The organism is Streptomyces sp. NPDC054047, from assembly GCF_055585065.1.
The window spans coordinates 113,531-520,535 of sequence record NZ_JBVJKV010000005.1 but is presented as its reverse complement, the minus strand read 5'-3'; the positions used below and the strand labels follow the sequence as shown (position 1 = coordinate 520,535).

The window sequence follows — 407,005 nt, the reverse complement described above, 5'->3', positions numbered from 1 at the left end:
GGCGTTGACTTTTGGCACGCTGTTGAGTTCTCAAGGAACGGACGCTTCCTTTGTACTCACCCTCTCGGGCTTTCCTCCGGGCGCTTCCCTTCGGTGTTTCTTTGTTTCTGTTCTTGCGTTTCCGACTCTATCAGACTCTTTCGTGTCCGATTTTCCTCGGTGCCTTTCAGGTTTCCGCTCCGACCTTTCGGCTTTCGCGTTTCCCTTTCCGGCGGTTCCGACTCTACCAGATCCTTTCGGGCCTGATTCCCAGTCAGCGGGGTTTGCCTTCCCGGCTGTTGGGCCGTTCCGACGAGTGAGACTTTAGCGGAATCCTGGCTCCCGACCTAATCGGGGGCGCCCTTTCGAACGCGGATTCCTCATTTCGCAAAAGCGCATGAAAACGAGCAGACGACGGGGCATCGAAGATGACACGGCATCGATCGTTTGAATGGTTCTGTTCTTGCGGAATGGCTGCCCGGGGACCGACCAAGGGTCGACGCTCACGTCGGGCAACTCGGAGAACACTACGTACGCGGTCTTGGCGTGTCAACCCCGGTACACGGCGGCCCCCGAGGGCTACTGTTGGAGGCGTGACTACGCATGCGCACACCCAGCTGTGGTGGGCCGCCTGACGGCGGCCGTACATACGCATGTACTCAACGGCTGCCGACTCGGCGGCCGTTCTTGTTTCTCCCCCTGGAGGACCCGGAGCCCGGTCGTCGGGCCGGCGGTCCTGACCAGGAGGCGGAGAGATGACAAGGATCTTCAGCGGGATCAAGCCGACGGGGCATCTGACCCTGGGGAACTACCTGGGCGCCGTACGTCAGTGGGCAGAGGTTGATCAGCACCGCGCCGAGTCACTGTTCAGCATCGTCGATCTGCACGCCCTGACCGTGGACCACGATCCGGGCCGGTTGCTCAGGCTCAGTCGCCAGGCGGCGACGCTGTTGCTCGCGTCGGGGATCGATCCCGAGCGGGCCACCGTGTTCGTACAGAGTCATGTGGACGAGCACGCCCGGCTCTCGTATCTGCTCGAGTGCGTCGCGACGGACGGCGAGATGCGGCGGATGATCCAGTACAAGGAGAAATCCGCGCTGGAGCGGGCTCGCGGCGGGAGTGTGCGGCTTTCGCTGCTCACCTATCCCGTGCTGATGGCGGCGGACATTCTGGCGTACGGGGCGGACCAGGTGCCGGTCGGCGACGACCAGGTGCAGCACGTCGAGCTCACCCGGGATCTGGCGGTGCGCTTCAACCAGCGGTACGGACACACGTTCGTGGTGCCGCGGGCCACGCATCCCAAGGTGGCGGCCAGAGTCATGGATCTGCAGGACCCGACGTCGAAGATGGGGAAGTCCGGCGATGCCGGGGCCGGGATCGTCTATCTGCTGGACGAGCCGGACGTCGTGCGGAAGAAGATCATGCGCGCTGTCACGGACAGCGGGAGCGAGGTCGAGTACGACCGGGAGACCAAGCCGGGGATCTCGAATCTGCTGGAGATCCTGGCGTCCTGTGAGGGTGGGAACCCCGAGGGCTTGAGCGGTGTATATGAGTCGTACGGGGCTTTGAAGAAGGACACCGCCGACGCCGTGGTGGAGATGTTGAGGCCCCTGCAGGAGAAGCACAAGGAGCTGGTCGCTGATCCCGCGTATGTAGAGGAGGTGTTGCGGCGGGGGGCCGAGCGGGCCAGGGGGATGGCACGGCCGACGGTGGACACCGCCTATCGCGCGATCGGTCTGCTGCCGCCGGTGGAGGAGACGCGGTAGGCGCGGGGCTGCTGCGGTAGGTGCGGGGCTGACTGTTGGTGAGGCGCGATGCGAAGCGCTGCGCATCGCGTCCTCACGGCAGGGGCCCGCGGGGCGCGCCCGTGCGGGCCCCGGGCCTAGGGAATCAGCTGTTGTTGCCGGAGGCCAGTTCGCGGCTGCGGTCGCGGGCGGCTTCGAGGGCGGCGATGAGGGCTGCTCGTACGCCGTGGTTCTCGAGTTCGCGGATGGCGTTGATGGTGGTGCCGGCAGGGGAGGTGACGTTCTCGCGGAGCTTGACCGGGTGTTCGCCGCTGTCGCGGAGCATCACGGCGGCGCCGATCGCGGCCTGGACGATGAGGTCGTGGGCCTTGTCGCGGGGCAGGCCGAGGAGGATGCCCGCGTCGGTCATGGCCTCGACCAGGTAGTAGAAGTACGCCGGGCCGGAGCCGGAGAGGGCCGTGCAGGCGTCCTGCTGGGTCTCGGGGACGCGCAGGGTCTTGCCGACGGCGCCGAAGATCTCCTCGGTGTGGGCGAGGTGCGCGGCGGTGGCGTGGCTGCCGGCGGAGATGACGGACATGCCCTCGTCCACGAGGACCGGGGTGTTGGGCATGACACGGACGACGGGGGTGCTGCCGGCGAGGCGCTCCTCGATGAAGGAGGTGGTGATGCCGGCCGCGGCGCTGATGACCAGGCGGTCGGGGGCGACGTGCGGGGCGAGCTCGTCCAGGAGGCGGCCCATGTCCTGCGGCTTGACGGCGAGGATGAGGGTGTCGGCCTGCTTGGCGGCGTCGGCGTTGCTGACGGGGTCGACGCCGTAGCGGGTGCGGAGTTCCGCGGCGCGCTCGGAGCGGCGGGTGGTGACCAGGAGGTCGGCGGGGGCCCAGCCGGCCCGGATCATTCCGCTGAGGAGGGCTTCGCCGATCTTGCCGGTGCCGAGGACTGCGACGGGCTGGGGCATGTGTGGGTCACCCTCCAGGTGCGGTTCAGCGCTTCGGCTCGGAGCGGGTCGGCGCTTCAGCTTGGTGGGGTCATCCTCGCATTGCCGGGTCAGGCCGTGCGGCGGCGGAGTGTGGCGGCGCCCAGGGCGAGGACGAGCAGGGCGCAGCCCGCGACGACGACGGCGTCACGCACGAAGTCGCCGGTGACGGAGGGGTGGCGGAGGACTTCGTTCATGCCGTCCACGGCATACGACATGGGGAGGACGTTCGAGATCGCTTCCAGGGCCGGATGCATGTTGTCGCGCGGGGTGAACAGGCCGCAGAGGAGGAGCTGGGGGAAGATCACGGCCGGCATGAACTGGACGGCCTGGAACTCGGAGGCCGCGAAGGCGGAGACGAAGAGGCCCAGGGCCGTGCCGAGCAGGGCGTCGAGGAGTGCGACCAGGAGCAGCAGCCAGGCGGAGCCCGTGACGTCGAGGCCCAGGGACCACAGGGCGAGGCCGGTGGCGAGGAGGGACTGGATGACGGCGAGGAAGCCGAAGGCGAGGGCGTAGCCCGCGATGAGGTCGCCCTTGGCGAGGGGCATCGCGAGGAGGCGTTCGAGGGTGCCGGAGGTGCGTTCGCGGAGGGTGGCGATGGAGGTCACCAGGAACATCGTGATGAGGGGGAAGATGCCGAGGAGCGAGGCTCCGATGGAGTCGAAGGTGTTCGGGCTGCCGTCGAAGACGTAGCGCAGGAGCAGCAGCATCACGCTGGGGACGAACAGCATCAGCGCGATGGAGCGTGGATCGTGGCGGAGCTGGCGCAGGACGCGGGCCGCGGTGGCGAGGGTGCGGTGGGCGTTCATCGGGGGCTCCTGGTGGAGGCGCTGCCGCCGGTGGGGGTGGTGTCGTCGCGCTGGGCGGCGACGGCCTCGTCGACCAGGTGGAGGAAGGCGGCCTCGACGGTCTCGGAGGCTGTGCGGGTGCGGAGGGCTTCTGGGCTGTCGTCGGCGAGGAGTTCGCCTTCGCGCATGAGGAGGAGGCGGTGGCAGCGTTCGGCCTCGTCCATGACGTGCGAGGAGACGAGGATCGTGGTGCCTCGGTCGGCGGCGATGGAGTGGAAGAGGTTCCACAGGTCGCGGCGGAGTACGGGGTCGAGGCCGACGGTGGGTTCGTCGAGCACCAGGAGTTCGGGGGCGCCGATGAGGGCCACCGCCAGGGAGACGCGGCTGCGCTGGCCTCCGGAGAGGTTGCCCGCGAGGGAGTCGGCGTGGGTCGTCAGGTCGACGTCCTCGATGGCCCGGGTGACGTGGTCGTGGCGGCGGGCCGTCGCGGTGCCGCGGCCGGGGTCCAGGACGGCGGCGAAGTAGTCCAGGTTCTGGCGGACGGTGAGGTCGTCGTAGACGGAGGGGTCCTGGGTGACGTAGCCGATGCGGGAGCGGAGGGCGGGGGCGCCGGCCGGCTGGTCGAGGACCTTCAGGGTGCCGGTGACTTTGGCCTGGGTGCCTACCGCCGCGCGCATGAGCGTGGACTTTCCGCAGCCTGAGGGGCCGAGGAGGCCGGTGATCTGTCCCTTCGGGACGGTGAAGTTCAGGGCGCGGAGGACTGTGCGGGGGCCTCGGACGACGGTCAGGTCCCTCGCCTCGATGGCGGGCCGCTCCTTGGCGTAGGGCTCGGTTGCGTACGGCTCGGTGGCCGGCGGCTTCTTTATATTCATCATGTGATGATTATTGCGCCTCTGCCGCTGGGGGCGTCAAGGCCTTGGGGCGGGGCTCAAGCGGCGGGGCGGGTGGCCACCAGGAGGTCGACGACGTAGTTCTCCTCGATCACCCCGTCCGGGAAGACCTTCAGGAGCTCCGTGCGCTCGTCGGCCAGGAAGGCCGCCGTTCGCTCCTGGCCCAGGACCAGGAAGGCCGAGTGGCTGCCGACGTTGGCGAGGTGGGAGTCGAGGGGGATGCGGCGGCTCCAGCGGACCCGGCCCTTGCGGAAGTCCAGGGCCTTCGTCAGCTCGCTCGCCCGGTCCGCGGTGTGCCGGGCCTCGTCGTCGTGTCCCAGGCAGCGGGCGATCCGGGTGCCCTGCACGGCGAGCCAGGGAATCGTGAGGTCGGTGATGTTCCACCACAGGGCGAGCGCGCCGCCGGGGCGCAGTACGCGCAGGGCCTCCGGGGCGGAGCGTTCCTGGTCCGTCCAGTGCCAGGCCTGGGCGTACGTGATGAAGTCCGCCGAGCCGTCCGCGAACGGCAGGTGGTCGCCGTCGCCCCGTACGAGGGGAACGTCCGGCAGCGCGCGGCGGAACTCGCGCCCCATCCCGTCGCCCGGCTCCACCGCGACGACGTGGGCGCCGCGCTCGGTGAGGAGGGCGGTCGCGATGCCCGTGCCCGCGCCGACGTCGAGCACGCGGGCCCCGGCCAGGGGCCGGCCCGCCAGGTTCTCGACGGCGTCGAAGAGGGCGGGGGGATAGGAGGGGCGGTGGGCCGCGTACTGGGCGGCTGCCGCGTTGAAGGAGTGCGCGCGGCGCGAAGGGGCTGAAGTCATGCGGTTCATCCTCGCCCCGGGGTCCCGGGCTCCGTCAGCCCTTCACGCCCGCCTTCACTCCCACCTTCACGTCACTGTCTCGCTCGGGTCTCTCGCTCAGGCCTTGCGCTTCTTGCGGGACGGGTTGCCCGTGCGCCGTGACGTGCGCTTCGCGTACTGCTCGCGGGCCGCCTCGTACTCGTCGCGGTGCAGCTTCTCGCCGGGGGCCTCGGTGAGGCAGCGGAAGAAGTGGGCGAGGAGGACGCCGACGAAGCCGATCGTCAGGAGGCCGCGCATCGACGACTGGGACGCCGGGTCGTGGCGCCGCGTGAACCCCTCCCACGTACGGCGGAAGGCGATCGCACTACAGATGGAGAACATGATGAGGACCAGGAAGTTCACGAACGTCCCCACGTCCGCGACCGCCATGCCCTCGTACGCGAACCGCAGCACGAAGCAGCCCGCGGCGGCCGCCAGCAGCGAGCCTGCCGCGACGCCGACGCGGCGCGCGCCGTAGCCGTTGTCGTGGTCGACCCAGGTCGTGCCGAAGAAGCGGATGGGCTCGGGCTGCGGGCCGGGAGCCGTCACGCCTGCCGCGGCAGGCGTATCCGTGCGGTCGGGGGTGCTGGAATCTGCGCTCACCCGTCGAGTATCGCCCGCGGTGGACATGGGGCGGGCGCGGGCACGGGCAGGCGCGCCCTATTCGTCCCCCGCCTTGCCCTCCCCTACCACTCGGCGGCTAGTTTGTGAGGCAGGACAGGTAAATGGGCCCATGCGAAAACTGGTGCACGCGGGACGGGGAGGTCGGGGAGAGTGTCGCTCCGCGGAGGTGACCCAGCTGAGATCGGCGGCTATCCGCTGGAGGCGCGGCTCGGCTCCGGGGGCATGGGCACGGTCTTTCTGGCGCGTACGGCCTCGGGGCGCCCCGTGGCGATCAAGCTGATCCACCAGCAGTACGCGGGGGACGAGGAGTTCCGCATCCGCTTCCGGCAGGAGGTGGCGGCGGCGCGGCGGGTGAGCGGCGCGTTCACCGCCGCCGTGGTCGACGCCGACTCGGAGGCCGAGTACCCGTGGATGGCGACGGCCTATATAGAGGGGCACACGCTCGCCCAGCACATCGCCAAGATGGGCCCGCTGACCGGCGCGGATCTGCGCATGCTCGCCATCGGTCTGACGGAGGCGCTGCGTGACATCCACCGCGTGGGCGTCGTGCACCGCGACCTGAAGCCCTCGAACGTCGTGCTCTCGCCCGAAGGGCCGCGCGTCATCGACTTCGGCATCTCGCGCGCCGCGGACCAGCAGACGCTGACGATGACGGGACGCGTCATCGGTACGCCGCCGTTCATGTCGCCGGAGCAGTTGCAGGCGCCGCGTGGGGTCGGACCGCGGTCCGACGTCTTCTCGCTGGGTACGTTGCTGGTGTACGCGGCGACGGGGCAGGGGCCGTTCGACGCGGACAGCCCGTACATGACGGCGTATCAAGTAGTGCACGAGGCGCCGGAGTTGGCCGCGGTACCGGCCGCTCTGCGCGCGGTGGTCGAGCCGTGTCTGGCCAAGGAGCCGGACTCGCGGCCCTCTGCTGACGAGCTTCTCGAGCGGCTGCGGGATCTGCCGGTCGAGATGGGGGACGCTGCGGGGTCGCCGGGCAGTCGTACGCGGGACATCGACACGCAGCATCACCGGTCCGCGGCCTCGGGGGCGACATCGGCCACCGCCTTGGCCTCGGACGACGGGAGCGGTGACGGTGGTGACGGTGCCACCCAGGCCTCCGCCGCGCCCGAAGGCACCCTCATCGGCCGTCACCTGCGCCGCCGTTGGCGTCCCGTGCTCGCCGCTGCCGTCGCCGTCGCCGCGCTCGGTGGCGGCATCGCGGCGCTCCAGCTCGGCTCGTCCGACGCCTCTCCCGGCGACGGTGGTGGCGGCGACGGCAAGGACCGCACGGTCGCGGCGGCCGAGGCGCCCCTGCCCGCGGGCTTCCGGCCGTGGCGCACGACCGTGCCCAACGACAAGGGCATCCCGGACGAGGTGCGCTGCGTGCCGCGCGGGGACGCGTTGTTCTGCGGGGGCGGCGGAGTCGTCGCGACCAAGCTGCGGATCTCCGACGGCAAGGAGGTCTGGAAGGTGAAGAGCCCCGGCGTGCCCATGCAGGGCATGCACATCGTGGGCGCCACGAACGACACCGTCGTCGGCTACCGCCTCCCGGCCGAGTCCTCCGACGAGCCCATCAAACTGGTGGCCCTGGACGCCGGGACCAGCAAGGAGCTGTGGTCCCGGCCGATCAGCGGCCAGTCGACGGTCTTCACGGGGCGGGCGCAGGACGCGGTCCTGTCCGGCTCGTCGGTGCTTTCGGTCGACCCCGGCCGTACGCGGGTCGAGGCCAGGGACGTCCACAGCGGACGCACGCTGTGGTCGACGCCGTTCCCCGCGGGCTCGGAGTGCACGCCGGTCGCGGCGGGGCAGCGGATGTACGCGATGTGCGCGCCGGCCGCCGAAGTCGCGAACGTCGAGGTGCGCCACCCCGTCGTCCACACCCTCGACCTCAAGTCGGGGACGTTCGGCAAGGGCATCGCGGTGGCGGGGCCGGTGCACCCGGTGGGCGGCGACGAGGGCAGGCTCGTACTCCTTCACCAGCGGATGAACGGGGCCGAGTTCCTCGGGTACGACAAGGTGCTGCGGGTCGAGCCGAGCAGTGGCCGCGTCTCGGCCCGGCCGCTGAAGAAGACGTACGGCGCGACGCCCGGCGTCGCGAACGGCACCGTCTACTTCGCCGAGCCGACCGGGCGGATCAGTGCGGTGGACCCCGAGACGGGCCGGGAGAAGTGGTCCCGGCAGACAGGTGTGGAAGGGGCCTCCGGGCCCGCGGAGGGCGGCGGCACGCTGTACTTCAGCTCGCCCAGCGGGCGTGTGGTCGCTCTTTCGCCGCGGGGCAGGACCCTGTGGAGCACCGATCCGCGCGCGGAGGGGCTCGGCGGTGAGATGAACGCGAGTCCGCGGGTCACCGTTTCCGGGCGGGTGGTGGTCGTGGCCGCGTCCAAGAACACGGTCTTCTCGTTCGACGCGACGAAGCCGCCCAAGTCCCGGTGACCCTGGGCGGCTTCCCCTGACGCTCGCGTACGGATGACGCTCGTGTGCGGAACTCAGCAGCGGGGTGCCACGTAGCCGTCGCTGCCCGTGCGGACGTACGTGTCGGAGACATAGCGGCCGCTGCCGATGCGGTCCCAGAGCCTCGACGTGCCGGTCGGGCCCGTGACCTTCTCGCCCGGCTTCTGGCAGTGGATCGTCACTCGCGTTCCTGCCGAGAGGCGGCCCACCTTGTCGAACGACGTGCCCGGTCCCGAGCGGACGTTGACGTCCGCGGCCAGCACGTACGTCTTCGCCGCCGCGGCCGCGATGTCCTCCGCGGACTCTGGTGCCATGACGTTCTCGCTCATGCTTCTCTCCCCCGTGAAAGCGGCGGCTCCCGGCCTCGTGGACTCGTGGCCGCCCTTGGCATGTTCGTCACTGGGTGGACGCGCGAGGGGGGTGGGGTGGTTGCGGTGGCCGCCCCGAAAACGCGTCGGGCCCGGGCCGGAGAATCTCCGGCCCGGGCGCGACGGCACACCTCAGGCGGCTAGCCCAGCTTCGACACGTCGCGGACCGCGCCGCGGTCCGCGCTGGTGGCCATGGCCGCGTAGGCACGCAGCGCTGCCGAGACCTTGCGCTCCCTCGCCTTGGGGGCGTAGACGCCGCCCAGGGCCTCGCGGCGGGCGGTCAGCTCCGCTTCCGGGACCAGGAGTTCGATGCCTCGGTTCGGGATGTCGATGCGGATGCGGTCGCCGTCCTCGACCAGGGCGATCGTGCCGCCGGACGCCGCCTCGGGCGACGCGTGGCCGATCGACAGGCCCGACGTGCCGCCGGAGAAGCGGCCGTCCGTGACCAGGGCGCAGGCCTTGCCGAGGCCGCGGCCCTTCAGGAAGGACGTGGGGTAGAGCATCTCCTGCATGCCGGGGCCGCCCTTGGGGCCCTCGTAGCGGATGACGACCACGTCACCCGGCTTCACCTGCTTCTTGAGGATCTTGTCGACGGCCTCTTCCTGCGACTCGCAGACGACCGCGGGGCCCTCGAACGTCCAGATCGACTCGTCGACGCCCGCCGTCTTCACGACGCAGCCGTCCACCGCCAGGTTGCCCTTGAGGACCGCCAGGCCGCCGTCCTCGGAGTACGCGTGGGCCGCGTCGCGGATGCAGCCGCCCGCGGCGTCCGTGTCCAGGCTGTCCCAGCGCTTCGACTGGGAGAAGGCCGTCGCCGAGCGCTCGCAGCCGGGGGCCGCGTGCCACAGTTCGACCGCCTCCGCGGACGGCGAACCGCCGCGCACGTCCCACGTGTCCAGCCAGTCCTTGATGGACTGGGAGTGGACCGTGTGCACGTCCTCGTTCAGGAGGCCCGCGCGGTACAGCTCGCCGAGGATCGCGGGGATGCCGCCTGCGCGGTGCACGTCCTCCATGTAGTACGTGCCGCCGGGCGCCACGTTCGGGGCGACCTTCGCCAGGCAGGGCACGCGGCGCGAGACCGCGTCCATGTCGGCGAGGGTGTAGTCGAGCTCGGCCTCCTGCGCGGCGGCCAGCAGGTGCAGGATCGTGTTCGTGGAGCCGCCCATGGAGATGTCCAGGGCCATGGCGTTGTCGAAGGCGGCGCGCGTGGCGATGCTGCGCGGCAGGACCGACTCGTCGTCGCCGTCGTAGTACCGCTTGGCGATCTCGACGACCGTCTCACCCGCCCTCTCGTACAGCGCCTTGCGGGCGGTGTGCGTGGCGAGCACCGAGCCGTTGCCCGGCAGGGAGAGGCCGATGGCCTCGGTCAGGCAGTTCATGGAGTTGGCCGTGAACATGCCGGAACAGCTGCCACAGGTCGGGCAGGCGTTCTCCTCGATGCGCAGGATGTCCTCGTCCGAGACGCTCTCGTCGACCGCGTCGCTGATCGCGTTGACCAGGTCCAGTTTGCGGACCGTGCCGTCGACCAGCGTGGCCTTGCCGGCCTCCATCGGGCCGCCGGAGACGAAGACCGTCGGGATGTTGAGCCGCAGGGCCGCGTTCAGCATGCCGGGGGTGATCTTGTCGCAGTTGGAGATGCAGATCAGGGCGTCGGCGCAGTGCGCCTCCACCATGTACTCCACCGAGTCCGCGATCAGGTCGCGGGAGGGGAGGGAGTACAGCATGCCGCCGTGGCCCATCGCGATGCCGTCGTCCACGGCGATCGTGTTGAACTCGCGCGGGATGGCGCCCGCCGCGGTGATCGCCTCGGAGACGATCCGGCCGACCGGCTGGAGGTGGGTGTGGCCCGGGACGAACTCGGTGAAGGAGTTGGCGACGGCGATGATCGGCTTCCGCCCGATGTCCGCGCCGGGTACACCGGAGGCACGCATAAGGGCGCGTGCGCCCGCCATGTTGCGGCCGTGGGTGACTGTGCGGGACCTGAGCTCGGGCATCGTCGCTCGCTCCTTCAGGGACTCAGAGGCATAGGAATCGACTGTCATCGAGCGTACGCCGACGCTCCACGATCTGGACAGCCTGTCCGGATGGCGGGACGGCCGTCTCGGTGAGCGGAGCACGGGAGTCCGTACGCGGCCGGCTCACGGCCCGGTCAGATGCCCCTGCACCACCGGCGCGATCCGCGCGATGATCGCCTCCGGGTCCGCGGAGGCCAGCGGCTCCACCTGGATCACGTACCGCAGCATCGCCGTGCCCACCAGCTGCGCGGCCGCGAGTTCCGCCCGCAGCTCCGCGTCCGGCCGGTCGATGCGGCTCGCCATCCTGCCGAGCAGCTGCGCGGCGATGAGGCGGCGGAAGACGGCCGCGGCCGTGTCGTTGTTCACCGCCGAGCGCACGATCGCGAGCAGCGGTACGCGGGTCGCGGGGTTCTCCCAGACGCCGAAGACGAAGCGGGTCAGGCGCTCGCCGACGCCTTCGAGCGGGCCCTCCTCGATCGCCGCGGGCGCGTCGAGCGCGGGCGCGAAGGCCACTTCGATCGACGCCTCGAAGACCTGCTCCTTGGTGCCGAAGTAGTGGTGCACGAGCGCCGAGTCCACCCCGGCCGCCTTGGCGATCCCGCGCACGGACGTCTTCTCGTACCCACGGGCGGAGAACTCGGTGCGGGCCGCCTCCAGGATGCGGTCCCGCATCGCCGGGCCCTCGGCCGACTGCGTACGGGAAGGGCGTCCTCTGCGGCGCGGAGCCGCACCGCCCTTCGCCGCCGCCGTCACGACCGGGGCACCTTCACCGCGGACGCCAGGTGCAGCCGCGTGTAGGCGAGGGCCTCGGCGAGGTCGGCCTCGCGCTCGGCGCTGGACATCGCGCGGCGCGTATTGACCTCGATGACGACGTGCCCGTCGAAGCCGCTCGTCGCGAGGCGCTCCAGGAGCTCGGCGCACGGCTGTGTGCCGCGGCCGGGCACCAGGTGCTCGTCCTTGGCGGAGCCCTTGCCGTCGGCGAGGTGGACGTGGCCCAGGCGGTCGCCCATGCGGTCGATCATCTGCATCGCGTCCGTGCGGGCGGTCGCGGTGTGGCTGAGGTCGACCGTGAAGTGGCGGTAGTCGTCCTTGGTGACGTCCCAGTCGGGGGCGTAGGCGAGCATCTCGCGGTCGCGGTAGCGCCACGGGTACATGTTCTCGACGGCGAAGCGCACGTCCGTCTCGTCGGCCATGCGCCAGATGCCCTCGACGAAGGCGTTCGCGTACCCGCGCTGCCAGCGGAAGGGCGGGTGCACGACGACGGTCGACGCGCCCAGCTTCTCGGCGGCGGTCTGTGCGCGCTGGAGCTTCACCCAGGGGTCCGTGGACCACACGCGCTGCGTGATCAGGAGACACGGGGCGTGCACGGCGAGGATCGGGATCTGGTGGTAGTCGCTGAGTCTGCGCAGGGCCTCGATGTCCTGGCTGACGGGGTCGGTCCACACCATGACCTCGACTCCGTCGTAGCCCAGGCGTGCCGCGATCTCGAAGGCCGTCGCCGTCGACTCCGGATAGACCGAGGCCGTCGACAGGGCGACCTTCGCATCCGGGATGCGCACCACTGGTTCTGCCACGAGGGACAGCGTACGGGCCGCGCCTGGGCACCGGGGAGGTGGTCTCCCACACACCCGAGTCCTCTGTGACGTACGTCTACCGCCGCCGAGACGGCCGCCTACGCACCGTTGTCCGCGTCGGCGCCCTACGTGGTCGGAAGATGGTCGAGCCTGCGCAGGATCACGCCCTCGCGCAGCGCCCAAGGACAGATCTCCAGCGTCTCGACCCCGAAGAGATCCATCGCACCCTCGGCGACGAGCGCCCCCGCGAGCAGCTGTCCGGCCCGCCCCTCGGAGACCCCGGGCAGCTCGGCACGCTCCGCCGCGGTCATCGCGGCCAGCTGCGGAACCCAGTCCTCCAGGGACTTCCGCTTCAGCTCGCGCTGTACGTAGAGACCCTCGGCGGAGCGCGCGGCTCCCGCGAGCCTGGCGAGCTGCTTGAACGTCTTCGACGTCGCCACGACGTGGTCCGGCGCGCCGAAGCGGCTGAACTCGCCGACCGTGCGCGCGATCTGGGCGCGCGCGTGGCGCCGCAGCGCCTTCACGTCGGCGGGGTCCGGCGGGTCCTGGGCCAGCCAGGCCGAGGTGAGCCGGCCGGCGCCGAGCGGCAGGCTGACCGCGGCGTCCGGTTCCTCGTCGATGCCGTACGCGATTTCGAGCGAGCCGCCGCCGATGTCGATGACCAGGAGCTTTCCCGCCGACCAGCCGAACCAGCGGCGGGCCGCGAGGAAGGTGAGGCGGGCCTCCTCGGCGCCGGTGAGGACCTGGAGGTCGACGCCGGTCTCCTCCCTGACGCGCGCGAGGACCTGATCGGCGTTGCTGGCCTCGCGTACGGCGGAGGTCGCGAACGGCAGCAGGTCCTCCACGCCCTTGTCCTCGGCGGCCTCCATCGCGTCACGGACCGTGCCGACCAGACGTTCGACGCCTTCCGGGCCGATCGCCCCGGCATCGTCGAGGAGTTGGGCGAGGCGCAGGTCCGCCTTGTGCGAGTACGCGGGCAGGGGGCGCGCGCCGGGGTGTGCGTCCACCACCAGCAGATGCACCGTGTTCGAACCTACGTCGAGGACACCGAGTCTCATATACGGAACGCTACTGCGCGTACGACGCTCGCTGGTCCTCGGACCGGGCACCGCGCGCATACCCTGGAGACGTGCCAAAGACGAAAAAGGCGAAGACCGACAAAACGAAGTCACAGAAGAAGTCGGGGAAGCCGGAGAAGGTGCGCCCGGGGAAGGTGCAGCCGGACGAGAAGGGCCTCGACTTCGCCCGTGCCTGGGTGGAGTTCCCGGATCCCGCGGACGACGAGCAGGTCTTCCGCTGCGATCTGACATGGCTGACCTCTCGGTGGAGCTGCATCTTCGGCAGTGGCTGCCAGGGCATCGCGGCGGGCCGGGCGGACGACGGCTGCTGCACGCTGGGCGCGCACTTCTCGGACGAGGACGACGAGAAGCGGGTCGCCGAGTCCGTGGCGCGGCTCACGCCGGACATCTGGCAGCACCACGAGATCGGCACGGAGACCGGCTGGGTGTCGACGGACGACGACGGCGAGCGCCAGACCCGTCCGTACAACGGCTCCTGCATCTTCCAGAACCGCCCCGGTTTCGCCGGGGGCGCGGGGTGCTCGCTGCACATCCTGGCGCTGAAGGAGGGGCGTGAGCCGCTGGAGACGAAGCCGGACGTCTGCTGGCAGTTGCCGGTGCGGCGGACGTACGAGTGGATCGACAGGCCCGACGACACGCGCATCCTGCAGGTGTCCATCGGGGAGTACGACCGGCGGGGCTGGGGTCCCGGGGGCCACGATCTGCACTGGTGGTGCACTTCGGCGACGTCGGCGCACGGTGCGGGTGACCCCGTGTACGTCTCCTACCGCCCCGAGCTGACGGAGCTGATGGGCAAGGAGGGGTACGACCGGCTCGCGAAGCTGTGCGAGGAACGCCTCGCGTCTCAGCTGCCGCTGCTTGCGCCGCATCCGGCGGATCCCTCTCGGTAGAAACCGGCGGAGCCGTGGCCTTGGTTGCCGCAATCACCGGCTCCGCCGAGTTCGTCCTCAAGCGCCGGACGGGCTGGAAATCCAGCCCGTCCGGCGCTCGATGAGCGTCGGCAAAAACTAGCCCTCGCTCGGGCTCGGGTCCCCGCTGTCGCTTGGTGGGGGTGATGAGTCGCCCGGGTCCGATGGCGTGGGCGTCGGGTCCGGTGAGGTTGGGGTGGGGTCCGGTTCCGAAGGGGTCGGGGTCGGGTCCGGAGTCGGAGGGGTCGGCTTCGGTGGGGTCGGTTTTGGGGTGGGGCGGGGGCCCGGGTGCGTCGGGCGGCCCGAGCCGTTGCCGTATCCGTCGATCGAGATGATCGCCCCTGAGGGGGCGATGGAGACCCGTGCGCTCCAGTGGCCCGCGGGCTCCCTCGCATGGTCCACGTACACCCGGATCGTGAACGTCTCCCCCGGCCGGAGCGTCCCGGACGACCGGCTCAGGTAGAGCCAGGACGCCCCGGTGCTCGCCGACCAGTGGACCGGCTCGCCCCCCGACGCGGAGAGCGTGATCAGCGTCGTGCCGCCGCTCGGCTGCGCCGAGACGGTGAGGCGGCCGGCGCCGGTCCCCGAGCGGGACGGCGGCGATCCGGCGCTGATGACCTCCACCGAGACGTCCGGCGAGCGGCTGCCCGCGGTGAAGCGGGGGTCGGGCGGCGTGTGCGCGTTGCCCGCGTTCTCGTAGTCCTCGCGTCTGCGGTCGCCGTTCGCCCCGTCGGACTCGGCCTCGCTCGCGCTGACCGAGCGGCCGTCCTGCCCCTCACCGGTCAGCGGCGCCCCGCGATACGCCGCCCAGAGCGCGAGCACCGGCGCGGCCACCACCGTGGCGACGACCGTCGTCGTGACGGCACGCGCGCGCATCCGGTCGCGGCGCGCCGCGTGGTCCTTGGGGTCCATCGGGAATCCGCGCCCGTCGAAGCGCGGACCGCCTCCCCGCGCCCGCGGGACGTGCGCCATCGCCACGTGCACGGCGGCCCGCGGGGCCTCGATGACGGGCAGCGCGGCCGGGGACGCCGCCGTGCCGGGCCAGGCACCGGATCCGGCGCGCTCGGCGGTGCGGCGGCAGCGCGGGCAGTCGTCCACGTGCCGGACGAGCTCGCGGCGCAGGGCCGTGCCCAGGAGGAGCTGGTTGTCGCCGGTGAGGCGGGCGACGATCGGGCAGGTGCCGGTCTCCACGACGGCGAGCGCGGCCCGGGTGCGCTCCACCTCGCAGGCGGCGGACGCGAGCAGGTCACGGGTCTTGGCGACGGGCATGCCGATGACCGACGCGACCTCCTGCGGGGAGAGCTGGTGGCGGACGGCGAGCTCCAGGGCCTCGCGCTGCTCGGGCGTCGTCCCCGCGGCCTCCGGCCAGGCCAGCTGGGCGAGTTCGCGGCGCCGCTGACGCTGCGTCTCGTCCGGCGGCTCGGCGGGCTCGGCGGCCTTGGGGACGCGGGAGGCCGATCCGGAGGCGTGCGTGCCCTGGCGCTTGCGCTTGGCCTCGGCGAGGGCGCGCAGACAGACCCAGCGGGCGAGTGCGTACAGCCAGGACTTCAGTTCGGTCTCGGCGGCCGGACCACGGGAGCCCCGGCGCTCGGCGATGGCGAGCACGTCGCCCAGGGCGGCGGTCGCGGCGTCGTGATCGCAGAGCACGGACAGGCAGTACGTGAACAGGCCGTCCAGACAGGGCTCATAGCGTGCGGGCGGCGCCTGCGGCACCGAGCGCGGCACAACGCGCTGGCGCGCGTCACGATGCGCCCGGTGTGCGCCGGTTGCTTGCATGGGGGATTCCGGCCTGCTGCTCATCACCCGTGCGAAGTTAGGCGGATGATGCCGCGCCCTTCCTCCACCTTGAGCACATTTAATCCTTACGGGTGAACAGATCCCTCAAAAGGGGACAGGAACCCATGATTCCGTGACTCGGGCCCCGAGTCGTTCGGATCGCGTGCGCCCCTGTCGGTGTTGTCAGTGCTGCCCGCTACGGTTCCGTTCATGGCCACTCGTACGAAGTCCGGCAAAGACCGGCCGTCCTACCGCTGCACCGAATGCGGCTGGCAGACGGCCAAGTGGCTCGGCCGCTGCCCCGAGTGCCAGGCCTGGGGGACGGTCGAGGAGTACGGCGCGCCCGCCGTCCGCACCACCGCCCCCGGCCGCGTCACCTCCTCCGCCCTGCCCATCGGCGAGGTCGACGGCCGCCAGGCCACCGCACGCTCCACCGGCGTGCCCGAGTTCGACCGCGTCCTGGGCGGCGGCCTGGTCCCCGGAGCCGTCGCGCTGCTCGCGGGCGAGCCCGGCGTCGGCAAGTCGACGCTGCTCCTGGACGTCGCGGCGAAGTCGGCGAGCGAGGAGCACCGCACGCTCTATGTCACCGGCGAGGAGTCGGCGAGCCAGGTCCGGCTGCGCGCCGACCGCATCAAGGCGATCCACGACCACCTCTATCTGGCGGCGGAGACCGATCTGGCCGCCGTCCTCGGCCACTTGGACGCGGTGAAGCCGTCCCTCCTGATCCTCGACTCGGTCCAGACGATCGCCTCCCCGGAGATCGACGGGGCGCCGGGCGGCATGGCCCAGGTCCGCGAGGTGGCGGGCGCGCTGATCCGCGCCTCCAAGGAGCGCGGCATGTCCACGCTCCTGGTCGGCCACGTCACCAAGGACGGCGCGATCGCGGGCCCCCGCCTCCTTGAGCACCTCGTGGACGTCGTCCTGTCCTTCGAGGGCGACCGCCACGCCCGCCTGCGTCTCGTACGGGGCGTCAAGAACCGTTACGGGACGACGGACGAGGTCGGCTGCTTCGAGCTGCACGACGAGGGCATCACCGGCCTCACCGACCCCAGCGGCCTCTTCCTCACCCGCCGCACGGAGGCCGTCCCCGGCACCTGTCTGACGGTCACGCTCGAAGGCCGCCGCCCCCTGGTGGCCGAGGTCCAGGCGCTCACCGTCGACTCCCAGATCCCCTCCCCCCGGCGCACCACGTCCGGCCTGGAGACCTCCCGCGTCTCGATGATGCTGGCCGTCCTGGAGCAGCGGGGCCGCATCGCCGCGCTCGGCAAGCGCGACATCTACAGCGCGACGGTCGGCGGCGTGAAGCTCTCCGAGCCGGCCGCGGACCTCGCGATCGCCCTCGCCCTGGCCAGCGCGGCGAGCGACACCCCGCTGCCGAAAAATCTCGTCGCGATCGGCGAAGTGGGCCTCGCGGGCGAGGTCAGACGGGTCACGGGAGTCCAGCGCAGGCTGGCCGAAGCCCACCGTCTGGGCTTCACACACGCCCTCGTCCCCGCCGACCCGGGCAAGGTCCCACCCGGTATGAAGGTCACCGAAGTCGCCGACATGGGGGACGCCCTGCGTGTCCTTCCGAGGTCGCGTCGCAGAGAGGCCCCACGGGAGGACGAAGAGCGCCGGTAGACTTTGCCCTGGTCTCGCCCATCCGTACGAAGCAGACGTACGGACCGGGGCTTGGACAACCCGCGACCCGAGGAGTGCAGTGGCAGCCAACGACCGGGCGTCAGCTCCCGGCAAGCCCGGTGGAAGCTCCGGTGCCGACGGGCTGATGCGCGCCTCCCTGAGCGCGGTCGCGCCCGGCACGGGCCTGCGCGACGGACTCGAGCGCATCCTCCGCGGCAACACCGGAGGGCTCATCGTCCTCGGCTGGGACAAGACCGTCGAGTCCATGTGTACGGGCGGCTTCATCCTGGACGTCGAGTTCACGGCGACGCGCCTGCGCGAGCTGTGCAAGCTCGACGGCGGCATCGTCGTCGACAAGGACATCACCAAGATCCTGCGGGCGGGCGTGCAGCTCGTCCCCGACCCGACGATCCCCACCGAGGAGACGGGCACCCGGCACCGCACCGCGGACCGCGTGTCCAAGCAGGTGGCCTTCCCCATCGTCTCCGTCTCCCAGTCCATGCGCCTCATCGCGCTCTACGTGGACGGGCAGCGCAAGGTCCTGGAGGACTCGGCGGCGATCCTGTCCCGCGCGAACCAGGCCCTGGCGACCCTGGAGCGCTACAAGCTGCGCCTCGACGAGGTGGCGGGCACCCTGTCCGCCCTGGAGATCGAGGACTTGGTGACGGTTCGCGACGTCACCGCGGTCGCCCAGCGCCTGGAGATGGTGCGCCGCATCGCCACGGAGATCGCCGAATACGTGGTGGAGCTGGGCACGGACGGCCGCCTTCTCGCCCTCCAGCTGGACGAGTTGATCGCGGGCGTCGAGCCCGAGCGCGAGCTGGTCGTCCGGGACTACGTGCCCGAGCCGACCGCCAAGCGCTCCCGCACGGTCGAGGAGGCGCTCTTCGAGCTGGACGCGCTCTCGCACGCGGAGCTGCTCGAACTGCCCACCGTGGCACGGGCGTTGGGATACACCGGCTCTCCGGAGGCGCTGGACTCCGCGGTCTCCCCGCGGGGCTTCCGGCTCCTGGCCAAGGTGCCGCGTCTCCCCGGCGCGATCATCGACCGGCTGGTCGAGCACTTCGGCGGTCTGCAGAAGCTGCTCGCCGCGAGCGTCGATGACCTTCAGACGGTGGACGGGGTCGGTGAAGCGCGGGCCCGCAGTGTCCGGGAAGGCCTGTCCCGCCTCGCCGAGTCGTCGATCTTGGAGCGGTACGTCTAGAGGGCGCCGGCGGGTGGGTGGTCCCGGGTGAGTGATCCCGGGTGGGTGGTCCCGGGTGGGTGGTCCCGGGTGGGTGGTAGGTTTCCCGCCCACCCATCCGATCGTCCGTCCGAGCGCCCATCCGATCGCCCGAAGGCGCCCGGGCGTTCAGGCGCCGGTCAGGCCTCTTCGAGCACGAACGACGTCTTCACCGAGCCCAGGCCCGGGGACTTCGCCTCGACAAGGTAGGTCCCCGCGCCCGCGAGGCCCGCCGAAGGCGTCGCGCACTTGGGCTCGCTGCCCCGGCCGTCCCACTCGACGGTGCGTGTGACGCGCCCGTCGCCCGGCACCCGCAGCAACAGGCTCCCGTCACCGGCGGGGCAGTCCGCCGAGGACCAGATCTCCTTGTCGCCGTCGGCCTGAGTGATCGTCAGCACCGTCTTCTTGCCGCCGAGATCCACCTTGCAGGCCTTGCCCGCGCTGTTCTGGGCGATGAGCTCGAACTTGGGCTTCTCGCCGATCTCGTACGTGTTGTGGACGCTCCGCAGCTTCAACTTCACGTCGCCGCTCACGCAGTTGGGCAGGCTCGACCCGGCGGGCAGCTGTCCGCCCGCACCGCCGCCGCCCTTGGCGCCGTCGTCCGAGCCGCTGCCGTCCCCGCCGCCGGAGTCGCCCGATCCGCCGGACCCCCCGGAGTCACCGGAGCCACCGCCCGAGCCACCGGAGCCGGAGCCGGAGTCGTCCCCGTCGCCCGACTCGTCGCGCCCGCCCGGGTTTTGACTGATGGCGGGCCCCGAACTGGAGGGGCCGGGAGTGATGGACCTGGCGGGTCCGGAGCCCGAAGGACCGTCGGCGCCGTTCTTCTGGCCCCCACTCCCCATGGTGAGCACCCACACGACTAGAAGCGCCATCAGCCCGATCAAGGACAGCAGAACGGCCCTCCGACGCCAGTAGATGGTGGAGGGAAGCGGCCCGACCGGATTGCGCAGAGATCCCACGGCCCAAACCTTACGAGAGATCCGCGCCTTGTCCTGCCCCACCCGCCGCCCTGAGCGACAAAGTTTCCGGATCATCATCACGGAACAGGTAATTCCGCTTCCCGGACCCCTGTCTGTCGTCAGGGGTAGTAACCGGTCGATCGCCGGGTGTGACGATTCGGACCCACTCCGTACCGTCCGTAATCATGGACACCATGGACGACGATCTCTATCGCGATGTCACCGACTTCGCCCACGACACCCCTACCTGGTTCCAGCACCTCGCCGAGGTGTGGACGGAGCTCGGCCTGCTGCTCTTCGGCGTGCTCTTCATCGTCGCGTGGTGGCGGGCACGGCGCGGCGACCCCCGCGCCCTCGCGATAGCCGTTCTCGCGCCGCTGGTCACCGCGGTGGCCTATGTGTGCAGCGAGTTGCTCAAGTCCGCGGTGGACGAGGAGCGCCCGTGCCGGGCCGTCGCCGGGGCGGTCACCTCCATCGTCGAGTGCCCGGCGTACGGCGACTGGTCCTTCCCCAGCAACCACTCGACGATCGCGGGCGCCGCCGCCGTCGGCCTCGCGCTCGCCTGGCCGCGGATCGCCGCGCTGACGCTGCCGATGGCCGTGCTCATGGCGTTCTCGCGGGTCTTCGTGGGCGTGCACTATCCGCACGACGTGGCGGTTGGCCTGATCCTCGGAGCCGCGCTCGCCTTCATCCTCGTACGGCTGGCGACGCGGCCCGTGGGGCGGATCGTCGAGGCGATGCGCGGTTCTTCGACGGGCGTCGTCAAGTGGTTCGCGGGTCCGGGCGATCCGACGGCGCCGCAGGTGACGTCGCACCGGCGGCCCGCGTCGCACCGCCGCTGAGACACTGCCTCTGAGGTGATGGGTCAGAGCCGCACAAGTCCCGCCTCGTAGGCGACGATCGCCGCCTGGACGCGGTTCTTGACCCCGAGCCGGTCGAGGACCGCGCTCACGTACGCCTTGACCGTGCCTTCGACCAGATGGAGCCGGGCGGCGATCTCCGGGTTGGAGAGGCCCTCCCCCACGAGTCCGAGCACTTCGCGCTCGCGCGGGGTGAGGACCGCGGTCCTGGCGCGGGCGTCGGCGCCGCGGCCCATGCGCTGTGCGCCGTAGCCGTCGATGACGTGGCGGGCCACCTTGGGCGAGAGGAAGGCGGCGCCGCCGGCCACCGCGCGTACGCCCGCGATGAGTTCGTGCGGATCGCCGGACTTCAGCAGAAAGCCGGTGGCTCCGCCGCTCAGCGCCCGCGCGACGTAGGCGTCCTCGGAGAAGGTCGTCAGCATCGCGACCGCGGTGCCGGGCATCGTCCGTACGATCTCCTCGCCCGCGGCGAGGCCGTCGAGCCCCGGCATGCGGATGTCGAGCAGCGCGACGTCGGGCCGGTGGGCCTGGGCGAGCGCGACCGCCTCGCGCCCGTCCCCCGCCTCCGCGACGACCTCGATGTCCTCGCCCGCGCAGAGGATCGCGCGGACGCCCGCGCGGATCATGGCCTCGTCGTCGGCCAGCAGTACGCGGATCACCGCACGCCCTCCTTCAACTTTGTCTCGGGCTCTCGCCCTTTGCTACTGGTTCCGGACTTGGTTCCGGCCTCGGTTCCGGCCTTGGGGATCACGCTCTTCTCCGCGAGGGCTCCGCCCCTGAAACAGACCCTGAAGTGCTCGACGGTGACGAAGAGTTCACCGCTTGCGCGGTAGTAGCGGCAGTCGGCGCCTTCGGGGGGCGGGGTGGGGGCGCGCTCCTCGGGCGGATCGGACGCGGACAGGTCGGGCAGCAGGCGTTCGGCGTCGGCCTGTGCCTGGCCGACCGTGAGCCGGGCGAAGTCGGCCGGTTCGAGGACGGCGTGCGACCGCGAGTACGCGTACCAGGCGAAGGCGCCGCCCACGAGCAGGACTCCGGTGGCCAGAGCGGCTCCGAAGGCCAGCACGGTCCTGCGGCGGGCGTACGCGAGGCCGGGCGCTGGGGGCTTCGGGCGTGCCTGCGGGGCCGTGCCCTGCCCGGGGAGCCGCGCGAGGACCCGGAAGCCGTCGCCGTGCGGCCCGGCGTCGAGGGTGCCGCCGAGGTCCTCGACCCTGGCCCGCAGGCCTACGAGGCCGGAGCCGGCGCCGGGGCCCGAACCCGGCTCAGTGGCGGCCCCGTTGGTGACGGTGACGGCCGTCCTGGTCACTTCGACCGTGACGGGGGCGCCGGGGGCGTGCTTGGCGGCGTTGGTCAGGGCTTCCTGGACGATCCGGTAGACGGTCCGCTCGGACTCGGCCCCGGTTGTGGGGTTGGTATCTGTCCAGGTTCCTGTCCCGGTTCCTGTCCCGGTTCCTGTCTCGGTCAATTCCGTACGCTGCTCCTCACCCCCCGCGACGTACCGGACCGGCAGTCCCGAATCGGCGGCCCGCTCGACGAGTGCGCGCACGCTTTCACCCGCCGGGGCGAGGGGGGCGACCTCGTCGCCCTCCTCCCTCAACAGCCCGATGATCTCGTGCAGTCGATCGGTGGCGTCCGACGCGGCCACGCGGAGGTCGGCGACGGCGCCGCGGTGCCGTTCGGGCAGATCGGCGGCCACCTGGAGGGCGCCTGCCCGCACCGCGATGAGGCTCAGCTCGTGCCCGAGGGAGTCGTGCATGTCCTGGGCGATGCGGGCCCGTTCCCGTAGCCGGGCCCGGTCGGCGACGATGCGCTGCTCGCGCTCCAATTGGGCGGCACGGGTCCAGCCTGCGGCGGCGAGTTCGCGGCCCTGGCGGAGGTAGCGCCCTGCTAGCCACGGGAAGACCGCTCCGAAGAGCAGCGTCGCCATGAGGACGAGCCACTCCACTACGGGGTCGACTCCGCGTACGAGGATCTTGGCTGTGCCCGCCAGGGCGGTGGCCCCGAAGAGGATCAGCGCGGGTCGGGCCCGCTCGGCTCGCCGCCCCATGAGCGTCGCGAAGACCGCGAGGGCGGGCCCGTAGGAGAGCGTGAACAGGGAGGGTGCTGTCGCGAGCCCCAGCCCTGCGGCCACCGCGAAGGCGGCGGGTGGCCGGCGCCGCCAGGTGGCCGCGGCGAGCCCCAGCGCCAGGGCTCCGGCCGCCTGCGTCCACGCCGAGCGGGGCTCGCCCAGCCCGACCCGCTCCACGGCCGGCGCGGCCAGGGCCAGCGCCGCCCACAGCAGAACATCCCCCCGGCATCCACTTCGCACCCCACGACGCTACTTCCTGGCCCCTGGCCTCCACCCCTGCCGATCGTCAGGTCCTCGCCCCTCCGCCGACCGAACAGCCCTCCCCACCCACCCACCCGATCACCCCGCATCCACCCCTGAACGAACAAGCTCTCCCACCCACCCACCCGATTGCCCCGCAGTGCCGGGGTCGGAGCTACCCGGACAGACCGGCCCGGGGGCAATTGGGAGACGGCAGGATGCGACGCGACGTGCCCCAGCCCTGGCGCATCGGCCCCATGCACCCGCAGTCGGCAGCGAGACGCGAGGGGGCGCGCCGGTATGTCCGCCCGGAGCACGGTGCCCGCCACTCCGGCGCCGAAGCACCAAGGCGGCCACCGGACGACAGCGAGGACGGACATACCGGCCCGGAACCGCACCCACCGACGGACCAGACCCGCAGTGCGCCGCGAGACGCGAACGGCCCGCGCCCGCCACCGAACGGGCCCCGCGCCCCACCGGCAACGCCGCCGAGCGGAAACGCGCGTCCTCAGGAGCCCCGCCTGGCCCGCCCTCCGGCGACCCCATGGCAGGATCGTCATGCCATGACTGCGCCCACGAAGCCCATGCCGCCCATGCCCATGTCAGCCACTTCCGACAGCCCCGAGCCCGCCGGCGAGGCCCTGCACGGTCCCGTCATCGCCTGGTTCGACGCGAACGCGCGCGATCTGCCGTGGCGTCGGCCCGACGCCGGGCCCTGGGGTGTGATGGTCAGCGAGTTCATGCTGCAGCAGACGCCGGTCAGCCGCGTCCTGCCCGTGTACGAGCAGTGGATCGCCCGCTGGCCCCGCCCCGCCGACCTCGCCAAGGAAGCCCCGGGCGAAGCCGTCCGTGCCTGGGGACGCCTCGGTTACCCCCGCCGCGCCCTGCGGCTGCACGGCGCCGCCATCGCCATAACGGAACGGCACGGCGGCGACGTACCCACCAAGCACGCGCAGCTGCTCGCGCTGCCGGGCATCGGCGAGTACACGGCCGCGGCCGTGGCGTCGTTCGCGTACGGGCAGCGGCACGCCGTGCTCGACACGAACGTGCGGCGGGTGTTCGCGCGCGCCGTCACCGGCGTCCAGTACCCCCCGAACGCCACCACCGCCGCCGAGCGCAAGCTCGCCCGCGCCCTCCTGCCCGACGACGAGCGCACGGCGTCCCGCTGGGCCGCCGCCTCCATGGAGCTCGGCGCCCTCGTCTGCACCGCCAAGAACGAGAACTGCGCCCGCTGCCCCATCTCGCAGCAGTGCGCCTGGCAGGCGGCCGGCAAACCGGCGCACCAGGGTCCGGCCCGCAAGGGCCAGACGTACGCGGGGACGGACCGCCAGGTCCGCGGCAAGCTGCTCGCGGTGCTCCGCGAGGCCGTGGCCCCCGTACCGCAGGCGGCCCTCGACCGGGTGTGGGACGAACCCGTGCAGCGCGCCCGTGCCCTGGACGGACTGGTCGCCGACGGCCTCGTCGAACCGCTCCCCGACGCCCTCTACCGCCTGCCTCTCACCTGAGACAGCCCCCCAGGGACAGCCCACCTGAGACAGCGGCCAAATCGGAACGAAACGCCCCCGCTTTACGTCCCGCCTACTTCTGTTACACAACCGACGGAAGGCCGTGCGCCCCCCGCTGGCTCCTCCGCACAGCCTCGTGACAACGCCTCCGTAGCTTCATAGCCGTACCGCACAAGCAGCGGTGGTCGGTGAACGGAGGCGGTTAGGTATGGCGCACGGCGAGGTGCTCGAGTTCGAAGAGTACGTCCGCACTCGGCAGGACGCCCTGCTGCGCAGTGCCCGGCGCCTGGTCCCCGACCCCGTCGACGCCCAGGACCTGCTGCAGACCGCGCTCGTGCGGACGTACGGCCGCTGGGACGGCATAGCCGACAAGCGGCTCGCGGACGCCTATCTGCGCCGCGTCATGATCAACACGCGTACGGAGTGGTGGCGGGCCCGCAAGCTCGAAGAGGTCCCCACCGAGCAGCTGCCCGACGCGAGCGTGGAAGACTCCACCGAACAGCATGCGGACCGCGCCCTCCTGATGGACATCATGAAGGTGCTGGCACCCAAGCAGCGCAGCGTCGTCGTGCTGCGACACTGGGAGCAGATGTCCACAGAGGAGACGGCCGCGGCACTCGGCATGTCCGCGGGAACGGTCAAGAGCACCCTGCACCGGGCGCTCGCCCGGCTCCGCCAGGAGCTGGAGAGCCGGGACCGCGAGGAGCCCGCCACCGGCGCGCTCGAACGTGAGGAGCGGGAGCGTTGCGCGGCCTAAGCACCCGGGCTGGCAGGACGACGAAGGCGGGGAGCGCGGCAACGGCCGCGGTCGCCGCCGTCGGCCTTTTGCTCTCCGCCACCGCCTGCTCGACGGGCGGCTCCGGCGCCCGTGACGAGGGCCCCGGCAACCGGGGCGAGACGGTGATGTCACCGACGCCCTCCCCGTCCCCCACCGCGACGTCCTCGACCTCGCCGCCCACCGCCCTGGAGGCGGTGAAGATCGTCAAGAACGACCCGAAGGTCAGCCGGACGGTCAAGCGCGACCTGAAGCCCTGCGTCGCCGACGAGTACCCCGTCGACGTGAGTTACGGCAACCTGACCGGAGGAGCCGCCGCCGACGTCGTCGTCAACATCATGACCTGCGGTGACGCGGTCGGTACCAGCACGTACGTGTATCGCACCGAGGGCAAGAAGTACCAGAATGTCTTCCAGGACGAGGAGCCACCCGTCTACGCGGAGATCGACCGGGGCGACCTGGTGGTCACCAAGCAGCTGTACGAGAAGGGTGATCCGGTGTCGTACCCGTCCGGCGAGGACGTCATCACGTACGAGTGGGCCGCGAACCACTTCCGGGAGACGGACCGCATCCGCAACCACTACAGCAGCGCGGCGGGCGGCGACGCACCCGCTCCGACGGAGGACTGAGAGCACCCGATGGCAGAGCACACCCATGTCCTGTTCGTCGAGGACGACGACGTCATCCGCGAGGCGACGCAGCTCGCCCTCGAACGGGACGGCTTCGTCGTCACCGCGATGCCCGACGGCCTGCTCGGCCTGGAGGCGTTCCGTGCCGACCGCCCGGACATCGCGCTCCTGGACGTGATGGTGCCGGGCCTGGACGGCGTCTCTCTGTGCCGCCGCATCCGCGACGAGTCCACGGTCCCGGTGATCATGCTCTCGGCGCGCGCCGACTCCATCGACGTCGTGCTCGGCCTGGAGGCGGGGGCCGACGACTACGTGACGAAGCCGTTCGACGGCGCCGTCCTGGTCGCCAGGATTCGCGCCGTGCTGCGCCGCTTCGGCCACGCGAGCGGCCCCGACTCGGGGGCGCCCGCCGCGGGCGAGGGCGGTTCGCCGGACGGCGGCGTCCTGCACTTCGGCGACCTGGAGATCGACACGGAGGGCATGGAGGTCCGCAAGGACGGCGCTCCGGTGGCCCTGACGCCGACCGAGATGCGCCTGCTGCTCGAATTCTCGTCCGCGCCCGGCACGGTCCTCTCCCGCGACAAGCTCCTGGAGCGCGTGTGGGACTACGGCTGGGGCGGTGACACCCGCGTCGTCGACGTCCATGTGCAGCGGCTGCGCACGAAGGTGGGCCAGGACCGGATCGAGACGGTCCGCGGCTTCGGCTACAAGCTCAAGGCGTGAACCGTCGGCATGCCTGAACGGGACGACACGGCACGGCCGCACGACAGCACGGCACGGCCGCACGGCGACACGGCACGGCCGCACGGCGCGGCGCATCTCGGGGGACCTATATGAGCAGGGAGAGCGGGGGGCGCGTGGCCGTGCTGCGCGCCCGCGTCGGCATGGCGTTCGGCTCCCGCCTGCGCACCGGCGTGCGCTGGAAGATCAGTGCGGCGATCGCGCTGGTCGGCGCGCTCGTCGCGGTGGCACTGAGCCTGGTCGTGCACAACGCCGCGCGCGTCTCGATGCTCGACAACGCGCGCGACGTGCAGGACGAGCGCATCCAGTACGCCCAGCGGATCTACGAGACGTCCGGCCGGACGGGCCAGTTCGGCATGAAGGTCGACGACCCGGAGATGCCCAGGGAGCTCCTCGCGAAGGTGCTCGCCGGGCGCAGGGCCACGTACGTGGAGGACCACGCGAGCGGCGTCCCCGACATCTGGGCCGCGGTCCCGCTGAGCGACGGCCACATCCTCTCCCTGCACACCCGCTTCACCGACCGCAGCGCCACCGTCATGAAGGACCTCGACCAGGCCCTGGTCATCGGCTCCATCTCGGTCGTCTTCGGCGGCTGCGCGCTCGGCGTGCTCATCGGCGGCCAGCTCTCGCGACGCCTGCGCAAGGCGGCGACCGCGGCGCAGGAGGTCGCCCAGGGGCAGACGGACGTGAGCGTACGAGATGCCATCGGCGGCGTCGTACGCGATGAGACCGACGACCTGGCGCGCTCGGTGGACGCGATGGCGGACGCGCTCAAGCAGCGCCTCGAAGCCGAGCGGCGCGTGACGGCCGACATCGCGCACGAGCTGCGTACGCCGGTGACCGGTCTGCTCACGGCGGCCGAGCTGCTGCCGCCGGGCCGCCCGACCGAGCTGGTCAGGGACCGGGCGCAGGCGATGCGCACGCTCGTCGAGGACGTCCTGGAAGTGGCCCGTCTGGACAGCGCGGCCGAGCGGGCCGAGCTTCAGGACCTGATGCTCGGCGAGTTCGTGACGCGGCGGATCGCGGTGCTCAACTCGGACGTGCGCGTGACGGTGGTGCACGAGTCGGAGGTCACCACCGACCCGCGCCGCCTGGAGCGCATCCTGGGCAACCTGCTCGCCAACGCGGCCAAGCACGGGAAGCCGCCGGTCGAGGTCAGTGTCGAGGGCCGCGTGGTGCGGGTCCGCGACCACGGTCCGGGGTTCCCGGCCGGCCTCCTGGAGGAGGGCCCGAGCCGCTTCCGCACCGGCAGCACCGACCGCGCGGGCGTGGGCCACGGCCTGGGCCTGACGATCGCGGCGGGCCAGGCGAGGGTGCTCGGCGCGAGGCTCACGTTCCGCAACGTGACCCCGGCCGGCGCGGCCCCCGACGACCCGGCGGAGGGCGCGGTGGCGGTCCTGTGGCTCCCGGAACACGCCCCGACGAACACGGGCAGCTACCCGATCCTGCAACTGCCGGACAAGTACAAGTAGAGTCCCGGTCCTTGTGGGCGCAACGCCCCAACCGCAGGGCAGCACGCACAACTCCCAGAGCAGCAACGGGCCCCCGGCACCAAGAGGTGCCGGGGGCCCGTTTCAGCCGAGGGGGTGGGACCGCAGGTCAGACGACCTCTGCAACCGCGTCCCGCGGACCACGCGCGGAGTCCCCATCCGCACCCTCGACCGGCTCATCGACCGGCTCATCGACCGGCTTCTCGGCCGCCCCGGAGTCGGAGCCCGAGGGCTCGGAGTCCTTCGGCCCGGCCCCCCGCAGGGGAACCTCCTTGACGAAGAACGCCGCGACCAGAGCGGCGACGCCGATGACGGCCCCCAGCAGGAACGCCGAGTGCGTACCGGCCGACACCGCGTGCTGATACGCCTCCCGCACCGGCGCGGCCAGCTTCGACAGACTGTCCGCGTCCAGCTGCGCGGACTGCTCGGTGACCTTGCCCCCCAGCTCCCCGGCCCGCTCGGACATCGTGCTCTCGACCCGGCTGTTGAAGAGCGCCCCCATGATCGCGACGCCGAACGAGGAGCCGAGCGTACGGAAGAGCGTGGCCGAGGACGACGCGACGCCCATGTCCTTCATCTCGACGCTGTTCTGCGCCACCAGCATGGTGATCTGCATCAGGCAGCCCATGCCCGCGCCGAGCACCGCCATGTAGAGGCCCGAGGTGAACCGCGACGTGTCCGTGTCCATCCGCGCCAGCAGGAACAGACCGAGCACCATCAGTACGGTGCCCGCGATCGGGAAGATCTTGTACTTGCCGGTGGAGGTGGTGAACCGCCCCGAGAAGAACGAGACGACCATCATCGAGAGCAGCATCGGAAGCAGCAGCAGCCCGGAGTTGGTGGCCGACGCGCCCTGCACCGCCTGCTGGTAGAGCGGCAGGAACAGCATCGCACCGAACATCACGAAGCCGGTGAGGAAGCCGATCACCGCCATCAGCGTGAAGTTGAGGTTGCGGAAGATGTGCAGCGGCAGGATCGGCTCGGCGGCCTTCTTCTGCACGATGACGAAGCTGATGAGCGAGACGACGCCGATCGCGATGAGCTCCATGATCACGGTCGAGGTCCAGTCGTACTCCGTACCGCCCCAGGTCGTGACGAGCACGAGCGAGCTGATGCCGATGGTCAGCAGAGCCGCACCGAGGTAGTCGATCCGCCCCTGCGCCTTCTTCTTCGGCAGGTGCAGCACCGCGGTCACCATGGCGAGCGCGACGGCACCGAGCGGCAGGTTGATGTAGAAGGCCCAGCGCCAGCCGAGGTGGTCGGTGATCGTGCCGCCGACGAGCGGGCCGCCGATCATGGCGACCGCCATGACGCCGGTCATCATGCCCATGTACTTGCCGCGCTCCCGCGGCGGGACCAGCTCACCGATGATCGCCATGACGCCGACCATCAGACCGCCCGCGCCGAGCCCCTGGACCGCGCGGAAGCCGATCAGCTGGCCCATGTCCTGCGCCATGCCGCTGAGCACCGAACCGGCCAGGAAGATGACTATGGAGGTGAGGAAGACGCCCTTGCGCCCGTACATGTCGCCGAGCTTGCCCCAGATGGGGGTCGAGGCGGCGGTCGCGAGCATGTACGCGGTGACGACCCACGACAGGTGCTCCATGCCGCCGAGGTCACCGACGATCGTCGGCATCGCGGGGCTCACGATCATGTTGTCGAGCATCGCGAGCAGAATCGTGACCATCAGCGCCATCATCACGACGCGCACGCTGCGCGACTGTGGCGCTTCCTTCGCCGGTGCCCCCGGCTTCGCCTGCTCCCCTGGCTTCTTCTCGGTCTCCGCCATGTTCCCCACTCCCCGGTTTCCCCGACTGCGTACTGCTGCGTGCTGCTGCGTACCGCTGTCTACGACTGCCACTTACTTGCCGACCGGCAAGCTGACTACACTGAGGGAAACTAGACCCCTAACTAGCCGGGCGTCAAGTAAGTAAAATCGGGTCCACGGATTCGAGTCGAGGGAGCCGAGGAGCACCAAGATGGTCACGGGCACAGGCGCGGGCGCCGGCACGGGCGCAGGCACGGGCAAGCAGCAGCGCCGCGGGGACACCCGTCAGCGCATCCAGGACGTGGCCCTCGAACTCTTCGCCGAGCAGGGCTACGAGAAGACGTCACTGCGCGAGATCGCGGAGCGTCTGGAGGTCACGAAGGCGGCGCTGTACTACCACTTCAAGACCAAGGAAGACATCCTCACCAGCATCTTCGAGGACCTGACCAAGCCCATCGACGAACTGGTGGAGTGGGGCAAGGACCAGCCGCACACGCTGGAGGTCAAGCGGACGATCCTGACCCGCTACAGCGAGATCCTCACGGGGGCGTCCCCGCTCTTCCGCTTCATGCAGGAGAACCAGGCGACGATGCGGGACCTGAAGACGGGCGAGACCTTCAAGGACCGCATGTTCAGCCTGCTCGACATCCTCCGGGAGCCGGGCGCCCCCATGACGGCTCAGGTCCGCTGCTTCTCGGCGCTCTTCACGATGCACGGCGGGATGTTCGTGCTCAAGGACGCCGAAGGCGACCCCGAGGAGAAGCGCAAGGCCATCCTGGAGGTCGCCATCGATCTGGTGACACGGGCGCACGAAGGCGCCTGAGCTGTCGCCGCCGGTCAGACGGTGACGCCCTCGGCACGCAGGAACGCGACCGGGTCGACCGCCGAGCCGTAGTTCGGGGTCGTACGGATCTCGAAGTGCAGGTGCGGGCCGCTGGAGTTTCCGGTGTTGCCGGAGGCGGCGATGTGCTGGCCGGTGCCGACGGTCTGGCCGACGCGCACGTCGATCTTCGACAGGTGCGCGTACTGCGAGTACGTGCCGTTGTCGTGCTTGATCACGATGGCGTTGCCGTACGCGGGACCGTCACCGGCGCCGTTGGGGCCGGCCTTGACGACGGTGCCGTTGTGCACGGCCTCGACGGACGTGCCGATGGACACGGCGAAGTCCTGGCCGGAGTGCTTGCTGGACCACATGTTGCCGCCGAGCCCGAAGGACGCGGAGAGCGTGTACTTGTCGACCGGGTCCTGCCAAGCGACGGCCTTCTTCGCGGCGGCCTGCTGAGCCTTGCTCGCGGCCTTGGCCTGCGCGTCGGCCTGCGCCGATATCGAGTTCGCGGAGACGCCGGGCAGCGCACCGCCCTTGGTGTCGGCGGCGGCCGCGATCCCGGAACCGAGAACGGCCGACGCTCCGAGCCCGAGGCCCGCGACGGTGACGACGGCCGTCCGCGTACGGAGCAGGGACAGGCCGGAAAGGTGGGACGTGGCGCGCTTCGACATGGCGGATGACCTCCGGGATGGGGAGCGTGTGGCATGGCATGGCATGCGGCGCGTCAGCGGTACATGCCGGGCATAAAGGGACCCGGCATACGCAGCTCTGCGTCCCGCCGGGTTGGCCATCCCTTGGTAACCCGCACCCCGCCACCCACTCAAACCCCCCATCTACTACCGAAAGCCGTAGCCACCCGCCCGACTTTCTCCTCCTTGACACCCCCAAATCCTGACAATTCCCCCTTCAACCACTTGCCTCTTTTGATCATCAGGGTGAGGTTTAACCCCACTTCGGAGAGGCCACCGGGGCCAGTACTGGCCCCGACCGACCCTCCGACCCCCCGACGAGCCGAAGGTCCCGGAGGTTGCGGACCGAAGGTCCTCTCCGCCACTCCGAACGCCACCACTATTCCGCCTAGTACCGGACATAACGCCTGTGCGTCATGTCACCGGCCCTCGAGATCCACAACCTCCGGAATGTGACCGGCACTACGCTGCGGCGCATGGATCCCGCGGTCATAGGCGCCCGGCTCGCCTCGGGCGTCGCAGCCCCTCTGATCAAGAAGCTGTTCGTACGAGAGGGGCCGGGCGCGGGCCTGGTGGACCGGCCGGTGCGGCTGTCGGCCCTGGTGTCCTTCAAGGGCGAGAAGCGAACCCTGACGGAGAAGGACCTGGCCAGGCTGGCCGGGGACCTGGTCCACCAGGCGCTGCGCACGGGCGAGCGGGCGATCGCCGACGACGAGCGCCGGGCGGTGACGGACGCGCTGGCCCGCACGCTGCACGCGCTGGGCGACCTGACCCTGAGCGACGTGGAGGCGGTGGAGCTGGGCCCGCAGCGGCTGGCGGCCCGGCTGCGGGGAGCGGCCGGCGCCCCGGAGCGGACCCTGTCGGCGGACGCCACGTACTTCTACGAGCGCCTGCTCGACACGACGTGCCTGCACATCCTCCAGTTCTTCACGCAACGCTCCTCTTTCGTGGCCCGCACCCTGGTCGAGCAGAGCCGCAGGCAGGCGGAACTGATCACGAAGGTGGACGGACTGATCGCGCGGAACCCGCTGCCGGGGGCGGAGGACGTGGCCTTCGAGCAGCGGTATCTCGCGTACGTGGCGAAGAAGCACGGGAAGCTGACGATCTTCGGGATCGATCTGTCCAACTCGCCGGGGCGGTGGCCTTTGGATGCGGCCTACATGTCGCTGGAGGCGACGGACCAGTACGACCCGCGCCATCCGACGGCCCAGGAGCTCGCCGACGCCCTGGCCATGGCGAGCCCCACGATCAGGCAGTGGGCGGACCAGGGCAGCGACGCGACCCCCACGCTCCGTCCCGCCGATCAGGCCCTCGCCACCCACGACCGCGTCCTCCTGCGCGGCGAGGCCGGCTCCGGCAAGACCACGCTCGTCCAGTGGCTCGCGGTGAGCGCCGCGCGCTGCGCCCCGGACGACGACCGCATGACGTACCTCCACGACCGCATCCCCTACGTACTCCCCCTGCGCACCCTCACCCGCAACGGCGAGCGCCTCCCCGCCCCGGCGGACTTCCTCGCGGCGGTCGGCTCCCCCCTGGCGGGCACGCAGCCCAAGGGCTGGGAGTCCCGCGTACTCACGGCGGGCCGGGCGCTGGTCCTGGTGGACGGAATCGACGAGATCCCTGACACGGAGCGCTCGCGCACGCGGGAGTGGCTGAGCGACCTGATCGACGCGTACCCCGGCAACCGGTGGCTGGTGACCTCGCGCCCGTCGGCGGTACGGGAGGACTGGCTGGCGGAGCAGGACTTCACGGAGCTGACGCTCTCCCCGATGAACCGGGCGGACGCGGCGACCTTCATCAGCCGCTGGCACGTGGCAGCACGCACGGGTGCGGCGGACGAGGACGCCGCGCTCGCCTCGTACGAGAGCCAGCTCCTCGACGCGGTGCACGCCAAGCCCGACCTCGGCCTCCTGGCCACCAACCCCCTGATGTGCGGCCTGATCTGCGCGCTGCACCGCGACCGCAGAGGCTTCCTCCCCCTGGGCCGCAAGGACCTCTACACGGCGGCCCTGTCCATGCTCCTGATCCGCCGCGACCGCGAGCGGCACATGGACGTACCCGACCTGCGGGAGGAGCCGCAGCTGCAACTCCTCCAGCGCCTGGCCTACTGGCTGATCCGCAACGGCCGTACGACGATGGACCGTTCGCGAGCGGAGACGATCATCGCGGACGCGCTCCCCTCGGTCCCGGAGGTGGCAGCGCTGGGCGACGCGAAGGCGGTCTTCGAACACTTCCTTCACCGAAGCGGCCTCCTGCGCGAACCGGCTCCAGAGACGGTCGACTTCATCCACCGCACGTTCCAGGACTTCCTGGGCGCGCGGGCGGCAGTCGACGAGGGCGACTTCGGCGTCCTCGCACGCCACGCGGCGGACGACCAGTGGGAGGACGTCATCCGCATGGCGGTGGCGCATGCGCGGCCCCGCGAACGGTCCGCGTTCTTCGGTGAGTTGCTGGCCTTCGGGGACACCCACGCCGATGAACGGGCGCGGGTGCGAGTACATCTGCTCGCGGCGGCCTGCCTGGAGCATGCGGCCGAGCTTGATCCGGCGGTGCGGGAGGAGGTGGAGCGCCGCCTGGCCGCGGTGATCCCGCCCCGCAGCGCGGAGGCCGCCCGCGAGCTCGCGGCGGTCGGCCCCATGGTCCTGGACCTGCTGCCGGGCCCGGACGGCCTCAACGAGGAGGAGGCCGGGCACGTGGCCATCACCGCGACGAGCATCCCTTCCGATGCCGCGATCCCCTTCCTCGCCCGCTTCGCGCGCCATCCCGCGCTGGCCGTGCGGAGACAGCTCATGTGGGCGTGGAGTCGCTACGACTCCCGCAGGTACGGCGAGCAGGTGATCCCTCGACTCGACGCCACGAGCACGTACTTCACCATCCGCAGATCGGGGCAGATCCTGGAGCTCGAACGGCTGGGGATACGCCCGAGGCTCCTGGACATCCGGGAGACCGTCTCTCCCACAGCCGCCTCCCGCCTGATCGCATCCTGCGTCCCCACCTACCTCTCGCTCAGGATGCCCCCTTCGCGCCTCACTCCCGAGGCGCTTCGTGCGCTGGGCGAACTGGATCAACTGCGGCTCATCGACATCAACGAGCCCTGGAGCCTGAGCGTGTTGCCCGTCGAGGCCCCGCTGCGCACGCTGGCATTCCTCGACTCCACTCGCACCGTGGACGACTTGCGGAGCCTGGACCGATGGCCTGAGCTGGAGTGGGTCCTCTTCGGCGAGACGGACGGCCCCGCCTCCGCCGCCGCCTGGGAAGCCCTCGCGCCCCTCCGCCACCTCATCCGGCTGGACATGGCATCCGGCAACCTCGCCCACGCACCGGCAGGGCTGACGCTCCCCAGCGTCACAGAGCTGTCCCTCCTGCACGAGGGCGCCGACTGGACCTCGACGACAGCCCAGGCCGTACGGCTCTTCCCTGGCCTCACCCACCTGTCCGTGTACGGGCTCACGGGCCAGGAGAAGCTCTCCGTCGCCCCCTTCGTGCGCCTCTCCGCCCTGCGGCACCTGACGATCTCCACCGCCCAGGTGTCCGACCTCGACGCGCTCCCCACGCACATCGAGATACGCGACACCAACGAGGTCAGCACCGATTGAGCTGGAACCAGGTCAGCACCTGACCTATTAGGCACCTAGCGTCAGACGCGCCCCGTTCGACGAAGGACGCAAGGAGCCGACGATGAGCCACGTCACCACCGCCCAGCCCGACGGCACCCCCACGTGGATCGACCTCCGCGTGACCGAGTTCGACCGTTCGCTGGAGTTCTACGGCGCGCTCCTCGGCTGGGAGTACTCCGAAGAACCGCCCACGGCCGGCGAGCGCAGCGCCACCTGCCGCCTCCACGGGAAGCCCGTCGCAGCGATCACGCAGGCGGCGGCCACCCCAGGCTTCGGCTGGACCATGTACTTCGCCACCCCGGACTGCGACGGCACCGCGAAACGCATCACCGAGGCAGGCGGCACCCTGCTCCAGGGGCCGGAGGACGTCACGGCCCAAGGCGCCCGCACGGCCATCGCCGAGGATTCCGTGGGCGCCCGCTTCGGCCTCTGGCAGGCCCGCACCCGCATCGGCTGCGAGATCGTGAACGAGCCCGGCTCACTCGTCCGCAACGACCTGCTCACCCCCACCCCGGAACCGGCCCGAGCGTTCTACAGCGCGGTGTTCGACTACACCCTCGACCTCAACAAGGACCTGCCGGGCATGGACTTCACCTTCCTGCGCCGCCCCGACGGCCACGAGATCGGCGGCATCTTCGGCACCCCGGCCGCCTCCACCCCTGCGTCCAACTGGGCCACCACCTTCGAGGTGGTCGACACGGACGAGGTCGTGCGCCGAGCCACCGCCTCCGGCGGCACGTCGACCACCCCCGAGGACATCCCGTACGGCCGGATCGCCACCATCACCGACCCCTCCGGCAACGAGTTCTCCGTCATCACGAGGCTCTGAACTGCACCGCAGCAGGCTCGGGCGCCGGGACGGCCACACATTCGAGTGATGTGACACCAACTCCGCGTCTGTAAAGGCCACTCACGCGGCTCCCGGCGTTATGAGCAAGAACACCGAGGCGAATCCGGCGGACCGTGAGCTGGTCCCCACGGAGGAGGACCTGTCGCGGGAGGAGGACCTGTCGCGCGTGGTCCAGAACGCCATCGAAGGCATCGCCCCCTGAGCAGGCCCCCGAAGAAGAGGTCCCCGAACCACCCATACGGCCCACGACAGGCCGGAATACCCCGCCCCTAGCGGCAAGTTGGACCGGTCATGACGACCACAGACACACCCTTCGACCCGCACGCCCTGCTCGCGCAGAGCAACCTCGGCGTACTGGCGACGATCAAGTCCGACGGCCGCCCCCAGCTCTCGCCGGTCATGCCGTCGTACGACCGCTCCGACGGCGTGATCCGCGTATCGACGACCGCGAAGACGGCGAAGATCGCGAACCTGCGTCGGGACGCCCGCGCCACGCTGGAGGTGACCAGCCCCGACGGCCGCGCCTGGGCCACCGCCGAGGGCACGGCCACCCTCACCGGCCCGGGAACGGACCCGCAGGGCCCCGAGGTCCAGGCCCTGGTGGACTACTACCGCGCGGCTGCCGGCGAGCACCCGAACTGGGACGAGTACCGCGAGGTCATGGTGGCCGACCGCCGGGTGCTGATCACCATGACGGTGGACAACGTGTACGGCACCAGGCTCGGCTGAGGAGTCTGAGGAGGCTGAGGAGGCCTGCCAACCCTCCCCCCTCAGCTGCCCTCCGCCCGGCCGAACGGTTCACAAGGAGGGCACCCGGCCTCGCGACTCAGCACGCAAGGGCCCGGTGGTCAGCCGCGCGACGAGACCGCACCACGTCCCGTGCAGGCGCCCTGCGACGTACCGTCCGCACCCGGCCGCGAGCCCCCGGAGCCTGGCGGGAGTGGTCGAGAGTCCCGCCCTTCGGGCCGTCCGGTCGTCCTCCCTCGCGCGGTGGAGGGACGAGTGTCAAGGGTGGCCCGAAGGGTCATCGGCGCAGCCGACGCGACGGCAGGAGCGCCCTTGACTCCCGCCCCGGAACCGCCAACCTCGCGACAACCGGGCGGCTCCGGCACCGAGCAGAGCCGCCGGCCCGGCGAAGCAAGGGTCCGGTGCGGCCACACCCCAGGGCCACCAACCTGCCGCTACCCAGCCCCAACTACCCAGGCCACAGCCAGAACCGGCTGTCCCACTGGGTGGATGGAGCCCCGGTCGACCAGATCACGGCCCCGGGGCCAGGCACCCGGTCAGGAGGGGCGGAGAGGTGGGAACCAAGCGGCGTCGCAGGCCGGGGGCGTGAGCCGTGGCCGGAGCCGGTGACCCCGGCCAGGTGCCCGGCGGGGTGGGGGCAAGTGGACGGGACGAGGCGGTGTCGCAGGCTGCCGGGGCGCGGCTGCCGCAGGCCGGGGACGCGAACCGGGGGCGGAGTCAGTGCCCCGGGGCGGGTGCCCAACTGGGCGTGGGCGGGCGGGTAGGGACAAGGCAGCGCCGCAGGCTGCCGGGACACCGATGCCATGGGTCAGCACCCCGGGTCCGGGCCCGGCACGCCGGACGCCTGACAGCAGGGTGCACCAGTGCCACGTCCGGCCCCACGGCCGGGGGGACACCCAGCTAGGAGGGGCGGGCGGGTAGGGACCAAGCAGCACCGCAGGCCGCCGGGACACCGATGCCGCAGCCACGGGGGCAGCCCCCCGAGCCCCGGTCGACCACACCACACCCCCAGGGGGCCCAGGCGCCCGACCAGGAGAGGGCGAGCGGGTGGGGACCAAGCAGCACCGCAGGCCGCCGGGACACCGATGCCGCAGCCACGGGGGCGGCACCCCGAGCCCCGGTCGACCACACCACACCCCCAGGGGGGGCAGGCACCCGGCCAGGAGAGGGCGGGCGGGTGGGGGCCAAGCGGCGCCGCAGGCCGCCGGGGCACCCCTGCCGCAGGGGGCGTGAGCCGTGGCCGGAGCCCGCGCCCCGGGGCTAGTGCCCAGCAACGCGGGGCGCACGCAGTGCCCGGCGGCGCCAGCCAACGCTCCTTACCGCCCCCAAAGCCCGCAGCACCCAACAAGAGAGCTCCCTGCCGCCCCCAAAGCCAGGCCCACCGGAACAGCACCGAAGCCTCCCCGCGGGGGACCCGCACGGCGTGCCCCAGCGATACCCCCCGCCGGGGTACTAGTTACCGCCCAACCACCGCCGACCCCGCGGCCCTTCACCTACTCTCGACACATGGTCGAAGCCACCACGCTAGGCGCCCGCATCGCGTCCAGCGTCGTCGTGCCGCTCATCAAGAAGCTCTTCGTGGCGGACCAGCCGGGCGCGGCCCTGGTGGAGAAGCCGGTGAAGATCTCCTCGCTCGTCTCGTTCAGCGGCGAGAAGCGCAGCGTGACGCCCAAGGACGCCGAGAAGGTCGCCGACGAACTGGTCCGCCGGGCACTCAAGGCCGCGGGCCCGTACGAGCAGCCCATCGAACCGGCGGAAGCCCTCGCCGTGCGAGGCGCCCTCGCCCACTCCCTCGCCGCCCTCGGCACCATCACCATCGAGGACTACGAAGCCGTCGCCCTGGGCCCGGAAGGTTTCGCGAGCCTCCTGCGCTCGAACGCGGGCGTCGTCGTCATCTCCTTCGGCCTCAGCGCGAGCGGCGAACTCTTCTACGACCAGCTCCTGCACACCGCCGCCCTCCACATCCTCAACTTCTTCTCGCAGCGTTCCACCTTCATCGCCCGCCAACAGCTCGCCCAGACACAGCAGTTGGCCCGCCTCGTGCAGACCATCGACATCCTCCTGGACCGGCTGCCCTCCCAGTCCACCGAGGACGCCGCCTTCGAAGCCCTCTACGCCGCCCACATCGGGCAGCGCCACGGCACCCTCACCATCTACGGCCTCGACGCGGGCACCAGCGAGTGGCCCCTCGACACCGCCTACCTCAGCCTGGAGGCGACCCGCGAGCGCACCGGCTACGGCGGCAGCGGGCTGCACGTCCCCGCCGAGCAGGTCCTCGCCCAGCACGACCAGGTCCTGCTGCGCGGCGTCGCCGGATCGGGCAAGACCACCCTGGTCCAGTGGCTCGCCGTGACGGCCGCGAGCCGGACGTACGAGCACGGACTCACGCACCTCATCGGGCGTGTGCCCTTCGTCCTGCCGATGAGGAGAATCCTGCGCCCGGGGGCCGAGCTGCCCATCCCGGGGGACTTCCTCAAGGCCGTCGCCTGCCCGGTGGCGGGCGAGCAGCCCGCCGGCTGGGTCGACCGCGTCCTGCGGGCCCGACGCGGCGTGCTGCTGGTCGACGGGATAGACGAGATCGCCGGTGAGCGCAGGGAGAGCGCCCGCCGGTGGCTGCGCGAGCTGGCCCGGACCTTCCCGGGGAACCTGTGGCTGGTCACCTCACGCCCCTCCGCCGTACCCGAGCAGTGGCTGACCGCCGCCGGTTTCAACGAGCTCACGCTCTCCCCGATGGCCCGCCACGACGTCGCCACGTTCGTACGCCGCTGGCACCGCGCCGCCGGGGCCGACGAGTCCACCGGCGACTCCCTGCTTCAGGCCGTACGGACCACGACCGAGCTGAACCGCCTGGCCACCAACCCCCTGATGTGCGGCATGCTCTGCGCCCTGCACCGCGACCGGAACGGCTTCCTGCCCGAGGACAGGAAATCCCTCTACGAGGCAGCGCTCTCCATGCTGCTCGAACGGCGCGACAGGGAACGGGGGTTGGACGACCCGGGCGTGGTGCGCATTCCGTACGCCACCCAGATCCAGCTGCTCCAGCGGCTCGCGTGGTGGCTCATCCGCAACGGCCGTTCGGAGATGTACCGTTCGGACGCGCTGCACATCATCACGCAGGCGCTGCCCTCCCTGAACCTGACCAGCGACGCGGAGGAGGTCTACACCTCGCTCCTGCTGCGCTCCGGGCTGCTGCGCGAACCCGCCGACGGACACGTCGACTTCCTGCACCGCACCTTCCAGGACTACCTCGGCTCGCGGCTCGCCGTACAGGAACTGGACTTCGACCTGCTCCTGGACAACGCGCACAAGGACCAGTGGGAGGACGTCGTCCTCCTGGCCGTCGCTCACGCGCGGCCGAAGGAGGCCGAGCAGATGCTGCGGCGCCTCGTGGAGCAGGGCACCCCGCGCGGCAAGCTCCTTGCCGCCGCAGGGCTGCCGTACGCGGCGGAGGTGGCGCCCGCGATCCGTTCCTTCGTGGAGGTGGGGGTGCAGTTGCTCGTGCCGCCCGGATCGAGCGCCGAGGCCGAGGAGCTGGCGCGGGCGGGCGGCGAGCTGGTGCTCTCGCTGCTGCCGTCCGCGGAAGGGCTCGACGACCACGCGGCACGTCATGTGGTGCGTACGGCGAGCGAGTTGGGCAGTGAGTCCGCGCTGCACTTCCTCACCCAGTTCCGCGAGCATCCGAGCGTGGACGTCCAGCGGACGCTCGCCGCGTCCTGGCCGCACTTCGACCGCGAGCTCTACGCCCGCGAGATACTCGCGCACCTGCCCCGCCAGGCCAGGGTCACCGTGCGCGACCCCGAGGACCTCCGTGCCCTGCGCGACATCGGCGGCTGGGCGGACATCCAGGTCGTCGGCGCCTACCGCGTCGAGGACCTGACCGAACTCATCGTGCGCGACCGGCTCACCCGGCTCGGCCTGGAAGCGTCCCACCCCGTCGAAGGACTGGCCTGGCTCTCGGTCTTCCCGAACCTCAGGAGGGTCCATGTGACCTCTGAGGTGGGTGAGGCGGTGGCCCAGCAGGCACCGCACTGGATCGAACTCATCACCCCGCCGCCGTGGAGGAGTTGACCTACCCTTGACCCTCCACGACACACGAAATCCCACCCGCAGGGACCCCCTATGTCCATGGAGCCCGTTGTCCGCATCCCCTCGACCCTCGCCGCACCCCTGGTACAACGGCTCATCCGGACGCCTCCCCCGCAGCCGCCCGACGCGCCCGACCTGATCGCCGCCCTCACCACCTGGCGCGGCGCCGACGCCCCGGCGACCCCGGACGACGTGCACCGCGCGGCCGCCGACTTCGTGCACCTGGCCGCCGAGGCGCACTCCGCCCCGACGACCGAACTCGCCTCCGTCGTCGACGTGTTGACGCGCACGCTGCTCGCCATCGGGGAACTGGACCTCACGGACGTGGACGCCGTGCGCCTGGGTCCGCAGGACTACGCGCGCCGCCTCAGGGGCGCCGTGCAGGGCGCGGACCGCGCCCTGTCCCCCACCGCCGCGTGGTTCCACGACGAGCTGCTGGTGGCCGCGTGTCTGCACGTCCTGTACCACTTCGTCCGGCGCTCCCCGCACATCCAGCGGCACATGGCCGAGCGGGCCAGCCGCATCCGCCAGCTCATCGACCTGAACGACGCCGAGGCCGCGGCCCGCCAGCCCGAACGGTCCCAGGAGGACCGGGACTTCGAGTCCGCCTACGCCGAAGAGGTCGTACGCCAGCACGGCTGGCTCACCATCGTCGGCGTGGACCTGGCCAACGCGCCGGACCGCTGGCCCCTGGAGGACACCTACCTCAGCCTGGAGGCCGAGGAGAGCAGCGGCAGCGGCGTACCGGGCGAGCCGCGCACGGTGCTGCTCGCCGACCGGGCCCTGGAGGGCCCCGAGCGGGTGCTGCTGCGCGGCGTCGCGGGCTCGGGCAAGACGACCCTGGTCCAGTGGCTCGCCGTGGCCGCGGCGCGCGAGGGCGCCCGCGTGCCCTTCGTCCTGCCCGTACGCCGCTTCGCCCGCGAGGGCTTCCCCGCCCCGGACGACTTCCTGCACGCCATCCGCCACCCGCTGGCCGACCAGGCCCCGGAGGGCTGGGTCGTGCGCACCCTTCTCGCGGGCCGCGCCATGCTCCTGGTCGACGGGATCGACGAGGCCCCCGAGTCCACCCGCGGCGAGCTGCGCAACCAGCTGCGCCGCCTGCTGCGCATCTTCTCCGGCAACGGCTGCCTGGTCACCTCCCGCCCCTCCGCCGTCGAGGACGGCTGGCTCGCCCAGGAGCGCCTCGCCGAGGAGGGCTTCAAAGAGCTCTCTCTCGCGCCGATGTCGCGCGACCAGGTCACGCGCTTCATCCACGACTGGCACGCGGCGGCGATGAGCGACGAGCAGTGCAAGGAGCAGGCGGAACGCGACAAGCTCAAGGAGTACGAACAGCGCCTCCTGCACTCCGTGCGCATCTTCCGCGAGCTACGCCAGCTCGCCACCAACCCCCTGATGTGCGGCCTCATCTGCGCCCTCAACCGCGACCGCTCCGGCTCGCTGCCCAAAGGGCGCAAGGAGCTGTACGACGCGGCCCTGGAGATGCTCCTGCAGCGCCGCGACCCCGAACGCGACGTCCTGTACGCCGATGACGTGCGGCTCATGCAGGGTCCCCGGGAGCTGCTCCTGCGCAAGCTGGCCCACGCGATGGTGGAGGAGGGCGTCTCGGAGCTGCCGCGACAGCGCGTCGTCGCCATCCTGGACACCGCTCTGCCCGCCATCCCCTCCGCACGTGCCGAGGGAGACGGCGAGAAGATCTTCCGCCACCTGCTGCACCGCACGGGGCTGCTTCGCGAACAGGCGGGTCTCTCGGTGGACTTCATCCACCGCACCTTCCAGGACTATCTGGCCGCCAAGGAAATAGTGGCGCGCGGCCAGCTCCGCACCCTCGTCGAGCACGCGCACCGCGCCGAGTGGGAGGAGGTCATCCGCATGGCCGCCGCCCACGCACGGCCCGAGGAGTGCGCCGACTTCCTGGAGCGGCTCCTGGCCGCGGCCCCGAACCTGCGCCGCCCGCACGTGAACCACCGGCGCCTGATGGCCGCGGCCTGCCTGGAGCACGTCACCGAGCTGGACCCGGCGGTGCAGCAGCTCGTCCACGACCGCACCAAGAACCTCGTACGCCCCACGACCGAACTGGCCGCCCGCAGCCTGGGCTGGGTCGGCCCCATCGTCCTGGAGCAGCTGCCGGACCCCGAGCAGGTGCCCAGCGACCAGCAGGCGCTGCTCCTCGCGATCACGGCGACCCGCGTCCAGGACGACGCCGCCATCGACTACCTCGCACGCCTGCGCCACCGCTCGGCGCTGTCCATCCGGATGGAACTGGCCCGTCCGTGGCGGCACTTCGACACGGAGCGGTACGCGCGCGAGATCATCGCCCATCTCGATCCGGTCGGCCTGTACTTCCCCGTCGCCGACACCGCCGAGCTCGCGGCGCTGCGGCACCTCGGCGGGCGGCCGTGGATCCAGGTCGTCGGCGTCATACGCACCGAGGAGCTCCTCGACGGCCTGGAGCACGAGCAGCTCACCCACCTGTGGATCACCGCCGAGCTGGCCGACACGGACATGTCCTGGCTCACGGGCTTCCCGAACCTGAGCGTGCTCCGCGTGAACCCCCGCCTGCCACGCGTACGAAACGTGCCGGAGGGCATCACGATCACGTCATAGCCGCGGGGCGGGGGCAGCGCTCCGAAGGGGCGCGGGGAACTGCGCGACCAGCCACGCAGCACCCGCAGTCCGAACACAACCAAAAGGGGCTGCCCCGGACCGTTTCTCACGGTCCGGGGCAGCCCCTTTGAGCCTGTACTGCGGCTGCGGGCCGGAGGCCTAGGCCTCCTTGCTCAGGTTAGGCCCGGCGCCGCCGCCTGCCGCCTGCTCGATCGGCGGGACGTCCGGAAGCGCCGCCTTCTCCTCGCCACGGAAGGTGAACTTGGCTTCGTCACCCTCGCCCTCCGTGCCGACGACCACGATGTGGCCGGGGCGGAGCTCGCCGAAGAGGATCTTCTCCGAGAGGATGTCCTCGACCTCGCGCTGGATGGTCCGGCGCAGCGGCCGGGCGCCCATCACGGGGTCGTAGCCCTTCTTGGCGAGCAGCTTCTTCGCGTCACCGCTGAGCTCGATGCCCATGTCGCGGTCCTTGAGACGCTCGTCCACCTTGGCGATCATGAGGTCGACGATCTGGATGATGTCTTCCTCGGTGAGCTGGTGGAAGACCACCGTGTCGTCGACACGGTTCAGGAACTCCGGGCGGAAGTGCTGCTTCAGCTCGTCGTTGACCTTGGTCTTCATGCGCTCGTAGTTCGTCTTGACGTCACCCGCGGCGGCGAATCCAAGGTTGAAGCCCTTGGAGATGTCACGCGTGCCGAGGTTGGTCGTCATGATGATGACCGTGTTCTTGAAGTCCACGACCCGGCCCTGGGAGTCGGTCAGGCGACCGTCTTCCAGGATCTGGAGGAGCGAGTTGAAGATATCCGGGTGGGCCTTCTCGACCTCGTCGAAGAGGACGACCGAGAACGGCTTGCGGCGGACCTTCTCCGTCAGCTGCCCGCCCTCTTCGTAGCCGACATATCCGGGCGGCGAACCGAAGAGTCGCGAGACCGTGTGCTTCTCGCTGAACTCCGACATGTCGAGGGAGATCAGGGCGTCCTCGTCACCGAAGAGGAATTCGGCGAGCGTCTTGGAAAGCTCCGTCTTACCGACACCGGACGGGCCGGCGAAGATGAACGAGCCACCGGGACGCTTCGGGTCCTTCAGACCCGCACGCGTACGACGAATCGCCTGCGAAAGCGCCTTGATGGCGTCCTTCTGGCCGATGACCCGCTTGTGGAGCTCGTCCTCCATGCGCAGCAGACGCGAGGACTCCTCCTCGGTCAGCTTGAAGACCGGAATGCCGGTCGCCGTGGCGAGGACCTCGGCGATGAGCTCGCCGTCGACCTCGGCGACGACGTCCATGTCGCCGGCCTTCCATTCCTTCTCGCGCTTGGCCTTCGCCGCGAGCAGCTGCTTCTCCTTGTCGCGGAGAGACGCCGCCTTCTCGAAGTCCTGGGAGTCGATGGCCGACTCCTTGTCGCGACGCACGCCCGCGATCTTCTCGTCGAACTCGCGGAGGTCCGGCGGCGCGGTCATCCGGCGGATGCGCATCCGGGAACCGGCCTCGTCGATCAGGTCGATCGCCTTGTCCGGCAGGAAGCGGTCCGAGATGTACCGGTCGGCCAGGGTGGCGGCCTGCACCAGCGCCTCGTCCGTGATGGAGACCCTGTGGTGGGCCTCGTAACGGTCGCGCAGACCCTTGAGGATCTCGATGGTGTGCGGCAGCGACGGCTCCGCGACCTGGATGGGCTGGAAGCGGCGCTCGAGGGCCGCGTCCTTCTCCAGGTGCTTGCGGTACTCGTCCAGCGTCGTGGCACCGATGGTCTGCAGCTCGCCTCGCGCCAGCATCGGCTTGAGGATGCTCGCGGCGTCGATCGCGCCCTCGGCGGCACCCGCACCCACCAGGGTGTGGAGCTCGTCGATGAACAGGATGATGTCGCCGCGGGTGCGGATCTCCTTGAGGACCTTCTTCAGGCGCTCCTCGAAGTCACCGCGGTAGCGGGAGCCGGCGACCAGCGCGCCGAGGTCAAGCGTGTAGAGGTGCTTGTCCTTCAGCGTCTCGGGCACCTCGCCCTTGACGATGGCCTGGGCCAGGCCCTCGACGACGGCGGTCTTGCCGACGCCGGGCTCGCCGATGAGCACGGGGTTGTTCTTCGTACGGCGGGACAGCACCTGCATGACCCGCTCGATCTCCTTCTCGCGCCCGATGACCGGGTCGAGCTTGGACTCACGAGCGGCCTGGGTGAGGTTCCGGCCGAACTGGTCGAGCACCAGGGACGTGGAAGGCGTGCCCTCCGCAGGACCGCCTGCGGTGGCGGTCTCCTTGCCCTGGTATCCGGAGAGCAGCTGGATGACCTGCTGCCGCACCCGGTTGAGATCGGCGCCCAGCTTCACCAGGACCTGGGCTGCGACGCCCTCGCCCTCGCGGATCAGGCCGAGCAGGATGTGCTCCGTGCCGATGTAGTTGTGGCCCAGCTGAAGGGCCTCGCGGAGCGAAAGCTCCAGGACCTTCTTGGCACGGGGGGTGAAGGGGATGTGGCCGGACGGGGCCTGCTGGCCCTGGCCGATGATCTCCTCCACCTGCTGGCGGACCGCCTCGAGCGAAATCCCGAGGCTCTCCAGGGCCTTAGCGGCGACACCCTCGCCCTCGTGGATCAAGCCCAGGAGGATGTGCTCGGTGCCGATGTAGTTGTGGTTGAGCATCCGGGCTTCTTCCTGAGCCAGGACGACAACCCGCCGCGCGCGGTCGGTGAACCTCTCGAACATCGTTAATCGCTCCTCAGAGCGGTCAGGCAGTAAGGGGGCTGTCCCCTCCCTGTCCTTCCGCAGCTTAGTCCCGCAAGCGGGGACCGCTCATTCCAACTGCCGACACCCGGCCGAGAACAAGAGGTGCCTCCTGACCCCGAACGCCGACAACTGCTCCAACCCGATGGTGCGAGACGATGTTCCCGCAGGCCAAGCACTTACCCTCACCTCAGCTACGCCGATGGCGAACGTGAGACGGCCTGGCGCGTGTGTCGCCCCTCCCCACTAGGGATGTCTTACCCGTAAGGACTGACACTCCATGCGGCGCGCGCCGGTTCCCTCCGCTACGGGCGAACACCCTTGCGCCGCCGAACACGTCCTTACGCCCTCTTTCCGGACACTCTGCGCGATCGCAGCGCCACGGTGCGTAACCCGGGACCCCTCCGGCCGGTTGCTCCTGGCATGGCCATCACCGTTCCCCAGCCCCGTGTACCGGTCGAGCAGAGCGACCCGGTGCGGCAGTGGTACGAGAACGAACTCGGCTGGGCGACGGCCGAGCGCCGTCCCGGGCTGCCGGTACAGCTCCTGACGGGGCTCCGCTTCGACGTACTGCAGCTGCCCGCCGAGGCCGGTTTCGCCGCCCTGCGGCATCTCGGGCCGAAGGCTCCGGTGGCTCTGCGAGGGGAATCGATGCGGCTCTTCGTGGCCGCGGGGAGCGCCGACGAACTGCCGGGGCTCCTGGAGTGGCTGGAGTGGGGCGGCATCCCCCTGGACCTCACGGCCGTCGGGGCGGGCGGACGGATCGACGCGCCCACGCCTCCGGGGTGGTCCGGCTCGCAGGGGGCCGCCGTATGGCTGCGACCCCCAGAGCCCGGGTGTGAGGTGGAGCCGACGCTGCCGGCACTGCCGTCCCTGTACTGCGTGGGGGGTGGCACCGTGCCCCACAGCGACCCCGCCGTGGGCTCCGGTCTCGTACGACTTGTGGACACGGCGGCAACGCAGTGCCACCGGGTCCGGTTGCGACGAACCCGTCGTCAGCCGTTGGCCTTCTCGTAGGCCTCGCGAATGGACGCCGGGACGCGGCCGCGGTCGTTGACCTCGAAACCGTTGTCCTTCGCCCAGGCGCGGATGGCCGCGGTGTCCTGACCGCCGCTCGTGGCAGAGGCGCGGGCTTTGGCGCGCCCGGCCGACCCACGGCCACCGGTGCGACGACCACCCTTGAGGTACGGCTCAAGAAGACCGCGGAGCTTGTCCGCGTTCGACGTGGTGAGGTCGATCTCGTACGACTTGCCGTCCAGCGCAAACGTCACGGTCTCGTCTGCCTCGCCACCGTCGAGGTCATCGACAAGAAGGACCTGAACCTTCTGTGCCACCGGATTTCCTTTCATCGATAACTTAGGTCGGGATCGCACGGCGCGCGCCGCAGAATCGCCGCCCCCTGTTATATGCAGTACTGCAGTACGTCGGAAAGCAAACCGCTTTTGCTGGAAAAACACAAACCCCCGGGAGAGACCGAGCACCCCGAGAACCCAGGAAACGTGCGCGTTTCGGACATAGGGAACCGGGGCAGCAGGCAGCTCGGAATACCGGCGACGATCACAGATGCAGAAGCATCCGGCTGTTGCCCAAGGTGTTCGGTTTCACTCGTTCGAGGCCGAGGAACTCGGCGACACCCTCGTCTTTGGAACGCAGCAGCTCGCTGTAGACATCTCCGTCGACCGGTGTCTCACCGATCTCCACGAAGCCGTGCTTCGCGAAGAAGTCGACTTCGAAGGTGAGACAGAAAACCCGCCGGACACCGAGCCAGCGAGCGGTCTGCAGCAACTTGCCCAACACCTGATGACCCACTCCGGCGCCCTTGACATGTGGGTTCACCGCCAGAGTGCGCACTTCCGCGAGGTCTTCCCACATCACGTGCAGGGCGCCGCAGCCGACCACCTCGGCGTTGTCGTCGCGTTCCGCCACCCAGAACTCCTGGATGGACTCGTAAAGCGCGACCGTCGCTTTGTCGAGCAGGATCCCCTGACGTGCGTAGGAGTCGAGGAGGTTGCGTACGACCGGTACATCGGCTGTGCGCGCCCGGCGTACGGAGACTGCTTTAGCGCTGAGTTCAGGGGGTTCTGCTGGCATGAACCGGACGCTATCGCTCTGCTTCGGGCTCCGCCGCGCCGGGGCCTTCGGAGATCGGCGGTCGAGAGATGGGCGCTTCGGAGATGGGCGCTTGCGCGGCCGGGCCCACGATGCGCATCGCGTCACTGAGCGCTTCGCGCTGTTCCGCCGACATCATCCCGAAGAACGCGACGAGAGCGGCGGCGGGGTTGTCGCTCTGCGACCATGCTTCGTTCATGAGTGCGGCGGCGTAGGCGGCCCGAGTGGAGACCGCCTCATATCGATAGGCGCGGCCTTCCGCTTCACGGCGCACCCAGCCCTTCTGATGAAGATTGTCCAAAACGGTCATGACGGTGGTGTACGCGATGGACCGTTCCTGCTGAAGGTCTTCCAGGACTTCTCGAACGGTCACGGGGCGGTTCCACTTCCACACCCGTGTCATGACTGAGTCTTCGAGTTCTCCCAAGGGGCGAGGCACACCAGAACAATAGTGGGAGATGTCACTAATGACGTGACGGACGTGGCGGAGGCGCCATTTCCCCAACAAAAAGGGCGTACGACTCGGAATGTGAGCGAGTCGTACGCCAAGAGTGTGGCCAGGAGTGTGCGGGAGTGCACGGGCGGTGACCTCGGGTCACCGCCCGCAGGAGACCCTGGTCAGGCCTTGGGTGTCTGCCGGGCGCCTTCGGCGCGGGAGATCACGGCGTCCACGGCCGCGTCCTCCTTGGCCTTGTTGGCGCCGCCCTGGGTCTTCACGATCGTCACGATGAGACCGCCGAAGAACACGGCCATCACTACGGGGGGCAGGAGCGCGGAGACGTATTCCATGCCCCCAGAGTAGCTAGCCCGCGGCGAGCTGATGCGGCGGGTCCGCCGGGCGGCGCTTGGGGGGAAAGACCTCGGCCGGGGTCGGCACGGGGCGCGACGGCTCGGGCGCGGCCGGCTTCCCGGGCGGGGCGCTGGGACTCTTGGGCTTGGGCTCCGCCCGTTCGCCTGCCTCGCTCCGGCCGCCGGGGAGGGCGAGCAGGCGCGTGCGCGAGGCGGGGACGAGGGGGCGGGGCGCCGGGACGGCCGTATGGGACCGGCCCGAGAGGCGGGCGCGTACGGCCTGTTCGGCGATGGTCCGGCAGCGGTCGAGGAGGGCGGCGGCGGCCGGGTTGCCGCGCAGGGCGCGCAGCGCGGCGAGGTCGTCGGCGCCCGGCTGGTAGCCGGAGCAGACGACGTCCTCCAGGAGCGCGAGGTAGCCGGCTGCGGTCCCGGGCAGGGCCGCCCGGTAGCGGGCGAGGTCGGCCAGCAGGAAGGCGCGGAGCCTGGCGCCCTCGCTGACCGCCTCGTCGACGGCGTCGGCGAGACGGAGACAGTCCTGGACGTCCTCGTCGGAGACGGGGCTTGGATGCAGGGCGAGGGCCAGAGCGCGGCGGAGCACACGCAGCTCCTCCGCACCGAAGGCCATGCCGCCGCGAGATCCGTATGGCGTGGGCATGGACCGACAATACGTGTGAAACGGACAAAATCCGCTTAACGCCAATGCGTGGCGTGGCTTCCGCTGGGCGTGGCTGCGCCCGCGCTCACTCCGAGCGGCGGCGGATCATCGCGAAGACGACCGCGCCGACCCCCAGGGCGCCGGCCGCGCCTGCGGTGATCCAGGGGAGCACGCCCGCGCCGGTGTCGGCGATGGTGCCGGGGTCCTCGTCGGTACCGGACGTGCCGGACGTGTCTGATGGGCCGGACGTGTCTGATGGGCTTGATGTGCCTGACGTGTCTGACTTGTCTGACGTGTCTGACGGTGAGGCCGTTGCCGTCTGGCCGCCGGCGGACGTGCCGACGGAGGCAGCGGGGTCCTCGGCGGCGGCGCCGACCGCGCGGAAGTCCACGGCGTACGAAGTCGAGTGCGCCGCTCGGTCGCCGTCGAACCCGGTGGCCGCGCTCGCCGCCGTGGCCGGTCCGGCGAGACCGGCCAGCACACCGGCCGCCACTGTCGCGGCCAGTCTTCCTCTACGCCCCATGTTCTCCACGCCCGCTCGGCCCCGCTCATGTCCCGTCCCCGCGCAGACTCTTGTATGGGGCGCGGGGTTGTGCGCGCAAGCCCCGCTTATGAGCCGCCGGTTATGAGCCGACAGTGTTCAACTCCGGGACACGTTCCGCTCATAGACCAGGCGCAGGCCGATGAGGGTCAGCCACGGCTCGTGCTCGTCGATGACCGAGGCCTCGCCGAGCACCATGGGCGCGAGGCCGCCGGTCGCGATGACCGTCACGTCGTCGGGATCGCCGCCGGGGCCAGCCAGTTCGCGGGCCATGCGCTGCACGACGCCGTCCACCTGGCCCGCGAAGCCGTACAGGATGCCCGACTGCATGGCCTCCACGGTGTTCTTGCCGATGACGCTGCGCGGCCGGGCCAGCTCGATCTTGCGCAGCTGGGCGCCCCGCACGCCGAGGGCCTCGACGGAGATCTCGATGCCGGGGGCGATGACGCCACCGGTGTACTCCCCGCGCGCGGAGACCGCGTCGAACGTGGTCGCCGTGCCGAAGTCGACGACGACGGCGGGGCCTCCGTAGAGCTCGACCGCCGCGACCGCGTTGATGATGCGGTCGGCGCCGACCTCCTTGGGGTTGTCCATGAGGATCGGTACGCCGGTCTTGATGCCGGGCTCCACGAGGACGGCGGGCACGTCTCCGTAGTAGCGGCGGGTGACCTCGCGCAGTTCGTGCAGGACGGAGGGGACCGTCGAGCAGATGGCGATGCCGTCGATCCCGTCGCCCAGCTCCTCGCCGAGCAGCGGGTGCATGCCCATCAACCCGTTGAGCAGCACGGCCAGTTCGTCGGCCGTGCGGCGGGCCTCGGTGGAGATCCGCCAGTGCTCGACGATCTCTTCGCCGTCGAAGAGGCCGAGGACGGTGTGGGTGTTTCCGACGTCGATGGTCAGCAGCATGTCGTCGTCACTCCGCCGCGCGCAGGTCGAGGCCGATGTCCAGGATCGGGGAGGAGTGGGTCAGGGCGCCCACCGCGAGGAAGTCGACGCCCGTCTCGGCGTACGCCCTGGCGTTCTCCAGGGTGAGGCGGCCGGAGGACTCCAGGATCGCGCGGCCGTCCACGAGGGCGACGGCCTCCTCGGTCTCGCCCGGCGTGAAGTTGTCCAGGAGGATCAGGTCGGCGCCCGCGTCCACGACCTCGCGCAGCTGGTGGAGGGTGTCGACCTCGACCTCCACGGCCAGGTCGGGGAAGGCCTCGCGCACGGCCTTGAAGGCCTGCTCCACGCCTCCGGCGGCCACCACGTGGTTGTCCTTCACCAGGGCCGCGTCGGAGAGCGACATGCGGTGGTTCACGCCGCCGCCCATGCGCACCGCGTACTTCTCCAGGGCGCGAAGCCCTGCCGTGGTCTTGCGGGTGTCGCGCACCTCGGCGCCCGTGCCCTCCAGCGCGTCGGCCCACGCGCGCGTGGCCGTCGCCACGCCGGAGAGGCGGCACAGGAGGTTGAGCGCGCTGCGCTCGGCGGTGAGCAGGTCGCGGGTGCGGGTGGTGACGCTGAGCAGCTTCGCGCCCGCCTCCACCCGCTCGCCGTCCTCGACGTGCCGCTCGACCTCGAAGGTGTCCGTGCAGACGAGGGAGATGACCGCCTCGGCGATGCGCAGACCGGCGACCGTGCCGGCCTCGCGCGCGGTGAAGTCGCCGGTGGCGACGGCCTCTTCGGGGATGGTGGCGACGGACGTGACGTCCACGCCGCCGGCCAGGTCCTCCTCGATCGCCATGTGCGCGATGTCCTCGACCTGTACGGGGTCGAGCCCCGCGTCGGTCAGGAGCTGCGCGAGAGCGGGGTCGAGGCCGCACTCCAGGGGGTCGTACGCGTCGTCTCCGCCGCAGCCGCAGGCATCGCCGCAGCCGCCGCCCGTGGGGGCGAGAGGGAGGTCGTCGGGGGTGCTCACGGTCACTTCTCCTGAAGGCTGGTCGTCGGGGGGAAGTCTGCGGTCTCGGTCGTGTGCGCGGCCAGGGTCCGGTCCGCGTTCAGGCGTACGACGATGTGGCGCCGCCAGGCCTCGTCGTCGCGGTCGGGGCGGTCCTCGCGCCAGTGGCAGCCGCGGGTCTCCTCGCGGCGCTGTGCGGCGGCGACCAGGACGCGGGCGACACACAGGAGGTTGGTGGTCTCCCAGGTGTCGACGCCGGGCTCGGCGGTCTTGCCGTCCTCGGCGAGCGCGCCCGCGGCCTCGGCGTGGATGCGGGCCAGGCGGGCCGCGGCCTCGGAGAGGGAGTCGGCGGACCTGAGCACTCCGGCGCCCTCGGTCATCACGCGCTGGATGGCGAAGCGGGCCTCGGGGGGCAGCAGGGGGTGCGCGGGGGTGTCGGGGTGGGCGACCGGTGCGGGCGCGGGCACCGGGACGGGCACGGCCGCGTACAGCGCGGGCAGGGCCAGCTCCGCGTGGCGCGCCGCGATGTCGGCGGCGATGCGCTCGGCGTAGACCAGGCCCTCCAGAAGGGAGTTGGAGGCGAGGCGGTTGGCGCCGTGCACGCCGGTGCAGGCGACCTCGCCGCAGGCGTACAGGCCCGGGACCGTGGTGCGGCCGTGCGGGTCGGTGCGGACGCCGCCGGAGGCGTAGTGCGCGGCCGGGGCGACGGGGATGGGCTCGGTCACCGGGTCGATGCCGTGGGCGCGGCAGGCGGCGAGGATCGTCGGGAAGCGGTGCTCCCACATCTCGGCGCCGAAGTGCCGTGCGTCCAAGTACATGTGCTCGGCGCCCTGTTCCAGCATGCGCCGCGTGATGCCCTTGGCGACGATGTCCCGGGGCGCGAGCTCCGCGAGCTCGTGCTGGCCGACCATGAAGCGCACGCCGTCCGCGTCCACGAGGTGGGCGCCCTCGCCGCGCACCGCCTCGGAGACCAGCGGCTGCTGGCCCTCCGCGTCGGCGCCCAGGAAGAGCACGGTGGGGTGGAACTGCACGAACTCCAGGTCGCTCACCTCGGCGCCCGCGCGCAGGGCGAGCGCGACGCCGTCGCCCGTGGACACGGACGGGTTCGTCGTCGCCGAGAAGACCTGGCCCATGCCGCCGGTGGCGAGGACGACCGCGGGGGCGTGCACCGCGCCCACGCCGTCGTGCTGGCCCTCTCCCATGACGTGCAGGGAGACACCGGCGGTGCGGCCGTCCGCGTCGGTCAGCAGGTCGAGTACGAGGGCGTTCTCCACGGTCGGTATGGACCGCGCGCGGACCGCTTCGACCAAGGCGCGGGAGATCTCCGCGCCGGTCGCGTCGCCGCCCGCGTGCGCGATGCGGCGGCGGTGGTGGCCGCCCTCGCGGGTCAGCTCGATGGCGCCTTCGGGGCCCGTGTCGAAGTGCGCGCCGGTCTCGATGAGGCGGCGCACGGCGTCGGGGCCCTCGGTGACCAGGGCGCGCACGGCCTCCTCGTCGCACAGGCCCGCGCCCGCCACGAGGGTGTCGTCCAGGTGCTGTTCGGGGGTGTCGCCCTCGCCGAGTGCCGCGGCGATGCCGCCCTGGGCCCAGCGCGTGGAGCCGTCGTCCAGGCGGGCCTTGGTGACCACGACGGTCCTCAGTCCGGCCGCCGAGCAGCGCAGGGCCGTGGTCAGTCCGGCCACTCCGGAGCCGACGACGACGACGTCGGCCTCCAGGGACCAGCCGGGCGCGGGGGCGTGCAGCCGTATTCCGGTGGCACTCATGCGGTGGCTCCGAACGTGAGCGGGATGTTGTCGATCAGCCGGGTCGCGCCGACCTTGGCCGCCACGGCGAGGACGGCCTCACCGATGTGGCCCGGCTGTACGTCCGTGAAGTCGGCCGGGTCGACCAGCGCCAGGTAGTCCAGCTCCAGCGGGGGCGTGCGGCGGACGGCCTCGTCCAGGACCTGCCGGGCGGCGGCGCGGACGGCCGCGGGGCCGCCGGGCACGGACGGCGTGACGGACTGGGCGAGCGCGTGGGTGTCGGCGGCCGCGCGCGACTCCCCCAGGGCGTTCAGGGCGTCGGCGCGCGCGTGCGTGACGGGGGCCAGCGCCGCGCGCGCGTGCAGGGCCTCCTGCGCCGCGTGCCGGTCGCGGCCCGCGAAGAGGGCCTGGGAGAGCGCGAGCGCGGTGCGCCGCTCGGCCGGGGAGAGATAGCGGTTGCGGCTGGAGAGGGCCAGGCCGTCGTCCTCGCGCACGGTCGGTACGCCGACGATCTCGACGCCGAAGTTCAGGTCCCGGACCATGCGGCGGATGAGGGCGAGCTGCTGGGCGTCCTTCTGGCCGTACAGCGCCACGTCCGGCCGGGTGAGGTGCAGGAGCTTGGCGACGACCGTGAGCATGCCGTCGAAGTGTCCGGGGCGCGTGGCTCCTTCGAGCAGTGCGCCCATGGGGCCCGCGCTGATCCGGACCTGCGGTTCGCCGCCCGGGTAGACCTCGTCGACGGACGGGGCGAACACGAAGTCCGCGCCCTGCTGTTCGGCGATCTTGATGTCCGCGTCCAGCGTGCGGGGATAGCGGTCGAGGTCCTCGCCCGCGCCGAACTGGAGGGGGTTCACGAAGACCGTGACCACGACCTCGCCCTCGGCGCCCGCGATGCGGCGTGCGGTGCGGATCAGGGTGGCGTGGCCCTCGTGCAAGGCGCCCATGGTCATGACGACGACGCGGCGGCCGGCACGCGTGCGCGTGCGCAGGGCTTCGGCGGTGTGCAGGAGGGTGGTCATCGGGTTCCTCCCCCGGCGTCGCCGTCCACTCCGCCGCCGTTGGCCAGGACTCCCAGGAGGTCCTCGGCGAGCTCGGGCTTGAGCAGTCCGTGGGCGAGCGCGCGGTCGGCGGTCGCGCGGGCCATCGCCAGATATCCGGCGACGGTCTGCGGCGCGTGCTTGCGCAGTTCGGCCACGTGCGCGGCGACCGTGCCCGCGTCCCCGCGCGCGACGGGTCCGGTGAGGGCGGCGTCGCCGGACCGCAGGGCGTTGTCCAGGGCGGCGCCGAGCAGCGGGCCGAGCATCCGGTCCGGGGCCTCCACGCCCGCGTCACGGAGCAGCTCCATGGACTCGGCGACCAGCGTGACCAGGTGGTTCGCGCCGAGTGCGAGCGCCGCGTGATAGAGCGGCCTGGCCTCCTCGGCGATCCACTCGGGCTCGCCGCCCATCTCGATGACCAGCGCCTCCGCGGCGAGGCGCAGCTCCTCGGGAGCGGTCACGCCGAAGGAGCAGCCCGCGAGACGCTGCACGTCTACGGGGGTGCCGGTGAACGTCATGGCGGGGTGCAGCGCGAGCGGCAGGGCTCCGGCGCGCAGCGCGGGCTCCAGGACCTTGGTGCCGTACCGCCCCGACGTGTGCACGAGGAGCTGGCCCGGGCGGATCGCCTCGGTCTCGACGAGGCCCTCGACGAGGCCCGGCAGGGCGTCGTCCGGCACGGTCAGGAGGACCAGGTCGGCGCGCTCGAGGACCTGGGCGGGCGTGACGAGGGGGACGTCGGGCAGCAGGACCGCCGCGCGTCGTACGGACGCGTCGGAGACCCCCGACGCGGCGACCGGGCGGTGCCCGGCGAGCTGGAGTGCCGCGGCGAGCGCGGGGCCGACACGGCCCGCTCCCACGACGCCCACCGTGAGCCTCGCGGGGCGGTCCCGCGGGTCTGGCTGATGAGGTGCGTTCACGCGATGACGCCTTCCCGTTCCAGTCCGCTCCGGGTACCGGACGATTTCTCGTCATGCTAACGCGATTGGTGCGCGCCGCGTCCTCGGCTGTCCACAGGCTGTGGGTATTGGTATGACCGGCCGCCCACCGGCACGGCATGCTCGGGGGATGACTTCACATGACGGAGCCGGAGCCCCCACCGAGGTGAGCGAGCAGGACCTGCGGGCCGCCCGCCGCCGGGCCGCCGCCCTCGGCGTCACCCGGACCCTGCACCGCTGGTCCGGGAACCTCCCGCTCAGCACGCGGCTCTCGGCCCTCGCGGACGCGGCGTCCGAGGTGGTGGACCCGGACGAGCCCATCGACATCTACGGCAACGCGGTCGTCGCCCGCCTGGAGGACGAGGTCGCGCGGCTGCTCGGCAAGGAGGACGCCGCCTTCTTCCCGAGCGGCACGATGGCCCAGCAGGTCGCCCTGCGCTGCTGGGCGGGCCGCACGGGCAACGCGACCGTGGCCCTGCACCCGAAGGCCCACCCGGAGGTCCACGAAGGGGGCGCCCTCGGTGCGGTGAGCGGACTGCGCACGGTGCATCCGACGCGGGAGCCTCGGCTGCCGACGGCCGATGAAGTGCGGGACTTCGAGGAGCCCTTCGGGACGCTGATGCTCGAACTGCCGCTCCGGGACGCCGGTTTCGTCCTGCCGTCCTGGGAGGAGCTCGAAGAGGTGGTGGAGGCGGCCCGCGAACGCGACGCCGTCGTGCACTTCGACGGCGCCCGCCTGTGGGAGTGCACCCCGCACTTCGGCCGCCCCCTCGCGGAGATCGCCGGGCTCGCGGACAGCGTGTACGTGTCGTTCTACAAGTCCCTGGACGGCCTGAGCGGCGCGGTGCTCGCGGGCCCGCGCACCCTGGTCGACGAGGCAAGGACCTGGCGGCACCGCTACGGCGGCCAGATCTTCCAGCAGTTCCCGGCCGCCGTCGCCGCCCTGCTGGGCCTGAAGAACACGCTCCCCCGGCTGCCGGACTACGTGGCCCACGCGCGCGTGGTCGCCGACGCGCTCAAGGAGGGGTTCGCGGCCGCCGGAGTGCCCTGGTCGCGGGTGCACCCCGAGCGGCCGCACACCCACCAGTTCCAGGTCTGGCTGCCGTACGACTCCGAGGACCTCACCGAGGCGGCGCTCGGGCAGGCCGAGGAGACCAAGACCCAGCTGTTCGGCCGCTGGTTCCCCGACGGGCCGCCCGGCCTCTCGGTCACGGAGGTCACCGTGACCGAGGCGGGCCTGGAGTGGACGTCCGACGACGTCAATGATGCGGTCGCGGAGTTCGTGCGGCGGATCCCCGGCTGAGGTGCCCGGCGCCGGCGATCCTGGCGAGCGCGGCACGGATGCGTCCGTGGGCGGGGCGCTCCTCGACGACGGCACGGAAGCGGCCGTAGTCGCGCACCTCGCGCATGACCTGCCAGTCCTGCTGCCCGGGAGCCGGCGGGGTGCGCTCGTCGTGCTGGGCGGCGCGGAAGCTGTCGAGAAGGTACTGCTGGGTGATGCTCATGACGGGTTCGCCTCTCAGGACATAAGGGTACTTATCGGGCGCCCTTGGGTCGACGGAAAGCACGGAAGGCAGGGTCGGCGACAGGGGCGGGACGGTCCGGCCGCGGCACGGTGGTGCGGCCCGGCGGTCCGGGCCGTGCGGCCCGGTCACCACAGACTGCGCCCGCCGTCACTCCGTCGTCGCGTCGATTGACGCCGGGCGTCAATCGACGGCGGGGATGTCGGTGGCGCGGTGCACGATGGGTCCATGAGCGTGCACATCGAGATCGCGGGCCTGCCGCAGGAGCGGATCTTCTTCGACCCTTCGCCCCTGGCGGAGCTGGGCGTCGCCCTGCACGCGCTGGCCGAGCCCGGACACCATCCGGGACTGCACGGCTGGGCCACGGCGACCACCGCCTGCCTCAAGCCGGACCTCGCCGACCGGCTGTGCGAGGCCGACTTCCTGTGGCGGAACACGTTCTCGGACGTGTTCATGCCGTTCGCCGGGCTCGTCGACGGCGACGGCAGGCCGGGGGCGACGCTCACCGAGGAGCTGGACCTGCTCGACCGCCTGGACGACGAGCGGTTCGTCATGGCGGCCCTGGAGTTCACCTGCGGCACGACGTACAACGAAGGCGGTCCTTCGCCGCTCACCGACCCGGCCCGGGGCGCCCGCTCCCTGGAGCTCGCCGCCACGCGCGGCACCAGGCAACTGGACTTCGCCAGACGGCTGCTGGCCGACCCGCGGAGCGTGCGCGCCTGGCTGCGCCGCCTCCTGGAGGACTGCGACGAGGCGTTCTTCGCGGACACCTGGCGGCGGGTGCGCGTCCAACTGGCCGCCGACGCCCGGCACAAGACGGAGATACTGCGCCACAAGGGCCTGGCCGAGGTGCTCTCGTCGGTGTCGGCGGCGCTCTCGGTGGACCCGGACGGCCGCCGCATCACCGCGGACAAGCTGGTGCCGGGCGCCACGACGGCCCTGGACCACACCCTGGGCGCGGGGCTCACGTTCGTGCCCTCGCACTTCGCCTGGCCGCACCTGATGGTCCTGCACGCCCCGGGCTGGCGCCCGGTGATCCACTACCCCGTGTCCGCCCCGGACCTGGCCAGGCCCACCTCCGTGGAGACGCTGGAGCGGCGCCTCACGGCCCTGGCGCACCCGGTGCGCCTGCGGCTGTGCCGCGACATGGCCCGCGCGCCCTTCACCACCGGCGAGCTGGCCCACGCGACCGGACTGACGGCGCCGGAGGTCTCCCGGCACCTCACGCTCCTGAAGAAGGCGGGCCTGGTCACCACGGCCCGGCGCGGCCGGTACGTGATGCACCAGCTGGACGTCACCGTGGTGGCCCGCCTGGGCAGCGACTTCCTGGAGGGCATCCTGCGCTGACGCCGTGGGGCCGATCGCCCCCGGGCATAACGCCGCCGGGCCGACCACTCCCGGACCGAGCGCCCCCAGGCCGAGCCGTCAGGCCGAACCGCCCCCGGCCCGCACCAGACCCGTCTCGTACGCGAGGACCACCACCTGCACCCGGTCCCGCAGGCCGAGCTTGGTCAGGATGCGGCCCACATGGGTCTTCACCGTGGCCTCCGACAGGACGAGCCGCGCCGCGATCTCCCCGTTCGAGAGCCCCTGGGCGACCAGGATCATGACCTCGCGCTCGCGCTCCGTGAGCCGCTCCAGCTCCTTGTGCTTGGGCTGCCCGCCCGCGTTCGGCAGCATCGGCGCGAAGCGGTCGAGCAGCCGCCGCGTCGTGGACGGCGCGACCACGGCGTCACCGCTGTGCACGGAGCGGATCGCGGCGAGCAGCTCCCCCGGGGGCACGTCCTTCAGCATGAAGCCGGAGGCGCCCGCCTTCAGCCCCGAGAAGGCGTACTCGTCGAGGTCGAAGGTCGTCAGGATCAGCACCTTCGGCGGGTTCTCGTCCTGGCAGATGCGCCGGGTCGTCTCCACGCCGTCCAGTTTCGGCATGCGTACGTCCATGAGCACCACGTCGACCTCGGTCGTCCGCAGCACCTGAAGGGCCTCGACCCCGTCGCCCGCCTCGGCGACGACGTCCATGTCCGGCTGTGCGGCGAGCACCATCCGGAACCCCGTGCGCAGCAGCGCCTGGTCGTCGACGAGCATGACGCGGATCGACATCAAAGGCCCCTTCGTGGATGTGCTCGCAAGCGATCAGCGCTGTACGGGCGAACGGATGTGGTCATGAGCGTAGGGCGTGGGCGGTTCGACGATTCGGTGACAGGTGTCAATTTGCGGGCTTCAGCGGGAGAAGCGCGCTGATGCGGAACCCGCCGCCCGGCCGCGGCCCCGCGTCCAGCGTGCCGCCGACCATGCCGACGCGCTCCCGCATGCCGATCAGGCCGTGCCCGCTGCCGTCGGCGCCGCCGTCCTCGTACAGCTCGTGCGGCGCGCCCTTGCCGTCGTCCTCGACGAGCAGCCCGAGGCCGTCGTCGAAGTAGACGAGGCGCACGCTCGCGCCGGTGTTCTCGCCGCCGTGCTTGCGGGTGTTGGTGAGCGCCTCCTGCACGATGCGGTACGCCGTGAGCTCGACGCCGCTGGGCAGTGGACGCGGGGTGCCCTCGACCTTGAAGTCGACCGGCAGGCCCGCCGTGCGCACCTGCTCGATGAGCTCGTCGAGCTGCTCCACATCGGGCTGCGGGACGTACTCACCGCTCTCCTGGTGCTCGCCGGTGCGCAGCACACCGAGCAGCCTGCGCATCTCGGCGAGCGCCTGGCGCCCGGTGCCCGAGATGGTCTCCAGGGCCTGCTTGGCCTGCTCGGGGGCCGTGTCGAGGACGTACGCGGCGCCGTCGGCCTGGACGACCATCACCGAGACGTTGTGCGCGACGACGTCGTGCAGCTCGCGGGCGATGCGCGCCCGCTCGGCCGCCACCGCGACCTTGGACTGCGCCGCCCGCTCCTTCTCCAGGCGGTCGGCGCGCTCCTCCAGCTGCGCGAAGTAGGCGCGGCGGGTGCGGATGGAGTCGCCGAGCACCCAGGCGAGGGCGAAGGGCACCATCTGGAAGATCGTGAAGAAGACGCTGCCGAAGACGCCTATGTTCTCCTCGGGCCAGCGCAGCGACGACAGCGGTGCCGCGCACAGGCCGCCGATGAGGGCGAACCGCGACGCCCATTTCGAGCCGTCGGCCGACGCGGTGTAGATGATCACCAGCATCGCGAAGTCGGCCGGCATCGTCTCGACGTCGAAGATCAGCTGGGCGACACCGAGCACCGCGGTGAGGACCAGCATCTTCTCGGTGTACTTGCGGCGCAGCGCCACCACGACGGACATGCCGAGGACGACGACGGCGGCCGCGACCTTCGGGTCCCGGCCTTCCACGTCGGCCATGGAGACCAGACCGATGCCGGAGATCCCGAGCAGGGCGAGGGCCCAGAAGCCATCGACCCCGGTCGGGTGTCTGCGAAGGAATTCATAGACGCGCTGCACGTAACCCAGCGTAGGCAGCGCCATGGCCCTCCGGGGTCAACCGGAGGTCCGATCCGTACCCCTCGCGTGTACTCCCCAAGGTGGAGGCCCGCTTAGCCTTCTCGCGTGACGAACGAGGTCCGAGGTGAGCGGCAGGACGTGCGGCGCGGCTGGCGGGAGGCCATGGAGGCCGCCCTGTACGGGCCCGAGGGCTTCTATCTGCGCCCCGAGGGACCCGCGGGGCACTTCCGTACGTCGGTGCACGCATCGCCGCTCTTCGCGGGCGCGGTGGCCCGGCTGCTGTGCCGCGTGGACGAGACACTCGACCACCCGGACGAGTTGGCCTTCGTCGATCTTGGAGCAGGGCGCGGGGAGTTGACCGCGGGCGTCCTCGCCGCGCTGCCCGCCGACGTGGCGCCACGCACGCGTGCCTATGCGGTCGAGCGGGCCGGGCGCCCGGCGGGACTCGACCCGCGCGTCGAGTGGCGCGACCGGCCGCCCGCCGGTGTCACCGGCCTGCTCTTCGCCAACGAGTGGCTGGACAACGTCCCCCTGGACGTCGTCGAGGTGGACCCCGACGGTCTGGTCCGGCACGTGCTCGTACGCGACGACGGCACCGAATCCCTCGGCGACCCGGTGGCGGGCGCGGACGCCTCCTGGCTCGCGCGCTGGTGGCCGCTCGCCCCGGAGCCGGGCCTGCGCGCGGAGATCGGCCGCCCCAGGGACGAGGCGTGGGCGACGGCCGCGGGAACGCTGACCCGCGGCCTCGCGGTCGCGGTCGACTACGCGCACGACCGCGCCGGACGGCCGCCCTTCGGCACCCTGACCGGCTTCCGCGCGGGCCGCGAGACGGCGCCCGTGCCGGACGGCACGTGCGACATCACGGCCCATGTGGCGCTCGACGCGTGCGCGCCGCCCGGCGCCTGCCTGCTCACCCAGCGCGCGGCCCTGCACGCCCTGGGGGTGCGCGGTGGCCGCCCGCCGCTGTCCCTGGCCTCCACGGACCCGACGGCGTACGTACGGGCCCTCACGCGGGCGGGAGAGGCGGCGGAGCTCACCGCGGCCGGCGGGCTCGGCGACTTCGGGTGGCTCGCCCAGCCGGTCGGCATCAGCGGCCCGCTACTTGTCGATGTCGCCGACCACGAAGAACAGTGACCCCAGGATCGCCACCATGTCGGCGACCAGCTGTCCCGGCAGCAGTACGGCCAGCGCCTGGATGTTGTTGTACGACGCCGAGCGGAGCTTCAGGCGGTAGGGGGTCTTCTCGCCCTTGGAGACCAGGTAGTAGCCGTTGATGCCCAGGGGGTTCTCGGTCCACGCGTACGTGTGGCCCTCGGGAGCCTTGAGCACCTTCGGGAGGCGCTGGTTGATCGGGCCCTGCGGCAGCCCGGCGAGCCGCTCCAGGCAGGCGTCGGCGAGGTCGAGGGCGTTGTGGGTCTGCTCCAGGAGCACCTCGAAGCGGGCCAGGCAGTCGCCCTCCTGGCGCGTGACGACCTTCAGGGTGTCCTGGAGCTCCCCGTACGCGAGGTAGGGCTCGTCGCGGCGCAGGTCGAAGTCGACTCCGGAGGCGCGGGCGATGGGACCGCTCACTCCGTAGGCGTGCACCGCCTCCGGGGAGAGCACGCCGACGCCGCGCGTACGCCCCCGGAAGATCTCGTTGCCGAGCACGAGCTTGTCGTACACGTCCATGCGCGAGCGGACCGAGGCGACAGCCGCACGCGCGCGCGTGGCCCATCCGGCGGGCAGGTCCTCCTTGAGGCCGCCGACGCGGTTGAACATGTAGTGCATGCGGCCGCCGGAAATCTCCTCCATCACGTTCTGGAGCTCCTCGCGCTCACGGAACGCGTGGAACACCGGGGTGATTCCGCCCAGTTCGAGCGGATACGAGCCGAGGAACATCAGGTGGTTGAGCACGCGGTTCAGCTCGGCGAGCAGCGTGCGCATCCAGACGGCGCGCTCGGGCACCTCCATGCCGAGCATCCGCTCCACGGCGAGGACGACCCCGAGTTCGTTCGAGAACGCGGACAGCCAGTCGTGCCGGTTGGCGAGCACCACGATCTGCCGGTAGTCACGCGCCTCGAAGAGTTTCTCCGCGCCGCGGTGCATATAGCCGATGACCGGCTCGGCCTGCTGGATGCGCTCGCCGTCGAGGACGAGGCGCAGCCGCAGCACGCCGTGCGTGGACGGGTGCTGGGGGCCGATGTTGAGCACCATGTCGGTGCTCTCCGCGGCGCCGCCGATGCCGAGCGTGGTCTCCGTCGTGGGGCTCATGCGCGCATTCTCTCGTACGCGCGCTCCTACGCGACTGTCACGTCGGCTACGTAGGCTTGAGGCATGGAAACGGGGACGGCACAGCCGGCGGGGCCCGCACGGCCGGGGCAGGCAGAGGGCGAGCCGGTGTGGACCGGGCTGCCACGGGGGCTGCTGCGCATGCGGCGGCTGCTCCTCGTGGTGTGGCTCGTGCCGCTCGCGGCGGCCGTCGGGGTGCTCTTGTGGCTCTTCGCGGCGCCCGTGTGGGCGGCCTTCGGGGCCGTCCCGCTGGCCTTCGTGGCGTGGGGCTGGCCGATGCTGGGGCGCAACTGGCGCTCCTGGCGGTACGCGGAGCGGGCCGACGACCTCCTGATCAGCCGGGGCGTTCTCTGGCGCGAGGAAACGATCGTCCCGTACGGCCGGATGCAGCTCGTCGAGGTGACGTCGGGGCCCGTGGAGCGGCACTTCGGCCTGGCCAGCGTGCAGCTGCACACGGCCGCCGCCGCCACCGACGCCCGCATCCCCGGCCTCATCCCCGAGGAGGCCGAGCGGCTGCGCGACCGGCTCACCGAACTGGGCGAGGCCCGCTCGGCGGGGCTGTGAGCGGCGTACGCGAGGCGACGGGGCAGGGAACACGCCCCGGGCGCCGACGACGTACGAGAGCGGCGCCTGCACCCCATCACGCCCCTGCGCCGCGCCTGGGCGCCGGTCGCGGTCCTGGTGGGCTTCGCGGTGCACGACCCGAGCGGCACGCAGCGGCGGGCCGCCGAGCTCCCGGTGACCCAACTCCTCGCCGGGATCGCCGTCGTCCTCCTGGGCGGCGCCCTCTACGGCTTCATGAGCTGGTGGTTCACGCACTTCGCCGTCACCGACACCGAACTGCGCATCCGCACCGGCCTGGTCTTCCGGCGCACCGCTCACATCCGGCTCGACCGGCTCCAGGCCGTGGATGTGACGCAGCCGCTCGCCGCCCGCATCGTGGGCGTCGCCAAGCTCAAGCTGGATGTCGTCGGCACGGAGAAGAAGGACGAACTGGCCTATCTGGGCCAGGAGGAGGCTTCCGTCCTGCGGGCCGAACTCCTCGCGCGGGCGGCCGGTTTCGCCCCCGAGACGGCCCATGAGGTGGGTGAGGCACCGGTCAACAACCTGGTGCACGTACAGCCGCGGATGCTCGCGATCTCCCTGGTGCTGACCGGCACGACGTGGGGGATGCTCGTCGCCACGCTCATCGTGCCGCCCCTGCTGTGGTTCGCCACCCACAACCTGTGGACGGTCCTCGCGACCGGACTGCCCATGCTGGGCGGCGCGTTCGCGAGCAGTGTGGGGCGGTTCATCGGGGAGTACGACTGGAAGGTGGGCGAGTCGCCCGACGGCCTGCGCATCGACCACGGGCTGCTCGACAAGGCGCACGAGACGGTGCCTCCGGGGCGGGTGCAGACCGTGCGGGTCGTGGAGCCGTGGCTGTGGCGGCGGCGCGGCTGGGTGCGCGTGGAGCTGGACGTGGCGGGCTCGTCCAACTCCGTCCTGGTGCCGGTCGCGCCGCGGGAGGTCGCGGAGTCCGTGATCGCACGCATCCTGCCGGGCGTGCGGGTGCCGGCCGCGGCCGAGCTGATCCGCCCTCCCGCACGCGCCGCGTGGTGCCTTCCGGTGTGGTGGAAGGGGTACGGCCTGACGGTGACGGACACGGTGTTCGCGGCGCGGCACGGGCTGTTGCGCCGCCGCCTGTCCCTCGTCCCGCACGCGAAGGTGCAGAGCGTGCGGCTGACGCAGGGGCCCTGGGAGCGGTTCAAGGGGGTGGCGGACGTGCAGGTCGACACGGGGGCGAACAAGACGGTGACGGCGCGGCTCCGTCCCGCCGACGAGGCGGCCGCGCTGCTGTCCGCGCAAGCGGAGAGGTCCCGTACGGGGCGCAGGACGGCGCGTCCGGACCGCTGGATGGCCTGACGGACCGGAAGTCCAGCCCGCCCGGCAGGTGAGGACGCGCTCGGCGGAGCCGGTGATGCCGAGCCTGTGATGCTGCCGAGCCCATGATGACGAGCTGCTGATGCTGCCGAGCCGCTGATGACGAGCCGGTGATACTGCCGAGCCTGTGACGACGAGCCGGTGATGACGGCAGCCAAGGCCCAGGGGCCCGCTTACGCCCGCAGCGCCGTCCGCAGCTCCGCCACGTCGATCTGCTCGGTCTCGTCGTGCGCCGTCAGGTCGATGACCTGGCCGACGGCACGGTCCGCGCCCTCGGGGGCCTGCTTGAACTCCGCCTCGGCCTCCGCCTTGTGCACGGCGAGTGCCTCCTCGCCCACCACGTCGGCGAGGTCCACGTTCTGCACGGACTCCAGCGCCCCTGCGGTCGCCTCGCTCTTCGTGCCGAAGAAGTCGAAGCCTCCCTGGGCGGACGGGCGGCGCCTCTGGGCGGGCGGCGCGACGGCGACCGCGCGCTCATGCCCGCCGTACCCCTCGGCCGCCCCGGGCTTCCCCCGCGCTTCGTCCTCGTCGGCGCGCTGCCGGGCAGCCCCACGGTCGGGCGTGGGCTTCGGTGCCAGCCGGTCGAGCGCCGCGTTCGCCCGGTCGTACAGCGAGGGAGGCGTGACGGCCCCCGGGTGCACGACGGGAGCGGGAGCCGGGGCCTCGGCGCGGGCGGGCGCCGGGGGCAGCGCCCGCGTCGGAGCGGACGCCTCTATGGCGAGCAGCCGCCGTCCCTCCAGCGCGCTGGCCCGCTCGGTCTCGGCCGTGGCGTAGCGGCGCAGCAGCGCCGCGTGTTCGTTCCGCAGGGCGGCCAGCTCGGCCCGCTTGGACCGCAGCTTCGTCTCCAGACGGCCGCGCAGCTCGCGGGACTCGTCGAGATCGGACTCGCACTCGGCTATTCGTTCCTCGTAGCGCCACTCGTCGCTCTTGCGGGCACGGCCCAGCTCGGCGACGCGTTTGCCGGCCGCCAGGTCCCACTGGCGCATGACGACCGAGCCCACGACGGCTGCCGCGGCAGCGGCGGCGGCGAGGCCGCGGAGCACGATGGGTTCCGCGAACAGCCAGGCGCCGCCGGCGCAGACAAGAGAGAGGCCTGCGACCGTCGAGGGAGGAAGCAGCCTGTGCAAGGGTGGGGAATGGCGGTGACGTCCACGTGGCATGGCCAGAAACTTACCGCGCGTAGGCGAACTATGGTGCCCCGCCCGCCAAAATGACAGCGCCATAGTGCTGACTCCCCACCCTTCCCGCTCCTCTTCGGCCACTCAACTCCAGTTTCGGCCGCGCTACTTCTTGATCAATCCCTTCGACTCCAGATACTCACGGGCGACATCGGCTTCCTTCTGCCGCTCCACATCGACCTTCCGGTCGAGTTCCGCGAGATCTTCCGTCGTCAGCGCCTTGGTGAGCTTCCCGAGCGCGTCGGCTATCTCCTTGTCGCCCGCATCCTTCGCGTTCACAACCGGAAGGATGTTGTCCGCGTTCTGGAGCTTCTTGTCGTCCTCGAGGGCCACCAGACCGAAGCCGTCGAGCGTCGCGTCGGTGGTCGTGGTCAGCACCACCTGGTCCGTGCCGTTCTTGACGGCCTGCTTGGACTGCGTGGTGCCGACGCCCTTGGGGTCGATTCCCGCGACGTCGATGCCGTACGTCTTCTCCAGTCCCGGAGCGCAGAACGGCCGCGACTCGCATTCGTCACTCGCGGCGATCTTGACCTTCTCGCCGGACTTCCCGAGATCCGAAAGCGTCTTGAGCTTGTGCTTCTTCGCGTATTCCTTGGTCACCGCGAACGCGTTCTGGTCGACCGCCTCACCGGCCGGAAGCACCTTCAGGCCGCGCGGTTCGGCGAGCTTCTTCAGCGCGGTCACCGTGGCGTCCACGTCATTCGAGGCGACCGGCTTCGCCTTCGGGCCGTTCTTGCCGAGGTTGAGGAACTCCGCGAGCGTCGCCGCGTATTCGGGGGCGACATCGATCGCGCCCTTCTTCAGCTCGGGTTCGTAGACCTCGCGGTTCTGGACGGTCTTGACCTCGGCGTCGTATCCGGCGTCCTCCAGGACGCCCACATAGAGCTCGGCGAGCACCTTCTGCTCGGTGAACCGGGCCGACCCGACCACGAGCTTGCCCTTGCCGCCCGCCTTGTCCCCGTCGCCCTTGCCGTCCTTCTCCAGGCTGTCCCCGCCGCACGCGGTGAGCCCCGCGGTCAGCGCCACGACGGCCACGGCCGCCCCTGCCATCCGTCGCGCGCGACGCGTTGTGCTGTTCATCGGTGAACCACCATTTCGAAAATTCTGGGAGCCGAAGACCCTGGGAGCCAAAAACTCCGGGAACCACTGGAAACTGCCGTCGGAGGTCACTGCGCGACCCCCGAGCGCCCACGCATGGGATTGAAGACCTTCCCCACCACGACGAGCACCACCTCCACGAAGAGCGCGAGCAGCGCCACGAGGAGCGCCCCCGCCACCACCTGGGGCGTGTTCTGCAGGTTGAACCCGGCCGTGATGATCCGGCCGAGGCCCCCCTCGCCCGCCATCGCGGCCAGCGTCGCCGTGGCGACGACCTGCACGCCGGCGGACCGGACACCGGTCATGACCAGGGGGTACGCGAGAGGCAGCTCGACCCGCGCGAACAGCTGGCCGCCGCTCATGCCCATCCCGCGCGCGGCCTCCACCACCGACCGGTCGACCTCGCGCATCCCGATGTACGCGTTGGTCAGCAGCGGCGGCACCGCGAACAGGACGAGCGCGATCAGGGTCGGTATGTCCCCGTGTTCGCCGAGCGGGGTGAGCGTGAGCAGCACGAGCACCGCGAGGGTCGGCACCGCGCGGCCGACGTTCGAGATGTTCACCGCGAGGGCGCCGCCCTTGCCGATGTGCCCGAGGTACAGGGCGATCGGCAGCGCGATCAGGCACGCGGCGGCGAGGCACACACCGCTGAAGTACAGGTGCTCGGCGAGACGGTGCCACACCCCCTTCTCGCCCTGCCAGTTGGCACCCGTGGTCAGCCAGTCGTACGCGCCGGTTATCGCGTTCATGCAGGTTCAGCCACCTTGGCCGTGCGCTCCGCGGGGGCGGAACGCTTCGTACGTATGCGATGGACGCGTGTCCACGGCGTGAGCCACCGCTGGAGCGCGAGGAGGAGCAGGTCGGCGACGAGGGCGAGCAGCACGCAGAGCGCGGAGGCGGTGAGCACCTGTGCCTTGAAGGTCGTGTCGAGGCCGTCGAGGATCAGCGATCCGAGGCCTCCGTAGTCGACGATCGCCCCTACGGTCGTCAGCGCCACCGTCGAGACCGTCGTGATGCGGACACCGGCGAGCAGGGCGGGCAGCGCGAGCGGCAGTTCGACTTCCCACAGCAGCCTCAGCGGGCCGTACCCCATGCCCCTGGCGGCGTCCCGCGCCTCCTCCGGCACGGCCTGGAGCCCCGCCAGGATGTTCCGCACGAGGATCGTCAGGGAGTACAGCACGAGGCCCGTGACGACCAGCGAGGCCGAGAGCCCGAAGAAGGGCAGCAGGAGCGAGAACATCGCGAGCGAGGGCACGGTGTAGAGCACGGTCGTCACGCCGAGGATCGGGCCCGCGAGGAAGCGCCAGCGCCGCGCGAGCAGCGCGAGCGGCAGCGAGACGGCGACGCCGATGGCGACCGAGGCCGCGGTGATGCCCACGTGCTGCACGGTGGCGTCGATCAACTCCTGGCTGCGGGAGCTCACGTACTCCCCGCAGATCCAGTCGTTCGTCACCAGACAGTTCTGCTCGCTCATCCCGCCCCACTCCCCCCGCGTCCCGTTTCCTGAGGCCGTCTGGCGACCCTAACGCGGAGCACCGACAATCGCCGAGACTCGTCGTACTGGCGCAACATGGGCTTTACACAACGCCCGCAACAATGGGGAATCATGATCCGGTTCGAGCACGTCACCAAGCGGTACGAGGACGGCACCACGGCCGTCGACGACCTGTCCTTCGAGGTCGCCGAGGGCGAACTGGTCACGCTCGTCGGCCCGTCGGGCTGTGGAAAGACGACGACGATGAAGATGGTGAACCGTCTCATCGAGCCGACCGAGGGCCGGATATACGTCGAAGGTGACGACATATCCACCATCGATCCGGTCCAACTCCGGCGCCGGATCGGCTATGTCATCCAGCAGGTCGGCCTGTTCCCGCACAAAACGGTCCTGGAGAACACCGCGACCGTCCCGCACCTGCTCGGCGTGAAGCGCGGCAAGGCCCGCGAGCGCGCCGCCGAACTCCTCGACCTGGTCGGCCTCGACCCCGCCACGTACGGCGACCGCTACCCCGAGCAGCTCTCTGGGGGCCAGCGCCAGCGGGTGGGCGTGGCCCGCGCGCTGGCGGCCGATCCGCCCGTGCTCCTGATGGACGAGCCGTTCGGCGCCGTCGACCCCGTGGTGCGCGAGCACCTGCAGAACGAGTTCCTCCGCCTCCAGCAGGCCGTCCGCAAGACCGTCCTCTTCGTCACGCACGACATCGAGGAGGCCGTCCGCCTGGGCGATCGCATGGCCGTCTACGGAGAGGGCCGCATCGAGCAGTTCGACACCCCCTCGACGATCCTGGGCGCACCGGCCAACGACTACGTGGCGGACTTCGTCGGCGCGGACCGCGGCCTCAAGCGCCTCTCCGTGACGCCCATCGAGGAGGGCGACCTGGAGCAGCCGCCCGTCCTGCACCTGGACGACCCGCTGCCCGCGCGGCTGGACGCCCGCTGGGCAGTCGTCCTGGACGGCGAGAACAACCTGCACGGCTGGATCTCCGCCGAGCACGCGCACGGCGGCAAGGGGACGGTCCGGGACCACGCGCGCCGCATGGAGGCGTGGCTCCCGGTGGGCGCCACCCTGAAGCAGGCGTTCGCCACGATGCTCCAGCACGACGCGGGCTGGATCGCGGTCATCGACAAGGACAGCGAGGGCCGCTTCCTGGGCGTCCTCACCCCGGCCCGGCTGCACGAGGCGCTGCGCAGGTCGACGGCGGCGGACGCCCGCGACATCGCGCGCGGGGAGGTCGAGTTGGAGACGATCACGGCCATCGGCGGGAGCTGAGGACCCGCTTGGGGAACCGGAGCCCTACTTGCCGTCGAGGCGGCCGCTCATCCACTCCAGGGTGGCGGGGATCTCCCTGCGCCAGGTGTTGAAGTTGTGCCCGCCGCTGCCGAGCGTGATCGACGAGACCCTGGTGGGCGACTTCACCTTGCCGATGAACTCCTCGGTGTCCTTGCGGTTGTCCTCCCCCTGCTTGCTGGTGGTGACAAGGAGGGACGTCCTGGGCGCCGGCATGTGGTCGAGGTACCACATGAGGTCGGCGCGCTGCTCCAACTCCTTTTCGCCGTGGAAGAGATCGCCCGTCGTGACGTCGATGGGCGCCTTGTAGTACGCGGAGAGGCCCGCACCCGCGGCGTACACGTCGGGGTGGTGCATGGCCAGCTTCAGGGCGCAGTAGCCGCCCGTGGAGTCGCCGATGACGCCCCAGCTGCCCGCGGTCCCGCCCGTCCTGTAGTGCTCGGAGATGGCGCCGGGCAGGTCCTTGGCGAAGAACGTCTCGGTCTGCGGGCCACCGGGGATGTCCACGCACTCGGTGTCCCGCGGCGGCGCCACCGTGGGCCGCATCATGACCAGGATCATCGGCTTCATCTTGCCCCGCCTGGCCTGCTCGTGGGCGGTCTGCGGGTAGTGCAGGCCCTTGATCAGCGCCTCGGCGGTGCCGGGGTAGCCGGTGAGCACCACGGACACGGGGAACGTGCGCTTCTTGTACTGCGGCTGGAAGTACTCGGGCGGCAGGTAGACGTAGGCGGGGCTCGCTATGTCCGCCTCCTTCCCGCTGACGACGACCTTCTGGATCTGGCCGCCGGTCGAGGGCCTGTCACCGCCGGGCACGTTCACCGACCGGGTGCCGCGCACGTCGACGGGGGTCTCGCCCTTGGCGGGATCGTGGTCGACGACGACACCGGGGCTCGTCTCCTGGCCAAAAAGGTCCGCCCACGTGGCGTAGAAGCCGAACGCCTGGTTGGCGGCGAGGCCGACCGAGGCGAAGATCGCCAGCTGGGTGGCGACGAGGAGCCCGACACGGCCGGTGACGGCCCGCCAGGACTGCCGCGCCAGGCGCGGCCAGAACCAGATGGTGCCGATGAACAGCGCGACGGCGAGGAGCACCGCCAGCGCGAGAACCTTGTTGCTCGTCAGACCCATGGGGTGTTCTGCCTGCGCTTTCTGCCTGTTCCGTGGTTCTTTTCCGGCGGTTTTCCGGTCGGGAGTGAACCCGAGCCCCAGAAGGACCGTCCTAGAGGGCGCAATGTCGCCGGATGCCGTTTTGGTGCCGGAATCAAGCTCTCTCGCAGAACCACGGGATGCGATGTCTGTCAGGATAGATGCGGAAATGTCGGGTGCGGTTCCGGACAGTGAGGGCAGCCGCCCCGAGGGTCGGCGCCGTACCGGAGGGCTCCGTGTCGGCAGCCACAGCAGACTCGGCCGACTGCTCAGCGGCCCCCGCCCCGAGGCCGTGCCCACCATCGTCGCCCGTGCCTGCGCCCTCGTGGGCCTGCTGAATGTCGCGGCCGGCGTCTTCCCCCGCTTCCGGCACAGCCGGATGCACGCCATCGCCGAGGTCCTGCCCGGCGCGCTCGGCCCCTTCGCCGCCGCGCTCGCGCTCAGCTCGGGCGTCCTCCTGCTGCTGCTCGCGCACGGCCTGCGCCGCCACAAGCGGCGGGCCTGGCGGGCCGCCGTGGTGCTGCTCCCGGCCGGTGCCGTGGCCCAGTTCGCCTACCGGCACTCGGTCATCGGCGTACTGATCTCGCTCGCCCTCCTGACGCTGCTGCTGCGCCACCGCAGTGAGTTCGCCGCGCTGCCCGACCCGCGCAGCCGCTGGCGGGCGCTGGCCAACTTCGTGCTCCTGGGAGCCGGTTCCATCCTCCTCGGCCTGGTGATCGTCAGCGCCCACCCGGGCAAGGTCATCGGGGACCCCGGCATCACGGACCGCCTCACCCACGTCCTGTACGGCCTGTTCGGCTTCGAGGGCCCGGTCGACTACTACGGGACGACGTCCTGGACGGTCGCCTACTCGCTCGGCGCGCTCGGCATGCTCACCGCCCTCACCACCATCTACCTGGCCTTCCGCCCCGAACACCCGGCCGCACGGCTCACCGAGGACGACGAGACGAAGCTGCGCGCCCTGCTCGACAAGCACGGCGCCCGCGACTCGCTCGGCCACTTCGCGCTCCGCCGCGACAAGGGCGCCGTCTTCTCCCCCAGCGGCAAGGCGGCCGTCACCTACCGCGTCGTCTCCGGGGTGATGCTCGCCAGCGGCGACCCCATCGGCGACGTGGAGGCCTGGCCGGGCGCGATCGAGCGCTTCATGGACGAGGCGAAGGCCCACTCCTGGACGCCCGCCGTCATGGGCTGCTCCGAGACCGGCGGTGAGGTCTGGACCCGCGAGACCGGCCTGGACGCCCTCGAACTGGGCGACGAGGCGGTGGTGGATGTCGCGGATTTCTCCCTGTCCGGGCGTGCGATGCGCAACGTACGCCAGATGGTCAAGCGGATCGAGCGCAATGGCTACGAGACCCGCGTACGGCGCGTGCGTGACCTCGGGGAGCGCGAGCTGGAGCGGATACAGCGCGCCGCCGACGACTGGCGCGGCACCGACACCGAACGCGGCTTCTCCATGGCGCTCGGCCGCATCGGCGACCCGGACGACGGCGACTGTCTGATCGCGACCGCGCACAAGGCCGACGAGGAACCGGGGCCCTACGGAGACCTCAAGGCCGTCCTGCACTTCGTCCCCTGGGGCAAGGACGGCGTCTCCCTCGACCTCATGCGCCGCGACCGCGCCGCCGACCCCGGCATGAACGAGCTGCTCATCGTGGCCGCTCTGCAGGCCGCCCCGAAGCTCGGCATCGCCCGCGTCTCGCTCAACTTCGCGATGTTCCGCGCGGCCCTCGCCCGCGGCGAGAAGATCGGCGCGGGCCCGGTGCTCCGCGCCTGGCGCGGACTGCTCGTCTTCCTGTCGCGCTGGTTCCAGATCGAGTCCCTGTACAAGTTCAACGCGAAGTTCCGCCCCCGCTGGGAGCCCCGCTTCGTCGTCTACCGCTCCTCCAAAGACCTCCCCCGCATCGGCTTCGCGGCCATGCAGGCCGAGGGCTTCGTGACCCTCGCCCTGCCCCGTTTCCTGCGCGGGGGCAGCGCGCAGCGCCGTCCCTGCCCGCACCGCACGGCGGAGCACGAGGTCCGGGCGGCATAGAGCCCGGCCGCACGGGCCTAGGCTGGAGGCATGAGTACGTTGCGCGGGCGGGGATCGATCGAGGGGCTGCCGGAGTGGGGCCGCTGTGCGGTCATGGGGGTCGTGAACGTGACCCCCGACTCCTTCTCCGACGGAGGCCGCTGGTTCGACACCACGGCCGCCGTCAAGCACGGCATCGACCTGGTCGCCCAGGGCGCCGACCTGGTCGACGTGGGCGGCGAGTCGACCCGTCCCGGCGCCCCGCGCGTGGACGAGGACGAGGAGCTGCGGCGCGTGATCCCCGTCGTGCGGGGCCTGGCGGCCGAGGGCGTGCCGCTCTCCGTGGACACCATGCGCGCCACCGTCGCCGAGCAGGCGCTCGCCGCGGGCGCCGTCCTGGTGAACGACGTCAGCGGCGGCCTCGCCGACGCGCGCATGGTTCCGGCCGTCGCCGCCGCGGGTGCGCCCTTCGTGGTGATGCACTGGCGCGGCTTCCTCACCGACATCCACGCCAAGCCCGTCTACGAGGACGTGGTCTCCGAAGTGTTCGACGAGCTGCACGCGCGCGTGCAGGCCGCCATCGAGGGCGGCATCGCCCCCGAGCGCATCGTCGTCGACCCGGGCCTCGGCTTCTCCAAGGACGCCGAGCACGACCTGGCGCTCCTGGCCCGCCTCGACCGCCTGCGTGAGCTCGGCCACCCGATCCTGGTCGCCGCCTCCCGCAAGCGTTTCCTCGGCCGCGTCCTCGCAGGCCCCGAGGGCGCTCCGCCGCCCGCCCGCGAGCGCGACGCGGCCACCGCCGCCGTCTCCGCCATCGCCGCCCACCAGGGCGCCTGGGCGGTCCGCGTGCACGAGGTGCGGGCCACCGCCGACGCCGTCCGTGTCGCACACGCCGTGACCAGCGCGGCAGGCGGTCCACAGTGACCGGGGCCAGGACCGACGTGGAGCAGGTCGAGCAGGCCAACACGGCGTTCTACGAAGCACTGGAGCGCGGCGACTTCGACGAGCTCTCCGACCTCTGGCTGGACGCGGACGCGGCCCCGCCGGACGACCCGGAGGGCCGGGACGACGAGGACGTCGCGGACGACGGCGACGAGGCCCCGATCTCCTGCGTCCACCCCGGCTGGCCGGTCCTCACCGGCCGCGGCGAGGTCCTCAGGTCGTACGCGCTGATCATGGCGAACACCGAGTACATCCAGTTCTTCCTGACCGACGTACACGTCGGCGTAGCCGGTGACACCGCCCTGGTGACCTGCACGGAGAACATCCTCAGCGGCGGCCCGCCGCCCGAGGCCGGCGGTGAACTCGGCCCGCTCGTCGGCCAGCTCGTCGTCGCCACCAATGTGTTCCGCCGCACAGTGGACGGATGGAAGCTCTGGTCGCACCACGCCTCACCCGTACTCGCCGAAACCGACGACGAAGAGGGCGAGGACTCACCCTCCTGAGTGGGTAGGGGCGGTTCCAGAAGCCCCCGCGGGCGAGGACTGTCAGTGCTCGCAGGTAGATTCGATCGAGGCTGGTGTGCCGACCGCACTCGGTACAGGCCTGCCGATACCGACGATTGCAGGAGTGATTCGCGTGGATCGTGTCGCGCTGCGCGGCCTCAAGGCCCGTGGGCACCACGGTGTCTTTCCGCGGGAACGCGAAGAGGGCCAGACCTTCATCGTGGACCTGGTTATTGGCCTGGACACCCGTGCGGCCGCCGCCGACGACGACCTGGCGAAGACCGTGCACTACGGCGTCGTGGCGGAGGAGGTCGTGGCCGCCGTCGAGGGCGACCCGGTGGACCTCATCGAGACGCTCGCCGAGCGCATCGCCCAGACGTGTCTGAAGCACGACGGAGTCCTGGAGGTCGAGGTGTGCGTCCACAAACCGGACGCCCCGATCACCGTCCCCTTCGACGATGTGACCGTCACCATCACCCGGAGCCGAGTATGACCGCGTTTTCCACGCAAGGGCAGAGCGACCCGACCGTCCAGCCGGTGCCGACCGCCGTGGTGGAACAGGTCGACGCCGCCGACACGACCCTCTCCAACCCCAAGCGCGCCGTGATCTCCCTCGGCAGCAATCTCGGCAACCGCCTGGAGACGCTGCAGGGCGCCATCGACGCCCTGGAGGACACCCCGGGCCTGCGCGTCAAAGCCGTCTCCCCGGTCTACGAGACGGAGCCCTGGGGCGTCGAGCCCGGCACCCAGCCGTCGTACTTCAACGCGGTCGTCGTGGTGAAGACGACCCTGCCGCCCTCCTCGCTCCTGGAGCGGGCGCACGCGGTCGAGGAGGCCTTCCACCGCGTGCGGGACGAGCGCTGGGCCGCCCGCACGATCGACGTCGACATCGTGGCGTACGCCGAGGTCGTCTCGGACGACCCGGTCCTCACGCTCCCCCACCCGCGCGCGCACGAACGTGCCTTCGTCCTGGCCCCCTGGCACGACGTGGAGCCCGAGGCGCAGCTGGCGGGACACGGCCCGGTCGCCGAGCTGCTCGCCAAGGTCACCCGCGATGGCGTCACGCCCCGTGTCGACCTGGAACTCCGCCTGCCCGAGTAATCGTTAGGGTCTATCGGACCCGCACGAGTCGAGAGGCGGGTCCGTACGACGATGAAGGGTCATCCGTGAAGCAGCTGCGCATCAGGACACTGGCCGGCCTCTTCGTGGTGGCCGGTGTGCTGTCCTGGGCGGGCGCCCGCCTGTGGGACTCCGTCGGCACCCTGCCGCGGGTCCCGCTGGCCGCCCCCATCGTGCTCGCGGTGATCGCCGCGGTGCTGCTGGCCACGGCGCTCTCGCTGCGGGCCCGGCTGCGCGCCCAGCGCGAGCGGCGCCCCGGCGCGAAGGGCGTCGAGCCGCTGATGGCCGCACGCGCGGTCGTCTTCGGCCAGGCGAGCGCCCTGGTGGCCGCCCTGGTCGCCGGGATGTACGGCGGCACGGGCGCCTTCCTCCTGGAGTACCTGGACGTCCCGTCCCGCCGCGACCAGGCGATCTACGCAGGCCTCTCCCTGGTGGCGAGCATCGCCGTCATAGCGGCCGCCTTCTTCCTGGAGCGGGTCTGCAAGCTCCCGGAGGACGACGACGTGAACGGCGGGGCGGCCCCGGCCGCATAGGGCCGGGGGCGCTTGGAGCCGAGCGCGCTGTCGTCGGCGCTAGCGCGCCATGATCAGGCTCATCGCCTCGTTGCGCGTCGCGGGGTCACGCATCTGCCCGCGCACCGCCGACGTGATCGTCTTGGCGCCCGGCTTCCGCACTCCGCGCATGGTCATGCACATGTGCTCGCACTCGACGACCACGATGACGCCGCGCGGCTCCAGGATCTCCATCAGGGAGTCCGCGACCTGCGTGGTCAGCCGCTCCTGGACCTGCGGACGGCGCGCGTAGACGTCCACGAGACGGGCGAGCTTGGACAGGCCGGTGATCTTCCCGTCGGACGACGGGATGTAGCCGACGTGCGCGACGCCGTGGAAGGGCACCAGGTGGTGCTCACAGGAGCTCTGCACCTCGATGTCCTTCACCAGGACCATCTCGTCGTGGCCGAGGTCGAACGTCGTCGTCAGGACGTCCTCCGCCTTGAGCCACAGACCGCCGAATATCTCCTTGTACGCGCGTGCCACGCGTCCGGGAGTCTCCCGCAGGCCCTCGCGGTCCGGGTCCTCCCCGACCGCGATCAGCAGCTCGCGCACGGCGTTCTCGGCCCGCTTCTCGTCGAACACGCCGATCGTGCCCTCGCCGTCCAGCGTCACGGGGTCGGTCATCTGTGCCTCGTTCCTTGCGTTCCACGCACCAGCGCGTCAGTACGTACGAAAAACTGCGCCCCCCAGGCTAGAACCAGGGGGGCGCAGCTTCCATTCCGGGCCTGCTGAGGCGCCGGGGATCAGCTCTCGGGGCGATCCTCCTTGGTCACCTCGATGGGCGTCTCCGTCGGGCCTGCGGTCACCGCGGGCGTGGCGCCGTTCGCACCGTTCGTCAGCGACAGCTCCCGGGGGGAGAGCACCGGCGGGCGGGTCGAGGGCGTGCGCCGCGTGGAACCGGTCCACGCCGGGCGTGCCGGGCGCTTCACGATGCCTGCGAAGACCTCGGCGATCTGCTCCTTGTTCAGGGTCTCCTTCTCAAGGAGCTGGAGGACCAGGTTGTCGAGAACGTCGCGGTTCTCGACGAGGATCTCCCAGGCCTCGTTGTGCGCGGTCTCGATGAGCTTCTTGACCTCTTCGTCGACCAGCGCCGCGACCTCTTCCGAGTAGTCGCGCGGGTGACCCATCTCGCGGCCCAGGAACGGCTCGGTGTTGTCGCCACCGAACTTGATCGCGCCGAGCCGCTCGGTCATGCCGTACTGCGTGACCATGGCCCGTGCGGTCGCGGTGGCCTTCTCGATGTCGTTCGCCGCGCCCGTCGTCGGGTCGTGGAAGACGAGCTCCTCGGCCGCGCGCCCGCCCAGCATGTATGCCAGCTGGTCGAGCATTTCGTTGCGCGTGGTCGAGTACTTGTCCTCGTCCGGCAGGACCATCGTGTAACCGAGGGCCCGGCCGCGCGACAGGATCGTGATCTTGTGGACCGGGTCCGAGTTCGGAGACGCCGCCGCGACCAGGGCGTGTCCGCCCTCGTGGTACGCGGTGATCTTCTTCTCCTTGTCGGACATGATCCGGGTCCGCTTCTGCGGACCGGCCACGACGCGGTCGATCGCCTCGTCCAGCGAGTGGTTGTCGACGAGCTTCTTGTCGCCGCGCGCCGTCAGGAGCGCCGCTTCGTTCAGCACGTTCGCCAGGTCGGCGCCGGTGAAGCCCGGCGTACGCCGCGCCACCGCGCCCAGGTCCACGTCCGGGGCGACCGGCTTGCCCTTCTGGTGAACCTTGAGGATCTCCAGACGGCCCAGCATGTCCGGACGGTCGACCGCGATCTGGCGGTCGAAACGGCCGGGGCGAAGGAGCGCCGGGTCGAGGATGTCGGGGCGGTTCGTGGCGGCGATCAGGATGACGCCGCCCTTCACGTCGAAGCCGTCCATCTCGACGAGCAGCTGGTTCAGCGTCTGCTCGCGCTCGTCGTGACCGCCGCCCATACCGGCACCGCGGTGCCGGCCGACGGCGTCGATCTCGTCGACGAAGACGATCGCCGGGGCGTTCGCCTTGGCCTGCTCGAAGAGGTCACGCACACGCGAGGCACCCACACCGACGAACATCTCGACGAAGTCGGAACCGGAGATCGAGTAGAACGGAACGCCGGCCTCACCCGCGACAGCACGCGCGAGGAGCGTCTTGCCCGTACCGGGCGGCCCGTACAGGAGCACGCCCTTGGGGATCTTGGCCCCGACGGCCTGGAACTTCGCCGGCTCCTGGAGGAATTCCTTGATCTCGTGGAGTTCCTCGACCGCCTCGTCAGATCCGGCCACATCGGAGAACGTCGTCTTCGGGGTGTCCTTGGTGATCAGCTTGGCCTTGGACTTCCCGAACTGCATGACCCGGGAGCCGCCGCCCTGCATCTGATTCATCAGGAACAGGAAGACAACGACGATGAGTACGAAGGGGAGCAGGGAGAGCAGGATGCCGACGAACGGGTTCTGCTTCGACGGCGAGACGGTGTAACCGTCCGGGATCTGCTTGTCCTGGTACTTGTCCTGCAAGGTCTTGGCGATGGCGACACCCTGGTCGCCGATGTAGCTCGCCTGGATCTTGCTGCTGTCCTTGACCTTCTGGCCATCCTTGAGCTCGACCTTGATGGTCTGCTCGTCACCGGTGGTGATCTTGGCGGACTCGACCTTGTTGTCGTTGATCGCCTGAACGACCTGGCCGGTGTCCACCGTTTTGTAGCCGCCGGACGAACCGACGACCTGCATCAACACGACCACGGCAAGGACGGCCAACACGATCCACATGACTGGCCCACGGAAGTATCGCTTCACGTCCATCCATACGGAGCGATGACGCCCCGTCCCTCCTGCCATAGTGAGTTTGATAAAGACTGTTCTTCGGACGGTACCCCAGCATTGTCACCCGATACCGCACGGGACGGCTGACAAACCCGTCTTCGCATGCTCCAACGCCGGGAAACGGGTGAGGGTTCCCGGCCGCCTCCGTGGAGTTGGCCGGGAGGACCCGGGACGACCGGGGATCAGCCGCCGTAGACGTGTGGAGCGAGGGTGCCGACGAACGGCAGATTGCGGTACTTCTCCGCGTAGTCCAGGCCGTACCCGATGACGAACTCGTTCGGGATGTCGAAGCCGACCCACTCCACGTCGATCGCGACCTTGGCCGCCTCGGGCTTGCGCAGCAGCGTGCAGACCTTCAGCGACGCGGGCTCACGCGAGCCGAGGTTGGAGAGCAGCCAGGACAGCGTCAGCCCGGAGTCGATGATGTCCTCGACGATCAGGACGTGCTTGCCCTTGATGTCGGTGTCCAGGTCCTTGAGGATCCGCACCACACCGGAGGACTGGGTGCCCGCGCCGTAAGACGACACGGCCATCCAGTCCATGGTGAGCGGGGTGGACAGCGCACGCGCCAGGTCCGCCATGACCATCACTGCGCCCTTGAGCACTCCGACGATCAGCAGGTCCTTGCCCGCGTACTCCGCGTCGATCTTCGCCGCCAGCTCAGCCAGCTTCGCGTCGATCTCTTCCTTGGTGATGAGCACCGACTGAAGGTCGGTGCCCATGTCTTTCGCGTCCACCCGCATCACTTTCGGTCGTCCGTCCCACCGGCTGCGCGGGGACCAGGGGCCCCTCGGTCAACAGCCTTGCCGGATCACCAGTCTGCCACCCTGGCGCTGAGCGACGACTTTGCCCGGGAGATTGATGGCCCCCTGGCCGCGCCAGCCCGTGATCAGCCGGTCGACCTCTTCGAGGTGCCGGGCGAACAGCGCACCCGCCGGCGCACCCGCCTCGATGGCGGCGCGGCGCACGATGCGGCGGCGCACGGCGGGCGGCAGGGCGTAGAGCTTGGCGCACTCCAGGAGCCCGGCGGCGTCGCGCACGGAAGCTTCCGCCTGTGCGGCCCAGTGGTCCAAGGCGTCGGCGTCGTCCCGGGACAACTGGGCCGTACGGGCGAGTGCTTCCACGACGCCCTTGCCGAGCGCCTTCTCCAGGGCGGGCAGACCTTCGTGCCGCAGCCGCGAGCGGGTGTAGGCGGGGTCGGTGTTGTGCGGGTCGTCCCAGACGGGCAGCGACTGGACCATGCAGGCCTTGCGGGCGGTCTGCCGGTCGATGTGCAGGAAGGGGCGGCGGTAGCGGCGGTCGGCCCCCGGTCCGCCGGACACGGCCGCCATCCCGGACAGGGAGCGGATGCCGGAGCCGCGGGCGAGCCCGAGCAGCACGGTCTCTGCCTGGTCGTCGCGGGTGTGGCCGAGCAGGATCGCGGCGGCGCCGTGGCGCTCGGCGACGGCGTCCAGCGCGCCGTATCTCGCGTCGCGGGCCGCGGCCTCGGGGCCGCCGTCCCGGCCGACGTCGACGGCGACGGACTCGATCGGTTCGAGGCCGAGGGCGGTGAGCCGCGAGACGACCTCGGCGGCGCGCAGATCGGAGCCGTCCTGCAGCCCGTGGTCGACGGTGACGCCGCCGGCGCGGATGCCGAGCTTGGGGGCCTCGAAGGCGAGGGCGGAGGCGAGTGCCATGGAATCGGCGCCGCCGGAGCACGCGACAAGGACGAGTGGCGTCGTGGCCTGCTCGCGTGGAGGGTGGGGGTGAGAGGGGCGTGCGGGGACGCGCTCGGGGCTGCGCTGTGCTTCGGGGCGCCGTAGGTCGGCGCGCTGGGCGTCGGTGCGCTGTACGTCGGTCAGTACGTCGTGGAGTACGCGGCGGACCGCCAGGCGTATCGCCGCGACCGCAGGATGGGGACCCATGTCCGGTTCCCTTCATGAAGTTCGGGGGTGAGCCTCGGACCTGTCACTCAGGACCACACTCGGGAGATCGGGCCTCAGGCAGATCCCACGAGGTTAGTCACTCAGAGTGTGTCGATGGTGACAGAGCCGAGCCGTTCCCCGAGCATTGCACGCCTACCCATGGCTCACGGTCCCTCGGACGGGTGATTGCGGGGGCGTTCTCCTGCCATCGGCCGCAACTCGCTCCCCTCCTGCCCTCACTCTCCCTTACGGTGCACCCGCGCGACCCAGTCCGCCGGTTTGGCGATCTCCGACTTGGTGGGCAGCGTGTTCGGCGAGGTCCACACCCGGTTGAAGCCGTCCATTCCGACCTCGCCGACGACCGCGCGCACGAAACGCTCGCCGTCGCGGTATTGGCGCAATTTCGCGTCCAGGCCGAGCAGCTTGCGCAGGGCCTGGTCGAGGCGGCTCGCCCCGCGCGCCCTGCGCTGCTGGAACTTCTCCCGGATCTCGCCGACGGAGGGCACCACGTCGGGCCCGACCCCGTCCATCACGAAGTCCGCGTGGCCCTCCAGGAGCGACATGACCGCCGTGAGCCGGGCGAGGATCTCGCGCTGGGCGGGGGTCTGCACCAGCTCCACGATGGAGCGGCCCCCGTCGTCCTCCTCGCCCTCGGGGCGGCCGCCGGCGAGCGACTGGGCCGCTTCCCGGATGCGCTCGAGGACCGTCATCGGGTCGACCTCGGTCTCCGAGAGGAATGACTGGATCTCACCTTCGAGGTGGTCCCGCAGCCACGGCACGGCCGAGAACTGGGTGCGGTGGGTCTCTTCGTGCAGGCACACCCAGAGCCTGAAGTCATGGGGGTCCACGTCGAGTTCGCGCTCGACATGCACGATGTTCGGTGCCACGAGGAGGAGCCTGCCGCCGCCGTTCTCCCCCGCGGGGAGGTCTCGGCTGGCCGGGGCGAAGGTCTCGTACTGCCCGAGGACGCGGGAGGCGAGGAAGGAGAGCAGCATTCCGAGCTCGACGCCCGTCACCTTGCCGCCGACCGCGCCGAGCATGGCGCCCCCGGGGCCGCTGCGCCGGTCCTGCATCTTGTCCAGGAGGGGCTTGAGGATCTCCCGGAACCCGGCGACGTTCGCCCGGATCCACCCGGCCCTGTCGACCACGAGCACCGGGGTGTCGTGGGTGTCCTCCGTGCCCATCCGGGTGAAGGAACGGACGTGTTCCTCCGAGGACTTCGCATGCTTCCGGAGCTCGGCGACGATGGCCCGCGCCTCGTCCCGGCTCACTTCTGGACCCGGCCGGACGAGCCGGGTCGCGGTCGCCACCGCGAGATTCCAGTCGACCATCTCCGCACCACCGATGCTCGTCATGCGTCAACGGTACGTGGTCGGCTCCGCCTACGGAGGGGGTTGAGCCCCGACATTGCCCTACTCCGGGCCCGTAGGGGTCAACGGGAAGCAATTGCCCCCTGATACGGACACACCCCGCCCCACGGCCGGGGGTACGGGCGTCGCCCCCGAAAAAACACCGCCAGCCGACCATCTCCGCACCACCGACGCCGGCCAGACCGACTGCCGTCCGCGACGCCGTCGTGGCTGGTCGCGTCGCGCAGTTCCTCGCGCCCCACCGCCCAAGGCCCAGGGGCCCGCTACCTGCACCCGCACTTGGCCACCGCCGACGCCATCTGGTCCAGGGCCCCCTGTGCCGCCTTCGGGTCCGTCGTGCCCGTTGTCATGAAGGCGAAGACCAGGAGGCGGCCGTCCGTGTCGACGACCGTGCCCGCGAGGGTGTTCACGCCCGTCAGGGTGCCGGTCTTGGCGCGTACGACGCCGGTGCCCGGGGAGTCCTTCGGGTAGCGGTCGACCAGCGTGCCCGTGAAGCCGGCCACCGGCAGGCCCGTCACCACGGAGCGCAGCTCGGGGTGGGCGGGGTCGGCGGCGCGGGCCAGCAGCGCGGCGAGCAGTTCGGCGGAGCTGCGGTCGGCACGGTCCAGGCCGCTGCCGTCCGCGAACTTCGTGCCGGCCAGTGGCATGCGGGCCTTCTTGAGCTGGGCGTCGATCGCCTTGCCCGCGCCTTCGAAGCTCACCGGCTCCTTCGCGGCGAGGGCCGTCTGGCGGGCCAGCGCCTCGGCGATGTCGTTGTCGCTGTGCGTCAGCATCCGCTCGACGAGCGCGGACAGCGGCGGGGACTCGACCTTGGCCAGGGACTGGGCCCGGTCGGTCGCCTTGGAGGGCTCCGGGTCCTTCTTGTCCTTTGTGCCCGTCTCGATGCCTTGTTCGTCCAAGAGCTCCGCGAACTTCTTCGCCGCGTCGCCCGCCGGGTCGCCCGAGCGCGGGGCGGGGCCGCTGGAGGAGTCGTCGAGGCGGCCCTCGTCGGCCATCAGGGCGCTGACCAGCGTGAGGTTCTCGTTCGGGCCGATGGGGTGCTGCTGCTCGCCCGTGTAGAGCGAGGTGTCGTACGACAGGGTCACCTTGTCCGCGCCGCGGTCCTTCAGGGCGCGCGCGGTGTCCTCGGCCAGCTCGCGCAGGCTCGCGGCGCTGTCCGCGTAGGGGCCGTCCTTGCGGGCGGTGAGCGTGGGGTCGCCGCCTCCCACCAGGACGACGTCCTTCGAGTCCGGCTCGATGACCGTCTTCGTGGTGATGCGGTGGTCGGCCCCCGCCGAGGTCAGCGCCGCGACCGCGGTGGCGATCTTGGTGGTGGACGCGGGCGTCAGCGTGTCGCCGCCGCCCTTGCCGTAGACCCGCCGCCCGGTGCCCGCGTCGATGACGACCGCCGAGCGCTCGGGGCCCAGGGCCTTGTCCTTGAGGAGCGGATCGAGGACGCCCGCGAGCGCCTTGCCGTCCGGAGCGGGCACGGAGCCGCCGTGCGTGGAACCCACGGGTGCGCCGAGCCCCCGGAGCACGGAGGGGGCGCTCGGGGCGGCCGCGGGCGCCCGTCCGGACGTACGACCTGCGTGATCTGTGCCACCCCCGGCCTCCTGAGAGGCCGCCCAGTCCCGCTCCGCCGTACGCTGACCGGAGGAGTCCCAGGGGCCGGCCGCGGCCACCGCACCGGCCGCGATCGCGATTCCGACGGTGGCGGCACCCGCCGTGAGCTGCCAGGTCTTGAGCTTCGCAGGAGTCTTGAGAGCGGCAGGGATCTTGGGAGCCGGAGGCTTGGGAAGCTGCCGCAGCAGCTTCCCGACGTGCTGCCGGGTCTGCTGCCAAGGCTTGAGCTCAGGCACGACGACCAGCCCCTTTCGCGATCACACATCTGCGTGAGGGACACTTAATCACCCGAAGTATGTGCTGATCATGGAGGAGCCACCCGTGGAGTTCGACGTCACCATCGAGATTCCGAAGGGTTCGCGGAACAAGTACGAGGTGGACCACGAGACCGGCCGGATCCGCTTGGACCGTCGCCTCTTCACGTCGACCAGCTACCCCGCGGACTACGGCTTCGTCGAGAACACCCTCGGCGAGGACGGTGACCCGCTGGACGCCCTCGTCATCCTGGACGAGCCGACCTTCCCGGGCTGCCTCATCAAGTGCCGCGCGATCGGCATGTTCCGGATGACCGACGAGGCGGGCGGCGACGACAAGCTGCTCTGCGTCCCGGCATCGGACCCCCGCGTGGAGCACCTGCGCGACATCCACCACGTCTCCGAGTTCGACCGCCTGGAGATCCAGCACTTCTTCGAGGTCTACAAGGACCTGGAGCCCGGCAAGTCCGTCGAGGGCGCCGACTGGGTCGGCCGCACGGACGCCGAGGCCGAGATCGAGAAGTCGTACAAGCGTGCGGAGGCGCAGGGTCACTGAGTGATCCTTCTCCGACGCTGACGGGCCGCGCGATCTTCACGAAGACCGCGCGGCCCGTTCGCGTATCTGTGCGCATACTGTTCGTACTGGAGGTGCGCACGGTTCGTATGTTGGGAGCGAGGCAGTAAAAGTGGCTGATCAGGAGGCCGAAGACCGAAAGCCACAGTCGGACGAGGCACGGAGTGCGTTCACTCAGCCCGCCGGCGTGATGCCGCAGCCACCGGCGCCCGAGGACGAGTCCCAGACGACGTCCGAGTTCGCGATCCCGACGGGTCTGCCGAACCTCGCGTCGGCCTCGACCACCCAGGAGACCGAGAAGTCGGCGTTCACCACGCCGCACACCTACAGCTCGCGCAACGCGCCGCCCGCGTTCACTCCCCCGCACGGCATACCCCTGGTGAAACTCACCAAGGAGACGCCCTGGCAGGACCAGATGCGCACGATGCTGCGCATGCCGGTGGCCGAGCGGCCCACCCCGGAGGCCTCCCAGAAGCACGAGGACGAGACCGGGCCCGCAGTGCCCCGCGTGCTCGACCTGACGCTGCGTATCGGCGAGCTGCTGCTCGCGGGCGGCGAGGGCGCCGAGGACGTGGAAGCGGCGATGTTCGCCGTCTGCCGCAGCTACGGCCTCGACCGCTGCGAGCCGACCGTGACGTTCACGCTGCTCTCGATCTCGCACCAGCCGTCCCTGGTGGACGACCCGGTCACGGCCTCCAGGACCGTGCGCCGCCGGGGCACCGACTACACCCGGCTCGCGGCCGTCTTCCAGCTGGTGGACGACATCAGCGACACGGACATCGACGTCTCCCTGGAGGAGGCGTACCGCCGTCTGGCGGCAATCCGCCGTAATCGCCACCCCTACCCCGGCTGGGCGCTCACGGCGGCCGGCGGGCTGCTCGCCGGCTCGGCCTCCGTGCTCGTCGGCGGTGGCGCCCTGGTCTTCGTGATCGCGGCGGTCGGCGCGATGCTCGGCGACCGGCTCGCCTGGCTCTGCGCGGGCCGCGGGCTGCCGGAGTTCTACCAGTTCGTGGGCGCCGCGATGCCGCCCGCCGCCATGGGCGTCACGCTCAGCCTCGTGCACTCCCAGGAGGTCAACGCGTCCGCGGTGATCACCGGTGGTCTCTTCGCGCTGATCCCCGGACGGGCCCTGGTGGCCGGCGTCCAGGACGGCCTGACCGGCTACTACATCACGGCGGCCGCCCGCCTCCTGGAGGTCTGCTACCTCGTCGTGGGCATCGTCTGCGGCGTGCTGCTCGTGCTGTCGCTCGGCGTGATGCTGGACGCGACGAGCCTGCAGCCGGAGACCACGTTCGTGGCGGTCGACTCGCGCCCGGTGATCCAGATCCTGGCGTCGATGGCGCTGAGCCTCGCCTTCGCGATACTGCTCCAGCAGGAACGTCACACCGTGCTCATCGTGACCCTCAACGGCGGTATCGCCTGGGTCATGTTCGGCGCGCTCGCGCAGACGTCGCTCAAGCTCTCGCCGGTCGCGGCGACGGCCATCGCGGCCGGGCTCGTGGGCCTGTTCGGGCAGCTCTTCTCGCGCTACCGCTTCGCGTCCTCACTGCCGTACGTCACCGCGGCCATCGGCCCGCTGCTGCCCGGTAGCGCGACGTACTTCGGTCTGCTGGCCCTCGCCCAGAACGACATGAACACGGGCATCAACTCGCTCACCAAGGCGGCGGCGACGGCGCTGGCCATCGCGATCGGCGTGAACCTCGGCAGCGAGGTCTCGCGCCTGATCCTCAAGATCCCGGGCGCCACCACGGCGGCGAACCGCCGCGCGGCCAAGCGCACGCGCGGCTTCTGACCTGACCGCAGGCCCCGGTGGGGGCCGGACGCCGGACTACCGCTTGGCGTGCCGGCCGCGCGACGCCGGGGCCGCCCCGGGGGCACCGCCCTCGGTTGCGGCCGCCTTCTTGTTCTTGCCGCGCGCCCGCAGGAACTCGATCACGATCGGCACCACCGAGATCAGGACGATCAGGATGAGGATCGCCTCGATGTTCTTGTGCACGAACTCGATCTTGCCGAGCCACGCGCCGAGCATCGTCACACCGGCGCCCCAGAGGATGCCGCCGATGATGTTGAACGTGATGAACGAGCGGTACCGCATGCCGCTGACGCCCGCGATGATCGGCGTGAACGTCCGCACGATGGGCACGAAGCGGGCCAGGACCAGGGACTTCGGGCCGTACTTCTCGAAGAACTCGTGCGCCTTGACCACGTTCTCCTGCTTGAACAGCTTGGAGTCCGGGCGGTTGAAGAGCGCGGGGCCGACCTTCTTGCCGAAGAGGTAGCCCGCCTGGTCGCCGAGGATCGCGGCGATGCAGATGAGGATGACACAGAGCCAGAGCGGGAAGTCCAGCTGGTTCGTCGTGATCAGCAGGCCCGTCGTGAACAGCAGCGAGTCACCGGGCAGGAAGAAGCCGATGAGCAGGCCCGACTCGGCGAACACGATCGCCAGCAGACCCCAGACCCCGAACGTGTTCAGGAGGTAATCCGGATCCAGCCAGCTTGGTCCGAGCGCAAGCGTCGTCACGGTTCCGGGCTCCTGAGGGTGAGAGGGGGATGCGGCGGGTATGCGGCGCGGATGGCCGCCCAAAGCTATCAACGCGAGGTGAAGCGCCCAGGTTCCACTGCTTCCCCCAGGGTGCACTGTGCGTGATCCGGGACAAAGCTGTGTGCCATGGGTATCGAAGATTTCGGCGGCGGCACCGATCCGCACTCCGACGTACTGGTCGTGACGACGAACGACGTACCGGGATACCGCGTACAACAGGTTATCGGTGAGGTCTTCGGCCTCACCGTGCGCTCCCGGCACTTGGGCAGCCAGATCGGCGCGGGCCTCAAGTCCATGATCGGCGGCGAGTTGAAGGGACTCACGAAGACGCTGGTGGAGACGCGTAACCAGGCCATGGAGCGCCTCATCGAGCAGGCACGCGCGCGAGGCGCCAACGCGGTCCTGATGATGCGCTTCGACGTCACCGAGGCCGCGGACGTGGGCACCGAGGTGTGCGCCTACGGCACGGCGGTCGTGATCGCACAGGAGCAGTGACACAGCGGTAAGGGGCGGCCCCCCGTGGTGGCCGCCCCTTACCGGTACTTACCAGTACTTACCGCTACTTACCGGTGCTCCGGTTGCTCCGCTCAGCCGTTACGCGCCGCGTTCGCCAGGATCGCGTCCCGCATGTAGACCGCGAGCCCCGGCAGGATCGCCTCGTAGGTGGCCGCGAACCGCTCGTCCGCCACGTACATCTCGCCGAGACAGGTGTGGATCTCGTGCGTGCAGTCGTAGTGGAAGCGGCAGATGGAGCCGCGGTGCTCCTCCGCGACGTCCATCGCCTCCGGGGAGTCCGCGGGCAGGCCCCGGTCGAGCAGGCCGGCCATGCGCGCGTGCACCGCGTCGAACTCGTCGTTGATCCGCTGCCAGTCCTCCTTGGTGTACGAGGCGGCCCTGCGCTGCGACTCCTTGTAGCCGTCGGTGTCGCCCCAGCGCCGCTCGACCTCCTCCGCGTACTGGTCGGGGTCGTGGTCCCCGAAGACCTCGAACTTCTCCTCGGGCGTGAGGTTGATGCCCATCTTCTTCGCCTCCATGGCGGTCTCGACGGCGGCGGCCATCTCCTGGAGCTTGGTGATCCGGGCGGTCAGCAGGTCGTGCTGGCGGCGCAGGTGCGCGCGCGGGTCCGTGTCCGGGTCGTCCAGGAGGGACGCCACCTCGTCGAGGGGAAAGCCGAGCTCCCGGTAGAACAGGATCTGCTGCAGCCGGTCCAGGTCGTCGTCGCCGTAGCGCCGGTGGCCCGCGTGGCTGCGCCCGCTGGGCACGAGCAGGCCGATCTCGTCGTAGTGGTGCAGCGTGCGCACCGTCACTCCGGCGAAACCGGCTACCTGTCCCACGGAGTAGCTCATGGCCTGTGCCCTCTCTCTCGGTACGCGCCTCAGCCTGGGTCCTCACGTCACGTGAGGTGCAAGTGCAGACCCCGGCAGCCGCCCATATCCTCGCCAGCAGGGACGCGAAAGCCCCGGACAGGGACAGAAAACCTCAGCCACGAGGAGACCGCCCATGCCGCTCCACCACAGCGAGGACCCGAACGGCGACTCGAAGGGGCGCACTCTCGCGGTGAACCCCTTCTACGGAGAGGCCAACCCGGTCGGCGGCATGACCGAGGCGCCGCCCAAGCACCGCCTCCCCGACGGGCCGCTGCCGCCCACGACGGCGTACCAGCTGGTGCACGACGAGCTGATGCTGGACGGCAACTCGCGCCTCAACCTCGCGACCTTCGTCACGACGTGGATGGAGCCGCAGGCCGGCGTCCTCATGGGCGAGTGCCGGGACAAGAACATGATCGACAAGGACGAGTACCCGCACACCGCCGAGCTGGAGCGGCGCTGCGTGGCCATGCTCGCCGACCTGTGGCACGCGCCGGACCCCTCGGGCACCGTCGGCTGCTCGACGACCGGGTCGAGCGAGGCCTGCATGCTCGCCGGGATGGCCCTCAAGCGCCGCTGGGCCAAGGCGGCACGGAACGTCGACCGCTATCCCTCCCCCACCGCGCGCCCGAACCTCGTCATGGGCGTGAACGTCCAGGTCTGCTGGGAGAAGTTCTGCAACTTCTGGGAGGTCGAGGCGCGCCAGGTGCCCATGGAGGGCGACCGCTTCCACCTCGACCCGGTGGCGGCGGCCGAGCTCTGCGACGAGAACACGATCGGCGTCGTGGCCGTGCTCGGCTCCACCTTCGACGGGTCGTACGAGCCGGTGGCCGAGCTCTGCGCGGCCCTTGACGATCTCCAGGAGCGCACCGGCCTCGACATTCCGGTGCACGTGGACGGCGCGTCCGGCGCGATGGTGGCGCCCTTCCTCGACGAGGACCTGGAGTGGGACTTCCGGCTGCCGAGGGTGGCGTCGATCAACACCTCGGGCCACAAGTACGGCCTGGTCTATCCGGGCGTCGGCTGGGCGCTGTGGCGGGACGCGGACGCGCTGCCGGAGGAGCTGGTGTTCCGGGTGAACTACCTCGGCGGTGACATGCCGACGTTCGCACTGAACTTCTCCCGGCCCGGCGCGCAGGTCGTCGCGCAGTACTACACGTTCCTGCGCCTGGGCCGCGAGGGCTACCGCGCCGTCCAGCAGGCGGCCAGGGACGTCGCCGAGGGCCTGGCGGAACGCGTCGAGGCCCTCGGCGACTTCCGGCTGATCACCCGGGGCGACCAGCTGCCGGTGTTCGCCTTCACGACGCGGGACGACGTGCAGGCGTACGACGTCTTCGACGTGTCCCGGCGGCTTCGTGAGCGCGGCTGGCTGGTGCCCGCGTACACCTTCCCGGCCCACCGCGAGGATCTGGCGGTCCTCCGCGTGGTCTGCCGCAACGGCTTCACGGCCGACCTCGCGGAGCTCTTCCTGGCGGATCTCAGCGACCTGGTGCCCGAACTGCGGCGGCAGCCGCACCCCTTCACCCGGGACAGGGACGCGGCCACGGGGTTCCACCACTAAGGGGCCCGAAGGACCTCAGGGAGCGCGGCTACTTGCTGAGCCCCCCGAACCTCCGCACCGCCAGCGGCATGAACACCCCCACGAGCACCACGGGCCAGACCACGGCAAGCAGCCCCGCGTGCTCCGCGGCCCACGAAGTGCCCACCACCCCGGGGTCGTTGCCGAACAGGTCGCGCACCGCCGTGGCCGTCGCCGACATCGGGTTCCACTCGACCATCGCGCCGAGCCAGCCCGGCATGTTCTGCGGGACCGTGAAGGCGTTGGAGAGGAAGCCGACCGGCCAGACCAGGATCTGCACGGCCATGACCAGCTCCGGCTTGCCCGCGACCATCGCCAGGTGGATGCCGATCCACAGCATCGCGAACCGCAGCAGGAGCAGCAGACCCACCGCGCCGAGCATCGCGGCGAACGAGCCGTGCCAGCGCCAGCCGATCGCGAGGCCGACGCCGATCATGACGATCAGCGAGGCGAGCGACTGCAGCATGTCCGCGACCGAACGGCCCACCAGAACAGCCCCGTTGGTCATCGGCATGGACCGGAAGCGGTCGATCACACCCTTGTTGAGGTCCTGCGTGACGGCGACCATCGTCGCGTCCAGGCCGAAGGCCATGGTCAGCGCGAACATGCCGGGCACCAGGAACTCGGCGTAGTCGCCCGCGATGCCCTTTCCGCCGCCGATCAGGTAGTTGAACATCAGCAGCAGCATCACCGGGAAGACCAGACCGACGAGCACCTGCACGGGCTGCCGCACCCAGTGCGCGAGTTCGCGCCGGGTCATGGTCCAGGAGTCGATCACGGCCCACGAGAGGGGCGCGCCCTTGGCGACCGGCGTGCGGCCCACCGGCGTACGGCTCGTCATCGTCGTACTCACACGGCCTCCTTCGTACGTTCCTGGTCCTCCGCCTGGCCTGACGGGCCCTCCGTGCGGCCCGTCAGGCGCAGGAACACCTCGTCCAGGGTCGGCCTGCGGACCGCGATGTCCTCCGCCTCTACGCCGGCGTCCCGCAGCGCCTGGACGACGCCGGTGAGGGCCTCCATGCGGTCCACCACCGGCGCGCTGGCCAGGCGCCGGTCCGTGTCCAGGGTGGCGTCGCCGGGCAGCAGGCGCGCGACGAGCTCCAGTTGCGCCGCGTCCCGCACCACCACGTCGATCCGGTCGCCGCCCGTCTTCGACTTCAGCTCGTCCGCCGTGCCGTCCGCGATGACCCGGCCCCGGTCGATCACCGAGATGCGGTGGGCGAGCTGGTCCGCCTCTTCGAGGTACTGCGTGGTGAGCAGCACCGTCGTGCCGCCGTCGACCAGCGAGCGCACCGCGTCCCAGACCTCCGTGCGGCCCCGGGGATCGAGGCCGGTCGTCGGCTCGTCCAGGAACAGCACGTCGGGCTCCGTGATGAGCGAGGCCGCGAGGTCCAGGCGGCGCCGCATGCCCCCGCTGTACTGCTTGACCGCCTTGCGGCCCGTGTCCCCGAGCCCGAAGCGCTCCAGGAGCTCATCGGCCCGCACGCGGGCGCGCCGGGCACCCAGGTGGTAGAGCCGCCCGAACATGTCCAGGTTCTGCCGGCCGCTCAACTCCTCGTCCAGCGCCGCGTGCTGGCCCAGCAGACCGATGCGCCGCCGCACCTCGTCGGGCTGCCTGCGCACGTCGTACCCGGCGACCTCCACCCGGCCCTCGTCCGCCCGCAGCAGCGTGGCGAGCACCCGCACCGCGGTGGTCTTGCCCGCGCCGTTCGGTCCGAGCACGCCGTGCACCGTGCCGCGCCCGACCGCCAGGTCCAGACCGTCGAGCGCCCACTTCTCCCCGTACCGCTTCCGTGCGCCCTCGACGACGATCGCGTCTGTCATCCGTCTCCCCTCGATCCCCTGCCACCCTCGTAGTCAAACTTGACTACAAGCTCAACGCGAAGGAAGGTATCCCCGAATCCAGGATTAGTCAAACTTGATCAGCGATCGTCCCCCGCGTGCGGCTCCCCGGTCGCGTACGGGTTCACCTCACCCTCGCCCAGGACGGCGACGAACGGCTCGCCCTCGCCCGCGAACGTGTACGCGCCGCCCTCGATGCGCTTGATCAGGCCGCGCGTCCACTCCACGCCCCCGTCGGCCGTGTGGACCCAGAGGTTCATGATCTCGCCGATGTGCCCGAGCTGCTCCGGACCCTCCTCGGGCGTGTAGTACTCCGTGACGGACCTGCGCCACTCCTCGATGCCCCGCACCCGCTGCCTCAGCAGCTCGACCGCCTCCTCGCGGGGCAGGTCGACGATGAAGCCGAGGGCCGCCGAGAGCATGTCGGGCCGCTGGTCGTACGAGACCAGGTTGGACCGGAGCAGGTTCAGGAACTCCTCGGTGCCCGCCTGGGTGATCTCGTACTCCGTGCGCGGCGGGCCGCCCGCCGTCGACGGCGCGATCTCGTGCGCGACCAGCAGGCCTTGCTTGGCCATCTGCTTCAGCGCGTGGTAGATCGAGCCGGGCTTGGCGTTGGACCACTCGTGGGCGCCCCAGTACTCCAGGTCGTTGCGCACCTGATAGCCGTGGGCCCGCCCGTGCTGACGGACGGCACCAAGGACAAGGAGTCGGATCGCCGACATCAAAGTCACCTCCTTCTAATCAATTTTGATTAGAGTAGCGGTATGGCCGAGACAATGATCCCCTTGTTCCCCTGTCACGAGCTCGACGAGACCCTCGACTTCTACAAAGCCATCGGCTTCGAGGTGACGTACTACCAGCGGTCGCCCAATCCGTACGCCGTGGTCCGGCGCGGCGACATGGAGCTGCAGTTCTTCCGGATCAAGGGCTACGACCCCGCCACCTCGTACAGCACCTGCTACGTGACGACCGACGACGTGGACACCCTCCACGAGTCCTTTCGGACCGGGCTCAAGGAGACCCTGGGGCGGATACCGACGCGCGGCCTGCCCCGCCTCGGGGCCGTGAAGGACATGACGTACGGGGTGCGGCAGTTCCTGATGACGGACCCGGCGGGCAACTGCGTCCGCGTCGGGCAGCCCATCGCCGAGTCCTTCGAGCACGCCCCGGTGCCCCGCGAGAGGTACGCGCGCGCCCTGCACCAGGCCACCCTCATCGGCGAGTCCAAGCAGGACCACGCGACCGCCCTGCGCATCATCGACCGCGCGCTGGCGGCGGACGGCACCCCCACCCCCGAACAGCTCCGGGAGCTGCACGCCCTGCGGGCGGAGATGGCCGCGCACGTCGACGCCGCGCGCCCCGACGCAACACACCCCGACGCCACACACCCCGAAGAGGAGGGCTAGAGGAGGGTCAGCCCCAGCTCTCGCCGCGCTCCAGGGCCACCAGCTCGAACGCCGTCCTGCCGTCGAGGGTCTCGCGGATGATGTCGGCGTGGCCCGAGTGCCGGGACATCTCGGTGATCAGGCGGAGCAGCACCCACCGCATCGACACGTCCTCCTTCGGGAACCACGGCTGATCGGGCAGCGCGAAGGTCTCGTCGAGGGTGGGCAAGGCGCGGATGAACTCCTCGGTGCGGTCGGCGACTTGGCCCCAGTACGCGAGCGCCGACGCGACCGTCTCGCCCTCGATCAGACGGAAGCACTCGTCCCAGTTCGCCTCGGTGCGCTCGACCGCGGGGGCGACGCCCTTCGCCCGCGAGATCCAGCTCTCCTCGACCTCGGCGACGTGCTTGAGCAGCCCGGAGAGCGAGAGCTCGCTGGCGCTGGGCTTCGTCGCCGCCTGCTCGTCGGTCAGGCCGATCAGGGCCCGCCGGATGCCGCCTCGCTCGGCGTCGAGAAAGGCGAGCAGCGCGCCGCGCTCGTCGCCGGGGGCCTCTGCGTTGACGTGGGTGACCATGGGGTCCGCCTCTCCGAGCCGTGGAGCCTGCCGGGCTTTCCGACACCACAGACGTTACGGACCCTTGCGGTCAGCTTCTGTCCGCAAGGGTCCGGGAAATCACGACGTACGCAGCGTTCGAAGCGAGCGCAGCACAGTGCGCGAGGTCCTCAGAAGGGGAACTGGGAGCGGCCGTGCTGCACCGAGATCCACTTCTGCGTGGTGAACGCGTCCACCGTCGACTCGCCGTTGAGGCGCCCGATGCCCGAGTGCTTCTCACCGCCGAAGGGCACGATCGGCTCGTCGTGCACGGTGCCGTCGTTCACGTGGAACATGCCGCTGTTGATCCGCCGCGCGAACCGCACGCCGCGCTCGACGTCGGCCGTGTGGACGGCGCCGCTGAGCCCGTACGGGGTGTCGTTGGCGATCCGTACGGCCTCTTCCTCGCCGTCGAAGGGCACGAGCAGCGCCACCGGGCCGAAGATCTCCTGGTGCAGGACCGGGGAATCGGCCGCCAGGTCGGTCAGGACCGTGGGCGCCACCAGGTTGCCCTCGGTGCTCCCGTGCAGGAGCGCCTTGGCGCCCGCCGCCACCGCCTGGTCGACCGTCTTCGTCACCGCGTCCGCCTGCGAGGAGCTGATCAGCGGGCCGATGTGGGTCCCCGGGTCCGCCGGGTCGCCGACCTTCAGGGCAGCGACCTTGGCGACGAACTTCTCGGTGAACTCCTCCTGGAGCGACCGGTCCACGAGGATGCGGTTGGCCGCCATGCAGACCTGGCCCTGGTGCACGAAGCGGCTGAAGACCGCCGCGGCCACGGCGTAGTCGACGTCCGCGTCGTCCAGGACGACGAGGGCGCTGTTGCCGCCGAGCTCCAGGATCGACCGCTTGAAGTTCGCGGCGCAGACCGTGCCGACGTGACGGCCCACGCGGTCGGAACCGGTGAAGGAGATGACGCTCGGCACCGGGTGCTCGATGAACGCGTCACCGATCTCGGCGATGTCGGTGATGACCACGTTCAGGACGCCGGCCGGGAGGCCCGCCTCCTCGAACAGCTTCGCAAGGAAGCTGCCGCCCATCACGGGCGTGTTCTGGTGCGGCTTGAGCACCACGGCGTTGCCCAGGGCGAGCGCGGGGGCGACCGTCTTCAGGGAGAGCAGGAGGGGGAAGTTGAAGGGGCTGATGACCCCGACCACGCCGACCGGCTCGCGGTAGAGGCGGTTCTCCTTGCCCTCGCCGGGCGAGGGGAGGATGCGCCCCTCGGGCTGGAGCGAGACGTGCACGGCCTCGCGCAGGAACTCCTTGGTGAGGTGGATCTCGAAGGCGGCCTTGAGCCGGGTGCCGCCCAGCTCGGCGACGATGGCCTCGGATATCTCTTCCTCACGGTCCTCGACGATCCGCAGGGCGCGCTCGAAGACTCCGCGCCGGGCGTAGGGGCTGGTCCGGCCCCACTCCCTCTGCGCGCGCTCGGCCGCTCGGTAGGCCTGGTCCACCTCGTCGGCCGTCGCCACGGTGATCGACGCGAGCTTCTCCCCGTTGTACGGATTGAAGTCGATGATGTCCCAGGAGCCGGAACCGGCCTTCCACTCACCGTCGATGAACTGGTGAGCCAGGTCAGTGAAGAAGGACATGAGACCCCTTGCCGCAGTCTGCAGACATCTGATTTCACGTCATCGTACTGACGTCTCAGGTGAGTTGGAGCAGACCACGGAGGAGATCGCGACTATCGGCCGGATTGGGGCTGTCGCTCTGGAGCTGACCGACCACCCGCTCGTACTGGCCGACTTCCTCGGGCTTGTCGAGGTACAGGGCTCCCGTCAGCTGCTCCACGTACACGACGTCCGATAGGTCCGACTCCGGGAAGCGCAGCATGGTGAACGCTCCGCTCTCGCCCGAGTGCCCACCGAAACTGAACGGCATGACCTGGAGGGTGACATTCGGCCGTTCGGAGATCTCGATCAGGTGCTGGATCTGACCCCGCATCACTTCCCGGTCCCCGTAAGGGCGTCGGAGCGCCGCCTCGTCGAGCACGCAGTGGAAACGGGGGGCGCGCTCGGCGACGAGCAGCTTCTGGCGTTCGAGGCGCAGCGCGACGCGGCGCTCGATGTCCGCCTCGCTCGCGCCCTTCATGCCGCGCGCGACGACCGCGTGGGCGTACGCCTCGGTCTGCAACAGGCCGTTGACGAACTGGACTTCGTAGACGCGGATGAGCGAAGCGGCGCCTTCGAGACCAACGTATGTTTGGAACCAGCCCGGCAGGACATCCGAATAACTGTGCCACCAGCCGGCGAGGTTGGCCTCTTTGGCGAGCGAGAGCAGTGCGACCCGCTCGGCCTCATCGTTGACGCCGTAGAGCGTCAACAGGTCCTCTACGTCCCTGGACTTGAAGCTCACCCGTCCCAACTCCATGCGGCTGATCTTCGATTCGGAGGCGCGGATCGAGTAGCCGGCCGCTTCACGGGTGATGCCGCGCGATTCCCTCAGGCGCCTGAGTTGCGAGCCAAGGAGCATGCGCCGTACGACCGAGCCGCTCGACTCCCCTGCGGTCACTTCGCTCAATCCTCCCCATCACTTGGAAGCCAGCAGTCTGCCATTAAACGCTTCAGGCCGTACTCGTTCGGTTACAGAAACGGAAAGCCTTCGGAAGTCCTCCACAAGAAGTCGTAGGAAGAAATGGGCAAGAAGTGGCACGGGAACGACTAAGTCCGGCGCGTGCACGTGCATCTGCCCTTGCATCTGCTGTACGCATTCGGAACCATGGTCCGCGCGCCACCGCTGTATCACCATCGGGCCGAGCTGTACCGATGTGCCGCAGCGTCGCTGTACCGACCGCACCACCGCTCCATCGCTATGTACCGCGAAACCGGGGAGTGCCTCGCATGGGGACGAATGGATCGACCATGCTCGAGCCGTTACGGCAGGGGCTTCCCCCACTCGACCCCTCAGCGGTCTCCAGCGCTGCGTCCTGCTCCCTGCCCGCCCGCTACGAAGCGGTGGGCAGCGCGCGGCAGTTCACCCGCAAGACCCTGTGCCAGTGGGAACTGGAAGATCGCTTCGACGACATCGCCCTGGTCGTCTCCGAGTTGGTCACCAACGCCCTGAGACACGCGCTGCCGTCCGACACTCCACGCGAGCAGGGGCCGCCGGTGCGGCTGCACCTGATGCGCTGGACCTCGCGTCTGGTGTGCGCGGTGCGCGACCCCAGTGACGACAGTCCGGTCGCGCGCGAGACGGACGACGACTTCTCGGCCGAGTCGGGCCGCGGCCTGTTCCTGGTGGACTCGTTCAGCGACAGCTGGGGCTGGCACCCGCTCGCGGGCGCGCTGCGGGGCAAGGTCGTGTGGGCGTTGTTCCAGCTGGCTTAGCGGGCACGACGGCTAACCACCTATCAGGTGGTCGAACTCCCCGTCCTTCATCCCGAGCAGCATCGCCTCGATCTCGGCGCGCGTGTAGACGAGCGCCGGACCGTCGGGAAAGCGCGAGTTGCGTACGGCGACGTCGCCGCCCGGCAGTTTCGCGAACTCCACGCAGGCGCCCTGCGAGTTGCTGTGCCTGCTCTTCTGCCAGGCCACCCCGTGCAGCTCCGTGGCAGCCATGCCGTTAAACACGTGGTGCACAGTCGCTCCCCGGTGGTGCAGTGCCTGATGCGGCTCTAGATGCAATGGTCAACTGTCCGGGATCATAGCTGTGTTCACATGCCGATGCATGGGCAGATGCACGTGCACGCGGGGTGGTCCCTTGGTTACAGCTCCGTCAGCACCTGCCCGGGTACCCGCATGACATGCGAACGCCGCCCCCGCCTCTAGGAAGAGACGCGTACCGGGCCCTTCCTGTTCCAACGTCCGCGTAACGGCGTGCGCGGAGGCCTCGACGGCGGCCTTCACGAAGGCCTTCGCACGAAGGCCTTCGCACCGAACGAGAAGCAGGGCGCCCCCGCGGTGACCGCGGGGAACGCCCTGCCCGGAACGACGCGCCGCACAGCGGCGGCGCAGGTCAGCGGCTCGTGCCGTACGGCAACAGCGCCATCTCCCGCGCGTTCTTGATCGCGCGGGTCAGCAGGCGCTGCTGCTGGGCCGACACGCGGGTGACCCGCCGGGAGCGGATCTTGCCCCGGTCCGAGATGAACTTGCGGAGCAGGTCCGTGTCCTTGTAGTCGATGTACGTGATCTTCGCCTGGTCCAGGGGGTTGGGGCGGGGCTTCTGCACGCGGTCGGACGGCTTGCGGGGGGACATTCAGACCTCCAGGAGGGTGTCGAAGGCAGGGGGCAGGTGTTTCCAGGCTTCGCGCCCCGCGGCGTACTCCTCGTCCGTCAACAGGCATGACTCCAGGACCTCTTCGAGCCCCTCGCGGTCCAGGCCCGGCGAGATGAACACCAGGTGCTGGCAGCAGTCGCCGTGCTCCGGATGCCAGTCGAGCGCGGCCGCGGCACGGCGCACCGGCGGCACCATCTCCCAGGCGGCGTCCGGCAGCGAGGCCAGCCAGGGCCCCGCGCTCTCCACGCAGAGCGCGCCGCCCGCGGCGTCCCAGCCGAGCAGCGTGTCCGGATGGTCGGCCAGCCAGAACCTGCCGCGGCTGCGGGCCGCCGCGCAGGTCAGGTCCTCCAGGGCCTGGTAGAGCCGCTCCGGGTGGAAGGGCCGGTCCCGGTGCCACACGAGGGTGGCCACCCCCGCCTCGTCGGCGTCGATCGGCAGCAGCGCGCAGGACGGATGCTGGGCGGCGGCTGCCGCCTCGACGTCGAATCCGGCGAGCGCGGCACCCGCCAGGTCCCCATGACCGCTGATCGGGACCTGACGGGCGGTCGGGTGGAGCTGGGCGAGGAGCGCGCGGTCCTCGTCGTCGGCGTCCGGGGAATTAGCGACGGCGAGCACGGGCGCGTACTCCAGCTGGCGGGCCCACGTGTCGGCCACCGTGCGCTGATCCGTGGAGGCCGCGGCGAGCCCGGCCTCCATGAGGTCGTCACCGTTGCCGAGGTAGGGCAGGAGGAGTGCGGGGTCGACGGCCGTGATCACGCCGCTCAGCCGCAGCCCCTCGGGCGCGTGCGCCGTGATGACCTCCGCCATCGCCTTGGGCTCGACGGAGTCCCACAGCTCGACGATCGCGAGCCGCGTGAGACCGGAGTCCGCGAGCCGTTCGAGCTCGGGCACCAGGTCCTCGCGCAGGGCGCAGCACGCACAGTCGTTGACCAGCGGCGCCTCGCCCGTGGAGAGCACTCCGGTGGCATCGCGCACCGTCCGCACGACGGTGCCGCGCACGGCCGTCGCCAGGTCGTGGTGGAGCGCCACGCTCCCCGGGACGGTGGTGAGGAGCCGCTCGACGGCGTCCTTACGGGCGTCGGAGTGCAGGCCGCCGACGATCGCGACGTCCATCGAGCGGCCCGGGGCCGGCGGGTTCGGCGGGGTCGGTGAGGCGGGAGGGTTCGGCGGGTTCGGAGGAGTCGGCGGGGTCATCGCGCGCCGTAACGGCGCTCGAAGCGCTCCACGCGGCCCGCCGTGTCCAGGACCTTGGCCGTGCCCGTGTAGAAGGGGTGGCTCGCGGAGGAGACCTCGACGTCGATGACGGGGTAGGTGCGCCCGTCCTCCCACTCGACCGTCTTCTCGCTGGTCGCGGTGGAGCGGGTGAGGAAGGCGTAGCCGGCGGACTTGTCGCGGAAGACGACGGGGCCGTACGGCGGGTGGATGTCCTTGCGCATGAGGGTCAGCGCTCCTCTCGGAAATCGACGTGGCGCCCGACGACCGGGTCGTACTTGCGCAGCGTCATGCGGTCGGGGTCGTTACGGCGGTTCTTGCGGGTCACGTACGTGTAGCCGGTGCCGGCCGTGGACCGGAGCTTGATGATCGGGCGGAGTTCGTTGCGGGCCATGGAGTTAGTGTATGAAAATGAATCCCGTTTTCAAAACGGTTCCGCAGGGGTTCTCCGCCCCACGACCGAGAGGTGCGTCACCATGTCCGCCCACTGCCAGCTGACCGGCGCCACGCCGGGCTTCGGCAACCAGATCTCCCACTCGCACCGGCGCACGTCACGCCGGTTCGACATCAACGTCCAGCGCAAGCGCTACTGGCTGCCGAGCGAGGGCCGCTACGTACGGCTGCGGCTCAGCGCCAAGGGCATCAAGACCGTCGACGCGATCGGCGTCGAGGCCGCCGTCGCCAGGATCCGTGCGCGCGGAGTGAGGGTCTGATGGCCAAGAAGAGCAAGATCGCGAAGAACGAGAAGCGGCGCGAGATCGTCGCGCGGTACGCCGCGCGGCGGGCCGAGCTGAAGGAGATCGTCCGCGGGCCCGGCACGGGCGAGGCCGAACGGCTGGCCGCTCAGGCGGAGTTGGCGCGGCAGCCGCGGGACGCGAGTGCGACGCGCGTACGCAACAGGGACAGCGTCGACGGGCGCCCGCGCGGATACGTGGGGAAGTTCGGCCTCTCCCGGGTGAAGCTGCGTGACCAAGCGCACGCCGGATTCCTCCCCGGGGTGCGCAAGTCGTCCTGGTAGCTTGGCGCGCGATTCACTGGCCTGGTTTGAGCGACGAGCGTCACACAGCTTCGTGTAGGGGGATTTCGGTGCGCATGCACGTCCGGAACGTACGTATCGGTGCCGCGGCGGCGGGTCTTGTCGCCGCCCTCGTCCTGACCGGTTGCAGCAGTGACGGCGGCGACGGTGAGGACGCGGGCAAGGACAAGGACAAGGGCTCGGCGGGCAGCTCCGCCGGGGCCGACGGGTCCGACGGTTCCGATACGCCGGACGAGGGCGGGGCCGACTCCGGTGCGAAGGACGGTGGCTCCGAGGGCAGTTGGGTCGCCACCGCGGGCGGCAACCCGCTCGCGCTGGTCATCGCCGGGGAGAAGGCCACGCTGCTCGGGGAGAACGTCCTGTGCAGCGGGACCGCCGCCGGTGAGACGATCAAGCTCAAGTGCGCCAAGGGCGACTCGGACCGGACCGAGGGCACGGTCGAGTCGGTCAACGGCACGTCGATGACGGTCGCTTGGCAGGGCGCGGGCAAGGATCAGTTCACGAGGACCAAGGGCGGGAAGCTGCCTGAAGGGCTGCCTACTGCGGGGCTGCCCACTGCGGGGATTCCGCAGTCCTGAGCTCTTTGCTGCTTGCCTGAGCTCTCTGCTGCTTGATCGGGTGCGCTGTCAGCGGGCCGTGGGACCTTGTTCGGGGTCCTGCGGTCCGCTGTCCTTTTGTGCGCCTGTCTCCGATCCGTCCACCAGCATCGGCGGCGGTGACGTGTCCAGGGCGTCCGACAGCTCCTGGAGGGTGGCGAGCAGGAGGCCCGCTCCTCTGCGTACGACCCGGTCGGGGACGCCCTCGCCGTCCCACTCGTCCAGGGCCTTGCGCACGGCTTCCCACTTCGGGACGCGGCGTTCGCGTACGGCCTTCGCGCCTTCCTCCGTCGACTTGCGCAGGGCCTCCGCGAGGCGGGCGGCGGCGGGGACGGGGGTCGCGTCGCGGTCCGGGAGGTGGGCCTCCATCAGCATCGCCACGCGGCCGAGTTGGGCGAGGGCCTCCTCGGCGTCGGTGGCCGCGGCGCGGGAGAGGCCCCGGTGGCGCACCGGTTCGTGCTTGGCGCGGGCGGCGGCTTCCTGCCAGGCGATGCGGGCGTCGCGGGCGGCGAGGAGCGCCTCGCGCACGTCCGGGCAGGAGCTGCCCGCGGGGTCGGCGTAGCGGCTGACGACGGCTGCGGCGTAGCGGCCGTCCGCGGTCAGCCAGTCGGCGAGGCGGTTGCGCAGGCGCGGGGTCTCCCAGGCCGGGTACACGGCGTACGCGATCATCGCGAGGACGCCGCCGAGGAGGGTGAGCACGACGCGCTCCGGCACGGTCTGCGTCCACTGCTCGCCGCCCATGCCGAGCAGGAACACGACGTACGCGGCGACGCAGGCCTGGGCGGCGACCTGGCCCGTGCGCATCAGCAGGTACATCATTCCGGCGCAGAGGACGGCGAGTGCCGCGGAGAGCTCGGTGCCGGGGTCCGCGAGCTGCACCAGGCCGGTGGCCAGGGCGACGCCCACGAGGGTCCCGCCGAAGCGGGCCACCGCGCGGGAGTACGTCTGCGAGAAGTCCGGGCGCATCACCATCACGGAGGCCATGGGGGCCCAGTAGCCGTGGCCGAGGGGGAGCCAGGTGCCCAGGAGATAGCCGGCGGCGGCCACGGCGGTGACGCGGATGGCGTGGCGGGTGATGGGGGATTCGTGGCGGCGGCGGAGTTCGGTCCTTATGGCGCGGAGGGCGGCGGGGAGGAGGGCGGGGAAGGTGGGGCGTAGGAGGGGGGTGGGAGTGGTGGGGGTGGTTGCTGTGGGGGTGGTGGGAGTGGTTGCTGTGGTGGTGGGAGTGGTTGCTGTGGGGGAGCCGGGGAGAGGTGGGGGCGCTTTGTCGGGGGGTCTGCCTGCTGTTTCGATGACGTCACGGAGCAGTGCCGCCAGGCGTTTCGCCGCTCGTTGCGCCGGGCCCGTGAGGATCGCTCCGGTGTCCGGGGTCCGGAGGGTGGATACGGCCGCGGGTGGGATCTTCACCGGTTCGCCCTGCCGGATCGCTCTGGCCGCCGCGTCCAGGATGGCGCCGGACGCGGCCAGGATCTCGCGTACGCGGTCGCGTTCGGGGCCTTCTTCCGGTACGCCGACCGCCGGGTCGGCCAGGGAGGCGAGTACGGGGCGGATGCGTTCCGCCACGCCGCGGGCGCCGTGGAGTTCGGCGGGCCGGGTGCGGGCCTGGCGCGGGGTGATGGTCGCCGCGTCGCGGGCCGCCATCAGGGGTTCGGGGTCGAAGTCTGCGTGGGGGTCGTGGCGGAGGCGGCGGGCGTAGTCGGCCTCGGCCGCGAGCGCGTCGGCGAGGGCGTCTCGGTGGGCGCCCCATCTGCGTACGGGGAACAGGACGACGAGGGCGGCCTGGACGGCGCCGCCCACCACCATCATCGCGGCGTGGCCCGCCGCGGCGGCGATGGAACCGGGGAGGGTGACCGTGACCAGCATGATCGCGACGTTGGAGGAGGCGATGATGCCGATGGTCGGGCCCGCGGCCCAGCTCAGGCCGGAGAGGAAGGTCCAGAGGGAGAGGAGGGCGAGGAAGAGGAGGGTGTGGGAGCCGGTGAGGTAGCCGAGGAAGGTGGAGACGGCGAGGCTCGTGCCGGAGGCGAGGGCCAGTTCCGGGCGGGGGCGCCAGCTGCGTTGGAAGGTGGCGATGGCTGCCTGGAAGGCGCCGAAGGCCGAGCTGGCGGCTACGGCGGGGCCGAAGAGGGTGAGGCTGACGCCGATGACGATGGCGAGGCCGGCTGCGCCGCGCAGAGCGATGAGGGGCTCGAGCCGCTTCCGCTCGACGCTCAGCCCCGAGCGGCTGGTCTCCTTCAGCGCTCGAAGCCAGGTCACTCTGTGATGATACGGGGCATTTCGGCTGAACCTGGGCGGGGGCCCGGGGGGAGGGGGGCGGGGCTGGTCCGTCTGTGGGGACGGTGCCGCGCCGGTATGTCCGTCCTCGCCATCGTCCGGTGGCCGTGGGGCTGCTTCGGCACCGGAGCGCCGCGAGCCGTGCTCCGGGCGGACACACCGGCACGTCCCCTCGCGTCTCACTGCCGACTGCGGGTGTGCGGGAGCCGGGCTCGCGTGGCTGGTGCACGTCGTACGCGTACCGCCGTTTCCCCCACTCCCGGAATCGCGGATCGCCCACCCATCCCGCGATCCGCCCCCCTCCCTCGTGCCGATCCCCGCCCACCCTCACCGCGCAGATTGCATTCCGCCCCCCAGGCACTACCACCCATGCCGTTGCTACACCCGCTCCCCACTCCCCCGTGCCACGCGGGGCAATCGGGCGGGTGGGACGGAGAGGCTCGTTCGTCGCGGGCGAGGCTGCGGGGCAATCGGGCGGGTGGGCGGGAGGGGCTTGTTCGTTGCGGGTGCGGCTGCGGGGGTGGAGTGGGGTTCTTACGGGAGGGGGCGGCGGGGCGGGGGCATTTGGGCCTCGTTGGCCGCCGCCGTGCCGTGGGTCCAGCCCTCGATGTCCGTCGCGCCCCGGACACGGGTGGTGCTCGTTTCAGGGAACATCCGCTCCGCCTGGGCCGTGACGGCCACGTCCCTCGCGGCCAGGACCGGCAGCAACTCCCCCGCCTCCGGGGACTCCGCGGTGACGTCCTCCGCCGCCGCGGCCAGCCGCGCGCCGAGCCGGTTCGCGTACGCCAGAAGGAACGCCTGACGGAACGTCTTCGTACGCTTCCGGCCGCCCGCCCGCTGCCCCGCCTCCGCCCTCGTCATCGCCGCCGTCCCCTGCACGAGGAGCGAGGTGTGGAGGAGTTCGACCACCTCCAGGTCGGGCTCGAAGCCGACGACGGTCGAGAAGCCGTACGCCTCGTTCCACACCGCACGGCAACGGTTCGCCGACGCCACCGCGTCCAGCAGGATCGCCTTCGCCGTCTCGTACGGGGCGTCCACGCCGATGCGGCAGGCCCCGGGAGTGTCCTTGGCGTGCGTACGGGACGCCAGCAGGGCCTCGTCGATGGTGTGCCTGGCCATCAGCTCCTGCGCCTTGGCGGTCAGCGCCTCCGCCTCCTCGGGGAATCCGGTCGCCTCGGCCTTGGCCAGGAGCGCGCGGATGCGGGTGAGGATGCGGGGCTCTTCGTGGCCGGGAGGAGGAGGCGCGTGGAGGGGGGTGCCGGGGGCGGGGCCCACCGGCTCGATCGCGGGGAGGCGCAGGAGGAGGCGGTAGAGGGCCAGGGCGGTCGTCGCCCGGGAGAAGCGGTCGGCTCGCGCGCCGCCCCCGGAAGCGAGCTCGGCCAGCTGCGCCCTCCAGCGGGGCGGCAGCGTGTCCCCGTACCGCCTGGTCTCTGTGGTGATCAGCTCGGCGGCCAGCTGTGTCTGCTGGGCACGGTCGGTCCCGTGCGCGGCGTCGTCCTGGGCACGGCCGACCATCCGTATGACGTCCGCCGGCTGCCAGCCCCGCCCCCACGCGCGGCGCACCAGCTCCTCGCCCCTGCGCCACAGCTCCGCGTCGGCCTCGGGAGCGGCCGCCAGGAGGGACGCGCCGGTGTCGAGGCCCTCGTCGCCGTCCGCGTACAGCGCTGCCGCGAACGCCTTGTCGATCACCTCGTTCACCGGATCATCCATACGTCAAGGGTATGGCTGGCCATACCCTCAGGACGCCCCCCAGTGGTCGTGCCCGGCGAGGCCGTGGCCGGTTGGGTTGGGGCATGACCTCAACTGCCGTACGGCTCACCGCCGTCCGCCGTCTCTACCGCGACGTGACCGCCCTCGACGGCGTCGACCTCGCGATACGTGCCGGCACCTTCACCGCGATCATGGGGCCCTCCGGCTCCGGCAAGTCGACGCTGCTGCAGTGCGCCGCCGGGCTCGACCGGCCGACGTCCGGTTCGGTGGAAGTGGGCGGTACGGAGCTGACGGGGTTGAGCGAGCGGCGGCTGACCCTGCTGCGGCGGGACCGCATCGGCTTCGTCTTCCAGTCCTTCAACCTCCTCCCGTCGCTGACCGCGGCCCAGAACGTCGCCCTGCCGCTGCGGCTTGCGGGCCGCCGCCCATCGCGTACGGAGGTGGGGGACGCGATGGGCCGGGTGGGCCTGGGCGACCGTGCCCGGCATCGGCCGGGGGAGCTTTCGGGCGGGCAACAGCAGCGGGTGGCTCTGGCGCGGGCGCTCGTCACGCGGCCCGCGGTGCTGTTCGGCGACGAGCCGACCGGCGCGCTGGATACGACCACCAGCCGTGAAGTGCTGCTCCTGTTGCGGGAGTTGGTCGACCGGGAAGGGCAGACGACCGTGATGGTCACGCATGATCCCGTGGCGGCGGCGCATGCGGACCGGGTGGTCTTCCTGGTGGACGGGCGGGTGGCCGACGAGGTACTCGCGCCGGATGCGGGGGAGGTAGCCCGGCGGATGGCGGGGCTTGAGGCGGGTTCCTCCCCTCAGTCGGGTCGCGGGGAAGCGGCTCGCGGGGAAGCGGCTCGCGGGGAAGCGGCTCGCGGGCAGGTGGCTCGCGGGGAAGCGGCTCGCGGCGAGGTGGCTCGCGGGGAGGTGGCTCGCGGGGAATTGGGTCGCGGGGAGGTGGCTGCTCGATGATGTTCCTCGCTTCCCTTCGTACCCGCTGGGCCGGCCTGCTCGGCGCCTTCGTCGCCGTCGCGCTGGGTGTGGCGCTCATCGCCGCGATGGGGCTCGGGCTCGCCTCGACGTTCAGTGCGCCGGAGCGGGAACCCGTGCGGTTCGCCGCGTCACCCGTGGTCGTTATGGGACAGAACACCCTGACTGTCCCGGTACGGCGTGGGCCGGACACCGGGCATGTGACAAAACCGCTCGCTCATCCACAGCCTGTGGATATCGAACTTCTGCGCGAGCTTCGACACCTCGGGCCGGTTCAGCTGGACGGGGCGAAAAGAGATGCGGTGGGGGTGAATGCCCCGGTTGAGGACGTGCGGGAGGCCGTGCGGGAGGCCGTCGGGGCGGCGCGGGCTGGGGTCCGGGTCCGGGTCCAGGTCCTGACCGGGGATGATCGGCGGCTCGCAGATCCGGAGCCGGGCCGGGACGCGGAGGCGTTGGTCGCGGTGAACTCGTTCCTGGGGACGGCGGGCGGGGTGTCGGCCTTCGTCTCGGTCTTCGTCACGGCGTCCACCTTCGCCTTCGTCGTGGCGCTGCGGCGGCGCGAGTTCGGGCTGCTGCGGATGGCCGGAGCGACGCCGGGCCAGGTGCGCAGGATGCTGCTCGCGGAGGCGCTCGCGGTGGGGGTCGCGGCCTCCGGGGTGGGGTGTGTGCTGGGCGCGTGGGGTGCGCCGGTACTGGCGCGAGCGCTGGTGGACGCGGAGATCGCTCCGGAGTGGTTCGGGGTCGGCGGGGCGGTCTGGCCCTTCCATCTCGCCTTCTGGGTCGGGGTGTCGGTGGCCTTCACGGGTGCGTGGATCGCGTCGCGGCGGGCGGGGCGGATCGGCCCCGTCGAGGCGTTGCGGGACGCGTCCGTCGACACCGGCGTCATGCCGTGGAGCCGGCGGATCGTGGGCGGCGTTCTGCTGGCGGTGGGGGTCGGGATGCTGGGCTGGACGGTGTGGACGGACCCGTCGGCGCTGCTGAAGCGGAAGACGTACACGACCCAGCCGATGATCCTGATCACCGCTCTGGCCGCGCTCACTCCTCTTCTCGTACGTCCCGCCCTGCGCGCCGTCCGCCTTCCCGGCGCGGTCGGGCTCCTGGTCCGCGAGAACTCCGCCGCGTCGGTGCGCCGGACCGCGGCGGTCGCCGCGCCGGTCCTGGTGACGGTGGCGCTTGCGGGTTCGCTGCTGGGCTCGGCGGAGACGGTGGGCGAGGCGAGGGCGGCGGAGGCGAGGGGGCGCATGGGGGCGGAACTGGTGGTGACGGGCGATGACTTGGGGCCGCTGGGCCCGTTGGAGCCATTGGGCCCATTGGGGCCATTGAGGCCATTGAGGCCATTGGGAAAGGCGGGCCCGCTGGAGAAGACCGGTCTGCTGGAGAAGGTGGGCGGAGTGGGTGGGGTGGCGGTGGCCGCGTCGTCCGGGTCCACGGCCGTGTTCGTGCGGGAGGAAGGCACGGCGCTGATCCGCTCGGATGCGCGGGCCGTGAGCGATGCGTCGGCGTTCGCCTCGGTGTCGCGGCTGCCGGTGGTGGCGGGGGACGTGCGTGACCTGGACGACCGGTCGATCGTCGTCAACGAGGAGTGGGAGCGGCGGCGGGTGGGCGAGCGGGTCGACGTCTGGCTCGGGGACGGGAGGCCGGCGCGACTGCGGATCGTTGCGGTGCTTGCGCGGGGGACGGGGGACAGCGGTGCGTACGTGACGGCGGCCAATGCGGGGGCGGGGGCTCGGGTGGACCGGATTGATGTGGGGCTGCGGGAGGGGGCGGCGGCGGGTGCGGAGCGGGAGGAGGCCGCGGGGGCGCTGCGGGCGCGGGTCGGGGGTGGTGATGGCGGCTGGGGTGATGGCAGCGACGGTGGTGGCGGCGACGATGGTGGCGGCGATGGTGGTGATGTGCGGGTGTGGTCGGCGGAGGAATGGCTGGCGGATACGCATCCCGCTACGAAGCCGCAGACGCGGCTGGGGTTGATGGTGCTGCTGGGTATCGCTCTGGTCTACACGGTCATCTCACTGGCGGGAACGCTGCTGATGGCTACGTCGGTACGGGGCCCTGAGCTGCGCTCGCTGCGGATGGCCGGGGCCACGTGGGGGCAAGTGCGGCTGGTGATCGCCGGGGAGGCCCTGCTCGCGGTGGCGGTAGGCACGGCACTGGGCCTGGCGGTCACGCTCCTCAACCTGGGCACGCTGAGCGCGGGCCTGGCGCGACTGTCGGCACCGGCGGGGGTGGCGGTGCCGTGGGGGATGGTGGGGGTGGCTGCGGGGGTCTGCGCGGTGGTCGGTGCGGGGGTGGGGGTGGCGGGGGTGATGGGGTTGCGGCGGCGCTGAGGGCGGGGGGGGGTGCTGCTGACCCTGGGGGCGGGGGTGCTGCTGGCCCTGGGAGGGGCGAGGCGGTGACGCTGACCTTGGGGGCGGGGCCGCGCCGGTATGTCCGTCCTCGCTATCGCCCGGTGGCCGCGAGGGTACTTCGGCACCGGAGCGCCGCGAGCCGTGCTCCGGGCGGACATACCGGCACGTCCCCTCACGTCTCGCCGCCGACTGCGGACGCGCGGGACCGGCCCGTTCGTCACCGGCAAGGCTGCGGGGCAATCGGGCGGGTGGGAGAGGCCTGTTCGTCACGGGCAAGGCTGCGGGGCAATCGGGCGGGCGGGTGGGAGAGGCCCGTTCGTCACGGGCAAGGCTGCGGGGAATCGGGCGGGTGGGCGGGAAAGGCCCGTTCGGCGCGGGCAGAGCTGCGGGGCAATCGGGCGGGTGGGCGGGAAAGGCCCGTTCGGCGCGGGCAGAGCTTCGGGGTGATCGGGCGGGCGGGTGGGAGAGGCCTGTTCGGCGCGGGCAGAGCTGCCGGGTGATCGGGCGGGTGGGTGGGAGGGCCCCGTTCAGGAGGGGCCCCCAGCCGCCCGCGGCAACAGAAGAGACCGCCCAGCCCGCCGCAGGCAACCCCTCAGCTGTCGCCGCCCTCGTCGATAAGCCGCCGTACCTCCCGGTCGATCAGGCCCAGCCGCGCCTCCGCCACCAACGGCACCGCCCGCCGATGCCGCCGCGCCTCGTGGACGTCGATGTCGACCGTCACCAGGCCCGGCTCCCACTTCGGCGCCTGCGCCACCACCGTCCCGCGCGGGTCCACCACCCGTGAACCGCCCCAGAACGACGCCCCGTTCTCGTTCCCGACCCGGTTCACGAAGACCACCCAGCACTGGAGCATGCGGGCCGTGTAGGACAGCAGCGTGTCCCAGTACAGGCCCGTGTCCATCGACTCGGGGTCCAGGCTCGCCGCGCTGTTCGTGGGGATGACGATGACCTCCGCCCCGTCCTGCACCGCAAGCCACGGCAGCACCGGCTGCCACGCGTCGTTGCAGACGAGGGTCGCCGCGCGTCCGCGCCCGCCCGGCAGGTACGCACGCAGGTGCTGGCCCGGGCTGACGTGCTTGCGCTCCTCCCAGGCCAGGTAGTTGGGGAGGTACAACTTCCGGTGGGCGTGGAGGAGTTGGCCCTCCGCGTAGTACGCGGACGTGTTGTACGCGCGCAGACTCGTGTGCTCGTGCAGGCCCACGATCACATCGGGGCCGAGCGAGGAGAGCTCCAGGAGGCGGATGTCCTTCGCGTCCAGCGACGTGTCCCGTTTCAGGCCGCCCAAGTGGTAGCCGTGCAGGCTCAGCTCGGGGAAGACGACGAGGTCGGCACCCTGCGCCGCCGCCTGACCGACCTGGTCCCGGGCCTCCGCGAGGTTCTCGTCCACCTCGCCGAGGACACAGTCGGTCTGCGCAAGGGCCACTCTCATGGCTCAGAGCCTCGCAGCGCCGGCCACCCCCCGCATGTCGGGGACCCCCGGACGTGGTCCCGCACCACCGGGGGGAGTGACCGGGCGGGCCTGCCCAAAGCCTTCTCCGCGGGATTGTCAGTGGCGGCTGAGACACTCGACCGCATGACCGAAAGGTGGGCCCTCGCCGCCACCGAGGCCGGAGGCGCCACCCTCGCCCCCCTCGGGGAAGACGGCCTGCCCTCCGGGCCGGTCCTGCACGAGCCGGATCTCGCCAGGGCCGTGCGGGACAGACCGGGCGTGAGTCGCTGGGTCTGGCGGTCCACCGCCGAGATCTATCCCGCCCTGCTCGGCGCCGGCGTCCGGGTGAGCCGGTGCTATGACATCGAGGACGCCGAGCTGCTCCTGCTCGGCCACGAGGGCCGCCTCGGCGAACCCCGCTCGGCGGCCGCCGCCTGGGCCCGCCTGCACAACGCGCCCGTGCCGAACGATCCGCCCCCCAGAGCCGCCGCCCCCGGCGCCCAGGACTCCCTCTTCGAGCCCTCCCCCGTGACCTCCCTCCCCTTCGATGCCCTCCTGGAGGTGTATGCCGCGCAGCAGCGAAGACACGAGGCCGCCGAGCACCCCGGCAGGATGCGCCTGCTCACGGCGGCCGAGTCGGCGGGGATGCTGGTGGCCGCCGAGATGAACGTGGCGGGCCTGCCCTGGCGCGCCGACGTCCACCACGCCCTGCTCACCGAGCTCCTCGGCGAGCGGTACGCGGGCGGCGGCAGGAACGCGGGGGCGGCCGAGCCCCGCCGCCTCGCCGAGCTCGCCGACGAGATCTCCGCCGCCTTCGGCCGCCGCGTCCGCCCCGACCTGCCGAACGACGTGATCAAGGCCTTCGCGCAGGCCGGGATCAGGATCACGTCCACCCGCCGCTGGGCGCTGGAGGAGATCGACCACCCGGCCGTGCGGCCCCTCATCGAGTACAAGAAGCTGTATCGGATCTGGACGGCGCACGGCTGGAGCTGGCTCCAGGACTGGGTGCGCGACGGCCGCTTCCGCCCCGAGTACACGCCGGGCGGCACGGTCAGCGGCCGCTGGACCACGAACGGCGGCGGCGCGCTGCAGATCCCCAAGATCATCCGGCGTGCGGTCGTCGCCGACCCCGGCTGGCGCCTCGTGGTCGCCGACGCCGACCAGATGGAGCCGCGGGTCCTCGCCGCGATCTCCCGCGACCGGGGCCTGATGGAGGTGGCGGGCAGCCACGAGGATCTCTACACGCGCCTCTCGGACCGCGCGTTCTCCGGTGACCGCGACCACGCCAAGATCGCGCTGCTCGGCGCTGTGTACGGGCAGACCTCGGGCGACGGCCTGAAGAACCTGGCGGCACTGCGCCGCAGATTCCCCGCAGCGGTCGCGTACGTGGACGACGCGGCGAAAGCGGGCGAGGAGGGCCGGCTCGTACGGACCTGGCTGGGACGGACGAGCCCGCCGGCGGCCGGCGCGGACGACTTCGACGAGGCGGGCATCCCACAGGAGGAACCTGCCGAACTTCCCGCTCAGGATGGGGAGTTCACCCCTGGATACGCCTCCTCCAACACCCGCGCCCGCGGCCGTTTCACCCGTAACTTCGTCGTCCAGGGCAGCGCCGCCGACTGGGCCCTGCTGATGCTGGCCGCGCTGCGGCAGTCCATCGCCGCGGCCGGTCTCCGCGCCGAGCTGGTCTTCTTCCAGCACGACGAGGTCATCGTGCACTGCCCGCAGGAGGAGGCAGCGGCGGTCACGGAGGCGATCCGCGCGGCCGGTGACCTGGCGGGGCGCATCACGTTCGGCGAGACGCCGGTGCGCTTCCCGTTCTCCGTCGCCGTGGTGGAGTGCTACGCGGACGCGAAGTAGGGAAGCGGGGAAGTAGAGAAGCCGGGAAGTAGGCGCGAAGTAGCCTGCGGTCAGCGGAAGTTCAGCCCGCCGCCGAACCCGCGAGCAAGTCCTTCAGCCCGCCGCCGAACCCGCGAGCAAGTCCTTCAGCTCGCCGCCGAACCCGCGAGCAAGTCCTTCAGTTCGCCGACGACCTCGCTGCTGTCCGTGCCGTCGAGCGCCGCGAGCGCCGACCTCCACAAGGCGTACGCCTCTTCGGCGCGCCCCTCCGCGTACAGCAGAAGCCCGCGCTGATGGCGGGCGAGCCCCGCCATGTGCGCGTCGGCCCGCTGCTCCGCACGCTCCAGGAGGTCGGCGCACTCGCGCGCCGCGTCCCGCGCCCGGGACACCTCGCGCAGGGCGCGGACCACGCCGAGGCGCACCTTGGACTCGTTGTGCCAGTCCTCGGCCTCGCCGTGGATGCGCAGGCTCTCCTCGAAGTGCGTGAGCGCGACGTCCGGTTCGTCGAGGAGGAGGTAGGCGTAGCCGATGTCGCAGTGCGCCTCCTGGCGGACACCGGCGTGCGCGAGGGCCTCGCCGATCGCCAGGCTCCGCTGGTGATGGTCGATCGCGGTGCGCACGTCGGTGTGCTCGTAGATGTTGCCGAGGTGGCTGAGGGCGAACGCCTCGCTCAGCGGATCGTCCATGGTCTTGGCGAGCTCCAGGCTCTGCCGCAGCGCCTCGGCCGCCTCCTCGTACCGGCCGAGGGCTTCGAGCAGGAGGCTGCGGTTGAGGACGGCGCGGTGGACGAACGACACCCGGTCGAGCCGGCGCCACAGGTCGAGCGCCTCGTCGATCAGCGCGAGCGCCGCACCGCTGCGCCCCGACACGTAGTTGAGGCCCGCGAGGTCGGTGAGGGCCTGCGCCTCGCCCGCGGTGTCGCGCCGGCGCCGGGCGGCGGTCACCGCGAGGCGGTTGAGGAGGTCCGCCTCGGTGAGCCGGCCACGGCGCTTGAGGTACGAGAAGAAGCAGCGGACCAGCAGGGGCAGCAGGGCCGATGAGCGGCCGTGGCGTTCGGCGAGGGCGATGACGTTGGCGAGCTCCGTGTCGCCCCAGGCGTAGGCGTCGTCGGTGGACATCGGCGGCACGGCGGGGATCGGGGCGCCGTCGGCGGTGCGCCGAGGCGGCAGCCACTCCTCGACCCCCCGCACCCGGTCGTCGCGGTCCAGGCCCTCCGGCATGATCGCCAGCACGGTCTCGCGCGCCGACTCCGCGTACCACTGGAGCGCCGATTCCACGACGTCCGCAGCCGCTGTCCCGTCCTGGTGGGCCGCCTCCCGCGCGAAGTCGCGTACGAGATCGTGCGGGGCGTAGCGGCCGTAGGCCGTCTCGTCGAGGAGCGCGACGTCGACGAGCCGGTCGAGGGCGGCACCCGCGCGCCACTCCTCCACCCCCAACAGCCGGGCGACGAGCGGGATTCCGTACGCGGGCAGGTCCAGCGCACCGATCGCGGCGAGGGCGGCGGCCGCGTCCCGGTCGGACTCGCGCTCCGACATACGCAGCGCGTCCAGGGCCACGGCGAGCGAGCGCCGCACGCTCAAGTCGTCGTGCTCCAGGTGGTGCAGCCGCCCGCCGCTGACGGTGAGCAGCTCGGCGAGTGCGTCCGGGGTGAGCGCGCGGCGGGCGGCGAGGCGGGCCGCGATGATGCGCAGGGCCAGCGGGAGGCGGCCCGCGAGCTCGACCAGCCGGTGCCCCGCGTCGAGCCCCGCGCGCCCGGAGACGGCACGCAGCAGGGCGGCGCTGTCCCCGTCGGAGAGCGGAGCCAGCGGGAAGCGCCCCGCGCCGTCGAGCGCGGTGAGCGGCGAACGGCTGGTGACGATGACCGCGCAGCCGGGGCCCGCGGGCAGCAGCGGCCGCACCTGCGCGGCGGTCGCCGCGTCGTCCAGGACCAGCAGGGTACGGGTGGGCGCGAGCAGCGAGCGGAGCAACGCGGCTGCGGCGTCCGGGTGTTCGGGGCTGTGGCTGGACTCGACGCCGAGGTCGCGGAGCAGGGCGGCGAGGGCCTGCTCGGGCGTGAGGGGCGTCATGCCCGGGGTGGCCCCGCGCAGATTGACGTAGAGCTGCCCGTCGGGAAAGTGCTCGCGCAGCCGGTGCGCCACGTGCAGGGCCAGTGCGCTCTTCCCCACGCCCGCCATGCCGGACAGCACGGCGACCGGGGGCACGGCCCCGGTCGCCCGGCCGGGCGCTTCGTCACTGCCGCCCTGCCCCGTGAGGAGCTGCGCCAGGGAGCGGACTGTTTCCTCGCGGCCGGTGAAGTGGGGCGGGGACGGCGGGAGTTGGGCTGGGCGGGTGAGGGCAGGGGTGGATACGGGCGTGGGCGCGGGCGCGGGCACGGCTGCTGGCACGGCTGTGGGGGCCACCGTGCCGGAGCCCTGAGGGGCGGGCGCCTGGGCTTCCGGACCTGCGGATGCTTGGGGTACTGGGGCGGGGTGTGCGGGGGATGCCGCGTCGCCCCCAGGGGCGAGACGCGCGGCGGACGCCGCATCACCCCCCGGGGCCACGTCCGCCGGGACCACGCCCGCCGGAGCCACGTCCGCCGGGACCGAGGCCGAGCCCCCCGAGGCCGAGCCCGCCGAGGTCAAGCGTCCCGAGGCCAAGCCCCCCGAGGCGCCCCTCTCGCGTCCCCCCAACCCCGCCCCCGCAGGCTCCCGCAGCACCTCGCGGTGCGCCTCCCGCACCAAGGCGCCCGGCTCCACGCCCAGTTCGTCCACCAGCCTGCGCCGCAGCTCGCGGTGGACGGCGAGCGCCTCCGCCTGGCGGCCCGTGCGGTGCAGCACCAGCATCAGCTGCCGGTGGAAGGTCTCCCGCAAGGGGTACTCGGCGACCAGTTCCGCCAGCTCCGGCACGAGCCCTCCGCCATCGGCCCCGCTCGCCAGTTCGGCGTCGTAGCGCAGTTCGAGGGCGAGCAGCCGCGCCTCCTCCAGGCGCGGTACGAGCGCGTGCCCCGCCGAGTCCGCGGGCAGCCCGCCCAGCGGAGTACCGCGCCACAGGGAGAGCGCGCCGGACGCGGCGTCCGCGCAGCCCTCCCAGTCACGTTCCGCGTGCGCGGCCCGAGCCCGCGCGACCAGCTGCTCGAAGACCCGTACGTCGAGCTCGCCCTCGGCCACCCGCAGCCGGTACCCCGGAGGCACCGCCCGCAGCCGTTCCGGATCGTCCAGGAGCCGGCGAAGGCGCGTCACGTGGTTCTGCAGCGAGGCGTGCGCGGACGCGGGCGGGGCGCCGCCCCACAGGGCGTCCTTGAGGGCGTCGACGGAGACCACCCGGCCCGGTTCGAGCAGCAGCGCGGCCAGCAGCGCACGGCCCTTGGCGCTCTGCACGGGCTGGGGCTCGCCGTCGGCGTCGTACACGGCGGGCGCACCCAGGAGTCCGAACCGCAACCCGTCGCACCGCACGTCCACGCCATCTCCCGCCAACCGTTGGCCACATGTTAGCGATCGGTTGGCGGCCCCTGATGGGATGAAGACATCGGGCCCGGCCCCGCCGGTACTCGCGCCAAGCGCGTAACTCGGGGGAGTGTCACCGTTGCGGCCGGGCCCGATCAGTTCCTGCGAGGCATCCTCAACTTCCTTACGGGGAGGAGAAGTTGAGGTGCTCGCGGAATCGGGTCAGTCGCGAGCGAGTCGCCGTGCCCACGCGAGAGGCACCGGTCCGCGGACCCCGGCCGCTGCCGGTCACCGGCGCCGTAGTCCGGATTCCGACACCAGGTGCTCACCGATCGCCCACCATTCGCTCACGTGGACGAGCCCCGCCCTGACGCCCCGACGTGGTATCCACCGGTAACACCCACAGCGTCCGTCATTCCGACGGCACCCGCACCGTGAACACCGCCCCCTCCCCCGGCGTGCTCCGGGCCGTCACGGTCCCGCCGTGCCCCTCCACCAGCTGCCGCACGATCGCGAGGCCGAGCCCGCTGCCACCCGTCGCCCGCGTACGCGACTTGTCCGCGCGCCAGAAGCGGTCGAAGACGTGCGGCAGGTCGTCGGGGGCGATGCCGGTACCGGTGTCGGCGACCTCCACCACCACCGCGTCGAGCGTGGCGCGGCAGCTGATCGTGACACTGCCGCCCTCCGGGGTGTGCCGGATCGCGTTGGACACCAGGTTCCCGATGGCCTGCCGCAGCCGGAGCGGATCGGCCGTGAAGCAGGGGTCGCCGAGCGTCGTCGCGCTCAGCCGTACGCCCGCCGCTTCGGCGCCCTGCTGGTGCGCCGCCGCGACCTGGTCCACGACGTCGGACGCGTGCACGGGCTCGCGGTGCAGCCGGAGCGTACCGGCGTCGGCGGCGGCAAGATCCTGCAGGTCGTTGACGATGTGCTGGAGCAGCAGCGCCTCTTCCAGGAGCGAGGAGACGAGCTCCGGATCGGTGGCGACCACGCCGTCCTCGGCCGCCTCCAGCCAGCCGCGGATGTTCGACAGCGGCGTACGCAGCTCGTGCGCGACGTCGCTCACCATGGCCTGGCGCTGGTCCTCAAGGGCCTTGCGGTGGGCGGCCATGTCGTTGAAGGCGTCGGCGAGCTGGCGGATCTCCCCCGCCGATCCCGCCGAGCGCGCGGTGACGGGTTCGGCCGCCTCGCCCGTCTTCATCCGCTGGGTCGCGGCGGTCAGCGCCCGCAGCGGCCGGGTCAGCCGGGTCGCTGCGAAGGCGGTCACGGCGACCGTCACCGCGAGGATGGCCGCCGAGAGGCCCGCGAGCCGGGTGGTGTTGGCCCCGGAGAGGCTGAACCCCGAGTTCTCGCCCGCGCGGGCCGCCGCGCTGCGCGAACCGTCGGAGCTGGTGACGAAGAGGAGCGCGGGCGCGGAGACGTACGAACCGAGCTGCTCGCGCCGGGCGCTGCCCACGCAGGCCGCGGTCTTGGTGTCGAACTTGCTGTCGACGCGGCTGACACCGCCCGACGGCTCGGGGGCCGGCGATTCCGCGGGGGTACTGGTGGGCGTACGCCCACCCTCGGGAGGAGCACCCGGCTCGGCGGGGCCCGTCCCGGCATCCGGCTCCGTGGGCGTGGGCGTCTCCGCCTCGGTGGGCGCCTCGGTCTCGGTGGGGATGTAGCGCCCGGATCGCCGGTCGAACTCGCCCACCGACTGCCACCACGTCAGATCGAGCCCGACCTTGACGGGCGGGGCGTCACCGCGCCGCAGGCACGCGTTGGTCAGCTCGTTGAGACGGTCGAGCGCCTTGCTCTCCGTACGGGTGGGCATGTCGAGACGGTAGTCACGGCAGGTGGAGTCGAGGTACTGGGACGGGTCGTTGGGCGCCTCGACCCGCGGCCGCCCGCTGGGCCCCTGGACGGCCCGCGCGGAAACCCCGAGGTCGTGCATGCAGCCCACGACACTCGCCGCCACCTTCGCCAGCTCCTTCCGCTCCGCCCCCGGCAGCCGGAAGGGCCCGACAGCGCGCGGATCGATGCGGTCCTGGCCGCCGCCCGCCGCGTCCGCGTTCCCCGCACCGGCGGTCAGCGCCCCGTCGACGGCGAGCGGATCGACGACGGCGGAGGCCTTGGACGGCAGCTCGACACCGGCCGCGCCCTTGCCGCCCTTGCCGCCCTTGCTCCGCGAGTCGGCGATGACGACACGGTTCTGGGTGGTCAGGGCGATGCGCCGCCCGGTCTGCCGGGACAGCTCCCGCACGGTCTTCTCGGCACCCCGCCACCCGGGCGCACCGGCCCCGAGACCGAGCAGTTCGTCGTAGACACGCGCGTCATCGGCGAGCACCTGCCCCTGCTCCTGCCGGATCGCGCCGGAGGTGGTCTGCGCGGCGAGCCAGGCGGTGGCGGCGATCGAGACGACGGAGACGAGCACGGAGACCGCAAGCAGCCGGGGCAGCAGGCTCTTGCGGAACGGTATGTCACGCGCCACGACGCGCCGCCGCCCCTAGAGCCGCGCCGAAGGCCGCACCCGTGAGCTTGTACCCGACGCCGAAGACGGTCACCAGATGGCAGGGTCTGCGCGGATCGACCTCGATCTTCTTGCGCAGATTCAGTACGTGTACGTCGACGGTGCGCACCGATATGTATCCGGACGACCCGTGGATACGGTCCAGCAGCTGAGGCCGCGTGAACACCCGCTCGGGCTCCGCGGCCAGCGCCGCGAGCAGTTCGAACTCCCCCGGCGTGCACTCGACGAGCCGCCCGTCGACGGTCACCTCGTGCCGCACGGGATCAACGGAGAGCCCACCGACCCGCAGCACACGCGAGACGGCGTCGGCCCCCTCGACGACCGGATGATGAGTGCCCTGGGAACGCCGCAGCAGCGTGCGGACACGGGCCATCAATTCGCGCGGACTGTAGGGCTTCGTCAAATAGTCGTCGGCCCCCAGATCGAGCCCGAGCAACAGATCGTCCTCGGTGGTACGGGCGGTCAACATCAAGATCGGAATCCCGACCTCCGGCCCCCTCCCGCCCCGCAGGACACGCGTGACACCGAGCCCGTCGACCCGCGGCATCATCACGTCGAGCACGAGCAGATCCGGCGGCCTGCGCCGCACCTCGTCGATCGCGGCGCGCCCGTCGTGGACGACGGCGACCGTGTGGCCCTCGCGCTCCAGATAGCGGCGGACCAGCTCGGCCTGTTTCTCGTCGTCCTCCGCGACCAGGACAAAAGCGCACATGGTGTGGAGCATAGGCGGGGCGTCACGGGCCTGACGGAATCCGGACAGCGGCCTGACAGGATCCTCATAACTCCCCGCCGGACTCCGGCGGCGTGCGCCTACGCCTCGTACGGCATGACCACGACCTGGAACTCGTCCTCGTAGACGATCCGCCCGGGATCCGAGGACCGCACGACCCGGCACTCGATGCCGTGCGCGTCCAGAATCTCCAGATACCCGGGTACGCGCTCGATGAGATGCGTGGCGGTGACCTTGAACCAGGCCATGGCGCCGGGCATGGCATCGCGGTCGTAGACGCTGGGGTCGACCTTCGAGGGGATCGGATACGCGGCGTCGTACCAGTCGTTGTTGACCCGCCGGAACCTCTCCTGCTCCGGCGTCAACTTCCCTTCCTTGGCGAGCCCGTTGACCAGCACGAAGACCCCGGGGAAGTGCCCCCGCGGATGACGCACGGGCGACTCGTAACGAACGTAGGCGGCAACACCGTCAGCACTCATCGCGGCATCTTCGCACTGCGTCGAGCGGGACCGGGAGCCCCCCGGAGTACCCACAGCGACGACCGACGGGCCGCAGCCGGCAGCGAGACGCGAGGGGACGCGCCGGTCTGTCCGCCCGGAGCACGGTTCCCGGCGCTCCGGCGCCGAAGCACCAAGGCGGCCACCGAACGACAGCGAGGACGGACATACCGGCGCGGCACCGCACCCACAGACGGCCAGCACCGACGACCCGCACCCACCGACGCCCCACACCTACCGACGACCCGCCCCGCGAACCCGCACCCATACGGCCGCCCCACCTCGCGCACACGCCCCACCACCCCGAAGGTGGTCCGCATGAACCGCACCCGCACCCGCATCCGCATCCGCACCCGTGCCCGCCTGGCCACCGCCGCAGCCGTCACCGCGCTCCTGGCCCTCACCACCACCGCCTGCTCGGAGAGCGACGTGGACAAGGCCAAGGACAGGGCCGCCTCCGCCACCGCCAAGGCGGGCGAAGCCGTCTCGTCCGCCACGGAAGCGGCCGCCTCCAAGATGGCTGAAGTGAAGGACGGCGTGGACGCGAAGGCGGACGTGAAGGTAGACGGCCCCACCAAATCCGAGGACAGCCGGACCACAGCCAAGATCACGGCCACCAACGCCACGGACAAGAAGGCGGACTACACCGTCTCCGTCAACTTCCGCGACAAGGACGGCAACCTCCTCGACACGGCCGTCCTCAACATCACCGACGTGGAAGCCGCCCAGTCGAAGTCCGGCACGGCCCGCAGCAACCGCTCCCTCGACGGCACACCCAAGGCAGAGATCGGCAAGGCACTACGCCACTGAAATTCGCAGGCCGCCCACTCAAGGAACGAGCGACCGCCAGATCCGCTCGGGCAGCACCCGCGCGGCCTGATCGAGATCGACGTCGTCGAAGCCGGCGAGCCAGCGCCGCGCGGTGGCGACGACGGGCCCCAGAACAAGCCCCTCGATCAAGGACATGGGCAAGTCAGCGACCTCACCCGAGTCAACATGCCGCTGCATCCACTCGGTCATGGGAGACAGCCGCGCCTCCTGAGCGTCACGAAGCTGCCTGGCCTGCGCCATCCCCAGCCGATCGGCGTACGAGGAGTGCAGGAGCCGGGCGGCGTCCGGGTTCTCCTTGATGAACTTCAGATAGGCCCGCACAAGGGCACGGACACCGGTCCGAGCCGTACGAGACCGCTCCACGGAAGCGCCGAGCTCGGCAAGAAGACGCCCCAGCCAGCGCAACAGCAGGGCGTTCATGAGCCCGTCGACGCTGCCGAAGTGGTGGTAGAGGCTGCCGAGACTGACACCGCTGGCCTTCGTGAGCGCACCGACGGTGACGCCCTGCTCTCCGGATTCGGCGTACACCCGGAGCGCGGCATCCAGGAGTCGGTCGGCGGTCTCTTCACCGCGTTGCTGCTTGGGGCTCATGGTGTCACCCAGCCTAGAGCACATCACTTCTAGAGCGATTTTCTAGAAAACCACTCCACGAAAACAACCCCCTGAACCATACTGACCGCGTGCCCGAACCCATACCGCCCACGCCACGCCCCGGCCCCGCACCCGGCTCCACCGCCCGCGGCTGCCTGGCATCACTCGGCGCCATCGGCGCCGTGCTCGTGGTCATCCTGCTGCTGAACCAGGGCGACGACGACAACGACAGCGCCGCGCCAGCCCCCACGACAAGCCAGGAGTCGTACACCCCCTCGACAAGCACGCCGTACACAGCCGCCCCACCCACGGCCGACCAGGCCACAGACGACCCCTACGCCACAGCGACAGCCCCGATCGCCACGCCCACGAGCGAGCCCCCCACCCCCTTCGAGTCGGGCACCTGCCTCAACGGCACACTCCCGGACTCCACCACGGCGCAAGAGGTCAACGACGTAGAAGAGGTGTCCTGCTCGGCAACCGACGCCCACTACAAGGTGATCCAGACGATCCCCATGACCTCAGAAATGAGCCGCTGCAACGACAACCCGAAGACGCAGTACGCCTTCTCCTACCGCTACACCCTCAACGGCTCCACGATCAACGAGTACGTCTACTGCCTGGTGGGCCTGGGCTCCTACGCCCGCTGACTCCTGCGCATCACGCGTTTGTCCGATCTTGTTCCTGTGCCATCCGGGACCATCCACCGAGCCCACGAAAGCCCAGGTCAGTTAGGTCACTGGACGCCCTCGGACGGATCTGCACCACTGCGGATGGCGGGCCAACCGAGACCACAACTGAGCCCGCGCAGACCACCCCGCGACACGGAGTCTCCGGCTTGCACGGTCACCACAGGTTCGACGGCGCCCACTTCGTGCCCCGACGCGGCTTTGCGCCAGTTTTTCAGCAGAAAAGCGTCTAAGCCATCCACGTCGTCATCGGCAGCCCGATGATGGGAGGCGCACGTTGATCACAGGCGCACCTCCGATCCTCCGGTGTCCGGCGCCGCTCCCCGAGCGGTGCCGATCGCCGGACAGACAAGGAGAACAGATGCCCAACTTCCAGACCGGCGAGATCCCGCACGGCTTCGCGTTCAACGAAGACGGTGGACTCATCCACTACAAGCACACCGTCACCCTGGCTGTCCCGGCCGCCAACCAGGCGAATACCTGGGGGGACGCCTGGTTGAGCTTCGGCTCCGACTGGGCGGATGTGCGGCTTCGGGTGGCTGTCCATGACGGCAAGATCTGGGCCCTCGTCAAGAACTGGGACATCAAGGCGGCCAGTGGACGCCTCGCCGAGAAGCTCCCCGCGGGCGCCCAGAAGATCAGCATTGGGCGTGTGAAGACCAGCGGCACGGACTCGGTGGACGACGCTCCGGTCAGCTGGCTGCTTGAGTACCTGTAAGTCCGACGGCTGTGCACTCTCGGCGCCCTGGTCCAGCACTCGGCCGGACCAGGGCGCCGGGCTGCTCGTAAGGGTGCAGTGCGCCTGACGTGGCGCTTGGCACTGGCGGTGGCGGCGCCTGGGACGACGCCGCCAGGTTCGCCGACGCCGCCCGGTCTCAACTCAGGAGGCGGACGGCTCGATCTCCCCCGCGAAGACGATGACCTGGTCGATGAGGCTCCGCCGCAGATGGACGACGTCCGTACCCGCCAGGCGGGGGCCGCCATCCGGCGTCGTGAAGACCCACTGGTACCGGGCCCACTCGTCCGGCATGTCCACCGCCGAACAGCGCACCATCGTGCCGGTCCCCGCGGGGTGGCGCCGGATGTCCAGCACGAACCGCTCGACCGCCTCGATCCCCTCACTACGGCCCAACGGTCCCCAGAAGACCACGTCAGAGGTTAGGGCCTGGGAGAGCAGCCCAGTCACATAGCTGTCGTCCGAGGCGTTGAACGCGGAGATGAACGTGTCGATCGCGGATCGCGCGGTCTCTTCCTGCATGCACCAGTAATACCAGTCGCCCTCCGAACCGCGCTCGCCCCGTGAGGCCGTCTTCTCACGGCCGGACGGACGCCCCCTCGACCCTCGCGCCGACTACGAAGAGTTCAAGGAGCTGCTCGAGGAAACCGGGATCGACGACCGGCGGCACTCGCGCGGCTCGTGCCCAGCGCCGTCGCCGCATCCGTCAAAAGCAAAAGCCCCAGGTCACGGCGAGTGAGTCCTGAGGCTTCCACAGAGCCGCCTTCGGGATTCGAACCCGAGACCTACGCATTACGAGACCGAGAGCGGTCGTGTTGCCCAGGCCCGTGTCATGTTAATGAATGCCATTACGCCCGGTCAGGGCAGGTACAGCCTGTTATTTTATGCCGCCTCGTAGGACAGAGTCCGGAGGCGTCCGGTCACCGAGCGGCCACCGCTGAGGCTACGGCCACGAGCGGTGCCGCCTTCATGCCCCCGTCGCGCCGACTGTGACAACCTTACAAAGCGAGGGTTGGGCCTCGCTCAGCGTCCTGCCTGCAAAACTTGCGGGGCCCAACACCGACAACGGCAACAGCAGTCCCGTCTCACTTCCCCACCTGTGGAGGTGCTCGACTGGACCCGTGGGGGCGTCGCGGGCACTAGCTCCTCCGTCGGGGCATCGAGGGCCAGGAGACGCTGCAGGGCGGCGGTCACTACCCGGTAGGCGTTACCCAGCTTCAGTACCTTGCACGGATACTCGCCACGCTTCGCCAGACCGTAGCCGGTGCTTCTCCCCAGCGAAAGAACTCCGTTGGCCGTCTGCAAGCTCACCGTGGGTGGTAATGCCATCAAGTACCTGCGAGTAAGGGCCGCACCACCAACTATTCCGGGTTCCTCAGCCACCGCGCTCTCCTAACGTCGCCGGGGTGACATCAAGGCGCCTTCCGTCCCCGGGCTGGTGTCCAGCGTTACAGACGTGCACGAAGAGAACCTCCCTGGACTGGGCCGACCGATTCACTCGTACGAGTGACCTTGATCGCCAGTGTCCTGACCCCCTCAAGCAAGATCGGTGACGGCACCAGCCCCATGTGACGATCCTCGGCGAAGCCCCCGCCAGAATCTCACCCATGTAGCCCCGCCGCCGGATGCCGGGCAGCGTTCCCGATCGGTCAGCCGAGGCCGTTGCGAAGGCGGCGGAGATAGGTGTCGATCTTCGTGCGGCCTTCTCACGCCCTGTGGGGCGTGATGGTCGTCGCACAACCGCATGCGATCACGTCATCCGATGGCGGTCCTGGTCGCACCCCCGTGCCTGGTGACTCGTGGGCGGCACTGGAGCTTCACGGCGCCTCGAACAAATGCCTCGTCCGTGGCCTTGCCCGACCACACAAAGGCCTCACCGGGGTTCAGCGACGCCATCTTCTCCGCGGTCAGAGCCGACAGAGCTGCGTTCGCCTTCTGCAAGTGCTTCAGCCACGCAGGTGAGGTGAACTTGTGCAGCACCATGTGGTTGGAGAGCTCGATCAGTGAAATCGGCACCGACGGCGGATCCTGGCTTGCCACGAGAATGGACATGCCCTTGTGCCGCATTTCACGGACGCTGGACACCAGTCCGTCGACAAGGTCGGGGCTCCGGATGTACTTGTGGGCCTCGTCGAACACGACAAGTTTATTGAACGGCTGTCCCTCGTGCCGAGCGTCGGCAAACAACTGCATGAGGACAACGAACAGACCCAGCGCCTCATCCTCCCCGATGTAGTCATCCCGCAGATCCACGATGATCAGGCGTCCGGGCCGTACCAGATCCTGGAGCCGCGCATCGTCGTCGATGTACTCGGCGGCCAGATCCAGTCGGTCATAGGCCAGTTGCTTGAGCGCGTCGGACAGGGAGGACTGCTCGACGCCGAGCCGGATCGTGTCCAGCGTCAGATCGTCACGGTTGGCCTTCATGATTCTTCCGAGCTGGCGGATGTAGAGGGCCTGGTTGCCGACGGCACCCATCAGGAACCGCCAGTGCGCGGCCTTCAGCTCGGACGAGGAGAACGTCAGCGCCTGTACGTCGAGGTCCGGATAGTCACGCCTGCGCTCGTCCACCCGGTCGGCGGGAGCCAGCAGCAGGACGTCGGACAGCGCCGCAGGCTCGGCTCCGTAGCGTTCCCGGAGGGAGGCCAGCTGGTCCTGGTCGCTGTTGGGCCTGGTCATGCTGGTGAACTCGGGCGCGTAGTCCTGTGTGTCGCTGTAGTGGAAGACGATGCTGGCCAACGGGTGCGAAAGATGGTTGACGCCGGCGGCGGGCAAGCTCGCCATCTCCAGAATCGATCCGAGGGTGTAGCTCTTCCCTCCGCCCTGCACACCGAACAGGCTGATGGTGTGGGTCTCGTTGAGGTCGAGGGCGACCTTCCGGCCCGCGCTCATACCGAGCAGACCGTATTGCGCGGTCGGTTTCGACACTCCGAGGAAGACGTCCGGGACCGGGGGGCTGGTCCGCGGGTCCGCCAGGGACACAACGGCCGGCGGGCGTGCAGGGGTCTCCGGTTCGCGGTCCGGCGCAGGGCCCTCCGCCTCCGCCGCATTACCGGCGCTCTCGCCGTCCACCCCCGCAGCTGCGGCATCCGCCGGTCCCGGCGCCCGCTCCGTATCGACGGAGTCTTCGGAGGCCTGCTGCGAGGCAGAGGCAGGGCTCACTGGTTCTCCCCCTATCTCTCCCACAGCTCCCGCGGCCTCTTCGGCGGCCTTCCCCGCCGTGCCTTCGCTGTCGGCCGCCGCCGGTACGACCTCCTCGTCCAGCACAGCGCTGAGCGGAGCCGGTTCCTCCGGCAGCTCGCGGCTTCGGTCGCGTGGACGCAGACTCCGTGTGGACTCTCCGCGGTCGATTCCCGGGACTTCCGCCTCCGCCAGCAGGTGGGGCGCGCTGCGGACAGGCCCACCGAGGTACTCCGTCTCCACGGCGTCCAGTAGTTCGGTCACCTGATGGCGGCCGATCCGGTGGAAGGTGATGCCCCCCTCTCCCTCGATGTCCGTGCCGTCCCCGCCCAGGTCGAAGAGGAGACCGGTCTTGGAGAACTCCAGCGCGTAACCATGGTCGAGATGGTCGAGGAGCCACCGCGCCTCGTCGTACCCCTTTTCGTCGAAGAGGCCGTAACGGTTCGCACGCGCGAGATAGTGGCCGAGCAGCGAGCGGAGCGTGAGATTCTGCAGGGGACGGTCGGGGCGCTCGACCAGGGGGTCGAACTGTGCGGCCAGGATCTTTTGACTGTTGTCGATCTGCTGGCTGATCTGTTTCTTCTTGGCGTCATACGCGCCGAGACCGCCCACTCCGGTGAAGCACTTGACCTCGATCAATCGGCACACCACGACCCTGCGCTCGGCGTCCAGGTCGAACAGCGCCAGGTCGGTCCGGTGCAGCCGCACAGCACCGTCGCCGCCCGCGATGCGGCGCTGTGCCTCGCCGTAGAGGTCGGTGTGCGCGTCGAGCGGGATGAGGATCTGGTTGTGAAGCACGCCCTGGTACCCCAGGTACAGCCGGGCGAGCGCCAGTCCGAGGACCTCAGTACGGCTGCTGCTGCCGAGCGCGGCGAGCTTGAAGGCGAAGCTGCCGGAGAGCTCCCTGAGCTGGTCGAAGAACGTCGCCACATGGCGCGGTTCGATGCTGAGCTGTTTGTCGCCGAGTACGGGCCCGACCAGCGCACGCAACTCGTCGACGGATCGCGACGAGACCACGATGTGATGGCCCATACCCGGATGGGCGGTCGCCGAGTAGTCGATGACGTATTCGGGCCGGTCCGCCCGCCCGTGGTCGAAGTACTCCACTCCGAGGGTCCGGTCCACGGTGACGACCCAGTCGCTGGTCTGGTGCACGTCGTGCAGGAGAGCCTTGTCCTGGGCCGACAGACGCAGCGTTATCTGCGGCAGGTGTCCCGGACGCGGCTCTCCCGACGTCACTGCGACCACGGCGGCCGACAGGGTTTGGGGCAGCGCCGCCATCAGGTCCCCGGTCTCCTCGGCGCCGGGCACAGGGTCCGTGGCGCCGTGGCGGGGCTGACGGCTCCACGCCACCGATTCCTCGTCCTCGGCATAGTGGCTGGTCAGCTCCTGTACGAGACCGTGTGCCGCTGCCCGGCCCGAGGTACGGGCGCCGAGCGCGATGTCGTACTGCTCACCGCCGAAGGGGTCGAACAGGATACTCAGGTGGGCGGGGAAATCGGCCGCGCGGGTGCGGAGGTCCGCGGCATCACGCACGACGACGGCGAGCTTGGGACGCAAGGGATCGCCCGGTGTGCCGAACGGCTCCGCGACGGCGGCCCGCGGACCCGACCCCGGCGAGAACAGATCGGTGAGCGCCTCGCCCACCCACGGCTCCTGGGGATGGTCCGTGAAGAGGCGGACGGTGTAGCGAAGCCGGGCCAAGTTCGTGCGGCTCTGCAGCTCTGTCAGCATGGATCCCAGCACCTCCCCCCGGCCGACACCGAGGGCGTTGATGACGAGGCTGTCCGCGTACGGGTGAAGGCGCACATACCGCTCGACACGGTCCGCGAGGTCGGCCCCGGTGATCATGCCGGAGGCTGTCGAGCCGTCGCTCACGCCCAGGGCGGAGCCCAGTCGCGAGACCGTTCCGCGGGGATCGGCCGTCTCACTGGGCAGGCAGACCTGCCAGTAGTCGGTGAACTGTCCTGCCGCGAACGTCAGTTCGCCCGTGGTGAGCGGCACCACGAGCGGGAACCCTAGGGGCGCGAGCCGTTCGACGAGGCTGTGCAGGGTTTCCAGTACTCGGTCCTTGTCATGACCCTTGGTCCGGTCGAGCCAGTGGTCGGCCAGCGCGGCCTGCCCGCACCACCACAGCACCCGCAGCGGATGGGTGGGGGCGACGAGCACCGCCTGACGTAGTCCGTCCTGCGCGTCGGCCAGATCCACCGCGACGGTGTCGGTGCGCAGCAACAGCGCCAGTTCGTCCCGGTCCCGATCTGCAGTGCCGCCGCGGGGGTTCTCCAACGCGCGGACGCATCGAGTGACCGCTCTGAGATACGCCTCCGCGCAGCTCTCCGCTTCCTTGCGGACCGTGCGGGGGTCGGTGCCTTCAACAACAAGCGGTACTGAGCCGTCCGCGTCGGCCCGTACCGCCGCGAACAGTGTGGCGCGCGCTTGGAGGTAGCTGTCGAGGTCGCTGCCTTCGGCAGGGGTGACAACCAGGCTCTCGTCGTCGCTCAGGTTCCACCGTCCCGAGGCATCGACGCTCAGCCGGGGTCCTTCCGGGGCGTACGGCCTGGTCAGCATGCGTTCCTCGGCCTCGGCAAGGGGAGTAGGCAGGTCGACGGTGACCGGGCCGGCGGGTCCGAACCGGGCTCGCAGCGGCCGGGTCTTGGCCGTGCGGGCCCCCCAACTCACCTCCCGGCACGACACCCGCCACGGATCGCGGCCCTCCGCACGGGCGGTGAAACGCAGCCGGTTGATCGCCTGGGCGAGCCCGGGAGCATGCTGGGAGCGCTGGACGGGTGGGTCGTCGAACTCGCCCTCAGGGACGACGTAGAAGCGGTCGCTCTCGTGCGGCCGGTGCGTGCTGTCGGCGCCGGACACCCGCAGGGGATCGCCGTTGGTGTCGAGGGGGGTGACCCTGACGAAGTGCCATCCTTCCTCCCAGTCGGCCTTGCGGCCCTTTTTCAGCTTGATGCTCGTCTTATAAACCGTCTTGGCGGTCTTGGCCACCGGGAGCATGGCGGTGAAGCCGGTCGGGCTCACCGTGCTGGCGCCGCGGCCCTCGTCGGTCTCGTTCTCGCTGAGGATCTGGAGGGAGAAGCGCGCAAGGCCCGTGATGTGGCGGGGATCGGGGTCGACGGTGAAGGAGACGGGGAGCGAGGAGAGCCCGCCGGGCAGCAGATACTGCCCGCCGAAGAGCCTCTCCAGCGCGGGATGGTTACGTAGGTCGTCCTCGTTCTGGCCGGCCTTGGGCAGGACCGTCAGCTCATGGACCTCGATGCCGACCTGTTCGCCGCCGGGGGCGTTCTCCTGCGGCCAGTGGTGGAAGGCGAGCGGCCAGCTGTCCGGATCCACGGCAATCGCCCGGCACCAGTGGGACGGGGTGTCGAGGCCGGTGCGGGCGGCGAACCGCACCAGTCGGCGGACGAATTCCTCTCCCGCCGGCGAGTTCTGCGGCAGCCCGAGGCTCAGGATCCGCTGGCGGTCTGTGGATGTCGCCTCGGTGAGCTTGGCGACGGTCCTGCGGTTGCGGTCCGCCTTGCGGCCCACCAGCGTCATGTCCTGGAATAGGCCGAAGTCGGGAATCAGTCCGAGCAGATGGACGGCTGCCCCGGCAGCCTCCGGGTCGTGGTCGTTCTCCCGCAGCGTCAGCAGGTACCGTACGGCGGCCCGGTCGTCCGCCGCCGCGCCGCCGTCCGTGATCCGGTCCTGGCGGTCCAGTAGTTCGGTTACGGGTTGCCGCAGCGCTTCTGGCAACTCGCGCAGCAGTGACGCCTTGAGCTTCGCGTGGACGTCGTCCAGGGACAGTTGCTCGAAGGTGGCGATACCGAAGGAGTCCTCGGCGCTGGCGCGGGTGCCGGGCGGGACGAACACCAGCAACGGGGGCCGGAGTCCGCCGTCCTCGTCGGGGTTGCGCAGTTCGACGAGTTTAGTGCTGGTCACCGCGACGTCGGCGGGAGTACGGCCGTCGCCGCCCCCCAGGACGAACACCTGCGCGTCGGGCACGAGGACACGCAGCCCGCGCACCAGCCGTGCGGCGAGATCGGTGTCAAGGTCTCCCAGCCGCATGCAGTGCCCAGCCTCCCTGCCGCGCAGCACGGCCGCCAGCCGTGGCAGCAGGGCGTGCTCCAGGGCGTCCCGCCACTGTGCCTCGGTGATCTCGGTCAGTCCGCGTGCCATGCCGTCACCTCCCGCCCGTCGTGACCGCGCCGTCCAGGGAGATCGCGAATCTGGGCGTGATCACCTGGGTGAGGTAGGCGTCCGACAGGTCGCTGTAGAAGCCGATCTCCCGCATCCGGGTGGTGAACGCCTCGGCGTTCGACCGCAGAGCCGCCTGCTCCTCGAACCCGTGGGTGGGAAAGCCGTCGTCGGCCGGCAGTCGGTCGACGTGGAGCCCGTATCGGGTGCGCAGCGTGTCCATGAACTCGTCCAGCCTCAACTGCTCGGTGTGGTACGGGAAGCGCGAGCGTGTGCCGCGCGGATTGGGCCGAAGCAGCGCGATCTGGACGAGGACCTCCAGGAGCGCGCTGTCCATGACGAAGCGGCGGCGGCCCCGGTGGGGCTGGGTGATGACCGCGCCGGGACGGTTCTTGAGCAGCAGCGAGTCGATGGTCTCGACGATGTAGTCGTAGTGGTACTTGCCCCGGTACGCCATGATCAGCTCGATGTACTTCTCGAACGCGCCGAGCCCCATCCCCGCACTGAGCAACGGACGTACCCCTTCGGGCTGTTCGTCGATCGGGGTCTCGTCGAGGAGAGTGTCCATGCGCGACGCGAAGAACTGCTCGCGCCGCTCCCGGTACGCCTCTCCCGCGTACTGCAGCAGCTCGGCGACGGTGAAGAACCCTCGGGACGGCCTGGTGATCTCCTTGGCGTCGGCCAGGTGATCGGCGAACTCGCTCAGCTTGCGTACCACGTAGCCCGCGCGCACGAAGCCGGGGACGCGCCGCAGCCAGACGTCCGCGCTGTGCTCCGCGAGGGCAGCGACCGGGGTGCCGGGCACGCCTGCCGCGTCGACCAGCAGCCCCACCCGGAAAGGGCAGCTCGCGAATCCGCCTGCCGAATCGGCCGTACCCGAGGGGCAGTTCTCCGGTCCGCAAGTGGGTTCGGGCGCAGAACGCTCGACGGCGGACGGCAGCAGTTTCATCGCCTTGAGCTGGCTGAGGGCCAGGTGGAACGCGAAGAGGATCTTCAGATACTCGACCATGACGATACGGGGCAGCAGGTCCTGCAGGGACAGCAGTCGCAGTACGTCGTCGGCGAGCAGGTCGGACTGCCCCGCGCACAGCGGAGGCGCCGAGTACCAGCCCTTGACGGTCGCCGGGGAGTCCTGCTTCACCTGGCTGTTGAGGTGGAGCACGGCCTGCGTCTCGACGTCGACGCCGGTGCCGGCCAGCTGGGTGCCAAGAGCGGGGTCGAGTCCGGTGAAGAAGAAGGCGCGGATCTTCTCCAGCGCCATCGTTCCGCGCCCGCCCCGCGCGTGCCGCAGCATCTCGTAGAGCTGGGCGTCGGCTCCGTAGGCGCGGGAGTGGTGATGGTTGCGGAACTTGTACGTCAGCCCGTGCAGGGGACGCAGCCCCGCAACCGCCTGGTTGGGCCTGCCCCGGTTGACCATGTCCAGGAGCTGGGTCTCGATCCAGCTCCGCGCGATGTCGGGAGAGTCCCGGAAACCCTGGAACTTCTCTGCGTGCTCCTGGGCGCGGAACTCATCGACGAACTCGTTCGCCAGTGTCTTGCCCCGCACCATCTTGCTCGTCTGGCCGTTGTGGTTGACCCGCATCAGGAACCCCGTCAGGACGCGGTCCATCTCCACGCGCTTGAACTCCAGATAGGACACACCCAGATGACGGAATTCGCTGTCCCGCTTGCGCAGCACCATCAGTTCCCCCTCGTCGCGGCGTCGTTCGCCGCACCCACCGGCCCGAGCCGGAGCGCTCCGTCCGGCAGCCGCGTGATCCGGTGCGGCACGCTGCCCGGTGCGGTGAGCAGCACCTCCTGGTAGGAGGTGGCCGACAGCGCGTTCTTGAACACCGCCAGCGCGAGGTTCTGCCCCTGGCGGTCCTCGACCCCCGGCTGATACCCGGAGTGCAGCCGGTCGAGGAGTTCGTACAGGTCGAGGCGGACCACCAGTTCCGCGCGGTGCTCGGCGGATCCGTCCGGTGTCCGTCCCCGGTACCGGACGACGATTTCACGCGAGCTGGTCTCCACGTAGTCGGAGGCCGGAGGCCTGCCGACCTCGATGGTGAACCGGTGGGCGGGGAACAGCCGATGGCTGCGAATGGTCCCCCCGGGCACGGACCTGACCTGGAGCGCCAGGGCCCGTTCACCGTCGTACAGGGCCCCGGGCAGTCCTTCACCCCGGTTGACGGCCTCGATGATCCGGTCCAGTTCCGCCTGGCCGGGTTCGCCCGCGGTGAGGAGGTCCAGGAACCGTCCCCCAACACGGTAGCTGAGCAGGGTTTTCCAGCGTTCGCCGTCCAGGCTCTCGAAGAAGAAGCGGCGCCGGGCCGCGGCGAGGTAGGCGCGGTGCGCGGCGGCTTCCACCGGGTCGGCCGACGGGGTGCGGGGCAGCGCCGCGAACCGGTCGCCGAGCAGTTCCGCGTCATGGCTGCCGCGCTGGTCGACGGAGATCAGGCTGTGACCGCCGTCCGGGCCCACGTAGTCGAGCTTGCGGTCGAGCTGGGGGTCGGGCACGGTCGCGACGTCGAGTTCCCGCAGCTGGGCGAGGAGCCGATCCTGTTCCTGCTCGCCCTCGGTGTGCAGGCCCGCCCAGCCGGTGAAGTAGAAGCTGTCCAGCCGCTCCTGGACGCTGTCGGGACGCTGGTAGAGGGCGTGGATCTGGGCGCAGTCCCGGCCGGAGGTGAGCATGTAGGCCAGGGCGGAACGCAGATCGCGCAGGGTGATGTGGAGTCGTCCGCGCAGATGGGTCATCCGGTACAGGACGGCGAGCCGCTCGGTGATCACAGGCCCGGCGGTCGGGTGCGCGAAGGTCTGCGCATTATGCCGGGCGTAGCAGCGCGGTGCCAGGTCGCAGGAGGCGCAGCCGCTCCAGTGCCGGGGGTCGGTCATCGCCTGGACCATCCGGTGCAGGATGGAGTCCCCGGTGCCCTCGGGGTCGGCGACGACGTCCCGCGCGTTGAGGTTGACGACGGCGATGCCGTGCTCGGCTCTGCCGCTCACCAGTCCCTGGCGGACGGTGTCCGCCAGCAGCGGATAGCAGTCGGCGTGTGCGGTGACGAAGTCGGTCAGGCGCCCTTCGTTGACGGCGATCAGCCGCGTCTGGTCCTGCGGCCAGGCTGCGGCGTCCGCTCCCTGGAACGGCGAGAGGAAGGCGTCGAGGACGGTGTCGTTGTCCTGGTGTCCCTCGTCCTGGCTGCCGTCGTGGTTAGTGTGGAAGGCGCGCCCCCGGAAGACGAAGTCGTCGCCGTTGACACGTTTCTCGCCCATGTCGGCGTTCCGCTTGGCCGCCTCGACGGCCAGCTGTTCGAGAAAGGCCGTCTTCCCGTCACCGGCGTTGCCTGTGATGACGACCAGCAGGTGTCTGCCGGCGAGGACGTCGTCGCGCAGCGCGGTGTCCAGGGCGGTGGCCACGTACAGCGGGAACTGCGCGGGATCGAGCCCGCGGGTGCCCGCGTTCGTCCGCGAGCTCTGGCTGTAGAGGGTCTGGAGATGACCGACGAACGCGTTGGTGCCGTCCCTCCCCGCTCCCGTGGTGCAGGCCGGCTCGGGCTCCATCCGGACCTGCTCGTCCTGCTCCCCGCCGCCACGCGTGCGCCGGACCTCCCCTATGGCCCGTACGGCCGCCAGGAACGCCTCGGCGTCGGGGAACCGGTCGGCACGGCGTGGCTTGACAGATCGCAGCAGTACGTCGGCGAAGGCGCGGCTCAGGTCGCCCAGGCCGCTGATCCTGCGCGGGTCCAGCGCCTCCTCGTCCCTGGGCGGCTGCGCGCGTCCCGGCCAGGGATACGTTCCGGTGAGCGCGATGTAGGCGGAGACACCGAGGGCGTACAGGTCGAGGTCGGCGAGTTCCGCCCGGGTCGGGCGCTGCCGGGCGACGGTGTCCGGGGCCTGGTAGCGCGGCGAGCCGAGAGTGGGCGTCAGGGTGGAGTCGACGGACACCGCCGCGTTGAAGTCCAGCAGCTTCGTGCCGTCGGCAGTCCACAGCAGGTTGCTGGGCTTGATGTCGCAGTGGTAGACGCCGTTGCGGTGCAGATGGTCGAGTCCGGCCAGACAGTCCTCCAGCAGCCGCACCACGTCGGCGGCGCCCAGTCTGCGCTCGCGGGTGGCCGAGGCCTGGAGGTCCTGCCCCTCCACGAACTCCAGCCGCAGATAGGGGAATCCGCCCTTGGGCAGCCAGTCGGCGTCGATGACGCGCACCAGGTTCGGATGCGCCGGCAACCGGCGTAGAATCCCGTACTCGCCCTTCAGCCGGACGCCAACCGACTCCGGATCACTGGTGATGATCTTCAGGACCTCGTCGGTGTCGTCGAGGGTGTTGAACACCTGGTAGACGACACCGAACTTGCCCTGCCCGAGCTTCTTGCGGACGTGGAACTTCTCGGTGAGCCGGAAGCCGGACGGCAGGTCCCGGTAGTTGTAGGGGTTCTCCCAGCCGAAGGGCTCGTCGGGCGTCCCGGGAGCCGACGATCCCGATCCCCCGCCACCTCCGTCGCCGCGCCCCGCTCCGCCTCGCACCAACCGCTCCAGTTCGGCGATCGCCTCCCGTGCGGTCGGCCGCAGTGCCGGATCCGCGGCCAACAGCCGTCGGACCAGCTCCCGTACCTTCGGTGTGACGTCCGCCCCGTCGAGGCTGTCGACCAGGCGGTTTCCGCCGGTCACGAAGGGCAGCTCCCCCGTGTGCAGTTCGTGAAAGAGCACGCCCGCGGCGAAGATGTCGGAGGCCGCGGAGAAGCCCTCGGGACCGCTCAGGCACTCCGGCGCGAGATAGGCCAGGTCGGCGCGCTCGTACGCGTCCATGGCCACGGTCCCGGCCCGCTTCTGACCCGTGTGCGCGTAGTCGAAGCCGGTGATCATCGCCGTGCCGTTGCGCGCCACCAGAACCGTGTCGGGTGTGAGGTGGCGGTGCACGACCCGGTACGCGTGCGCCAGCGCGAGCCCGGTGAGCACACCGGACATGATCCGCCGTCTCGCGTCCGCGCCCAGGGTGCCAGGGCCGCCGGCCATCCGTACCCGCAGCGCTTCGGCGTGCACGTCCTTGAGGACGACCGCGTATCCGGTCTCGTCCTCCAGCGGCAGCACATGCACGCAGGGCACGATGTGCGGGTTGGGCGGCAGCTTGTTGAGGGCCTGGATCGGATTGCCGATCCGTTCCCGCTCCCGGGTGTGCTCCTCCTCCGGCAGCAGCGGATCGACCGCGTGCACCTGGACGAGATAGGTCCCCGAGTTCGGCTGGTCCGGCTGCACCGCCCGGTACACCGACACCCGGTCCTCGGCATCCGCCTCCGCCCCGGCCTCCGGCGCCGGATCCGCTTCGACGAGCGTCTCGACGGCCTGGTAGTGACCGAACCTGGGCAGTCCGGGCTGGGCTCGCGACACGGCGCCCAGGGCACGGGCGATGTCCTCGTGCAGCCCGGCGATCGGGAAGGCGGGCCCGGTCTTGGACGGGCTGTGCGCGCGGAGAAAGGGAACGAGGTCCTTGAGCAGGACGGTGTTCTTCTCGTCCCGGTTGTCGTGGTCGACCAGCTCAGCGTCGTCGAACGGGAGGATCACCAGCTCCTCGCACCACACCGAGCCGAGGGCCGCCGAGATGTGCGACTGCCGCAGCAGGTTCGCCACGGTCTTGGCGTGCTCGCGCAGCTTGCGCACCGGGCTGGGGAAGGGCGCCCGCCCCTGGGGGAACCACCGCTTGCCCCGTACCTCTATACGCCCGTGCGTACCCTTGGTGTCCGCGATGTAGCAGGCACGGTCGGTCAGGATCGCGAGGTCGACCTCGAAGCACTGACGGCCGCGGTAAATCTCGAAGTTGGAGATGACGGTCCACTCGGCGGGGCCCTCGTCCCGGAGATGGCGCAGCACCATGCGCTCGGCGTCGTTGACGGGCTCGCCGACCTTGATGATGCGTGCCATGAGTCCCCCGGGGCCCGTCCGTACCGTTCGCGTGCGTGCGGACGCGGTGCGCGCCGCCCTGCCATGTGCCGGAGTCACTTTAGTACCGGGGGCCGAACCGATAGTCCGGATAGAGTGTTTGCCGGTCAGATCGGTGACGGGGGAGGACACATGTCGCAGTCGTTCTACATCCGAAATCTGAGCAGACGACTGATCGAACGTTTTGAGCCATTCATCGACATGACGGACGAGCCCGGGATCTCGGACAAGAAGCGGAATGAGAAGCTCCTCAGCCGGGCGGTGGCCGCCCTCGCGGTCAAGCGCGAAACGGGGTACGCGGACCGGGAAGCGGCCCTGTCGGTCATCGACGGCCGCGACGACTGGGGGATCGACGCCGTAGCGGTCGAACTGTCCGCGTCCGGTCAGGGCGGGCGGCCGCACATCACGCTGGTCCAGGCGAAGTGGAGCGAGAACGCCACCGCCGGCTTCGGGCAGAGTGAGGTCGACCGTCTCTTCCGCGGCCTCGACTACCTGATGAACCTGGAATTCAGCCGGTTCAACAAGCGCATCGAGCAGCACACGGAAGCCCTTGAAAAGGCTCTGGACAGCGGCTCCCCCAAGATCACTCTGCTGCTGGCCCTGGTGACCGACACCGAACTACACCCGGACACCCGGACGTTGCTCGACTCCGAGGTCAAGAAGCGCAACTGGGCTGAGGAGATGATCGAATGGCGGGTTATCGACCTCCGCGGCCTGTACCAGGAGATCCTCGGCGAGCACGCCGACCGGAAGATCGACCTGGAAGCCTGGGTCGAGGGCGTCGGCCGGGAGGAGATTCCTTTCACCGCCTACTACGGGACGCTTTCCGCGGCCGAGGTCGCCGAGTGGTACGAGACCCACGACCGGCATCTCTTCGCCCGTAACATCCGCGACTCGCTCGACACCGACGTCAACGACAAGATTCGCGCCACTCTCCTCCACGAGCCCCAGAACTTCTGGTATTTCAGCAACGGCATCACCCTGCTGTGCGACCGGATCCGAAAAAAGGGCAAGGGAGCGTTCTCTCCGGGCGCGGGAGCGGGATTCGTCCTGGAAGGGGCCAGCGTCGTCAACGGCGCGCAGACAGTCAGCGCCATGTACCGCGCCATGCAGCGGAATTCGGCCACGGCGCAACTCGGCCGCGTCATGGTCAAAATCATCTCCCTGGAGAACTGCCCCGAGGGCTTCGGCGACCAGGTCACCCTCAACACCAATACCCAGAATCCGATCGAGGAACGGGACTGGAAGTCCCGCGACCCGATCCAGACCGGCCTTCGGGACGACTTCGCACTGTCCCTCGGCCGCACCTACGTGGTGAAGCGCGGAGAGTCGGAGCCCGCCCCCGACAGCGGCTGCACCATGACGGACGCCGCGGAGGCCCTCGCCGCGACCCACCGCAATCCCGAACTGGCCGCGAAGGCCAAGCGGGACATCTCCCTCCTCTGGGAGAAGGCGAACTACCAGGAGGTCTTCGGCCGGACACTCAACACGGCGCCGAGCGCGCAGCAGGTGTGGCGCCGCGTACAGCTGGTACGCGCGGTGAAGGCCGCCCTGGCCGAGCAGAGCGACGACCTCTTCGGCCGGGCCGCGAGCGCCGCCAGCAACGGTGACCTGCTGATCAGCCACGTCGTCTTCCAAAACCTGGACACGGACGGCCTCGACGACGAGCACGCCGACTGGGACGCCCAGCTGGCGAGGGTGCCGGAACTGGTCGAGCGGACTCTGGGCTGGCTCGTCACCACGATCGACAGGGCGTACGGCCCGACGAGCCAGATACTGACCAGCATGCGCACGGCGGAGCGTGTACGTCTGGTCTCGCGCCGCGTCCTGGAGTCGATGCGCTCGGGAGAGGCCACGCCGGACAACGCCGACTACCGCGTCGAGGAGCGGCCCCAGGGCAAGCCGGCCCGCTCGACCAACGCGACCAGTCTCATCGTCAAGGCCGAGCGGATTCGCCCCGGTACGGGTCTGGAGTTCCGGCCGGTCACCCGCCCCGACCGACTGGGCCTGGGCGCCTGGCTGGCCGAGAACCCCGACCGCGCCCGCGCGACCTGGCAGCAGAACACGGCCAGGCCGCTGCGCTGGGCCGCCGACGGCCAGTCGTACGCGCCCAGCACGCTGGTCCGCAAGATCCGCAAGGAGGCCATGGACAACAACCAGCAGGTCCAGGGAACCCTGTACTGGCACATTCCCGGCGAGGGTTCCCTGGTCGACCTCGCCGCGGAGCTGCGGGCCGAGGACGAGTTGACCGCGGGGGACTCCTGACCGCCTAGCCCGTCTGTCGGCCTGGGGATCCGGCCGCCGGGCTCAGGGACTTCTCCAGAGTGATCCCGGCCGGAACCACCTGATCCGGCTCGGTGGTCCACTCCAGGCCACCACCGACCGGCCGGAGGAAGACGAGGCAGCGTGCCGGGCGGGCGTCGGGGCCCGCCGGTTCGTCAGCGGGCTGATAGAGGAGTACGTGCCTCAGCGTGCCCTCGCGCCCGGTCGCGTTGTCCCGGACCAGGCTGCCGACGGGCACGCTGGGGAGCCCGGCGAGCGGGGCGTAGGCGTTCGGACTCTCCCGCTCAGGGGACCGCTTCACAGGATCTGGCCCCGGCTGCGGGCATTGGCCTCGGCGACCTGCGGGCTCAACGCCTCACCTACACGGGCGATTTCGTTGCGCTCGGGCCGTGCGGCCCATTCCCGGCCCCCGCCCCTGGGCCGCAGGTACACCATCTACCAGGAAGGCCCCGGCGGCGGAGAGGCCTTCGATGACCGAGAGACTGTCATGCGGCGGATGCGCCAGTACGATCGCATGAAAGCCTGCGCCCTGCCTCCTGGGGAGTTCGCAGAGTTGATCGAAGAGGCGGTGGAGAAGTTCAAGCTATGCGAGCTACGCCAGACTTGAACGCCGTCCAGTGGCGCAAGGCCAGTTACGGCGGCCAGGAGCAGGGCGATGCCTGCGTCGAGGTCGGCAACGGCATTCCTGGTTTCGTCCCCGTGCGTGACAGCGAGGCTCCGCTGGCTACCGCGCTGTTCCTCACGTCGAACACATGGGGGGCATTCGTCGGCGGGCTCAACCCACCCTTTGACGCCTTCGCCCACGTCCCCGGCCAGCAGCGGGTCGGGACACGCGGCCCATCCGGCCTGTTCCCTCAGCACACCGGGAACAACACCCCCGTGCCCGAGAAGGGCCCGGACCGGGCCTCAGTCAGCTGCGCTGTGCTCCACCACGGCCCGCTCCAGCAGCTCCAGAGCCCTGTCTTCCTTCCGGTCGGCCTCATCACGCTTCCGGTAGGCGGTGCGGATCGTTTCCGCGATGCGTTCGCGGTCGGGCGCGGTGAGGACAGGGACGGGGATCTGAGCCCGGAGCCCCTCGTGAATGTCCTGCTGCTTCCCGCCAGTGGACATGGAACGCAGGACGCGGAACATAGCCTCGGAGCGGAGGAAGGCAAAGAGGTAGGCGCCGGGGATGTCCGGGGTGCCCGTGACCACCCGGAGAAAGTGCTGGGTGTACACGTGCTCAAGCCATGATCCGGTGACGAACATCGCACGGCAGAAGACCTCGTTCTCGCCATGCGTGCCTTGCGAGGGAATCATGACTGTCTCATCCCTGGCGAAGATCCCCGGCGGAGCTTGGCTCGGGCTGATCCAACGCCCCTCGGGCCGGATCCAGAACCCTTGTCTCTGCCCGATCAAGCGGACTGCCCCGTGGCCCGGCTCGGCATCAATGCGCTTGAAACGCACGCCGGAGCCGAGCTGCCCACCCTTGCAGATCTCGCCAAGCGTCACATGATCGACGTCGCGCAGCTGCTTCAGGATCCGCTCTGCCCTGGGCTGAAAGTTGAGGGCGCGCAACGTCGTAGACGTCAACCCTCGCTGCACAAAGCCGAGATCCTGAACCCGGTCGTCATGCCACCGCAGGTCGAGCAGTTCCTCAAGCCCCGCCGTCTTGAACAGATCCTCGGTCGCCCCGACCGACCACGCCTGGAACTCAGCCCTCAGCGCAGCCGCTTCCTCCACCAGCTCGTGGATCTCCTGTTCCAGCGCCGGGTCGAACCGTGGCACAGGCAGCCAGGAAATATGGTGGGGCTCGATGTGCTGGATGATCGCCCCGTACGCCTGGCTGGTGACGATGGGGACACCAAAGCGGCTGCGCAGGAATGTGTTCAGGTAACCGGGAGGAATTCGTTCCGGATCCGGCTGGACCTTCATGACGTGCTGGGAGGACCAGATACCCGCCATGTCCTCGCGGACGTAGGACATCCGGCCGATCGTCCCGGAACAGGAGATCAGCGTCATCCCGGGCTGGATCTCCAGGTACGGAATCTTGTCCGCCACCCTGGCCCGGCTCAGGAGCGGCAGGTGGGTCAGGTCCGCTTCCATCATGTCCGTGCTGCCGAGGAACGGCACCGCTTGCGCTGGATCGGTGACGTAGACGCGGCTGAACTTGGGCCCGTTGAAAATTCCTCCGCCGTGCCCAGCAGTCAGCTCGTCCAGCTTGTCCTTGCGAACCGGCAACCGCTCCAACAACTTCCGCGCTTCGAACGCCCCCGAAAGATAGGGCGCCGCGTCCATCCGCAGCCCCTGCTCCCGCAGCCAACTCTGCCGTACCGGATTGTCCTTGGACGCGATCTTCACTGCGCGTACTCCGTCGTCGTGTGTGCCGTCGTGGTCTCGGCCGGGAACCAGTCCGCGAGCGTCGCCCTTAGGTGCTGGAACGACGCGTCCGTGCAGCCGCGTACGGAGGGGACCGTCTCCGCGTAGCGCCGGAAGATGCCGTTGTTCTTGGGGCCGGTGTACTTCTTCTCATGCAGGTACTCGACCGCGCGCTTCGGGTCATCGGGTTTGTCCTTGCCGGGGCCCCACAGACCGGCGTCCTCCAGCACCTGACGCGGGGTGCGCTCGTCCCCCTTACCGGGGGGCCGCCAGACGAGGGCCTTCTTGATGGCCGGGGTGTGGTCCGACCAGAACCAGTTCTCCAGCTCCGGTTCGATGACGACCACCGCGAACTGCGGCCAGTGGTCCTCCAGTTGCGCTGTGATGCGCTTGCGGATCTCGTCCGGGGGCAGCGGGTTGTCGTAGGCGTGATCCTGCACCACGATCGCGCGACGGTACTCGCCGCGCCAGGGCTGGAGCAGCGCACCGGCCCTGAGCGGCAGCTCGGAGTCCTTGTGCGGCGCGAGCTTGATGTCCCGCCCGCCGTCGAAGGCGAACGGACCGCAGCCGAGCTTGTGGTGGATGTCCCTCCGGTCCAGGAAGGCGCCGATCATGGCCTTAATGCCCTGGTCGGCCACGTAGAAGACGACGTCCCGCTTCCCGGACTCGTCCGGCGGCCCGGTCTGCTGTCGCGGAACCGGCGCGGTAGATCCGTTCCCGTTTCCGTTCCCGCGCGGTGCCCGCCGCGCAGCCCCCTTGCTCACTCGAAAACCCCCGTCGCGAACAGCGTCCCCAGATCGAGATCCCCACGCCAGTCGGCCAGTCGCGGGTGCAGGTCGCCCCGTACGACGGTGACCGCGCCGGTATCGTGGTCGACGCGGGTGGCGAGTACGTGGGGCAGCTCCACGTTGGCCAGGACCAGCGGTGACTGCGTGGCGACGAGTACCTGACAGTCCCGTACGGCCTGGAGTGCCTGCATGACGATCTCGATGGCCTGCGGGTAGATGCCGTTCTCCGGTTCCTCGGTGACCAGGAGGGCCGGCGGGTTGGCCATGAAGGCCGGCAGGGTCAGGGCAAACACGCGCAGGGTGCCGTCGGACAGGCCGGAGGAGGTGACCTGGTGGCCGCCCGCGTAGGTCACGCGGAAGTACGCGTGGCGATCGTCCTCGCGCTCGACGACGTCGATCTCCCGCACCTGCGGCAGGGCGATCCTGACCAGGTCCACCCAGGCGTCGTACAGCTCCTTGTCCTCGTGCTTGAGACACAGGGCCAGCCACGGGGTGTTACGGCCGACGGGGTCGAGTTGAGGCGTGCGGCCCGCGGGCGGAGCGGCCTGGCGCAGGGCCGCCCAGTCGGGGGCGTAGGACAGCGTGCCCTCGCGCAGCAGGCCGCGGAACCACAGGGCCGCGGGGAAGTGACCCTCGTCGAACGGAACCGTGTCCAGCGCGAGCCTGCTGTGCGGGCTCTGCCAGGTCAGCGGGGGCTGCCCGCCGGCCTCGGAGGTGAAGCGTGAGACCCGGCCCCCGGTACGGGCGATCACCGGCCGCCAACTCTCGTCCCAGGCCCACCGGACGCGATAGCTGCCGCCCCGGCCGGTGGCGATCTTCTCGTCCGGGTCCTCGAAGGCCCGCTCGCCTGGTACCGGACGCACCGGATGCCCCTCGGGGAAGAGCACGAGGTACTCCGCCGCGATCTCGATGCCCCGGCCGTCATCGACCGGGGCGAGGTGCAGCTCGTACCGCAGATGTGTGGGCAGCGGGAGACGCGGGTTGCGGGTGGCCTCCGCGAGCACCTCGGTGACCTCGTCCGGGAGCCGCGCCTCCACCGCGAAGCCGAAATCGCTGTCCCTCCCCCGGTGGACCGGCTCGGTCAGGGACTGCGCACGCGGCGGACGGCCGGTACGGGCGGACGGCCGCAGGAAGGCGTCCTCGATCCGCTCGGCGCCGAGCAGCTCGGCGAGCAGGATCGGGATGTCGAGCAGGGTGCTCTTGCCCGAGCCGTTGGCGCCGGCCAGCACGTGGAAGCCGGACAGGTCTACGGCGAGGTTCTCGAAACAGCGGTAGCCGTACGCCTCGATACGGGTGATCATGCGCCGGCGTTCCAGGGGAACTCGTGGGCGTACCGCGCGGCGAACTCGTGGTAGGCCTTGGCGATATTCGGCAGGTCGTTGTCGATCTTCTGCACGCTGCGCCGGATCTCCCGCGGCACCTCCACGCCGCCGATCCGCAAGATCTCGCGCTCCACCTCTTCCTCGGCCACCACCTCCCCGTCGGGGGTACGCACGTAGACCTTGTTCCCTCGCCGGTCCACGCCGACCTTCTCCGCGACCGCCATGAACACGGGGTAGTCGGCGGCCCCGAACTCCATCTCCTCCTGCCGCTCCTGGTCGGTCTTGCGGCGCAGGAAGAGGAGGGTGGTGAGAATGTTGACGTTGGCTTCGGCGATGAAGGTCTCGACGGGGAGTTCCACGCTGCCCAGTACCCAGCACTGGTCGAGGATGAAGCGCCGCACCGCCTCGTCGGCGGGGCCGGGATTGGACAGGATTCCGTTCGGCAGGACGATGCCGATGCGCCCGCCCGGCTTGACCCACTCCACGGCACGCTGCACGAACAGCCGCTCGGGGGAGACGGCGGTCGCCCCGTCGCCCCTTGTCAGCTCGCCCTCGCTGTTCTTCGCCCAGGTGTAGGCCACACCGTACTGGCCGCCGCTCTGGCGGAAGGAGTTGAGGATCATGTCCTCGGAGACGGGGATGTCCGAGCCGAACGGCGGGTTCGTCATCAGGACGTCCACCGCGCCCAGCCTTATCTGCGGGAAGCCGAACGCCTCGTCGTTGCCCGGCAGATGGCCGTCCGGGAACGCGAGCGAGTCCATCTGGAAGGCGTGCCCCGCCGTGTCCGTGAGGGTCATCAGGCTCATCACGGTGGCCCGGCGCAGGAAGGGGTCGAAGTCGGCCCCGAAAAGGTGCTCGTCCGCGTAGGCGGCCAGGCGCCGACGGTAGTCGGCCATCTGCCGGGCGAGTTCCTGGGCGTTGGTGAAGGTGCCGTTCTCGGCCTTCTGCCACTTGCGCAACAGGTGGTTCAGGGTCTCCCGCAGGAAGCCGCCGGTACCGCAGCAGGGGTCGAAGACGGTCTCGTCCTCCTGCGGATCGAGGATGTCGACGACCAGCTTCACCGCTTCGTTGGGCGTGAAGTACTGGCCGCGGTCGCCGCGCAGGTTGTCCCCGACGAGTTCCTGGTACGCGACGCCCTTGGCGTCGATGTCGGTCGTGCCCAGGTCGTACGGCGCCAGTTCACCGACGATGAAGGTGAGCGCGGGGACGGACAGCGTCAGCTCGTCACGGTTGTCGAAGAGCCCCTGCTTCTTGTAGAAGTCCTTGACCTCTTCGAAGAGCTTCTTGACCCGGGCCGCCACCTCAGGGCTGCCCGCCCTGCGCTGGGCGCCGCTGGCAGTGGTCTCTGTCCTGACCAAGTCCTCGATGTCGATGCGGAACCGCGGTTCGCGCCCATGCTCGCGGACCATGCGCTCGTCGTAGATCTTCGCGAACAGGACGTAGAGGAACTGCCAGAACGCCGCGTCCTTGGGCAGCCCCTCGTTGCCGTGGATGTAGTTGTGGCAGCGCCGGAAGGCGAAGCGCAGCATGTACTTGTCCGCGCGCCGGATCTCCGCCAGGGAGGACGCGTCACGGGCGGCATCGAAGGCCGTGTCGTCGCCGCGCGGCCAGTTCGGCAGGGGGCGGAAGCGGTCCTCGAACCGGAGCTCCCGGCCCTCGTCGTCCTTCTTGAGTCGCTCCACGAAGTACAGGTCGATGTCATCGGTCCACAGGCCCAGATGGCACTGCGGCCCCACCACGCTCATCAGCGACTGGAGGTCGTCGATGTCTTTCGTCGCCTGCTCGTGCGTGCGGATCTTGGTGACGGTGCGGCCCGTCCGGGGACGCGGCTTGGTGATGACGATGCGCCGCAGATACTCCAGGCGATGCGGCTTGTTGGCCTCGAAGACAGCGATGCTGACCTTCTTCCGGCTCTTGCGGGTGCCCTCACCGGCCGGAATCTCGATCGTGTAGTCCCGCGCCATGTCGTCGGGATTGATCCCGTACTGGTGCACGAGGACCCGGGCGATGTGCTGCCGGACCTTTTCGGCCTCGGTCAGCTTAAGGACGTCCTGACCGGTGATGTAGTCGATCGTCTCGTCGTCCCCGAGCGCGCGCGGCGGCGAGACCTCCCCGGACCGCTTCTTGGGCTCCTCCGGCACGGAAAATCCAAGGCCCAGCTGCTCGTCCGCCATATCCGCCGTCTGCTCCGTCCCGACTTCCACCACGCCCGACCTGTGCTCTGCGACGGGCCCATCCACTGTGCGGACCCACCTTACGGCGTGGTGCGTGACAGGAATCGCGGAGTGAGCCGAACACCGCGCGGTGAGCCGTGCGGACGCCTCGAAACGGCGACGCGCCTCCCGGATCCGCCGACGGCACTTCACCCTGCATACTTGGCCGCCGACGGGTCGGACGGGTCGTCGCGCGGCAGGAGCAGGGTGGTCTCCGTGCCGTCGAAAACGTGCAGCGTGGTGGTCGCGCGGTTCCACCTCCGGATCATCGAACCGGGCGGAGCCGTCACCCGGACCGCACCGTCCTGGAGGGCGAGACGGACCCCGGTGGCGCGTTCCGCGAGCAGCACGCGGTAGCGGTCCGAGGGCAGGGGGCAATCACCGGGCGGCGTCTTACCACCCCAGTCGAGGGCGTCGACGCCGCGGGCGCGGGCCGCCTGCCACAGGCGCGGGACGAGACGGCGCGTACGGCACAGCGGCCCGCACCCGGCGCTTGCTGCCGCAGAAGACCAGCACACTGCCGCCGTCCGCGGACGGCGGCGCCTCCACGCAGCAGATCACCGCGCCGACCGGCGACGCAATGCAGCTCAGCTCGCCCTACTGGGGCGGCCGACAGTGAAGCAGCGCGTCGTCGCTCGCGCTTAAGGAAAACCCCGCCGACCGCGCGATTGTCCGGATGGCACGACTCCCATGCGAAATCCGCGAGTCTGACCGAGGAACCCTCTGCACGCCCTCTGCACGCCTGGCCACCAAGTGGCCACCCGCTCGACCTGGACAGGGCCGGGGAGATCGGCAGCCATGAACAAATGCTGGGGTCACAGCCCCGCAATCCGCAACCGCCACTGGCCGTCAACTCCGCACCTACGCATTGCGATGCACGGACTGCACGTGCCCGATTGGCCCGAATTTCAAGATCAACAAAAACAAGAAACCCCAGGTCAGATGTCTAACCTGGGGTTCACCATAGAGCCGCCTTCGGGATTCGAACCCGAGACCTACGCATTACGAGTTGTCCGATCTTGGTCCGGAGCCGTCCGGGACCATCCGCCAGATCCGAAAAGGCTGAGGTCAACCGGCTTGCTGGATACCTTCGGACGGAGCTGGATCACTGCGGATACCGGGCCAAGTGAGACCCCATCTGAGCCCACGTGGGTCGCTTTGCGAATCGGGGTTGAGCCTCAGACGAGCCGGTACACCCGGGCACCGCCGCTAGCGCGAGCGATGACCCCAAGGGCTTCGAGGCGCTTCAACTGATAATGCACAGCAGACTTACTCGTAAGCCCCACCTCGGCCCCGATCTCTTCGAGCGTGGGGGGCACTCCCCCGTCTCGGCTATCGCGCCCCTGATGCAGCGAAGGATCTGCGCCTGGCGCTCAGTGAGACTCACTGCCGGTCCCATGCGCGCAAGCATGCTGCCGTAGCTCGATCCGCCCGGCAGGGCTCAGCGGGTGCCGTGCCAGAACCATGGAGAGCGCCAGCAACCGGCGGCGCAGTGCAGTACGGCCCGACTGCTGGGCAAGCTGAGCGTAGGTCGCACTCCACTCCCGCTGCATGCGTACTAGATCATCGGGAATCGAAGGTTCCACACATTCGACTAAATCACATGCTCGATTCTTTGGCCAAGGCGGAGCGCTACGGCGGCGACCCTGGAAATGTTCCTGTGGCAGCGAATCGCGCGGGGCCCTCGCACGTGCCAGCAGGGTTTGCATCCATAACCACTTCGCCCCGAAGCAGTCTGGGCGCTCGACCTAGACTGGCGTGCGGGGCTGCAAATCGCTATCCCGACAGAAAGATTTTCCCCGCCAGAAGCGCATGTAGAGACTTCCCCGTAACCTGGATTGCCTGACCTCCACTCCTAATCGGGACGGCGAACACACTCCCTTTTCCAAGCTCGACGATACCCGACCCCTCCACGATAAACGGCTTCGCGGGATCCGATTGCGCCGGAACATAGACGTAAAGGAGATGCCCCCCGTCTATGCTAACGGAGTCCAGACGAAGGTTAGCTATCGCTGGATGAACCTGATTTCGCAGTGTCGCTTCGATTGACTTTTCCAGTCGTCCGTCCAGGGAGATAGGGGAAATCCTGCAAATCTCATCCCCGCTCCCCTTATTCTTGGTAAACATTCCATACACCAAAATGCCACCAAGTCGCGAATTTGCAAACTGGGCAACATCTTTGGCTAGCGTGAACTTTCCAGCCGATTTACTGAGGTCTGGCAACTGAGACTTTGCCTCAAACCACTCGTTCTCGTGTAGACCGATGAACCGCCATACCTCACCGTTCTTCAGTGCCTCACAAGCGTCTTCGGCAGTCTCTAGCTGGACTTCGAGCGATCTCATCGTGCTCTGCTGCAAGGCAAGCGCCGCATCAAACAGGGACCGCACGGTTATTGAGCTGCCCCCGATTCCGCGGCAGGTCAAACTCCAATAGGACCCGTCGCCATCCGCATATCGAAAGCACTCCAATACAGCGATACCATACCTTCGAAGGAAGTGAGAAACGTATGCTTTCACTTCTCTATCCTGGGAAGCCTCGTGCAGGTGCACAACCAGGAATGTTTCTGTATCCCTCTCGGGATTGCTGTACACGTGTATCCCTGGCTGCCTACCTTTAGGGTCAGACCAGTAAATGTTTACGTCATACCCGACAACCTGCGCAACTTCCTCCACCAGTTCGGTGGACGGCACATCTCCCTCGATTTCTGGATTCCACTCAATTGTGAAATCGATCTGGTTCGTCTCATACGTTAAGGCCACTCCGTTAGTTAGAAGCAACTTTCCATAGCTGCGCGATTCGGAACTTCGCTCCCGCTGGATTCTCTCTACGTAGGACATCCTGAAATGATTACACGAAGCACGGTCGCGAGGAACGCCTTTTTCGACAAGCGCACCGCTGGGGCCGGGCCGGCCGGGGGCAGACAGGCATCAAGGCCGCGCTTCAAAGGCGGCGCGGCCTTGATGACGTAGGGAAAGCTCTACCGACCTCGCACAGCAACAGCTTTCAAGAGCGTTCAGCTTCACGAACCCGAGGTGCTTCTGACCAGCGCGTTCTTTGGATCAGCGTGGCTCTGAGCGGCTTCCCTGGCCACAGGTTGGCCAAGAGCGTGGCCCGCGCAAGGCCCAGAACAGGGCCAAACCAGCGGATGCTACTTCCGGTCGCGGTTCACTTCTCGCCGGGCAACGGAAGGGAAAGCGCGCTTCCGATCATGCTGCGGCCACCGCCAACTACCTCCCTCGCTGTGCTCGCCCCGAGCGTGAAGATTGCTACAAGAGCCACCGCATCGGTGGAGGCACTCACAGCTTCAGCTACAGGCGGCCAAACGATCATCAGTACGAGGATGATCACGATTGCCCACGGATATCGCAGACGGTTTGACAGATGCCTCGGGGTTGGGGCCAGACTCACTGTTGAACCTCCGGGTTCGTAGCCCATCACGCAGCCCTTGCTTCCAGGTCGGAGCCGCGTGGTGGGCTTCTGACTGTTACGAACAGGGTGCCGTGCCGGGGAATCCGGCAGGGCGAGTTCAGGCGCGGTTGCAGTCAGTCCGTGAGGCCCGAGAGGCCAACCAACTTAGTGGGTACCCACTAGAAATTCGGCCACCACATACTCCCTGCTCAGGGCGCTGAAACCGTACGCCGTGCCGACTTCAGCTACACGTAGTCCCAGGTAGAACAGTTGGCCTTAGTTAGCCCTAGTTAGACATAGCTAGCGGAAACTCGTAGAAACGCGCTCAGAATTGTGGCCGAAAATAGCGTCTCGACTGGGGAGTGAAACGCTTCACCCATCACCTCACCCAGCTCCCATCCCGTCTGCCGTCAACCCACAGCGTGGAGCGGGTGTAGTTCGTGGCGTTCAGGTGAAGCGTGCCATCGTACGAATGACCTTGACGCCATGGGCCACCATGGCTCGACGGCCTTACGACTGGAGGCAGTGTGAGCGTCCCCGGCTACGCTGGTACGCACCACTTCAGAACGGAGAGTGCTCCACGGATGGGACCGAAGACAGCGAAGGTCTACGAGGCAATTCGTGCGCGGCTCGCGTCTGGTGAGCTTGCCCCCGGAGACAAGCTGCCATCAGAGCGAACGCTCGTGGAGGAGCTCGGCATCGGCCGGACAGCACTTCGGCAAGTCCTGGCGCGCCTGGTGACAGAAGGCGCCCTAGAGGTTCGAGGCCGGAGTTCGTACCGGGTCCCCGGCGCGGTGAGCGTTGAGACACCGGACAACCTGGAACCGTGGCGCATCCACGGTAAGCGGAGCGTTTACGACAACCGCTGGGTGGAGCTCGAACTCTGGGACGTGGAACCTCCCGGAGTGCAGCGCTTCGAGCACCACGTGGTGAAGCTCCACCACGTGGCCATCACTGCGGTTCTGGACGATCAAGACCGCGTGTTGATGATGTGGCGGTACCGCTTCGTTCCACAGCAATGGGGATGGGAGCTCCCCGGCGGCATCGTGGACGAGGGCGAGGAGCCCGCGAACACGGCGCTCCGCGAGGTCGAGGAAGAGACCGGTTGGCGGCCAAAGTCCGTGGAACACGTCGTCACCTATCAACCCATGGTCGGCATGGTCGACTCACCGCACGAGATCTTCGTGGGCCACGGGGCCAAGCAAGTCGGTTCACCCACGGATCTCGAAGAGGCGGGCCACATCGAGTGGGTCCCGCTGACTGACATTCCGGGGCTGATGGCACGCGGTGAGCTGATGGGTTCCGGCACCCTCGTGGCCCTGCTCCACATCCTGGCGAGCCGCGGCAAACAGGGTGCTACAGCCGCGCGCTAAGGAGGTCGACGCGGCGACGCTGCCTGACTGAACCGGTGCGACTCGCCAAGAGTCGCGCTTGCCTCAGGTGCGTGTTCGCCTCGTCGTACTCAGCCCGTACCAAGTGAGCCTGTACGAGGTCCGCGTGAAGCCCCGCCTTCGCGCGGACAAAGGTCGGGTCCACCACTTCAAGAGCGCTATACAGGCTGGTCACGGCGTCACTGTCGCCCAGTAGGGCAAGGACGTTGCCTCGCCACCGGGCGAGGTGGGCGCCGTTCAGGAAGATGCTCAGCATGTCCGGGTCTCGGTCTTCGGAGCCGGGCGGGATGCTCGCCCCGGCTGCATCGAGCGCCCGCAGGCAGTCGTCCGGCATTCCTGCGTGGGCGCACAGCTCCGCTTCAGCGGCGTACAGCCACGCTCGCAGGCGGGGAGACCCAGCCTGTCCAAGTGTGCGTTGCGCATCGCGGACCAGCTCAAGGCCGAGAGGCGCTCGGCCAGCCTCGCAGAGTACGTACGCCTGCTCGGCCATGGCGTGAGCGAGGTACATGGGGGCTTCAGCGTCGCGCGCTGCCCGCTTCGCAAGTTCATAGTGCCGCCAAGCCCGTTCGACCGCTCCAGAGTCGATGGCCTGCCATGCGGCGAGGGTCGACGCACCCGCAAGTGCGAGTGCCACGGGGCGCCGCGTGCTGGGGAGGACTGCGAAGTTCAACGCGTCTTCGAGCGCGCCGAGATGCCCCGTCATCTGGTCCACAAGGCCGGACGCGCCCATCTGGCGGTCCATGGTGCGCAGCAACTCGGTCTGGTCGTTGAACGTCTTCACCATGGATTCGCCGACGCTGCTCGCTGAATCGATCCGGCTCAGCAGGTCGTCGTACCCATCGGCCATGGACGGAGCAGCCGCGAGCGGATCGCCCCTCAACTCGCCGTCCGTAAGCCCGAGAAGCGCCCGCAGAATCACGGCGTAGCGGTCCGAGATGGCGCGCTTCCCGTTCTCCCACTCGGACACGTACACGCGCAGGCTGGCGGTCGATGCGACGTCGGTGAGGTGCTGCCGGGCATATTGCTCGATCTCACGGATCAGTCGCTCCTGAGACCAGCCTCGCGCTGTTCGTGCACTCCGAAGTCCTGTGCTCACAGGCCACCGTCCGGCTATAGGTCCACTCACTGACCTTTCCAGCATGCCTTACATCGCCGCAGGTCAACAGGGGTTAACAGGACGGGAGTTAAGTCCTGTTGGCTACCGAGACCCCTCTGTCAGGCGGTCTTCTAGAGATGCACCGCAGGGGGCAAGCGCCACTCGAACCGGCGAAGCCTCTTGACTCTGGTGCACACCAGTTGCATGCTTCTGGTGCGCACCAGATGGCGGACTCATTTCCGTCGCTGGAACGGTTCGGGATTGCTCGTATGGCCGCCTCGAAGAGGTGGCCCGGAAGGCGGCTTCGGCCGCACGCCGCGAGCCCCGCACTAGCCGCTCCTTGAGATCTGCCAATACGTGGGCTTCTGAGCCGTCTCCCCGCAATGACGGCCGCGCGGATGCAAGACCGCGCTTCTGAACATCGACGTAGCCCTGTGCTGCCCAGACATCCCCGAGCCGGTCCCGTCGGGGGTGGTGGGGAGTTCTGGGAGATCCCCAATCTCCAACGGCGCGCGGCTCCGGTGCTGTCACACCGGAGCCGCTTTCGGGCCGCCCCATCTGCGAGAGGACACGACCCATGAAGCACATCGGCACAGTTCAGGCCCTTGTTACCGACCGCGAGCCGACGGCCGCGGAGCTGGACGCCATCGAGGGCGAGATGCCGCTCATCACGGCGGAAGTCGAGTTGCTGGACGTACAGATCGCCACCTTGGACCGCCCGGCCACCGAGCTGGGCGCCCGCCGTCTGCGCCGTGCTCGCCGCAAGGTCCTCGCCGCGCGACGCGAGCTGGCCAACCTGGCCGTCACGGAGACGGGCGACGCGGCATGACCGCAGCACTGGCAGGGCAGATCGCCGCTCTACAGCGGCTTCAGTCTGGTCTGACCAAGGTGCTGGTCACGGTTGCGGTGGTGGCGATGACGTTCACCGCGACGAACGTGACGCTGTTCGCCATCGAGCACCACATTCCCGCAGTCATCGCCTGGCTGCTCGACCCGATCGTGGCCGTCGCCCTGGGCGCCGTCCTCATCGTCGACGGGCGTCTCTCCGAGCACGGCGTGCACCCCTCAGGGTGGGCCTCCGGGCTGCGCTGGTTCGCCGGTCTGAGCACGTGGCTCATGAACTGCTGGAGCTCACTGTGGCCGGACGGTGCCCCGTTCGGGGTGCCGCGACAGGTGGACCCGGCAGGGCTGGTCCTGCACTCCATTCCACCGGTCCTGCTGATCGTTCTCGCTGAGGCCATCACCTGCTACCGGCGCGCCATCCTGCACCGCATCGCCGCCCTGCGCGAGCAGGTGGAAACCACGGGCCCGACGGTGGAACACCACCCGGCGCCGCCCGCTTCCACCCGTGCTCGCCCAGAGCCGGACGCGCCCCGCGCGGTGCGGTCGGCGAAGGCGTCGCCGCTAGTCATATGCGGTGGCGGCAGGGTGTTCACCGTGCCGGTTCCACCGGCTTCCACCACTTCCCCCCAGGAAGGGGAACAGGTGGTGGTGCTGTCGACCGAGGAGGCCGCGCAGGTCATCCGGGCGTGCTGGGTGGAAGGGGTCACGATCCCTGCCGCTGCAGTGCGTTCCACCCGTTCCACCTCTTACGTCGGCAAGGTCTACAAACAGCTCAAGGAGACCGGGGTACAGCGGCGTCCGCAGGCGGCGCCGACCTTGGATGAGGTGTTGTCCTGATGGACCGGATCCTGGGTCCGTACTGCGACTACGGCATCCCTACTGCCGCGCTCGGCTGCGCTCCAGAGGGGATGGCGACCTGGACTCAACTGCGCGCCAAAGGCCTGCAATCCCCGTAGGAGCCCCCCGCAGACCCCACGGCACCCTACGCTCCAGGCATGGCCCTGCAACCTTGGGAAGCCACGCTCATCGCTGCGTCGGTCGGCGCTGTGGCTTCAACCTCCGCCGTGCTGCTCACGCACCTGCTGACGCGTGGCCGCGACCGTCGACACAAGGTGTGGGACCGCAAGATGGACACGTACAAACTTCTGTTGAGGTCACGTCGAGATTTCGCGTTCGCGCGGAAGCAGTTCCTCAAGACTGGCAATGACCCCGCTAAGTTGGTCAACGTCGATCGCGAGCTCCAAGAGATGGGCCTTGTCGCAGCAGAGCTTGAGATGTTCGGTTCAACGGCCGTTAACGCCATCAACCTGCTGACGAATACCGCGTACGGCGAGTGGGCAACGGCCACCGTCGAGTGGCGCAGGTTGAACAGCCGTCCCTCTGCAGACGCAGAAGCGCACCGCAAGGCTGACGAGACCTGGAAAGACATCGAGCAGTTGACCAAGGACGCCGACTTGATCGATGAAAGGCTGGCCGAAGCAATCAAAGCTGAAGCCAACTTCAAGGTGCCCTTCAAGCTGGAGCGCTGGCGCAACCCTCTCAAGGGGCGATTCGTCAAGCGCTGAGACGCTGCAGCCTGGCTGGCAGGAGGTCGCCGCACAGTTGATGTGGCGCTACCCGCGCGGCATCGCGGTGGGCTACCTCTACCGCCTGGACCTGGCCAAACCGGTCCCCCCGATGACGCCCGCCCGCTGGCGGGCCCATGAGGCGATGATGCGCCCGCGCCGCACCTGCCCCGCCTGCGGGCTGGATGCCGGATACGTGATCCGCACCTCGATGGGCGCCTGTGAGCGCTTTATCCGCCGCGCCGAACAGCACGCCGCCTGACCAGCACAGCACCCCCTATCCGCTTCCCTCAACGCGAGGAGATCCGCTGTGTCCAGCCGTACCCGCTCCCGCACCCGCACCGCGAAGGTGTCCGCCGGGGCCACCACCGTCCGCATCCCCCGCCAGCGCGGGCGCCGCACCGCTCAGCCGTTCATCGTGGTCGTGCCCGAACGCCCCACCCTGACCGGCCGGTTGGCGGGCTTCCTCGGCGAACTGCTGTGGGACCACCGCCGCTCGCTCGCCCCACTCGGCATCGCCCTGGCCGCCTTCCCGCTCACCACGCTCCTGCACGTGCTGGCCGGGTGGTCCGGGCTGCTGCTCGCCCCGCTCGCCGCGGGCCCCCTGGCGTGGCTGCTCATCACCCAGCGCCGCCGCCCCGCCGCCGACCGCGGCGTACTGGGCTGGCGCATCGGTCTGACCCTGCTCGCCACCGCCGCTACCGCCTGGCTGGCGCTCGCCGCGGCGTTCGGGCCGCTCGCGGGCCCGCTGGAACTGCTGTGGCTGCTCACGCTGATCGCCGCGCAGAGCGCCTGGCTCGTCGTCCGCCGCACGCACTGACCTGAGGAGAGAGCCAGATGGCATCCACCGGAAGCAACCGGGTCCACAACTTCCGCACCCGGCAGGCCCAGCAGCCCCACCGGCCGCCGCAGGGCGGCACCAACAGCGGGCCCGGCGACAAGAGCAACAAGTTCGCCAACGCGGGTGCTGCGGCCGGAGGGTTCGTCGGGGCGATGGGCGGCAGCTTCGTCCCGCCGATCAACGTCACGGTGAACAACAACAAGGGCGCGGCCCGCGCCAACGGCGGCGGCCGCACCGACTCCCTGCTGCCCTCGCCGGAGTTCACGTCCCCGGCGCAGGTGCGCAACTACTGCAACACGCTGCGGGCTGCGGGCGTGACGCTGGCCATCGAGGTGGCCATGGGCGCCGAAATCCTCAAGGGGGTGCTGGCCGCGGTTCCCGATCCGGAGGGCAGGGCGTTCGGCTCCCGCATCCGCGCGGCGAAGGTGGCCCGCAAGCTCAACAAGGCCTCCGACGACCTGAAGTCCGCGGCCAAGAACGCCGCCGCCGCGTACTCCACCTTCCAGCAGCAGTACGAGGAAGAGATCAACCGGGTCCGCCACCGCGCCCGCAAGCCGCAGCAGCCGGTCATGAACTGGGCCCAGCAGTAAGGGAGGCAGCACCCATGATGAAGCGCACAGACAACGACCAAGCCCAGATCCTGCAGCTCATGGAGGCCCAGCGGGGCAACGCCGATGGTGGCGGCGTGGGCGCCTACCTGCTGCACCGCGCCAAGCCGCACCTCCCGCCCTGGCTCGGGGTAGGCGGCATCGGCCTGGCCGGACTGCTGGGCCACCTGCGGTGGGAGGAGAGCACCCCGGCCGCGGTCGGCCTCACCCTCACCTCAGTCGCCCTGTCCGGAGGCGCCTGGCTGATCGGCAAAACCACCAGCAAGCAGCGCCGCTTCCACACCGCGCTCACCACGGGGCTCGGCTCGGCGTGGCTGACCGCCGCGTGCCTGGCCGGACCCACCGCCGGGCCGCTCGATGACCTCTACCTGATGGGCGGCCCGGCCGTCGCCCTCTCCTGGAACGTGCGCATGCTCATGCGCCACAACCCCGACGGCGGAGGCGAGGGAGCAGACGCGGGCCTGCTGGAGAAGGTCGGCCTGGCCGGGACCAAGCTGGGCGCGGCCAAGGTGGAGCCCAACCGGGTCACCGCCCCTTACGCCCTGCCCCAGGGGGAGGCGACCAACGAGGACATGGCCAAGGCGCTGCCCAAACTGGCCGGCGCCCTGGACGTGCCGCCCAACGCGGTCCGCTACCGGCCCGACCCCGAATCGGCCCGCCGCGGCGAACTGGTCATCGTGCCCCAGGACATGCTCAAGCAGGTCACCTGGTACCCCGGCCCTTCCAAGCCGGGCGGGTCGATCGCCGACCCGCTGGTCATCGGCGTCTACGACGACGGCTCGCTCCTCCTGCTCACGCTGCCGCAGGCCATCCACCTGCTCATCATGGGCCAGACCGGCGCGGGCAAGACCGAGGGCGCCCTGGACATCCTCACCGAGGTCATGACCCGCCGCGATGTCGTGGTCTGGCTGTCCGACCACGTCAAGAAGGGCCAGGACCTCGGTGAGATCTTCCCGGCCTGTGACTGGGTGGCCCTCACCCCGCAGGACACCGAAATCATGATCGAGGCCGTCAAGGCCGCCATCCCCGCCCGCACTGCGTGGCTGGGTGCGCACGGCTACCGCGCCTGGTGCCCGGAAGCTGCCGAGACGCAGAACGACGCGGCGCACTCCTGCCGCAAGGACGGGAAGGCTTGCGGCTGTGCGGGCATGGCCTACCTGATCTCGTGGTTCGAGGAGGCCGCCAACACCCTCGCGCGCCTGGACGACGACGTGTTCACCACCATCGCCCAGGAAGCCCGCTCGGCCGGTATCTCGCTGATCATCTCCATGCAGCGGGCCAGCGGCTACCAAATCAGCACCGACACCCGCGCCTCCCTCCCCGCCTCCCTGTGCTTCGGCGTCGACGAACGCGACGCCTCCTTCGCGCTCCCGGAGGACGTACTCGATGCGGGCGCCAACCCCGGCGCGTGGAAGAACCGCAAGCCCGGCTACTGCTACCTCGTCGCCGCAGGCATCGAGGAAGAGCTGTACGCAAATCCGGCCCGCACCTTCCGCAACGACCCCGTGACCCTCGAATGGGCCGACCGCGAGTTCGCCGACATCCGCATGCCCATCGACGACGTCACCGCCCACGCGGCGGCCAGCGTCGCCGGACGCGCCTACACCGACCGCACCCGCCCGGAAGACCCCGCAGCCCCCTCGGAGGAAGACGAGATGGACGACGAGCAGCGCCCCGGCGTCGACCCCGAGGACGAGCACATCGACCCCGAAGAGGAACTCCCCGAGAACCAGCCGGGCGACGAGACCCCGGTGTTCGGTCAGGAGCAGGGCCACAAGCCCGCCCCGGAGGAAGCCCGGCGCCTGCTTGATGCGGCGCTGGCCGACTTCGAGGAGGCGGGCCGCATGGTCGTGGGTCCCAAGGACTTCACCGACTGGTGCGACCAGCACGGCCTGTCCCGCTCCTGGGTGTCCAAGCGGCTCAAGGACGCCGCCTTGGACGGCCGTTTGGAGCCGACCAACCAGAGCGGCCGGTGGCGGATCGTGCCCGCCCTCACAGCGGCCTGACACCCGTCACACCGTGACGGCCGCGTCACACCCAAACCCCTAGGTAGACCCGTGTGTGACGCCCCATCACAGCGGCCCGTCACACCGCATCACACCTCTCCGTCACACCCGCAGCGGTCCCGCGTCACACCCTGACGCGGGCCCCGCCGCCCTATCCGCCGGAGCGTCCCGTGACATACCCCGAGCGGCCTACGGCCGTGGAAGTCCACCACCCCATACCGATCACGCCTGCCGTCCCGGCTCCGCTCGTGCCCGTGCAGCCGGGCAGCGTGCCCGCGGTGCAGAGCATCGTCCTGCCGGACGGCCGTACGGTCACCGGCTACGCCCTCGCCCCTGCGCCCACCGCTCCGGCACCGGCCGCGTCCGAGCCCCGTGCGGCCGTCTCGCGCACCGCGGTGAACATCGCACTCGGAGGCATCGGGTTCGCCGCGGTCTGCGGCGGCCTGGTCCTGCTGACGACGTTCATCGCCGCACTCGCCGCGCTCGTGCAGCAGCTCATCATCCTGGCCGCGGTCATCTTCGGCGGCTACATCGCCGTACAGATCCTCGGCACCAACCGGGGCAACGGCGGGACCACGGTCAACATCCGCAAGGCCGTCATCAAGCGCAACCACTTCCACGGCTAAGGAGGCCGCCTTGCGGTTCTATCTGACCACCCACAAACGCCACTGGGTCCGCCTGACCGGCATACCACTGTTCCTGAAGTCCGCACACTTCGTGGATCCGGTGAAGCTGCCCCAGGCACTCGGCCCATACGCGGTCGACTCCGGCGGCTTCTCGGAGCTCCAGCAGCACGGCCGCTGGACCCGCACTCCGCGCCAGTACATCGACGACCTCTACCGCATCCGGGAAGGCGTCGGGCCCTTCGACTGGGCCGCGCCGCAGGACTGGATGTGCGAACCGCTCATCATCCACGGCGGACAGGCAGGCCCCCTCACCTTCGCCGGAACCCGCCTCAGCGTGGCAGAGCACCAGCACCGCACGGTGACCAACTTCCTGCACCTGCGCTCCCTGGCCCCGGACCTTCCCATCATCCCGGTTCTTCAGGGCTGGGAGATGGCCGACTACGAGCACTGCGTATCCCTCTACGAGCGCGCCGGTATCGACCTCACCCGCGAGCCGGTGGTGGGACTGGGATCGGTCTGCCGCCGCCAGTCCACCCACGAGGGCGCGGCCATCGTCACCGCACTGGCCGCGCACGGGCTGAAGCTGCACGGCTTCGGCTTCAAAACCCTGGGCCTGGCCCGCGTCGGCCACCTGATGGCCTCCGCCGACTCCCTCGCCTGGAGCTCCCACGCACGCCGCCGCCCCGCCATGGCTGGCCACACCCACAAGAACTGCGCCAACTGCCTGCCCTACGCCCTGAACTGGCGCACCCGCGTCCTGGACGCCCTGCCCACCTGGCAACAGCCCCTTCTCGACGCGGCCTAGCTACGCCAAGGGCGGCCCCCGCATCTCGCCAAAGAACCGGGGCCGCCCTTGTGATCCAGCACGGCGTTAACGAACTGGAGGACTCCAGCATGACGCAACCTGCCGACATCCGGCGAGAACACCTCAGCCGATACGGCATGAACGAGCATCAGCGCACCGCCCTGCACCTCGCCGCATCCGGGTTCCCGGCGCTGCCGCTGCGGGCCGGGAAGGTACCGTTCGGCAACTGCCCCCGCTGCACCGGCAACGTGTGCGGCGGTCGGCCGAACATGAAGGTCCCCGGCCCGTGCACCTGCCCCGGCCCCTGTCACGCATGGGCCGCCGCGACCACCGACCCGGATGTCATCGCCTCCGGACCGTGGCGGCGGGCATGGGTACAGGCGGCGGGGGTCGCCTACCACCCCGGCGGGGCCGGGCTCACCGTCGTCGACCTCGACGACGCCGACGCCGTGACGTGGGCGCGCGAGACCCTGCCCGCCACCTACACCGTGCCCACGACGCGCGGCGAGCACTGGCTCTACCTGGGGCGCATGCAGTCGGCCAACGCGGTACGGCCCGGCGTGGACATCAAGTCCACGATGTCCTACGCCCGCTGGCTCGGCACCGGCACCGGCACCGGCACCGGCACCGGCGACATGACGCCTCTGCCCGATGCCGTGCGCGCGCTGGTCGTGAAGACCTGCGCAACCACCCGGCCCTCGCCACCGGCCGTCACCGCGCCCGCCGCCTCGGGCGGGCAGTGCCGGCACCGCACGCCCGCGTTCCTGGAGCGCGGTATCGCCATGGCCGAGCAGCGCATCACCGACGCCACCAGCGGCGTGCACGCCACCGTCTACCGCACGTTCCTGGCCGTGCTGTCCACGCACGGCAGGTGCGGCTGCCTCACCGAGGACCACATCGGCCGCCTGTTCGCCGCCGCTCAGGCCAAGGGCGAGAGGGCACGGCACTGCACGGAGGCGTGGACCAACGCCCGTACCAAGTTGGGACTGTGACCATGTCCGACGACGACAAGACCCCGGCCCGCGAGATCATCGCCGACTACGCACAGGACCACTTCCGCTACTTCCGTACCGCCGACGGCACCGTCTACGCGCAGAAGAAGGGCCATCCCGTGGCTCGCCCGATCCGCTCGCAGGGCACTACGGGCAGCCACCGCCAGGAACTCATGGTCGGCCTGTTCAAAGACGGATGCGGCGTCTTCAACGGCACGGCACTGAAGGAGGCGTTGGACCTGATCGAAGCCCTCGCACTGACCGAGGCAACGCAGGCCGTACACATCCGCGTCGCCCCCGGATTCGACGGCGCCACGTGGCTAGACCTGGGCCGCGACGACGGGCAGTCGGTCCGTATCCACGCCACCGGCTGGGACATCACCGTTCCCGACCCGCGCGAAGTTTGCTGGCGGCGCACCCAGCTCACCGGCGAACTCCCCCTGCCCGTCAAGGACACCGACGGCAAGGGCATCGATCTGCTGCTGCGGCTGTGCAACTTCGCCGGTTCGGACACCGAATGCCTGGCCCTGGCCTGGCTGATCGGCTGCCTCGGACCGTCTGTCCCCGTACCCGCGCCGTTCCTGACCGGGCCGCAGGGCTCGGGCAAGTCCACCGGCGGGCGCATGCTCGTGCGGATCATCGAGGGCATGAGCGGCGACCTGCGCCGCGCCCCCAAGGACGAGGCCAACCTGATCGCGGCCGTGGCCGCCGGGTGGGTCACCGCCCTGGACAACCTCTCCCACCTGACCCCGGACCTGGCGGACGCGATGTGCTGCATCGTCACCGGCGCCGAGGACGTCAAGCGCGCCCTGTTCACCGACGGGGACGTCTTCCGCACCGGCTACCGCCGCCCCCTGCTCATGACCGGCATCGACGTCGGCGTCATCCGCCCCGACCTCGCCGAACGGCTCCTGCCGCTGCGCCTGGAGCGGCCCAAGGTGCGCAGGACCGAGGCGGAGCTGTGGGCGGAGTACGAGGAGATCCTGCCCGTCGTGCTCGGCTCGCTCCTCGACCTCACCGTCAAGGTCCGCGCGGCCGACGCGGAGATCCCCACCGACCTGCGCATGGCGGACTTCGCGCACCTGTGCGCGCAGCTCGACGCGGCCACCGGCTTCGGAACGCTCCGGGCGTACCGGGCCAGCCTCGACGACCTCAACGACGACGTGATCGAGGGCGACCTGCTCGCGCAGACCGTCCTGCAGCACGCCGCCGACATCGAGCCGGGCACCGAGCAACGCATGACGTCCGCCGAGTGGCTGCACTGCCTCACCCGCCTCTACGTCGGGGAGGACTGCCGTCCCCTCCCCAAGGGGTGGCCCACCACCGGCAAGGTGCTCTCCGACCGTCTCAAGCGGCTTCAGCCCACCCTCGCCGCCCGCGGCCTGTTCGTGGACTGGGGCCGCACCAAGACCGCCCGCTACATCGAGCTGAGCCGCCCGCCGGCATCGCTCATGCAAGAGCAAGGGCAGGTGTTCTGACTGCGGCGTCAGGGGCCGACCTTCATGAGCAAGAAGAGCACGCCACGCCGGTAGTGCTCCTCTTGCAGTTCGGCGGCTCGCCGCCGCCCGAAGGTCGTGCCGCGAAGCGGCTCCTTCTTCGCCCTTCGCATTCCGCCCTGCGCTCGCGAGAGCCGCGCACTACCAACAGACACCCCCTCTCTCTTTTCCTAAGTAGAGAGACGCTGCGTCACCCGCGTCACCACGGGATGGAAAACGGCCCCTGACCTGCCATAACAGCGGTGACGCAGACCGCCGAATCCTGCGTCACCGTTCGTCACCCACGTCACCGGCGACAGAAGCTCCTGCGTCACCGGTGACAGGCTCCCGAACGTCTGCGTCACCACAAAACCGCAGGTCATAGCCCCTAAGTGACACAGGTGACGCGGTGACGCAGAAATCCCCACCTCGGACACACGCACAACCCAACCCGAGACATCCCGCCGAGGAGGCACCCCGGATGAGCACCGCCATTGCTGCGCCCGTCGACCGACTCCTCTACAAGCCCGAAGAGGCCGCCGAAGCCCTCGCTATCGGACGCTCCACCGTCTACGAGCTGATGGCCGAAGGCGCCCTGAAGTACATCAAGTTGGGCCGCACTCGCCGGATTCGGCGCACTGACCTCGAAGCGTACGTAGCGAGCCTCGCCCCGCTTCCCAACTGACCAGCCCCCCAGAGGCGCCCCGAGCACCCCGCTCGGGGCGCCTCCCGCATGAAGGAGGCGCATGAGCCCCCGCAAGGCCAACAACGAATCGTCCATCTACCTCGGTAATGACGGCTGGTGGCACGGCCGCGTCACAATGGGCGTCAAGAATGACGGAAGTCCTGACCGCCGCCATCGCCGCGCCAAGACCGAGCCCGAAATCAAGCGCAAGGTCCGGGAACTGGAGCTCCTGCGCGACCAGGGACGCGCTCCCATCGCGGGCCGTAAGCCGACCGTCGCGAAGTGGATGGAGACCTACCTCACCGACATCGCCAGCCTCAAGCTCAAGCCGCGGTCCCTGGACGACTACTGGTCGAAGACGCGCAACGACATCATCCCGGGAGTCGGCCAGCACCGCATCGACAAGCTCCGCCCGGAGCACCTGGAGCGGATGTATCGGGCGTTGCTCGACGCGGGGCGCGCTCCCTCTCACGTCGTGAAGGTGCACCGCATCCTGTCCCGCGCCCTGAAAATCGCCCACCGCCGCCGCCTCATCGGCGAGAACGTCGCCACGCTCGTGGACCCCCCGAGCGTCGACGAGACCGAGGCCAACCCCTTCACGCAGAAGGAAGCCAAGGCATTCCTCGAAGCGGCCTCAAAGCGGCCCACTCTCATGCGCTGGATCGTCGGCGTCGGCATGGGCTTCCGGCAGGGCGAGACGCTCGGCCTGCGGTGGGCCTACGTCGACTTGGAAGCGGAGCTGTTCCACCCCAAGTGGCAGCTACAGCGCCTCACATGGCGGCACGGCTGCACCGACCCGCACGCCTGCGGAGCGCGCCTCCACCGCTTCGAGCCGTGCCCTCCGGACTGCACCCCGCACAAGGACTACAAGCGCGGGTGCCCCAAGCCGTGCCCCAAGGGATGCACGAAGCACGCGAGCGCCTGCCCCGAGCGCAAGGAGGGCGGTCTCGTCTTCACTCGCCCCAAGACCAAGAAGAGCCAGAACGCCGTACCGATCCCTCCCGTGTTCATCCCGTTCCTGCTCGACCACAAGGCTCAGCAGGACGAGATGCGGGCCGCGGCCGGTGAGCTGTGGCAGGAGACCGACGTCGTGTTCTCACGGCCGGACGGGCGCCCCCTCGACCCTCGCGCCGACTACGAAGAGTTCAAGGAGCTGCTCAAGGAAACCGGGATCGATGACCGTCGCCTGTACGACGGGAGCCGCCACACTGCGGGCACCATCCTGAACGAGCTGGGCGTCGACATGCCCACCATCATGGAGATCCTGCGGCACACCCAGATCAGCCAGACGAGGCGCTACGTGAAGGGCAGATCGCACCTGTCGAAGGACGCGATGCGGCGCATGGGAGAGTTCTTCGCTCCCCCGTCTGCGGGCCCCACTGAGACCAGAACTGAGACCGCCGACACCCGCGCGGCTCGTGCCCAACGCCGTCGCCGCATCCGTTAAAAGCAAAAGCCCCAGGTCACGGCGAGTGAGTCCTGAGGCTTCTACAGAGCCGCCTTCGGGATTCGAACCCGAGACCTACGCATTACGAGTGCGTTGCTCTGGCCATCTGAGCTAAGGCGGCACGCGTCCCGCACCTATGGTGCGATCAGCAGCGGGGCCAAGTCTACACAGTTTCCGGGGGTGCTCCGCACACCCTCGGCGGGCGCGGGCCCGGGGCCCGCGTCACCCCTGCGAGCAGCGCTTTCCGTCCTCCGGGGCCTTGCCCTTCAGCAGGTACTCGTTGATCGCCGAGTCCACGCACTCGCTGCCCCGCCCGTACGCCGTGTGCCCGTCTCCCTCGTACGTGAGCAGCTTGCCGGAGGAGAGCTGGTCGGCCAGGGACTCGGCCCAGCGGTAGGGGGTCGCCGGGTCGCGGGTGGTGCCGACCACGACGATCGGGGCCGCGCCGTCCGCCTCGATGCGGTGCGGCTCGCCCGTCGCCTTCACCGGCCAGTACGCGCAGTTCAGCGAGGACCAGGCCAGGCCCTCGCCGAAGACCGGCGACGCCTTCTCGAAGTCCGGGACCGACTTCTTCACCTCGGCCGCCGTGGCGAAGGCCGGGGGCAGGTCCAGGCAGTTCACGGCCGCGTTGGCGAACATGAGGTTCGCGTACGTTCCGTCGGCGTCGCGCTCGTAGTAGCTGTCGGAGAGGGAGAGGAGGCCCGCGCCGACCTTGTCCTTGATCGCGGCCGTCAGCGCCGTGCGCAGCTGGGGCCAGGCCGCCTCGTCGTACATCGCGGCGATCACGCCCGTCGTGGCGAGCGCCTCGCCGAGCTTGCGGCCGTCGGAGTCGCCGGCGGGGATCGGCGTGCGGTCCAGGTCGTCGAAGAGGGACTTGAGGCGCTTGCCCGCGTCCGACTCGCTCTTGGTGCCCAGCGGGCAGTCCGCCCGGCCCACGCAGTCCTTCGCGAACGACCCGAACGCCGTCTCGAAGCCCGCCGTCTGGTCACGGTTCATACGGCGGGCCGGCAGCGACGGGTCCATCGCGCCGTCCAGGACGAGGCGCCCGACGCGGTCGGGATAGAGCCCGGCGTACGTCGCCCCCAGGAACGTGCCGTACGAAGCGCCCACGTAGCTCAGCTTCTCGTCGCCGAGCACCGCGCGCAGGATGTCCATGTCACGGGCCGCCTCGACCGTGGAGACATGCGGCAGCACCTCACCGGAGCGCTTCTCGCAGCCCGCGGCGAACTTCTTGAAGGAGTCCGACAGTTCGGCGGTCTCGCGCTCGTCGTCCGGGGTGACGTCCGTCTGCGTGTACGCGTCCATCTGCTTGCCGTCGAGGCAGGTGACGGGCTCGCTGCGGGCCACGCCGCGCGGGTCGACTGCGGCCATGTCGTACTGGGCGCGGACCTCTTCGGGGTAGCCGAGCGCCGCGTACGACTGGAGGTAGCCGATCGCCGAGCCGCCGGGTCCGCCCGGGTTGACCAGGAGCGATCCCAGGCGCTTGCCGGGGCCCGTGGCCTTCTTCCGGGAGACGGCGAGCTCGACGGCCTCGCCGTCCGGCTTCGCGTAGTCCAGCGGCGCCTTCATCGAGGAGCACTCGAAGCCGGGGACGCCGCACTCGCGCCAGTTCAGCTTCTGTCCGTAGTACGGGGACAGCTCCTGCGGGGTGGCGCGGGGCAGCGCGGCCATGGACGCGTCCGCCGTCGAGCTCCCGGCCGAGCAGCCGGAAATGAGCAGTCCGGCGGCCAAGAACACGGTCGCGGGGGTGCGGAGTCCTCTGATGCGCATCACGCGAGACTAACTCTATGCGTTGGCGCGGTGACGCGAAGTGCTCGTATGGGTGACTTCGTCAACCCTCAGATCCGCAGCCCAGGAGCTGCTAGCCCGCCCGCAGCGACACCGCCATCGCCTCCACCGCGAGCAGCGGCGCCACATTGCGGTCCAGCGCGACGCGGCAGGCGCCGATCGCCTCGATGCGGCGCAGCGTGGACTCGGGCGATGTGCCGCGCGCCAGGCGCTCCAGCATGTCGAGCACCTCCGTGTTGGCCAGCGCCACGCGGGAGCCGAGCTGAAGGGTCAGCACGTCGCGGTAGACACCGGTCAGCTCGATGAGTGCGAGGTCGAGGCTGTCGCGCTGGGTGCGGGTCCTGCGGCGCTTCTGGCGGTCCTCCAGGTCCTTCATGATGCCCGCCGTGCCGCGCGGCATCCGGCCGCCCTTCTCCGCGCCGAGCGCCGCCTTGAGGTCGTCGGTCTCCTTGACGTCCACGTCCTCGGCGACCTGCTTAGCGTCGTCGCCCGCCGTGTCGATCAGCTCCTGCGCGGCCTTGAGGCAGCCGCCGATGTCCTGCACCCGCATGGGCAGCTTGAGCACGGCGGCACGGCGCTCGCGCGCCCTCGGGTCGGTCGCCAGGCGGCGGGCGCGGCCGATGTGCCCCTGCGTGGCGCGCGCGGCGGCCGCGGCGACGTCCGGCTCGATGCCGTCGCGCCGGACGAGTACGTCCGCGACGGCGTCCACCGGAGGCGTACGCAGCGTCAGATGGCGGCAGCGGGAGCGGATCGTGGGCAGCACGTCCTCCAGCGAGGGCGCGCAGAGCAGCCATACGGTGCGCGGGGCGGGCTCTTCCACGGCCTTCAGCAGGACGTTGCCCGCGCCCTCGGTGAGGCGGTCGGCGTCCTCCAGGACGATGACCTGCCAGCGGCCGCCCGCGGGCGACAACTGGGCCCGCCTGACCAGCTCGCGGGTCTCCTTGACGCCGATGGACAGCAGGTCCGTACGCACCACTTCGACGTCGGCGTGCGTGCCGACCAGGCTCGTGTGGCACCCGTCGCAGAAGCCGCAGCCGGGGACGCCGCCGAGCGCGCGGTCCGGGCTCGTGCACTGGAGCGCGGCGCCGAAGGCGCGGGCGGCGGTGGACCGCCCGGAGCCGGGGGGGCCGGTGAACAGCCAGGCGTGCGTCATCTTCGACGACTCGGGCCGCGGAGCGCCCGTGGCCACGGCGGTGACCAGCGTGTCGGCGTCCCGAGCCGCGGCACCGAGCTGCTCACTCACCCGCTCCTGGCCCACCAGGTCGTCCCATACGGTCATAGGTCACCGCCTCCGCCCCGCAACACGCTGCACATCCTGCATCTGCACCTGCGTCGCACCTCGCACCTTGCACGTCGCCCTGTCGAATTCATTGTGGAGCACACCACTGACAACGCGGACCGGCTCCCGCTGCCAACGCGGACCGGCTCCCGCCGCGGGCAGTGTGATCACCCGCGGCGGGAGCCGGTTCAGCGAGGCGCAGAGAGCTCTCAGACAGGCTCAGCGCCCCCTGCGTCCGTTGCGGCCGTTCCGCCCCCGGTCGTCCTCGTCCTCATCCCGGTCGCCCAGCAACTCGTCCGCCAGAGAGGGCAGATCGTCCAGCGGAGTCTCCTCCGCCCAGTCCGAGCGGGGCCGCTGTCGAGGCGTCCCGTGCTCGTCGACCTGGGGCAGCTCACGGGTCTGGTCGTTCCCGCCGCCGGACGAGGACGCGGACCCCTGCTCGGGCGATGACGCGGGCCGCTCGTCGCGGAAGTAGCCCGGCGGCACCTTGTCCTCCTGCACGGAAGGCAGCACGGCCGTCTCGTCGGCAGCCCCCGGCACCGGCGGCTGCGGCAGCACCGCCGTCTCGTCCGCGGCGGAGGCATCGCGCACCGCGGGCAGCACCGCCGTCTCGTCCGCGGCGGAAGCCGGAGCCGCGCCGGAAGCCGGAGCCGCGCCGGGCTTCACGATGGGCGTAGGCACGGTCGTCTCGTTGTCCGGGGCGTCCCCGCCGGCAGAAGCAGGCGCCGGCTTCGAGACCGGCTTGGAAGCCGGCTTGGAGACCGAACCGCCGGTCGGCCTGGAGGCGGAAGCCGAAGCGGAAGCAGACGTCGCCGTCGAAGCCGCCGCGGCCGCGGCCGCCGAAGCCGCCGCCAACCGCCGCGCCTCCTCGGCCCGCAGCAACGCCTCCTCGGCCTTGCGCTGCTTCTCGACCCGCCGCGCCTCGGCCTCGGCCCGAAGCCGCGCCTCCTCTTCCGCCTCCCGGCGGCGCCGCGCCTCCTCGGCCGCCCGCACCTTCTCCTCGGCGAGCAGTCGCGCCTGCTCCTCCTCGGCCTTGCGCTTGGCTTCCTCGGCGCGCTGCCTGGCCTCCTCGGCCTGCCGCTCGGCCTCGCGGCGCTGCGCCTCCTCCAGCTCGCGGCGCTTGCGCTCCTCCTCCTCGGCGAGGAGCTTGGCGAGCTGCTCCTGGCGCTCGCGCTCGACGCGCTCCTCCTCGGCCTTGCGCGCGGCCTCTTCCTCGGCCTTGCGGCGCGCCTCTTCCTCGGCCGCCTTGCGGGCCTCCTCCTGCGCCTTCACCTCGGCCTCGGAGAGCGGCAGCATCAGGTCGAGCCGGTGCCGGGCGACGGTCGTGACCGCCTCCGGCTCCTGGGCTGCGTCGATCACCAGATAGCGCCCCGGATCGGCCGCGGCGAGCGTCAGGAAACCGGACCGCACGCGCGTGTGGAACTCGGCGGGCTCCGACTCGAGACGGTCGGGCGCCTCGGTGAACCGCTCGCGGGCGGCCTCCGGGGAGACGTCGAGCAGCACCGTCAGGTGCGGAACGAGCCCCGCGGTCGCCCAGCGCGAGATGCGGGCGATCTCGGTCGGGGACAGATCGCGCCCCGCGCCCTGGTAGGCCACGGACGAGTCGATGTACCGGTCGGAGATGACGACCGCGCCTCGCTCAAGAGCGGGACGTACGACCGTGTCGACGTGCTCGGCGCGGTCGGCTGCGTACAGAAGTGCCTCGGCCCGGTGCGAGAGTCCGGCGGACGACACGTCGAGCAGGATCGACCGCAGCCGCTTGCCGACCGGCGTGGCACCCGGCTCGCGCGTCACGACGACCTCGTGGCCCTTGGCCCTGATCCACTCGGCGAGCGCCTCGGCCTGCGTGGACTTGCCCGCGCCGTCGCCGCCCTCCAGGGCGATGAAGAAGCCCGTGGCCGCGATCCCCTGCACGGGGTCGTCGCCGCCGCGCAGCGCGTCCCGCAGGTCGTGCCGCAGCGGCACTCCCTGCCGGTCGTCGATCTTGGCGAGCACCAGCGCGGCCACCGGCAGGAGCAGCGCGCCCACCAGCATCAGCGTGAAGGCGGCGCCTCCGTGGTCGAAGACGAACTTGCCGTTGACGAAGCGGTGCGGCCCGATCGCCGCCGCGACCACGGGGGCCACGAGCGCGCCGAGCGCGACGGAGAGGCGTACGACCGCCTGGAGGTGCTCCGTGGTACGCGCCCTGCGGTAGTCCTCGACCTCCTGGTCGAGCAGCGCGTGCCCGGTGTGCGCGGCGACGCCCGCGGCCACTCCGGTGAGCACCAGGAGCAGCAGCACGGTCGTCACGTCGGGCACGAGGCCCGCGGCGAGCAGCGCGACGCCGGTGAGGGCGATCGCGAGCGCGAGCAGCCGGCGGCGCGGGAGCGTGGGCAGCAGGGACGGTGCGGTGCGGATGCCGATGGCGGTGCCGCCGGTCAGCGCGAGGACGATCAGGCCGTACGTGACGGGCCCGCCGTCCAGGTCCTTGGCGTGCAGCACGGCGACCGCCACGGAGGCCGCGACGGCCCCGGCGACCGCGGCGCAGGCGGCGACCAGGAGCGGGATCGCGCCGGTGCGGCCCTTGTCTGCGCCGCTTCCGGTGCGCGGCCTGCGCAGCCCTTCGAGCGGGCTACGCGCGCGTGGCGTCTGCGTGGCGGGAAGTTCGAGGAAGTAGACGATCGACAGCGAGGCCGCGAAGAGTCCCGCGGCGACGAACGAGCCGAGCCCTGCCTGGTGAACCTCGAACCAGTCGAGTCCGGCGCCGAGCAGGTTCCCGATCAGCGTGACGGCGACGAGCGCGGCGGCCGCGATGGGCAGCGCCATGAATCCCGTACGCAGCGACAGGCGCCGCAGTGCGTCCATGTGGTCCGGCAGCGGCCGCACCGTCGCGCCCTCCAGGGGCGGCGCGGGCAGCAGCGCGGGCGCCGCGCTCTCCCGGCAGACCGTCCAGAAGCGCTCGGCGACGCCGATCACGAAGGCGGTGACGAGCAGGACCGCCAGCGCGTTGTCCGGCGTCCAGTCGATCCACAGCGGCGCGACGATCAGCAGCGCGACCCGCAGGCCGTCCGAGACGACCATCGTCCAGCGCCGGTCGAGCGGACCGTCCGGCGAGGTGATCGAACTCAGTGGTCCCAGAAGTACCGCCCCGAAGAGCAGCGTCGCGAGAACGCGTGCTCCGAAGACGGCGGTGACGGCGAACGCCACCCCCCGATAGCCGCCCCCGAACGCCCCCTCGGCGATGGCCGCTTGCAGCGCGAGCACCACCAGGACAAGGAGGGCGAGGGCATCGCCGACACCGCCGACGAGCTGAGCGCTCCAGAGGCGCTTCAGCTGCGGCACGCGCAGCAAGGCGCGGACAGCACGCTCTCGGGAATCTGCGACCAGGGCGTCGTCGGGGGCCGGGTTTCCGGCCTGTGGCTGCTCGGCACGCGTCATCCGTCCAGCCTATCCGCACGGTGTGACACTCCGAAGGGGCGCCCGAACAAACGGGCGCCCCTTCGGTTCACACCTTCACAGCGCCGTCACCAGGTGACGTACGCAGCCGCGCGACTGCCTGTACGGCCGACTGCCTACTCGGCGTCGGACGCCTGCGCGGCCGAAGCCGCGGTCTTCTTGGCGGCGGCCGTCTTCGTAGTGGTCTTCTTCGCGGCCGTCGTCTTCTTGGCGGCCGTCTTCTTCGCTGCCGTCTTCTTGGCGGCGGTCTTCTTGGCGGGAGCCTTCTTGGCGGTCTTCTTGGCCGGACCCTTCGCCCGCTTCTCGGCGAGCAGTTCGTAGCCCCGCTCGGCGGTGATGTCCTCGACGCTGTCGGCCGCCCGCAGCGTCGCGTTCGTCTCGCCGTCCGTGACGTACGCCCCGAAGCGGCCGTCCTTGACGACGACCGGCTTTCCGCTGACCGGGTCCTCGCCGAGCTCCTTCAGCGGCGGCTTGGCGGCGGCCCGCCCGCGCTGCTTGGGCTGGGCGTAGATCGCGAGGGCCTCGTCCAACGTGATGTTGAAGAGCTGCTCCTCGGTCTCGATGGACCGCGAGTCCGTGCCCTTCTTCAGATACGGGCCGTAGCGGCCGTTCTGCGCGGTGATCTCCACGCCCTCGGCGTCCGTCCCGACCACGCGCGGCAGGGACATCAGCTTCAGGGCGTCCTCGAGCGTCACCGTGTCGAGTGACATGGACTTGAAGAGCGAGGCCGTCCGCGGCTTGACCGCGTTCTTGCCGGTCTTCGGGGTGCCCTCGGGGAGCACCTCGGTGACGTACGGGCCGTAGCGGCCGTCCCTGGCGATGATCTCGTGGCCCGACGCGGGGTCGGTGCCGAGCGCGAAGTCGCCGCTCGGCTTGGCGAGCAGCTCCTCGGCGTACTCGACGGTCAGCTCGTCCGGCGGCATGTCGTCGGGCACGTCGGCGCGCTGGTGGCCCTCCGCGTCCTTCTCGCCGCGCTCGATGTACGGGCCGTAGCGGCCGACCCGCAGCACGATGCCGTCACCGACGGGGAAGGAGGAGATCTCCCGGGCGTCGATCGCGCCCAGGTCGGTCACCAGTTCCTTGAGCCCGCCGAGGTGGTCGCCGTCGCCGTTGCCCGCGTTGGAGGCGGCACCCGCGTCGTCGCCCTCGCCGAAGTAGAAGCGCCGCAGCCACGGCACGGCCTGGGCCTCGCCCCGCGCGATGCGGTCGAGGTCGTCCTCCATGCGTGCGGTGAAGTCGTAGTCGACGAGCCGCCCGAAGTGCGTCTCCAGGAGGTTGACCACGGCGAAGGACAAGAAGGAGGGCACCAGGGCCGTGCCCTTCTTGAAGACGTAGCCGCGGTCGAGGATCGTGCCGAGGATCGACGCGTACGTCGACGGGCGGCCGATCTCGCGCTCTTCGAGCTCCTTGACCAGCGAGGCCTCGGTGTAGCGGGCCGGCGGCTTGGTCGCGTGGCCGTCGACCGAGATCTCGTCGGCGGACAGCGCGTCGCCCTCGCTGACCTGCGGGAGCCTGCGCTCACGGTCGTCGAGCTCGGCGTTCGGGTCGTCCGCGCCCTCTACGTAGGCCTTCATGAAGCCGTGGAAGGTGATGGTCTTGCCGGACGCGTTGAACTCGGCGTCGCGGCCGTCGGCGGCCGTGCCACCGATCTTGACCGTGACGGAGTTGCCGACCGCGTCCTTCATCTGGGAGGCGACGGTCCGCTTCCAGATCAGCTCGTAGAGCCGGAACTGGTCGCCGGTCAGGCCGGTCTCGGCGGGCGTGCGGAAACGATCACCCGAAGGACGGATCGCCTCGTGCGCCTCCTGCGCGTTCTTGACCTTCCCGGCGTACGTGCGGGGCTTGTCCGGCAGGTAGTCGCTGCCGTAGAGCTGCGTGACCTGGGCGCGGGCGGCGGTGATCGCCGTGTCGGACAGCGTCGTGGAGTCCGTACGCATGTAGGTGATGAAGCCGTTCTCGTACAGCTTCTGGGCCACCTGCATCGTGGCCTTCGCGCCGAAGCCCAGCTTGCGGCTGGCCTCCTGCTGCAGCGTCGTCGTACGGAACGGCGCGTACGGCGAGCGGCGGTAGGGCTTGGACTCGACGGAGCGGACCGCGAACCGGGTGTTCTCCAGGGCCGCGGCGAGCGAACGGGCGTTCGCCTCGTCCAGGTGCAGCGTGTCGGACTTGAGCTGTCCGACCGAGTTGAAGTCACGGCCCTGCGCGATGCGCTTGCCGTCGACCGTGGTGAGGCGGGCGACCAGCTGCGAGGGGTCGGACGCGTCACCGGTGCGGCCGGTGCCGAAGGTGCCCGTCAGGTCCCAGTACTCGGCGGAGCGGAAGGCGATGCGCTCGCGCTCACGCTCGACGACGAGGCGGGTCGCCACGGACTGGACACGGCCCGCCGACAGGCGCGGCATGACCTTCTTCCACAGGACCGGCGAGACCTCGTAGCCGTAGAGACGGTCGAGGATGCGGCGGGTCTCCTGGGCGTCGACCATGCGCTTGTTGAGCTCGCGCGGGTTGGCGACGGCGCCCTGGATCGCGGCCTTGGTGATCTCGTGGAAGACCATCCGCTTGACCGGGACCTTGGGCTTCAGGACCTCGAGGAGGTGCCACGCGATGGCTTCGCCCTCGCGGTCCTCATCGGTGGCGAGGAAGAGTTCGTCGGAGTCCTTCAGCAGGTCCTTGAGCTTCTTGACCTGCGCCTTCTTGTCGGAGTTGACGACATAGATGGGCTCGAAGTCGTTCTCGACGTCCACGCCGAGACGGCGCACCTCGCCGGTGTACTTGTCGGGTACCTCCGCGGCGCCGTTGGGGAGGTCGCGGATGTGCCCGACGCTCGCCTCGACTACGTAGCCGGGGCCGAGGTAACCCTTGATCGTCTTCGCCTTGGCAGGCGACTCGACGATGACGAGTCGGCGGCCGCCCTTTGCGGTCTCGCTGGTCGGGGACAACTTCGCTCTTCTCTCCGGTCGGTACTCGGTGGCCGTGCTGCGTGGCCTCGCTCGGTGCGCTTGCGTTGCGCTGACGCTGCGGAGTGTGACGGTACATCCCGCCCCCGTGTCAAACGGGAAAAGCCCGCAACGGCCACTCGAACGGTAACCCGACTACCGCCATTCCTGCCGCCCGGAGTGGCGACCTGCCCTTTCACCACCGGCTTCACGGTCGGCTCCGTACCGGCCCGGCACCTGCGCCGGGCCTACGGCCCGTACGTGTCCCGAGGCCACCGACCACTTCCGGTCACAGCCGAGTGAAACACCACACTCCGAGCATCAGCGCGCCCGACCCGGCAAGCGCCGCGAGTGTCGCCGATGCGACAGGGTTCACACCCTGGGCGACCGGCGAGCGGTGCGCCACGCGTGCCCCGGTCCACAGCAGCAGCCCCGCTCCGAACAGCGCGAATACCGTGCCCGCGAAGATCGCTGGTCCGCTCTCCATGGCATTGCCTCCCCGTACTGAGTTCCCGGATTGGGAAACTGGCACGCCCGGGAAGCCGGGGCGCGAACCCCGGGTGAACGGAGGGCGCCCGGCCTGAATCACCGGCCGGCGCCGGGTCCGACCCGACCGGAACCGGTCACCTCTCGGCGGTTCGCACAGTCCACCTTCTCGATGTACGTCCAGCGGTCGCCGACGCCCATCCATCCCACCCAGAACGGGGGAGCGATGTCCCCGAAACGTACGAGACACGCCGTACGCGTACCGCCAACGGACCGGCGGCCCGCCTCACGGCCCGCACGGCGCCGCTACGACCCGGCAGGCTCCAGGAAGCCCTGCTCGACGAGGAGCCTGATCTGCGCGGGCGTGCGGTCCCGCAGCAATACGGGGTCCTCCCCCACCAGTTGGGCGATCGCGTCGAGGATCCGCCCCGCGCTCAGCGTCCCGTCGCACACACCGGCGAAGCCCGCGCCCACCGTGTCCACCTTGGTGGCCCGCCGCATCCCGCGGTGCTGGCGCAGCACGACGTGCTCGGGGTCCTCGGCGCCGGGGAGCCCGACCTGCTCCTGCACGACCTCGTCCGCGAGCTTGAAGTGCCCCGCGAGCAGCGCGGCGTCGTCGTGTGCCCGCAGGAAGTCCTGGCGCGCGAAGTGCTCCCGCACCGTCTCGCCCAGCGGCTGCTCGACGGGGTGCGGCCACTCCTCCACGGTCACGGACGGCTCTGCGGCACCTGCGCCCGTTCCGGCACCGGTCTTGCGCAGCGTGATCCACCCGAACCCGACCGCGCGCGTCTTGCGGGCCTCGAACTCGTCCAGCCACGCGTCGTACCGCGCCGCGTACTCCTCTGGGTCCGTGCGGTGGTCCCCGGCGTCCCGCAGCCACAGCTCGGCGTACTGCGTGATGTCCTGCACCTCGCGCTGCACGATCCACGCGTCGCACCCGCGCGGCACCCAGGAACGGAGCCGCTCGGTCCACTCCTCGCCGTCCACGTGCTGCCAGTTGGCGAGGAAGTGCGCGTACCCCCCTTCGTTCAACCGCTCCCCCGCCTGCTGAACGAGCGACCGGCACAGATCGTCCCCGCCCATCCCGCCGTCGCGGTAGGTGAGCCGCGCCCCGGGAGAGATCACGAAGGGCGGATTGGACACGATCAGGTCGTACGTCTCCTCGCCCACGGGTTCGAAGAGGGAGCCCTCGCGCAGGTCCGCCTCGGGCGCCCCGGAGAGCGCGAGGGTGAGCCGTGTGATGTGCAGGGCCCGGGGGTTGAGGTCGGTCGCGGTCACCCGGGTGGCGTGTTGCGCGGCGTGCAACGCCTGGATCCCGGAGCCGGTGCCGAGGTCGAGAGCGCTGGCCACCGGTGCACGCACCGTGAGTCCGGCGAGCGTCGTCGAGGCCCCGCCGACACCGAGGACGACCCCTTCGTCATGGCTGCCGATGCCACCGGCACCGCCGACGGCGCACCCCAGGTCCGAGACGATGAACCAGTCCTCGCCGCTGGGCCCGCCGTAGGGCCGCACGTCCACCGTCGCCTTCAGCGCGCCCTCACCGTCCGCCGCGGACAGCCAACCGCCCTCCAGTAGAGGGCCGACGGGCAGAACGGCCGCCACGCGCGCGTGCGGCACGGAACGCTGGAGCAGGAAGAGCCGTACGAGCGTCTCCAGCGGCCCTTCGCCGCGGGTGGCCCGCAGCGCGGGCACCGTCTCGCTGCGGGCGAGCGCCGTGTAGGCAGGCGCCCCGAGAAGCTCGAGCAGCCCATCAGCGGTGAAGTCGGCCGCCAGCAGGGCTTCGCGCAACTGGGCGGAGACGTCGGCACGATCGGACGAGGGCAGGGGGGCGCTAGCGATACTCACCCCTTCATTGTGACCCGATACGCCGTTCCTAGCCGCCCCCGCTGCGGGCAGGCGTCCGCAGGGCGGGTCCCACCCTGGCGCAGCTCGACGCAACGCTGCCCCGGAGCCGACGGGTAGTCCCCCAGGCTCCGGGGCAGCACGTCAAAGAGGGGACAACCCCTAGGCGGCGGAAGGCGTGGCGCTGGCGGACTTGCAGCTGTCCTGCTTGCTCATCGCCTTGCCCACCTCGCCCTCCTGCAACTTCTCAAGGGCCTCGTTGCCGCTCTTGCTCAGCTTGTCCAGCTCTCCCGCGACGCTCTTGAGACCGTCCGCGAAGTCCGCCTGGTTCTTGGTGTCCAGGCCGTCGACCTTCTTCTTCAGGTCGCCGTACGACTTGGAGATGGCGTTCAGTTCCTTGACCGCGTCGTCGGTCTTCTTCTGACCGCCGTCGACCGGCGGGGCACCCGCGTCCTTCACGGCGGTGCCCATCGCCTTGTAGGCGTCGGACATGTCCTGGAACGCCTTGGAGTCGGTCTTCTGGACGTCCTCCGGCGAGCTGTTGTCCGAGGTCTCCTTCTGGATCGCGGCGTTGGCCGCGGCGATCTTCTTCGACTGCGGCTGGACCGAGTCACAGACGTCCTTGGCCCAGGAGTCCAGCTTCTCGTTGCCGTCGTCGCTGCAGCCCGACAGCGCCAGTACCAGTACCGCACCGCCGGACAGTGCGGCTGCAAGCTTCTTGTTCACCGGATTGGTCCCTTCCATGGCTCTCGGCCCCGGAACTTACACGCCAACTGGGCTACAACCGCATGCCGGGGGTCCGGTACCACCCCTATTGAAGCCATTTGCACCAAGCAGAGAGCGCGAGAGAAGGCTCACGAGAGTTTCACCGGGCGCACGGCCAGGCACACGAAGGGCGGACGCCGCGTCAAAACGCGCCGCCCGCCCGTGTGTTGGGCAGAGTCTGACCCGGTGTTACGAAACCACGGCCGGGTCAGCCGAGTTGCCTACTCGCTCCGCACCACCTTCCTCCTGGTCGCCCACGGCGATGCCTCGCCTCTTGGAGACGTACACCGCGCCGATGATGACCAGGATCGAGAGCACCGCGATCACGGCCCGCACCCCGGCGCTCGCGTCGTCCCCGTAGCTGAACTGGACGACCGCGGGCGCGATGAGCAGCGCCACCAGGTTCATCACCTTCAGGAGCGGGTTGATCGCCGGGCCCGCGGTGTCCTTGAACGGGTCACCGACGGTGTCACCGATCACCACCGCGGCATGGGCCTCACTGCCCTTGCCGCCGTGGTGGCCGTCCTCGACGAGCTTCTTCGCGTTGTCCCAGGCGCCGCCGGAGTTGGCGAGGAAGACCGCCATCAGCGTGCCCGTGCCGATCGCGCCCGCCAGGAACGAGCCGAGCGCGCCGACGCCGAGCGAGAAGCCGACCGCGATCGGTGTCAGCACGGCGAGCAGACCCGGGGTGGCCAACTCGCGCAGCGCGTCCTTGGTGCAGATGTCGACGACGCGCCCGTACTCCGGTTCCTCGGAGTAGTCCATGATCCCGGGGTGCTCGCGGAACTGCCGCCGCACCTCGTAGACCACCGCTCCCGCCGACCTCGACACCGCGTTGATCGCGAGCCCCGAGAAGAGGAAGACGACCGCGGCGCCCAGGATCAGGCCGACCAGGTTGTTGGGCTGTGAGATGTCCATCACGAGGTTCATCGGGGCGCCGTCGCCCATCTTCTCTCCGACGTCCTTGGCCGCGGTCGCGATGGCGTCGCGATACGAGCCGAAGAGCGCGGCGGCCGCGAGAACGGCCGTGGCGATGGCGATGCCCTTGGTGATGGCCTTGGTGGTGTTGCCGACGGCGTCCAGGTCGGTGAGCACCTGCGCGCCCGCGCCCTCGACGTCGCCGGACATCTCCGCGATGCCCTGCGCGTTGTCGGAGACCGGACCGAAGGTGTCCATGGCGACGATCACGCCGACCGTGGTGAGCAGGCCGGTTCCGGCGAGCGCCACCGCGAACAGGGCGAGCATGATCGACGTACCGCCGAGCAGGAACGCCCCGTACACGCCGAGCCCGATCAGGAGCGCGGTGTAGACGGCCGATTCGAGCCCGATCGAGATGCCCGCCAGAACGACGGTGGCCGGGCCGGTGAGCGACGTCTTGCCGATGTCCTTCACGGGCCGCCGGGTGGTCTCCGTGAAGTACCCGGTGAGCTGCTGGATCAGCGCGGCCATCACGATGCCGATCGCGACGGCGACCACCGCGAGAACGCGCGGATCGCCGGCGTGACCCGCGATCGTCGCGTCACTGACGCCGTCCAGGTCGGCGTACGACGACGGCAGGTAGACGAAGACCGCCACGGCCACGAGCACCAGCGAGATGATCGCCGAGATGAAGAACCCGCGGTTGATGGCGGTCATCCCGCTGCGGTCGGAGCGCCGGGGCGCCACCGCGAAGATGCCGATCATCGCCGTCACGACGCCGATCGCCGGAACGATCAGCGGGAAGGCGAGCCCGGCGTCGCCGAACGCGACCTTGCCGAGGATCAGTGCGGCGACCAGGGTCACCGCATAGGACTCGAAGAGGTCGGCGGCCATTCCCGCACAGTCGCCGACGTTGTCGCCCACGTTGTCGGCGATGGTCGCGGCATTCCTCGGGTCGTCCTCCGGAATGCCCTGTTCGACCTTGCCGACCAGGTCGGCGCCGACGTCGGCGGCCTTGGTGAAGATGCCGCCGCCCACACGCATGAACATCGCGATCAGCGCCGCCCCGAGGCCGAAGCCCTCGAGGACCTTCGGCGCGTCGGCCGCGTAGACCAGCACCACAGTGGAGGCGCCCAGAAGACCGAGCCCGACCGTGAACATGCCGACAACGCCGCCCGTGCGGAAAGCGATCTTCATGGCCTTGTGTGAAACAGCGGTGAGATCCTTTTCGGGTTCACCTTCCGCCGGAGTGGCCTCTCGTGCGGCTGCCGCCACACGAACATTGCTGCGTACGGCGAGCCACATGCCGATATAGCCGGTGGTCGCCGAGAACACCGCACCGATCAAGAAGAAGATCGATCGGCCGGCACGCTGATTCCAGTCGTCTGCGGGCAGCAGCATGAGCAGGAAGAACACCACGACGGCGAAAACACCGAGAGTGCGCAACTGCCTGCCGAGGTAGGCATTGGCGCCCTCCTGGATCGCCTTCGCGATCTTCTTCATGCTGTCGGTGCCCTCGTCGGCCGCGAGTACCTGGCGTACGAGTACCCAGGCGACCGCGAGCGCCGCGACCGCGACGGCCGCGATGACCATCACGATGAGGCGGTTGTCGTCGGTCAGTACTGCGGCTGCGAAGGTTGAGGGGTGATCAAACTGATGAGGGGAAGAAAGCCCCGCCATTCGTCCTCCTTGACGCTGGGGCTGAGCTCAAGATGTGGACGGATTGTAGGGAGCGGAACCTGATCAAAACAGAGCGCCGCAAACGGAATTGGCTCGAGATTGCTTCCCAGCAAATGATCGCGACCGCAGAATGGACCCGAAAGCGGTAATGCCCCAAAAGCGTTGACGGCAGTCGGCAGTCCCGAGGCAATTGACTGAGGCAATGATCCACAAAAGAAAAAGGCCCTGCTCCCGAGTCGGGAGCAAGACCTTGATACGACGAGAAGGAGGGGGTGGGTGGACCCGCCGGGTCCGGGTCAGAGAAGCGGCGCGGGTGTGGTCGGCCACGTCATCCGGATGAGACCGCCGCCCTCGCCCGCGGTGACCTCCACGTCGTCCACGAGCCCGCTGATGACGGCGAGACCCATCTCGTCCTCACCCTCGGCGTCCGGATCGACGCCCGCACCGGGCCCGGAGCCGGGTTCCCGGTCGCCGGGAATCGCGTGCGGGGCCTCGTCGCCGACCTCGATGGAGAACTGCTTCTCGTCCTCGATCAGGGCGACCCGCACCGGCGCCGAGACGCCGTTGCTCTGGTGCAGCCCCACGGCGCGCGTGCAGGCCTCTCCGACAGCGAGTCTGACCTCGTCGAGGACGGCCTCGTCCACTCCGGCCCTGCGCGCGACCGCGGCCGCCACGAGCCGGGCGGTCCTGACGTGCTCGGGCAGCGCGCTGAAGCGGAGTTCAACGGTGGCCATGCATCCCCCTCGGACATACGCGCGTGCTGTCAGGGGGCCGGGCCGAGGGCCCGGTCCCCTGCTGTTCTGCCACTCCCGGGCCGCGCAAGCAGCCGACCCGGGACGTCCGGCTCTCAGTCGGTGGCCGCGACCGCTTCCTCGACCGAGGTGTGAATGGGGAACACCTTGGTCAGGCCGGTGATGCGGAAGATCTTCAAAATGCGCTCCTGGTTGCAGACCAGGCGCAGCGAGCCCTCATGGGCACGCACCCGCTTCAGGCCGCCGACCAGCACGCCGAGCCCGGTGGAGTCGAGGAAGTCCACGCCCTCCATGTCGACGACCAGGTGGAAACTGCCGTCGTTCACCAACTCGACCAACTGTTCGCGCAACTTGGGCGCGGTATAAACATCGATTTCGCCACCGACCTCGACGACCGTACGATCGCCGACGGTACGGGTCGACAGGGACAGGTCCACGGATCCTCCAGCACCTTGCTATCGAGCGGTCATCCCTCGGGACACCTCGGCAGAGCCCCCAGGACGGATCGCCAGCCGCGATGGCATTCAATCACTTACCGGCAGGCGTGCACGACGCCTTGGGACCATTGTCCATCCCGCCGGTGACACACTCGGTGCCGATGGCCAACTTTTCTCAACCGGGCGGACCCACCTCGGGCGCCCCGGTACGCACGTCTCCGCGGGCGGTCCTGGACCGCCTCACCGCGGGGCCGAGCCGTGCTTCGCGCGTCACTCATACGGAGCACTTGCCCCCGCGCGAGGCCCGATATGCAGTCTGGCCTGATCGCATCCGTTCCGAGGTCGTCTCCGCGGTCCAGTCGGCAGGGATCGAGCATCCCTGGGCCCACCAGGCGCTCGCCGCCGAGCACGCCCTGGACGGCGAATCGGTCATCGTCGCCACCGGAACCGCATCGGGAAAGTCGCTCGCCTACCTCACCCCCGTCCTCTCGGCCCTCCTGGACGGCTCGGAGGCCCCCAACGGCCGCGGCACGACCGCGCTGTACCTGGCCCCGACCAAGGCCCTGGCCGCCGACCAGCGCCGCGCGGTGCGCGAACTGGCGGCGCCCCTGGGCAACGCGATCCGCCCCGCCGTGTACGACGGCGACACCCCCGTCGAAGAACGCGAATGGGTACGTCAGTACGCCAACTACGTCCTGACCAACCCCGACATGCTGCACCGCGGGATACTCCCGTCCCACCCCCGCTGGTCCTCCTTCCTGCGCTCCCTGCGCTATGTCGTCATCGACGAGTGCCACACCTACCGCGGCGTCTTCGGCTCGCACGTCGCCCAGGTCCTGCGCCGCCTGCGCCGCCTCTGCGCCCGCTACGGCTCCGACCCCGTCTTCCTCCTCGCCTCCGCCACCTCCGCCGAGCCGGCGAGCTCCGCGGAACGCCTCATCGGGCTTCCCGTGCAGGAGGTCGCCGACGACGCCTCACCCCGCGGCGACCTCGTCTTCGCCCTGTGGGAGCCCCCGCTCACCGAACTGCATGGCGAGAAGGGCGCCCCCGTCCGCCGCACCGCCACCGCCGAGACGGCCGACCTGCTGACCGACCTGACCGTCCAGGGAGTCCGCTCGGTCGCCTTCGTACGCTCCCGGCGCGGCGCCGAGCTGATCGCGGTGATCGCCCAGGAACGCCTCGCCGAGGTCGACCGCTCCCTGGCCCGCCGCGTGGCCGCCTACCGGGGCGGATATCTCCCCGAGGAACGCCGCGCCCTGGAGCGCGCCCTGCACTCGGGCGAACTGCTCGGCCTCGCGGCCACCACCGCCCTCGAACTCGGCGTGGACGTCTCCGGGTTGGACGCCGTGATCATCGCCGGCTATCCGGGGACCCGCGCCTCGCTCTGGCAGCAGGCGGGCCGCGCCGGGCGCTCCGGGCAGGGCGCGCTGGCCGTCCTCGTCGCCCGTGACGACCCGCTGGACACGTATCTCGTCCACCACCCCGAAGCGCTGTTCCAGCAGCCGGTGGAGTCGACGGTCCTTGACCCCGACAACCCGTACGTCCTCGCGCCCCACCTCTGCGCGGCCGCCGCGGAACTCCCGCTCACGGACGACGACTTGATCCTCTTCGGCCCGGCCACCGAGGACCTGCTCCCGCAGCTGGAGGCCGCGAAGCTGCTGCGCCGCCGCACGAAGGCCTGGCACTGGACCCGCCGGGAGCGGGCCGCCGACCTCACCGACATCCGCGGCGAGGGCGGCAAGCCCATCCAGATCGTCGAGGAGGGCACGGGCAGGCTGCTCGGCACCGTCGACGCGTCCGCCGCGCACACCGCCGTCCACGAGGGCGCGGTCCACCTCCACCAGGGCCGGACCTATCTCGTGCGCCGCCTGGACCTGGAGGACTCGGTCGCCCTGGTCGAGGAGGCCGGGCCGCCCTACTCCACGACCGCCCGCGACACCACGGCCATCTCCATCCTGGAGACGGACACCGAGATCCCCTGGGGCTCCGGCCGCCTCTGCTACGGCTCCGTCGAGGTCACCAACCAGGTCGTCTCCTTCCTGCGCCGCAGGCTCATCACCGGTGAGGTCCTCGGCGAGACGAAGCTGGACCTGCCGCCCCGCACCCTGCGCACCCGCGCGGTCTGGTGGACGGTCACCGAGGACCAGCTGGACGCCGCCCGCGTCAATCCGGAGATCCTCGGCGGCGCCCTGCACGCCGCCGAGCACGCCTCCATCGGCATGCTGCCGCTCTTCGCGACCTGCGACCGCTGGGACATCGGCGGCGTCTCCGTGCCGCTGCATCCGGACACGCTCCTGCCGACCGTGTTCGTGTACGACGGCCACCCGGGCGGCGCGGGCTTCGCCGAGCGGGCCTTCCACACGGCCCGCGAGTGGCTGACCGCCACCCGCGAGGCCATCGCCTCCTGCGAGTGCGAGGCGGGCTGCCCCTCCTGCATCCAGTCCCCGAAGTGCGGCAACGGCAACGACCCCCTGCACAAACGCGGCGCCGTCCGCCTCCTCACCACCCTGCTCAAGGACGCGCCCGCCCCGCTCAAGGACGCACCCGCCTCCTGAGGAACGGCTAAGGACGCACCCACCTCCTGGGGAGCAGCTGCCGCCCGGCGCCGGGCCTTCGTCTGCCCGCCCGGGCGCCGAGCGCCCTGCCCTCACCTCTGGCTTCCGCCCAGCAGGCGCCACATCGGCGTCTGACAGCCCTCCGGCGGCTTGCGGCAACCGCATGTCCGCCCGCCACCCCGCACCCGCCACAGCCCCCGCTGCCGCCGCCGGAGCAACCGGGCCCGCCGGGCCCGCCGGGCCCGCCCTGGATCTGACCTCCGCCGCGAACGGGCCGAAGCCCGCCGCCGCGGTGACGTCCGAGATCTCGCCGTGCACCGCGCACCGCACGATGCGCGTCCCCTGTGCCTCGGCCACCCGCCCGGCCTTGGCACACGCCCCGGAACGCCCCTCCATCCAATGGTCCGCCGCCGCGAGCGCCGCCAAGTCGGCCGCGCCGCCCGCTCGATGGCGGGCGACGATCACCTGCCCCATCGCGAGGACCGCCCCGCAGACCACGCACAGCACGGCCATCACGACGACGACCCACACCGTGGCGGCTCCCCGGTCCGACGCGACCCCGGCGGTTCGAAAGCCGCCCCGCCGGGCTCCCCGGTCCGACGCGGCCCCGCCGGTCCGGAACCAGCCCCGCCCCCTCACGCGCCCACCCCCAACGTCTCCTCGGCCAACGCCACCGCCTCCGACCGCAACCGCAGCCCGAGCCCAAGCGCCCGGGGCCCCGGCGATTCCGCCACGACCTCCACCCGCACCAGGTCGCCGTCCCGCCGCACGGCCACCGACGCACCACGCGGCGCCGCCTGCCGAGCCGCCGCCACGGCCGCGCTCTCGGGGTCCTGCCGGGCCATCGCGCGAGCCCCGGCCCGTGCCGCGTCCACGCACTGGATCTGCGCGGACGCGGCCAGCAACGCCCAGACCAGGGCCATCGTGAACAGCACGAGCGTGGGCAGCACCACGGCGGCCTCGGCCGTCACGAACCCGTCGTCCCCGTTTCCGTGACGGCACCGGCGGCCCCGACCGCCCCGGCCGCCCCGCACCCGCCCAGAACGGGGCATCTCAGACCTGGGAACCTCAGAACGGGGCACCTCAGAACTGGACATCGAGCGCCTTCTCCACGACCGCCTGCAGCGCCGCCCTGACCTGCCCGCTCGTCACCACCTTGTAGAGCAGTCCGGCGAACCCCACCGCCGCGATCAGCCCCATCGCGTACTCCGAAGTGACCATCCCCGCGTCCTTCCGCACCGCACGTGCCCTGCACCGCAGCGCCCGAGCCCGCGCCCGCGCCCGCGCACACAGCTGTCCCCACATCGCAACCCCCATGATTTTTCGGTCCGTTCACGTCACGGCAGCCCCACCTCACGAGACCGCCGTCCAACAACTCGGCCGTTCAACAGCTCGGCCGTCGAGCCGCTCAGAGGCCGCCCAGAAGCCGGTCCAAACTCCGCTTCAGATGCCGCTCAACAAGCCACCCGCCAGGCCGATCAGCACAGGCAGCACCCCCACCGCGATGAATGCGGGCAAGAAGAACAGCCCCACCGGCGCGGTCATCAGGACGCCGGCCCTGCGCGCCGCCGCCGTCGCCGTACGGCCCCGTTCCGCGCGGCAGTCCGCGGCGAGGCGCGCCACCGATTCCGCCGCAGGCGCCCCTGACTCCCCCGCCCGCTCCAGCAGGCGGGCCAGCGCCCCCGCGCCCGGTATCGCGCCCAACTTCCGCCACGCGTCGCTTGGTGCAGCGCCGAGCCGCACCTCTGCGGCCCCCTGCGCGAGCCGCTCCCCGACCGGCCCCTTGAGCGCATCGCCGACAGCCTGAGCAGCCACGACGGGCCCCGCGCCCGCAGCGACACAGGCCGCCAACAGGTCTGCCGCCAAGGGCAGTTGCCGAGCCGCCTCACCGGCGTCGAACTCCGCGTCGCGCACCCCCCGCCCCCGCCGCCAACGCCACACGCCGTACCCGGCGCCCAACCCCACGAGGCACCCCGGAACACCGCCCACCAGCACCCATCCGGCGCACACCGCTCCGACCACCGCCGGCCACCCCCGCACCGCGCCCCGCCACCGGAACCACCGCCCGGACGAGACTCCTGGCGGCGGCCGCTCCGCCACCCCCAGGACGACTCCCGCACGCCCCCGCACCGCCCGCTCGCGCCGCGCCGCAAGGACCGCCGACATCAGCCACAGCACGGCCGCAACTCCCCACACGGCCACCCCCAGCTTCTGGACATCGAGACTCATCGCTCCTCCGCTCCCCGCACGATCCGCAGCGCCCACCACACGCCGACGCCCTCCAAAACCCCGCCGACCGCCAGACATCCGAGCCCCGCCCCGGTGTGCAGCAACACCCGCAGCGGTGCCGCCCCGAGCGCGCTTCCCATGAGCAGCCCCAGGACCGGAAGCCCCGCGAGCATCACCGCTGCCGACCGCGCCCCCGCCAACTGGGCTCGCAAATCCGCACGTTGATCGCGCTCGGCCCGCAGCGCGCCCTCCAGCCGTTCGAGCCCCGCCGCGAGCCCGGCGCCCCGGTCCACCGCCACCCGCCAGCACGCCGCGAGCCCCAGCAGCCCCTGCGCGCCCGGCTCCCGCGCCGCCTCCTCAAGCGCCCTCGGCACATCCCCGCCGAACCGCGCCGCCGCAAGAACCCCGGCCCGCGCCTCACCGAGCCCGGCCCAGGCTCCGGCATCAGCAAGCCCGAGGCCTCCACCAGCCGCGGTCCTCAGCGCCTCGCCCGGCTGCCGCCCCGCCCGCACCTCTCCCGCCAGCGCCCCGCACAACGCGATCACCGCGGTGTCCCGCCGCTCCCCTTCGAGGCGCGCATCTCTGGCCCGCCGTACGCGCCGTAGCAGCGGAACCCCTGCCGCCCCCAGGACCAGCGGGACCACGGATTCCCCGAGCAGTGCGACCACCGCCCCGCCCGCCAGGGCCCACCACTCGTGCCGCATCCGTCCGCCGGCGAAGGCCACCGCCCGCCGCCACGCCGCGTCCCCCGGTGCGAGCTCGCCGCCGTCCGCGAGCACCGCCCGCGTCCGCCGCAGCCCGTGGGCCCGCCCGACCATCAGCCAGGCCGCGCTTCCCGCGCACACCGCCGCCGCCACCCCCGCCGCACTCATCCCCCACCACTCCAACCACCGCCCGCCAGAAGCGAGTCCAGCCGCTCCCAGCCCCGCTCCCGGACAAACTCCTTCTCGCCCCACCGCAGCGCGGGCACCGTCACCACGAGGCCGGACGGATCGCGCTCCAGGACGTGCACCTCGGCGATCCGCCGCCGTCCCGCCCGGTCCCGTACGAGATGGAGCACCACCGACAGCGCGGCCGCCAACTGGCTGTGCAGCGCCGCCCGGTCGAGCCCGGCCGCCGTGCCCAGTGCCTCCAGGCGGGCGGGCACATCGCTGGCGGCGTTGGCGTGGACCGTGCCGCAGCCGCCCTCATGACCCGTGTTCAGAGCGGCAAGGAGATGGACCACCTCCGCGCCCCGCACCTCGCCCACGACCAGCCGGTCGGGACGCATCCGCAGCGCCTGGCGCACCAGGTCGTCCAGGCCGACCTGACCGGCGCCCTCCTGATTCGCGGGCCTGGCCTCGAGACGCACCACGTGCGGGTGTTCCGGGCGCAGCTCCGCCGAGTCCTCGGCGAGCACGATCCGCTCCCCCGGCCCGACAAGGCCCAGGAGCGCGCTCAGGAGCGTCGTCTTGCCCGAACCCGTACCGCCACTGATCAGGTACGAGAGCCTGGCGTCGAGCAGGGCGCGCAGCACCCGGTCCCCGCCCGGCGGCACCGTCCCCGCCGCTGTCAGTTCCGCGAGGGTGAAGGCCCGGGGCCGTACGACACGCAAGGAGAGGCACGTCGACCCGACGGCGACCGGAGGCAGCACCGCGTGCAGGCGGGTTCCGTCCGGGAGCCGCGCGTCCACCCAGGGCCTGGCGTCGTCGAGCCGGCGTCCGGCCACGGCCGCGAGCCGCTGGGCGAGCCGCCGGACCGCCGCCGCGTCCCCGAAGGACACCCCGGTCAGTTCCAGGCCCCCGCCGCGGTCCACCCAGACCCGGTCGGGTGCGGACACCAGCACATCGGTCACCGAGTCGTCCGCGAGCAGTGTCTCCAGGGGCCCCGCGCCCACCAGCTCCGAGCGCAGCTGCGCCGCCGCCCCCAGGACTTCCGCGTCGCCGAGGACCCTGCCCTGGGCCCGCAGCGCCTCGGCGACGCGGGCCGGTGTCGGCTCGGTCCCGTTCTCCGCGAGCCACTGGCGCACTCCGTCCAGCATCCTGGCCCCCACGACGGCCCCGACGGCGGCGCTCATGATCCGCCTCCGGTGGCATCGACCGGAACCCGATCCCAGAAGGCCGCGCAGAACCGCGCCAGCGGCCCCCGTGCGACACCTCCGGGCGGCATTCCGCCGGCCTGCGCGGCCAGCAGTCCCGCTTCCCGTGGCAGCTCACCGACGAGCGGGAGGCCGAGCAGCCGCGCCACCTCTTCCGCGTCGAAGCCACCGAGGCCGTCGAGTCCGCCGCCCCCGGTGCGACCGGTGCCGCCCCTGCCGACGACCACCCGCAGATCCCGCAGCACCATCCCCACCGCCGACGCGACCCGCCGGGAGCCCGCCACCGCACGCAGCTCCGCGGGCACCACCATGAGCCCCAGATCCACCTGGGCCAGCGCCTCGGCCACCCCTTCGTCCACGCGGCGCGGCAGATCCACGACGACCACCCCGCCCCGCCTGCGAGCGGCGGCGATCACCGCCCGCATGGCCTCGGGCGGGATGACCACCGCGTCGCCCCGGTCCCAGCTCAGGACCCGCAGGGCATGCAGCTCGGGCAGCGACTCCTCGAGCGCGCCTCCGCCCACCCGGCCCCTGGACTGCGCGAACGCCGGCCAGCGAAGACCGTCGGCCGTCTCGCCGCCAAGGAGCACATCCAGCCCGCCGCCGAGCGGGTCGGCGTCCACGAGCATCGTGCGCCGCCCAGCGCGGGCCGCCGTGACGGCCAGGGCGCACGCCAGGGTGGACGCACCGGCTCCGCCGCTGCCGCCGATCACTCCCACCGTGAGCGCGGGCCGCCCCACGCCCTCGGCGACATCGGCGATGCGGTCCACCAGCCATCGTTCGCCGTCGGGCAGGACCAGCACATGGTCGGCGCCGATCTCCACCGCGCGCTGCCAGACCCCGGAGTCGTCCTGATCCCGTCCGACCAGCACGACCCCGCGCCTGCGCCCGGCTCCCCGCACGCGGTCCACCGCGTCGTCCCCGACAAGGACGAGCGGCGCCGTGTCCCAGCCGCCCCTGCGTTCCGGCACGCCGTGCCGCACCTCGGGCCGCGCTCCCGCGGCGGCGCACAGCCGCAGCAGGTCGTCCAGCAGGTCCACATCTTCCGTGACGATCAGCGGTCCGCCCTGCCGTCCATCGGACGACGGCGGCCCGTCACGCGTAATCACTCCAGCCACGATCCCCAGCCCCCTCTCACTGCAAGCCCGTTGAATGCCGCGCTCCACATGGGCGATGAGCCGGCCAAAGCAATCCGGCCATGAACTTCGCGTGCAGAACGAGCGGAATCAGCGTGCAGCGATCGCGGATAACGTGTGGATCTTGGTCAATAACTGTGGACAAGGCGGGGGCTGTGAATATCCCCATCACCCATACCGGTGACATCTCGAAGACTTCCACAGAGCAGCCTGACGACTACACACAGTGACGAATCTTGGGCATGCAAAAAGATCGCCACAACGGCTGCCAGCAGCCGCCAGGCGATCAGATAAGGGTCGGAAGAGGCCCGGAAAACCCATCCGGACATGCGACGACCCCCGCCGGGGGGGAGAGCGGGGGTCGTCCCCACGGTCCGACTCGGGGGGGGAGGAGCCAGACCGGGTTAGCACGGTCGCGAACGATCCGTGACTTCCATGGTGTACCCGAGAGCCTTCTCAGGCAAACCCACGCGCCTCACCTTACGCCGAATGGTGGGCGCCTATGCTCGGGCTCGTGGAAAACCACTCCTTGCCCCGGACAGCCGCCTTCTTTGACCTGGACAAGACGGTCATTGCGAAGTCGAGCACTCTCACCTTCAGCAAGTCGTTCTACCAAGGCGGCCTGATCAACCGCAGGGCGGTACTGCGAACTGCATATGCACAGTTCGTCTTCCTCGCAGGCGGAGCCGACCACGACCAGATGGAGCGGATGCGCGAGTACCTGTCCGCGCTCTGCCGCGGATGGAACGTGCAGCAGGTCAAGGAAATCGTCGCCGAGACGCTGCACGACCTGATCGACCCGATCATCTACGACGAGGCCGCGTCCCTCATCGAGGAGCACCACACCGCGGGGCGGGACGTCGTCATCGTCTCCACCTCGGGCGCCGAGGTGGTCGAGCCGATCGGCGAACTCCTGGGGGCCGACCGCGTGGTGGCGACCCGGATGGTGGTCGGCGACGACGGCTGCTTCACCGGCGAGGTGGAGTACTACGCCTACGGCCCCACCAAGGCGGCGGCGATCAAGGAACTCGCGGAGTCCGAGGGGTACGACCTCGATCGCTGTCACGCCTACAGCGACTCGGCGACCGATCTCCCGATGCTCGAGTCCGTGGGGCATCCGCACGCGGTCAACCCCGATCGCGCACTGCGCCGCGAGGCTCTCGCGCGCGGGTGGCCGATTCTCGACTTCCACCGACCCGTCCGGCTCAAGGAGCGGCGCCAGAAGCCGTCCCGGCCCGCGGTCGTCGCGGTGGCGGCCGTGAGCGCCGCGGCGGCCACGGCGGGGCTCGTGTGGTTCGTGAGTCGGCGCCGGACCTCAAGCGCCCGATTCACCCTTGTTTGAACCTAAAAGTAAAGAAGTAGTGCCAGGACTTCCGCTTACCCCAGGACAGGAGTACAAAGGAGTCAACGGCCCGCGAGACCAAGGACATCCGAGAGGATTACCTTTAAACGCAACCAAGGCCCCACGGACCGAGCATGAACACCGAGCACCCACGCGACGTCGACCCGTCGATTACGGGCCAGCCGCACCAGGTGACGGGCAAAGTTCCCGACCTGATGGGCAAACTTTCGAGGACGCTTGGTAACACGGTGAACATGCCAGCGGCGGTACGAGTTCTCGTACCGCCGCAACCCTGTTCAGGGCCCTTTCCGTAAGCGTCCGCAGGCACCCGTAAGCGCCCGCAAGGCCCTCAGGCCGCGCCGCGCTGCATCGCCTCGCAGACCGCCGTCGACTCCCTGGCCCCCAGTTCGACCGCGCGCCCGCAGTGGGCGATCCAGGCCGCCATTCCTTCCGGCGTCCCGGACGCGTAGCCGTCGAGCGCCCCCACGTAGGCCGCCCGCCCTTGCTCCGCGTGCCCCGCCTCGGCCGGGCACACCGACTTCGGGTCGAGGCCGCTGCCCACCAGGACGATGCGCTCGGCCGCCCGCGCGACCAGGCCGTTGTGCGAGCCGAAGGGGCGCAGGCTGAGCAGCTCGCCGTGCACCACGGCCGCCGTCACCAGGGCCGGCGCGGAGCCGCCCGCGATGATCAGCTGCGAGAGTCCCTCCAGGCGGCCCGCCACCTCGTCGGAGTCCGGCACGTCCAGTTCGACCAGCGGCTCGTCGACCGGCTCGCCCGCCAGCCGCGGACGCCCCGCCGCCTCGTCGTTCTCCGCCGCGGCGACCAGGTGGAGGCGCGCGAGGACCCGGAGCGGCGACTGCCGCCAGATGGACAGGAGTTGGCCGGCCTCCGCGGTCAGCCGCAGGGCCGCGCCGACCGTTCGGGCATCACCCTCGACACTGAAGTCACTGCGTCGGCGCACCTCTTCGAGTGCCCAGTCGGCACCGGAGAGCGCCGCCGAGCCCCGCGCGCCGCGCAGCGCCGCCTCGGAGGTGATCTCGTTGCTGCGGCGCCGCATGATCCGGTGGCCGTAGACCCGGTCCACGGCCTTGCGCACGGAGTCCACGGAGTCGGCCACGCCGGGCAGTGCGCCCAGGGCCGCGAGCGGATCGGCTGTCGTACTCATGAGTACGACCCTACGCACCCCTGGCGCTCCCCCCACGAAGGAGTGGTCTTCTTCACGCCGCATCGATACGGCAGGTAATCGTCCGGCTACCCTTGGTGAACATGAAGATCGCTTTCGTAGGGAAGGGCGGCAGCGGCAAGACCACGCTGTCCTCGCTCTTCATCCGACACCTCGCCGCCACCGGAGCACCGGTCCTCGCGGTGGACGCCGACATCAACCAGCACCTGGGCCCCGCCCTCGGGCTCGACGAGGCGGACGCCGCCGAGCTGCCCGCCATGGGCGCGCGCCTGCCCCTCATCAAGGACTATCTGCGGGGCTCCAATCCGCGGATCGCCTCCGCCGACACAATGATCAAGACGACGCCGCCCGGCGAGGGTTCGCGAATCCTGCGGGTGCGCGAGGACAACCCCGTGTACGACGCCTGCGCGCGGCCGGTGGAACTCGACGACGCAGCGGTGCGTTTGATGGTCACAGGGCCGTTCACCGAAGCCGACCTCGGTGTCGCCTGCTACCACTCCAAGACGGGGGCGGTGGAGCTGCTCCTGAACCACCTGGTCGACGGTCGCGACGAGTACGCGGTCGTCGACATGACCGCCGGTTCGGACTCCTTCGCGTCCGGCATGTTCACCCGCTTCGACATGACGTTCCTGGTGGCCGAGCCGACCAGGAAGGGGGTCTCCGTCTATCGCCAGTACAAGGAATACGCACGGGACTTCGGCATCGACCTCAAGGTCGTCGGCAACAAGGTGCAGGGCCAGGACGACATCGACTTCCTGCGCGAGCAGGTGGGCGACGACCTCCTGGTGACGGTCGGGCACTCGGACTGGGTGCGTGCCATGGAGAAGGGCCGCCCGCCCCGGTTCGAGTTCCTCGAGGACGACAACCGCCGCTCCCTGCAAGCACTTCAGGGCGCCGTCGACACCTCGTACGAGCGCAGGGACTGGGACCGCTACACCCGCCAGATGGTCCACTTCCACCTGAAGAACGCGCAGAGCTGGGGCAACGAACGGACGGGTGCCGACCTGGCTGCCCAGGTCGACCCCGACTTCGTCCTCAGTGAGCGAGCCGTCGCTACGGCTTGACCGCCGGGGCGCCCGGGACGCCCTTCGGGGCCGGTGCGGGCTGGGCGGAGAGGAACGACGCCCAGCCCTCCTTCGGGGCCTTGCCGACCGGGAGTTTGGTCAGGCGCTCCACGGTCTGCGGGTCCTGGGCATCGAGCCAGTCGGCGAGCTGCCGGAAGGAGACGCACCGCACGTCGCGCTTGGTGCAGACCGACTCGATCGTCTCCTCGATGGCGCGCATGTAGGTGCCGCCGTTCCAGGACTCGAAGTGGTTGCCGATGATCAGCGGGGCGCGGTTGCCCTTGTAGGCGCGGTCGAAGCCCTGGAGCAGGCCGTCACGCATCTGGTCGCCCCAGTACTCGTGCTTGCTCGGGTCGCCCTGGGACGTCGTGCCCGACTGGTTCACCATGAAGTTGTAGTCCATGGTGAGCGTCTCGAACTTGCGGCCCGGGACCGGGACCAGCTGCATCGACAGGTCCCAGAGGCCTTCCTTCTTCTTGGGCCAGATCTGGTTGTTGACGCCGCTGGTGTCGTAGCGGAAGCCCAGTTCGCGTGCCGCCCGCATGAAGTTCTTCTGGCCTTCGAGGCAGGGCGTGCGGGCGCCGATGAGTTCCTTGTCGTAGTCGAAGGGCAGCGGCTGCGCCTTCTTCATGCCCGTGTTCGTCTTCCAGGCCTTCACGAAGGACTTGGCCTGGTTGATCTCGCTCTTCCAGTCGGCGACCGTCCACTCGCCCACGCCGCGGCCGGGGCCGCAGAAGTGGCCGTTGAAGTGGGTGCCGACCTCGTTGCCCTCCAGCCAGGCGCCGCGGAGCTGCTCCACGGTGTCCTTGATTCCCTTGCGGTCGTTGAAGCCGATGTCCGAGCTGCCGGCCAGGTGCTGCGGCGGTTCGTAGAGCTTCCGCTTCGCCTCGGGGAGCATGTACACGCCGCTGAGGAAGTACGTCATCGTGGCGTTGTTGCGCTTGGCGACCTTGCGGAAGTGCGAGAAGAGCCGCTGGCTGTCCTCGCCCGCGCCGTCCCAGGAGAAGACCACGAACTGGGGCGGCTTCTGGCCGGGTCTCAGTCGTGCGGGCTCGGGCAGGTGCGGTTGCCTGCCGGTGAAGGCGGTGGAGCCGTCACCGATCATGCGGACCGCGCTCTTGGGGGCCGGGGCGGGGGACGCCTTCTTGGCGCCGTGCGCGCCCTCCTTGGCGCCGGTGTCCCCACTCGCGCAACCGGCCAGTACCGCGACGCATGCCACGAGGGCGGTGATGCCCGCGGCGATCCGCTGGATCCTCTGGGTGGCGGCCATCTTCCGCCCACCTTCTTCCTTCAAGTCGGCTTCGAGTCGGCTTCGGGATGGCACTACGGGCCAATTGCCCGGAATGCCCGACAGCGCCGCCAACGTCGCACGGGGGCATGAATCAGAGGTTCCGACAAGCCGATGAATAGCCTTATTCACCCTTGAGGGTGATCTAGTGCCCCATTTGCCCCGCTTGTCTATCCAATGCCTTTACTCTCCATTACGATTCGTTTACCGAGAGTTGAGATATCCCGCCGCTGCAACGCCGTGACCCACGGCCGCGACCCGCCCTCCGGAGACCACCGGAGGACCCCTTGTCCCGCGACCGCGCTGCCCCGGAGGAGACGGGAAACCATGTCTGCCTGCGTCCCCACCCATGCCACCGACTCGGACCACGCCTCACGCGCGCACGAGCCCCACGGGCCGCCGCCCGGCAAGTTCCGCAAGTTCCGTAGATTCCGCATCGCCGGCGCCGACGTATCCGCGTCGATCGCCGTCTTCCTGATCGCCCTGCCGCTGTCCCTCGGCATCGCGCTCGCCACCGGGGCACCGCTCCAGGCGGGCCTCGTCGCCGCCGCCGTCGGCGGTCTGGTCGCCGGATGGCTCGGGGGCTCGCCGCTACAGGTCAGCGGCCCCGCCGCGGGGCTCACGGTCGTCACCGCCGACCTCATCCACCAGTACGGCTGGCGGACCACCTGCGCCATCACCGTCCTCGCCGGGATCTCCCAACTCGGCCTCGGCTGCCTGCGCGTGGCCCGCTCCGCGCTCGCCGTCAGCCCGGCCGTCGTGCACGGCATGCTGGCCGGCATCGGCGTCGCCATCGCCGTGGCCCAGCTGCACATCGTGCTCGGCGGCACCCCGCAGAGCGCCGTGCTCGACAACCTCCGGGCGCTGCCCGCCCAGTTGGCCGACGTCCATCCCGCCGCGCTGGCGATCAGCGTGCTGACCCTGGCGCTGCTGCTGCTCTGGCCGCGGATTCCCGGCCGCGCCGGGAAGGCCGCCCGCGTCGTGCCCGCCCCCCTCGTCTCCGTGGCCGTGGCCACGGCCGTCGCCGCGCTCGCCGGGATGAGCGTGGCCAAGGTCGACCTGCCGTCGTGGCGCAGTCACGCGCTGGTGGGCCTGCCCGAAGGACCCGTGCTCGGGCTCGTCGCCGCCGTCCTGACGGTCACGCTCGTCTGCAGCGTCCAGTCGCTGCTCGGCGCCGTCGCCGTGGACAAGCTCGCCTCCGGGCGGCGCGATCCGCTCACCGGCGGCGGCCGCTCCGACCTGAACCGCGAGCTGCTGGGCCAGGGCGCGGCCAACGCCGTCTCCGGGGCGCTCGGCGGGCTCCCCGTCGCGGGGGTCGCGGTGCGCAGCGTGGCCAATGTGCGGGCCGGTGCCGTCAGCCGGAACTCCACGATGCTGCACGGCGTTTGGGTAGTAGTAGCCGCCCTACTGATGGTCCCCCTGCTCGAGCTGATCCCGCTCGCCGCGCTCGCCGCCCTGGTGATGGCGGTCGGCATCCAGATGGTGAGCCTGAACCACATCCGCACCATCACCCGCCACCGCGAGATCCTCGTGTACACGACCACGACGCTCGGCGTCGTCTTCCTCGGTGTGCTCGAAGGTGTGGCCCTCGGCGTCGCCGTCGCCGTGGCCGTCGCGCTGCACCGCCTCGCCCGCACCCGTATCACCCACATCGAGGAGGACGGGGTCCACCACGTGCGCGTGCGTGGCCAGTTGACCTTCCTCGCCGTGCCGCGCCTGAGCCGGGCGCTGCACCTCGCCCCCCAAGGGGCCGCCATCATCGTCGAGTTGGACGGGTCGTTCATGGACCACGCGGCGTACGAAGCGCTGCAGTGCTGGCAGGACGCGCACACCGCGCAGGGCGGCACCGTAGAGGTGACCGGGCGCGCGGGGACACGGATCGCCGAGCCCGCGAGCGCGTCACATTCCTGCTGCCGTCCCTGGACGGCCTGGCGCAACCACCACTGCGACCGCCCCCAGGAGGCCCCGCAGGGCGAGAGCCGGCCCAGCGGGCATCAACTGGCCAGCGGCATCAGCGCGTTCCAGCGCAACACCGCGCCGCACGTGCGGGGCGAGCTGGCCCGTCTCGCGCGTGAGGGGCAGCAGCCCTCGCAGCTCTTCCTGACCTGCGCCGACTCCCGGCTCGTCACCTCGATGATCACGTCGAGCGGCCCCGGCGACCTCTTCGTCGTACGCAATGTCGGCAATCTGGTGCCGCTGCCGGGCGCCGAGAGCGGGGACGACTCGGTGGCCGCCGCGATCGAGTACGCGGTGGACGTACTGAAGGTGCGGTCCATCACCGTCTGCGGGCACTCCGGGTGCGGGGCGATGCAGGCGCTGCTCACCACGCCGCCCGGGGGCGCCCAGACGCCCCTGAAGCGCTGGCTGCGGCACGGGATGCCGAGCCTCGATCGGATGGCGGCGCACCAGAAGGAGGGGTGGGCGCGGCTCGCCGGGCGGGCGCCCGCCGACGCGGTCGAGCAGCTCTGCCTGACCAATGTGGTCCAGCAGTTGGAGCACCTGCGCGGCCACGAGGCCGTGGCGCGGCGGATGGCCGAGGGCGCGCTGGAACTGCACGGCATGTACTTCCATGTCGGCGAGGCGCAGGCGTATCTGCTGACCGAGAGTCCGGACGACGTGTTCGACCAGGTCACACCGTCACCGCACGAAGGATCACCGCGCGAGGAGCCACCCAGTCGAGTAAAGGTCTAAACCAATTTTCGGCAGGCTCTTGTCACCAGGGGTATACGTCTGATGAGCTGTGGCTTTGGACACAACGGACACCCTGGGAATGGGAGATGTCGTGAGCAACGAAAGCCTGGCCAACCTTCTTAAAGAAGAGCGAAGGTTCGCGCCGCCGGCCGACCTGGCGGCCAACGCCAACGTCACCGCGGAGGCGTATGAACAGGCCAAGGCTGACCGGCTCGGCTTCTGGGCCGAGCAGGCCCGCCGGCTGACCTGGTCCACCGAACCGACCGAGACGCTCGACTGGTCGAACCCGCCGTTCGCGAAGTGGTTCGCCGACGGCAAGCTCAACGTCGCCTACAACTGCGTGGACCGCCACGTGGAGGCCGGGAACGGCGACCGCGTGGCGATCCACTTCGAGGGTGAGCCCGGCGACAGCCGGGCCATCACCTATGCCGAGCTCAAGGACGAGGTCAGCCGGGCGGCCAACGCGCTGACCGAGCTGGGAGTCCGCCAGGGCGACCGCGTCGCCGTCTACCTGCCGATGATCCCCGAGGCCGTCGTGTCGATGCTGGCCTGTGCCCGCATCGGCGCCGCGCACTCCGTGGTCTTCGGCGGCTTCTCCGCCGACGCCATCGCCACCCGCGTGAAGGACGCCGACGCCAAGGTCGTCATCACCTCCGACGGCGGCTACCGCAGGGGCAAGCCCGCCGCCCTGAAGCCCGCGGTCGACGACGCCGTCTCGCGCGAGGGAAGCTCCGTCGAGCACGTCCTCGTCGTGCGCCGCACGGGCCAGGACGTGGCGTGGACCGAGGGCCGCGACGTGTGGTGGCACGAGCTCACCGAGCGCCAGTCCGCCGAGCACACGCCGGAGGCCTTCGACGCGGAGAACCCGCTCTTCATCCTCTACACGTCGGGCACGACGGGTAAGCCGAAGGGCATCCTGCACACCTCCGGCGGCTACCTCACGCAGGCCGCCTACACCCACCACGCCGTCTTCGACCTCAAGCCGGAGACCGACGTCTACTGGTGCACGGCCGACATCGGCTGGGTCACCGGGCACTCGTACATCACGTACGGCCCGCTGGCGAACGGCGCGACGCAGGTCATGTACGAGGGCACGCCCGACACCCCGCACCAGGGGCGCTTCTGGGAGATCGTCCAGAAGTACGGCGTGACCATCCTCTACACGGCGCCGACCGCCATTCGTACGTTCATGAAGTGGGGCGACGACATCCCCGCGAAGTTCGACCTCAGCAGCCTGCGGGTCCTCGGTTCGGTCGGTGAGCCGATCAACCCCGAGGCCTGGATGTGGTACCGCAAGAACATCGGCGCCGACAAGTGCCCCATCGTGGACACCTGGTGGCAGACCGAGACCGGCGCGATGATGATCTCGCCGCTGCCGGGCGTGACCGAGACCAAGCCGGGCAGCGCCCAGCGCGCACTGCCGGGCATCTCCGCGACCGTCGTCGACGACGAGGCGCGCGAAGTGCCGGACGGCGGGGGCGGCTACCTCGTCCTGACCGAGCCGTGGCCCTCGATGCTGCGCACCATCTGGGGCGACGACCAGCGCTTCCTCGACACCTACTGGTCGCGCTTCGAAGGCAAGTACTTCGCCGGTGACGGCGCCAAGAAGGACGAGGACGGCGACATCTGGCTGCTCGGCCGCGTGGACGACGTGATGCTCGTGTCCGGGCACAACATCTCCACCACCGAGGTCGAGTCGGCGCTCGTCTCGCACCCGTCGGTCGCCGAGGCGGCGGTCGTGGGCGCGGCGGACGAGACCACCGGGCAGGCCATCGTCGCGTTCGTGATCCTGCGGGGCACGGCGAACGCCGACGACGAGGGTCTCGTGGCGGACCTGCGCAATCACGTGGGCACGACGCTGGGACCGATCGCCAAGCCCAAGCGCATCCTTCCGGTGGCCGAGCTGCCGAAGACCCGCTCCGGGAAGATCATGCGGCGACTGCTGCGTGACGTCGCCGAGAACCGCGAGCTGGGTGACGTCACCACGCTGACGGACTCCTCGGTCATGGATCTCATCCAGACGAAGCTGCCGGCCGCGCCCAGCGAGGACTAGTCGGACGCGAGCCATAGAGGGGCATCCGGCACCGTGCCGGGTGCCCCTCTTGCGCATAAAGTGACGATCACCGGATAGGTCCGTTCGCACGTTAGGTACGCTAAGGATCGCGTCAACATCGCGACAAGAAGAACCTAGGTGCGCCGGGAAGTCTGGTCGGCAAGTGATTTGTCCTGCCTACCGACCGGAGGTCGACCCCCGTGGCCGCGCCCGCACCCAGCAACAACAACCGCAAGGTTCTCGGACGGCTCTCGCTGCCCGAGCGGAATTTCGTCGCGAACGCGCTGCGCACCGAGACCGTCGGCGGTGTCCTCCTCCTCGTCGCCGCCGTCACCGCACTGATCTGGGCGAACACCGCCGGCGGGTCGTACGAATCCGTGAGCGGCTTCCACCTGGGACCGAGCTCGCTGGGCCTCGACCTCTCCATCCAGCACTGGGCGGCCGACGGACTGCTCGCGGTCTTCTTCTTCGTCGCCGGCATCGAACTCAAGCGTGAGCTCGTCGCGGGCGATCTGCGCGACCCCAAGGCCGCCGCGCTGCCCGTCGTCGCCGCGCTCTGCGGCATGGCCGTACCCGCTCTCGTGTACGTCGTGGTCAACACCGTCGGCGGCGGTTCCCTGGACGGCTGGGCGGTGCCGACCGCCACCGACATCGCCTTCGCGCTCGCCGTCCTCGCGGTCATCGGCACCTCGCTGCCGTCCGCGCTGCGCGCCTTCCTGCTCACCCTGGCCGTCGTCGACGACCTCTTCGCGATCCTGATCATCGCGGTCTTCTTCACCAGCGACCTGAACTTCGCGGCGCTCGGCGGCGCGGTCCTTGGCCTCGCGGTCTTCTGGCTGTTGCTCCGCAAGGGTGTACGCGGCTGGTACATCTACGTTCCGCTGGCCCTGGTCATCTGGGGCCTGATGTACAACAGCGGCATCCACGCCACGATCGCCGGTGTCGCGATGGGCCTGATGCTGCGCTGCAGCCGCCGCGAGGACGAGGAGCACTCGCCGGGCGAGCACATCGAGCACCTGGTGCGGCCTCTCTCCGCGGGCCTCGCGGTTCCGCTGTTCGCCCTGTTCAGCGCCGGTGTCGCGGTGTCGGGCGGCGCGCTCGGGGACGTGTTCAGCCAGCCGGAGACGCTCGGTGTGGTGCTCGGTCTCGTGGTCGGCAAGGCGGTCGGCATCTTCGGCGGCACCTGGCTTGCGGCACGGTTCACCAGGGCCGAGCTCAACGACGAGCTCGCCTGGCCCGACGTGTTCGCGGTCGCCTCGCTCGCCGGCATCGGCTTCACCGTCTCGCTCCTGATCGGCGAACTCGCCTTCACCGAGAACCCGCTGCTGACCGACGAGATCAAGGCAGCCGTCCTGATGGGCTCTCTCATCGCGGCGGTACTCTCCGGGATCCTGCTCAAGGTGCGCAATGCCCGCTACCGCGCGCTGTACGACGCCGAGGAGCGCGACGACGACCTCGACGGCATCCCCGACGTGTACGAACAGGACAAGCCGGAGTACCACCTGCGGATGGCGGAGATCTACGAAAAGAAGGCGGCCGAGCACCGCAGGCTTGCCGAAGTGTCGGCCGGGGCACGCGCCGATGACGACGGTCCGGCATGATCTGAGCAGACTTGACTGCGCAGACTGAACTGGGCGGTCGTATCTGAACAGACGTATGTGAGCACGCTTACGCAGAATTACGGAGAAGGGGAGAAGCGATGAGCACACCCGACGGGCCCGTCGGCACCGAACGCAGCCTCGGCCAGCTGGTCTCCACGGCGACCAGCGAGATGTCCGCGCTGGTGCACGACGAGATCGCGCTGGCCAAGGCCCAGCTGCGGCAGGACGTCAAGCGGGGTGCGGTCGGCGGTGGCGCGTTCGCCGCGGCGGGGGCGGTGCTGATCTTCTCGCTGCCGATGCTGAGCTTCGCCCTGGCCTACGGCATCCGCACCTGGAGCGGCTGGAACATGGCCATCTGCTTCGTGCTCTCCTTCGCGGCGAACGTGCTGGTCGCCGGGGTGCTCGCGCTGATCGGCGTCGTCTTCGCGAAGAAGGCCAAGAAGGGCAAGGGGCCGCAGAAGGCCGCCGCTTCGGCCAAGCAGACGGCTGCCGTACTCCAGAACGTCAAGCCGCACCCCCGTTCGGTGAGCCCCGCGCCCGCCACCGGGGCCACCCTCGACCGTGTAAGTGAGAAGGCTGCGCCTGTGGCACGCTCGTCTTCATGACGGACCCTGCCACGCCCGCCCCCCATCCGGCCCAACCGACGTCACTCGTACGCATCGAAGGACCGTGGACCCACCGGGACGTCGCCGCCAACGGCGCCCGCTTCCACATCGCCGAGATGGGCGACGGGCCGCTCGTGCTGCTCCTGCACGGTTTTCCGCAGTTCTGGTGGACGTGGCGGCATCAGATGGTGGCGCTCGCCGACGCGGGGTTCCGTGCGGTCGCGATGGATCTGCGGGGCGTGGGCGGCAGCGACCGTACGCCCCGCGGTTACGACCCGGCGAACCTCGCGCTGGACATCACGGGCGTCGTGCGGTCGCTGGGCGAGCCGGACGCCGCGCTCGTCGGGCACGACCTGGGCGGGTACCTCGCGTGGACGGCGGCCGTGATGCGGCCCAAGCTGGTGCGCCGCCTCGCGGTCTCCTCGATGCCGCATCCGCGGCGCTGGCGCTCGGCGATGCTGTCGGACCGCAAGCAGACCGCCGCGAGCTCGTACGTGTGGGGTTTCCAGCGGCCGTGGCTGCCGGAGCGTCAACTCGTCGCGGACGACGCCGCTCTGGTGGGGCGTCTGGTGCGGGACTGGTCGGGGCCGCGGCTTCCGGACGACGAGTCGGTGGAGGCCTACCGCCGTGCCATGACGATCCCGTCGACGGCGCACTGCGCGATCGAGCCGTACCGCTGGATGGTGCGGTCGATGGCCCGTCCGGACGGCATCCAGTTCAACCGGCGCATGAAGCGCCCCGTGCGGGTCCCCACGCTGCATCTGCACGGCTCCCTGGACCCGGTGATGCGTACGCGCAGCGCGGCCGGCTCCGGTGAGTACGTCGAAGCGCCGTACCGCTGGCGGCTGTTCGACGGTCTCGGGCACTTCCCGCACGAGGAGGACCCCGTCGCCTTCTCGACCGAGCTGGTGAACTGGCTGAAGGATCCCGAGCCCGACCGGTAGGCCGCGCGAGGCCCCGATTCCCTGATCCGGGTCGGCGTACCACCCGCCCCTGGAGTCAGGGGAACACCCGCCCCAGGGGTCAGGCGAACACCTGTCCTTCGAACGGCCAATTGCCTCCCGCATAGGCCAATTGGGGCCCGTGGGCGCGATTACCGACCTTGGGGCACGGGCACACGTCGGGGTATGGGCTGGACGCACGACTACAGTGACGCAGCACGCAACCGCCGCTCGGCCACAGCGCTGAACAGCCGTGAGAGGGGCGCTCCGCACGATCCGGGCCATGACGGCCCTGCTCAAGACATCGGCATTCCCCACATCCTGCGCCGCAGGGCCCGCTGGGTCTCGGCGCGGCTGAGGCACACGCGCGACTGATCCGCCTGCTCCCCGACTGCGCACCGGCTACAGCGCGCAGCCCTCGCTGTCGACCTCTTGGTTGGCGGTGCGGCCTGCCTCGATGTCCTTGCGGACCTCGTCGGCGGTGAGTGCGTAGCCGGTGTCCGGGTCGTCCAGGGACTTCGCGAAGACCACGCCGTAGACCTTGCCATCGGGCGTCAGCAGCGGGCCGCCGGAGTTGCCCTGACGGACGGTCGCGTAGAGCGAGTACACATCGCGGCGCACGGTGCCCCGGTGGTAGATGTCCGGGCCGTTGGCCGTGATGCGACCGCGCACGCGCGCGGGGCGGACGTCGTACGGACCGTTCTCCGGGAAGCCGGCGACGATCGCGTTGTCACCGCTGACCGCGTCCTTCGACGTGAACTGCAGCGCGGGCGCGTCCAGGGTCGGCACGTCCAGTACGGCGATGTCGCGCTCCCAGTCGTAGAGCACGACCTTCGCGTCGTACGTCCGGCCGTCTCCGCCTATCTGCACCGTCGGCTCGTCCACGCCGCCGACCACGTGCGCGTTGGTCATCACGCGGCGCTCGGAGAAGACGAAGCCGGTGCCTTCGAGGACCTTGCCGCAGCCGCGGGCCTCGCCCTGCACCTTCACGATGGAGCGCCTGGCCTTCGTGGCGACCGCGCTCTTGGCGAGCTTGGGGTCGGGGGCCTGGACCTCGGTGATGGGCTCGTTCGAGAACGGGCTGAAGACCTGCGGGAAGCCGTTGCGCGCGAGGACCGACGAGAAGTCGGCGAACCACGTGTCGGCCTGGTTGGGCAGCGTGCGCGAGACGCCGAGCAGGATCTTGGAGTTGCGTACTTCCTTGCCGACCGTCGGCAGCGTCGTACCCGCGAGGGCCGAGCCGATCAGCCAGGCGACGAGGAGCATCGCCACCACGTTCACCAGCGCGCCGCCCGTGGCGTCCAGGGCGCGGGCGGGCTGCCAAGTGATGTACCGCCGGAGCTTGTTGCCCAGGTGGGTGGTGAAGGCCTGGCCGATGGAGGCACAGACGATCACGATGACCACGGCGACGACGGCGGCCGTCGTGCTCACCGCTCCCTCGTCGTCCGTCAGGGCGCCCCAGATGACGGGCAGGAGGTACACCGCGACGAGTCCGCCGCCCAGGAAACCGATCACCGACAGGATGCCGACGACGAATCCCTGGCGGTAACCGACGACCGCGAACCATACGGCGGCGACCACCAGAAGGATGTCCAGCACGTTCACCGATTCAATCCTCGCCTCGCATCGCGGTCGCCACGTCCACGCAACCTTGTCATGCGCGCCAGTCGAGCGGCACCTGCTTGGTGCGGTCCCAGGGGCGCTCCCAGCCTGCGAAGTGCAGGATTCTGTCGATCACTCCAGCCGTAAAACCCCAGACCAGAGCGGATTCGACGAGGAAGGCCGGGCCTTGGTGGCCGCTCGGGTGGATCGTCGTCGCGCGGTTGCCCGGATCCGTGAGATCCGACACGGGGACGGTGAAGACCCGGGCCGTCTCGGCCGGATCGACGACGCCGACGGGGGTGGGCGTGCGCCACCAGCCGAGCACCGGGGTCACCACGAAGTCGCTCACCGGGATGAAGAGCTTGGGCAGCACGCCGAAGAGCTGGACGCCCCGGGGGTCGAGCCCGGTCTCCTCCTCGGCCTCGCGCAGGGCGGCGCGCAGGGGGCCTTCGGCAAGCGGATCGCCGTCCTCGGGGTCGAGGGAGCCGCCGGGGAAGGAGGGCTGTCCGGCGTGCGAGCGGAGGTTCCCGGAGCGCTCCATCAGGAGCAGCTCGGGGCCGCGGGCGCCCTCTCCGAAGAGGATCAGTACGGCGGACTGGCGTCCGGCGCCGCTCTCCGGGGGCAGGAAGCGGCTGAGCTGGGTCGGCCGGATGGTGAGCGCGGCGCGGGCGACGGGGTCCAGCCAGGCGGGGAGGCCCTCGGTGCTGAGGGGCACATGTCGCACGCGGCCGTTGGGGCTGTCTTGGCCGCCAAGGCCGCCAGTGCCGCTGAGGCTGCCAGTGCCGCTGAGGCTGCCTGTACCGCCTGGCTCCTGGGCGCCGCTCCCACGGTCGGGCTCCTGGAAGCCGTTGCCATCGCTCATGTGCGTATCGCTCGTGTCGGTTGTCTCGCTCGTGTCGCTCGCGTGCGTCATCGGCACCCCCGTCCAACTGTGGACAACGCCTGCGGACCCTCGGTTGGTTCCTCGCTCATGCCGCGCCCAGCGGGGGCGCGGGCTTTCCCGGGTAGTCCGGCGGGGGCTTCAGGCGCTGGCCCGGCAGGCCGCCCATCTCGTACTTCAGGAGCTTCTTCGCCTTCTCCGGGTCGGTCTCGCCCTCTCCGTACGACGGGCAGAGGTCGGCGATCGGGCAGGCGCCGCAGGCGGGCTTGCGGGAGTGGCAGATGCGGCGGCCGTGGAAGATCACACGGTGCGAGAGCATCGTCCACTCGCTCTTCGGGAAGAGCTCGGCGATGGCGGCCTCGACCTTCACCGGGTCGGTCTCCTCGGTCCACTTCCAGCGACGGACGAGCCGCCCGAAGTGGGTGTCCACGGTGATTCCCGGGACACCGAAGGCGTTCCCGAGCACGACGAACGCCGTCTTGCGGCCTACGCCGGGCAGTTTGACCAGGTCTTCTATGCGGCCGGGGACCTCGCCGCCGTGGTTGTCCCGCAGGGCGGTGGCGAGCCCCATGATCGACTTCGTCTTCGCCCGGAAGAACCCGGTCGGCCGGATCAACTCCTCGACCTCTTCGGGGTTGGCGGCGGCGAGGTCCTCCGGGGTCGGGTACGCGGCGAAGAGGCGCGGGGTCGTCTGATTCACCCGCAGGTCGGTGGTCTGCGCGGAGAGGACCGTGGCGACGAGCAGCTCGAAGGGGTTCTCGAAGTCCAACTCGGGGTGGGCGTACGAGTACACCTCCGCGAGCTCGCGGTTGATGCGGCGGGCCCGCCGGACGAGGGCGGTGTGGGACTCGGGCTTGGCTTTGGGGGCTTGGGTGGCCTTGGTCGCCTTGGTCGCCTTGGTGACCTTGGTGACTTTGGTGGCCTTGGTGGCCGGGGCGGTCTTTTTTGCTGCCGCGGTCTTCTTCGCCGGGGTGGCCTTCTTGGCCGGGGTGGCCTTCTTGGCCGCGGAGGCCCTCTTGGCCGGGGTGGGTTTCGCCGCGCCGGCGGTGGCCTGATTCTGCTCCGAACGCTTGCTCACCGGTGGCACCCTTGTCCCTTTTGTCGCATTCTCTGGATCAGTGGAAGCCTGTTCGCCCACAGCGGAATCCGGGCGACCTGTAACCTTCCCAGTCCCCATGGCCTGTGCTCCCACCGGCTTTTTGGACACTCGGCCAGCCTAGAGCCCGACACTGACATCCGCCCTTGACCCCTTGGATCGGCCCCCAATTGGCCCCCTCCCGCACAGCATGGGACGCCAGTGCGGCAGACTTGTGACTGATCACACTGTTTGGACCGTCCGGCAAAATGGGGAGCACGGTCCCCTGATGCAGGTCGACAAGGAGAGAACTCGTGGACGACGTTCTGCGGCGCGCCCCGCTCTTCGCGGCGCTCGATGACGAGCAGGCCGCGGAGCTCCGCGCCTCCATGAGTGAGGTGACGCTCGCGCGCGGGGATGCGCTTTTCCATGAGGGCGACCCCGGAGACCGCCTTTATGTGGTCACCGAGGGCAAGGTGAAGCTTCACCGCACCTCACCCGACGGCCGCGAGAACATGCTCGCGGTGCTCGGCCCCGGCGAGCTCATCGGTGAGCTCTCGCTGTTCGACCCGGGCCCGCGTACGGCAACCGCCTCCGCGCTCACCGAGGTCAAGCTGCTCGGCCTCGGCCACGGCGACCTTCAGCCGTGGCTCAACGCACGGCCCGAGGTGGCCGCGGCGCTGCTGCGTGCCGTAGCCCGGCGCCTGCGCAAGACCAACGACCAGATGTCCGATCTGGTCTTCTCCGACGTGCCCGGGCGTGTGGCCCGCGCCCTTCTCGACCTGTCGCGCCGCTTCGGCGTGCAGTCCGAAGAGGGCATCCACGTCGTGCACGACCTCACGCAGGAAGAGCTGGCCCAGCTGGTCGGCGCCTCCCGCGAGACGGTCAACAAGGCACTGGCGGACTTCGCCGGGCGCGGGTGGCTCCGGCTGGAGGCTCGCGCGGTGATTCTGCTGGACGTGGAGCGGCTGGCCAAGCGGTCTCGCTGACGCTGTTTCGTACGCGGATGGGTCCCGCCTCGTTTTGGGGTGGGGCCCATCCGTGCTTCCGCACGAGCCTTTCCCACCCACCCACCCGATTGCCCCGCGGTGTGGGGTGGGGGGCCGCCCTGGGTGGATGGGGCCTCTGGGTGGGTCCCCTGGGTGGGGGGGGCCGCCCTGGGTGGGGGCCCCTGGGTGGGTGGGGCCCTGGGTGGGTGGAGCGAACTGCGGTGGGCGGGTTCGGCTCGGGTGGGTGCGTGCCCGGGCGTACAGGGGATTGTCGACCGGTGGTGCGTCGTGCCCGCGCGTCAGGGGTTCGCGCCGTGGGTGGTTGGTTGCGGCTAGATCAAGCCGTGTTCTCGCAAGTAGTCCAGTTGCGCCCTTACCGACAGTTCCGCTGCCGGCCACAAGGAGCGGTCCACGTCCGCGTAGACGTGGGCGACCACCTCCGAAGGCGCCCCGTGGCCGTTCTCGACGGCCGTCTCGACCTGGGCCAGGCGGTTCGCGCGGTGGGCGAGGTAGAACTCGACCGCGCCCTGGGCGTCGTCCAGGACGGGGCCGTGGCCCGGCAGGACGGTGTGTACGCCGTCGTCGACCGTCAGGGACCGCAGGCGCCGCAGGGAGTCCAGATAGTCCCCCAGGCGACCGTCAGGGTGCGCCACGACCGTCGTACCGCGGCCCAGGACCGTATCCCCCGTCAGGACCGCCTGATCGGCCGGGAGGTGGAAGCAGAGGGAGTCCGCGGTGTGGCCCGGCGTCGGGACCACGCGCAGCTCCAGGCCGCCCGTCGTGATCACGTCACCCGCGCCCAGGCCCTCGTCGCCGAGCCGCAACGCCGGATCCAGGGCCCGCACCTTGGTGCCGGTCAGCTCGGCGAAGCGGGCCGCGCCCTCCGCGTGGTCCGGGTGGCCGTGGGTGAGGAGGGTCAGCGCGACCCGTTGCCCGGCCTTCTCGGCGGTGGCGATGACGTGCTGGAGGTGTGCGTCGTCCAGGGGCCCCGGGTCGATGACGACCGCGAGCCCGGAGTCCGGCTCGGACACGATCCACGTGTTGGTCCCGTCCAGCGTCATCGCGGACGCGTTGGGGGCCAGTACGTTGACCGCGCGTGCGGTGGCGGGACCGCTGAGGACCCCGCCCCGGGGCTGGCCGGGGAGGGCGGCGGCTTCGGTCATGCGGGGGTGACTCCCGTCCGGTTCGTGGCAGGCGTGGCCTTGGCGGCAGGCGTGGCCGGGGTGGCAGGCGTGGCAGGCGTGGCCGGGGTCATGCGGAATCCCCCGTGGGGATGTGCTTGGTGAACTCGTCGTGGCCCGGCCAGGACAGCACCAACTCGCCCGCTTCGAAGCGCGCTTGGGCCAGGACCGGGGTCAGATCGCACTCCGGGGCCGCGGCCAGGGCGTCGGCCGCCGACCCGTAGGCGCTCAGTTGGCGCAGGGTCGCGATGGTCGGCGGCATCATCAGGAGGTCGCCCTTGTCGTACCCCGCCGTGGCCTCCCCCGGGGCGATCCACACCGTGCGGTCGGCCTCCGTGGAGGCGTTGCGGGTGCGCTGCCCCTCCGGGAGGGCCGCCACGAAGAAGAACGTGTCGTAGCGCTTCGGTTCGAACTCCGGAGTGATCCAGCGCGCCCAGGCGGCAAGGAGGTCACTACGGAGGACCAGGCCCCGGCGGTCGAGGAACTCCGCGAAGGAGAAGTCGCGGGCCACCAGGGCCTCGCGGTCGGCCTCCCAGTCGTCGCCCGTGGTATCGCCGACGACGCTCGACGGGGTCGGCCCCGCGAGCAGTACGCCCGCTTCCTCGTACGTCTCGCGGACGGCGGCGCACACGATCGCCTGGGCGCCCGGCTCGTCCACTCCGAGGCGCTCCGCCCACGTCGCGCGGGACGGGCCCGCCCAGCGCACGAGGTGGTCGTCGTCGCGCGGGTCCACGCCACCGCCCGGATACGCGTACGCGCCTCCGGCGAAGGCCATGGAGGCGCGTCTGCGCAGCATGTGTACGGCGGGGCCCGTCACGGAGTCCCGGAGGAGCATGACCGTGGCCGCCCGGCGCGGAGTCGCGGGAGTCAGTTCGCCGCTGCTCAGCGCACGGATGCGGTCGGGCCACTCCGGGGGGTACCACTGCCCATTAGCCATGGGCGGAGGCTATCCCCTAGTGGGCTGATGTTCGAGAGGCAACTATCGGGTGCCAGAAGGCAGCGATCACGCCGCGATCAGCACTGCCCGGACAGCGATGCGCCGAGATCCGCACTGCCCTGACAACGATTGCGCCGCGAGCAGGACCCCCCGGACAGCGACTACGCCTCGGTCAGTTCCACCTGGACCTCGACCTCGACCGGCGCGTCCAGCGGCAGGACGGCGACGCCCACGGCGCTGCGGGCGTGCACGCCCTTGTCGCCGAGCACCTCGCCGAGCAGCTCGCTCGTGCCGTTGATCACGGCGGGCTGGCCCGTGAAGTCCGGGGCCGACGCCACGAAGCCGACGACCTTCACGACGCGCGCGATGCGGTCCAGGTCACCGGCGATGGACTTCACCGCGGCCAGCGCGTTCAGCGCGCACGTGCGGGCCAGTTCCTTGGCCTCTTCGGGGGTCACCTCGGCGCCGACCTTGCCGGTCACCGGAAGCTTGCCCTCCACCATCGGGAGCTGGCCCGAGGTGTAGACGTACACACCGGACTGGACCGCCGGCTGGTAGGCGGCGATCGGCGGCACGACCTCCGGCAGGGTCATGCCGAGCTCGGCCAGTTTGGCCTCGACGGCCCCGCTCATGCCTGCTTCTCCCGCTTCAGGTAGGCCACGAGCTGCTCAGGGTTGTTCGGCCCGGGCACGACCTGGACGAGCTCCCAGCCGTCCTCGCCCCAGGTGTCCAGAATCTGCTTCGTCGCGTGGACGAGCAGCGGCACGGTTGCGTATTCCCACTTGGTCATATGGCCGACTGTAGCCGTTGTGAGGCGCTGCTCACGGTGGCCTCCTGCTTAGCCCGGACCGCGACTGGTTAGGCTCGGAAGTGTGAGCAGGCTCCAGGTCGTCAGCGGCAAGGGCGGTACCGGCAAGACCACGGTGGCCGCCGCACTCGCGCTCGCCCTCGCGACGGAGGGCAAGCGCACCCTCCTCGTGGAGGTCGAGGGCAGACAAGGCATCGCGCAGCTCTTCGAGACCGAAGCGCTGCCGTATGAGGAGCGGAAGATCGCCGTCGCTCCCGGGGGCGGGGAGGTGTACGCCCTCGCCATCGATCCAGAACTGGCGTTGCTCGACTACCTCCAGATGTTCTACAAGCTGGGGGGCGCGGGTCGCGCGCTCAAGAAACTCGGCGCCATCGACTTCGCCACCACCGTCGCGCCCGGTCTGCGGGACGTCCTGCTGACCGGCAAGGCCTGCGAAGCCGTACGCCGCAAGGACAAGAACGGTCGGTACGCGTACGACTGCGTGGTGATGGACGCGCCGCCCACCGGCCGCATCACGCGCTTCCTGAACGTGAACGACGAGGTCGCGGGGCTCGCCAAGATCGGGCCCATACACAATCAGGCGCAGGCCGTGATGCGCGTCCTGAAGTCACCGGAGACAGCCGTCCACTTGGTGACGCTCCTCGAAGAGATGCCCGTCCAGGAGACCGCCGACGGGATCACCGAGCTGCGCGCCGCCAAGCTCCCCGTGGGGCGCGTCATCGTGAACATGGTGCGGCCCGCGCTGCTCGACGAGGCCGCCCTGGAGCTCGGGCTCGACCGGACCCCGCGGGCGGCCATCGCCAAGTCCCTGTCCGGCGCCGGGCTCGGCGGGGCCCGCCGCGGCGGTGTCGCCGAGCGGCTCGTCGACCCGCTCCTGGAGCAGGCCGCCGAGTACGCCGAGCGGTACGCCCTAGAGCGCTCCCAGCGGGCCGTCCTGGGCGAGCTGGACCTCCCTCTGCATGAACTCCCCCTGCTGGCCGGGGGAATGGACCTGGCGGGGCTCTACGAACTCGCCACGGAACTGCGGAAGCAAGGGATCGCATGACCTCCGACGCGGCACGAGACCCGGACACGACACGCCCCCTGGACCCGGCCCGCACGCTCGACGTGGACGCCCTCCTGGACGACCCGAAGACCCGCATCGTGGTGTGCTGCGGCTCCGGAGGCGTCGGCAAGACGACCACGGCGGCCGCGCTCGGCCTGCGCGCCGCCGAACGGGGCCGCAAGGTCGTCGTCCTGACCATCGACCCGGCGCGCCGGCTCGCCCAGTCCATGGGGATCGACTCGCTCGACAACGTCCCGCGCCGGGTGAAGGCGGTCGACGGCGACGGCGAGCTGCACGCCATGATGCTCGACATGAAGCGCACCTTCGACGAGATCGTCGAGGCGCACGCGGACAAGGAGCGGGCGAGCGCGATCCTCGGCAACCCCTTCTACCAGTCGCTTTCGGCGGGCTTCGCGGGCACGCAGGAGTACATGGCGATGGAGAAGCTGGGGCAGCTGCGCTCCCGCGACGAGTGGGACCTGATCGTCGTCGACACGCCGCCGTCGCGCTCGGCCCTGGACTTCCTCGACGCGCCCAAGCGCCTCGGCTCCTTCCTGGACGGGAAGCTGATCCGGGTGCTCATGGCCCCGGCGAAGGTGGGCGGCCGGGCCGGGATGAGGTTCCTGAACGCCGGGATGTCGATGATGACGGGGGCGCTCGGCAAGCTGCTCGGCGGGCAACTGCTGCGTGACGTCCAGACGTTCGTGGCCGCCATGGACACCATGTTCGGCGGCTTCCGCACCCGCGCGGACGCCACGTACCGGCTGCTCCAGGCGCCGGGCACGTCGTTCCTCGTGGTGGCGTCGCCGGAGCGGGACGCGCTGCGCGAGGCGGCGTACTTCGTGGAGCGCCTGGCGGCCGACCACATGCCGCTGGCCGGTCTCGTCCTGAACCGCGTGCACCGCAGCGGCGCCGCCCAGCTGTCGGCCGAGCGGGCGCTTGCCGCCGCGGAAAATCTTGATGAGAGCCGCATTGTGGATCAGGAGGACGGGAAGGTTGGAGTGCGTACCTCCCACGAGGCTCCCGGCGACTCCCCCGAGACCCCCGGTAGTTCCGAGACCCCCGCATCTTCTGAAGAACCCTCAGAATCCTCAGAACCCGCCGCAGCACCTTCCGAACTTCACGACGCGTCGCACCATGACGTGTCGCTCCGTGACGCGTCGCTCCATGACGCGCATCCGCCCGTGGCACAGCTGACCGCCGGTCTGCTGCGGCTGCACGCGGAACGAATGCAGCTGCTCGCGCGCGAACAGCGCACGCGTGATCGGTTCACCGCGCTCCACCCCGAGGTGGCTGTTGCCGAAGTGACGGCGCTGCCGGGCGACGTGCACGACCTGGCAGGCCTTCGGGCCATCGGGGACCGGCTCGCGGCCGGTAGTGATGGTGATCCGGCCGGAGCTTCCTGAGCAGCAGGAATGCCCCACTGCCACGCGTCCGGTGGGGTCTCCCCCACCGCCACGCGGCGGACGGGCGCTAACCCACTGCCGCGTAGCTCTCGTACGTCTCGTCGTCCTCCAAGTCCACGGGCAGCAGGCCCGCGCCACGCTCGTACTCGGAGCGCGCCGTCTCCAGCAGACGGCGCCACGAGGTGACCGTGGGACGCCTGCGCAACAGTGCGCGGCGCTCCCGCTCAGTCATGCCACCCCACACGCCGAATTCGACGCGGTTGTCCAGCGCGTCGGCCAGGCACTCCGTGCGCACCGGGCAGCCGGTGCACACCGCCTTGGCCCTGTTCTGCGCTGCTCCTTGAACGAACAGTTCATCTGGATCGGTAGTGCGGCAGGCCGCCTGCGCACTCCAGTCGGTTACCCAGCCCATACCGGCGCCGTCCTCTCCCGAATCGAGGCTCCCCCACGGCGGCAGCGGCATATTCACCGCCGCCAGTTGAGGACGTTACGGAAGGTGGGCACAGCGCAACACCCCCTTCGGGCCCAATCTTGAATGGCCCGAACGGACTATGCGTAAGCGGCAGATCACCCGACGGAGTGAGCTGGCGACATGCGTGATTAACCCGGCAAATGCGGGCACTTCAGCTGAGTCACAACGGGCATCGAATGCCGCATGAGGCGAATTCGGGCACTTCCCCGGGCATATTCCGAGCTCGTTCCACGCTCGATCCGAGCCCCGGAAGGGCTAGGGGGGACCCCATTCGGGATTCGGGACCGACGGAGGGGTTGTTGCCGAACCGCACTGCTGTGACAGTTGAGAGCAGCTTAGGCCAAGGCATTGAGGCCTGTCCGGCGAATCAGAACGTAGGCTGCCCCCATGGGAAAGAAGCGCTCGGGCGGTGGTCTGTCACCAACTCAGCAGGCCGCGAAGTTCCTAGGTGTCAGCGTGCTCGCGGGAGCCGTGCTGGCAGGTATCGCCCTGCCCGCGGCCGGCGCGCTCGGCCTCGCGGCGAAGGGATCGGTCGAGGGATTCGACGAGATCCCCTCCAACTTGAAGCAGCCGCCGCTGAGTCAGCGCACCACGATCCTGGACAACAAGGGCGGCTCCATCGCCACGGTCTACTCACGTGACCGCACCGTGGTGCCGCTCAAGGAGATCTCTCCTTACATGCAGAAGGCGATCGTCGCGATCGAGGACTCGCGCTTCTACGAACACGGCGCGGTCGACGCCAAGGGCATCCTGCGCGCGCTGAATCAGAACGCGCAGAGCGGCGGCGTCTCCCAGGGCGCGTCCACGCTCACCCAGCAGTACGTGAAGAACGTCTTCGTCGAGGAGGCGGGCGACGACCCGACCAAGGTCGCCGAAGCCACCCAGCAGACCCTCGGGCGCAAGATCCGCGAGCTGAAGTACGCGATCCAGGTCGAGGACAAGCTGGGCAAGAAGCGCATCCTCAGCAACTACCTGAACATCACCTACTTCGGACAGCAGGCGTACGGAGTCGAGGCCGCGGCCCAGCGCTACTTCTCCAAGCCCGCCAAGAGCCTCCAGGTCCAGGAGGCCGCGCTGCTCGCCGGCATCGTGCAGTCCCCCAGCCGGTACGACCCCGTGAACGACACGGAGGAAGCCACCAAGCGGCGCAACACCGTGCTCCAGCGGATGGCGGAGACGCACGACATCACGCAGGCGGAGGCCGCCGCGGCGAAGGAGACGCCGCTCGGCCTGAAGGTGAGCAGGCCCAAGAACGGCTGCATCACGGCGGTCAGCGGCGCCGGGTTCTTCTGTGACTACGTACGCGAGGTCTTCCTCTCCGACCCGGTCTTCGGCAAGACCAAGGAGGAGCGGGCCAAGGTCTGGAACCAGGGCGGTCTGCGGATCAAGACCACGCTCGACCCCCAGGCACAGCAGTCCGTGCAGGCCTCGATAAAGGATCACGTCAACCAGTCCGACGACGTGGCCACGGCGGCCACCATCGTCGAGCCGGGCAGCGGCAAGATCCTGGGCATGGGCCAGTCGCGGCCCTACGGCATCAACCTCAAGGACAACGAGACCTCGATGAACCTGTCCGTGGACAACTCCATGGGCGGTGGCGCGGGGTACCAGCCGGGGTCGACCTTCAAGCCGATCGTGGCCGCGGCCGCGCTCGAGGGCGGAATGCCGCCCACGAAGAGCTACGGCTCTCCGTACGAGATGCCGTACCCGAAGAGCGTCGCGGCGTGCGACGGCAAGAAGTGGCTGAACTCGGGCAACGCGAAGCTCACGAACGAGAACGAGTCCGAGGTCGGCCCCTACGGCATGAAGGAAGCGACCGCGAAGTCGGTCAACACCTACTACGTGGAGCTGATCGGCGACATCGGCATCTGCCCGGTGACGAAGATGGCCGAGCGGATGGGCGTCGAGCGGGCCGACGGCAGGAAGATGGACCAGGCGCCGTCGATCGCGCTCGGGACCCAGGAGATGTCGCCGCTGACGATGGCGGGCGCGTACGCGACGTTCGCCGCGCGCGGCAAGTACTGCTCGCCCGTCGCGATCGAGTCGATCGCCGGTCCGGGCGGCACGTCGCTGCCGGTGCCGAAGTCGACGTGCTCGCGCGCGATGTCGGCGAAGACGGCCGACACGATCAACACCCTCCTGAAGGGCGTGGTCGAGGACGGAACGGGCCAGCAGGCCGGCCTCGGCTCCCGCCCGAGCGCGGGCAAGACGGGTACGACCGACTTCCGCTACGCCGCCTGGTTCGTGGGCTACACCCCGAACATGTCGGGCGCGGTCTGGGTCGGCGACCCGCAGCACAAGCGGCAGATGGTCGACATCACCATCGGCGGAGTCCCGTACGACAAGGTCTTCGGTGGTGAGGTCCCGGGTCCGATCTGGCGGGACGCGATGAGCGGGGCGCTGGCGGGCAAGACCGCGCCGGGCTTCAACACCGTTCACATCCCGGACGGCAAGGACAAGGACAAGGACAAGCCGCACGACGACAACAAGCCGGGCGGCGGCGGTCACGACGGTGGTGGCGGTGGCGGCAGCAACAACGGCGGTGGCGGCGGGGGCGGCGATCCCTGGCCGGACATCACCCTGCCGCCGGATGTCATCGGCGGTGGCGGGAACGGCGGGAACGGCGGGAACGGCAATGGGGGCGGGATCGGCGGTTGGGGCCAGTAGTCGGCTCCGCCGGTTCCTGTAGTTCATGGCTGAGGGCGCCCCCTGGATCAGGGGGCGCCCTCGTGTGCGTGGGCAGTGCTGGAGGTACGCCCTACGGGGGTGGCCCTACGGGAGGTGCCCTACGGGAGTGGCCCTACGGGAGGCGCCCTACCCGGGGGGCCCTACCCGGGGGCCCTACCCGGGGGGTGCCCTACCCGGGGGGGGCTCGCCTCAGCCCGCGAGCAGCTTCATGGCGACGGCGGCGACGACGCGGCCACCCTCAGCTGCGTACGCCCTACGGGAGTGCGCCTACGGGAGTGCGCCCTACCCGGGGGCAGCGGCGCGCCTCAGCCCGCGAGCAGCTTCATGGCGACGGCGGCGACGCGGCCACCCTCAGCTGCGTACGCCCTACGGGAGGCGCCCTGCCCGGGGAGGCGCCCTACCCGGGGGGGCGGCCCGCCTCAGCCCGCGAGCAGCTTCTTGACGACGGCGGCGACGCGGCCACCCTCCGCCAGGCCCGCGACCTTCGGGTTCACGATCTTCATGACCTGGCCCATGGCGCGCGGCCCCTCGGCGCCGGCGGCCCTGGCCTCCTCGACGGCCTGGGCGACGATCGCCTGGAGCTCGTCCTCGGAGAGCTGCTTCGGCAGGTACTCGGCGAGGATCTCCCCCTCCGCCTTCTCCTTCTCGGCCTGCTCGGCGCGGCCGCCGTTGGCGAAGGCCTCCGCGGCCTCGCGGCGCTTCTTCGCCTCGCGGGCGATCACCTTCTGCACCTCGTCGTCGGAGAGCTCGCGGGCCGTCTTGCCCGAGACCTCCTCCTTCGTGATGGCGGTGAGGGTCAGCCGGAGCGTCGAGGAGCGCAGCTCGTCACGCCCCCTGATCGCGGCGGTGAGGTCTTCCTGAAGCTTCGACTTGAGCGTGGTCATGCGGTGATTGTCGCAGGTGCCTGCCGCCCGACGCCCGCTGATTTAAGGGGCCTTCGGGTCTGACACGATGGGTGGATGCGCGCGCGATACGCAGTACCCCTGGGAATTACGGCGACGGCCGCCGCCGGTCTGGCCTACTCCGTGGGCATCGAACCCCGCTCCTTCAAACTCCGACGGATCACGGTTCCGGTCCTTCCGCCCGGGATGCGGCCGCTGCGGGTCCTCCAGGTTTCGGACATCCACATGGTGTCCGGGCAACGCAAGAAGCAGCGCTGGCTGCGCTCGCTCGCGGGGCTCCGCCCGGACTTCGTGGTCAACACCGGCGACAACCTCTCCGACCCGGAGGGCGTGCCCGAGACGCTGGACGCGCTCGGCCCGCTGATGCGGTTCCCCGGGGCGTACGTCTTCGGCTCGAACGACTACTACGGCCCCAAGCCGCGCAACCCCGCCCGCTACCTCGTCGAGAGGTCGCAGGGCAAGCACGGCCTGAACGGCAACCCGCCCGCGGTCGGCGTGATCCACAACCCGTGGGAGGACCTGCGCGACGGCTTCGACGCCGCGGGCTGGGTGAACCTGACGAACACGCGGGGCGCGCTGAAGATCGAGGGCTACGAGATCGGCCTCACGGGGATCGACGACCCGCACATCAAGCGGGACCGGTACGCGGAGGTGGCGGGCGGCCCCGAGGCCGGCGCCGACTTCTCGATGGGCATCGTGCACGCCCCGTACCTGCGCTCCCTGGACTCCTTCACGGCCGACGGCTACCCCCTGATCCTGGCCGGCCACACCCACGGCGGCCAGCTCTGCATCCCCTTCTACGGGGCGCTGGTCACCAACTGTGACCTGGACAGGAAGCGCGTGAAGGGCCTGTCGTCGCACAAGGCGGAGGGCAACACTTCCTACCTCCACGTCTCGGCTGGCTGCGGCGCGAACCGCTACACCCCGATGCGCTTCGCGTGCCCCCCCGAGGCGACGCTGCTGACGCTGACGGCGCGGGGCTGAGGGGACTGGGCGCGGGGCCCGGCAGGCACCTCCGGCAGGGCCCCCTCAGGGGCGTCGAAAACCGGATTTCGTCTCCGGGCGCCGGTCCGCTAAAGTAATCGATGTCGCCACGACCTGCGCAGCGGGCCAGTGGAGCAACGACATCGGGGTGTAGCGCAGCTTGGCAGCGCGCTTCGTTCGGGACGAAGAGGTCGTGGGTTCAAATCCCGCCACCCCGACAGCTGAAACACCAGGTCCGCAACCTACTCACGTGAGTAGGTTGCGGACCTGTTTTCGTGTGCGTGTCTATCTGCGTGACTACCGCTCCGGGGCCCGCTTGAAGAAGCCGTCCATGACTACGGCGCCGGTCTGGATCACAGGCCGGATCTGCTTCCGATATACCTCCTCGGTCACCGATGAACGGCTCCACCCTCTCGGGCCGCGACATAGCCGCGGCGACTCGCGCGGCGACAGCTTCCAAGATCACGAACCAGGGCTGCCGCGACGCCGCACGGTCATACCCAGTCTGAACGGGCTTCACCGGCCTCTGGCGATCAGCACGATCACTACGGCCCATGCTGAAAGACCAGCGCCGAATGTCAGTGACAAGTGGCAAGGTGCCTTCACCAGACAGAGGGGGGTCCAATGTCCGTGCCAAGCAAGTGGATCATTGCCAACTTTTGGGCAGAAAGCCAAAAAATCGACCAGTTTGCTCCATACTTACAACTTGACGAGCCATGCTGTTTCGCCTGTGGCTGGTTCTCCGAATACTGGAAGAAGGCGACTCCGCAGGCCAGTTGGCGACGTGCCACGCTTGAACGGGCCCACATCGTGCCGAGGAGTCTCGGCGGCTCAGATGACGCCTCTAACCTCTTGCTCCTCTGTCGGCCATGCCATGAAGAATCGCCCGATTGGTCCGACCCAGAGCAAATGGCTCGTTGGATCGCGGCCAGGGATGACCGCCCCAGCAAGGAAGTCGAGACGTTCGTGTCCTGGCTAGCTGCCGCCGAGAAATCCCCGGAGTTCAAGGAAGCCGTTGCGTCAATAGCTACCGTCCCGGGAGCGAACGACCGTGTGATGGAACTTCTTCAGAAACTCCTACAGCAAGCAGGAACACACTTTGGCGTCGGGTTCAGCCAAGGCACCCGCGAAGCCGTGCTTCGGGCTGCGGCACTGGAGCTCCGGAGAGATGCGGACGCAACATGAACAACGCCGAGAGAACTGATCGGCTCGTACCGCCCTAAGAGGAGTGAGGTCACTCTCCGACCTGAGTGTCTAACTGCGTGACAACCAGGGCGCACAACCGCGAGCAACCGTGGACGTCAGCGGACCATCCGCGCAGGTGACAGGCACCGCAGCCCAAGGACGACAACCGTCCCAAGGTGCTTCGGGACGAAGAGGTCGTGGTTTCAGGCACCTCCACCCCGGTGACTGAAACAGCAGGTGAGGCACCTACGGGATTTTGTAGGTGCCTCACCTTCGCGTGACCGGTGCTCCGGACCCCGCTTGGCGGCTACGGCGCTGTGGCTGTGCCGTCGTAGATGTTTTTGGGGGTGGCTGCCGTTGTGATGGCGCGGGCCAGCAGCGTGGATGGTTCCTGGCCCCCGGTTGTGATGTCGGTGTTCATCATGATGACCAGGGTGGCCTTCTGTGAGGGCAGGTAGACCGTCACGGTCTCGTAGCCCGGGATGGAGCCGTTGTGGCCGATCCAGCCGTTCGTCTTGAGGATGCCTAGGCCGTAGGTGGTGCCGGGGAAGCCGGTGGGCAGTGTCTTGAGGCGCTGCTTCTGGGTTTCGGGGCTCAGCAGTTGGCCGGTGGCCACGGACTTGGCCCAGAGGCGCAGATCGTGCAGGTTCGAGATCATCGCTCCCGCCGCCCAGGCCCAGCTGGGGTTCCAGTTCGTCGCGTCCGCGATCTCACCGGTCAGCGTCTGGTCGGTGTAGCCGCGCGGGTGCGGATGAGGGAACTCGTTGCCCTGCGGGAGCAGGGTGTGGCGCAGGTTCGCCGGGTGCAGTACGCGGTGGTGGACGACGTCGGCGAGCCGGTGTCCTGTGACCTTTTCGATCACCATGCCCAGCAGGACCAGGTTGGTGTTGGAGTACTGGAACTTCTTGCCCGGGGCGAAGGTGTTGCGGTGCTTGAAGCCGTACGCGAGGGACTGGCGCGGGGTGAAGGTGCGCTGCGGGTCGCTCAGCAGGTCGCGGACGAAGCCGGCGTCCTCGGTGTAGGGGAAGAGGCCGCTGCGCATCCCCGCGAGCTGGCGCAGCGTGATGCGGTGGCCCTTGGGCACGCCCTTGACGTAGGTGGAGATCGGATCGTCCAGCTTCACCCGGCCTTCGTCCACGAGCTCGAGCAGCGCGGTGACGGTGAACGTCTTGGTCTCGCTGCCGATCCGGACGAAGGAGTCGGCGGCCATCGGGCGGCCGGTCCTGGTGTCGGCTACGCCCATGGACCGTACGTAGCAGCCCTTGCCCGGCATCCACAGGCCGACGACGGCCCCGGGGATGTCCGCCTTCTTTCCGACGTCGTTCATCGCCTTGTCGAGGCGGGCCGTGAGCCCCCGCCCCAGGCTGTTCGGGCAGTCGCCCTTGTCGGGGTGGGCGGTGATCTGTCGCTGATCGGTCGCGGCCTGATCGGTGGCGGCCCGATCGGTGGCTACGGGATCAGCCGCTGCGGGCTGGGTCGCCGTCGGCGCCCACAAAGACGCTACGAGCAGCGCTGCACAGAGGGTACGGCGGGAGGTGGAACGTCTCATTCGGGGACGCCTCTTCCTGAACAGGGGGCGGACGTCACGTACATCACCACCTCTGCCCGCCACGCAGGCCCGACCGCCCGTCCCCGGGGCAAGGAGTCCACTCGTTCGGAGCCACACCGGGCACATCATCCGGACAACGGATCGCACCGGACGACCGGCCGTGCACCCCTTCTCGCGCGCCGCGCCCCGCCGCGCCCCGCCCCGCCGCGTCGTTTCGGTACCGGTCCCTCCCCTGTGGGGACCGGTACCGAACGACGGGCTGCATCGATTCGCGCCATGTCGGCGTAACGGCGCGGATCGAGGAGAGACGGATCCGCAGTCCATGTGACAACGGTCCGGAGGTTCGGAGGTGATCGGCGGTAACCAGCCGCGGCCATGCGGCGTCGTCTGTCAGCTCGGTCTGCCAGCTCGGTCTGTCACCTTGGTGTGGCACCTCGGTGTGTCAGCTCGATCTGTCAGCTCGGCGTGACAGCTCTGCTTGGCATCAGGACCTGGTGGCCCGCCCTGCCGTCCTGCCGCCCTGCCGCCCTGACGCCCTGCCGCCCTGACGCCCTGACGCTGCGCAGTTGGCCGCTATCGCTTTGTGATCCTGCCAGTCGAGGCCCCGGACGGGGAGGTTCCGCTGTTGTCCGGACCTCGTAGCCGCAGGTCAGCCGTATAAGGTGAGTTTTCCGGTCCGGACGTCCAGGCGGGGGGAAGTGAGGGGTGGAGGCCTTGAGTTCCGACTCAGGGGCACGCACGGCATTCGCGGAGCGTCTCGCGCTGCTGTACAAGGAAGCCGGTAACCCTCCCCTCCAGCGCGTGTCCGAGGCGGTCGTCCGGCATCAGCGGGTCGACGACCGAGGGCGGACCGTGCGGGTGTCCGCCCAGCGGATCAGCGACTGGCGGCGGGCCAAGAACGTGCCCGCCCAGTTCGTCGCCCTCGCAGCGGTGCTGCACGTCCTGATACCCGAAGCGCGGCGCGAGCGGCCCGCGCCGGTGTCCACGGGTCTGTACGACATGGCCCAGTGGCAGCTCCTGTGGGAGCGCGCGGTGGCCGACCCCGTCAGCGGTCGCGCCGCCCCGGCATCCGTGGACGACGAGGAACGACTTCAGGTCGAGGCCCCTGCCGCCGTCTCCGGCGTGTGTCCCTATCGCGGGCTCGCTTCGTACCGGCAGCAGGACGCCCGGTGGTTCTTCGGGCGGGAGCGCAGTACGGAGGCTCTGGTCGCTCAGCTCCGCGCCGCGGAGAAGACGGGCGGCCTGGTCATGCTCGTGGGCGCGTCAGGGGCGGGGAAGTCCTCCCTTCTCAACGCCGGGCTGGTGCCCACCCTGCGGGACGGCGCACTGAGCGACGGGGAGAGCCGGGCGGGCCCGGTCCTCCAGCTCGTACCGGGAAGCGATCCTCTCGCCGAGCTGACCCGCCAGATACCCGAGCTCGCGCCCGTCGTCTCCGCCGCCGAGGGGCCGGGGGCGGCGCGGCCTGGTACCGCGCGGTTCGCGAACGCCGTGCGCGGGGCCGTCACGGCGTGGGGGCAGCGCGAGACGTCGTCCGCCGCCCGTCCCGTCGTCATCGTGGACCAGTTCGAGGAGACGTTCACCCTCTCCTCCGACGAGGCGAGCAGGCGCACCTTCATCCAGCTCCTCCAGGCCGCGTGCTCCGCCGGTGACCCAGACGACCCGGGCGACCCCGACGACGCCGGTGACCCGGCGCCAGCCGTCGTGGTCCTCGGCGTACGCGCCGACTTCTACGAGCAGTGCCTCGGGTATCCCGAGCTGGCCGACGCACTGCAGCACCGGCACATGGTCCTGGGGCCGCTGACCCATACGGAGTTGCGCGACGCGGTGACCGGGCCGGCCAAGGCGGTCGGGCTCGAACTCGAACCGGGGCTCGCGGAACTGATCGTCCGGGAGGTGAGCACGGACGGGCCCCGCGGGACGCACGACGCGGGAGTGCTGCCGCTCCTCTCCCACGCCCTGCTCGCCACGTGGCAGCGGCGGAAGACGGGCAGGCTGACGCTGTCCGGCTACCGCGCGGCGGGCGGCATCCAGGGAGCGGTGGCGGCGAGCGCCGAGCGGGCCTGGTCGGACCTCGACCCGGCGGCCCGCATGGCCGCGAGGCTGCTCCTGCTCAGGCTGGTGCGGCTCGGCGAGGACACCCAGGCCACCCGAAGGCGCGGGACGCGGCGCCAGCTGGCCGAGGAGTCGACGGACCCCGGCAAGACCGAGGAGTCGCTCGAAGCACTCGTACGCGCCCGGCTGGTGACGCTCGACGCCGAGACCGTGGAGATCACGCATGAAGCGCTGCTCCACGCCTGGCCCCGACTGCGCGACTGGATCGACGAGGACAGGAACGACAACCTGCTGCGCCAGCGCCTGGAGGAGGACGGCAGGACGTGGGAGGACTCCGACCGCGACACGTCACTGCTCTACCGGGGCTCCCGTCTCGAACAGGCCCGTGCCTGGCGGAAGACCGCCGGTGGCACCTTCCTGACCAGAGGCGCCGTGGAGTTCCTCGCCGCTTCGGCGAAGCTCCGCAGGCGCACGGTCCTGATCACCCGCGGCGCGGTGGCGGCGCTGGTCGTTCTGTCGATGGTGGCCGTCGTCTCGGCGGTGGTCGCGTGGCAGCAGCGGGACGACGCGGTGTTCGAGCAGGTGGTCGCCGAGGCCGATCGCGCCCAGCACACGGACCCGTCGCTGTCCGCTCAACTCGACCTGGTGGCGCACAACCTGCGGCCGGACGACGAGGGCACGAAGAACCGGTTGCTCTCGATCGTGAACGCCCCGCTGGCCACCCCCCTTCTCGGCCACAAGGGCGCCGTCTACCTCACCTCGTTCAGCCCGGACGGACGGCTCCTGGCCACCGCCAGCTACGACCGGACCGTACGGCTGTGGGACGTGTCGGACCCCTCCCGCCCCAAGCCGATGGGCCAACCCCTCACCGGCCACACGAGTTGGGTGAGCAGCGCGGTCTTCGGCCCGGACGGCAAGACCCTCGCCACCGCTTCGGACGACGGGACGGTCCGGCTGTGGGACGTACAAAATCCGGACCGGCCGCGTTCGCTGGGTTCGCCCGTGAAGGGGCATGGCGGCGCGATCTACCTCGTCGCCTTCAGCCCGGACGGGCGCACGCTGGCGGCTGCCCATGACGACCACACCGTTCGGCTGTGGGACGTGGACGACCCCCGTCGGCCACAAGCGCTCGCCGCTCTGACCGGGCACACCGCCGCCGTGCGCTCCGTGGCCTTCAGCCCCGGTGGCCGCACGCTGGCAGCCGGTGGCGACAACGGCACGGTCCGGCTGTGGAGCGTCGCCGACCCGCGTCGCCCGAAGCCGATCGACAAGGTGCTGACCGGCCATACGGGCACGGTGCACTCCGTGGCCTTCAGCCCCGACGGACGGACCCTCGCCAGCGGCAGCAGGGACAACACCATCCGGCTCTGGAACGTGACCGACCCACGGCACACGAAGGCGCTCGGCGTGCCCCTCACCGGCCACACCGGCGCCGTGTGGTCCGTGTCCTTCAACCCCGCCGGGACCATGCTCGCGGCGGCCAGCGCGGACAGCACGGCGAGCCTGTGGAACGTCCGTGATCCGGCGCACCCGTCGCAGGTCGGCGAGCCTCTGGCGGGCAGCAGCGGGGAGATGTACGCCCTCGGCTTCAGCCCCGACGGGCGGACGCTCGCCACGGGGAGCGGCGACAACAAGGTCCGCCTGTGGTCGATACCGACGTCGGACATGATCGGCAGGATCGGAGCGTTCCGCCCGGACGGGAAGGTGCTCGCCACGGCCGCGCGCGACGAGCAGCTTCGGCTGTGGAACGTGCAGCGCCCCAACCGGCCCGTGCCGCTGGGCAAGCCGTTCAAGCCCTGGGACGGGGAGGTGCGTTCGCCGGTGTTCTCCCCCGACGGCCGCACCCTCGCGGTCCTGACGGGAGACCACGCGGTGCAGCTGTGGAACGTCGCCGACCCCTCTCACCCTGTCCCCCACGGGCCGCCCGTCGCGCTGCGGACGCGATTCGCGGCCGCGCTGGCCTTCAGCCCGGACGGGCGCACGCTGGCAACGGCCGACACCGACCGCACGGCTCAGCTGTGGGACGTGAGCGACCCGTCCCGTCTCCGTAGGCTCGGCGGGCCGCTCACCGGCCACAAGGGGTACGTCAATGCCCTCGTGTTCAGCACGGACGGCAAGACGCTCGCCAGCGCCGCCGCGGACGGCACGATCCGCCTCTGGAACGTGTCCGATCGGCGCCGTGCCACCCGGCTCGGCAAGCCCCTCACGGGGCATCTGGGTCCCATCAACGAACTCGCCTACAGTCCGGACGGCCGTACGTTGGCCAGTGGGAGCGACGACGGCACGGTCCGCCTGTGGAACGTCGCCGATCCCCGCGACGCGACCCAGGTGGGTTCCTCCCTCACCGGCCACACCGATGCCGTGGTGTCACTGACGTTCAGCCGGGACGGCCGGACCCTCGCCAGTGGCGGCAACGACAACACGGTCCGGCTCTGGGACGTGACCGAGCCCGCCATCGCCTCTCCCATCGGTCAATCCATGAGCCCCAACGCCAAGACGGGCAGTTTCTTGTCGTTCAGCCCGCACGGCCAGATGCTCGGAGTTTCCAGCGGCACCGATACCGTCCGGCTCTGGAACTTGGACACCGACGAGGCGATTCGCCGCATTTGCTCGACCACTCGGGACGTTCTTACGCAGGAGAAATGGCACGAATATCTGCCCCGCCTCTCGTACGCGCCGCCCTGCGAGGAGTAACGGCCCACAGCCTCTGCCCTAGGGATGACGCTACGTGATCCGTATCACAACTCCGCATTTCCACCCAGTAGTTGCCTCCCCCTACGCGAGCAGCCTTGTTACGGTTGGGGACAGCCCGATCGCTGGTGCATCCCCCGTCGCCAGCGATCGGGCGCTTTCGTGATCTCACCGCGTCCGGCGCCCGATGCTTTTCGGCCCGGCGGACCCCCGAGGTCCAAATTGCGGCACGGTCGGCCGACTATCCGCGGACCAACTCGGTGGTGAGGCCATGCTTCGCGGCGGCGGGCCTTGCATATCGCAGGTCACGCACGGATCGCTAACAAGCAAACCCGGCTTGATTTCTCGTTGAAACCGCAACGCATTCACAGTCGTCAAGACCTCTTTAGGAGTCGTATGCTGACTCGGGTCGCACGACGGGACGGTGAGCCGGATGGCGAAGGCCTACGAGAAGATCGCGGACGAGCTCCGCGCGCAGATCCGCGGCGGCCGGCTGAAGCCCGGTGACCGGCTGCCGTCCGAGGCGGACCTCATCAGGAGCTCCGGACGCAGCGGGCCGACCGTCCAGCAGGCCCTGCGGGTGCTCCAGGCCGAAGGGCTGATCGAGAAGCAGCACGGCCGCGGGACCTTCGTCCGCCGCCCACGCGCGTTGGTGCAGCGCGCCAACACCCGGCACCAGTGGGAGAAGGACCGGGCCCGCGCACCCGAGCGGCAGCGCCTGGAGACCGGTGCGACCGAGCACGACACCGGCCTCGGGGTGGGCGACCTCGTCTTCCACGCGACATACCGCGAGGTCGAGGCGTCCCAGGAGATCGCCGCGGCGCTGGGCGTCGAGCCAGGAACCGCGCTCGTCGAGCGGACCTACCGGACGCGGTACAGCGCCGAGCGCAATCCGTTCAGCCTCGTCACGTCGCATCTGATCCGCGACCTCGTCAAGGCGAACCCCGACCTCCTCGACGAGACGAAGGAGCCCTGGCCCGGCGGGACATGGAACCAGCTGCACACGGTGGGCATCGAGATCGACCGCGTCGAGGAGCGGGTGACGGCCCGGCCCCCGACCGTGGAGGAGGCGGAGGAGCTGGGCCTGCCGCCCGGCACGTCCGTCCTCGTCCTGCGCAAGACCTCGTACGACACGGACGACCGCATCGTGGAGATGTCCGTCGTCACGCTGCCCGGCGACCGCACGGAAATGCTCTTCACGACTCACTTGGAAAGGTGGTGAGCCGTGAGCCGGCGCATCATCGTCATCACGGCCGTCCACGCGCCGTCCGCCCACTTCCTGGCCGACGCGTACAAGTCCCTTTGCGCGCAGGAGTTGCCCGCCGGCTGGGAGTGGCACTGGCTGATCCAGGAGGACGGGGCGACCGACCAGGTCGCGCCCCACGTCCCCGACGACGACCGGATCACGTTCAAGCAGGGCCGCTCGGGCGGCCCCGGGGTCGCCCGGACCATCGCCCTGGCCCACGCGGACGGCGAGTACGTCAAGGTCCTGGACGCCGACGACCAGCTCGCGCCCGGTGCGCTGGCCCGCGACCTCGCGGCGCTCGAAGCCGACCGCAGCATCGGCTGGGCGACGTCACGCGTGCTCGATCTGCTCCCGGACGGGTCCACCGCCGGATTCCCCGGCGACCCCGAGCCGGGGCCGGTCGAGCGCCGGGAAGTGCTCGACTACTGGGCCTCCCACGACTATCGCGCGCAGGTCCACCCGGCGACGCTCTTCGTCCGCCGCGACCTGCTCGTGGCCCTGGGCGGATGGATGGCGCTGCCGGCCTCCGAGGACACGGGCCTCCTGCTCGCCCTGAACTCGACCTCCAGGGGCTGGTTCTCGTCCGAGGTCGGCCTGCTCTACCGCAAGTGGGAAGGCCAGATGACCGGCCAGGCCTCGCACGTCGACACGGCGGAACGCGACGCCCGCATGGCCGTGGTCGAGGCGAGGGCACGAGCGCTGGACCACTTCCAGTGGCGCCATCCCGTCGACACGGACTCCGGTCGGCCATCGTCCTCGTAGAGCCCTCGTCGTGCACGTCGTAGAGCCCTCGTAGCGCACGTCGTAGAGCCCTCGTAGCGCACGTCGTAGTGCACTCCTGGTGGGCAGGGAGGCGGTGGCCGGTTCCGCACGGCCCGCCGCCGCCATCCGATCTTGCCGTGGCCGTGGCGGACTCCGTACGGTCACGGCTATGCCTCCCCCTTCCCTCCGCGGCGCGTCGGAGCTGATGGCCACCCTCGGCCGCGGATACGTGCGCAATGCGCCCGGCTCGTTGCTCAAGGGGCCGCTCGTGGCCCGGTTCCTCAATCCGTACCTGCGCGACCATCCGCGGCGGCGCGTGGTCGATGCGGAGTTCGACGCCCGCTTCGCCTGTGACTCCCGCGACCTCATCCAGCGGTTCATCAGCCTCTACGGGGCGTGGGAGCCGCACATGACGCGGTGGCTGCAGAGCAGGCTGGGCGCCGGGGACACGTTCGTCGACGTGGGCGCCAACATCGGCTACTTCGCGGTGCTCGGCTCGCGTCTGGTCGGCCGTGCGGGGCAGGTGGTGGCCATCGAGGCGTCGCCCGCGTTCCACGACCGCGTGCTCCAGCACGTCAGGATGAACGGCTGCGACAACGTCCGCACGGTCAACGCGGCGGTCTCCGACAGCCACCGGACGCTGACCTTCGTGCTGGCCAGCTCGAACAACATGGGCGCGAACTCGATCGTCCCGTACGACGGTCCCGCCGAGTCGAGCTTCGATATGGCGGCCAAGCCCTTGCCCGAGCTCCTGGACGAGGAGGAACTCACCCGGGCCCGCGTGATCAAGATCGACGTCGAGGGCGCGGAGGGCGGTGTCATCAGAGGGCTGGCCCCCGCCCTGGGGCGGCTCCGTCCGGACGTGGAGATCGCCGTGGAGGTCACCCCGGAGCGCATGGCGCAACTCGGCGACTCCATCGACGAGTTGATGGAGACCATGGCCCGGCACGGCTTTCGCACCTACCGTCTGCCCACCGACTACCGGCCCGAGAACTACCCCCGTTCCCTGCGCCGTCCGGAGCCCCCGGTGCGCTGGCGCGGACCCGTCGTCGGCGAGTGCGAGCTGGTCTTCTCACGGGTCGACGCCGAGACCCTGCGCTGAACCGGGTCCGGGTCCGCGTCCGGGTCGGTGTCCGGGCCCCGGTCCGGGTCCGGGCCCGCGTCCGGGCTCGCGTCCGGTCTCGCGTCCGCGTCCGCGTCCGGGTTCAGCCCTCCATCGGCCCCAGCCCCGCTGCCTGACGCCCCCGCCAGGCAACGGAGGCGGCCGGTGGCGCCCCGGGCCCCACCCCTACGGGCCCCGCCTACAGGTCCCGGTCGAACGGCAGGTCCAGCATGCGAATGGCATTCCCGCGCAGCAGCTTGTACGCCACGTCCTCGGGGAGATGACCCACGTGGTCCTCGGCCACCGCCTTCGTGTGCGGCCAGGTCGAGTCGACGTGCGGATAGTCGGTCTCGAAGGTGGCGTTGTCGACGCCCACGGTCTCGATCGAGGCGACACCGTGCTTGTCCCGGAAGAAGCAGCAGTAGATCTGCCGGTAGTAATACGACGACGGAGGCTCCGGGATCAGGTCCTTGACCCCGCCCCAGGCCCGGTGCTCCTCCCAGACATCGTCGGCGCGCTCCAGGGCGTACGGAATCCAGCCCATCTGCCCCTCGCTGTAGGCGAGTTTGAGGCGCGGGAACTTCACCAGGACCCCGGAGAAGAGGAAGTCCATCATCGAGGCCATCGCGTTGTTGAAGCTCAGGGCGGCCTGGACGGCCGGAGGCGCGTCGGGTGACGCCGCGGGCATCTGCGACGACGAACCGATGTGCATGTTCACCACCGTGCCGGTCTCCTCGCACGCCGCGAAGAACGGGTCCCAGTAGCCGGAGTGGATCGACGGAAGACCGAGGTGGGTGGGGATCTCGGAGAAGGTCACCGCCCGCACGCCGCGCGCGGCGTTGCGCTTGATCTCGGCGACGGCGAGATCCACGTCCCAGAGCGGGATGAGGCACAGCGGGATCAGTCTCCCGCGACTGTCACCGCACCACTCCTCCACCATCCAGTCGTTGTACGCCCGCACGCAGGCGAGCCCGACCTCCTTGTCCTTGGCCTCGGAGAACGTCTGCCCGCAGAAGCGCGGGAACGTCGGGAAGCAGAGCGAGGCCTCGACATGGTTGATGTCCATGTCCGCCAGGCGTGCCGTCGGGTCCCAGCAGCCGCGGCGCATCTGCTCGCGCGTGATGCCGTCGAGCGTCATCTCGTCCCGGGAGAAGCCGACGGCGGCGATGATGCGCTTGTACGGGAAGATCTCTCCCTCGTACTCCCACCAGTCGGTGATCTGCCCTTCGGGGTCCGTCGTGAACTTGTACTTGCCGCCGATGTACTCGAGCTCGCCGATACCTGCGGTGAAGGGCTTCGGGCCCCGGTCGCGGTACTTGCTCGGGAGCCACTTCTCGAAGAGGTGCGCGGGTTCGATCACGTGGTCGTCCACGCTGATGACGCGGGGGAGCTCCTTGGCCCCGACCTCGGTGTTGTCCACTGCTATGCCCCCTACTACCTGCCGGTTTCCCTAACACGCATCTGACGGTCCATCAGATTGAGGTTATGGGCTCGCTTCGGCAACGGCAACAGCCCGCCTCAAACTCGACCCCTTGCGCGATCGCTCCGCATCCGCTGAACTGACGACCCGTCAGGGCAGGTCGAAGGAGGGCGCTCGATGGAGACGATGTGGCTCAGCGGAGCCGAATGGCTGGCCGTACTCCGGATCGGACTGGGCCTGTGGTGGCTGGAGAGCTGGCGCCACAAGGACAAGAAGACGTGGTTCGACGGCGGCGGGATCGGCTGGGCCGCCGGCATCGCGGACAAGCACCGCTGGGCCTTCGTGCGCTCGGGCTTCGACGTCGTGGTCAAGCCCCGGCCGCGCACGATGGCGTACGTCGTCGCCTACGCGGAGCTGGCCCTCGGCCTCGGCCTCATCGTCGGATTCCTCACGCCGATCGCCCTCGTCTGCGGCCTCGCGCTGAACCTGATCTACCTGGTGCTGATGATCCACGACTGGGGCGAGCAGGGGCAGAACCTGATGATGGCGCTGATCTCCGTGGTCGCGTTCTTCGGGATGGGCTGGCAGGTGTGGTCGCTCGACAACGCCTTCGGGCTGTTCACGTAGGCGCGGGCGCGCCCCTGTTTCCGCAATCGACTCCCCCGTCGCCGACCGCACTCGTAAGATCGTCCAGTCATTCTGGGGAGTGCGGCTGAGCTGGGGGAACAGGTGGGAACGGGCGAGCAGCTCGTAACGGTGGCGGCGGTGTTGCTGGGCGCGCTGACGACGCACCTGACCAACTACCTGATGAATCGCGGCCGTCAGAAGCACGAGCTCCTGGTCCGCTGGGACGAGAGGAAGCTGGACGCGTACGAGGGGTACATCGACACCGTCCGTGCCTCCGTCTTCCTCGCCGTCCACCTCTACGAGATCAGGGAGGGCCTCCGCGAGAGCCAGCAGAGCGAAAGGGACGTACGCGCCGAGGTGCTGGAGGCCAGCCACCTCCGAGGACGCGCCTTCGAACGCATCCTGCTGCTCGCGGGCGACGAGGTCGTCGAGGCCGCGCACAGCCTCAACGCCGTTGCGCTCAAGATCGATTGGCAGGCGACGGGCAAGGTCTCGGGGACGCTCGACGAGTGGCGGGAGCGCAACCGAGCGGTCTTCCGCGCCATCACCGCCTTCCACGACGCCGCACGCCAGGACCTCGGCGTGAGCGGCAGCGTCACGGGCGAACAGCACCCGGAGCGCGACCTGTTGCTGCCTCCGTCGCAGCGGAACGCACGGTCCACGACGTAGCCGCGGGCGCCGGGCCTCGTGCGCTTGTCTGGTCTGTTGCGCCGCGACATGCCACCCTGCCGCCCGGCACATCCGCCTCCACGGGCCGTGTACGACGCCGGGGCAGGCGGCATGAGCACGCGCGCACCGTCGTGTGACCGCACCGTCGTTTGACTGCACCGTCGTTTGACTGCACTGCGTTTGACTGCACTGCGTTCTGGCAGACGAGGAGAGGCCGATGAGCGAACGCGACCGGGAGATGCACGGGCCGGAGGCAGCGGCCCTCAGGCAGGGCCACGCCGCGCGGGCCGAGAGCGCGGCGGCTCGGGCAGCCGCCCTGAGCCACTACATCGAGCACGGCGCGGCAGATCAGCGGCCGGACGGCTCACCGGCCGACGAGAACGCCGTCTGGAAGGCCGCTCACGCCGCGCGCGTGGCGGCGCAGGCTCTCGCCGTGCTCGCCGAGAGCCCGCCCGACCCGGCCGCGGACTCGCGCTGCGCAAGAAATGCCGCTGCCTCCGCCGCGCAGGCCGCCCAGATGGCGCGACTCGTCGACGGCGACGCCGCCCCGTCCCGCGACGCGTGCCAGGCCGCGCTGCAGGCATCCCTGGCCGCATCGGCAGCGGCGGGGGCCAAGCACCTCGGCACGGACGAAGACCTGAACTCCCAGGCGGACACGGCGGAGAAGGCCGCCGTCACGGCGGCGGAGCGTGCCGGCTGGATCCGACCCGGCGTGGACGTCCCCGCCGTATCGACGGGCGTACGGAGCCCCGAGGTCATGTCGATGCTGCACTTCTGACCTTCTGGCCTTCTGACCTTCTGGCGTTCGGCGTTCTGCCCTCTGCGCCTGGGGTGGTCCGCCGCTGGTCAGTCCCCTACGCCGTACGTCGTCGCCAGGTTTTCGCACCGGCAGCAACTGACCTACGCAATCCGCCAGTTGAGCCCTCCACAACCGATCCCCTTCTCGCCCTCACCAGCTCCTCCTCCCGCGCGGGCCGCTGCCATCCTGGAGCGGAAAAGGCCAGGGGGAGGCCGCCATGACCGAAGAGCCGCACGTGCCGCGTACGCATGAGGAGAAGCTGGGCGCCGGTGAGGAGGTGGACCTGCGGCCCAGGGCGGCGGGAGCGGGCGGCGGCGCGGCGACATCCGCGCGCGTCGACGCCGCGGGCGGGGAGCACTGGGGAGCCGCGCGCGAAGTGGACGCCTCCATGCTCGCGAAGCTGTTGATCGGGCAGGGCGGCAGCGCGCCCACGGGCACGCACCGCACCCTGTGGCTCGCCGGGGCGCGCATCGTGGGCACCCTCGATCTGACGGCGGCGGTCCTGACCCGGCCGCTGTATCTGGAGGACTGCTACTTCGCGGCCGAGACACCGCTCCTGTTCAACGACGCACGCGCGGTCCGCATCCAGCTGCCGGGATGCCACGCCCGCGGGTTCCAGGGGCGCGCGATGCACACCCAGGGCGATCTCTGCCTAGGCGACGGGTTCACCGCGACCGGCGAGGTCCAGCTCCAGGGCGCGCACATCCACGGAACGCTGGACTGCGACGACGGCACCTTCACCAATCCCGGGGGCAAGGCCCTGGACGCGAGCAGGATCTCCGTGGACGGCAGCCTGTGGTTCGTGAAGGCGAGGCTGACCGGCGGGGTTCGGCTCATCAGCGCGCAGATCGGCGGGCAGGTGAACTGCGCCAAGTCCTCCTTCGACAACAGCGCTTCGGAGGGGGGCAGGAATCTCGCCCTCGATGCCTACGGGCTGGACGTCAAAGGGTCGATGTTCCTGTGCGGAGGATTCACCGCCCTGGGGGAAGTCCGGTTGGGGCGGTCGCGGATCGGCGGCGATCTGGACTGCTCGCACGGCAGTTTCACGCAGGTCGACGGGAGTACGCCGGCGCTCAATCTGTACGGCACCTCCGTCATCGGGGCGATGCTGTGCAAGGAGCGCTTCACGGCGGTCGGCGAGGTGCGGATGATCGGCGCTCGCATCGGCGCCGAACTGGAGTTTCTTGACAGTACGTTCACCAATGAGGCCAAAGGCGGAAAGGCCCTCAGCGCCGAACGCCTCACCGTCGAGAGCACGATGAAGTGCTCGAAGGGCTTTCGCGCCGACGGCGAGGTCGACCTCGCGGGCGCGCGGATCGGCGGGGACCTCGATCTGCGCGAAGGCAGCTTCACCAACTCGGCCGAGGACGAGAAGGCCATCGACGCCAAACGGCTCACCGTCTTGGGCACCGCGAAGTGTTCCGCCGGTTTCTCGGCCGTCGGCGAAGTGGACTTCACCAGCGCGCACATCGGTGAACTGGACTGCAAAGGCGGCAGCTTCACGGCGACCACCGCGGGGAAATGCGCGATCACGCTGCTGAGTGCGGAGGTCACCCGGGGTGTTCTGTTCCGGCCCGAGCACCTGTACGGGGTGGTCGATCTGCGGTCCGCGAAAGTCGGGCGCTGGGACGACTCGGCCAAGGCCTGGCGCGGCGGGCACGCGATCCGGCTCAGTGGATTCACGTACAACAGCATCGGCTCCGCGGCGGACGACGAGCACATGGTGACGGCCAAGCGGCTCGACTGGATCAGCCGTGACGCCGAGGGGTTCGTGCCGCAGCCCTACCGGCAGTTGGCCGACGTCTATCAGCGTGAGGGCAGTGAACGCGACGCACGCAAGGTGCAGATCACCGCGCAATGGCGCAGGCGCAACCATCCGAAGACCCGGGCCGACAGAAAGATGCTGCCCTTCCGGACTGCCTGGAAAGGCATCCTGCGGGGCACCATCGGATTCGGATACCAGCCGTGGCTCATTCTCCTGCCGATCGCGGTGCTCTACTCCTTCGGCTGCTATTGGTTCTCCCGTGCCTACGAACACGACGACATCGTCCGGGCCAGAACTCTCGATCCGGACGTGGAGTTCAGCGGGGCGATATACACCGCCGACCTCCTGATCCCGGGTGCCAATCTGGGTGAGCGCTCGCGATTTCTGGCCACGGAGGGCACCGCCGTCTGGGCCGCCAGTTACACACTGGCCGGGTGGGCACTCGCCGCCATGCTGATCGCGGGGCTGACCGGAGTGTTCAAGCGCCCCTGACTTCGGGGGAAGCCGTTCCGCTCACGGTTTCGTGGTGCCACCATGCGGAGTCCAGGGGTGTCGAGGGGTGCCGAGGGTTCCCTCGACAGGGGCGGGTGGAGGAACAAATGGCAGAGGTGTTCTTGCGACGGCTGACCCGTTGGCAGGCGGAGCAGCAGCGGGAAGCGGTCGCCGACGTCTATGTCGAGGCCTACGAAGGAGACGCCGGCGCCGAGTACCGGGACCGGCAGGGGTTTCTGCGCCTTTTCGAGAACACCGTGCAGCGGCCCGACTTCGACATGGTCGTCGCCGACGCGGCGGGACTGGTCGGCTGTCTGTACGGCTACCGCGCCGCGCGTACCGGCGAGTGGTGGGAGGGGTTCCGGGGCGTCCTTCCCCCGGAGGTCGAGGAACGCACGGCATCGGGCCGGGTCTTCATCCTCACCGAGCTGATGGTGGTGCCCGCCTACCGGCGCCGGGGCATCTCGGAGCGGCTGCGCACGCTGCTGCTCATCCGGCACGCCACGGATCTGGTCGTCGCGGTCATCAAGCGGGACGACGACCTGGGGCGGGAAGTGCTGCGGTCATGGGGCTGGACGAAGCTCGGGGAGTTCGATCCGGGCGGGCCGGGATCGACGGCACCGCCCCGCCGGGGGGAGACCGAGGGGCCGCTGCCGGACGGGCTCGTGTGGGAGGGGTGGATGCGGCCGATGCCGTGAGCCGGGTGTGTCCTGTGCTGGTCGTCAGGCCTTGCTCGCCTTGAGGGAGTACATGAGGGGGATGCGCGGGCGGTCCGCGGGGAACCGGTAGGCGCCGTCACGGAGTTCGAGGGTGCCGAAGCGCTCGAAGAGCGTGGTGTCGTGCTCGTGGAGGAAGTCGATGCGCAGGCCCGCCGACGCGAGCGCCGTGATGACCTCGCCCACCGGGTGCTGCCACTCCACCTTGCGGTTGTGGACCGTGGGGGTGGTCATGTCCGCGTAGCCGCCCGGCGTCTCCTCGATCCAGGCGTCGTGGGCGAAGTAGTCGTACTCGATCCGTGAGCCCGTCGCGTCGTCCAGGATGTCCGAGAGCGGGTGGAACTCCGCGAGGTAGAGGAAGCCGCCGGGCGCGACGAGCGCGGCAGCCGTCTCGGCCCACCGCTGGATGTCGGGGAGCCAGCAGAGGGCTCCTACGCCGGTGTAGACGATGTCGTACGAGGAGTCGGGCACCGCGTCCGCGGCGTCGTACACGTCGGCTGCGACGAAGGACGCCCGGTCGGCGGTGAGGCCGAGCTCGGCGGCCAGGTCGCGGGCCGCGTCGACGGCGGGCTCGGAGAAGTCGAGCCCGACCACGCGCGATGCGCCGTGCCGCGCCCAGGAGAGGGTGTCCAGGCCGATGTGGCACTGGAGGTGGAGCAGCGAGCGCCCGGTGACGTCACCGACCTCGGCGAGCTCGAAGCCGCGCAGGGGGTCCTGGCCGGAGCGGAAGGCCTCGAGGTCGTAGTAGTCGCTGGCGAGGTGGAGGGGGACGCGCTCGTCCCAGCGTTTTCGGTTGGCCTCGCGCCAGTCGGAGGGGGTCGGTGAGTACATGTCCAGAAAGTTATCCACAGGCTGGGGACCCTCGCCAGCGGATTGTCGGCGCGTGCGTGCACTATGGGGTCCATGAGCGACTTGGGTGCGGGTGCAGTGGACACGTCGGGTGCGGGTGCGGGAGCGGAGATGCCGGAGTGGGAGAAGCGGTTCCGTGCGCCGCGGGTGTCGCTGCCCGACTGGGCGGAGGACGCCCCCGACCGTTCCCTGTTCGTGTCGAACGCGACGGGGACGTACGAGCTGTACGCATGGGACCGCGCCACCGGCGAGCAGCGCCAGGTGACGGACCGGCCGAACGGCACGACGGACGGACTCCTCTCGCCGGACGGCGAGTGGATCTGGTGGTTCAACGACACGGACGGCGACGAATTCGGCGTATGGCTGCGCCAGCCCTTCGCGGGCGGCCCCGACGAGCCCGCGGTGGCGGGGCTCGACGCGTCGTATCCGGCGGGCCTCGCCCTCTCCCGGGACGGGCGGATGTCCGTCGTCGGCCGCTCGACGGACGACGAGGGTTCGACGATCCATGTCGTCCGTTCCCCGGGCGCCGACCCCGTCGAGATCTACCGCCACCGCGAGTCCGCGGGCGTCGGCGACCTCAGTTACGACGGCTCGCTGATCGCCGTCGAGCACACGGAGCACGGCGACGCGATGCACTCCACCCTCCGGGTGATCAGGCCGGACGGCTCCACGGTCGCCGAGCTCGACGACACCGAGGGCGGCACGGTCGAGCTGGGCCTGGAGGTCCTCGGCTTCGCGCCGGTCGACGGGGACGCGCGGCTGCTCGTCGGGCATCAGCGGCGGGGCCGCTGGGAGCCGATGGTGTGGGACGTCGCGTCGGGCGAGGAGACGGACCTGGCGCTCGACCTGCCGGGGGACGTGAGCGCCGAGTGGTATCCGGACGGCTCCGCCCTGCTCATCGCGCACAGCTTCGAGGCCCGCAGCGAGCTGTTCCGGTACGGATTCGCCGCGGGCGAGCTCGTCAGGGTCGAGACGCCCGCCGGGTCGGTCTCGGGGGCGACGGCGCGGCCTGACGGCAGCGTGGAGTACCTGTGGTCGTCGGCCGCCGAGCCGCCGGTGGTGCGCTCCACGACGGGCGGCGTCGTGCTCGACCCGCCCGGCATGAAGGCCCCCGCCTCCGTGCCGGTGGAGGACGTGTGGGTGGAGGGCCCCGGCGGCCGGGTGCACGCCCTGGTGCAGAAGCCGGCCGGCGCGACAGGACCGCTTCCCACGGTCTTCGAGATCCACGGCGGCCCGACGTGGCACGACAGCGACGCGTTCGCGGCGGGCCCGGCGGCCTGGGTGGACCACGGGTACGCGGTCGTGCGGGTCAACTACCGCGGCTCGACGGGGTACGGCAGGCAGTGGACGGACGCCCTCAAGCACCGCGTCGGCCTGATCGAGCTGGAGGACATCGCGGCGGTCCGGGAGTGGGCGGTGACGTCGGGCCTGGCGGACCCGGCCCGCATCGTCCTCGCGGGCGGCTCCTGGGGCGGGTATCTCACCCTGCTCGGCGTCGGCACCCAGCCCGACGCGTGGGCGGTGGGCCTGGCCGCGGTGCCCGTCGCGGACTACGTGACGGCGTACCACGACGAGATGGAGGCCCTGAAGGCCATGGACCGCACGCTCCTCGGCGGTACGCCCGAGGAGGTCCCGGAGCGCTTCGAGGCCTCGTCCCCGCTGACGTACGTGGACGCGGTGAAGGCTCCGGTCTACATCTCGGCGGGTGTGAACGACCCGCGCTGCCCGATCCGCCAGGTCGACAACTACGTGGACCGGCTCAAGGCGCGGGACGCGGTGCACGAGGTGTATCGCTACGACGCGGGGCACGGCTCGCTCGTCGTGGACGAGCGGATCAAGCAGGTGCGGTTGGAACTGGACTTCGCCGAGCGCCACCTCCGCTAGCCGAGGGCCCGGCCGCGGGGCAGGGCTCCGAGGTGCGCCCGCGGGGGAGGCGGTGGCTTCGCCAACCCCGCGGCCCGTCTCCCCGGGGCGTCCCCGTACCGTGGGGGTGTGTACCGGTTCCTGCTGACGCCCCGCTGGTGGGGGATCAACGTCTTCGTACTGCTGGCCATCCCCGTCTGCGTCTTCATGGGGTCATGGCAGCTGGGGCGGTTCGAGGACCGCGTCGAGGCGCATGACGCCGCGCAGGAGCAGGCCGACCGGCAGGCGTCGCCGTCCCGCTCGGAGGCCAAGGCCAAGCCGCTGGATTCGCTGCTCCCCGTGGACCAGAAGACGTCCGGGGAACGGGCGTCCGCGACGGGGCGGTACGGCAAGCAACTGCTCGTCCCGGACCGGGAGTTGGACGACAAGTCCGGGTACTACGTCCTGACGCTCCTGCGCACCGAAAGCGGCAAGGACCTGCCCGTCGTACGGGGCTGGCTCCCCGGTGACGCGAGTGCGGCGAAGGCTCCCGCGGCGCCGTCCGGCGAGGTCACCGTGACGGGCGCGCTACAGGCCTCTGAGAGCCCGGGGTCGAACGGGGTCAGCGCGGCCGGAGGGCTGCCGGACGGGCAGCTGGGCGCCATCAGCGCGGCCTCGCTGGTGAACGTGGTCCGCAGCGATGTGTACGACGCCTGGGTCACCCTGGAGAAGGGCGACTCCGGCATGAAGGCAGTGCCCGCGGCCACTCCGGAGAACTCCGGGCTCGACCTCAAGGCCTTCCAGAACCTCGGCTACACCGGTGAGTGGTTCGTCTTCGCGGGGTTCGTCGTCTTCATGTGGTTCCGGCTGTTCCGGCGGGAGCGGGAGTTCGCTCGGGACGCCGAGCTGGGGCTCCTGCCGGAGGAGTAGGACTCTCCCCCCAAGCCTCGAAAAAGCCGGTCGGGCTGGAGCCCGACCGGCTTTCGACTGCGGGCGCCGGCGTCGCTTACGACGCCGACAGCATCCCGGTCCGGTAGACCGTCCCCGCGCACGCGTTGCTGATCGTCGCGCCCGCCGCGGGTGAGCCCAGGGGCGCCGTCAGGGACACCGTCACGCTGCCGTCCAGGACGCCGCCGTCCTCGCGCACCATCTGCGGCTCCGTGCCGCCCGGTACGCCGCCGTCCGTGCCGCCGCCCTCCGTGGGCGTCGGGTCGGGCGAGGGCTCGCCGCTGTCGGTGGGACACGCCTCGGACGGCACCCAGGCGAACTTCACCTCGTACGCGGCACCCGGCTGGAGGACCAGTGAGCTGACCGCCTGGGCCGGGTCCGGCAGGCCGGTGGCCGCGTCGCCCGCCACATGGTCGGTGACGCCGATCTTCGCGGGGTCGGCCGCCCCCGTCGTCGACGTGCTCACGCTGCCCGCGGCGCTGACCGTGCAGCTGCTCGTGGAGATGTTGGCGACGCGGAAGCTGCCGTACACCTTGCCGTCGGCCTCCGCCGTGCCCGCGCTGCCGCTGGCGTTGCCGAGCTGGTCCACCGTGCAGGCGGGCGAGTCGGCGGATGCGGTGCCCTCCGGGTTGGGGCCGCCGGTCGCGCCGCCGCTGGCCTCGCCCTTCCCCTTGCCGTCCTTCTTGTCCTTCTTGTCTTTCTTGTCCTTGGACTTGGAGGGGCCGGAGTCCTTGCCCGCGCCCTTCTCCCCGCCGTCAGGGCCCTTGCCCTGGCTCGAACCGCCCTGCGTCTGCTCGCTGTTGCCGGCGATCGACGGCCGGTCGTCCGAGCCGCCGCCGGAGTTCGTCACGTGCACGAGAGCGGGGATGGCGGTGCCGATGAAGAGCGCGGCGGCGGCCATCCCGACCACGGCCTGGCGCTTGCGCGCCCGCCGGGCGGGCACCGCGTGCCGCAGCCGCTCCAGGGCCTGATCCCCTGGCTCGATCTCCTGGACGGCCGAACGCATCAGCCTGCGCAGCGCCAGCTCGTCGGAGCCTTCCTCGCCGCCGAAGAGGGCACCCGCCCCCAGGGGTGAAGCAGCGCCGGTCTCGGCGCCGGTCTCCGCGCCCGCCTCGGCATCCGGCTCGGGGCCGGACCCTGCGCCGACCTCCGCCCCGGAGGACTCGATCTCGGCCCCGGACCCGTCCTCTGACGCGGTGGGCTCCTCGCCCTGGCCGTGTTTCACAGTTTCGTCCCCAGCATGCCGCTCAAACTCGGCGCGCTCTTCGTGCTCGCGCCCGTACTCATGCTTGCTCATGCCGGTGCCTCCATGGCGACCCGCAGAGCCGCGATCCCGCGCGAGCCGTAGGCCTTCACGGACCCCAGCGATATGCCCAGGGTCTCGGCGACCTGCGCCTCGGTCATGTCCGCGAAATACCGCAGGACCAGGACCTCGCGCTGACGGCGCTGGAGGCCGCGCATCGCCTTGATCAGCTCGTCCCGCTCAAGGAGGTCGTACGCACCCTCCTCGGCGCTCGCCATGTCCGGCATCGGCTTCGAGAGAAGCTTCAGGCCGAGAATCCGGCGCCGCAGCGCGGACCGCGAGAGGTTCACGACCGTCTGCCGCAGATAGGCGAGCGTCTTCTCCGGGTCCCGCACGCGTTTGCGCGCCGAGTGCACCCGGATGAACGCCTCCTGCACGACGTCCTCGCAGGAGGCCGTGTCGTCGAGAAGCAGCGCCGCGAGGCCGAGGAGCGACCTGTAGTGGGCGCGGTAGGTCTCGGTCAGGTGGTCGACTGTGGTGCCCGCGCTCATCGTCTCCTCAGCGCCCTCGCGCTGCGTCGGGATGCGGGCCGATCTCGTGGTGGGCATGGGGGCGATCACCGGCATGCCGGCGGGCGCACGGGGACGGCGAGGCGGACGCAGGGCCGCGCCCCTCGCCTGAACCGCTGTGAAATCGAGTACCTCTGCCACGCCTGTTGGACACGCTTACCCCCTTGAGGGTTGTACGCATCGCGCAGCGCGTTTGCGGCAGGCATCGTCGCCGTCGGTGACGATGCATCAAATGCCCCCATGCGTACCAGCTCTTCCCCTATGCCCAATTTTCGCAGCGCTCAGGTCATGCCCCCTGGAGGGCGATCGCAAAGACGCGCCCCGCCCTGCTGCCGGTTGCAGTGGACGGGGACGAATATTGCGAATCTTCGAACGCGGCAATGGTCCAGTTCAAGCGATCCTGGCCACCAAGTTGGACACAGAACTTACACAGATCCCACAACGGCTTTCACGGCGGGGATCCCTCAGGTCCGGACCTGCTCCTCCGCCTGCACCCTTCTGCCCCCGTCTGGGCCCGTATGCGCCGTCAGGACTGACGCATGCAGCCAGTCAGGACTGACGAGGCCAAGCCCTTCAGGAGTGACGGCCGGTGAACTCCCCCGCCACCAGCTCCGCGATCTGGGCCGTGTTCAGCGCGGCCCCCTTGCGCAGGTTGTCCCCGCACACGAAGAGTTCGAGGGCCGTCGGATCGTCGAGGGCGCGCCGCACCCGGCCGACCCACGTGGGGTCGGTGCCGACCACGTCGGCGGGGGTCGGGAACTCCCCGGCGGCCGGATTGTCGAAGAGCACGACGCCCGGCGCGGTGGCCAGGATCTCGCGCGCGCGGTCCACCGTGACCTCGTCCTCGAAGCGCGCGTGGACGGTCAGGGAGTGCGTGGTCACCACCGGCACGCGTACGCACGTGGCCGCGACCTTCAGGTCGGGCAGACCGAGGATCTTGCGGGACTCGTCCCGCACCTTCATCTCCTCGGAGGACCAGCCGTCGTCCCGCAGCGTCCCGGCCCACGGCACCACGTTCAGCGCCACGGGCTCCGGGAAGGGCCCGGTGTCGTCGCCGACAGCACGTCGTACGTCACCGGGGCTGGTGCCGAGCTCCGAGCCCGCCACCAGCTTCATCTGGCGGCGCAGCGTCTCGACGCCGTCGCGTCCGGCACCGCTCACCGCCTGGTACGAGGAGACGATCAGCTCGCGCAGCCCGAACTCGGCGTGCAGCGCGCCGATGGCCACGATCATCGAGAGGGTCGTGCAGTTCGGGTTGGCGACGATGCCGCGCGGGCGTACGCGCGCGGCGTGCGGATTGACCTCGGGGACGACCAGCGGCACGTCCGGGTCCATCCGGAAGGCGGCGGAGTTGTCCACGACGACGACGCCCTTGGACGCGGCGACGGGCGCCCACTGCGCGCTGACCTCGTCGGGCACGTCGAACATCGCCACGTCGACGCCGTCGAAGGCCTCTTCGCTCAGCGCGAGGACCTCGACCTCCTCACCGCGCACGGCCAGCTTCCTGCCGGCCGAGCGCGGTGAGGCCACGAGTCGGATCTCGCCCCAGATGTCGGCGTGCTGCGACAGGATCTGGAGCATGACCGCGCCGACGGCCCCGGTCGCTCCGACGACCGCGAGCGTCGGCTTTCCGGTCATCGCCCGGTGCCTCCATAGACCACGGCCTCGTCCGTGTCGGAGTCGAGGCCGAAGGCGGTGTGCACGGCACGCACGGACTCGTTCGCGTCGTCGGCGCGGGTCACGACCGAGATGCGGATCTCGGAGGTCGAGATCAGCTCGATGTTCACGCCCGCGTCGCTGAGCGCCTCGAAGAAGGCGGCGGTGACGCCGGGGTTCGTCTTCATGCCCGCGCCGACCAGGGAGATCTTGGCGATCTGGTCGTCGTAGCGCAGGGAGTCGAAGCCGATGTTCGCGCGGGTCTTCTCCAGCGCGTCGATCGCCTTGCGGCCCTCGGACTTGGGCAGCGTGAACGAGATGTCCGTGAGACCGGTCGAGGCCGCCGACACGTTCTGGACGATCATGTCGATGTTGACCCCGGAGTCCGCGATCGCGCGGAAGATCGAGGCGGCCTCACCCGGCTTGTCCGGCACGCCGACGACCGTGATCTTGGCCTCCGAGGTGTCGTGCGCGACACCGGAGATGATGGCCTGCTCCACCTTGCGGTCCCCTTGCGGTTCGTTGCTGACCCACGTGCCCTGCAGTCCCGAGAAGGACGAGCGGACGTGGATCGGGATGTTGTATCGGCGGGCGTACTCCACACAGCGGTGGAGCAGCACCTTGGACCCGGAGCTCGCGAGCTCCAGCATGTCCTCGAAAGAGATCCAGTCGATCTTCTGGGCCTTCTTCACCACACGGGGGTCGGCGGTGAAAACGCCGTCCACGTCCGTGTAGATCTCGCAGACCTCCGCGTCGAGCGCGGCCGCGAGGGCGACAGCGGTCGTGTCGGATCCACCACGACCGAGCGTGGTGATGTTCTTGCCCTCCTGGCTGACGCCCTGGAACCCGGCGACGATGGCGATGTTGCCCTCGTCGATCGAGGCCCGGATGCGGCCCGGCGTGACATCGATGATCCGCGCTTTGTTGTGGACGGAGTCGGTGATGACACCGGCCTGGCTGCCCGTGAACGACTGGGCCGCGTGACCCAGGTTTTTGATCGCCATGGCCAGGAGGGCCATGGAGATCCGCTCCCCGGCGGTCAGCAGCATGTCGAATTCACGCCCGGCAGGGATCGGGGATACCTGCCCGGCAAGATCGATCAACTCATCCGTCGTGTCACCCATGGCGGACACCACGACAACGACCTGATGGCCGTTCTTCTTGGCGTCGACAATCCTCTTGGCGACCCGCTTGATGCCTTCGGCATCGGCTACGGAGGAGCCTCCGTACTTCTGCACGACAAGGCTCACGTGCGCTCCTCGCTCAGTCCGTCTCTTACCGCACTGCTGCGGTCGGCTCAGTCTAACGAGCGGCCGAAATTCGCCTCGCAGATATCACATCGTGAGATGTCCCGCCCACTAGGTGATCATCCACCGGCATACGCTCCCGCTGCTCGGGGCGTACGTTTCGACCGCTCGGCTTGGCACATGCCCGCTGGGGAGTGGAGCACTCCGGAAAGTGGGGCGGCTCACAGAGCGGGGCGTGTCACCGAGGGGTGACGGACGGCGACCGGGAGGGGTCCGTGCCCGGCGGTCACTGCACCGAGCGCAGCCCCAGGGGACCGGCGATCTCCTCCGCCATGACCTTGCCCGCCGCCTCGGCCAGCGCGTCCTCGGCGAGGTCCTCGTCCGTGTCCAGGCCGTTGAGGTCTTCGAGGGGCTGGTTCAGGCGGACGTGGGCGACCAGGGACTGGAGGGCCCGCAGGGCGCCCGATGCGGTGGAGCCCCAGTTCGAGAAGTAGGAGAACTGCCACCACCAGAGGGCCTCCACCGTGCGGCCCGCGCGGTAGTGCGCCAGGCCGTGGGAGAGGTCGGCGACGACGTCTGCCAGGTCGTCCGAGATGCGGCAGGCCACCGGGGCCTTGCGCGGCTCGTACGGATCGAAGACCTCGGAGTAGACGTCGATCGGCTCCAGCATGGCGGCCAGGCGCTGACGCAGGTCGTCCACGTCCCGCTCCGGGCCGAGATCCGGCTCGTAGCGGTCCTCGGGGACGATGTCCTCGTGCGCGCCCAGGCGGCCGCCGGCCAGGAGGAGTTGGGAGACCTCCAGGAGGAGGAAGGGGACCGCCGAGTCCGGCTCGTCGCCCTTCGCCACCTCCGTCACCGCGACGATGAAGCTCTCGATCTGGTCGGAGATCTGCACGGCGAAGGAGTCCGGGTCCTGGGCGGACGCGTGCAGGAGGACCGTCGAATCGGCCGTGACGAGCGACTCGGGGACAACGATCGGTTCCGGGACGGCGATCGGCTCGGGGGCGAGCGTCGCTTCCGGCTGCGTGGACTGCTCGGGCTGGTTCTCAGACATCTAGGAGTCGTCTCCCCTCGAAGGCGCGGCCCAGGGTGACCTCGTCCGCGTATTCCAGATCTCCCCCGACAGGGAGCCCGCTGGCCAGGCGGGTGACCTTCAGGCCCATGGGCTTGATCATGCGCGCGAGGTACGTCGCCGTGGCTTCGCCCTCCAGGTTCGGGTCCGTGGCGAGGATCAGTTCGGTGACCGTGCCGTCCGCGAGCCGCGCGAGCAGCTCTCGTATCCGCAGGTCGTCCGGGCCGACCCCTTCGATCGGGCTGATCGCTCCGCCCAGAACGTGGTACTTCCCCCGGAACTCGCGCGTACGCTCGATCGCCACGACGTCCTTGGGCTCCTCGACCACGCAGATGACGCTGAGGTCGCGGCGGGGGTCGCGACAGATGTTGCAGAGCTCTTCCTGCGCGACGTTGCCACAGGTCGCGCAGAAGCGGACCTTGTCCTTGACCTCAAGGAGGGCGTGCGCGAGGCGGCGTACGTCCGTCGGCTCCGTCTGCAGGATGTGGAAGGCGATCCGCTGCGCGCTCTTGGGACCGACGCCGGGCAGCCTGCCCAACTCGTCGATGAGGTCCTGAACCACGCCTTCGTACACGGGGTGCCTTTCCTGCTTTTGCCGAGTATCACACTTTGGTACGTACGGTAGTTGGCCTGCGGCCCTCTTAGAAGGGAAGGCCCGGGATGCCTCCGCCGCCCAGGCCCTGCGCGAGCGGGCCCAGCTTCTGCTGCTGGAGCGCCTGCGCGTTCTCGTTCGCCGCCTGGACCGCCGCGACGACCAGGTCCGCGAGGGTCTCGGTGTCCTCCGGGTCGACCGCCTTGGGGTCGATCACGAGGCCGCGCAGCTCACCGGAGCCGGTGACCGTCGCCTTGACGAGACCGCCGCCCGCCTGGCCTTCGACCTCGGTGCGCGCGAGCTCCTCCTGCGCGGTCGCGAGGTCCTGCTGCATCTTCTGGGCCTGCTGGAGCAGCTGCTGCATGTTGGGCTGGCCACCACCGGGGATCACGATCAGCTCCTGTCTCGGATGATTCTGGGACGTTCTGGGACGGTCCGTGGAGGTATTTACGGCGGATTTTCCACCTGGAATGAGCCTACGTGGTCGGGGGTGCCCTCGCCCCAGCACTCTTTCGAGTGAGATGGGCCGTCCTCCTATACCTGATCAAGCACCTCTTCCGGGCGGAAATACCGCGAAACCGGGCTCACGGCCACCCATTGGGCGGTAGGACTGGGGCTGCGCATGAGCAGATGACATCTGTCGCTTCAGTACCAGCTGTCACAGGGCGCGCACCGTACGGAACCGCCGCAGGGAACACGTCAGGGATCTCGTAGAGGTAGAGGGAGTGCCGGGTGAGCCAGCCGGATATGCAGCCCGAGGGGGTGCCCCATGAGGGGCAGGGTGCCGGGGCGGGTGCGGGGGCGGGTGCCGGGTCCGGCTCCGGTGCTGGTTCTGGTTCGGGTGCCCAGCGTGGTGTTCCTGGTGGGGACGGCTTCCGGCTCGGGGATCTGACGGGGCGGGCGTTCCCTCTCGGGGACTGGGGTGAGCCCGCTCAGCGGCTCGACGAGTTGTACCGGTGGGTTGAGCGGGGCGCGCTCAACACCGCGGAGTGGTACCTGTCCGACCGGTCCTGGAAGCGGCGCGGGGCGCGGCTCGCGCGGGTGGGGGCGGCGGCGGGGGCCGTGGGCGCGGGGGTGTTTCCGCTGCTCGATCTGGCGGGGGCGGTGGGGGGTGTCGCCACGTGGGGGTTCGTCTCGCTGCTCGCGGGGGCCGCGTGCGTGGGGTGCGACCGGTTCTTCGGGCTCACGTCCGGGTGGATGCGGGACGTGGCGACGGCGCAGGCGGTGCAGCGGCGGCTTCAGGTGCTCCAGTTCGACTGGGCGTCGGAGAGCGTGCGGGAGGTTCTCGGGCCCACCGAGGGGACGGCGAGTGAGGCCGCCGAGCGGTGCCTCGGGGTGCTGCGGCGGTTCTCGGAGGACGTGACGGAGCTTGTGCGGGCCGAGACCGCGGACTGGATGATTGAGTTCCGGTCGGGTCCTGCGCCGCTGGCCATGCAGGCGGTGGTCCCGGCCTCCCGAGGAGAGGCAGGCACCGCCCCCGCCCGGGCCGCGCTGCCGCCGGGGGCCCGCCCCAACATGCCGCGGCAACGGCCACCGGAGCCGCGGTGAGGGGCGGGGTCCCCGCGGGGGTTCCCCCGATCCCGCCCCTTCCCGACGACCCGCTCGGCCGGAGGCGCCGGAAAAGCCCCCGGCGGCGGGGTCAGGGGCGCGGCGGCGGTCAGCTGTAGATGATCATTGAGCCTTGCGCCAGGCTTCGGGTGGTGGCCGCGTGCAGGCCCAGCCACACGTGCCGCTCCCTCGCGAAGGGGCTGTCGTCCGGCGGAGCCGGGGCGGCCGGTTCCTCCAGGGACGTGGGCGCCTCGGGGGGCGTCGGCGGACGCGGAGGGTTCGCCGCGTCTATGCCGATGGACGGAGCGACGAACTCCAGTTCCCTCAGCAACGCCTGCGCCGAGCCCAACGGCCCGCCCCCGGACAGAAGTTCGTCGTTGGAGAGAGGCGCCGGGAAGTCGACGGGGACGTACGCCCCCGCGTGGTCGTAGTGCCAGACCAGGTGCGACTGCTGAGCCGTCGTGTCGAACATCTCCAGCAACTGCTCGTAGTCCCCGCCCAGTTCGTCCACCGGCGTGACCTCCAGGCCGCAGACCTGGAGCAGATACGCCCGGCGCAGGAAATGCAGCGCGTCGTAGTCGAAGCCCGCCACCGGGGCCACGTCCCCGGACAGGCCCGGCATGTAGGCGAAGACGGGGACGGAGGGCAGACCCGCCTCGTGCAGCGCCTTGTCGTACGCCGCGATCTCCTCCGCGAAGGGATTGTCGGGGCTGTGGCACAGCACGTCGACGAGCGGGACCAGCCACAGGTCACAGGCCAAGGGTGCTCCTCAGGTCAGGTCGGTTCAGACTCATGCTCGGACGGCATGGCGGACGGCATATCGGACGGCATGTCGGACGTCGGACGTTCCTTGCGTTCAGGCAGCGTAGTCCGGGCGGATGCCCTCTAGCTGCCCCTGTGCAGATCCCAGATCCACACCCCGTCTACCCACTTTCCGGGCCGGTCAAGGAGTTCCTCCACCGTCGCCCGCAGTTCGGCGTCGTGCTCCTGCGGCGCGAGGACCAGGACGCCCGCGTTCCAGTACGCCAGGTCCTCGCGGGCCGCCCGGCGCCACGCGTCCGTGATCTGCGGGGCGCGGCCCGACGAACGTATGTCCCGCAGGAGGTTCGAGGTGTTGCGGGGCTGGGCGCCGTAGATGCCGATGCGGTCCGGGCCCCAGGGCCCGTTGAAGTAGCCGCCGGGAAGGCGGAAGCCCAGGCCGGCGGTGGTCTGCCAGTGCAGCGCCTCCGCGTCGGCCGGGTCCGGCAGCGGTACCGGCACCAGGGACTCGCCCTCCCCCACGTACTTCTTCCAGGTCCCCTGCGCGATGAACTCGGGGGCCTGCGCCCGCTCCACGGCCCGCAGCGGCGCCGGCACGATCGGCAGCAGCGCGAGCGCGACCGCGGCCACCCCCGCGTACTGCGCGGCCGTCATCCCGTGCGCGGAACGGCGCCCGGAAGCAAGGAGCCCGGCCAGCGCGAGCGCCACCAGCATGCCGAGCGCCGGGGCGCACACCATCGCCACCCGCGACTCGATGACCGACTCGAAGAGGGGTGCGTGCGCCAAGGGCGCCCACGGGCCGGGCAGCACGACGTCCGTCAGCGGAATGCGGAACTTCGGGCCCAGGGAGAGGAAGGCAGCCGCGAGCACCGTGAAGGCCAGCGCCTTCACCAGGGCCCGCTCCCAGAGACGTACGACGATCGCGAAGGCGAGGGCGACCAGGGGCCAGCCGTAGAACGCGTTCTGCTCGGTGGGGTTCTGGGAGAGCGCATCGGCGGTCTTCTCGCTGCCCGCGAGCGAGCGTTCGGCGAAGGAGATGAGCGCGAGCGGGCTGTTGCCCGCGTTGTCGCCGTGCAGCACGCTCGTGTAGCTCTGCGGCCCGAAGAACTGCCAGTAGAGCGGGAAGGCGACCAGCGGGAGCGTGACCGCCACGGCCACTCCCAGACCGCGCGCCAGGGGCCGGAACGCCGCCCTGGCCACATCCCTGCGCACCACCCCGTACGCCGCCGCGAACAGCAGCATGCCCACGGCCGCGAGCAGCAGCGGCTCCTCGCCGAGGAAGATCTGGTACGTCGTGAAGAGCCCGAGCACGACCCCGTCGCGTACGACCTTCGTGCTCTCCCCCTCGCAGAGCCGCAGCGCCCTGTCGATGATCAGCGGGATCATGAACAGGACCATGAAGTTCGGGTGCGCGTGCGCATGGCTGATCATCGGTGGCGCGAAGGCCGCGAGCGCCGCGCCGACGGCCGCCGCGCCCCGATGACGTACGAGACGCCTGCGGATCAGCCAGTACCAGGCGACCCCGGTCGCGGCCAGGCCCAGCGTCATCGCCGCGTTCAGGGCGACGGCGGGGCCGAAGAGCCAGGTCACGGGGGCGAAGGGGACGGAGAGGCCGAGCATGACCGTGTTGGCCATGAGGTTCACGCCGTCGGGGGCGTTCTGGAGGGTGGTGAAGAGGGGGTTCTGGAGGTGGCGGACGTTGTCCGCCGTCACCGCGAAGAACCACTCCCACTGGTTCTGGTCCTGGAGGGAGTCCGGGAGATAGCGCTCGCCCGGTGCGATCAGGCGGCCCGAGTAGAGGGTGACCGCCATGGCCAGGAAGAGCGCCGCGACGAGCAGGTCCCTCGGGCGGACGGTGCGGGCCTTGAGCGAGGTCAGTTCGGCCAGGACCTTCACGTAGTCGAACGGGCGGACCTTCGAGCCCTCCTGGTGCGCCCAGCGCACCGGCACCTCGGCGACCGGCCAGCCGGAGCGGCGGAAGTACTGCAGTATCTCGACGTCTATGCCCCAGCCGCGCAGGCGTGACGCGGCGAAGGCCTCGCGGGCACGGTCGCCGTCGAAGAGCTTGAAGCCGCACTGGGTGTCGCGGACTCCGGGGACGGCGACCGTGCGTATCAGGAAATTGCCGGTACGGCCGAGGAGCTCGCGCAGGCGGTGCTGGTGGCTCTCGATCGTCGCGCCGGGGCGGGCGCGGGAGCCGATCGCCGCCGCGTGGCCGTCGGCGAGCGCCTTGTCGAGGCACTCCAGCTCCTCGATGGGGGTGGCCAGATCGGCGTCCGTGATCAGGACGCGGTCGCCGCGCGAGGCGAGGACGCCCAGGCGCAGGGCGTGGCCCTTGCCGAGGTTGCGGTCGGAGTGGACGAGGCGGACGCGGGGGTCGGCGGCCTCGGCGTCGGCGGCGATGTCGAGCGTTCCGTCGCTGGAGCCGTCGTCCACGACGATCAGCTCCCACCGGGGCCGCTCGCCGCCGTTGCCCTCGTTTGCCCTGTCGCTTCCCTCGTCGCTTCCCTCGTCCAGGTACGCCCGTATCGCGTCGAGCGTGGGGGCCAGGCGCCGCTCCTCGTTGTAGGCGGGGACGACGACGGTCAGATCCACACTCATGCAGCGGCCAGCCGCTCGATGAGTTCGAGTGAGTGGGCGTTGTACTCGGCGACGATCGCGTGCGCGGCCTTGGGGTCGCGGTGCGCGAGGGCGTCGACGAGCTCGGTGTGCCGGGCCCACAGGGTGCCGCGCAGGTCGCCGTCGCCGCGTTCGACGGCGCGGCGGAGGTAGGTGACGGCGCAGACCCAGGACTGGACGCGGATGCGGTGCAGGAAGTCCGAGAGGTAGGGGTTGCCGAAGAGGGCGCTGAGCTCGCGCCAGAAGCGCAGGTCGTAGCCGATGAGGACGTTCAGGTCGCCCGCGCAGGCGGCGCGCGCGGCTTCCTCGCCGCGGCGGCGTACGGAGATGAGGGCGGCGGCGGCTTCCTTCTGGCCCCCGGGCCCCAGCGGGGTGCCCTTCGTGATCAGGTCGCGGAAGATCCCGTCGGCGACGAGGCCGCGGGCCTCCAGCATGCCGCGGTAGTCGGCGAGGGTGTGCTCGTGGACGCGGTACCCGCGGTGCTGGTCGGCGTCGAGGAGGCCTTGCGCGGCGAGGTTCACCAGGGCTTCGCGGACCGGGGTCGCGGAGACGCCGTACTGCTCGGCGATCTCCTTGACCGTGAACTCCTGGCCGGGCTCCAGACGGCCGCCGAGGATCTCGTCGCGCAGCGCGTCGGCGATCTGCTGGCGCAGAGTGCTGCGGATGACGGCGGAGCCGTCGGTGCCGGGCATCTGGGTTCCCCCGCGGAGTCTGGGTCGACGTCTTCGTTCTTGTTCGTTCTTACGTACGAGCACGTCAGACTACGCGGTCGGGGTTCCGGGGGGCCGGGGTGATTCGCCGCTGGAGTCTCGGGCCGGAGGCTGGGGCCTCGGGCCCGAGACCCGAAGCCGGGGTCAGGAGATGTGTTCGTCCGCTGCTGTCAGCGCCGCGTCCAGCGCTGCGAGGCCCTCCTTCGCCTCCGTCTCCGTGATGTTGCACGGGGGGACCACGTGGGTGCGGTTCATGTTGATGAAGGGCCACAGGCCCTGCTTCTTCGCCGCCGCGCCGAACGCCGCCATCGGGGCGTTCGCCTCACCCGTGGCGTTGTACGGGACCAGGGGCTCGCGGGTCTCCTTGTTCTTGACCAGCTCCAGGGCCCAGAACATGCCCAGGCCGCGGACCTCGCCGACGCTCGGGTGCCGCTCGGCCAGCTCCGCCAGGGCCGGGGCGATGATCTCCGAGCCCACGCGGGCCGCGTTCTCGACGACTCCCTCGTCCTCCATGACGTTGATCGTCGCCACGGCCGCCGCGCAGGCCAGCGGGTGGCCGGAGTACGTGAGACCGCCCGGGTAGGGCCTGCGGGCGAACGTCTCGGCGATGGCCGAGGAGATCGCCACCCCGCCCAGCGGGACGTAACCCGAGTTCACGCCCTTCGCGAAGGTCAGGAGGTCGGGCACGATGCCGCCGTCGAAGTTGTCCGCGGCGAACCACTTGCCCGTACGGCCGAAGCCCGCCATCACCTCGTCGAGGATGAAGACGATGCCGTACCGGTCGCAGATCTCGCGTACGCCCTTGAGGTAGCCCGGCGGCGGGATCATGATGCCCGCCGTGCCCGGAACGGACTCCAGGATGATCGCCGCGATCGTCTGCGGGCCCTCGAACGCGATGGTGTCCTCGAGGTGCTGGAGGGCGCGCTCGCACTCCTGCTGCTCGTTCTCGGCGTAGAAGGCGCTGCGGTAGAGGAACGGCGCCCAGAAGCGGACGACGCCCGCCGAGCCGTTGTCGGAGGCCCAGCGGCGGGGGTCGCCGGTGAGGTTGATCGCGGTGGAGGTGGCGCCGTGGTACGAGCGGAAGGCGGAGAGAACCTTGGGGCGGCCGGTGTGGAGACGCGCCATGCGGGTCGCGTTCTCCACGGCTTCCGCGCCGCCGTTGGTGAAGAAGATCTTGTCGAGGTCGCCGGGGGTCCGCTCGGCGATGAGGCGTGCGGCCTCGGAGCGGGCTTCCACGGCGAAGGCGGGCGCGAAGGTCGTCATCGTCGCCGCCTGCTCCTGGATCGCGGCGACGACCTTCGGGTGCTGGTATCCGATGTTCGTGAAGACGAGGCCGCTGGTGAAGTCGAGGTAGCGGTTGCCGTCGTAGTCCCAGAAGTACGAGCCCTCGGCGCCGGCTACGGCGAGGGGGTCGATCAGCTCCTGTGCGGACCAGGAGTGGAACACGTGCGCGCGGTCCGCCGCCTTTACGGCGGCGCCGACCTGGGGGTTCGGGTTCGGCTGAGGGGTCATGTGGGCGAGGGTAAGTGTCCACGGTGTGGACTGGACATGGGCGGTCTGTTTCGCGGGGGTGGGGGGTACTGGACAGTGTGTCTGCCCCTCCGGGGCCGGGCACAGGGTGAGGGATTTGTCCCCAACCCCGCCCCTTCCCGAAAACCCGCTCTGGCGCGGGAGCCTTGGCCGCCGTCCATCACCGGCTCCGCCGAGTTCGTCCTCAAACGCCGGACAGGCTGAGAATCCCACCGGCTAGTCGTCCGCGTCCGCCACCACCCTCGCCCCCGGGCCCTCCTCCCCGCACCTGATCTCGTACGGCAGATCGTCCCGCTCGTCGTCGTCATCGCTCGGTTCCGCCTCCAGGCGGGCCACCGCGCCCGGGCCCCGTTCCACGTCCTCGTCGATGTGGAAACCGTCCGCCGGGCTCCACGAGACCAGGTACACCGTCCCGTCTCCCCTGCACTCGACCGTCGCCGTCCCGCCCGTGAACCTCAGGGTCGACCGGTCGGACGGCTTCTCCGACGGCGTACTCGGTGTGCTCGGCGTGCTCGATGAGCCGGATGGCGAGGGGGATGGGGATGGCGATGCCCTTGGCGTCGCCGATGTCGCCGCCAGCGCCCTCTCCACCGCTCCCTCGTCCAGGGGACGGCTGTGTGCCGCGCCGCCCGCGCTGTCCGCCGTGGCCAACTGCCAAGCGCCCAGCGCTCCCGCGGCCGTGCCCACGCCCACCCATGCCGCGGTCACCACCGCGCTCCGCCACTTCCTCATCCGGCCACTGTGCCGCACAGTTTCCTAACGCCCGGTTAAGGGCTGCCCAAAGCACCTGACTACGGTGGATGTATGGCCCATCTTCTCGTCGTGGAGGACGATCCCCAGCTGCGCGGCGCCCTCGTGCGGGCCCTGCGCGACAAAGGGCACGCCGTCGCCACCGCGCCCAGCGGCATGGCAGGCCTGGACGCGGCGGTCACCAACCGCCCCGACCTCGTCGTGCTCGACCTGGGCCTCCCGGACGTGGACGGCTCCCAGATCCTGCGCATGCTCCGTTCCGTCAGCGACGTACCCGTCATCGTCGCGACCGCCCGCGACGACGAACCCGAGATGGTGGCGATCCTCGAGGACGGGGCCGACGACTACATCGTCAAGCCCTTCGGCGCCGCCCAACTGGACGCCCGCATCAAGGCCGTCCTCCGCCGCCTCGGCGCCACCGAGACAGCCGAAGAGCCCCTCCACGTAGGAGGTCTGACACTCGACACCGCCTCCCGCGAAGTCACCCTCGACGGCCACCCCCTCGACCTCACCCCGCGCGAGTTCGACCTCCTCGCCTACCTCGCCCACCGCCCCGGCCAGGTCGTCTCCCGCCGCGAACTCCTCGCCGAGGTATGGCAGCAACCCCTGGGCGGCGCCGACAAGACGGTCGACGTCCACCTCTCCTGGCTCCGCAGAAAACTGGGCGAGACGGCCCAGGCCCCCCGCTACCTCCACACCGTCCGCACGGTGGGCGTAAAGCTGACACCCCCCGAAGAACGCCCGGCCCCCACGCTCCCGCAGCCGCGCGACGCACCTGAGGGGACGTGCCGGTATGTCCGCCCGGAGCACGGCTCGCGGCACTCCGGAGCCGAAGCAGCAAGGCGGCCACCGGACGATAGCGAGGACGGACATACCGGCGCGGCCCCGCCCCACATCAGCGAGGCGCCCCACACCAGCAACAGCGGCGACAGCAGCGACGGCGACGGCAGCAACAACGGCACCGGCACCGGCGGCGGCGGCGAGCAGGACTCCACCCAAGGCCCAGGGGCCAGCTGATGCGCCGCAGCCTCCTCCTCCTCACCGCCGCCACCACCGCCCTCGTCCTGACCGCCCTCCTCGTCCCCCTCACCCTCCTCACCCGCACCCACGCCGCCGACCGCACCACCGCCGAGGCCACCGCCCGAGCCCAGTGGGTCGCGCACGCCATCGGCCCCGCCCTCGCCACCCCGGACGAGCGCGAGACCGCCGAGCAGACCGTGGAGAGCGTCAACACCCAGGCGATACCCGCCACTTCACTCGTCCTGGCCGACGACACCGTCATCGGCCCGAGCCCCCAGCACCACGGAAAATCCCACATCACCGACGCCATCCGCCTGGCCCGCACCGGCCGCGCCTTCACCTACGAACCCTCCACCGGCGGCCGCCAGGTCCTCGTCCCCGTCCAGGGCGCAGCCGACGGCACCGCCGTCGTCCAAGTCACCCTCACCGAGCGCCAGTTGTACGCGGGCACCATGACCTCCTGGCTCGTGCTCGCCGGGATCGGGGTCGGCCTCGTCCTCATCGGTCTGCTCCTCGCCGACCGCCTCGGCGCCCGCCTGGTCGGCGCCACCCGCCGCCTCGCCCGCACCGCGGACCGCCTCGCCGCCGGCGACCTCACCGCACGCGCCACCCCCGAGGGCCCGCCCGAACTCCGCCTGGTCGCGGGCCAGCTGAACCACCTCGCCACCCGCATCGACGAGCTCCTCACCGCCGAACGCGAGAACGCCGCCGACCTCGCCCACCGTCTCCGCACCCCCGTGGCCGCCCTCCGCCTGGACGCCGAGACCCTCCGCGACACGGAGGAGGCGCACCGCATCGCCGCGGACGTCGCCGCCCTGGAACGCAGCGTCGACGACGTGATCCGCAAGGCCCGCCGCCCGCTCCGCGACGCCCCGCACGCCGACCTGGCGGCAGTGGCCCGCGAACGCGCCGAATTCTGGCAGCCGCTGGCAGAGGACCAGGGCCGCACAACACAGACATCAACCCCCCACGAGCCAACCCCCGTCCCCGTCCCTCAGGACGACCTCACCGCAGCCATCGACGCCCTGATCGGCAACGTCCTGGACCACACCCCCCAGGGCACCCCGTTCCGCATCGCGGTCCGAACGGTCGGCACCACCCCGACCGGCCACGCCGAACTCACCGTCGCCGACGAAGGCCCCGGCCTCCCCCCGACGTACGCGGCGGAACGCGGCACCAGCGGCGGCGGCTCCACCGGCCTCGGCCTGGACATCGCCCGCCGCACCGCGGAGGACGCGGGCGGCACCTTCGCCATAGCGTCGGACGCGACCCGCGGCACCCGGGTCACCCTCACGTTCCCGCAGACGCCGCCCCCGCCGCCCGCGGAAACGCGACCCGCACCGCCCGAGCCCACCGGTTGACCCCCAACTCCGGCCGCAGCGCGGCGAACCCGCCGCAGTACTTCGTGAACTCCGCGGCCCGCACCCCGTACCGGTGCAGCACCCGGTCCGCCTCCGTCAGATGCCCCTGCGTCTTCGTCTCCACCAGGACGAGCCCGGAGTCCGCCGCCACCGAACGCCCCGTGGCCACGTCCCGCACCACGAGCCCGGCATCGCACGTGATCCGCTGCCCGTCGGCGACGAAGGTCGCCCGCTGGTACTCCGTGACCAGCGCCGTCGTCAGACCGCCCGGCGCCTCGATCCCGTACGAACCGCTCAGCACGCCCGCGAGGAATCCCTGCCGCTCGGCGTCCAGGACGCAGTCGTCGCCCTCCAGCCGCTGCCGGTGCTTGACCGTCTCGCCCCGGCCGCTCTTCAGCTTGATCTCGAACTGCCGCTCTCCGCTGTCCTGGTAGACCCGCTCCCGGATGCGGTAGCGCAGCCGCCTGCCCTGCCGGTGATGGTGGTAGGTGAGCAGCTCGGGGGTGTCGTAGTACGTCGAGTGGTAGCTGAACCAGCGCTTTCCGCCGATGCTCAGGGCCCGGAAGGGGCCCGACGCGCGGCGCGGGTCCGTGAGCAGCGCCGCCAGGTCGTCGAAGATCTCGACCGGCACGAGATAGCTGTTGTCGTAGCGGGCGAGCAGCTCGGCCCGCGCGTTGACCTCGTCGAGCGAGATGGGGTGCGCGGCGAGCGCGGCCCGTCCGATGGCGCGTACGGCGGGGTTCACACGGTCTCCTTCTGGTGGGGGACGGCAGGCGTGCGGGACCGGGTCGTGCGGCGTCGTGGTGCTGTCCGTGTGAACTCCCCGGCCCGCTCGGAAGGTTCCGGCTGCCGGAAGCGGACTTCCAGAACCATCAGGTCACGGACGTAGTCCACCTCCTGGACGGTCCAGCCGAGCGGCTCGCCCAGGCGCCGCGCCAACTCGGCCCGGAGCGCGGCCTCCTCGCGGTACACCGCGTCCAGGGTGATGACCGCGCGCCGGTCACCGGCGAAGAGGCGGGGGTGGTCGGCGCCGTACATCACCAGGAGCAGCACGGCCGCGAGCCCGGCGGCCACCGGCAGGTCGAGGCCCGGAAGTCCGCAGAGGAGGCCGAGGACGAGGGTGATGAAGTAGTACGCCACTTCCTGGTGCGCCAGCGCGTCCGAGCGGAGCCGCACGATCGAGAGCACTCCGAAGAGTCCGAACCCGAGCGCGAGGCCGCCGTTGCCGCCGGCGCTCGCGAGGGCGGAGACGACGGCGAAGAGCGCGACGTTCAGGGCGAGATAGGCGGGGACCAGCTCCCTCCTGCGGTGCCGGGGATAGAAGACCCCGAAGGTCAGGAGGGTCACGGCCACCAGGTCGAGTCCGAGGTGGGCGGCCATCTGTCCGAGGTTCTCTGCGCTGTCCATGACCAGGACGCTAGGGAACGGCGGGTTAAGGCCGCCCCCAGCGGGAGTTAACGAGCCGGGCGCCGGCCCACCCAGGAGCATCATCCTCTTGACAGCATGCTGTCGATTTGACAGCATGCTCACATAAGAGCTCAGCGGCACCCCACCCAGTGGAGGCAGTCATGACCCGCAAGCCCCTGCCCGTGCACCTCGCCGTCTACGACACGCTCGCCGACTGGGAGACCGGATACGCCACCGCGTTCCTCGCCCGCGACGGGTACGAGATCCGTACCGTCGCCGCCGGCTCGCTCGACCCCGTCACCACGGCGGGCGGCGTCCGCATCCAGCCCGACCTGACCCTCGCCGACCTGCGGCCCGAGGACAGCGCGCTGCTGATCCTGCCGGGCGCCGACCTGTGGGACTCGGGCGACGACCTGGCTCGCTTCGGCCGCACCGCCCGCGCCTTCCTCGACGCGGACGTGCCCGTCGCCGCGATCTGCGGGGCCACCGCCGGGCTCGCCCGCGAGGGGCTGCTCGACGACCGCGCGCACACCAGCGCGGTGTCGTTCTACCTCGCGGCCACCGGATACAAGGGCGGCGAGCGGTACGTGGAGGCCGACGCCGTCACGGACGGCGGCCTGACCACGGCGGGGCCGACCGAGCCCGTGGCCTTCGCCCGCGAGATCCTCGGGCGGCTCGGCGCCTTCGAGGGCGAGAAGCTGGATGCCTGGTACCGGCTGTTCCACGACTCGGACGCGTCCGCGTACGAGGTGCTCGAATCATGAGCACCGAGCACGACCGGGTGCGGGAGCAGCAGGACCGGGTGCGGGAGCAGCAGGACCTGTTCTCCCGCACCGCCCTCGGCACCTTCCGGCTCAACGGCCAACTCCTGTCCATCGCCGATGAGTTGGCCAAGCCCGGCGGTCTCACCGCCGCCTGGTGGCAGGTGCTCGGCGCGGTCCTGCGCGAGCCCCTGCCCGTCGCCGGGATCGCACGGGCGATGGGCATCACCCGGCAGAGCGTGCAGCGCATCGCCGACCTCCTCGTGCGGCGCGGCCTCGCCGAGTACGTGCCCAACCCCGCCCACCGGCGTGCCAAGCTCCTGCGCCCCACGGACGAGGGCCTGGCCGCCGTCGAGAAGATCGGTCCCGGCCATGCGGAGGTGGCCGCACGGCTCGCCGCCGCGCTGGGCGACGAGGAATTCGCCCAGACCGTGCGGGTGTTGGAGCGGCTTTCCCGCGTGCTGTCCGACATGGATACGGAACAACCCGTTACGGAGCCGTAGCAGGCAGTCCGTGCCCCGATGTCCTACCGCCCCACTATCCTCGATCTGTTGCACACCAACGGGGGAGGTCGGCGCGGCGATGGAAAAGCTCGGACCCGGGGATCCACAGCGAATAGGCGCTTACCGGCTGCTCGCGCGGCTCGGAGCGGGCGGCATGGGACACGTCTATCTGGCGCGCTCCGACCGGGGACGTACGGTCGCGGTGAAGCTGGTGCGTGAAGAGCTCGCCGAGCAGGAGGAGTTCAGGAACCGCTTCCGGCAGGAAGTGCAGGCGGCACGGCGGGTCGGCGGCGCGTGGACGGCGCCGGTGCTCGACGCGGACACCGAGGCGGCGATCCCCTGGCTGGCCACGGGATATGTCGCGGGACCCTCTCTGCAGAGCGTCGTCTCGCACGACCACGGGCCGTTGCCCGAGCGGTCCGTGAAGATACTCGCGGCGGGGCTCGCCAACGCCCTCAAGGACATTCACGCGGCGGGCCTCATCCACCGCGACCTCAAGCCGTCGAACGTGCTCGTCACGATCGACGGCCCGCGCGTCATCGACTTCGGCATCGCCCGCGCTCTTGAGACGGTCACCGACGGCGGCCTGACCCGCACCGGCGCGCTCGTCGGCTCGCCCGGCTTCATGGCGCCCGAGCAGGTGCGGGGCGACCGGATCACCCCGGCGTGCGACGTGTTCTGCCTGGGGTCGGTCCTCGCGTACGCGGCTTCGGGCGCGCTGCCGTTCGGCACGGCCAACAGCGGCGTGCACGCGCTGATGTTCCGCATCGCACAGGAGGAGCCGGACCTGGAGGGGCTGCCGGAGGAGCTGGCCGAGCTGGTCGGCGACTGCCTGCGCAAGAACCCCGCGGACCGGCCCTCGCTGGAGCAGCTCCTGGAGCGGACGGGCGCGGAGGACACGCTCGGCGACGGCGGCCGGACCCGCGATCCCTGGCTGCCGGGGGCCCTTGTCGCCCAACTGGGGCGGCACGCGGTGCAGTTGCTGGACACGGAGAACCCGGACGAGAGCGGCGGGTCCCAGACGTCCTCCGCCAAGGGACCGGTCCCGCCGGTGTCGCTCGCACCGCCGAAGGAGCTGGCCGCCGGGGGCGCGGGCGACGCGCCCAAGGCTGCCGGGGCCGGGGCCGCCGCGGGCGCCGGAGCCGCCGCTGCCGCAGCAGCCGGACCCGAGCCGGGCCCCGCCGACGGCGACACACCGCCGCCGCCCGGCAGACCGGGCCAGGCCGCCCCGCTCAACCACCTCCCCACGATGATCACGGGCCAGGCCCCACCGCCGACTCCCCCACCGGGCCCGGCGTACGGCTACCCCCAGCAGCACCCCCAGCCCGGCTACGGCTACCCCCAGCAGGGTCCGTACGGGCCCACACCTCCGTACGGGCCCACTCCTCCGTACGGCCCTCTCGTGCACCCCCAGGGCGAGCCCCCGCGCCGCAGCGGGCGGTCCACCGCCGCGCTCATCGCGGTAGCCGTCATAGTGGCCATAGGAGCGGGCGGCACGGTGTACGCGGTGATGAAGGGCGAGGGCAGCACGAAGGCGGGCGGCACGAACTCCGATTCGCCCTCCAGCAGCGCCCCTTCGACCCCGGGCACGCCGTCCGACGAGGAGAAGTCGGACCCCGAGACCCCGCCGACCTCCCCCGCGTCCAAGGACGACGACAAGGGCAAGGAGGGCGCAGTCCCGGACAAGTTCCTCGGCACCTGGAGCGGCTCCATCCAGAACAACCTGGGCCACAACTCCCGTCAGCTCGTCCTCCAGCAGGGTGAGGTCGGCGACACCGTCGTCTCGATCACGGCGGACGGCCCGACGGACACCGGGGGCACGTACCACTGCGTGTTCCAGGGCAAGTTGGAGTCCGCGAGCGGCAACACCCTGCGCATCGGACCGACGGACGTGATCGTCGGACAGCCCGCGACCTCCTGCAGGCCGGGCCAGGCGAGCACGGTCACGCTGCTCTCGAACGGCAGGCTGCACCGCGAGAACACGGGCACGGACAAGGGGCTGACCTACGACAAGGAGGGGTGAGCCCCCTATTCATCTACGCCGAATCCACGGCCCGACCAGGCGCTTTACGTTGGTAGTTGAACGCCGGGCGAACAGCTGCCGTCCGCCCGGACAAGCACCGCCCGATGGCCGCATCCGGCGTCTACCGTCCCGCCCATGAACTGGTTGGGCACCGAAAACGCCATCGCCGTGCTCGCCATCCTGGTCGGCATCGCCGGCGCCTTCGTCCCCGTGCTGCTCGAACGCCGCGTACCGCGCCGCAAGCGCATCGGCCACCGCAAGCAGATGGACACGGCGATAGGCGACAACGTCCGTACGGGCGACGCGAACGCGCGCCTCGGTCTCTTCGACGAGGCCCCGGAGATGTCGGACGCGACACTGGTGCTGCTGCGCGTCGAGAACGACGGTTCGCTGCCCATCGACGTGGCCGACTACACGGGCCGCTCGCCGCACGGCCTGACGGCGGTGTTCGAGAACCGCATCATCCGCGCGGTGGCGGTCACGCTGCCGCCCGAGGCCGACCACCTGATGGAGCACTTCGCGCCCGGCACGGGCCTCGGCTACGAGTCCGGCAGGCTGCACATCCCGCGCGTGCCGCTCAACCGGGGCGAGTACTACAAGCTCCTCGTGCTGCTGACCGGCGGCCCCGTGGACAGCGGCTACACGATCATCGGCGGCATCCAGGGCGGCGAGACGCACGAGAACCACAGCGCGGCCCCCGACGAGAAGCCGCCGGTGTTCAGCAGGCTCTCGCAGCGGGTGGCCATCGCGCTGAGCCTGGTGATCCTCGGCCTCGCGGGCCTCATCCTGCGCCCCGACTCCGAGCCGCCGCCCTCGTACTGCCAGACGGGCGGCCTCACCCTGACCGGGTCGACCGCGTTCGAGCCGGTGGCCACCGAGCTCGCGGACAAGTACATGAAGGACTGCGAGGGCTCGCACATCGAGGTGAGCGCGCACGGAAGCCGGGGCGGCGTGCGGGAGCTGGCCGCGGCGGACGCCGGGCCCGGCGAGGGCGCACCGCCGGTGATCGCCTTCTCCGACGGACCGCGCCCCGGCAGCTACACGCGGCTGAGCGAGACGCGGGTGGCGGTCTCCCTGTTCGCCCTCGTCCTGAACGACAGGGTGCCGGTCAAGAACCTCTCCACGAAGGACGTACGCCGCCTGTTCACCGGCGAGATCCGCAACTGGAAGGAGCTGCGGGGCGGCCCCGACCTGCCGGTGGTCCTGGTCAGCCGGGGGTCGAGCTCGGGCACGCGGGTCACCCTCCAGCAGCGGGTCCTCAAGGGCGCCCCGGAGATCCAGGAGTCCTCCAGCGACTGCCTGACGAAGGACATCGGCCCCCGGGCGCCGGTGATCCGCTGCGAACTCGACTCCACGGAGCAGGTCCTGGACACGGTCGCCGCGACACCGGGCGCGGTCGGCTACAGCGAGCTGCGCAACACGGCCGCCCTCAAGGGCGTGCACCGCCTGAACCTGGACGGCCACACCCCGTCCATCGACCACATCCAGTCCAGCGGCTACCCGTACCGCGAGATCGAGTACGCCTACACCTACGGCAGCCCGCCCGCCGACTCGCTGGCGTCGAGCTTCCTCGCGTACGCGGTCCGCGGGAGCGGGCAGGACGTGGTCCGCACCCACGGGCACCTGCCGTGCCAGACGCCCGTGGGACTGCGGATGTGCGGGGAGAACTGAGCCGCTAGATGAACGAGTTGATCTCGATCGTCTCCGTGCGGCCCGGACCGACGCCGATCGCGGAGATCGGCGCGCCCGACATCTCCTCGAGCGCCTTCACGTAACCCTGCGCGTTCTTCGGCAGGTCGGAGAAGGTCTGCGCCTTGGTGATGTCCTCGGACCAGCCGGGCAGCATCTCGTAGACCGGCTTCGCGTGGTGGAAGTCGGTCTGGTTGTACGGGAGTTCCTCGACGCGCTTGCCGTCGATCTCGTACGCGACGCAGACCGGGATCTGCTCCCAGCCCGTCAGGACGTCCAGCTTCGTCAGGAAGAAGTCCGTCAGGCCGTTCACGCGGGTCGCGTAGCGCGCGATCGGCGCGTCGAACCAGCCGCAGCGCCGGTCGCGGCCGGTGGTGACACCGCGCTCGCCGCCGATGCGGCGCAGGTCCTCGCCGTCCTGGTCGAAGAGCTCCGTCGGGAACGGGCCCGCGCCGACGCGCGTGGTGTACGCCTTCAGGATGCCGATGACGCGGCTGATCTTCGTCGGGCCGACGCCCGTACCCGTGCAGGCGCCGCCCGCGGTCGGGTTCGAGGAGGTGACGAAGGGGTACGTGCCGTGGTCCACGTCCAGGAGCGTGCCCTGGCCGCCCTCGAAGAGGACGACCTTGTCCTCGTCGAGCGCGTTGTTGAGGATCAGGGTGGTGTCGGCGACGTACCGCTTGATGTTCTCGCCGTGCTCCAGGAGCTGCTCGACGATCTGGCCGACCTCGATGGCGCGGCGGTTGTAGAGCTTGGTGAGGAGCTGGTTCTTGACCTCGAGGGCCGCCTCGACCTTCTGCTCCAGGATCGACTGGTCGTAGAGGTCCTGGACGCGGATGCCGGTGCGGTTGATCTTGTCGGCGTACGTCGGGCCGATGCCGCGGCCGGTCGTGCCGATCTTGCGCTTGCCGAGGAAGCGCTCCGTCACCTTGTCGACGGTCACGTTGTACGGCGTGATGATGTGCGCGTTACCGCTGATCAGCAGCTTCGACGTGTCGACGCCGCGCTCGTTCAGACCGCTCAGCTCGGAGAGCAGGACCGACGGGTCGACGACGACTCCGTTGCCGATGACAGGCACGCAGTCCGGGGAGAGAATCCCGGAAGGGAGGAGATGCAGCGCGTACTTCTGGTCGCCTACGACGACCGTGTGGCCGGCGTTGTTGCCGCCCTGGTATCGCACTACATAGTCCACGGAGCCACCGAGCAGGTCGGTGGCCTTTCCCTTGCCTTCGTCACCCCACTGAGCACCGAGCAGCACAAGTGCGGGCACAGGCGTACACCCCTTCCGGGCGGGGCATGTCCAAGGTCAGGGGCCGTAGCCGCCATATGGGTGTGCCTTGGATGCTGCCCCGGAATAGACGAAGCCCCTGGCGCAATAGCGCAAGGGGCTCTTGCACAAAGATGCTACCCGAGGACTCAGAAAAGGGGCGCACGTTGTCGGCTCGCGACCAGCTGCTAGTCGTCATCGACCCGGTCGCCCGGCGCACGGACGGTGAGTCGGTACGGATCGCGAAGGACGTGCTCGGCGCGGGTGCGGCCGTCCGGATCTGCCTGCCGGAAGGGCCGGAGGATTTCGCGAAAGCCCTGGCCAGAAGGGGTACGCGGCGTCCCGTGGTGATCGGCGACGACCGGGCGCTGCTGCGCGCCGTCACGGTCCTGCACCGCGAGCGGGAGCTCGATTCGTGTGCGGTTTCGGTCGTTCCGGTGGGGGCTTCCCAGCTGCTTTCCCGGTCCCTCGGAGTGCCCGCGGGGGCCGTCGCGGCGGCCCGTGCGGTGCTCGAAGGGGTCGAGCGGCGGCTTGATCTGCTCGTGGACGACAGCGACGGCGTGGTCCTGGGGACCCTGCGCATCCCGCCCGTCACCGCGTCGGCGTCCGGGAGCACGGCGGTGGACGGCCACCCCTGGCTGCGTACGTGCCAGTCCTTCGTCCGCACCCTCGCGCGCCCCTCGCGCGTCGCGTCCGCCCCCGGTCCCGCGCCCGCGCGGCTGCGGGTGGAGGCGGACGGGGTGGTCGTGGTGGACCTGGACCAGCCGGTGGAGGGGGTCTCGGTGCGTCCGGGGGCCGACGGCCTCGCGGAGGTCGAGGTCCGGCCCACCTCGGTGGGCGCGGCGGCGGAGGCCCTGCGGGTGCGGGCGCGGACGATAACGGTGTCCGGGCCCGATTTCCGCTACCGGGCGGACGCGATGGTCGGGGGCCCTGTGCGGACCCGGACCTGGGCGGTGCGGACCGATGCCTGGGGCTTGATGCTGCCTCGGTGACCGCCGGGGGTCCCGCAGCCGCGAAGGGGCGGGGCAGCCCGGCCTACTTGCCGAACAAGGTCTCCCGGTGCTCCCGCCACCGCACCAGCATTCCCGCGATCTCGTGCTCGACGAACTCGAAGAAGGCGAGCGTCTCCGCCATGCGCCGGCCCGCCGGAGTGTCGGGGCCGAGGCTCGTGACGCCCTCGCGCAGGGCCGACTCCCAGCGCTTGAGCACCCCGTCACGGTTGGCGAGCGCCTCGTACCACTGGTTGCTGTGCACCCGGAAGAGGTCCCGCCGGGAGCCGGGGTCGCGCTCCCTGGCCACCATGTGCTGCTGCGTGAGGTAGCGGACGGCGCCCGACACCGCCGCCGGGCTCACCTGAAGCCGTTCGCCCAGCTCCGCCGAGGTCAGTGCGCCCGAGTCCGACGCGAGGAGCGCCGCGAAGATCCGCGCGGGCATCCTCGGCATGCCCGCCTCGACCAGCTGCGCGGCGAACTGCTCCACGAAACGTGAGACGACCTCGTCGTCACGTACCGCCTCTTCGTCGGACCTTTTGGGCATCTGCCGATCATCTCCCCTGCTCGCCGGACGTGGTCAAGTTTATACGCTTCCTTAACTTCACAAGTTTGTGAAAGTAGCGTACGTTCCGAAACATGACGAAGGCAATCACCGTCTCCGGACTGCACAAGTCGTTCGGCCGGACGCACGCGCTTGACGGCCTGGACCTCGACGTCGAGACCGGCGAGGTCCACGGCTTCCTCGGCCCCAACGGCGCGGGGAAGTCCACGACCATCCGGGTCCTCCTCGGCCTGCTCCGCGCCGACTCCGGCGCCGCCCAGCTGCTCGGCAAGGACCCGTGGAACGACGCGGTGGAGCTGCACCGGCGGGTGGCGTACGTGCCCGGTGACGTCACCCTGTGGCGCAACCTCTCCGGCGGCGAGGTCATCGATCTGTACGGGAAGCTGCGCGGCGGCCTCGACCAGGGGCGCAGGGCCGACCTCGTCGAACGGTACGAACTCGACCCCACCAAGAAGGGGCGTACGTACTCCAAGGGCAACCGGCAGAAGGTCGCCCTCGTCGCCGCCTTCGCGTCCGACGTCGACCTGCTGATCCTCGACGAACCCACCTCAGGGCTCGACCCGCTCATGGAGGAGGTCTTCCAGGCGTGCGTCGAGGAGGAGCGCGACCGGGGACGCACGATCCTCCTGTCCTCGCACATCCTCAGCGAGGTGGAGAGCCTCTGCGACCGCGTCAGCATCATCAGGAACGGGCAGACCGTCGAGACCGGTTCGCTGGCCGACCTGCGCCATCTGACGCGGACCAGCGTCACCGCCGAGCTCGCGGGGCCGCCCAACGGGCTCGGGCGGCTGCCCGGCGTGCACGACGTCGACGTGTCCGGGAACCGCGTCAAGCTCCACGTCGACACCGACAAGCTGGACGCGGTGCTGCGGGCGCTGACCGAGGCCGGGGTCCGGTCGCTGATCTCCACGCCGCCCACCCTTGAGGAACTCTTCCTGCGGCACTACCAGGACGACGTGCGGGCCGGCGGTGTCACCGAAGCGGCGGGTGCGCGATGACCGCCACCGCCGCGGCCTCCGCGTTCACCTCGCGCCCCGGCGGGGCGCGTCACCTCGCCGGTACCGGCGCCCTGCTGCGGCTCGCCCTGCGCCGCGACCGCGTCATGCTGCCCGTCTGGGTCCTCGTCGTCGCCGGGGTGGTCCTCGCGATGCCGGGCGCCCTGGAGCAGACGTACGGCACGGCCGCCGAGCGGGCCGACGCCATGCGGTCGATGAACGCCAACTCCTCGATGCGGGCGCTGTACTCGCCGGTGTTCGGGGACTCCACCGGCGCGCTCTCCGCCTGGCGCATCGGCGTGTACGCCGCGATCCTCGCCGCCGCGATGAGCCTGATCGTCGTCGTACGGCACACCCGCGAGGAGGAGGAGACGGGGCGCCAGGAGATGGTCTCCGCCGCGATGGTGGGGCGGCGCGCGCCGCTGACCGCGGCGCTGCTCGCCGCGTTCGTGGCGAACGCTGCCGTCGGGCTGCTCATCGCCGGGGGCCTGGCCGGGCAGGGCTCGGCCGGGGCGCTCGCGCTCGGGCTCGGCGTCGCGGGCACCGGCATGCTCTTCGCCACCATGGCGGCGATCGTCGCCCAGTTCACGGAGAGCGCGCGGCTCGCCAAGGGGCTGACCGCGGGACTGCTGGGCGCCGCGTACGTGCTCAAGGCGGCCGGTGACGCGGGAACGCGGGGCGGCGAATCCGTGCTGACCTGGCTCTCCCCGCTGGGGTGGGCGCAGAACGTCCGGGCCTTCGCCGGGGAGCGGTGGTGGGTGCTGCTCCTGACCGCCGCCGCGATCGTGGCGCAGGGCGCGGTCGCGTACGCGCTTGCGGGGCGGCGCGACGTCGGCATGAGCTTCCTGCCGACCCGGCCCGGTCCCGCGCAGGGCTCGATCGCCACCGCGGGCGGGCTCGCGTGGCGGCTGCAGCGGGGCAGCGTGCTCGGCTGGGGGCTCGGTTTCCTGATCGCCGGGGTGGTGTTCGGCGGGATGACCGAGGGCGCGGCGGACATCGTGGGCGACAACCAGAACACCCGCGCCGTCATCGAGCGCATGGGCGGCCAGTCCGGCCTCACGGACGCCTTCCTCGCCACGATGGTCGGCATGCTGGGGATGGTCGCCTCGCTGTACGTCGTCGCCTCCGTGCTGCGGCTGCACGGCGAGGAGACGTCGCAGCGGGCGGAGCCGGTCCTCGCGGGCTCGGTGGGCCGGCTGCGGTGGGCCGCGGGCCATCTGCTGATCGCCTTCGGTGGCGCGCTGCTGCTGATGCTGGTGGGCGGGGCGGGACTGGCTCTCGGGTACGGGGATGACCTCGGGCCGATCATGGGGGCGTGCCTGGTGCAGGTGGCGGCGATCTGGGCGCTCGGCGGGCTCGCCGTGCTCCTGGTGGGGGCGTTCCCGCGGGCTGCGGTGGCTGCCTGGGGGGTGGCGGGGGTCTGCCTGGCCCTCGGCTGGCTCGGCCCCGCGCTGGACCTTCCGGAGCTGGTGATGGACCTGTCGCCCTTCGGCCACCTGCCGAAGCTGCCGGGCTCCGCGGTGACCTGGGGCCCAGTGGGGGCGCTCCTCGCCCTTGCGGCGGCGCTGGCCTCCCTCGGTCTGGCCGGCCTGCGCCGCCGTGACCTGACGACGTAGCCCGGCAGTCTCCTGCCCGAACAGGCCCTCCCACCCACCCGCCCGATCACCCCGCATCCATCCCTGGACGAACAGGCCCTTCCCGCCCACCCGCCCGATTGCCCCGCGCCCGCGTCCCCGCGTAGTACCTGCGACGGACCCCGGAGAACCCGTCCCTGAGGGGACGACCGCCCCTGCCCGCCCCCGTACCTTCGTAAGCGTGACTGATGCGACCAAGACCGCCCCCAGCAGTACCCGCAGCCCAGAGGTCCAGCTGGCCGTGGGTGCGCTCGGAGGGCTTCGGCAGGATCTCTTCCGGGGCGCCTTCGCCTACCGACCGCTGCCCATGATGCGTACGGACGGACCCGTGATCGGGCGTCTTCCCGCCCGCATACGCCAGTACGCGGGCTGGGCCCCGCACGCCGCGGTCATGGCCGCCGCCTTCCTCACCTTCGCCATCGCCTACTCCGAGGAATCCGGCGGCCTCGACTACATCGTCACCGGCCTCGTCCCGGCCGCCGCCGTCGGCATGACCCTCCTCAGGCCCGTCGGTGCCTGGTGGGTCCTGATCGCGGTCTCGCCCTTCGCCGGCGCCCTCAGCGGCGGCTGGGACGGCTATCCGTGGACCGCCAGCCTCTTCCTCGCGCACCTCGCCGTGATGACCGTGATCACCCTGCGGACCCGCCCCCGCACCGCCGCGTGGATGTGGGTGGGCACCGCCCTCTACGGCGTCGCCGCCGAGGTCTTCCTCAGCCCGGGCTACACCACGAACCTCCCGGAGATGCTCTTCTTCTCCGCCCTCCTCCTCCTCGCCGCCTCCCTCGTGCACATCCGCCGCGAGGCCCACCGCGAGGTCACCGTGCAGCGGACGGTCACCGCGATCGAGCGCGACAAGCGCACGCTCCTGGAGGAGCGCACGACGATCGCCCGCGAACTGCACGACGTCGTCGCCCACCACATGTCGGTGGTCGCCATCCAGGCGGAGGCCGCGCCCTACCGCGTCGAGAACCCGCCCCCCGAGCTGGAGCAGGCCTTCGTCACCATCCGCGAGAACGCCGTGGCCGCGCTGACGGAGCTGCGCCGCGTCCTCGGTGTCGTACGCGCGGAGGACTACGAGGCGCCGGACGCCCCGCAGCCCACCCTCGGCGACCTCGACCGGCTCATCGCGAACGTCCGCGAGACCGGCCTTGACGTCGAGAAGGTCGTCACCGGCGCGGTCCGCGAACTCCCGCAGGGCGTCGAGCTCTCCGCGTACCGCATCGTCCAGGAGGCGCTGAGCAACACCCTGCGCCACGCCCCCGGCGCCACGGCCCGCGTCGAGGTCGGATACGTGCTGGGAGGCCTCGGTCTGCGCATCGTCAACGGGCCCGCGACCGGCATGGTCAAGCCCTCACCCGGGGCCGGCCACGGCATCACCGGCATGCGCGAGCGCGTCACGATGCTGGACGGCGAGATGACGACCGAGGAGACCGCCGACGGCGGCTACGAAGTCACCGTGTTCCTGCCCGTCGCGTCCGCGTCGGAGCCCACCGGAGGCCAGGAATGACGATCCGCGTACTGATCGCCGACGACCAGATGATGGTCCGCGAGGGCTTCTCCGTCCTGCTCAACGCGATGCCGGACATCGAGGTCGTCGGAGAGGCCGTCAACGGCCGCGAGGCGGTCGACCGGGTCCGCGAACTCTCCCCGGACGTCGTCCTGATGGACATCCGCATGCCCGTCCTGAACGGCATCGAGGCGACCCGCGAGATCGTCGCTGCGGACGTCACGTCGAAGGTCCTCGTCCTCACCACCTTCGACCTCGACGAGTACGTCTACCAGGCGCTGCGCGCGGGCGCCTCCGGCTTCCTCCTCAAGGACGCCTCGGCACGCCAGCTCGCCGACGGGGTGAAGGTGGTGGCCGCCGGGGAAGCCCTGCTCGCCCCCTCCGTCACGCGCCGCCTCATCACCGAGTTCTCCAAGCTCGGCGAGACGCCACGCCTGTCGGCCACGGTCCAGGCCCAGCAGTACGGCGAGCTCACCGAGCGCGAGACGGAGGTCCTCGTCCTCATCGCGCAGGGCCTGTCCAACGGGGAGATCGCATCGCGCCTCGTGGTCGCCGAGTCCACGATCAAGACCCACGTGAGCCGCATCCTGGTGAAACTGGGCCTGCGGGACCGCACCCAGGCGGCGGTCTTCGCGTACGAGGCAAGGCTGGTCACCCCCGGCTGACCCCGACTACCGTCCCCTCATGGACGCCCACTCCGCTCCCGTCGCCTCCATCGCCGCCTTCGCCCCCTGGTCGCCGGAGTTCATCGCCGACCCCTACCCGGCCTACGCGCAGCTGCGGGCCGCCGGGCGGGTGCACCACTTCGAGCCCACCGACCAGTGGCTCGTCCCGCACCACGCGGACGTGTCGGCCCTGCTGCGGGACCGGCGGCTCGGGCGGACCTATCTGCACCGGTTCACGCACGAGGAGTTCGGGCGGCAGGCGCCGCCGCCCGAGCACGAGCCGTTCCACGTCCTGAACGACAACGGCATGCTCGACCTGGAGGCGCCGACCCACACCCGCATCCGGCGCCTGGTGTCGAAGGCATTCACTCCGCGTACGGTCGAGCAACTCAGGCCGTACGTCGAGGAGTTGGCCGATCGGCTGGTACGGGATCTGGTGGCCGACGGGGGCGGGGACCTGGCGGCGCGCGTCGCCGAGCCGCTGCCGGTGGCCGTCATCGCGCAGATGCTGGGCATCCCGGAGTCCGACCGGGACCAGCTGCGGCCCTGGTCGGGCGACATCTGCGGGATGTACGAGCTGAACCCCTCCGAGGAGACCGCCGCCCGCGCGGTCACCGCCTCGCTCGAATTCTCCGCGTACCTGCGCGAACTCATCGCCGTGCGGCGCGAGAAGCCCGGCGACGACCTGATCTCGGGGCTCATCGCCGCGTACGAGGGCGGGGAGTCGCTCAGCGAGCAGGAGATGATCTCCACCTGCGTGCTGCTGCTCAACGCGGGGCACGAGGCGACGGTGAACGCCACCGTCAACGGCTGGCACGCGCTCTTCCGTCATCCGGCCCAGCTGGCCGCCCTGCGCGCGGACCCCGGAGCGCTGATCCCCACCGCCGTGGAGGAGCTGATGCGCTACGACACCCCGCTGCAGCTCTTCGAGCGGTGGGTCCTGGACGACATCGAGATCGACGGCACCGTGATCCCGCGCGGCAGCGAGGTCGCCCTCCTCTTCGGCTCGGCCAACCACGACCCGGCGGTGTTCACCGCCCCCGCCGAACTGGACCTGGCCCGCGCCGAGAACCCGCACATCTCCTTCAGCGCGGGCATCCACTACTGCATCGGCGCACCCCTGGCCCGCATCGAGCTCGCGGCGTCGCTGGGCGCGCTGATCCGCCGGGCGCCGGACCTGAAGCTCGCCGCGGAGCCGGAGCGCAGGCCGAACTTCGTGATCCGGGGGCTACGGGAGCTCCTCGTAGAGGTCTGAGTCCCGTAGCCCGGCCTCAGAACGCCAGCTGTGCGATCTCCTCCGCGACCACCGCGCACGCGTCGGCCGCCGGGTCGATCAGGGGGAAGTGCCCGACGTCTTCGAGGAGCGTGACCCCGACGACCTCGCCCGCCTTCGCCGCGGCGTCGGCGTACGCCTCGGAGACGGCCTGCGGCACGACGATGTCGGTACGCCCCTGGACGATGGCCGTGGCGATGCCCGTCGGCAGCAGGGCCGCCGGGTCGGCGTGCGGGAGCCGCTCCTCGAACTTCCCCTCGCCTCCGAGGAGTTGGACGGGGGCGTCCGAGCAGACGTCCAGCTCCCGCGCGGCACGGAGGTCCGCGATCGGCGCGAGGGCCACGACGCCCCGGAAGGGGGCCGGCCGGTCGATGCGCCACGGGGAGCCGGTGGGCAGCACGTGCCGCGACGCGGCCCAGAGGGCGAGGTGGCCGCCCGCGGAGTGGCCGGTGACGACGGTGCGGCGGATGTCGGCCGACGGCAGGAACTCGGCCACGAGCGCGGGCAGCGCGTCGAAGGCCGCGGCGACGTCGTCGAAGGTCTCCGGCCAGCGGCCCGCGGCGGGGCCGCCGCCCTGGGCGGGGATCGAACTGCCCCGCCGGTACTCGACGTTGGCCACGGCGAAGCCTCGTCTGGCCAGGAAGTCCACGAAGGGCGTGAGGTGCTGCCGGTCGTACGGGGCGCGCCAGGCGCCGCCGTGCAGGGCGACGACGAGGGGGGCGGGGGCCTCCGTGGCGATCCGGGGTCCGTAGAAGTCGACCACCTGGTCGGGATGTTCGCCGTACGCGGCGGTGGCGTCGGGCGGCACCGCGGGGTGCGAGAAGGCGGCGTCGGCCTCGGCGGCATCGGCCTCGACGGCGGCAACGCGGGCTGCGGCGGCGTCGTCCGGCATGCGACAACCTCTCTGCGGGTGGGGGCGGGGGCAGTGGATGTGCTGGGGGGTCCTGATCTTTTGATCTTCCCCTACCCCGCCCCTTCCCGATACCGGGGAGCCACCCCGGATCCCGCCCGGAAAGGGGCGGAACCCAGGGCGGAATCCGGGACGGAATCCGTGCCGGGCTACAGGCCCTTCGCCTCGCCCAACGTCCGCGCCAGCACACCGGCCGCCCGCTCCACATCGGCGAAGCCGACGTACAACGGAGTGAAGCCGAACCGCAGCACGTCCGGCGCCCGGAAGTCGCCGACCACGCCCTGCTCGACCAGGCGCCGCATCACGTCGCCCGCGTCCTCGCACCGCAGGGCGACCTGGCTGCCGCGCTCCGCGTGGGCGGCCGGGGTGAGCACCTCGACCCGGCCCTCGGGGACATAGGCCCGCACGCACTCGACGAAGAAGTCCGTCAGGGCGAGGGACTTGGCCCGTACGGACTCGATGGACACCCCGTCCCAGACGTCGAGCGCCGCGTCGAGGGCCAGCATCGAGAGGATGTCGGGCGTGCCGACCCGCCCGCGCACGGCGCCGTCGGCCGCCTCGAACTCCGGCCGCATCCCGAAGGGCTCGGCGTGCGAGTTCCAGCCGGGCAGCGGGGAGTCGAAGCGGGGCTGGAGATCCGCCCGTACGTAGATGTACGCGGGTGAGCCCGGCCCCCCGTTCAGGTACTTGTAGGTGCACCCGACCGCGAGGTCCACGCCGTGCGCGTCGAGCCCGACGGGCAGCGCTCCCGCGGTGTGGCACAGGTCCCACACCACGAGCGCGCCCGCGTCGTGCACGGCCGACGTCAGGCCGGGCAGATCGTGCAGGCGTCCGGTGCGGTAGTCGGCGTGATTGAGCAGCACGGCCGCCGTGCGCGGGCCGAGAACACCGCGCACCTCGCCCGGCGCTACCGGCACCAGACGGCAGCCGGTCATCCGCGCGGCGGACTGGGCGATGTACCCGTCCGTGGGGAAGGTCGTCGCGTCAACGACGATCTCGTCGCGCCCCTCGTCCGAGTCACGGACCATGCGCACGGCCGCGACGAGCGCCTTGAAGACGTTCACGCTCGTCGAGTCGCCGACGACGATCTGGCCGGGGGCGGCCCCCACCAGGGGGGCTATGCGGTCGCCGATGCGCTCGGGGGCGGTCCACCAGCCGCTCTCGTCCCAGGACCGGATGCGCAGCCGGCCCCACTGGCGGGAGACGACGTCCGCGACCCGCTCCTGGACGACGGCGGGCAGCGCGCCCAGCGAGTTCCCGTCCAGGTAGACGGTGTCGTCCAGGACGAACTCCTTGCGCTTCGCGCGGAGTTCGTCCTCGGCGTCCCGCTGTGCCGCCCGCGCCCTGAGGCCGGTCTCAGACATGGCTCCTCGCAGTCCACAGCTCGGGGAACACGTTCTTCGTCGCGCGCTTCTCCAGCCAGGCCACGCCCGCCGAGCCGCCCGTGCCCGTCTTGGAGCCCATCGCGCGGCGCGTCGCCACCAGGTGGTCGTTGCGCCAGCGCCACACCAGCTCGGCGACGTCCGTCAACGTCTCGCCCAGGCGGGCGAGTTCGTCGTGCTCGTCCCCTGCGTAGAGGTCCGTCCACACCTTCTCGACCTCGGGCGACGGCTCGTACCTCTGCGTCAGGTCGCGCTCGAGCACGGCGGCGGGGACGGCGTGGCCGCGGCGGGCGAGCAGGGCGAGCACCTCGTCGTACAGGCTCGGCTCCTGGAGCGCCTTCTCCAGCTCCGCGTGGACGCGCGGCGCGCCCCGGTGCGGCACCAGCATGGACGCGGACTTGTCGCCGAGCAGGAACTCCATGCGGCGGTACATCGCGGACTGGAAGCCGGAGCCCTCGCCGAGCGCGGAACGGTAGGAGTTGAACTGCCCGGGGGTCAGCTGGGCGAGCGGGCGCCACGAGGCGTTCAGCGCCTCCAGCTCGCGGAGGCTTCTCTTGAGCGCGGCCACGGCGGTGGGGATGTCGTCGCGGCGCAGGGCGTGCGACGCGGTCTCCCACTCGTGCACGATGACCGTGAACCACAGCTCCATCACCTGGGTGGTGACCAGGAAGACCATCTCGCCGGGGTCGTCCGAGCGCAGGTGCTGGAGGTGCGTGAGGACGTCCGCCTGGACGTAGTCCTCGTAAGGGGTGGTTCCTGCGAAGTCGAGGTTCGGGGTGTCCGCCTCTTGGGACATCGCGATCTCCTTGATACGTACTCCGGGTAGCGGTCCGCCCCTGCCGTTACCGACACGGGGGCCCCGGTCCCCACCGGCATCCTCCGCAACATCCCACGAAACGGCAAGACCTGCCTGGTCACAGTGGCGTCCAGGCAGGTCGAGCGCGTCTTCGGCGGTCAGCCCAGGGTCTCGGCCGCCGTCTGGGAGGAGTCCCGCAGGAAGCCCGAGCAGCGCTCGTACTCCTCCTGCTCACCGATCGACTGCGCGGCGCGCGCGAGGCCGTGCAGGGCGCGCAGGAAGCCGCGGTTCGGCTCGTGCTCCCACGGCACCGGGCCGTGGCCCTTCCAGCCGGCACGGCGCAGCGAGTCGAGGCCGCGGTGGTAGCCGGTGCGGGCGTACGCGTACGACTCGATGACGCTGCCGCGCTCGAACGCCTCGTCGGCGAGCTGCGCCCAGGCGAGCGAGGAGGTCGGGTACTTCGCGGCGACGTCGGCGGGCGCCGCGCCGTTCGCGAGGAGCTCGCGCGGCTCCGGGTCGTCGGGCAGGTGGGTCGGGGGCGGTCCCCCGAGCAGATCCTTGTGAATGGCCATGGGTTCCAGTCTGCTCCATACGCGTACGGGCCCGGCACCCAGGGAAGGATGCCGGGCCCGTACGCGGACGCGGTGGTGCCTACTTCAGCTTCGTGCCCGTGGAGCGCAGGTTCGCGCACGCCTCGGTGACGCGCTGGGCCATGCCCGCCTCGGCGGCCTTGCCCCAGGTGCGGGGGTCGTACGTCTTCTTCGAGCCGACCTCGCCGTCGACCTTCAGGACGCCGTCGTAGTTCTTGAACATGTGGTCGGCGACGGGACGCGTGAAGGCGTACTGCGTGTCCGTGTCGAGGTTCATCTTCACGACGCCGTTCTCCAGGGCGGTCGCGATCTCCTGCGCGGTCGAGCCGGAGCCGCCGTGGAAGACGAAGTCGAAGGGCTGCGCGCCCGCCGACTTGCCGTACTTGGCGCCGACGCCCTCCTGGAGGTCCTTGAGGAGCTCGGGACGCAGGACGACGTTGCCCGGCTTGTAGACGCCGTGCACGTTGCCGAAGGAGGCGGCGAGCAGGTAGCGGCCCTTCTCGCCCAGGCCGAGCGCCTCGGCCGTACGCAGCGCGTCGTCGACGGTCGTGTAGAGCTCGTCGTTGATCTCGTGCGTGACGCCGTCCTCCTCGCCACCGGTCGGGGTGATCTCGACCTCGAGGATGATCTTCGCGGCGGCGGCCTTCGCGAGCAGCTCCTGGCCGATGGCCAGGTTGTCGGCGAGGGTCTCGGCGGAGCCGTCCCACATGTGCGACTGGAAGAGCGGGTTGCGGCCGGCCTTGACGCGCTCCGCGGAGACGTCGATCAGCGGACGGACGTAGGTGTCCAGCTTGTCCTTGGGGCAGTGGTCGGTGTGCAGCGCGACGGTGATGTCGTACTTCGCGGCGACGATGTGCGCGAACTCGGCGAGGGCCACGGCGCCCGTCACCATGTCCTTGTTGTGCTGGCCGCCCAGGAACTCCGCACCACCGGTGGAGATCTGGATGATGCCGTCGCTCTCGGCCTCAGCGAAACCGCGCAGAGCGGCGTGCAGGGTCTGCGAGGAGGTCACGTTGATGGCCGGGTAGGCGAACTTGCCTGCCTTCGCCCGGTCCAGCATCTCGGCGTAGACCTCGGGGGTTGCGATGGGCATGTGTCCGCTCCTTGTGATGTGCGGGTGTGTGCTTGGCCCTGACCTAAGGGGGCGACGTCATCGTCGCCCCCATCTTTCCAGATGTGCCGGGCGGCTCCGCCCGGACGCGGGTCCTCAGTCGCTGAGGCCGAGGTCGTCCTTCGAGTACGCGAAGAGGTACGGCACCCCGGCGCCGTCGGTGATCTTCTCGCCGGCCCCGGTGGCGCGGTCCACGATGGTCGCGACACCGACCACCTCGGCACCGGCCTCGCGCACGGCCTCGACGGCGGTCAGCGGGGAGCCGCCGGTGGTGGAGGTGTCCTCGACGACGAGAACGCGGCGCCCCTTGATGTCCGGGCCCTCGACGCGGCGCTGCATGCCGTGCGCCTTGGCGGCCTTGCGCACGACGAAGGCGTCAAGCCGCTTGCCGCGGGCGGCGGAGGCGTGCAGCATCGCGCCGGCGACGGGGTCGGCGCCCATGGTGAGGCCGCCCACGGCGTCGAAGTCGAGGTCGGCGGTGAGGTCGAGCAGGACCTGGCCGACCAGGGGGGCGGCCTCGCCGTCGAGGGTGATGCGGCGCAGGTCGATGTAGTAATCGGCTTCGAGACCCGAGGAGAGGGTCACCTTGCCGTGCACCACGGCCTTGTCCTTGATCTGCTGAAGCAGGGCGCCACGTACGTCGTCAGTCATGCCTGCCAGCTTAAAGCTGCTTCAGCCGCGTCCAGGTCCAGGTCGTCGACGTCTCCAGGGGGTCGATGGGGGTGACCAGGCGGGGCAGGGTGTTGAGCCCGTCCGGCGGGCCGGTCTGCGGCTCGACGCAGACGGCGGCTTCCTGCTCGTCGTAGACGACGACCCACTGCTCGCGGCTCTTGACGTTGAGCTCGATCCGCTCGGGCCAGGTGAGCGTGACGTCGACGCCGTCGGGCATGCCGAAGCAGTCGTCCCAGGGGCCGGGGGTGGGGGCGACGCGGTGGCCGGTGGGCAGGTGGTCGTCGCCGCGCTTCTCCTGCCAGGAGGGGTCGAAGCCGATGCGTACGTCCTGCTGCTCGAGGTTCCGGTTGAACCACGGGTGCCAGCCGGCCTGGGCGGGGAAGGAGTCGCCGTACGTCTCGATGCCGAGGGTGAGGGTGAGGGAGTCCTCGGTGAGCTCGACGAGCTGGGTGACGCGGCCTTCGTAGGGCCAGGGGTCGGTGAGGTCGTACGTGAACGCGGCCTCTGTCTTCCCCGCGCGGGCGGTGCGCCAGGGCGCGTCCCTGGCGAAGCCGTGGATGGCGTGGGGCGGGGAGTTGAGGGGCATCTGGTGGAGGGTGCCGCCGTTGCGGAACTTTCCCTCGCGGATGCGGCCGGCCCAGGGGGCCATGGGGAAGCAGCCGTAGCGCTCGCCCTGCCGCAGCAGTTCCACGCCGCCGATCCTGAGGCTTCCCACCCGGCAGCCGTTCCCCGGCTGCACGGTGACTTCCGCGTCACCCGCGGTCAGTGTCACGTCTTCGCTACTCACGGGGTCGACCCTACGGGCAGGGGCTTTTCTTCTTCCCCAACCCCACCCCTTCCCACAAACCCGCTCGGCGCGGGGGCCCACCACTATCAGCCCGTCCGGCGTTTGAGGACGAACTCGGCGGAGCCGGTGATTGACGGCGGCCAAGGCCCCCGCGCCAGAATCAGCGCCTGCGGCGAAGTGCTCGGCCCACCACGATCGCCGAGGCCACCGCCACCGCGGCCGCGGGCGCGGCCCAGCGCAGCGTGGCCCTCGTGGACATCGACTCGGCGGCGGGCGCGGGCGCGTACCGCCCCCGGGGCGGCGCGTGGTCGACCTCCTCCGCGCTCCGGCCGATCATCGTCCGCCGGGCATGCGCGGCCTCCGCGGGCGGCACCAGGATCTCCTCGACGTCCCCGAGGCCCTCGTCGGACTCCGCGTCGAACGACGACGGCGGCACATCCGTCTCGAAGACGGAGGGCGCCTCGACGATCTCGGTCTCCAGCGTCACGGACTCCGGTTCCAGCTCCGGCTCCGGATCCGGCTCGGTCTCCGGCGAAGCCATCCGCCCCAGGCCCTCCCCGAAACGGTCGAGCAGCCGCCGCACCGCGCCCTCCACAGCCTGTGGAGAACTTTCGGCGACGCGGCCCTCCCCCGCACCCGTACCGGAGAAGACCACCTGGGTCCCGGAACCGTCCTCGGCGGAATCGAGGGAAGCAAGCCGCACCGACAGCGAGAGCTTCACGGAGCCGCCGCCCCGCACCTCGACACCCTCGCCCTCGATCGCGAAGGACCCGTCGCCCCGCGCGGCCACGCGCGCGGCGCCGCGGTACGTGATCGTGTGGCCGCCGACCCGCACCTTGAGGCGGCCGGAGAGCGGCGACGCGGACTCGTCCGCGTCGCGCTGCAGGCCGGGCACCGCCCCGACGACCTGCTCGGGGTCGCTCAGCACCTGCTGCAGGCGGTCGGCGGGAACCGGAACGAACACCTCATGCTCCATGGCAGTCGAGCCTACCCACGTGGCCGAGACCATGTACGTCAGTTCGTCAGTTCGCGTACCGCGGGTGCACCAGAGTGGAGGGGGCCAGCCCCCGCACCCTGGTCCGTTCGGCGGACGCCACGCCCACCCGCAGCAGCGCGGCCGTCCGGTGCGGTGCGAGGACCGGGCCGGATCTCGCCGCGAGGACGAAGCCCCAGTCGCGCGGCGCCGACGCACCGTCCGCCGTCCGGTCGGGGCCCGCCGCGAACCCGGAGATCCGGCCGCCCACGCGGTAGGGCTCGGTCCGCAGCCCCGCCGCCCGCAGCGTCGCCTCCACCGTCCAGAAGACGCGGGGCCTGGCCGCGACCGGGCCCGCGTGCACGGCGAGGCGTCCGCCCGCGGCCAGGGCCCGGCACGCCAGGCCGTAGAACTCCTGGGAGTAGAGCTTGGTGCTCGCGGTGATGCCGGGGTCGGGCAGATCGGAGATCACCACGTCGTACGTACGCGGGGGCGAGCGCAGCCAGCGGAACGCGTCGGCGTGCACCACCCGCACCCGGGGGTCGCGGTACACCTGCTCGTTCAGCTCGCTCAGCGCCGGATCGCGGCGCGCCAGCCGCACGACCCCCGGATCGAGTTCGACGACGTCCACCCGCCGCACCCCCGGGTGCCGAAGGACCTCGCGCGCCGCGAGGCCGTCGCCGCCGCCGAGGATCAGCACGCGCGCGCGGGGGCCGTTCATCGCGGGGCCGACGAGCGCCCGGTGGTAGCGGTGCTCGTCGCGGCCGCTGACGCGCAGCCGCCCGTCGAGGTAGAGGTCGAGCGAATCGTGCCTGCCGCCGGTGAGGACCACTTCCTGGACGTCGGTCTGCACGGCGACCCGCACGTCCTTGCCGTAGACCGCCCGGCGCGCCGCCGCCTCGAAGTCGCCGACGAGCACGGCGGCGGCGGCGAGCACGCCGAGGACGGTGACGTTCGCGACGAGCAGCGCCCAGCGGCCGCGCACGCTCAGGTCGTGCCGGAACAGGCCGAAGACGAGCGCGCCGCCCGCGATCGCGTTGACCGAGCCGGTCATCAGCGCCCCGGTCAGCTGGCCGAGCAGGGGGAGCAGGAGGAAGGGAAAGGCGAGGCCACCCACCAGCGCGCCCACGTAGTCGGCGGCGAACAGGTCCGACACGGCTCCGCTGGGGTCCTGCCGTCTGATCCGCTGGATGAGCACCATCAGGAGCGGCACTTCGGCGCCGATGAGCAGGCCGATGGCGAGCGAGAACGCGACGAGCAGATAGCGCGAGCCGCCCGCCCAGACCTCGCCCCGGTCGCCGGTCCAGGCGAACGCCGCGTACAACGCCATCGCGCTCAGCCCGCCGACCAGCGCGAGCGCGGCCTCGACCAGGCCGAAGCCGACCGCGGCCCGGCATCGCAGGCGCTTGGCGAGCAGGGAGCCGATGCCCATGGCGAAGACCATCACCGAGAGGACCACCGACGCCTGGGTGACCGAGTCACCGATCAAGTACGAGGCGAGGGCGACCAGTTCGAGTTCGTACACCAGACCGCAGGCCGCGCAGATGAAGACGCCCGCCAGGACGAGGAACCGCCCCGTCCTGGGCGTCACGGGTAACTGCGTTGACGGCTCGATCACCTTGGGAACGCTACGTCACCGAACTCTCACGTCCAGTCACCCACAAGGGTGCACCTCGACGTCAGAGGTGTAAAAGGGGCGCGGCAAGGGGCACTTGGTCGCGCCCCGGTCGGCCCGCGGTCAGAGCACCGCCGGCATCCGAACGCCCACTCGGGTGCGGGTCGCCACGAGTTGCCCGTCCTGGGGGTAGGCGTGCCAGGTACGCCACTGCACCGAGCCCTCGTGCCGCTGCGCCAGCATCGCCGTGAACGCGTGCGGGCTGCCGGGGAAGACCCCGGCGAGGCCGTGCGGATGCTCGGCCACCAGGGCGAGCAGTTCCTGTGCGCGGCCCGCGAACTGGCCGCGCGAGAGGGTCTCGACGCGCGCCGCGAATTCGTACTCCCACTCGCCCAGCCGCTTGGAGACACCGAGCGGAAGGGGCGTACTGCTGCCGGGGATGCAGGCGACGGTCTCGGAGCAGGTGCCCTGCTCCTCTTCGAGGATGACCTGGTGCGATGCCCCCAGGAGCCGCAACTCCATTCTCGCACCGGCGAGTTCGAGTTCGAGCGTGGCGAGCGCGGGCAGCGGCTCGCGCCCCAGGGTCCAGGCGAGGTCCGCGGCGCACGTGTCGGTATAGACAGTCTTCAGGGTCGTGAGCATGGGTCGGCTCCGCTAACACGCAATGGAGGTGGTGCCGGCGCACCCGATCGGAACACCGGGAGGTCGGAATGCCGGCTCGTGCCCACGAGAGCGAACGACCTGTATGTCCAAGACGTCCGCACGAGGGCGGTGCTGACGATTAAGAGGGAATCATGGACTGCTGCACTGCCACAGCGTTTTTACCCAACTTCGGAGGGTTTCCATCCCCTCGGGGGCTGCACAGTTCAACTGTTCAATGGCTCAACGAGAAAGTGCCCGGCAGGAGTTGCCTCCCGCCGGGCACTTCAACAGATGGACGGACCAGCTGCCCCGTGTCAGCTGCCTCCGCCACCGCCGCAACCGCCTCCGCCACCCCCGCCGCACGAAGAGCTGCTGCCGCACGAAGACCCGCCGCCACAGGAGCTGCCGCCGCCGCTGTCGCCGCCGCCGGCCCACCAGCCACCGCCGGAACCCGCCGCACCGGATGCCCCCGAGTACGACCGGCCACCGCTGCCGCGCCTTCCGGCGTAGACCGCGAGTCCGACGATCAGAACCACTGCGACAAACACGAAGACCAGGATCATGACCTTCACGCCCCTTTCCGTTCCCCCGAAGCAGGCCCCCCGTGGGTCCGCGTTCTTTTTGCATGTTGTGCGTGTGTGAAAGGGGAATGCCCTCGCGTATGCCGGCCCAAAGCAGAGTTGAGGAAGTTCAGAGGGTTCTCCCCGGAGAGCCTCGTGCTTCTCCCACTCGCCGTGCGTGAGTTGAGGAAGTCCGGAGGTTCGGCGCAGGATGGCGGCCATGACCTCCACATCCGGGAGCGGGCGCCCGCTGCTCAACCGCCGCCTCGCCGAGTTCGGTACGACGATTTTCGCCGAGATGTCCGCCCTTGCGGTGAAAACGGGCGCCATCAACCTCGGCCAGGGCTTCCCGGACACGGACGGCCCCGAGGAGATCCGCGAGGCCGCGGTCCGCGCCCTGCGCGACGGCCGCGGCAACCAGTACCCGCCGGGCCCCGGCATCCCCGAGCTCCGCACCGCCGTCGCCGAGCACCAGCGCCACCACTACGGCCTCACGTACGACCCCGACCGCGAGGTCCTGGTCACCGCGGGCGCCACGGAGGCCATCGCGGCGTCCCTGCTGGCCCTGGTCGAGCCCGGCGACGAGGTGATCGCCCTGGAGCCGTACTACGACTCGTACGCGGCCTCGATCGCCCTGGCCGGCGGCAAGCGCGTCCCCGTGACGCTGCGCCCGGACGCCGCCGAGGGGCGCTTCCGGCTCGACCTGGACGAACTGCGCGACGCGATCACGCCGCACACCCGGCTGCTGCTCCTGAACACCCCGCACAACCCGACCGGCACGGTCCTGACCCGCGCGGAACTCACCGAGATCGCGAAGCTCGCCGTCGAGCGCGACCTCCTGGTGGTCACGGACGAGGTCTACGAACACCTGGTCTTCGACGACGGCGAGGACACGGCGCACATCCCGCTCGCCTCCTTCCCCGGCATGCGCGAGCGCACGGTGACGATCGGGTCCGCGGGCAAGACGTTCTCGTTCACCGGCTGGAAGGTCGGCTGGATCACGTCCACGCCCGAGCTGGTGACGGCGGTCCGCTCGGCGAAGCAGTTCCTCACGTACGTGTCGTCGGGCCCGTTCCAGTACGCGATCGCCGAGGCGCTCGCCCTGCCCGACTCCTACTTCGCGTCGTTCCGCGCGGGCATGCGGGCCAAGCGGGACCTGCTGAGCGAGGGCCTGACGGCGGCGGGCTTCGACGTCTACCGCCCGGCGGGCACGTACTTCATCACCACCGACATCCGCCGCCTCGGCGAGTCCGACGGCTTCGCCTTCTGCCGGGCCCTGCCCGAGCGCGTCGGCGTGGTCGCCGTACCGAACGCGGTCTTCTACGACCACCGGGAGGCCGGTGCGCCGTTCGTGCGCTTCGCGTTCTGCAAGAAGGACGAGGTCCTGGCGGAGGCGGTCTCCCGGCTGAAGTCGCTGTAGCCGTCGTATGGGCGAGTCGGTCTAGTCATCGGTGCACGTGCGAGAGCCCGGCCGGGGTGTCCCGGCCGGGCTCTCGTCGTGACGTGACCAGTCGCGTGGACTAGGCCTGGTCCTCGGGCTTCTCTTCACCCTCGGTGCCGTCGACCTCGGCCTCGAGGCCGAGCTGCTCGACGAGCCACTTGTCGAACTCGATCGCGGCCCGCACCCAGCTGACCGTCGACGACACGAAGTGCTCCAGCGCGACGCCCGTGCCGATCAGCATCTGCGCCTCGCCGATGAGGCGGACGGTGCCGTCGTCGTGGGTGTGCGTGTAGACCTTCGGCCACAGGGTGCGGCGGTTCCAGTCGTCGATCGCCTCGAGGATCTGGGCCTTCTCCTCGATACCGTGCGCGCGGTCGTAGAACGTCCGCACCGAGAAGACCTGCTGGTCACCCTCGCCACGGAACATGAAGTACGTGCGGAACTCCTCCCACGGCGCCGCGAGGTCTCCCTCTTCGTCGACGACGTGCTTGAGCTCCATCTGGTCCAGAAGCTGCTTGACCAGGTCCTGGTCGGGGACAACGGGGCCCGCCGGTCCATCGCCCTGCTGCGGTTCGGGCTGTCCCCCGAAATTCGGAATCGAGGACGGGTCGATGCTCACGTGCTTAGTCCCTTCGTACGGATTCCGCCATCCTGCCCCATGTCGGGCGGGGGCCCGCAACCCCCGCCCCCGATGTGACCGGGTTATGCCCTCCTGGAGCGCCTCACAGCGACTTTCCCGCTGTATTTCCGGCTGTCTGTCCGGCTGACCCTCCTGTCGCCGGGCCGACGATCAGGCCATCGCCGAAGGTGTCCACGCGCACCGTGTCCCCGTCCTTCACCTCGCCCGAGAGGATCTCCTTGGCGAGGCGGTCGCCGATGGACGTCTGGATGAGGCGCCGCAGCGGCCGTGCGCCGTACGCCGGGTCGTTGCCCTCGTCCGCCAGCCAGGCCAGCGCGTCCGGGGAGACCTCGAGGGTCAGCCGGCGCTCGGCGAGGCGCTTGGCGAGGCGGTCGATCTGCAGCTCGGCGATGTGCGCGAGCTCGTCCTTGCTGAGCGCGGAGAAGACGACGAGGTCGTCGAGCCGGTTGAGGAACTCCGGCTTGAAAGAGGCCCGCACGACGTCCAGGACCTGCTGCTTCTTCTCCTCCGGTGACGTCGTCGGCTCCACGAGGTACTGGCTGCCCAGGTTGGAGGTCAGGACGAGGATGGTGTTGCGGAAGTCCACCGTCCGCCCCTGTCCGTCGGTGAGCCGCCCGTCGTCGAGGACCTGGAGCAGCACGTCGAAGACTTCCGGGTGCGCCTTCTCGACCTCGTCGAGCAGGACGACGCTGTACGGGCGCCTGCGTACGGCCTCGGTGAGCTGGCCGCCCTCCTCGTAGCCGACGTACCCGGGCGGGGCGCCGACCAGCCTGGCCACGCTGTGCTTCTCGCCGTACTCGCTCATGTCGATGCGGACCATGGCGCGCTCGTCGTCGAAGAGGAAGTCCGCGAGGGCCTTCGCCAGCTCCGTCTTGCCGACGCCGGTCGGGCCCAGGAAGAGGAAGGAGCCGGTGGGGCGGTCGGGGTCGGCGATCCCGGCGCGCGTGCGGCGCACGGCGTCCGACACCGCCTGCACGGCCTCGGTCTGGCCGATGAGCCGCTTGCCGAGCTCCTCCTCCATGCGCAGGAGCTTCTGCGTCTCGCCCTCCAGGAGGCGGCCCGCGGGGATGCCGGTCCAGGCGCCGACCACGTCGGCGATGTCGTCGGGACCCACCTCCTCCTTGACCATCGTGTCCTTGGAGACCTCCTCCTCGGCCTCGGACGCGACCTCCAGGTCGTGTTCGAGGGCGGGGATCTCGCCGTAGAGGAGCTTGCTCGCGGTGTCGAAGTCGCCGTCGCGCTGCGCGCGTTCGGCCTGGCCGCGCAGCTCGTCGAGCTTCTCCTTCAGCTCACCGACGCGGTTGAGGGACTGCTTCTCCTTCTCCCAGCGTGCGTTGAGCCCGCGCAGCTCCTCCTCCTTGTCGGCGAGGTCGCGCCGCAGCCGTTCGAGGCGCTCCTTGCTCGCGGGGTCGGTCTCCTTGCTGAGGGCCAGCTCCTCCATCTTCAGCCGGTCGACGGCGCGCTGGAGCTCGTCGATCTCCAGGGGGGAGGAGTCGATCTCCATGCGCAGCCGGGAGGCGGCCTCGTCGACGAGGTCGATGGCCTTGTCGGGCAGGAAGCGCGAGGTGATGTACCGGTCGGAGAGCGCCGCGGCGGCGACGAGCGCGCTGTCGGCGATCTGGACCTTGTGGTGGGCCTCGTAGCGCCCCTTGAGGCCGCGGAGGATGGCGATGGAGTCCTCGACGCTCGGCTCGTCGACGAGGACCTGCTGGAAGCGCCGCTCGAGGGCGGGGTCCTTCTCGATCCGCTCGCGGTACTCGTCGAGGGTGGTGGCGCCGACCATCCGCAGCTCGCCGCGGGCGAGCATGGGCTTGAGCATGTTCCCGGCGTCCATGGCGGAGTCACCGCCCGCCCCCGCCCCCACGACGGTGTGCAGCTCGTCGATGAAGGTGATGATCTGCCCGTCGCTCTCCTTGATCTCGGAGAGGACGGTCTTGAGCCGCTCCTCGAACTCGCCGCGGTACTTGGCGCCCGCGACCATGGCCCCCAGGTCGAGCGAGACGAGCCGCTTGTTCTTCAGCGACTCGGGTACGTCGCCCTTCACGATGCGCTGCGCGAGCCCTTCGACGACGGCGGTCTTGCCGACGCCGGGTTCGCCGATCAGGACGGGGTTGTTCTTCGTGCGCCGGGACAGGACCTGCACCACGCGCCGGATCTCCTGATCCCGCCCGATGACGGGGTCGAGCTTGCCCTCCCTGGCGGCTGCGGTGAAGTCGGTGCCGAACTTCTCCAGGGCCTTGTACTGACCCTCCGGGTCCGGTGTGGTCACCCGGCGTCCTCCCCTTGCCTTTTCGAACGCGTCGAGCAGTTTCTTGGCGGTGGCCCCGTGCTGGCCCAGGACCTCACCGGCGGGACCGCCCTTGGCGGCGATGCCGATCAGCAGATGCTCGGTGGAGAGGTAATCATCGCCCAGTTCCTTCGCCCGCTGCGAGGCGTCGGCGATGACCGCGAGCAGGTCGCGGTTGGGCTGCGGGGGCGCGACGGTGGAGCCCGTGACGCTGGGCAGTCCGGCGAGTCCTCGCTCGGCGTCGGCGCGGACGGCGGCCTGGTCGGCCTCGACCGCGGCGAGCAGATCGGTGATGTTCTCGTTGTCCTGCCCCTCGAGCAGCGCGAGCAGCAGATGCGCGGGGGTCAGGTCGGGATGCCCGTCCTTCACGGCGAGGTTGCTGGCCGCGTTGATCGCGTCCCGGCTCCTGTTGGTCAGCTCGGCGTCCACGTGAGTCGTCTCCTCCTAGCGGTTCGTACGGCCTGGCGGCTGGGGTGGCCCGGCGGCTCGGGTGGCCCCGACGAATCGGGTAGCCCTCGCCCACCTGACTTAAACAGCGTACATAAAGTTGAGTCTATTCCACTCAAGGGAGGCGGAGGCAGCCGCCGCGGGCCGGCGGTTAGGTTCGCTCCATGGCCATGGACCCGCACCACCCGACCCCCACCTACCTCAGCTTCTGGCGCGAACGGCACCTGTGCACGCTGACGACACTGCGCCCCGACGGCACACCGCACGTCGTGCCGGTCGGCGTGACGTACGACCCGGAGGCGGGCGTGGCCCGCGTCCTGGCGAGCAGGACGAGCGCGAAGGTCGCCCACGTCCTCCGGGCGACGGCCGGGGCCCCGGAGGGGGCACGGGTGGCGGTCTGCCAGGTCGACGGGCGGCGCTGGGCGACGCTGGAGGGGTACGCGAGCGTGCGTACGGAGGCCGCGGAGATCGCGGAGGGGGAGCGGCGCTACAAGGAGCGGTACGAGAGGGCTCCCCGGGTGAATCCGAACCGCGTGGTGATCGAGATCAGGCTGACGCGGGCGATGGGCAGCAGGGCGGCGCTGGGCATCGAGGCCGGCGCCGAGGCATAGCGCCCCGAGGTTTCCTCGGCACACAGTTTCTCGGCACACAGTTTCTCGGCACACACCACAGCGGCGCCACCGTGTTCAGGTCCACGGTGGCGCCGCTGCTGGGGGAAGCACCTGCGCGATGTACAACGACGGGGGATCGCGTCAGGCGCTGCGGGGGGTGGCTGTGATGGCTCTTGTAGTGCTGGTGGTGGTGCTGGTGGTGCTGGAACTCTGCTGATCCTGCTGCTCGCCGGGCCGGCCGGGCTCGCCGACCACCTGGTGGTCACGCCGGTCGAGATTGACGAAGACCATCCCGTACCGAATGGCACACCGCACGGGCTGTGGGGCGCCCCGCGGCTTGCGGAGGCACCGGTAGGCCCGGATCTCCTCCTCGTCGTCACGGGTGACGACCACCGGCTCACCGAGGAGCGTGACCATCAACGAGTCGCCTGCGTGGGGTATCGCGGTGGCGAGATCGATGAAGTGCCAACCGGAGCGGTAGGCGGTGGCCATTTCTCGACGGAAGGTGCGGTCGTCGGGGGGAGTACTCATGCGCCTGCTCCCGCCGGGGCGACGTGCCAACCCAGATCCGTCGGCGGAGCTGAAACGGAATTCGTACTCGACGGCTCGCTGTGCCACCCGAGATCGAGAGTGCTCAGCACACCCAACGTCAGCCCTGCGGAGAAGGTGGTGACAAGCACCGAGCGAAGCATGCGCTTAAACATGGTCGGCTTCGTCCTCACTTGGTAGGTTCCTCTCCCCCGGCACAACAAGACGATGTCTCAATCGAGCACGTCAAAGCCACAGGGTGGATGCATCATGTTCCTGCACGTACAGGACCCTGGGGGGTGGAGATTTGCTTACAACAGGTGCGAAACCGACACATCCTCACCCTGCCGTCCCCCTTTGTGGAGAGGGGTCGAGGTTGTACGCGAGTGCTCTCAGCAATGGCCGTCTGCCGCGCGAGGAGGCCGAGAACGCTCCCTGCCTACTGGAATCCGCTCTTCTCCACCCGGATCCGGACGACGCGAACTGGCTGCGGCCCGTTTCGCCGTCCGCGGCACTCGCACAGCGACTCCACCCCATCGAGCAAGAAATCAAGGACCGCCGAAACCTGGCCGTTCAACTGGCCGATATTTTCGAGCCATTCATGGCCATCACAGCACGTGAGGAACCGGCTACCCACGCGATAACCGTCCTGGAGGGCGAGGCCCGCATCAACGCGGCCATCGAACGCGCGACGGAGGAGTGCCGTACGGAGGTGCTCACCGTCCAGCCGGGCGGCGGCCGCAGCGAGCAGACCCTCAACATCGCGCTCAAGCGCGGGCAGAGCGTCCTGGACCGCGGTGTCTCGATGCGCACCATCTACCAACACACCATGCGGCACAGCCAGGGCACCCTTGCCTACGCGGCGCGCATGGCCCAGGAGAAAGTAGAGATACGGACCCTGGAGGAGGTGATCGACCGGATGATGATCTTCGATCGCGCCATCGCGCTCATCCCCGCCCGCGCCGATCGCGACGTCGCCCTCGAACTCCGCCATCCCGCCCTGGTCGAGTACCTCGCCAAGGTCTTCGAGCAGCAGTGGCAGTCGGCTACCCCGCTCCTCGACGAGGTTCCGTACGCTCCCTCCACCGACGGCATCACCGGCGTGCAGCGCACCATCGCCAAGCTCCTCATCGAAGGTCACGTGGATGAGGCCATCGCCCGCCGCCTGGGCATGAACGTCCGTACCTGCCGCGCCCACATAGCCAAGATCGCCGCCGCCCTGGGCAGCGGCAGCCGCGCCCAACTCGGCTTTCTGATCGCCCAGTCCGGCATCCTGGACCAGGACCGTCCCAGATGACGGCGGAACCCCACTCCCACGCCCCCGGTGAGTTGTGCGACGTGGGGTCAGAGCTGTACATCCGGGCTCTACGGGAGAATCGCGTCGCGAGCCAGGACGCGGAACCGGCCCCATGCCTGGTCGACTTCGGCCTTCTGTACCCGGACGAGTCGGACCCGCAGTGGCTGAAACCCAGGGCCCCCGCCGTCGCCCTGCCACAGCTCCTGGCGACGGCCGCCGAACGCGTCGCGGACCACCGCCGCCGCGAGGCCCGGCTGGCCGCGGCGTTCGAGCCGCTCATGACGATCAGGACAGGCACCGTCCCGGCTGCGCACGACTCCGCCATCACCGTGTTGAGGAGTTTCGCCGAGATCAACGAAGCCATCGACCGGGCCGTGGAGGCGACTTCGGAGGAAGTCCTCACGATCCAGCCCGGTGGTGCCCGGCCGGCAGACCTGCTGCCGAACGCCGTCCCACCCGAGCAGTCGATGCTCACCCGAGGGGCCCGGATGCGGACCCTCTACCAGCACACGACGCGCCATTCCCTGGCGACCCTGGCCCACTTCGAGCAGCTCGATGGCGACGTCGAAGTGCGCACTCTGGACGAGGTGACAGATCGGCTGCTCGTCTTCGACCGCACCGTTGCGTTCATTCCCGCCACTACGGACCGCTCCATCGCCCTGGAACTGCGTCATCCCGCCGTCATCGACTTCCTCGTCACGACGTTCCACAGCCTGTGGCGTCTTGCGACGCCCATGTTCCCGAACACGGAACCGCAGCCCACGAAGAATGGCATCACCGCCCGCCAGCGCGCCATAGCCACTCTCCTCATCGAGGGCCTGACCGACACCGAGATAGCCACCCGCCTCGGCATGAACGTCCGCACAGCGCGCGTCCACATCGCCAAACTCGCCACCACGCTCGGCAGTGAGAGTCGCGCCCAACTCGGCTATCTCATAGGCCAGTCCGGGATTCTCGACCGCTAGCCACGAGAACGGAAGCCCGGAGAAAAACACACTTCAACCGTGCCGCAGCCTCCGAAAAGCGCTTGGCCCCTGCATAGAATCGCGTCGCTTCAACCAGGACAGGAGGGAGCGCGCATGGCCGTGCAGCACGTACCGCACACCGTCGAGCAGCTCTGTGGGACCGGCTTGGACGTCTACACCCGCGCCTTGCGTGCGGGCCGCATCCGGAGCGAGGACGCCGAGGAAACCCCCTGCCTCGTCGATTTCGGCCTCCTTCACCCGAGCCTGGACGACATTCGGTGGCTGCACCCCACTGCTCCCGCCGTCGCCCTGCCCCGCCTGCTTCGCACCTTCGAGGACCACATCGAAGACCAGCGGCAGCTCGAGGCACGGCTCACCTCGGCGCTCGAGCCCTTCATCGCTCTGGACGCGGAGCCAGAATCCGCCGAAGAGGCTCCCGCCATCACCGTCCTCGACGGGCTCGAGCGCATCAACGCGGCCATCGAGCGGGCCATGCGTGACGTCACCGAGGAGTTCCTCGCCGTCCAGCCCGGCGGCACCCGCCCTCCGGAGGCCTTGGCCGAAGCGTTTCCTCGAGACCAGGCGATCCTCAGCCGCGGCTGCCGCATGCGCACGCTCTACCAGCACACGACGCGTCATGCCCTGCCCGTGCTCGCACACTTCGAGCAGCTCGACGGAGATGCCGAGGCCCGCACCCTCGACGAAGTCACCGAGCGGCTCTTCGTCTTCGACCGAACGGTGGCCTTCATCCCGGCCAGCGGGGACCGCAGCATGGCCCTCGAACTACGCCATCCAGGCCTCGTCGAGTACTTCGCCACCACCTTCTGGCGGCTGTGGCGCCTGGCCACCCCCATGTGGCCCCAGGCCGCTCCCCAGCCCTCCGAGAACGGCATCACGCCCCGCCAGCGCGCCATAGCCACCCTCCTCGTAGAGGGCCTCACCGACGCCGAAGTCGCCGCCCGACTCGGCATGAACATCCGCACGGCCCGCGTCCACATCGCCAAACTCGCCACCACCCTCGGAAGCCGCAGCCGGGCCCAACTCGGCTATCTCATAAGCCAGTCCGCGATCCTCGACCCGGAAGCCTGAGTCGCCGCAGACGCGAACAACCAGCCCACCCGTGCGCCCACATCTGCACCATTTTGCCCCCGCCCGAACTATCCCCTCACGATTGCGCCATCGCGGACGGCGAGGTCGCGCAGTCGCCCCTCACGATGCCGTATCGAGGAACACTCGGGGTGGCACCGGCTCGATGGCCGACTCGGCCATAGCCCCGTCCCCTTACCCCCGCCGCGCCCCCGTGATCGCCTCGCTGATCGTGAACCCCTTGGCAGGCCCCTCGGGGATCGCGACCTCCGTCCCGTACGGGACTCGGTGGACGCCGATCCAATCCGCCTTCTCCGGCTGCGGCTCGGTCAGGATGGTGACGGTGCCGTCGTAGTCGTCGATGATCACGTATACGGGGATCCCGACGCGGGCGTACTCGCGGCGCTTCCGCGCCCGGTCACGCCTGCGGCGCTCGCGGCCCGGCGAGACGACCTCGACGACGAGACTCACCCCGGCGACCTCGACGCCGATGCCTTCGGCGTCGACGTGGGGCTCCAGCTCCCTGGGAGCGACGAGGCAGTCCGGGATCCACGTCTTGCGCCCGTGGACCACATTCGTGTCGTTGTAAGACGCGTACTGACTCGGCCAAGGTCAACGCCAAGGCATCTCGCAGCCGGTTGACGATCTGGGCATGGGCGATGCGACCGGTGGGCGACACCTCGATGGCTCCCTCGATGATTTCAGCGCGGTAGCCCTCGGGGAGTTCCATCGCCTTCCATGCCTGCCACAGCACCTCGTCCAGCTCGACGGCGGACGGGGCCGGCTCGGTCTCGGTGTCAGGCATGGTCTTGGGCCTCTCAGCTGCAAGAGCGGTCATGATGGCGCACCTCCGTGTGGGCTCGGCGTCCTCGCGGCACAAGCAACGCGATCACAGTAGGTACGTGGGTGGGGCCGACCAGGGGAATCTCCCCCGGTCACCCGATGCGGTGAGGGCGGAACGGTTCCCCCGCCCCGGCTTCCCCCAGCTCGAACCAGACCCCCTTCGCGTACCGCCCCGCCCTGTCGTCCGCGACGCCCCACGTGTCGGACAGGTCCGCGACCAGGGCGAGCCCCCGCCCCCAGCAGGCGGCCGCCCCGGCTGCGGGGTGCGCCACCACGATCGGGGGGTCCGGGCTCTCGTCGAAGACGGTTACCCGCAGGCGGGTGAGGGTCAGGAGGATGCGGAGCATCGCGGAGCCCTTGGTGTGCAGGTGCACGTTCGTGATGAGTTCCGAGGTGCAGAGGGTCGCCGGCATGGCCAGCGCTTCTCGGTCCAGGGTGTGGAGCACCGTGCGTACGAAGTCCCGGCAGACCTTGGGTGATGTCGCGTCGCCCGGGGTGAACAGGCTGTAGTCGTAAGCGAGTTGGGCGGGGCGGTGGGCGGTGGCGTGGGGGCGGTCTGGCGGCATGACGGTTGCTCCCGTCGGGAGGGGGTGAGGGGCCCTGCCGGGCGACGATGGCGTTGCCCACGCGTGCCTGGGGGGTGCGGTGGGTGCCTTTCGGCTTGTGGGCAGGGGGCTTCAGGGGCTCCAGTGAGTGACTGGCGCGACACTTACAGTAGGGAGTGAGGGTTACCGTGTGCAACCTATTCGTCACATTCAATGGACCCCGCAGCTCAGACGGGGCACACTGACGGCAACCTGCGGAAAGAGGACTTACGTTGGCACTCCGCACGAGCACCACTGAGCGACAGCGCCGCCTGGGCGCGGAGTTGCGGAAGATGCGTGAGCAGGCCTGCTACTCCGTAACGGAGGGAGGCGAGTTCATCGGCATGGGGCGTGCCCACCTCGGTCATGTCGAGGCTGGGCGCACGGCCATTCCCTCGGACAAGCTGCGGACCCTTTGCCGCTCGTACAGGTGCACACGGGAACCCCTCGTCGAAGCTCTGGTCACCATGAGCGAGGAAAGCGGCAAGGGCTGGTGGACCGCCTACCGCCAGGTCCTCCCTCAACCCGTGCTGGACCTCGCAGAGCTGGAGGCAGCTGCCGATGCCCTGCATTCGTACGAGTCACTGTTCATCCCCGGCGTTCTCCAGATCGCCGAGTACACACGCTCGATCTTCATGTCCAGCCAGAGCGAACGCTCCACGAGCGAACTCGAACGTGCGGTCCAGTTCCGGATGGAGCGGCAGAAGATCCTCACCCAAGAGCGGCCCCCGACCCTGCATGCGGTGATCCACGAGGCCGCGCTGCACGTGCGATTCGGCGGCACAGCAGTGATGCGCAAACAGTTGCTGCACCTGATCCGCATGGCCGAAATGCCCCATGTCACCATCCAGGTGCTGCCGTTCACGGCAGAGGGGCTCTCCGCCTTCAGCACCCCGTTCCTGCTGATCGGCTCGCACGGGGCTGCTCTGGACACCGTTCTCGTCGAGACCCCGGCGTCCTCTCTCTACGTGCACGAGCGCGAGGCGGTGGACAAGTACACGACGCGATTCGCTCGCCTCTCCTCCACAGCCCTGCCGCCCCTGGGCGCGAAGGTACCCGCGTCCGCCCACGACTCACGCGACACCCTGAGTCTGATCCAGCACCTGCTCTACAGCCTCCAGGAGATCTGACATGCCCCAACTCGACTGGCAGAAGTCCACATTCAGCGAGGACCAGGCGAACTGCCTCTACATAGCCACCGCCCCCGACGGAACCATCCGTCTGCGCGAGAGCGACACCCCGGAGACGATCCTGACCACCGGCCCCGGCACCCTCGCCGCGCTGCTGAACGCCCTCTCCGAAGAGGGCTAGGCGGCGCCCCCGTCGGTCCACTCCCGCAGCAGCCTCTCGCGATCCGCCGCCCGCGGCGAGCCCCCCTCCCGTGCCCGCCCCCACTGCGCCATCGTCGCCAGCGTCGTACGCAGAGTGGCCTCGCCCTGCGTCATGCGGGTCAGGAGCGTCTGGGACAGGTCGTACTCCGTCTGGGAGTAGCCGGCGGCTGTGGCGGCGATGTAGGCCGCCAGCTCGGTCTCGCCGGACGGTGATGCGAGACGTACCGTCATCAGCGGCGCCTCGTCCGCGCCGCCGAGGCCCACGGTGAGGGCCAGGTCCACCAGCGTGACCACCTGCCGCTTCACGGACTTGAGCAGCACGGCGCCCTGGCCCTTCAGGGACTTCACCGGTACGTCCTCCACCGTCAGGGCGCTCACCTCGTCCCAGGGGTAGAACCCCGACTGCTTGTCGCCGAGGGCCACGATGCCCTCCGGCGTCAGCCGCACCCCCGCCGCCAGGCCGGACGGCTTCGCGCCCACGTACACATCGCCCTCGGCGATCCAGAACAGGCCCACCATGGCCATCGTCGCTCAACTCCCCCGGAGAAACCGTCCGACTACGCGCAGGGGCCGGGAGGTTGCCACCTCCCGGCCCCTGCTCAGACTACTAAGCCACTAAGAGCTACCGCGCTACTGCTCCGTCGCCCGCTTGGGGCGCCACACCACCAGCGCGCTCGCCTGCTGCACGTCCTGGTACGGGACCAGGTCGCGGCGGTACGACGCGTGCACCGCGGCCTCGCGCTGCTGCATCGCCGCCGCCGCGCCCTCCACCGCCGAGGACAGCTCCGCCACCCTCGACTGGAGCGCGGCGACCTGATGCTCGAGCTCGATGATCCGCTTGATGCCCGCGAGGTTGATGCCCTCTTCCTGCGACAACTGCTGCACCGTGCGCAGCAGTTCGATGTCGCGGGCGGAGTAACGCCGCCCCCGGCCCGGCGTGCGGTCGGGGGAGACGAGGCCCAGGCGGTCGTACTGGCGCAGGGTCTGCGGGTGGAGCCCGCTCAGCTGGGCGGCCACCGAGATGACGTAGACCGGCGTCTCGTCTGTCAGTTGGTACGCCCGCCCAAAATTGGACTGTCGACGACGGCCGTCCATCTCATGCTCCCTTCGCGGCCTGGAACAGTTCTGCCCGCGGATCATCGTCCGCAGTCGCCTTGCGGTACGCCTCCAGGGCTTCCTTCGCCGTGTCGGAGAGCTCGGCCGGAACCGCTACCTCCACCGTCACGAGCAGGTCGCCCCGCGAGCCGTCCTTGCGCACCGCGCCCTTGCCCCGCGCCCGCATCGTACGACCGTTGGGAGTGCCCGGCGGCAGCTTCAGCGTCACGGCGGGGCCGCCCAGCGTGGGGACCTTCACCTCGCCGCCCAGTGCCGCCTCGGTGAACGTCACCGGCACCGTCACCGTCAGGTTGTCGCCCTTGCGGCCGAAGACCGGGTGGGTGTCGACGTGCACGACCACGTACAGGTCGCCCGCCGGACCGCCCCGTTCACCGGGGCCGCCCTTGCCGCGCAGGCGGATGCGCTGGCCGTCCGACACTCCCGCGGGAACGCGGACCTGCATCGTGCGCGACGACTTCGCCCGGCCCGAGCCCTTGCAGACCTCGCAGGGGTCCTGGGCGATGAGCCCGCGGCCCTTGCAGTCCACGCAGGGGTCCGTGAGGGAGAAACCGCCGCCGCCTCCCCGCGTGACCTGGCCCGTGCCGACGCAGGTCGGGCACACGCGCGGTGTGCCGTTCTTGTCGCCGGTGCCGGAACAGGCCTTGCAGGGCGCCTGAGATGACATCCGGAGCGGGACCGTGGCCCCGTCCACCGCCTCCGTGAAACTCAGCGTGACCTCGGACTCGATGTCCTGGCCGCGCCGGGGCTGCGTACGCGTGCCCGCGCCGCCCGCGCCCGTGCCGCCTCGGTTGAACAGGCCCCCGAAGACGTCACCCAGACCGCCCCCGAAGCCACCGGCACCGCCCGCGCCGCCCGCTCCACCGCCCGGGGCGCCGCCTCCGAAGAGGTCGCCCAGGTCGAAGTTGAACGAACCGCCGGCGCCGCCCGCTCCGGGGCCGGCCCTGAAGCCGCCGTTGCCGAAGAGAGCACGAGCTTCGTCGTACTCCTTGCGCTTCTTGGGGTCCCCGAGGACGTCGTTCGCCTCGGAGATCTCCTTGAAGCGCTCCTCCGCCTTCGCGTTGCCCTTGTTGGCGTCCGGGTGGTTCTCGCGGGCGAGTTTCCGGTACGCCTTCTTGATCTCGGCTTCGGTGGCGTCCTTGGGGACGCCGAGGACCTTGTAGTAGTCCTTCTCGATGAAGTCCTTGGTGCTCATCCCCGACGTCCCTCCTCTCGCTTCACAACAGCTCCGTTACGTCAGCCCTCGTCCGGGCCACCGGTCTCCTTGTCCTCCGCCGGTTCGGCGGAGTCCGTGGAAGCAGCGGTCCCAGAGGCTTCCGCGTCGCCCTTGACCGTCTGCGCGCCCGGCTGCGGCTCGGCCACGGCCACCCGCGCGGGGCGGATGGTGCGCTCACCGATGCGGTACCCCGGCTGCAGGATCGCGACGCAGGTCGTCTCCGTGACGTCCGGCGCGTACGAGTGCATCAGGGCCTCGTGGATCGTCGGGTCGAAGGGCTCGCCCTCCTTGCCGAACTGCTGGAGGCCCATCTTGGCGACGACCGTCTCCAGGGCCTCCGCGACCGACTTGAACCCGCCCACCAGCTCGCCGTGTTCACGGGCGCGGCCGACGTCGTCCAGGGTCGGGAGGAGCTCGGACAGGAGGTTCGCCGCGGCGATCTCCTTGACCGTGACCTTGTCCCGCTCCACACGGCGGCGGTAGTTCTGATACTCCGCCTGGAGCCGCTGGAGGTCCGCCGTGCGCTCGCCGAGCGCGGTGCGCACCTGGTCCAGCTGAGCGACCAGACCCACGTCCTGAGCGGACGGGGCGGACTGAGCCGACTGGGCGGATGTCTTGCTTGCGTCCCCGGCCGGGGCCGCCGGGCCCTCCTCGGTGGAGGGCTCGGCGGCCTGCGGCGCCGCGTCATCAGGGGTGGCGCCGGAGGGGACGTCGGGCTTCTCGGCGTTCTCGCCGAAGCCCGGAGTCTCCTCGGTCATGCGGCGCCGCCCTTCGCGTCGTTCGGCTTCTCGTCGTCGACGATCTCGGCGTCGACCACGTCGTCGTCCTTGGACATGTTCGGGGCCTCACCCTCGGGACCGGGGGCAGCGCCCTCGGCACCGGCGGCCTGCGCGTCCGCGTACATGGCCTGGCCCAGCTTCTGCGAGACGGCCGCGACCTTCTCGGTGGCCGTGCGGATCTCCGCCGTGTCCTCGCCCTTGAGCTTCTCCTTCAGCTCTTCGACGGCGGACTCGACCTCGGTCTTCACGTCACCGGGGACCTTCTCCGCGTTGTCCGCGAGGAACTTCTCCGTCTGGTAGACGAGCTGCTCGCCCTGGTTGCGGGACTCGGCGGCCTCGCGGCGCTTGTGGTCCTCGTCCGCGTACTGCTCGGCCTCCTGGCGCATGCGGTCGACCTCGTCCTTCGGCAGCGAGGAGCCGCCGGTGACGGTCATCTTCTGCTCCTTGCCGGTGCCGAGGTCCTTGGCCGTCACGTGCATGATGCCGTTGGCGTCGATGTCGAAGGCGACCTCGATCTGCGGGACACCGCGCGGGGCCGGCGGCAGGCCCGTGAGCTCGAACATTCCGAGCTTCTTGTTGTACGCCGCGATCTCGCGCTCGCCCTGGTAGACCTGGATCTGCACGGACGGCTGGTTGTCCTCGGCCGTCGTGAAGATCTCCGAGCGCTTGGTCGGGATCGTGGTGTTGCGCTCGATGAGCTTGGTCATGATCCCTCCCTTGGTCTCGATGCCGAGGGACAGCGGGGTGACGTCGAGGAGCAGGACGTCCTTGACCTCGCCCTTGAGGACACCGGCCTGGAGGGCGGCGCCGATGGCGACGACCTCGTCCGGGTTCACGCCCTTGTTGGCGTCCTGGCCGCCGGTCAGCTCCTTGACGAGCTCCGCGACGGCGGGCATACGGGTCGAGCCACCGACGAGAACGACGTGGTCGATCTCGGAGAGCTGGATGCCCGCGTCCTTGATGACGTTGTTGAACGGGTTCTTGCACCGCTCGAGAAGGTCGGACGTGAGCTGCTGGAACTGGGCGCGGGTGAGCTTCTCGTCCAGGTGCAGCGGGCCCTCGGCGGACGCCGTGATGTAGGGCAGGTTGATCGAGGTCTCCGTGGAGGAGGACAGCTCGATCTTGGCCTTCTCGGCCGCCTCGCGCAGGCGCTGGAGCGCCATCTTGTCTTTGGAGAGGTCCACGCCGTGGCCGTTGTTGAACTGCTTGACCAGGTAGTCGACGACGCGCTGGTCCCAGTCGTCACCACCGAGGTGGTTGTCGCCGTTCGTGGCCTTCACCTCGACGACGCCGTCGCCGATCTCCAGGAGGGACACGTCGAAGGTGCCGCCACCGAGGTCGAAGACGAGGATCGTCTGGTCGTCCTTGTCGAGGCCGTACGCGAGAGCGGCGGCCGTCGGCTCGTTGACGATGCGCAGGACGTTCAGGCCCGCGATCTCGCCGGCCTCCTTCGTCGCCTGGCGCTCCGAGTCGTTGAAGTACGCCGGGACGGTGATGACCGCGTCGGCCACCTTCTCGCCCAGGTAGGACTCCGCGTCGCGCTTCAGCTTCTGCAGGATGAACGCCGAGATCTGCTGGGGGTTGAACCCCTTGTCGTCGATGTCCACCTTCCAGTCAGTGCCCATGTGGCGCTTGACCGAACGGATGGTCCTGTCGACGTTCGTGACCGCCTGGCGCTTGGCTACCTCGCCTACCAGCACCTCGCCGTTCTTCGCGAAGGCGACGACGGACGGCGTGGTCCTGGCGCCCTCGGCGTTGGTGATGACGGTGGGCTCGCCGCCTTCAAGAACGCTGACGACAGAGTTAGTCGTGCCCAGGTCGATGCCGACCGCACGTGCCATTTCGATTCCTCCAGATGTACTTCTTGAGTGGATCTGGCTCAAGGATGCATGAGCGCTTCGCTGGAGTCAACAGAGCTGAGTCGGGGGCACTCAACTCTTATCCCGGGCTTACGCGCAACCTGGAGGCCCCCAAACGGTGGCGCGGCGCTCGGCTGCCGGTCCGTCGTGGCTGGTCGCGCCCACGCGGCGGAGCCGCCATGTCGCCAGCCCCGCGCCCCTGCGGGGCGCTCCCCCGGGCGAAGTGACGGCGCCGACGCGGCAAGGGTTGCCTGAGCGACGCAGATCACCGCCGTGCTGGCTACAGTGCGGCTGAGTAAGTGGGTAGTCTCAGACGGACTGCATAAGTTACCGCTTAGTAATAGTTCGCCTCGCAGGCCCGAGGAGCCCCCAAATGCAACTCGCCGCGATCATCGTGTCGCTGGTCCTAATCGCGGTCGGCGTCGCGCTGTTCGGCCGTGCCATCGTGCAGATCTACCAGTTCATGCGGCTCGGCCAGTCCGTCCCGGCAGGCACCCGCACCGATCAGCCCGTGCAGCGCACCGTCACCGTGGCCAAGGAGTTCCTCGGCCACACCCGCATGAACCGCTGGGGCGTCGTCGGCGTCGCGCACTGGTTCGTGGCGGTGGGCTTCTTCTCGCTGCTCCTGACCATCGTCAACGCCATCGGCCAGCTCTTCAAGGCCGACTGGATGCTGCCGATCATCGGCGAGTGGGCGCCGTACAACATGTTCGTCGAGTTCATCGGCACGATGACCGTCGTCGGCATCCTGACGCTGATCGTCATCCGGCAGCTGAGCAACCCCGACAAGCCGGGCCGCAAGTCCCGCTTCGCGGGCTCGAAGAAGGGCCAGGCGTACTTCGTCGAGGCCGTCATCCTCATCGTCGGCGTCTGCATCTTCACGCTGCACGCCCTTGAGGGTGCCCAGCACCACGTGGACAGCTACGAGGCGTCGTTCTTCATCTCGTACCCGTTCGTCTCGTGGTTCGGCGGCATGGACCTGTCCACGCTGCAGAACCTCACGTACTTCTTCGCCATGGTCAAGATCGCGACGTCCTTCATCTGGATGATCACCGTCGCGCTCAACACCAACATGGGCGTCGCCTGGCACCGCTTCCTCGCCTTCCCGAACATCTGGTTCAAGCGCGACGCGGCCGGCACCACGACGCTCGGCGAGCTCCAGCCCATGACGTCCGGCGGCAAGCCGATCGACTGGGAGGACCCGGGCGAGGACGACGTCTTCGGCGTCAGCCAGGTCGAGCAGTTCTCCTGGAAGGGGCTCCTCGACTTCAGTACGTGCACCGAGTGCGGCCGCTGCCAGTCGCAGTGCCCCGCCTGGAACACCGGCAAGCCGCTCTCCCCGAAGCTCCTGATCATGTCGCTGCGCGACCACGCGCACGCGAAGGCCCCGTACCTGCTCGCCGGTGGCGGCAAGGACATGGAGGGCAACGAGAAGGCGACCGAGGAGCAGCTCAAGGACGTTCCGGCCGCCGCCATCGCCGAGGCCGAGCGCCCCCTCGTGGGCACCGCCGAGGAGAACGGCGTCATCGACCCCGACGTCCTGTGGTCCTGCACCAGCTGCGGCGCCTGCGTCGAGCAGTGCCCGGTGGACATCGAGCACATCGACCACATCGTCGACATGCGCCGCTACCAGGTGATGATCGAGAGCGCGTTCCCGTCCGAGGCCGGGACGATGCTCAAGAACCTGGAGAAGAAGGGCAACCCCTGGGGCCTGGCGAAGAAGCAGCGCCTGGAGTGGCTCAAGGAGCTCGACTTCGAGGTGCCGGTCGTCGGCAAGGACATCGAGGACCTCACCGAGGTCGAGTACCTCTACTGGGTCGGCTGCGCGGGCTCCCTGGAGGACCGGGCGAAGAAGACCACCAAGGCCTTCGCGGAGCTGCTCAACATGGCGGGCGTCAAGTTCGCGATCATGGGCGGCGACGAGAAGTGCACCGGTGACTCCGCCCGCCGCCTGGGCAACGAGCCGCTGTTCCAGCAGCTCGGCCAGGAGAACGTGGCGATGCTGAACATGGCGTTCGGCGAGGATGACGAGGACGAGTCGACCAAGAAGCCGAAGACGGCCAAGAAGATCGTCGCGACCTGCCCGCACTGCCTCAACACGCTCGGCAACGAGTACCCGCAGCTCGGCGGCGACTACGAGGTCATCCACCACACGCAGCTGCTCCAGCACCTCATCGACGAGGGCAAGCTCATCCCCGTGACGCCCGTCGAGGGCCTCATCACCTACCACGACCCGTGCTACCTGGGCCGGCACAACAAGATCTACACGCCGCCGCGCGAGATCATGTCCGCCGTCCCCGGCCTGCGCCAGCAGGAGATGCACCGCCACAAGGAACGCGGCTTCTGCTGCGGCGCGGGTGGCGCGCGGATGTGGATGGAGGAGCGGATCGGCAAGCGCATCAACACGGAGCGGGTCGACGAGGCGCTCAGCCTCAACCCCGACATCGTGTCGACCGCCTGCCCGTTCTGCCTGGTGATGCTGACCGACTCCGTCAACGGAAAGAAGAACGACGGCGCCGCGAAGGAATCGCTCACGGTCGTGGACGTCGCGCAGCTGCTGCTCGACTCCGTGAAGACCCCGGTGGACCCCGCCGGTGAGTCCGAGACCGCGGACGAGCCGGAGCCCGAGCCGGTGAAGTAACACCCGTAGCGCGACTCGAAGGCCGGTTCCGCCCTCAGGGCGGGACCGGCCTTTCGTGTCCCGCGGAAGGGGGGCATCATGTGCTGGTTGTTGTCGGGTGGGGCGGTCGGGGCGGGTGATGGGCATGCGGAGTGCCGGGATACGTGGCGTTCGTAACGTCAGACACGGCGGTGTCGCGAGGCGCGGGGGTGTCATGGGCACGGCAGCCGTGGTCGGCTGCGCGCTGCTGCTGGCCGGATGCGGCGGCGGCAGCGACGACGCCGCGGGCAAGCCCGACGCACGCCACCGGCCCGTCAGTATGGCGGGCAAGGGCGCACCCCAGCAGCCCGTCCCCCAGGGCAAGGGCAGCAAGGTCGAGGACGACTTCAACGGTGACGGCGCCCCCGACCTCGTACTCGACGACCTGGTGCACAGCGGCCACGGCGACGACGCGGGCATCGGCGTCGTCTACGGCTCCGGCAGCGGACTGCGGCCCGGCGCGCGGCAGTTGCTGAGCGCGCGGGCCAACGGGGCCCGCACCAAGGGCGAGTTGCCCGCGTCCTTCGAGTCGGAGGCGGCCTGCGACCTCGACAAGGACGGCTTCACCGATCTGCTGGTCTCCACCGATCCGCCGTACGACGGCCTGGGCCAGCCGCCCGTACCGCTGCAGATCCTCTTCGGCTCGCCCAAGGGCCTGACCGGCAAGGCCGTGAAGGTGAAGGTGCCCGCGCAGTCCCGCATCGGCAACGACTGGTCCGACCAGCCGGTGTGCGGGGACTTCGACGGGGACGGCGCGAGCGACCTCGTCCTGCACGCGAGCGGCGCCCGGCTCACCTTCCTGCGCGGCCCGTTCAAGCGGTCCGGCGCCCCGCGCGCCGCGGGCAAGCCGCTGGCCGCGCCCGGCAACGACCTCGTCACCGGCAGGGCCACGGACGTCGACCGCGACGGCTACGACGACCTCCTGGTCCGCAAGGCCGCGAACGCGTCCGGCACCGCGGCAGGCGCCCTCGTCCTGGGCGGCCCGAAGGGCCCCGCAGAGACCGGGGTGCTCTTCCCCGCGGGCACGGAGACCGCCTTCGGTCGCTTCGGCGGGGGCAAGGGCACGGACGCCGCCGTCGCGGGACCGAACGGGGTCGCCCTGCGCTACGACGTGCCCGGCACCCAGCGCGGGACCATGGAGTCCAAGAACGTGGCCGTGGACACCGGCGACCTCGACGGCGACGGCCTGAGCGAGCTGATCATGAGCGGCGGGAGCAGCGGGAACGGGGGCGGCGCCGGTGAGGTGCGGGTCTTCCGGGGGCGTACGACGAAGCTCGACATGAACGCGTCGGCGAACGTGATCCCCTCCGCCAAGGGCACCACCCAGGTCCTCGCCATCGCGGACTTCGACGGCGACAAGCGGGCCGATCTGGTCCTGCGGACGTACGAGGGAGAGGGCAAGGACACGGTGGGGGTGTATCCGGGGGTGAAGGTCGACCTGGTCGCGCGCAAGCCGCAACTGACCTTCTCCACGGGGGAGTTCCTCGCCCTGGGGGACGGGGCGTAGGAGGTCCGCCGGAGAGCTATCGTTCACCCGGGCTTCACCTCCCCTCCTCCGTCGCACAACCATTCGTACGCCCCACATGTCACACCCCCGGAAGCATTTCCCCACTCCCGGGAGTCCCACGTGCGCGTACGTAATCTGGCCATCGCCGCGAGTGTCGCGGCCCTTGCCGCGGCGGGGCTGACGTTGCCGCTGGCGGGCACGGCGAGTGCCGCTTCGACGCTCAAGGACGACTACAACGGAGACGGATACCGCGACCTGGCGATCGGCACGCCCCGGTCCAACTCCGTCACGGTGACGTTCGGTTCGGCCTCCGGGGTCTCCGAGCGCCGCTCCGTCACCCTCACCCAGAACACGGCCGGGATACCCGGGGTCACCGAGGCCGAGGACGAGTTCGGCGAGAACATCACCAGCGGCGACACGAACGGCGACGGCTACGCCGACCTGATCGTCGGCGCCCCCGGCGAGCAGGTCGAGGGCAAGCCCTCCGGTTCCGTCACCGTCATCAAGGGCGGCAAGAACGGCTTCACCTCCGGCGCCCACGTCCTGAACGCCCCCGAGGACACCGCGGGGCGCTTCGGCGAGGCCACCACCTGGAACGACCTGGACACCGACGGTTCGCCCCAGCTGGCCGTGATCAGCGGCGACAACTGGTGGTACTACACCGGCGCACAAGGCCGGGCGTACGGCCTGGAGGTCGACTTCATCCCCGAGGGCGCCCACCTGGACGGCATGGTCGCGGGCCACTTCAAGTACAAGGACGTGTACGGCTTCGTCCTGTACGGCGAGCGCGCGGACGGCGGCGCCTACACCGCGTTCATGAGCGGCGGCGTCGGCGACTACGGCTACCAGGCCGAGGTCCTCGCCGAGGGCGGCGATCCGACGGCCACGCGCGACGCGGCCACCGCCGGTGATGTCGACGGCGACGGCTACGACGATCTGATCACCGGCAACTCGGGTGCCACGAGGGGCGGTTCGGTCACCGTGCGGCTCGGCGGCGACCGGAAGTTCGCCGCCCCGGTGACGTACGACCAGGCCAGCACGGGCATCCCCGGCGCCGACGAGGCGGACGACGGCTTCGGCGCGTCCGTGGCCGCGGGCGACGTCACCGGCGACGGCCTCACGGACCTCGCGGTGGGCACGCCCGGCGAGGAGGTCGACACGGTGGACGGGGCCGGCAGCGTGACGCTCCTGAAGTCCACCGCGGGCAGGTTCACCTCGGGCAAGGCCTGGCACCAGGAGACCGCGGGCGTGCCCGGCGTCGCCGAGGCGGGCGACAGCTTCGGTACGTCCGTGCGCCTGAAGGACATCAACAAGAACGGCAGGGCGGACCTGGCCGTGGGCGCGTCCGGCGAGGACATCGGCACGAAGGTGGACGTCGGCGCCGTCTGGGTCCTGCGCGGCACGTCGACGGGCCTGACCTCGTCGTACGCCGCCTCCTTCAACGGGACCGACTTCGGGCTCGGCGGCGTGAGCTTCGGCACGACATTGCGCTGACCGCCCGCCGCCTCACCCTCACCCGCCTTCACGTGTACGAGAGTTGGAGAAAGCCAGTGCTTCCAGTCCCGCAGCACCTGCGGAAGCCCGTCGGCGAGGACGCGAAGTCGGGCGGCGTCTGGTACGCCCGCACCCCCACGTACGGCCCCTCCTCGACGGTGACGTCGGTGACCCCCGGAAAGCTGGGGCTCTCGGGCGCCAGTGGGTACGGGGCGGTGCTGAGCCGGTAGTGGGCTGAGCCGGTAGCAGGCTCGGCCAGCTGAGTTTCCCGGGACGGGCGGGAGGTTCTCCACCTGTCCCGGGGTTCGACCACCCCCCTGAGCAGACCCCTGATCAGACCTCCTGATCAGACAACGACCCAGGAGCCTCCGTGCCCAAGCACAAGCGCACCACCTCTCACAGACCCGGCCGCCTGGCCGTGGCGACCGCTGCCGCCGCGGCCCTCACAGGCGGACTCCTCACCCTCACGGCGACCTCCGCGACCGCGGCCCCCGCGGCCACGCAGCCGGACGACGCCGACTTCAACGGCGACGGCGCGGCCGACCTCGCCACCTCCGCCCCGCACGCCAACGTGGGCGGCAAGGACAAGGCGGGCCAGGTCGTCGTCACGTACGGCGGTGCCGAGCAGCGCCACGTCACCTACAGCCAGAACAGCGCGGGCGTGCCCGGCACCGCCGAGACCGGCGACGTCTTCGGCGCCGACACCGCGTACGGAGACTTCGACAGCGACGGCTACGACGACCTCGCCGTGGGAGCCATCGGTGAGGACGTCGGCACGGACGTCGACGGCGGCACCGTCCAGGTCCTGTGGGGCTCCCCGAACGGACTGTCCGGCGGCTCCACGGTCAAGGACCCGCGCCCCACCAAGCACGACCGGTTCGGCGGCCCCCTCCAGGCGGGCGACTTCGACGGCGACGGCAAGGACGACCTCGCGGTCGGCGCCGCGTCGGGCGCCGCGACCATCGACATCTTCGACGGCGGCATCAAGCGCACCGGGGCGACCGGCGGCCGCTACACCGTGCTCCCGCCCATCCACAGCGGCGAGGGCGCGGGCCCCTTCAACCTGCACTCCGGTGACGTCAACGGCGACGGCAAGGACGACCTGATCGTCGACGGCTACTCCACCGCCGACGACTACAACGCCAACCTCTGGCTGCCCGGCAGCGCGAACGGCGTCACCACGACCGGCGTCCAGCGCCTGCCCGCCGGCTACATCACCGACGTGGGCGACACGGACAGCGACGGCTACGGCGACGTCATCATCGGCCTGACCTGGGACGAGGGCATCGACGGCGCCCACAAGGGCGGCACGGTGTACGTGGTCAAGGGCAACGCGAACGGCCCGTACGGCGACAGCCAGGCGATCACCCAGGACTCGGCGGGCATCCCGGGCGGCGGCGAGAGCGGCGACTCCTTCGGCTCGGAGCTCGACCTCGGCGACGTCAACGGCGACGGCCACCTCGACCTGGTCGTGAGCTCCCCGGGCGAGGACCTGGACGGGGTCGCCGACGCGGGCTCGGTCACGCTGATCTACGGCGCGGCGGACGGCTCGGGCCTCTCCACGCAGGGCGCGGTCCTCTACAGCCAGGACACCCCGGGCATCCCCAACGCCAACGAGAAGAACGACTACTTCGGCTCGGACGTCCACATCGACGACCTGAACGCGGACGGCCGCGGCGACGTGGCCGTCGGCGCCCAGGGCGAGAACGGCTCCAACGGCGCCTTCTACCTCCTGGACGCCCTCCCCGACGGCACCCTCGCGGGCACGTCCGGCACCTACACGTCAACGGTGGGCATCTCGTCCACAGGCACCCCCCGCCTGGGCACCAACTTCGCGGACTAACACCGCGGTTCTCTCAGCTCGTCCCTCCAAAACCCCGGGCCCGCACCCCTCCGTGCGGGCCCGGCTCTCCCCTCGGAGCTTCCGTGCGCATACGCACCTTCGTCCTGGCCGCGTCCCTGACCACCACCGGCCTGCTGGGCCTTCCCACCACAACGGCGTCGGCCGCGCCATCGGGCCTGTCGGACGACTTCAACGGCGACGGCTACCGCGACCTTGCCGTCGCCGCCCCCGACGCCACTGTCTCCGGCAAGCAATCGGCGGGCACAGTCATCGTGTTCTACGGCTCGGCGAACGGCATCAGCGCCACCCGCCGCCAGACCGTCTCCCAGTCGAGCACCGGGGTTCCCGGCGCCGCCGAGACCAACGACAGGTTCGGCGAGGCGCTCGCGACCGGTGACTTCGACCGCGACGGCTACGCCGATCTGCTCATCGGCACCCCGCGCGAGGACCTGGACGCCGATCGCGACGCGGGCAGCCTCACCGTCGTCTGGGGCGGCGCCTCCGGGCTCGGCGCCGGAGCCACGGTCAAACCGTCGGCCGTACCGGACGAGGGGTGCGCCTTCGCGGAAGCCCTCACCGCCGGGGACACCGACGGCAATGGGGCGGCGGACATCGCAGTGGGCTCCCGCTGCAGCGCCCAGTACTTCCAGGGACAGTTCACCCGCCAGGGTGTTCCCCTCACGCACGGGAAGGATCGTCAGCTCGGCACCACGCGCGCCGCGGTCACGGGCAATCTCGACGGCGACAGGGCCGCGGAACGCGTCATGCTGCCCGGGCTGACCGAGGGCGACGGCGGCACCGTCCTCGTCGACGACTGGACGCAGGGCCAGTACAAGCGAACCGACCTGACGCGTGCGGACGGCACGGTCGGCGCGGTCGGTGACGTCAACGGCGACGGATACGGCGACCTGGTCCTCGGCGACTCCATGGACCCGGAGGCGGGCCGGCCCGACGCCCATCTCGGCGGGGAGATCTCCGTCTGGTACGGCGGGCCCACCGGCATCGACCCCGGCCAGACTCCGACCCGGATCAACCAGGACACCGCGGGCGTCCCCGGCACGGGCGAGCGCGATGACCGGTTCGGTTTCTCGGTCAGCAGCGCCGACACCGACAACGACGGATTCAGTGACGTCGTCGTGGGAGCCCCGGGGGAGGCTGTCGACGGCAAGGACTTCGCCGGTTCGGTGACGGTCCTGCTCGGTTCCGCGCGCGGGCTCACCGGATCGGGGGCGCGTGCGATCCACGAGAACACCCAGGGGGTGTCGGGGGCCGTGGAGGCCGACGACACCTTCGGCTCGGTGGTCGATCTCGCGGACCGGAACGGCGACGGCAGGGCGGACCTCGGCGTCGGCGTGCCCGGCGAGAACGGGACCGGCTGCACCTGGAACACCCGTGGCACCTCTGTCACCGGCTCCTTCTACCTCTGCGCCGACAAGGTGGGTGTGACGGGCGACTCCGCCGCATTCGGATCGGTCATCTCCCGCTGAATCACCAGCCATCTCCCGCTGACCACCGGTCGCCTGCTGACGCCCGGCTCTCGCCCCCCTTGGAGACCTCTCATGCGCACCCGCGTCACCACAGCGGCGATCACACTCATAGCGGCTGGGCTCGCCCCACTGGCGCTGCCCGCCGCCGCGTCCGCGGCACCCGCCCGGCACGCCGACGACTTCAACGGCGACGGCTACCGCGACCTTGCCGTGGGCATGCCGGAGAAGACCGTCGGCGGCAAGAAGCGCGCCGGCGCGGTCCTGGTGACCTTCGGTTCGGCGTCGGGGCTCACCAGTAAGCGGGTGTACGTCACCCAGAACTCATCCGGTGTCCCGGGCAGCTCGGAGACGGAGGACCTGTTCGGGACAGACCTCTCCAGCGGCGACCTGGACGGCGACGGATACGCCGACCTGCTCGTCACCAGCGAAGCCGAGAGCGTCGGCGAGCTGCCCTATCGCGGTGCCGTCACTGTCCTGTGGGGCGGCCCCACCCCCTTCCGCAGCGGCGCGAACCTCGCCGACCCGGGCGCCTACGACCAGCAGTTCTTCGGTTCCGACACCGCGATCGGTGACTTTGTGGGCGACGCCTCACCCGAGGTGGTGATCTCAGACGCGTCGGGCCTCTGGCTGGTCGAGGGCGCCTTCAGCCGTACGTCCCTTCCGGTGCCGACGCCGTTGGACGCCCGTGGAGGCAACAACGGGGTGGGCTACGGCCAGTTGGCGGTCGGGAACTTCTCGGGCGGCGGCAAGGACGAACTCGCGGTGACCGTTCCCGGCACGACCGTGGTCTACGGCAGTGGCCCCACGGGCGAGTCCTCGGAGTTCTACGACCGCGCGGCACTCGCGGGCGGAACCACCTCGGCGGCGGGCGACCTGAACGGCGACGGCTGTGACGACCTCGCCGTTGGCCTGCCGAGTCCCGACCTGGACAGCAACGGGGTCACGGACCCCAGCCACGAAGCGGGTTACGTCATGGTCTTCAACGGTGTCGAGGAGGCCGATGCCACCGGCGGGCTCAGCCGCACCCGCCACACCTACCACCAGGGCACCGCCGGCATCCCGGGCGACAACGAGGCCCGCGACCAGTTCGGCGCCGACCTCTCCATCGCCGACATCACCGGAGACGGCCGAGCGGAACTGGCGATAGGTGTCTCGTACGAGTCCCTGGACGGCCGCACCCGCGCCGGCGACATCCTGGTGCTGCGCGGCTCCGCCACCGGCCTGACCACGACCGGCGCGAAGCGCTTCTCGCAGAACACCGCCGGGGTGCCGGGCGCCGCGGAGTCGAACGACGAGTTCGGCACACAGGTCCGGCTCGCCGACTTCGACCGCGACGGCCGGGCCGACCTCGCGGTGACGGCTCCGCGGGAGGATTCCGCCAGCGGCGCCGTCTGGCAACTGCACGGGGCCGGCGCGGGGATCTCGACCTCCGGCGCGGCCGTCTACAGTGCGGCGGACTATGGTCTCGCGGCGGGCTCGCACCTGGGCGAGGCAGTCAATGAGTGAGTGAGCCACGCCTGTCCGTATGAGACGCGCGCGCAGGGGCAACCCTTGGCCAATCCCAGGTGTCACACAGGTGAACCGGTCGAAGCGACTGGGTCAATCGAACGCGTTTGTAGCAGTGAAGCTGGGCAGTCCCAGCGGTCAGATCCCGTCAGATCCCTGTGTTCACTTCCCAGTTGGAGCTTCCAGTGCCCCTGCGCGCACGCACCCGTACCCTCGCCGTCGCCGCCACCGCGACCGCCCTCGCCGCCACCGGTCTCGCCCTTCCCCTCGCCACCAACGCGACCGCCGCTCCCTCCCCCGCGACCCTCACCAGCGACTTCGACGGCGACGGGTACGACGACCTCTTCGTCGGCGTGCCCAACGGCAGTGTCGGAGGCAAGGCCAAGGCCGGATACGTGAGTGTCGTGTTCGGTGGGGAGAACGGGCCCGGCCCGCACAGCGTGCGGCGCATCACCCAGGCCACCGTCGAGGTGCCCGGCACCCCGGAGAGCGGAGACCGCTTCGGGGGGTCCGTCACGGCCGCGCACGTGGACGACGACAAGTACGCCGACCTCGTCATCGGCGCTCCGGGCGAGGACATCGACGACAAGGCCGACGCCGGGTCCGTCACCGTCCTGTACGGCACCGGCGACGGCTTCGCCCTCGCCAACACCGCCGCCCGAGGCGCGAAGGCCGGGGACGTGTACGGGAACTCCCTGGTCGCCGCCGACTTCACCGGTGACACGGACGTCGACCTCGCGATCGGCGGCAAGGACAAGGTCGTCGCCAACTTCAATCCGCTCGCCGCCGACACCCAGCCCCTCATGGCCGACCGCATGGGCGGCCGCGCCCCCGTCATGACGACCGGTGACTTCGACACCGACGGGCTGCCCGACCTGGCCCTCGCCTACTACACGAAGAACCAGCCCTACACCCAGTCCCACCTCCGCCTCTACGGCTGGAACAAGGACGAGGGCTCCATGGCCAACTTCTGGAACAACTCCAACGGCGCCGCGAACGCCCTCGTCTCCGGCGACTTCAACGGCGACAACTACGACGACCTCGCCGTCGGCAACTGCCGCGAGATCGCCGACGAGAACATCGACGACCCGTGCGGCCCGGAGGAACTCACCAAGGGCGGCGGCATCCACATCCGCTTCGGCGGCCCGAACGGCAGCTTCGGCTGGGAGCAGCAGACCTTCAACCAGGACACCGCGGGCGTGCCCGGAGTCGCCGAGACCGGTGACGGCTTCGGCGACGCCCTCACGGCGGCGGACATCGACGCCGACGGCCACGACGACCTGATCGCGGGCGCCCCCGGCGAGGCCATCGGCAGTGCGGCCAAGGCGGGCAGCATCACCGTCCTGAAGGGCGGCGAGATGGGCCTGCTCGACCCGGCGGGCGCCGCGAACCCGGGGGTGGCCGCCTACCAGCAGAACTCCCCCGACATCCTGGGCGTCGCCCAGGCGGGCGACCTCTTCGGCGGAGCCCTCGCCTTCGCCGATCACAACGGGGACGGCGTCCCGGACCTCTCCGTCGCCGCGCCCGGCGAGAACGCCTCCTCGGGCGGCGTCTGGAACCTGCCCGGCGCCAAGGCGGGCGGCTCGGTCGTCACTCCCAACTCCCTGGGCCTGCCTGCCTCTTTGGACCCGTGGGCGTACGGAGCGGTGCTCGGGAAGTAGCCGGTCACACCTGACGCAGCCGCTCACCGGGACCCTGGGGAAAACCCCTCAGGGTCCCCCTAAGGGTTGTCACAGGTCAGCGGCAAAGCCTCTCTCCTCCCGAGGAGGGACGACCCGGGCCCTTGAGACCAGGTACGTTCGATTCGTGGCTGGATTCAGGATCGGACGCGGCCGGGACAACCGCACCCCGCAAGCGCGACCCCAACAACGACCGCGGCAGGAGCCGTACGGGCAGCAGGCCCCCCAGGGCCAGCAGCCGCCGTACGGCTACCCTCAGCCGCCCTCCCAGCAGTACGGCGGCGGTCAGCCGCCGTACGGCCAGGGCCAGGGCGGGCAGAGAGGCCAGGGCGGATACGGCGGGCAGCAGTGGCCGCAGGCGGGCGGCAACCACGGCAACCACGGTGAGCCGGAGTACTTCGGCGGGCCGCAAGGCCCGGGACACGGAGGCCAGGGCGGTCAGGGCGGTCAGGGCGGCTTCGATCCGTACGCCGCCAACAACCCCGGTCACACCCAGGCCTTCTCCGTAGGTGAGGACCCCTACAACCAGGGCGACACCTACCGCGCAGGCCAGGCCCCCGCCCCGGTGGGACCCCGCCTGCACTGGAAGGACCTCCTGCGCGGCATCGTGCTGCGCCCGGGTCCGACCTTCCTCCAGATGCGGGACTACGCGATGTGGGCCCCGGCCGTCGTCGTGACGTTCCTCTACGGCCTGCTCGCGATCTTCGGCTTCGACGGCGCCCGCGAGGACGCCATCAACGCCACGATCTCGACGGCCGTCCCGTACGTCCTGACGACCGCCGTCGCGATCACGATCAGTGCCTTCATCCTGGGCGTGGTCACGCACACCCTCGCCCGCCAGCTCGGCGGCGACGGCGCCTGGCAGCCGACGGTCGGCCTCTCCATGCTGATCATGTCGATCACGGACGCGCCCCGCGTGGTCGTCGCGATGTTCCTCGGCGGCGGCCAGCCCTTCGTCCAGCTGCTCGGCTGGGTGACCTGGATCGCGGCGGGCGCGCTGCTCACGACGATGGTGAGCAAGTCGCACGACCTGCCGTGGCCGAAGGCGCTGGGAGCGGCGTCGATCCAGCTGCTCGCGCTGCTGGCGATCATCAAGCTGGGTACGTTCTAGTAGCTCTAGTACTTGAGACGGAGGAAGGGCCTCGGCGGAATCACTTCCGCCGAGGCCCTTCCTCGTCATACCCCTCGTCCTGCCTCAGGCGTCGAGAACCTGCCCGGCGCGCCGCACGACGGGCGCTTCGACGCTCCACGGGAAGTTGATCCAGTCGTCGGTGCGCTTCCAGACGTACTCGCACTTCACGAGCGACTGCGACTTCTCGTAGATGACGGCGGACCGCACCTCGGCGACGTGGTCGAGGCAGAAGTCGTGCACCAGCTTCAGCGTCTTGCCGGTGTCGGCGACGTCGTCGGCGATCAGCACCTTCTTGTCGGTGAAGTCGATGACGTTGGGCACGGGCGCGAGCATGACCGGCATCTCCAGCGTCGTCCCCACCCCCGTGTAGAACTCCACGTTCACCAGGTGGATGTTCTTGCAGTCGAGTGCGTACGCGAGCCCGCCCGCGACGAAGACGCCACCTCGGGCGATGGAGATGATCACGTCGGGCTGGTACCCGTCGTCGGCGATCGTCTGCGCGAGCTCGCGCACCGCACCGCCGAACTTCTCGTACGTAAGGTTCTCGCGCACGTCACTCATGCTGGATGTCACACCTGGGTCCGATGGAAATTGAGGAAGGAACGGGAGGCGGTCGGCCCGCGCTGCCCTTGGTAACGCGACCCGTAGCGCTCCGAGCCGTAGGGCTCCTCGGCGGGCGAGGTCAGCCGGAACAGACACAGCTGCCCGATCTTCATGCCGGGCCACAGCTTGATGGGCAGCGTCGCCAGGTTGGAGAGCTCCAGCGTCACGTGCCCGGAGAAGCCGGGGTCGATGAAGCCGGCGGTGGAGTGCGTCACGAGCCCGAGCCGCCCCAGGCTGGACTTCCCCTCCAGCCTGCTGGCGAGGTCGTCGGGGAGGCTGATGATCTCGTACGTCGAGGCGAGCACGAACTCGCCCGGGTGCAGGATGAACGGCTCGTCGCCCTCGGGCTCCACGAGCCGCGTCAGGTCGGCCTGCTCGACGGAGGGGTCGATGTGTGGGTAGCGGTGGTTCTCGAACACCCGGAAGTAGCGGTCGAGCCGCACATCGATGCTGGAGGGCTGCACCATGGATTCGTCGTACGGATCGATCCGTACTCGTCCGGTGTCGATCTCGGCCCGGATGTCCTTGTCTGAGAGAAGCACGCACCGAGGATACGCAGAGCGCGCGGGCCCGCCCCAATCGGACGTCCCCGCGCGCTCCGGTTCTCCACTTTCTGTCCTGCTGTCCTGCTGTCCTGCTGTCCTGCTGGCCTGCTGGCCTGCTGTCCCGCTACCGCTACCGCTACCGCTTCTGCGACGCGACCGGCACGGCATGCCGCAATCGGGCGCATCGCGGACAGCGGATGAGCCGGCCGGGTCCGAGCCGGTCGGCCTTCTGCATCGGGAACGAAGCAGTGCTGAACACGTGCCCTTCGGCACATCGGACGACGGTGCGCTCCATCAAGTCCTCGAGTCCCTTCCCCAAAGCCGTAGTTGAACTCGTAGCGTCCCGCACTCTGCTCGTACGCGAGCTGACGACGAAAGGCCACATTACGGGACGAAAGGGGCGCCCCTCCAGGCGGCACTCCGGTCTCTCACCGTACGCCCCAACTCCCGCGTCCCGAAGCGCCATCCAAGCCCCGGACAGCACACAGACCCCACGGCAAAAGCGCCCGGGGCCTGGGATGAGGTAGAGTGTGCGACGTTACGACACCGCCACAGACGGTGTCTTTCGCGGGTGTAGTTTAGTGGTAGAACATCAGCTTCCCAAGCTGAGAGTGCGAGTTCGATTCTCGTCACCCGCTCCATAGAAAGCCCCCAGGTCATGGACCCGGGGGCTCTTTGCTGCAGCATGAAAGCCTCCGGGCATGAGCTACGACTTGGCTGTGTGGGAGGGCGAGCGCCCTGCGAACGGCAAGGCGGCCGCGCGAGCGTTCACCACCCTCTATGAGCGCTACATCGATACAGATGCGGAGCATCCACCGACCGAACGCATAGCGGCTTACGTTGCTGCCCTCCTGGAACAGTGGTGTGACGTGACCGAGGATGAAGAGGACACCTCTCCCTGGTCGACGGGGCCATTGATCGGAGAGGCACGCGGCCCGCTCGTCTACTTCCCGATGCGCTGGAGCATGGCTGAGGAGGCCTCCAGTTACGCGGCGACCCTCGCGGACTCCATGGGGCTGGTCTGCTTCGACCCTCAGCAGAACCAGCTCAGGCCCTGAAGGCGGGGGCACGCTTCCGTCTCAGCCTCCGTCTCATTCGGTGCCGTTCACGGCCGTTCAGACGGGACTCGGTGCGCGGCCGACGCTGACAGGTCTCTCCTTGGCCATCGACGAAGCCCGACCGCTGGTTAGGTCCCGGGCTGTACCCGGGCCGCCCCCATACAGAGTCGGGGATGCAGCTGCTCTATGGAGCTGGACACCTCGGAAGTCGACCGCGCGTCCGAGACTCTAACCATCAGCACTGACAACGTGCCCGCCTACGAGCACGATCGCTCACGCTCTTGCGAGTTCGATTCTCGTCTGCGTCAGAGCGGGAGATCGTCCGGCAGGACTCGGAAGGCCTTGTGGCGGCCGAGGGGGCGTACGGCTCGGAAATCGCGGCGGTCGAGTGTGAGGATCGCGTCCGTGTCGTAGTCGGCGGCCAGTGCCACGTTCACCGCGTCCGCGAGGTCCAGGTCCAGCGACTTGTAGCGCGTGCGGACGGACTGGGCGGCGTCCAGGTGGTCTTCCGTGATCTCCGGCGCGACGACGCGGCCCCGGCGCATCCAGTGCCGGATGTCGTCGACCGCGCTGAACGCCGCCTCCCGGCCCAGTTCGCGCGTCGCGACGTGGTCGAGTTCGGCGAGCAGGAGCGGGGACATGATGAGGAGGCCGGCGGCCAGGATCGCCTCGTTCGCCGCGCCGTGCTCCGGGTGAGTGGAGTCGAGCGCGGCCAGCAGGCCGGAGGTGTCGGCGACGACGATGATCACGCGGCGGTTCCGGAGTCCGTCTCACGGACCACCGCGTCGGCGACCGTGTCACGGACATCGGCCTTGGACGGCGTACGGCCCCGCCCCTCGAAGGTTCGCGAGAACAGCGGCTCGTCCCAGACCCGGTTCGCCATGGCCGCGAGGTGGATGCCCTGGCGAATGATCTCGGCCTCGCTTATCCCCCTGCGCTTGGCGGCCTCCTTGATGATCGCCAGGTCCTCGGGGTCGGCGTAGACGTTGGTCCGCTTCATAGACATGTACCAAGGGTAGTCCATGTACCTGGTGTGGGGCATATCTGTGTCGTCAGGGCCGGAGGCCTGCCCTGGTGCCCGCGATTACGGCAGCTGTGCCGCGAAGAATTCGAAGTTGTGTTCCTGCTCGCTCACCGCTGCCACCGCGCCGAAGTCGTGTCTGAGGAACACCCATGAGGCGTCCTGGGCCCGGCGGATCGTGGCGAACCAGGGGGTGGGGGGTATTCGGAACTCGATCCAGGGGGCGAGGTCCAGGTCCGTGAGCAGGTAGGCCTTGGTGTTGAAGCCTTGGTGGGTCAGGAGTTCCTCCGCCCAGGGGTCCAAGCCTTCCTGAGAGATCCCTCGTGTCGCGGTTGGTTCTGTGGTCGTGTTCCAGAATCCGCGTACGGTCTCCAGGGCTGCGGCGGGCACCTCCGCGTGCGTCAGTGTGCGGGTCGTGATGATCTCGGCGGCGGCGAGCCGTACTCGGTTGAGTTTCTGTGTCTCGCGGCGCTCCCTGAGTCTGCGCTGTAGTTCAGCGGACGTCATAGGGGCGGGTGGGCTCGGTGGGGGCCCAGTTCTGTTAGTACGTCGGCGAGTTGGGTGGGCGTCAGGGCGGGGGGCGGGAGCGGTGATGTCGTCCGGGATGCGCGGAGGCCGTCCAGGAGCAGGGTCAGGGGGCGGCGCCAGGACTCCGGGGTCGTTGCCGTCGTCAGGGCCGGGATGGCTCGGCCCAGGGCCGCCAGGGCGAACAGGACGTCTTCCGTGGTGGCGTCGGGGCGGACCGTGCCCTGCTCGCGGCCCCGGCTCAGCAGGATCTCCATCGTCTCGCGGTTGTGCGCGTGGACGGTCTGGAGCGCTTCGATGCCCTGCAGGTGCGTGGTCATGAGGTCGTTCGTGCCGCGGTCCGCGGCCAGGGTCACGAAGACCGCCTGCAGGTAAGCGTTCAGCGCCGTCCAGGCGTCCGGGGCCGTGCGGGCCTCCTCGCCTGCCGTCATCGTGCCCGTCAGCAGGTCGTGGAAGACGGCGTCGATCAGGGCGGCGCGGGTGGGGAAGTTCCGGTAGAGCGTCGCGTTGCCCACGCCCGCCCGGCGGGCGATCACGTCCAGCGGCGCCTCAAGCCCCTGCTCCGCGAACACCTCGCGGGCCGCCCCCACCAGGAGATCCCAGTTCCGCCGCGCGTCGCGGCGCCGTGGGGGCGCCGGACGGTGCGAGCGGTCTGCGTCGCCGGTCATCGTCGTTCTCAGCCTTCCCGCCGAGGGAACAAGCGGGGAGCACTCCCCAGTCGCGATGCTATCGGGCCCATCGGGACCGGGCGCGGTCTGGGGAGTGCGGCCGGCCGCCCTTAGCCGAACTGGCCCGGCTGGTAGTCGCCGGCCGGCTGCTGGACGATGACGTTCACGCGGTTGTACGTGTTGATGAGGGCGATGAGCGACACCAGGGCGGCGAGCTGGTCCTCGTCGTAGTGCTTGGCGGCGTTCGCCCACGCCTCGTCCGTGACGCCACCGGCCGCGTCGGCGATACGGGTGCCCTGCTCGGTCAGCTCCAGGGCGGCGCGCTCGGCGTCGGTGAAGACCTTCGCCTCGCGCCAGGCGGCGACCAGGTTGAGGCGCACGGAGGTCTCACCGGCGTGCGTGGCGTCCTTGGTGTGCATGTCGGTGCAGAAACCGCAGCCGTTGATCTGGCTGGCGCGGATCTTCACCAGCTCCTGCGTCGCGGCGGGAAGCGTGGAGTCCGACACGGCCTTGCCCGCCGCGTTGAGGTGCTTGAGGACCTTGCCCGCCAGCGGGCTGCCGAAGAGGTTCAGACGAGCTTCCATGGTGTTCTCCTATGCCTATGCCGAAGCCGAGGCCGCGGTTGTTGCCGTTGTCGTTGCCTTCACTTGTCTGACGGATGAGCCCGCCCAGATGTGACAGGAACCAGGAGCCAGGGGCCGAGCGTTAGTCTGAAGATCCGGTTGGTCCGGTTGAGTTCGAGTAATGGGGGGTCTCTCATGGCACTGTTCGGAAACGCGCACACGATCGATCCGATGGCCGCACAGCAGGACTACGCACGGCTGCTGGGCCACGGCGAGCAGGTACAGGCCGCGTTCCTGCTGATCCGCGACACGATGATCTTCACCGACCGCCGCCTCGTCCTCGTCGACAAGCAGGGGATAACGGGCAAGAAGGTCGAGTACCACTCGGTTCCGTACCGCAGCATCACCCACTTCTCGGTGGAGACCGCCGGTCACTTCGACCTCGACGCCGAGCTCAAGATCTGGATCTCCGGCACCCACGAGCCCATCCAGAAGACCTTCACCAAGGGCGTCGACATCTACGAGGTGCAGGCGATCCTCACGCAGTACGTGGCGCGCTAAGAGCAGCAGCCCGCAGCCGCCGACGTCGGGCGCCCCTCTCCTGTGCGCCGAAGCCCATGGGCAGCTCGTCGGCGGCTTCAGGCCTGCGGCACGCGGTCCAGGAAGCCGTGCACGAGGCGGATGCGGCCGTCGTCGGCGAGCGCGATGACGTCGGAACCGGCGAAGGGCGCGGAACCGTCCGCGACCGACACCAGCTCCCACCCGAAGCGCGCGATGTCGTGGTGACCGTCGACCGAGCCGAGCAGCCTGAACTCGAAGCCGGGGAACTGCTCGTGGGCCCCCGCGATCATGGCGGCGATGGACTCGTAACCGGAGACGTCGGCCATCGGGTCCGTGTAGCTGCCGTCCTCGCTCCAGGCTGCGGCCACGGCCTTGGCGAGGTCCTCTGCGTCCTGGGCGTTCCAGGCCTCGAAGTAGCGGGCGACGGCGGTCTCGTACGTGGATGTCTCGTGTGCGGACACGGTGAATCAGCCTCCTGAAGGGTGATCGTCCGGCTGGGCGATGACTTCAGCCTGCCTGAGCGCGGATCAATGGGCGATTACGCCCGGGGTAATGCGAGTCGGCGGTACAGGACTTGGGCCGGTTGGTGCCTTCTCATGGGCGTGCGGCTGTGCTTGCCTAGGGGGCTCTTTCGGTCGCTGGGGTGGGAGTTGGCACATGCGAAAGCCGCGCAAGCCGTGGATCGGTGCGGTGCTGGCCGCTGTTCTGCTCCTCGGGGGCTGCGGTGACCCCGGGTCCGGGTCCGAGGGTTCGCCCGCCCCCGCCCCGGAGACCCCCACCGCCCCGCGATCCGCCGACGCCCCTGCCGCGCGCGACGAGCCCTCCGCGTCGCCGCCCTCCTCGACCACCCGCCAGCGCGCCGCGAAGAAGCCCCGGGCCAAGACGGCACCCAAGGTCCTCTACCTCGGCGACTCCCTCGCCATGGAGAACCAGACCGTCCTCGGCGACCACCTCCGCTCCGGGCTCGGCGCCCGCTACCGCAGCGCGCCCTACTCCGGCACCACCCTGTGCGACTACCTCGACGGCACCGGCAAGGACTCCCTCGTCCCCGACAAGGACAAGGCCGCCACGCTCGTCCGCGAGCAGCGGCCCGACTACGTGGTGCTCCAGTTCTGGGGCAACGCGTGGGGCTACACGCCGTGCATGAGCGGCATCACGTACGGCAAGGCGCGGCAGAAGTACTTCGACCGGTACGCCGCCGACGCGAAGGCGCTGGCCTCGCAGATCCACGCCGCCGGCGGGGCGGACCGGCCGCGCATCGTGTGGGTGCTGCAGGGCCCCGACCCGATGACGCCCGACCGCGTGCGCCGCGTCAACGCCATCTACGAGGCGCAGGCGCGGGCCTCGGGCGGGATCGTCGCCGAAGCGGGCCGCGCGGTCGCCCCGGCGGCGGACCGGCACACCTGGGTCGAGAAGCTGCCGTGCACCTCGTACGAACGGAACCACCCCGCGTACTGCACCGAGCCGGGCAGCGGCCGCACCGCCCTGCACCGCAGCGACGACCCCCTGCATTTCTGCCTGGCGCCGACCACGCCCAAGTCCCAGCCCTGCCCGGTCCGTTCACCCGGCATCCGGCGCATCGCCGCCGAGATCACCCGGGCCGTCGCCGACGCGTCCTAGGAGTCATGGCCGCGGGGTCCGCGGGGCTGCTTACCTCAGCGTGCCGTTGGCCGCGGCTTCGACGAAGGTGGCGAAGGCGCGGGGGGTGGTGGTGAAGGCGGGGCCTTCGGGGTTCTTGCTGTCGCGGACCGCGATGGTCCCTTGGCGGGGGGCGAACTCGATGCATTCACCGCCGGTGTTGCCGCTGTACGTCGACTTACGCCACGTTATGCCGGTGAGGGGAGCGCATTCGATGCAGTCGCCGCCGGTGTTGCCGCTGTACGTCGACTTACGCCACCGCGCGTCGGTCAGGTCCTGACTGGTCGCCATAACGTTCCTCCATCACGCGGCTGATCAGTTCCGCCGACTTTCCCTCCGTGAGGGCGGCGGCCTGCAAGTTAGCGTAACGGCGGGCGGCTTCGCGGATAGTTTCCGGGTTGGCCGTCATGTGACCGGAGATCAAGTCCTCCGTGTAGACGAGTTCAGGGTCATCATCGAACCGGAGCAGGTTGAACGAGCCCACCAGGCTGGCGTGTTCACCAGCCGCGTAGGGAAGCACCTGGATACTCACCCAGCGCCGGTCGGCAAAGTCCAACAAGTGGCTGAGTTGGTTTCGCATGATTCGCCAGCCCCCGATCGGCCGGTGCAGTGCGGCCTCATCGAGGATGACCAGCGACAACGGTGGGCGTTCACGTTCCAAGATTCGCTGGCGTTCCATGCGCGCAGCCACCAGTTCGTCGAGCTTGCTCGGCATGCCAGTGGCTAGGACAGCACGGGCGTACTCCTCCGTCTGGAGAAGCCCGTAGACCAACTGGGCCTGATACGTGGAGATGTACGTAGCCTTGGCCTCCAGCTCCGCGTACTGCTGGAACCACGTAGGCAACTGGCTCTTCAACACCAGCCCCACCAACCGCGAAAACACCCCGTCAGTCCCGAGCGCCGCGTCCACCCGCTCGGAGAAGTCCCTCGTCGGCACCTTCTTCGCTGTCTCGATCTGGCCCACCAGCGAACCCGTACAGAAGATGCAGCCGCCCAACTGGCCCTGGTTGAGGCCCGCCGCCTCCCTCAGGCGCCGCAGTTCCGAGCCGTAGTAGTCCAGCGGGGACGCGCTGGGATCGAGTTCGTTGATGCGGACCATGGGACGGTCACCCCCAGGCTCAAACGCTCTGTTCACGTTGCTCTCGCTCTGTAGCCCAGAGTAACCATCCGACTCCACGCCGGTGCCATGAATCACGTATCTCACCCTCCCCACCTGCCTGCGGCGGGGCTCACCCATCCGGCCCAAGCCCGCTCGCGCGCCCCGTACCGCTGTCACACGCTGTGAATTCCTGTCGACAGAGAAGAGGTGCCCATGAGCAGCGGCACGAGCAACCCTCGGGGCGAGAGCCTCTGGGCGTCAGGCGGCACGATGTTCGCGGGTGTCCTGATGCTGGTCTACGGCGTCCTCGGCATCCTCGAAGGCATCGCGGGCATCGCCAAGGACGACGTCTACGCGCGCATCGGCGACTACGTCTACAAGCTGAACCTCACCACGTGGGGCTGGCTGCACCTGATCCTCGGCATCCTGGTCGCGATCACCGGCTACGGAATCCTCAAGGGCGCTGCCTGGGGCCGCGCGAGCGGTATCGCGCTGGCGTCGCTCGCCGTGATCCTGCAGTTCCTGTGGCTGCCGTATCAGCCGATCTGGGCGCTGATCTCGATCGCGATCGGCATCTTCATCATCTGGGCGCTCTGCACGGACCACCCGGACCGTCACTCCGGTCACGGCCACGGCGCATCGCACAGCGGTGACGCGGCGGCGGGTGGCGGCTGGGGCGCACGCAGCACCTCCAGCGGTCCCGGCCCGTTCGCCGAGGGCTCCGGAGCCTCGGCTCCCGGAGCGCCCGGAACCCACGGAACCCCCGGAGCGCCCGGGACCCCTGGCGCCCCTGGCGGCCCCGACCGCACACCGCCCACCGCCCCCTGACCGGAGAGGCAAGGGCAGAGGTAAGGGCAGAGGCAAGGCAGAGGCTGCCGAGGCCGACCGGAGGGTCCATGACACCGCAGGCCCGCGCCCTGCTCCCGCTCGTCCTGCCCGCGCTGCTCGTCGGCGTCGGGTCCAGCCTGGTCCTGCTGCTGCTCAGCGCTGTCGCCGAGCGGTTGCAGGACCTGCTGTGGGACACGTTGCCGGACGCGCTCGACGTGTCCGGGACGTCGGCGGGGTGGATCATCGCCGTACTGACCGTGGCGGGGCTCGTCGTCGGCCTGATCGTGTGGAAGGTCCCCGGGCACGCCGGGCCCGACCCCGCGACGCTCGGCCTGGTCGACCCGCCGCTGCCCGTCCGGGTGCTCCCCGGCATCGCGCTCGCGGTCGTCGTGGGCCTGGCGGGCGGCGTCAGCCTCGGCCCCGAGAACCCGATCACGGCGATCAACATCGCCCTCGCCTACGCACTCGGCATGAAGGCCATGCCCCGCACACCCGTCTTCGACTGGGTCGCCCTCGCGGCGGCGGGCACCATCGGCGCCCTCTTCGGTACGCCGGTCGCGGCGGCGCTCATCCTCTCCGAGACCCTCGCCGATCCCGGCCCCGATGGCGCCGACCGGCGTCCGCTGTGGGACCGGCTGTTCGCGCCGCTGGTCGCGGCGGGCGCGGGGGCGCTGACGACGGTGCTCATCGCGCACCCGACGTTCCAGATCGACGTCGAGGCGTACACGGGTCCGCACTGGGGCGACATCCTCTCCGCGATGGTCATCAGCACGGCGGCAGCGGCGATCGGCCTGTGCGCGGTGTACGCCTTCCCCTACCTCCACCGCGTCTTCCGCCAGCTCGGACACCCCGTACTGATGCTGACGGTGGGCGGTCTGGTGCTCGGCGCCCTGGGCGCGCTCGGCGGTCAGCTCACCCTCTTCAAGGGCCTGGAGGAGATGAAGGAGCTGACCACGCACGCCTCCGACCACGACGCGGGCAACCTCCTGCTGCTCGCCCTGGTCAAGCTGCTCGCGCTCTGTGTGGCAGCCACCTGCGGGTTCCGGGGCGGGCGGATCTTCCCCGCGGTCTTCGTCGGCGTGGCGCTCGGCATGCTCGCGCACGCGCTGGTGGACGCGGTGCCGCCCGCGCTTGCGATCACCTGCGCCATCCTCGGCATCCTGCTCGCGACGACGCGGCAGGGCTGGCTGAGCCTGTTCACGGCGGCGGTCGTGGTGATGGACCTGTCCCTGATCCCCGTCCTGTGCGTGGCGGCGCTGCCCGCCTGGCTGTTGGTGACGGGCCGCCCAGAGATGCTGATCAAGGAGGCGGAGGAGCCGCGGGCGGGCGAGCCGGGGGCGGACCAGCCGCAGACGGCGCGCTAGAGGCTCAGGTGCGGTCCAGGCCCGGCACGCCAAGGGCCGCGAGGCCGTCCAGGACGAGGTCGACGCCGACCGCCGCGAGGAGCAGCCCCAGGAGCCGGCTGAAGAGCTCGACCGTGGCGTGATGGGTGCCGCGCAGGACGCGCGCGAGCAGGACCACGCAGATCAGGTCCAGGGCGATCACGGTGACGTACGCGCCGACGACCGTGGAGCGCCAGGACCAGGTGTCGCGGGCCGCCGCCTCGATCAGCACGGCGGTCATGGCGAGCGGACTGACGATGTACGGCATGAGCAGTTCGCGTACGCCGCTGACGAGATCGGGAGCGTCCAGGTTCGCGCGGTCCGAGCCGAGGTGGACGCCGAGGACGAGCCCCACGGCGTAGATGAAGAAGATGACGCCGCCCGCGAGCTGGAGCGCGGGCGTGGAGATGTGGAAGAGCTCAAGCAGCCATGGTGCGGTGAACCCCGCGAGCAGGCCCACCACGACGGCGGCCCCGGACGAGACGAGGGCGATCATCCGCAGCTCGCGGACGGGATGGTTCTGCGCGAGGCCGCCGAAGGCGAGCAGCACCTTGGGCGGGCCGACGACGGAGAAGAAGGTGATGAAGGCGGCGGAGTAGGTCAGGGCAGCGGTCACGCACGGCATCCTGCCGCGCCGCGCCCTAGAACGCGGCGGGTCCGCCGTTCGCCGTCACCGTGTCGCGCACCGCGCGGACGAAGGCCTCCAGACGGGGCGTCCCCGCGGCGGCCGTACGCCAGATGAGGGCGACATCGGCGGACGGCACGTCGGTGAGGGGCACGAAGGTGATGTCGGGCCGCGAGTAGTACTTCTCCACGGACGCGACGACCGGCGACACCCCCTGCCCGGTGGCGACCAGCGTCATCAGCTCCTGGAACCCGGCGACGGACTGGCCGCGGCGGATGGGAAGGCCGCTGGGGGTGCGGGGCGGGATGTGGAAGTCCCACCAGTAGGCGGGCGCGCCGTTCACGGCCCCGAAGAAGGTCTCGCCCGCGAGCTCTTCGAGGGACACGCTGTCGCGCCCGGCCAGGCGGTGGCCAAGAGGCACGGCGAGCATGCGGGCTTCGTTGATGACGACGGGCCCGACGGTCAGGTCGGGCTCCTCGACGGGCAGGCAGGTGAACAGCGCGTCGGCGTCCCCGCTGCGGAGGGCGCCGAGCGGATCGCCGACCTGGGTCTCGCGCATCCGGATGTCGCAGCGGGGGCAGCGACCGCGGAACGTCTCCAGGATGGCGGAGGTGAGGGACCCGGCCCCCGACCCGAGGAAGGCGACCGTGAGTTCGCCGTCGACGCCGCGGGCCGTGTCCTTGGCGCGGGCGACGGCGGCTTCCATCCGCAGGTGCAGCGGCGCCAGGTCGTCGTACAGCTGACGCCCCAGCGGGGACATCTCCACCCTGCGGCTGGTGCGCTCGAAGAGCGGGCCGCCGATCTTGCGCTCCAGCTTCTTCACGGTCTGGCTGACGCGGGCCTGGGAGAGGAGGAGCCGTTCGGCGGTGCGGCCGAAGTGGAGTTCTTCGGCGAGGGTCAGAAAGGTCTCCAGCTCTTGCCGTTCCATGGTCGTCCGCCACCCCGTCGGTCTCTGACCTGCATCTATAAGCCTGAGCGTGCCAATCGTTTCACGGATCGCCGTTGATCGGGGGTGAGTGAGGGCGGATCTTGGAGGAGTCAGGTTCACGGAGGCCTCCGGTCCTCCTCCCACCACCCCAACTCCTCGGAGATTCCCATGCTTTCGCGTACTCGCACCTCTGCCGTCGCTGTCGCTGCCGCGCTCGCTCTGACGGTGACGGCCGGTCTCGCCGTGACGGGGGCTCAGGCGGCCGGCTCGAAGTCGTCAGGCTCTAAGTCCTCCGGTCCCGCCTGGACCGCCGCCTGGGCGGCGTCGCCGCAGCGGGCCAGCGTGGGGTTCAAGCCCAACTGGTCGGAGGACGGTTTCTCCGGCCAGACCCTGCGCCAGGTCGTGCGCGTCACCGAGGGCGGTGACAGGGCCCGTATCCGGCTCTCCAACGCGTACGGGACGTCGCCGCTGCACATCGCCGGGGCGACCATCGCGCGTACGAAGAAGGGGGCGGCGGTCGAGGAGGGATCGGTGCGGCGGCTCACGTTCGGGGGGAGGGGGTCGGTGGAGATCCCGGCGCACGGGCAGTTGTCGAGTGATGAGGCGGGCCTGAACCTGAAGCGGTTCGAGTCGGTGACGGTGACGCTGCATCTCGCGCGGACGACGGGGCCCGTGACGTTCCACGCGCAGTCGTTCGCGACGAGCTACCGGGCGGAGGGGGATCGGCTCGGGGATGCGGGGGCGGCGGCCTTCGACGAGTCGACGGAGTCCTGGTACCTCCTGTCGGGGGTGGATGTCAGAGGCGGCCGTGAGGGTGGTGGCGGTGAGCGTGCCGCCCGCCGTGACAGCGGCATCGTCCTCTTCGGCGACTCCATCACCGACGGCTTCGCCTCCTCCACGGACCTCAACCGCCGCTGGTCCGACGCCCTCGCGGAGCGGCTCGCCAAGGCGGGGAAGCCGCGGCCGGTGCTGAACGCCGGTATCGGCGGCAATCTCGTCCTCAACGACTCGGCCTGGTACGGGGAGCGGGGCACGGCCCGGTTCGGGCGGGACGCGTTGGACCTGCCGGGGGTGGGGACGGTGGTGGTCCTGGAGGGCCTGAACGACATCGGTTTCAGCGAGAGCGATACGCCTACCTACAAGCCCGCGCCGAAGGTGAGCGCGGAGGAACTGATCGCGGGGCACCGGAAGTTGATCCGGGCCGCGCGCGAGAAGGGGGTGCGGGTGGTGGGGGCCACGTTGCTGCCGCTGGGGGGTTCCGATCACTACGGGGAGCGGGCGGCGAAGGTCAGTGACGAGTTCAACGAGTGGGTGCGGACGTCGGGGGAGTACGACGCGTACGTGGACTTCGACCGGGCCCTGGCGGACCCCGAGGACGGGGAGCGGATCGCCCCTGAGTACGACAGTGGGGATCATCTGCACCCGAACGATGCGGGGTATCGGGCGATGGCTCGGGCGGTGGACCTGGCGGATCTTTAGTCCCCGACCCCGCCCCTTCCCACAAACCCGCTCGGCGCGGGGGCCTTGGGCGCCGCAATCACCGGCTCCGCCGAGTTCGTCCTCAAACGCCGGACGGGCTGGAAGATTCCGGCCGGGCTGGATACTCCAGCCCGGCCATCTCTTCGGGGTCTGGGGGCGGAGCCCCCAGCTCAGCTTCGTGGCGAGGCGATTGCTCTCGCCGCCACCACCTCCTGGCGCAAGGGTTCCAGGACGCTCTCCTGGGGGCCCGTGAACGTCGCCGGGACCTCCTCCAGGGTTTCCGAGTCCCTCAAGCCCTCTGCCAGCTCGCGGAGTTGGCGGGCCACCTCGCCCACCTCCGTCAGGCTCGGTTCGCCCGCCCCGTGGCGTATCCGCACCCGCGCCGCCGTCGTCGCGTCCACGATGCGTTCCACCGCGATCACCAGGGGCCACCAGGCCGCCGCCCTCGCCCCCATCGGGGGCGGTTCCGTCAGGGCGCGCTGGAACTCCGTGCGGATGACGGAGAGGTCGCGGTACAGGCCCCGCCGCATCCGCGCCCTCTCCGCCGCGCCCACCGCCGTGCCGAACGCACTCTCGACGTACGACGCCGTGTCCCCCACCGCGTCCGCCAGCCGGTCGCCGATCCGCGTGTGCCAGCTCTCCGGCCACAGCAAGTAGCCCGCCACCAGCGCGATCGCGCAGCCGATCAGGCTGTCCACCAGGCGGGGCACCACGAGACCGAAGCCCTGGTGGTTCAGGACGTCCGACAGGAGCAGGATGACCGGGGTGATCGCGGCCGTCTGGTAGCCGTAGCCCCTCGGGGTGAGGGCCGGGATCAGGGATGCCAGCGCCAGCATCACCGGTACGTCCCACCAGCCCCTCGGCACCTGCGAGAGGACCGCTGCCGCCACCACCAGGCCCGCCGCCGTCCCCAGAGCCCGCAGCACCGCCCGTGAGAACACCGAGCCGAAGTCCGGCTTCAGGACGAACGTGACCGTCAGCGCCACCCAGTACGAGCGCGGCACCTCGATCAGCGACACCAGGGACTGCGCGATGCCGATGCAGAGCGCCAGGCGCAGGCCGTAGCGCCAGGACGCGCTCGACAGGATCACGTTGCGGGCCGCTCTGCGGGCCCGGACCCGCAGCGCCGCCGGGCGGCCCAGGCGGTCGTCCACGTTCACGATGCCGTGCGGGTCGGGGTCGTTGAGGAGTTCCGTCACGTGCCGTAGCGCGTGGGCCACCGCGTCCGCCGAAGGGTCCGGGGGAGGCGGGAGGAGGGGGTCGCGGATCGGGGCCGGGGCGCGGCCCGCCACCGTTTCCGCCAGGCGCCGCACCTCCGCCGGGAACTCCGGCGGCATCGGGACCCCGCACTGGTGCGCGGCGGGCGCGGCCTCGACGACCGGCGTGATCGCGTTCAACTGGGCGATCAGGCGCACCAGATCGGGGTTGCGGCCGTGCGCGCGGGTGCGGCGGGCGAGGACGAGGTCGTACGACTGGTTCAGGGACGCGGTGACGGCCGTGCGCGCCTCGTCGTACCGCTCGGTGCCCGCCGCTTCGAGCAGCGCCGCCACGCTGCGGTAGGTCGCCGCGACGGCGGCCCGTTCCGGGATGCCCGACCGCAGGGGCCAGGCGAGAAGACCGAGGGTGAGGACCAGGAGGCCGCCGCCCGTCATCAGGACGGGAGCCAGCCACCATTCCCCCGGCATCGGAAGGCCCGCCCCCACCACCGAGTTGAGCAGCAGGAGCAGGCCCGACACGGACGCCACCGCGCCGATCGTCGACATCATCCCGGACACGAGCGCGACCAGCGTGACCACACCGACCGCGACCCAGCCGTGCCCGAAGACGAGCGAGCCGACGGTGACGCCGATCGCCCCGAAGAGCTGCGGGATCGCGATGTTGAAGATCCGCATGCGGTACGCGTCGGCCGTGTCGCCGATGACTCCGGAGAGGGCGCCCATCGAGGCGAGCGCGCCGTACGCGGGCTGCCCCGCCGCGAGGCCGATGAGGAGCGGCAGCGTCATGCCGATGGACGCGCGCGCCACGGCGGCCCAAGGGATCGGCGCCGACTGCGGCTTGAGCGTCCTGACCAGCCAGGGAGGTGGGGCGAGGGCGCTCAGAGGGCCCGGTGGTGCAGGTGACTCACGGCGGCGCATGCGGCCATTATGTCCGTCCCCATTGCCACTCCTGGTGTCGTTGTGCCCGCCCTGACCTGCGTTCTAGCGGCTCGGCCTGTGCAGCGTCAGGTCCACCACCAGGGCCCGGTGGTCCGTGTCGCCGATCTCCAGGAAGCGGGCGTCACGGGCCGAGAAGTCCGGGGTGGCGAGGACGTGGTCGATCTGCGTGCCCAGCGGCGGGATCAGGCCGGCGGGCCAGCTGGGGGTGCGTGCGGAGCCGGCCAGGCGGGCCGCGTCGCGTACGCCGCCGGTGTCGAGGATGTCGCGGAAGGCCGCGTGGTCCTGGGTGGCGTTGAAGTCGCCCGCGATGATGGTGGAGCGGTTGCCGTGCCTGCCCTCGGCGGCGTAGTCGCGGAGTTCGGCGAGTTCGGTGCGCCAGGTGCCGAGCTGCTTGGGCAGCGGGGGCATGGGGTGGGCCAGCTGGACGCGGACCTGGTGGCCGTCCTTCAGCTCGGCGACGGCGCCGGGCATGCCCAGCGTGCCCGCGAGGCCGCTCGCCCTCTTCAGCGGCAGCTTGCTGACGATCACCGAGCCTTCGGCGCCGCCCGCCTCGCTCGCGGAGCGGTAGGGGTAGTCGGCGCGGGGGAGTTCGTCGCGCAGGGTGTCCGAGCAGATGTAGTCGCACTCCGGGACGAAGAGGAGGTCGGGTTTCTCCTTGCGGACCGCCTTGACCAGGCCCTGGGTTCCCTGGCCGAACTCCACGTTCGACGCCATGACGCGGACGTCGGCGACCGCCGGTCCCTTCGGGTCGTCGGCCTTGCCGTACGGCTCCAGGAACCAGGCCACGCCGCCGAGCGCGAGGACGCCCCAGACGAGGCCGACGCGCCAGCGGGCGAGTGCCGCGAGCAGGAGTCCGGCGATGGTCGGGGCGAGGAGGAGCGGGAGGAACGCGAGGAGCTGCGGTACGGGGGTGACGCCGTCGGAGTCGGCGACGCGGAAGCCCAGGAGGGTGCTCACGCCGGCCAGGAGGAGGGCCGCCAGCCAGGCGGAGGGGCGTTGCCGGGGGCGCCTCTTCGCCTGCGGCTCGGGCCAGTCCTCCTGGGGTGCCGTCCTCGCTGCCGTTGCGCTGTCCAAGGCCGGCCTCTCCGTCTGGGGTCCTGCGCGAATCCTCCCCTAGAGACGGCGAGGGGCGGAGGAGGGTTGCATTTCGCCGGGGCCGGACCCGCCACTGCCACTGCCCGGCGGAGCCGGTGATCCGCGGCGCCGCAGCAGCCACGCGGCGAGCGCGACCGCGAGACCCACGCCCAGAATCACCCACGCCGCCACGCTCAGCGACGACGTCAGCGCGTCGTAGACCGCGCCTGCCGCCGCCCTCGACACGTCCTTCGGGAGGTCGTCCAGGGTCAGGCCCCGGCCCACGACGACCGCCGCCGCGAGGACCGCCCCCGCGAGGGCCGCGCCCAGAGCCGTGCGGACGACCGCTCGGCGGCGGTGCACCGCCAGGAGGATGCCTGCCACGGCCAGCACGACCGCCGCGCACGGGAGCCAGAGGCCCGCCACCTGGAGCATGTGGAATCCCTTCCCGAAGGGGCCGAGGTCCGACGACTCCATGAGCGTCACCTCGGTGTGCCTGACGGGGATGTTGTCCGCGAACGGCACGCCGTCGTCCGTCAGTTGCCTCTTGACCTGCTCGGTGATCGGCGCGAGGTCGATGGTGACGGCGCCGCCGTCCGACCGGTCGCTCAGCGCGTCCTGCACCGCGTCGTGCGCGGCACGGTTCGCCGCGTTCCAGGCCGCCTTGAACGCCTTCGTCTCGGTGAAGGACTTCACCGCGTCCCGTACGAACGATTCGACGGTGCCCTGCAGCGGGCCCACGTCGATCTCCTTCATCACCGAGTCGGTGACCGCACCGGACACCGCGTCCCGCACGTCGGGGTCGGAGGCGAGCGGTGCCATCGTGGCGACGTACTGGTCGGCGTCCTCGATCTCGTACTTCGCCCAGGTGGAGAGGGCGCCGAGCGGCACGAGGAGGACGGCGATGACCAGCAGGGCGGCGGACAGCGGGCGTCTGAGCACGTCCCCCACGCAAAGCCCCGGTCACGCGGGGCGCGACCGGGGCGACTGCATATGGCTGCATATGGGGCGGGTGAGTCCTCCTACTTGCGGTTGTAGAGCCGCATCGTCACCGGGCCGAAGACCGCCACGAGCAGCACCGCCCAGCCCAGCGACCACATCAGCGACGAGCCCGGCGACGTGCCCGCCATCAGGTCGCGGACCGCGGAGGCGACATGGGTGACCGGGTTGTTGTTCACGAAGGCCTGGAGCCAGCCCGGCATCGTCTCGGGCTTCACGAAGATGTCGCTGAGGAACGTCAGCGGGAAGAGCACCATCATGCTGACGCCCATCACCGACTTCTCGGTGCGCAGCAGCAGACCGAACATCGTCCACACCCACGAGAAGGCGAACGAGAAGACCAGGAGCAGGAGCACTCCGGCGAGGACGCCGAGGGCGCCGCCGTCCGGGCGGAAGCCGATGATCATGCCGACGGCCAGCATGACGACGGAGGCGATGAGGTAGCGCAGGGCGTCGCCCAGGAGGTAGCCGACCATCACCGCGGGGCGCCAGATCGGCAGCGTACGGAAGCGGTCGAAGACGCCCTTCTCGATGTCGACGTTGACCGAGACTCCCGTGTACATCGTGATCATGACGACGGACATCACAAGGATGCCCGGCAGCAGGTACTGGATGTACTCGCTCGGCGATCCGGCGAGCGCGCCCCCGAAGAGGTACGTGTACATCAGCACCATCATGATCGGGAACGCCGTCACGTCGAAGAGCTGCTCCGGGACGTGCTTGATCTTGAGCATGGCCCGCCAGCCGAAGGTGAGCGACGCGGAGATCGCGCTGGGGCGCTGCGGCCGTTCACCGGCGATGAGCAGTTCGGCCAGGGACTCGGTGCTTACGGGCGCCAGGTCCTGGGCCTCGGATGTGGTGGTCGCGGTGCTCATGCCTCTGCCTCTTTCTCCGCCATGTCCGTCGCGTGATGGGGGGTGCCCGTCAGGGCCAGGAACACCTCGTCCAGGCTGGGCTGGCCGAGGGAGAAGTTGTCCACGGTGATCCCGGCGCGGGCCAGTTCGGCCAGGGCGCGCGAGGCCTTCTCGGCGGCGCCCGTGCCGTTCGCCTCGCCGTTGCCGACGCAGGCGGTGAGGGCGACCGGGTCGGGCTCCAGCTGGACCTCCGCGCCGACCGCGATCCGCAGCACGTCGGCGGCCTGGGCCCGCTGGTCCGCGTCCCGCAGCCGTACGTGCACGGAGCCCGCGCCGACCGACGCCTTCAGCTCGCCCTTGGTGCCCTCGGCGATGACCCTGCCGTCGTCGATGACGGCGATGCGGGACGCGAGGTGGTCGGCCTCGTCCAGATACTGCGTGGTCAGCAGGACCGTCGTGCCGTGCGCGACGACCGCGCGGACGATGTCCCAGACCTGGTTGCGGCTGCGCGGGTCGAGCCCCGTGGTCGGCTCGTCGAGGAAGAGCAGGTCGGGGGTGTTGAGGATGGACGCCGCGATGTCGATGCGGCGGCGCATGCCTCCGGAGTAGTTCTTGACCTGACGGCCGGCCGCGTCGCTCAGGCCGAAGGCCTCCAGGAGCTGTCCCGCCCTGCTGTACGCCGCCTTCTTGCCGTGGCCGGTGAGGCGGGCCAGGAGCACCAGGTTCTCGGTGCCCGTCAGGTCCTCGTCGACCGACGCGTACTGCCCGGTGAGGCTGACCCTGCTGCGTACGGCGTCGGCCTCGCGCACGACGTCGTGGCCGAAGACGTGGGCGTCGCCGCCGTCCGGGCGCAGCAGGGTGGCGAGCATCTTCACGGTGGTGGTCTTGCCGGCGCCGTTCGGGCCGAGCAGGCCGTAGACCGTGCCGGACGGGATGGTGAGGTCCACGCCGTCGACGGCACGGTTGTCGCCGAAGGTCTTCACCAGGCCCGCGGTCTCGATGGCCACGCTGTTCATGTCGTACGCCCTCTCCACTTCAGTGGTCGTCCGTTACGAGGGCAGACCGTCGCGGAGGCGCAAACTCATCGTCCGGTGGAGCCTTGGTCCGAACGGGTGTTTGCTGGAGGTGGGAGAAGAGGGGCGGGATGGGGAAACCGGGGGGTAAGAGGAGGTCGATCATGCGGACCACTCCGGCCCTGAGAACCACTCCGGCCGCTCTGGCAACTCTCGCCACCGCGTTCCTGACCGCGGGCGCGCTGTCCCTCGGAGGTGCTGCACCAGCATCCGCCGCGGCGCCACCCGCGCACAACCGCAATATTGTCTGGGGGACGATCGTGGCCCCCGTCGACCTGAAGATCCGCGACATGCCGTCCACCGGCGCCTCGATCGTCGCGAAGCTGCCCGCGGAGAGCCAGGACCGCGTCGAGTGCGTGACGCACGGTTCGAGCGTCTACGGCAACACGTCCTGGTACTGGCTGGGCGGGGTGCAGGGCTGGGCGAGCGCCGAGTACGTCGACGTCGGCGGACAGCACGTGCCGAGCTGCGCATCCGCGGACCCGTGCCAGGAGTACAAGCCGTGCTGGGACACGTGCGATGGCGGCTACAACCGCTACCACTGATGCCGCCGAGTTGCCGGGCGGCGCGGGCGGGTGTGCCCTGGATGTGGGGCGGCGCGCGGCGCCGGCCCGGGGGCGAACGGGTCTGGAGGAACCGTCATGGCTCATGCGGCACCCACCTCAACGGCACCCCGCGTGCTCGGCGGCTCCGCCGTCAGCAGGATCGCGACGGCAGCCGTACTGCTCGGCATCGTCTACGGCATCTGGGTGGCGGGCATCGCGCGCGACGCGGGGCCCATCACCACCGGCAACGTCCTGCTGGGCGTCGTGGCCGGGGTCGTCATCGCCGCGGTCTTCATGGGGCTGCGCAGGGCGGCGCCCGGACTGCCGCGCGAACTGCGAGCGGCGGCGTGGGCGGGCTTCGCGGGCATCGCGTTCGGCTATCTGTACAGCCTGACCGACGCGACGGTCCTGCGGTCCACGGGCATGGCCCTCGCCGTCACGGCCGGGGTGTTCGCGGTGATGTTCTACCGCTACTACACGAGCGAGAAGGACGCGTAGGCCGAGCAGGCCGAGCAGGTCTCCGGCTCCTGAACGCCGCTGTGCCCGTCGGCGTCGAGCGCGCCGACGGGCACAGCGGTGAGGTCCGGCCGGGACTCAGCCGACCTTCTCCATTCTGTCCAGCTTGTCCAGCGCCTTCGCGAGACCGTTGGCCCACAGCTGGTTCACCTGGGCTCGCTCGTTCGCGTCCGGCTGCGCGTTGGTGCACGAAGTGCCCGGTCCGCCGCCCGACATCAGCTCGCTGCACGGGCCTTCGTAGTGGTCGGGAAGGCCCAGGACGTGACCCGTCTCGTGCGCCGTCACACGCGTCGAGTCGTACTGCTGGTTCTGCGCGTAGTCCAGGAAGATGTACCCGCTGCCGTGGCCGTCCGTGCTGGCGTACGAGCCACGCGGGTCGTTCCCCTCGCGGTACTCGAAGCTCGCACCGCCACTCCCCTCCTGGAGCTTCACATTGGACACCGCGCTGTTCCAGATGGAGGTACTGCTGGCTATCTGCTGCGCGAAGGTCGGGGCACCGGAGGCGTCGTACACCACCGTGACCTGCTTCGCGCCCGGGTTGGCCGCGCGCTTCTCGGCGACCGACTTCAGGACGGCCTCGAAGAACGCCTTGTTGGCGGCGGCTTCCTCGCCGGAGCCCGCGTAGTTGGCGTACGCGGAGCCGGCGGACGGCGCGGTGGGGGTCGCGGCCGTCGCGGATGAGGTGCCGAGACCAGCGGCAGCAAGGCCGATGACGGCCGCGACCGACAGGTAACGCTTGTTCATGTGGGGGGCTCCCTACTCGTTCTGTGAAAGGTGAACGGTTCGGTACCGGGAGTCTCAGGGAGCCGGGGGCGTCCGGGGATGATGGCAAGTGGCGATAGTGCCGGGCTATCGCCTGCCGTCCCCCGAGCTTCCCCCGAGCTTCCGCCGATCTTCCGTCGGCCGTTCGGTGACCCTTCGGCCATCTCCGCCCGGTGCCCAACTCGGCCGGTTCCCGTGGGGTTTGTGAGTCTGGTGCGGCGACGCCCGCCGCTCTACGCTCACAGCCATGGAGCTCGAGGTGAGGCACCTCCGCGCGCTGTGCGCCATCGCCGACACCGGCAGCCTGCACAAGGCCGCGCGCCAACTCGGCATGAGCCAGCCCTCGTTGACGACGCAGCTGCGCCGCATCGAGCTGGAGATCGGCGGCCAGCTCTTCCACCGCGAACGCACCGGCTGCCGCCCGACGCCGCTCGGCCGCGTCGCCCTCAGCCGCGCCCGCCCCCTCGTCAGCGAGATGCGGGCGCTGATCAACGAGACCAAGGCGGCGGCCGCCCGCACCTCCGATGTGCCGCAGCTGCGCATCGGCTCCACGGCGAGCCGTGCCATACCGGGCTGGCTGCGGAGGCTGCGGCTGCGCCTGCCCGGCACCGAGACCTCGCTCCAGATGGACGTCTCCGCCAACGCGCTGCTGCGCATGGTCGCGGGCGGGCAGCTCGACGTGGCCTTCGTGCACGAGGTGGAGGGGAGCCCGCTGCGGATGCCGGAGGGTCTTCGGCGGCGCGTACTGGTCGAGCGCGAGCCGCAGTTCGTCTTCCTGTCGGCCGACCACCCGGCCGCCGCGCAGCCCGTCGTCCACCTCACCGATCTGGCCGCCGACCGGTGGATGGTGGACCCGACGGTGGACGGCGAGTGGGACGGACTGCTTCGAGTGCTGCGCGCGGCCGGGCTCAACCCCCGTGTCCTGCACGGCGACTACCTCACCGCGTCCTCCCTCGTCGCCACCGGCGAGGTCGTCACCGTCTGCCAGCCGACCTCGCGCGCGAGACCCGACATGGCGGTCCGGCCGCTGCACGGCGACCCGCTCGGCGTGCGGCTGCTCGTGGCGGCGCGTACGGAGGGGGAGCTCGACGCGGTGTACGGGGAGCTGGAGGCCGCGTACTGGGAGGCGGCGCGGCAGGCGCCCGCTTACGGGGAGTGGCTCGCGGGGCGGGCGACGGCGGCGTGACCCAGGGCCGCGTGACCTAGGTCCCCACCAACCGGTGACCTTTGGCCTCACCACCCCTGACCTGCACTTTTGCCCGCTTTACGGTTCCGCGTCAGCGTATGCGGCCGGTTGTTACGTTCTCTACGGATGACGCACACACGGCGCCCGTAGCTTCATGTCTGTCGCCGCCGCAAAGAGGCACAAAGACGGACAGTTCGACCGACCAGCCACGAGGGATCCGCTATGCGCGCCACCCGCCGTACCTTCCGCACCGCCGCCATCGCCACCGGAGCGATCGCCGCTCTCGCCGTCCCGACGACGGCGGCCCTCGCCGCCGAAGCCCCGTCGAACCCGCAGGGCCAGGTCACCGCCCCCGACGACCAGCCCGGCACCTCGGATCAGGGCCAGGACCAGACGGGCCAGGACCAGACCGGCCAGGATCAGACGGGTCAGGACAAGTCCAAGGACACGGACAAGGGGACGGACGACACGGAGACGCCGAAGCCCGGCAGCTGGGAGTCGAAGGGCACCACGGACCTCGGCAAGGGCTGGTCCGCGAAGGTTGACGTGAACGCCTCCGCCCGCACCGCCAGGGCCACCATCTCCCTCGACGGCGCCGCCAAGGGCTCGCTCACCGCGTACGAGAAGTCCGCGAGCACCACCATCGACGGCAGCACCTTCACCCTGACGCCCGACGGCACGGTCACCGCCAAGCTCGTGGACAAGGACAAGGACAAGGAGAAAGACAAGGACAAGCCCGTCCCCGGCGGCTGGGTCTCCAAGGGCACCACCGACCTCGGCAAGGGCTGGTCCGCGAAGGTCGACGTGAACGCCTCCGCCCGCACCGCCAAGGCCGCCATCTCGCACGACGGCGCCGCCAAGGGCTCCCTGGAGGCGTACGTCAAGCCGGCGAGCACCAAGATCGACGGCAGCACCTTCACGCTCTCCGCCGACGGCACCATCACCAGGACGGGCGCCAAGCCGGCCCCGCCGAAGCCGGAGCCCAAGCCGACGCCCGACCACAAGCGCACCCTGGTCCACCAGTACGCGGACCTCGGCGGCACCGGCTTCGACGCGAAGGTCTACAGGACCAAGGCCGGGTACGAGGCGGACATGATCGCCAAGGCTCCCGACACCGGCAAGAAGGTCGTCTGGGACACGATCAAGCAGTCCGGCAGCAAGCCCGCGTACGGCCGGCACAACGGCGCGCATTTCGTGCTCGACCCGGACGGCACCATGAAGGGCTGGACCGAGGGCAAGAAGACGCGGCCCCAGCCGAAGCCGGACACGCAGACGCACACCCAGACGCACACGCAGCCGAAGAACGGCACTTCCCAGGCCGTGCCGAAGGGCGGCGTCAAGGCGGGCGCCGACGGCATGTCCCCCGCGGGCGAGAGCACCCCGCTGATCGCGGCCGGCGGCGGCATGGCGGCGCTCGGCGCGGCGGGTCTCGGCTTCGCGCTCTACCGCCGCAAGCAGAACAACTGACCTCACGGAGGCGGAAGTAACGACGCGTGGGGCGCCCCCTCCCCCGGGGGTGCCCCACGCGTCGTACCGCTTACGTATCTACCGCTCTACCGCTCTACCGCTCAGACGCCGATGTCGCAGCCGTCCTTGCGCCACACGGACACGACCGACGGACGGACGATCTTGCCGGGGCCGTCGGGCCACACGCTCGCGGGCTTCTCGACGGACGCGCCGTCGATCTCGCCCGGGTGCTGCACGGAGACGATCACGCGGCGGTCCTGGACCAGCGGGCCGCAGGTCTCCGCGCCCTTCGGCATGGTCAGGAACTGCTTGAGCTCACCGCGCCGGTCGCCCTTGGTCGCGACGCCGAACAGGCCGTCGTGCGAGCCCAGTTGATTGCCGTCCGTCGAGATCCACAGGTTGCCGTGCGGGTCGAAGGCGACGTTGTCCGGGCAGGAGATCGGGCTGACCTTGTCCTTCGGGAAGCCCGCGAAGTACGTGGCCGGGTCCTCGGGGTCGCCCGCGACGAGGAAGAGCGACCAGGCGAAGGTCGTCGACTCCGGGCGATTGCGGCGCTCGGTCAGCTCCAGGATCTGCCCGTGCTTGTTGAGGTTGCGCGGGTTGGCCTCGTCGGCACCGGCCTTGCCCGCCTTGCCGCGGTCGGAGTTGTTCGTCAGCGCGACGTAGACCTTGCCGGTGTGCGGGGACGGCTCGATGTCCTCGGGGCGGTCCATCTTCGTGGCGCCGACCTTGTCACCGGCCTGGCGCGTGAAGACATACACCTCTTCGGCACTCATGCCGTCGACGTGCGAGACGGCGTGGCCCTTGGGGCCCGCGGTGGCGAGCGGAATCCAGACGCCGCTGCCGTCGAACTCGCCGTCGGCGGGGAGCTTGCCGGTGCCGTCGATCTCGGCGGCCGGGGAGTCGCCGGTCAGCTTGGCGACGTAGAGGGTGCCCTCGTCGAGCAGCGTGAGGTTGTGCTGGTGCGCGGCGCGGGAGCTGCCCTTGGCGACGCGCTTGCTGCTGACGAACTTGTAGAAGTAGTCGAACTTCTCGTCGTCGCCCATGTAGACCACCGGGCGGCCGTCGTGCGTGAGGCGCGGCTGCGCGGCCTCGTGCTTGAAGCGGCCGAGCGCGGTGCGCTTGCGCGGGGTGGATTCGGGGTCGTACGGGTCGAGTTCGACGACCCAGCCGAAGCGGTTGGCCTCGTTGGGCTCCTTGGCGAGGTCGAAGCGGTCGTCGAACCGCTCCCACTTGCGCTCGGACGCGGCGCCGATGACGCCGTAGCGCTTGAGGCGCGCGGCGGCGGTGGGCTCGGTGACCTTCTCCGCGTTGGCGAAGTACTGGTTGAAGTTCTCCTCGCCGTGCAGGGTCGTGCCCCACGGGGTGGTGCCGCCGGCGCAGTTGTTGAGGGTGCCGAGGACGGTGGTGCCGCGCGGGTCGGCCTTCGTACGGACGTACGCGCTGCCCGCGGCGGGGCCGGTGAGCCGGAACTCGCTGGTGGCGGTGAGGCGGCGGTTGAGCTGGTGGCGGCTGACGGCGGTCAGCTTGCCGCTCCTGCGCTCGTCCTCGACGACCACGACGGAGAGGCCGTGGGCGGCCCAGGCGATCTCGACCTGCTCGCGGGTGGGGTTGGCGGCGTCGTATCCCTTGAACATCAGGATCTCGTCGGTGTACTCGTGATTGGCCACGAGGACCTGGCGCCCGCGCTCGCGGTGCAGCGGCAGGAGGCTCAGGAAGTCGTTGTTGTAGCCGAACTGGCCCGCCTGCGCCTTCGCGGTCTGCTTGTCCGGGTCGAAGGCGGGGGCGCCGCGGAGGATGGGCTCGCCCCAGCGGATGACGACGTTCTGGGCGTAGCCGTCCGGGATCGTGACGGCGTCGGTGGTGTTGGGCGCGACGGGCGTGAAGCGGAGACCGCGCGCCCCCTTTTTGCTCTTGTGCGACGAGGGTTTCCCGGCCGCGGCGGCGGCTTGTGCCTCCGGGGCGGCGGGACCCGCGACGACGGCACCGCCCGCGGCGGTCGCCACGGTCACGACCGCGGCGGCGCGCATCATGGAGCGGCGGCTGAGCGCTCCGGCTATGACGTCACCGACGTATTCGTTGTCGCTGGTGTTGGGCACCTCGTGGAAGCAGGCATCACCACAACGGAACCGGCAGGTCATGGCGGAACGGCCGCCGCTCCCCTGGTGCGAGGTGATGATCGGCAGCAGCTTGCGCACGGTTCCTCCGGTGTGTGGGCGTGTGCCACGTGTGCCCGGCGTGCGCCTGGCGTGTGTCCGGGCGTCTGTCCTGGCGTGGCTTGATACCGCCGTGACGCTAGGCGCGGAGGTCGGCAGGGCGACGGCCTGAGGGTGAACGGGAGGTGAACCGGGGGCGCACATAGGGCAGTTGAGGTGCGGTTGTCGTGCGTGTGCGCGGTAAGGGTGACGGTGGAGGGGCGGTGGGACGACCCTCACGAAGATCGCGTATTGCGGCGGCTAACCTTACGTGTCCGCCCTGGCCAGGGGTTATCGGGAATCAACTCACGCGAAGGGGTGCACCCATGGGCATTCTGAGTGTCCTGCGGAACGCGTTCGGACTGTCGTCACGTAAGGGGAACCAGGAGCGGGCTCCGGAGCCTGAGGCAGTGACCTCGGAGGCTTCGGAGGCCCCGGAGGCCCCTGCGGCTGCCGCCCCCTCCTCCGCGTCGGTGCCGGCGCCATCCTCCGAGCGGTCGCCTGCGGCGGCGGAACCGAAGGCAACGGTGCCGTCGCCCAGCAGCGAGCCTTCGCCTTCGGCGGTGGACGATCTCGTCGCCGCGGCGTTCGACCGCGACCGGGTGACGGTGCCTTCTCCGTCCCCGGAGCCGACGCCTGCGGCGCTTGAAGCGGAGCCTGCGGTTCCTGAGCCGGAGGCTGTGGCCGATGAGCCGAAGCCGGCGGTTCCGGAGGCGGAGACTGTTGCCCCGGAGCCGGAGCCGGAGGCTGTCGCCCCGGAGCCGGAGCCGGAACCGGAGGCTGTCGCCCCGGAGCCGGAACCGGAGGCTGTGGCTGACGCTGCTGCATCGGAACCGTCAGTTGTGCCCACCCGTCCCGCCCAGCGGGACGAATGCCCACAACAGGAGGCCCCCGCAGAGCCCACCCCGGCAGCAGAGGCCGAGCCGCAGCAGGAAGCCCCGGACGACACCCCGGTAGCCGTCGCCCCCACCGCAGTGGAACCCACCGCGACCATCCCCACCCCTGAGGCAGAACCGGCGGAGGAGCCCGCCGCTGCCGCCCCCGAAGCGGAGCCGGTGGAAGAGCCCGCTGTTGACGCTGCTGCTGTGGGCAATCGTCCCGCTGGGCGATTGGGGTCTCCCCTGCTCGAGCGGAGCCGAGAGCTTGGGGAAGGGCGGGCACAGCCCTCGACGCCGGGGGCCGATGAAGCGGCGCAAGTACACGTGACCCCGGCGGAGCCCGAAGCCGCCGTTGCCGAGGAAGAGGCGCAGACCACCACGCCCCCGGCGGAGCCCGAAGCCGCCGTTGCCGAGGTGGAGGCGGACGTCACAGCCGCCGCGGAGCCCGAAGCTTCGGTGGAGCCGGGCGGCCCGGCGGAGCCCGAAGCCGCAGGGGAGCTGCCCCCCGGCCTCGCCACCGCGCACAAGGCAGCCGCCGAGGCCCTGCGCAAGAGGGACCTCGCCGGGGTCCGCGCCCCCGTGTACCTCGTACTCGACCGGTCCGGGTCCATGCGCTCGTACTACAAGGACGGCTCCGCCCAGAGCCTGGGCGAGCAGGTCCTCGCCCTGGCCGCCCACACGGACCCCGCAGCCACCGTTCACGTCGTCTTCTTCTCCACCGACATCGACGGCACCGGCACCCTCACGCTCCCCCGGCACGAGGGCCGTATCGACGAGCTGCACGCGGCAGCGGGCCGCATGGGCCGCACCAGCTACCACCGCGCGATCGAAGAGGTCGTGAGCCACTACGAGAAGTCGGAGCACAAGGGCGGCCCCGCCCTCGTCGTCTTCCAGACGGACGGCCCCCCGGACGCGAAGGGCCCCGCCAACCAGGCCCTCGCGGACGCGGCCAAGCACCCCCTCTTCTTCCAGTTCGTCGCGTTCGGCGAGCACGAGGCGAAGGGCTTCGACTACCTCCGCAAGCTGAAGGCCGACAACGCCGCCTTCTTCCACGCGGGCCCCACCCCCCGCGAGCTCACGGACGCGGAGCTGTACGACGGCCTGCTGGCGGCCTGGCGCCCGTAACCCCAAGGGGTGGGCCCTTCGGGGTCCACCCCGGGTCCACCCCGGGTCCACCCCCTGGAATCGAGGTGAATCGCCCGCTCCGGGGCCGTTAGGATTTCGACCATGGCGGCCACTGGATCCGAGAAGCAGGGGACGAGCGAAGGCGCAAAGGCGTTCTACGTATCGACCCCCATTTACTACGTCAACGACGCTCCTCACCTGGGCCACGCCTACACGACCGTTGCAGGGGACGTGCTCACGCGCTGGCACCGTCAGCGCGGCGAGAAGGTGTGGTACCTCACCGGCACGGACGAGCACGGTCAGAAGATCATGCGCACTGCCGAGGCGAACGACGTCACGCCACAGGAGTGGTGCGACAAGCTCGTGGACGAGGCCTGGCGGCCTCTCTGGGAGCACCTGAACATCGCGAACGACGACTTCATCCGCACGACGGAGAAGCGTCACACGGACCGCGTGCAGGAGTTCGTCCAGGATCTCTTCGACAAGGGCGAGATCTACAAGGGCGGCTACGAAGGCCCGTACTGCGTGGGCTGCGAGGAGTACAAGCTCCCCGGCGACCTGATCGACGGCGAGGCCGGCGGCGAGTTCGAGGGGCAGAAGCTCTGCCCCATCCACAAGAAGCCGGTGGAGCTCCTCAAGGAGGAGAACTACTTCTTCAAGCTGAGCGAGTACGGCCCCAAGCTCCTTGAGCACTACGCGGCGAACCCGGGCTTCATCCAGCCCGAGTCGGCGCGCAACGAAGTCGTGAACTTCGTCAAGCAGGGCCTTCAGGACCTGTCGATCTCGCGCTCGACGTTCGACTGGGGCGTCAAGGTCCCGTGGGACGACAAGCACGTCATCTACGTCTGGATCGACGCCCTCCTCAACTACGCGACGGCCGTCGGGTACGGCGCGGACGAGGAAAAGTTCAGGACAACCTTCCCCGCCGACGTGCACCTCGTCGGCAAGGACATCCTGCGCTTCCACGCGGTCATCTGGCCCGCGATGCTGATGGCGCAGGGCCTGCCGCTGCCGGGCCGCATCGCGGCGAACGGCTGGCTGATGGTCGGCGGCGAGAAGATGTCGAAGTCGAACCTGACGGGCATCAAGCCGCAGGACCTCACCTCGCACTTCGGCGTGGACGCGTACCGCTGGTACTTCCTTCGCGCCATCGCGTTCGGCCAGGACGGCTCGTTCTCGTGGGAGGACTTCACCGCCCGCTACACGAGCGAGCTGGCGAACGACTACGGAAACCTCGCGTCGCGCCTGGCCGCCATGGTCGGCAAGTACTTCGGCGGCGCGCTGCCCGAGGCGACCGCGTCCGGCCCGGCGGAGCAGGCCGTGCGGGAGGGCCTGGCCAAGGCGGTCGCGACGGCCGACCTGAAGATCGGCGAGGAGGTCGACTTCCAGGCCGGCATCCTGGCGATCTTCGCCTTCGTCAAGCAGGTCAACGGCTACATCACGGAGCAGGAGCCGTGGAAGGTGGCCAAGGACGAGTCCCCGGAGGGCCAGGCCCGCCTGGCGACGATCCTCTACACGGCGGCGGACTCGCTGCGCGCGGTGGCCGTCCTGCTGAACTCGATCATGCCGGAGACCTCGCAGAAGCTGTGGGACTCGCTCGGCGCCGAGGCCTCGCTGGGCGCGCTCGCCGACCAGAAGGTCCAGGACGCGGGTACGTGGGGTCAGCTGCCGGTGGGTGCGACGGTGACGAAGGGCGCGGTGCTGTTCCCGCGCCTGGAGGAGACGAAGCAGGCGTAACCGGTCGGTCCGACCGTCCCGAACTGACCTGAAAGGGCTCGCGATTGAACTCGCGGGCCCTTTCTTCTTGCCCAACTTGGCTGATTCATGCGGTTGAAATAGCGATACCGATCACATTCGACCAGAACTCACGCCGTCTTCACAACTTCGTACGTACGCTTCACTGTATGACCACGACTCCCGACACCCCCGACCGGCCGCGCTCAGCGGCCGAGGTGAACGAGGAGATACGTGCGCTCTGGCTGCGGACAGGCGGGTATCTCCGACCCGAGCAACACAAGGAGTACGAACGCCTCGTCGCGGAATGGGCCGAGGCGACGGCCGTGTCGGCGACGCACACGCCGGCCGCCTGAGCTACCGCCCGGCGGCGGTCGATTCCGCCTCGTACGACGATTCCGCCTCGTACGACGATTCCGCCCCGTACGACCCCACGAGCCGCGCCAGCTGACGTCCCACCGCCCGTAGCGGCTCCTCGCTGCGGTTGACCTGGGCGGTCACCTCGGCCCCCTCGATGGCGCTGATCACCGTGGTCGCCAGCTCCCGCGCGTCCCGCGCGGCGAAGCCGGAGCCGAGCAGCTTCTCCTCGACGAGCCGCTCCCAGCTCGCCAGCGCGACCGCGCACACCCGCTGGATCTCCGAGTCCGTGCCCAGCGTCTCCAGGGCCGCGGCGGTGACGGGGCAGCCGTCGATCCAGCCCGACTCCCGCAGCCCCACGGCCAGTTCCGCCGTGCAGGCCTCGATCGCGGCGCCGGGGTCGTCGACCGTGGTCAGCGCCTGGCGCAGCAGCACGGCGAACTCCTCGCCGCTGTGCGTGATCGCGGCCACGGCAACGGCCTCTTTGCCGCCGGGGAAGAAGTGGTAGACGGAGCCGAGCGTGGCCTGCGCGTCCTTCGCGATCTGCTTGATGCCGGTGCCGACGTATCCCTGGCGCTGCAGCAGGCGTGCGGCGGCGACGACGATGCGGTCGCGGGTGCCGACGGGGGCGGCGGAGTCGGCGGTGGAGGTCGGGGCGGGGGTCTGGGCCATGGCGCCACTCTACCTCCGTCACTAATTAGAGCGTTCGTTCCAGAGTCGTGCTACGTTCTCCCCGTGCTCTAGATAGAGCGATCGTTCTAGTCCGGGAGAAGCCACATGAACGCCACCCCTGTCACCCTCATCGGCCTCGGCCCCATGGGCCACGCGATGGCCACCGCCCTGCTCGACAAGGGCCACCAGGTCACCCTCTGGAACCGCACCGCGTCCCGGGCGGACGCGCTGGTGGAGCGCGGCGCGATCCTGGCCGCCACCCCCGAGGAGGCCGTCGCCGCCAACGAGTTGGTGATCCTGAGCCTCACGGACTACGACGCGATGTACGCCGTGCTCGAACCGGCCGCGTCCGCGCTCGCCGGCCGCGTGCTCGTCAACCTCAGCTCGGACACCCCCAAGAAGGCCCGCGAGGCGGCGGCCTGGGCCGCCGGGCACGGCGCCGCGCACCTCACCGGCGGGGTGCTCGCGCCGCCGCACGGCATCGGGAAGCCGGAGTTCTCGACGTTCTACAGCGGCCCGCGCGCGGCGTACGACAAGCACCGCGCGACCCTTGAGGTCCTGACCGGGCAGACGGACTACCGGGGCGAGGACGCGGGCCTCGCGGCGCTGATGTACCAGCTCAACATGGTCATCTTCTGGACGAGCGTCTCCAGCTACTGGTACGCGGTCGCCCTCGCGAAGGCCAACGGCCTGACGGCGACGGACATCCTGCCGTACGCCTCGGAGAACATGACCGGGATGCCGGAGTTCCTGTCCTTCTACGCGGCGCGCATCGACGCGGGCAACCACGAGGGCGACGTGGACCGCCTGGCCATGGGCCTGGCCAGCATGCAGCACGTCGTGGACACCCACAGGGACTCGGGCGTGGACGCCGCACTGCCGTCGGCGGTGGCGGACCTGTTCCGCCGCGGCATGGACGCGGGCCACGCGGCGGACAGCTTCTCCAGCATCGTGGGGCTGCTGGGGAACCGCTGATCAAGCCGGCACCACCGGCGGGCTAGCGGGCCGTGTCCGCCGGGTACGGGTGCCACGATCGCGTCTCCACCGTGAACCCCAGCGGGTCGGGCAGGGCGATGGGCTGACCGAAGATGCCCTTGTCCGTCTCGACGTAGCACCGGCCGTCGAGCCGCAGGAGATGCCACGTGGCGTCGTTCGGGTCGACGATCAAGTAGACGGGGATGCCGATCCGGCATAGCGCTCGCGCTTGTCCTCCGCGGGGCGGTCGTCGCCACGGATGATGACGGCGTCCGCACGGGGGCGGTAGTCGTCCGCCACCAGCAGACCGCGTTCCGACCACGCCTCGAACGGCTCGGGGGTGTGCCGCACGAGGCTGCGGCCGGGCAGGTCGTGGATGTGGCCAGGATTCGCCGGCATGACGAGTTCGCCGTCGAGCAGCTCAACACGCAGGCCGTCGGGCACCTCTAGTTCGTGCCACATGTCGATCAGCGCGTCGCTCTTCGCCATGAGGGCCTCCGCCGCATCACATCCGTACGGCCAGCATAGACAGCACGCGAACCGGACGGGCACGAGCCGGACCCGAGGCTCCGGACTTTGACATGCAGGTAAATACCTGCATGATGGAGGGGTGAGTACGAGCAAGAGTCCTAGCCCCGGGGCAGGCAGCGCGGTGGACAAGTCGGTGGACAAGGTCTTCAAGGCCCTGGCCGACCCCACGCGGCGCTATCTCCTGGACCAGCTGCACGCCGAGAACGGCCAGACGCTGGGTGAGCTCGCCGAGCGCGTCGCGATGACGCGCCAGTCGGCCACCCAGCACCTGGCCCTCCTGGAGGCCGCGAACCTGGTCAGCACCGTCCGGCGAGGGCGCGAAAAGCTCCACTACCTGAATCCCGTGCCGCTGCACGAGATCCAGGAACGATGGATCGACAAGTTCGAACACCCGCGGCTGCGAGCCCTCAGCGCACTGAAACAACAGGCGGAGGCCACCATGACCACGAACCCGACCAACCCGGCGAAGCCGACGTACGTCTACGTCACCTACATCGAGAGCACCCCGGAGAAGGTCTGGCACGCCCTCACCGACGCGGAGCTGACGGCCGCGTACTGGGGCCACGCCAACGTCTCCGACTGGCGGCAGGGCTCACCCTGGGAGCACCGGCGCACCGACGGCTCGGGCATCGCGGACGTGGTGGGCGAGGTCGTCGAGAGCACCCCGCCCACCCGCCTGGTGACGACCTGGGGGTACCCGAACGCGGCAGCCGACTCCGCCGACCCCTCCCAGGTCACGTTCGACATCGAGCCGTACGGCGGGATCGTGCGCCTGACGGTGACCCACGAGAACCTCGCGGACGAGAAGGAGCGCAACGACGTGGGCTCGGGCTGGCCCGCGGTCCTCTCCAACCTCAAGTCCCTCCTGGAGACGGGCTCCCCGCTCCCGGACAAGCCGTGGCTGGTCCCGAGCAGCTGACCTGCGGCGCCTGCCGGGCTACGACGTCCCGTCCTGCGTCTCGTCCGGGTCGACGCCCATCGTGATCGATCCGACGACGCCCTTGTCGATGCGGCCCTTGCGGTACGTCAGCTTCAGGAGGCCGTCCTGGGTGCCGCCCCCGCCGTAGATCGTGTCCTCGTCCAGCGTCGTGCGCTCGGTCGTGCTCGTGGAGTACGGGGACACCTCCGCGGAGGCGAGCACCGCCGTCTCCGCGAAGAAGAACTGGCCCGTGTGGCAGGCGTGGCCGCCCTCATAGCCGGTGTCCGTCATCGTGCCGCCCACGTGGACCTTGGTGTGGATGTGCACGGCGCGGCCCTGGTACCAGCCGGGGAAGACGGTCTTGAACTCCACGTAGCCGTGCTTGTCGGTGAGTTGCGTGCCCCGCAGGTAGCGCTCGTCGTCGGTCGGCTCCTGGTGGCCTCCGCCGCCCCCGCCGGGGCCGCCGGAGGGCGGGGTGCCGGTGGGGGTGCCGGTTGGGCTTCCGGTCGGTGCTCCCGTCGGCGGGGTGCCGCCGCCTCCGCCCCCGCCGCTCATCGACTCGTACCCCGAGTAGATCCCCAGCGCGTCGCAGTGCCAGATGTCCACCGCCGCCTTCTTCAGCGGCTTGCAGGTGTCCGCGTCGATCACCTTGAGGCGGAGGGTGAAGGGGATGCCCTCCCTGTCCTCCGTGATGTCCTCGCGGATCTTGTCGGCGTCTATGTAGTACGGGCCCTCGGTCGTCTCGCCGGTCAGGCGGTAACACGTCTCGGAGGCCGATTCCGAAGTCGAGGCGCCGGATGCCGAGGTGCCCGTCCCCTCCGCGGACGCGCTCGCCGCCACCGCGCCGCCCACGCCGACCGCCGCCACCGCGGCCCCGCCCGTGATCAGGACCTTACGGCGCGTCACGTCCCTTTTGTGGGCCGGGCCCTGGGGTTTCTCCGGCTGGTGGTTCCTGTTCTCTGTCATGAACCGGACGCTATGGACCCCACCTGTCACCGGCGTGTGCACCGACTGTGCGTACGCACAGGAAAGGGCCCGGAACCAGATGATCGGTTCCGGGCCCTCAACTCGCCTGCTTCTCGAGGCTGCTTGGCTACTTGTCCTCGCCCTTGGCGGAGGCCACCGGCTTGCGCAGCGCGATGTTCAGCTCACGCAGGCGGCTCTCCTCCAGCTCGGAGGGCGCGCCCATCATCAGGTCCTGCGCGTTGCCGTTCAGCGGGAACGAGATCGTCTCGCGGATGTTCGGCTCGTCCGCGAGGAGCATGACGATGCGGTCGACGCCGGGGGCGATGCCGCCGTGCGGCGGGGCGCCGAGGCGGAAGGCGCGGAGCATGCCCGCGAACTCCTGCTCCACCGTCTCGCGCGCGTAGCCCGCGATCTCGAAGGCCTTGAGCATGACCTCGGGCTCGTGGTTGCGGATGGCGCCGGAGGACAGCTCGATGCCGTTGCAGACGATGTCGTACTGCCAGGCGAGGATGTCGAGGGGGTCCTTCTCCTCCAGGTCCTTCATGCCGCCCTGGGGCATCGAGAAGGGGTTGTGGGAGAAGTCGATCTTCCCGGTGTCCTCGTCCTTCTCGTACATCGGGAAGTCGACGATCCAGCAGAAGCGGAAGACGCCCTCTTCGAAGTGGCCCGCACGCTTGGCGGCCTCGACGCGGACGGCCGACATGATCTTGGAGACCTCGTCGACCTCGCCCGCGCCGAAGAAGACGGCGTGACCGGCCTCCAGGCCGAGACGCTTCGTCAGCTCCTCGACGTCTCCCTCCGTCAGGAACTTCGCGATCGGGCCCGTCAGCGAACCGTCCTCGGCGACGCGCACCCAGGCCAGGCCCTTCGCGCCCTGCTCGACCGCGTAGTCACCGAGGCCGTCGAAGAACTTGCGGGACTGCGACGCCGTGTCCGGCACCGGCAGGGCGCGCACGTGCTTGCCCGCGAACGCCTTGAACTCGGAGTCGGCGAAGATGTCCGTGATGTCGCTCAGTTCGAGCTTCGCGCGCAGGTCCGGCTTGTCGTTGCCGTACTTCAGCATCGACTCGCGGAACGGGATGCGCGGGAAGGGGGATGTGACCTCGCGGCCGCCCCCGTACTCCGTGAAGATCTCCGTCATGAGCTTCTCGATGGGCTGGAAGACGTCTTCCTGCTCCACGAAGCTCATCTCGACGTCGAGCTGGTAGAACTCGCCCGGCGAGCGGTCGGCGCGCGCGTCCTCGTCGCGGAAGCACGGCGCGATCTGGAAGTAGCGGTCGAAGCCCGAGATCATCAGCAGCTGCTTGAACTGCTGCGGGGCCTGCGGCAGGGCGTAGAACTTGCCCGGGTTCAGGCGGGAGGGCACCACGAAGTCGCGGGCGCCCTCGGGGGACGTCGCGGCGAGGATCGGCGTCGCCATCTCGTTGAAGCCGAGGGCCACCATCTTCGAGCGGATCGAGGCGATGACGGAGGAGCGCAGCATGATGTTGCGGTGCATGCGCTCGCGGCGCAGGTCCAGGAAGCGGTACTCCAGGCGCCGCTCCTCGTTCACGCCGTCGTCCGCGTTGACCGTGAAGGGCAGCGGGGCCGCGGTGCCGAGCACCTCGACCTCGGCGGCCTCGATCTCGATCTCGCCCGTGGGCAGCTCGGGGTTCACGTTCTCCGCGCCGCGCGAGACGACCTTGCCGTCGATACGGACGACCGTCTCCTTGGAGAGCTTGTCGAGCGTCTCGGCGGCGGGGGTGCCGGGGCGGGCCACCAGCTGCGTGATTCCGTAGTGGTCGCGCAGATCGATGAAGAGGATGCCACCCAGGTCTCGGCGATTGTGCAGCCAGCCGCTCAGCCGGACGTCGGAGCCGACGTCAGAGGCGCGGAGCTCGCCGCAGGTGTGGGACCTGTACCGATGCATCTTCGTTCATCCAGTCTTCGCGAATAGGGGAGAGAGCAGACAGGCCCCAAGGCTACCGTCCGGGCGGAGATCGCTTTCCGGATTACTTCCCGATCACCCCCGGAGGGCTCTTCGCCACCCCCGGCGGTGGCGCCTTGTCCGTGGATCTTCCTAAAGTGGGTCAATGCGCACCGACGATCCCTTGCAGCAGGCGGGGGACGAACCCCTGCCTCCCGTGCGGGACGTCCTTGCCGCCATCGCGACCGGCCTGTGGCGCTGGAACAACGCGACCGGCACCGTCACGCTCGACGCCGAGGCGTCCCGGCTCCTCGGGCTCCCCGCGCGTGCCCAGAGCCTCACCGAGGCGGGTGTGCGCTCCCGCTTCCACCCCGTCGACTGGAACGAGATCGACGGCATCGTCCAGCTCGCCGTCGCCGAGGGCACCCTCGCCGAGGCCCGCCTGCGGATCATGGACGAGCAGGGGCGCCGGGTCCTGCGCATCGTCCGCAGCCGCTCCAAGCCGATCGTGGACGAGACCACGCACTCGTACGAGCTCATCGGCACCCTCCAGGAGGTCAGCGAGCCCCCGCCGGGCGCCGCCGCCCGCTCCCCCGTCACCGGCGACTGGCGGCGCTCCCGCGAGGCCTTCCTGCTCGACGCGGGGCGCGCGCTCGCCGAGGCGCGGTCGACCGAGGAGGTGCTCCGGGTGGCCGGCGGGCTCTCCATGCCGGGGTTCTCGCCGGACGGGCTCGGTGTCTTCGGCCTTGAAGGCGACCGGCTCAAGGTCATCGGGCATCACGGCCACCAGCCGGGGGACGACCTGCCCTTCTCGGCGATGCCCCTGGACACGGACTATCCGGCCGCCGAGGTGGTCCGCACGGGCCGCGCGGTGTATCTCTCCTCGCCCGAGGAGTACCACCGCCGCTACCCCGCCACCTGGCCGCTGGCCCGGCCCTTCGAGCGGCAGTCGTGGGCGTTTTTGCCGCTGACCGTCGCGGGCCGCACGATGGGCGCCTGGCTGGCCGCCTTCGCCTACCCCGTCTCGTTCACGCCGGACGAGCGCTCCGTCCTGACGACGGTGGCCCGGATGCTGGCCCAGGCCCTCTCCCGGGCCGGGGTCGCCGAGTCGGAGCGGGAGCTGACGGAGGGTCTTCAGCGCTCGATGCTGCCGCTTCTCGGGCCGCGCATCCCGGGGATGAGCGTGGCCGCGCGGTACGTGCCGACCGGCGGCGGGCTCCAGGTGGGCGGCGACTGGTACGACATGATCCCGCTGCCCAACGGCCGCATCGCCTTCGTCATCGGCGACGTCCAGGGCCATGACGTGCGGGCGGCGGGCCTGATGGGACAGCTGCGGATCGCCCTGCGGGCGTACGCGTCCGAGGGCCACCGCCCGGACGCCGTGCTCTCCCGGGCGACGCGCTTCCTCTCGGGGATCACGGACGGCATCACGATCGGCTCGGACGGCGACCCCGGCGGGGACCCCGCCGACCCGCGCTTCGCGACCTGTCTCTACGTGGAGGCCGATCCGGCCACCGGTGTCCTGGAGATCGCCCGCGCGGGCCACCCGGAGCCCGCGATACGCATGAGTGACGGAACGGTCCTGCTGCGCCCCACGGCCGGCGGTCTGCCGCTCGGCATCGACCCGGACGCGGACTACCCCACGACCCGCCTCGTCCTGGAGGCCGGCGAGACGATGCTGGTCTGCACGGACGGCCTCATCGAGACCGGCGGCCACGACCTGGACAGCGGCTGGAAGCGGATTCGCAAGATCCTGGAGGAGGACGGGGGCGACGACGGCGACGACGGCCTCGAAGAGCTGGCCGACACCCTCGTGCAGGCCGTGCACGGGCCCTCCTCGCACCACACCACCGGGCCGCTCGTGGACCGCCGCGAGGACGACATAGCGGTCCTGCTGCTGCGCAGAGCCGGTCACCCCGCCCACCGCACGCCCGCACGGCGCACCGTCCTGACGGTCGCGCAGGCCGAGCCGGAGCGGATCGCGGGGGCGCGGCGCCATGTGCGGGAGCTGCTGCACGACTGGGCGGTCGCCGATCAGGTCGACTCGGCGGTCCTGATGGTCTCCGAGATGATCACGAACGTACTGGTGCACACGGACGGCGACGCCCTCTTGGTCGCCGAGGTCATCGGGGAGCCGGGCTCGCGCCGGCTGCGGGCCGAGGTGTCGGACGGCAGCGACGACCTGCCGCACAAGCGCCACCCCGGTGAACTGGCCTCGTCCGGGCGGGGGTTGGTCCTGATGGAGCTGCTCGCCGACGAGTGGGGGGTGGACCCCAGGGGCGAGGGCAAGAGCATCTGGTTCGAGCTCTACGAGGGGGACGCGGGGCCTTCCACGGGGCTGCCCGAGGCCGAGGAGGGCCCGGCGGAGCCCGCCGGGTAACGCTCCCGCAGCTCCGAGATCACCCCGAAGGCCGCCGCCGTCACCGGCACGGCGAGCAGCATCCCGAGGATTCCGGCCACCGACGCCCCGGCGGTGATCGCCAGCATCACGACCGCCGGATGCATCTGCACGGTCCGCGACTGGATCACCGGCTGGAGCACGTGCCCCTCCAGGACCTGCACGGCGAGCACGACGCCCAGCGCCCACAGCGCGATGACGAAGCCCCGGTCGGCGAGCGCGACCAGGACGGCGACGGCTCCGGAGATGAACGCGCCCAGGTAGGGGATGTAGGCGCCGATGAACACGAGCGCGCCGAGCCCCCACGCCCCCGGCACCCGCAGGACCAGGAGCCCGATCGTGATGCAGATGGCGTCGATGAGCGCGATGAACGTGGTGCCGCGCATGAAGCCCTCGACGGCCTCGAAGGCCCGGCGGCCCATCGCCTCGACGGTGTCGGCGGTGCCGCGCGGGGCGAGCGAGCGCATGGAGCCCATGGCCCGGTCGGAGTCGCGCAGGAAGAAGAAGACGAGCAGCAGCGCGAGGACGGCCATGGCGATCATCTCGCCGACGACGCTGAGCCCGCTGATCACCCCGGACGCGGCGGAGCCGCCGAACTTGCCCAGGAGTTCCTTGGCGTTGGACGCCATGTCGTCCAGGGAGGTGCCCGCGGCACCGAAGTGCTCGGACAGGTCGGCGGCGGCCTGCTTCACGGAGGCGATGATCTGGTCGCCGGTGTCGACCAGGGCCTTGACCACGATGTACATCGCGCCGCCGACGACCGCGACGACAGCCGCGCAGGTGAGCCCCGCGGCCAGCGAGCGCTGCACCTTCATCTTCAGGAGCCAGCGGTAGACGGGCCCCAGGAGTGCCGTGCCGAGGAGGGCGAGCAGCACCGGCGTGACGGCCGTCTTGAGGATGACGAACAGCCAGATCGCCACGGCGGCCACGCCGGCGACGAGCAGGAGGACCACGCACCAGGCGGCGGTACGACGTGCGGGCTCGGGCAGGAGGGTGCTCACCCTCCTACCCGAGCACGGGCCGTGCGGCCCCGCACCTTATGTACGGCTACATGCCGTGCACGGCCGGAACCGTGCCGAGCAGACCCTTCTGGAAGTCCTCGAACGCCTGCTGGAGCTCGGCCTGACTGTTCATCACGAACGGTCCGTAGTGCGCCATCGGCTCACGGATCGGCTGCCCGCCGAGCAGCACGACCTCCAGGTCGGGGGTGTTCCCGTCCTGCTTCTCGTCCGCGCGGACGGTCAGCGAGGAGCCGGAGCCGAAGACCGCGGTCTGGCCCATGTGCACCGGACGGCGCTCGGCACCGACCGTGCCGCGCCCGGCGAGGACGTACGCGAGGCCGTTGAAGTCCTCGCGCCAGGGCAGCGTGACCTCGGCGCCGGGGCGCACGGTCGCGTGGATCATCGTGATCGGCGTGTGCGTGATGCCGGGGCCGTCGTGGCCGTCGAGCTCACCGGCGATGACCCGCAGGAGCGCGCCGCCGTCGGGGGTGGTCAGGAGCTGCACCTGGCCGCCGCGGATGTCCTGGTAGCGGGGGTCCATCATCTTGTCCCGCGCGGGCAGGTTCACCCACAGCTGGAGGCCGTGGAAGAGGCCGCCGGACTGGACGAGGGACTCCGGCGGGGCCTCGATGTGCAGGAGGCCCGACCCGGCGGTCATCCACTGGGTGTCACCGTTCTGGATGGTGCCACCACCGCCGTTCGAGTCCTGGTGCACGAACGTGCCGTCGATCAGGTACGTCACGGTCTCGAAGCCGCGGTGCGGGTGCCAGGGCGTGCCCTTGGGCTCCCCGGCTCCGTACTCCACCTCGCCCATCTGGTCCATCATGATGAACGGGTCGAGGTGCTTGTAGTTGATCCCCGCGAAGGCCCGGCGCACCGGGAAGCCCTCGCCCTCGAAACCGCTCGGCGCGGTCGTCACGGCGAGCACGGGGCGGGCCACGGCGTCGCCGGACGCGGCCACACGGGGCAGGGTCAGCGGGTTCTCGACGGTCACAGCGGGCATGTCGGTGCCTCCTTCTTCGTACGTCCACTTTAGTTGAACGTAGAACTTCTTGCCACCGGGAACGCGGGACGCCCGGAGGGAATTCCCTCCGGGCGTCCTGTCTGGCCGGAAACGGCCGCCTGTGGCCGCGCGGCGGCGCCTAGCCGTACATCCGGCGCATGGCGAAGTCGACCATCTGCTCGACGGCCTTGGCGTCGAAGACCATGCGGTGCTCGCCCTCCATGTCGAGCACGAAGCCGTACCCGGTGGGAAGGAGGTCGATGACCTCCGCGCCCGTGATCACGAAGTACTTGGACTCCTTGCCCGCGTACCGGCGCAGCTCCTTGAGCGAGGTGAACATCGGGATCACGGGCTGCTGGGTGTTGTGCAGGGCGAGGAAGCCGGGGTTGTCGCCGCGCGGGCAGTAGACCTTCGAGGTGGCGAAGGTCTGCTGGAAGTCCTCCGCGGACATCGAACCCGTGGTGAAGGCGCGCACCGCGTCCGCGAGGGACGGGGGAGACGGCTCGGGGTAGAGCGGGGGCTGCTGGGCGTATCCGCCCGCGCCGCCCGGCATCTGCTGCGGCGGCGGCTGCGCCCCGGGCGGGGCGTACTGCTGCTGGGCGCCTGGGCTCTGGTCGTAGCCGTACATGTCCGCAAGAGTACTGAGCCCGCACCCGCACCGCGCACGAGTACTGAGTCACAGATGACCTATTAGGGGTTGCTTCTTATTACTGGCGGGTAGCATCATCGTAGCTACTAGCTGGTACTGATCCTGTTGATCCCTTTTCTGCTTACGGAGCCGTCGCCATGGGGCACTACAAGTCGAATCTCCGCGACATCGAGTTCAACCTCTTCGAGGTACTCGGCCGCGACAAGCTGTACGGCACCGGCCCGTTCGCGGAGATGGACGTCGACACCGCCAAGACCATCCTCGACGAGCTGCGCCGCCTCGCCGAGAACGAGCTGGCCGAGTCCTTCGAGGACGCCGACCGCAACCCGCCGGTGTTCGACCCCGAGACCAACACCGCGCCGGTCCCGGCGTCCTTCAAGAAGAGCTACCAGGCCTTCATGGACTCCGAGTACTGGCGCCTCGGCCTGCCCGAGGGCATCGGCGGCACGACCGCTCCCCGCTCCCTGATCTGGGGTTACGCGGAGCTGCTTCTCGGCGCCAACCCGGCCGTGTGGATGTACTCCTCCGGTCCGGCGTTCGCGGGCATCCTGCACGACGAGGGCAACGAAGCGCAGAAGAAGGTCGCCGCGATCGCCGTCGAGAAGCAGTGGGGCTCGACGATGGTCCTGACCGAGCCGGACGCCGGTTCGGACGTGGGCGCGGGCCGCACGAAGGCGGTGAAGCAGGAGGACGGCTCCTGGCACATCGAGGGCGTGAAGCGCTTCATCACGTCCGGTGAGCACGACATGTCGGAGAACATCCTCCACTACGTCCTCGCCCGCCCCGAGGGCCACGGCCCCGGCACGAAGGGCCTCTCGCTCTTCCTCGTCCCGAAGTACGAGTTCGACTGGGAGACCGGCGAGCTGGGCGCGCGCAACGGCGTGTACGCGACGAACGTCGAGCACAAGATGGGCCTCAAGGCGTCCAACACGTGCGAGATGACGTTCGGCGACCAGCACCCCGCCAAGGGCTGGCTGATCGGCGACAAGCACGACGGCATCCGCCAGATGTTCATGATCATCGAGTTCGCCCGCATGATGGTCGGCACGAAGGCCATCGCGACGCTCTCGACGGGTTACCTGAACGCCCTGGAGTACGCCAAGGAGCGCGTCCAGGGCCCGGACCTGGCCCAGTTCATGGACAAGACGGCGCCCAAGGTGACGATCACCCACCACCCGGACGTCCGCCGCTCGCTGATGACGCAGAAGGCGTACGCGGAGGGCATGCGCGCCCTGGTCCTGCACACCGCGGCCGTCCAGGACGACATCCAGATCAAGGAGGCGGCGGGCGAGGACGCGTCGGCGCTGATCGCCCTGAACGACCTCCTCCTGCCGATCGTCAAGGGCTACGGCTCGGAGAAGTCGTACGAGCAGCTGGCGCAGTCGCTCCAGACGTTCGGCGGCTCGGGGTACCTCCAGGAGTACCCGATCGAGCAGTACATCCGTGATGCCAAGATCGACACCCTCTACGAGGGCACGACGGCCATCCAGGGCCAGGACTACTTCTTCCGGAAGATCGTCCGCAACCAGGGCGCCGCGCTGAACGGCCTCGCCGAGGAGATCAAGAAGTTCCTCGCGGTCGGCACCGGCGGCGAGAGCCTGGCCGGGGCCCGCGAGGAGCTGGCCAAGGCCGCGGTCGAGCTGGAGGCCATCGTCGGCGTCATGCTGACGGACCTCGCGGCCACGGAGTCGGACGTCAAGTCCATCTACAAGGTGGGCCTCAACACGACCCGCCTCCTGATGGTCTCGGGCGACGTCGTCGTCGGCTACCTCCTGCTGCGGGGCGCGGCCGTCGCCGCCGAGAAGCTGGAGTCGGGCTCCGCCTCGGCCAAGGACAAGTCCTTCTACGAGGGCAAGATCGCCGCGGCCAAGTTCTTCGCCGCGAACGTCCTGCCGGGCGTGGCCAACGAGCGCAAGCTCGCCGAGGGCGTGGACCTGGACCTGATGGAGCTGGACGAGGCCGCGTTCTAGCCTTCGCGACACTTCAGGTGGTGGCCCGCTCCCGTTCAGGGAGCGGGCCACTGTCGTCTGCGGGGTGATCGGGTGGGTGGGCGGGAAAGATTCCGCGCGAGCGGCGGTACAGGCCCCCGGGATACGGGCAGATCCGGTACAGAACCTCCCAGAAATGGCCCCCCTCGCCCAGAGGAACCGCTAGCTAGGCTGGAAGCCATGAGCACACTTGCCCGCTTCGACCGCGGCCACTCCGACGACCTCATGACCTTCCTTGCGGCAAGCCCCTCCCCGTACCACGCAGTGGCGAGCGCCGCGGAGCGGCTAGAGAAAGCCGGTTTCCGGCAGGTCGAGGAGACCGACGCCTGGGACGGGTCGACCGGCGGCAAGTATGTGCAGCGCGGCGGCGCGATCGTCGCCTGGTTCGTCCCCGAAGGCGCCTTCGCGCACACCCCGTACCGCATCGTCGGCGCCCACACCGACTCCCCCAACCTCCGCGTCAAGCCGAAGCCGGACGCGGGCGCGCACGGCTGGCGGCAGGTCGCGGTCGAGATCTACGGCGGCCCGCTGCTCAACTCCTGGCTCGACCGCGACCTCGGTCTCGCGGGCCGGCTCTCGCTGCGGGACGGCTCCACCCGCCTGGTGAACATCGACCGGGCCCTGCTGCGCGTCCCGCAGCTGGCGATCCACATGGACCGCGGCGTGGTCGCCGACGGCCTCAAGCTCGACAAGCAGAAGCACATGCAGCCCATCTGGGGGCTCGGCGACGACGTGCACGAGGGCGACCTCATCAGCTTCCTGGAGGAGGAGTCGGGACTCGCCCCCGGCGACGTCACCGGCTGGGACCTGATGACGCACCCCATCGAGGCCCCCTCCTACCTCGGCCGCGACCGCGACCTCATCGCGGGCCCCCGCATGGACAACCTGCTGTCCGTGCACGCCTGTACGGCCGCGCTCGCCGCCGTCGCCACGGCGGACGACGCCGACTCCCTCCCGTACATCCCCGTGCTCGCGGCCTTCGACCACGAGGAGAACGGCTCGCAGTCCGACACCGGCGCCGACGGCCCGCTCCTCGGAAGCATCCTGGAGCGGTCCGTGTTCGCGCGAGGCGGCGCGTACGAGGACAAGGCCCGCGCCTTCGCCGGCACCGTCTGCCTCTCCTCCGACACGGGCCACGCCGTGCACCCCAACTACGCGGAGCGGCACGACCCGACGCACCACCCGCGCGCCAACGGCGGCCCGATCCTCAAGGTCAACGTCAACAACCGGTACGCCACGGACGGTTCCGGACGTGCCGTCTTCGCCGCCGCGTGCGAGAAGGCCGGCGTGCCCTTCCAGAGCTTCGTCTCGAACAACGCGATGCCCTGCGGCACGACGATCGGCCCGATCACCGCCGCCCGGCACGGCATCAAGACCGTCGACATCGGCGTGGCGATCCTCTCCATGCACAGCGTGCGCGAGCTGTGCGGTGCCGACGATCCGCACCTGCTGGCCAACGCGTTGGTGGCCTTCCTCGAGGGCTGAAGGACGATTTCCGCTTCTCCGTGTGATCGCGGCGGGTCCGGGTACCCGGGTGCACGCCACGACTTCACGACTTAGGGAGGCGGTCCTCATGGGCCTGGGCGGATGCATCATCCTGATCGCCGCGGGCGCCATCCTCGCGTTCGCCACCGACTGGGAGATGGAAGGCATCAACCTCACCGTCACCGGTCTCATCATGATGGCCGTGGGCGTGATCGGTGTCGCCGCGTTCACCAACGCACGCCGCAAGACGGTCGTGCCGCCGGGTGCCACGGTGATCAGGACGGACGACGAACACCACTGACCACCACTCACCGACGGGCCCGGCAGCCACCCCCAGGGCTGCCGGGCCCGTCGGCGCACCGCCACGTCACGGTGAACTCCCCCGGCTTCCCCGGTGCCGCGCCCGCCGCGGGGTAGTCATGGCCCCATGAAACTTCTCGTACGCGACCGGCTGCTGGGCATCGGCGACGACTACTGGATCGAGGACGACCAGGGCCAGAAGGTCTTCTTCGTCGACGGCAAGGCGATGCGCCTGCGCGACACCTTCGAGCTCAAGGACATGCAGGGCCGCGTCCTCATCGACATCCGCGCCAAGATGCTGGCGCTGCGCGACACGATGGTGATCGAACGGGACGGGGACACGCTGGCCACGGTCAAGCGCAAACGCCTCTCGCTGCTGCGCAACCACTACCGCGTGGACCTCGTCGACGGCACCGAACTCGACGTCAGCGGCAAGATCCTGGACCGCGAGTTCGCCATCGAGTACGACGGCGAACTCCTGGCCGACATCTCCCGCCGCTGGTTCCGCGTCCGCGAGACGTACGGCCTGCACGTCACCCGCGAGGACGCCGACGCGGCCCTGCTCCTTGCCGTCACGGTCTGCGTGATCCGCCTGGCGGAAAAGGAACGCGACGACGACTAGCCCCCGCGGGACTCGGCTGGGGGACTCAGCGCCGCGGGACGTCCATCCCCAGCAGCCGGTCCTTCAGCGCCGGGAACTGCTCCCGCGTTGCAGCCACCTTGGAGAGGTCGAGGTCGACGGTGAGGACCTCCTCACCGTCCCCGGCCTCGGCGAGCACCTCGCCCCAGGGGTCGACGACGACGCTGTGCCCCGCCTGGGCGACGCCGGCGTGCGTGCCGCCGGTGCCACAGGCAAGGACATACGCCTGGTCCTCGACCGCCCGCGCCCGGGCGAACAGCGTCCAGTGCTCACGCCGCCGCGCCGGCCACCCCGCGGGGACGACGAACATCTCGGCGCCCGCGTCGACGAGCCCCCGGAAGAGCTCGGGGAAGCGCAGGTCGTAGCACGTGGCGAGCCCGATCGCCGTGTCAGGCGTCCGCACCGTCACCAGCTCGCTGCCCGCACCCATCAGCACGGCCTCGCCCTTGTCGAAGCCGAACCGGTGGATCTTCCGGTAGGAGGCGGCGAGTTCACCCTCGGGCGAGAAGACGAGCGAGGTGTTGTAGAGGTCCCCCGAGGCGTCCCGCTCCGGAATGGACCCCGCGTGCAGCCAGAGCCCCGCGTCACTCGCGGCCTTGGCCATCGCTTCGTACGTCGCCCCCTCCAGGGGCTCCGCCTCGCTCGCGAACAACTCGTACGCGAAGGCGCCCGTGGTCCACAGTTCGGGGAGAACGACGAGATCCGGCCGCTCCCGCCCGGCGACCTCACGGACCAGTGAAGAGACCCGCGAGCGACGGGAATTGACCGATTCGCCCTCGTCTACGGCGATCTGGATGAGGGAGGCGCGCACACTACCACCGTCCTGGCATTCGAGCCGTCAATGCAGGCCTACGATCGTCACACGAAAGCACTGCAGGGGTGCCTGTGGGCAGCGTACTGTGATTTTCCGGGGGAGCCCCCCGGACCCCCACAGACGCGTCTCAGACACCCACCGCCCGCGTACGACCGTCGAGGGGTCCCGTGAGTCTCCATCCCAGCCTGCAAACCTACGCCGACGCCTGGACCCAATCCGTATCAGCCATATCCGAGCTGGTGTCACCGCTCGCCGAGGGAGAGTGGAGCTGGGCCACGCCCTGCCCCGGCTGGTCGGTGCGCGATGTCGTCTCCCACGTCATAGGCCTGGACTGCGAGATGCTGGGCGACCCGCGCCCCATCCACACCCTGCCCCGCGACCTGTACCACGTACAGACCGAGGGCCAGCGGTACATGGAGGTGCAGGTCGACGTCCGGCGCCACCACACCGCGCCCGAGATGACCTCCGAGCTGGAGTACACGATCATCCGCCGCTCGCGGCAGCTGCGGAACGAGTCGCGCGACCCTTCGCACAAGATCCGCGGTCCGCTCGGCACCGAGCAGACCCTCGAACTGGCCATGCGGATGCGGGCGTTCGACGTCTGGGTGCATGAGCAGGATCTGCGTACGACCCTGAAGAAGCCCGGCGACCTGGACTCCCCGGGTGCGTACGTCGCGCGGGACCTCCTGCTGCAGGGACTGCCCAAGGTCGTCGCCAAGAAGGCGGCGGCGCCGGTCAATTCGGCGGTCGTCTTCGACGTGAGCGGGCCCGTCGAGTTCCTGCGCACGGTCCGCGTCGACGCCGATGGCCACGCCACGGTCGACAGCTCCCCCTCGCTCGGCCCGCTCGCCACGCTCGGCCTGGACTGGGAGACGTACTTCCGCCTCGCGTGCGGCCGCGTCTCGTACGCGTCGGTGGCCGACCGGATCAAGATCGAGGGCGATCACGGCCTTGCCGATGCCATCCTGCGGGAGTTCGCGGTCACGCCGTAGCTCCCCCGCGGCCGCCTCGCCCTCACACGGGCACGTGCACGGCCTCGACGCGGCTGGCGACGAGCCGCTCCTTCTCCCTGCGCACCGCGCGCGTCCGCAGCCGCAGGATCTGGCTGAGGCCGAGCGCCTCGAGGACGAAGACGGCGGAGAAGGCGATCCGGTAGTTGTCGCCGGTCGCGTCCAGGAGCACGCCGACGGCGAGCAGCGTCGTCATGGAGGCGACGAAGCCGCCCATGTTCACGATGCCGGAGGCGGTGCCCTGGCGCTCCGGCGGGTTCGCGGGCCGTGCGAAGTCGAAGCCGATCATGGACGCGGGGCCGCAGGAGCCGAGCACGACGCAGAGCGCGACGAGGAGGCCCATCGGGGCGTGGTCGCCGGGGTAGTGGATCGTCACCGCCCACATCACGGCGGTCGCCGCCACCGTGCCGATGGCGAGCGGCGTGCGCGCCGCGTGGTGCCGGGCGACGATCTGGCCGTAGACCAGGCCCACCACCATGTTGGACAGCACGACGAGGGTGAGCAGCGCCCCGGCGCTCGCGCGCGTGAGCCCCTGCGCCTCGACGAGGAACGGCAGGCCCCACAGGAGCAGGAACACCATCGCGGGGAACTGCGTGGTGAAGTGCACCCACAGCCCGAGCCGGGTGCCGGGCTCGCGCCAGCTCAGGGCGATCTGCTTGCGCACGAAGGCCCCGCCGGTGTGCCGCACCGGCGCCGGTTCGTGGCCCTCGGGGTGGTCCTTGAGGAACAGCGTCATCAGTACGAGGACGACGACACCGCAGAGCGCGCTGCCGGCGAAGGCCGCGGTCCAGCCGACGGAGTGCAGCAGCCGGGCGATGACGAGGGTGGAGACGAGGTTGCCCGCCATGCCCACCAGACCGGCGAGCTGGGCGACCAGCGGTCCGCGCCGGGCCGGGAACCAGCGGGTGCCCAGGCGCAGCACGCTGATGAAGGTCAGCGCGTCACCGCAGCCGAGCAGCGCGCGGGACGCGAGCGCCATTCCGTACGAGGGCGAGAAGGCGAAGCCGAGCTGCCCGAGCGTGAAGAGGACGACGCCGATGGTCAGCACGCGCTTGGTGCCGAGCCGGTCGACCATCAGGCCGACGGGTATCTGCATGCCCGCGTACACGAGCAGCTGAAGGATCGAGAAGGTGGAGAGCGCGGACGCGTTCACGTGGAAGCGGTCGGCGGCGTCGAGCCCGGCGACGCCGAGGGAGGTCCGGAAGATGACGGCGACGAAGTAGACGGCGACGCCGATGCCCCAGACGAGCATGGCCTTCTTGCCGCCCGGGGGATCACCGGGGAGCGAGACGGGTGCGGCGGCGGAGGTCATCGGACTTCGCCCCTGGCCAGGTTCTGGAACCAGCCGACGTGCCGGGTGACCACGGCGACCGCCCCCTCCGCGTCCCCGGCGCGCAGCGCGTCGAGGATCTCCTCGTGCTCGGCCAGCGTCTTGGCGATCCGGTCGGGGTGGGAGTGCATCACGGCGACGCCCATCCGCAGCTGCCGGTCGCGGAGCTGGTCGTACAGGCGGGCCAGGATCTCGTTCCCGCCGCTCCGCACGATCTCGGCGTGGAAGCAGCGGTCGGTCACGGCCGCGGCGGCGAGGTCACCGGCGGCGGCCTGCTCGCGCTGCCGGCCGAGGAGCTCTTCGAGGCGGGCGACCAGACCCGGCGGCGCGGGGACCGCCTTGCGCACCGAGTGCGTCTCCACCAGGAGCCGCGTCTCGACGACGTCGGCGATCTCCTGCACGGACACCGGCAGGACCAGCGCCCCCTTCTTCGGGTAGAGCCGGAGAAGGCCCTCCACCTCCAGCTTCAGGAGGGCCTCGCGCACCGGGGTGCGGGACACCCCGACGGCCTCGGCGAGCTCGCCCTCGGTGAGCAGCGTGCCGCCCTCGTACCGACGGTCGAGCACGCCCTGCTTGACGTGCGTGTACACACGCTCCGCCGCGGGCGGCTGCTTCAGGGCTGGTGTGAGGGGAGAGGCGGGTGCGACAGGCATGCGCACAGCATAGATACAACACGTACCCATGAGGTCGTCCAGTCCACGATCCGGACTTCACCCCTCTCAGAGCACATCCATTCGCCCCCCTCGTGCGTCTCACCATCAAGCGGCACCCTCATGTGGCCGTATTCCAGGGGCATTTGGAGCATTGAACTTGAACACCCCCATTAAGGGCATTCGACGCGCATCGGCCGTAATCGTCACTGCGGGTGCGGTATTCGCGGGCGGAGCCCTCACGACCCCGGCCCATGCGGCCGCGCTGCCCAAGCCGTCGATCGCCGCCAAGGGCGGCTTCGTGATGAACAACGGCACGGGCAAGACCCTGTTCACCAAGGCCGCGGACACCCGCCGGTCCACCGGATCCACCACCAAGATCATGACGGCGAAGGTGGTGCTCTCGCAGCCGAACCTCAACCTCAACTCCAAGGTCAAGATCGAGAAGGCCTACAGCGACTACATCGTCAGGAACACGGCCTCGTCCGCCCGGCTGATCGTCGGCGACAAGGTCACCGTCCGCCAGCTCCTGTACGGCCTGATGCTGCCGTCCGGCTGCGACGCGGCGTACGCGCTCGCGGACAAGTTCGGCAAGGGCACCACCCGCTCGGCACGCGTGAAGTCGTTCATCGGCAAGATGAACACGCAGGCCAGGAGCCTCGGCCTGACGAACACCCACTTCGACTCGTTCGACGGCATCGGCGGCGCGGGCAACTACTCCACGCCCCGCGACCTGACGAAGCTCGCCAGCAGCGCGATGAAGAGCTCCACGTTCCGTACGGTCGTGAAGACGAAGTCGACGAAGCAGAAGGTCACCACGAAGAGCGGTGGCTACCGCTACATGTCGTGGTCGAACACGAACAACCTGCTCAGCAGCTACAGCGGCGCCATCGGCGTGAAGACGGGCTCCGGCCCGCAGGCCAAGTACTGCCTGGTCTTCGCCGCGACCCGTAACGGCAAGACGGTCATCGGCACGGTCCTCACCTCGACCTCCGCCGACAACCGCACGAAGGACGCGAAGAAGCTGATGGACTACGGCTTCAAGAAGTAGCCCCTGCGGGGATACGACGAGGGGGCCCGCCGCGTGATGCGGCGGGCCCCCTCGTCGTACTGCCTACGCCCAGGTGATGAGCCGCTTGGGCTGCTCCAGGATCGCCGCCACATCGGCGAGCACCTTGGAGCCGAGCTCGCCGTCGACCAGGCGGTGGTCGAAGGAGAGCGCGAGTGTCGTCACCTGACGCGGCTTGACCTTGCCCTTGTGGACCCAGGGCTGGAGCTTGATCGCGCCGACCGCGAGGATCGCGGACTCGCCAGGGTTCAGGATCGGCGTGCCGGTGTCGACGCCGAAGACGCCGACGTTCGAGATGGTGACCGTGCCGCCCTGCATCGCGGCCGGGGTCGTCTTGCCGTCCTTGGCGGTGGAGACCAACTCGCCCAGCGACGCCGCCAGTTCGGGCAGCGTCTTGGCGTGCGCGTCCTTGATGTTCGGGACGACCAGGCCGCGCGGGGTGGCCGCGGCGATGCCCAGGTTCACGTAGTGCTTCTGGACGATCTCCTGATTCGCCTCGTCCCAGGCCGCGTTCACGTCCGGGTTGCGCCGGATCGCCACGAGCAGCGCCTTGGAGATGAGCAGCAGCGGGTTCACCCGCAGGCCCGCAAAAGCCTTGTCCTGCTTGAGCTCCTCGACCAGCTTCATCGTCCGCGTCACGTCCACCGTCACGAACTCCGTGACGTGCGGCGCCGTGAAGGCCGAGCCGACCATCGCCTGTGCGATGGCCTTGCGGACGCCCTTGACCGGGATGCGGGTCTCGCGGGCGTCGGTGCCGGCCGCCGGGGCGGCGGCAGGAGCGGCAGCCTCGGCGGCCACCGGCTGCGGCGCGGACACGGGGGCCTGGGCGGGGGCGGTCTGGGCGGCCGGGGCGGAGGCCTGGGCCACCGCCGCGTGCACGTCCTCGCGCGTGATGATCCCGTCAGGACCGGACGGGACGACGGCCGTGAGGTCGACTCCCAGGTCCTTGGCGAGCTTGCGCACCGGCGGCTTCGCCAGCGGACGCTCGCCGACGGGGGCGGACGCGGGGGCGGCGGCTTCGGCCGCGACGTCAGCCGCGCCCGAGCCGTTCAGCTCGGCCTGGACCGCAGCCGCGTAGTACGTGCCCGCGGCCTCGGCCTGCTCCTGCGCGGACTTGCGCGCGCGGCGCTTCGTCGAGGACTCGGCGACCCCGTAGCCCACGAGCACGGGCTGGCGGCCCGTGGGAACGGCCTCCTCCTCGGGGGCGGCTTCGGAGGCAGCCGCAGGAGCGGCCTCCTGCACCGGGGCGGCGGCTGTCTCCGCGGGCGCTTCGGTCTCCGCAGGGGCGGCGGGCTCCGCGGGGGCGCTTCCGCCGGACACGTCCACCGCGATGATCACCTGGCCGACGTCGACCGTGGTGCCCTCGGGGAAGCGCAGTTCCCGTACGACACCGTTGAACGGAATGGGCAGTTCGACGGCGGCCTTGGCCGTCTCGACCTCGCACACCACCTGCCCGTCGGTGACCGTGTCACCGGGAGCCACGAACCACTTGAGGATCTCTGCCTCGGTGAGCCCTTCGCCCACGTCGGGCATCTTGAACTCGGCCAGCGCAGCGTCTGTCATCGTCGTCACGACCCTCTCCCTCAGTACGCCAGCGAGCGGTCGACAGTGTCGAGCACCCGGTCGAGGCCCGGCAGGTACTCCTCTTCCAACCGCGCCGGCGGATACGGCGCGTGGAAGCCGCCGACCCGCAGCACGGGAGCCTCGAGGTGGTAGAAGCACCGCTCGGTGATGCGGGCCGCGATCTCCGCGCCCGTGCCGAGGAAGACCGGGGCCTCGTGGACCACGACCAGCCGGCGCGTCTTCTCGACCGAGGCCTGCACGGCGTCGAAGTCCATCGGCGACATGGAGCGCAGGTCCACCACCTCAAGGGACTTGCCCTCTTCGGCGGCGGCCGCCGCGGCCTCCAGACAGACCTTCACCATCGGGCCGTACGCGACGAGGGTCAGGTCCGTGCCCTCGCGGGCGACCCGGGCCTTGTGCAGGGGCGCCGGGATGGCGTCCGTGTCGACCTCGCTCTTGTCCCAGTAGCGCCGCTTCGGCTCGAAGAAGATCACCGGGTCGTCGCTCTGGATGGCCTGCTGCATCATCCAGTAGGCGTCCGAGGAGTTCGACGGCGAGACGACCTTGAGACCGGCCACGTGCGCGAACAGCGCCTCGGGCGACTCGCTGTGGTGCTCGACCGCGCCGATGCCGCCGCCGTACGGAATGCGGATGACGACCGGCATCTTGATCTTGCCGAGCGCGCGGGCGTGCATCTTCGCGAGCTGCGTGACGATCTGGTCGTACGCCGGGAAGACGAAGCCGTCGAACTGGATCTCCACCACCGGTCGGTAGCCCCGAAGGGCCAGGCCGATGGCCGTGCCGACGATGCCGGACTCGGCGAGCGGGGTGTCGATGACACGGTCCTCGCCGAAGTCCTTCTGGAGCCCGTCCGTCACCCGGAAGACGCCGCCGAGCTTGCCGACGTCCTCGCCCATGATGAGGACCTTGGGGTCGGTGTCCAGCGCCGTGCGCAGCGATTCGTTGATCGCTTTGGCAAGGGGAAGTTTCTGTACGCCCATGGTCACTTACCGCCCTCGACCGCGAACGACGCCTGGTAGGCCTCGAACTGCGCGCGCTCCTCGTCGACCAGCGCATGCCCGTCCGCATACGCGTTCTCGAAGATCGCCATCAGGTCCGGATCCGGCATCGCCCGCACCACCTCTCGCACTCGCTTTCCCAACGCTTCGCTCTCCGCCTCGAGTTCCGCGAAGAATCCCTCATCCGCGTGACCTTCGGCCTCGAGATAGGTCCGCAGGCGCAGGATCGGGTCCTTGGCCTCCCAGGCCTCGCGCTCGTCGTCGTTGCGGTACTTCGTCGGGTCGTCGGAGGTGGTGTGCGCGCCCATGCGGTAGGTGAACGCCTCGATGAGCGCCGGGCCCTCGCCCGTACGCGCCCGCTCCAGCGCCCACTTGGTGACGGCGAGCACGGCGAGCACGTCGTTGCCGTCGACCCGCACGCCCGGGAAGCCGAAGCCCTGCGCGCGCTGGTAGAGCGGCACGCGGGTCTGCTTCTCGGTGGGCTCGGAGATCGCCCACTGGTTGTTCTGGCAGAAGAACACGACGGGAGCGTTGTAGACCGCGGAGAAGGTGAAGGCCTCGGCGACGTCGCCCTGGCTGGAGGCACCGTCCCCGAAGTACGCGATCACGGCCGAGTCCGCGCCGTCCTTGGTCACGCCCATCGCGTACCCGGTCGCGTGCAGCGTCTGCGAGCCGATGACGATCGTGTACAGGTGGAAGTTGTTGGTGTTCGGGTCCCAGCCGCCGTTGTTCACGCCGCGGAACATGCCGAGCAGGTTCGTGGGGTCGACCCCGCGGCACCAGGCGACGCCGTGCTCGCGGTAGGTCGGGAAGACGTAGTCGTCGTCGCGGGTGGCGCGGCCCGAGCCGATCTGGGCGGCCTCCTGGCCGAGGAGCGAGGCCCACAGGCCCAGCTCGCCCTGGCGCTGCAGGGAGGTGGCCTCGGCGTCGAAGCGGCGGGTGAGAACCATGTCGCGGTACAGGGCGCGCATCTCGTCGGCGGTGATGTCCGCGACGTACGCGTCGTACTCGGCGTTCTTGACCCGCTTGCCCTCAGGGGTCAGCAGCTGGATCAGCTGGGGTTCCGTGCTCTTCTTCGGCGCGGCCTTCTTGGCGCTTGCGCGCTTGCCGCCGCTGGTACTGCTGCGGCGCGGTGTGCGCGCGGCGGTGCTCTCCACGGTCACGTGTGCTCCTCCGTCGGTCCGGCCCCCGGGATTACCGGGAAGCTGGGGGTCCCCCCTGCTCTTTAAGAGCTTGGGGGCGCGGCTCGCCTGATCCGTGCCCGCGCACGGGGTGGGTGCGACTCGGCCGGGAACAGGCGTGACAGGTGCCCCGGCGAGCGCCCTGCACAATGCACGTTACCCAGTGCTTCCCAATTCTGTGAAACCCCATCTGACCTGCGAATTTGCTTGGATTTCCAAGTATCTGACTGCTTGGATTACCGAGTAAATCCAGAAAGTCGGGAACAGTTCCTGGTCACAGCACTGATCACAGCCTGGCAGGGGGCCGGAACACCGGCACGTTATCCCGGCCACCCCGCGCACGGGAAGAGTTCAGCTCAGGCACTGCGAGAGATCGTGTGTGAGACTGGCTCCGTGCGCGAAGACGGAAAAATTACGGTATTTCTCCTCGACGACCATGAAGTGGTGCGCCGTGGAGTCCATGAGCTGCTCTCCGTGGAGTCCGATATCGAGGTCGTCGGCGAAGCGGGAACGGCGGCAGACGCCCTGGTCAGGATCCCTGCGACCCGGCCGGACGTGGCCGTGCTCGACGTGCGGCTCCCGGACGGCAGCGGCGTCGAGGTGTGCCGCGAGATCCGTTCGCAGAACGAGGACATCAAATGCCTGATGCTCACCTCGTTCGCGGACGACGAGGCCCTCTTCGACGCGATCATGGCGGGCGCCTCCGGCTATGTCCTGAAGGCCATTCGCGGCAATGAACTGCTCTCCGCCGTCCGTGATGTGGCAGCGGGAAAGTCCCTGCTCGACCCCGTCGCCACGGCCCGGGTCCTGGAGCGGCTGCGCGACGGAAACACCCCCAAGGGCGACGACCGTCTGTCGAACCTCACGGATCAGGAACGGAAGATCCTCGACCTGATCGGCGAGGGCCTGACCAACCGGGTGATCGGCGAACGGCTGCACCTCGCCGAAAAGACGATCAAGAATTACGTCTCCAGCCTGCTCTCCAAGCTCGGCATGGAGCGACGCTCGCAGGCGGCCGCGTACGTGGCACGCATGCAGGCGGAACAGCAGCACTGAGCCGTCACGGTCGGCGGTTGGTGGTCGGTGGTTGGGTGGTCGGCCACGCTCCGTCACGGTTCGTGTCCTGAAACGGGACTTACGTCCCCGTCCCCCAGGGGCGAGATCCCCTTCCCCGGCCCCCCGCCGGTGCCAGAGGGTGGACGCATGCCTTCCGACGCTCAGGATCAGGACGAACGGCTCGCCTTCGAACTGCTCGGCCGCACCGACTACGGCCGGGTCGCGACCAGCATGCGCGCGCTGCCCTTCCTCGCCGCTGCCCGCCACGTCGTCGTGGACGGGCGCATCCTGCTGCGGATGCACAAGGGATACGGCTACCACCAGGCCTGCCTCGGCAGTGTCGTCGCCTACGGGGCGGACAACCTCAGCGCCGAGACCGCGCAGACGGGGCAGTGGACCGTCCAGTTCGTCGGCCTCTGCGAGGCGATCGAACCGACCAACGACGAGCTGCAGCTCTTCGGCCCCGGCCCGCACTACGTGGACGGCGAGCTCTACGACCCGGTCTACATGCGCATAGAGCCGCAGCTGGCCACGGTGCACACGCTCCAGGGCGGGCGGCAGCGCCAGCTCCAGCGCACCTTCTAGAGCCCGTACACCGCAGACGCATACACATACACAGACGCAGACGCACGCGCGCGTGGCGCCCTTTCGGGCTCCACGCGCGCGTGCGTCTCGCTGACAGGCTGTTCTACGGGGTGCTCGCCCCTGCTCAGCCGTCGCCCTCGCCGCCGGCGACATCGCCGGTGCCGCCGTTCGTCACCGGCGGGTCCTCGCTGGTCGGAGTGCTGGGGTCGTCGGTGGGCGTCGTCGGCTCGTCCGTCGGCTCGGTCGGCTCGTCCGTCGGCTCGTTCGTCGGCTCGGTCGGCTGGCTCTCGGTGGGCGTCGGGTCGTAGTCGGTGGTGGGCGGCGCCGAAGGCGTGTACTCGCCCTGGCCGCCGGAGCCGTCGCCGGGCACCGTGGTGTCCTCGTCCGAGGTCTCCTCGTCCGAGCTCTTGCTCGGCTTCTTCGTCTCGGACTGCTTGGTCGGCGCCTTCGTCGGGCCTTCCTTCTCCTTCTGCTTGTCGCCGTTCGCCGACAGCGCGAACGCGACACCCACGGCGATCGCGATGACCGCGAGCACCGCGAGAATCCACATCTTGCCCCGGCCCTTGCCGTTGCCGTCTCGGTGACCGCCCTCGAAGCCGCCGTCGTCGCCGCCCGGCGGACGCAGCATGGCGCCCGGGATCTGCGCGGTGCCGGAGTCGCCCGGGTGCTGCATCGCGGAGGTGCCCGCGACGCCCATCGCCGGGGTGTTGCCGCCCGCGTGCATGCCCGCGACGTCGACGGGTCCGGTGTTCCAGGTCCCGGTGTGGCTGCCCTGCTCGTGCAGCATCTGCAGCCCGTACTGGACCAGACCGCGCATCTCCTCGGCGGTCTGGAACCGGTCGTCCGGGTCCTTGGCGAGCGACCGCATGACGAGGCCGTCCAGCTCCGGCGGCGACGCGTCCGAGGTCTCGGACGGCGGCACGGGGATGTCCTGGACGTGCTGGTAGACCACGGAGAGCGGCGTCTCACCGGTGAACGGGGGCCGCAGCGCGAGAAGTTCGTAGAGCAGACAGCCGGTCGCGTACAGGTCGGAACGGTGGTCGACGGCCTTGCCGAGCGCCTGCTCCGGGGAAAGGTACTGGGGCGTGCCCATGACCATGCCGGTCTGGGTCATCGTCGACTGCGCGCCGTGCAGGGCGCGGGCGATGCCGAAGTCCATCACCTTCACCGCGCCGGTGTCGGTGATGATCACGTTCGCGGGCTTGATGTCGCGGTGCACGATGCCGTGCTGGTGCGAGTACGCGAGCGCCTCGAGCACCCCGGAGACGATGATCAGGGCCTGCTCGGGACCCGGCGCCTCCGCGTTGAGCAGCAGGTCGCGGATCGTCCGGCCCTCGACGATCTCCATGACGATGTACGGGACGACACTCGGCCCGACGACGTCCTCGCCGGAGTCGTAGACCGCCACCACCGCGTGGTGGTTGAGCCCCGCCACCGACTGGGCCTCGCGTGTGAAGCGGGCCTTGGAGACCGGGTCCTCCGCGAGATCGGAGCGCAGGAGCTTGACGGCGACCGTACGGCCGAGACGTACGTCCTCGGCCGCGAACACCTCGGCCATGCCGCCACGGCCGAGTCTGTGGGTCAGCCGATATCGGCCATCCCCTACAAGCCCGCCATTACCCCACAACTCCGGGGCGTCTGACATACCGCCGCCAGTCGCCTCGGGGTCGGACGGGCCCTGAGCGCGCTGCGTCTGTGCCATCAGTCCTCGCCGTCGTTTCTGGTCGTGGTGCTTGGTGGTACTGGGGGATCCCCGCCGGGCCACGCTACAGCCTCCGCGCGGCGCGGCGGTTCGAGGTGGACCGGACATCAAACCCGCCGGGCGCCCTCACGCGCAAACTTGTAACGCTTCCGAGACGCTTCTTGCGCGTACGGTCACGGAACGGGCATCGAGCTTGACGTGTCACTGCCCTCGGGCAGACTTGGCCAGGAATAGCGGGAATCGATCACCGATCGCGGAGCCGTCCGGCACACCGCGCCGATGGGGGACGCACGACATGAGCAGCCAGGACGGCGCACAGGGACGGTATGCGGGGCGCTCGCTGGCCGGTGGCCGGTACCAGCTGCGCGATCTTCTCGGTGAAGGCGGCATGGCCTCCGTGCACCTGGCGTACGACTCCGTGCTCGACCGTCAAGTCGCTATCAAGACGCTCCACACCGAACTCGGACGCGAGCAGTCCTTCCGCGAGCGCTTCCGCCGCGAGGCCCAGTCGGTGGCCAAGCTCACGCACACGAACATCGTCTCGGTCTTCGACACCGGCGAGGACGAGCTCGACGGCGCGACGATGCCGTACATCGTCATGGAGTACGTGGAGGGCAAGCCGCTCGGCTCCGTCCTCGACGCGTCCGTCGCCCAGTTCGGCGCGATGCCGTCCGACCAGGCGCTGAAGATCACCGCCGATGTGCTCGCCGCTCTCGAGATCAGCCACGAGATGGGCCTGGTCCACCGCGACATCAAGCCCGGCAACGTGATGATGACGAAGCGCAACGTCGTCAAGGTCATGGACTTCGGCATCGCCCGCGCCATGCAGTCCGGCGTCACCTCCATGACGCAGACCGGCATGGTCGTCGGCACCCCCCAGTACCTCTCGCCGGAGCAGGCACTGGGCCGCGGCGTGGACGCCCGGTCCGACCTGTACTCCGTCGGCATCATGCTGTTCCAGCTGACCACCGGGCGGCTGCCCTTCGAGGCGGACTCGCCGCTGGCCATCGCGTACGCGCACGTCCAGGAGGAGCCGGTCGCTCCGTCCTCGATCAACCGCTCGCTGCCGCCGGCGGTCGACGCGATCGTCGCCCGCGCGCTGAAGAAGAACCCGAACGAGCGTTTCCCGACCGCCGAGGCGATGCGCGACGAGTGCCTGCGCGTCGCCCAGTCCTTCCAGGCGGCCGCCCCGAGCATCGTGCCGGGCGCCCAGACCGCGAGCGGCGCGGGCGTCGGCGCGGCGGTCTTCCCGCCGGTCGACTCCTCGCTCCCGCAGCAGGGCGGCGTCCAGACGCCGTACCAGCCGGGTCCCTACGGCCCGGCCACGCCGACCCCGGGCCCCGTCACCCCGGGCTACGGCTACCCGCAGCAGGGTGGCTACCCGACCCCGGCGCCCACGAACGCGTACGCCCCGCAGGCCTCGCAGACCCCGCCGCCGTACATGCTCTCGCCGCAGCAGGCGCAGACGTCGGTGCACGGGCAGGGCGGCGGCTCCGGTTCGGGCGGTTCGGGCGGTGGCAAGCGGAACATGCCGGTGGTCGTCGGCTCGATCGTCGTCGCGCTGCTCGCCATCGGCGGCGTAATCGCGGCGGTGTCGCTGAGCGGCGACGACGGGGGCAAGGACCCCAAGGAGAAGGAATCGAGCGCGGCGCCGGTGGCGGGACATCGCGGTCCGGACCGGACGAAGACGATCGAGACCGAAGAGTGCACCGAGCCCGACACGGCGTACAACGACGAGGACAAGATCAAGGTCCCCGACTTCACGTTCAGGGACTGGAAGTCCGTGCAGAAGTGTCTTCAGGCGGCGGGCTGGCAGTACGACAAGCGCACGACGGACGAGAACACCTACGGGGAGGACACCGTCATGTCGCAGTCCCCCAAGGAGGGTTCCGACGTCGACCCGGACGACGTGGACATCGAGATCACCATCTCCACGGGCAACCCGGCCTGAGCGGTCGCGGCATCCGAGTCAGCACCTGACGCGAAGGGCCCGGTCACTTGGTGACCGGGCCCTTCGCGTTCTCTCGGTGACCGCTCAGAGATCTCAGAGGTCTTAGAGCTGTCAGAGGTCTCAGAAGCCTCAGAGGTCTCAGAGGTCTTAGAGGTCTTAGAGGTAGGGCCCTCCGGTCCGTCCCGCGATACCGCCGTCCTCGTCCTCCTCGCCACCGCCCACACCGGGCGGCAACGCGCGCCGCATCGATTCGAGCTGTGCCCGCGCCGCCATCTGCTGCGCGAAGAGGGTCGTCTGGATCCCGTGGAAGAGGCCCTCCAGCCAGCCCACGAGCTGGGCCTGCGCGATGCGCAGTTCGGCGTCGCTGGGCACTCCCTCGTCGGTGAAGGGCAGGGAGAGGCGCTCCAGTTCCTCGACGAGCTCGGGGGCGAGACCGTCCTCGAGCTCCTTGACCGAACTGGCGTGGATCTCCTTGAGCCGCACCCGGCTCGCCTCGTCGAGAGGAGCCGCGCGCACCTCCTCGAGCAGCTGCTTGATCATGCTGCCGATGCGCATCACCTTCGCCGGCTGTTCGACCATCTCCGTCACCGGGACCTCGCGGGAGTCGTCGTCTCCGCCTCCGCCGAGCGCCATTCCGTCCTGTCCGACAACCAGGACCTGGGGGCTCTCCGGCGACCGTTCGTTCCTCGGCATCTCCATGCCGCCATTCTCTCGCACGCGTACGTCACACATCGGTGGTGCCCCCATTTGCCGCTGATCCACCGTGTACGAGGGGGCCGGTCGTGTCGGCATGCGCGTCAGCGGTCGTGCCAGCGGTCGTGTCAGCCGCGGCGCAGTCGTACGGCGAAGAACGCGACACCGAGGCCGATGAGGACCAGGCCGCTGCCGAGCGGCAGGACGCGCAGGCCCGGCACGGCGGGCTCGGAGGCGGTCCGCCGGGTGGCGTGGGACGCCGTGGTCCTGGTGGCGGGCTGTCTGTCGGCCAGCTCGACGGGGGGCGGCTTCGGCGTACTACGGGCCGGTACGGACGCGGAGGGGGACGCGGGCGGTGGTGGCGGCGGCGGCTGTGGCGGTGGCGGCTGTGAATCCGCGCGCCCCGGCCGGGCCCGGCCGTCGCCGGGGACGCTGCCGGCGCGGGTCTCACCGGGGGAGGGGTCAACGGCGTACGAGGTCGGGACGAGGGAACGGGGTGAGACGGGTGAGGCAGATGAGACGGCCAGGAGCACCGTCAGAATCAACAAAGGGCGAAGCCATGGAGTCATCGCGCTGACCCCCTCCCGCTACCGGGTCGCCAAGATCAGGAAAGATCACTGAAGCTGCATCAAGCGTCACACAGTGACACAACTCCGGCATCTCGACCGTCTTGGTGACCCGGTGGCGGTGGGCCCTTCTCGAGAGCGGGTGGGCCCCGCCCCAGAGCGGGCGGGTCCTTCCCGGGCCCTAGCGGACGAGCAGCACCTTCCCGATGTGCGAGCTCTCCTCCAGTACGCGATGGGCGGTCGCCGCGTCGTTCATCGGCACCGTCCGGTCGACGATCGGGCGCACTTGGCCCGCGGCGATCAGCGGCCACACGTGCTCGCGCACCGCCGCGACGATCGACGCCTTCTCCTTGGCGGGACGGCCGCGCAGCGAGGTCGCGGTGACGGCGGCCCGCTTGTTCAGGAGCGTGGCGATGTTCAGCTCGCCCTTGACTCCGCCCTGCATGCCGATGATCGCGAGACGGCCGTTGGTCGCCAGGGACTGCACGTTCCGGTCCAGGTACTTGGCGCCCATGTTGTCGAGGATGACGTCCGCGCCCGCGCCGTCCGTTGCCTTCTTGATCTCCTCGACGAAGTCCTGCTCGCGGTAGTTGATGAGGATGTCCGCGCCGAGCTCCCCGCAGAAGTCGAGCTTCTCCTTGGTGCCCGCCGTGACCGCCACCCTGGCGCCGACGGCCTTCGCCAGCTGGATCGCCATGGTGCCGATGCCGCTGGAGCCGCCGTGCACGAGGAACGTCTCGCCGGGCCGCAGGTGGGAAATCATGAAGACGTTGGACCAGACCGTCGAGGTCACCTCGGGCAGCGCTGCCGCCGTGACGAGGTCGACGCCCTCGGGCACGGGCAGCAGCTGCCCGGCGGGGACGACGACCTGCTCGGCGTAGCCGCCGCCGGCGAGCAGCGCGCACACCTCGTCGCCGATCTGCCATCCGGAGACGCCCGGACCGATGTCGGTGACGCGGCCCGCGCACTCGAGCCCCGGATAGGGGGACGAGCCGGGCGGCGGGTTGTAGAAGCCCTGGCGCTGGAGCAGGTCGGCGCGGTTCACGGCGCTGGCCACGACGTCGACCAGCACCTCACCCTCGCCGGGTACGGGATCGGGGACCTCGGCCCACACGAGCGCTTCGGGTCCACCGGCTTCGGGGATCGTGATCGCATGCATGCGGGCGAGGCTACTCCCTGCGGATTCCAGGCGGTTCGACTACGTCCGCAGACCGCCACGTGGCGGAGTCGACCGGGTGTCGGGCGCCATCGGCGAGGTCGTCGTCGCCCGCACGATGGTGATCAGCCGGTCCATCAACTGCAGCTTCCCCACGGCAGGATCGTCGTATCCGAGCACTCGGTGCCCGCGTACGACGCTGACCACGAGGTCGTCCGTCTCGCGGACGCCGAGGCCCACCTCGGCCTTTATCACCGGCCGCTCGACGAGGTCGAGCCCGCTGCCCTGCTGGATCAGATCCTCCATGACCATGCCCGCGCTGGGGCTGAGCACGGAGAGGCCGAGCAGCCGTCCCGCCGCGCTGGCGCTGGTGATCACCGCGTCGGCGCCGGACTGGCGCAGCAGCGGCGCGTTCTCCTCCTCGCGCACCGCGGCCACGATCTTCGCCCCGCGGTTCATCTGCCGGGCGGTCAGCGTGACCAGGACGGCGGTGTCGTCGCGCTGGGTCGCGATGATGATCTGCCGGGCGCGCTGCACCTCGGCACGGAGCAGCACGTCGCTGCGCGTGGCATCGCCGATGACGCCCGCGTAGCCCTCCGCCGTGGCGGCGTCGACGACCTTCGCGCTCGGGTCGACCACCACGATCTGCTCGGGCTTCAGACCGGTCGCGCAGACGGTCTGGATCGCGGAGCGGCCCTTCGTGCCGAAGCCGACGACGACGGTGTGTTCACGCAAGTTGGACCTCCAGCGGTTCAGACGCCATTCCTCGCGCGTACGTTCCGTGAGTACTTCAAGGGTGGTACCGACCAGAATGATCAGGAAGAGCACGCGCAACGGCGTGATCAGGAGAATGTTGCAGAGCCGCGCGCTGTCGCTGTACGGGACGATGTCGCCGTAACCGGTGGTCGAGAGCGTGACGGTGGAGTAGTAGGCGGCGTCGAGGAAGTCGAGGCCGTTGTCCGAGTTGTCGTGGTAGCCGTCGCGGTCGATCCAGACGATGAAGGTCGTCAGGGCGAGCACCGCGAGCGCCATCAGGAGCCGCTTGCCGACCTGCAGCAGGGGGCGCTCGACGACCCGGCGCGGCAGTTTGATCCGGTGGGTGACGAGGTGTTCGTCGGGGTTGCGGGCGATGGCGTCGTGGCCGGGAAGTTTCACGTGAAACACTCCCCGGCCGTGCCTGTGCCCGTGGCTGTGGCCGTCCCTGTGCCCGTGGCTGTGGCCGTACCTGTGCCCGTGGCTGTGGCCGTCCCTGTGCCCGTGGCTGTGGCTGTGCCCGCCCCAGTGCCTGATGCCATGTCTGTTTCCGTGCCTGCTCCCGTGCCGGTTTCCATGCCTGTTGCCGTGCCGGTTTCCATGCCTGTTGCCGTGCCTGTTGCCGTGCCGGTGTCCATGCCGGTTTCCGAGAGGGCCCACGGGAGGTCGAGGACCTCCAGCTCCTGGCCCTGACGCCCGCCACCCGGCGGGACGACCGCGAGCCCGTCGGCCACCGCGATCCCCCGCAGCATCGCCGGGCCGTTGTAGTGCAGCGGCACCGCCTGGTCGCCGCGGAGGGTGACGGGGACGAGACGGGTGTCGTGCGGGTGCCCGTGCACGTCCTCGCGCAGCACAGCGGTGTACGGCGGCATCGCGGGGCGCCCAGAGAGCGTACGCAGCAGGGGCTCGGCCAGGGTCAGCAGGCCGGAGACGGCGGCGAGCGGATTGCCGGGCAGGCCGACGAGGTGCTGGTCGGGGCGGATGCGCGCGAGCAGCATGGGGTGCCCGGGGCGCACCGCGACGCCGTCCACGAGCAGTTCGGCGCCGATGCGGCGCAGGATCGGGTGGACGTGGTCGACCGGTCCGGAGGCGGTGCCGCCGGTGGTCACGACGAGGTCGGCGGCGGAGGTGGTGATGGCCTGGTGGAGCGCCTCGGCATCGTCACCGAGCCTGCGTACGGCGATGACCTCCGCGCCGAGTGAGCGCAGCCAGGGCGGCAGCATCGGCCCGAGCGCGTCACGGATGAGGCCCTCGTGGGGGAGCCCCTCGGTCAGCAACTCATCGCCCAGGATCAGCACTTCGGCCCTGGGCCGTGGGACCACCTGCAGCTCGTCGTAACCGGCTGCTGCCGCGAGGCCGAGGACCGCCGCGGTCACCAGGGCGCCGGGCGGCAGGAGTTGATCGCCGGACCGGCACTCCTGGCCGCGCGGCCGGATGTCCTGCCCCTGCGTGACGTCGCGCCGGGGGTGCAGTCGTCCCTTGTCGTCGGTGAGGCCGTGCTCGCTGCGGATGACGGCGGTGGTCTCCCGCGGAATCCGCGCCCCGGTCGCGATCCGCACGGCTTCCCCGTCGGCGAGCGGCTCCGGCTGCCCGTGCCCGGCGAGAATCCCGTCGGCCCGCACGTCCCAGGGCCCGGGGCCCGCGACGACCCAGCCGTCCATCGCGGAGGTGTCGAAGGAGGGGAGGTCGGTGAGGGCGACGAGGGGCGCGGCAAGAACGAGACCGAGCGCCTGCCCCAGGGGGACGGCGGCGGGAGCGGAGGCGGTGGGGACCGGCCGGGGGGCGCGAGCGGCGAGGTTGCGCGCGGCGGGCCAGGGGGTGATGTTGCGGTGCTTGGTGGGGTTGGGGTTGGGGTTGGGGGTGGGGGTGGGGGCGGCTGGGGTGCGAGTGCCGGGGGCAGTCGAGGTGCCGGGAGCGGTCGGGGTTCCGGGGGCGGTCGGGGTGCCGTGGCTGCTGGGGCCGCCGCTGCCGAGGCCGCCGCCGCTGCTGCCGGGGGCAGGGTGCCCGCTCGCGGGGGTGTGACCGCTCGGCGTCGCGCCCTGCTTGCGGGGAGCCGGTGCCGCCGCAGGGGCGGGGGGTGCCGCGGGCGCGGACGGCGGCTGGGGCACGGCTTCGTGCTCCCGGCCGCCCGAGGCGGCCGCCGCGCTCCGAGGGTCGCCCCCCGCGGGCTCACCGTCGGCGCGCCTGCCGGTCCTGCGGCCATGGTCGTCGTTCACCAGGGCGAGAGCCTCGTCGAGCTCGGCGTCCGGCGCGGGCTGCCCACTCATCCGGCATCCGGCCGCATGTCGTCCCGCGCGGCCTGCCCCGGGTCGGGGGCGGCGGAGGCGTCGGGAACCACACCCTGCCCCGGGTCGGGGGCGGCAGAGGCGTCAGGGGCCGCGCCCGGCTTTCCGCCGGGTGCCGCTTCGGAGACGCCCTCCTCCGCCCACCGCGTGGCAAGCGCCGCCGCCTTGCGGGCCGCCTCGGCCACCGCTTCGGGCCCACCGCCCTCCGCGGCCCGCGCCGCCGCGTACCCCACCAGGAAGGTGGTCAGCGGAGCCGCAGGCCTGGCCACGCCATGTGCGGCGTCGCGGGCGAGGTCGAGCAGCAAGCCGGTGTCGACGTCGAGCTCGATGCCCAGTTCGTCCTTGACTGCGGAAATCCATTCATCCAACACGTGCCCATGCTCCCTGATACGGGCCCGAGCGGCCGCGATGTCGTCCCAGGTGTCGCAGTCGAAGGACGCTACGGGATCCGCGACCCGGGTTAGTGCGAGCCGCGCGGTGAGCGACCGCAGCGGAAGCCCCGTCAGATCGTCGTGCTCGGCGGTGAGCAGGGCGATCTCGCGCTTGAGCGACGCGCTGCGGTAGGCCGCGACCAGCGGCTGGTCCCGGCCGTCGGAGTCCTTCAGCACGGCGCCGTCCGCGCCGCTCTCCCGCAGCGCGGCGAGAAGGCCCCGGACGGTGCGCTCCTCCAGGAACGGCAGATCGGCGGAGAGCACCACCACCTGCTCCGCCCCCGTGCACCGCAGTCCCGCGTCGAGCGCGGCGAGCGGGCCCGCCCCCGCGGGTTCCTCGCGCGCCCACACCACGGGGCGCGCGGTCGGGCGGGGCGCGGCCACCACCACGGTCGTACCCGCACCGGAACACGCGCCGAGCACCCGGTCGAGCAGCGCCCGGCCGCCCACCCGCACCCCTGGTTTGTCCGCGCCGCCGAGCCGCCTCGCGCCGCCGCCCGCGAGCACCACGGCGTCGTACGACGTGGCGCAGGGGGCGTCGGACGACGTGGCGTGCGGGGCGTCCCGCGGCGTGGCGTGCGGGACATCGGTCGGGGCTGCGTTCGTGGAGTCGGTCGGGGCTGCGTTCGTGGCGGCGGACACGGCGCCGTCCGGGGCCCTCTGCGCGGTCATCCCCCGAGTATGGGCGTACGAAGGATCAATGCCACCCCTCTGTACGGAGCTCCCGCCCCTCTGTACGAGGACTCACATCACCGCGCCATGGCTCGACCCTCTGCCCGGAGCCTCCTCACACCGCCCGCAGCAACACCGCCGGCTGCTCCACGCAGTCCGCCACGAACCGCAGGAACCCGCCCGCCGTGCCTCCGTCGCACACCCGGTGGTCGAAGGTGAGCGAGAGCTGCACGACGTGCCGCACCGCCAACTCCCCCTGGTGCACCCACGGCTTGGGCACGATCCGGCCGACGCCGAGCATGGCCGCCTCGGGGTGATTGATGATCGGCGTGGAGCCGTCGACCCCGAACACCCCGTAGTTGTTCAACGTGAACGTGCCGCCCGTCAGTTCCGCCGGCGTCAGCTTTCCGTCCCGCGCCGACTCCGTGAGCCGGATCAGCTCGCCGTTGACCGAGTCGGTGGTCCGCGTGTTCGCGTTCCGGACCACGGGGACCACCAGACCGCGCTCGGTCTGCGCGGCGAACCCGAGGTGGACGTCGGCGAGCCGGACCACCTCGCGCGCCTCCATGTCCACCGTGGAGTTGAGCATCGGGTAGCGGGCCAGTGCGGCCACGCTGATGCGGGCGAACAGCGCGAGCAGCGAGATCTTCTGCCCCTCGCCCTCCTTCACTGCGGCGTTCATCGCGGCGCGCGCCGCGAGCAGTTCCGTCGCGTCGGCGTCCACCCAACAGGTGGCTTCCGGTATCTCCCGCCTGCTGCGGGACATCTTGTCCGCGACGAGGCCCCTGATGCCGGTCAGCGGATAGCGGACCTCCGCCCCCGCATCGCGCGGCTCCCCGCTGACCGCTCCGACCGGCGTGGCCGTGGGCGCGTGCGTGGTCGTGGGCGTAGGCGTAGGCGTGAGTGTGGGCTCGTGCGCGGCCGGCCGCTGCGCCGCGATGGCGCTCTGCACGTCGGCCCTCATGATCAACCCGTCAGGACCCGTGCCCGTCAGCGCCCGCAGCTCCACGCCGTTCTCCCGCGCCAGCTTGCGCACGAGGGGTGAGATCACCGGTATCGGACCGTCCGTGTGCGGCAATGCGCCGCCCGAACCCGAGGCCCCTGGCGACCCGGCGGGCTTCTGTGCCGCAGGCTGGGGCACGGCCTGCGGCACCGGCACCGGCACCGGCTGTGCGGCAGGCTTCGGGGCGGGCTGCGTGACGGGCCCCGCCGAACGCACCCTCCTGCGCCGCGCGGGCGCCGCAGCCGTGCCGTACCCGACCAGCACGTTGCCAGACGACTCCTCGGCGGCTGCCGCCTGCAGGGCCCGCTCCGCCGGCTCTTCCGGAGCCGGGGCCGAGGCCGGAGCCGGGTTCCCGTCCGGGGCGCCGACGGCGACCGTCAACAGCGGTGCGCCCACCGGCAGTTCCGACCCCTCCTCACCGAAGCGGGCCGTCACCACGCCTCCGTACGGGCAGGGCACCTCCACCAGCGCCTTGGCCGTCTCCACCTCGACGACGAGCTGGTCGACGGCGACGACATCGCCGACCTCCACGAGCCAGCGGGTGATCCCCGCCTCCGTGAGCCCCTCGCCGAGATCGGGCAGCTTGAACTCGAGCACCTGCGCCATCAGCTGTCCGCCTCCCACTGCAACCGCGCGACCGCGTCCAGGATCCGGTCCACGCCCGGCAGATGATGCCGCTCGAGCATCGGCGGCGGATAGGGAATGTCGAATCCGGCGACGCGCAAAACCGGCGCCTCCAGGTGATGGAAGCACCGCTCGGTGACGCGAGCGGCGATCTCCCCGCCGGGGCCGCCGAACCCGCCCGACTCGTGCACGACGACCGCGCGCCCGGTCCGCCGCACGGAAGCGGCCACCGTCTCGTCGTCGAAGGGCACCAGGGAGCGCAGATCGACCACTTCGAGGTCCCAGCCCTCGGCGACCGCCGCCTCAGCGGCCTCCATGCAGACGGGCAGGGACGGGCCGTACGTGAGGAGCGTGGCGCTGCGGCCGGTGCGCCGCACCACCGCCTTGCCTATGGGTTCAACGGCCTGCGGCGCGTCCGGGTTCCAGTCGGCCTTGGACCAGTAGAGGCGCTTGGGCTCCAGGAAGACGACCGGGTCGTCGGATGCGATGGAGGCCCGCAGCAGGCCGTAGGCGTCGGCGACCGTGGCGGGCGTGACGACATGGAGCCCCGGAGTCGCCATGTAGTAGGCCTCGGAGGAGTCGCTGTGGTGCTCAACGCCGCCGATGCCGCCGCCGTAGGGCACGCGCACCGTGATGGGCATCGGCATCGCGCCCCGCGTGCGGTTGCGCATCCGCGCCACGTGGGAGATCAGCTGCTCGAAGGCGGGGTAGGCGAAGGCGTCGAACTGCATCTCGACGACCGGCCGCAGCCCGTACATCGCCATGCCGACGGCCGTCCCCAGGATGCCCGCCTCGGCGAGCGGTGTGTCCGTACAGCGGTCCTCGCCGAACTCCTTGGTGAGCCCGTCGGTGACGCGGAAGACTCCGCCGAGCGCCCCGACGTCCTCTCCTAGGACGTGCACGGACGGGTCCTCGGCCAGGGAGTCGCGCAGCGCGCGCCCGAGCGCCTGCGCCATGGTGGCCGGTTTGGCTGTCTTCGTGGTGGCCCGTTCGGCCGCGACCGTACTCATCGCGCGTTCTCCTCGCCGTCCGCGCCGACCGGGCCGGCCGTGCCGTCTTCTTCCGCTGCCTCGAGCTCGGCCCGCAACTGTGCGGCCTGCTCGCGCAGTTGGGTGGTCTGCTCGGCGTACACATGGCTGAACAGGTCCATGGGGTTCAGCTCGGGGTCCTGGTTCATGCGTGCGCGCAGGTCGGCCGCCATGGCCTCGGCGTCGTCCCGGGCCGACTGCCTGCGGTCCTCGTCGAGGAGGCCGCGCTCGGTCAACTCCCGCTCCAGGAGCAGGATCGGGTCGTGCTCGCGCCAGGCCTCGACCTCGGCGTCCCCGCGGTAGCGCGTGGCGTCATCGGCGTTCGTATGGGCTTCCATGCGGTACGTCACCGCTTCGACGAGCGTGGGGCCGCCGCCCGCGCGTGCGCGGGACACCGCGTCGCTGAGCACCTCGTGCATCGCCGCCGCGTCGTTCCCGTCCACCAGGCGTCCCGGCATTCCGTACCCGACGGCCTTGTGGGCCAGGGACGGGGCGGCCGTCTGCTTGTCGAGGGGCACGGAGATCGCGAAGCCGTTGTTCTGCACCAGGAAGACGACGGGTGCCTGCCAGACGGCCGCGAAGTTCAGCGCCTCGTGGAAGTCGCCCTCGCTGGTGCCGCCGTCGCCGACCATGGCGAGCGCGACCACGTCGTCGCCCTTCAGGCGGGCGGCGTGCGCGAGGCCCACGGCGTGCGGGAGCTGGGTCGCCAGGGGGGTGCACAGGGGCGCTATGCGGTGCTCGCGCGGGTCGTACCCGGTGTGCCAGTCGCCGCGCAGCAGGGTCAGCGCCTGGACGGGGTCGAGGCCACGGGCGACCGCGGCGAGCGTGTCGCGGTAGCTGGGGAAGAGCCAGTCGCGCTCCTCCAGGACCAGCGCGGCGGCCACCTCGCACGCTTCCTGGCCGGTGCTCGACGGGTAGACGGCGAGCCTGCCCTGCTTCGTCAGGGCCGTCGCCTGCGTGTTGTACCGCCGTCCGCGCACCAGCTGGGCGTACAGGCGGCCCAGGAGCTCCTCGTCGGCCTTGCCGGCGGCCTCCGTGCCCAGGACGCGGTACGGCTCCGCGTCGGGCAGCAGCGGCGCGGGGTCGGTCCTGAGCTGCCATGCGGGTGGCGGGGTGGGCCGGTAGACGCCCCGCTGCTCCATGACCGTCATGTCGGCACCTCCATGTGGAAGCGGTCTCCTCGTGGGAGCGGCAAAAGAGGCGCGGCAATGTGAGGCGCCTCACCTACCGATTGTTCGGTCGTCGGCACATTTTGGCTACAGGCACCTCCAGGCTGTGGACAAACGGTTCTCCACAGCCTGGGATGGATGCAGTACGTCCATGGTAGGGAGGCGGGGGGACATGGCATCTGAACGAATGGCCGACGGGCGTGACGGTGATCGTCCGGAAAGCCGGTCCGGCGACCGCCAGGAGGGCCTGCCCCGCCCGCTGGACCCGATCGACCGCGACATCCTGCACATCCTGCACACGGACGGTCGCGCGTCGATACGTTCCGTGGCCGAGCGCGTCCATGTGTCACGGGCCAACGCGTACGCACGCATCAACCGGCTCATCGACGACGGCGTGATACGCGGCTTCGGCGCCCGCATCAACCACGAACGGGCAGGTCAGGGCGCATCCGCGTACATCACGCTGAAGATCGTCCAGAACACCTGGCGCACGGTCCGCGAGCATCTGCGCACGCTGCCTGGCGCCTCTCACATCGCGCTGGTCAGCGGCGACTTCGACGTACTGCTCCTGGTGCACACGCCGGACAACCGCGCCCTGCGGGAGCTGGTCCTCACCCGCCTTCAGTCCATCCCCGAAGTGCTCAGCACGCGTACGTTGCTGGTCTTCGAGGAGGACGACCTGGATCCGGAGAGCTGACCCGTCAGCCGGTACTGCGCAGCCCCGCGAAGGCCATCTGGACGACGGCGTCGGCGACCTGCTGCCCCGAGGAGGCGCCACGGGCGTCCGGGCGGTACCACTCCGCGATGGAGTTGATCATCCCGAAGAGCAGCCGGGTCGCCAGGCGCAGCTCGACGTCCGAGCGCAGGTCGCCGTCGGCGACGGCCTCCTTGAGCAGATCGGCGACCTGCTGGTCGAACTCCCTGCGCCGCTCCATGGCCCACCGCTCGGTGTCCGTGTTGCCGCGCACCCGCAGCAGCAGCGTCACATAGGGCAGTTCGGCGATCAGCACCTCGACGGTGCGGCGCGTGACGTGCTCCAGGCGCTGCACGGCGGTGCCCACGCGCGCGTGCTCCTCGGCGAGAATCCCGAAGAGCCCGTCGAGCGCACGGCTCACCGCGCGGCGCAGCAGTTCCTCCTTGCCCGAGACGTGGTGGTAGATCGAGGACTTGGAGATGCCGGCCGCCTTGGAGAGGTGCTCCATGGACGTGCCGTCGTACCCGCGCTCGTTGAAGATCCGGACCGCCACCGTCAGGAGGGTCTCGGGGGTGTACGTGTCGCGCCTGGTGGTATTCATGAGTGGTCCTCTCGCGCTGCCGCGCGGCGCAGCGCCTGGGAGGGCGCGTAGCGGCCGGTGGGGTACTCCAGGTGCAGGCGCTCCAGGGTGTCGAGGACCCACCACGCGCCGAGCTCCTGGCCCCACGCGAGCGGTCCGCGCGGGTAGTTGACGCCCAGGCGCATCGCCGTGTCGATGTCCTCCTTGTCGGCGACACCGCGCGCGACGGCGTCCTGGGCGAAGTCGACGAGCATGGCGACCGTACGGGCCACGATCATCCCCGGGACGTCGGCGACGACACTGACCTGCTTGCCCAGCGCCTGGAAGAGGCCCACGGCCTCGTGGAGCTGGTCCTCGCCCACCCGCGCGGCGGGCGCCAGGGCGATCCTGGTCGCGGACCCGTAGTCCAGCGCGAGATCGAAGTGGATCACTGGCGCCTCGGCGTCGTCCGCGGGGGAACCGTCGGCCAGGAAGAGCCGCACCCCGCTGGGGAGTTCGATCCAGCCGGGAAAGTCGGGGTCTAGAGGGTCCTCGTGGGCGACGTCGATCCCGGCGGCGCCGATCAGCTCGACCAGGGCCTGCGCCTGGAACAGCTCCCCGTGCACCGCGACGGACGCCGGAGCCGGTGCGGGCGCCGCCGTGTGCGGCTCCGCGCGCGGGGCGTCGTCCCCGTAGGCGTACCAGCCCTGGCCCGACTTGCGGCCCAGACGGCGCGATTCGACGAGGCGGCGCTGGGCGAGCGACGGCGTGAACTTGGGGTCCTGGAAAAAGGACTCCCACACCGAGCGGGTGACGGCCTCGTTCACGTCCTGCCCGATGAGGTCGGTGAGCTCGAAGGGGCCCATCTTGAAGCCGCCGCATTCGCGCAGGACGGCATCGATGGTGGCCGGGTCGGCGGCCCGCTCCTCGTGGACGCGCAACGCCTCGGCGTAGAAGGGGCGGGCGATCCGGTTGACGATGAAGCCAGGGGTGTCCGCGCTGCGCACCGGCGTCTTGCCCCAGGTGCGCGCCGTCTCGTACGCGCGCGTGGCGGCCGTTTCGTCGGTCGCGAAGCCGCTGACGACCTCGACGAGGGGCAGGAGCGGCGCGGGGTTGAAGAAGTGCAGGCCGACGAAGCGGCCGGGCTTCTTGAGCGTGCCCGCGATGGCGGTGACGGAGAGGGAGGACGTGTTGGTGGCGAGGAGACAGTCCTCGGCGACGATCTCTTCCAGCTCTTCGAAGAGGCGCTGCTTGACGGGCAGTTGCTCCAGGATCGCCTCGATGACGAGTCCGCACCCGGCGAGCCCGGCAAGGCTCTCGACCGGTGCGAGCCGGTCCCCCGCGGCGGACCGGTCGTCGGCCGTGAGCCTGCCCTTCTCGACGAGCCGGTCCAGGCGCGCGCCGATCGCGGCTGCCGCGGATTTCGCCTGGCCCTCCACGGCGTCGTACAGCCGCACGGGGTGGCCCGCCAGCAGGGCGACCTGGGCGATGCCCTGCCCCATGGTGCCGGTGCCGACCACGGCAACGGGGCTGCTGAGCTCGAGTGCTGTCATGCTCGCGATCCTCCCGCACGAGGTGTCCGCCGGAGGGTGCGGGGTGCCCGGCGAGAAGTTGTCCACAGGTTCGGCGGACCCCCTTGTCCCGACCGATCGTTCGGTTACTCTAGCTCTGTCCGTCTGTTCCTGCCCACCGCCCTGCCCAGCTCGCCGGCTCGACGAAGAGCCGGCTCGACGAGGAGTTGGTCCGATATGGCCGCCGAACTCACCGCGCACCAGCTGATCGAAACGCACCGGCCCACACTCGACCAGGCGCTGGAGACGATCCGCACGCGCGCGTACTGGTCGCCGCACCCCGAGCACCCCAAGGCCTACGGAGAGAACGGCAGCCTGAGCCTGCCCGAGGGCAAAGCCGCCTTCGACGCCCTCCTGGGCAGCCGCTTCGACCTCGACCAGCCGGGCACGGACGACTGGACCGGCGCGGAAGTCTCTCCGTACGGGCCTGAGTTGGGCATCACGTACCCCCACCCGGACATCGACACGCTGCTGCCCGCCATGCGCGCCGGAATGCGCGCCTGGCGCGAGGCGGGCGCGGAAGCGCGCGCGATGGTCTGTCTGGAGATCCTGTCGCGCATCAGCGCGCGCACGCACGAGCTGGCGCACGCGGTGATGCACACCAGCGGCCAGGCCTTCATGATGGCCTTCCAGGCGGGCGGACCGCACGCCCAGGACCGCGGCCTCGAAGCGGTGGCGTATGCGTACGTCGAGCAGGCGCGCACCCCTGACGCCGCCGAGTGGTCCAAGCCCCAGGGCAAGCGCGACCCGATCGCCCTGGACAAGCGCTTCACGCCCGTCGGCCGCGGCATCGCGCTCCTGATCGGCTGCAACACGTTCCCGACGTGGAACGGCTATCCGGGCCTGTTCGCCTCCCTGGCCACCGGCAACCCGGTCCTGGTCAAGCCCCACCCGCGCGCGGTGCTGCCGCTCGCGCTGACGGTGCGCATCGCGCGCGAGGTCCTCGCCGACGCGGGCTTCGACCCGAACCTGGTGTGCCTGGCCGCCGAGCGACCGGACGAGGGCATCGCCAAGACCCTCGCCGTCCGCCCCGAAATCAAGATCATCGACTACACGGGCTCGACGGCCTTCGGTGACTGGCTGGAGGCCAACGCCCGCCAGGCGCAGGTCTACACGGAGAAGGCCGGCGTGAACACGGTCGTCGTGGACTCGACGGACAACTACAAGGGAATGCTGTCCAACCTGGCCTTCTCCTTGTCGCTGTACAGCGGCCAGATGTGCACGACCCCGCAGAACCTCCTGATCCCCCGGGACGGCATCGCGACGGACGCCGGAGCGAAGTCGTTCGACGACGTGGTGTCCGACCTGGCCGCCTCGGTGAACGGCCTGCTCGGCGACGACGCCCGGGCGAACGGCATCCTGGGCGCACTGGTCAACCCGGACGTGAAGTCCCGCCTGGAGGCCGCGGCCGGACTCGGCGAAGTGGCCCTGCCCTCACGGGAGATCAGCAACCCGGAGTTCCCCGGCGCCGTGGTCCGCACCCCGGTCATCGTCAAGCTGGACGGCGCGAAGCCGGACGCCGAGGCGGTCTATCTGAACGAGTGCTTCGGCCCCGTCTCCTTCGCCGTCGCGGTCGACTCCTCCGCGGACGCCGTGGAGCTGCTGCGCCGCACGGTGCGCGACAAGGGCGCGATGACGGTCGGCGCGTACACCACGTCGGACGAGGTGTCCGCGGCCGTGGAGGAGACCTGCCTGGAGGAGTGCGCCCAGCTCTCCTTGAACCTCACGGGCGGCGTCTATGTGAACCAGACGGCGGCGTTCTCGGACTTCCACGGCTCGGGCGGCAACCCCGCTGCGAACGCCGCCCTGTGCGACGGCGCTTTCGTGGCCAACCGCTTCCGCGTGGTGGAGGTGCGCAGGGACGCCTGACATCCGGCGGCGGGTTCAGGCCTCCGAGCCCGGGGGCCTGCCCGCCGACCAGTGGAAGAGCGTCATCCCGACGCTGGTGGCCAGGTTGTAGCTGGAGACCTGGGGCCGCATCGGCAGGGACACCAAGTGGTCGGCGCGCTCGCGCAACCGCGCGGACAGACCGCTGCGCTCGGACCCGAACGCGAGCACGGCGTCGTCCGGCAGCTTGAGGCCGCGGATGTCCTCGCCCTCCGCGTCGAGCGCGAACACCGGCCCCGGCGGCAGCTCGGAGACGTCCATCCGCTCGACGGCCGTGGCGAAGTGCAGACCCGCGCCACCGCGTACGACCGTGGGGTGCCAGGGGTCGAGCGTGCCGGTCGTGACGACCCCGGTCGCCCCGAACCCCGCGGCGAGCCGGATCACGGCCCCGGCGTTGCCCAGATTGCGGGGGTCGTCGAGGACGACGACCGGCGCGGTCCTGGGCCTGTGGGCCAGCGCGTCGAGGTTGGCCGCACGAGAAGGACGGACCGCGAGAGCGGCCACCCCCGTGGGATGCAGACGCGGCACAAGGGCGCGCAGGATGCCGTCCGGGACCTGGACGAGGAGCGCGTCGAGGGCGTCCTTCACGTCCGGTGCGAGCTCGTCGGCCAGGGCCAGCACGGCGGCCCTGTCGACGGCCAGCGCCGAGGGAATCGTCGCTCCGAAGCGCAGCGCGTGCTTGACGGCGTGGAAGCCGTCGAGCAGCACGGACGTGTCGGCGACCTCGCGCCAGGCACGCAGGGCATCGTCCGGATCACGTCGGCGGTGCGTCCCGTTCATCCCGCGTACGTCCTGCTCATCCCTGGTACGTCCCGTTCATGAGGGGAAGCCTACGCGCGCGTGCTCGGTGGATTCCGGGGCCGGTTCCTGGTCCGCTCCGCGCTGCCCCGGCACCGCACCGCCGCGCGAGAACCGCGAGTACAGCGCTCCACGCGCGCGTGCCGCCCAGCCTCCGACGCGCCGCAGGAACGACGTCGGCAGGAACACCGCGTCGGCCGCGATCATCGCGAGCGAGAAGAACGGCAGGCCGAGGACGACCGCGATGACGGCGTGCTCGAAGATCATGGCGGCCAGCAGGACGTTCTTGACCCGCCGGTTGAAGAGCGTGAAGGGGAAGGCGACCTGCACGGCGACCGTCCCGTACGTCACCAGCATCACCATGAGGCCGTGCGAGGTGAGCAGGTCGGAGAGCACGGGCCAGGGGGAGAAGTAGTCGAGCTGGAGCGGGTAGTAGACGGCCGTGCCGTCCTGCCAGCGGCTGCCCTGGATCTTGTACCAGCCCGCCGTCGCGTAGATCAGACACGCCTCGACCATGATGACCAGCAGTGCGGCGTTGTGCGCGAGTTTCACGACGACGTCGAGCAGCTTGAGCGCCTCACCGTCGGGCGCGCGCCGTCCGACGGCCCACCACAGGCCGTGCGTCAGCCACAGCCCCCAGAAGACCAGCAGCCAGCCGCCGCTGAGCTCCCCCATGAACGTCACCACGGACAGGCCGAGACCGAGGACCCACCACAGCACGGGCCCGACCCGGTCGGCGGGCTGAGCCATCTCCCCTGGGCCGACCGTCGCCGCACGCGCGCGTGCCGCACGCCGGGCGTCGAGCGACCAGACCTGGCCGCAGCGCGTGAACACCAGGTAGGTGGCCATGAGGTGGATGACGTTGTCGCCGCCGTCGCCCATGAAGATGGACCGGTTCTGCAGCGAGAGCACGCCGATCATGAAGAGCACGGACATCGTGCGGGTGCGCCAGCCGAGCATCAGCAGCACGCTGCTCAGGACGGCGAGCGCGTAGAAGGCCTCGAACCAGATGCGCCCGTCGGACCACATCAGGGCCGTGAAGGCGTCGTTCTCCGCGATGAGCTGCTGGGCCATGTCCCAGTTCCACGGGCTGTCGGGCCCGTACAGCTCATGGCGGTTGGGGAGTTCGCGCAGCAGGAAGAGCAGCCAGGTGGCGGCGAACCCGATGCGGACCACGGCGGTCTGATGGGGGCCGAGAGCGGATGCGGTGATCCGTTCGATGCCGCGCCCGAGCGCGGGGCCGAAGCGGTTCATCGGGCGTCCCCCTCGGACTTCCGAGCCTTGTCCAGGGGCAGGTCGTCGGGCGTCACCGACCACCAGGGCAGTTGGCGGAGCACCGGTTTGGTGCTGACCTTCTCGTCGCTCCACGCGGGGGCGGGCACGTTCGTGGTCCTGGAGCGGACCTGGACGCGCTCGATGGTGGCGCCTGCGCCCATGGCTTCCTCGCGCTCGACGCGCATCACGACGATGCGGCGGATGTAGCGCTCCGAGAGCTGTCCGCGCAGGCCGCGGGGACGATTCTGCGCGTCGTGCGCGGAGACGTAGAAGTCCCAGGCCCTGCGCAGTTCGTTCTGCTGCGTGTGGCTGGGCAGCAGATTGCCGTCGATGGCGGCGCCGTCGCGCGCGGAGAGGTCGTACCAGCCGGTGGTCCGGGTCGTTCCGTCGTCCCCACGGATCTCGGCGCGTGCCTGCACCGCGATGTTCTGCTGCATCGGGTTGGGCGCGAAGAGCTTCCAGTTCTGCTCGAACTCGGGATAGATCCAGTCGTCGACGGCCTGACCGTGCTGCTTGGTCATGGTGTTCGCGGGGGCGACGTGCAGGAAGAGCATCCCGACGTGGACGCAGGCCGTGACGGCGATGAGCGCCAGCGCGAGCGCGGCCACGACCTGACAGCGCGGCGAGAGGGCGGCGATGCCGGCGCGGGGCGGGGACGTGGACGCGGTGCCGGGGGGCGGCGGGGCGGCGGGGGGCGGGAGGGCGGTGGGAGACGGCGGGGCGGCGAGGGGCGGCGCGGCGGAGGCAACGGCGTCGGCGTCCGCGGGTGGGGGCGCGGCGGCGGCGTTGTGGAGTGGGGGCGCGGGGACGGCGTTGAGGGGTGGGGACGGCGACTCGTTCGCGTTGTTGTCGTTCGCGTCCATTCCGCCCCGATTCCCGATCCCGCACGGGGGTGCGCCCATAGGCCCCGCCCGTCACACGGCTCTCTACCGCTCTCTACCGCCCGCTTCGCACCGGAACGGTACTCATGCCTGCGCGCCAGGCACAGCGTCCGTGAAGTTATCCACAGGGTTGACACCTTATGGCGCTGAGCCGCACCATTGAATTCCACGAACCGAACGATCGGTCGGTAGCTAGCTAAAGGTCGAGGGGGACCGCGATGGCGACAGCAGCCGAGCATCAGACGGCCCGGTCCGAGCCGGACCAGGCAGCGGCCGACGCCGCACGCACAGCGGCGCACGAATCCGCCTTCGACGCCGCGGTCGCGGCCGACGAGCGCATCGAGCCGCGGGACTGGATGCCCGACGCCTACCGCGCCTCACTGGTCAGGCAGATAGCGCAGCACGCCCACTCCGAGATCATCGGCATGCAGCCGGAGGCGAACTGGATCACGCGCGCCCCCTCCCTGCGGCGCAAGGCGATCCTGATGGCCAAGGTGCAGGACGAGGCCGGCCACGGCCTGTATCTGTACAGCGCGGCCGAAACCCTCGGCACCAGCCGTGACGAACTGCTCGACAAGCTGCACTCGGGCCGCCAGAAGTACTCGTCGATCTTCAACTACCCGACGCTGACCTGGGCCGACGTCGGCGCGATCGGCTGGCTGGTGGACGGCGCCGCGATCACGAACCAAGTCCCGCTCTGCCGCTGTTCGTACGGCCCCTATGCCCGCGCGATGGTCCGCGTCTGCAAGGAGGAGTCGTTCCACCAGCGCCAGGGGTACGAATCGCTGCTCGCCCTCAGCCGGGGCACCGAGGCGCAGCACGCGATGGCACAGGACGCGGTGGACCGCTGGTGGTGGCCGTCCCTGATGATGTTCGGCCCGCCGGACGACGAGTCGTCGCACTCGGAGCAGTCGATGGTCTGGAAGATCAAGCGTCACTCGAACGACGAGCTGCGCCAGCGCTTCGTGGACATCTGCGTCCCCCAGGCCGAGTCCCTCGGACTCACCCTCCCCGACCCGGACCTGGTGTGGAACGAAGAGCGGGGACATCACGACTTCGGCCCGATCGACTGGACCGAGTTCTGGGCGGTCCTCAAGGGCAACGGCCCCTGCAACGAACAGCGGATCACCCAGCGCAAGAGCGCGCACGACGAAGGCGCGTGGGTGCGCGAGGCAGCAGCGGCGTTCGCCGCCAAGCACGGGGAGGCGACGGCATGAGCAGCTCGACCGACTGGCCGCTGTGGGAGGTGTTCGTGCGCTCCCGCCGCGGGCTCTCGCACACCCACGCCGGCAGCCTGCACGCGCCGGACGCGGAGATGGCCCTGCGCAACGCCCGCGATCTGTACACCCGCCGAAGCGAGGGCGTCTCCATCTGGGTCGTGCCGTCCACCCAGATCACCGCATCCTCGCCCGACGAGAAGGACTCCTTCTTCGAACCGGCGGGCGACAAGCCCTACCGCCACCCGACGTTCTACGACATCCCGGAGGGGGTGAAGCACCTGTGACCGCGCCCCTGACCCCGACGGCCACCGCCTCAGCCCTCGCCCTGGGCGACGACGCACTGGTGCTCTCGCACCGGCTGGGGGAGTGGGCGGGGCACGCACCCGTCCTCGAAGAAGAGGTCGCCCTGGCGAACATCGCCCTCGACCTACTCGGCCAGGCACGCGTCCTGCTCTCCCTGGCGGGGGACGAGGACGAACTGGCCTATCTGCGCGAGGAGCGCGCCTTCCGCAACCTCCAGCTGGTCGAGCAGCCGAACGGCGACTTCGCCCACACCATCGCCCGCCAGCTCTACTTCTCCACCTACCAGACCCTGCTGTACGGCCAGTTGGCGAGCGGCGACAGCACGTTCGCCCCGCTGGCGGCCAAGGCGGTCAAGGAAGTCGCCTACCACCAGGACCACGCGGAGCAGTGGACGCTGCGGCTCGGCGACGGGACGGCGGAGAGCCACGAGCGGATGCAGCGCGGACTCGACGCGCTCTGGCGGTTCACCGGCGAGATGTTCCAGCCGGTGGAGGGCCTCGACGGCGCACATGGAGCGGACGGCTCCGACGGCGTCGACCGGCAGGCGATGCGCGAGAGGTGGACGTCTTCGGTCACCGCCGTCATCGAGAAGGCGACCCTGACCGTGCCCTCGGGCCCCCAGGAAGGGGCCTGGGCGGCGGGCGCGGGCCGCCAGGGGCTGCACACCGAATCCTTCGGACGGATGCTCGCCGAGATGCAGCATCTGCACCGCAGCCACCCGGGGGCGTCATGGTGACCACTGCCCTGGAGGACGAGCTCATGGCCCTGGCGGGCTCCGTGCCCGACCCGGAGCTGCCGGTCATCACGCTGGCCGAGCTCGGGGTACTGCGCGGCGTCCGCGTCCGCGGCATCGGCAAGGTCGACGTGGAGCTCACCCCCACGTACACAGGCTGTCCGGCCATAGAGGCCATGACCGCCGACATCGAGCAGGTGCTGCACGAGCGCGGCATGGCGGAGGTCTCCGTACGCACCGTGCTCTCCCCCGCCTGGTCGACGGACGACATCAGCGCCGAGGGCCGCCGCAAACTGGCGGAGTTCGGCATCGCGCCCCCGCGCCCCCACAGCGCCGGCGGACCGATACCCCTCACCCTCTCGGTCCGCTGCCCGCACTGCGGCTCGACCGACACCGAACTGCTCAGCCGCTTCTCGTCCACGGCCTGCAAGGCCCTGCGCCGGTGCGTCGCCTGCCGTGAACCCTTCGACCACTTCAAGGAGTTGTGATGGCACGCTTCCACCAGCTCCGGATAGCGGCGGTCGAGCAGCTCACCGACGACTCCGTGACGCTGACCTTCGAGGTGCCGCCCGCCCTGCGGCAGGAGTACCGGTACGCACCGGGCCAGCACCTCGCCATCCGCCGCTTCGTCGACGGCACGGAGATCCGGCGGACGTACTCGATCTGCGCCCCCGCGCCCCACCCCGAACGCCCCTCGGAGCCGCAGACCTTGCGGGTCGGGGTGCGCTTCGTCGAAGGCGGCGCCTTCTCGACGTACGCCCTCAAGGAAGTCGCCGTCGGCGACGAGCTGGAGGTGATGACCCCAGCCGGGCGCTTCACGCTGGAACCCGCACCAGGGCGCTATGCGGCCGTGGTCGGCGGCAGCGGGATCACGCCGGTGCTCTCCATCGTCACGACGCTCCTGGAGCGCGAACCGCACGCCACGTTCTGTCTCATCCGAAGCGATCGCACCGCCGCGTCGACGATGTTCCTGGAGGAGGTCGCCGACCTCAAGGACCGCTGGCCGGACCGGTTCCAGCTGGTCACGGTGCTCTCCCGGGAGGAGCAGCAGTCGGGGCTCGACTCCGGGCGGCTCGACGAGGAGCGGCTCGCCGGGCTGCTGCCGGCGCTGCTGCCCGTCGAGGAGGTCGCGGGGTGGTTCCTGTGCGGTCCGTTCGGCCTGGTGCAGGGCGCGGAGAAGACACTGCGACGCCTCGGCGTGACGCGTCAGCGCATCCACGAGGAGATATTCCACGTGGACGACGGCCTCACGTCCGCCACGCCCGCCGCCGCGACAGCCGCCCCCGCGCACAGCACCGTGACGGTGACGCTCGACGGGCGCTCGGGCACCTGGCCGGTCCAGGACGGGGAGTCCCTCCTCGACACCGTGCTGCGCAACCGCGCGGACGCGCCGTACGCCTGCAAGGGCGGGGTGTGCGGGACCTGCCGGGCCTTCCGGGTCTCGGGCGAGGTGCGGATGAACCGCAACTTCGCGCTGGAGCCGGAGGAGACCGAGGCGGGGTATGTGCTCGCGTGCCAGTCGCATCCGGCCACGGACACGGTGGAGTTGGACTTCGACCGCTGAGACCTTCGCTGTTCCCTTCCCGTAGAACCTGTTCTATCTTGACGACCCGTCAGAAACGGCGGGCGTCGCAGTGGAGACAGAGCCGTCGGGCCGGTGCACGGGAGGACAAGCAGTGGACTTCACCTTCACCGAGGAACAGCAGGCGGCCGTCGAGGCGGCGAAGGCACTCTTCGCCTCCGTCGCACCCGACGGAGTACCGAGCCCCGCCCTCGTGCCGGGCGCCGTCGCCGAGGACTTCGACCGCGCACTGTGGGCCAAGCTCGCCGAAGCCGACCTCCTGAGCCTGCTCCTCGACCCCGGGCACGGCGGCGCGGGCCTGGACGCCATCGCCCTGTGCCTGGTCCTGCGCGAGTCGGCGAAACGGCTCGCCCGGGTCCCGCTCCTGGAAAGCAGCGCCGCCGCTTACGCCGTGCAGACGTACGGCAGCGCGGAGTTGAAGCAGCGGATCCTGCCGAAGGCCGCTCGCGGAGAGCTCGTCCTGACCGTCGCGGCGAACGGCCGCAGCGGCCACGACCCCGCCGAACTCGCCGTCACCGCACGGCAGGACGGCGACGGCTGGCTGCTCGACGGCACCCAGACAGCCGTGCCCTGGGCGCAGAACGCCGACTTCATCGTGGTGCCCGCCCACACATCAGCCGGCCGGTCCCTCCTCGCCCTCATCCCCCGCGTATACGAAGGCCTCACGCTCGCCGATCAGGTGTCCACGAGCGGCGAGCGCCTCGCCGAGCTGAACCTGGAATCCGTACGGATCGACGGCGCCGACGTCATCGAGGCTGGCGGGGCCTGGGACTGGCTGCGCGATCTGCTCGCCACCGGGACCTGCGCCCTCGCGCTCGGCCTCGGCGAGGGCGTACTGAGCATGACCAGCGAATACACCAGCAAGCGCGAGCAGTTCGGCTTCCCCGTCGCCACCTTCCAGGCCGTGGCCGTACAGGCAGCCGACCGTTACATCGACCTGCGCGCGATGGAGGTCACCCTCTGGCAGGCTGCCTGGCGCATCAGCACCGGCGCGAGCGGCGCCCTGCCCGCCGCGGGAGACGTGGCCGTCGCCAAGATCTGGGCGTCGGACGGCGTACGCAGGGTGGTGCAGACAGCCCAGCATCTGCACGGCGGCTTCGGATCCGACACCGACTACCCCCTGCACCGGTACCACGCGTGGGCCAAACAGCTAGAGCTGTCCCTCGGCCCGGCGGCGGCGCACGAGGAAGCACTGGGCGACCTGCTCGCGGCCCACCCGCTCGGCTGAAACCGCTGCCGAGGAGACCCGAGGACTAGATCACGGTGCCCGGCTGGCCCTTGTCGTCGACGACGGGCCGGCCCGCGGCCTCCCAGCTCTGCATGCCGCCCTCGACGTTCACCGCGTCGATGCCCTGCTGGACGAGGTACATCGCCACCTGCGCCGAACGCCCGCCGACCCGGCAGATGACATTGACCTTGCCGTCCTGCGGAGCGGCCTCCGTCAACTCGCCGTAGCGCGAGACGAACTCGCTCATCGGGATGTGCAGCGCGCCGGCGGCGTGGCCCGCCTGCCATTCCTCGTCCTCGCGCACGTCGAGGAGAAAGTCGTCGGGTGCGAGTTCGCCGATACCGACCGTGGGCACCTGTGATCCGAAAGCCATGCCCCCGACGCTACCCGACGGCCTAGGCCGTCAGCCTCGCAAGCTCCGCCTCGCGCTCGGTGACCTGCGCGAGCAGCTGCTCGGCGATCTCCTCAAGCAACTGGTCCGGATCGTCCGGCGCCATCCGCAGCATCGCGCCGATCGCACCCTCCTCCAGCTCACGGGCGACCACGGTGAGCAGCTCCTTGCGCTGGGCGAGCCACTCGAGGCGGGCGTAGAGCTCCTCGCTCTTGTTCGGCCACCGCTGCTCGGCCACGGGACCAGCGGCCCACTCCGCGGACAGCTCACGCAGCAGGGGCTCGTCCCCACGGGCGTACGCGGCGTTCACCCGCGTGATGAACTCCTCGCGGCGGCCGCGCTCCTCGTCCTCCTGGGCCAGGTCCGGGTGGGACTTGCGGACGAGCTCGCGGTAGAGCTTGCGGGCCTCGTCGCTGGGCCGCACCCGCTGCGGCGGCCGCACCGACTGATCGGTCAGCATCGCGGCGGCCTCCGGGTAGAGGCCCTCGCCGTCCATCCAGCCGTGGAACAGCTCCTCGACACCCGGCATCGGCATGACCCGCGCCCGTGCCTCGTCCGCCTTGCGCCGGTCCTCCGGGTCACCGCTGCGGGCCGCCAGGGCCTCGGCGATCTCCGCGTCCAGCTCGTCGAGCCGGGCGTACATCGGGCCGAGCTTCTGATGGTGCAGCCGGGAGAAGTTCTCCACCTCGACCCGGAACGTCTCGACGGCGATCTCGTACTCGATCAGCGCCTGCTCGGCCGCCCGGACCGCCTTCTCCAGCCGGTCCTCGGGCCGCGCGGCGCCGCCCTGCCCCGCCGCCCCGCCAGGAGCTTCGTGACCAACGGTCACGGGATCGGGATCGGGCGTCTGGGGCTGCGTCGGCTCGGCTTCCGGGGTCGTCACCCGTCCAGCCTAGGCCACCGCGCCACCGCCCCGACCGAGCGGCGTCCCGGACCGCCCGGCCCCGCCACGCCCTCGCCGCACAGCTCCGGGGGCCCCTCCCCCCTCCCTCCCCTCCTCCCCCCCGCCCCCTCACACCCCCGCCTCCGCCGCCACCCGCCCCTCCTTCACCGCACGCACCAGCTCCGTGTGGTCCGCCTCGGTCCGGTTCGCGTACGCCACCGCGAAGGCCGCCATCGCCGTGTCCAGCTCGTCGTTCTTGCCGGCGTACCCCGCGATGAGCCGCGGGTCGGCGCTGTGGGCGTGCGCGCGGGCCAGCAGGGCGCCGGTCATCCGGCCGTAGTCGTCGATCTGGTCGGCGGCCAGAGCCGCCGGGTCCACGCTGCCCTTGCGGTTCCTGAACTGCCGTACCTGGAAGGCCCTCCCGGCGACCGTCGTCCACCCCAGCAGGAAGTCGCTGACCACCTGCATCCGCTTCTGCCCGAGCACGACCCGGTGCCCCTCGTGCGCGACCCGCGGCACCGCGAAGCCCGCCGTGGGCAGATGCGGGAGCAGTGCGGACGGCCGTGCCTCCTTGACCTGGAGCACCAGTGGCTCGCCCCGGTGGTCGAGCAGCAGCACGACGTAGGACCGCAGGCCGACGCTGCCCGTGCCCACGACGCGGAACGCCACGTCCTGGATCGCGTACCGCGCGACGAGCGGCAGCCGGTCCTCGGACAGCGTGCCCACGTACTCCCCGAGGGCGGAGGCGACCTCGGCCGCCTCCGCGTCCGGTATTCGCCGCAGCACCGGTGGGGCGTCGACGAAGCGCCGCCCCTCGTGGCCGGCCTCGTCCCGGACCCGCTCGGTCGACTTGGCGGCGAACCGGGCGCTCGTGTTGTGCCGGGCCTTCTCGGAGACGCTTTCCAGGGTGCCGAGCAGGTCCCGGGCGTCCGTGTGCGAGACCAGCTCCTCGTCCGCGATGGCGTTCCACGCGTCGAGTGCCGGGAGCTTCGCGAGCAGCCGCATCGTGCGGCGGTAGGCGCCCACCGCGTCGAACGCCGCTTCCCTGCAGACGTCCTCGCTCGCACCCGCCTCACGCCCGGCGAGCACGAGGGAGGCCGCGAGGCGCTTCACGTCCCACTCCCAGGGTCCGTGCGCAGTCTCGTCGAAGTCGTTCAGGTCCATGACCAGACCGCCCCGCGCGTCCGCGTACAGGCCGAAGTTCGCCGCGTGTGCGTCGCCGCATATCTGGGCGCCTATCCCCGTCACGGGGGTCCGCGCGAGGTCGTACGCCATCAGCCCCGCGGCTCCGCGCAGGAAGGCGAAGGGCGACGCGGCCATCCTGCCCATCCGGATCGGCGTGAGCTCGGGGAGCCTGGTGCGGTTGGACTCCTCCACGGCCTCGACCGGGTCGGGGCGGCCGTCGTCCACGGTGAACCGCTCGTGCGAAGCGCGGCAGACGCGTCGACGCAGCGCCTTGCCCTCCTGCTTCGGCGAGGTCCGGGACGGCTGCGAGGCCTGCGAAGACCACTGCCCGAACCCCTTCACGTGCGGCAGCCGTGCACCTTTGAACTCCGCCATGACCCACCCCCAACGTCCAGGCGGCCCCTGTGGGCCTCGCCTGGCATTGAAGGTACCGCCGGGGTGCCGATCGGCATCAGCACCTGTGGACAACCCGCTGTCTGTGGAAAACCGGCCTCACCAGCGTGGGTGACCGGCATCACAAAAGTTGGACGGATGGCTAACGCCTAGCGGCACATGCCTTATTGTCCAAGGGAGCAAGCTACACACAATAGGAGAGTGGATGAAGACGCGCGCGGGCCTGACCGTCGACAAAATCATCCAGGCCGCTGCCGCCCTGGCCGACGAGCGCGGCTTCGAAGCGGTCACCCTCTCGGCGCTCGCCCGCAGCTTCGGCGTCAAGGACGCCAGCCTGTACTCGCACGTCAAGAACCTCCAGGACGTACGGACGCGGGTGGCACTGCTGGCAGCCGAGGAGATGGGCGCCGAACTCGCCGCCGCCATCGCCGGCCGTTCGGCCGAGGACGCGCTGGCGGCCTTCGCCGACGCCTACCGCGACTTCGCCCTGCGCTGTCCGGGCCGGTACGCGGCGACACAGATGCGGATGGACCTGGAGCAGATCGCCGACGCCAAGGGCTTCCTCCTCAACATCGAGCTGACGTACGCGGTGCTGCGCGCCTACGACCTCAAGGAGCCCGATCTGACCGACGCGGTGCGCTTCATGCGCAGCACGTTCCACGGCTTCATCAACATCGAGGCGGTCGGCGGGTTCGGGCATCCGCGCGACCTCGACGCGTCCTGGCGCAAGACCGTCGCAGCGGTGCACTCGGTGCTCCGGCAGTGGCCCCGCTCCACAACCGCCTAGCGGCGCCGGTCCCGGATTCGCCGACCGCGGACGCGCCGATCGCGGCAACCGGTGGCGCGACAGGGGGACACCCCTCTGTCGCGCCGGCCTGCTTCCCGTCTCCCGTCACTCGCCCCACTTCATGTAGATGACCGGCGGCTCGCGGCCGGGGAGCTGACGCAGGGGGGCGTGGTCGAGGCCGAAGACCTCCCGCAGGGCTGTCGTCTCGCCGGGCCACTTGGGGTGGGTCAGCTCGTCGAAGGCGAGGATGCTGCCCTTGGTGAGGTGCGGCTTTATCGCCTGGAGGAGCTCCTTCGTCGGCTGGTAGAGGTCCAGGTCGAAGTAGGCCATGGCGATGATCGTCTCCGGGTTCTCCTCCAGATACCGCGGCACGGTCTCGCGTACGTCGCCCTGGACGACGAAGGAGCGCTGGGTGTGTCCGAAGGGCTCGGTGGCCTCGTGGGCGGCAAGGACCTCGCGCAGGTGGTCGACCTCGCCGTCGGGCGTCGCGAAACGTCCCGGGACGGCACTGGTGCTGACCTTGTCGACGTCCTTGATGTCGTCGGGGAAGCCGGTGAAGGTGTCGAAGCCGACGATGCGACGCAGCGAGTTGTACGGCTCGTAGATGCTGCGCAGCGCCGTCATGGTGGCCAGGTGGCGGCCGTGGAGCACGCCGAACTCCATGATGGTGCCGGGGACTTCGGGCAGCATGCGGTAGAGCGCGTCCATGGACAGCAGGTCGGCCAGTTGGTGCCTTCGCATGTAGACCGACAGGTTGTCGATCAGGTACTCCGGCGGGATCGGGGACTCGACGAGCAGCTTGGTCAGCCGCTCGCGCGCCTCGCGGTCCTGCGCCGACTCGTGCGGGACGATCCGCGGGTCCGTGTAGCTGTTCTCGGCCATGGGTGGATTCCTTTCAGCCCAGTTCAGGTCTGGTCAGGTCAGTTCAGGTCTGGCCCGGTCTGGTCAGGTCAGGTTGGGTCAGTTCAAGTTCGGGTCGGGTCGGGTCGGGTCGGGTCGGGTCGGGTCAAGTACGGGGCAGGTCAGGCGAGTTCAGGTCAGCCAGCAGTCGGGGGCGGGGCCACCGCGGCCGACCGGCGGGAAGAGCGCGTCGAGCCGGGTCAGCAGGGACTCGGGCAGGTCGCACTCCAGCGCTTCGAGTGCGCCCTCGATGTGCTGCTCCGTGCGCGGCCCGATCACCGCGGCCGTCACACCCGGGCGCGCCAGCGTCCAGGCCATGCCGACGACCGCCGGGTCGAGGCCGTGCTCGGCGCAGAGGTTCTCGTAGGACTCGATGGTGGCGTGGTGCACGTCCAGGGCCGCCGCCGCACGGCCCTGCGCCGACTTGACGGCGGAGCCGGCCCGCTTCTTGCGGAGCACGCCGCCGAGCAGGCCGCCGTGCAGCGGTGACCAGACCAGCAGGCCCAGTCCGTGCGCCTGGGCCGCGGGCATGACCTCGAGCTCCGGATAGCGGGTGACGAGGTTGTAGACGCACTGCTCCGAGACCAGGCCCAGGGTGTTCCTGCGCTGTGCGGCCGCCTGGGCGGAGGCGATGTCCCAGCCCGCGAAGTTGGACGAGCCGACATAGCGCACCTTGCCCTGGGTGACCAGGAGGTCCATCGCCTGCCAGACCTCGTCCCAGGCCACGGACCGGTCGATGTGGTGCATCTGGTAGACATCGATCCAGTCCGTGCCCAGACGTTTGAGCGACGCCTCGCAGGCCGCGACGATGTTGCGGGCCGACAGGCCACGGTCGTTCAGGCCCTCGCCCATCGGGTCGCCCACCTTGGTGGCCAGGACGACCTGGTCGCGGCGGGCCGGGCCCTTGTCGAGCCAGCGGCCGATGACCTCCTCCGTGTGGCCCTTGTGGACCCGCCACCCGTAGGTGTTGGCGGTGTCGATCAGGTTGATGCCCCGCTCCAGGGCATGGTCCATGAGGCGGTGCGCCTCCGGTTCCTCCACCCGGCCGCCGAAGTTGACGGTGCCGAGGGCCAGCCTGCTGACGCGCAGACCGGTGCGGCCCAGCTGAGTGTGGATCACGCGTGGTCCCCTTCGTCCCGCATCCGTGTCTCCGATGCCCGTGTTGTCCGTGCCGCCTGTGCCCTTGGTGCCTGGGCCCGTGTGGTTCGTGCCTCTGGTGCCTGTGCCGCGTCGGCCGTGCCGGGCCGCAGCCGGATGCGGCGCGCGATGTCGCGCGCCCCCAGGACGGAGAGCGCGACGCTGGTGAGGGTGGGGTTGCAGGCCGTCCGCGTCGGTATGACGCCGTTTCCCGCGACGTAGAGGTTGTCGACCCCCCACACCCGGCTGCTGGGATCGCAGACGCTGGTGCCGTCGTCGACGGCGCCCATGCGCACGGTCCCCTGGTAGTGCAGGGAGCTGCCCGACGGGAGGATCCAGGGGGTCTCGCCGTCGGCGGGGCGGCCGAGGACCTTGCTCAGGCGCAGCGCCTCGGCCTCGGCCTCGGCGAGCGTCGCGCGGTCCCCGTCGTCGAGGGTGTGGTGGATCGTCATCGCGGGCATGCCGATCCAGTCGCGTTCGGTGTCGCTGAACTCCAGCCGGTTGTCGGCCCGTGGCTCCTGCGAGGTGAACAGGTGCACCGAGACCAGCGGTCTGCCCGCCCGGCCGCTGTCGGCGCTCTGCGCGACCGTGGCGGGGTCGATCCGGGTGAGCATGCAGTGGAACGGATATCTCTCGCCCTCGTAAGGGATCCAGGTCACCCCGCTCGGAGCCTCGCTCGCCCCTGAACCGCCCGAGCCGCCTTCGCCGCCTGAACCGCCCTCCCCACCGTCGCCGCCCTCGGCGCCGCCGAAGCCGTGGACCTCGGCGATGACCGAGACCTGCGGGTGCTCGTTGAGGTAGCGGCCCAGGGCCTGGGGGCGTACGCCGGAGGCGAAGAGCAGCTGCGGGGTGCGCAGCGGGTCGGCCGCGACGACGACGTAGTCGGCGCGCACAACGTGGACGGCTCCGGTGGCCCGGTCGCGCAGCCGTACTCCGACGGCCCGCCCGTCCTCCACGAGCACCTTCTCGCACAGCGTGTCCGCGCGCAGTTCGACGCCCGCGCCGGGTCCCGTCGGCAGCTCCCGCAGGATCACGTCCGTGCCGCTGCGCCGCACCTGGTTCCCGGTGCGTACGGCGGCCATGGGCATGGCCCGCACCCTCCGGTCCTGCGCCCGCCCCTCGTCGAGCTCCTCGCCCAGGACGCGTTCGAGATGGGCGGCGAAGGCCGAGTCGGAGAACTGGGTGCCGGACACCTGGAGAAGCCGCTCGGCGATCGCGTACGCCTCGTCGAGCCCCTCCGGGTCCACGCAGTCGATGCGCTCGGCGTCGCCGGGCCGGGGGGACGCCCCGAACCAGAGCGCCCCCATGCCGCCCACGTTGCAGGACTGCTGTGCCGCGGGCAGCCCGTCGCCGGTCAAGTCCCCCGATCCGACGGGGAACATGCCCGGCCTGGTGACGAGGGCCCGCCCCCGCTCCTCGCGGGACTGGTTGTGCGCGATGGCCGACGCCGTGGCGATGCCGTACGGGTGCTGGAACGGCCCTTGGGCGGCGACCCGGGCGCGGTCGTGCTCATCGGCGTCGGCGACGGCGGTCAGGTGCAGTCCCGGCGGATCCGTCAGGGCGGGTCCCGCCTCGACCACCAGCACGCCGGCCGAGGGGTGCGCCTGGTGGATCTGGTGGGCGTAGGTCGCGCCCGTCGGACCGCTGCCGATGATGACTACGTCGACGGCTTCCGTGCTCTCGGTCGTCCCGGTGGACTTCTGGACCGACACGCTGCTCCTGTCTGCGGGTCTATGGCTCTACGGCTCTACGGGTCTATGGCTCTACGGCTGCTCACAGCTGCTCTACGGCTGCTCTGCGGCAGCTCTACGGCTGCTCTACGGCTGCTCAACGGCTCTAAAGCGAGCGGGCGATGACAACGCGTTGGATCTGGTTGGTACCCTCGATGATCTGGAGCAGCTTCGCCTCGCGCATCCAGCGTTCGACCGGGTGATCCTGGACGTATCCGTAGGCGCCCAGGGCCTGTACGGCGTCCGTGGTGACGCGCATGGCGGTCTCGGTGGCGAAGAGCTTGGCGCGGGCCGCCGCGGCGGTCACGGCCGAGGCGCTCGCGCCGGAGTCCAGCGTGCGGGCCGCTTCGCGCACCAGGGCGCGGGCGGCGTCGACCTGCGTGGACATGTCGGCGAGCATGAAGGCGAGGCCCTGGAAGTCCGCCACGGGACGGCCGAACTGCCGCCGGGTCTTGGTGTAGGCGACGGCGTGGTCCAGGGCGGCGGAGGCCAGGCCCACCGCGCAGGCGGCGATGGCCAGGCGGCCCCGGTCGAAGAGGCCGGTCGCGATGAGGAACCCCTTGCCCGGGCGGCCGATCAGCCGCTCGGCCGGGATCTGGGCCCCGTCGAACGCGACGGCCGCGGTGGGCGACGAGCGCACCCCCATCTTCTTCTCGAGCCGCTGGACATGCAGGCCCGGCGTCCCGGCGTCGGCGAGGAGCACGGAAAGGCCCCGGATGCCGGGCCCTCCGGTGCGGCAGAAGACGTTGTAGTGGTCGGCCTGCCCGGCGTGGCTGGTCCATGCCTTGGTGCCGTCGACCGTGTAGGGGCCTTCCTCGGCGGCCTGGCGTGCCGTGCAGGCGATGGCCGCGATGTCGGAGCCCGCCTCGGCCTCCGATATGCAGTTGGCGCCCAGTTGTTCGCCGCCGAGCATGCCGGGCAGCCACCGCTCACGTTGGCGCTCGGTGCCGTAGGCGGCCAGCGGGTAGCAGGACAGGACGTGGATGTTGACGGACTGTGCGACGCCCAGCCACCGCTTGGCCAGGATCTCCAGCACGGTGAGGTAGACCTCCTGGCTCTGCCCGCCGCCGCCGTACCGCGTGGGGTACGGCAGGCTGAGCAGCCCGGCGCGGCCGAGGGTCCGCAGGATCTCCCGCGGGAACCGCGCGCGGGCCTCGAAGTCGTCGGCGTTCGGGGCGAGTTCCTTCTCCGCCAGCTGTACGGCCAGCGCCACCAGATCGCGGACCTCTTCGTCCTGCGTCCCTGTCCTGCCCGGCGAGAGGGCTTCGGCGTACGGAGGGCTGGTCATCGTGACACCGCTCTTCTCTCTGGTGCGGGGGCGGAGGTGAGGTGGTGGGGCCCGGCTTCCGGGGCCATCAGGGCGAGGCGGACCGCGGCCGGGCGGTGCGGCTGGTCGAAGGCGACGGCCAGGGCGGTCGCGGGGAGGTGCTGCAGCACCCGCCACCGCAGGCCCCGCCAGCTCCCGGCGTCCGCCAGCAGCGCTCCGGGGCAGGTCTCGGGCCTGCGCGTCAGCCCCGTCCCGGTGGCCTTGGCGCACGCCTCGTGGATCGTCCAGCGCCGGGCCAGCACCGCCGCCTGCCGCTCGGGCGGGAGCACGGCCAGCTCGCGCCGCTGTTCCGCCGAGCAACAGCGGTTCAGCAGGCCGGTGGTGGGCGGTACCGGCCCCTGGATGTCGATGCCCACGGCGCGGCCCACGGCGACGGCGACGGCGACCGTACCGCCGCTGTGGGAGACGCTGACGCCCGTGGACGGCAGGTCGTCGAGGACGGGTTTGCCCCGGTCGGTGCGGCCTATCCGGCAGGCCCGCGTCCAGCTGCCCAGGCTGCGCTCCAGTGCCCAGCGCAGCAGGGCCCGGCCCGCGGTGAACTCCCGGGCCCTGCCCGGCGCGAAGGCCTGCGCCCGGAGCGCCTCCTCCGCGCTGAGCAGGTGCGCGTGGCGTGCCGCGGCGGTGGCCGGCGCGCAGGCCACGAGGATGTCGTGGCGCGGGCCCGCGGTCACCATGAGGCGGCTTCGGGCCAGACGCCGCGGACGCGTCGGACGGCGTAGTCCCAGTAGGAGCGCACGGAGAGGTCCGCGTAGATGAAGTCCCGTTTGAGGGCGACGTCCGCCTCGGAGGCCCAGGTGTAGGGGGTGCCGCTCTGTTCCGCCAGCAGTTGCAGGCGGCAGGCGCGCTCCAGGACCTGTGCGAAGACCGCGGCGTGCCGCACGCTCTTGCCGACGATCACCCCGCCGTGGTTGCGCAGCAGGACGCCCTCGGCGTCGCCGAGCGACTCGGCGATGGCGTCGCCGGTCTCCTGGTCGAGCACCGTGTTGCTGGTCCGGGTGAACAGGCCGAGGGCGCCGGTGAAGTGCGCGCCGTCGTGCGAGAGGGGCCGCAGCTCCAGGTCCGTGGCGCCGAAGACCAGGGTGTGCGGGGCGTGGCTGTGGACGATGCCGTTGACGTCCGGGCGGGCCCGGTAGATCGCCTGGTGCAGCGGGAGTTCGGGCGGGGCGAGCGGGTCGACGGGGGCGTCCGCGTGGATGGACGCGGCCACCACCTGGTCGGGGGTCGCCTCGTCGAAGCCGCACAGGGCGTTCTTGATGAAGAAGGTGTCGGAGTTGGGCATCCGGGCCGATATCTGGCCCTGGTTGAAGTCGTCGTGCCCGTCGAGGGAGAGCATGCGGGCTCCCGCGGCGATCTGCCCGGCCAGCCGGGCGGGTACGCGGGGCAGGGTGCGGCGGTCCTCCGCGGCGGCTGCGGCCGGTGTCATCGTGGGTCCTCCTGCCGGTCGGTCACCGCGCCGCCCATGGTGGCGAGCATGTCGTCGAACACCTCGTGGATCGGATAGGTGCCGGGGGCGCGGCCCACGCTCCAGCCCGCGGCGCCGATGGCGCCGGACGCGGCCGCGTCGAGGGAGTGGACCTGGTGGCCGATGGTCAGTGCCTGTTCGGGCCATGCGAGCCGGATCTCGTGGTCGCTGACGGCCGGGCCGCTGCGCAGCGAGGCGACGTCGGCGGCGGAGCTGCCGGTGTGCCGCAGCCACTCCTGGGCGAGGCGGGTGGCCGTGGTGCTGGGCCGGTGTGCCTTGGTGGCGGGGTGGCGTTCCAGGACGGCGGCCTCCGGTACGGCTCCGGTGATGCCGGCCCGTTCCATGGTGGCGACCACTTCCGCGATGTGCCGCAGGGCGCGGGTCTGGAGGTAGTTGCCGAGCGACAGGTTGGGGGCGAGGACGACCGGGGTGCCGGCCGCGTGTGCGTCGAGCAGCCGGAGCCGTTCCTCGTCGAGGCCGGAGACGCACTCGACGAGGGGCACTCCCAGGCGGGCGCTGAGGGCGACGGCCTGGGCGACGGCGGCGGGCGCGGAGCAGTCGACGAGGACGTCGGGCACCGGCGCGGCGTCCCACTGGTCGGGGCGCCGCGCGTCGTAGAGGTGGACAACGGCCCCTTCCGCCGTGGCCGTCCGGTGGATCGCCCGGCCGAGGCGGCCCGCCCCGAAGACGCCGATGGCGGGTTCAGGCATCGGCCGACTCCCGAAGGTGCTGACCGATCAGTTCGACGAGGCTGTCGATGGTCTGGAAGCGCTCGTTCTCCTCCTCGGGGTCGAGGTAGACCCCGAGTTCGTTCTCGACCGTGTCGATCATGCGTATGTAGGCGAGCGACGAGTAACTCACCTCGGGCAGCGACCAGTTCGCGGCCGCCAGGTCCCGCTCGGTCAGGTCGCCCTCTGCCGAGCTGAGCACGATGCGCACGATGCGCGAACGGATGTCGTCCGGGGAGGCCGGCATGGCTGCGTTCTCCTTGAGCGTGGTCACTGGATGTCCTCGGTGTCGTCGAACATGCGGCGCAGGGCCGCGGTGGCGGGCTTGCCGCTGGAACTGCGGGGGATCTGCGGCACGATGCGTACGAGGCTGGGGATCTTGTACGGGGCCAGGCGTTCGGCCAGGTGCCGGCGCGGCACGGCCGGGTCCAGGCCGGGGGCGGCGGCGAGGACCGCGGCGAGTGCGGCGCTCCCGTGCCGGTCGGGGATTTCCAGGACGATCGCGTCCCGCACTCCCGGCGCCCCGGCGAGGGCTTCGGCGACCTCGACCGCGTCGATCTTGCGGCCGCCGACGTTGATGACCTGGCTGGTGCGGCCGGTCAGTACGAGGCTCGTGCCGGACAGGTGGCCCGTGTCGCTCGTGCGGTAGAAGCCGTCCGCGCCGATACGGCTCTCCAGCACTCCGGGGGCGTTGAGGTAGCGGGTGCCCATGGACTGGCTCCTGACCTCGACGACGCCGGGTTCTTCGGCGCTGCCGGCCCGCAGTTCGACGCCGGGAAGCGGCTGGCCGAGGCCGGGGTCGGTCAGCGGGTCGGTGGCGAAGGTGAGTGGTCCGGCCTCGGCGATGCCGAAGTAGTTCTGCAGCGGTACGCCGGTGCTGTGCACGAACCGCTGCTTGGTGTCCGGGCCGAGCGGCGCCGCCGAGGAGATCGCCATCCGCAGATCGGGCAGCGCCTCGGGAGACAGCGGGCGCCGCACCAAGGATTCGTAGAGCGCGGGGAAGCCGACCAGGCGGGTGGCGGCGCTGCCGCGCAGCATCCGCGAGACCGCGCCGGCCGTGGGCAGTCCGCTGCCCAGGTGCAGCCGTGCCCCGACGAGGAACGCCGACAGCAGGGAGGTGTTGAAGGCGAGGCCGTTGGACAGCGAGGCGAAGCACAGGATGCTGTCGTCGTCGCGGAGTCCGGTGCCGTCGGCCCAGTTGGCGGCGGCGCGGTGCACGGCACCGCCACGGAACTCGATGCAGTTGGGGCGGCCGGTGGATCCGGAGGTGAAGCGGCAGACCTCCGTCTCGTCGTGCAGGGCGGGGCGGTCGCCGCGGGCCGGGAAGCGGGTGGCGTGCAGGGGTCCGAGGGTGCCGCACGGGGTGCCGTGCTCCGGGACCGGCGTGCTCTCCTCGTGGACCAGCAGATCGAGCCCGCAGTCCTCCTGGATGACGCGGGTCTCCTGCGGGCCCGCGGCCCGGTCGATGAGGAACGGTACGCATCCGGCCTTGAGGGCGGCCAGATACGTCACCACGTACGCGACGGAGTTGCCGGCCTGGATGCCGACGCGCGGCCGGTCCCGCCCGGGCAGCAGTTCCCTTACGGCGAGCGCCAGTTGGCCGCTCGTCTCGTCCAGCTCCCGGTAGCCGAGCGCCGAGCGGCGGTCGGCGACGGCGGGGGCGTCGCCGTGGGCGCGCAGGGCCTGGGTGATGACGTCGATCAGCATGGGCGTCACCGCTGCCCGTGGGCGTGGGCGGGCTGCAGGCGGTCGATCTTGACGGCGGAGGTGCCGGGGGTGCCGAGCATCGCGACGTAGAGGACCTCGTCCTCGTCCGCCAGGCCCGCCAGAGTGTGCCAGCGTCCGGCGTCGAAGCCGCCGATGGTGGTGACGGCGATGCCGGTTCCGGTGGCGCCGAGGTACAGCAGGTGGGCCAGGCTGCCCGCGCGCAGCAGGGCCTCGTCGACGCCGCGCATGCCGAGCCGGAAGATGTCCTGGTGGCGGGCGTGGAAGACGACGGCCGCGCCGGTGTGGCGCAGTTGCTCCTGCCCCATGCAGATCCGCACGATGTCGTCGCCGGTCGCCTCGGTGGTCCCGGCGGGCTCGACGGCGATGTCACCGGTGGCGTGGATCGGGTACGCGCCCGGGGCGAGCCCGGTGACCCGGCGGGCGATGAGGGTGGCGCCGAAGCCGTCGGAGGGGGACAGGTCGGTCGTCAGCGGGGTGCCGAGGACGGCGAGCGCCTCCCGCACCCGGTCGGCCGGCAGGTCGGCGTCGCCGAAGTCCTTCGCGGAGCGCCGCCAGGCGGTGAGGTCCGCAAGGGCCGAGTGGAGCGCGGGGACGCCCGGGTCCGCTCCGCCCGGACCGGTCAGCAGGGGGCGCGGGCGCGCGGCGGTGGACTGGGCCGGCGGCTGCTGGAGGTGGGACACCAGGCCCCGCCAACATCGTCCTTCGGAGCCGTCCGCGAGACGGTGCACCGGGGGCACGCTCCGCCAGTCCGTACAGGTCCAAGTGCCCGGCGAGCGCTCGTGTTCGGTGACGGGGTCGGCCGCCAGCAGGACGCTGTGCGGGAAGACGTGGTTGTCGCCCAGGCGCAGCAGGCCGCTGAGGGGTCCGGTCGCCGCGCGGGTGAGCCACTGCGCACGGCGGTGGCTGCGCTCCGCCAGGCACAGCAGGTGGGTGCCCAGGTGTGCGGCGTCCAACTGGGCGTAGAGGTAGCCCCGGTCGTCGTACTTGCGTATGGACAGCCACGGGCGGACCGCGATCAGCACCAGGAAGGCGTCCGGTCCCGGCAGGGTGAGCCCGCCGCCGTCCAGCGCCTTGGCCACCTGCTCGCCGCGGTGCAGCAGCCGGCAGCTGCGCCGGGTGACGTCCACGGAGAACACCGCGGGGCCCGCGGGGCCGCCGGTGACCACGTAGTGCTCGTACGGGTAGAGGGCGCCGGCCGACGGCACGGAGGGGCCGCCGTTGAGGGACCCCTCGGCGGACGCCTCGAAAAGGGCCAGTGCGGCGCGCAGTTCGGCGGGGACGGCCATCCCCTGGGGCCGGGGGGCGCCGTCGGGAGCGGCGGCGAGCGCCATCTGCTGCCAGAAGCGCAGGGCGTCCCGTTCCGCGTCGGCGGGCCGGTCGTCCATGACGGAGCCTTTGTCCTTCACCGGTATCGCTTCTCCTTCCTGCCGAGGCGGGCTCGACGACTACGTGCAGTAATGCCGAAAAGCAGGACCAATGCTTTCTCCAACAACGGTTGCAATCTTGCCAGATAAGCGCAGAACCGTGTAGACCCTTTAGTGACCAGCAACGGTCGTGACCGGAAAAGGACAGGCGGGGGAAAGGATTAATTAAGTGCTCCTGCAGGCAAATACAAATGGAGAGAACTCCACCCTGGAAACGCTGTCGGAACTGATAGGAAGGCAGCAGCGGGCCTTGGTGGAGGCCGGTGAGGTCACCCATTCCCTGCAGTTGCAGCTGTCCGCCATCGCCCTGCACCACAGCGGGGCCCCGGGCACGGCGGCCACGGCCGTCGCGGGCGTCGAGGAGATCGACGACCCGGGCCGGGTGCGCGCCCTGCTCGACTCCGTGGCCACGATGGCCCGGCACCGGATCCGTGTCATCCAGCCGTCCGCCGTGGCCCGGCACCTGATCGCGGACTGGCTCGGCAACGACCGATACGGGCCCGAGGACGGCGTCGAGGTCCGCACGATCCACCAGAGTTCTTTGCTGCACAGCGAGCGGGCCGCCTCCTACCTGGACCGTCTCGCGCGGCGCGGAGTACGCGTCCGGGTCGCGCCGTTGCTGCCGTTCCGCCTGATCATGGTGGACGAGACGTTCGCGCTGGTCTGCCCGCCGGACACGACGCTGCTGGTGCGCCAGCCCGCCCTGCTCCAGCTCCTTGCCCGGATGTTCGAGTTCTGCTGGGACGACGCACGCGACCTGTGCAAGCCGGCGGCGGAGACCCCGCACGAGGAGATGTCGGCGCCCGGCGCCCCGCCCGGTGGGGGCCCGGCGCCCCTGAGCGAGCAGCAGTTGGTCATCCTCAGGCTGTGGGCGAAGGGCCGCCAGGACCCCGACGTCGCCCGTGAGCTGCGGGTCTCCGACCGCACACTGCGCCGCATGGTGTCCGTGCTGCTGCGCCGTCTCGGGGTGAGCAGCCGCTTCGAGGCCGGTGTCGTGGCCGCGCGCACGCATCGGCTCCTGGAGGACACCGAGCGGGTGCCGCTGCCCTGACCGCCCACCTCCCCCACCGCTTTGCCCTCTGGGCCCGCACGGGCCGTCTCTGTTCACCTACCAGGAGTGCGACATGTCTGTTCAGCCGTCCTTGCCGACCACCGAGGTGGAACTCGGTGACCCGCTGCCCGTGCTGGGCGCCGATGTGACGGTGCCGCTCGTCACCGGGGGCGAAGTGCCCTATGCCGCCCTCGACTACGCGGCCAGCTCCCCGGTCCTCGCCTCCGTGTGGAACGACGTGGCCTCGTACGTGCCGTACTACGGCAGCGTGCACCGCGGCGCGGGCTATCTCTCGCAGCTGTCCACCGACCTGTTCGAGCAGAGCCGGGAGACCGTCCGGGAGTTCCTCGGATGCCGGGCCGATGACGAGGTCGTCTTCACCCGGTCGACCACCGACTCGCTCAACATGATGGCCGCGGTGCTGCCCGCGGGGACCAAGGTGTACGTCTTCGAGACGGAGCACCACGCCGCCCTGCTGCCGTGGCGCGACACGGAGTTGACCCTGCTGAGGGCGCCCGGCACCCGCCACGAGGCGGTCGAGATCGTGGCCGAGGCCCTGGCGGGCCACGACCCGGAGCGGCCCGGCCTCGTCTGTGTCACCGGCGCCTCCAACGTCACGGGCGAGCTGTGGCCGGTCGCGGAGATCACCGAGGTGGCGCACGCGGCCGGGGCGCGGGTCGTCCTGGACGCCGCCCAGCTCGTGCCGCACCGCCCGGTCGACATCGGCGAACTGGGCGTGGACTACGTCGCGTTCTCCGGGCACAAGATGTACGCGCCGTTCGGAACGGGTGTGCTGGCCGGGCGCGCGGACTGGCTGCGCGAAGCCGAGCCGTATCTGGCCGGGGGCGGGGCGAGCAGGCGGGTCGTGCGCGGCGGCGACGGGTTCTGCGTCGAGTGGCAGCACGGCTCCGCGCGGCACGAGGCCGGGTCGCCGAACGTCGTCGGCGCCTACGCGCTGGCCTCCGCCTGCCGCGCGCTCCGGTCGCAGGGTTTCGCATCGCTGGTGGCGCGCGAGGAAGCGCTGCTGCGGCGGACCCTGGCCGGTTTGGCGGCGATACCGCAGGTCAAGGTGTTGTCGCTGCTGGGCGATTGCGCTCCGCGGGTCGGTGTCGTCAGCTTCGTGGTCGAGGGCTGGAACAGTTCGCACCTGGCGTCGGCGCTCTCCGCCGAGCACGGGATCGGGGTGCGTGACGGCATGTTCTGCGCCCACCCGCTGGTCCGCGCCCTGCTCGGCAACGCCCCCGACCAGCCGGACGAGTGCGGCGCCCCGGAGCCGCTGGCGCCGGGCGAGCGGCCGGTGAACGCCGTGCGGGCGAGCTTCGGCGCCGGCACCCCCGTCGAGCACGTCGACCGGCTGGTGGCCGCGGTCGCCCGGCTCGCCCGCGACGGCGCGCGGTGGACCTATCGCACCGAGGCGGGGCGCTGCGTTCCGGTGCGCTGAAAGGGCCGCTACGACATGTGCCCGCCTGTCACGGGACAGGCGGGCACGCCGCTGTTATCGGTGATGCCGATAGAATGCGAATGCATTCTTCACGCACGGTCTTCACACACGGCCAGATCCGGGAATACAGAATTTCGGACCCCGCATTTCGCCGCGGGTCCGGGAGTTGCCTGTCGGGGGTCCGTCCGGCACGGAAATCTGCACGGAGAGTAGTCGTGCCGGGGGTGCGGGCGGATCAGTAGGAGGGCATGGCGGTGTCGATCCGCTCGGCCCAGGCCAGGATGCCGCCGCCCAGATGGACCGCCTCCGGGTGGCCGCTCCTCTTGACCACCGCGAGCACCTCCGCCGAGCGGATGCCCGCCCGGCACAGCAACACGGTCCTGCGGTCCCTGGGCAGCCGGTCGGCGGCGTCACCGCGCAGGAACTCCCCCTGCGGGATGAGCACCGAGCCGGGCAGATGGGCGAAGGCGTACTCGTCCGGCTCACGGACATCGACCAGAGTGACCGGCTCGCCCCCGTCGAGCAGGGCCTTGAGTTCCTCCGCCGACACGGTGGACTCCCGTGCGGCCTGTGCCGCCTCCGGGGAGAGCAGGCCGAAGAAGGGCTCGGCGGCCGTGAGTTCGTCCGGCCGCCGGGTGCGGGCGTCCGGCCGCAGCGGCACGGTCACACAGGTGGCGGCCATCGCGTCGTACTTCATCACGCGGCCGACCAGGGGCTCGCCCGCGCCGGTGAGCAGTTTGACGGTCTCGGTGGCCAGCGTCACGGCGAGCCAGGCCCCCACCACCTTCAGCGTCCCGGCCATACCGCGGAAGTAGGGGGCGGGGGGCTCGGGGTACAGGTCCCGGAAGCCGGGCCCGTG

General features: G+C 70.5%; 356 protein-coding genes, 3 tRNA genes and 6 pseudogenes (1 of these 365 only partly in view). 157 read left to right on the top strand and 208 right to left on the bottom strand.

What is annotated here, in order from left to right:
• The first annotated feature begins 734 nt into the window (after positions 1-734).
• The gene (gene trpS, locus ACZ6ZP_RS22060) at positions 735-1,745 is read left to right on the top strand and encodes a tryptophan--tRNA ligase (protein ID WP_469407947.1); all 1,011 of its coding nucleotides are present in this window, start codon (positions 735-737) and stop codon (positions 1,743-1,745) included.
• Positions 1,746-1,869: 124 nt separating this feature from the next.
• Here the strand turns inward: trpS and proC are convergent, their stop codons facing one another.
• From proC to ACZ6ZP_RS22035, 5 genes are all read right to left on the bottom strand, one after another.
• A complete protein-coding gene (gene proC / locus ACZ6ZP_RS22055) occupies positions 1,870-2,682 on the bottom strand; it encodes a pyrroline-5-carboxylate reductase (RefSeq protein WP_351171740.1) in 813 nt (270 codons plus the stop codon).
• Between the two features lie 89 nt (positions 2,683-2,771).
• Positions 2,772-3,509 (bottom strand): ABC transporter permease, encoded by a 738-nt coding sequence (locus ACZ6ZP_RS22050; protein WP_366463689.1) that lies wholly within the window; start codon positions 3,507-3,509, stop codon positions 2,772-2,774.
• Positions 3,506-4,363, bottom strand: coding sequence for an ABC transporter ATP-binding protein (locus ACZ6ZP_RS22045; RefSeq protein WP_469407945.1), 858 nt, complete (start codon positions 4,361-4,363; stop codon positions 3,506-3,508). Before ACZ6ZP_RS22045 ends, ACZ6ZP_RS22050 begins: the two co-directional genes overlap by 4 nt.
• Before the next feature lie 53 nt (positions 4,364-4,416).
• On the bottom strand, positions 4,417-5,178 hold the full coding sequence (locus ACZ6ZP_RS22040) for a class I SAM-dependent methyltransferase (RefSeq protein ID WP_469407943.1): 762 nt from the start codon (positions 5,176-5,178) through the stop codon (positions 4,417-4,419).
• Positions 5,179-5,274: 96 nt separating this feature from the next.
• Complete coding sequence (locus tag ACZ6ZP_RS22035; protein WP_468614271.1) at positions 5,275-5,826, bottom strand: EamA/RhaT family transporter; 552 nt, start codon at positions 5,824-5,826, stop codon at positions 5,275-5,277.
• 144 nt (positions 5,827-5,970) lie between these two features.
• On the opposite strand from ACZ6ZP_RS22035, the gene ACZ6ZP_RS22030 reads away from it, so the two are divergent.
• Positions 5,971-8,241, top strand: a complete 2,271-nt coding sequence (locus ACZ6ZP_RS22030; RefSeq protein ID WP_469407941.1) for a protein kinase domain-containing protein — start codon at positions 5,971-5,973, stop codon at positions 8,239-8,241.
• 53 nt (positions 8,242-8,294) lie between these two features.
• On the opposite strand, the gene ACZ6ZP_RS22025 is transcribed toward ACZ6ZP_RS22030, so the two are convergent.
• From ACZ6ZP_RS22025 to ACZ6ZP_RS22005, 5 genes are all read right to left on the bottom strand, one after another.
• Entirely contained in the window at positions 8,295-8,588 is a 294-nt protein-coding gene (locus ACZ6ZP_RS22025) for an SH3 domain-containing protein (RefSeq protein ID WP_351171758.1), read from the bottom strand.
• Positions 8,589-8,767: 179 nt separating this feature from the next.
• The gene (gene ilvD, locus ACZ6ZP_RS22020) at positions 8,768-10,621 is read right to left on the bottom strand and encodes a dihydroxy-acid dehydratase (RefSeq protein ID WP_469407940.1); all 1,854 of its coding nucleotides are present in this window, start codon (positions 10,619-10,621) and stop codon (positions 8,768-8,770) included.
• A 144-nt stretch (positions 10,622-10,765) separates the two neighbouring features.
• A complete protein-coding gene (locus tag ACZ6ZP_RS22015) occupies positions 10,766-11,395 on the bottom strand; it encodes a TetR/AcrR family transcriptional regulator (protein ID WP_361471803.1) in 630 nt (209 codons plus the stop codon).
• A complete protein-coding gene (locus ACZ6ZP_RS22010) occupies positions 11,392-12,216 on the bottom strand; it encodes a sugar phosphate isomerase/epimerase family protein (RefSeq protein WP_351171767.1) in 825 nt (274 codons plus the stop codon). Before ACZ6ZP_RS22010 ends, ACZ6ZP_RS22015 begins: the two co-directional genes overlap by 4 nt.
• A gap of 125 nt (positions 12,217-12,341) precedes the next feature.
• Positions 12,342-13,274 (bottom strand): Ppx/GppA family phosphatase, encoded by a 933-nt coding sequence (locus ACZ6ZP_RS22005; protein WP_351171770.1) that lies wholly within the window; start codon positions 13,272-13,274, stop codon positions 12,342-12,344.
• 71 nt (positions 13,275-13,345) lie between these two features.
• Between ACZ6ZP_RS22005 and ACZ6ZP_RS22000 the strand changes: the two genes are divergently transcribed.
• Positions 13,346-14,185 (top strand): DUF3109 family protein, encoded by an 840-nt coding sequence (locus ACZ6ZP_RS22000; protein WP_469407938.1) that lies wholly within the window; start codon positions 13,346-13,348, stop codon positions 14,183-14,185.
• A gap of 117 nt (positions 14,186-14,302) precedes the next feature.
• Here the strand turns inward: ACZ6ZP_RS22000 and ACZ6ZP_RS21995 are convergent, their stop codons facing one another.
• Positions 14,303-15,979: a BACON domain-containing protein gene (locus ACZ6ZP_RS21995; RefSeq protein ID WP_469407937.1), complete on the bottom strand. Its 1,677-nt coding sequence runs from the start codon at positions 15,977-15,979 to the stop codon at positions 14,303-14,305.
• 210 nt (positions 15,980-16,189) lie between these two features.
• Between ACZ6ZP_RS21995 and radA the strand changes: the two genes are divergently transcribed.
• Both radA and disA read left to right on the top strand, forming a co-directional pair.
• On the top strand, positions 16,190-17,599 hold the full coding sequence (radA, locus tag ACZ6ZP_RS21990; RefSeq protein WP_469407936.1) for a DNA repair protein RadA: 1,410 nt from the start codon (positions 16,190-16,192) through the stop codon (positions 17,597-17,599).
• Between the two features lie 79 nt (positions 17,600-17,678).
• Positions 17,679-18,803, top strand: a complete 1,125-nt coding sequence (disA, locus tag ACZ6ZP_RS21985) for a DNA integrity scanning diadenylate cyclase DisA (RefSeq protein WP_351171782.1) — start codon at positions 17,679-17,681, stop codon at positions 18,801-18,803.
• Positions 18,804-18,961: 158 nt separating this feature from the next.
• On the opposite strand, the gene ACZ6ZP_RS21980 is transcribed toward disA, so the two are convergent.
• Positions 18,962-19,780, bottom strand: a complete 819-nt coding sequence (locus tag ACZ6ZP_RS21980; RefSeq protein WP_469407934.1) for a hypothetical protein — start codon at positions 19,778-19,780, stop codon at positions 18,962-18,964.
• A 185-nt stretch (positions 19,781-19,965) separates the two neighbouring features.
• Here ACZ6ZP_RS21980 and ACZ6ZP_RS21975 point away from each other — a divergent pair, with 185 nt between their 5' ends.
• Positions 19,966-20,622, top strand: a complete 657-nt coding sequence (locus tag ACZ6ZP_RS21975) for a phosphatase PAP2 family protein (RefSeq protein ID WP_366463696.1) — start codon at positions 19,966-19,968, stop codon at positions 20,620-20,622.
• Between the two features lie 23 nt (positions 20,623-20,645).
• Here the strand turns inward: ACZ6ZP_RS21975 and ACZ6ZP_RS21970 are convergent, their stop codons facing one another.
• Both ACZ6ZP_RS21970 and ACZ6ZP_RS21965 read right to left on the bottom strand, forming a co-directional pair.
• Positions 20,646-21,299, bottom strand: coding sequence for a response regulator transcription factor (locus ACZ6ZP_RS21970; protein ID WP_351171791.1), 654 nt, complete (start codon positions 21,297-21,299; stop codon positions 20,646-20,648).
• Entirely contained in the window at positions 21,296-22,945 is a 1,650-nt protein-coding gene (locus ACZ6ZP_RS21965; protein ID WP_469407933.1) for a sensor histidine kinase, read from the bottom strand. The genes ACZ6ZP_RS21970 and ACZ6ZP_RS21965 overlap by 4 nt, the downstream gene beginning before the upstream one ends.
• Positions 22,946-23,508: 563 nt before the next feature.
• On the opposite strand from ACZ6ZP_RS21965, the gene ACZ6ZP_RS21960 reads away from it, so the two are divergent.
• The 5 genes from ACZ6ZP_RS21960 (at position 23,509) to cseC (ending at position 28,067) form a co-directional block, all read left to right on the top strand.
• Positions 23,509-24,450, top strand: coding sequence for an HhH-GPD family protein (locus ACZ6ZP_RS21960; protein WP_351171797.1), 942 nt, complete (start codon positions 23,509-23,511; stop codon positions 24,448-24,450).
• A gap of 208 nt (positions 24,451-24,658) precedes the next feature.
• Positions 24,659-25,207, top strand: coding sequence for a SigE family RNA polymerase sigma factor (locus tag ACZ6ZP_RS21955; RefSeq protein ID WP_190083940.1), 549 nt, complete (start codon positions 24,659-24,661; stop codon positions 25,205-25,207).
• On the top strand, positions 25,195-25,854 hold the full coding sequence (locus ACZ6ZP_RS21950; protein ID WP_351171800.1) for a hypothetical protein: 660 nt from the start codon (positions 25,195-25,197) through the stop codon (positions 25,852-25,854). The genes ACZ6ZP_RS21955 and ACZ6ZP_RS21950 overlap by 13 nt, the downstream gene beginning before the upstream one ends.
• Positions 25,855-25,863: 9 nt before the next feature.
• Positions 25,864-26,577 (top strand): two-component system response regulator CseB, encoded by a 714-nt coding sequence (cseB, locus tag ACZ6ZP_RS21945; RefSeq protein WP_351171803.1) that lies wholly within the window; start codon positions 25,864-25,866, stop codon positions 26,575-26,577.
• A 161-nt stretch (positions 26,578-26,738) separates the two neighbouring features.
• Positions 26,739-28,067 carry a two-component system sensor histidine kinase CseC gene (cseC, locus tag ACZ6ZP_RS21940; protein ID WP_351171988.1) on the top strand — a complete coding sequence of 443 codons (1,329 nt, stop codon included), beginning with the start codon at positions 26,739-26,741 and terminating at the stop codon, positions 28,065-28,067.
• Positions 28,068-28,194: 127 nt separating this feature from the next.
• Here the strand turns inward: cseC and ACZ6ZP_RS21935 are convergent, their stop codons facing one another.
• On the bottom strand, positions 28,195-29,874 hold the full coding sequence (locus ACZ6ZP_RS21935; protein WP_469407931.1) for an MDR family MFS transporter: 1,680 nt from the start codon (positions 29,872-29,874) through the stop codon (positions 28,195-28,197).
• A 190-nt stretch (positions 29,875-30,064) separates the two neighbouring features.
• Here ACZ6ZP_RS21935 and ACZ6ZP_RS21930 point away from each other — a divergent pair, with 190 nt between their 5' ends.
• Positions 30,065-30,676: a TetR/AcrR family transcriptional regulator gene (locus tag ACZ6ZP_RS21930; RefSeq protein WP_351171809.1), complete on the top strand. Its 612-nt coding sequence runs from the start codon at positions 30,065-30,067 to the stop codon at positions 30,674-30,676.
• Positions 30,677-30,690: 14 nt separating this feature from the next.
• Here the strand turns inward: ACZ6ZP_RS21930 and ACZ6ZP_RS21925 are convergent, their stop codons facing one another.
• Complete coding sequence (locus ACZ6ZP_RS21925) at positions 30,691-31,350, bottom strand: M23 family metallopeptidase (protein WP_351171812.1); 660 nt, start codon at positions 31,348-31,350, stop codon at positions 30,691-30,693.
• Positions 31,351-31,844: 494 nt separating this feature from the next.
• Here ACZ6ZP_RS21925 and ACZ6ZP_RS21920 point away from each other — a divergent pair, with 494 nt between their 5' ends.
• From ACZ6ZP_RS21920 to ACZ6ZP_RS21895, 6 genes are all read left to right on the top strand, one after another.
• Positions 31,845-34,964 (top strand): NACHT domain-containing protein, encoded by a 3,120-nt coding sequence (locus ACZ6ZP_RS21920; protein WP_469407929.1) that lies wholly within the window; start codon positions 31,845-31,847, stop codon positions 34,962-34,964.
• 82 nt (positions 34,965-35,046) lie between these two features.
• Positions 35,047-35,814, top strand: coding sequence for a VOC family protein (locus ACZ6ZP_RS21915; protein ID WP_469407927.1), 768 nt, complete (start codon positions 35,047-35,049; stop codon positions 35,812-35,814).
• Between the two features lie 100 nt (positions 35,815-35,914).
• Positions 35,915-36,037, top strand: a complete 123-nt coding sequence (locus ACZ6ZP_RS21910; RefSeq protein WP_351171819.1) for a hypothetical protein — start codon at positions 35,915-35,917, stop codon at positions 36,035-36,037.
• Between the two features lie 89 nt (positions 36,038-36,126).
• Entirely contained in the window at positions 36,127-36,564 is a 438-nt protein-coding gene (locus tag ACZ6ZP_RS21905) for a PPOX class F420-dependent oxidoreductase (protein ID WP_351171822.1), read from the top strand.
• A gap of 1,524 nt (positions 36,565-38,088) precedes the next feature.
• The gene (locus tag ACZ6ZP_RS21900) at positions 38,089-40,650 is read left to right on the top strand and encodes an NACHT domain-containing protein (protein ID WP_351171825.1); all 2,562 of its coding nucleotides are present in this window, start codon (positions 38,089-38,091) and stop codon (positions 40,648-40,650) included.
• Positions 40,651-40,707: 57 nt separating this feature from the next.
• Complete coding sequence (locus ACZ6ZP_RS21895; RefSeq protein WP_361471766.1) at positions 40,708-43,272, top strand: NACHT domain-containing protein; 2,565 nt, start codon at positions 40,708-40,710, stop codon at positions 43,270-43,272.
• 159 nt (positions 43,273-43,431) lie between these two features.
• On the opposite strand, the gene ACZ6ZP_RS21890 is transcribed toward ACZ6ZP_RS21895, so the two are convergent.
• Positions 43,432-45,960, bottom strand: a complete 2,529-nt coding sequence (locus tag ACZ6ZP_RS21890; protein ID WP_351171831.1) for an ATP-dependent Clp protease ATP-binding subunit — start codon at positions 45,958-45,960, stop codon at positions 43,432-43,434.
• Between the two features lie 441 nt (positions 45,961-46,401).
• On the opposite strand from ACZ6ZP_RS21890, the gene ACZ6ZP_RS21885 reads away from it, so the two are divergent.
• Entirely contained in the window at positions 46,402-46,995 is a 594-nt protein-coding gene (locus ACZ6ZP_RS21885; protein ID WP_351171834.1) for an SCO3374 family protein, read from the top strand.
• Here ACZ6ZP_RS21885 and ACZ6ZP_RS21880 read toward each other — a convergent pair.
• From ACZ6ZP_RS21880 to ACZ6ZP_RS21830, 11 genes are all read right to left on the bottom strand, one after another.
• Positions 46,974-47,312 carry a histone-like nucleoid-structuring protein Lsr2 gene (locus ACZ6ZP_RS21880; RefSeq protein WP_351171837.1) on the bottom strand — a complete coding sequence of 113 codons (339 nt, stop codon included), beginning with the start codon at positions 47,310-47,312 and terminating at the stop codon, positions 46,974-46,976. The genes ACZ6ZP_RS21885 and ACZ6ZP_RS21880 overlap by 22 nt on opposite strands.
• Before the next feature lie 223 nt (positions 47,313-47,535).
• Positions 47,536-48,069, bottom strand: a complete 534-nt coding sequence (locus ACZ6ZP_RS21875) for an amino-acid N-acetyltransferase (RefSeq protein ID WP_351171840.1) — start codon at positions 48,067-48,069, stop codon at positions 47,536-47,538.
• A gap of 10 nt (positions 48,070-48,079) precedes the next feature.
• A complete protein-coding gene (locus tag ACZ6ZP_RS21870) occupies positions 48,080-48,526 on the bottom strand; it encodes a BlaI/MecI/CopY family transcriptional regulator (RefSeq protein WP_351171843.1) in 447 nt (148 codons plus the stop codon).
• 179 nt (positions 48,527-48,705) lie between these two features.
• A complete protein-coding gene (locus ACZ6ZP_RS21865; RefSeq protein WP_202121271.1) occupies positions 48,706-48,876 on the bottom strand; it encodes a hypothetical protein in 171 nt (56 codons plus the stop codon).
• 13 nt (positions 48,877-48,889) lie between these two features.
• Complete coding sequence (locus ACZ6ZP_RS21860; protein WP_351171991.1) at positions 48,890-49,501, bottom strand: hypothetical protein; 612 nt, start codon at positions 49,499-49,501, stop codon at positions 48,890-48,892.
• 115 nt (positions 49,502-49,616) lie between these two features.
• Positions 49,617-50,054, bottom strand: coding sequence for a hypothetical protein (locus ACZ6ZP_RS21855; RefSeq protein WP_469407924.1), 438 nt, complete (start codon positions 50,052-50,054; stop codon positions 49,617-49,619).
• A gap of 117 nt (positions 50,055-50,171) precedes the next feature.
• The gene (locus ACZ6ZP_RS21850; protein ID WP_351171849.1) at positions 50,172-50,978 is read right to left on the bottom strand and encodes a type III pantothenate kinase; all 807 of its coding nucleotides are present in this window, start codon (positions 50,976-50,978) and stop codon (positions 50,172-50,174) included.
• 7 nt (positions 50,979-50,985) lie between these two features.
• Positions 50,986-51,969: a carboxylating nicotinate-nucleotide diphosphorylase gene (gene nadC / locus ACZ6ZP_RS21845; protein ID WP_361471756.1), complete on the bottom strand. Its 984-nt coding sequence runs from the start codon at positions 51,967-51,969 to the stop codon at positions 50,986-50,988.
• Between the two features lie 2 nt (positions 51,970-51,971).
• A complete protein-coding gene (locus ACZ6ZP_RS21840; protein WP_351171854.1) occupies positions 51,972-53,711 on the bottom strand; it encodes an L-aspartate oxidase in 1,740 nt (579 codons plus the stop codon).
• A complete protein-coding gene (panC, locus tag ACZ6ZP_RS21835) occupies positions 53,708-54,709 on the bottom strand; it encodes a pantoate--beta-alanine ligase (protein ID WP_361471752.1) in 1,002 nt (333 codons plus the stop codon). Before panC ends, ACZ6ZP_RS21840 begins: the two co-directional genes overlap by 4 nt.
• Positions 54,706-55,644, bottom strand: coding sequence for a Rossmann-like and DUF2520 domain-containing protein (locus tag ACZ6ZP_RS21830; RefSeq protein WP_469407922.1), 939 nt, complete (start codon positions 55,642-55,644; stop codon positions 54,706-54,708). Before ACZ6ZP_RS21830 ends, panC begins: the two co-directional genes overlap by 4 nt.
• 148 nt (positions 55,645-55,792) lie before the next feature.
• On the opposite strand from ACZ6ZP_RS21830, the gene ACZ6ZP_RS21825 reads away from it, so the two are divergent.
• A complete protein-coding gene (locus ACZ6ZP_RS21825; protein ID WP_351171863.1) occupies positions 55,793-56,965 on the top strand; it encodes a threonine aldolase family protein in 1,173 nt (390 codons plus the stop codon).
• On the opposite strand, the gene ACZ6ZP_RS21820 is transcribed toward ACZ6ZP_RS21825, so the two are convergent.
• The gene (locus ACZ6ZP_RS21820; RefSeq protein WP_351171866.1) at positions 56,922-57,167 is read right to left on the bottom strand and encodes a hypothetical protein; all 246 of its coding nucleotides are present in this window, start codon (positions 57,165-57,167) and stop codon (positions 56,922-56,924) included. The genes ACZ6ZP_RS21825 and ACZ6ZP_RS21820 overlap by 44 nt on opposite strands.
• Before the next feature lie 252 nt (positions 57,168-57,419).
• Here ACZ6ZP_RS21820 and ACZ6ZP_RS21815 point away from each other — a divergent pair, with 252 nt between their 5' ends.
• Positions 57,420-58,532: a DUF5937 family protein gene (locus ACZ6ZP_RS21815; RefSeq protein WP_361467851.1), complete on the top strand. Its 1,113-nt coding sequence runs from the start codon at positions 57,420-57,422 to the stop codon at positions 58,530-58,532.
• Positions 58,533-58,610: 78 nt separating this feature from the next.
• On the opposite strand, the gene ACZ6ZP_RS21810 is transcribed toward ACZ6ZP_RS21815, so the two are convergent.
• Together ACZ6ZP_RS21810 and ACZ6ZP_RS21805 are read right to left on the bottom strand one after the other, a co-directional pair.
• Positions 58,611-59,285, bottom strand: coding sequence for a response regulator transcription factor (locus ACZ6ZP_RS21810; protein WP_351171869.1), 675 nt, complete (start codon positions 59,283-59,285; stop codon positions 58,611-58,613).
• Between the two features lie 106 nt (positions 59,286-59,391).
• Positions 59,392-60,594: a sensor histidine kinase gene (locus ACZ6ZP_RS21805; RefSeq protein ID WP_351171997.1), complete on the bottom strand. Its 1,203-nt coding sequence runs from the start codon at positions 60,592-60,594 to the stop codon at positions 59,392-59,394.
• A 162-nt stretch (positions 60,595-60,756) separates the two neighbouring features.
• On the opposite strand from ACZ6ZP_RS21805, the gene ACZ6ZP_RS21800 reads away from it, so the two are divergent.
• On the top strand, positions 60,757-61,728 hold the full coding sequence (locus ACZ6ZP_RS21800; RefSeq protein ID WP_469407963.1) for an SAM-dependent methyltransferase: 972 nt from the start codon (positions 60,757-60,759) through the stop codon (positions 61,726-61,728).
• On the opposite strand, the gene ACZ6ZP_RS21795 is transcribed toward ACZ6ZP_RS21800, so the two are convergent.
• Positions 61,693-62,844 (bottom strand): NADH-quinone oxidoreductase subunit D, encoded by a 1,152-nt coding sequence (locus tag ACZ6ZP_RS21795; protein WP_351171872.1) that lies wholly within the window; start codon positions 62,842-62,844, stop codon positions 61,693-61,695. The genes ACZ6ZP_RS21800 and ACZ6ZP_RS21795 overlap by 36 nt on opposite strands.
• 63 nt (positions 62,845-62,907) lie before the next feature.
• Between ACZ6ZP_RS21795 and ACZ6ZP_RS21790 the strand changes: the two genes are divergently transcribed.
• Positions 62,908-63,426, top strand: coding sequence for a PH domain-containing protein (locus ACZ6ZP_RS21790; RefSeq protein ID WP_469407920.1), 519 nt, complete (start codon positions 62,908-62,910; stop codon positions 63,424-63,426).
• Positions 63,427-63,492: 66 nt separating this feature from the next.
• Positions 63,493-64,767, top strand: a complete 1,275-nt coding sequence (locus tag ACZ6ZP_RS21785) for a PH domain-containing protein (protein WP_469407961.1) — start codon at positions 63,493-63,495, stop codon at positions 64,765-64,767.
• A gap of 191 nt (positions 64,768-64,958) precedes the next feature.
• Here ACZ6ZP_RS21785 and ACZ6ZP_RS21780 read toward each other — a convergent pair whose 3' ends face one another.
• From ACZ6ZP_RS21780 to ACZ6ZP_RS21765, 4 genes are all read right to left on the bottom strand, one after another.
• Positions 64,959-65,945 carry a hypothetical protein gene (locus ACZ6ZP_RS21780; protein WP_351171881.1) on the bottom strand — a complete coding sequence of 329 codons (987 nt, stop codon included), beginning with the start codon at positions 65,943-65,945 and terminating at the stop codon, positions 64,959-64,961.
• Between the two features lie 123 nt (positions 65,946-66,068).
• Positions 66,069-67,043, bottom strand: coding sequence for an ABC transporter substrate-binding protein (locus ACZ6ZP_RS21775; protein ID WP_351171883.1), 975 nt, complete (start codon positions 67,041-67,043; stop codon positions 66,069-66,071).
• 86 nt (positions 67,044-67,129) lie between these two features.
• The gene (locus ACZ6ZP_RS21770; RefSeq protein WP_399975920.1) at positions 67,130-67,810 is read right to left on the bottom strand and encodes an ABC transporter permease; all 681 of its coding nucleotides are present in this window, start codon (positions 67,808-67,810) and stop codon (positions 67,130-67,132) included.
• The gene (locus tag ACZ6ZP_RS21765) at positions 67,807-68,535 is read right to left on the bottom strand and encodes an ABC transporter permease (protein WP_351171889.1); all 729 of its coding nucleotides are present in this window, start codon (positions 68,533-68,535) and stop codon (positions 67,807-67,809) included. Before ACZ6ZP_RS21765 ends, ACZ6ZP_RS21770 begins: the two co-directional genes overlap by 4 nt.
• Before the next feature lie 132 nt (positions 68,536-68,667).
• Here ACZ6ZP_RS21765 and ACZ6ZP_RS21760 point away from each other — a divergent pair, with 132 nt between their 5' ends.
• On the top strand, positions 68,668-69,825 hold the full coding sequence (locus ACZ6ZP_RS21760) for an ABC transporter ATP-binding protein (protein WP_351171892.1): 1,158 nt from the start codon (positions 68,668-68,670) through the stop codon (positions 69,823-69,825).
• Positions 69,826-69,849: 24 nt separating this feature from the next.
• On the opposite strand, the gene ACZ6ZP_RS21755 is transcribed toward ACZ6ZP_RS21760, so the two are convergent.
• Positions 69,850-70,968 carry an alpha/beta hydrolase gene (locus ACZ6ZP_RS21755; protein WP_469407917.1) on the bottom strand — a complete coding sequence of 373 codons (1,119 nt, stop codon included), beginning with the start codon at positions 70,966-70,968 and terminating at the stop codon, positions 69,850-69,852.
• 187 nt (positions 70,969-71,155) lie between these two features.
• Here ACZ6ZP_RS21755 and ACZ6ZP_RS21750 point away from each other — a divergent pair, with 187 nt between their 5' ends.
• From ACZ6ZP_RS21750 to ACZ6ZP_RS21725, 6 genes are all read left to right on the top strand, one after another.
• Entirely contained in the window at positions 71,156-73,015 is a 1,860-nt protein-coding gene (locus ACZ6ZP_RS21750; RefSeq protein WP_351171898.1) for a phosphatidylglycerol lysyltransferase domain-containing protein, read from the top strand.
• 30 nt (positions 73,016-73,045) lie between these two features.
• Complete coding sequence (gene folP, locus ACZ6ZP_RS21745) at positions 73,046-73,918, top strand: dihydropteroate synthase (RefSeq protein WP_351171901.1); 873 nt, start codon at positions 73,046-73,048, stop codon at positions 73,916-73,918.
• On the top strand, positions 73,915-74,439 hold the full coding sequence (locus ACZ6ZP_RS21740) for a nuclear transport factor 2 family protein (protein WP_351171904.1): 525 nt from the start codon (positions 73,915-73,917) through the stop codon (positions 74,437-74,439). Before folP ends, ACZ6ZP_RS21740 begins: the two co-directional genes overlap by 4 nt.
• Positions 74,440-74,572: 133 nt before the next feature.
• Complete coding sequence (gene folB / locus ACZ6ZP_RS21735) at positions 74,573-74,932, top strand: dihydroneopterin aldolase (protein ID WP_351171907.1); 360 nt, start codon at positions 74,573-74,575, stop codon at positions 74,930-74,932.
• On the top strand, positions 74,929-75,540 hold the full coding sequence (folK, locus tag ACZ6ZP_RS21730; RefSeq protein ID WP_351171910.1) for a 2-amino-4-hydroxy-6-hydroxymethyldihydropteridine diphosphokinase: 612 nt from the start codon (positions 74,929-74,931) through the stop codon (positions 75,538-75,540). Before folB ends, folK begins: the two co-directional genes overlap by 4 nt.
• A 65-nt stretch (positions 75,541-75,605) precedes the next feature.
• Positions 75,606-76,091 carry a DUF3180 domain-containing protein gene (locus ACZ6ZP_RS21725; protein ID WP_351171913.1) on the top strand — a complete coding sequence of 162 codons (486 nt, stop codon included), beginning with the start codon at positions 75,606-75,608 and terminating at the stop codon, positions 76,089-76,091.
• 39 nt (positions 76,092-76,130) lie between these two features.
• On the opposite strand, the gene folE is transcribed toward ACZ6ZP_RS21725, so the two are convergent.
• The 6 genes from folE to dacB form a co-directional block, all read right to left on the bottom strand.
• Positions 76,131-76,736 (bottom strand): GTP cyclohydrolase I FolE, encoded by a 606-nt coding sequence (folE, locus tag ACZ6ZP_RS21720; RefSeq protein ID WP_351171916.1) that lies wholly within the window; start codon positions 76,734-76,736, stop codon positions 76,131-76,133.
• A gap of 119 nt (positions 76,737-76,855) precedes the next feature.
• A complete protein-coding gene (ftsH, locus tag ACZ6ZP_RS21715; protein ID WP_351171920.1) occupies positions 76,856-78,880 on the bottom strand; it encodes an ATP-dependent zinc metalloprotease FtsH in 2,025 nt (674 codons plus the stop codon).
• A gap of 203 nt (positions 78,881-79,083) precedes the next feature.
• On the bottom strand, positions 79,084-79,644 hold the full coding sequence (gene hpt / locus ACZ6ZP_RS21710; RefSeq protein WP_135330538.1) for a hypoxanthine phosphoribosyltransferase: 561 nt from the start codon (positions 79,642-79,644) through the stop codon (positions 79,084-79,086).
• Positions 79,645-79,695: 51 nt separating this feature from the next.
• Entirely contained in the window at positions 79,696-80,805 is a 1,110-nt protein-coding gene (gene tilS, locus ACZ6ZP_RS21705) for a tRNA lysidine(34) synthetase TilS (protein ID WP_351171923.1), read from the bottom strand.
• Between the two features lie 236 nt (positions 80,806-81,041).
• On the bottom strand, positions 81,042-82,160 hold the full coding sequence (locus ACZ6ZP_RS21700) for a zinc-dependent metalloprotease (protein ID WP_351171926.1): 1,119 nt from the start codon (positions 82,158-82,160) through the stop codon (positions 81,042-81,044).
• 278 nt (positions 82,161-82,438) lie between these two features.
• Positions 82,439-84,013: a D-alanyl-D-alanine carboxypeptidase/D-alanyl-D-alanine endopeptidase gene (dacB, locus tag ACZ6ZP_RS21695; protein WP_469407914.1), complete on the bottom strand. Its 1,575-nt coding sequence runs from the start codon at positions 84,011-84,013 to the stop codon at positions 82,439-82,441.
• Positions 84,014-84,098: 85 nt separating this feature from the next.
• Here dacB and ACZ6ZP_RS21690 point away from each other — a divergent pair, with 85 nt between their 5' ends.
• Both ACZ6ZP_RS21690 and ACZ6ZP_RS21685 read left to right on the top strand, forming a co-directional pair.
• On the top strand, positions 84,099-84,587 hold the full coding sequence (locus ACZ6ZP_RS21690; RefSeq protein ID WP_351172006.1) for an inorganic diphosphatase: 489 nt from the start codon (positions 84,099-84,101) through the stop codon (positions 84,585-84,587).
• Between the two features lie 130 nt (positions 84,588-84,717).
• A complete protein-coding gene (locus ACZ6ZP_RS21685) occupies positions 84,718-86,397 on the top strand; it encodes a threonine/serine exporter family protein (RefSeq protein WP_351171929.1) in 1,680 nt (559 codons plus the stop codon).
• 36 nt (positions 86,398-86,433) lie between these two features.
• On the opposite strand, the gene ACZ6ZP_RS21680 is transcribed toward ACZ6ZP_RS21685, so the two are convergent.
• Complete coding sequence (locus ACZ6ZP_RS21680) at positions 86,434-87,126, bottom strand: DedA family protein (protein WP_469407912.1); 693 nt, start codon at positions 87,124-87,126, stop codon at positions 86,434-86,436.
• A 147-nt stretch (positions 87,127-87,273) separates the two neighbouring features.
• Between ACZ6ZP_RS21680 and ACZ6ZP_RS21675 the strand changes: the two genes are divergently transcribed.
• On the top strand, positions 87,274-87,642 hold the full coding sequence (locus tag ACZ6ZP_RS21675) for a YbjQ family protein (RefSeq protein ID WP_351171935.1): 369 nt from the start codon (positions 87,274-87,276) through the stop codon (positions 87,640-87,642).
• 92 nt (positions 87,643-87,734) lie between these two features.
• Here ACZ6ZP_RS21675 and ACZ6ZP_RS21670 read toward each other — a convergent pair whose 3' ends face one another.
• A complete protein-coding gene (locus ACZ6ZP_RS21670) occupies positions 87,735-88,493 on the bottom strand; it encodes a MerR family transcriptional regulator (RefSeq protein WP_351171938.1) in 759 nt (252 codons plus the stop codon).
• Between the two features lie 154 nt (positions 88,494-88,647).
• Here ACZ6ZP_RS21670 and ACZ6ZP_RS21665 point away from each other — a divergent pair, with 154 nt between their 5' ends.
• Positions 88,648-90,075, top strand: a complete 1,428-nt coding sequence (locus tag ACZ6ZP_RS21665; protein ID WP_351171941.1) for a glutamate decarboxylase — start codon at positions 88,648-88,650, stop codon at positions 90,073-90,075.
• Between the two features lie 28 nt (positions 90,076-90,103).
• Here ACZ6ZP_RS21665 and ACZ6ZP_RS21660 read toward each other — a convergent pair whose 3' ends face one another.
• The 3 genes from ACZ6ZP_RS21660 to ACZ6ZP_RS21650 all read right to left on the bottom strand — a co-directional run bounded on the left by ACZ6ZP_RS21660 (position 90,104) and on the right by ACZ6ZP_RS21650 (position 92,657).
• Positions 90,104-90,934 carry an ABC transporter permease gene (locus ACZ6ZP_RS21660; protein WP_361467859.1) on the bottom strand — a complete coding sequence of 277 codons (831 nt, stop codon included), beginning with the start codon at positions 90,932-90,934 and terminating at the stop codon, positions 90,104-90,106.
• Positions 90,935-90,942: 8 nt separating this feature from the next.
• On the bottom strand, positions 90,943-91,917 hold the full coding sequence (locus ACZ6ZP_RS21655) for an ATP-binding cassette domain-containing protein (protein WP_366461525.1): 975 nt from the start codon (positions 91,915-91,917) through the stop codon (positions 90,943-90,945).
• A 98-nt stretch (positions 91,918-92,015) separates the two neighbouring features.
• A complete protein-coding gene (locus ACZ6ZP_RS21650) occupies positions 92,016-92,657 on the bottom strand; it encodes a PadR family transcriptional regulator (protein ID WP_361467642.1) in 642 nt (213 codons plus the stop codon).
• A gap of 42 nt (positions 92,658-92,699) precedes the next feature.
• Between ACZ6ZP_RS21650 and ACZ6ZP_RS21645 the strand changes: the two genes are divergently transcribed.
• On the top strand, positions 92,700-93,341 hold the full coding sequence (locus ACZ6ZP_RS21645; protein ID WP_351171950.1) for a bleomycin resistance protein: 642 nt from the start codon (positions 92,700-92,702) through the stop codon (positions 93,339-93,341).
• A 7-nt stretch (positions 93,342-93,348) separates the two neighbouring features.
• Here ACZ6ZP_RS21645 and ACZ6ZP_RS21640 read toward each other — a convergent pair whose 3' ends face one another.
• From ACZ6ZP_RS21640 to ACZ6ZP_RS21630, 3 genes are all read right to left on the bottom strand, one after another.
• Complete coding sequence (locus tag ACZ6ZP_RS21640) at positions 93,349-93,894, bottom strand: DinB family protein (RefSeq protein ID WP_351171953.1); 546 nt, start codon at positions 93,892-93,894, stop codon at positions 93,349-93,351.
• 149 nt (positions 93,895-94,043) lie between these two features.
• The gene (locus ACZ6ZP_RS21635; RefSeq protein ID WP_351171956.1) at positions 94,044-95,501 is read right to left on the bottom strand and encodes an aldehyde dehydrogenase family protein; all 1,458 of its coding nucleotides are present in this window, start codon (positions 95,499-95,501) and stop codon (positions 94,044-94,046) included.
• A 55-nt stretch (positions 95,502-95,556) separates the two neighbouring features.
• On the bottom strand, positions 95,557-96,420 hold the full coding sequence (locus tag ACZ6ZP_RS21630) for a helix-turn-helix domain-containing protein (RefSeq protein WP_361467647.1): 864 nt from the start codon (positions 96,418-96,420) through the stop codon (positions 95,557-95,559).
• 329 nt (positions 96,421-96,749) lie between these two features.
• Between ACZ6ZP_RS21630 and ACZ6ZP_RS21625 the strand changes: the two genes are divergently transcribed.
• Positions 96,750-97,235 carry an ATP-binding protein gene (locus ACZ6ZP_RS21625; RefSeq protein ID WP_351171962.1) on the top strand — a complete coding sequence of 162 codons (486 nt, stop codon included), beginning with the start codon at positions 96,750-96,752 and terminating at the stop codon, positions 97,233-97,235.
• A gap of 12 nt (positions 97,236-97,247) precedes the next feature.
• Here the strand turns inward: ACZ6ZP_RS21625 and ACZ6ZP_RS21620 are convergent, their stop codons facing one another.
• The 5 genes from ACZ6ZP_RS21620 to rpmG all read right to left on the bottom strand — a co-directional run bounded on the left by ACZ6ZP_RS21620 (position 97,248) and on the right by rpmG (position 99,730).
• Positions 97,248-97,487: a DUF397 domain-containing protein gene (locus tag ACZ6ZP_RS21620; RefSeq protein WP_190083999.1), complete on the bottom strand. Its 240-nt coding sequence runs from the start codon at positions 97,485-97,487 to the stop codon at positions 97,248-97,250.
• A 376-nt stretch (positions 97,488-97,863) separates the two neighbouring features.
• Positions 97,864-98,103 (bottom strand): 30S ribosomal protein S18, encoded by a 240-nt coding sequence (gene rpsR, locus ACZ6ZP_RS21615; RefSeq protein ID WP_351171966.1) that lies wholly within the window; start codon positions 98,101-98,103, stop codon positions 97,864-97,866.
• A complete protein-coding gene (locus tag ACZ6ZP_RS21610) occupies positions 98,104-99,237 on the bottom strand; it encodes a CobW family GTP-binding protein (RefSeq protein WP_351171969.1) in 1,134 nt (377 codons plus the stop codon).
• Between the two features lie 77 nt (positions 99,238-99,314).
• Positions 99,315-99,560 (bottom strand): type B 50S ribosomal protein L31, encoded by a 246-nt coding sequence (locus ACZ6ZP_RS21605; protein WP_351171972.1) that lies wholly within the window; start codon positions 99,558-99,560, stop codon positions 99,315-99,317.
• 5 nt (positions 99,561-99,565) lie between these two features.
• Entirely contained in the window at positions 99,566-99,730 is a 165-nt protein-coding gene (rpmG, locus tag ACZ6ZP_RS21600; RefSeq protein WP_009719228.1) for a 50S ribosomal protein L33, read from the bottom strand.
• 82 nt (positions 99,731-99,812) lie between these two features.
• Between rpmG and rpmB the strand changes: the two genes are divergently transcribed.
• From rpmB to ACZ6ZP_RS21585, 3 genes are all read left to right on the top strand, one after another.
• Positions 99,813-100,049, top strand: coding sequence for a 50S ribosomal protein L28 (rpmB, locus tag ACZ6ZP_RS21595; RefSeq protein ID WP_351171976.1), 237 nt, complete (start codon positions 99,813-99,815; stop codon positions 100,047-100,049).
• Positions 100,049-100,354, top strand: coding sequence for a 30S ribosomal protein S14 (gene rpsN, locus ACZ6ZP_RS21590; RefSeq protein ID WP_351171979.1), 306 nt, complete (start codon positions 100,049-100,051; stop codon positions 100,352-100,354). Before rpmB ends, rpsN begins: the two co-directional genes overlap by 1 nt.
• Positions 100,355-100,428: 74 nt before the next feature.
• Positions 100,429-100,950: a hypothetical protein gene (locus ACZ6ZP_RS21585; RefSeq protein ID WP_366461531.1), complete on the top strand. Its 522-nt coding sequence runs from the start codon at positions 100,429-100,431 to the stop codon at positions 100,948-100,950.
• Between the two features lie 48 nt (positions 100,951-100,998).
• Here ACZ6ZP_RS21585 and ACZ6ZP_RS21580 read toward each other — a convergent pair whose 3' ends face one another.
• Together ACZ6ZP_RS21580 and ACZ6ZP_RS21575 are read right to left on the bottom strand one after the other, a co-directional pair.
• A complete protein-coding gene (locus ACZ6ZP_RS21580; RefSeq protein ID WP_469407908.1) occupies positions 100,999-103,224 on the bottom strand; it encodes an FUSC family protein in 2,226 nt (741 codons plus the stop codon).
• 552 nt (positions 103,225-103,776) lie between these two features.
• Complete coding sequence (locus ACZ6ZP_RS21575) at positions 103,777-104,952, bottom strand: DUF2786 domain-containing protein (protein ID WP_469407907.1); 1,176 nt, start codon at positions 104,950-104,952, stop codon at positions 103,777-103,779.
• Positions 104,953-105,035: 83 nt separating this feature from the next.
• Between ACZ6ZP_RS21575 and ACZ6ZP_RS21570 the strand changes: the two genes are divergently transcribed.
• On the top strand, positions 105,036-105,914 hold the full coding sequence (locus tag ACZ6ZP_RS21570) for an ABC transporter ATP-binding protein (RefSeq protein WP_469407906.1): 879 nt from the start codon (positions 105,036-105,038) through the stop codon (positions 105,912-105,914).
• Positions 105,911-108,256 (top strand): ABC transporter permease, encoded by a 2,346-nt coding sequence (locus tag ACZ6ZP_RS21565; RefSeq protein WP_469407904.1) that lies wholly within the window; start codon positions 105,911-105,913, stop codon positions 108,254-108,256. Before ACZ6ZP_RS21570 ends, ACZ6ZP_RS21565 begins: the two co-directional genes overlap by 4 nt.
• A 613-nt stretch (positions 108,257-108,869) precedes the next feature.
• Here the strand turns inward: ACZ6ZP_RS21565 and ACZ6ZP_RS21560 are convergent.
• A complete protein-coding gene (locus ACZ6ZP_RS21560) occupies positions 108,870-109,706 on the bottom strand; it encodes a nitrilase-related carbon-nitrogen hydrolase (protein WP_469407901.1) in 837 nt (278 codons plus the stop codon).
• A gap of 144 nt (positions 109,707-109,850) precedes the next feature.
• On the opposite strand from ACZ6ZP_RS21560, the gene ACZ6ZP_RS21555 reads away from it, so the two are divergent.
• On the top strand, positions 109,851-111,566 hold the full coding sequence (locus ACZ6ZP_RS21555; protein ID WP_351166825.1) for a bifunctional 3'-5' exonuclease/DNA polymerase: 1,716 nt from the start codon (positions 109,851-109,853) through the stop codon (positions 111,564-111,566).
• Positions 111,567-111,691: 125 nt separating this feature from the next.
• On the opposite strand, the gene ACZ6ZP_RS21550 is transcribed toward ACZ6ZP_RS21555, so the two are convergent.
• The 4 genes from ACZ6ZP_RS21550 to ACZ6ZP_RS21535 form a co-directional block, all read right to left on the bottom strand.
• Complete coding sequence (locus tag ACZ6ZP_RS21550) at positions 111,692-114,976, bottom strand: AfsR/SARP family transcriptional regulator (protein ID WP_469407959.1); 3,285 nt, start codon at positions 114,974-114,976, stop codon at positions 111,692-111,694.
• Between the two features lie 403 nt (positions 114,977-115,379).
• Positions 115,380-117,434 carry a sensor histidine kinase gene (locus tag ACZ6ZP_RS21545; protein ID WP_351166827.1) on the bottom strand — a complete coding sequence of 685 codons (2,055 nt, stop codon included), beginning with the start codon at positions 117,432-117,434 and terminating at the stop codon, positions 115,380-115,382.
• Positions 117,424-118,185, bottom strand: coding sequence for a response regulator transcription factor (locus ACZ6ZP_RS21540; RefSeq protein ID WP_351166829.1), 762 nt, complete (start codon positions 118,183-118,185; stop codon positions 117,424-117,426). Before ACZ6ZP_RS21540 ends, ACZ6ZP_RS21545 begins: the two co-directional genes overlap by 11 nt.
• 98 nt (positions 118,186-118,283) lie before the next feature.
• Positions 118,284-118,682 (bottom strand): hypothetical protein, encoded by a 399-nt coding sequence (locus tag ACZ6ZP_RS21535; protein ID WP_351166831.1) that lies wholly within the window; start codon positions 118,680-118,682, stop codon positions 118,284-118,286.
• A gap of 336 nt (positions 118,683-119,018) precedes the next feature.
• Between ACZ6ZP_RS21535 and ACZ6ZP_RS21530 the strand changes: the two genes are divergently transcribed.
• Positions 119,019-119,510, top strand: coding sequence for an FxLYD domain-containing protein (locus tag ACZ6ZP_RS21530; RefSeq protein WP_399975868.1), 492 nt, complete (start codon positions 119,019-119,021; stop codon positions 119,508-119,510).
• An 18-nt stretch (positions 119,511-119,528) separates the two neighbouring features.
• On the opposite strand, the gene ACZ6ZP_RS21525 is transcribed toward ACZ6ZP_RS21530, so the two are convergent.
• Positions 119,529-120,122: a TetR/AcrR family transcriptional regulator gene (locus tag ACZ6ZP_RS21525; protein ID WP_351166834.1), complete on the bottom strand. Its 594-nt coding sequence runs from the start codon at positions 120,120-120,122 to the stop codon at positions 119,529-119,531.
• 89 nt (positions 120,123-120,211) lie between these two features.
• On the opposite strand from ACZ6ZP_RS21525, the gene ACZ6ZP_RS21520 reads away from it, so the two are divergent.
• Positions 120,212-120,772: an LppU/SCO3897 family protein gene (locus tag ACZ6ZP_RS21520; RefSeq protein WP_361467686.1), complete on the top strand. Its 561-nt coding sequence runs from the start codon at positions 120,212-120,214 to the stop codon at positions 120,770-120,772.
• Positions 120,773-121,172: 400 nt separating this feature from the next.
• Positions 121,173-121,529: a hypothetical protein gene (locus ACZ6ZP_RS21515; protein ID WP_351166838.1), complete on the top strand. Its 357-nt coding sequence runs from the start codon at positions 121,173-121,175 to the stop codon at positions 121,527-121,529.
• A 162-nt stretch (positions 121,530-121,691) separates the two neighbouring features.
• On the opposite strand, the gene ACZ6ZP_RS21510 is transcribed toward ACZ6ZP_RS21515, so the two are convergent.
• The 5 genes and pseudogenes from ACZ6ZP_RS21510 to mads6 all read right to left on the bottom strand — a co-directional run bounded on the left by ACZ6ZP_RS21510 (position 121,692) and on the right by mads6 (position 134,801).
• Positions 121,692-122,069 (bottom strand): nuclear transport factor 2 family protein, encoded by a 378-nt coding sequence (locus ACZ6ZP_RS21510; RefSeq protein WP_351166839.1) that lies wholly within the window; start codon positions 122,067-122,069, stop codon positions 121,692-121,694.
• 633 nt (positions 122,070-122,702) lie between these two features.
• A pseudogene (locus ACZ6ZP_RS21505) lies at positions 122,703-122,876 on the bottom strand (integrase); the annotation flags it as partial.
• A gap of 426 nt (positions 122,877-123,302) precedes the next feature.
• Entirely contained in the window at positions 123,303-128,894 is a 5,592-nt protein-coding gene (gene mads8, locus ACZ6ZP_RS21500; RefSeq protein WP_469407895.1) for a methylation-associated defense system ATP-binding protein MAD8, read from the bottom strand.
• 4 nt (positions 128,895-128,898) lie between these two features.
• Positions 128,899-130,593 (bottom strand): methylation-associated defense system protein MAD7, encoded by a 1,695-nt coding sequence (gene mads7 / locus ACZ6ZP_RS21495; protein WP_469407893.1) that lies wholly within the window; start codon positions 130,591-130,593, stop codon positions 128,899-128,901.
• The gene (gene mads6 / locus ACZ6ZP_RS21490) at positions 130,593-134,801 is read right to left on the bottom strand and encodes a methylation-associated defense system protein kinase MAD6 (RefSeq protein ID WP_469407891.1); all 4,209 of its coding nucleotides are present in this window, start codon (positions 134,799-134,801) and stop codon (positions 130,593-130,595) included. Before mads6 ends, mads7 begins: the two co-directional genes overlap by 1 nt.
• Positions 134,802-135,020: 219 nt before the next feature.
• Between mads6 and ACZ6ZP_RS21485 the strand changes: the two genes are divergently transcribed.
• Positions 135,021-137,084: an AIPR family protein gene (locus ACZ6ZP_RS21485; RefSeq protein WP_469407889.1), complete on the top strand. Its 2,064-nt coding sequence runs from the start codon at positions 135,021-135,023 to the stop codon at positions 137,082-137,084.
• Positions 137,085-137,088: 4 nt separating this feature from the next.
• On the opposite strand, the gene ACZ6ZP_RS21480 is transcribed toward ACZ6ZP_RS21485, so the two are convergent.
• A complete protein-coding gene (locus ACZ6ZP_RS21480; RefSeq protein WP_469407887.1) occupies positions 137,089-137,403 on the bottom strand; it encodes a hypothetical protein in 315 nt (104 codons plus the stop codon).
• A 284-nt stretch (positions 137,404-137,687) separates the two neighbouring features.
• Here ACZ6ZP_RS21480 and ACZ6ZP_RS21475 point away from each other — a divergent pair.
• Positions 137,688-137,867, top strand: a pseudogene (locus ACZ6ZP_RS21475) (DUF397 domain-containing protein); the annotation flags it as partial.
• 141 nt (positions 137,868-138,008) lie between these two features.
• Here ACZ6ZP_RS21475 and mads5 read toward each other — a convergent pair.
• The 7 genes from mads5 to ACZ6ZP_RS21440 all read right to left on the bottom strand — a co-directional run bounded on the left by mads5 (position 138,009) and on the right by ACZ6ZP_RS21440 (position 146,621).
• The gene (mads5, locus tag ACZ6ZP_RS21470) at positions 138,009-139,442 is read right to left on the bottom strand and encodes a methylation-associated defense system restriction endonuclease subunit S MAD5 (RefSeq protein WP_469407885.1); all 1,434 of its coding nucleotides are present in this window, start codon (positions 139,440-139,442) and stop codon (positions 138,009-138,011) included.
• Entirely contained in the window at positions 139,439-140,224 is a 786-nt protein-coding gene (gene mads4, locus ACZ6ZP_RS21465; protein WP_469407883.1) for a methylation-associated defense system protein MAD4, read from the bottom strand. Before mads4 ends, mads5 begins: the two co-directional genes overlap by 4 nt.
• Complete coding sequence (mads3, locus tag ACZ6ZP_RS21460; RefSeq protein WP_469407882.1) at positions 140,221-141,549, bottom strand: methylation-associated defense system AAA family ATPase MAD3; 1,329 nt, start codon at positions 141,547-141,549, stop codon at positions 140,221-140,223. Before mads3 ends, mads4 begins: the two co-directional genes overlap by 4 nt.
• Positions 141,546-143,744 (bottom strand): methylation-associated defense system DNA methyltransferase MAD2, encoded by a 2,199-nt coding sequence (mads2, locus tag ACZ6ZP_RS21455; protein WP_469407881.1) that lies wholly within the window; start codon positions 143,742-143,744, stop codon positions 141,546-141,548. The genes mads3 and mads2 overlap by 4 nt, the downstream gene beginning before the upstream one ends.
• 188 nt (positions 143,745-143,932) lie before the next feature.
• Positions 143,933-144,301, bottom strand: a complete 369-nt coding sequence (locus ACZ6ZP_RS21450; RefSeq protein ID WP_469407880.1) for a hypothetical protein — start codon at positions 144,299-144,301, stop codon at positions 143,933-143,935.
• Positions 144,302-144,961: 660 nt separating this feature from the next.
• Positions 144,962-145,102 carry a LexA family protein gene (locus ACZ6ZP_RS21445; protein WP_469407878.1) on the bottom strand — a complete coding sequence of 47 codons (141 nt, stop codon included), beginning with the start codon at positions 145,100-145,102 and terminating at the stop codon, positions 144,962-144,964.
• Between the two features lie 457 nt (positions 145,103-145,559).
• A complete protein-coding gene (locus ACZ6ZP_RS21440; protein ID WP_469407877.1) occupies positions 145,560-146,621 on the bottom strand; it encodes an AlbA family DNA-binding domain-containing protein in 1,062 nt (353 codons plus the stop codon).
• 1,155 nt (positions 146,622-147,776) lie between these two features.
• On the opposite strand from ACZ6ZP_RS21440, the gene ACZ6ZP_RS21435 reads away from it, so the two are divergent.
• Complete coding sequence (locus ACZ6ZP_RS21435) at positions 147,777-148,565, top strand: GntR family transcriptional regulator (protein ID WP_469407875.1); 789 nt, start codon at positions 147,777-147,779, stop codon at positions 148,563-148,565.
• Here ACZ6ZP_RS21435 and ACZ6ZP_RS21430 read toward each other — a convergent pair.
• Positions 148,549-149,679, bottom strand: coding sequence for an XRE family transcriptional regulator (locus tag ACZ6ZP_RS21430; protein WP_469407874.1), 1,131 nt, complete (start codon positions 149,677-149,679; stop codon positions 148,549-148,551). The genes ACZ6ZP_RS21435 and ACZ6ZP_RS21430 overlap by 17 nt on opposite strands.
• A gap of 577 nt (positions 149,680-150,256) precedes the next feature.
• On the opposite strand from ACZ6ZP_RS21430, the gene ACZ6ZP_RS21425 reads away from it, so the two are divergent.
• From ACZ6ZP_RS21425 to ACZ6ZP_RS21365, 13 genes are all read left to right on the top strand, one after another.
• Positions 150,257-150,508 carry a DUF6284 family protein gene (locus ACZ6ZP_RS21425; RefSeq protein WP_469407872.1) on the top strand — a complete coding sequence of 84 codons (252 nt, stop codon included), beginning with the start codon at positions 150,257-150,259 and terminating at the stop codon, positions 150,506-150,508.
• Positions 150,505-151,359 carry a hypothetical protein gene (locus ACZ6ZP_RS21420; RefSeq protein ID WP_469407871.1) on the top strand — a complete coding sequence of 285 codons (855 nt, stop codon included), beginning with the start codon at positions 150,505-150,507 and terminating at the stop codon, positions 151,357-151,359. The genes ACZ6ZP_RS21425 and ACZ6ZP_RS21420 overlap by 4 nt, the downstream gene beginning before the upstream one ends.
• 158 nt (positions 151,360-151,517) lie before the next feature.
• Positions 151,518-152,087, top strand: coding sequence for a hypothetical protein (locus ACZ6ZP_RS21415; RefSeq protein ID WP_469407869.1), 570 nt, complete (start codon positions 151,518-151,520; stop codon positions 152,085-152,087).
• A gap of 40 nt (positions 152,088-152,127) precedes the next feature.
• Complete coding sequence (locus tag ACZ6ZP_RS21410) at positions 152,128-152,349, top strand: RRQRL motif-containing zinc-binding protein (RefSeq protein WP_469407958.1); 222 nt, start codon at positions 152,128-152,130, stop codon at positions 152,347-152,349.
• A gap of 48 nt (positions 152,350-152,397) precedes the next feature.
• Complete coding sequence (locus ACZ6ZP_RS21405) at positions 152,398-152,907, top strand: hypothetical protein (protein ID WP_469407868.1); 510 nt, start codon at positions 152,398-152,400, stop codon at positions 152,905-152,907.
• Between the two features lie 17 nt (positions 152,908-152,924).
• Positions 152,925-153,518 (top strand): plasmid transfer protein TraA, encoded by a 594-nt coding sequence (gene traA / locus ACZ6ZP_RS21400; RefSeq protein ID WP_469407867.1) that lies wholly within the window; start codon positions 152,925-152,927, stop codon positions 153,516-153,518.
• Between the two features lie 17 nt (positions 153,519-153,535).
• Entirely contained in the window at positions 153,536-155,542 is a 2,007-nt protein-coding gene (gene traB, locus ACZ6ZP_RS21395) for a plasmid transfer protein TraB (RefSeq protein WP_469407957.1), read from the top strand.
• Between the two features lie 170 nt (positions 155,543-155,712).
• A complete protein-coding gene (locus tag ACZ6ZP_RS21390) occupies positions 155,713-156,168 on the top strand; it encodes a hypothetical protein (protein ID WP_469407865.1) in 456 nt (151 codons plus the stop codon).
• A gap of 10 nt (positions 156,169-156,178) precedes the next feature.
• On the top strand, positions 156,179-156,973 hold the full coding sequence (locus ACZ6ZP_RS21385; protein WP_469407864.1) for a deazapurine DNA modification protein DpdA family protein: 795 nt from the start codon (positions 156,179-156,181) through the stop codon (positions 156,971-156,973).
• An 89-nt stretch (positions 156,974-157,062) separates the two neighbouring features.
• A complete protein-coding gene (locus ACZ6ZP_RS21380) occupies positions 157,063-157,965 on the top strand; it encodes a bifunctional DNA primase/polymerase (RefSeq protein WP_469407863.1) in 903 nt (300 codons plus the stop codon).
• A 2-nt stretch (positions 157,966-157,967) separates the two neighbouring features.
• A complete protein-coding gene (locus ACZ6ZP_RS21375; protein WP_469407861.1) occupies positions 157,968-159,443 on the top strand; it encodes an ATP-binding protein in 1,476 nt (491 codons plus the stop codon).
• A 478-nt stretch (positions 159,444-159,921) separates the two neighbouring features.
• Positions 159,922-160,125, top strand: a complete 204-nt coding sequence (locus tag ACZ6ZP_RS21370; protein WP_391205886.1) for a helix-turn-helix domain-containing protein — start codon at positions 159,922-159,924, stop codon at positions 160,123-160,125.
• Positions 160,126-160,186: 61 nt separating this feature from the next.
• On the top strand, positions 160,187-161,572 hold the full coding sequence (locus ACZ6ZP_RS21365) for a tyrosine-type recombinase/integrase (protein WP_469407860.1): 1,386 nt from the start codon (positions 160,187-160,189) through the stop codon (positions 161,570-161,572).
• Between the two features lie 47 nt (positions 161,573-161,619).
• On the opposite strand, the gene ACZ6ZP_RS21360 is transcribed toward ACZ6ZP_RS21365, so the two are convergent.
• From ACZ6ZP_RS21360 to bldG, 11 genes are all read right to left on the bottom strand, one after another.
• Positions 161,620-161,693 (bottom strand) — tRNA-Thr (locus ACZ6ZP_RS21360).
• A gap of 101 nt (positions 161,694-161,794) precedes the next feature.
• Positions 161,795-163,342 carry an alpha/beta hydrolase gene (locus ACZ6ZP_RS21355; protein WP_469407858.1) on the bottom strand — a complete coding sequence of 516 codons (1,548 nt, stop codon included), beginning with the start codon at positions 163,340-163,342 and terminating at the stop codon, positions 161,795-161,797.
• A gap of 91 nt (positions 163,343-163,433) precedes the next feature.
• Entirely contained in the window at positions 163,434-164,639 is a 1,206-nt protein-coding gene (locus ACZ6ZP_RS21350; protein ID WP_351166873.1) for a DNA polymerase III subunit delta', read from the bottom strand.
• A 219-nt stretch (positions 164,640-164,858) separates the two neighbouring features.
• Complete coding sequence (gene tmk / locus ACZ6ZP_RS21345) at positions 164,859-168,056, bottom strand: dTMP kinase (protein WP_469407856.1); 3,198 nt, start codon at positions 168,054-168,056, stop codon at positions 164,859-164,861.
• 134 nt (positions 168,057-168,190) lie between these two features.
• On the bottom strand, positions 168,191-171,010 hold the full coding sequence (gene topA, locus ACZ6ZP_RS21340) for a type I DNA topoisomerase (protein ID WP_469407855.1): 2,820 nt from the start codon (positions 171,008-171,010) through the stop codon (positions 168,191-168,193).
• Between the two features lie 286 nt (positions 171,011-171,296).
• Positions 171,297-171,494, bottom strand: a complete 198-nt coding sequence (locus ACZ6ZP_RS21335; protein WP_351166879.1) for a hypothetical protein — start codon at positions 171,492-171,494, stop codon at positions 171,297-171,299.
• Positions 171,495-171,799: 305 nt separating this feature from the next.
• Positions 171,800-173,338, bottom strand: coding sequence for a class I SAM-dependent methyltransferase (locus ACZ6ZP_RS21330; RefSeq protein ID WP_351166881.1), 1,539 nt, complete (start codon positions 173,336-173,338; stop codon positions 171,800-171,802).
• Positions 173,339-173,497: 159 nt separating this feature from the next.
• Positions 173,498-174,079, bottom strand: a complete 582-nt coding sequence (locus tag ACZ6ZP_RS21325) for a small secreted protein (protein WP_351166883.1) — start codon at positions 174,077-174,079, stop codon at positions 173,498-173,500.
• Between the two features lie 210 nt (positions 174,080-174,289).
• Positions 174,290-176,698, bottom strand: coding sequence for a sodium-translocating pyrophosphatase (locus ACZ6ZP_RS21320; RefSeq protein ID WP_468614387.1), 2,409 nt, complete (start codon positions 176,696-176,698; stop codon positions 174,290-174,292).
• A gap of 296 nt (positions 176,699-176,994) precedes the next feature.
• Positions 176,995-177,432, bottom strand: a complete 438-nt coding sequence (locus tag ACZ6ZP_RS21315) for an ATP-binding protein (RefSeq protein WP_351166887.1) — start codon at positions 177,430-177,432, stop codon at positions 176,995-176,997.
• 113 nt (positions 177,433-177,545) lie between these two features.
• Positions 177,546-177,887, bottom strand: a complete 342-nt coding sequence (bldG, locus tag ACZ6ZP_RS21310; RefSeq protein ID WP_003975386.1) for an anti-sigma factor antagonist BldG — start codon at positions 177,885-177,887, stop codon at positions 177,546-177,548.
• Between the two features lie 80 nt (positions 177,888-177,967).
• Here bldG and ACZ6ZP_RS21305 point away from each other — a divergent pair, with 80 nt between their 5' ends.
• Entirely contained in the window at positions 177,968-180,442 is a 2,475-nt protein-coding gene (locus tag ACZ6ZP_RS21305) for a DEAD/DEAH box helicase (protein ID WP_351166889.1), read from the top strand.
• 225 nt (positions 180,443-180,667) lie between these two features.
• Here the strand turns inward: ACZ6ZP_RS21305 and ACZ6ZP_RS21300 are convergent.
• From ACZ6ZP_RS21300 to ssd, 7 genes and pseudogenes are all read right to left on the bottom strand, one after another.
• Positions 180,668-180,991, bottom strand: a pseudogene (locus ACZ6ZP_RS21300) (Rv3654c family TadE-like protein); the annotation flags it as partial.
• Between the two features lie 86 nt (positions 180,992-181,077).
• On the bottom strand, positions 181,078-181,494 hold the full coding sequence (locus tag ACZ6ZP_RS21295; protein ID WP_469407852.1) for a TadE family type IV pilus minor pilin: 417 nt from the start codon (positions 181,492-181,494) through the stop codon (positions 181,078-181,080).
• Positions 181,495-181,525: 31 nt separating this feature from the next.
• Complete coding sequence (locus tag ACZ6ZP_RS21290) at positions 181,526-181,759, bottom strand: DUF4244 domain-containing protein (protein ID WP_383816094.1); 234 nt, start codon at positions 181,757-181,759, stop codon at positions 181,526-181,528.
• A 126-nt stretch (positions 181,760-181,885) separates the two neighbouring features.
• Positions 181,886-182,671, bottom strand: coding sequence for a type II secretion system F family protein (locus ACZ6ZP_RS21285; protein WP_469407850.1), 786 nt, complete (start codon positions 182,669-182,671; stop codon positions 181,886-181,888).
• On the bottom strand, positions 182,668-183,543 hold the full coding sequence (locus ACZ6ZP_RS21280; RefSeq protein WP_469407848.1) for a type II secretion system F family protein: 876 nt from the start codon (positions 183,541-183,543) through the stop codon (positions 182,668-182,670). Before ACZ6ZP_RS21280 ends, ACZ6ZP_RS21285 begins: the two co-directional genes overlap by 4 nt.
• The gene (locus tag ACZ6ZP_RS21275) at positions 183,540-184,727 is read right to left on the bottom strand and encodes a TadA family conjugal transfer-associated ATPase (RefSeq protein WP_351166896.1); all 1,188 of its coding nucleotides are present in this window, start codon (positions 184,725-184,727) and stop codon (positions 183,540-183,542) included. Before ACZ6ZP_RS21275 ends, ACZ6ZP_RS21280 begins: the two co-directional genes overlap by 4 nt.
• Positions 184,724-185,866 (bottom strand): septum site-determining protein Ssd, encoded by a 1,143-nt coding sequence (ssd, locus tag ACZ6ZP_RS21270; RefSeq protein ID WP_351166898.1) that lies wholly within the window; start codon positions 185,864-185,866, stop codon positions 184,724-184,726. The genes ACZ6ZP_RS21275 and ssd overlap by 4 nt, the downstream gene beginning before the upstream one ends.
• A 520-nt stretch (positions 185,867-186,386) precedes the next feature.
• Between ssd and ACZ6ZP_RS21265 the strand changes: the two genes are divergently transcribed.
• Positions 186,387-187,226: an HAD family hydrolase gene (locus tag ACZ6ZP_RS21265; RefSeq protein ID WP_351166900.1), complete on the top strand. Its 840-nt coding sequence runs from the start codon at positions 186,387-186,389 to the stop codon at positions 187,224-187,226.
• 349 nt (positions 187,227-187,575) lie between these two features.
• On the opposite strand, the gene ACZ6ZP_RS21260 is transcribed toward ACZ6ZP_RS21265, so the two are convergent.
• Positions 187,576-188,391, bottom strand: a complete 816-nt coding sequence (locus ACZ6ZP_RS21260; RefSeq protein WP_383816079.1) for a Fic family protein — start codon at positions 188,389-188,391, stop codon at positions 187,576-187,578.
• 101 nt (positions 188,392-188,492) lie between these two features.
• On the opposite strand from ACZ6ZP_RS21260, the gene ACZ6ZP_RS21255 reads away from it, so the two are divergent.
• The gene (locus ACZ6ZP_RS21255) at positions 188,493-189,473 is read left to right on the top strand and encodes an ATP-binding protein (RefSeq protein ID WP_361467722.1); all 981 of its coding nucleotides are present in this window, start codon (positions 188,493-188,495) and stop codon (positions 189,471-189,473) included.
• On the opposite strand, the gene ACZ6ZP_RS21250 is transcribed toward ACZ6ZP_RS21255, so the two are convergent.
• Positions 189,463-190,743 carry a polysaccharide deacetylase family protein gene (locus tag ACZ6ZP_RS21250; RefSeq protein ID WP_361467725.1) on the bottom strand — a complete coding sequence of 427 codons (1,281 nt, stop codon included), beginning with the start codon at positions 190,741-190,743 and terminating at the stop codon, positions 189,463-189,465. The genes ACZ6ZP_RS21255 and ACZ6ZP_RS21250 overlap by 11 nt on opposite strands.
• A gap of 345 nt (positions 190,744-191,088) precedes the next feature.
• Here ACZ6ZP_RS21250 and ACZ6ZP_RS21245 point away from each other — a divergent pair, with 345 nt between their 5' ends.
• The 6 genes from ACZ6ZP_RS21245 to ACZ6ZP_RS21220 all read left to right on the top strand — a co-directional run bounded on the left by ACZ6ZP_RS21245 (position 191,089) and on the right by ACZ6ZP_RS21220 (position 199,027).
• The gene (locus ACZ6ZP_RS21245) at positions 191,089-193,452 is read left to right on the top strand and encodes a bifunctional SulP family inorganic anion transporter/carbonic anhydrase (RefSeq protein ID WP_469407845.1); all 2,364 of its coding nucleotides are present in this window, start codon (positions 191,089-191,091) and stop codon (positions 193,450-193,452) included.
• 49 nt (positions 193,453-193,501) lie between these two features.
• Positions 193,502-195,505, top strand: a complete 2,004-nt coding sequence (gene acs, locus ACZ6ZP_RS21240; protein ID WP_351166909.1) for an acetate--CoA ligase — start codon at positions 193,502-193,504, stop codon at positions 195,503-195,505.
• Between the two features lie 200 nt (positions 195,506-195,705).
• The gene (gene nhaA, locus ACZ6ZP_RS21235) at positions 195,706-197,106 is read left to right on the top strand and encodes a Na+/H+ antiporter NhaA (protein ID WP_351166911.1); all 1,401 of its coding nucleotides are present in this window, start codon (positions 195,706-195,708) and stop codon (positions 197,104-197,106) included.
• A gap of 98 nt (positions 197,107-197,204) precedes the next feature.
• Positions 197,205-197,711: a phage holin family protein gene (locus ACZ6ZP_RS21230; RefSeq protein WP_351166913.1), complete on the top strand. Its 507-nt coding sequence runs from the start codon at positions 197,205-197,207 to the stop codon at positions 197,709-197,711.
• Positions 197,708-198,655: an alpha/beta fold hydrolase gene (locus ACZ6ZP_RS21225; RefSeq protein ID WP_351166915.1), complete on the top strand. Its 948-nt coding sequence runs from the start codon at positions 197,708-197,710 to the stop codon at positions 198,653-198,655. The genes ACZ6ZP_RS21230 and ACZ6ZP_RS21225 overlap by 4 nt, the downstream gene beginning before the upstream one ends.
• Before the next feature lie 183 nt (positions 198,656-198,838).
• Complete coding sequence (locus ACZ6ZP_RS21220) at positions 198,839-199,027, top strand: hypothetical protein (RefSeq protein ID WP_351166917.1); 189 nt, start codon at positions 198,839-198,841, stop codon at positions 199,025-199,027.
• Between the two features lie 27 nt (positions 199,028-199,054).
• Here the strand turns inward: ACZ6ZP_RS21220 and ACZ6ZP_RS21215 are convergent, their stop codons facing one another.
• From ACZ6ZP_RS21215 to nth, 3 genes are all read right to left on the bottom strand, one after another.
• Entirely contained in the window at positions 199,055-200,257 is a 1,203-nt protein-coding gene (locus ACZ6ZP_RS21215) for a MarP family serine protease (RefSeq protein ID WP_351166919.1), read from the bottom strand.
• Positions 200,258-200,306: 49 nt separating this feature from the next.
• Positions 200,307-201,116, bottom strand: coding sequence for an NUDIX hydrolase (locus tag ACZ6ZP_RS21210; RefSeq protein ID WP_469407841.1), 810 nt, complete (start codon positions 201,114-201,116; stop codon positions 200,307-200,309).
• 106 nt (positions 201,117-201,222) lie between these two features.
• A complete protein-coding gene (nth, locus tag ACZ6ZP_RS21205; RefSeq protein ID WP_469407956.1) occupies positions 201,223-202,311 on the bottom strand; it encodes an endonuclease III in 1,089 nt (362 codons plus the stop codon).
• A gap of 212 nt (positions 202,312-202,523) precedes the next feature.
• Between nth and ACZ6ZP_RS21200 the strand changes: the two genes are divergently transcribed.
• Positions 202,524-203,198 (top strand): Crp/Fnr family transcriptional regulator, encoded by a 675-nt coding sequence (locus ACZ6ZP_RS21200; RefSeq protein ID WP_016642758.1) that lies wholly within the window; start codon positions 202,524-202,526, stop codon positions 203,196-203,198.
• A gap of 332 nt (positions 203,199-203,530) precedes the next feature.
• Here the strand turns inward: ACZ6ZP_RS21200 and ACZ6ZP_RS21195 are convergent, their stop codons facing one another.
• The 4 genes from ACZ6ZP_RS21195 to ACZ6ZP_RS21180 all read right to left on the bottom strand — a co-directional run bounded on the left by ACZ6ZP_RS21195 (position 203,531) and on the right by ACZ6ZP_RS21180 (position 206,106).
• A complete protein-coding gene (locus tag ACZ6ZP_RS21195) occupies positions 203,531-204,361 on the bottom strand; it encodes an MBL fold metallo-hydrolase (protein WP_351166925.1) in 831 nt (276 codons plus the stop codon).
• An 88-nt stretch (positions 204,362-204,449) separates the two neighbouring features.
• On the bottom strand, positions 204,450-205,316 hold the full coding sequence (locus ACZ6ZP_RS21190) for an NUDIX hydrolase (protein WP_361467740.1): 867 nt from the start codon (positions 205,314-205,316) through the stop codon (positions 204,450-204,452).
• Between the two features lie 161 nt (positions 205,317-205,477).
• Positions 205,478-205,948: a RidA family protein gene (locus tag ACZ6ZP_RS21185; protein WP_351166929.1), complete on the bottom strand. Its 471-nt coding sequence runs from the start codon at positions 205,946-205,948 to the stop codon at positions 205,478-205,480.
• Positions 205,945-206,106 (bottom strand): DUF4177 domain-containing protein, encoded by a 162-nt coding sequence (locus ACZ6ZP_RS21180; protein ID WP_003975360.1) that lies wholly within the window; start codon positions 206,104-206,106, stop codon positions 205,945-205,947. The genes ACZ6ZP_RS21185 and ACZ6ZP_RS21180 overlap by 4 nt, the downstream gene beginning before the upstream one ends.
• An 82-nt stretch (positions 206,107-206,188) precedes the next feature.
• Between ACZ6ZP_RS21180 and bagA the strand changes: the two genes are divergently transcribed.
• Positions 206,189-207,169: an ATPase BagA gene (gene bagA / locus ACZ6ZP_RS21175; protein WP_351166931.1), complete on the top strand. Its 981-nt coding sequence runs from the start codon at positions 206,189-206,191 to the stop codon at positions 207,167-207,169.
• Positions 207,166-208,575 carry an ATPase BagB gene (gene bagB, locus ACZ6ZP_RS21170; RefSeq protein ID WP_469407839.1) on the top strand — a complete coding sequence of 470 codons (1,410 nt, stop codon included), beginning with the start codon at positions 207,166-207,168 and terminating at the stop codon, positions 208,573-208,575. Before bagA ends, bagB begins: the two co-directional genes overlap by 4 nt.
• Before the next feature lie 67 nt (positions 208,576-208,642).
• On the opposite strand, the gene ACZ6ZP_RS21165 is transcribed toward bagB, so the two are convergent.
• Positions 208,643-208,987, bottom strand: coding sequence for a WhiB family transcriptional regulator (locus ACZ6ZP_RS21165; RefSeq protein WP_167828965.1), 345 nt, complete (start codon positions 208,985-208,987; stop codon positions 208,643-208,645).
• 447 nt (positions 208,988-209,434) lie between these two features.
• On the opposite strand from ACZ6ZP_RS21165, the gene ACZ6ZP_RS21160 reads away from it, so the two are divergent.
• Positions 209,435-211,714 carry a transglycosylase domain-containing protein gene (locus ACZ6ZP_RS21160; RefSeq protein ID WP_383815911.1) on the top strand — a complete coding sequence of 760 codons (2,280 nt, stop codon included), beginning with the start codon at positions 209,435-209,437 and terminating at the stop codon, positions 211,712-211,714.
• Positions 211,715-212,154: 440 nt separating this feature from the next.
• Here the strand turns inward: ACZ6ZP_RS21160 and ACZ6ZP_RS21155 are convergent, their stop codons facing one another.
• On the bottom strand, positions 212,155-212,619 hold the full coding sequence (locus ACZ6ZP_RS21155; protein WP_351166937.1) for a GatB/YqeY domain-containing protein: 465 nt from the start codon (positions 212,617-212,619) through the stop codon (positions 212,155-212,157).
• Positions 212,620-212,694: 75 nt separating this feature from the next.
• Here ACZ6ZP_RS21155 and ACZ6ZP_RS21150 point away from each other — a divergent pair, with 75 nt between their 5' ends.
• The 3 genes from ACZ6ZP_RS21150 to ACZ6ZP_RS21140 all read left to right on the top strand — a co-directional run bounded on the left by ACZ6ZP_RS21150 (position 212,695) and on the right by ACZ6ZP_RS21140 (position 214,806).
• A complete protein-coding gene (locus ACZ6ZP_RS21150) occupies positions 212,695-213,621 on the top strand; it encodes a metallophosphoesterase (RefSeq protein WP_469407838.1) in 927 nt (308 codons plus the stop codon).
• A gap of 144 nt (positions 213,622-213,765) precedes the next feature.
• Positions 213,766-213,839 (top strand) — tRNA-Pro (locus ACZ6ZP_RS21145).
• 406 nt (positions 213,840-214,245) lie between these two features.
• Complete coding sequence (locus ACZ6ZP_RS21140) at positions 214,246-214,806, top strand: HNH endonuclease (RefSeq protein ID WP_366461552.1); 561 nt, start codon at positions 214,246-214,248, stop codon at positions 214,804-214,806.
• A gap of 307 nt (positions 214,807-215,113) precedes the next feature.
• Here ACZ6ZP_RS21140 and ACZ6ZP_RS21135 read toward each other — a convergent pair whose 3' ends face one another.
• The gene (locus ACZ6ZP_RS21135; RefSeq protein WP_469407837.1) at positions 215,114-216,355 is read right to left on the bottom strand and encodes a serine hydrolase domain-containing protein; all 1,242 of its coding nucleotides are present in this window, start codon (positions 216,353-216,355) and stop codon (positions 215,114-215,116) included.
• A gap of 705 nt (positions 216,356-217,060) precedes the next feature.
• Here ACZ6ZP_RS21135 and ACZ6ZP_RS21130 point away from each other — a divergent pair.
• From ACZ6ZP_RS21130 to ACZ6ZP_RS21115, 4 genes are all read left to right on the top strand, one after another.
• Entirely contained in the window at positions 217,061-221,101 is a 4,041-nt protein-coding gene (locus ACZ6ZP_RS21130) for an NACHT and WD repeat domain-containing protein (RefSeq protein ID WP_469407835.1), read from the top strand.
• A gap of 430 nt (positions 221,102-221,531) precedes the next feature.
• Positions 221,532-222,320 (top strand): GntR family transcriptional regulator, encoded by a 789-nt coding sequence (locus tag ACZ6ZP_RS21125; RefSeq protein ID WP_361467807.1) that lies wholly within the window; start codon positions 221,532-221,534, stop codon positions 222,318-222,320.
• A 3-nt stretch (positions 222,321-222,323) separates the two neighbouring features.
• Entirely contained in the window at positions 222,324-223,106 is a 783-nt protein-coding gene (locus ACZ6ZP_RS21120) for a glycosyltransferase family 2 protein (RefSeq protein WP_366461555.1), read from the top strand.
• Between the two features lie 169 nt (positions 223,107-223,275).
• Positions 223,276-224,208 (top strand): FkbM family methyltransferase, encoded by a 933-nt coding sequence (locus ACZ6ZP_RS21115; RefSeq protein ID WP_468614466.1) that lies wholly within the window; start codon positions 223,276-223,278, stop codon positions 224,206-224,208.
• 199 nt (positions 224,209-224,407) lie between these two features.
• Here the strand turns inward: ACZ6ZP_RS21115 and ACZ6ZP_RS21110 are convergent, their stop codons facing one another.
• A complete protein-coding gene (locus ACZ6ZP_RS21110; protein WP_351166961.1) occupies positions 224,408-225,628 on the bottom strand; it encodes an amidohydrolase family protein in 1,221 nt (406 codons plus the stop codon).
• A gap of 177 nt (positions 225,629-225,805) precedes the next feature.
• Between ACZ6ZP_RS21110 and ACZ6ZP_RS21105 the strand changes: the two genes are divergently transcribed.
• The 5 genes from ACZ6ZP_RS21105 (at position 225,806) to ACZ6ZP_RS21085 (ending at position 230,678) form a co-directional block, all read left to right on the top strand.
• Positions 225,806-226,255 (top strand): DoxX family protein, encoded by a 450-nt coding sequence (locus ACZ6ZP_RS21105; RefSeq protein ID WP_351166963.1) that lies wholly within the window; start codon positions 225,806-225,808, stop codon positions 226,253-226,255.
• A gap of 102 nt (positions 226,256-226,357) precedes the next feature.
• Positions 226,358-226,924 carry a hypothetical protein gene (locus ACZ6ZP_RS21100; protein WP_351166965.1) on the top strand — a complete coding sequence of 189 codons (567 nt, stop codon included), beginning with the start codon at positions 226,358-226,360 and terminating at the stop codon, positions 226,922-226,924.
• A 217-nt stretch (positions 226,925-227,141) separates the two neighbouring features.
• On the top strand, positions 227,142-227,702 hold the full coding sequence (locus ACZ6ZP_RS21095) for a hypothetical protein (RefSeq protein WP_351166967.1): 561 nt from the start codon (positions 227,142-227,144) through the stop codon (positions 227,700-227,702).
• A gap of 238 nt (positions 227,703-227,940) precedes the next feature.
• On the top strand, positions 227,941-229,980 hold the full coding sequence (locus tag ACZ6ZP_RS21090; protein ID WP_469407831.1) for a hypothetical protein: 2,040 nt from the start codon (positions 227,941-227,943) through the stop codon (positions 229,978-229,980).
• Between the two features lie 107 nt (positions 229,981-230,087).
• The gene (locus ACZ6ZP_RS21085) at positions 230,088-230,678 is read left to right on the top strand and encodes a hypothetical protein (RefSeq protein ID WP_351166971.1); all 591 of its coding nucleotides are present in this window, start codon (positions 230,088-230,090) and stop codon (positions 230,676-230,678) included.
• 24 nt (positions 230,679-230,702) lie between these two features.
• Here ACZ6ZP_RS21085 and ACZ6ZP_RS21080 read toward each other — a convergent pair whose 3' ends face one another.
• Positions 230,703-231,527 (bottom strand): class I SAM-dependent methyltransferase, encoded by an 825-nt coding sequence (locus tag ACZ6ZP_RS21080; protein WP_351166973.1) that lies wholly within the window; start codon positions 231,525-231,527, stop codon positions 230,703-230,705.
• A 72-nt stretch (positions 231,528-231,599) separates the two neighbouring features.
• Between ACZ6ZP_RS21080 and ACZ6ZP_RS21075 the strand changes: the two genes are divergently transcribed.
• Both ACZ6ZP_RS21075 and ACZ6ZP_RS21070 read left to right on the top strand, forming a co-directional pair.
• Positions 231,600-233,429, top strand: a complete 1,830-nt coding sequence (locus ACZ6ZP_RS21075; RefSeq protein WP_468614475.1) for a S9 family peptidase — start codon at positions 231,600-231,602, stop codon at positions 233,427-233,429.
• 108 nt (positions 233,430-233,537) lie between these two features.
• Positions 233,538-234,317, top strand: coding sequence for an SURF1 family protein (locus ACZ6ZP_RS21070; RefSeq protein ID WP_351166977.1), 780 nt, complete (start codon positions 233,538-233,540; stop codon positions 234,315-234,317).
• A gap of 76 nt (positions 234,318-234,393) precedes the next feature.
• Here the strand turns inward: ACZ6ZP_RS21070 and ACZ6ZP_RS21065 are convergent, their stop codons facing one another.
• The 7 genes from ACZ6ZP_RS21065 to ACZ6ZP_RS21035 form a co-directional block, all read right to left on the bottom strand.
• Entirely contained in the window at positions 234,394-235,632 is a 1,239-nt protein-coding gene (locus ACZ6ZP_RS21065) for a hypothetical protein (protein WP_361467825.1), read from the bottom strand.
• Positions 235,629-236,288: a SigE family RNA polymerase sigma factor gene (locus ACZ6ZP_RS21060; protein WP_344530452.1), complete on the bottom strand. Its 660-nt coding sequence runs from the start codon at positions 236,286-236,288 to the stop codon at positions 235,629-235,631. The genes ACZ6ZP_RS21065 and ACZ6ZP_RS21060 overlap by 4 nt, the downstream gene beginning before the upstream one ends.
• Positions 236,289-236,720: 432 nt before the next feature.
• On the bottom strand, positions 236,721-237,785 hold the full coding sequence (locus ACZ6ZP_RS21055; RefSeq protein ID WP_351166982.1) for an aspartate-semialdehyde dehydrogenase: 1,065 nt from the start codon (positions 237,783-237,785) through the stop codon (positions 236,721-236,723).
• Complete coding sequence (locus ACZ6ZP_RS21050) at positions 237,782-239,053, bottom strand: aspartate kinase (protein ID WP_351166984.1); 1,272 nt, start codon at positions 239,051-239,053, stop codon at positions 237,782-237,784. The genes ACZ6ZP_RS21055 and ACZ6ZP_RS21050 overlap by 4 nt, the downstream gene beginning before the upstream one ends.
• 283 nt (positions 239,054-239,336) lie before the next feature.
• Entirely contained in the window at positions 239,337-240,104 is a 768-nt protein-coding gene (locus ACZ6ZP_RS21045; protein ID WP_399975784.1) for a DUF5063 domain-containing protein, read from the bottom strand.
• A complete protein-coding gene (recR, locus tag ACZ6ZP_RS21040) occupies positions 240,097-240,696 on the bottom strand; it encodes a recombination mediator RecR (protein ID WP_125514107.1) in 600 nt (199 codons plus the stop codon). The genes ACZ6ZP_RS21045 and recR overlap by 8 nt, the downstream gene beginning before the upstream one ends.
• Before the next feature lie 67 nt (positions 240,697-240,763).
• On the bottom strand, positions 240,764-241,105 hold the full coding sequence (locus tag ACZ6ZP_RS21035; RefSeq protein ID WP_160506267.1) for a YbaB/EbfC family nucleoid-associated protein: 342 nt from the start codon (positions 241,103-241,105) through the stop codon (positions 240,764-240,766).
• 341 nt (positions 241,106-241,446) lie between these two features.
• Between ACZ6ZP_RS21035 and ACZ6ZP_RS21030 the strand changes: the two genes are divergently transcribed.
• The gene (locus tag ACZ6ZP_RS21030; RefSeq protein WP_383815863.1) at positions 241,447-242,262 is read left to right on the top strand and encodes an SLATT domain-containing protein; all 816 of its coding nucleotides are present in this window, start codon (positions 241,447-241,449) and stop codon (positions 242,260-242,262) included.
• A gap of 109 nt (positions 242,263-242,371) precedes the next feature.
• Here the strand turns inward: ACZ6ZP_RS21030 and ACZ6ZP_RS21025 are convergent, their stop codons facing one another.
• From ACZ6ZP_RS21025 to ACZ6ZP_RS21005, 5 genes are all read right to left on the bottom strand, one after another.
• Positions 242,372-243,022, bottom strand: coding sequence for a hypothetical protein (locus ACZ6ZP_RS21025; RefSeq protein WP_351166992.1), 651 nt, complete (start codon positions 243,020-243,022; stop codon positions 242,372-242,374).
• 125 nt (positions 243,023-243,147) lie between these two features.
• Positions 243,148-245,622, bottom strand: coding sequence for a dolichyl-phosphate beta-glucosyltransferase (locus tag ACZ6ZP_RS21020; RefSeq protein ID WP_469407830.1), 2,475 nt, complete (start codon positions 245,620-245,622; stop codon positions 243,148-243,150).
• Entirely contained in the window at positions 245,619-246,332 is a 714-nt protein-coding gene (locus ACZ6ZP_RS21015) for a GntR family transcriptional regulator (protein WP_351166996.1), read from the bottom strand. Before ACZ6ZP_RS21015 ends, ACZ6ZP_RS21020 begins: the two co-directional genes overlap by 4 nt.
• 162 nt (positions 246,333-246,494) lie before the next feature.
• On the bottom strand, positions 246,495-247,862 hold the full coding sequence (locus ACZ6ZP_RS21010) for an aspartate aminotransferase family protein (RefSeq protein ID WP_351166998.1): 1,368 nt from the start codon (positions 247,860-247,862) through the stop codon (positions 246,495-246,497).
• Positions 247,863-248,096: 234 nt separating this feature from the next.
• Positions 248,097-248,288: a hypothetical protein gene (locus ACZ6ZP_RS21005; protein WP_351167000.1), complete on the bottom strand. Its 192-nt coding sequence runs from the start codon at positions 248,286-248,288 to the stop codon at positions 248,097-248,099.
• Between the two features lie 40 nt (positions 248,289-248,328).
• Between ACZ6ZP_RS21005 and ACZ6ZP_RS21000 the strand changes: the two genes are divergently transcribed.
• From ACZ6ZP_RS21000 to ACZ6ZP_RS20990, 3 genes and pseudogenes are all read left to right on the top strand, one after another.
• Positions 248,329-248,640 (top strand): hypothetical protein, encoded by a 312-nt coding sequence (locus ACZ6ZP_RS21000; RefSeq protein ID WP_454429238.1) that lies wholly within the window; start codon positions 248,329-248,331, stop codon positions 248,638-248,640.
• A gap of 44 nt (positions 248,641-248,684) precedes the next feature.
• Positions 248,685-249,377 (top strand): annotated as a pseudogene (locus tag ACZ6ZP_RS20995) (response regulator transcription factor); the annotation flags it as partial.
• Between the two features lie 269 nt (positions 249,378-249,646).
• Positions 249,647-251,011 (top strand): sensor histidine kinase, encoded by a 1,365-nt coding sequence (locus ACZ6ZP_RS20990; protein ID WP_351167004.1) that lies wholly within the window; start codon positions 249,647-249,649, stop codon positions 251,009-251,011.
• On the opposite strand, the gene ACZ6ZP_RS20985 is transcribed toward ACZ6ZP_RS20990, so the two are convergent.
• Both ACZ6ZP_RS20985 and ACZ6ZP_RS20980 read right to left on the bottom strand, forming a co-directional pair.
• Positions 250,941-251,756: a VTC domain-containing protein gene (locus tag ACZ6ZP_RS20985; RefSeq protein WP_351167006.1), complete on the bottom strand. Its 816-nt coding sequence runs from the start codon at positions 251,754-251,756 to the stop codon at positions 250,941-250,943. The two genes, ACZ6ZP_RS20990 and ACZ6ZP_RS20985, sit on opposite strands and share 71 nt — an antisense overlap.
• Positions 251,753-252,418 carry a DUF4956 domain-containing protein gene (locus tag ACZ6ZP_RS20980; protein ID WP_351167008.1) on the bottom strand — a complete coding sequence of 222 codons (666 nt, stop codon included), beginning with the start codon at positions 252,416-252,418 and terminating at the stop codon, positions 251,753-251,755. Before ACZ6ZP_RS20980 ends, ACZ6ZP_RS20985 begins: the two co-directional genes overlap by 4 nt.
• Before the next feature lie 161 nt (positions 252,419-252,579).
• Between ACZ6ZP_RS20980 and ACZ6ZP_RS20975 the strand changes: the two genes are divergently transcribed.
• From ACZ6ZP_RS20975 to ACZ6ZP_RS20960, 4 genes are all read left to right on the top strand, one after another.
• The gene (locus ACZ6ZP_RS20975) at positions 252,580-253,182 is read left to right on the top strand and encodes a DJ-1/PfpI family protein (protein WP_469407828.1); all 603 of its coding nucleotides are present in this window, start codon (positions 252,580-252,582) and stop codon (positions 253,180-253,182) included.
• Positions 253,179-253,682, top strand: a complete 504-nt coding sequence (locus ACZ6ZP_RS20970) for a MarR family winged helix-turn-helix transcriptional regulator (protein ID WP_351167012.1) — start codon at positions 253,179-253,181, stop codon at positions 253,680-253,682. The genes ACZ6ZP_RS20975 and ACZ6ZP_RS20970 overlap by 4 nt, the downstream gene beginning before the upstream one ends.
• Before the next feature lie 79 nt (positions 253,683-253,761).
• Positions 253,762-255,705, top strand: a complete 1,944-nt coding sequence (locus ACZ6ZP_RS20965) for a serine/threonine-protein kinase (RefSeq protein ID WP_469407827.1) — start codon at positions 253,762-253,764, stop codon at positions 255,703-255,705.
• Between the two features lie 135 nt (positions 255,706-255,840).
• A complete protein-coding gene (locus ACZ6ZP_RS20960) occupies positions 255,841-257,376 on the top strand; it encodes a substrate-binding domain-containing protein (RefSeq protein WP_469407825.1) in 1,536 nt (511 codons plus the stop codon).
• A gap of 4 nt (positions 257,377-257,380) precedes the next feature.
• On the opposite strand, the gene ACZ6ZP_RS20955 is transcribed toward ACZ6ZP_RS20960, so the two are convergent.
• Entirely contained in the window at positions 257,381-258,664 is a 1,284-nt protein-coding gene (locus ACZ6ZP_RS20955) for an adenylosuccinate synthase (RefSeq protein ID WP_351167018.1), read from the bottom strand.
• Positions 258,665-258,795: 131 nt separating this feature from the next.
• Here ACZ6ZP_RS20955 and ACZ6ZP_RS20950 point away from each other — a divergent pair, with 131 nt between their 5' ends.
• A complete protein-coding gene (locus ACZ6ZP_RS20950) occupies positions 258,796-259,653 on the top strand; it encodes a diacylglycerol kinase family protein (RefSeq protein WP_383815838.1) in 858 nt (285 codons plus the stop codon).
• A gap of 43 nt (positions 259,654-259,696) precedes the next feature.
• On the opposite strand, the gene ACZ6ZP_RS20945 is transcribed toward ACZ6ZP_RS20950, so the two are convergent.
• Positions 259,697-260,197, bottom strand: a complete 501-nt coding sequence (locus tag ACZ6ZP_RS20945) for a GbsR/MarR family transcriptional regulator (protein ID WP_351167022.1) — start codon at positions 260,195-260,197, stop codon at positions 259,697-259,699.
• A 92-nt stretch (positions 260,198-260,289) separates the two neighbouring features.
• On the opposite strand from ACZ6ZP_RS20945, the gene ACZ6ZP_RS20940 reads away from it, so the two are divergent.
• From ACZ6ZP_RS20940 to ACZ6ZP_RS20920, 5 genes are all read left to right on the top strand, one after another.
• Entirely contained in the window at positions 260,290-261,213 is a 924-nt protein-coding gene (locus tag ACZ6ZP_RS20940; protein WP_399975758.1) for an ABC transporter ATP-binding protein, read from the top strand.
• Positions 261,210-262,826, top strand: a complete 1,617-nt coding sequence (locus ACZ6ZP_RS20935) for an ABC transporter permease (RefSeq protein ID WP_366461567.1) — start codon at positions 261,210-261,212, stop codon at positions 262,824-262,826. Before ACZ6ZP_RS20940 ends, ACZ6ZP_RS20935 begins: the two co-directional genes overlap by 4 nt.
• 199 nt (positions 262,827-263,025) lie before the next feature.
• A complete protein-coding gene (locus ACZ6ZP_RS20930) occupies positions 263,026-264,351 on the top strand; it encodes a sensor histidine kinase (protein ID WP_351167028.1) in 1,326 nt (441 codons plus the stop codon).
• Positions 264,348-265,016: a response regulator transcription factor gene (locus ACZ6ZP_RS20925; RefSeq protein ID WP_351167030.1), complete on the top strand. Its 669-nt coding sequence runs from the start codon at positions 264,348-264,350 to the stop codon at positions 265,014-265,016. Before ACZ6ZP_RS20930 ends, ACZ6ZP_RS20925 begins: the two co-directional genes overlap by 4 nt.
• 19 nt (positions 265,017-265,035) lie before the next feature.
• A complete protein-coding gene (locus tag ACZ6ZP_RS20920) occupies positions 265,036-266,271 on the top strand; it encodes a cytochrome P450 (protein WP_469407822.1) in 1,236 nt (411 codons plus the stop codon).
• Between the two features lie 16 nt (positions 266,272-266,287).
• Here the strand turns inward: ACZ6ZP_RS20920 and ACZ6ZP_RS20915 are convergent, their stop codons facing one another.
• The 10 genes from ACZ6ZP_RS20915 to ACZ6ZP_RS20870 form a co-directional block, all read right to left on the bottom strand.
• Positions 266,288-267,181 carry an alpha/beta hydrolase family protein gene (locus ACZ6ZP_RS20915; protein WP_351167034.1) on the bottom strand — a complete coding sequence of 298 codons (894 nt, stop codon included), beginning with the start codon at positions 267,179-267,181 and terminating at the stop codon, positions 266,288-266,290.
• 167 nt (positions 267,182-267,348) lie between these two features.
• Entirely contained in the window at positions 267,349-268,563 is a 1,215-nt protein-coding gene (kynU, locus tag ACZ6ZP_RS20910) for a kynureninase (protein WP_351167036.1), read from the bottom strand.
• Positions 268,556-269,377: a tryptophan 2,3-dioxygenase family protein gene (locus ACZ6ZP_RS20905; protein WP_383815822.1), complete on the bottom strand. Its 822-nt coding sequence runs from the start codon at positions 269,375-269,377 to the stop codon at positions 268,556-268,558. Before ACZ6ZP_RS20905 ends, kynU begins: the two co-directional genes overlap by 8 nt.
• A 158-nt stretch (positions 269,378-269,535) precedes the next feature.
• Positions 269,536-269,949, bottom strand: a complete 414-nt coding sequence (locus ACZ6ZP_RS20900) for a DUF3151 domain-containing protein (RefSeq protein ID WP_351167040.1) — start codon at positions 269,947-269,949, stop codon at positions 269,536-269,538.
• Positions 269,950-270,028: 79 nt separating this feature from the next.
• Positions 270,029-271,060 carry a class II fructose-bisphosphate aldolase gene (gene fbaA / locus ACZ6ZP_RS20895; RefSeq protein ID WP_351167042.1) on the bottom strand — a complete coding sequence of 344 codons (1,032 nt, stop codon included), beginning with the start codon at positions 271,058-271,060 and terminating at the stop codon, positions 270,029-270,031.
• A gap of 114 nt (positions 271,061-271,174) precedes the next feature.
• Entirely contained in the window at positions 271,175-271,729 is a 555-nt protein-coding gene (gene pyrE, locus ACZ6ZP_RS20890) for an orotate phosphoribosyltransferase (RefSeq protein ID WP_361466389.1), read from the bottom strand.
• Positions 271,730-271,739: 10 nt separating this feature from the next.
• Positions 271,740-272,537 (bottom strand): aldose epimerase family protein, encoded by a 798-nt coding sequence (locus ACZ6ZP_RS20885; protein ID WP_469407820.1) that lies wholly within the window; start codon positions 272,535-272,537, stop codon positions 271,740-271,742.
• 160 nt (positions 272,538-272,697) lie between these two features.
• Entirely contained in the window at positions 272,698-273,513 is an 816-nt protein-coding gene (locus tag ACZ6ZP_RS20880) for an SRPBCC domain-containing protein (RefSeq protein ID WP_469407819.1), read from the bottom strand.
• Between the two features lie 46 nt (positions 273,514-273,559).
• Positions 273,560-275,128, bottom strand: a complete 1,569-nt coding sequence (locus tag ACZ6ZP_RS20875; protein WP_351167050.1) for a polyamine aminopropyltransferase — start codon at positions 275,126-275,128, stop codon at positions 273,560-273,562.
• A 120-nt stretch (positions 275,129-275,248) separates the two neighbouring features.
• On the bottom strand, positions 275,249-275,767 hold the full coding sequence (locus ACZ6ZP_RS20870) for a DUF2617 family protein (protein ID WP_351167052.1): 519 nt from the start codon (positions 275,765-275,767) through the stop codon (positions 275,249-275,251).
• 771 nt (positions 275,768-276,538) lie between these two features.
• Between ACZ6ZP_RS20870 and ACZ6ZP_RS20865 the strand changes: the two genes are divergently transcribed.
• Positions 276,539-277,747, top strand: a complete 1,209-nt coding sequence (locus tag ACZ6ZP_RS20865; protein ID WP_351167053.1) for a pyridoxal phosphate-dependent aminotransferase — start codon at positions 276,539-276,541, stop codon at positions 277,745-277,747.
• 100 nt (positions 277,748-277,847) lie between these two features.
• Here ACZ6ZP_RS20865 and ACZ6ZP_RS20860 read toward each other — a convergent pair whose 3' ends face one another.
• Positions 277,848-278,387: a YbjN domain-containing protein gene (locus ACZ6ZP_RS20860; protein WP_351167055.1), complete on the bottom strand. Its 540-nt coding sequence runs from the start codon at positions 278,385-278,387 to the stop codon at positions 277,848-277,850.
• Between the two features lie 103 nt (positions 278,388-278,490).
• Entirely contained in the window at positions 278,491-281,124 is a 2,634-nt protein-coding gene (gene clpB, locus ACZ6ZP_RS20855) for an ATP-dependent chaperone ClpB (RefSeq protein ID WP_383815813.1), read from the bottom strand.
• A 182-nt stretch (positions 281,125-281,306) separates the two neighbouring features.
• Here clpB and ACZ6ZP_RS20850 point away from each other — a divergent pair, with 182 nt between their 5' ends.
• Positions 281,307-281,753: a pyridoxamine 5'-phosphate oxidase family protein gene (locus tag ACZ6ZP_RS20850; protein WP_361466405.1), complete on the top strand. Its 447-nt coding sequence runs from the start codon at positions 281,307-281,309 to the stop codon at positions 281,751-281,753.
• Positions 281,754-281,894: 141 nt separating this feature from the next.
• On the opposite strand, the gene ACZ6ZP_RS20845 is transcribed toward ACZ6ZP_RS20850, so the two are convergent.
• Positions 281,895-282,284 carry a hypothetical protein gene (locus ACZ6ZP_RS20845; protein WP_351167061.1) on the bottom strand — a complete coding sequence of 130 codons (390 nt, stop codon included), beginning with the start codon at positions 282,282-282,284 and terminating at the stop codon, positions 281,895-281,897.
• Between the two features lie 304 nt (positions 282,285-282,588).
• Here ACZ6ZP_RS20845 and ACZ6ZP_RS20840 point away from each other — a divergent pair, with 304 nt between their 5' ends.
• The 3 genes from ACZ6ZP_RS20840 (at position 282,589) to ACZ6ZP_RS20830 (ending at position 285,632) form a co-directional block, all read left to right on the top strand.
• Positions 282,589-283,578, top strand: coding sequence for a helix-turn-helix transcriptional regulator (locus ACZ6ZP_RS20840; RefSeq protein WP_351167063.1), 990 nt, complete (start codon positions 282,589-282,591; stop codon positions 283,576-283,578).
• Complete coding sequence (locus ACZ6ZP_RS20835) at positions 283,575-284,543, top strand: helix-turn-helix transcriptional regulator (RefSeq protein ID WP_351167065.1); 969 nt, start codon at positions 283,575-283,577, stop codon at positions 284,541-284,543. Before ACZ6ZP_RS20840 ends, ACZ6ZP_RS20835 begins: the two co-directional genes overlap by 4 nt.
• Before the next feature lie 114 nt (positions 284,544-284,657).
• Positions 284,658-285,632, top strand: a complete 975-nt coding sequence (locus tag ACZ6ZP_RS20830; protein WP_469407816.1) for a helix-turn-helix transcriptional regulator — start codon at positions 284,658-284,660, stop codon at positions 285,630-285,632.
• Between the two features lie 192 nt (positions 285,633-285,824).
• Here ACZ6ZP_RS20830 and ACZ6ZP_RS20825 read toward each other — a convergent pair whose 3' ends face one another.
• Both ACZ6ZP_RS20825 and ACZ6ZP_RS20820 read right to left on the bottom strand, forming a co-directional pair.
• Entirely contained in the window at positions 285,825-286,202 is a 378-nt protein-coding gene (locus ACZ6ZP_RS20825; protein ID WP_469407814.1) for a Uma2 family endonuclease, read from the bottom strand.
• 362 nt (positions 286,203-286,564) lie between these two features.
• Complete coding sequence (locus tag ACZ6ZP_RS20820) at positions 286,565-287,038, bottom strand: ATP-binding protein (RefSeq protein ID WP_351167071.1); 474 nt, start codon at positions 287,036-287,038, stop codon at positions 286,565-286,567.
• A gap of 311 nt (positions 287,039-287,349) precedes the next feature.
• Between ACZ6ZP_RS20820 and ACZ6ZP_RS20815 the strand changes: the two are divergent.
• The 3 genes and pseudogenes from ACZ6ZP_RS20815 to ACZ6ZP_RS20805 form a co-directional block, all read left to right on the top strand.
• A pseudogene (locus ACZ6ZP_RS20815) lies at positions 287,350-287,442 on the top strand (XRE family transcriptional regulator); the annotation flags it as partial.
• An 81-nt stretch (positions 287,443-287,523) separates the two neighbouring features.
• Positions 287,524-288,186 (top strand): DUF5753 domain-containing protein, encoded by a 663-nt coding sequence (locus ACZ6ZP_RS20810; protein WP_469407955.1) that lies wholly within the window; start codon positions 287,524-287,526, stop codon positions 288,184-288,186.
• Between the two features lies 1 nt (position 288,187).
• Complete coding sequence (locus tag ACZ6ZP_RS20805; protein ID WP_361466417.1) at positions 288,188-288,367, top strand: DUF397 domain-containing protein; 180 nt, start codon at positions 288,188-288,190, stop codon at positions 288,365-288,367.
• Here the strand turns inward: ACZ6ZP_RS20805 and ACZ6ZP_RS20800 are convergent.
• The 5 genes from ACZ6ZP_RS20800 to dnaK all read right to left on the bottom strand — a co-directional run bounded on the left by ACZ6ZP_RS20800 (position 288,364) and on the right by dnaK (position 293,336).
• Positions 288,364-288,912, bottom strand: coding sequence for a hypothetical protein (locus tag ACZ6ZP_RS20800; RefSeq protein ID WP_351167075.1), 549 nt, complete (start codon positions 288,910-288,912; stop codon positions 288,364-288,366). The two genes, ACZ6ZP_RS20805 and ACZ6ZP_RS20800, sit on opposite strands and share 4 nt — an antisense overlap.
• Positions 288,913-289,017: 105 nt before the next feature.
• Entirely contained in the window at positions 289,018-289,482 is a 465-nt protein-coding gene (locus ACZ6ZP_RS20795; protein WP_351167077.1) for a heat shock protein transcriptional repressor HspR, read from the bottom strand.
• Between the two features lies 1 nt (position 289,483).
• Positions 289,484-290,695 (bottom strand): molecular chaperone DnaJ, encoded by a 1,212-nt coding sequence (gene dnaJ / locus ACZ6ZP_RS20790; protein ID WP_351167079.1) that lies wholly within the window; start codon positions 290,693-290,695, stop codon positions 289,484-289,486.
• A gap of 41 nt (positions 290,696-290,736) precedes the next feature.
• Complete coding sequence (grpE, locus tag ACZ6ZP_RS20785; RefSeq protein ID WP_351167081.1) at positions 290,737-291,474, bottom strand: nucleotide exchange factor GrpE; 738 nt, start codon at positions 291,472-291,474, stop codon at positions 290,737-290,739.
• Positions 291,471-293,336, bottom strand: a complete 1,866-nt coding sequence (gene dnaK / locus ACZ6ZP_RS20780; RefSeq protein ID WP_351167083.1) for a molecular chaperone DnaK — start codon at positions 293,334-293,336, stop codon at positions 291,471-291,473. The genes grpE and dnaK overlap by 4 nt, the downstream gene beginning before the upstream one ends.
• Positions 293,337-293,727: 391 nt before the next feature.
• Here dnaK and ACZ6ZP_RS20775 point away from each other — a divergent pair, with 391 nt between their 5' ends.
• The 9 genes from ACZ6ZP_RS20775 to ACZ6ZP_RS20735 all read left to right on the top strand — a co-directional run bounded on the left by ACZ6ZP_RS20775 (position 293,728) and on the right by ACZ6ZP_RS20735 (position 306,640).
• Positions 293,728-295,995, top strand: a complete 2,268-nt coding sequence (locus ACZ6ZP_RS20775) for a (Fe-S)-binding protein (RefSeq protein ID WP_351167085.1) — start codon at positions 293,728-293,730, stop codon at positions 295,993-295,995.
• A gap of 193 nt (positions 295,996-296,188) precedes the next feature.
• The gene (locus ACZ6ZP_RS20770) at positions 296,189-297,520 is read left to right on the top strand and encodes an FG-GAP repeat domain-containing protein (protein ID WP_469407812.1); all 1,332 of its coding nucleotides are present in this window, start codon (positions 296,189-296,191) and stop codon (positions 297,518-297,520) included.
• Between the two features lie 120 nt (positions 297,521-297,640).
• On the top strand, positions 297,641-299,014 hold the full coding sequence (locus tag ACZ6ZP_RS20765) for an FG-GAP and VCBS repeat-containing protein (protein WP_469407811.1): 1,374 nt from the start codon (positions 297,641-297,643) through the stop codon (positions 299,012-299,014).
• A gap of 56 nt (positions 299,015-299,070) precedes the next feature.
• Positions 299,071-299,244, top strand: a complete 174-nt coding sequence (locus ACZ6ZP_RS20760) for a hypothetical protein (protein ID WP_469407809.1) — start codon at positions 299,071-299,073, stop codon at positions 299,242-299,244.
• A gap of 140 nt (positions 299,245-299,384) precedes the next feature.
• Positions 299,385-300,857 (top strand): VCBS repeat-containing protein, encoded by a 1,473-nt coding sequence (locus ACZ6ZP_RS20755; RefSeq protein ID WP_469407807.1) that lies wholly within the window; start codon positions 299,385-299,387, stop codon positions 300,855-300,857.
• A gap of 83 nt (positions 300,858-300,940) precedes the next feature.
• The gene (locus ACZ6ZP_RS20750; RefSeq protein WP_469407806.1) at positions 300,941-302,344 is read left to right on the top strand and encodes an FG-GAP-like repeat-containing protein; all 1,404 of its coding nucleotides are present in this window, start codon (positions 300,941-300,943) and stop codon (positions 302,342-302,344) included.
• A 72-nt stretch (positions 302,345-302,416) separates the two neighbouring features.
• Complete coding sequence (locus ACZ6ZP_RS20745; protein ID WP_469407803.1) at positions 302,417-303,850, top strand: FG-GAP-like repeat-containing protein; 1,434 nt, start codon at positions 302,417-302,419, stop codon at positions 303,848-303,850.
• 185 nt (positions 303,851-304,035) lie between these two features.
• Positions 304,036-305,511, top strand: coding sequence for an FG-GAP-like repeat-containing protein (locus ACZ6ZP_RS20740; protein WP_366461579.1), 1,476 nt, complete (start codon positions 304,036-304,038; stop codon positions 305,509-305,511).
• 145 nt (positions 305,512-305,656) lie between these two features.
• Positions 305,657-306,640 (top strand): Yip1 family protein, encoded by a 984-nt coding sequence (locus tag ACZ6ZP_RS20735; protein ID WP_469407801.1) that lies wholly within the window; start codon positions 305,657-305,659, stop codon positions 306,638-306,640.
• An 84-nt stretch (positions 306,641-306,724) separates the two neighbouring features.
• Here the strand turns inward: ACZ6ZP_RS20735 and ACZ6ZP_RS20730 are convergent, their stop codons facing one another.
• Together ACZ6ZP_RS20730 and dcd are read right to left on the bottom strand one after the other, a co-directional pair.
• Complete coding sequence (locus ACZ6ZP_RS20730; protein ID WP_249588778.1) at positions 306,725-307,222, bottom strand: phosphoribosyltransferase; 498 nt, start codon at positions 307,220-307,222, stop codon at positions 306,725-306,727.
• Between the two features lie 8 nt (positions 307,223-307,230).
• Positions 307,231-307,806 carry a dCTP deaminase gene (dcd, locus tag ACZ6ZP_RS20725; protein ID WP_351167099.1) on the bottom strand — a complete coding sequence of 192 codons (576 nt, stop codon included), beginning with the start codon at positions 307,804-307,806 and terminating at the stop codon, positions 307,231-307,233.
• Positions 307,807-308,376: 570 nt separating this feature from the next.
• On the opposite strand from dcd, the gene ACZ6ZP_RS20720 reads away from it, so the two are divergent.
• Positions 308,377-308,450, top strand: a tRNA-Gly gene (locus ACZ6ZP_RS20720).
• A gap of 60 nt (positions 308,451-308,510) precedes the next feature.
• Complete coding sequence (locus ACZ6ZP_RS20715; RefSeq protein ID WP_361466441.1) at positions 308,511-308,867, top strand: hypothetical protein; 357 nt, start codon at positions 308,511-308,513, stop codon at positions 308,865-308,867.
• A 305-nt stretch (positions 308,868-309,172) separates the two neighbouring features.
• On the opposite strand, the gene ACZ6ZP_RS20710 is transcribed toward ACZ6ZP_RS20715, so the two are convergent.
• From ACZ6ZP_RS20710 to ACZ6ZP_RS20690, 5 genes are all read right to left on the bottom strand, one after another.
• Positions 309,173-309,616 (bottom strand): PIN domain-containing protein, encoded by a 444-nt coding sequence (locus ACZ6ZP_RS20710; RefSeq protein WP_361466444.1) that lies wholly within the window; start codon positions 309,614-309,616, stop codon positions 309,173-309,175.
• A complete protein-coding gene (locus tag ACZ6ZP_RS20705) occupies positions 309,613-309,873 on the bottom strand; it encodes a ribbon-helix-helix domain-containing protein (protein WP_361466447.1) in 261 nt (86 codons plus the stop codon). The genes ACZ6ZP_RS20710 and ACZ6ZP_RS20705 overlap by 4 nt, the downstream gene beginning before the upstream one ends.
• 78 nt (positions 309,874-309,951) lie before the next feature.
• A complete protein-coding gene (locus tag ACZ6ZP_RS20700; RefSeq protein ID WP_361466450.1) occupies positions 309,952-310,395 on the bottom strand; it encodes a hypothetical protein in 444 nt (147 codons plus the stop codon).
• Positions 310,392-311,081: a TetR/AcrR family transcriptional regulator gene (locus ACZ6ZP_RS20695; protein ID WP_351167109.1), complete on the bottom strand. Its 690-nt coding sequence runs from the start codon at positions 311,079-311,081 to the stop codon at positions 310,392-310,394. Before ACZ6ZP_RS20695 ends, ACZ6ZP_RS20700 begins: the two co-directional genes overlap by 4 nt.
• Before the next feature lie 110 nt (positions 311,082-311,191).
• Positions 311,192-311,665, bottom strand: a complete 474-nt coding sequence (locus tag ACZ6ZP_RS20690) for a carboxymuconolactone decarboxylase family protein (RefSeq protein WP_351167111.1) — start codon at positions 311,663-311,665, stop codon at positions 311,192-311,194.
• Between the two features lie 174 nt (positions 311,666-311,839).
• Here ACZ6ZP_RS20690 and ACZ6ZP_RS20685 point away from each other — a divergent pair, with 174 nt between their 5' ends.
• Complete coding sequence (locus ACZ6ZP_RS20685) at positions 311,840-312,205, top strand: PH domain-containing protein (protein WP_351167113.1); 366 nt, start codon at positions 311,840-311,842, stop codon at positions 312,203-312,205.
• A 77-nt stretch (positions 312,206-312,282) separates the two neighbouring features.
• Here the strand turns inward: ACZ6ZP_RS20685 and ACZ6ZP_RS20680 are convergent, their stop codons facing one another.
• On the bottom strand, positions 312,283-312,666 hold the full coding sequence (locus ACZ6ZP_RS20680; RefSeq protein ID WP_351167115.1) for a nuclear transport factor 2 family protein: 384 nt from the start codon (positions 312,664-312,666) through the stop codon (positions 312,283-312,285).
• A gap of 196 nt (positions 312,667-312,862) precedes the next feature.
• On the opposite strand from ACZ6ZP_RS20680, the gene ACZ6ZP_RS20675 reads away from it, so the two are divergent.
• A complete protein-coding gene (locus ACZ6ZP_RS20675) occupies positions 312,863-313,825 on the top strand; it encodes an SGNH/GDSL hydrolase family protein (protein ID WP_361466455.1) in 963 nt (320 codons plus the stop codon).
• Between the two features lie 30 nt (positions 313,826-313,855).
• Here the strand turns inward: ACZ6ZP_RS20675 and ACZ6ZP_RS20670 are convergent, their stop codons facing one another.
• Entirely contained in the window at positions 313,856-314,134 is a 279-nt protein-coding gene (locus ACZ6ZP_RS20670; protein ID WP_361466458.1) for a DUF397 domain-containing protein, read from the bottom strand.
• On the bottom strand, positions 314,094-314,942 hold the full coding sequence (locus ACZ6ZP_RS20665; protein WP_468614526.1) for a helix-turn-helix domain-containing protein: 849 nt from the start codon (positions 314,940-314,942) through the stop codon (positions 314,094-314,096). Before ACZ6ZP_RS20665 ends, ACZ6ZP_RS20670 begins: the two co-directional genes overlap by 41 nt.
• Before the next feature lie 213 nt (positions 314,943-315,155).
• On the opposite strand from ACZ6ZP_RS20665, the pseudogene ACZ6ZP_RS20660 reads away from it, so the two are divergent.
• Together ACZ6ZP_RS20660 and ACZ6ZP_RS20655 are read left to right on the top strand one after the other, a co-directional pair.
• Positions 315,156-315,545, top strand: a pseudogene (locus ACZ6ZP_RS20660) (DUF7144 family membrane protein); the annotation flags it as partial.
• Between the two features lie 293 nt (positions 315,546-315,838).
• Positions 315,839-317,134, top strand: coding sequence for an ion channel protein (locus ACZ6ZP_RS20655; RefSeq protein WP_469407798.1), 1,296 nt, complete (start codon positions 315,839-315,841; stop codon positions 317,132-317,134).
• 4 nt (positions 317,135-317,138) lie between these two features.
• Here ACZ6ZP_RS20655 and ACZ6ZP_RS20650 read toward each other — a convergent pair whose 3' ends face one another.
• Together ACZ6ZP_RS20650 and ACZ6ZP_RS20645 are read right to left on the bottom strand one after the other, a co-directional pair.
• Positions 317,139-317,768: a MarC family protein gene (locus tag ACZ6ZP_RS20650; RefSeq protein ID WP_351167125.1), complete on the bottom strand. Its 630-nt coding sequence runs from the start codon at positions 317,766-317,768 to the stop codon at positions 317,139-317,141.
• 25 nt (positions 317,769-317,793) lie between these two features.
• Entirely contained in the window at positions 317,794-318,705 is a 912-nt protein-coding gene (locus ACZ6ZP_RS20645) for a LysR family transcriptional regulator (protein WP_351167127.1), read from the bottom strand.
• Between the two features lie 168 nt (positions 318,706-318,873).
• On the opposite strand from ACZ6ZP_RS20645, the gene ACZ6ZP_RS20640 reads away from it, so the two are divergent.
• Positions 318,874-320,184 carry an SGNH/GDSL hydrolase family protein gene (locus ACZ6ZP_RS20640; protein WP_469407796.1) on the top strand — a complete coding sequence of 437 codons (1,311 nt, stop codon included), beginning with the start codon at positions 318,874-318,876 and terminating at the stop codon, positions 320,182-320,184.
• 170 nt (positions 320,185-320,354) lie between these two features.
• Here ACZ6ZP_RS20640 and ACZ6ZP_RS20635 read toward each other — a convergent pair whose 3' ends face one another.
• The 5 genes from ACZ6ZP_RS20635 to ACZ6ZP_RS20615 form a co-directional block, all read right to left on the bottom strand.
• The gene (locus tag ACZ6ZP_RS20635) at positions 320,355-322,319 is read right to left on the bottom strand and encodes an FUSC family protein (RefSeq protein WP_351167131.1); all 1,965 of its coding nucleotides are present in this window, start codon (positions 322,317-322,319) and stop codon (positions 320,355-320,357) included.
• A gap of 63 nt (positions 322,320-322,382) precedes the next feature.
• The gene (locus ACZ6ZP_RS20630) at positions 322,383-323,414 is read right to left on the bottom strand and encodes an endonuclease/exonuclease/phosphatase family protein (protein WP_469407794.1); all 1,032 of its coding nucleotides are present in this window, start codon (positions 323,412-323,414) and stop codon (positions 322,383-322,385) included.
• 39 nt (positions 323,415-323,453) lie between these two features.
• Positions 323,454-324,356 (bottom strand): hypothetical protein, encoded by a 903-nt coding sequence (locus tag ACZ6ZP_RS20625; RefSeq protein ID WP_469407793.1) that lies wholly within the window; start codon positions 324,354-324,356, stop codon positions 323,454-323,456.
• 80 nt (positions 324,357-324,436) lie between these two features.
• Positions 324,437-325,288, bottom strand: a complete 852-nt coding sequence (locus tag ACZ6ZP_RS20620) for an ABC transporter permease (RefSeq protein ID WP_351167137.1) — start codon at positions 325,286-325,288, stop codon at positions 324,437-324,439.
• A complete protein-coding gene (locus ACZ6ZP_RS20615) occupies positions 325,285-326,283 on the bottom strand; it encodes an ATP-binding cassette domain-containing protein (RefSeq protein WP_351167139.1) in 999 nt (332 codons plus the stop codon). The genes ACZ6ZP_RS20620 and ACZ6ZP_RS20615 overlap by 4 nt, the downstream gene beginning before the upstream one ends.
• Before the next feature lie 161 nt (positions 326,284-326,444).
• Here ACZ6ZP_RS20615 and ACZ6ZP_RS20610 point away from each other — a divergent pair, with 161 nt between their 5' ends.
• Both ACZ6ZP_RS20610 and ACZ6ZP_RS20605 read left to right on the top strand, forming a co-directional pair.
• Positions 326,445-326,885, top strand: coding sequence for an SH3 domain-containing protein (locus tag ACZ6ZP_RS20610; protein WP_361466478.1), 441 nt, complete (start codon positions 326,445-326,447; stop codon positions 326,883-326,885).
• Positions 326,886-326,981: 96 nt separating this feature from the next.
• A complete protein-coding gene (locus ACZ6ZP_RS20605) occupies positions 326,982-327,383 on the top strand; it encodes a hypothetical protein (RefSeq protein ID WP_351167143.1) in 402 nt (133 codons plus the stop codon).
• 96 nt (positions 327,384-327,479) lie between these two features.
• On the opposite strand, the gene snpA is transcribed toward ACZ6ZP_RS20605, so the two are convergent.
• Entirely contained in the window at positions 327,480-328,145 is a 666-nt protein-coding gene (gene snpA / locus ACZ6ZP_RS20600; RefSeq protein WP_351167145.1) for a snapalysin, read from the bottom strand.
• 265 nt (positions 328,146-328,410) lie between these two features.
• Between snpA and ACZ6ZP_RS20595 the strand changes: the two genes are divergently transcribed.
• Complete coding sequence (locus ACZ6ZP_RS20595) at positions 328,411-329,349, top strand: LysR family transcriptional regulator (protein ID WP_351167147.1); 939 nt, start codon at positions 328,411-328,413, stop codon at positions 329,347-329,349.
• A 222-nt stretch (positions 329,350-329,571) separates the two neighbouring features.
• The gene (locus ACZ6ZP_RS20590) at positions 329,572-330,816 is read left to right on the top strand and encodes a hypothetical protein (protein WP_469407792.1); all 1,245 of its coding nucleotides are present in this window, start codon (positions 329,572-329,574) and stop codon (positions 330,814-330,816) included.
• A gap of 101 nt (positions 330,817-330,917) precedes the next feature.
• Here the strand turns inward: ACZ6ZP_RS20590 and ACZ6ZP_RS20585 are convergent, their stop codons facing one another.
• A complete protein-coding gene (locus ACZ6ZP_RS20585; protein ID WP_351167151.1) occupies positions 330,918-333,014 on the bottom strand; it encodes a PhoX family protein in 2,097 nt (698 codons plus the stop codon).
• A 1,199-nt stretch (positions 333,015-334,213) separates the two neighbouring features.
• On the opposite strand from ACZ6ZP_RS20585, the gene ACZ6ZP_RS20580 reads away from it, so the two are divergent.
• From ACZ6ZP_RS20580 to ACZ6ZP_RS20570, 3 genes are all read left to right on the top strand, one after another.
• Positions 334,214-335,014 carry a VWA domain-containing protein gene (locus ACZ6ZP_RS20580; RefSeq protein ID WP_469407791.1) on the top strand — a complete coding sequence of 267 codons (801 nt, stop codon included), beginning with the start codon at positions 334,214-334,216 and terminating at the stop codon, positions 335,012-335,014.
• Between the two features lie 102 nt (positions 335,015-335,116).
• The gene (gene metG / locus ACZ6ZP_RS20575) at positions 335,117-336,751 is read left to right on the top strand and encodes a methionine--tRNA ligase (protein WP_351167155.1); all 1,635 of its coding nucleotides are present in this window, start codon (positions 335,117-335,119) and stop codon (positions 336,749-336,751) included.
• 167 nt (positions 336,752-336,918) lie between these two features.
• On the top strand, positions 336,919-337,104 hold the full coding sequence (locus ACZ6ZP_RS20570) for a hypothetical protein (protein ID WP_351167157.1): 186 nt from the start codon (positions 336,919-336,921) through the stop codon (positions 337,102-337,104).
• Position 337,105: 1 nt separating this feature from the next.
• Here the strand turns inward: ACZ6ZP_RS20570 and ACZ6ZP_RS20565 are convergent, their stop codons facing one another.
• Positions 337,106-337,777: a TetR/AcrR family transcriptional regulator gene (locus tag ACZ6ZP_RS20565; protein WP_469407789.1), complete on the bottom strand. Its 672-nt coding sequence runs from the start codon at positions 337,775-337,777 to the stop codon at positions 337,106-337,108.
• 105 nt (positions 337,778-337,882) lie between these two features.
• Between ACZ6ZP_RS20565 and ACZ6ZP_RS20560 the strand changes: the two genes are divergently transcribed.
• Positions 337,883-338,752, top strand: coding sequence for an NAD(P)-dependent oxidoreductase (locus ACZ6ZP_RS20560; RefSeq protein ID WP_351167161.1), 870 nt, complete (start codon positions 337,883-337,885; stop codon positions 338,750-338,752).
• 22 nt (positions 338,753-338,774) lie between these two features.
• On the opposite strand, the gene ACZ6ZP_RS20555 is transcribed toward ACZ6ZP_RS20560, so the two are convergent.
• A complete protein-coding gene (locus ACZ6ZP_RS20555) occupies positions 338,775-338,945 on the bottom strand; it encodes a hypothetical protein (RefSeq protein ID WP_351167163.1) in 171 nt (56 codons plus the stop codon).
• Entirely contained in the window at positions 338,942-339,241 is a 300-nt protein-coding gene (locus tag ACZ6ZP_RS20550; protein WP_351167165.1) for a hypothetical protein, read from the bottom strand. The genes ACZ6ZP_RS20555 and ACZ6ZP_RS20550 overlap by 4 nt, the downstream gene beginning before the upstream one ends.
• A gap of 175 nt (positions 339,242-339,416) precedes the next feature.
• Here ACZ6ZP_RS20550 and ACZ6ZP_RS20545 point away from each other — a divergent pair, with 175 nt between their 5' ends.
• Positions 339,417-340,202, top strand: a complete 786-nt coding sequence (locus tag ACZ6ZP_RS20545) for an ArsR/SmtB family transcription factor (protein WP_351167228.1) — start codon at positions 339,417-339,419, stop codon at positions 340,200-340,202.
• A gap of 18 nt (positions 340,203-340,220) precedes the next feature.
• Here ACZ6ZP_RS20545 and ACZ6ZP_RS20540 read toward each other — a convergent pair whose 3' ends face one another.
• A complete protein-coding gene (locus ACZ6ZP_RS20540) occupies positions 340,221-341,168 on the bottom strand; it encodes an intradiol ring-cleavage dioxygenase (protein WP_469407787.1) in 948 nt (315 codons plus the stop codon).
• Between the two features lie 127 nt (positions 341,169-341,295).
• Positions 341,296-343,077 carry an aspartate--tRNA ligase gene (aspS, locus tag ACZ6ZP_RS20535; protein WP_351167169.1) on the bottom strand — a complete coding sequence of 594 codons (1,782 nt, stop codon included), beginning with the start codon at positions 343,075-343,077 and terminating at the stop codon, positions 341,296-341,298.
• A gap of 163 nt (positions 343,078-343,240) precedes the next feature.
• Between aspS and ACZ6ZP_RS20530 the strand changes: the two genes are divergently transcribed.
• Entirely contained in the window at positions 343,241-345,454 is a 2,214-nt protein-coding gene (locus ACZ6ZP_RS20530; protein ID WP_351167171.1) for a SpoIIE family protein phosphatase, read from the top strand.
• Here ACZ6ZP_RS20530 and ACZ6ZP_RS20525 read toward each other — a convergent pair.
• The 3 genes from ACZ6ZP_RS20525 to ACZ6ZP_RS20515 form a co-directional block, all read right to left on the bottom strand.
• The gene (locus ACZ6ZP_RS20525; RefSeq protein WP_351167173.1) at positions 345,382-346,473 is read right to left on the bottom strand and encodes an AI-2E family transporter; all 1,092 of its coding nucleotides are present in this window, start codon (positions 346,471-346,473) and stop codon (positions 345,382-345,384) included. The genes ACZ6ZP_RS20530 and ACZ6ZP_RS20525 overlap by 73 nt on opposite strands.
• Before the next feature lie 46 nt (positions 346,474-346,519).
• Positions 346,520-347,476, bottom strand: a complete 957-nt coding sequence (locus tag ACZ6ZP_RS20520; protein ID WP_351167175.1) for a pirin family protein — start codon at positions 347,474-347,476, stop codon at positions 346,520-346,522.
• 139 nt (positions 347,477-347,615) lie between these two features.
• Positions 347,616-348,104, bottom strand: coding sequence for an SseB family protein (locus ACZ6ZP_RS20515; RefSeq protein WP_351167177.1), 489 nt, complete (start codon positions 348,102-348,104; stop codon positions 347,616-347,618).
• 158 nt (positions 348,105-348,262) lie between these two features.
• On the opposite strand from ACZ6ZP_RS20515, the gene ACZ6ZP_RS20510 reads away from it, so the two are divergent.
• From ACZ6ZP_RS20510 to ACZ6ZP_RS20495, 4 genes are all read left to right on the top strand, one after another.
• Positions 348,263-350,095, top strand: coding sequence for an acyl-CoA dehydrogenase (locus tag ACZ6ZP_RS20510; protein WP_366461595.1), 1,833 nt, complete (start codon positions 348,263-348,265; stop codon positions 350,093-350,095).
• A gap of 198 nt (positions 350,096-350,293) precedes the next feature.
• Entirely contained in the window at positions 350,294-351,598 is a 1,305-nt protein-coding gene (locus tag ACZ6ZP_RS20505; protein WP_468614542.1) for a M18 family aminopeptidase, read from the top strand.
• Between the two features lie 88 nt (positions 351,599-351,686).
• A complete protein-coding gene (locus ACZ6ZP_RS20500; protein ID WP_361466506.1) occupies positions 351,687-351,899 on the top strand; it encodes a DUF6458 family protein in 213 nt (70 codons plus the stop codon).
• Between the two features lie 126 nt (positions 351,900-352,025).
• On the top strand, positions 352,026-352,520 hold the full coding sequence (locus tag ACZ6ZP_RS20495) for an LURP-one-related/scramblase family protein (RefSeq protein ID WP_351167185.1): 495 nt from the start codon (positions 352,026-352,028) through the stop codon (positions 352,518-352,520).
• A 25-nt stretch (positions 352,521-352,545) separates the two neighbouring features.
• On the opposite strand, the gene ACZ6ZP_RS20490 is transcribed toward ACZ6ZP_RS20495, so the two are convergent.
• Positions 352,546-353,349 carry a carbon-nitrogen family hydrolase gene (locus tag ACZ6ZP_RS20490; protein WP_469407786.1) on the bottom strand — a complete coding sequence of 268 codons (804 nt, stop codon included), beginning with the start codon at positions 353,347-353,349 and terminating at the stop codon, positions 352,546-352,548.
• 170 nt (positions 353,350-353,519) lie between these two features.
• Between ACZ6ZP_RS20490 and ACZ6ZP_RS20485 the strand changes: the two genes are divergently transcribed.
• Positions 353,520-354,344, top strand: a complete 825-nt coding sequence (locus tag ACZ6ZP_RS20485; protein WP_361466512.1) for a maleylpyruvate isomerase family mycothiol-dependent enzyme — start codon at positions 353,520-353,522, stop codon at positions 354,342-354,344.
• Between the two features lie 22 nt (positions 354,345-354,366).
• On the opposite strand, the gene ACZ6ZP_RS20480 is transcribed toward ACZ6ZP_RS20485, so the two are convergent.
• Positions 354,367-355,674 (bottom strand): MFS transporter, encoded by a 1,308-nt coding sequence (locus ACZ6ZP_RS20480; protein WP_351167191.1) that lies wholly within the window; start codon positions 355,672-355,674, stop codon positions 354,367-354,369.
• Positions 355,671-356,345 carry a GntR family transcriptional regulator gene (locus ACZ6ZP_RS20475; protein ID WP_351167193.1) on the bottom strand — a complete coding sequence of 225 codons (675 nt, stop codon included), beginning with the start codon at positions 356,343-356,345 and terminating at the stop codon, positions 355,671-355,673. The genes ACZ6ZP_RS20480 and ACZ6ZP_RS20475 overlap by 4 nt, the downstream gene beginning before the upstream one ends.
• 157 nt (positions 356,346-356,502) lie before the next feature.
• Between ACZ6ZP_RS20475 and ACZ6ZP_RS20470 the strand changes: the two genes are divergently transcribed.
• Complete coding sequence (locus ACZ6ZP_RS20470; RefSeq protein ID WP_351167195.1) at positions 356,503-357,393, top strand: D-alanyl-D-alanine carboxypeptidase family protein; 891 nt, start codon at positions 356,503-356,505, stop codon at positions 357,391-357,393.
• Positions 357,394-357,456: 63 nt separating this feature from the next.
• On the opposite strand, the gene ACZ6ZP_RS20465 is transcribed toward ACZ6ZP_RS20470, so the two are convergent.
• The 3 genes from ACZ6ZP_RS20465 to pdhA (ACZ6ZP_RS20455) are packed head-to-tail and all read right to left on the bottom strand — an operon-like array spanning position 357,457 to position 361,156.
• Complete coding sequence (locus ACZ6ZP_RS20465) at positions 357,457-358,983, bottom strand: dihydrolipoamide acetyltransferase family protein (protein ID WP_469407784.1); 1,527 nt, start codon at positions 358,981-358,983, stop codon at positions 357,457-357,459.
• Between the two features lie 11 nt (positions 358,984-358,994).
• Complete coding sequence (locus ACZ6ZP_RS20460) at positions 358,995-359,975, bottom strand: alpha-ketoacid dehydrogenase subunit beta (RefSeq protein ID WP_351167199.1); 981 nt, start codon at positions 359,973-359,975, stop codon at positions 358,995-358,997.
• Between the two features lie 2 nt (positions 359,976-359,977).
• Positions 359,978-361,156 carry a pyruvate dehydrogenase (acetyl-transferring) E1 component subunit alpha gene (gene pdhA, locus ACZ6ZP_RS20455; protein ID WP_351167201.1) on the bottom strand — a complete coding sequence of 393 codons (1,179 nt, stop codon included), beginning with the start codon at positions 361,154-361,156 and terminating at the stop codon, positions 359,978-359,980.
• 411 nt (positions 361,157-361,567) lie between these two features.
• Between pdhA (ACZ6ZP_RS20455) and ACZ6ZP_RS20450 the strand changes: the two genes are divergently transcribed.
• Positions 361,568-362,230, top strand: a complete 663-nt coding sequence (locus ACZ6ZP_RS20450) for a response regulator (protein ID WP_160506163.1) — start codon at positions 361,568-361,570, stop codon at positions 362,228-362,230.
• A 147-nt stretch (positions 362,231-362,377) separates the two neighbouring features.
• Complete coding sequence (locus ACZ6ZP_RS20445; protein WP_351167204.1) at positions 362,378-362,815, top strand: pyridoxamine 5'-phosphate oxidase family protein; 438 nt, start codon at positions 362,378-362,380, stop codon at positions 362,813-362,815.
• Between the two features lie 124 nt (positions 362,816-362,939).
• Here the strand turns inward: ACZ6ZP_RS20445 and ACZ6ZP_RS20440 are convergent, their stop codons facing one another.
• Positions 362,940-364,517, bottom strand: coding sequence for a protein kinase domain-containing protein (locus ACZ6ZP_RS20440; protein ID WP_351167206.1), 1,578 nt, complete (start codon positions 364,515-364,517; stop codon positions 362,940-362,942).
• Positions 364,518-364,812: 295 nt separating this feature from the next.
• Between ACZ6ZP_RS20440 and ACZ6ZP_RS20435 the strand changes: the two genes are divergently transcribed.
• Entirely contained in the window at positions 364,813-366,468 is a 1,656-nt protein-coding gene (locus ACZ6ZP_RS20435; RefSeq protein ID WP_468614546.1) for a protein kinase domain-containing protein, read from the top strand.
• Between the two features lie 156 nt (positions 366,469-366,624).
• Here the strand turns inward: ACZ6ZP_RS20435 and ACZ6ZP_RS20430 are convergent, their stop codons facing one another.
• The 9 genes from ACZ6ZP_RS20430 to pdhA (ACZ6ZP_RS20390) all read right to left on the bottom strand — a co-directional run bounded on the left by ACZ6ZP_RS20430 (position 366,625) and on the right by pdhA (ACZ6ZP_RS20390) (position 376,830).
• A complete protein-coding gene (locus ACZ6ZP_RS20430; RefSeq protein ID WP_351167210.1) occupies positions 366,625-367,167 on the bottom strand; it encodes a bacterial proteasome activator family protein in 543 nt (180 codons plus the stop codon).
• A 122-nt stretch (positions 367,168-367,289) separates the two neighbouring features.
• A complete protein-coding gene (locus tag ACZ6ZP_RS20425) occupies positions 367,290-367,709 on the bottom strand; it encodes a hypothetical protein (protein ID WP_469407782.1) in 420 nt (139 codons plus the stop codon).
• A gap of 199 nt (positions 367,710-367,908) precedes the next feature.
• Positions 367,909-368,886, bottom strand: coding sequence for an NAD(P)H-quinone oxidoreductase (locus ACZ6ZP_RS20420; RefSeq protein WP_366461931.1), 978 nt, complete (start codon positions 368,884-368,886; stop codon positions 367,909-367,911).
• Between the two features lie 39 nt (positions 368,887-368,925).
• A complete protein-coding gene (locus ACZ6ZP_RS20415; protein WP_351168929.1) occupies positions 368,926-370,047 on the bottom strand; it encodes a potassium channel family protein in 1,122 nt (373 codons plus the stop codon).
• Positions 370,035-371,903 (bottom strand): molybdopterin molybdotransferase MoeA, encoded by a 1,869-nt coding sequence (locus ACZ6ZP_RS20410; RefSeq protein ID WP_469407780.1) that lies wholly within the window; start codon positions 371,901-371,903, stop codon positions 370,035-370,037. The genes ACZ6ZP_RS20415 and ACZ6ZP_RS20410 overlap by 13 nt, the downstream gene beginning before the upstream one ends.
• Positions 371,900-373,024, bottom strand: coding sequence for an NTP transferase domain-containing protein (locus ACZ6ZP_RS20405; RefSeq protein ID WP_469407778.1), 1,125 nt, complete (start codon positions 373,022-373,024; stop codon positions 371,900-371,902). Before ACZ6ZP_RS20405 ends, ACZ6ZP_RS20410 begins: the two co-directional genes overlap by 4 nt.
• 115 nt (positions 373,025-373,139) lie before the next feature.
• Positions 373,140-374,633, bottom strand: a complete 1,494-nt coding sequence (locus ACZ6ZP_RS20400; RefSeq protein ID WP_469407777.1) for a dihydrolipoamide acetyltransferase family protein — start codon at positions 374,631-374,633, stop codon at positions 373,140-373,142.
• Positions 374,633-375,661, bottom strand: a complete 1,029-nt coding sequence (locus tag ACZ6ZP_RS20395) for an alpha-ketoacid dehydrogenase subunit beta (RefSeq protein ID WP_351168935.1) — start codon at positions 375,659-375,661, stop codon at positions 374,633-374,635. Before ACZ6ZP_RS20395 ends, ACZ6ZP_RS20400 begins: the two co-directional genes overlap by 1 nt.
• Positions 375,658-376,830: a pyruvate dehydrogenase (acetyl-transferring) E1 component subunit alpha gene (gene pdhA / locus ACZ6ZP_RS20390; protein ID WP_366461928.1), complete on the bottom strand. Its 1,173-nt coding sequence runs from the start codon at positions 376,828-376,830 to the stop codon at positions 375,658-375,660. Before pdhA (ACZ6ZP_RS20390) ends, ACZ6ZP_RS20395 begins: the two co-directional genes overlap by 4 nt.
• 205 nt (positions 376,831-377,035) lie before the next feature.
• On the opposite strand from pdhA (ACZ6ZP_RS20390), the gene ACZ6ZP_RS20385 reads away from it, so the two are divergent.
• Positions 377,036-377,545 (top strand): Lrp/AsnC family transcriptional regulator, encoded by a 510-nt coding sequence (locus ACZ6ZP_RS20385; RefSeq protein ID WP_351169241.1) that lies wholly within the window; start codon positions 377,036-377,038, stop codon positions 377,543-377,545.
• 4 nt (positions 377,546-377,549) lie between these two features.
• Here the strand turns inward: ACZ6ZP_RS20385 and ACZ6ZP_RS20380 are convergent, their stop codons facing one another.
• Complete coding sequence (locus ACZ6ZP_RS20380; protein WP_351168939.1) at positions 377,550-378,143, bottom strand: TetR/AcrR family transcriptional regulator; 594 nt, start codon at positions 378,141-378,143, stop codon at positions 377,550-377,552.
• Positions 378,140-379,654: a 3-hydroxyacyl-CoA dehydrogenase gene (locus tag ACZ6ZP_RS20375; RefSeq protein WP_469407775.1), complete on the bottom strand. Its 1,515-nt coding sequence runs from the start codon at positions 379,652-379,654 to the stop codon at positions 378,140-378,142. The genes ACZ6ZP_RS20380 and ACZ6ZP_RS20375 overlap by 4 nt, the downstream gene beginning before the upstream one ends.
• A 195-nt stretch (positions 379,655-379,849) precedes the next feature.
• Between ACZ6ZP_RS20375 and paaN the strand changes: the two genes are divergently transcribed.
• Positions 379,850-381,541 carry a phenylacetic acid degradation protein PaaN gene (gene paaN / locus ACZ6ZP_RS20370; RefSeq protein WP_469407774.1) on the top strand — a complete coding sequence of 564 codons (1,692 nt, stop codon included), beginning with the start codon at positions 379,850-379,852 and terminating at the stop codon, positions 381,539-381,541.
• A 15-nt stretch (positions 381,542-381,556) separates the two neighbouring features.
• Here the strand turns inward: paaN and ACZ6ZP_RS20365 are convergent, their stop codons facing one another.
• Genes ACZ6ZP_RS20365 through ACZ6ZP_RS20355 form a run of 3 tightly spaced genes read right to left on the bottom strand, consistent with a single transcriptional unit; the run spans position 381,557 to position 384,495 of the window.
• Positions 381,557-382,339, bottom strand: a complete 783-nt coding sequence (locus ACZ6ZP_RS20365) for a TrmH family RNA methyltransferase (protein ID WP_361466544.1) — start codon at positions 382,337-382,339, stop codon at positions 381,557-381,559.
• Between the two features lie 36 nt (positions 382,340-382,375).
• Positions 382,376-383,611, bottom strand: coding sequence for an HTTM domain-containing protein (locus tag ACZ6ZP_RS20360; protein WP_361466547.1), 1,236 nt, complete (start codon positions 383,609-383,611; stop codon positions 382,376-382,378).
• Positions 383,608-384,495, bottom strand: coding sequence for a DUF5819 family protein (locus ACZ6ZP_RS20355; protein ID WP_469407772.1), 888 nt, complete (start codon positions 384,493-384,495; stop codon positions 383,608-383,610). The genes ACZ6ZP_RS20360 and ACZ6ZP_RS20355 overlap by 4 nt, the downstream gene beginning before the upstream one ends.
• A gap of 236 nt (positions 384,496-384,731) precedes the next feature.
• Between ACZ6ZP_RS20355 and paaA the strand changes: the two genes are divergently transcribed.
• The 6 genes from paaA to ACZ6ZP_RS20325 all read left to right on the top strand — a co-directional run bounded on the left by paaA (position 384,732) and on the right by ACZ6ZP_RS20325 (position 389,579).
• Positions 384,732-385,730 (top strand): 1,2-phenylacetyl-CoA epoxidase subunit PaaA, encoded by a 999-nt coding sequence (paaA, locus tag ACZ6ZP_RS20350; protein ID WP_351168952.1) that lies wholly within the window; start codon positions 384,732-384,734, stop codon positions 385,728-385,730.
• The gene (gene paaB, locus ACZ6ZP_RS20345) at positions 385,727-386,017 is read left to right on the top strand and encodes a 1,2-phenylacetyl-CoA epoxidase subunit PaaB (protein WP_344530569.1); all 291 of its coding nucleotides are present in this window, start codon (positions 385,727-385,729) and stop codon (positions 386,015-386,017) included. Before paaA ends, paaB begins: the two co-directional genes overlap by 4 nt.
• A complete protein-coding gene (gene paaC / locus ACZ6ZP_RS20340; protein WP_469407770.1) occupies positions 386,014-386,772 on the top strand; it encodes a 1,2-phenylacetyl-CoA epoxidase subunit PaaC in 759 nt (252 codons plus the stop codon). The genes paaB and paaC overlap by 4 nt, the downstream gene beginning before the upstream one ends.
• Complete coding sequence (gene paaD, locus ACZ6ZP_RS20335; protein WP_351168959.1) at positions 386,766-387,257, top strand: 1,2-phenylacetyl-CoA epoxidase subunit PaaD; 492 nt, start codon at positions 386,766-386,768, stop codon at positions 387,255-387,257. The genes paaC and paaD overlap by 7 nt, the downstream gene beginning before the upstream one ends.
• A complete protein-coding gene (gene paaE, locus ACZ6ZP_RS20330; RefSeq protein WP_351168962.1) occupies positions 387,257-388,333 on the top strand; it encodes a 1,2-phenylacetyl-CoA epoxidase subunit PaaE in 1,077 nt (358 codons plus the stop codon). The genes paaD and paaE overlap by 1 nt, the downstream gene beginning before the upstream one ends.
• Before the next feature lie 112 nt (positions 388,334-388,445).
• Positions 388,446-389,579 carry an acyl-CoA dehydrogenase family protein gene (locus tag ACZ6ZP_RS20325; RefSeq protein WP_469407767.1) on the top strand — a complete coding sequence of 378 codons (1,134 nt, stop codon included), beginning with the start codon at positions 388,446-388,448 and terminating at the stop codon, positions 389,577-389,579.
• Between the two features lie 25 nt (positions 389,580-389,604).
• On the opposite strand, the gene ACZ6ZP_RS20320 is transcribed toward ACZ6ZP_RS20325, so the two are convergent.
• The 3 genes from ACZ6ZP_RS20320 to ACZ6ZP_RS20310 all read right to left on the bottom strand — a co-directional run bounded on the left by ACZ6ZP_RS20320 (position 389,605) and on the right by ACZ6ZP_RS20310 (position 392,413).
• The gene (locus ACZ6ZP_RS20320) at positions 389,605-389,952 is read right to left on the bottom strand and encodes a rhodanese-like domain-containing protein (RefSeq protein WP_469407765.1); all 348 of its coding nucleotides are present in this window, start codon (positions 389,950-389,952) and stop codon (positions 389,605-389,607) included.
• Positions 389,953-389,974: 22 nt separating this feature from the next.
• Positions 389,975-390,799 (bottom strand): hypothetical protein, encoded by an 825-nt coding sequence (locus tag ACZ6ZP_RS20315; protein ID WP_469407954.1) that lies wholly within the window; start codon positions 390,797-390,799, stop codon positions 389,975-389,977.
• 183 nt (positions 390,800-390,982) lie between these two features.
• A complete protein-coding gene (locus ACZ6ZP_RS20310; protein ID WP_469407764.1) occupies positions 390,983-392,413 on the bottom strand; it encodes a DUF2252 domain-containing protein in 1,431 nt (476 codons plus the stop codon).
• 223 nt (positions 392,414-392,636) lie between these two features.
• Here ACZ6ZP_RS20310 and ACZ6ZP_RS20305 point away from each other — a divergent pair, with 223 nt between their 5' ends.
• The gene (locus ACZ6ZP_RS20305; RefSeq protein WP_351168974.1) at positions 392,637-393,218 is read left to right on the top strand and encodes a TetR/AcrR family transcriptional regulator; all 582 of its coding nucleotides are present in this window, start codon (positions 392,637-392,639) and stop codon (positions 393,216-393,218) included.
• A gap of 105 nt (positions 393,219-393,323) precedes the next feature.
• Here the strand turns inward: ACZ6ZP_RS20305 and ACZ6ZP_RS20300 are convergent, their stop codons facing one another.
• The 10 genes from ACZ6ZP_RS20300 to ACZ6ZP_RS20255 all read right to left on the bottom strand — a co-directional run bounded on the left by ACZ6ZP_RS20300 (position 393,324) and on the right by ACZ6ZP_RS20255 (position 403,636).
• Complete coding sequence (locus ACZ6ZP_RS20300) at positions 393,324-394,100, bottom strand: class I SAM-dependent methyltransferase (RefSeq protein ID WP_469407763.1); 777 nt, start codon at positions 394,098-394,100, stop codon at positions 393,324-393,326.
• A gap of 150 nt (positions 394,101-394,250) precedes the next feature.
• Positions 394,251-395,237, bottom strand: coding sequence for an aldo/keto reductase (locus tag ACZ6ZP_RS20295; protein WP_351168980.1), 987 nt, complete (start codon positions 395,235-395,237; stop codon positions 394,251-394,253).
• Positions 395,234-396,967, bottom strand: a complete 1,734-nt coding sequence (locus ACZ6ZP_RS20290) for a GMC oxidoreductase (RefSeq protein ID WP_469407762.1) — start codon at positions 396,965-396,967, stop codon at positions 395,234-395,236. The genes ACZ6ZP_RS20295 and ACZ6ZP_RS20290 overlap by 4 nt, the downstream gene beginning before the upstream one ends.
• A gap of 124 nt (positions 396,968-397,091) precedes the next feature.
• Positions 397,092-398,273, bottom strand: coding sequence for an acyl-CoA dehydrogenase family protein (locus ACZ6ZP_RS20285; RefSeq protein ID WP_469407761.1), 1,182 nt, complete (start codon positions 398,271-398,273; stop codon positions 397,092-397,094).
• The gene (locus ACZ6ZP_RS20280; RefSeq protein WP_469407760.1) at positions 398,270-398,986 is read right to left on the bottom strand and encodes a 4'-phosphopantetheinyl transferase family protein; all 717 of its coding nucleotides are present in this window, start codon (positions 398,984-398,986) and stop codon (positions 398,270-398,272) included. The genes ACZ6ZP_RS20285 and ACZ6ZP_RS20280 overlap by 4 nt, the downstream gene beginning before the upstream one ends.
• Positions 398,980-399,735 carry a class II aldolase/adducin family protein gene (locus ACZ6ZP_RS20275; RefSeq protein WP_351168992.1) on the bottom strand — a complete coding sequence of 252 codons (756 nt, stop codon included), beginning with the start codon at positions 399,733-399,735 and terminating at the stop codon, positions 398,980-398,982. The genes ACZ6ZP_RS20280 and ACZ6ZP_RS20275 overlap by 7 nt, the downstream gene beginning before the upstream one ends.
• Complete coding sequence (locus tag ACZ6ZP_RS20270; protein ID WP_469407758.1) at positions 399,732-400,484, bottom strand: dihydrodipicolinate reductase C-terminal domain-containing protein; 753 nt, start codon at positions 400,482-400,484, stop codon at positions 399,732-399,734. The genes ACZ6ZP_RS20275 and ACZ6ZP_RS20270 overlap by 4 nt, the downstream gene beginning before the upstream one ends.
• Complete coding sequence (locus ACZ6ZP_RS20265) at positions 400,477-400,749, bottom strand: hypothetical protein (RefSeq protein ID WP_351168998.1); 273 nt, start codon at positions 400,747-400,749, stop codon at positions 400,477-400,479. Before ACZ6ZP_RS20265 ends, ACZ6ZP_RS20270 begins: the two co-directional genes overlap by 8 nt.
• Before the next feature lie 23 nt (positions 400,750-400,772).
• Positions 400,773-402,209: a class I adenylate-forming enzyme family protein gene (locus ACZ6ZP_RS20260; RefSeq protein ID WP_469407757.1), complete on the bottom strand. Its 1,437-nt coding sequence runs from the start codon at positions 402,207-402,209 to the stop codon at positions 400,773-400,775.
• A gap of 5 nt (positions 402,210-402,214) precedes the next feature.
• Positions 402,215-403,636, bottom strand: coding sequence for a nitroreductase family protein (locus ACZ6ZP_RS20255; RefSeq protein WP_351169004.1), 1,422 nt, complete (start codon positions 403,634-403,636; stop codon positions 402,215-402,217).
• 271 nt (positions 403,637-403,907) lie between these two features.
• Between ACZ6ZP_RS20255 and ACZ6ZP_RS20250 the strand changes: the two genes are divergently transcribed.
• A complete protein-coding gene (locus ACZ6ZP_RS20250) occupies positions 403,908-404,705 on the top strand; it encodes a helix-turn-helix transcriptional regulator (RefSeq protein ID WP_469407952.1) in 798 nt (265 codons plus the stop codon).
• Between the two features lie 73 nt (positions 404,706-404,778).
• The gene (locus ACZ6ZP_RS20245; protein WP_361466581.1) at positions 404,779-406,146 is read left to right on the top strand and encodes an aminotransferase class V-fold PLP-dependent enzyme; all 1,368 of its coding nucleotides are present in this window, start codon (positions 404,779-404,781) and stop codon (positions 406,144-406,146) included.
• A 235-nt stretch (positions 406,147-406,381) separates the two neighbouring features.
• Here the strand turns inward: ACZ6ZP_RS20245 and ACZ6ZP_RS20240 are convergent, their stop codons facing one another.
• Positions 406,382-407,005, bottom strand: the 3' portion of a protein-coding gene (locus ACZ6ZP_RS20240) for a ThiF family adenylyltransferase (RefSeq protein WP_399975578.1). Its footprint extends 516 nt past the window's final position; only the last 624 of its 1,140 coding nucleotides appear in the window; its start codon lies beyond the right edge, outside the window — the gene reads right to left on this strand; the stop codon is at positions 406,382-406,384.

Bases quoted from the DNA above. Each gene is read 5' to 3' on its own strand.
- ACZ6ZP_RS20435 (WP_468614546.1), top strand. From the start codon at position 364,813: ATGAGCAGCCAGGACGGCGCACAGGGACGGTATGCGGGGCGCTCGCTG.
- ACZ6ZP_RS21775 (WP_351171883.1), bottom strand. From the start codon at position 67,043: ATGAACAGCACAACGCGTCGCGCGCGACGGATGGCAGGGGCGGCCGTG.
- ACZ6ZP_RS21900 (WP_351171825.1), top strand. From the start codon at position 38,089: ATGGTCGAAGCCACCACGCTAGGCGCCCGCATCGCGTCCAGCGTCGTC.
- ACZ6ZP_RS21230 (WP_351166913.1), top strand. From the start codon at position 197,205: ATGAGCACACCCGACGGGCCCGTCGGCACCGAACGCAGCCTCGGCCAG.
- ACZ6ZP_RS21250 (WP_361467725.1), bottom strand. From the start codon at position 190,743: ATGGCCGCCACCCAGAGGATCCAGCGGATCGCCGCGGGCATCACCGCC.
- ACZ6ZP_RS21750 (WP_351171898.1), top strand. From the start codon at position 71,156: ATGTCGGGTGCGGTTCCGGACAGTGAGGGCAGCCGCCCCGAGGGTCGG.
- ACZ6ZP_RS21700 (WP_351171926.1), bottom strand. From the start codon at position 82,160: ATGACGAGCATCGGTGGTGCGGAGATGGTCGACTGGAATCTCGCGGTG.
- ACZ6ZP_RS21265 (WP_351166900.1), top strand. From the start codon at position 186,387: ATGCTCGGGCTCGTGGAAAACCACTCCTTGCCCCGGACAGCCGCCTTC.
- ACZ6ZP_RS21085 (WP_351166971.1), top strand. From the start codon at position 230,088: ATGGCAGAGGTGTTCTTGCGACGGCTGACCCGTTGGCAGGCGGAGCAG.
- ACZ6ZP_RS21565 (WP_469407904.1), top strand. From the start codon at position 105,911: ATGATGTTCCTCGCTTCCCTTCGTACCCGCTGGGCCGGCCTGCTCGGC.
- folP (WP_351171901.1), top strand. From the start codon at position 73,046: ATGAGTACGTTGCGCGGGCGGGGATCGATCGAGGGGCTGCCGGAGTGG.
- ACZ6ZP_RS20685 (WP_351167113.1), top strand. From the start codon at position 311,840: ATGGCACTGTTCGGAAACGCGCACACGATCGATCCGATGGCCGCACAG.
- ACZ6ZP_RS21375 (WP_469407861.1), top strand. From the start codon at position 157,968: ATGTCCGACGACGACAAGACCCCGGCCCGCGAGATCATCGCCGACTAC.
- ACZ6ZP_RS20385 (WP_351169241.1), top strand. From the start codon at position 377,036: ATGGCCGACGGGCGTGACGGTGATCGTCCGGAAAGCCGGTCCGGCGAC.
- ACZ6ZP_RS21075 (WP_468614475.1), top strand. From the start codon at position 231,600: ATGAGCGACTTGGGTGCGGGTGCAGTGGACACGTCGGGTGCGGGTGCG.
- paaE (WP_351168962.1), top strand. From the start codon at position 387,257: ATGGCACGCTTCCACCAGCTCCGGATAGCGGCGGTCGAGCAGCTCACC.
- fbaA (WP_351167042.1), bottom strand. From the start codon at position 271,060: ATGCCCATCGCAACCCCCGAGGTCTACGCCGAGATGCTGGACCGGGCG.
- grpE (WP_351167081.1), bottom strand. From the start codon at position 291,474: ATGACCGAGGAGACTCCGGGCTTCGGCGAGAACGCCGAGAAGCCCGAC.
- ACZ6ZP_RS21755 (WP_469407917.1), bottom strand. From the start codon at position 70,968: ATGGGTCTGACGAGCAACAAGGTTCTCGCGCTGGCGGTGCTCCTCGCC.
- cseB (WP_351171803.1), top strand. From the start codon at position 25,864: ATGGCAGAGCACACCCATGTCCTGTTCGTCGAGGACGACGACGTCATC.
- ACZ6ZP_RS21790 (WP_469407920.1), top strand. From the start codon at position 62,908: ATGGAAACGGGGACGGCACAGCCGGCGGGGCCCGCACGGCCGGGGCAG.
- ACZ6ZP_RS20960 (WP_469407825.1), top strand. From the start codon at position 255,841: ATGAACTGGTTGGGCACCGAAAACGCCATCGCCGTGCTCGCCATCCTG.
- ACZ6ZP_RS20310 (WP_469407764.1), bottom strand. From the start codon at position 392,413: ATGGCGGAGTTCAAAGGTGCACGGCTGCCGCACGTGAAGGGGTTCGGG.
- ACZ6ZP_RS20610 (WP_361466478.1), top strand. From the start codon at position 326,445: ATGCGGACCACTCCGGCCCTGAGAACCACTCCGGCCGCTCTGGCAACT.
- ACZ6ZP_RS20530 (WP_351167171.1), top strand. From the start codon at position 343,241: ATGCGCACCGACGATCCCTTGCAGCAGGCGGGGGACGAACCCCTGCCT.
- proC (WP_351171740.1), bottom strand. From the start codon at position 2,682: ATGCCCCAGCCCGTCGCAGTCCTCGGCACCGGCAAGATCGGCGAAGCC.
- ACZ6ZP_RS20400 (WP_469407777.1), bottom strand. From the start codon at position 374,633: ATGGCGCAGGTGCTCGAGTTCAAGCTGCCCGATCTCGGCGAGGGGCTC.
- ACZ6ZP_RS20940 (WP_399975758.1), top strand. From the start codon at position 260,290: ATGACGAAGGCAATCACCGTCTCCGGACTGCACAAGTCGTTCGGCCGG.
- ACZ6ZP_RS21995 (WP_469407937.1), bottom strand. From the start codon at position 15,979: ATGCAAGCAACCGGCGCACACCGGGCGCATCGTGACGCGCGCCAGCGC.
- ACZ6ZP_RS21190 (WP_361467740.1), bottom strand. From the start codon at position 205,316: ATGGCTAATGGGCAGTGGTACCCCCCGGAGTGGCCCGACCGCATCCGT.
- ACZ6ZP_RS20795 (WP_351167077.1), bottom strand. From the start codon at position 289,482: ATGGACGGCCGTCGTCGACAGTCCAATTTTGGGCGGGCGTACCAACTG.
- ACZ6ZP_RS21780 (WP_351171881.1), bottom strand. From the start codon at position 65,945: ATGCCACGTGGACGTCACCGCCATTCCCCACCCTTGCACAGGCTGCTT.
- ACZ6ZP_RS20925 (WP_351167030.1), top strand. From the start codon at position 264,348: ATGACGATCCGCGTACTGATCGCCGACGACCAGATGATGGTCCGCGAG.
- ACZ6ZP_RS21795 (WP_351171872.1), bottom strand. From the start codon at position 62,844: ATGAGCCCCACGACGGAGACCACGCTCGGCATCGGCGGCGCCGCGGAG.
- ACZ6ZP_RS20805 (WP_361466417.1), top strand. From the start codon at position 288,188: ATGCCCCAACTCGACTGGCAGAAGTCCACATTCAGCGAGGACCAGGCG.
- ACZ6ZP_RS20990 (WP_351167004.1), top strand. From the start codon at position 249,647: ATGCGCCGCAGCCTCCTCCTCCTCACCGCCGCCACCACCGCCCTCGTC.
- ACZ6ZP_RS20900 (WP_351167040.1), bottom strand. From the start codon at position 269,949: ATGGCCATTCACAAGGATCTGCTCGGGGGACCGCCCCCGACCCACCTG.
- ACZ6ZP_RS20920 (WP_469407822.1), top strand. From the start codon at position 265,036: ATGGACGCCCACTCCGCTCCCGTCGCCTCCATCGCCGCCTTCGCCCCC.
- ACZ6ZP_RS21350 (WP_351166873.1), bottom strand. From the start codon at position 164,639: ATGACCGTATGGGACGACCTGGTGGGCCAGGAGCGGGTGAGTGAGCAG.
- ACZ6ZP_RS21275 (WP_351166896.1), bottom strand. From the start codon at position 184,727: ATGAGCGCCGCCGTCGGGGCCGTCGTGGGGGCCAGGATGCTGGACGGA.
- traA (WP_469407867.1), top strand. From the start codon at position 152,925: ATGGCATCCACCGGAAGCAACCGGGTCCACAACTTCCGCACCCGGCAG.
- ACZ6ZP_RS20945 (WP_351167022.1), bottom strand. From the start codon at position 260,197: ATGCCCAAAAGGTCCGACGAAGAGGCGGTACGTGACGACGAGGTCGTC.
- ACZ6ZP_RS21255 (WP_361467722.1), top strand. From the start codon at position 188,493: ATGAAGATCGCTTTCGTAGGGAAGGGCGGCAGCGGCAAGACCACGCTG.
- ACZ6ZP_RS21010 (WP_351166998.1), bottom strand. From the start codon at position 247,862: ATGACCCCTCAGCCGAACCCGAACCCCCAGGTCGGCGCCGCCGTAAAG.
- ACZ6ZP_RS21655 (WP_366461525.1), bottom strand. From the start codon at position 91,917: ATGACAGACGCGATCGTCGTCGAGGGCGCACGGAAGCGGTACGGGGAG.
- ACZ6ZP_RS21410 (WP_469407958.1), top strand. From the start codon at position 152,128: ATGTGGCGCTACCCGCGCGGCATCGCGGTGGGCTACCTCTACCGCCTG.
- ACZ6ZP_RS21660 (WP_361467859.1), bottom strand. From the start codon at position 90,934: ATGACGAGCCGTACGCCGGTGGGCCGCACGCCGGTCGCCAAGGGCGCG.
- ACZ6ZP_RS20395 (WP_351168935.1), bottom strand. From the start codon at position 375,661: ATGAGTACGGTCGCGGCCGAACGGGCCACCACGAAGACAGCCAAACCG.
- ACZ6ZP_RS20770 (WP_469407812.1), top strand. From the start codon at position 296,189: ATGGGCACGGCAGCCGTGGTCGGCTGCGCGCTGCTGCTGGCCGGATGC.
- ACZ6ZP_RS20460 (WP_351167199.1), bottom strand. From the start codon at position 359,975: ATGGGCGTACAGAAACTTCCCCTTGCCAAAGCGATCAACGAATCGCTG.
- mads3 (WP_469407882.1), bottom strand. From the start codon at position 141,549: ATGATCACCCGTATCGAGGCGTACGGCTACCGCTGTTTCGAGAACCTC.
- ACZ6ZP_RS20590 (WP_469407792.1), top strand. From the start codon at position 329,572: ATGCGCGCCACCCGCCGTACCTTCCGCACCGCCGCCATCGCCACCGGA.
- ACZ6ZP_RS20870 (WP_351167052.1), bottom strand. From the start codon at position 275,767: ATGCTCACGACCCTGAAGACTGTCTATACCGACACGTGCGCCGCGGAC.
- ACZ6ZP_RS21290 (WP_383816094.1), bottom strand. From the start codon at position 181,759: ATGGGGGTTGCGATGTGGGGACAGCTGTGTGCGCGGGCGCGGGCGCGG.
- ACZ6ZP_RS20520 (WP_351167175.1), bottom strand. From the start codon at position 347,476: ATGCCCGCTGTGACCGTCGAGAACCCGCTGACCCTGCCCCGTGTGGCC.
- bagB (WP_469407839.1), top strand. From the start codon at position 207,166: ATGACCTCCGACGCGGCACGAGACCCGGACACGACACGCCCCCTGGAC.
- ACZ6ZP_RS20595 (WP_351167147.1), top strand. From the start codon at position 328,411: ATGGAGCTCGAGGTGAGGCACCTCCGCGCGCTGTGCGCCATCGCCGAC.
- ACZ6ZP_RS20915 (WP_351167034.1), bottom strand. From the start codon at position 267,181: ATGCCGGACGACGCCGCCGCAGCCCGCGTTGCCGCCGTCGAGGCCGAT.
- ACZ6ZP_RS20410 (WP_469407780.1), bottom strand. From the start codon at position 371,903: ATGAGTGGGCAGCCCGCGCCGGACGCCGAGCTCGACGAGGCTCTCGCC.
- ACZ6ZP_RS20305 (WP_351168974.1), top strand. From the start codon at position 392,637: ATGAAGACGCGCGCGGGCCTGACCGTCGACAAAATCATCCAGGCCGCT.
- ACZ6ZP_RS21575 (WP_469407907.1), bottom strand. From the start codon at position 104,952: ATGGATGATCCGGTGAACGAGGTGATCGACAAGGCGTTCGCGGCAGCG.
- ACZ6ZP_RS20655 (WP_469407798.1), top strand. From the start codon at position 315,839: ATGACACCGCAGGCCCGCGCCCTGCTCCCGCTCGTCCTGCCCGCGCTG.
- ACZ6ZP_RS20620 (WP_351167137.1), bottom strand. From the start codon at position 325,288: ATGAGCACCGCGACCACCACATCCGAGGCCCAGGACCTGGCGCCCGTA.
- ACZ6ZP_RS21125 (WP_361467807.1), top strand. From the start codon at position 221,532: ATGGCGAAGGCCTACGAGAAGATCGCGGACGAGCTCCGCGCGCAGATC.
- ACZ6ZP_RS21245 (WP_469407845.1), top strand. From the start codon at position 191,089: ATGTCTGCCTGCGTCCCCACCCATGCCACCGACTCGGACCACGCCTCA.
- ACZ6ZP_RS20935 (WP_366461567.1), top strand. From the start codon at position 261,210: ATGACCGCCACCGCCGCGGCCTCCGCGTTCACCTCGCGCCCCGGCGGG.
- ACZ6ZP_RS20260 (WP_469407757.1), bottom strand. From the start codon at position 402,209: ATGCTGATCGACGTCATCACCCAGGCCCTGCGCGCCCACGGCGACGCC.
- ACZ6ZP_RS21225 (WP_351166915.1), top strand. From the start codon at position 197,708: ATGACGGACCCTGCCACGCCCGCCCCCCATCCGGCCCAACCGACGTCA.
- dnaJ (WP_351167079.1), bottom strand. From the start codon at position 290,695: ATGAGCACCAAGGACTTCATCGAGAAGGACTACTACAAGGTCCTCGGC.
- snpA (WP_351167145.1), bottom strand. From the start codon at position 328,145: ATGAACAAGCGTTACCTGTCGGTCGCGGCCGTCATCGGCCTTGCTGCC.
- hpt (WP_135330538.1), bottom strand. From the start codon at position 79,644: ATGCGGGTGGACGCGAAAGACATGGGCACCGACCTTCAGTCGGTGCTC.
- ACZ6ZP_RS20300 (WP_469407763.1), bottom strand. From the start codon at position 394,100: ATGGCCGAGAACAGCTACACGGACCCGCGGATCGTCCCGCACGAGTCG.
- ACZ6ZP_RS20510 (WP_366461595.1), top strand. From the start codon at position 348,263: ATGGGGCACTACAAGTCGAATCTCCGCGACATCGAGTTCAACCTCTTC.
- ACZ6ZP_RS22050 (WP_366463689.1), bottom strand. From the start codon at position 3,509: ATGAACGCCCACCGCACCCTCGCCACCGCGGCCCGCGTCCTGCGCCAG.
- ACZ6ZP_RS20275 (WP_351168992.1), bottom strand. From the start codon at position 399,735: ATGACACCGGCCGCAGCCGCCGCGGAGGACCGCCGCACCCTGCCCCGC.
- ACZ6ZP_RS20965 (WP_469407827.1), top strand. From the start codon at position 253,762: ATGGAAAAGCTCGGACCCGGGGATCCACAGCGAATAGGCGCTTACCGG.
- folK (WP_351171910.1), top strand. From the start codon at position 74,929: ATGACCGCGTTTTCCACGCAAGGGCAGAGCGACCCGACCGTCCAGCCG.
- ACZ6ZP_RS20950 (WP_383815838.1), top strand. From the start codon at position 258,796: ATGCTACCCGAGGACTCAGAAAAGGGGCGCACGTTGTCGGCTCGCGAC.
- ACZ6ZP_RS21180 (WP_003975360.1), bottom strand. From the start codon at position 206,106: ATGACCAAGTGGGAATACGCAACCGTGCCGCTGCTCGTCCACGCGACG.
- ACZ6ZP_RS20495 (WP_351167185.1), top strand. From the start codon at position 352,026: ATGAAACTTCTCGTACGCGACCGGCTGCTGGGCATCGGCGACGACTAC.
- ACZ6ZP_RS20700 (WP_361466450.1), bottom strand. From the start codon at position 310,395: ATGACGTCCGCTGAACTACAGCGCAGACTCAGGGAGCGCCGCGAGACA.
- ACZ6ZP_RS20380 (WP_351168939.1), bottom strand. From the start codon at position 378,143: ATGAATACCACCAGGCGCGACACGTACACCCCCGAGACCCTCCTGACG.
- ACZ6ZP_RS20375 (WP_469407775.1), bottom strand. From the start codon at position 379,654: ATGACAGCACTCGAGCTCAGCAGCCCCGTTGCCGTGGTCGGCACCGGC.
- ACZ6ZP_RS21090 (WP_469407831.1), top strand. From the start codon at position 227,941: ATGACCGAAGAGCCGCACGTGCCGCGTACGCATGAGGAGAAGCTGGGC.
- ACZ6ZP_RS20270 (WP_469407758.1), bottom strand. From the start codon at position 400,484: ATGCCTGAACCCGCCATCGGCGTCTTCGGGGCGGGCCGCCTCGGCCGG.
- ACZ6ZP_RS21525 (WP_351166834.1), bottom strand. From the start codon at position 120,122: ATGAGCCCCAAGCAGCAACGCGGTGAAGAGACCGCCGACCGACTCCTG.
- ACZ6ZP_RS21640 (WP_351171953.1), bottom strand. From the start codon at position 93,894: ATGGTCACCCACGTCAACGCAGAGGCCCCCGGCGACGAGCGCGGCGCG.
- ACZ6ZP_RS21570 (WP_469407906.1), top strand. From the start codon at position 105,036: ATGACCTCAACTGCCGTACGGCTCACCGCCGTCCGCCGTCTCTACCGC.
- ACZ6ZP_RS21530 (WP_399975868.1), top strand. From the start codon at position 119,019: ATGAACCGCACCCGCACCCGCATCCGCATCCGCACCCGTGCCCGCCTG.
- ACZ6ZP_RS21905 (WP_351171822.1), top strand. From the start codon at position 36,127: ATGACGACCACAGACACACCCTTCGACCCGCACGCCCTGCTCGCGCAG.
- ACZ6ZP_RS21295 (WP_469407852.1), bottom strand. From the start codon at position 181,494: ATGCCCCGTTCTGGGCGGGTGCGGGGCGGCCGGGGCGGTCGGGGCCGC.
- ACZ6ZP_RS21160 (WP_383815911.1), top strand. From the start codon at position 209,435: ATGGGAAAGAAGCGCTCGGGCGGTGGTCTGTCACCAACTCAGCAGGCC.
- ACZ6ZP_RS21820 (WP_351171866.1), bottom strand. From the start codon at position 57,167: ATGAGCATCACCCAGCAGTACCTTCTCGACAGCTTCCGCGCCGCCCAG.
- trpS (WP_469407947.1), top strand. From the start codon at position 735: ATGACAAGGATCTTCAGCGGGATCAAGCCGACGGGGCATCTGACCCTG.
- ACZ6ZP_RS21555 (WP_351166825.1), top strand. From the start codon at position 109,851: ATGACCGAAAGGTGGGCCCTCGCCGCCACCGAGGCCGGAGGCGCCACC.
- ACZ6ZP_RS21425 (WP_469407872.1), top strand. From the start codon at position 150,257: ATGAAGCACATCGGCACAGTTCAGGCCCTTGTTACCGACCGCGAGCCG.
- ACZ6ZP_RS21840 (WP_351171854.1), bottom strand. From the start codon at position 53,711: ATGAGTGCCACCGGAATACGGCTGCACGCCCCCGCGCCCGGCTGGTCC.
- ACZ6ZP_RS20705 (WP_361466447.1), bottom strand. From the start codon at position 309,873: ATGTCTATGAAGCGGACCAACGTCTACGCCGACCCCGAGGACCTGGCG.
- folE (WP_351171916.1), bottom strand. From the start codon at position 76,736: ATGACCGACCCCGTGACGCTGGACGGCGAGGGCACGATCGGCGTGTTC.
- ACZ6ZP_RS20265 (WP_351168998.1), bottom strand. From the start codon at position 400,749: ATGCCGGCCTCCCCGGACGACATCCGTTCGCGCATCGTGCGCATCGTG.
- aspS (WP_351167169.1), bottom strand. From the start codon at position 343,077: ATGCATCGGTACAGGTCCCACACCTGCGGCGAGCTCCGCGCCTCTGAC.
- ACZ6ZP_RS20285 (WP_469407761.1), bottom strand. From the start codon at position 398,273: ATGACCAGCCCTCCGTACGCCGAAGCCCTCTCGCCGGGCAGGACAGGG.
- ACZ6ZP_RS20280 (WP_469407760.1), bottom strand. From the start codon at position 398,986: ATGGTGACCGCGGGCCCGCGCCACGACATCCTCGTGGCCTGCGCGCCG.
- panC (WP_361471752.1), bottom strand. From the start codon at position 54,709: ATGACCACCCTCCTGCACACCGCCGAAGCCCTGCGCACGCGCACGCGT.
- ACZ6ZP_RS21045 (WP_399975784.1), bottom strand. From the start codon at position 240,104: ATGTCTGAGAACCAGCCCGAGCAGTCCACGCAGCCGGAAGCGACGCTC.
- ACZ6ZP_RS21535 (WP_351166831.1), bottom strand. From the start codon at position 118,682: ATGAGTGCTGACGGTGTTGCCGCCTACGTTCGTTACGAGTCGCCCGTG.
- ACZ6ZP_RS20245 (WP_361466581.1), top strand. From the start codon at position 404,779: ATGTCTGTTCAGCCGTCCTTGCCGACCACCGAGGTGGAACTCGGTGAC.
- ACZ6ZP_RS21910 (WP_351171819.1), top strand. From the start codon at position 35,915: ATGAGCAAGAACACCGAGGCGAATCCGGCGGACCGTGAGCTGGTCCCC.
- ACZ6ZP_RS21675 (WP_351171935.1), top strand. From the start codon at position 87,274: ATGGGTATCGAAGATTTCGGCGGCGGCACCGATCCGCACTCCGACGTA.
- ACZ6ZP_RS21670 (WP_351171938.1), bottom strand. From the start codon at position 88,493: ATGAGCTACTCCGTGGGACAGGTAGCCGGTTTCGCCGGAGTGACGGTG.
- metG (WP_351167155.1), top strand. From the start codon at position 335,117: ATGGCGGCCACTGGATCCGAGAAGCAGGGGACGAGCGAAGGCGCAAAG.
- ACZ6ZP_RS21665 (WP_351171941.1), top strand. From the start codon at position 88,648: ATGCCGCTCCACCACAGCGAGGACCCGAACGGCGACTCGAAGGGGCGC.
- ACZ6ZP_RS20690 (WP_351167111.1), bottom strand. From the start codon at position 311,665: ATGGAAGCTCGTCTGAACCTCTTCGGCAGCCCGCTGGCGGGCAAGGTC.
- ACZ6ZP_RS21380 (WP_469407863.1), top strand. From the start codon at position 157,063: ATGACGCAACCTGCCGACATCCGGCGAGAACACCTCAGCCGATACGGC.
- ACZ6ZP_RS20800 (WP_351167075.1), bottom strand. From the start codon at position 288,912: ATGGCCATGGTGGGCCTGTTCTGGATCGCCGAGGGCGATGTGTACGTG.
- ACZ6ZP_RS21210 (WP_469407841.1), bottom strand. From the start codon at position 201,116: ATGAGCGATGGCAACGGCTTCCAGGAGCCCGACCGTGGGAGCGGCGCC.
- ACZ6ZP_RS21875 (WP_351171840.1), bottom strand. From the start codon at position 48,069: ATGCCAGCAGAACCCCCTGAACTCAGCGCTAAAGCAGTCTCCGTACGC.
- ACZ6ZP_RS21015 (WP_351166996.1), bottom strand. From the start codon at position 246,332: ATGCCCGGCACCGACGGCTCCGCCGTCATCCGCAGCACTCTGCGCCAG.
- tmk (WP_469407856.1), bottom strand. From the start codon at position 168,056: ATGACGCGTGCCGAGCAGCCACAGGCCGGAAACCCGGCCCCCGACGAC.
- ACZ6ZP_RS21260 (WP_383816079.1), bottom strand. From the start codon at position 188,391: ATGAGTACGACAGCCGATCCGCTCGCGGCCCTGGGCGCACTGCCCGGC.
- ACZ6ZP_RS21540 (WP_351166829.1), bottom strand. From the start codon at position 118,185: ATGTGCGCTTTTGTCCTGGTCGCGGAGGACGACGAGAAACAGGCCGAG.
- ACZ6ZP_RS21370 (WP_391205886.1), top strand. From the start codon at position 159,922: ATGAGCACCGCCATTGCTGCGCCCGTCGACCGACTCCTCTACAAGCCC.
- paaD (WP_351168959.1), top strand. From the start codon at position 386,766: ATGGTGACCACTGCCCTGGAGGACGAGCTCATGGCCCTGGCGGGCTCC.
- ACZ6ZP_RS20475 (WP_351167193.1), bottom strand. From the start codon at position 356,345: ATGCCTGTCGCACCCGCCTCTCCCCTCACACCAGCCCTGAAGCAGCCG.
- dnaK (WP_351167083.1), bottom strand. From the start codon at position 293,336: ATGGCACGTGCGGTCGGCATCGACCTGGGCACGACTAACTCTGTCGTC.
- ACZ6ZP_RS21095 (WP_351166967.1), top strand. From the start codon at position 227,142: ATGAGCGAACGCGACCGGGAGATGCACGGGCCGGAGGCAGCGGCCCTC.
- ACZ6ZP_RS21115 (WP_468614466.1), top strand. From the start codon at position 223,276: ATGCCTCCCCCTTCCCTCCGCGGCGCGTCGGAGCTGATGGCCACCCTC.
- ACZ6ZP_RS21635 (WP_351171956.1), bottom strand. From the start codon at position 95,501: ATGTCCTTCTTCACTGACCTGGCTCACCAGTTCATCGACGGTGAGTGG.
- mads8 (WP_469407895.1), bottom strand. From the start codon at position 128,894: ATGGCACGCGGACTGACCGAGATCACCGAGGCACAGTGGCGGGACGCC.
- ACZ6ZP_RS21105 (WP_351166963.1), top strand. From the start codon at position 225,806: ATGGAGACGATGTGGCTCAGCGGAGCCGAATGGCTGGCCGTACTCCGG.
- paaB (WP_344530569.1), top strand. From the start codon at position 385,727: ATGAGCAGCTCGACCGACTGGCCGCTGTGGGAGGTGTTCGTGCGCTCC.
- ACZ6ZP_RS21165 (WP_167828965.1), bottom strand. From the start codon at position 208,987: ATGGGCTGGGTAACCGACTGGAGTGCGCAGGCGGCCTGCCGCACTACC.
- ACZ6ZP_RS21155 (WP_351166937.1), bottom strand. From the start codon at position 212,619: ATGACCACGCTCAAGTCGAAGCTTCAGGAAGACCTCACCGCCGCGATC.
- ACZ6ZP_RS22025 (WP_351171758.1), bottom strand. From the start codon at position 8,588: ATGAGCGAGAACGTCATGGCACCAGAGTCCGCGGAGGACATCGCGGCC.
- ACZ6ZP_RS21080 (WP_351166973.1), bottom strand. From the start codon at position 231,527: ATGTACTCACCGACCCCCTCCGACTGGCGCGAGGCCAACCGAAAACGC.
- ACZ6ZP_RS20540 (WP_469407787.1), bottom strand. From the start codon at position 341,168: ATGACAGAGAACAGGAACCACCAGCCGGAGAAACCCCAGGGCCCGGCC.
- ACZ6ZP_RS21315 (WP_351166887.1), bottom strand. From the start codon at position 177,432: ATGGCCACCGTTGAACTCCGCTTCAGCGCGCTGCCCGAGCACGTCAGG.
- ACZ6ZP_RS21855 (WP_469407924.1), bottom strand. From the start codon at position 50,054: ATGGGGCGTAGAGGAAGACTGGCCGCGACAGTGGCGGCCGGTGTGCTG.
- ACZ6ZP_RS20405 (WP_469407778.1), bottom strand. From the start codon at position 373,024: ATGACCGCGCAGAGGGCCCCGGACGGCGCCGTGTCCGCCGCCACGAAC.
- ACZ6ZP_RS21435 (WP_469407875.1), top strand. From the start codon at position 147,777: ATGGGACCGAAGACAGCGAAGGTCTACGAGGCAATTCGTGCGCGGCTC.
- paaA (WP_351168952.1), top strand. From the start codon at position 384,732: ATGGCGACAGCAGCCGAGCATCAGACGGCCCGGTCCGAGCCGGACCAG.
- ACZ6ZP_RS20830 (WP_469407816.1), top strand. From the start codon at position 284,658: ATGGCCGTGCAGCACGTACCGCACACCGTCGAGCAGCTCTGTGGGACC.
- rpsN (WP_351171979.1), top strand. From the start codon at position 100,049: ATGGCCAAGAAGAGCAAGATCGCGAAGAACGAGAAGCGGCGCGAGATC.
- ACZ6ZP_RS20615 (WP_351167139.1), bottom strand. From the start codon at position 326,283: ATGAACAGCGTGGCCATCGAGACCGCGGGCCTGGTGAAGACCTTCGGC.
- ACZ6ZP_RS21020 (WP_469407830.1), bottom strand. From the start codon at position 245,622: ATGAGTGTGGATCTGACCGTCGTCGTCCCCGCCTACAACGAGGAGCGG.
- ACZ6ZP_RS21890 (WP_351171831.1), bottom strand. From the start codon at position 45,960: ATGTTCGAGAGGTTCACCGACCGCGCGCGGCGGGTTGTCGTCCTGGCT.
- nth (WP_469407956.1), bottom strand. From the start codon at position 202,311: ATGGGGACTGGGAAGGTTACAGGTCGCCCGGATTCCGCTGTGGGCGAA.
- ACZ6ZP_RS20775 (WP_351167085.1), top strand. From the start codon at position 293,728: ATGCAACTCGCCGCGATCATCGTGTCGCTGGTCCTAATCGCGGTCGGC.
- ACZ6ZP_RS21800 (WP_469407963.1), top strand. From the start codon at position 60,757: ATGGAGGCCGCCCTGTACGGGCCCGAGGGCTTCTATCTGCGCCCCGAG.
- ACZ6ZP_RS21885 (WP_351171834.1), top strand. From the start codon at position 46,402: ATGGCCATCACCGTTCCCCAGCCCCGTGTACCGGTCGAGCAGAGCGAC.
- ACZ6ZP_RS20420 (WP_366461931.1), bottom strand. From the start codon at position 368,886: ATGCATGCGATCACGATCCCCGAAGCCGGTGGACCCGAAGCGCTCGTG.
- ACZ6ZP_RS21585 (WP_366461531.1), top strand. From the start codon at position 100,429: ATGCACGTCCGGAACGTACGTATCGGTGCCGCGGCGGCGGGTCTTGTC.
- ACZ6ZP_RS21485 (WP_469407889.1), top strand. From the start codon at position 135,021: ATGACGGACGAGCCCGGGATCTCGGACAAGAAGCGGAATGAGAAGCTC.
- mads7 (WP_469407893.1), bottom strand. From the start codon at position 130,593: ATGGTGCTGCGCAAGCGGGACAGCGAATTCCGTCATCTGGGTGTGTCC.
- ACZ6ZP_RS21285 (WP_469407850.1), bottom strand. From the start codon at position 182,671: ATGAGTCTCGATGTCCAGAAGCTGGGGGTGGCCGTGTGGGGAGTTGCG.
- ACZ6ZP_RS20970 (WP_351167012.1), top strand. From the start codon at position 253,179: ATGAGCACCGAGCACGACCGGGTGCGGGAGCAGCAGGACCGGGTGCGG.
- ACZ6ZP_RS21935 (WP_469407931.1), bottom strand. From the start codon at position 29,874: ATGGCGGAGACCGAGAAGAAGCCAGGGGAGCAGGCGAAGCCGGGGGCA.
- ACZ6ZP_RS20715 (WP_361466441.1), top strand. From the start codon at position 308,511: ATGAGCTACGACTTGGCTGTGTGGGAGGGCGAGCGCCCTGCGAACGGC.
- ACZ6ZP_RS20810 (WP_469407955.1), top strand. From the start codon at position 287,524: ATGAGCGAGGAAAGCGGCAAGGGCTGGTGGACCGCCTACCGCCAGGTC.
- ACZ6ZP_RS20880 (WP_469407819.1), bottom strand. From the start codon at position 273,513: ATGGAGCATGAGGTGTTCGTTCCGGTTCCCGCCGACCGCCTGCAGCAG.
- ACZ6ZP_RS21920 (WP_469407929.1), top strand. From the start codon at position 31,845: ATGGATCCCGCGGTCATAGGCGCCCGGCTCGCCTCGGGCGTCGCAGCC.
- ACZ6ZP_RS20640 (WP_469407796.1), top strand. From the start codon at position 318,874: ATGCTTTCGCGTACTCGCACCTCTGCCGTCGCTGTCGCTGCCGCGCTC.
- ACZ6ZP_RS21960 (WP_351171797.1), top strand. From the start codon at position 23,509: ATGACTGCGCCCACGAAGCCCATGCCGCCCATGCCCATGTCAGCCACT.
- ACZ6ZP_RS21810 (WP_351171869.1), bottom strand. From the start codon at position 59,285: ATGTCGATCCGCGTCATGCTCGTCGACGACCAGGCGCTGCTGCGCACG.
- ACZ6ZP_RS21325 (WP_351166883.1), bottom strand. From the start codon at position 174,079: ATGGAAGGGACCAATCCGGTGAACAAGAAGCTTGCAGCCGCACTGTCC.
- ACZ6ZP_RS21610 (WP_351171969.1), bottom strand. From the start codon at position 99,237: ATGGACGTCGCGATCGTCGGCGGCCTGCACTCCGACGCCCGTAAGGAC.
- ACZ6ZP_RS21065 (WP_361467825.1), bottom strand. From the start codon at position 235,632: ATGAGCAAGCATGAGTACGGGCGCGAGCACGAAGAGCGCGCCGAGTTT.
- ACZ6ZP_RS20430 (WP_351167210.1), bottom strand. From the start codon at position 367,167: ATGGAGATGCCGAGGAACGAACGGTCGCCGGAGAGCCCCCAGGTCCTG.
- ACZ6ZP_RS21560 (WP_469407901.1), bottom strand. From the start codon at position 109,706: ATGAGAGTGGCCCTTGCGCAGACCGACTGTGTCCTCGGCGAGGTGGAC.
- ACZ6ZP_RS20360 (WP_361466547.1), bottom strand. From the start codon at position 383,611: ATGAACCGCTTCGGCCCCGCGCTCGGGCGCGGCATCGAACGGATCACC.
- radA (WP_469407936.1), top strand. From the start codon at position 16,190: ATGGCCACTCGTACGAAGTCCGGCAAAGACCGGCCGTCCTACCGCTGC.
- ACZ6ZP_RS20845 (WP_351167061.1), bottom strand. From the start codon at position 282,284: ATGAGTACTCCCCCCGACGACCGCACCTTCCGTCGAGAAATGGCCACC.
- ACZ6ZP_RS21895 (WP_361471766.1), top strand. From the start codon at position 40,708: ATGGAGCCCGTTGTCCGCATCCCCTCGACCCTCGCCGCACCCCTGGTA.
- ACZ6ZP_RS21760 (WP_351171892.1), top strand. From the start codon at position 68,668: ATGATCCGGTTCGAGCACGTCACCAAGCGGTACGAGGACGGCACCACG.
- ACZ6ZP_RS20820 (WP_351167071.1), bottom strand. From the start codon at position 287,038: ATGCCGCCAGACCGCCCCCACGCCACCGCCCACCGCCCCGCCCAACTC.
- ACZ6ZP_RS21135 (WP_469407837.1), bottom strand. From the start codon at position 216,355: ATGAGACGTTCCACCTCCCGCCGTACCCTCTGTGCAGCGCTGCTCGTA.
- ACZ6ZP_RS20645 (WP_351167127.1), bottom strand. From the start codon at position 318,705: ATGGAACGGCAAGAGCTGGAGACCTTTCTGACCCTCGCCGAAGAACTC.
- ACZ6ZP_RS21185 (WP_351166929.1), bottom strand. From the start codon at position 205,948: ATGAGCGGGGCCGTCGAGGCCAAACTGGCCGAGCTCGGCATGACCCTG.
- mads2 (WP_469407881.1), bottom strand. From the start codon at position 143,744: ATGGCGGACGAGCAGCTGGGCCTTGGATTTTCCGTGCCGGAGGAGCCC.
- ACZ6ZP_RS20605 (WP_351167143.1), top strand. From the start codon at position 326,982: ATGGCTCATGCGGCACCCACCTCAACGGCACCCCGCGTGCTCGGCGGC.
- ACZ6ZP_RS20480 (WP_351167191.1), bottom strand. From the start codon at position 355,674: ATGACCTCCGCCGCCGCACCCGTCTCGCTCCCCGGTGATCCCCCGGGC.
- ACZ6ZP_RS20560 (WP_351167161.1), top strand. From the start codon at position 337,883: ATGAACGCCACCCCTGTCACCCTCATCGGCCTCGGCCCCATGGGCCAC.
- ACZ6ZP_RS20515 (WP_351167177.1), bottom strand. From the start codon at position 348,104: ATGTACGGCTACGACCAGAGCCCAGGCGCCCAGCAGCAGTACGCCCCG.
- rpsR (WP_351171966.1), bottom strand. From the start codon at position 98,103: ATGTCCCCCCGCAAGCCGTCCGACCGCGTGCAGAAGCCCCGCCCCAAC.
- ACZ6ZP_RS22035 (WP_468614271.1), bottom strand. From the start codon at position 5,826: ATGTCCACCGCGGGCGATACTCGACGGGTGAGCGCAGATTCCAGCACC.
- ACZ6ZP_RS22045 (WP_469407945.1), bottom strand. From the start codon at position 4,363: ATGATGAATATAAAGAAGCCGCCGGCCACCGAGCCGTACGCAACCGAG.
- ACZ6ZP_RS20320 (WP_469407765.1), bottom strand. From the start codon at position 389,952: ATGGCTTTCGGATCACAGGTGCCCACGGTCGGTATCGGCGAACTCGCA.
- ACZ6ZP_RS21605 (WP_351171972.1), bottom strand. From the start codon at position 99,560: ATGCGCAAGGACATCCACCCGCCGTACGGCCCCGTCGTCTTCCGCGAC.
- ACZ6ZP_RS21150 (WP_469407838.1), top strand. From the start codon at position 212,695: ATGCGCGCGCGATACGCAGTACCCCTGGGAATTACGGCGACGGCCGCC.
- ACZ6ZP_RS21860 (WP_351171991.1), bottom strand. From the start codon at position 49,501: ATGGCCTTCGGTGCGGAGGAGCTGCGTGTGCTCCGCCGCGCTCTGGCC.
- mads6 (WP_469407891.1), bottom strand. From the start codon at position 134,801: ATGGCACGCATCATCAAGGTCGGCGAGCCCGTCAACGACGCCGAGCGC.
- ACZ6ZP_RS21515 (WP_351166838.1), top strand. From the start codon at position 121,173: ATGCCCAACTTCCAGACCGGCGAGATCCCGCACGGCTTCGCGTTCAAC.
- tilS (WP_351171923.1), bottom strand. From the start codon at position 80,805: ATGGGTCCCCATCCTGCGGTCGCGGCGATACGCCTGGCGGTCCGCCGC.
- kynU (WP_351167036.1), bottom strand. From the start codon at position 268,563: ATGTCTGAGACCGGCCTCAGGGCGCGGGCGGCACAGCGGGACGCCGAG.
- ACZ6ZP_RS21320 (WP_468614387.1), bottom strand. From the start codon at position 176,698: ATGGCGGGGCTTTCTTCCCCTCATCAGTTTGATCACCCCTCAACCTTC.
- ACZ6ZP_RS20635 (WP_351167131.1), bottom strand. From the start codon at position 322,319: ATGCGCCGCCGTGAGTCACCTGCACCACCGGGCCCTCTGAGCGCCCTC.
- ACZ6ZP_RS21055 (WP_351166982.1), bottom strand. From the start codon at position 237,785: ATGACCGGAAAGCCGACGCTCGCGGTCGTCGGAGCGACCGGGGCCGTC.
- ACZ6ZP_RS21365 (WP_469407860.1), top strand. From the start codon at position 160,187: ATGAGCCCCCGCAAGGCCAACAACGAATCGTCCATCTACCTCGGTAAT.
- ACZ6ZP_RS21645 (WP_351171950.1), top strand. From the start codon at position 92,700: ATGGCCGAGACAATGATCCCCTTGTTCCCCTGTCACGAGCTCGACGAG.
- traB (WP_469407957.1), top strand. From the start codon at position 153,536: ATGAAGCGCACAGACAACGACCAAGCCCAGATCCTGCAGCTCATGGAG.
- ftsH (WP_351171920.1), bottom strand. From the start codon at position 78,880: ATGGACGTGAAGCGATACTTCCGTGGGCCAGTCATGTGGATCGTGTTG.
- ACZ6ZP_RS20975 (WP_469407828.1), top strand. From the start codon at position 252,580: ATGACCCGCAAGCCCCTGCCCGTGCACCTCGCCGTCTACGACACGCTC.
- ACZ6ZP_RS20445 (WP_351167204.1), top strand. From the start codon at position 362,378: ATGCCTTCCGACGCTCAGGATCAGGACGAACGGCTCGCCTTCGAACTG.
- pyrE (WP_361466389.1), bottom strand. From the start codon at position 271,729: ATGACTGACGACGTACGTGGCGCCCTGCTTCAGCAGATCAAGGACAAG.
- ACZ6ZP_RS21850 (WP_351171849.1), bottom strand. From the start codon at position 50,978: ATGCTGCTGACCATCGACGTCGGAAACACCCACACCGTCCTCGGCCTC.
- ACZ6ZP_RS21140 (WP_366461552.1), top strand. From the start codon at position 214,246: ATGTCCGTGCCAAGCAAGTGGATCATTGCCAACTTTTGGGCAGAAAGC.
- ACZ6ZP_RS20745 (WP_469407803.1), top strand. From the start codon at position 302,417: ATGCGCACCCGCGTCACCACAGCGGCGATCACACTCATAGCGGCTGGG.
- ACZ6ZP_RS21770 (WP_399975920.1), bottom strand. From the start codon at position 67,810: ATGAACGCGATAACCGGCGCGTACGACTGGCTGACCACGGGTGCCAAC.
- ACZ6ZP_RS20440 (WP_351167206.1), bottom strand. From the start codon at position 364,517: ATGGCACAGACGCAGCGCGCTCAGGGCCCGTCCGACCCCGAGGCGACT.
- ACZ6ZP_RS21280 (WP_469407848.1), bottom strand. From the start codon at position 183,543: ATGAGTGCGGCGGGGGTGGCGGCGGCGGTGTGCGCGGGAAGCGCGGCC.
- ACZ6ZP_RS21440 (WP_469407877.1), bottom strand. From the start codon at position 146,621: ATGTCCTACGTAGAGAGAATCCAGCGGGAGCGAAGTTCCGAATCGCGC.
- paaN (WP_469407774.1), top strand. From the start codon at position 379,850: ATGGCCGCCGAACTCACCGCGCACCAGCTGATCGAAACGCACCGGCCC.
- ACZ6ZP_RS20865 (WP_351167053.1), top strand. From the start codon at position 276,539: ATGGCGGCCATGACCTCCACATCCGGGAGCGGGCGCCCGCTGCTCAAC.
- ACZ6ZP_RS20905 (WP_383815822.1), bottom strand. From the start codon at position 269,377: ATGTCCCAAGAGGCGGACACCCCGAACCTCGACTTCGCAGGAACCACC.
- ACZ6ZP_RS20505 (WP_468614542.1), top strand. From the start codon at position 350,294: ATGAGCACACTTGCCCGCTTCGACCGCGGCCACTCCGACGACCTCATG.
- cseC (WP_351171988.1), top strand. From the start codon at position 26,739: ATGGCGTTCGGCTCCCGCCTGCGCACCGGCGTGCGCTGGAAGATCAGT.
- ACZ6ZP_RS20980 (WP_351167008.1), bottom strand. From the start codon at position 252,418: ATGGACAGCGCAGAGAACCTCGGACAGATGGCCGCCCACCTCGGACTC.
- ACZ6ZP_RS21650 (WP_361467642.1), bottom strand. From the start codon at position 92,657: ATGTCGGCGATCCGACTCCTTGTCCTTGGTGCCGTCCGTCAGCACGGG.
- ACZ6ZP_RS22005 (WP_351171770.1), bottom strand. From the start codon at position 13,274: ATGAGACTCGGTGTCCTCGACGTAGGTTCGAACACGGTGCATCTGCTG.
- ACZ6ZP_RS21305 (WP_351166889.1), top strand. From the start codon at position 177,968: ATGGCATTCAATCACTTACCGGCAGGCGTGCACGACGCCTTGGGACCA.
- ACZ6ZP_RS20675 (WP_361466455.1), top strand. From the start codon at position 312,863: ATGCGAAAGCCGCGCAAGCCGTGGATCGGTGCGGTGCTGGCCGCTGTT.
- ACZ6ZP_RS20670 (WP_361466458.1), bottom strand. From the start codon at position 314,134: ATGGCGACCAGTCAGGACCTGACCGACGCGCGGTGGCGTAAGTCGACG.
- ilvD (WP_469407940.1), bottom strand. From the start codon at position 10,621: ATGCCCGAGCTCAGGTCCCGCACAGTCACCCACGGCCGCAACATGGCG.
- ACZ6ZP_RS21925 (WP_351171812.1), bottom strand. From the start codon at position 31,350: ATGTCGAAGCGCGCCACGTCCCACCTTTCCGGCCTGTCCCTGCTCCGT.
- rpmG (WP_009719228.1), bottom strand. From the start codon at position 99,730: ATGGCCCGCAACGAACTCCGCCCGATCATCAAGCTCCGGTCCACGGCC.
- ACZ6ZP_RS20665 (WP_468614526.1), bottom strand. From the start codon at position 314,942: ATGGTCCGCATCAACGAACTCGATCCCAGCGCGTCCCCGCTGGACTAC.
- ACZ6ZP_RS20835 (WP_351167065.1), top strand. From the start codon at position 283,575: ATGACGGCGGAACCCCACTCCCACGCCCCCGGTGAGTTGTGCGACGTG.
- ACZ6ZP_RS20730 (WP_249588778.1), bottom strand. From the start codon at position 307,222: ATGAGTGACGTGCGCGAGAACCTTACGTACGAGAAGTTCGGCGGTGCG.
- ACZ6ZP_RS21415 (WP_469407869.1), top strand. From the start codon at position 151,518: ATGGCCCTGCAACCTTGGGAAGCCACGCTCATCGCTGCGTCGGTCGGC.
- ACZ6ZP_RS20565 (WP_469407789.1), bottom strand. From the start codon at position 337,777: ATGGCCCAGACCCCCGCCCCGACCTCCACCGCCGACTCCGCCGCCCCC.
- ACZ6ZP_RS21930 (WP_351171809.1), top strand. From the start codon at position 30,065: ATGGTCACGGGCACAGGCGCGGGCGCCGGCACGGGCGCAGGCACGGGC.
- ACZ6ZP_RS21335 (WP_351166879.1), bottom strand. From the start codon at position 171,494: ATGGAGAGCGGACCAGCGATCTTCGCGGGCACGGTATTCGCGCTGTTC.
- ACZ6ZP_RS21825 (WP_351171863.1), top strand. From the start codon at position 55,793: ATGACTTCACATGACGGAGCCGGAGCCCCCACCGAGGTGAGCGAGCAG.
- ACZ6ZP_RS21420 (WP_469407871.1), top strand. From the start codon at position 150,505: ATGACCGCAGCACTGGCAGGGCAGATCGCCGCTCTACAGCGGCTTCAG.
- ACZ6ZP_RS21975 (WP_366463696.1), top strand. From the start codon at position 19,966: ATGGACACCATGGACGACGATCTCTATCGCGATGTCACCGACTTCGCC.
- ACZ6ZP_RS20365 (WP_361466544.1), bottom strand. From the start codon at position 382,339: ATGAACGGGACGCACCGCCGACGTGATCCGGACGATGCCCTGCGTGCC.
- ACZ6ZP_RS21220 (WP_351166917.1), top strand. From the start codon at position 198,839: ATGGGCTGGACGCACGACTACAGTGACGCAGCACGCAACCGCCGCTCG.
- ACZ6ZP_RS22040 (WP_469407943.1), bottom strand. From the start codon at position 5,178: ATGACTTCAGCCCCTTCGCGCCGCGCGCACTCCTTCAACGCGGCAGCC.
- ACZ6ZP_RS20570 (WP_351167157.1), top strand. From the start codon at position 336,919: ATGACCACGACTCCCGACACCCCCGACCGGCCGCGCTCAGCGGCCGAG.
- ACZ6ZP_RS21765 (WP_351171889.1), bottom strand. From the start codon at position 68,535: ATGAGCGAGCAGAACTGTCTGGTGACGAACGACTGGATCTGCGGGGAG.
- ACZ6ZP_RS21955 (WP_190083940.1), top strand. From the start codon at position 24,659: ATGGCGCACGGCGAGGTGCTCGAGTTCGAAGAGTACGTCCGCACTCGG.
- ACZ6ZP_RS20355 (WP_469407772.1), bottom strand. From the start codon at position 384,495: ATGGACGCGAACGACAACAACGCGAACGAGTCGCCGTCCCCACCCCTC.
- ACZ6ZP_RS20850 (WP_361466405.1), top strand. From the start codon at position 281,307: ATGGCCATGGACCCGCACCACCCGACCCCCACCTACCTCAGCTTCTGG.
- ACZ6ZP_RS21625 (WP_351171962.1), top strand. From the start codon at position 96,750: ATGGGGACGAATGGATCGACCATGCTCGAGCCGTTACGGCAGGGGCTT.
- ACZ6ZP_RS20500 (WP_361466506.1), top strand. From the start codon at position 351,687: ATGGGCCTGGGCGGATGCATCATCCTGATCGCCGCGGGCGCCATCCTC.
- rpmB (WP_351171976.1), top strand. From the start codon at position 99,813: ATGTCCGCCCACTGCCAGCTGACCGGCGCCACGCCGGGCTTCGGCAAC.
- ACZ6ZP_RS21865 (WP_202121271.1), bottom strand. From the start codon at position 48,876: ATGGAATACGTCTCCGCGCTCCTGCCCCCCGTAGTGATGGCCGTGTTC.
- ACZ6ZP_RS21355 (WP_469407858.1), bottom strand. From the start codon at position 163,342: ATGCGCATCAGAGGACTCCGCACCCCCGCGACCGTGTTCTTGGCCGCC.
- ACZ6ZP_RS20550 (WP_351167165.1), bottom strand. From the start codon at position 339,241: ATGGCGAAGAGCGACGCGCTGATCGACATGTGGCACGAACTAGAGGTG.
- ACZ6ZP_RS21915 (WP_469407927.1), top strand. From the start codon at position 35,047: ATGAGCCACGTCACCACCGCCCAGCCCGACGGCACCCCCACGTGGATC.
- ACZ6ZP_RS20695 (WP_351167109.1), bottom strand. From the start codon at position 311,081: ATGACCGGCGACGCAGACCGCTCGCACCGTCCGGCGCCCCCACGGCGC.
- ACZ6ZP_RS21510 (WP_351166839.1), bottom strand. From the start codon at position 122,069: ATGCAGGAAGAGACCGCGCGATCCGCGATCGACACGTTCATCTCCGCG.
- pdhA (WP_366461928.1), bottom strand. From the start codon at position 376,830: ATGACGGTCATGGAGCAGCGGGGCGTCTACCGGCCCACCCCGCCACCC.
- ACZ6ZP_RS21195 (WP_351166925.1), bottom strand. From the start codon at position 204,361: ATGACCGAAGCCGCCGCCCTCCCCGGCCAGCCCCGGGGCGGGGTCCTC.